The 461,373-nt window shown below is 58.8% G+C and carries 344 protein-coding genes, 4 tRNA genes, 2 other RNA genes, 5 pseudogenes, 1 CRISPR repeat array and 2 riboswitches (2 of these 358 running past the window's edge); of the genes and pseudogenes, 245 read left to right on the top strand and 110 right to left on the bottom strand.

The genetic code is table 11. From position 1 onward, the window contains the following. Both ileS and BBOU_RS03525 read left to right on the top strand, forming a co-directional pair. Positions 1-1,514: the end of a mupirocin-resistant isoleucine--tRNA ligase gene (ileS, locus tag BBOU_RS03530; protein WP_026502794.1), read on the top strand. It extends 1,819 nt beyond the left edge of the window; the window shows 1,514 of its 3,333 coding nt (coding positions 1,820-3,333); its start codon lies beyond the left edge, outside the window; its stop codon occupies positions 1,512-1,514. A 363-nt stretch (positions 1,515-1,877) separates the two neighbouring features. Beyond that, complete coding sequence (locus tag BBOU_RS03525) at positions 1,878-3,947, top strand: elongation factor G (RefSeq protein WP_026502793.1); 2,070 nt, start codon at positions 1,878-1,880, stop codon at positions 3,945-3,947. 57 nt (positions 3,948-4,004) lie between these two features. On the opposite strand, the gene BBOU_RS03520 is transcribed toward BBOU_RS03525, so the two are convergent. Continuing rightward, on the bottom strand, positions 4,005-4,364 hold the full coding sequence (locus BBOU_RS03520) for a YccF domain-containing protein (RefSeq protein ID WP_026502792.1): 360 nt from the start codon (positions 4,362-4,364) through the stop codon (positions 4,005-4,007). Between the two features lie 340 nt (positions 4,365-4,704). Then, on the bottom strand, positions 4,705-5,721 hold the full coding sequence (locus tag BBOU_RS03515; protein WP_026502791.1) for an aldo/keto reductase: 1,017 nt from the start codon (positions 5,719-5,721) through the stop codon (positions 4,705-4,707). 89 nt (positions 5,722-5,810) lie between these two features. On the opposite strand from BBOU_RS03515, the gene BBOU_RS03510 reads away from it, so the two are divergent. Continuing rightward, positions 5,811-7,196, top strand: a complete 1,386-nt coding sequence (locus tag BBOU_RS03510; RefSeq protein WP_026502790.1) for a glycerate kinase family protein — start codon at positions 5,811-5,813, stop codon at positions 7,194-7,196. A gap of 638 nt (positions 7,197-7,834) precedes the next feature. Further along, entirely contained in the window at positions 7,835-9,052 is a 1,218-nt protein-coding gene (locus tag BBOU_RS03505) for a trans-sulfuration enzyme family protein (RefSeq protein WP_026502789.1), read from the top strand. Positions 9,053-10,057: 1,005 nt separating this feature from the next. Here the strand turns inward: BBOU_RS03505 and metK are convergent. From metK to BBOU_RS03490, 3 genes are all read right to left on the bottom strand, one after another. Then, positions 10,058-11,245, bottom strand: a complete 1,188-nt coding sequence (gene metK, locus BBOU_RS03500; protein ID WP_026502788.1) for a methionine adenosyltransferase — start codon at positions 11,243-11,245, stop codon at positions 10,058-10,060. A 158-nt stretch (positions 11,246-11,403) separates the two neighbouring features. Continuing rightward, positions 11,404-12,156, bottom strand: a complete 753-nt coding sequence (locus BBOU_RS03495; RefSeq protein WP_026502787.1) for a class I SAM-dependent methyltransferase — start codon at positions 12,154-12,156, stop codon at positions 11,404-11,406. Positions 12,157-12,358: 202 nt separating this feature from the next. Continuing rightward, a complete protein-coding gene (locus BBOU_RS03490) occupies positions 12,359-13,777 on the bottom strand; it encodes an O-acetylhomoserine aminocarboxypropyltransferase/cysteine synthase family protein (protein WP_081815496.1) in 1,419 nt (472 codons plus the stop codon). Positions 13,778-14,114: 337 nt separating this feature from the next. On the opposite strand from BBOU_RS03490, the gene BBOU_RS03485 reads away from it, so the two are divergent. The 5 genes from BBOU_RS03485 to BBOU_RS03465 all read left to right on the top strand — a co-directional run bounded on the left by BBOU_RS03485 (position 14,115) and on the right by BBOU_RS03465 (position 19,292). Beyond that, the gene (locus tag BBOU_RS03485; RefSeq protein WP_026502785.1) at positions 14,115-15,164 is read left to right on the top strand and encodes an ABC transporter substrate-binding protein; all 1,050 of its coding nucleotides are present in this window, start codon (positions 14,115-14,117) and stop codon (positions 15,162-15,164) included. 108 nt (positions 15,165-15,272) lie between these two features. Continuing rightward, the gene (locus BBOU_RS03480; RefSeq protein WP_026502784.1) at positions 15,273-16,373 is read left to right on the top strand and encodes an ABC transporter permease; all 1,101 of its coding nucleotides are present in this window, start codon (positions 15,273-15,275) and stop codon (positions 16,371-16,373) included. Continuing rightward, positions 16,370-17,281 carry an ABC transporter ATP-binding protein gene (locus tag BBOU_RS03475; protein ID WP_238551999.1) on the top strand — a complete coding sequence of 304 codons (912 nt, stop codon included), beginning with the start codon at positions 16,370-16,372 and terminating at the stop codon, positions 17,279-17,281. Before BBOU_RS03480 ends, BBOU_RS03475 begins: the two co-directional genes overlap by 4 nt. A 1-nt stretch (position 17,282) precedes the next feature. After that, the gene (locus tag BBOU_RS03470; protein ID WP_033489877.1) at positions 17,283-18,632 is read left to right on the top strand and encodes a M20/M25/M40 family metallo-hydrolase; all 1,350 of its coding nucleotides are present in this window, start codon (positions 17,283-17,285) and stop codon (positions 18,630-18,632) included. 393 nt (positions 18,633-19,025) lie between these two features. Beyond that, positions 19,026-19,292: a hypothetical protein gene (locus BBOU_RS03465; protein WP_026502782.1), complete on the top strand. Its 267-nt coding sequence runs from the start codon at positions 19,026-19,028 to the stop codon at positions 19,290-19,292. A gap of 971 nt (positions 19,293-20,263) precedes the next feature. Here the strand turns inward: BBOU_RS03465 and BBOU_RS03460 are convergent. The 7 genes from BBOU_RS03460 to BBOU_RS03430 form a co-directional block, all read right to left on the bottom strand. After that, entirely contained in the window at positions 20,264-21,130 is an 867-nt protein-coding gene (locus BBOU_RS03460; protein WP_033489879.1) for a MetQ/NlpA family ABC transporter substrate-binding protein, read from the bottom strand. Further along, positions 21,120-21,797, bottom strand: coding sequence for a methionine ABC transporter permease (locus BBOU_RS03455; protein WP_026502780.1), 678 nt, complete (start codon positions 21,795-21,797; stop codon positions 21,120-21,122). The genes BBOU_RS03460 and BBOU_RS03455 overlap by 11 nt, the downstream gene beginning before the upstream one ends. Beyond that, on the bottom strand, positions 21,794-22,897 hold the full coding sequence (locus BBOU_RS03450) for a methionine ABC transporter ATP-binding protein (RefSeq protein WP_026502779.1): 1,104 nt from the start codon (positions 22,895-22,897) through the stop codon (positions 21,794-21,796). Before BBOU_RS03450 ends, BBOU_RS03455 begins: the two co-directional genes overlap by 4 nt. A 322-nt stretch (positions 22,898-23,219) precedes the next feature. Continuing rightward, entirely contained in the window at positions 23,220-23,681 is a 462-nt protein-coding gene (locus BBOU_RS03445) for a GNAT family N-acetyltransferase (protein ID WP_051616688.1), read from the bottom strand. A gap of 69 nt (positions 23,682-23,750) precedes the next feature. Continuing rightward, positions 23,751-24,758, bottom strand: coding sequence for a D-2-hydroxyacid dehydrogenase (locus tag BBOU_RS03440; RefSeq protein WP_026502777.1), 1,008 nt, complete (start codon positions 24,756-24,758; stop codon positions 23,751-23,753). Positions 24,759-24,872: 114 nt separating this feature from the next. After that, positions 24,873-26,129, bottom strand: coding sequence for a pyridoxal phosphate-dependent aminotransferase (locus BBOU_RS03435; RefSeq protein WP_051616687.1), 1,257 nt, complete (start codon positions 26,127-26,129; stop codon positions 24,873-24,875). Position 26,130: 1 nt separating this feature from the next. Beyond that, positions 26,131-27,339: an Ldh family oxidoreductase gene (locus tag BBOU_RS03430; RefSeq protein ID WP_051616686.1), complete on the bottom strand. Its 1,209-nt coding sequence runs from the start codon at positions 27,337-27,339 to the stop codon at positions 26,131-26,133. A gap of 316 nt (positions 27,340-27,655) precedes the next feature. Here BBOU_RS03430 and BBOU_RS03425 point away from each other — a divergent pair, with 316 nt between their 5' ends. Further along, a complete protein-coding gene (locus BBOU_RS03425) occupies positions 27,656-28,606 on the top strand; it encodes an SPFH domain-containing protein (protein ID WP_026502776.1) in 951 nt (316 codons plus the stop codon). A 307-nt stretch (positions 28,607-28,913) separates the two neighbouring features. Here the strand turns inward: BBOU_RS03425 and BBOU_RS09565 are convergent, their stop codons facing one another. The 3 genes from BBOU_RS09565 to murI all read right to left on the bottom strand — a co-directional run bounded on the left by BBOU_RS09565 (position 28,914) and on the right by murI (position 31,221). Next, a complete protein-coding gene (locus tag BBOU_RS09565; RefSeq protein WP_152595556.1) occupies positions 28,914-29,072 on the bottom strand; it encodes a FaeA/PapI family transcriptional regulator in 159 nt (52 codons plus the stop codon). A 208-nt stretch (positions 29,073-29,280) separates the two neighbouring features. Beyond that, positions 29,281-30,126 carry a patatin-like phospholipase family protein gene (locus BBOU_RS03420; protein ID WP_026502775.1) on the bottom strand — a complete coding sequence of 282 codons (846 nt, stop codon included), beginning with the start codon at positions 30,124-30,126 and terminating at the stop codon, positions 29,281-29,283. Positions 30,127-30,444: 318 nt separating this feature from the next. Then, positions 30,445-31,221, bottom strand: coding sequence for a glutamate racemase (murI, locus tag BBOU_RS03415; protein ID WP_026502774.1), 777 nt, complete (start codon positions 31,219-31,221; stop codon positions 30,445-30,447). Positions 31,222-31,557: 336 nt separating this feature from the next. Here murI and BBOU_RS03410 point away from each other — a divergent pair, with 336 nt between their 5' ends. Together BBOU_RS03410 and dapF are read left to right on the top strand one after the other, a co-directional pair. Continuing rightward, positions 31,558-32,673: a hypothetical protein gene (locus tag BBOU_RS03410; RefSeq protein ID WP_026502773.1), complete on the top strand. Its 1,116-nt coding sequence runs from the start codon at positions 31,558-31,560 to the stop codon at positions 32,671-32,673. 180 nt (positions 32,674-32,853) lie between these two features. Next, complete coding sequence (gene dapF / locus BBOU_RS03405; protein ID WP_026502772.1) at positions 32,854-33,753, top strand: diaminopimelate epimerase; 900 nt, start codon at positions 32,854-32,856, stop codon at positions 33,751-33,753. Between the two features lie 169 nt (positions 33,754-33,922). Here dapF and BBOU_RS03400 read toward each other — a convergent pair whose 3' ends face one another. Next, entirely contained in the window at positions 33,923-34,492 is a 570-nt protein-coding gene (locus BBOU_RS03400; protein WP_051616710.1) for a vitamin K epoxide reductase family protein, read from the bottom strand. Positions 34,493-34,731: 239 nt separating this feature from the next. Between BBOU_RS03400 and BBOU_RS03395 the strand changes: the two genes are divergently transcribed. Continuing rightward, positions 34,732-35,625, top strand: a complete 894-nt coding sequence (locus tag BBOU_RS03395; protein ID WP_026502770.1) for a PHP domain-containing protein — start codon at positions 34,732-34,734, stop codon at positions 35,623-35,625. 156 nt (positions 35,626-35,781) lie between these two features. Here BBOU_RS03395 and BBOU_RS03390 read toward each other — a convergent pair whose 3' ends face one another. Beyond that, positions 35,782-36,006 (bottom strand): DUF3107 domain-containing protein, encoded by a 225-nt coding sequence (locus BBOU_RS03390; protein WP_026502769.1) that lies wholly within the window; start codon positions 36,004-36,006, stop codon positions 35,782-35,784. Positions 36,007-36,903: 897 nt separating this feature from the next. Further along, positions 36,904-38,058, bottom strand: a pseudogene (locus BBOU_RS09660) (phosphotransferase); the annotation flags it as partial. 1,148 nt (positions 38,059-39,206) lie between these two features. Between BBOU_RS09660 and BBOU_RS03380 the strand changes: the two are divergent. Next, positions 39,207-40,727, top strand: a complete 1,521-nt coding sequence (locus BBOU_RS03380) for an ATP-dependent helicase (protein WP_026502768.1) — start codon at positions 39,207-39,209, stop codon at positions 40,725-40,727. Positions 40,728-40,824: 97 nt separating this feature from the next. Here BBOU_RS03380 and BBOU_RS03375 read toward each other — a convergent pair whose 3' ends face one another. Next, positions 40,825-42,489 (bottom strand): zinc-dependent metalloprotease, encoded by a 1,665-nt coding sequence (locus tag BBOU_RS03375; protein WP_081815490.1) that lies wholly within the window; start codon positions 42,487-42,489, stop codon positions 40,825-40,827. A gap of 167 nt (positions 42,490-42,656) precedes the next feature. Here BBOU_RS03375 and BBOU_RS03370 point away from each other — a divergent pair, with 167 nt between their 5' ends. After that, the gene (locus BBOU_RS03370; RefSeq protein WP_026502767.1) at positions 42,657-43,505 is read left to right on the top strand and encodes a YlbL family protein; all 849 of its coding nucleotides are present in this window, start codon (positions 42,657-42,659) and stop codon (positions 43,503-43,505) included. Positions 43,506-43,600: 95 nt separating this feature from the next. Beyond that, positions 43,601-44,032, top strand: a complete 432-nt coding sequence (locus tag BBOU_RS03365) for a DUF3052 domain-containing protein (RefSeq protein WP_205827821.1) — start codon at positions 43,601-43,603, stop codon at positions 44,030-44,032. 632 nt (positions 44,033-44,664) lie between these two features. Here BBOU_RS03365 and BBOU_RS03360 read toward each other — a convergent pair. Beyond that, positions 44,665-44,738, bottom strand: a tRNA-Val gene (locus BBOU_RS03360). A 180-nt stretch (positions 44,739-44,918) separates the two neighbouring features. Between BBOU_RS03360 and BBOU_RS03355 the strand changes: the two genes are divergently transcribed. The 6 genes from BBOU_RS03355 to BBOU_RS03330 all read left to right on the top strand — a co-directional run bounded on the left by BBOU_RS03355 (position 44,919) and on the right by BBOU_RS03330 (position 52,800). Further along, on the top strand, positions 44,919-46,667 hold the full coding sequence (locus BBOU_RS03355) for a DivIVA domain-containing protein (RefSeq protein ID WP_026502765.1): 1,749 nt from the start codon (positions 44,919-44,921) through the stop codon (positions 46,665-46,667). A 224-nt stretch (positions 46,668-46,891) separates the two neighbouring features. After that, the gene (gene dxr, locus BBOU_RS08835) at positions 46,892-48,076 is read left to right on the top strand and encodes a 1-deoxy-D-xylulose-5-phosphate reductoisomerase (protein WP_051616708.1); all 1,185 of its coding nucleotides are present in this window, start codon (positions 46,892-46,894) and stop codon (positions 48,074-48,076) included. Then, positions 48,073-49,326, top strand: a complete 1,254-nt coding sequence (gene ispG / locus BBOU_RS03345) for a flavodoxin-dependent (E)-4-hydroxy-3-methylbut-2-enyl-diphosphate synthase (RefSeq protein ID WP_238551993.1) — start codon at positions 48,073-48,075, stop codon at positions 49,324-49,326. The genes dxr and ispG overlap by 4 nt, the downstream gene beginning before the upstream one ends. A gap of 219 nt (positions 49,327-49,545) precedes the next feature. After that, a complete protein-coding gene (locus BBOU_RS03340; protein ID WP_026502763.1) occupies positions 49,546-51,282 on the top strand; it encodes an alpha/beta hydrolase family protein in 1,737 nt (578 codons plus the stop codon). Between the two features lies 1 nt (position 51,283). Continuing rightward, the gene (gene recO, locus BBOU_RS03335; RefSeq protein WP_026502762.1) at positions 51,284-52,006 is read left to right on the top strand and encodes a DNA repair protein RecO; all 723 of its coding nucleotides are present in this window, start codon (positions 51,284-51,286) and stop codon (positions 52,004-52,006) included. Positions 52,007-52,008: 2 nt separating this feature from the next. Beyond that, positions 52,009-52,800: an isoprenyl transferase gene (locus tag BBOU_RS03330; RefSeq protein ID WP_026502761.1), complete on the top strand. Its 792-nt coding sequence runs from the start codon at positions 52,009-52,011 to the stop codon at positions 52,798-52,800. 72 nt (positions 52,801-52,872) lie between these two features. Here BBOU_RS03330 and BBOU_RS03325 read toward each other — a convergent pair whose 3' ends face one another. The 5 genes from BBOU_RS03325 to thiM form a co-directional block, all read right to left on the bottom strand. Continuing rightward, a complete protein-coding gene (locus BBOU_RS03325) occupies positions 52,873-54,009 on the bottom strand; it encodes a LacI family DNA-binding transcriptional regulator (RefSeq protein ID WP_051616685.1) in 1,137 nt (378 codons plus the stop codon). 377 nt (positions 54,010-54,386) lie between these two features. After that, complete coding sequence (locus BBOU_RS03320; protein WP_026502760.1) at positions 54,387-54,770, bottom strand: thiamine-binding protein; 384 nt, start codon at positions 54,768-54,770, stop codon at positions 54,387-54,389. 115 nt (positions 54,771-54,885) lie between these two features. Continuing rightward, entirely contained in the window at positions 54,886-55,722 is an 837-nt protein-coding gene (gene thiD / locus BBOU_RS03315) for a bifunctional hydroxymethylpyrimidine kinase/phosphomethylpyrimidine kinase (protein ID WP_026502759.1), read from the bottom strand. Further along, a complete protein-coding gene (gene thiC, locus BBOU_RS03310) occupies positions 55,719-58,442 on the bottom strand; it encodes a phosphomethylpyrimidine synthase ThiC (protein WP_238551990.1) in 2,724 nt (907 codons plus the stop codon). Before thiC ends, thiD (BBOU_RS03315) begins: the two co-directional genes overlap by 4 nt. A 257-nt stretch (positions 58,443-58,699) precedes the next feature. Then, positions 58,700-59,668 carry a hydroxyethylthiazole kinase gene (gene thiM / locus BBOU_RS03305; protein WP_081815508.1) on the bottom strand — a complete coding sequence of 323 codons (969 nt, stop codon included), beginning with the start codon at positions 59,666-59,668 and terminating at the stop codon, positions 58,700-58,702. Positions 59,669-59,724: 56 nt separating this feature from the next. Continuing rightward, a riboswitch (TPP riboswitch) is annotated at positions 59,725-59,833 on the bottom strand. Positions 59,834-60,346: 513 nt separating this feature from the next. On the opposite strand from thiM, the gene BBOU_RS03295 reads away from it, so the two are divergent. Both BBOU_RS03295 and BBOU_RS03290 read left to right on the top strand, forming a co-directional pair. Beyond that, entirely contained in the window at positions 60,347-61,636 is a 1,290-nt protein-coding gene (locus BBOU_RS03295; RefSeq protein ID WP_081815489.1) for an acyltransferase family protein, read from the top strand. Positions 61,637-61,688: 52 nt separating this feature from the next. Then, positions 61,689-63,506: a hypothetical protein gene (locus tag BBOU_RS03290; RefSeq protein ID WP_051616684.1), complete on the top strand. Its 1,818-nt coding sequence runs from the start codon at positions 61,689-61,691 to the stop codon at positions 63,504-63,506. A 170-nt stretch (positions 63,507-63,676) separates the two neighbouring features. Here the strand turns inward: BBOU_RS03290 and BBOU_RS09510 are convergent, their stop codons facing one another. Both BBOU_RS09510 and BBOU_RS03280 read right to left on the bottom strand, forming a co-directional pair. Further along, complete coding sequence (locus BBOU_RS09510) at positions 63,677-66,031, bottom strand: type IV pilus twitching motility protein PilT (protein WP_274518412.1); 2,355 nt, start codon at positions 66,029-66,031, stop codon at positions 63,677-63,679. Positions 66,032-66,128: 97 nt separating this feature from the next. Then, positions 66,129-67,889 (bottom strand): GspE/PulE family protein, encoded by a 1,761-nt coding sequence (locus BBOU_RS03280; protein WP_238551985.1) that lies wholly within the window; start codon positions 67,887-67,889, stop codon positions 66,129-66,131. Positions 67,890-68,184: 295 nt separating this feature from the next. Between BBOU_RS03280 and BBOU_RS03275 the strand changes: the two genes are divergently transcribed. From BBOU_RS03275 to BBOU_RS03140, 28 genes are all read left to right on the top strand, one after another. Then, on the top strand, positions 68,185-68,649 hold the full coding sequence (locus tag BBOU_RS03275; protein WP_238551983.1) for a type IV pilin protein: 465 nt from the start codon (positions 68,185-68,187) through the stop codon (positions 68,647-68,649). 235 nt (positions 68,650-68,884) lie between these two features. Then, positions 68,885-69,643 carry a type IV pilus modification PilV family protein gene (locus BBOU_RS03270; RefSeq protein WP_026502753.1) on the top strand — a complete coding sequence of 253 codons (759 nt, stop codon included), beginning with the start codon at positions 68,885-68,887 and terminating at the stop codon, positions 69,641-69,643. A gap of 24 nt (positions 69,644-69,667) precedes the next feature. After that, entirely contained in the window at positions 69,668-70,354 is a 687-nt protein-coding gene (locus BBOU_RS03265) for a prepilin-type N-terminal cleavage/methylation domain-containing protein (protein ID WP_161788231.1), read from the top strand. Between the two features lie 302 nt (positions 70,355-70,656). Further along, positions 70,657-71,106 carry a type IV pilin protein gene (locus BBOU_RS09505; protein ID WP_026502751.1) on the top strand — a complete coding sequence of 150 codons (450 nt, stop codon included), beginning with the start codon at positions 70,657-70,659 and terminating at the stop codon, positions 71,104-71,106. Between the two features lie 202 nt (positions 71,107-71,308). Beyond that, positions 71,309-72,568, top strand: a complete 1,260-nt coding sequence (locus tag BBOU_RS03255; protein WP_026502750.1) for a type II secretion system F family protein — start codon at positions 71,309-71,311, stop codon at positions 72,566-72,568. A 98-nt stretch (positions 72,569-72,666) separates the two neighbouring features. Further along, a complete protein-coding gene (locus BBOU_RS03250) occupies positions 72,667-75,231 on the top strand; it encodes a hypothetical protein (protein WP_026502749.1) in 2,565 nt (854 codons plus the stop codon). Continuing rightward, on the top strand, positions 75,231-76,121 hold the full coding sequence (locus BBOU_RS03245; RefSeq protein WP_081815488.1) for a prepilin peptidase: 891 nt from the start codon (positions 75,231-75,233) through the stop codon (positions 76,119-76,121). The genes BBOU_RS03250 and BBOU_RS03245 overlap by 1 nt, the downstream gene beginning before the upstream one ends. Before the next feature lie 24 nt (positions 76,122-76,145). Further along, the gene (gene pilM / locus BBOU_RS03240; RefSeq protein WP_026502747.1) at positions 76,146-77,192 is read left to right on the top strand and encodes a type IV pilus assembly protein PilM; all 1,047 of its coding nucleotides are present in this window, start codon (positions 76,146-76,148) and stop codon (positions 77,190-77,192) included. After that, a complete protein-coding gene (locus BBOU_RS03235) occupies positions 77,189-78,178 on the top strand; it encodes a hypothetical protein (RefSeq protein ID WP_051616683.1) in 990 nt (329 codons plus the stop codon). Before pilM ends, BBOU_RS03235 begins: the two co-directional genes overlap by 4 nt. A gap of 15 nt (positions 78,179-78,193) precedes the next feature. Then, positions 78,194-78,844, top strand: coding sequence for a type 4a pilus biogenesis protein PilO (locus BBOU_RS03230; RefSeq protein ID WP_238551981.1), 651 nt, complete (start codon positions 78,194-78,196; stop codon positions 78,842-78,844). A 396-nt stretch (positions 78,845-79,240) separates the two neighbouring features. Continuing rightward, complete coding sequence (locus BBOU_RS03225) at positions 79,241-80,761, top strand: glycine--tRNA ligase (RefSeq protein WP_026502746.1); 1,521 nt, start codon at positions 79,241-79,243, stop codon at positions 80,759-80,761. Between the two features lie 157 nt (positions 80,762-80,918). After that, positions 80,919-82,154: a tRNA dihydrouridine synthase DusB gene (gene dusB / locus BBOU_RS03220; protein ID WP_081815487.1), complete on the top strand. Its 1,236-nt coding sequence runs from the start codon at positions 80,919-80,921 to the stop codon at positions 82,152-82,154. A gap of 118 nt (positions 82,155-82,272) precedes the next feature. Continuing rightward, positions 82,273-83,595: a cell division protein FtsZ gene (gene ftsZ, locus BBOU_RS03215; protein WP_033489888.1), complete on the top strand. Its 1,323-nt coding sequence runs from the start codon at positions 82,273-82,275 to the stop codon at positions 83,593-83,595. Between the two features lie 35 nt (positions 83,596-83,630). Beyond that, positions 83,631-84,113 carry a cell division protein SepF gene (locus tag BBOU_RS03210; protein ID WP_026502743.1) on the top strand — a complete coding sequence of 161 codons (483 nt, stop codon included), beginning with the start codon at positions 83,631-83,633 and terminating at the stop codon, positions 84,111-84,113. A gap of 123 nt (positions 84,114-84,236) precedes the next feature. Continuing rightward, entirely contained in the window at positions 84,237-84,527 is a 291-nt protein-coding gene (locus BBOU_RS03205) for a YggT family protein (protein ID WP_026502742.1), read from the top strand. Between the two features lie 559 nt (positions 84,528-85,086). Next, positions 85,087-86,487, top strand: coding sequence for a DivIVA domain-containing protein (locus BBOU_RS03200; protein ID WP_026502741.1), 1,401 nt, complete (start codon positions 85,087-85,089; stop codon positions 86,485-86,487). Between the two features lie 41 nt (positions 86,488-86,528). Further along, on the top strand, positions 86,529-87,107 hold the full coding sequence (locus tag BBOU_RS03195; protein WP_051616682.1) for a signal peptidase II: 579 nt from the start codon (positions 86,529-86,531) through the stop codon (positions 87,105-87,107). Then, positions 87,104-88,045 (top strand): RluA family pseudouridine synthase, encoded by a 942-nt coding sequence (locus BBOU_RS03190; protein WP_026502740.1) that lies wholly within the window; start codon positions 87,104-87,106, stop codon positions 88,043-88,045. Before BBOU_RS03195 ends, BBOU_RS03190 begins: the two co-directional genes overlap by 4 nt. A 10-nt stretch (positions 88,046-88,055) precedes the next feature. Continuing rightward, positions 88,056-91,628, top strand: a complete 3,573-nt coding sequence (dnaE, locus tag BBOU_RS03185; RefSeq protein WP_026502739.1) for a DNA polymerase III subunit alpha — start codon at positions 88,056-88,058, stop codon at positions 91,626-91,628. A gap of 391 nt (positions 91,629-92,019) precedes the next feature. Beyond that, entirely contained in the window at positions 92,020-93,417 is a 1,398-nt protein-coding gene (hisD, locus tag BBOU_RS03180; RefSeq protein ID WP_026502738.1) for a histidinol dehydrogenase, read from the top strand. Further along, on the top strand, positions 93,414-94,580 hold the full coding sequence (locus BBOU_RS03175) for a histidinol-phosphate transaminase (protein WP_026502737.1): 1,167 nt from the start codon (positions 93,414-93,416) through the stop codon (positions 94,578-94,580). The genes hisD and BBOU_RS03175 overlap by 4 nt, the downstream gene beginning before the upstream one ends. A 99-nt stretch (positions 94,581-94,679) precedes the next feature. Then, positions 94,680-95,279 (top strand): imidazoleglycerol-phosphate dehydratase HisB, encoded by a 600-nt coding sequence (hisB, locus tag BBOU_RS03170; RefSeq protein ID WP_026502736.1) that lies wholly within the window; start codon positions 94,680-94,682, stop codon positions 95,277-95,279. Further along, positions 95,279-96,133: a hypothetical protein gene (locus BBOU_RS03165; protein WP_238551979.1), complete on the top strand. Its 855-nt coding sequence runs from the start codon at positions 95,279-95,281 to the stop codon at positions 96,131-96,133. Before hisB ends, BBOU_RS03165 begins: the two co-directional genes overlap by 1 nt. A gap of 108 nt (positions 96,134-96,241) precedes the next feature. Beyond that, on the top strand, positions 96,242-96,889 hold the full coding sequence (gene hisH, locus BBOU_RS03160) for an imidazole glycerol phosphate synthase subunit HisH (RefSeq protein ID WP_026502734.1): 648 nt from the start codon (positions 96,242-96,244) through the stop codon (positions 96,887-96,889). Positions 96,890-97,032: 143 nt separating this feature from the next. Beyond that, positions 97,033-97,758 (top strand): bifunctional 1-(5-phosphoribosyl)-5-((5-phosphoribosylamino)methylideneamino)imidazole-4-carboxamide isomerase/phosphoribosylanthranilate isomerase PriA, encoded by a 726-nt coding sequence (priA, locus tag BBOU_RS03155; protein ID WP_026502733.1) that lies wholly within the window; start codon positions 97,033-97,035, stop codon positions 97,756-97,758. 203 nt (positions 97,759-97,961) lie between these two features. Further along, positions 97,962-99,299, top strand: a complete 1,338-nt coding sequence (glnA, locus tag BBOU_RS03150; protein WP_026502732.1) for a type I glutamate--ammonia ligase — start codon at positions 97,962-97,964, stop codon at positions 99,297-99,299. A 291-nt stretch (positions 99,300-99,590) separates the two neighbouring features. Next, entirely contained in the window at positions 99,591-100,826 is a 1,236-nt protein-coding gene (locus tag BBOU_RS03145) for an MFS transporter (protein ID WP_051616681.1), read from the top strand. Between the two features lie 582 nt (positions 100,827-101,408). Then, a complete protein-coding gene (locus tag BBOU_RS03140; protein ID WP_051616702.1) occupies positions 101,409-102,182 on the top strand; it encodes a LasA N-terminal domain-containing protein in 774 nt (257 codons plus the stop codon). Between the two features lie 258 nt (positions 102,183-102,440). Here BBOU_RS03140 and BBOU_RS03135 read toward each other — a convergent pair whose 3' ends face one another. After that, the gene (locus BBOU_RS03135; RefSeq protein ID WP_026502730.1) at positions 102,441-106,574 is read right to left on the bottom strand and encodes a DUF3418 domain-containing protein; all 4,134 of its coding nucleotides are present in this window, start codon (positions 106,572-106,574) and stop codon (positions 102,441-102,443) included. Beyond that, entirely contained in the window at positions 106,571-107,197 is a 627-nt protein-coding gene (locus BBOU_RS03130; RefSeq protein WP_026502729.1) for a class I SAM-dependent methyltransferase, read from the bottom strand. Before BBOU_RS03130 ends, BBOU_RS03135 begins: the two co-directional genes overlap by 4 nt. A 241-nt stretch (positions 107,198-107,438) precedes the next feature. Here BBOU_RS03130 and hflX point away from each other — a divergent pair, with 241 nt between their 5' ends. The 3 genes from hflX (at position 107,439) to BBOU_RS03115 (ending at position 111,471) form a co-directional block, all read left to right on the top strand. Then, positions 107,439-109,076, top strand: a complete 1,638-nt coding sequence (hflX, locus tag BBOU_RS03125) for a GTPase HflX (RefSeq protein WP_238551977.1) — start codon at positions 107,439-107,441, stop codon at positions 109,074-109,076. A 269-nt stretch (positions 109,077-109,345) separates the two neighbouring features. Next, the gene (locus BBOU_RS03120) at positions 109,346-110,308 is read left to right on the top strand and encodes an L-lactate dehydrogenase (RefSeq protein ID WP_015450125.1); all 963 of its coding nucleotides are present in this window, start codon (positions 109,346-109,348) and stop codon (positions 110,306-110,308) included. Positions 110,309-110,481: 173 nt separating this feature from the next. Beyond that, entirely contained in the window at positions 110,482-111,471 is a 990-nt protein-coding gene (locus BBOU_RS03115; RefSeq protein WP_051616680.1) for a cation diffusion facilitator family transporter, read from the top strand. Between the two features lie 25 nt (positions 111,472-111,496). Here BBOU_RS03115 and lexA read toward each other — a convergent pair whose 3' ends face one another. Continuing rightward, positions 111,497-112,240 carry a transcriptional repressor LexA gene (lexA, locus tag BBOU_RS03110; protein ID WP_026502727.1) on the bottom strand — a complete coding sequence of 248 codons (744 nt, stop codon included), beginning with the start codon at positions 112,238-112,240 and terminating at the stop codon, positions 111,497-111,499. Between the two features lie 202 nt (positions 112,241-112,442). Between lexA and BBOU_RS09400 the strand changes: the two genes are divergently transcribed. Continuing rightward, entirely contained in the window at positions 112,443-112,922 is a 480-nt protein-coding gene (locus BBOU_RS09400; protein WP_051616678.1) for a LysM peptidoglycan-binding domain-containing protein, read from the top strand. A 49-nt stretch (positions 112,923-112,971) separates the two neighbouring features. Beyond that, the gene (nrdR, locus tag BBOU_RS03100) at positions 112,972-113,442 is read left to right on the top strand and encodes a transcriptional regulator NrdR (RefSeq protein ID WP_026502726.1); all 471 of its coding nucleotides are present in this window, start codon (positions 112,972-112,974) and stop codon (positions 113,440-113,442) included. A gap of 117 nt (positions 113,443-113,559) precedes the next feature. On the opposite strand, the gene serA is transcribed toward nrdR, so the two are convergent. Both serA and BBOU_RS03090 read right to left on the bottom strand, forming a co-directional pair. Next, positions 113,560-114,765: a phosphoglycerate dehydrogenase gene (gene serA, locus BBOU_RS03095; RefSeq protein ID WP_026502725.1), complete on the bottom strand. Its 1,206-nt coding sequence runs from the start codon at positions 114,763-114,765 to the stop codon at positions 113,560-113,562. Positions 114,766-114,774: 9 nt separating this feature from the next. Next, a complete protein-coding gene (locus BBOU_RS03090) occupies positions 114,775-117,054 on the bottom strand; it encodes a HelD family protein (protein WP_026502724.1) in 2,280 nt (759 codons plus the stop codon). A 1,006-nt stretch (positions 117,055-118,060) separates the two neighbouring features. Between BBOU_RS03090 and mraZ the strand changes: the two genes are divergently transcribed. From mraZ to BBOU_RS03030, 12 genes are all read left to right on the top strand, one after another. Then, positions 118,061-118,567 (top strand): division/cell wall cluster transcriptional repressor MraZ, encoded by a 507-nt coding sequence (gene mraZ / locus BBOU_RS03085; RefSeq protein WP_033489968.1) that lies wholly within the window; start codon positions 118,061-118,063, stop codon positions 118,565-118,567. A 7-nt stretch (positions 118,568-118,574) separates the two neighbouring features. Continuing rightward, on the top strand, positions 118,575-119,657 hold the full coding sequence (gene rsmH, locus BBOU_RS03080; RefSeq protein WP_051616677.1) for a 16S rRNA (cytosine(1402)-N(4))-methyltransferase RsmH: 1,083 nt from the start codon (positions 118,575-118,577) through the stop codon (positions 119,655-119,657). Then, positions 119,657-120,118, top strand: coding sequence for a cell division protein FtsL (gene ftsL, locus BBOU_RS03075; protein WP_026502722.1), 462 nt, complete (start codon positions 119,657-119,659; stop codon positions 120,116-120,118). The genes rsmH and ftsL overlap by 1 nt, the downstream gene beginning before the upstream one ends. 1 nt (position 120,119) lies before the next feature. Beyond that, on the top strand, positions 120,120-121,916 hold the full coding sequence (locus BBOU_RS03070; protein WP_026502721.1) for a peptidoglycan D,D-transpeptidase FtsI family protein: 1,797 nt from the start codon (positions 120,120-120,122) through the stop codon (positions 121,914-121,916). A 70-nt stretch (positions 121,917-121,986) separates the two neighbouring features. Next, a complete protein-coding gene (locus BBOU_RS03065; protein WP_026502720.1) occupies positions 121,987-122,880 on the top strand; it encodes a hypothetical protein in 894 nt (297 codons plus the stop codon). A gap of 119 nt (positions 122,881-122,999) precedes the next feature. After that, positions 123,000-124,487: a UDP-N-acetylmuramoyl-tripeptide--D-alanyl-D-alanine ligase gene (locus BBOU_RS03060; RefSeq protein ID WP_026502719.1), complete on the top strand. Its 1,488-nt coding sequence runs from the start codon at positions 123,000-123,002 to the stop codon at positions 124,485-124,487. 37 nt (positions 124,488-124,524) lie between these two features. Then, positions 124,525-125,628, top strand: coding sequence for a phospho-N-acetylmuramoyl-pentapeptide-transferase (mraY, locus tag BBOU_RS03055; RefSeq protein ID WP_026502718.1), 1,104 nt, complete (start codon positions 124,525-124,527; stop codon positions 125,626-125,628). Between the two features lie 146 nt (positions 125,629-125,774). Then, the gene (gene murD / locus BBOU_RS03050) at positions 125,775-127,190 is read left to right on the top strand and encodes a UDP-N-acetylmuramoyl-L-alanine--D-glutamate ligase (protein WP_026502717.1); all 1,416 of its coding nucleotides are present in this window, start codon (positions 125,775-125,777) and stop codon (positions 127,188-127,190) included. Further along, on the top strand, positions 127,177-128,718 hold the full coding sequence (gene ftsW, locus BBOU_RS03045; protein ID WP_238551975.1) for a putative lipid II flippase FtsW: 1,542 nt from the start codon (positions 127,177-127,179) through the stop codon (positions 128,716-128,718). The genes murD and ftsW overlap by 14 nt, the downstream gene beginning before the upstream one ends. A gap of 96 nt (positions 128,719-128,814) precedes the next feature. Beyond that, complete coding sequence (locus tag BBOU_RS03040) at positions 128,815-129,984, top strand: UDP-N-acetylglucosamine--N-acetylmuramyl-(pentapeptide) pyrophosphoryl-undecaprenol N-acetylglucosamine transferase (protein WP_033489891.1); 1,170 nt, start codon at positions 128,815-128,817, stop codon at positions 129,982-129,984. A 105-nt stretch (positions 129,985-130,089) separates the two neighbouring features. Continuing rightward, on the top strand, positions 130,090-131,646 hold the full coding sequence (gene murC / locus BBOU_RS03035; RefSeq protein WP_033489973.1) for a UDP-N-acetylmuramate--L-alanine ligase: 1,557 nt from the start codon (positions 130,090-130,092) through the stop codon (positions 131,644-131,646). A gap of 532 nt (positions 131,647-132,178) precedes the next feature. Beyond that, positions 132,179-133,021, top strand: a complete 843-nt coding sequence (locus BBOU_RS03030; RefSeq protein WP_026502713.1) for a cell division protein FtsQ/DivIB — start codon at positions 132,179-132,181, stop codon at positions 133,019-133,021. 497 nt (positions 133,022-133,518) lie between these two features. Here the strand turns inward: BBOU_RS03030 and BBOU_RS08825 are convergent, their stop codons facing one another. Together BBOU_RS08825 and BBOU_RS03020 are read right to left on the bottom strand one after the other, a co-directional pair. Then, positions 133,519-134,610 carry a 3'-5' exonuclease gene (locus tag BBOU_RS08825; protein WP_051616676.1) on the bottom strand — a complete coding sequence of 364 codons (1,092 nt, stop codon included), beginning with the start codon at positions 134,608-134,610 and terminating at the stop codon, positions 133,519-133,521. Positions 134,611-135,380: 770 nt separating this feature from the next. After that, the gene (locus BBOU_RS03020; protein ID WP_081815486.1) at positions 135,381-137,039 is read right to left on the bottom strand and encodes an MATE family efflux transporter; all 1,659 of its coding nucleotides are present in this window, start codon (positions 137,037-137,039) and stop codon (positions 135,381-135,383) included. A 445-nt stretch (positions 137,040-137,484) separates the two neighbouring features. On the opposite strand from BBOU_RS03020, the gene BBOU_RS03015 reads away from it, so the two are divergent. The 4 genes from BBOU_RS03015 to BBOU_RS03000 all read left to right on the top strand — a co-directional run bounded on the left by BBOU_RS03015 (position 137,485) and on the right by BBOU_RS03000 (position 138,862). After that, positions 137,485-137,877 (top strand): polysaccharide deacetylase family protein, encoded by a 393-nt coding sequence (locus tag BBOU_RS03015; RefSeq protein WP_026502712.1) that lies wholly within the window; start codon positions 137,485-137,487, stop codon positions 137,875-137,877. A 228-nt stretch (positions 137,878-138,105) separates the two neighbouring features. Next, positions 138,106-138,297, top strand: coding sequence for a hypothetical protein (locus BBOU_RS03010; protein WP_026502711.1), 192 nt, complete (start codon positions 138,106-138,108; stop codon positions 138,295-138,297). Positions 138,298-138,323: 26 nt separating this feature from the next. Then, positions 138,324-138,632: an ADP-ribosyltransferase gene (locus tag BBOU_RS03005; RefSeq protein WP_026502710.1), complete on the top strand. Its 309-nt coding sequence runs from the start codon at positions 138,324-138,326 to the stop codon at positions 138,630-138,632. A 17-nt stretch (positions 138,633-138,649) separates the two neighbouring features. Next, positions 138,650-138,862 (top strand): hypothetical protein, encoded by a 213-nt coding sequence (locus BBOU_RS03000; RefSeq protein ID WP_026502709.1) that lies wholly within the window; start codon positions 138,650-138,652, stop codon positions 138,860-138,862. Positions 138,863-139,340: 478 nt separating this feature from the next. On the opposite strand, the gene BBOU_RS02995 is transcribed toward BBOU_RS03000, so the two are convergent. The 4 genes from BBOU_RS02995 to ssrA form a co-directional block, all read right to left on the bottom strand. Then, on the bottom strand, positions 139,341-140,672 hold the full coding sequence (locus tag BBOU_RS02995) for a 5-methylcytosine restriction system specificity protein McrC (protein ID WP_026502708.1): 1,332 nt from the start codon (positions 140,670-140,672) through the stop codon (positions 139,341-139,343). Beyond that, positions 140,653-142,374: an McrB family protein gene (locus BBOU_RS02990; RefSeq protein WP_026502707.1), complete on the bottom strand. Its 1,722-nt coding sequence runs from the start codon at positions 142,372-142,374 to the stop codon at positions 140,653-140,655. The genes BBOU_RS02995 and BBOU_RS02990 overlap by 20 nt, the downstream gene beginning before the upstream one ends. 107 nt (positions 142,375-142,481) lie before the next feature. Beyond that, positions 142,482-142,754, bottom strand: coding sequence for a M48 metallopeptidase family protein (locus BBOU_RS09560; protein WP_051616675.1), 273 nt, complete (start codon positions 142,752-142,754; stop codon positions 142,482-142,484). 126 nt (positions 142,755-142,880) lie between these two features. Continuing rightward, positions 142,881-143,276, bottom strand: a transfer-messenger RNA (tmRNA) gene (gene ssrA, locus BBOU_RS09040). A gap of 334 nt (positions 143,277-143,610) precedes the next feature. Here ssrA and dtd point away from each other — a divergent pair. The 9 genes from dtd (at position 143,611) to cas2e (ending at position 165,941) form a co-directional block, all read left to right on the top strand. Further along, positions 143,611-144,093: a D-aminoacyl-tRNA deacylase gene (dtd, locus tag BBOU_RS02980; protein WP_026502706.1), complete on the top strand. Its 483-nt coding sequence runs from the start codon at positions 143,611-143,613 to the stop codon at positions 144,091-144,093. Between the two features lie 937 nt (positions 144,094-145,030). Continuing rightward, a CRISPR array of direct repeats spans positions 145,031-154,519; the repeat unit is 29 nt; unit sequence GTGTTCCCCGCGCATGCGGGGATGATCCC. A 1,324-nt stretch (positions 154,520-155,843) separates the two neighbouring features. Further along, positions 155,844-158,969, top strand: a complete 3,126-nt coding sequence (locus BBOU_RS02975) for a CRISPR-associated helicase/endonuclease Cas3 (protein ID WP_081815477.1) — start codon at positions 155,844-155,846, stop codon at positions 158,967-158,969. Between the two features lie 72 nt (positions 158,970-159,041). Beyond that, the gene (gene casA, locus BBOU_RS02970; protein WP_026502704.1) at positions 159,042-160,766 is read left to right on the top strand and encodes a type I-E CRISPR-associated protein Cse1/CasA; all 1,725 of its coding nucleotides are present in this window, start codon (positions 159,042-159,044) and stop codon (positions 160,764-160,766) included. Position 160,767: 1 nt separating this feature from the next. Then, positions 160,768-161,484 (top strand): type I-E CRISPR-associated protein Cse2/CasB, encoded by a 717-nt coding sequence (gene casB, locus BBOU_RS02965; protein WP_033489894.1) that lies wholly within the window; start codon positions 160,768-160,770, stop codon positions 161,482-161,484. Between the two features lie 75 nt (positions 161,485-161,559). After that, on the top strand, positions 161,560-162,720 hold the full coding sequence (cas7e, locus tag BBOU_RS02960; protein ID WP_026502702.1) for a type I-E CRISPR-associated protein Cas7/Cse4/CasC: 1,161 nt from the start codon (positions 161,560-161,562) through the stop codon (positions 162,718-162,720). A gap of 3 nt (positions 162,721-162,723) precedes the next feature. Then, on the top strand, positions 162,724-163,506 hold the full coding sequence (gene cas5e / locus BBOU_RS02955) for a type I-E CRISPR-associated protein Cas5/CasD (RefSeq protein ID WP_026502701.1): 783 nt from the start codon (positions 162,724-162,726) through the stop codon (positions 163,504-163,506). Between the two features lie 10 nt (positions 163,507-163,516). Next, positions 163,517-164,227, top strand: a complete 711-nt coding sequence (gene cas6e, locus BBOU_RS02950; RefSeq protein ID WP_026502700.1) for a type I-E CRISPR-associated protein Cas6/Cse3/CasE — start codon at positions 163,517-163,519, stop codon at positions 164,225-164,227. 72 nt (positions 164,228-164,299) lie between these two features. Then, positions 164,300-165,454, top strand: a complete 1,155-nt coding sequence (gene cas1e / locus BBOU_RS09035; protein ID WP_238551973.1) for a type I-E CRISPR-associated endonuclease Cas1e — start codon at positions 164,300-164,302, stop codon at positions 165,452-165,454. Between the two features lie 43 nt (positions 165,455-165,497). Beyond that, positions 165,498-165,941: a type I-E CRISPR-associated endoribonuclease Cas2e gene (cas2e, locus tag BBOU_RS09030; RefSeq protein WP_081815476.1), complete on the top strand. Its 444-nt coding sequence runs from the start codon at positions 165,498-165,500 to the stop codon at positions 165,939-165,941. A gap of 758 nt (positions 165,942-166,699) precedes the next feature. Here cas2e and BBOU_RS02935 read toward each other — a convergent pair. The 3 genes from BBOU_RS02935 to BBOU_RS02925 all read right to left on the bottom strand — a co-directional run bounded on the left by BBOU_RS02935 (position 166,700) and on the right by BBOU_RS02925 (position 170,027). Beyond that, the gene (locus tag BBOU_RS02935; protein WP_026502697.1) at positions 166,700-167,062 is read right to left on the bottom strand and encodes a hypothetical protein; all 363 of its coding nucleotides are present in this window, start codon (positions 167,060-167,062) and stop codon (positions 166,700-166,702) included. A 47-nt stretch (positions 167,063-167,109) separates the two neighbouring features. Further along, complete coding sequence (locus BBOU_RS02930) at positions 167,110-168,639, bottom strand: hypothetical protein (protein WP_156098063.1); 1,530 nt, start codon at positions 168,637-168,639, stop codon at positions 167,110-167,112. A gap of 191 nt (positions 168,640-168,830) precedes the next feature. After that, positions 168,831-170,027 (bottom strand): hypothetical protein, encoded by a 1,197-nt coding sequence (locus BBOU_RS02925; protein WP_152595561.1) that lies wholly within the window; start codon positions 170,025-170,027, stop codon positions 168,831-168,833. 351 nt (positions 170,028-170,378) lie between these two features. Between BBOU_RS02925 and BBOU_RS02920 the strand changes: the two genes are divergently transcribed. Further along, positions 170,379-170,603, top strand: coding sequence for a hypothetical protein (locus tag BBOU_RS02920; RefSeq protein WP_152595562.1), 225 nt, complete (start codon positions 170,379-170,381; stop codon positions 170,601-170,603). Positions 170,604-171,794: 1,191 nt separating this feature from the next. On the opposite strand, the gene BBOU_RS02915 is transcribed toward BBOU_RS02920, so the two are convergent. The 3 genes from BBOU_RS02915 to BBOU_RS02905 all read right to left on the bottom strand — a co-directional run bounded on the left by BBOU_RS02915 (position 171,795) and on the right by BBOU_RS02905 (position 175,422). After that, complete coding sequence (locus tag BBOU_RS02915) at positions 171,795-173,015, bottom strand: MFS transporter (RefSeq protein WP_026502693.1); 1,221 nt, start codon at positions 173,013-173,015, stop codon at positions 171,795-171,797. Positions 173,016-173,218: 203 nt separating this feature from the next. After that, positions 173,219-174,115 carry a carbohydrate kinase family protein gene (locus tag BBOU_RS02910; RefSeq protein ID WP_026502692.1) on the bottom strand — a complete coding sequence of 299 codons (897 nt, stop codon included), beginning with the start codon at positions 174,113-174,115 and terminating at the stop codon, positions 173,219-173,221. Between the two features lie 95 nt (positions 174,116-174,210). After that, positions 174,211-175,422 (bottom strand): ROK family transcriptional regulator, encoded by a 1,212-nt coding sequence (locus BBOU_RS02905; RefSeq protein ID WP_026502691.1) that lies wholly within the window; start codon positions 175,420-175,422, stop codon positions 174,211-174,213. 489 nt (positions 175,423-175,911) lie between these two features. Here BBOU_RS02905 and BBOU_RS02900 point away from each other — a divergent pair, with 489 nt between their 5' ends. The 4 genes and pseudogenes from BBOU_RS02900 to BBOU_RS09025 form a co-directional block, all read left to right on the top strand. After that, positions 175,912-177,510: an aminopeptidase P family protein gene (locus BBOU_RS02900; RefSeq protein WP_026502690.1), complete on the top strand. Its 1,599-nt coding sequence runs from the start codon at positions 175,912-175,914 to the stop codon at positions 177,508-177,510. 129 nt (positions 177,511-177,639) lie between these two features. After that, on the top strand, positions 177,640-178,152 hold the full coding sequence (locus BBOU_RS02895) for an NUDIX hydrolase (RefSeq protein ID WP_026502689.1): 513 nt from the start codon (positions 177,640-177,642) through the stop codon (positions 178,150-178,152). A 135-nt stretch (positions 178,153-178,287) separates the two neighbouring features. Continuing rightward, on the top strand, positions 178,288-179,922 hold the full coding sequence (locus BBOU_RS02890) for a bifunctional folylpolyglutamate synthase/dihydrofolate synthase (protein WP_026502688.1): 1,635 nt from the start codon (positions 178,288-178,290) through the stop codon (positions 179,920-179,922). Between the two features lie 23 nt (positions 179,923-179,945). Further along, positions 179,946-181,712, top strand: a pseudogene (locus tag BBOU_RS09025) (chromosome segregation SMC family protein); the annotation flags it as partial. A gap of 288 nt (positions 181,713-182,000) precedes the next feature. Here the strand turns inward: BBOU_RS09025 and BBOU_RS02880 are convergent. After that, positions 182,001-183,251 (bottom strand): carboxylate--amine ligase, encoded by a 1,251-nt coding sequence (locus tag BBOU_RS02880; RefSeq protein ID WP_026502683.1) that lies wholly within the window; start codon positions 183,249-183,251, stop codon positions 182,001-182,003. A gap of 105 nt (positions 183,252-183,356) precedes the next feature. Here BBOU_RS02880 and BBOU_RS02875 point away from each other — a divergent pair, with 105 nt between their 5' ends. Further along, positions 183,357-184,640, top strand: a complete 1,284-nt coding sequence (locus BBOU_RS02875; RefSeq protein WP_238551972.1) for a DegT/DnrJ/EryC1/StrS family aminotransferase — start codon at positions 183,357-183,359, stop codon at positions 184,638-184,640. 83 nt (positions 184,641-184,723) lie between these two features. On the opposite strand, the gene BBOU_RS02870 is transcribed toward BBOU_RS02875, so the two are convergent. The 3 genes from BBOU_RS02870 to BBOU_RS02860 all read right to left on the bottom strand — a co-directional run bounded on the left by BBOU_RS02870 (position 184,724) and on the right by BBOU_RS02860 (position 188,218). After that, a complete protein-coding gene (locus BBOU_RS02870) occupies positions 184,724-185,710 on the bottom strand; it encodes a lipid II:glycine glycyltransferase FemX (protein ID WP_026502682.1) in 987 nt (328 codons plus the stop codon). 63 nt (positions 185,711-185,773) lie between these two features. Next, positions 185,774-187,321: a UDP-N-acetylmuramoyl-L-alanyl-D-glutamate--2,6-diaminopimelate ligase gene (locus BBOU_RS02865; protein WP_026502681.1), complete on the bottom strand. Its 1,548-nt coding sequence runs from the start codon at positions 187,319-187,321 to the stop codon at positions 185,774-185,776. Between the two features lie 129 nt (positions 187,322-187,450). After that, positions 187,451-188,218, bottom strand: coding sequence for an exonuclease domain-containing protein (locus tag BBOU_RS02860; RefSeq protein ID WP_026502680.1), 768 nt, complete (start codon positions 188,216-188,218; stop codon positions 187,451-187,453). Positions 188,219-188,386: 168 nt separating this feature from the next. Here BBOU_RS02860 and BBOU_RS02855 point away from each other — a divergent pair. Both BBOU_RS02855 and BBOU_RS02850 read left to right on the top strand, forming a co-directional pair. Further along, a pseudogene (locus BBOU_RS02855) lies at positions 188,387-188,915 on the top strand (sigma-70 family RNA polymerase sigma factor); the annotation flags it as partial. 234 nt (positions 188,916-189,149) lie between these two features. Continuing rightward, positions 189,150-189,347 (top strand): annotated as a pseudogene (locus BBOU_RS02850) (hypothetical protein); the annotation flags it as partial. Between the two features lie 446 nt (positions 189,348-189,793). Here the strand turns inward: BBOU_RS02850 and BBOU_RS09655 are convergent. Further along, on the bottom strand, positions 189,794-189,868 hold the full coding sequence (locus BBOU_RS09655; RefSeq protein WP_369803150.1) for a 50S ribosomal protein bL37: 75 nt from the start codon (positions 189,866-189,868) through the stop codon (positions 189,794-189,796). An 81-nt stretch (positions 189,869-189,949) separates the two neighbouring features. Beyond that, a complete protein-coding gene (locus BBOU_RS02845) occupies positions 189,950-190,891 on the bottom strand; it encodes an aldose 1-epimerase family protein (protein WP_026502679.1) in 942 nt (313 codons plus the stop codon). Positions 190,892-191,147: 256 nt separating this feature from the next. On the opposite strand from BBOU_RS02845, the gene BBOU_RS02840 reads away from it, so the two are divergent. Continuing rightward, positions 191,148-192,152, top strand: a complete 1,005-nt coding sequence (locus BBOU_RS02840; protein WP_033489898.1) for a 4-hydroxy-3-methylbut-2-enyl diphosphate reductase — start codon at positions 191,148-191,150, stop codon at positions 192,150-192,152. A gap of 49 nt (positions 192,153-192,201) precedes the next feature. On the opposite strand, the gene ybaK is transcribed toward BBOU_RS02840, so the two are convergent. The 3 genes from ybaK to BBOU_RS02825 all read right to left on the bottom strand — a co-directional run bounded on the left by ybaK (position 192,202) and on the right by BBOU_RS02825 (position 194,746). Beyond that, positions 192,202-192,711 (bottom strand): Cys-tRNA(Pro) deacylase, encoded by a 510-nt coding sequence (ybaK, locus tag BBOU_RS02835; protein WP_026502677.1) that lies wholly within the window; start codon positions 192,709-192,711, stop codon positions 192,202-192,204. A gap of 96 nt (positions 192,712-192,807) precedes the next feature. Then, positions 192,808-193,863 carry a type I glyceraldehyde-3-phosphate dehydrogenase gene (gene gap, locus BBOU_RS02830; RefSeq protein WP_015450196.1) on the bottom strand — a complete coding sequence of 352 codons (1,056 nt, stop codon included), beginning with the start codon at positions 193,861-193,863 and terminating at the stop codon, positions 192,808-192,810. Positions 193,864-193,972: 109 nt separating this feature from the next. Further along, entirely contained in the window at positions 193,973-194,746 is a 774-nt protein-coding gene (locus BBOU_RS02825; protein ID WP_051616657.1) for a thiamine diphosphokinase, read from the bottom strand. Between the two features lie 338 nt (positions 194,747-195,084). On the opposite strand from BBOU_RS02825, the gene infC reads away from it, so the two are divergent. The 9 genes from infC (at position 195,085) to BBOU_RS02780 (ending at position 203,760) form a co-directional block, all read left to right on the top strand. Continuing rightward, positions 195,085-195,795, top strand: coding sequence for a translation initiation factor IF-3 (gene infC / locus BBOU_RS02820; RefSeq protein WP_026502675.1), 711 nt, complete (start codon positions 195,085-195,087; stop codon positions 195,793-195,795). A 75-nt stretch (positions 195,796-195,870) separates the two neighbouring features. Beyond that, complete coding sequence (rpmI, locus tag BBOU_RS02815; protein WP_026502674.1) at positions 195,871-196,065, top strand: 50S ribosomal protein L35; 195 nt, start codon at positions 195,871-195,873, stop codon at positions 196,063-196,065. A 49-nt stretch (positions 196,066-196,114) separates the two neighbouring features. Next, the gene (rplT, locus tag BBOU_RS02810; protein ID WP_026502673.1) at positions 196,115-196,498 is read left to right on the top strand and encodes a 50S ribosomal protein L20; all 384 of its coding nucleotides are present in this window, start codon (positions 196,115-196,117) and stop codon (positions 196,496-196,498) included. A 183-nt stretch (positions 196,499-196,681) separates the two neighbouring features. Continuing rightward, on the top strand, positions 196,682-197,644 hold the full coding sequence (xerD, locus tag BBOU_RS02805; protein WP_081815484.1) for a site-specific tyrosine recombinase XerD: 963 nt from the start codon (positions 196,682-196,684) through the stop codon (positions 197,642-197,644). A gap of 82 nt (positions 197,645-197,726) precedes the next feature. After that, entirely contained in the window at positions 197,727-198,566 is an 840-nt protein-coding gene (locus BBOU_RS02800; protein WP_026502671.1) for a ParA family protein, read from the top strand. A 213-nt stretch (positions 198,567-198,779) separates the two neighbouring features. Further along, the gene (gene typA, locus BBOU_RS02795) at positions 198,780-200,708 is read left to right on the top strand and encodes a translational GTPase TypA (RefSeq protein ID WP_015450206.1); all 1,929 of its coding nucleotides are present in this window, start codon (positions 198,780-198,782) and stop codon (positions 200,706-200,708) included. A 360-nt stretch (positions 200,709-201,068) separates the two neighbouring features. Next, positions 201,069-201,599 (top strand): alcohol dehydrogenase, encoded by a 531-nt coding sequence (locus tag BBOU_RS02790; protein ID WP_238551971.1) that lies wholly within the window; start codon positions 201,069-201,071, stop codon positions 201,597-201,599. A 71-nt stretch (positions 201,600-201,670) separates the two neighbouring features. Further along, complete coding sequence (locus BBOU_RS02785) at positions 201,671-202,654, top strand: prephenate dehydratase (protein ID WP_026502670.1); 984 nt, start codon at positions 201,671-201,673, stop codon at positions 202,652-202,654. 98 nt (positions 202,655-202,752) lie between these two features. Continuing rightward, positions 202,753-203,760, top strand: coding sequence for a prephenate dehydrogenase (locus tag BBOU_RS02780; RefSeq protein ID WP_026502669.1), 1,008 nt, complete (start codon positions 202,753-202,755; stop codon positions 203,758-203,760). Here the strand turns inward: BBOU_RS02780 and BBOU_RS02775 are convergent. Continuing rightward, the gene (locus tag BBOU_RS02775; RefSeq protein ID WP_026502668.1) at positions 203,750-204,031 is read right to left on the bottom strand and encodes a DUF6725 family protein; all 282 of its coding nucleotides are present in this window, start codon (positions 204,029-204,031) and stop codon (positions 203,750-203,752) included. The genes BBOU_RS02780 and BBOU_RS02775 overlap by 11 nt on opposite strands. A 197-nt stretch (positions 204,032-204,228) precedes the next feature. Here BBOU_RS02775 and BBOU_RS02770 point away from each other — a divergent pair, with 197 nt between their 5' ends. The 15 genes from BBOU_RS02770 to BBOU_RS02710 all read left to right on the top strand — a co-directional run bounded on the left by BBOU_RS02770 (position 204,229) and on the right by BBOU_RS02710 (position 219,229). Further along, positions 204,229-205,287, top strand: coding sequence for a tyrosine recombinase XerC (locus tag BBOU_RS02770; protein ID WP_238551970.1), 1,059 nt, complete (start codon positions 204,229-204,231; stop codon positions 205,285-205,287). A 347-nt stretch (positions 205,288-205,634) separates the two neighbouring features. Continuing rightward, positions 205,635-207,269, top strand: coding sequence for a peptide ABC transporter substrate-binding protein (locus tag BBOU_RS02765; RefSeq protein WP_026502666.1), 1,635 nt, complete (start codon positions 205,635-205,637; stop codon positions 207,267-207,269). Positions 207,270-207,577: 308 nt separating this feature from the next. After that, positions 207,578-208,504: an ABC transporter permease gene (locus BBOU_RS02760; protein WP_026502665.1), complete on the top strand. Its 927-nt coding sequence runs from the start codon at positions 207,578-207,580 to the stop codon at positions 208,502-208,504. A 19-nt stretch (positions 208,505-208,523) separates the two neighbouring features. Further along, positions 208,524-209,492, top strand: coding sequence for an ABC transporter permease (locus BBOU_RS02755; protein WP_026502664.1), 969 nt, complete (start codon positions 208,524-208,526; stop codon positions 209,490-209,492). Between the two features lie 13 nt (positions 209,493-209,505). Then, entirely contained in the window at positions 209,506-211,539 is a 2,034-nt protein-coding gene (locus tag BBOU_RS02750; protein WP_026502663.1) for a dipeptide ABC transporter ATP-binding protein, read from the top strand. A gap of 255 nt (positions 211,540-211,794) precedes the next feature. Further along, entirely contained in the window at positions 211,795-212,655 is an 861-nt protein-coding gene (locus BBOU_RS02745; protein ID WP_026502662.1) for an exodeoxyribonuclease III, read from the top strand. A gap of 127 nt (positions 212,656-212,782) precedes the next feature. Continuing rightward, on the top strand, positions 212,783-213,724 hold the full coding sequence (locus BBOU_RS02740; protein ID WP_026502661.1) for a DUF3710 domain-containing protein: 942 nt from the start codon (positions 212,783-212,785) through the stop codon (positions 213,722-213,724). 8 nt (positions 213,725-213,732) lie between these two features. Next, the gene (locus tag BBOU_RS02735) at positions 213,733-214,482 is read left to right on the top strand and encodes a DUF3159 domain-containing protein (protein WP_026502660.1); all 750 of its coding nucleotides are present in this window, start codon (positions 213,733-213,735) and stop codon (positions 214,480-214,482) included. A 179-nt stretch (positions 214,483-214,661) separates the two neighbouring features. Continuing rightward, a complete protein-coding gene (locus BBOU_RS02730; protein ID WP_026502659.1) occupies positions 214,662-215,960 on the top strand; it encodes a class I SAM-dependent RNA methyltransferase in 1,299 nt (432 codons plus the stop codon). 238 nt (positions 215,961-216,198) lie between these two features. Continuing rightward, complete coding sequence (locus BBOU_RS09020) at positions 216,199-216,540, top strand: ACT domain-containing protein (RefSeq protein WP_081815475.1); 342 nt, start codon at positions 216,199-216,201, stop codon at positions 216,538-216,540. Positions 216,541-216,764: 224 nt separating this feature from the next. Beyond that, positions 216,765-216,908, top strand: a complete 144-nt coding sequence (locus BBOU_RS09185) for a hypothetical protein (RefSeq protein WP_155809238.1) — start codon at positions 216,765-216,767, stop codon at positions 216,906-216,908. Beyond that, positions 216,898-217,503: a YczE/YyaS/YitT family protein gene (locus BBOU_RS02725; protein ID WP_026502658.1), complete on the top strand. Its 606-nt coding sequence runs from the start codon at positions 216,898-216,900 to the stop codon at positions 217,501-217,503. The genes BBOU_RS09185 and BBOU_RS02725 overlap by 11 nt, the downstream gene beginning before the upstream one ends. A 590-nt stretch (positions 217,504-218,093) precedes the next feature. Then, entirely contained in the window at positions 218,094-218,561 is a 468-nt protein-coding gene (locus BBOU_RS02720; RefSeq protein WP_026502657.1) for a helix-turn-helix transcriptional regulator, read from the top strand. 50 nt (positions 218,562-218,611) lie between these two features. Continuing rightward, the gene (locus BBOU_RS02715) at positions 218,612-218,944 is read left to right on the top strand and encodes a hypothetical protein (protein WP_202961011.1); all 333 of its coding nucleotides are present in this window, start codon (positions 218,612-218,614) and stop codon (positions 218,942-218,944) included. An 18-nt stretch (positions 218,945-218,962) separates the two neighbouring features. Continuing rightward, on the top strand, positions 218,963-219,229 hold the full coding sequence (locus tag BBOU_RS02710; protein ID WP_026502655.1) for a hypothetical protein: 267 nt from the start codon (positions 218,963-218,965) through the stop codon (positions 219,227-219,229). A 24-nt stretch (positions 219,230-219,253) separates the two neighbouring features. Here BBOU_RS02710 and BBOU_RS09355 read toward each other — a convergent pair whose 3' ends face one another. Continuing rightward, positions 219,254-220,060 carry an RNA polymerase sigma factor gene (locus tag BBOU_RS09355; RefSeq protein ID WP_202961010.1) on the bottom strand — a complete coding sequence of 269 codons (807 nt, stop codon included), beginning with the start codon at positions 220,058-220,060 and terminating at the stop codon, positions 219,254-219,256. 414 nt (positions 220,061-220,474) lie between these two features. Continuing rightward, the gene (locus tag BBOU_RS09340) at positions 220,475-220,645 is read right to left on the bottom strand and encodes a hypothetical protein (protein WP_164468315.1); all 171 of its coding nucleotides are present in this window, start codon (positions 220,643-220,645) and stop codon (positions 220,475-220,477) included. Between the two features lie 271 nt (positions 220,646-220,916). Between BBOU_RS09340 and BBOU_RS02700 the strand changes: the two genes are divergently transcribed. Genes BBOU_RS02700 through BBOU_RS02665 form a run of 8 tightly spaced genes read left to right on the top strand, consistent with a single transcriptional unit; the run spans position 220,917 to position 233,899 of the window. Then, positions 220,917-221,774 carry an NBR1-Ig-like domain-containing protein gene (locus tag BBOU_RS02700; RefSeq protein ID WP_026502653.1) on the top strand — a complete coding sequence of 286 codons (858 nt, stop codon included), beginning with the start codon at positions 220,917-220,919 and terminating at the stop codon, positions 221,772-221,774. Continuing rightward, complete coding sequence (locus BBOU_RS02695; RefSeq protein WP_026502652.1) at positions 221,767-221,982, top strand: helix-turn-helix domain-containing protein; 216 nt, start codon at positions 221,767-221,769, stop codon at positions 221,980-221,982. The genes BBOU_RS02700 and BBOU_RS02695 overlap by 8 nt, the downstream gene beginning before the upstream one ends. 4 nt (positions 221,983-221,986) lie before the next feature. Further along, a complete protein-coding gene (locus BBOU_RS02690) occupies positions 221,987-223,624 on the top strand; it encodes an N-6 DNA methylase (RefSeq protein WP_026502651.1) in 1,638 nt (545 codons plus the stop codon). Continuing rightward, positions 223,611-224,726, top strand: coding sequence for a restriction endonuclease subunit S (locus BBOU_RS02685; RefSeq protein WP_026502650.1), 1,116 nt, complete (start codon positions 223,611-223,613; stop codon positions 224,724-224,726). Before BBOU_RS02690 ends, BBOU_RS02685 begins: the two co-directional genes overlap by 14 nt. 16 nt (positions 224,727-224,742) lie before the next feature. After that, a complete protein-coding gene (locus BBOU_RS02680) occupies positions 224,743-227,910 on the top strand; it encodes a type I restriction endonuclease subunit R (RefSeq protein WP_026502649.1) in 3,168 nt (1,055 codons plus the stop codon). A 26-nt stretch (positions 227,911-227,936) separates the two neighbouring features. After that, complete coding sequence (locus BBOU_RS02675; RefSeq protein WP_026502648.1) at positions 227,937-228,863, top strand: HamA C-terminal domain-containing protein; 927 nt, start codon at positions 227,937-227,939, stop codon at positions 228,861-228,863. Between the two features lie 17 nt (positions 228,864-228,880). Then, positions 228,881-231,544 (top strand): DEAD/DEAH box helicase, encoded by a 2,664-nt coding sequence (locus tag BBOU_RS02670; RefSeq protein WP_026502647.1) that lies wholly within the window; start codon positions 228,881-228,883, stop codon positions 231,542-231,544. After that, entirely contained in the window at positions 231,545-233,899 is a 2,355-nt protein-coding gene (locus BBOU_RS02665) for a DUF262 domain-containing protein (RefSeq protein ID WP_026502646.1), read from the top strand. Between the two features lie 718 nt (positions 233,900-234,617). Here the strand turns inward: BBOU_RS02665 and BBOU_RS02660 are convergent. Then, a complete protein-coding gene (locus BBOU_RS02660) occupies positions 234,618-235,499 on the bottom strand; it encodes a LysR family transcriptional regulator (protein ID WP_026502645.1) in 882 nt (293 codons plus the stop codon). Positions 235,500-235,656: 157 nt separating this feature from the next. On the opposite strand from BBOU_RS02660, the gene BBOU_RS02655 reads away from it, so the two are divergent. The 17 genes from BBOU_RS02655 to BBOU_RS09500 all read left to right on the top strand — a co-directional run bounded on the left by BBOU_RS02655 (position 235,657) and on the right by BBOU_RS09500 (position 259,969). After that, positions 235,657-236,664: an alpha/beta hydrolase gene (locus BBOU_RS02655; RefSeq protein WP_238551965.1), complete on the top strand. Its 1,008-nt coding sequence runs from the start codon at positions 235,657-235,659 to the stop codon at positions 236,662-236,664. A gap of 65 nt (positions 236,665-236,729) precedes the next feature. Next, on the top strand, positions 236,730-237,200 hold the full coding sequence (locus BBOU_RS02650; RefSeq protein WP_051616656.1) for a cyclophilin-like fold protein: 471 nt from the start codon (positions 236,730-236,732) through the stop codon (positions 237,198-237,200). Between the two features lie 771 nt (positions 237,201-237,971). Beyond that, complete coding sequence (locus tag BBOU_RS09180; protein ID WP_026502643.1) at positions 237,972-240,080, top strand: DUF262 domain-containing protein; 2,109 nt, start codon at positions 237,972-237,974, stop codon at positions 240,078-240,080. A gap of 209 nt (positions 240,081-240,289) precedes the next feature. Next, the gene (locus BBOU_RS02640) at positions 240,290-240,781 is read left to right on the top strand and encodes a GNAT family N-acetyltransferase (protein ID WP_202961009.1); all 492 of its coding nucleotides are present in this window, start codon (positions 240,290-240,292) and stop codon (positions 240,779-240,781) included. Between the two features lie 616 nt (positions 240,782-241,397). After that, entirely contained in the window at positions 241,398-242,201 is an 804-nt protein-coding gene (locus tag BBOU_RS02630) for a protein-ADP-ribose hydrolase (RefSeq protein ID WP_026502641.1), read from the top strand. Further along, the gene (locus tag BBOU_RS02625; protein WP_033490002.1) at positions 242,185-243,186 is read left to right on the top strand and encodes an SIR2 family NAD-dependent protein deacylase; all 1,002 of its coding nucleotides are present in this window, start codon (positions 242,185-242,187) and stop codon (positions 243,184-243,186) included. Before BBOU_RS02630 ends, BBOU_RS02625 begins: the two co-directional genes overlap by 17 nt. 530 nt (positions 243,187-243,716) lie before the next feature. Next, positions 243,717-244,244: a DUF4256 domain-containing protein gene (locus BBOU_RS02615; protein ID WP_026502639.1), complete on the top strand. Its 528-nt coding sequence runs from the start codon at positions 243,717-243,719 to the stop codon at positions 244,242-244,244. A gap of 669 nt (positions 244,245-244,913) precedes the next feature. Beyond that, positions 244,914-248,963, top strand: coding sequence for a SpaA isopeptide-forming pilin-related protein (locus BBOU_RS02610; protein WP_026502638.1), 4,050 nt, complete (start codon positions 244,914-244,916; stop codon positions 248,961-248,963). 115 nt (positions 248,964-249,078) lie between these two features. Further along, positions 249,079-250,674 (top strand): SpaH/EbpB family LPXTG-anchored major pilin, encoded by a 1,596-nt coding sequence (locus BBOU_RS02605; protein WP_026502637.1) that lies wholly within the window; start codon positions 249,079-249,081, stop codon positions 250,672-250,674. Positions 250,675-251,118: 444 nt separating this feature from the next. Continuing rightward, positions 251,119-252,123: a Cna B-type domain-containing protein gene (locus BBOU_RS02600; protein ID WP_026502636.1), complete on the top strand. Its 1,005-nt coding sequence runs from the start codon at positions 251,119-251,121 to the stop codon at positions 252,121-252,123. Continuing rightward, positions 252,123-253,214 carry a class C sortase gene (locus BBOU_RS02595; protein WP_026502635.1) on the top strand — a complete coding sequence of 364 codons (1,092 nt, stop codon included), beginning with the start codon at positions 252,123-252,125 and terminating at the stop codon, positions 253,212-253,214. Before BBOU_RS02600 ends, BBOU_RS02595 begins: the two co-directional genes overlap by 1 nt. Positions 253,215-254,089: 875 nt before the next feature. Then, on the top strand, positions 254,090-255,004 hold the full coding sequence (locus tag BBOU_RS02590; RefSeq protein WP_152595570.1) for a hypothetical protein: 915 nt from the start codon (positions 254,090-254,092) through the stop codon (positions 255,002-255,004). A 290-nt stretch (positions 255,005-255,294) separates the two neighbouring features. Then, positions 255,295-256,011, top strand: a complete 717-nt coding sequence (locus BBOU_RS02580) for an MmcQ/YjbR family DNA-binding protein (protein WP_202961008.1) — start codon at positions 255,295-255,297, stop codon at positions 256,009-256,011. A 66-nt stretch (positions 256,012-256,077) separates the two neighbouring features. Continuing rightward, positions 256,078-256,554 carry a GNAT family N-acetyltransferase gene (locus BBOU_RS02575; RefSeq protein WP_206538477.1) on the top strand — a complete coding sequence of 159 codons (477 nt, stop codon included), beginning with the start codon at positions 256,078-256,080 and terminating at the stop codon, positions 256,552-256,554. A gap of 667 nt (positions 256,555-257,221) precedes the next feature. Beyond that, a complete protein-coding gene (locus BBOU_RS02570) occupies positions 257,222-258,307 on the top strand; it encodes a LysR family transcriptional regulator (protein ID WP_202961006.1) in 1,086 nt (361 codons plus the stop codon). Positions 258,308-258,365: 58 nt separating this feature from the next. Then, positions 258,366-259,022, top strand: coding sequence for a LysE family transporter (locus BBOU_RS02565; RefSeq protein WP_202961005.1), 657 nt, complete (start codon positions 258,366-258,368; stop codon positions 259,020-259,022). Between the two features lie 338 nt (positions 259,023-259,360). Beyond that, positions 259,361-259,969, top strand: a complete 609-nt coding sequence (locus BBOU_RS09500; protein ID WP_081815472.1) for a prepilin-type N-terminal cleavage/methylation domain-containing protein — start codon at positions 259,361-259,363, stop codon at positions 259,967-259,969. 180 nt (positions 259,970-260,149) lie between these two features. Here BBOU_RS09500 and BBOU_RS02555 read toward each other — a convergent pair whose 3' ends face one another. After that, complete coding sequence (locus BBOU_RS02555; RefSeq protein WP_026502629.1) at positions 260,150-260,335, bottom strand: TetR-like C-terminal domain-containing protein; 186 nt, start codon at positions 260,333-260,335, stop codon at positions 260,150-260,152. Positions 260,336-260,857: 522 nt separating this feature from the next. On the opposite strand from BBOU_RS02555, the gene BBOU_RS02545 reads away from it, so the two are divergent. The 10 genes from BBOU_RS02545 (at position 260,858) to BBOU_RS02500 (ending at position 277,299) form a co-directional block, all read left to right on the top strand. After that, positions 260,858-261,352, top strand: a complete 495-nt coding sequence (locus tag BBOU_RS02545; RefSeq protein ID WP_051616655.1) for an Rrf2 family transcriptional regulator — start codon at positions 260,858-260,860, stop codon at positions 261,350-261,352. Positions 261,353-261,432: 80 nt separating this feature from the next. After that, a complete protein-coding gene (locus tag BBOU_RS02540) occupies positions 261,433-262,440 on the top strand; it encodes an NADP-dependent oxidoreductase (protein WP_026502627.1) in 1,008 nt (335 codons plus the stop codon). Positions 262,441-262,528: 88 nt separating this feature from the next. Beyond that, positions 262,529-263,152 carry a type 1 periplasmic-binding domain-containing protein gene (locus tag BBOU_RS02535; RefSeq protein WP_152595571.1) on the top strand — a complete coding sequence of 208 codons (624 nt, stop codon included), beginning with the start codon at positions 262,529-262,531 and terminating at the stop codon, positions 263,150-263,152. 336 nt (positions 263,153-263,488) lie between these two features. After that, positions 263,489-264,565 carry a YeiH family protein gene (locus tag BBOU_RS02530; RefSeq protein ID WP_238551962.1) on the top strand — a complete coding sequence of 359 codons (1,077 nt, stop codon included), beginning with the start codon at positions 263,489-263,491 and terminating at the stop codon, positions 264,563-264,565. Between the two features lie 224 nt (positions 264,566-264,789). Then, positions 264,790-266,568: an oleate hydratase gene (locus BBOU_RS02525; RefSeq protein ID WP_015450234.1), complete on the top strand. Its 1,779-nt coding sequence runs from the start codon at positions 264,790-264,792 to the stop codon at positions 266,566-266,568. Positions 266,569-266,715: 147 nt separating this feature from the next. Beyond that, positions 266,716-267,576 (top strand): LysR family transcriptional regulator, encoded by an 861-nt coding sequence (locus BBOU_RS02520; protein WP_026502625.1) that lies wholly within the window; start codon positions 266,716-266,718, stop codon positions 267,574-267,576. Positions 267,577-267,692: 116 nt separating this feature from the next. Then, positions 267,693-270,221 (top strand): HAD-IC family P-type ATPase, encoded by a 2,529-nt coding sequence (locus tag BBOU_RS02515; protein ID WP_026502624.1) that lies wholly within the window; start codon positions 267,693-267,695, stop codon positions 270,219-270,221. Between the two features lie 89 nt (positions 270,222-270,310). Then, positions 270,311-273,028: an aconitate hydratase AcnA gene (gene acnA / locus BBOU_RS02510; RefSeq protein WP_026502623.1), complete on the top strand. Its 2,718-nt coding sequence runs from the start codon at positions 270,311-270,313 to the stop codon at positions 273,026-273,028. A gap of 131 nt (positions 273,029-273,159) precedes the next feature. Continuing rightward, positions 273,160-275,271, top strand: coding sequence for a GmrSD restriction endonuclease domain-containing protein (locus tag BBOU_RS02505; RefSeq protein WP_026502622.1), 2,112 nt, complete (start codon positions 273,160-273,162; stop codon positions 275,269-275,271). Between the two features lie 159 nt (positions 275,272-275,430). Beyond that, positions 275,431-277,299 (top strand): hypothetical protein, encoded by a 1,869-nt coding sequence (locus BBOU_RS02500; RefSeq protein WP_026502621.1) that lies wholly within the window; start codon positions 275,431-275,433, stop codon positions 277,297-277,299. Between the two features lie 124 nt (positions 277,300-277,423). On the opposite strand, the gene BBOU_RS02495 is transcribed toward BBOU_RS02500, so the two are convergent. Both BBOU_RS02495 and BBOU_RS02490 read right to left on the bottom strand, forming a co-directional pair. After that, positions 277,424-278,305, bottom strand: a complete 882-nt coding sequence (locus BBOU_RS02495) for a Bax inhibitor-1/YccA family protein (RefSeq protein ID WP_026502620.1) — start codon at positions 278,303-278,305, stop codon at positions 277,424-277,426. A 20-nt stretch (positions 278,306-278,325) separates the two neighbouring features. Beyond that, positions 278,326-279,288, bottom strand: coding sequence for a DMT family transporter (locus BBOU_RS02490; protein WP_033490015.1), 963 nt, complete (start codon positions 279,286-279,288; stop codon positions 278,326-278,328). A gap of 88 nt (positions 279,289-279,376) precedes the next feature. Then, a riboswitch (TPP riboswitch) is annotated at positions 279,377-279,466 on the top strand. Between BBOU_RS02490 and thiD (BBOU_RS09175) the strand changes: the two genes are divergently transcribed. Next, positions 279,458-281,095: a bifunctional hydroxymethylpyrimidine kinase/phosphomethylpyrimidine kinase gene (gene thiD, locus BBOU_RS09175; RefSeq protein ID WP_052157523.1), complete on the top strand. Its 1,638-nt coding sequence runs from the start codon at positions 279,458-279,460 to the stop codon at positions 281,093-281,095. (Overlaps the previous riboswitch by 9 nt.) A 53-nt stretch (positions 281,096-281,148) precedes the next feature. On the opposite strand, the gene BBOU_RS02480 is transcribed toward thiD (BBOU_RS09175), so the two are convergent. Then, complete coding sequence (locus BBOU_RS02480; RefSeq protein ID WP_026502617.1) at positions 281,149-281,874, bottom strand: RelA/SpoT-related domain-containing protein; 726 nt, start codon at positions 281,872-281,874, stop codon at positions 281,149-281,151. 106 nt (positions 281,875-281,980) lie between these two features. On the opposite strand from BBOU_RS02480, the gene miaB reads away from it, so the two are divergent. The 9 genes from miaB (at position 281,981) to BBOU_RS02435 (ending at position 291,821) form a co-directional block, all read left to right on the top strand. Further along, the gene (miaB, locus tag BBOU_RS02475) at positions 281,981-283,444 is read left to right on the top strand and encodes a tRNA (N6-isopentenyl adenosine(37)-C2)-methylthiotransferase MiaB (RefSeq protein WP_026502616.1); all 1,464 of its coding nucleotides are present in this window, start codon (positions 281,981-281,983) and stop codon (positions 283,442-283,444) included. 114 nt (positions 283,445-283,558) lie between these two features. Then, positions 283,559-284,602 carry a tRNA (adenosine(37)-N6)-dimethylallyltransferase MiaA gene (gene miaA, locus BBOU_RS02470; protein WP_051616671.1) on the top strand — a complete coding sequence of 348 codons (1,044 nt, stop codon included), beginning with the start codon at positions 283,559-283,561 and terminating at the stop codon, positions 284,600-284,602. Positions 284,603-284,651: 49 nt separating this feature from the next. Beyond that, complete coding sequence (locus BBOU_RS02465; protein ID WP_026502614.1) at positions 284,652-287,480, top strand: DNA translocase FtsK; 2,829 nt, start codon at positions 284,652-284,654, stop codon at positions 287,478-287,480. A gap of 81 nt (positions 287,481-287,561) precedes the next feature. Next, positions 287,562-288,194, top strand: a complete 633-nt coding sequence (gene pgsA / locus BBOU_RS02460; protein ID WP_026502613.1) for a CDP-diacylglycerol--glycerol-3-phosphate 3-phosphatidyltransferase — start codon at positions 287,562-287,564, stop codon at positions 288,192-288,194. A 41-nt stretch (positions 288,195-288,235) separates the two neighbouring features. After that, positions 288,236-288,772: a CinA family protein gene (locus BBOU_RS02455; RefSeq protein WP_240931976.1), complete on the top strand. Its 537-nt coding sequence runs from the start codon at positions 288,236-288,238 to the stop codon at positions 288,770-288,772. A gap of 63 nt (positions 288,773-288,835) precedes the next feature. Beyond that, positions 288,836-289,354, top strand: a complete 519-nt coding sequence (locus BBOU_RS02450) for a helix-turn-helix domain-containing protein (RefSeq protein WP_026502611.1) — start codon at positions 288,836-288,838, stop codon at positions 289,352-289,354. A 120-nt stretch (positions 289,355-289,474) separates the two neighbouring features. Continuing rightward, positions 289,475-289,708: a DUF3046 domain-containing protein gene (locus tag BBOU_RS02445; protein WP_026502610.1), complete on the top strand. Its 234-nt coding sequence runs from the start codon at positions 289,475-289,477 to the stop codon at positions 289,706-289,708. 230 nt (positions 289,709-289,938) lie between these two features. Continuing rightward, entirely contained in the window at positions 289,939-291,114 is a 1,176-nt protein-coding gene (gene recA, locus BBOU_RS02440) for a recombinase RecA (RefSeq protein WP_026502609.1), read from the top strand. Between the two features lie 5 nt (positions 291,115-291,119). Further along, complete coding sequence (locus BBOU_RS02435; RefSeq protein ID WP_026502608.1) at positions 291,120-291,821, top strand: regulatory protein RecX; 702 nt, start codon at positions 291,120-291,122, stop codon at positions 291,819-291,821. Positions 291,822-292,952: 1,131 nt separating this feature from the next. On the opposite strand, the gene rnpB is transcribed toward BBOU_RS02435, so the two are convergent. Next, positions 292,953-293,302: RNase P RNA component class A (gene rnpB, locus BBOU_RS08840), an RNA gene on the bottom strand. 183 nt (positions 293,303-293,485) lie between these two features. Here rnpB and hpf point away from each other — a divergent pair. The 3 genes from hpf (at position 293,486) to trpD (ending at position 298,530) form a co-directional block, all read left to right on the top strand. Further along, a complete protein-coding gene (gene hpf, locus BBOU_RS02430; protein ID WP_026502607.1) occupies positions 293,486-294,160 on the top strand; it encodes a ribosome hibernation-promoting factor, HPF/YfiA family in 675 nt (224 codons plus the stop codon). A 214-nt stretch (positions 294,161-294,374) separates the two neighbouring features. Further along, entirely contained in the window at positions 294,375-297,251 is a 2,877-nt protein-coding gene (gene secA, locus BBOU_RS02425) for a preprotein translocase subunit SecA (protein ID WP_026502606.1), read from the top strand. 217 nt (positions 297,252-297,468) lie between these two features. After that, positions 297,469-298,530, top strand: a complete 1,062-nt coding sequence (gene trpD / locus BBOU_RS02420) for an anthranilate phosphoribosyltransferase (protein WP_026502605.1) — start codon at positions 297,469-297,471, stop codon at positions 298,528-298,530. Positions 298,531-298,666: 136 nt separating this feature from the next. Here trpD and BBOU_RS02415 read toward each other — a convergent pair whose 3' ends face one another. Then, complete coding sequence (locus BBOU_RS02415) at positions 298,667-299,221, bottom strand: hypothetical protein (protein WP_026502604.1); 555 nt, start codon at positions 299,219-299,221, stop codon at positions 298,667-298,669. Positions 299,222-299,275: 54 nt separating this feature from the next. On the opposite strand from BBOU_RS02415, the gene BBOU_RS02410 reads away from it, so the two are divergent. Further along, entirely contained in the window at positions 299,276-299,983 is a 708-nt protein-coding gene (locus BBOU_RS02410; protein ID WP_026502603.1) for a lysophospholipid acyltransferase family protein, read from the top strand. Between the two features lie 154 nt (positions 299,984-300,137). On the opposite strand, the gene BBOU_RS02405 is transcribed toward BBOU_RS02410, so the two are convergent. Continuing rightward, entirely contained in the window at positions 300,138-302,360 is a 2,223-nt protein-coding gene (locus tag BBOU_RS02405; RefSeq protein ID WP_026502602.1) for a protein kinase domain-containing protein, read from the bottom strand. Between the two features lie 102 nt (positions 302,361-302,462). Continuing rightward, positions 302,463-303,539 carry a polyprenyl synthetase family protein gene (locus BBOU_RS02400; RefSeq protein ID WP_026502601.1) on the bottom strand — a complete coding sequence of 359 codons (1,077 nt, stop codon included), beginning with the start codon at positions 303,537-303,539 and terminating at the stop codon, positions 302,463-302,465. Positions 303,540-303,767: 228 nt separating this feature from the next. On the opposite strand from BBOU_RS02400, the gene BBOU_RS08800 reads away from it, so the two are divergent. The 3 genes from BBOU_RS08800 (at position 303,768) to BBOU_RS02385 (ending at position 308,754) form a co-directional block, all read left to right on the top strand. Then, on the top strand, positions 303,768-304,595 hold the full coding sequence (locus BBOU_RS08800; RefSeq protein ID WP_051616650.1) for a DUF4192 family protein: 828 nt from the start codon (positions 303,768-303,770) through the stop codon (positions 304,593-304,595). Positions 304,596-304,720: 125 nt separating this feature from the next. Further along, positions 304,721-306,238, top strand: a complete 1,518-nt coding sequence (locus BBOU_RS02390; RefSeq protein ID WP_026502600.1) for an RNA polymerase sigma factor — start codon at positions 304,721-304,723, stop codon at positions 306,236-306,238. 95 nt (positions 306,239-306,333) lie between these two features. After that, positions 306,334-308,754, top strand: coding sequence for a DNA gyrase/topoisomerase IV subunit B (locus BBOU_RS02385; protein ID WP_026502599.1), 2,421 nt, complete (start codon positions 306,334-306,336; stop codon positions 308,752-308,754). Between the two features lie 137 nt (positions 308,755-308,891). Here the strand turns inward: BBOU_RS02385 and BBOU_RS02380 are convergent, their stop codons facing one another. Together BBOU_RS02380 and BBOU_RS02375 are read right to left on the bottom strand one after the other, a co-directional pair. Continuing rightward, positions 308,892-310,052 carry a glycosyltransferase family 4 protein gene (locus BBOU_RS02380; protein ID WP_026502598.1) on the bottom strand — a complete coding sequence of 387 codons (1,161 nt, stop codon included), beginning with the start codon at positions 310,050-310,052 and terminating at the stop codon, positions 308,892-308,894. 50 nt (positions 310,053-310,102) lie between these two features. Continuing rightward, the gene (locus BBOU_RS02375; protein ID WP_051616649.1) at positions 310,103-311,701 is read right to left on the bottom strand and encodes a DUF4153 domain-containing protein; all 1,599 of its coding nucleotides are present in this window, start codon (positions 311,699-311,701) and stop codon (positions 310,103-310,105) included. A 181-nt stretch (positions 311,702-311,882) separates the two neighbouring features. On the opposite strand from BBOU_RS02375, the gene BBOU_RS02370 reads away from it, so the two are divergent. The 3 genes from BBOU_RS02370 to BBOU_RS02360 all read left to right on the top strand — a co-directional run bounded on the left by BBOU_RS02370 (position 311,883) and on the right by BBOU_RS02360 (position 314,081). After that, positions 311,883-312,506 carry a DUF2975 domain-containing protein gene (locus BBOU_RS02370; RefSeq protein ID WP_026502597.1) on the top strand — a complete coding sequence of 208 codons (624 nt, stop codon included), beginning with the start codon at positions 311,883-311,885 and terminating at the stop codon, positions 312,504-312,506. Further along, positions 312,507-312,743 (top strand): helix-turn-helix domain-containing protein, encoded by a 237-nt coding sequence (locus BBOU_RS02365; RefSeq protein WP_026502596.1) that lies wholly within the window; start codon positions 312,507-312,509, stop codon positions 312,741-312,743. Between the two features lie 141 nt (positions 312,744-312,884). Continuing rightward, positions 312,885-314,081 carry an MFS transporter gene (locus BBOU_RS02360; RefSeq protein WP_026502595.1) on the top strand — a complete coding sequence of 399 codons (1,197 nt, stop codon included), beginning with the start codon at positions 312,885-312,887 and terminating at the stop codon, positions 314,079-314,081. 96 nt (positions 314,082-314,177) lie between these two features. Here the strand turns inward: BBOU_RS02360 and BBOU_RS02355 are convergent, their stop codons facing one another. Continuing rightward, entirely contained in the window at positions 314,178-316,850 is a 2,673-nt protein-coding gene (locus tag BBOU_RS02355; protein ID WP_026502594.1) for a DNA gyrase/topoisomerase IV subunit A, read from the bottom strand. A gap of 87 nt (positions 316,851-316,937) precedes the next feature. Between BBOU_RS02355 and BBOU_RS02350 the strand changes: the two genes are divergently transcribed. Next, positions 316,938-318,155: an alkaline phosphatase family protein gene (locus tag BBOU_RS02350; protein WP_026502593.1), complete on the top strand. Its 1,218-nt coding sequence runs from the start codon at positions 316,938-316,940 to the stop codon at positions 318,153-318,155. Between the two features lie 49 nt (positions 318,156-318,204). On the opposite strand, the gene sepH is transcribed toward BBOU_RS02350, so the two are convergent. Further along, positions 318,205-319,317: a septation protein SepH gene (gene sepH, locus BBOU_RS02345; protein WP_026502592.1), complete on the bottom strand. Its 1,113-nt coding sequence runs from the start codon at positions 319,315-319,317 to the stop codon at positions 318,205-318,207. A gap of 160 nt (positions 319,318-319,477) precedes the next feature. On the opposite strand from sepH, the gene BBOU_RS02340 reads away from it, so the two are divergent. From BBOU_RS02340 to BBOU_RS02330, 3 genes are all read left to right on the top strand, one after another. Beyond that, on the top strand, positions 319,478-319,768 hold the full coding sequence (locus tag BBOU_RS02340) for a DUF4193 domain-containing protein (RefSeq protein ID WP_026502591.1): 291 nt from the start codon (positions 319,478-319,480) through the stop codon (positions 319,766-319,768). Continuing rightward, positions 319,768-320,247: a dUTP diphosphatase gene (dut, locus tag BBOU_RS02335; protein WP_026502590.1), complete on the top strand. Its 480-nt coding sequence runs from the start codon at positions 319,768-319,770 to the stop codon at positions 320,245-320,247. The genes BBOU_RS02340 and dut overlap by 1 nt, the downstream gene beginning before the upstream one ends. A 224-nt stretch (positions 320,248-320,471) precedes the next feature. Next, positions 320,472-322,763, top strand: a complete 2,292-nt coding sequence (locus BBOU_RS02330) for a RelA/SpoT family protein (RefSeq protein WP_051616669.1) — start codon at positions 320,472-320,474, stop codon at positions 322,761-322,763. A 452-nt stretch (positions 322,764-323,215) separates the two neighbouring features. Here BBOU_RS02330 and BBOU_RS02325 read toward each other — a convergent pair whose 3' ends face one another. The 6 genes from BBOU_RS02325 to BBOU_RS02295 all read right to left on the bottom strand — a co-directional run bounded on the left by BBOU_RS02325 (position 323,216) and on the right by BBOU_RS02295 (position 329,589). Beyond that, a complete protein-coding gene (locus BBOU_RS02325; protein ID WP_015450278.1) occupies positions 323,216-323,755 on the bottom strand; it encodes a peptidylprolyl isomerase in 540 nt (179 codons plus the stop codon). A gap of 424 nt (positions 323,756-324,179) precedes the next feature. Next, positions 324,180-324,605: a hypothetical protein gene (locus tag BBOU_RS02320; RefSeq protein WP_026502588.1), complete on the bottom strand. Its 426-nt coding sequence runs from the start codon at positions 324,603-324,605 to the stop codon at positions 324,180-324,182. A 234-nt stretch (positions 324,606-324,839) separates the two neighbouring features. Further along, complete coding sequence (locus tag BBOU_RS02315) at positions 324,840-326,048, bottom strand: PDDEXK-like family protein (protein ID WP_026502587.1); 1,209 nt, start codon at positions 326,046-326,048, stop codon at positions 324,840-324,842. A 50-nt stretch (positions 326,049-326,098) separates the two neighbouring features. Beyond that, on the bottom strand, positions 326,099-326,647 hold the full coding sequence (locus BBOU_RS02310) for an FtsZ/tubulin family protein (protein ID WP_015450283.1): 549 nt from the start codon (positions 326,645-326,647) through the stop codon (positions 326,099-326,101). A gap of 47 nt (positions 326,648-326,694) precedes the next feature. Next, a complete protein-coding gene (locus tag BBOU_RS02305; protein ID WP_026502586.1) occupies positions 326,695-327,423 on the bottom strand; it encodes a hypothetical protein in 729 nt (242 codons plus the stop codon). A 1,341-nt stretch (positions 327,424-328,764) separates the two neighbouring features. Further along, positions 328,765-329,589, bottom strand: a complete 825-nt coding sequence (locus BBOU_RS02295; RefSeq protein WP_026502585.1) for a Cof-type HAD-IIB family hydrolase — start codon at positions 329,587-329,589, stop codon at positions 328,765-328,767. Between the two features lie 303 nt (positions 329,590-329,892). Here BBOU_RS02295 and BBOU_RS02290 point away from each other — a divergent pair, with 303 nt between their 5' ends. The 17 genes from BBOU_RS02290 (at position 329,893) to BBOU_RS02200 (ending at position 350,727) form a co-directional block, all read left to right on the top strand. Beyond that, positions 329,893-330,882 (top strand): MetQ/NlpA family ABC transporter substrate-binding protein, encoded by a 990-nt coding sequence (locus BBOU_RS02290; RefSeq protein WP_026502584.1) that lies wholly within the window; start codon positions 329,893-329,895, stop codon positions 330,880-330,882. Between the two features lie 120 nt (positions 330,883-331,002). Then, on the top strand, positions 331,003-332,139 hold the full coding sequence (locus BBOU_RS02285; RefSeq protein WP_026502583.1) for a methionine ABC transporter ATP-binding protein: 1,137 nt from the start codon (positions 331,003-331,005) through the stop codon (positions 332,137-332,139). Further along, the gene (locus tag BBOU_RS02280; RefSeq protein WP_026502582.1) at positions 332,136-332,843 is read left to right on the top strand and encodes a methionine ABC transporter permease; all 708 of its coding nucleotides are present in this window, start codon (positions 332,136-332,138) and stop codon (positions 332,841-332,843) included. The genes BBOU_RS02285 and BBOU_RS02280 overlap by 4 nt, the downstream gene beginning before the upstream one ends. Before the next feature lie 27 nt (positions 332,844-332,870). After that, positions 332,871-334,022: a M20 metallopeptidase family protein gene (locus tag BBOU_RS02275; RefSeq protein ID WP_026502581.1), complete on the top strand. Its 1,152-nt coding sequence runs from the start codon at positions 332,871-332,873 to the stop codon at positions 334,020-334,022. A gap of 45 nt (positions 334,023-334,067) precedes the next feature. Next, positions 334,068-335,765, top strand: coding sequence for an NAD+ synthase (locus BBOU_RS02270; RefSeq protein WP_026502580.1), 1,698 nt, complete (start codon positions 334,068-334,070; stop codon positions 335,763-335,765). Between the two features lie 26 nt (positions 335,766-335,791). Next, the gene (locus BBOU_RS02265) at positions 335,792-335,980 is read left to right on the top strand and encodes a hypothetical protein (protein ID WP_026502579.1); all 189 of its coding nucleotides are present in this window, start codon (positions 335,792-335,794) and stop codon (positions 335,978-335,980) included. 187 nt (positions 335,981-336,167) lie between these two features. Next, positions 336,168-338,543, top strand: coding sequence for a formate C-acetyltransferase (gene pflB, locus BBOU_RS02260; protein WP_026502578.1), 2,376 nt, complete (start codon positions 336,168-336,170; stop codon positions 338,541-338,543). A 134-nt stretch (positions 338,544-338,677) separates the two neighbouring features. Continuing rightward, positions 338,678-339,598, top strand: a complete 921-nt coding sequence (pflA, locus tag BBOU_RS02255) for a pyruvate formate-lyase-activating protein (protein ID WP_051616668.1) — start codon at positions 338,678-338,680, stop codon at positions 339,596-339,598. 109 nt (positions 339,599-339,707) lie between these two features. Continuing rightward, positions 339,708-340,415 (top strand): DUF3000 family protein, encoded by a 708-nt coding sequence (locus BBOU_RS02250; RefSeq protein WP_051616648.1) that lies wholly within the window; start codon positions 339,708-339,710, stop codon positions 340,413-340,415. A gap of 181 nt (positions 340,416-340,596) precedes the next feature. Then, entirely contained in the window at positions 340,597-341,859 is a 1,263-nt protein-coding gene (locus tag BBOU_RS02245; protein WP_033490061.1) for an HRDC domain-containing protein, read from the top strand. A gap of 51 nt (positions 341,860-341,910) precedes the next feature. Further along, a complete protein-coding gene (gene tig / locus BBOU_RS02240) occupies positions 341,911-343,281 on the top strand; it encodes a trigger factor (RefSeq protein WP_026502575.1) in 1,371 nt (456 codons plus the stop codon). Between the two features lie 199 nt (positions 343,282-343,480). Further along, a complete protein-coding gene (locus BBOU_RS02235; protein ID WP_026502574.1) occupies positions 343,481-344,107 on the top strand; it encodes an ATP-dependent Clp protease proteolytic subunit in 627 nt (208 codons plus the stop codon). Between the two features lie 3 nt (positions 344,108-344,110). Next, entirely contained in the window at positions 344,111-344,782 is a 672-nt protein-coding gene (locus BBOU_RS02230) for an ATP-dependent Clp protease proteolytic subunit (RefSeq protein ID WP_026502573.1), read from the top strand. Positions 344,783-344,898: 116 nt separating this feature from the next. Next, positions 344,899-346,341, top strand: coding sequence for an ATP-dependent Clp protease ATP-binding subunit ClpX (gene clpX / locus BBOU_RS02225; protein ID WP_026502572.1), 1,443 nt, complete (start codon positions 344,899-344,901; stop codon positions 346,339-346,341). A 128-nt stretch (positions 346,342-346,469) separates the two neighbouring features. Further along, positions 346,470-346,543 (top strand) — tRNA-Arg (locus tag BBOU_RS02220). Between the two features lie 1,976 nt (positions 346,544-348,519). Continuing rightward, positions 348,520-349,914 (top strand): Na+/H+ antiporter NhaA, encoded by a 1,395-nt coding sequence (locus tag BBOU_RS02205; RefSeq protein ID WP_051616647.1) that lies wholly within the window; start codon positions 348,520-348,522, stop codon positions 349,912-349,914. 42 nt (positions 349,915-349,956) lie between these two features. After that, positions 349,957-350,727, top strand: a complete 771-nt coding sequence (locus BBOU_RS02200; protein WP_051616667.1) for an LOG family protein — start codon at positions 349,957-349,959, stop codon at positions 350,725-350,727. Positions 350,728-350,812: 85 nt separating this feature from the next. Here the strand turns inward: BBOU_RS02200 and BBOU_RS02195 are convergent, their stop codons facing one another. The 3 genes from BBOU_RS02195 to BBOU_RS02185 all read right to left on the bottom strand — a co-directional run bounded on the left by BBOU_RS02195 (position 350,813) and on the right by BBOU_RS02185 (position 354,444). Next, entirely contained in the window at positions 350,813-351,481 is a 669-nt protein-coding gene (locus BBOU_RS02195) for an O-methyltransferase (protein ID WP_026502570.1), read from the bottom strand. Between the two features lie 69 nt (positions 351,482-351,550). Then, positions 351,551-352,471 carry a succinate dehydrogenase/fumarate reductase iron-sulfur subunit gene (locus BBOU_RS02190; RefSeq protein WP_026502569.1) on the bottom strand — a complete coding sequence of 307 codons (921 nt, stop codon included), beginning with the start codon at positions 352,469-352,471 and terminating at the stop codon, positions 351,551-351,553. A 53-nt stretch (positions 352,472-352,524) separates the two neighbouring features. Continuing rightward, positions 352,525-354,444, bottom strand: a complete 1,920-nt coding sequence (locus BBOU_RS02185; RefSeq protein WP_026502568.1) for an FAD-binding protein — start codon at positions 354,442-354,444, stop codon at positions 352,525-352,527. Between the two features lie 91 nt (positions 354,445-354,535). Between BBOU_RS02185 and BBOU_RS02180 the strand changes: the two genes are divergently transcribed. Beyond that, the gene (locus BBOU_RS02180; RefSeq protein WP_026502567.1) at positions 354,536-354,877 is read left to right on the top strand and encodes an MGMT family protein; all 342 of its coding nucleotides are present in this window, start codon (positions 354,536-354,538) and stop codon (positions 354,875-354,877) included. On the opposite strand, the gene BBOU_RS09495 is transcribed toward BBOU_RS02180, so the two are convergent. From BBOU_RS09495 to BBOU_RS02160, 5 genes and pseudogenes are all read right to left on the bottom strand, one after another. Next, positions 354,852-355,562, bottom strand: a complete 711-nt coding sequence (locus BBOU_RS09495; RefSeq protein WP_274518411.1) for a DNA-processing protein DprA — start codon at positions 355,560-355,562, stop codon at positions 354,852-354,854. The two genes, BBOU_RS02180 and BBOU_RS09495, sit on opposite strands and share 26 nt — an antisense overlap. A 55-nt stretch (positions 355,563-355,617) precedes the next feature. After that, positions 355,618-355,896 (bottom strand): annotated as a pseudogene (locus BBOU_RS09490) (DNA-processing protein DprA); the annotation flags it as partial. Positions 355,897-356,392: 496 nt separating this feature from the next. Next, a complete protein-coding gene (locus BBOU_RS02170; RefSeq protein WP_026502565.1) occupies positions 356,393-357,925 on the bottom strand; it encodes a YifB family Mg chelatase-like AAA ATPase in 1,533 nt (510 codons plus the stop codon). Beyond that, a complete protein-coding gene (locus BBOU_RS02165; RefSeq protein WP_026502564.1) occupies positions 357,925-358,392 on the bottom strand; it encodes a YraN family protein in 468 nt (155 codons plus the stop codon). Before BBOU_RS02165 ends, BBOU_RS02170 begins: the two co-directional genes overlap by 1 nt. Before the next feature lie 110 nt (positions 358,393-358,502). Continuing rightward, positions 358,503-359,411 (bottom strand): bifunctional hydroxymethylpyrimidine kinase/phosphomethylpyrimidine kinase, encoded by a 909-nt coding sequence (locus tag BBOU_RS02160; protein ID WP_051616645.1) that lies wholly within the window; start codon positions 359,409-359,411, stop codon positions 358,503-358,505. 351 nt (positions 359,412-359,762) lie between these two features. On the opposite strand from BBOU_RS02160, the gene BBOU_RS02155 reads away from it, so the two are divergent. From BBOU_RS02155 to BBOU_RS02125, 7 genes are all read left to right on the top strand, one after another. Continuing rightward, positions 359,763-361,079 carry an O-acetylhomoserine aminocarboxypropyltransferase/cysteine synthase family protein gene (locus tag BBOU_RS02155; protein WP_026502562.1) on the top strand — a complete coding sequence of 439 codons (1,317 nt, stop codon included), beginning with the start codon at positions 359,763-359,765 and terminating at the stop codon, positions 361,077-361,079. 231 nt (positions 361,080-361,310) lie between these two features. Continuing rightward, positions 361,311-362,960: a peptide ABC transporter substrate-binding protein gene (locus BBOU_RS02150; RefSeq protein ID WP_026502561.1), complete on the top strand. Its 1,650-nt coding sequence runs from the start codon at positions 361,311-361,313 to the stop codon at positions 362,958-362,960. Positions 362,961-363,087: 127 nt separating this feature from the next. Then, the gene (locus BBOU_RS02145) at positions 363,088-363,726 is read left to right on the top strand and encodes an ECF transporter S component (protein WP_235341045.1); all 639 of its coding nucleotides are present in this window, start codon (positions 363,088-363,090) and stop codon (positions 363,724-363,726) included. Between the two features lie 14 nt (positions 363,727-363,740). Then, on the top strand, positions 363,741-365,303 hold the full coding sequence (locus BBOU_RS02140; RefSeq protein ID WP_193352435.1) for an ABC transporter ATP-binding protein: 1,563 nt from the start codon (positions 363,741-363,743) through the stop codon (positions 365,301-365,303). Further along, the gene (locus BBOU_RS02135; protein ID WP_026502560.1) at positions 365,293-366,102 is read left to right on the top strand and encodes an energy-coupling factor transporter transmembrane component T family protein; all 810 of its coding nucleotides are present in this window, start codon (positions 365,293-365,295) and stop codon (positions 366,100-366,102) included. Before BBOU_RS02140 ends, BBOU_RS02135 begins: the two co-directional genes overlap by 11 nt. A gap of 211 nt (positions 366,103-366,313) precedes the next feature. Continuing rightward, positions 366,314-367,123: an ABC transporter ATP-binding protein gene (locus tag BBOU_RS02130; RefSeq protein ID WP_026502559.1), complete on the top strand. Its 810-nt coding sequence runs from the start codon at positions 366,314-366,316 to the stop codon at positions 367,121-367,123. A 32-nt stretch (positions 367,124-367,155) separates the two neighbouring features. Continuing rightward, positions 367,156-369,777 carry an ABC transporter permease gene (locus BBOU_RS02125; RefSeq protein ID WP_026502558.1) on the top strand — a complete coding sequence of 874 codons (2,622 nt, stop codon included), beginning with the start codon at positions 367,156-367,158 and terminating at the stop codon, positions 369,775-369,777. A gap of 143 nt (positions 369,778-369,920) precedes the next feature. Here the strand turns inward: BBOU_RS02125 and BBOU_RS02120 are convergent, their stop codons facing one another. Further along, a complete protein-coding gene (locus BBOU_RS02120) occupies positions 369,921-370,658 on the bottom strand; it encodes a response regulator (protein ID WP_026502557.1) in 738 nt (245 codons plus the stop codon). A gap of 275 nt (positions 370,659-370,933) precedes the next feature. Between BBOU_RS02120 and BBOU_RS02115 the strand changes: the two genes are divergently transcribed. Further along, positions 370,934-373,144: a DUF2207 domain-containing protein gene (locus tag BBOU_RS02115; RefSeq protein WP_051616643.1), complete on the top strand. Its 2,211-nt coding sequence runs from the start codon at positions 370,934-370,936 to the stop codon at positions 373,142-373,144. On the opposite strand, the gene BBOU_RS02110 is transcribed toward BBOU_RS02115, so the two are convergent. Continuing rightward, entirely contained in the window at positions 373,082-375,664 is a 2,583-nt protein-coding gene (locus tag BBOU_RS02110; RefSeq protein WP_081815469.1) for a sensor histidine kinase, read from the bottom strand. The genes BBOU_RS02115 and BBOU_RS02110 overlap by 63 nt on opposite strands. 118 nt (positions 375,665-375,782) lie before the next feature. Here BBOU_RS02110 and BBOU_RS02105 point away from each other — a divergent pair, with 118 nt between their 5' ends. The 3 genes from BBOU_RS02105 to ychF all read left to right on the top strand — a co-directional run bounded on the left by BBOU_RS02105 (position 375,783) and on the right by ychF (position 379,229). Continuing rightward, entirely contained in the window at positions 375,783-377,129 is a 1,347-nt protein-coding gene (locus BBOU_RS02105; protein WP_026502556.1) for an alpha/beta fold hydrolase, read from the top strand. A gap of 82 nt (positions 377,130-377,211) precedes the next feature. Further along, positions 377,212-378,009: a pyrroline-5-carboxylate reductase gene (proC, locus tag BBOU_RS02100; RefSeq protein ID WP_026502555.1), complete on the top strand. Its 798-nt coding sequence runs from the start codon at positions 377,212-377,214 to the stop codon at positions 378,007-378,009. Between the two features lie 125 nt (positions 378,010-378,134). Next, positions 378,135-379,229, top strand: a complete 1,095-nt coding sequence (ychF, locus tag BBOU_RS02095; RefSeq protein ID WP_026502554.1) for a redox-regulated ATPase YchF — start codon at positions 378,135-378,137, stop codon at positions 379,227-379,229. 506 nt (positions 379,230-379,735) lie between these two features. Here ychF and BBOU_RS02090 read toward each other — a convergent pair. Further along, positions 379,736-380,524, bottom strand: coding sequence for a rhomboid family intramembrane serine protease (locus BBOU_RS02090; protein WP_051616641.1), 789 nt, complete (start codon positions 380,522-380,524; stop codon positions 379,736-379,738). 535 nt (positions 380,525-381,059) lie between these two features. Here BBOU_RS02090 and BBOU_RS02085 point away from each other — a divergent pair. The 3 genes from BBOU_RS02085 (at position 381,060) to BBOU_RS02075 (ending at position 384,252) form a co-directional block, all read left to right on the top strand. Next, positions 381,060-381,773, top strand: a complete 714-nt coding sequence (locus BBOU_RS02085; protein WP_051616640.1) for a L,D-transpeptidase — start codon at positions 381,060-381,062, stop codon at positions 381,771-381,773. A 187-nt stretch (positions 381,774-381,960) separates the two neighbouring features. After that, positions 381,961-382,788: a histidine phosphatase family protein gene (locus BBOU_RS02080; protein WP_026502553.1), complete on the top strand. Its 828-nt coding sequence runs from the start codon at positions 381,961-381,963 to the stop codon at positions 382,786-382,788. Between the two features lie 171 nt (positions 382,789-382,959). Beyond that, on the top strand, positions 382,960-384,252 hold the full coding sequence (locus BBOU_RS02075) for a uracil-xanthine permease family protein (RefSeq protein WP_026502552.1): 1,293 nt from the start codon (positions 382,960-382,962) through the stop codon (positions 384,250-384,252). A gap of 128 nt (positions 384,253-384,380) precedes the next feature. Here BBOU_RS02075 and BBOU_RS02070 read toward each other — a convergent pair whose 3' ends face one another. Beyond that, positions 384,381-385,214: an ABC transporter permease gene (locus tag BBOU_RS02070; RefSeq protein ID WP_026502551.1), complete on the bottom strand. Its 834-nt coding sequence runs from the start codon at positions 385,212-385,214 to the stop codon at positions 384,381-384,383. A 26-nt stretch (positions 385,215-385,240) separates the two neighbouring features. After that, on the bottom strand, positions 385,241-385,993 hold the full coding sequence (locus BBOU_RS02065; protein WP_026502550.1) for an ABC transporter ATP-binding protein: 753 nt from the start codon (positions 385,991-385,993) through the stop codon (positions 385,241-385,243). 147 nt (positions 385,994-386,140) lie between these two features. Here BBOU_RS02065 and BBOU_RS02060 point away from each other — a divergent pair, with 147 nt between their 5' ends. After that, entirely contained in the window at positions 386,141-389,353 is a 3,213-nt protein-coding gene (locus BBOU_RS02060; RefSeq protein ID WP_026502549.1) for a UPF0182 family membrane protein, read from the top strand. Between the two features lie 258 nt (positions 389,354-389,611). Here BBOU_RS02060 and BBOU_RS02055 read toward each other — a convergent pair whose 3' ends face one another. Beyond that, on the bottom strand, positions 389,612-390,397 hold the full coding sequence (locus tag BBOU_RS02055; protein ID WP_026502548.1) for an ABC transporter permease: 786 nt from the start codon (positions 390,395-390,397) through the stop codon (positions 389,612-389,614). A 192-nt stretch (positions 390,398-390,589) separates the two neighbouring features. Here BBOU_RS02055 and BBOU_RS02050 point away from each other — a divergent pair, with 192 nt between their 5' ends. The 7 genes from BBOU_RS02050 (at position 390,590) to BBOU_RS02020 (ending at position 400,123) form a co-directional block, all read left to right on the top strand. Further along, positions 390,590-391,363: a DUF1287 domain-containing protein gene (locus BBOU_RS02050; RefSeq protein WP_238551957.1), complete on the top strand. Its 774-nt coding sequence runs from the start codon at positions 390,590-390,592 to the stop codon at positions 391,361-391,363. A gap of 335 nt (positions 391,364-391,698) precedes the next feature. Further along, positions 391,699-392,703: an ABC transporter substrate-binding protein gene (locus tag BBOU_RS02045; protein ID WP_152595583.1), complete on the top strand. Its 1,005-nt coding sequence runs from the start codon at positions 391,699-391,701 to the stop codon at positions 392,701-392,703. A gap of 110 nt (positions 392,704-392,813) precedes the next feature. Then, complete coding sequence (locus BBOU_RS02040) at positions 392,814-394,190, top strand: nucleoside hydrolase (RefSeq protein WP_051616639.1); 1,377 nt, start codon at positions 392,814-392,816, stop codon at positions 394,188-394,190. Positions 394,191-394,249: 59 nt separating this feature from the next. Continuing rightward, positions 394,250-394,786 carry a GNAT family N-acetyltransferase gene (locus BBOU_RS02035; RefSeq protein WP_051616638.1) on the top strand — a complete coding sequence of 179 codons (537 nt, stop codon included), beginning with the start codon at positions 394,250-394,252 and terminating at the stop codon, positions 394,784-394,786. A 174-nt stretch (positions 394,787-394,960) separates the two neighbouring features. Next, positions 394,961-395,560, top strand: a complete 600-nt coding sequence (gene pth / locus BBOU_RS02030; RefSeq protein WP_026502545.1) for an aminoacyl-tRNA hydrolase — start codon at positions 394,961-394,963, stop codon at positions 395,558-395,560. Continuing rightward, positions 395,550-399,122 carry a transcription-repair coupling factor gene (gene mfd / locus BBOU_RS02025; protein WP_026502544.1) on the top strand — a complete coding sequence of 1,191 codons (3,573 nt, stop codon included), beginning with the start codon at positions 395,550-395,552 and terminating at the stop codon, positions 399,120-399,122. Before pth ends, mfd begins: the two co-directional genes overlap by 11 nt. Positions 399,123-399,337: 215 nt before the next feature. Next, on the top strand, positions 399,338-400,123 hold the full coding sequence (locus BBOU_RS02020) for a hypothetical protein (protein WP_051616637.1): 786 nt from the start codon (positions 399,338-399,340) through the stop codon (positions 400,121-400,123). Positions 400,124-400,227: 104 nt separating this feature from the next. Here BBOU_RS02020 and BBOU_RS02015 read toward each other — a convergent pair whose 3' ends face one another. Further along, positions 400,228-401,649 (bottom strand): sensor histidine kinase, encoded by a 1,422-nt coding sequence (locus BBOU_RS02015; RefSeq protein WP_026502542.1) that lies wholly within the window; start codon positions 401,647-401,649, stop codon positions 400,228-400,230. Further along, positions 401,627-402,496, bottom strand: coding sequence for a response regulator transcription factor (locus tag BBOU_RS02010; RefSeq protein WP_081815466.1), 870 nt, complete (start codon positions 402,494-402,496; stop codon positions 401,627-401,629). Before BBOU_RS02010 ends, BBOU_RS02015 begins: the two co-directional genes overlap by 23 nt. Positions 402,497-402,691: 195 nt before the next feature. Here BBOU_RS02010 and BBOU_RS02005 point away from each other — a divergent pair, with 195 nt between their 5' ends. The 11 genes from BBOU_RS02005 to BBOU_RS01955 all read left to right on the top strand — a co-directional run bounded on the left by BBOU_RS02005 (position 402,692) and on the right by BBOU_RS01955 (position 413,080). Then, positions 402,692-403,450, top strand: coding sequence for a hypothetical protein (locus tag BBOU_RS02005; RefSeq protein ID WP_152595576.1), 759 nt, complete (start codon positions 402,692-402,694; stop codon positions 403,448-403,450). A gap of 48 nt (positions 403,451-403,498) precedes the next feature. After that, positions 403,499-404,650 carry an amidase domain-containing protein gene (locus BBOU_RS08780; RefSeq protein WP_081815465.1) on the top strand — a complete coding sequence of 384 codons (1,152 nt, stop codon included), beginning with the start codon at positions 403,499-403,501 and terminating at the stop codon, positions 404,648-404,650. Between the two features lie 672 nt (positions 404,651-405,322). Next, complete coding sequence (eno, locus tag BBOU_RS01995) at positions 405,323-406,624, top strand: phosphopyruvate hydratase (protein ID WP_026502538.1); 1,302 nt, start codon at positions 405,323-405,325, stop codon at positions 406,622-406,624. 106 nt (positions 406,625-406,730) lie between these two features. Continuing rightward, positions 406,731-407,303, top strand: a complete 573-nt coding sequence (locus tag BBOU_RS01990; RefSeq protein ID WP_026502537.1) for an FtsB family cell division protein — start codon at positions 406,731-406,733, stop codon at positions 407,301-407,303. A gap of 129 nt (positions 407,304-407,432) precedes the next feature. Continuing rightward, positions 407,433-407,999 (top strand): DUF501 domain-containing protein, encoded by a 567-nt coding sequence (locus BBOU_RS01985; protein WP_412677527.1) that lies wholly within the window; start codon positions 407,433-407,435, stop codon positions 407,997-407,999. A 79-nt stretch (positions 408,000-408,078) separates the two neighbouring features. Next, positions 408,079-409,110 (top strand): Ppx/GppA phosphatase family protein, encoded by a 1,032-nt coding sequence (locus BBOU_RS01980; protein WP_051616634.1) that lies wholly within the window; start codon positions 408,079-408,081, stop codon positions 409,108-409,110. A 126-nt stretch (positions 409,111-409,236) separates the two neighbouring features. Beyond that, positions 409,237-409,318: transfer RNA gene (locus BBOU_RS01975), tRNA-Leu, on the top strand. A 505-nt stretch (positions 409,319-409,823) separates the two neighbouring features. Next, positions 409,824-410,390: a hypothetical protein gene (locus BBOU_RS01970; protein WP_051616633.1), complete on the top strand. Its 567-nt coding sequence runs from the start codon at positions 409,824-409,826 to the stop codon at positions 410,388-410,390. Between the two features lie 100 nt (positions 410,391-410,490). Next, entirely contained in the window at positions 410,491-411,951 is a 1,461-nt protein-coding gene (locus BBOU_RS01965; protein ID WP_026502534.1) for an L-serine ammonia-lyase, read from the top strand. 136 nt (positions 411,952-412,087) lie between these two features. Then, on the top strand, positions 412,088-412,495 hold the full coding sequence (locus BBOU_RS01960; protein ID WP_026502533.1) for an FKBP-type peptidyl-prolyl cis-trans isomerase: 408 nt from the start codon (positions 412,088-412,090) through the stop codon (positions 412,493-412,495). Between the two features lie 99 nt (positions 412,496-412,594). Continuing rightward, complete coding sequence (locus BBOU_RS01955) at positions 412,595-413,080, top strand: GreA/GreB family elongation factor (protein WP_026502532.1); 486 nt, start codon at positions 412,595-412,597, stop codon at positions 413,078-413,080. A 113-nt stretch (positions 413,081-413,193) separates the two neighbouring features. Here the strand turns inward: BBOU_RS01955 and trhA are convergent, their stop codons facing one another. Beyond that, positions 413,194-414,090: a PAQR family membrane homeostasis protein TrhA gene (gene trhA / locus BBOU_RS01950; protein WP_026502531.1), complete on the bottom strand. Its 897-nt coding sequence runs from the start codon at positions 414,088-414,090 to the stop codon at positions 413,194-413,196. Between the two features lie 106 nt (positions 414,091-414,196). Between trhA and BBOU_RS01945 the strand changes: the two genes are divergently transcribed. Beyond that, entirely contained in the window at positions 414,197-415,684 is a 1,488-nt protein-coding gene (locus BBOU_RS01945) for a sensor histidine kinase (protein ID WP_026502530.1), read from the top strand. A 169-nt stretch (positions 415,685-415,853) separates the two neighbouring features. On the opposite strand, the gene BBOU_RS01940 is transcribed toward BBOU_RS01945, so the two are convergent. The 4 genes from BBOU_RS01940 to BBOU_RS01925 form a co-directional block, all read right to left on the bottom strand. Beyond that, on the bottom strand, positions 415,854-416,132 hold the full coding sequence (locus BBOU_RS01940) for a WhiB family transcriptional regulator (RefSeq protein ID WP_015450379.1): 279 nt from the start codon (positions 416,130-416,132) through the stop codon (positions 415,854-415,856). A 65-nt stretch (positions 416,133-416,197) separates the two neighbouring features. Next, the gene (locus BBOU_RS01935; protein WP_052157524.1) at positions 416,198-417,934 is read right to left on the bottom strand and encodes an FtsK/SpoIIIE domain-containing protein; all 1,737 of its coding nucleotides are present in this window, start codon (positions 417,932-417,934) and stop codon (positions 416,198-416,200) included. A 300-nt stretch (positions 417,935-418,234) separates the two neighbouring features. After that, positions 418,235-419,542, bottom strand: coding sequence for an LCP family protein (locus BBOU_RS01930; protein WP_026502529.1), 1,308 nt, complete (start codon positions 419,540-419,542; stop codon positions 418,235-418,237). Positions 419,543-419,604: 62 nt separating this feature from the next. Beyond that, positions 419,605-421,017: an LCP family protein gene (locus BBOU_RS01925; RefSeq protein ID WP_033490028.1), complete on the bottom strand. Its 1,413-nt coding sequence runs from the start codon at positions 421,015-421,017 to the stop codon at positions 419,605-419,607. Between the two features lie 314 nt (positions 421,018-421,331). Between BBOU_RS01925 and BBOU_RS01920 the strand changes: the two genes are divergently transcribed. The 3 genes from BBOU_RS01920 to BBOU_RS01910 are packed head-to-tail and all read left to right on the top strand — an operon-like array spanning position 421,332 to position 426,386. After that, positions 421,332-421,646 (top strand): WhiB family transcriptional regulator, encoded by a 315-nt coding sequence (locus BBOU_RS01920; RefSeq protein WP_026502528.1) that lies wholly within the window; start codon positions 421,332-421,334, stop codon positions 421,644-421,646. Positions 421,647-421,677: 31 nt separating this feature from the next. Continuing rightward, entirely contained in the window at positions 421,678-424,827 is a 3,150-nt protein-coding gene (locus BBOU_RS01915) for a glycosyltransferase family 2 protein (RefSeq protein ID WP_026502527.1), read from the top strand. Next, on the top strand, positions 424,824-426,386 hold the full coding sequence (locus BBOU_RS01910) for a DUF5719 family protein (RefSeq protein WP_051616631.1): 1,563 nt from the start codon (positions 424,824-424,826) through the stop codon (positions 426,384-426,386). The genes BBOU_RS01915 and BBOU_RS01910 overlap by 4 nt, the downstream gene beginning before the upstream one ends. On the opposite strand, the gene BBOU_RS01905 is transcribed toward BBOU_RS01910, so the two are convergent. Next, on the bottom strand, positions 426,387-426,818 hold the full coding sequence (locus BBOU_RS01905) for a metallopeptidase family protein (protein WP_026502525.1): 432 nt from the start codon (positions 426,816-426,818) through the stop codon (positions 426,387-426,389). Between the two features lie 68 nt (positions 426,819-426,886). On the opposite strand from BBOU_RS01905, the gene BBOU_RS01900 reads away from it, so the two are divergent. Then, a complete protein-coding gene (locus BBOU_RS01900) occupies positions 426,887-427,699 on the top strand; it encodes an HAD-IIB family hydrolase (RefSeq protein ID WP_026502524.1) in 813 nt (270 codons plus the stop codon). A 388-nt stretch (positions 427,700-428,087) separates the two neighbouring features. Beyond that, positions 428,088-428,510 carry a ComF family protein gene (locus tag BBOU_RS01895; RefSeq protein WP_155809235.1) on the top strand — a complete coding sequence of 141 codons (423 nt, stop codon included), beginning with the start codon at positions 428,088-428,090 and terminating at the stop codon, positions 428,508-428,510. A gap of 18 nt (positions 428,511-428,528) precedes the next feature. Here the strand turns inward: BBOU_RS01895 and BBOU_RS01890 are convergent, their stop codons facing one another. From BBOU_RS01890 to glgB, 5 genes are all read right to left on the bottom strand, one after another. Continuing rightward, positions 428,529-429,881, bottom strand: coding sequence for a Y-family DNA polymerase (locus tag BBOU_RS01890; RefSeq protein ID WP_238551953.1), 1,353 nt, complete (start codon positions 429,879-429,881; stop codon positions 428,529-428,531). Next, entirely contained in the window at positions 429,865-430,500 is a 636-nt protein-coding gene (locus BBOU_RS01885) for a LexA family protein (RefSeq protein ID WP_081815463.1), read from the bottom strand. The genes BBOU_RS01890 and BBOU_RS01885 overlap by 17 nt, the downstream gene beginning before the upstream one ends. 112 nt (positions 430,501-430,612) lie before the next feature. Then, positions 430,613-431,677: a sensor histidine kinase gene (locus BBOU_RS01880; RefSeq protein ID WP_161788234.1), complete on the bottom strand. Its 1,065-nt coding sequence runs from the start codon at positions 431,675-431,677 to the stop codon at positions 430,613-430,615. A 68-nt stretch (positions 431,678-431,745) separates the two neighbouring features. Beyond that, positions 431,746-432,498, bottom strand: coding sequence for a response regulator transcription factor (locus BBOU_RS01875; protein ID WP_026502520.1), 753 nt, complete (start codon positions 432,496-432,498; stop codon positions 431,746-431,748). 13 nt (positions 432,499-432,511) lie between these two features. Then, on the bottom strand, positions 432,512-434,743 hold the full coding sequence (gene glgB, locus BBOU_RS01870; protein WP_420885347.1) for a 1,4-alpha-glucan branching protein GlgB: 2,232 nt from the start codon (positions 434,741-434,743) through the stop codon (positions 432,512-432,514). A 196-nt stretch (positions 434,744-434,939) separates the two neighbouring features. Between glgB and BBOU_RS01865 the strand changes: the two genes are divergently transcribed. Beyond that, positions 434,940-435,542 (top strand): CarD family transcriptional regulator, encoded by a 603-nt coding sequence (locus BBOU_RS01865; protein ID WP_026502518.1) that lies wholly within the window; start codon positions 434,940-434,942, stop codon positions 435,540-435,542. A gap of 2 nt (positions 435,543-435,544) precedes the next feature. Next, complete coding sequence (gene ispF, locus BBOU_RS01860) at positions 435,545-436,048, top strand: 2-C-methyl-D-erythritol 2,4-cyclodiphosphate synthase (protein WP_026502517.1); 504 nt, start codon at positions 435,545-435,547, stop codon at positions 436,046-436,048. 15 nt (positions 436,049-436,063) lie between these two features. Here ispF and BBOU_RS01855 read toward each other — a convergent pair whose 3' ends face one another. The 3 genes from BBOU_RS01855 to BBOU_RS01845 all read right to left on the bottom strand — a co-directional run bounded on the left by BBOU_RS01855 (position 436,064) and on the right by BBOU_RS01845 (position 439,051). After that, positions 436,064-436,903, bottom strand: a complete 840-nt coding sequence (locus tag BBOU_RS01855) for a metal ABC transporter permease (protein WP_026502516.1) — start codon at positions 436,901-436,903, stop codon at positions 436,064-436,066. 15 nt (positions 436,904-436,918) lie between these two features. Continuing rightward, the gene (locus BBOU_RS01850) at positions 436,919-437,830 is read right to left on the bottom strand and encodes an ABC transporter ATP-binding protein (protein ID WP_081815462.1); all 912 of its coding nucleotides are present in this window, start codon (positions 437,828-437,830) and stop codon (positions 436,919-436,921) included. A 162-nt stretch (positions 437,831-437,992) separates the two neighbouring features. Next, on the bottom strand, positions 437,993-439,051 hold the full coding sequence (locus BBOU_RS01845; RefSeq protein ID WP_081815461.1) for a metal ABC transporter solute-binding protein, Zn/Mn family: 1,059 nt from the start codon (positions 439,049-439,051) through the stop codon (positions 437,993-437,995). 171 nt (positions 439,052-439,222) lie between these two features. Here BBOU_RS01845 and BBOU_RS01840 point away from each other — a divergent pair, with 171 nt between their 5' ends. From BBOU_RS01840 to pyk, 6 genes are all read left to right on the top strand, one after another. Then, complete coding sequence (locus BBOU_RS01840; RefSeq protein WP_026502514.1) at positions 439,223-440,104, top strand: bifunctional methylenetetrahydrofolate dehydrogenase/methenyltetrahydrofolate cyclohydrolase; 882 nt, start codon at positions 439,223-439,225, stop codon at positions 440,102-440,104. Positions 440,105-440,290: 186 nt separating this feature from the next. Then, positions 440,291-441,769, top strand: coding sequence for a 30S ribosomal protein S1 (gene rpsA, locus BBOU_RS01835; RefSeq protein WP_026502513.1), 1,479 nt, complete (start codon positions 440,291-440,293; stop codon positions 441,767-441,769). Between the two features lie 104 nt (positions 441,770-441,873). Then, positions 441,874-442,503 carry a dephospho-CoA kinase gene (gene coaE, locus BBOU_RS01830; protein ID WP_051616629.1) on the top strand — a complete coding sequence of 210 codons (630 nt, stop codon included), beginning with the start codon at positions 441,874-441,876 and terminating at the stop codon, positions 442,501-442,503. A 143-nt stretch (positions 442,504-442,646) separates the two neighbouring features. Beyond that, a complete protein-coding gene (gene uvrB, locus BBOU_RS01825; protein ID WP_026502511.1) occupies positions 442,647-444,758 on the top strand; it encodes an excinuclease ABC subunit UvrB in 2,112 nt (703 codons plus the stop codon). Positions 444,759-444,837: 79 nt separating this feature from the next. Further along, complete coding sequence (locus BBOU_RS01820; protein WP_026502510.1) at positions 444,838-445,848, top strand: TerC family protein; 1,011 nt, start codon at positions 444,838-444,840, stop codon at positions 445,846-445,848. 222 nt (positions 445,849-446,070) lie between these two features. Beyond that, on the top strand, positions 446,071-447,513 hold the full coding sequence (gene pyk / locus BBOU_RS01815; protein WP_026502509.1) for a pyruvate kinase: 1,443 nt from the start codon (positions 446,071-446,073) through the stop codon (positions 447,511-447,513). A gap of 138 nt (positions 447,514-447,651) precedes the next feature. Here the strand turns inward: pyk and BBOU_RS01810 are convergent, their stop codons facing one another. The 5 genes from BBOU_RS01810 to BBOU_RS01790 all read right to left on the bottom strand — a co-directional run bounded on the left by BBOU_RS01810 (position 447,652) and on the right by BBOU_RS01790 (position 452,816). Beyond that, positions 447,652-448,317: an NUDIX domain-containing protein gene (locus BBOU_RS01810; protein ID WP_033490037.1), complete on the bottom strand. Its 666-nt coding sequence runs from the start codon at positions 448,315-448,317 to the stop codon at positions 447,652-447,654. A gap of 218 nt (positions 448,318-448,535) precedes the next feature. After that, positions 448,536-449,666 (bottom strand): ABC transporter ATP-binding protein, encoded by a 1,131-nt coding sequence (locus tag BBOU_RS01805; protein ID WP_051616661.1) that lies wholly within the window; start codon positions 449,664-449,666, stop codon positions 448,536-448,538. Positions 449,667-449,698: 32 nt separating this feature from the next. Beyond that, positions 449,699-450,604, bottom strand: coding sequence for an ABC transporter permease subunit (locus BBOU_RS01800; RefSeq protein ID WP_026502507.1), 906 nt, complete (start codon positions 450,602-450,604; stop codon positions 449,699-449,701). Next, positions 450,595-451,545, bottom strand: a complete 951-nt coding sequence (locus tag BBOU_RS01795; protein WP_026502506.1) for an ABC transporter permease — start codon at positions 451,543-451,545, stop codon at positions 450,595-450,597. The genes BBOU_RS01800 and BBOU_RS01795 overlap by 10 nt, the downstream gene beginning before the upstream one ends. Positions 451,546-451,661: 116 nt before the next feature. Further along, on the bottom strand, positions 451,662-452,816 hold the full coding sequence (locus tag BBOU_RS01790; protein ID WP_026502505.1) for an ABC transporter substrate-binding protein: 1,155 nt from the start codon (positions 452,814-452,816) through the stop codon (positions 451,662-451,664). A 224-nt stretch (positions 452,817-453,040) separates the two neighbouring features. Between BBOU_RS01790 and BBOU_RS01785 the strand changes: the two genes are divergently transcribed. The 6 genes from BBOU_RS01785 to glgX form a co-directional block, all read left to right on the top strand. Continuing rightward, positions 453,041-453,114 (top strand) — tRNA-Leu (locus BBOU_RS01785). Between the two features lie 761 nt (positions 453,115-453,875). After that, complete coding sequence (locus BBOU_RS01780; protein ID WP_026502504.1) at positions 453,876-454,673, top strand: ANTAR domain-containing response regulator; 798 nt, start codon at positions 453,876-453,878, stop codon at positions 454,671-454,673. After that, the gene (polA, locus tag BBOU_RS01775; RefSeq protein WP_033490714.1) at positions 454,666-457,581 is read left to right on the top strand and encodes a DNA polymerase I; all 2,916 of its coding nucleotides are present in this window, start codon (positions 454,666-454,668) and stop codon (positions 457,579-457,581) included. The genes BBOU_RS01780 and polA overlap by 8 nt, the downstream gene beginning before the upstream one ends. A gap of 62 nt (positions 457,582-457,643) precedes the next feature. Continuing rightward, positions 457,644-458,531 carry a Nif3-like dinuclear metal center hexameric protein gene (locus BBOU_RS01770; RefSeq protein WP_026502503.1) on the top strand — a complete coding sequence of 296 codons (888 nt, stop codon included), beginning with the start codon at positions 457,644-457,646 and terminating at the stop codon, positions 458,529-458,531. A gap of 64 nt (positions 458,532-458,595) precedes the next feature. Continuing rightward, positions 458,596-459,231 carry an NUDIX hydrolase gene (locus BBOU_RS01765; RefSeq protein ID WP_026502502.1) on the top strand — a complete coding sequence of 212 codons (636 nt, stop codon included), beginning with the start codon at positions 458,596-458,598 and terminating at the stop codon, positions 459,229-459,231. A 101-nt stretch (positions 459,232-459,332) separates the two neighbouring features. Then, on the top strand, positions 459,333-461,373 hold the 5' portion of the coding sequence (glgX, locus tag BBOU_RS01760) for a glycogen debranching protein GlgX (protein WP_026502501.1). The gene runs 80 nt beyond the window's last position; only the first 2,041 of its 2,121 coding nucleotides appear in the window; it begins with the start codon at positions 459,333-459,335; the stop codon falls past the right edge of the window.

Genomic DNA, 461,373 nt, shown 5'->3' with positions numbered 1-461,373 from the left:
GCGATTATGTGGTCGAGTATATCGGTCAGACTCGCGGCTGGTTCTACACGCTGCACATCATGGCCACGGCCCTGTTCGACAAGCCGGCGTTCAAGAACGTCATCTGCCACGGCATCGTGCTCGGCTCCGACGGCCAGAAGATGAGCAAGCATTTGCGCAACTATCCGGATGTCAACGGTGTGTTCGACAAATTCGGTTCCGATGCGATGCGTTGGTTCCTCATGAGCTCGCCGATTTTGCGTGGCGGTAATCTCATCGTCACCTCCGACGGTATCCGCGACACTGTACGTCAGGTCATGCTGCCTGTGTGGAGTTCGTACTACTTCTTCACGCTGTATGCGAACGCGGCGAACGGCGGGAAGGGCTTCGACGCGCGTCGTCTGCGTGCCGACGAGGTCGAGGGCCTGCCGCGCATGGACCAGTATCTGCTGGCTCGCACCCGCCTGCTGGTTGAGCGTGTGGAGAAGTCGCTGGATGATTTCGCGATTTCCGACGCGTGCGAGGCGGTCACCGATTTCATCGATGTGCTCACCAACTGGTACATCCGCAACACGCGTGACCGCTTCTGGAACGAGGATGAGAACGCGTTCAACACGTTGTACACCGTGCTGGAAACCTTCATGCGGGTGCTTGCCCCGCTCGCTCCGATGGAAGCGGAAACCGTGTGGCGTGGACTGACCGGCGGCGAATCGGTGCATCTTGCGGATTGGCCGTTCCTCGCCGACGAGAAGACCAGCGAGCCTACGGAACTCGGGCTCGTGCTCAAAGCCAACGATGCGCTCGTCTCGGCGATGGACCAGGTGCGTGAAGTTGTTTCCGCAAGCCTGTCGCTGCGCAAGGCGGAGCAGATTCGCGTGCGCCAGCCGTTGAGCAAGCTCACCGTCGTGGTCGCCGACCCGAAGGCGGTCGAGGATTATGTCGAGATTTTGAAGACGGAACTCAACGTGAAGTCCGTGGACTTCTCGACCCTCGAGGATGCGCCTGAACACGGCTTGAAGATCATCCACCAGCTCAAGGTCAACGCGCGTGCCGCCGGCCCGCGTCTGGGCAAGCAGGTGCAGTTCGCCATCAAGGCGTCCAAGACCGGTGCATGGCATGTGGATGCCGCGACCGGCGCTCCCGTGGTTGAAACCCCGAACGGCGAAATCGCGCTGGAAGCCGGTGAGTTCGAGGTCATCAACCGCGTGGAGGAGCAGGATGCCGCCGAAGCCGCCAATTCGGTGTCCGCGGCCCTGCCGTCCGGCGGGTTCGTGATTCTCGACACCGCGCTTGATGACAATCTGCTGGCCGAAGGCTACGCGCGTGACGCGGTCCGTGCCGTGCAGGATGCCCGCAAGGAGGCTGATTTCAATATCGCCGACCGGATTGTGCTGACCCTGACCGCCCCCGCAGCGGACGCGCCGAAGCTCGAGCAGTTCCGTGACCTGATCGCCCACGAGACGCTCGCCACGACGCTTGACATCAAGCCGAGCGACGCCGCCAAGGAGCTCGAGGTCACCGTCGCCAAAGCGTGACACCCAAGGGCGTTGCGCCTGCAACGCGGTGTCTTAGGGGTTGAACCCCTGGGATCGCGCTTTGCCGCGTAGTGGCAATCTCGAATCGCACGGACTGGTCATGCTGAGCCCACTCAGTGTGACCAGTCCGTGCGATTCGCCCATTTGTATCCTTTTTCTGCCGACGCTGGGGCGTGCTCAGTGTCGGTAGTGGGTTGGTCTTCTGCTTCTGCCGACGTTGAGGGGTCGCTCAGCGTCGGCAGAAGGTTGGGGGAAGAGCGGGGATGGCGCTGCATCGGTCACGCCGGGCTGATGACGCCGTGCCGTCCTAGGATGGGGAAGTCGGGCACTGCCCGGCGCTTTCCACCGACCGACAGGAGCATGATGAAACAGATCGTCGCGGGCGTGCTGGCCCACGTGGATGCGGGCAAAACCACACTTTCCGAGGCGATGCTGTACGTGAGCGGTCAGGTGCGTCGGCTCGGCCGCGTTGACCACGGTGACGCGTTCCTCGACACCGACGCGTTGGAAAAACGACGCGGCATCACCATCTATTCAAAAGACGCGATCATCGACTATCCGGGAATGCGCTTGACCCTGCTCGACACGCCCGGGCACGTGGATTTCGCCGCTGATATGGAACGCACGCTGGGTGTACTCGATGTCGCGCTGCTGGTCATCTCGGCCGTCGACGGCGTGCAAGGCCATACCGAGACCCTGTGGCGCCTGCTGGAACGCTACCATGTGCCGACCATCATTGTCATCAATAAAATCGACGCGCTCGCGCCCGGCATATCGCGCGATGATGTGCTCGCCGGCATCCGCAGACGGTTCGGCGACCGGTGTGTGGACGCCGGTTGGCCCGGCGATACCGCCGATACGGCGGGTTCCGACGGTGCTGCCAGCGTTGCGGGAAGCCGCCCCGCGAATCCCGATAATCCCGATGACATCTCCGATGCCGACGCTCATGCCGGTTCCCGTATGGAGCGTGACGAGGATGTCGCCGCGTTGGACGAATCCGCACTTGACGAGTTTTGCGACACCGGCCGCATCAGCCCTGCGACCATCAGCCGGATGATCGCACAACGCAAGCTCGTCCCGTGCCTGTGGACGTCGGCGCTGCAACTGCACGGCATCCGCTACCTGCTGGACACGCTCGCGAATTATGCCCCGCAGCCGCATTACAACAAGCAGCATGACAAGGATTTCGGCGCCCGCGTCTTCCGCGTTTCGCATGACGCCCAGCACAATCGGCTTACCTGGCTGAAAGTGGCCGGCGGTGAACTGCCGGTGAAAAGCGATATCGAACCGTACGGGAAAATCGACCAGATCCGCCAGTATTCCGGAGCAAAATTCGACCTGCTCCAGTCTGCTCCCGCGGGAACGGTTTGCGCGGTGACCGGATTGCAGGGCACGATACCGGGGCAGGGGCTTGGTGCCCAAGCCGACGCTTCGCATCCGCTGCTGGAACCGGTGCTCACTTATACGGTCACCGCCAGTGATGGTACGGACGCGCACAAGCTGTTGGGCGCGTTGCGTGAGCTGGAAGACGAGGAGCCGCTGTTGCACGTGCGGTGGATTGAGCGGCTTGAGGAGATTCACATACAACTCATGGGTGCCGTCCAGTTGGAGATCGTGCAGGAACTGCTGCGCACGCGGTTCGGCATCGAAGTCACGTTCGACCGGGGCGGCATTGTGTATCACGAGACGATTGACGCTCCGGTGGAGGGTGTCGGGCATTTCGAACCCTTGCGCCATTACGCGGAAGTCCACCTGCTGCTGGAACCGCTCGAACGTGGCAGCGGCCTCCAATTCGCCAGCGATTGCAGTTTGGATGTGCTTGACCGCAACTGGCAGCGTCTGATTATGACGCATATGCGTGAGCGTGAACATTTGGGTGTGCTCATCGGCGCGCCGATTGCCGACATGCGGATTACGTTGCTCACCGGCAGGGCGCACGACAAGCATACGGAGGGCGGGGATTTCCGCCAGGCCACATACCGCGCGATCCGTGAGGGGCTTATGCAAGCCCGGCAGGGCGGGCACTGCCATGTACTTGAACCGTGGTACCGGTTCCGTTTGGAGCTGCCCGCCGACCAGGTGGGGCATGCGATGGCTGATATCCAGCGGATGAGCGGCACGTTCGATCCGCCCGACAATGACGGCATGGCGGCTGTGCTGGAGGGTGAGGCGCCTGTCGAGGGGATGCGTGATTACGCGATGGAGGTGAACGCGTACACGCATGGTCGCGGGTCGCTCACTTGCGTATCCGCGGGCTATCGGCCGTGCCACGACGAGGATGCGGTGATTGCCGCGGCGGACTACGATCCCGAATCCGATGTGGAGAATACACCCGATTCAGTGTTTTGCACGCATGGGGCCGGATACCCGGTCAAATGGTACAAGGTGCCGGAGTTCATGCATCTGCCGTTCGCGTGGCAGCAGCGTAGCTAGAACTGGTGGATTCGCGGGCAGCCGAATCGCGGGGTGGCTGCAGCATGTGTCTCGCAGTCATACGACTTGCGCGCCGAACGGCCACAACGCGAGTTTCGCCATTTTGAACGATTGGATGCCGAACGGCACGCCGATGACGGTGATGCAGTTGAGTACGCCGGCGATCAGATAGCCAATCGCCATCCAAATGCCGACCAGCACCACCCAGATGATGTTCGCAAGGAGCGATCCGACACCGCCGCCGTACACCACGGATTTACCGAATGGGGTGAGGGTCAGGCCCGCCATTTTGAACGCTTGAATGCCCAGAGGGATGCCGACGATGGTGATGCACAGCACGATGCCGACGATCGCCCACGCTACGGCGAGTGCGAGTCCGCCGAGAACCAGCCAGAGAATATTGCCCAACGTGTTCATGTCGCTTATTGTGCATGCGGTTGTTGACATGACGGTGATGGTGCGGTGGGCCGGTGTGGTGTGCAGCCGTGATGCGACGGCTGATGTGCATTTGCACAACATGCTGGGCGTTCCCTGAAAGTAATTCAGGATATTCTCAGGTAATCACATCCCTGTGCTCAAGATAGTATGCGTATACTGTCTCATGTCAGCGAAAGCCGACGAGATTCGTTCCGCGAATCCCACAACTTCAACCTTCTTTTCTCTTCTCTCCTTCTTCAGGGCCCGGTTCACGCCGGGCCCCTCTCTTTGTCCGAAACATACGCGTTCAGCGTCTACGTCCGCTCATGGACGCGTATTGTCACCGTCCGTCCCGCGCGATCTGGTCGATGGCGGAGAGCTCATCGTCCGTGAAGTCGGGCCCCTGCAACGCGCCGATACTGTCAAGCAGCTGCTCGGGCCGGGACGCGCCCACGAGCACGCTGGTCACTTCGCTCTTGCGCAACAGCCAGGCGAGCGCCATATCCGCCAGACTTTGCCCGCGCGCAGCGGCAATCGTGTTCAATGCGACAATCGCATCATGCGCACGTGCCACGTCGGCTTCGGTGAGGAAGCGCCCGTCCCTGGCCACGCGCGAATCCGCGGGAATCCTCTCCAGATAGCGGTCGGTGAGCAGCCCTTGGTCGAGCGGACTGTAGGTGATGAGCCCTTTGCCCAGCCGGCTGGCGGCTTCGAGCAGGCCGTTGTGCTCCACGGTCCGGTCAAGGATGTTGTAGCGGTTCTGCGCGATGATGAACGGCACATGCAGTTCGTCAAGAATCGCGGCGGCCGCTTCGAGCCGTTGCCCGTCATAGTTCGACAGGCCCACGTACAGCGCCTTGCCGCTGGTGACCGCCTGTGCGAGCGCGCCCATGGTCTCCTCGAGCGGCGTGTCCGGGTCGGGGCAGTGGTGGTAGAAGATATCGACGTAGTCAAGGCCGAGTCGCGTCAGGCTCTGGTCGAGGCTGGCGAGCAGGTATTTGCGGCTGCCGTGGTCGCCGTACGGGCCGGGCCACATGTCGAAGCCGGCTTTCGTACTGATGACCAGTTCGTCGCGATGCGCGCCGAAATAATCGTGGAGGATCTTGCCGGCGTTGCGTTCGGCGCTGCCGGGTTCCGGACCGTAGTTGTTGGCGAGGTCGAAATGCGTGATGCCGTGGTCGAATGCGGTGAAGCACAGTTGTTTCATCGTGTCGTATGACGAGAAATCGCCGAAATTATGCCAGAACCCGAGGCTGATGGTGGGCAGTTTCAAGCCGCTGCGGCCGCTTCGGCGATACGGCATGGTGCTGTAACGGTCGGGGGATGGAGTGTATGTGTCTGGAGTGATTGGTGACATCGTTGGCTCCTTTGCTCGCGTGTGTGGCCGCCGGCGGTCGCGTTTGGCGGGTGCGGCGGCTGGTTGCGTCCTCATCATAGGCTTGAGTCGTGAAGTTTCTCATTGCGATGGATTCGTTCAAAGGCTCACTTGATGCCGTGGCGGCGTGTCATGCGGTCGCACGCGGGGTGATGTCGGCTTGCCCGTCGGCGCGTTGCGATATCGCACCGATGGCGGATGGGGGAGAGGGAACGCTGGATGCGTTGCTGGCTTCGGTGGGCGGACGGCATCGCAGCGCGATGGTCCACGACCCGCTTATGAGGCCGGTCCGTGCGGAGTATGGGCTGTTGGATGCGCCTGCTGACGGGGATGCGCAGAATTTCGGGGATATCCAAGGCATTGAGGGCGGCCCGCATGACGGAGGCCTGCGTGCCGGCGGCGCGCACAGTGGCGATCATGCACCGCGCGCGATGGCCGCCGAATCCGGGCGTGTCGCCGTGGTGGAGATGGCGCGTGCCAGCGGCCTGCAATACGTGGACGAGCATACGCGCGACCCGTTGCGCGCCAGTACGTTCGGTACGGGTGAGCTGATCAGGCACGCGCTCGATGACGGGGCGCACACAATCATCGTTACGCTCGGCGGCAGTGCGACCAACGACGGTGGCGCCGGTATCGCCCAAGCGCTCGGTGCCCGATTGCTTGATGCGAACGGGCGGGACTTGGAACCGGGCGGCGCGGCGCTCGCTAGACTCGACCATATCGACATTGCCCGCATGGATCCGCGACTCGCGCATACGGTGTTTTGCATTGCCGCCGATGTCACCAACTCGCTGACCGGACCGACCGGGGCATCCGCGGTATTCGGCCCGCAAAAGGGCGCGACCCCGGTGATGGTACGGCAACTTGATGATGCTCTCGGCCGGTTCGCGCAGGTTATTGAGCGTGATTTGGGGCGTTCTGTCGCCGCGGTTGCCGGGGCGGGTGCCGGTGGCGGAACCGGGGCGGGACTGCTCGCTTTCACGAACGCGACCGTCGAGCCCGGCATTCAGCTTGTCGCAACAGCGTCGCGACTGGCGGACAGGGCACGGACGGCGGACGTGTGCATCACCGGGGAAGGACGTATCGACGGGCAGACCGCCTACGGCAAAACCCTGTCCGGTGTCGCCCAAATCGTCAAACAAGCCAATCCGCGCATCGTGGTCGTGGCGCTCGCAGGAGCAGTCGCCCGCGGTGTCGCCGCAGTGCCGCAGACGGCTGTGGGAAGTCCTGATACGGCTGGAGGCATTGATTCCTTGGTTACCGGGACTGGTGTTCCGGATGGTGCCGATCGATCGGTATCCGCGGATCTCTACGCGTGCGGCATCGACGCGGCGTTCCCGATCATCCGCGAACCGCAGTCCCTTGCGGATGCGTGCCGCGAAACCGCTGACAACCTCGCCGCCACCGCCGCAAACGTCGCGCGGCTGCTCGCCGCTGTTGCGGACGCAGACAGGTGAGAGCTCGATGTGGCTTCCTTCTCGCCGGGCGGTGCCGTTGTGCGAGGATTCGCTCACACAGTGACCGGTGCGGCGGTTGGAATCGTCCTGTAGGGCTAGCCAGGCCTCCGTTGTGTGAGGATTGGCTCACACGATGAACCGCATCAATATGTCCCTTCGCTGAATGCACTGGGGATGACGCCATCCAGTGAGCCGAAGCATGACGAATTGTGTATGTCGGGGCATGCACAGACAGTACGCAGCCAGTAGTTGGGTGCTGTGCCAAAACAGATCCGCCATCGCCGATGCCGATTGTCCACGATTGTCGCCGATTGTCCTTCGGCTGCAGCGCCGCCCCCTTGCTCCGCGCCGCCCACTGTCTGCGTGTCGCGCTCGCCGAATCCCGTCCGTCAAAGAGCAAAACCCCAATCGCCGCAACGGTTGTTAGCCGCATATAAGTATCCCGTATGTCTCGCAGCTTGTATCTGCCGCCGCCGCGGGATTAGGTTCGTAACCAACACGAGGCCGAAAGGTCGCGCGGCCGGTAACACGGCAAACAACATAACAACACAAGCAACACATCAACAACGCAACAACAACTTCACAACCATCCGCCCGGCCAGACCGCGGCGCTTGCGACACTACCTAGGGGGTGCACTATGACGAGGTTCAACACTCAGCTGGTCCACGGACTTCCGGTGAATGACAACACGACCGGAGCCGTGAACCCGCCAATCTACAACTCATCCACGTATGCTTTCGAATCGGTCGAGTCCATGCCCCGCTGGGATTACGCGCGCAGCGGCAACCCGACCCGCGATTTCCTCGAACGCCAGATCGCACAGCTTGAGCACGGCACCCGAGGTTTCGCGTTCGCGTCAGGACTTGCCGCGATCCACGCGGTCCTCTCGATTTTCAAGCCCGGCGATCGCATTGTCGTCGGCAGCAACGTGTATGGCGGCACCTACTCGCAGTTCAACGAGCATTTCACCCGCTGGGGATTGATTAGCGAGCCCGTGGACACCAATGATTACGAGGCGCTCGAAGCGGCGATCAGCGGTGTCGGCGTCGCCGGCGATGAGGATGGGGCCAGCGAGCCCGCCAAGGCCGTGTATTTCGAAACCTTGACGAACCCGCTGCTGCAAGTCAACGATGTTGCGGCGATCGCACAGATCGCCCACAAATACGGTGCGATTGTGATTGTGGACAACACGTTTGTCACCCCGTATCTTCAGCAGCCGCTCGATCTGGGCGCGGATATCGTCCTGCATTCGGCGACCAAGTATCTGGCCGGCCATTCGGATGTCATCGCTGGACTTGCCGTCGTGCGCGACGACAAGCTGGGCGAGCGCGTGTATTATGCGCAGAACCGTCTGGGAGGCATCCTTCCGCCGGCTGAATCCGATGCCGTCCGACGCGGTATCCAGACGCTTGGCCTGCGTATCGAACGTCAGCAAAGCAACGCCGTCGCCATTGCGAACTGGCTGCTTGACAACCCGCTCGTCGCGACCGTCCACTACCCGGGCGTCGAAGGCGGCCGCCAGCCCGGCGACACCGATAAAGGTTTGAAGGGCTTCGGCGGTGTGCTCAGCTTCGAAGTGGTCAAAGGCATTGATCCGGCGAACATTCTCGACAACCTGCATCTGTTCCGGCTTGCCGTCAGTCTTGGCGCGGTGGAGAGCCTGGCGGAGCTGCCGTGTCGTATGACGCATTTCGAACTGCCGCGCGAGGAACGTCTCAAAGTCGGTATCACCGACGAGCTGATTCGCCTGTCCATCGGCATCGAGGATGTGAACGACCTCATCGAAGATCTTGACCAGGCGTTCGCGATCGCGGCGAAAGCTGCCAAGCCGGAGCTTGCCGAGGTGGCTCGGTAAGCGGATGTGAGGGGTGTCTGTGAGATCAGATGGTTAAATCGGCCCGTTGTATATGGTGCAATACCATATGCGACGGGCCGATTGCCGTTCTGCCGGTTGCGTCGCATCTGTCGTATTGAATTTCGCGATTTCGAAAATCGAATCCAGCATGATTGTGCAACGATACTTAGTAGCTTCACCCGCGTTAGGGCTTCACATCATCAGACATGAAGACGACTGCATCGTATTGCACGTGAATCAAATCGGACTTCCGCACCTGATTCCTGATTCAGTCCGCGGTGGCAGCAATTACGGAAAACGATTACCGCACATAATCGATCGGAACGGTGGAATATCAAGGTTTTGGTGATTTCGTCAGTCGGGCTTGCCTTCGATTCCGCCGTCTTGCACGGACCAAATCTGATTTCCACGCCTGATTTCCGATTCAGTCCTCGGAACGGGTAACAGCAACATTCAGGCGCATACATGATATGCCGTAAATTGGCGGTATACCGGGAATTCCTGCCGGGCGGTACAGTTGTTACGTATTGCGTTGTGGACTGGATTGGATTTCGTCGCTCTATTCCCGATTCAAACCCGTCAATGGGACTGATCACAGCGTAGCGGCATCATCCATGCCGATGAAATGCCTCTCGCGCTGAGATTGGCAGACCCTACAACACATCTCCTCGATCTGAATCCGATATCGGCCTTCAATTCACGATGTAGTCCACCGCAATGACCTGTCAATGAGCACTCCAAGCCATGCTTAGGCCAATGAACAGACGATTGCTTCAGGATAAGCACACTGCAAGCGGAACAAATAATGCTCCCGGAATTGTCGGATCCCAAGTATCCAGACCTTCCGGGAGCGTCATGATGCAGTTGCAACAGCTGGTACCATGCCATGAGCACATACGCACAGCAGCTCTACCCTATGTGTACGCGCTGTCGGGATAAGCTGCGGCGGGTATGGTGGTTCGTGCTCATTGCTGTGAACATCCACGCCCACCGCCTCGCTGTAAGCTACTCCGCCTGCACGGCATCTCGCAGCGCATCCGCCTTATCGGTGCGTTCCCAGGTGAATTCCTCACCGGTCCGTCCGAAGTGCCCGTATGCCGTGGTTTTCCGGTAAATCGGGCGGCGGAGGTTCAATTCGTCGATAATGGCGAGCTGGCGCAGATCAAACACCTGCTCCACGGCTTTCTGGATTGCTTCGCGCGCAACCGTTTCGGTTCCGTAGGTTTCCACGTCGATATTGACCGGTGCTGCGACGTTACGGAAGTATCCGAGCGAGACCTGCACGCGTCGTGCAAGGCCCGCCGCGACGATGTTCTTTGCCACCCAGCGTGCCGCATATGCGGCGGAACGGTCTGGTTTGCGTGGATCTTTGCCGGAGAATGCGCCGCCGCCATGGGCGGCGAACCCGCCGTATGTGTCCACGATGATTTTGCGGCCTGTCAGTCCTGAATCAGCTTTGGGGCCACCGGTGTGGAAGGGCGACGCGTTGATGACAACGTCAATGTCATCCGCGGCGACGTTCGGGAAGGTCTTGAGCACCGGGTCGAGCACCTGTTCGCGCACTTGGCGGCGCACGTCCTCAACGGAGATTTCGGGCGAATGCTGGGTCGAGATGAGCACATGCCTGAAAGCGACCGGTCGCAGATCGTCGGTGTACTCCACGGTGACGAGCACCTTGCCATCTGGCCGCAACTGCGGGATGACCCCGTTCTTGCGCACCCACGCGAGTCGTTCAGCAATCCGGTTGGATGCGTACGCGGGCAGCGGCATCAGCGCATCCGTGTCATCGTTCGCATACCCGATCATGATGCCTTGGTCTCCGCCGAAGGTGTTGTAGGCGGTTTCCTTATCTGCAATCTTGTCGGTATCGCCGTAGTCGCCTTGGGGATTGTCGAAGACGCGGGGGCGAATATTGTTGATGATGCCGCAGCCGTCCGGGTCGATGCCGGATTCCGCTGTCGTATAGCCGATATCATGCAGCGCTTGACGTACGATGGCCACATGGTCGAGAACGCGTGGGACGCTCACTTCGCCTTCGACGACGACTAGTCCGTCTTTGGCGGTGGTTTCGACGGCGACGCGGGAATCCGGGTCAAGGGTGAGATATGCGTCGAGGATGGAGTCTGAGACGATGTCGCAGACTTTATCGGGGTGGCCTTCTGTTACCGCTTCTGAGGAGAAGTATCGTGCCATGGGTGTGTTCCTTTCGTTGTGGTGAATGGTTTGATGTGTGAACGTCGCAGTCCTGTTGTGTTAATGGGGGATAATCGGGGCGTTCGCGTGTAATGAAACTGACATAGCCATAGCCGTAGCCATAGCCATGCTGAATTGTTGAGATTGTCGCTTCCGGCTCACACTTGCGCGATGATGGCGACGTAGTTGCCGCTTTGGTAGCCGGTTACCGGATCATGTGGCTCATCGTTGTGATACGGGAGGTTTTCCAGCAACGTCTGCCAATGGGAGATGCTGGAGAATCCTGCTTGACGCAAGGCATCGTCATACCAAGGGATTTCATGCCAGTACGGCTTGTAAATGTGCGTGTCTACGTTGAAGAACGCCGTGCCTTCCAGCAACGGTTTGACCAGCTCGTCATCCAGATTTGCCGCTTGCCGCAGGCGTAGCACGATGCCGAGAGCTGATTCTGCAGGCACATCAGTGAGTACGATTCGTCCGTTTGGCGCGAGCGCCTCGCGGTTGCGCCTGAACGTGGGGATGATCTCTTCGTCGGGGATGAAACCGAACGATGAACCGTTGTACACGATGGTGTCGTAGGGCGCTTGGTCGTAGTCGAATTCCTGTGCGGTCGTGGCGACAATGTCCAGGCCTTTCGCGCGTGCCTGTGCTCCGAGCGCGGGTGACGGCTCGATCGCCTGACGCACGTGGATGTCGTATCGCTCGGCGAGCAGGGTTTCGAAAATGCCGCTGCCCACACCAATGGACAGAATTGAGCCGGGATCGGTGTCTTTTCCGCCCGTTGTGGTGGTCAGCGCCTTGTGCAGCAGACGCAGTCTGGACTCGTAGATGTTGGGGCGTAGCCGTTGCGTGTCATCGAGTACGGTGTCGTAGCCGGCGTACAGGTCTTGTTGTGACTCGGTTGCGCTCATGGTGTTCTCTCCTTGTTATTGTGGTTGGTTATTGGTTGGTTATTGGTCTGATTGTTCGTTGGTTGACATTGGCGTTGCCGGTTATGTAGACGGTCGTTGTATGGGCGGCGAGCTCATCGATGGCGCTGCTCTGTGACGGGGAATCCGGCATATGGATGCCGCCGTTGCCCCCAGAGCTCGCCACAACATCATCTGCTTGCCGTCATTCCTCGCCGTACACGGCGCGGAATCCGCGTTCCAGGTCGGCGATAAGATCCTGCGAATCTTCCAACCCGATGGACAGGCGGATAGTGGTCGGTTCCACGCCGATGGCACGCTGCTGATCCGCATTGAATTCGCGGTGGGTGGTTCGTGCGGGATCAACGATCAACGATTTGGAATCACCGATATTCGTCAGATAGGTGAACACTTGGGTCGCATCGATGAAGGCGTTCGCCTGCTTGACACCGCCTTCGAGCGTGAATGCGAGCACCGTACCGACGCCACGCGGATAATCACGCTCTGCGAGCGCATGGTCCGGCGAGTCCGGCAATCCCGCGTAGTCGACACGCGTGACATGGGGATGGGCCTCGAGGAACCGGGCGACGGTGAGTGTATTCGAAACAGCGCGGTCGAGCCTGACATCCAGCGTTTCCAAGCCTTGCAAGGTCAGGTAGCTTTCGAACGGTCCCGGCTCAGCGCCGAGCAGCCGCAGATACTTCAACCGCAGCCGTTGGATGAATGCCTTACGCCCGTATGCATCCACGAAACTGCGGCGTTGCCCGTGCGCTTCATCGCTGATGTTGTGCACGAAGGAGTTGAGCTGCGGGTAACGCGGTGTTGCAGCGTCTTGGGCGGACTGAGTCTCATCGCGTACGGTGTTGTCCGGACCGTAGTCGAGCCGTCCGGCGTCGACGACCGCACCGCCGACGGCGTTGCCGTGCCCGTTGATCGCTTTTGTGGTGGAGTAGACGACAATATCCGCGCCGTGCTCAATTGGACGGAACAGGTAAGGCGTAGGCAGCGTGTTGTCCACGACGACGGCGACGCCATGCCGATGGGCGATTTCTGCGACGCGATCGATATCGGTGATCCGTGTGGTCGGGTTTGACACGCTTTCCAAGAAGACAAGACGGGTATCCGGGCCGATTGCCGCTTCAAGCTGATCCTCGTCATCGACTTTGTCTACGTAATCTACGCCTACACCGAGTGCCGGCAGCAGATTGTTGATGAAATCAAACGTACCGCCGTACAGGTCACGGGTTGAGACGATTCGCCCGCCATGGTCGGCAAGCGTGAGAATGGTGGAGCTGATCGCTGCCATGCCGGAGGAGAATGCGACCGCGGCGACGCCGCCATCCAAGGACGCAAGCCGTGACTCAAGCACTTCCGGCGTGGGATTACCGACTCTGGAATACAAGTGGGTGCCCGGTTCCAAACCGTTGGCGGCGCGTGACCCGCGTGTCGCATTGCGCAGGTCGTATCCTGCAGTCGCATAAATAGGCACTGAACTCGAGTCCAGATGTGTTGGAGCGTCATAGCCAGCATGCAGTTGCCGCGTGGCGAACTCTTCGCCGTTCGTGATGTCGTTGCTGGTATCCGCCGTGACATGCCTGTCGGTGGTGCTGTCGATGCTTCCCATGTGATCTCCTTGCCGGCTGGACGTTCGGTTCAGCCTGTTGCGTTCGATGCTGCGAGTCGATACTGTGCTCCGATGCCTCGCAGGGGTGTCATCAACGCTATCTTCGGATCGGCGGACACGCATATCTCGGGTTCAACATGTTTATTGTGCGATTCCATAACCCGGTTCTATAGCGGGGTCCCTGTTCGCTGAGGGCAACGGCTTTTGAACTCCCTATAAGCATCTTGTATGCCGTTCGCCTTGCCTCTGGCGTACGGCGTGAATTAGGTTCGAGGCTAATGCGGATGGCCGGACCATCACGGTCATATCAACCGCAGCGGAGAATCAAGGAGTACACATGTTGAACATCCACGGACGCGTTGTCAAAGGCGCGGCGATCCTATGCACACTGATCGCCGTGTTCGCCTTTGACGCATGCAGCGTCAAGACATCTGGATCATCGTCGGCAAGCGGTAGCGCGAAAGCCACGAGCACTACATACAAATACGGGACCATCGAGTTCCCCAAGTCAAGTTCGTTGTGCAGTTCGCCAATCGCCATCGCTCTTGAACTGGGGTATTTCAAAGCTGAGGGTATCAACGCGAAGCTGGTGACGGCGGATGCGGAGACTCGCAAGGTCGGTCTTGATTCAGGCCGTTTCCCGGTGACGAATGGAGACTTCCAGTTCTTCCCTTCGATTGAGGAAGGCGTTTCGGCAAGTGTTGTCGGTGCGTTGCATAAGGGATGCATCAAGATCGCAGTGAAGAAGGGCTCCAGCATCAAAACCGCCAAGGATCTCAAGGGCAAGAAAATCGGCGTTGACGAAATCGGCGGCACCCCATACATGGCTGCGAACATGTGGCTTGGCCAGGCGGGTTTGAGCGTCGACCAGAACAACAGCGATGTGACCTACCTGCCGTATGACGATTCGAGCCTCGAGTTCCAGGCGTTGCAGAACGGCGATATCGATGCCGCTGCGTTGTGGGATCCGCTGCCGACGGTTGAGGAACAGAAGGGCACGGTCGATATCATCTTCGATTTGGGTTCTGACCCGACTTTCGCCAAGCATTTCTGCTGCTTCCTGTATGGCTCGAACAAGATCATCAAGGAGAAGCCTGAAGAGATGGCCGCTATTCTCCGTGCGTTGAACAAAGCCCGTAATTACATTGCGGCTCACCCACAGCAGGCGGCGAAGATCATCGCAGAGAAGAAGTATTCCTCGATCACCGATGTCACGCTGGCGACCAAGTTGTTCAAAGACTATGACTACAAGGTCGAGGACAACGAGGATGCGGCCATCAAGAGCGATGTGCAGTACTTCACCGAGCAGCTCAAGACGATTGGCTTCCTCAAGACCAATGACACGACCAAGCTGGCGAACACGATTTACCAGAAGATCGATTTGTAATCCACGGCGTACGCCGGTTTGACCGAATCCGGCGCTGCCATCAACCTGGCGTGCCGGCACCCATGAGGCGTCGGCGCGCATCAGGCCGTCAAAGGAAAGCGAATACACATGAGTAGTTTGATAACAGACCTGACCGTGCCACCTGCAGTGCGTGCGGATCGATTGGCACGCGCCAATGCTTCGGGCGCCAATACCCGGGGCGGGGAAGCTGGCAGCCGGCGCGTCTTTGTCCTGCCATATCCGTTGACTGTCGTGTTCACTATCGGCGGGTTTCTCATCGCGGAACTGGTGAGTGTGTTCTTCCCGCAGATTGCGCCGGTGACCTTTACGGAAGGCGAATTGTGGATATTCCTGCTCACTGGGCAGGAAGCTTACCGTGGACTGCTGGTTATTCTTGCCATTGCCTATGCGCTGGCAGGTATCGTTGATCTCAGAAGTGCGCAGAAGCGCGCATATTACCGCAGCCGGGCTCCGTTCAGATTCGCTATGGGTATTGCGCTCGCCTTGTGGGATATCGCCGGTACAAAACTCCAGACCTTGCCTCAGCCGTTCTTCCCGGGGCCGGCGAAAGTCCTTGAAGCTTTCGTTACCGATGGCGGGTATATCGTGCTGAACACCTTGTATTCGACGCGTCTGTTCATTGCCGGGTTCATAGTCGGAGTAGTGCTGGGCGTAGTCACCGGTGTGCTGATCGGCTGGTTCGACAAAGCGTATTACTGGGTGTTCCCGGTGTTGAAAATCACGGGTGTCATCCCGTCGGTCGCATGGATGCCGTTCGCTCTGACCTTGATGCCGACTCCCTTTGCCGCCGCCGTGTTCCTGCTGGTTATCGCTTCTTGGTTCCCGGTCGCTTTCCTGACCGCACAAGGTATTAAAAGTACGCCGAAAATGCTGGTCGAAGCGGCGCGAACCCTTGGTGCATCTACGCCGTACATTCTGTTCCACGTGGCCATTCCGAATGCGACCCCCAGCATTTTTACGGGCATCGGCATGGCGAACAGCCTGTCGTTCCTCACCTTGGTGATTTCCGAGATGATGGGACAGCCTGGCGGCTTGGGCTATTACATCGATCAGGCAAAGGCGTGGTCCTCCTACTACAAGATTCTCGCGGCGATTGTCGTGATGGCAATCCTGTTCTCCCTGATTATGAAGATTATCGAAGTGGTTCGCGGCCGTGTGCTGCGTTGGCAGAAGGGACTCGTACGATGAGCGCCATTGAACTTGAACATACCGCCGGCAACAGTGATCGGACGCCGGCGGACGCGCCTCATGGCGTGAATCCTGAGTTGTCCATCGAGCATGTTTCACGTGAATTCACAGCTCCGGACGGAAGCATCGTCCATGCGTTGTCGGATGTGAGTCTGTCGATATTTCCGGGTGAACTTGTGTCGATTATCGGTCCATCGGGATGTGGCAAGACCACGTTGTTGCGGCTGATCGCCGGACTTGACAAACCCCAAGACGGAACGCTGAGCCTTGCCGGAGAGCCGATTGAGGGGCCGAATCCCAAGCGCGGCTACGTGTTTCAGCAGGGCAGTCTGTTCCCGTGGCTGACCGTGGAGGAAAATATCGCGTTCGGATTGAAAGCGCAAGGCATTTACCGGGAGCGGAAGGCCGATGTCGCCAGATATATCGATATGGTCGGTCTGCGTGGATTCGAGCAGGCGTATCCGCATCAGATTTCCGGCGGCATGGCACAGCGAGTGGCGATTGCGCGTGCGCTGATCGACCATCCAGACGTGCTGCTGCTCGACGAGCCGATGGGTGCCTTGGATTCATTCACCCGTGCCGATTTGCAAGATCGTTTGCTCGACATCTGGGAGCAGTACCACATGACGATGATTCTGGTGACGCACGATGTGGATGAGGCGATTTATCTGGGAAGCCGCGTCGTAATCATGACGCCGCGTCCTGGACGAATCAAGGAAATCGTGCCGATCGCGCTTGATGCGCGTGACCGCGTGTCAGACGAATTCGCCGCTTACCGCAAGCAGCTCTTGAAGAAATTGCATTTCGACGCACACGAGGTACATGCCGGGAATAGCGCTGCCGTGGCCGCTTCAGTCCAAGAACCGGCGACGGTTTCAGGCTGGGACACCGCGAAAAAGGAGGATTGATATGGTGCAGCATGTGACAGACGCAGATAATCAGGCGCAGCAGGAAGCTGTGGCATTCACCTCACGTCTGATTCAATTTGACACGCAGAACGCGGGGGATGGCCGTGCGCGTGAAACCGAAGCCGCACAATGGGTGGCAGGCAAGCTCGCCGAAGTAGGCATCGACTCCACGCTTGTGGACAGCGCTCCGGGACGCACCAATCTGATCGCGGACATTCCGGGGGAGAATCCCGATTTGCCGGTGCTGCTCGTTCACGGGCATTTGGACACGGTGCCTGCGCGCGTTGAAGATTGGAGTGTTGACCCGCTCGGCGGCGACATTCACCCTGATGCCGATGGGGTGGAAAGTGTCTGGGGACGCGGTGCAATCGATATGAAGGACATGGTCGGCATGTCACTGGCGGCGTTGCGTGCGATTCTCCGTTCCGGGAGCAAACCGCGCAGGCCGGTGCGTTTCATTCTATTCGCCGATGAGGAAGCGGGGGGCTTCCAAGGATCAGAATGGATTGCACAACATCACCCTGAATGGTTTGACCGTGTTGGCGCCATCATCAGTGAGACCGGAGGATTCGGCGGATACGTGGACGGGCATCGCGTCTACTATGTGCAGGTCGGCGAAAAAGGCACACAATGGTTCCGGCTCAACGCTCAGGGCGTGCAATCGCACGGTTCGCAAATCAACGGTGATAACGCCGTCGTAAAAATCGCGAAAGCCGCGGCCAGAATCGCCGACTACTCGTGGCCAGCCGATGCCGGTCAAGTCGGACGACTGCTGGTGAATCGTCTGCAGGATATCGTCCAATCAGCGGAAGGCCGGCAGGAGGAATACGATACGGCTGCACTGATTGACCGCACCGGCCCGTCCAGGCCGTGGGTTGCGTCTTCGGTGCGCAACACGTTCAACGTCACGTCGATCGATGCCGGAAGCACGGTCAATATCGTGCCGGCGAAGGCGACCGCTCTGATTGACGGAAGAGCGCTGCCGGGGCAGGAGGACACGCTGCTGCAACGGTTGCGTGAGCTTGCCGGGCCTGACGTGAGCGTGGAGAAAATCCATCGCAGCCGCGGGTACGTGACCGATGTGCACGGCGAGTTGTTCACAGCGATTGAACACACGTTGCAGCAAGTTGATCCGGATGCTGTAGTCGTGCCGTTCCTGTCGTCGGGGGGCACGGATAGCAAGGCGGTATTGAAGATCAATCCGGATATCGAGGTGTGCGGGTTCATCCCATTGCGGGTGCCGGAGGGCTTCGACGTCATCGGGAACTTCCACGGTGTGGATGAGCATGTGCCGGTCGATGCTTTGAAATTCGGGCAAGGCGTATTGCAACAGTTCATCAGCACGTTCTAGGAATTCGGGCGAGCGTTTGCGGATTATATCTGCACGCTTGTGACGGGACTCAATGTGATTGGCGAGCAAGGAGAGAAATGATGACAACACCCTCGCAAACTCAAGTGCGGTTGATATCAAGGGATCGGCGTGGCCTGAAGGGCCGGTGGGCGGTTCGGATTACCGTATCGGCCCTGTGCAGCATATCGCTGGCAACGGTGGCAGGCTGCGGTTCCGCGGACAGCGCGGTTGTCCTGGATGGGAATGCGGGCGGTTCGACGAGCCAGTCCGCTACACAGAGCGGGCACGAAGCGAATGATGCCGCTGATTCTGCAAGCGAATCGTCACAACCAGAAGACGGCACTGACTCGGACACCGCCGCGAAGGCTCCGGACAGCTCCATGGACAATATGCATGGCGGAAGCGGGCAGCCTTCATCCAGTGCATCGCCAGATGCTTCGGCATCCCCGTCTGCGTCTTCATCATCAATGGATATGGACGGCGATTGCTGCCACCACTGAATGTGAACGCATCAGCGAGGCTCGGTTCGCGCTCCGCCAAGTCTCGAGCCGAGCCTCGCGCCCGACACGGCGGAGCAAGCGCCGGATATTCGGCATTCTCGGTATCAGCGCTGTCATCGATATGTTCATCTTCGACGCCGTCGGCGGAAATGAACGGTGACTGTAGCAGCCGTTGAATGTGAGAGATGCCGGCCGTCGGCCGTGTCCAGTGCCCCGTATCCCGAACAGCGGAATGATATCTCTGCCGGATGCGGGGTTTCGGTTATTGAATACTGTGTGTGCGGCGGTGCTGCGCGGGATTGAGCCGGCGTTTGGTGCCCTGTCTGTTCTGTATGCCGTGGCATACACAATCCTGCGGAATGCGCCGAACACTGGCATAACGCCATGGCATTCGGAGCGTTCCGTATGTCGTGGTCTGCGTAATCCGGGGGATGAAGCTGCATAACGAAGGCGCCGTCCAGCATCTGGCGACTTATGCATGTCCGGGCATACATCTGTGCAAAGGTCGGCGAATGCGCAAGGCAATATGTCTCCCATCCGGCATGTGGCGCATGTCTTGGCATACAGGATCCGGCACATTCGAATCGCGCCCATACCTTGGGATGCAGCGGGTCTGTGCGGTTCAGTGCAATAGATGATATCGAGAGTGCAGGCGTATGACTGGATCGGATGCAAGCGTGCCGATCGTGATCATCCGCGGTTCGTACCGGGGCTGATACCGGTATCTTGCCTGTCTGTGGCATCGGAGAGCGTGTATCTCGTTTGACTGTAGTATTTCCCGGACTGCATGTGCGTTGTCAGGGTGCGAATATACCCGAGACTGCGAGTACGCCCCGCGAAATTCCAACAACACTGCTCACGGTATCAGGCATCGAAGTACACACATATGCGAGATACCCTTGGGCGGGTACTACAGATACCGCAGAAAGACACTGCGCACAGGGTATTCCGGTGTACCGCGCCATGCCTGCACACGTCGGTACGCCACGCACCCTCATATCCCACGCCATCCCACACCTGCATACCGCATCAACCCCGACCAACACTGCGCAAACAAACATCATGGGGGTGCCGCTGAGTACATCTCAACGGCACCCCCATGATGTGCGGATTCCGAGCACTTACCGAAGCTCACCACACAGGGATCTCAGCGCCCTTGGAATCCTTCTTCATGTAGGATCGCACATTTGCCTGCTGATACGCCTTGAGAATCGCCTTGTAGTTCGCATTGTCCTTGTCCGCGGTCCTGGCGACGATCACGTTAATCCAAGGCTTGTTGATCGACTTCTTTGGATCAGGGTTCACGGCGAAAATCGCATCGCTGATACTCTTGCCGTAATCCACAACGGCGTTCGCATTCGCGATGCCAGCCGCCGCGTCATCCAGAGAGCTCATGATCAGATTACGGTCGGTGGGCACGATCTGGATGTTCTTCGGATTCGAGATGATGTCTTCTTGTGCCGGGTACACGCCGTTCGCCGGATCGTTCTTCTTGGGGGCGATTTTGATCACTCCGGCTTCCTGCAGTACGATGAGCGCCCTGCCGCCGTTGGTGACATCATTGGGGATGAGGACCTTGTCGTCTTTCTTCAGCTGCGAGATTTTCTTAATCGAATTCGAATAGATGTTCAGCGGGCTGATATATGATTCGCCGATTACCGTGAACTTGTATTTTTTGGATTTGATTTCGCCGTTGAGGAAGGCATAATGCTGTTGGGCGCTCAGATCGACATCGCCCGAGGCAAGAGCCTGATTGCCGAGTACCGCGCTTTTCATGGCCACGGTCTTCACACGGACCTTCGACCCGGATTTCTCAAGATTCTGGTTGACCAGCTTCCACAGCGGTTCATCGGTGGCGGTGGTCAACGCGACTTTGACGGTCGTGGTGCCCGCGGATGACGATCCGCAGGCACTTGTGGAAACGGCTAGGCCAGCAGCGGAGACTACAGCGAGAATCGCGGCGATCGCCTTGCGGCGGATGCGGTGTTCAGTGTTCATTCTTCCTCCCTATGATGGTGCCGATGGTCTGGATGATGGTGATGAAGACCAACAGCGTGATGACGGCGGCGACGGTGATGTCGAGCTGATTGCGTTCGAATCCATACCGGTTGGCATAGTCGCCGAGCCCTCCCGCTCCGATGGCGCCGATGACGGCAATTTCGGAGTTGAAGCTGATGCAGGTGATGGTGGTGACCCTGGCGAGCGCGGAAATGCTTTCACGCAGGTAGACGCTCCAGATGATCGACCATGGGCCGAGTCCCATCGCCTGCGCGGACTCGATGAGCATGGGGTTGAGCCCGTTGAACACGGATTCAACTTGTCTGGAGAAGAAGGGGGTGATGCCGACAATGAGCGGGAAGATTGCGCCTCTCACGCCGATTGCGGTGCCGCTGATCAGCCGGGTCAGCGGGAAGAGCAGTGCGATCATGATGACGAATGGAATGGATCGGCACAGGTTTGTCAGTTTGTCAAGGAATTGGAATACCGCACGGTTTTCCCACATGCCGCCGGGCTTGGTGATTGCAAGGGTCAGCCCGAAGATGATGCCGAGAATAAACCATTCCGGTGTCGCGATGAGGAACATCTGCAGGGTTTCGAGGATGGATTGAACGAAGACGTCCGGGTTTTCGACGACGTGCGGGAACAAATGCTCGAGAATGGTCATGCGATGTGCTCCTTGGTGATGGATGCGGCTGCGTTCGTGGAGGCGCTTGCTTTGCTTTCGGGATGGACGGTGGCGATGCGTATGCCTTTGCCTCGCAAGTAGTCCAGCGCCTGCTTGATATGCTCCGGATCGCCAGAATACTGGGCTACGATACTGCCGAGCGGGTAGCCGTCGACGATGTCAAGCGAGGCGAACAGGATATTGACGGTGACGTGGAATTGTTCGGTGACTGCGGAAACCAGACCTTCGGCGACGGTTTTATTCGCGTAGCTCATGTGGATGAGTTGTCCATCCGGGTCGAGTCCTGCCGCTGCACCGCCTGAGCGAAGAACGTCGATGACGTGGCTCAATCCCGTGTAGTCGCCGACGAATCGCCGGGTGAGTTCGGCTTGCGGGTTGGCGAAGACGTCGAACGCTTCGCCCTGTTCGACGATGGTCCCGTGGTCGATGACGGCGACATGCGTGCAAATGGATTTGACTACGTCCATCTGGTGTGTGACGACGATGATAGTCAGGTGCAACTCCCGATTGAGTCGTTTGACCAGTTCGAGAATTGTCTTGGTGGTGTCCGGGTCGAGCGCGCTGGTCGCTTCATCCAACAGCAGGATTCGCGGATTGTTGGCGAGTGCACGGGCGATGGCGACACGTTGCTGTTGCCCTCCGGACAATTGTGACGGATGGGATTGCGCGTGTTGTTCAAGACCGACCAGGCTGAGCAGCTTGCGTGTTTTGTCGCGCTTTTCGGCAGAACTAAGACCTGAATGGCGCAATGCAAGCGCTACATTGCCTTCGACGGTGCGTGAAGGCATGAGATTGTACTGTTGGAAGACCATGCTGATGGATTTGCGTAGTTGCCGTAGTTCCTTGGCTGACAGGTCCGGGATGGACTGGCCGAGGACGTTGATCGTTCCCCCGGAGATGGGCTCGAGCCCGTTGATGCATCTGACGAGCGTTGATTTTCCGGCTCCGCTTAACCCGATGATTCCGAATATCGAACCTTCTTCGATGTTCAGATTGACGTCATGCAATGCGGTGTATGCGCCTTCGGGGGTGTCGTAGCGTTTGCTCAGTTGGGTGATTTCGATGATTGCGTTGCCCACTGGTACCTCCTTTTCGGCTTGATGCAGGTGGTGTCGCAGTTGTGGCGAGCTGCGATGTCGTTGGATGCGGTATTGCTGTGAGTGTATTGGCTTATTGCACAGGGGTTTGCGGGTTTGCTATCGGTGTCGTTTATCGCCGGTTGCAATGTGACGTGGTTGTAGGTCGTCAGGGGGTATTGACCGTGGTTATCGCGAGTGTGTTGCGCGATGGGATGGCATGTCTACGCGACTATGCACATATGCGTGGCGGCGGCAACGCGAACGCGCGACACCGACAGATGCCGGTGTCGCGCGTGTTGATTCTGATTGCTGATGGAATCGCTTATAGATCGTGGTCGAAGTACACCACGTCGGGGCGTGTGTTCCATCCTTGGTGTTTCCAGAACCGCTTGCCATCCTCATTGTCAGCTACAACGAGAATACCGACTTTGACGATGCCGACCGCTTGAAAGGCGTCTTCGATGCGGTGGACGAGCGTGCTGCCGATGCTTCTGCCGCGCCAGTGCTCATCAACGGCGATATGGTACAGGTAACCTTTGCGCCCGTCGGTCGCACCGAGCGCTGTCGCGATGAGAGTGCCTTGTGCGTCGACAGCCACTAGACAGGTGTTGGGATTGGCATCAAGCAATCGCACGATTCCCCCGTACGTGTTGTTCAACGAATGCAAATGCATGCCGGGGGTGCGGCTCCATAATGCGTATGCGTCGTCGTAATCCTCCGGGGTCATGCGGCGGATTCGCCATGTTGTGTTGTCGGTTGTTGTGCTATCAGCGGTGTCGGTCATTGATATCTCTTTCTGATTGCTGAACTGGTGTGTTGCCGGCTGGGTGTGGTGCCTGCCGGTATGGAACGGTCAGTCGAGGCGTATTTCATGGTCGCTTGTGCCGCCTTGGATGATGGTGAGCGCGTCATCAAGGGACTGCTGGGCCATATTGCGTACGGCGATGTCGGTGAAGAACGCGACATGTGGAGTGATGACGACATTCGGCATCGCGACGAGCGTGTCGTATGCCGGGTTGCCGGTCGGTGCCCCCGGGGTGAACGTATGGCCGAACAATGTCGCTTCACCTTCGATCACATCGAGCCCGGCGGCTGCTATCTCATGGTGTTGCAGAGCCGTGATCAACGCCTGCGTGTCCACGATGGGACCGCGCGAAGCATTGATGAAGATGGCAGTCGGTTTCATCTGTGCGAATCTGTGGGCGTCCATGAGATGGTAGGTGGTCTCGTCCAGATATGTGTGCATGCTGACCACATCGGCGCGTGCCAGCAAATCGTCTTTGCTGGTGTAGGTGACGATGCCGTCAAGGTCGTCGCGTTCGCGGATATCGTTGCCTAGTACGGTCACGCCGAGCGCGTGCAACATACGTGCAAGCGTCGAGCCGATACGCCCCACGCCGATGATGCCGACCGTCAACTCGCCCAGTTCCCGGGACATCAGACCGGTGGCGGCGAAATCCTGATGCGCATTGCGTTCACGGTACTGGGGGACGTGCCTGAGCAATTGCAGGATGTGGGTGAGGGCGAGCTGGGCAACCGCACTGGGGGAATAGGAGGGGACGTTGGTGATGCGTATGCCGTGTTCATGCGCGGCTTTCACGTCGATGGAGTCGATGCCTGCGGAGCGCAGCGCGATTTGGCGTATGCCGTATTCATCGTGCAGTCGGCGGTAGAAGTCTGGGTCGTTGCTGGGACGGAAGCGCTGCTTGTAAGAGATTCCGTCGAAGCCTTTGACGGTGTGCAGCGTCTCGTCGGTCAGTTCGAAGGGGAAGCACGTGACGTCGACGTGGTGTTGCTCGGCCCACTGTTCGGCGAAGGGCTGCTCTTCGGGCAGGGTGTGGTAGAAGGCGATGGATGTCATGATGATCTTTCGGTTTAAGGTTGATATGTTGTGTGTTGCCGGTGGCCTTGCGGCCATTCGGCATGTTGAAGGGGCTGCAGGCAGATCATGGGGTGTGCCCGGTTCGCGCTTCGGCTACTGGCCGTTGTGATTGTTGCCCCTGCTGTCGGTGAACGTGCGGATTCGCTCTGCGGCTTGCCGCAGGGTGTCCAAAGCTGCCGCGTAGCTGAACCGCACATATGGCGAGGGACCGGAGGCGAAGGCGGTTCCGGGGATTGCTGCGACTTTGGCATGTTGGGCTAGGTCGCGGGCGAATGCCAAACCGTCCGCATATCGTTCAGGGGCTTTGACATACAGGTAGAACGCGCCTTGGGGGTTCGCCGTCTGGTACCCGGCGGCGTTGAGTGCCCCGGCCAGGAAATCGCGACGAGCCCGGTATTCATCGACCATGGTCTCGATTGCGGCATCCCCATGTTCGTACGCTTCCTGTGCGGCATCCATGCTGAACGTCGCGGCACAGGAGACTGCGAGCTGGTGGTACTTGAGAATGGCAGGTGCAAGCCATGCGGGAGCTGCAAGCCAGCCGAGACGCCACCCGGTCATCGCGTAGGTCTTCGAGGCGCTGTCGATGACGACGGTACGCTCCGGGATGAACTTGGCGATTGAGGGCGCTGGCCTGGGTTCGAAGCTGATTTCCGCATACACTTCGTCGCTGACTGCGATGGCATCATGCCGGTCGATGATGCGCGCCAAATCGCGCAGCTCATCTTCGCTCGCGACGGTGCCGGTCGGGTTGGACGGTGAATTCAGAATAACGACAGCCGGCCCATGAGCGTGGCCAAGCGCCCTGTCAAGGGCTGTCGGATCAGGATGGAACCCGTTGCCGGTGGTGTCGATGGCGGTGAGCTTCGCTCCATGGATGCGTGCCAGTGACGCGTACTGCCCGAATGCCGGCGTGAATTCGATGAGTTCCGCCCCCGGTACTGCCAGCAATGTGCCGAGCGTGCTGCTGAGCGCTTCGCTGGCACCTGTGGTCACGATGATACGATCCGAAGATATGGCCAATCCTCGCCGCCGTGCCAGATACGCGCTGATGGCTGTTCTCAAGCCTTCAGTTCCCGCATTGGGCGCGTAATGGGTGCGGTTGGCGTCCAATGCACGTGCCGCCGCCCGTTTGATGAATTCCGGGGTAGGGAAGTCCGGTTCGCCCAACGTCAGCTTGATAATGCCGGGGATTTGGGAGACTTCCGCGTCAAAGGCACGAATGGCGGATGGCGCCAGACGTGCGATTGCCTGCGGAATCACCCGGTCGGGGGATGGGCGGCTCGCCGGATCGTGAGTGTGGATTGCCGTTGATGGTGTGCGTGTTGTGGAATCGGTTGATGTAGTCATTTCACCTCGATGTCTGGGTGATGATGGGTGTATTGGCGTAGGCTGTCGTACTGGTTGTCTCGCCAATATTGGTGGTTTCGTGCGGTGTATCGTCAGTTTTTCCGTTGCCGGTCGCGATCGCGCTATCTCCATCGTCAATCCGCACAATCTGCGGCTCGTCGATATCAAGCCCCCAAGCGATGTCCCGCACTTGCTTGTAGGTCACTTCGTCAATCGGCACGGTGTCGTGATGCTGGGCCAGGGCAGCGCGCTCCTTGTCACCGGGAAACAGGACCGGATGCCCATCGCTTGACGGCAGGGAACGCAGACGTTTTGCGAGTTGGGAGACCCGCGCGGCGAGCGCGTCACTGCCGCCGTAGGCTTCGGGGGAGATCGCCAAGATGCTGTGGCTGATGCGCGTGCCGTTCAAATCGATGGATGCGGGGGCGTCGCCGAGGAGTCCGGTGAGTAGTTCCACAGCCAAGCCGAGCCCGTACCCTTTGTATCCGCCGCCGTTCTCGCCCGGCCCGCCAAGCGGAGTCAAGGCGGCGCGTCGCGGTTTGGAACGAATGGCATTCATGATGGCGACGGGGTCATGTTCGACATCACCATGCGCATCGACCGCCCAATCGGCGGCGATAAGCGACTGCGTCTTCTCATGGACTTCAACCTTGCCAAGGGACACGGTGCTGGTCGCCGCGTCGAAATCCAGCTGGTCATTCCCATAGCCTGCCGCCACGGCTATCGGATTGCTCCCCAGCGCGGGGACGGCGGTGTGCGTTGGTGCGACAATCGGGTTGGAATTCGTCGAGACGATGCCAACGAATCCGGAATCGGCGGCTTTGCGCGCGTATTGCCCGGCGGTGCCGAAATGGTTTGAATTGCGCACGGTCACCAGGCCTACACCGTGCGATTGCGCCAGTCCGATGGCCAGATTGGTTGCCTCACGCATGGCGAGCTGCCCCATGGCCGCGTGGGCGTCGATGAGCAGGCTAGCCCCTTTGCTGCGCACGATGCCGGGGCGTGCGTGCGGGTCAATGATCCGATGTCTGATTTTCGCGTCGTACATGGCCATGCGCTGCGTGCCGTGCGAGCTGATCCCCCTCTGGTCGGCGTCGATGAGCGTGCCGGCCAGATACAAGGCGTCAGTCGAATTGAAGCCTTGCTTGCGGAAAATGGAGGACAGCGTGACCCGCAGGGACGGAACGCTGACCTGGAAGATACGTGGCATGCGGAACCTCCTTGGATGGGACATGCGGCGTGCCGGTGTCGCGGCGCGGTTGTGCGCGCCGCATCCGGCAGTGCTGTAGGGCTGTGTGACCGCAGATGGCTGCAGTCAGTGTGAATGCGTTGATTGTCTTTGACCCTAACAACCTGCACGCTTTCGTGTGGTGGCGTTGCGTTCGCAAAAATCGATAGCCGGCTCTCAGCTTTTGGGAAGCGTGTCTTGAAAATGGCCGGATTCCGGCATTCTGTTCAGTTTCTGATACGATGGAGACGGCTGTTCGCGCAAAGATTGCGCGGAATCGGATGAAAGGAATCCCCCCATGCCGTTTGCTATCGCTTTGATTGTCATCGTGCTGCTTTTGCTGTGCTCGGCGCTGTACGTGGTCCCGCAGCAGCAGGCCTATATCATCGAACGATTCGGTAAGTTCCATAAGGTGCAGTATGCGGGCCTGCGTATGAAAATCCCGTTTGTCGACCGCATCGCCATGAAAACGAATATGCGGGTCAGCCAGCTGAATGTGAAGCTGGAAACCAAGACCCTTGACAACGTGTTCGTCACCGTGGTCGCCTCCACACAGTTCCGCGTGGCTCCGGCATCCGTCGCCACGGCATACTATGAGCTGCAAGATCCGGCCGGCCAGCTGCGCAGCTACATGGAGGACGCCCTGCGTTCCGCAATACCGGCGCTCACCCTTGATGACGCATTCGCCCGCAAGGACGATGTCGCCGCCGACGTGCAGAAGACCGTCGGCACGGAAATGAGCCGCTTCGGCTTCACCGTCGTCAAGACCCTCATCACCGCGATTGACCCGAGCCCGCAGGTCAAGAACGCGATGGACTCCATTAACGCCGCCCAGCGTGAGAAGGAAGCCACCCGCCAGCGCGCCGAAGCACAGCGCATCCAGATCGAAACCCAAGCCGCAGCAGAAGCTGAGAAGACCCGCCTGCAGGGCGAGGGCCAGGCGAACTACCGTCGTGAAATCGCCAACGGCATCGTCGACCAGATCAAGAGCCTGCAGGCCGTCGGCATGAATATCGCCGATGTCAACAATGTGGTCCTGTTCAACCAGTACCTCGACGTGATGCGCTCGCTGTCCGAGTCCCGCAACGCGAAGACCGTGGTGCTGCCAGCTTCCACGCCTGGCGGGTATCAGGATTTGTACGAGCAGGTTACCAAGGCCATGCTCACTGCCAGTGAGATCCCGTCCGACGCGGCTGCTTCCGCGGCGTTCGCATCTCCAGCGCCTGACCGCCCGTCCGGATTGCGCTGAGCGATTGGACGCTTGGTGGCGACTGACACTCGTCTCCGTGCAATGTCGGGGAAGGAGAAGGGAGGAAGACCCCGCTTTCCCGCCTGGACTCTGACGAACGCCTGGATTGCCGCATAGTGCTACGCAGTGGCGGGTTTTCAGACATACCAGATGTCTGAAAACCCGCCACTTGCTTTGGCTGCCGGTGTACCGGGCTGACACCGTACAGCGCTCAGACTCATACGGTGACCCGTACCGTGGCTGTTGATTCCGCGGGTTCGCCTTCCAGATTGCGTATGACGGTCTAGGACGCTTTGAACCGTAATGGTCAGCGATGCGTGAAATCAATCAATCCATACCGGGACAGCTCATCCGCATATTTGCGTGCACTGTGTTCGGACAGCCCAAGATGCTCGGCGGCTTTTCGAGTGACACCGCTGTTCGTGAGTCGAAAATCGCTCCTGCCATGGTGACGTTCCTCTTTCACATGCTGCCGTTAAGGTAGAGCAACGATAAGCTACATGCCGGCGCAGTGCTGTATTTCGTTCTATAACCTACGTGAACCTACGTGCCGCCAAGAATCAGCAAGCATCAAGATGACCAGCTGCCCATGCCATGCATCATCACGAGTTGGTAAGACTTGTCCCTCACCAACTCGTCGAATCAGCCAAGAGGCAGGAAGTCGGGAGTCGCGCTCAGCTTTCCAAGAACTCGGGAATCGCCTCGGCCGCAGCGTACCCCGCGCGGTACATGCGCTCCAGCCCCTCGAACTTCTTGGTCAACGTGGACAGCCCGTACAGGGATTCCGGCGCGATGATCAGCGCTTTGCCTTCCTGCTCGTACTGCTTGGCGAGCGCCACCTCATCGTTATAGGTCTGATACCGGTTGAGCAGACGGTCGGCCGCAGCCGGGTACGTGCGTTCGAGGATGCGCGCGGGCATGATGTCTTTCTTCTGTTCGCGCAGCACGTCCTTGAGCCTGGTCAGGATGAGCACAACCCTGTCATACCCGTCGTCAAGCGCTTTCTGCACGGGGACAGGATCGGCGATGCCGCCGTCGAAGTAAGGGATGCCGTCGATCACATACGGTTCGCAGGCGACCGGCACAGCGGATGATGCCTTCATAATGTCGAAATCATCGTAGTGGACGTCCGACTTGTCGAAGTATTTGGGTTGCCCGGTTTCGGCATTGCAAGCGACGACTGTGAATCCGGTCGGGTTCGCTTCGAACGCGTCGAAATCGACCGGGTATTCGCCGTCGTGGTTCGACAGTGTGCTGTAGACATAGTCGAGCCCGACGAAGTTATGGTGTTTTCTGAAGTTCTGGACGCTTGCGTATTCCTTGCGGTTGGCGTATTCGGTGTAGAACTTGTGGCTGCGGTAGGGTTGATGGGCGATATAGCCGACCATGTTGGCGCTTCCTGCGGAGACGCCGTAGCAGTGGTCGAAGTCGATGCGCATTTCCATGAGCCTGTCCATGACTCCGGCTCCGAAAATCGCCCGGTAGCCGCCGCCGACATCGATCAATGCTGTTCGTGCCATGTTGTCTCCCTCACGTGAGCGCATCCGTAGTGTGCCGATGCGCACTTACGGCGAGCTTACGGGCCACACGTGGACAACCGCGCAAAAATCAGACAGATGATATTCGGATGTCGAACAATGCTCGCCGCTATCCGTCTTCAGTGTACCCGAATCGTTACACAGTAGGCCGATACCAGGCCGGAACAGCTGATTCCTGGAGCTATCCGCCTGTGGTGCGACGGTCCGGTCACACGACAAGCCGATACCTCGCGTACTTGGCAGGCAGATCCCCGTCACATGCCGTCACCCGCTGGCCGTCACCCGCTGGCCGCCAGCCGCTCACCGTGTCAGCAACTGCTTCATCAGCGTGGCCATACGTTCGCTGGTGTCGGAATTGGACAGCGAAACACCGCCTGCCGCTCCTTCCGGTGCGAGTTTGCCCAGTGCTTCCAACACCACGCGTAAGTGACGTACGGTTCCTTCATTACCGTCGATGATGGCGGTGCTGCTGGGCATGAGACGGCGGAAATACTCGCGGAAGAACGGGAAATGCGTGCAACCGAGTACTACGGAATCAATGGTTTCAAGATCATACTGGTCGAAATACCCGTGCAGGGTGCGTTCAACCAGTTCGCGGTCGTCAAGCTGCCCGTGTTCCACGATTTCCACCAGCGCCGGGCAAGGCTGCTTGTAAATCACGTTATCCGCGTTGAATCTGGCCATGAGCTTAGCGAATTTCCGCTCACGTAACGTCAATGGGGTCGCGGCGACGATGACATGCTGGGGAACGCCATGCCCACGGTCGCACGCGACTTTCAACGCCGGTTCCATGCCGATAATCGGGATGCTGAACTGTTCACGCAGCGCGTCCACCGCCGCCGAAGTCGCCGTATTGCAGGCGATGACCACGGCTTTGACGCCTTCGCGCACGAAATCGTTGACAATCGCGAACGCGAGACGGCGCACCTCTTCCGGGGTTTTCGTACCGTAGGGCGCATTCGCGGAATCTCCGAAGTACAGGACCTGCTCGTCCGGCAGATCCTTCACCAGTTCGCGTACCACTGAGATGCCGCCCAAGCCGGAATCAAACACGCCGATTGGTGCAGTGGAAGTCATTGATCCTCCTTGTCAGGCTGTCGCGATTGCGGGCCTCATAGTACGAGCCTGTATTGATTGGCTACCGTGATAGTAACACCATCCGCGTCTTGCCGTCCGTCCATCAGCGTACCGGCGTGAAATGCCGCATACGCGCTCCGTGCATGGTGAAATCCCGTTGGCGTGTTGGGCGTGTCGTGAGCATGTGTCGAATAACCGGTAGTCGATGTCGTAAGTTGTGACCGATAATACAGATAGAACTGACCATCACCGTGGATGCGGTGGCGTGAGCGTGCCGCACCGCGGGTGGCGTACCGGACTGTCACGGACGATACGCTGTGGAGTTAAGGGGACGATATGAGCAATCCGAAGTATGTCGGTATCTTGATTGCCGCGGCGATGCTGCTTGCACCCGGCTCGGCAATCGTGGCGAACGCGGCGCAACCTGCCGCCAGCCCGTCCACTGTCGCCGCGTCTTCCAACAACACCGATTCCAGCAGCACCAAAACGTCGGCTGATGACATGTATCAGAGCGCGAAAGCTGATTACACGGCGGCGCAGAACGCGTACCGTCAAGCCGTTGCGAATCACAAGAACGCCCAGAACGCCAGCCGGTCGGCCACGCAACGGCTTGTCGCCGCCACGTCGGCGCTCAATACGGCCAGAGCAAGCAAACGGCAAGCGGTCGCTGCCGGAACTGAAGCCATCGCTGCCGCTAAAGCGCTCAAAAGCGCGGAGAACGTCGTTGCGGACGCGTATGCGAATGATGTATCCGCAAGACTGCACAATCCTGCTGATAGTGATGCCGTCAAACAGGCGGATGCCCGGCTCAATCAGGCCAAGCAGACGCGGGATGCCGCACGCCAAGCCAATGTCGCGGCGCTTGAAGCCAAACGTCACGCCGATGAGCAGGCTGACGCGGATGCCCCGGCGCGTGTGAAAGCGGGTGAGGAGTTCGCTGCCGCCACGCAGGCGAAAGTCCAAGCGGATGCAACGCTCGTCCAGTCCGCCGCGGACGTGGCCACCGCCAAAGCCGCGTTCACCAAAGCGAAGCTTGATTTGGCTGAAGCGGTCGGCAACAAGGTGGCTGACGACACAGTGAACAACGCAAGCAATACCGACGCTGACCATCAGTCGAACACGGCCGAACATTCCACCGGCAAGACTGCCGCCACTTCGACTGACGGCAAGCAGGCGTCGACCGCCACCGCAACCGCGAAGAACGCCGCAAGCCAGAAGAACAGCGCAGCCCCTGCATCCACAACGGCACAATCCGACACTTCCGCGTCCCACGCCACGCCCCGGCAGGGCGGTATCGCCGGGGCGCTCGCCAAAACCGGTATCAGCCCGACCGCGCTGATTGCCGCGGCATGTGCGCTGGTTGCGGCGGTTCCCGCTGTCCTGTATGTGCGTCGCATCTGGTCGATGTATTCCGCCAGTAAGGCTTCCGAGGCTGCAGCCGACGCCGAGTGACTTCACGCTTCGGCCAATCGCTATCCCCGCTTCGGTGACGCCTGACAGTTCGTCAGCGTCGTCGGTGCGGGGATAGTCGCATGTTTGGGGATTGCGCTGATTGTATCGGCGTCGTACCCGCTGTCCCGCTATCCGGTTCGCGCTCGGCGATTCCTCCCCGCGCATGGGTAGACTCGGGGCATGAGCATTCCACAGACGGTTGTCAAGGCGCACGCCACCGGCAACGATTTTGTTATCTACGCGGATCCGGACGACACGTTCGAACCGACGCCGGATGAGGTGCGGTTCCTGTGCGACCGGCATTTCGGTATTGGCGGCGATGGGCTGTTGCGTTTGACCCACCCGCGTTTCGTCAGCGATCTTGATGCCGATACGGTCGCACGGCTGGAGTCGGACGGTGCCGAATGGTTCATGGATTACCGTAATGCTGACGGTTCTTTGGCGGAAATGTGCGGCAATGGTACGCGTGCCACCGCATTGTTCGCCCAGCGGCTCGGATATGCCGACGGCGTTGGTGGCGAGCCATTGCGGCTAGGTACGCGTGCCGGCGTGAAAACGCTGGTATCGCTTGGTGATGTCACTCCTTGCGGCCATGACGTGTTCCGCGTTGATATGGGGGAGTGGAAGCGTGGCGAGACGGACGCGTTCACTGTGACGATTCCGGGTACTGACGGTTCGGCGCGCGGCACGTTCGTTGACATGGGAAACCCGCACGTGGTCAGTGTCATCGGCGACGGCGTCTCATCCTTGCCTGCGGTCGACGAGCTGAATCTTGTGGTCAAACCGGTGGTCAACCCGGTGTTGGAGTCCGACCAGAACGCCGAATTCGTCCGTATCGATGCGACCGATGAGGCGTCCGACCATGGCAGCGCCACCATGCGGGTCAATGAGCGTGGTGTCGGGGAAACCCTGTCATGCGGTACCGGCTTGTGCGCTACGGGCGTCACGCTGCTGGCCAAAACCGGTATCCATCATTGGACGATTACGGTGCGCGGCGGCACGCTGTTGGTGGATGTCAGCGACGACCGCGTGTTCCTCACCGGTTCGGCGACCCTTGTCGGCCGCGTCGAATTGCTCTGATTCGCCGCCACGCCGCCTGGTGGTTCCGTGATTCTCGCGGTTGTCTCTCGCACATCGCCTGTCTACGTTGACTGCCTGTCTATGTTGAGCATTTGCTGAGCATCTGCTGAGCGTGGACAGGCGGCGGGAAAACGGACGGCGTGTAGACACGGCGACGGGACTTGGACGATCACTGGAAGATCGCGCTGCCGTCCTTCACCAGGATCACGGCGATAATGGCGAGCAGCCACACAACATCGACCATCAGATCGTAATTCAACCGGTAATACGTGCGCAGGCCGCGGCGGTCATGCGCAATATCCTGCACGGTGACGGTCGCGTGGCTCAACGCCATGAACTGGATGGTGGTCGAGAACATCAGTCCCAAGCACCACGGGCACAACGCCCTGATAACGAACAGGGATTGCACGGTCAGCCAATAGGAGAACAGCAGCGCGGCAAACCCACCAAGCCACGTGCAGGTGGCGAACCACCGGGGTACGCGCACTCGTGCGAGCCCGATCACCGCGATGGTGACGAACACGCTTTCCGCCGCAATACCGAAGAACGCGTTCGGGAAACTCAAATCGCCGAGTTTCACGAGTTCCGCCTGCCAGGATTTGGCGACATCGGAGCAGGAGAGCACACTGTTGATATCGCAGGCGAGCAGCTGGTTCGGTTTGCGTGCCAGGCGAAGCGTTTCCGCAGACAGCATGAATGAGACAAACAGAGCCGCCGCAGAGGCGAGCAGCATAATCAGGTAGGTCCATGTGCTGCCGTGTCGCCAGCCGGGAAGCGCCGGGTCTGAGGCGTTTTGTCGCTGCTGGCTTGTCTGCGGTGGTGTGGTGTCTGCTGGTGTACGTTCGCTCACGATGCTGCCTTTCTAGCCAAATCATGCCGACGCCGGTGTCCGAGCCGGGCGGTGTATTTCCGCCGCCTCGTGCCACGCCTCTGCGCGTGTCGTTGACCGGTGTTCTTGAATCAGCTTACGATGGTCGTATGACTCTTGCGCGTATTCCCGATGCTCCGCCGTCCGCCGGATGGGATTTGCACTGCCACACGGTGTTCTCCGATGGCCGCCAGACGCCTGATGATATGGTTCGTGAAGCCTACGAGTGCGGCCTGCACGGAGTGGCCATCGCTGACCATGACACGACCGCAGGATGGGCCGATGCCGTGAAGGCGGCCGAACGATATCGGTTGCCGTTGATTCGCGGCACTGAAGTGACCGCGGACGCTTCCGGCATATCCGTGCACATGCTTGCCTACCAGTATGATCCGTGCGATGCGCGTATCGTCGACTTGTTCGCTTCGCTGCGTGCTGCCCGTCTCGCACGCACCAAACGCATGGTCGAACTGATTTCGAAGGATTATCCGATTACGTGGGATGATGTGCTCGCGCAGATTCGCGAAGGCGATGAGACGACGGTCGGTCGTCCGCATATCGCTGATGCGCTGGTCGCCGCCGGCGCCTACCCGGATCGTTCCGCCGCGTTTGCCGGGGCAGTCGGCTCTCGTAGCCCGTATTACATTCCGACCCCGTCGCCGGATGCCGCTGATGTGGTGCGTGCGTTTCGTCAGGCCGGGGGAGTGAGCGTTATCGCCCATGCCGGTGATCCGAGCCGCAATCGCAGGCTGCTGTCTGACGCGGACATCGAAACGTTGATTGATGCTGGGCTTGACGGTTTGGAAGTGTGGCATCGCGGCAATCCGCCGCAGCAGCGTGAACGTTTGCTCGCGCTCGCCCGCCGCCATAACCTGCTGGTCACCGGCGGGTCTGACTGGCATGGCAAGGGAGGCAAACCGAACAAGTTGGGTGAGAATCTGACTGATGATGACACCGTCGCATGCATTATCGAACGGGGCGCCATCCCGCCGATTCTGCCACGCTGACACCGCCATGCCGGCGATCGCGTCGCGTCGTGCGTCGGGACATACGATGCGACGCGTCCGGCGGCATGCTGGCGGATACGGCAACGCCCGGTCTGGTATCACCAGTAGCCGGGCGTTTTGTATGTATTACCGTCGCGGATTCACGCGGTTAGTGGCTCACAGCGCGCCGAATCCGACCGCATGCTTGGTTTCCGAACCGATCAGCGCGTAGCCGAGTGCTGCACCGGGGACGACGATATGCCGTCCCTTGGTATCCACCAAGTCGATGATTTTGCCATTCGCCACCGCGTCATCGATGATGGCGCTGACATGTTCGGCGGTGTCGTCGGAGGTGAAGCTCACCGGACGCGCCACGTTCTGGATTCCCAGCTCGATATCCATTGTTGCTCCTGTCGTTAGAGGCTGTGCCGTGCGGGCGATGCGTGTGCAATCGTATGCACGGCGTGTGTCTGCTGAATCGATGTTTCTATTGTGCCCACCGGATGCGTGTTACGCTTTCGGCGTGGTGTCATCGGGCTGCTCGCCGGGTTGCTCGGTGGCGTTCGTATCACCGTTCGCGTCGGTGTCAGTGTCGCTGGCGGAACCGGTCCCGCCAGCGTCCGCGTGAGCAGCATCAGTGGCTTGCGCATCGCGCGTATCATGCGTTTCGCTCTGATGCTTCGACGCTTCCAAGTTCTTGCGCGCATCCCGCATCGCCTGCTCCTCACGCTCAAGCAGTGGAATCAGAATGGTTTCCGGCGCATGCTCGGTGCCGGCTCCATCATCATGACCGTCGGTATGCTGCGTCGCCCGGAACGCGACGGTTTCCGCCTCACTATCCTGGAACGCTTCCGCCTCGTCACGACCTTCGGCTTTTACTCTGACTTGCGCTTCGATATACGCCTGCCCATGCGTGGCATCATTCTTCGTGGCGGTATCCGCGGTGGCGGCGCTATGCGTCTGAGATGATGCGGCATCGGTCTGACGCACCCCCTCACGTGCGGGAGAGGTGAGCTGTTGGACCGGGAATTGCGCCGATTGCGCGGTTCGTGGAATCGGATGCCCATCCTGCCTTTGTGGATGCCCGGAACGCTCCGAAGCCGCGGCAATCGTCGAACTCTTCGTATCGTCACGTCCATCCGCAGCATCCTGCGAGACGCGACCACGACCCAGATGGATACCGCGAATGCTGAAACTTGGCGGTTTGATCGCAATTGTCGGCTCATCATGATGGTCGCCGGCATGGGCTTGCACCGGGCGGCTTGCCGTTGAATCATCAGCCTCCACGCCCTCACGGTGACCAGCCTGCGCGATGTTGGCGGAACCGGTGCGATCGGTTTCATTGGTCTGATCGGACGCCCCGGCGTTGGTGTCATCACTGCCCTGACGTTCAGTCGCTTGGCGACGCTCCTCTTCACGGCGTTGCGCATTGCGCCGCTCACCGGCATCCAGCAGCGTGCCTACGGTGATGGTGCTTGGCGGCTTGGCTCCCGAGCGGTGCATGGACGCCGCGGTTGAACGGGAATCCGTGGCAAGGCTCAGCTGGTGGGCGAGACGCTCGACCTGGGCTTTGAACTGGATGATTTTCTGGCTGTCTGCGTCACTCAACGCTTGGATGAACTCACCGACCTGCTCCATTTGCAGCCACAGGTTGGCGCGCAGCATGATCAGGTCGTCAAGGCGTGAACCGAGCATGCGCCCGTACGCCGACAGTACCGCGTTGCGATGCGATTCGTCGAGTTTGCTGAAAATCCACGCGAGATCACGCGCAGGATCATTGATTTGCATGTCCTGCCAGTTGGTGACTGCGGTAATGGTTGAACCGGAGAACAGGACGTCACCGTCATGGAAACCACCGTGGACCAGACATGTGGAGAACGACCATAATCCGTCAGTATCCAACACTGCGGTCCAGCTGGATGTGATTTCCGGCGGGATATGCCCGGCTTGACGCAGCCGTTTGATCCAGGCGACCAGTTGGGCTCTGATCTGTCCGGTTGCATACACGGGGTAGTGTTCGCGCTGGATGAACGCCGGGTTGAGTCGGTGAATCGCCCCGATGGCCGTGCCGATGCTCGCGCAATCATCCAAAGTCAGCAAATCCAGTGGACGGGCGGTGCCTTCGCGGTGGGGCGCGATCATGACCGCGGTGGTTCCGGTCGGACCGTGCGGGTCGTCGCCGGCTGAACTGGCGAGAACCTGGTCGATGGCGAAGCCCAGGGCGGCAGGCTCCTTCGCCCGCTGCAACGCTTGCGCTGCTTTGATGCGTCCGCGTAGATGCTTGCGTCCGGCATCAGTGTCGCTGGCATGGACGTCGTACAAACGCCCGGAGGCGTCTTGAACAACGGCATGGTCGATACCTCTGGTTTCATCGGTGGCATTGCCCTGGTCGCTGGCTCGTACGCCCGCCACGGAAATGTCCGGCATGACGGCTGATGCCAAGGCCGCCAGCATAAGATCGCTTCGCTGATTCACAGTTCCACAGTAATACAGGGATTCGCCTGAATCGAGCCGTACACGGTATTTCGGGATGTCAGTGTCGCTTCTCGCGAGCGTATTCCGTGCAGAAAGAAATCCCGATGCATGGTTGCGCCACTGCCCGATGGGTCACCTGTGAGGTTTGGCTCACACGGTGGCGGTTGTGACGTTCCTGTGGCGGTGGTTCGGTCTGGCCGACCGTCACTTTGTGAGGTTTGGCCCACACGGTGGCGGGTTGGGTTGTGGTGCGTGCGCCGATTCGGTCGGTGTGGGTGTCGGTTTGTGAGGATTGGCTCACACGGTGGCGGGTGTGGTGGCCGGGATCGGTGTTTTTGGCGGGTCGAGGTATCGTTTTGTGAGGTTTGGCTCACACATCGGGCTGTTAGGTGTCGGGTGTGAACGGGAGCCCGAATGGAGCGGCTTGTATGGTGGCGTTTATGTGGGAGAATTTGGCGATTTCCTGATTCGGCGCTGTTCTTCCGCAATCTGCGCGGGAGGTTATCGAGATTCCGTGCCGTCGCGACAGTTCTCCCAACGGGAACGTTGAAATCGCGCGGTTCTTGGATTGCGCCTGTGAAGCCGTTTTCGGGAGGATGTCGCGCAATCCGCCAATCGGCGATAAACTCCCGTGAAACCACGGGACTTTATTCTCGATACAACCCGTTCGCAGTAATCTCCCGCGATCGGCACGGAAGCCCGCGCACGGCGACCCCGTGTTTAAGCGGCAATCCCGCATACGGAAGCCTCAAGCACAGAAATCCCACGCACAGCAGCTGTCATACGCGACACGCCGTCAAGTACGATTCGCGCATCCCAAGCATTCGTTCCCACTTGCCCCACACCACGCACATCCTCTCACTCTTCACACCCCGCATCCTCACCCCCCTCCTCCCACCCCTCACCCCCTCAACACTCCTCACACTCCGCATCCCACGCTCTGCACCCGCGCACTCTGCACACCTCTCACACCCCCTATTCCTCACCTCACCTCCCTCATCTCCCGCTTCTCTCATACCTCACGTGCTCCCGTCTACCCCGCACCCCCACTGCACCCCTCCCGCCCGCTTCCCACGGACCTTCAGCCGGTTTGCGTCAAGCCGTGCCGGCTGACACAATAGCGAAATATGGATGAGACGGTTGACGATGATGTGCTTGCCGGGTTGGATGACGCGCAGCGTCAAGCCGCGACGACACTTGAGGGGCCTGTACGGATTGTGGCATGCGCTGGCGCCGGTAAGACGCGCACCATCACCCGGCGTATCGCGTATGCGTGCACGTCGGGTGTGTGGGATGCCCGCGGCGTGCTCGCGGTCACCTTCTCGGTCAAGGCGGCGGCTGAAATGCGCGCCAGACTTGCTTCTCTCGGGGTGGGCGATCAGGTCACTGCCGCGACGTTTCATTCGGCGGCTCTCCACCAGCTTCGTCGGGTGTGGCCTGACGTGTGCGGTGAGGCTCCGTTCCCGCATGTCACCAATCGTCCCCACGAGCTGACGGCGAATGCGTTGCGCCGCACGATTAATCCTGAAGGGCTTGACCCGTCTCAGACGGGGTCCGCCGCAGTGCGTGATGTGCTTGCTGAAATCAACTGGTGTAAGGTTCAGCTTGTCGCTCCGGACGATTATGCACGAGTGTGCGCCGCGGTCGGCCGCCGCCCGCCTATCGGTTTGGAGGCCGGACAGTTTGCCGACGTGTATACCGCGTATGAGATTGAAAAATCTTCGAAAGGGGAGATTGATTTCAACGATATCCTGCTCATGGTGTGCCATGTCATTGATGATGATGCTGATGCTGCTCGCATCATCCGCTCGTCGATCCGCTGGCTGACGGTTGACGAATACCAGGATGTCTCACCGTTGCAGCATCGCCTGTTGACCCGCTGGCTGGGGGATAACCGCAATATTTGTGTGGTGGGCGATCCTGCGCAGACGATTTACTCGTTCGCCGGGGCAAGTAGCTATGATCTGCTGCATTTCACACGGGAGTTCGCTCCGGTCGCCGCTGATATCAGTTTGCGTACGGATTACCGTTCTACGCCGCAGATTGTCGGATATGCCAGCCGTGTGCTTGCCGCTTCGCCGGAGCGTGGGGATTATTTGCGCTTGGAATCCGGCCGTGGTGACGGTTCACGTGTGGCGAGCACGCGATATGCTGATGATGAGCAGGAGGCGCAGGGGGTTGCCACGCGTATCGCCCGGCTGATCGCCCAAGGCGTACCGGCGTCGGATATCGCGGTCCTGTCCAGGATCAACGCGCAGCAGCAGCCGGTGTGTGCGGCGTTGCGTGCGCAGGGTGTCCGTTTTCGTGTCCGTCGTGACGCGGGCTGGCAGGCTTCTTCGCTTGCCGATGACGCTCAGGAGAAGGCGGCGATGCTTGAAGCGCTGGGGATTGCGGGCACGAAGGGTGCGGTGACCGTGTCCACGATTCATGCGTCGAAGGGTTTGGAGTTCAAGCATGTGTTTCTTATCGGATGTTCCGAGGGACTGCTGCCGTATGGTTCGCCGGCGCCGGGGGAGGCGCTTGAGGAGGAGCGTCGATTGATGTATGTGGGGGTGACGCGTGCGGAGGATACGCTGCACTTGTCATTCGCGGACCGTCAGTCCAATGGCAGCGGGGTGAGGCGTCGCCCCAGCCGGTTCCTTGCGTGACATACTGAAGGCGCAGGGCATCATGGTGCCCTGCGCCTTGTGGGATGGTCGGCTGTACGGTACTGTCAACTGCCGTAATTACCGGGGATTGCCGGTACTACCGGCTTTCGCCTGGCTCGTCCGCGCCGGTTTCACCTTCCTGCCCGGGCTTGCCGTCGTCGCCGCCGTTCGTGTTGTCGGCATCGCCTGAGCTGCGCAAATTCCCGGCATCATGCGCCGGAGTATTGCCGCCGGCTTTGGCATCGCTGGCTTTGATATCACTGGCATCACTGCCGCCGGCATTGGCGCTGTCACCGGTTTCGGACTCTGCATGCTGCCGGGCATCCTCATCGAGCAGTTTGGACAATTCAGCATCCCAATCAATGCTGGACGCGGTCTGCGTGTCGTCGGTCGCCGTATCGGCGGGCGTATCGCTGTGTGACGATGCCGCGTGCGGGGCTGCTGTTTCGCTCGGCAGTTGCGGCAACAGATCAGGATGCGACCATCTTGCGTCGCGCTCCTCCATACCGGATTGCGCGTCGATACTTGCCCACAAGTCAGCCGCCTCACGCAGCCGCTTGGGGCGCAACTGCAAGCCGAGCAGCGATTCGAAACTGCGTTGCGCAACCCCGCCGACGGCACGTTCACGACGCATCATCTCACGCAACTGGTCAAGATGCGGCAGGTGCGCCATGCCGGCTTTCCACGTGACGCAATCCACCCAGCCTTCCACTGCGGCGAGCAGTCGTTCGAGGCTTGACAGCGCTTCACGCTGTTCCGGAGTGTCCGGAATGGCCACGTTGGTCAGGTTCACAGCCCCGGAGAAGGAGTCAGGATTCATGATTTGCGCGTCACGCAGCTGTTCTTCCATCGCATCCAAGTCGATGCGGGTGCCACGCGCATACTTGCCGATCAGTGCTTCAAAACGTGGCATGAGCCATGGGACGGCCGCGAACAGGCGTGCGTGTGCTTCCTCCTGCAAAGCGAGGAACGCGAGCACTTCACTTTGGTCGATGTCCAGTGAGCGCGCATATTCAATGGCGTTTTGCGCGATGATTCCGCCTGCCGGATTGCCGAGCAGCGGCACGCTTTGATCGAAACTGCCGCGTACTTCGTGAGACAGATCGCCAGCGGCGTGGCCGAGCTGCATGGCGAATGAGGTGTTGGCCAGCAGTTTGACGATTTGGCCTGGATCCTTGAGATTGTCAGGAATCGGTATCGGAATGGGGCCTGCGTACACGCCGGCGATTTCCCCGCCGAACGTGTCGCCCAATCGTTCGGAGACAACCGAGGCGAGTGCCTCATTCATCGCCGAGGCGACTGGTGCCGCGAATGTCGCCCATGAGTTGAGTGTCCCGTTGACCCAATCGGCTCGCGTCAGCACGTCGGGTTCGCCGGGAGCCGGGTCGAAAGCGCACGCGCTGTCAAGCCACAGGTTCGCTTCGCTTGCCGCACGGCGGACGCTTGCAGCATCCTGCGCGTTGACGGTATGCCAGGATTCCTCATCGTTGGCGCGCTCCAGCGCGATGGTGCTGGCGAGTTTCACGTTGATCGGCCCGCGGTCGACTGCCTGCTGCATATCCATCAGCGAGTTGAGACCGCCTTCGGTGAAGGCTTTCATCATCGCGCGTACTTCATCGGGTTTGGGCAGGTTGTCCGGATTCTGTTGCGCCAGCTGGTCGCGCACCTCCTGCGGAAGCTGGGAAAGCTGCTGCCAGGCCATTTCCCCTTGGATTTGGCCGAAACAATCGATGAGCCATTGGTGTATCGCGTTTTCGTCCATGACCTGTCATCCTTTGCATGCATGTGCCGCGGTTATTGCCTTAAGTATCCCCAATACTACAGTCCTTTGCGCCCGTGTTCGCTCAAGGTGAGGAAACCGGTGCCAAGCTCTTACAGCGGCGTATCGCCGGCGACGCTTCGACAGGTGTGCTGGCTAGTATGGCGGGTATGAGCTTGACACGTATCCGCCGCGCCACCGTGGCATCTTTGCGCCGCGCCCGTAGCGATTTCAACCGTCGTAGTCTCGGCTACTATGCCGGGGCGTTTTGTGTTCTGTTGTGTGTTCTGGTGCTGATCATGCCCAGCCCGTACGTTGTTGAAACCCCCGGCCCCACGCGCAACGTGCTCGGTACGTCGGACGGCAAGCAGATCATCGCGATTTCAGGGGTGGCGACGCATAAGCAGTCCGGGCAACTGCTCATGGTGACGGTCAACGCCGCAGGCGTCCCCGGGTATGCGATGCCCAATATTGAGACGCTTGCCATGTATATGCGTTCGGACACCACCGTACTGCCCAGCGAAGCGGTATTCCCGCCCGGTCAAAGTTCGGAGGACTACGACAAGGAGTCTCATCATGAGATGTCCGGATCGCAGAAATCCGCCACCAAGCAGGCGCTCGCGTATGCGAAACGGCTTGGTGTGGATACCAGTGGCGTGCGCGTGCGTATGCATATTGATGATATTGGCGGTCCGTCCGCGGGCATGATGTACACGCTTGGTACGATCAGTAAGCTCACGGCGCGTGATGAGACCGGCGGTAAGATCATCGCCGGTACGGGGACGATGGAAAACGGTGGCAAAGTCGGCGCGATTGGCGGTATTCGGCTGAAAATGCTTGGAGCGAAGCGTGATGGCGCCGCATGGTTCCTTGCTCCCGCGTCCAACTGTGATGAGGTTGTCGGCCACGTGCCATCCGGCTTGCGGGACGTGAAAGTGTCCACGCTTGATGAGGCGTATCAGGCGCTGGTGGCTATCGGGCAAGGCAAGGGGGAGAAGCTGCCGCACTGCACGGTGTGAATCGGGGCTTGCGTTTGGCGTGCGATGGGTGTGCGGCTGCACGCGATGTCCACGCATAGGGCTTGGTAACACATAAGTTCGCGTGTCTTGCTATATTGTGCAACGTGATTGAAACGGCATTTCAAAACGCTGAAGAGTTCGGTTTCCGCTCCGGGGACATCGTGCAGGAATGGCTGTGGGATGATGACGTCGATGATTCGATCCGCGAGAAGATCGAAACGTTGACGGGCGAGGAACTCGTTGACGAGGATTATGATTCCGCCGTCGATGGGGTCATCATTTGGTGGCGTGACGGCGATGACGAGGATGAGCTCGCCGACACTATCGTTGATGCGTATGCGGTGTTGGGCGATGACGGCCCGATGTGGGTGTTGTGCCCGAAGCCCGGTCGTGAGGGGGCTCCGAATGCGAGTACTGTGCAGTCCGCTGCGCAGACCGCCGGCATGAATGCCGCCACGCCGTTGACGGTGAGCAAGGATTGGAACGGTATCCAGCTGCGTGCCTTCGGCAAAGGTTCGGCGCACTGACCGGTTGACGGACTGAGTCGGCTGGCGGTGTCGTCCGGCTGGCATGTCGGGCGTACGGGTTTGCGTCAATACCGGCCGATGTCATTTTCATCTTCCTGCGATCGGTTACGCGGGGATTGATTCCGGCGTAACCGATTTGGCAAGGCAGTGCGTGGCGTATGGTGGATTCCCGCGCAAATGCGACGGGGAATTTGTACCGTATACGCCTGATGCCGAATAACTTCCCGCACTGATGCGGGAGATTACTGCGATTAGGCTGCATCGGGGATAAAGTCCCGTGGTTTCGTGGGAGTTTATCGCTGATTGGCGGATCGCGCGACATCCTCCCGAAAACGGCTTCACAGGCGCAATCCAAGAACCGCGCGATTTCAACGTTCCCGTTGGGAGAACTGTCGCGACGGCACGGAATCTCGATAACCTCCCACGCCGATCGCGGGAGAACAGCGCCGAATCAGGAAATCGCCAAATTCTCCCACACAAAGGCCGACGAATCAAGTGGGTGTGTGTTCAAACAATCGCCGCGAACATGGCGCCTGAGGCCAAAAGACCGCCTTGATTTTGATGCTGTGTCGGCGCCGCGCATCACACGCAAAACAATGTTTTGCGGCACCACGTATGCACCACGTATCAAGTGGGCGATGAGGGATTCGAACCCCCGACATCCACCGTGTAAAGGTGGCGCTCTAGCCAACTGAGCTAATCGCCCGCGACATTCCACTCTACCGCATGTCGCGTCGAACCCGTCGCATACCGGCGTGTTCACTCGTCAACGCACACCCGGACGGCGTGCCAATACCGTGCGGTTTATGTATTTTCCCAGCCGAAGAGTCTAAACAGTCACGTAGAGTTGAGCCATCAGAACATATGTCTAGGAGGTCGGTAGCCAATGGCTAAGAAACCTGAAACCGAGCAGGGTGCGTCAGGTATTGCGCTTGTCAGCAAGCGCAAATGGGGCTATGACGTGCCCCAGGTCGACAAGTTTCTTGAGCACGCGCACGAGCTGTACGACAGTGAAGGCATGCAGCTGACGCAAAAGGACATCCAAAACGTGTCCTTCGACATGCGCAAGGGCGGGTACGCCATCGCCCAGGTCGACGCCGCATTGACACGCTTGGAGCGTGCGGTGGTCGACAAGCAAACCACGTGGGAGATCACGCAGCATGGACGCGTGGCGTGGAAAGCCCAGACCGAGGAACTGTACCGTCAGATCGCCGAACACGCCAAGCGCCCGCAGCGCAAGCGGTTCGCCGCTGGAACCGGCAAGCAGCCGTCATACGACCGCAAGCAGGTCGATCGTCTGGTCGACCAGATCGTTGATAAAGCCGCCGCCGAACTTGGTATCGGGGGAGCAGATCAGGACCATGCGAAAAAGGACATCGATTTGAACGCCCAACGCGTGTCGAATGTGATTTTCACGCAGCGTCGCGGCCATCGCGGGTATGACGAACGTCAGGTCGACTACTACATCAACGCGTGCGTCCAACTGCTCAGCCGCATCGAATCATACGCCCGCGTGGCCGATTATGTCGGCACCCCTGATGAGCAAGCCGCCCAACAGCACGCCGATAACGGTGTCAAGCCGCTGTTCGCCCAGTCCGGCCAGCATTCCGGTCAAGATCAGGAACTCCCGCAATTCGCTCCCGGATCGGCAGCGGCGTCACTCGCAGCGGCATCCGCTGCCGCCTCAACGGTTCCTGCCGCCGAAGCCACACAATCCTTCGACGCGCTCCACGAAGCAGAACAAGCGATTTTCACCCAGACGCAGTCGCAAAACCCGTCGGTGTTCGGCCAGCCTGACCAGCCGGCATCCGAGACAACCAGCCTGTTCGACCAGTCCACGCCGGTCGCTCCGGTTCCGCCAACCGGCACCGCGTATTCACCGGTATCATCGGTTCCGTCCTTCGATGCGGCTGCCGTGAACCAGCAGACGATTCCCACCCAGCAGGCCACCGACCTGCCGTCATTCGCCCCATCCTCCGATTCGGCGATTCGCGCGGCACAGGAAAGCCTGCACGGCAGCCCTTCACTGGCGGCGCTCGCCGGCAGCCATGCGTCCACGCCGGCGTCTGCCGCCGCAACCCCGTCGGTCACCCCGTCGTTTGGAACCGGCGAGTCTGCCGCTGCGTCTTCGCCGTCCATCACCCCGTCATTCGGTTCAGGACTCGCTCAGGAATCCGGTAGCACACAGCCACGCCAGAAGTTGGGCGAAATCCCGGGCGTGTACGCTCCCGCACCGTCATCCGCATTCACTCCGGACACTCCGGCGGTTCCGGTCTCCCCGGTTTCCACCGAATCCAGTGTTCCCCCGGCTTCGTTCGATTCCGCGCCGACCGCCGCATTCGCATCCCCCTTCAGCGCTGATGCTTCAGCTCAAGCTGTCCAGGAGCCGGTAGCTCCAGTCGCTCCGCAATCGCAGCCGTCCGCGCCAGCCACTACGGATTCCTCGACGGCCGCTGCCGCTGCGGACACCACGTCCGCCGCACAGCAGCAGACGCCGGACCGCCAGAAGACCGCGAAACCCACGTCGGCCGGATTGTTCCCCGAAGCGAATCCTGCCGCTGGCTCCGGTTTCGGTTTCGATATCCCGGATTTGTCGTTCCCCACGTGGAATGACGACAATTCGTCCGGCAAGTGATGCCGCACGGTTCCGTCCGATACTGCGAGACGGGGAGTCGTACACGTGTCAAGCAGCCGACCGCCGTATCGTGTAGTCGTTTGGCACGTTGCTCGAATCCGCCGCGTGTATCATGTGAACCGGGCCAAGGGGAGTGCCCGCACTTCCTGATACGCGCATACGGTACCGGAAGGCTGCCGGGCGTTGCGCCGGACAACCGCAAGAAGTAGGAAGCATCCACTGTGATCAGACAATCCACTGTTATCGTGCTGGGATCGACCGGGTCGATCGGCACGCAAGGACTTGATGTCATCGCCCGTCATCCTGACCGGTTCACGGTAACCGGGCTCGCTGCTGGCGGCGGCCATGTTGATTTGCTCGCCCAACAGGCGGCATTGTTCCACGTACCGCAGGTTGCGATTGCCGATGAGTCCAAGGTCGGGGCGCTTCGTGAGGCTCTCAATCAGGCCGGAGCGTCGAACACCGCGATCCATGCAGGCCGCCAGGCGGTGGTCGCTTTGGCTGGTTGCGGTGCGGACATGGTACTGAACGGTATCACCGGCTCTATCGGTCTTGAACCGTCGATTGCCGCGCTTCAGGCGGGTTCCCAGCTGGCGTTGGCGAATAAGGAGTCGGTGGTCGCCGGCGGACACCTGCTGTTCAGTGCTCAGGTGCGTGACCAGCAGATCAACCCGGTGGATTCCGAGCATTCCGCGATTTGGCAGTCGCTGCGTTCCGGCCGCCACGGCGAGGTCGCGAAACTGATTGTCACGGCTTCAGGCGGCCCGTTCCGCGGGATGCGCCGCGACGAGATGACTGACATCACGCCCGCGCAAGCGTTGAACCATCCCACGTGGCATATGGGACCGGTGGTCACGATCAATTCGTCTACGCTGATGAACAAGGGGTTGGAGGTTATTGAGGCGAGCCGCCTGTTTGATATTCCTCCGGAGCGTATCGAGGTGACGGTCCACCCGCAGTCGATTGTGCATTCGATGGTGGAATTCCGCGATGGCGCGACTATCGGACAAATGTCACCGCCTGATATGCGTCTGCCGATCGCGCTCGGTTTGTCTGCGCCCGAGCGGCTTGGAAACGTGGCTGCTGCGTGCGATTGGACGCAAGCCGCGCAATGGACCTTCGAACCTCTTGACAACGAGGCGTTCCCTGCGGTTTCGCTCGCCCGGCAGTGCCTTGCCGCGTCCGAGAAGCATACGGCGGTATTGAACGCTGCGAACGAGCAGGCGGTTCACGCGTTCCTCGACGGCCGTCTGCCGTATCTGGGTATCGTGGACACGGTCAAAGCCGTCATCGACCACATGGATGCCGAGCTTCGCGGCAATCCGCTGTTCGCATCCGTGGAGGAAATGGGGCAAGTTGAGCGTGAAGCGCGCCAACGTGCTGATGTTTTGATAAACAAGCAAGTGTGAAGGAAAGCATCAGCATTCAAGACGATGAATTGACCGCGGGCGCCGAGGCGGGGTTCCGTAAGACAGGAACCCCTGATATCAGTGAAAGCCCGTTGCATCCGAGGCGCAAATCCCGCCGTATTATGGTCGGTCCGGTGCCGGTTGGCGGTGGTGCGCCGATTTCCGTGCAATCGATGACCAACACGCCGACAGTGGATGTGAACGCTACGCTCCGCCAGATTGGTGAGCTCGCACAGGCCGGTTGCGATATTGTCCGCGTCGCGGTGCCCAGTCAGGATGATGCGGACGCGTTGCCTGCGATTGTCGCGAAATCACCGCTTCCGGTGATTGCGGACATCCATTTCCAAAGCAAATACGTGTTTCAGGCGATTGATGCCGGGTGTGCCGCGGTGCGTGTCAACCCGGGCAATATCCGCAAGTTCGACGAGGTTGGCCCGTCGATTTGCAAGGCGGCCACGGATGCGGGCATTTCGTTGCGTATCGGCGTGAACGCCGGCTCGCTTGATAAGGAACTGTACGCGAAGTATGGTGGTCCGACCCCTGAGGCGCTGGTCGCTTCGGCGTTGAAGGAAGCCCGCATGTTCGAGGATGTCGGCTTCCATGATTTCAAGATTTCTGTCAAGCACCACGATCCGGTCACTATGGTGCAGACGTATCGTCTGCTTGCGAGCAAGGGGGATTGGCCGCTGCATTTGGGTGTGACCGAGGCCGGTCCGGCGTGGCAGGGGACGATCAAATCGTGTCTGGCGTTCGGTGCGCTGCTGGCTGAGGGTATTGGCGACACGATTCGCGTGTCCCTGTCTGCGCCTCCTGTTGAGGAGGTGAAGGTCGGCTGCAAGATTCTTGAATATTTGGGTCTTCGCCAGCGGCATTTCGATATTATTTCCTGCCCGAGCTGCGGTCGTGCGCAGGTTGATGTGATTGAGCTCGCCAAACAGGTGACCGACGGGTTGAAGGATATCAAAGCTCCGATCCGCGTGGCAGTTATGGGCTGCATCGTCAACGGCCCGGGCGAGGCGCGTGAAGCTGACTTGGGTGTGGCTTCAGGCAACGGTAAAGGGCAGATTTTCATCAAAGGCAAGGTTATCGAGACTGTCCCGGAGGATCGTATCGTCCCCACGCTGCTTGAGCATGCGCATGAGATCGCGGACCGTCTCGAACGTGAGAACGCCGCCAACGGCACAGTCACCCCACAAAGCGGCCCCGTCGTCGTCCCCATCACCGGTGACGGCACCCACCCCGCCCGCTAACCCCACTCCATCCCCAACCTTCTGCCGACGCTGACGGGTCGGTGAGTGTCGGTGGAAGCAGCAATCCGACCTTCTGCCGACGCTGCGGGTTCGGTGAGCGTCGGCAGAAGCAGGGGGAGCGGGTTGTTGACGGGGACGGTCGCGGTCAGGCGGGTCGGGATGTTGCGGCGTGCATACGGGATTCTTGCGGCGGGCTGAACGGTCGTGGTTGTCGTTAGAATGAACGATGTGTCGAATCAGGAAGAGCATACCGCCGCTCGTCCTGCGCAGCAGGAGCGGCAGATATCACAGCAGCAGACGCTGGGCGCATGGTCGCGTGGTCATCGGCTTGCGGTAAGTGTCCCCATTTTCATTATCCTGCTCGGCATGCTTGTTGGCGTTTCGCATATTACGGCCGTCAGCGCCGATATCCAGCCGACAGGCCAAACCATGGCGATGCTGACCGGCGACACCTCCGTCGCCTTCCGCACCCACGCCGGTAGCACGCTGCCGACGCTCAACACGTACAAAGTGACGCAACGGTATACCACCATCACCGCGAAACGCCCATCGACGGGTGAAATCCAGAAGATCCGCATGCTGATCCGCGAGCCCAAAGGCGCGGGGGCGAACCGTCCGGGTGTCGTGTTCATGCATGGCGCCGGATACGGCACGTGCGACAACTCCTTCGGCGATGTCGCGTACGCACTGTCGTCCGCCGGTTTCGTCACCGCGGTTATCGACAAACCGGTCTGGTCCACCAACGACATCACCCGTGATTATCCGGCTTCCGCGACCATCTACGATCAGGCCATCAACTATCTGCGCTCCCTCAACCAGGTCAACGCCAAGAATGTCGGGATTTACGCCACATCCGAAAGCACGTGGATCAGCTCATACCTGCTGCAGCAGGATCCGAAGGTCGCGTTCCAAGTGCTGCTCAGCCCGATGGTGTTCTCTCCGAGGCAATCCTTGGGTTTCCTCGCTTCCCAGGATTTCACGCTGGTCGGTGCGCACAGCGGCTACCAGTCGATTGTCCGCCGTGTTTTCGATATGGATGGGACGATGTTCGGCTTGAAGAACTTCGACCTCGATATCGAGCGGCCCGCGGCGTACCGTATCCCCACGTTTGTCGCCTACGGGTCGAAGGATGTGATGACCGCGCAGGTTGAAGGTACGCGCAAAATCCTTGATTTGGCTCATCAGGCCGGCAACTGGGATGTGACCATCCGCAGCTACCCGGTGGCGAACCACGTGTTGCGTTTGGGCAATGAGGCGGATGCCGGCACCGGTTTCGCCGACGACTATGTCAACGACATGGTCACGTGGATGGTCGGTACGGCGGCCGGACTCAACCAAACCAGCGAGCGTGCCGCCGGTTCGACGCTCTACCAGTCGATTGCCGTGCCGAAGGATTTGCATGCGGATCGAGCACTCACCGTGTATGGTGCGTGGGTTCATCTGGCCATGGTGGTCACCCTGCTGCTCACGCTGATTGTCGCAGCCGTCGCGCTGGTCAAGAAAATCGTGTTTCTTGTTCGCCGTAAAGGCCCGGCTCTCGGCTTCAAATACGGTTTCGGCGGCGCCTTGCTGAGTTTGACGATTACTACGCTGGCAACGCTGCTCCTGTTCGGCGGCGGGCTTGGCCAGGTGATTATGGGTATCGTCCAGCTTGCGTGGGGTGGTGCTCCCGCTGAGGATCCGGGCATGATGTATTGGAGCTGGCCGGTTATTCAAGTGGTGTGCACGCTGGTGGTGTGGGCGTGGTCACGCGTGTTCACGCGACTCATTGAGGTTGCACAAACCCGTGGTATCGCGCAGCTTCCGCCGCGGAAAGGCGCAATCAATGATGTGGTCAGTGGCCGGGAGCCTGTGCTCGCGTCCACGCGGCTGGCCCGCGTCCTGTTCTGGGTGACCGCGTTCGCCATGTTCCACGTGCTCCTGTTCTTCGCGTTCTGGGGCTTGTTCCTGTACTGACATGCCGCTGTATCGTGATGAAGGCGTGGTGTTGCGCACAATCAAACTTGGCGAAGCGGACCGCATCGTCACGATTCTCACGCGCGACCATGGCAAGATTCGCGCGGTCGCCAAGGGTGTGCGCCGCGTCAAATCACGCTTCGGAGGGCGTCTTGAACCGTTCATGCGTGACGACCTGCTGATCGCTGAAGGCCGCTCGCTTGATGTTGTTTCGCAAGCGGCTTCGATTTCCGCGTATGCTGCGGGTATTGTCGGCGATTTTGACGCGTACGCGGCGGCCTGTGAAATCGTGGAAACCGCCGACCGGCTGATTTCCACGGAAAACGAGCCTGCGCCCGCCCAATACTTGCTGCTTGCCGGCGCGTTGAACGCTCTGGCCCGGCACGCCCACCCGGCGCACACCATCGGCGACTCGTACGTGTTGCGCGCGTTGGCGCTCGCCGGTTGGACGCCGCGCCTGGACGCGTGTGTCGTGTGTGGCGGGCGCGACCGGCTGGAGTTTTTCTCCGTGCCGTCGGGTGGTGTGATGTGTGCGAAGGATCATGTGCCGGGCTCTCGGCGGATCACGCTGGATACGCGTGAACAGTTGCAGGCTTTGGTTGAGGGGGATTGGACGATTCTGGATGCCGCGCCGGAACGCCCCGACACGCGCAAACTTGTCGAGGAATGGGGCGAATACTACATGGAGCGGCCGATTCGTTCGCTGCGCTTGTTAGATTCGTAGCTATGGCTTTTGAACATGTGGATTACCAGTCGTTGGACGTGCCGGCGGCACCTTTTTCCGATCCTTCCATCATCCCGGATTTTCCGAAGGATAAAGTGCCGCGCCACGTGGGTGTCATTATGGATGGCAATGGCCGTTGGGCCAAACAGCGTGGCATGATCCGCACTGAAGGCCATCAGGCTGCTGAACCGGTGGTGTTTGACACGATTGCCGCTGCGATTGAGGCGGGGGTCCGGTATTTGAGCTTGTACACGTTTTCGACGGAGAATTGGAAGCGCTCGCCGCAGGAGGTGCGTTTCCTGATGGGCTTTTCGCGTGATATCATCCGGCGGCGTGTCGCGCAGATGGATGAGTGGGGTGTGCGCGTGCGTTGGGCTGGCCGTCGTCCCAAATTGTGGAAGTCGGTGATTGATGAGCTTGAATCCGCAATGGAACGTACGAAGAACAACAAGGTGATTGATGTGGTGTTTTGCATCAATTATGGTGGTCGTGCGGAGATTGCGGACGCGTGCGCGGATATTGCGCGTGAGGTGCGTGAGGGCAGGATCAAAGGCGATCGTGTCACGGAGAAGATGATTGCCGAGCACTTGTATAACCCGGATATTCCTGATTGCGATCTGGTGATCCGCACGTCGGGTGAGCAGCGCACGTCGAATTTCCTGGCATGGGAGGCCGCTTACGCGGAGTATGATTTCGTGCCTGAACTGTTCCCCGATTATGGGCGTGAGGTGTTCTGGCGTTCGATCGACCATTACATCCATCGCGACCGCAGGTTCGGCGGGGTGAAGAAGTAGGATTCGGCGTGTGCGGGACCGGTGAAGAGTATCGCCGGCCCCGCACACGCCTGGCTGTCGGTCGGATGTGGCCTATGCCGTGGCGACGGCAGCGGCAGTGGTCTGCTCCGAGGTTTCCTCGGCTTGCGCCGGCGTGGAATCCTTGTCTTTGAGCGGTCCGCCGACGATGGATTTTTTCTCGATGATCGCGCAGCGGATAAGTGTGGGGCCGTCATTGTCCAGCGGCGGCGTGGGGGCGGCATTGTATGCGGGGGTGACACGATTCTGCGCGATCGGGTCGGTGCCTTCGATCATGGAGATGATTTTGCACGCTCCCCAGAAGCCCATTTCGTAGTGGGGCAGTTCCACGCTGGTTAACGCCGGTACGGTAGTATCGCAGATGACTTCATGATTGTCCACGCCGATGACTGACAGGTCCTCGCCGATGGTCAGCCCATGCTGGAACGCGTAATCATACACGTAGACCGCACGCGCGTCGTTGAACGCGAACACGCCGTCCGGATGCGTGTCGTCCAGCAGTTTGCACACGGCTTCGAGGGCGGGGCGACCGTGGGAGACTCTGTTGGTCAGCCGCTTGTCGAATGGTATTCCCGCGTCTTTCAGCGCCTGACGATACCCTTTGAACCGTCCGACTTGGGCGATGGCGGGCTCATCGCAGCCGATGTATGCGATGCGGCGGCATCCGGCGTGGATCAGTCGTGCTGTGGCGTCGTATCCGATTGAGAATTCGTCCGGCTCGATTCGCGGGTGGATGACGGTGCGCTCCTCGGCGTTGACGACGACGACCTGCAGATCGTCGAGTGTCGGCGGCACGCTGATGTATCGGTTGGCGAATTTGGCGTAAATGTAGCCGTCTACGCCCCAGCTGAGCATGCGGTCGATGTCGCCGCTGATGTCGCGTTCGTCATCGGCATCGATGATGAACATCATATACCCGAGTTGGCGGGCTGCGTCTTCGGCACCGTGAATGATTTCGCCCGCGTACGGGGTGGTGGCGACTTGGTCACTGATAAAAGCGATGGTGTGTGTCCGGCCGCTGCGTAATGAGCGGGCCATGGCGTTCGGATGATATCCGAGTTCTTCGGCGACTTTCCAAATAGTCGCCGCAATGTCGGGTTTGACGCGACCTTTGTCGCGGTGGTTGATGACCAACGAGACTGTGGAGATTGATACGCACGCCTTTGCTGCAATATCCTTCATGGTGACCATACCCCCCATTGTACTAAAGATTCAGCTGTAGATGTGAACAAAAACAGCGAAACTTCAGTAATAACTGGGTAAATCATGGAAGGGGGGTGGGTGTAGCGGACACCCCCGTAATGGTATCGCCCCGCGGTGTGACTGCATCATCACACCACGGGGCGATACTGGCGGTTTTGCCTGTTGCCCTGCGGGTATCTGGTTGTGGTGTGACTGTTGCGTCGCACGGCTGGCAGATACCCCCGGTTGCGTCCCGGATTCGTTGCGGTATCTGGTTGCGGTGTGACTGTTGTGTCGCACGGCGGCCTGATATCTTGCGTCGGGCCTCTGTATCCGCTGCTATCTTGCCGCGGTGTGATCATACCGCGGCAAGATAGCAGCCGCCGTCACTCGCCTTGGTCGGCCTTCCCGTCGAGGATTTCGTCGACAAGCTCCTGCTTGGCGTGGATCTGCCCGCTGAATCCCGGCCTGATGTCCAGCCGGATGACCACATCAGTGCGGTAGCCTTGGCCGGCGAGCTTCATGGTCGCGTCGCGAATGGTGGCGAGCACTTGGTCGAGATCACCTTCGATATTGGTGAACATGGCGTTGGTTTCGTTCGGTAGTCCGGATTGACGGATCACGTCAACTGCCTGCGCCACGTATGTTGACTTTTCAGGGCTTGCCCCTGCCGGGCTGATAGCTACGGCGGCGAGCGTGTTGATGTATGGCTTGCCGGTTTCGGGGTCGACCGGCACTTCCTGCCGTTCCGCATTACGATCGAGGGTCATAGTTCATCCTTCCTCATAGAGTTTTCTTGAAACGATTGTTGCAAGGGCTTGCAGTATCACTTCCGATTATCATCATGCACGATGACGAGCATGCATGCCCGCCGTTGCACGGATGTCATCGTTCCCGCCACTGCCACGCGTGGTCCATCGGCCCTGAGCCGTGTCCCAGATTCAGCCCTGCGGCGATGGCTCCGGTCAGATACGCTTTGCCGTCACGAATCGCCGAACTGAGCGTTTCACCCTGCGCCAAGGCGCTCGCGATGGCGCTGGACAGTGTGCACCCGGTGCCGTGCGTGTTGGGATTGTCGATGTGTTCGCCTCGGAACCACACCAAATTCCCGTCCGGTTCGGCGAGCACGTCGTTTGCGCCCTGCACGCTGTGCCCGCCTTTGACAAGTACGGCGCATCCGTACTGCGAAACCAGACGTTGGGCGGCTTCCGCCATCGCATCCGCGGTGTTGATAGCGCCGGTGTCCAGACCGTTGAGCACTTCCGCTTCGGGGATGTTCGGCGTGATGAGCCGGCACAGTGCGAACAGTCCGGTCAACGCGTTTTCGGCATGCTTGTCGAGCAGTCGTGTGCCGCTGGAGGACACCATCACCGGGTCAAGTACGACATTCGGCGCTTGGTACTTGCGCAACGCGTCCCCGATCACCGCGATGAGCCGGGCGTTGGAAACCATGCCGATTTTGGTTGCCGCAGGCGGAATGTCAGTGTAGACGGCGTCCAACTGGGCTGTAAGGATGTCCGGGCTCACATCTTCGACTGCGTTCACGCCTTGCGTGTTTTGCGCGGTGATTGAGGTGATGGCGCTCATGCCGTACACGCCGCACGCGAGCATGGTTTTCAGGTCCGCTTGGATTCCCGCTCCGCCGGAGCAGTCGCTGCCGGCGATGGTGAGGACTGCCGGCAGCGTGGTGGTAACGGCATGCAGCGGTGTTTCGTCGCTCATGCTTGGAATCCTTCCTTGGCGTTCGTATCGTTCACGTCGGTACGGTCCACATTCGCGCCGACTTGCACACCCGCTGCTCCACCTCGCGAGTCAACGCCGGCGACGATCCGTTCCTGAGCCGCGGCGTTCCCGTACTTCTTGCGGATATTCTGCGAAATCGCCATCGAGCAGAACTTCGGTCCGCACATCGAGCAGAAGTGCGCCATTTTCGCGGGTTCCGCGGGCAGCGTGTCGTCATGGTAGGCGATGGCGGTGTCCGGGTCATACGACAGGTTGAACTGGTCAAGCCAGCGGAATTCGAATCGTGCCTTGGAAATCGCGAGGTCTCGGTCTTGCGCGTGCGGATGGTGTTTGGCGATATCCGCCGCATGGCATGCGATCTTGTATGTGATCACGCCCTGCTTGACATCATCCTTGTTCGGCAGGCCCAGATGCTCCTTCGGAGTCACGTAGCACAGCATCGCGGTGCCGTAGCGTGCGATTTCCACGCCGCCGATCGCTGAAGTGATGTGGTCGTAGCCGGGCGCGGTGTCGGTGGTCAGCGGGCCGAGTGTGTAGAAGGGCGCACCCTTGCAGATTGCCTGCTCCATTTCGATGTTCATACGCACCGTGTCGAAGGGGATATGCCCCGGTCCTTCGACCATGACCTGCACGTCATGATCCCACGCACGCTGGGTGAGTTCGCCCAATGTCATGAGTTCGGCGAGCTGAGCGGCATCATTCGCATCAGCCAGGCAGCCAGGACGCAGACCATCCCCCAGAGAGAAGGCGACGTCGTATTTGGCGAAAATCTCACATAATTCGTCGAAATGCGTGTACAGGAAGCTTTCCTGTTCATGCTGCATGCACCATTGCGCCATGATTGAGCCGCCACGCGAAACGATGCCGGTCACGCGGTTTGCGGTCAGCGGTACGTAGCGCAGCAGCACGCCCGCATGGATGGTCATGTAGTCCACGCCCTGCTCGCACTGTTCGATCACGGTGTCGCGGAACAGTTCCCAGCTGAGCTTGGTCGCATCATCCTCGACTTTTTCCAACGCCTGGTACATCGGCACGGTGCCGATCGGGACGGGGGAGTTGCGCAGGATCCACTCGCGCGTGGTGTGGATGTCGTTGCCGGTGGATAGGTCCATCACGGTGTCCGCGCCCCACTTGGTGGCCCACGTGAGCTTGTCGACCTCCTCGTCAATCGATGACGACACCGCGGAATTGCCCATATTTGCGTTGAGTTTGGTGAGGAATTTCGTGCCGATGATCATCGGCTCGGCTTCCGGGTGGTTGATATTGCACGGCATGACGGCACGCCCGGCGGCAAGCTCGGAACGGACCAGTTCGGTGTCGCAATGCTCACGGGCTGCAACGAACCGCATTTCCGGCGTGATGATATTATGCCGCGCATACCACATTTGCGTGACCGGATGCCCCGATGCTTTGAGCGGATGATGTTTGCGGCCACGCCACTCTTTGGTCGCCTTGCCACGCTGGACGGCCCGCTTGCCATCATCGGCCAGGTTGCGCTCGCGGCCCTCGTATTCGGTCACGTCCCCACGGTCGAGGATCCAGTCGAGACGCAGCGGTGCGAGCCCTTCTTTCGGGTCGCATGCCGGGCCTTCCGTGTTGTAATCGTGGAACGGCGGGTTCGGGCCGACGCCGGGCGTGTCAGAGAGTTTGATTTCGGTGTACGGCACGTCAAGATCGTAGCTGCCGGATTCGTTTTCGAAATGGATGCGTTCGGTTTTACGGATGTGTGCTTTGTCGCGTTGCGTGCAGCCACGTGCAGCGATGTCCACGCGCTGCTGTTTGGCGAGCCGTGCGGCTTCCTTGGCGGCTTTCGCGTTGGTGAATGTGCCGGGCTGAGGGTGTCCGGAAAGGTTGAGTGAGACGGCGGACGGGTTGTCGCCCGCCGTCTCGTTGGCGTCCCCCACAGATGATGTCCCTGCTGCCGGGGCACGCGAGACGGTACGTGCCGCATACCCGTGATGTCCCGTGCCACGAACACTGCGCCACGCATCGACCATGGCCTGTGTGGTGGCTTTCGGATCATCCGCCCCGGCAATCGCTGAAACCACGAACCAGCCGGCCGCTTTGGATGCCGCTAGATCATGCATGTCAGCAAGTGTCACACCGCCGCCGATGACCACCGGATAGTCGCTTGCCGTGCAGATGGTGTTGATCAGGTCGATGCTCAGGAAATGCTTGCTGCCGTCATCCTCGACGACGATGGCGTCCGGCTTGGTGGTGGAGGGATGCAGCGGTGCGGCCCCGATATAGTCGATGCATCCGCTGGGCAGTTCGTTGATGAGCTTGACGAGGCTTTCGGTTTCCGCGCTCAGGCCGATGATCGCGTCGTCGCCGAGCAGTTGCCGTGCTTCGCGTGGATCCATGTCATCCTGTCCGATATGCACGCCGTCGACTTTGATGCCGAGGTTGCGGCACTGCCAGACCACGTCCACACGGTCGTCGATCACGAAGGCGACCGTATCAGACTTGTCGTTGTCTTCGATGATTTGCGCGATGTCCCTTGCCGTCTCGGTCAGCTGCTTGGCATCCGCGGTTTTGTCACGCAACTGGATGAAGGTGGCGCCGCCTTGCAGCGCGTCGTCGACGATATCGCCGACCGGGCGGCCTTTGGTGTCTTGCGCCCCGAGGATGCAGTAGGCGGTCAGGTCGAAGGTGTCACGCATGGAGGCGTAGGGGTATGGGTTGGATGGGTTGGTCATGGTGTTCTTTCTGTTGATGGGAGCTGCTTTGGGTTCCCGACGTGTGGTTGATGCGTTCTTGGGACTGGGCGAGTATGTTAACGATTCATCCGCTTGATACCGGCGATGGTTTGGGGATATCAACCGGCATCATGATTACGTTTGCTTAGCAACGCCGCGATACGGCGGTTGTGTATCCGCTTATCACCGGAGCGCCACGTTGCTGGGTTGACAGGCCAAGTGAAACGGGTGAGCCGATGGATGTGCGGTACGTTATGTCAGGCTGCGCTCGCGGTGATTGTGGACTGGGCGACTGTTTGCGCGCTTGTGCTCCACAGGGCGTCAAGGAACGCGGTTTGGAAACTGCCCGGACCGTGGCTGACGCGTTCGGCCTGCTCGCTGGCACGGTTGTAAAGGGCGGATGCGCCGACTGCCGCGGTCAGCGGGTCGGTGACGGCAAGATACGTGGCGGTGACGCCGCCGAGGGAGCATCCTGCGCCGGTGATTTTGGTCATCATGGCGCTGCCGCCGGGCAGCCGGTAGACGGTGTCGCCGTCGGTGACCAGGTCGGTTGCGCCGGATACGGCCACTGCGGCATGGCCGAGCCCGTTATGGTCACGCAGGTATCGGGCGAGCTGGACCGCGGCATTCTGCGCCGAATCGACGTCGTCAACGGCTTCCACGCCTGCCGGTCGCGTGCTGGGTTCGGTGGTATTGGCACCGCCGATGACGGTGTTGGTATTGAGATTCCACATGTCGGCAAGCGCGATGATTTCAGATGCGTTACCGCGCACGATGGTTGGGGGAGCGGCTTTGAACCCGGTGAGAATGGCGGTTCGTGTGGCGCCGATGCCGGCGGCGACCGGGTCCAGCACCCACGGATGCTTCATCTCGTGGAATCGGTGGGCGATTTGCGTGAGGGCATCCTTGAAGAACGGAAGGAGCGTACCCACGTTGATATAAGTGGAGCCGGCGATGGCGGCCGTGTCGATCACGTCGTCAGGCAGGAAGCTCATGGCTGCGGTTCCGCCGGATGCCAGCTGCGCGTTGGCGACCAGGTTGATGGTCACGAAGTTCGTGAAGGATTGCGCGAGCGGAGTGGTGTCGCGTACTCGCGTGGTTGCTGTTTCGATCCGGTGGCGCAGGTCATCGATATGCGGTTGGGCTGCACCGGACTGTGATGCTGCGGTGTTTTGTGTTGGAACGACTGGCGCTGTCGCGGGTGGGGTCGGTGATGATCCGCCCATACCAATGGGTGCGGCGACACAATGGTATGGCTGATATGACTGGTCAGATGAGACGTTCACGCTCATGTGCTGCTCCCTACGATGGTTCTAACCAACAGGTTCTAAGGGTCAGGCGTCATGCCTTTCTCAGCCTAGCCTTCCGGTTCGGCTCCCCTGCACTGCATTACGGGTGCCATGCTAGGGTTCGCCGTGGACACGGCGCCTTGCTTCGGCTCCCGTTCCGTACAGCGCATTTCGGTATGCGATATTGCGGGTATGGAGGTCTTGGCGGTGGCATCGTGCGGCGCTCGCCATCCTCGCATATCACAGAACCGCGGAATATCAACGATGAGGCATTGCTGCCCAATCCGCCAGATCATCTTGTTCCATGGTTGCTTTTCCACACCACGCGAATCACCCGCGCAACTGCCCGCTGTGGAACCGAAGAGCCCGTCCAGCACTGAGAACCCGCTCCGGCCCACGCTTTGCTCCGTTCCACCGAATGATACATTCCGTCCACGGTTGGCAGCATGTTGTACAGTGTGAAACAATGACAGCGATTGCATCCTAATGTCGGGATTGCCGTCGTTGGACACAGCATGGCACGCGATTCCAACGTGGTAGAGCGTGCCGCCCTAGAGAGAGCTAGAGAATAAGAGATAAGGGATTGCGTTGAATCCAGCAGATAATGTGCAAACGATGGCATCCGCAGATTCTGAAAGCCGTGCTGGAATCCACGCTTCGGAGATCTGCGAGGGATTACGTTCATCATCGCGCGATACTTCTTCATCCTCACCGTTCAGCCCCGTAATACGACGGTGGAGGAGCCGCGAGTCAGGTGTTGAGGGCTTGCGCATCATAGCCATGGTGATGATTGTTGCGTATCACTCATGCTGGAATAGTACGGCAGTACATGACGTTGCTCTTGGATCGTCGGCGTTTGATCTCTGGGCGTTGTCCCTGAGTCCGTTGGGGAAAACCGGTGTTGCCATCTTCTTTCTTATCACTGCCTGGTATTTATGCGAACGTGAAGCGCCCACCTTCCGCTCGTCATTGAGAAAAGCTTGTTATCTTGCGCTTGAAGTGCTGATGTATAACATTATTCTGTTTTCAGAATATCATATTCTCGTGCCAAACGCCTTGCTATCGGTAGGCGATATCGTAAAAAATCTGTTCCCGATTTCTTCGAATGCTTTGTGGTATGTGACGGCGTACATTATGTTCCTGTTGCTATACCCGTTTGTCACGGCGGCGTTGCATGCTATCGGCCAGAGTATGCACGCTCGTTTGGCGTTGGTGTTGTTTGCGGTTTGGGGTATTGCATATGGTTTGACACGGTACGCGACGTGGGAGTTTCCGACATTAAGCTTCATTTATTTCATATATTTATATATCTTGTTGTCGTATTATCGCTGGTATTTGCGTGAGATAACACCTTCCACGGCTTGGCTGATGGTTGCAGCAGGGTGTGTAATCCTTGTTGTCCATATCACTTCTTGCGTTCTTGCATTCCGGTATACGGGAAACCACAGCTATACGAACATAGATCATCTGTTTTTGACCGGGGAAGGCAAGCTTCCTGTGCTGCTGGTGGCGTTTGGCCTTGTATCGTTGGCTGTTCGGTGTCATCGACGCATTATCGGAATCAACGCCGTGGCGTCGGCGATGTTTGGTGTCTATGTGTTGCATGAAAATGTTGTGTTGAACGACCTGTTGTGGTCGGAGATGTTCCCTTTGAAGCAGGTTAGAACTTGGCGTGCTCCTATCGCCATGCTCATCGTTGCCATTGTGTGTATTGTTGTGTTCGGCACCATTGTTGACATTCTTCGGCAGCTGTTGTTTGCAATGACTATTGATAAGCATTTCAATACTTGGTTTGATGCGGCGTATCGTTGGCTGTGCGGCTGCAGGCTTGCGCAGTGGTTGCGTGCGTCGCTTCAACCGGTGAAGGGTTCGTGGACGACACAGAAGGGTGAACATCATGAGTAACGCTGTTGGAATGAGCATCTCGACCTCGCGGCGGTCTGCTGATGAGCGTTGTATGTACCGTATTCGCAAGTGGCTGGCTGTCCCAAAGAATCTGCTTCATCTTGGGGTGTTGGTGGCGTATCTTGCCGTGGTGATCACGGTGATGTGCTTCCATGAGCCGTGGTTTGATGAAGCCCAATCATGGCTGATCGCCCGTGATTGCTCATGGCATGATTTGCTGTTCTCGCGTACCCATTACGAGGGGCATCCTCCGCTGTGGTGGACGCTGCTGGCGATTCCCGCGAAGACGGGTGTCCCATATGAGATCGGTTTGAAGGGTGTGCAGTTGTTGACTGCCACGCTGATGATTTGGCTGCTGGTGTTCCGTACGGCGTTGCCTGAAATACTGAAAGTCGTGCTGCCGTTCACGTATTTTCTGTGCTATCAGTACGGTGTAATTTCCCGCCCGTACGCGTTGATTATCGCTGCGATGCTATTGGTGGGCATGACTTGGGAGCAGCGGAATAAGCGTCCCTGGCCGGTTGTGCTGAGTATGATGTTGATGTGCTTGACTAGCTCGTATGGTTTGGCGATTTGTGCCGGTCTCGCCATGGTGTGGGTGTTTGACGCGCTGTTTTCCGCGAGAGGCGGCGGTATACATGCGATGATGCGGAATCTGGTATCATCTCCTGCAAGGTTCGCGGCATGGCTGACGCTGCTTGTGGTCGCGGTGGCCTTGCTGTTGGACGTGCTGCCGGCGAAGAACGTGTACCACGGTATTCTTGATGTGAATGCCCCGATAGTTCCATGGGTGCAACGTTGGGGATACGTATGGTTGTTCTTTCCTTCGGATACGCTGTTCACTTCATTTACTGACGATATCAATATCATGTTTATGCGCCCGGCGTGGACTGATTTAGTGTATGCCGCTGTGGTGTCTCTGCTCATGTGGGTGGTGATGGCTTGGATTGCACGCAAGCGTGGTTTGCTGGCTGAGTTGTTTATTCCGTATGCGGTGCTGAGTGTGGTGTTCTGCTCGCATGCGTATCCACATCATATTGGTGTAGTCCTTGGTTATTTGCTTATGGTGCTTACGATGTGTTGCGCCCGGCGGCCGTTGTCTCGTGACGATATCCCTCAGTGGCTGGGTTCTCGTTGGGATGCTGGAATGAAGGCTGTTGCGGAGCGGCGTGGGGAGCGTTATGCTCGTCGATGCGCTCGTGCGTGTTCGGTGCTGGTCGTGCTGCCGTTGTTGATTGGCGTGTATTGGACCGCATATTCAAGCATCTGCGATATTCGATATAACTATAGCAGTTCCCGCGCCATGGCTTCGTTCATCGAACGATACCATTTGGAGCATTACCGTTGGATGACCGGGTGGAGCCGAATATCCTCGAAGGTTCCGAATAGTTCCTTCAGTCAGTGGTACAAGGCACAGAACGGGAATGTGTACTGTGCGAGTAAGACGGAAAAGTGTGCGGATTTCACATCGTGGTCAGGCGGATCGTTGATGGTTGCAAACCCGTATTTTGATAGCAATCTGATAGGTAATCCCTATCGTGGACGTACGTATATGTCGTGGGAGTGGATGATTGACCAGAAGCAACGCGCAGCGCAGGATATTGCCGACTGGCGTTCCAAGCCTGAGCCGGAGTTTTATGACACGGTATATGAGCCGTTTTATTTCACGACACTCGGCTATGACCGCAATGATTATGTGAAGTATTACATTACCACTACAGTCTCTCCATGGAAGGATACCTGGCATCGCGGAGAAGTCGAGATTTACATCCGCAAGGACATCTACAAGAAAATTTTCCATAAGGATCCGCCGGCTTCCGGCATCGATGATTCCGTGTGGGCGAATCATCCGGGAGCTCCGAGGGGATAGCCGGCTGTGTGTGGGCGCGCCGTGGTGGTGTGCCCACACAACACGGTTTCTTATACGCAACACTGGTGACGTTGAACATGTGCTCAGCATCACCAGTGTTGCGTATTTTTTTGGAAGTTTCGCCGCTTGACGATTGGTGCAAACGGCGAAACCCCCAATTCGTAGGAAAATCAGTGCGTGGTCATCTTGTCGAAGTCTTCCTTGACCTGTACGCGGGTCAGGGCGTCCTCGTACTTGACTTTGCCTTCGTTGACCAGACGCGCAAGATCCTGATCAAGCGTGTGCATGCCCTTGTCGGCTCCGGACTGCAGCTGGCTGCGAATTTGGTAGGCTTTCTCGCCGCGAATCAGTGCCGCGATGGCGGGCGTGGCGTACATGACTTCGGTGGCGGGCACGCGGCCACGGCCTTCGGCGCGAGGCAGCAGGGTTTGCACGATGACGGCCTGCAGGGTGGATGCCACCTGTACGCGGATTTGTTGTTGCTGGTTTTCCGGGTACACGTCGATGAGACGGTCGACGGTGCTGGCCGCGTCCTGCGTGTGCAGGGTGGCGAACACCAAGTGGCCGGTTTCCACTGCGGTCAGTGCGGTGGAGATGGTTTCGAGGTCTCGAAGCTCGCCGACCATGATGATGTCAGGGTCTTCACGAAGCGCGTGTTTGAGCGCTTCGGCGAAGCTCAGCGTATCGGTGCCGACTTCACGCTGGCTGACGATGCAGTTCTTGTGGTGGTGTACGAATTCGATCGGGTCTTCGATGGTGATGATGTGGTCGTGCCGCTCACGGTTCGCCTTGTCCACGATTGCCGCAAGGGTGGTGGACTTACCGGAACCGGTAGGGCCGCACACCAGCACGAGGCCACGCGGCAGCAAGGCGAGGTTGGCGATGCGCGGGTCGAGGCCGAGCTGCTGCGCATCCTTAATTTCCAGCGGAATGGTTCGCAGGGCGATGCTTACGCCGGAACGGTCCTGATACACGTTGACACGGAATCGCACCAGCTCGCCGATGGAGAAGGACACGTCGAGTTCCAGGTCGCGTTCGAAGCGGGAGAGCTCCTCGTCGGTGGTGATGACGCGTGTGGCGGCGAGCGTATGCTCTTTGTCCCACACACTGGTGTGCTGTGCGGGCTGGAGTTTGCCGTCCACGCGGAGCATCGGATGGTCGCCGACCACTAGGTGCAAGTCGGATGCTTTCAGTTCGACCAGCTGTTCGACAGCGGCCACGAACTCTTCGTCAGCGTCCGGGTATTCTTCGCGCATGGTTTTCGCGACGAGTGCGGCCCGCTCCTTCTGCTCTTTGGTGGAGGTGGGTTTGCCGTCTTTGCCGTTGGTTTGCGGAACAATGAAGGTTGGCTGGTTCGGGTTGGCTGGCCGTGCGACTCGCATGGTTGCTTCCCCGATGGGGTTGGGGTCTGTCGGACGCCCGTACGCTCCTGGTGCGGCCGGTTGGCGCAGTCCGATGGATTCCGCTTGCCGCGGCATGCCGGACATCAGGTTGGGGGATGCTGCGGCGGCTGTCACACGCGGCATGGTTTGGGTTTGTGCAGTACGCGGGTCAGGTTCGGCGGGTGCGACTTTGCGCGCGTCACGCTGATGCCAGAAGGAGCGATTCATGGTGCTGTTCCTTGCTTGTTCGGCTTGTTGCGGTGTTGGGTTCGACGCGGGGGAGTGCCCGTTGTCAGCGTTCGCTTGTTCCTTCGCTGGATTGGCGAACAGCGGTTGGTGTCCCCCTTGGTTTGCGGCGTGGGTATGCTCTGCCGCAGCGGTGTCGTCACGGTGATTGGTCTGAGCGCTTTGGGTGTTGCCCTGTGCATTCTGGGCGCTGTGCACGTCCTGCGCGGTGGGCGCGGTTTGCGAGTAGCTTTGCCGCGCTTTCAAAGCGGTGTCATTGCCAAGGAACCCGGATTCCGCGGTTTTCTCAGGATACGGGGATTCGGCTTGCAGTTGCCGCTTGCGGCGTTCCTCCTCCTGTGCTGCGGCTCGAGCAGCTGCTTGTGCCGCAGCCTGCTCTTCGGCTTGACGCTGGCGTAATGCCGCTTCGCGTGCTTGTTCCTGCTGACGGGCTTGTCCGCGTGACGCAGCGAGTTCGGCTTCTTTCTGCCGTTGCAGTTCAGCTTCGCGCTGTGCAGCTCGGGCGGCTTCCGCTTCGCGGACTGCCTGCGCTCGTGCTTCCGCGGCTGCCGCCTCCTGCGCTTCCCGCTCGGCTTCCGCTTGGGCTTGGGCTTCGGCGCGTGCTTTCTCTTCCTCTTCTTTGCGTTTGCGTTCATCATCCCTGATGGATTGCGGCAAGTCGTTTTCTGTCACATGCATCACATGATCGGGCGTGTTCAATACGCTGAAAATGCTTTGCATCTGCGGGTCGGTGGCTTGTAAAGCGTCCTCGTCGGAAGAGTGGCGTCCCCGCTTGGGATCGTCGCTGAAATCGGGGGCGGTGCTGGGGAAGGTCACGCCTTTGAGATCGGCGAGATACCCGCTGTCTTCACCTGAATACTCATCCCACGTGGGGTTGGTGTTATTGTCATCGGTCATGTCCGGTCCTTTACGTCAGTGTAATTGAGAGGATGAAGTCTTCGGGCCGCCCGTCTGGCGCTCGTGGCAACAGGCGGGCGGCCATACAATCATACGGTCATACGGTAACGCGCAACACCTCTTCCACTGAGGTGATGCCCGCCAGGGCTTTCGCCCAACCGTCTTCACGCAAACTGGTCATGCCGTTCGCCTTGGCAGCCTCCTCGATTTCCAATGAGGTGGCGCCCTTGGCGATGAGCTCTTCCATGGTGGTGTCCACGCCCATCACCTGCTGGATGGCTACACGGCCCTTATACCCGGTGTTGGAACATTCACGGCATCCGACCGGCCGCCACACGGTCGGCAGTTCGTCACCCGGCTTGTACGGAATACCCATCATGGCAAGCTCAGCCGGGGTGGCTTTGTCTTCCTTGCGGCACCGCTTGCACAAGCGGCGTGCCAAACGCTGGGCCATCACCGCGGCCAGAGACGAGCTCACCAGGAACGGCTCCACACCCATTTCGCTGAGTCGTGTCACGGCACTCGGCGCATCATTGGTGTGCAGCGTGGACAACACCAAATGGCCAGTCAGCGACGCTTCAATAGCAATGGTTGCGGTCTCCTGGTCTCGAATCTCGCCGATAAGCACCACATCCGGGTCGGCACGCAGAATGGAACGCAATGCCGCGGCGAAGGTCAGTCCGGCCTTGTTGTTCACCTGCACCTGGTTGATGCCGCGCATACGGAATTCCACCGGGTCTTCAACGGTGATGATGTTGATTTCCGGCTTCGCCACATCACCCAACGTCGCATACAGGGTGGTGGACTTACCGGAACCGGTCGGACCGGTGACCAATACCATGCCGTACGGCCTGCTATACGCTTTCTGGAACACCTCGAAATTACGCTTCGAGAAGTTCAGATCCTCCACTTTGAGGTTTCCTGCAGGCGTGGAGAGAATACGCATGACCACTGTTTCGCCCCACACAGTCGGCAGCGTGGCCACACGCAAATCCACGCTCTTGCCCGCATGGCGCACGGTAATACGACCGTCCTGTGGTTTGCGGCGCTCGCCGATATCAAGGTCGGCCATGACTTTGATACGGCTGATGACGCCTTGGATCATGGCTTTCGGGGCTTTCTGGAACACGTGGAGCACGCCGTCGATACGGTAGCGTACTTCGAGGCCGTCTTCCTGCGGTTCGATATGGATATCGGAGCAGTTGTCGTCGATGGCCTGGTTGATGAGCAGGTTGACGAACCTGGCGACGGGGGAGACGTCTTCTTCCTCATCGTTTGAAGTGTCGACGATTTTCTTGGCGCTGGCCGCCACTTCGTGCGAGATTTCGTTGAGCTCGGCGTTGGCGCGCAGGAACCGGTTGATGGCTGCTTGGACTTGCGACGCGGTGGCGACCATGGGGATGACTTGCATGCCGGTGGACGCGGAAATGTCGTCGATGGCGGCGAAGTCGTTCGGCTTGGCCATGGCGAGGGCGAGCCGCCCATTGATGATGGAGATCGGCAGCAGCTTGCTGCGGCGGCATAAATCGTCGGGCACCATGTTGACAACGCTTGGATCGACCTGGTATTCGTCCAAGTCAACGAACGGCAGGCTCATATGCCGCGCAAGATCCATCGCCTTGTCACGCTCGGTCTGCTCGTCGACAACACCGGTTTCTTCGCTCTCGGTGTCGTCGGGGGAGTCCGGGCTGGTGGCGGCGTGCCGCGGCGTGCTCGGCGTGAATACCGTGTTGGTGCCCGGAGTGTTGGGGGCCGGGGTGTTGCCATAGGTTGCCCCGATGTTGGAGGTTGGTTCGGGGGTATGGTCGTCCTCGTTGTTCTTTCGTCCGAATGAGAAGAATCCACCTGAGGCGCTCATGACTTCTCTCCCTCTGCTGTGCCCCATACGCCACTGCATGGGGATGCGGAAATACCGTGCCGACTGATTCACTTTCACTATAGCTCATACGTGTTGTGTTGTTCGACTTTTCCGGCGATTTGGTGAACGTCAAAGGTTCTACTCTCGGTGAGAAGCTCATGCGTGGCTGCACGCGGTGTGTCGTGACCTATACTGAAAGAGTTCATACCCCCGTCCAACGGTAGCGGAGGGTGGTGTTGTTGCCCTGACTACATACACAGGGCGGTGAGTTTCGGAGGTGTTCACGGTGCGGTGCGTGAAACAGGCGTTGCGACGCAGAAGCCGCGGCGAGTTAGGTTTTTCCCTGGTTGAGCTGCTGGTTGTGGTTATTATTCTCGGTATTCTGGCTGCCATTGCGGTGCCGATCTACTTGAACCAGCGCAAGGCGGCTTGGCGGAGCTCGGTGGAGTCGGATGTGCGCAATATCTCGATGGTGATGGAAACGGCGCTCGCCGATGAGAAGGGCGACTATAGTAAAATCACCATGACAGGCGGAAAAACGGGTTGCAACAACACCGAATGCACGTTCACCGAAGGTAACACAGGGAAAATCGGTAAGAATACGGTTACGATTTCCAATGGTAATGAGATTACCGTGCAGGTGAATGCTACGTCAAAGCGCATGGAGGCGTGGGGAACGAATGTAGGATTCGATGGGAAATACAAGTATTATTATTACGATTCAACGGGAACCACGGAGTGGCGTCCGACCAGGCCGTGATATTTTCGGCGTGTCGTGTCAAGACCCGCGCGGGAATGCTGTCAGGCGTTGCTGCGCGGGCCTTGTGCGTTGTGGGGTCAAACGTTACACCATGTGGTGCGGGGAATGTCATGGTTTCGTTGCTTGGCGCTGGGGTGCGGAAAACCTGTCGATATAATGACGTTCAGGGCTATATTCTGTGGCACGCATAGGCGCCGGCCACGGAGTCCAGAGTCGGCGAAACAGAGGAGAACCTATGGTGATGAATCAGCAGTCGTCATCGATATCCAGAATCAGGACACTCGGCAGACGTGCCTGCAAACGGTGGCGGAATGAGCGGGGCTTCACTCTGATTGAGGTCATTGTATCGATCGCCTTGGTATTGGTAGCCGGTCTGGCTGCAGCGCAGTTCACCATCACTGCCATTCACACCTCTCACGCTCAGCAGCAACGCGCTGCCGCAGTGAATATCGCCAACGGCTCGCTGGAACAGGCTGAAGCGTTGTTGGGGTCGAATAAACCTCAGGATTATGCCCAGACCTTGGTCAAAGGTGTCAAGGAGAGCGAATCCAAAGCAGCGTGGAAGGCCGTCTCAGATTTGGGTGCGGTGTCCGCTGACGATATGGATCTGTTCTACCAGTCGGATTCCACGTCCGATACCGGTGGCGTAACAGTCAAACGCACGGCGCAACCTGAGGAATCCCGTAGCGGTACCTTCACCGTGTACACCGTGCTGGGCAAGTGCTATCGCAAGCAGGGCACGGCGGCGTGCAAGTCCGCCAGTGCGTTGGGATTGCCGACCGGTGGTCTGCGATCCGGCTCTGCCGATGTGTCGTCGCAAGTGTGGTCGAATACCGATATGCCGATCGCACCATTCAACAATGGCACAGTTAAGTATATTCCTATGCTGCGGGTGATGGTCGCGGTCACCTGGCCTGACGTCGGTGGTTCGACAAAAACCTGCGTCTACGCGACGTCCCGACTGATTGACCCGAATGAAGATAAGGCGATCTGAATGAATGCGAATGGAGGGAAAGCCATGGGTAAGCGAAGTCTGGCATCATTGCTGCGCATCCATGTGCGGAGGGTCAACCGGGGCGAGAGCGGTATGACTTTGGTTGAGATGATGGTGTCTTTGGGTATTTTCATGCTGTTCTCCTCGATGTTCGTCGCTTCGGTGGTTTCTTTTACGCGTGCGACAACCGCAAGCCGGCTGAGGTCGGTTTCGAGCAGCTCCATGACAACCGCTTCTCAACGTATAGAGCGCATGGTGCGGTACGCATCCGACGCTGCGGTCGACCCGTCTGGGGATATCTTGACACTCTATATTCCCGGTGAAGCGGCGACCAAAGCCAATGTGGGCACTACGGGGGTAGGTCAGTGTATCGCCTTGACTTACACACCTGCCACATGGTCCGGAGACACTGTGAACACTTACGGTACGTTGAAATGGCAGTCGCGTGACGAGACAGTCAGTGCGTTCACTGATCGTGGCGCGCTCCTGTCATCCTTGTTCAATAATGAGAGTGCGGCTCCGACATCTGCATCCGGCATTTACCGGCAGAAGATGTTCGCGTTGGACTCAGCAACCAATACCGTTACCTTTGCGCCTGTTGTCGGAGGCTATGCTGGCGGACAGGCGCTGACCAGCAATACTGTGAGCCGGTTCCCCGTAGGCAATGCCGGTGCTGATCCTGATTGGACGATTGCCAAGCATTGTCCGTGATCGTAAGTGACAACGCTTTCTCGCATAGCGCGTCCCCGTCTGCAAAATGCCGTAGACGGGGACGCGCTATGTCTGGGTGTTTGCGAAACTGGCCGGAAAGACACGCCGAAAGGTGGTTGAAAAGGAAAACGTCAAACGTTCGATGTGCGACACGCCGATGACATCGTTTGCAAAACTGCTATATTCATAACCATCAGCACTGACGAGCTGAACGGGCGAGAGCCCGGAGCGCATATCCAACGTTGGGTCTGCGCAGTCCAAAAGTGGCTGCCAGGTGGCAGCCGGAGTGGAAGGAACACACAATGAAGAGCGTACAGAAGGCTTTGAAGCGTCGCGCAGATGGTGAAAAGGGCTTCACCTTGGTCGAGCTTCTCGTCGTCGTCATCATCCTTGGCATCCTCGCCGCCATCGCTGTCCCGATTTACCTCAACCAGCGCAAGTCCGCTTGGAACGGCACCACCGAGTCCGACGTCAAGAACGCCAGCCTCGTGGTTGAATCGGCAGCTACAACAAACGGCGGAAAGTATACCGGGCTTGTAACAAGCAACGCGAAGACATGCACTTACGCGCTTACCGATACGGCGGCTCCGGCTTGCGACATCGCCGGCAACCAGGTTAATCTGTCGAAGGGGGTAACACTTGCTTTTACCTTCACTGATAACGGGTATGTCATCACGGGTACGAATGCAAATGATAGTTCTCTGAAGACCTACTTCTATGATTCTAACGTGGGCAACGTTTCTCACAACTGAGCATAGAACAGTTGGCGGTATAGCCGCTGACTAGTCTGAGGCTCACCATGTAGTAAGCGGTCTGTGCAGACCAAGCAGGTCCGCACAGACCGCTTACACGTTTCCATTCATCACTCATCACATAACACGTACGAATCTGGATGTGCCGGTACCGCGGGGCGGGCCGGACTGACGCGTATCGAAGCCGAACAAGGGAGTACCGATGCCAGCAGAAGTTGCAGCAAAACCGGTGCAGTGGAAGTATGAGGCCATCAGTGTTGATGGCACTACGAAAACCAAAGGCACTGTCGAGGCGATGACACTCGACCAGGCGATCGGGCGCATCCAGAAACTCGGGCTGGTCCCACTCAACGTGGTCGATCCCACCCAAGCGTCAGGTTTGAACAAGAACCTCGAAATTCCAGGCTTCAAACGTTACCCGTCGAAAAAAGACTTCGCCGTCATGGCGCGCCAGCTCGCCACCATGGTCGGCGCGGGCGTCTCTTTGATTCGCGCCCTTAATATCGTCACCGAGCAGACCCGCAACCAGCAGTTGCGCGACGCGCTCCGCTCCTGCGCGAGCCTCATCGAAAGCGGTAGCTCCTTCTCCGACGCCATGAGTCAGAGCGGCGACATTTTCCCGCCCATCATGATCCACATGGTCAGCGCCGGTGAAGCCGGCGGCTTCCTGGACGACTCGCTGAAAACCGTGGCCGACAACTTCGAATCCGACGTCCGGCTCCAAGGCCAGATCAAATCCGCTATGGCATACCCGGTCATCGTGCTCGTCATCGCGTTCATCCTGGTCGGCGTTATGCTGCTCACCATCGTGCCGAGCTTCGCTTCCATGTATGAGTCCATGGGTGCCCAACTGCCGGCCCTGACCCTGGTGTTGGTTGCGATGGGCAAGGCCGCGCCAATCGTCATTCCGCTGTTGCTTGTCGCAATCTTCGGATTTTCGATCTATTGGCGGCAGAACCGCAACAAGGATTACATCCGCAGCTGGTGGGAGCCGTTCAAACTGCGCGTTCCCGTGTTCGGCCAGTTGAACACGGCGGTCGCATTGAGCCGCTTCTGCCGCAACTTCTCCTCCATGCTGCGATCCGGCGTACCAATCCTCGAGGCGCTCAACATTGTCGGTAAGACGTCCGGCAACTACGCCATCGAAACCGCCTCCATCCGTATTTCCGCAGACGTGGAGAAAGGCTACCGTTTGGCAGACAGCATGGGTAGGGAACCGGTGTTCCCGCAGATGCTCGTGCAAATGGTTTCCATCGGCGAGGATTCCGGTGCCATCGACCAGATGGTGGAAAGCGCCGGCAAAGCCTACGAGGACGAAGTCCAGAGCATCGCCAAGCAGCTCACCTCGCTGCTCGAACCAATCATGATCTGCATTCTTGGTGTTGTTGTCGGCTTCATGGTCGTTGCCCTGTACCTGCCGATGTTCCACATGTTCGACGCCATGAACAGCATGGCATCCTGACCCTGCACGGCGGCGCACAGGCTAGCTGAACCACCCCACGATAAGCAAACGAACCACTACACGAGAAATACGAGGAACCCCAGGGAAGGACCGCGGCAATGAAGCAGTCATGGCTATGGAAGCACGTTGAATCACGGGTCGGCGACCGGGTGCGGCGCATGATGCGCGGCAATGAAACCGGTGTCGCCATGCTCATGGCGCTGATTTTCGTGGTGATCCTCATCGTGACCACCACGCTCGTGGCGAGCGTGCTCATCGCTCAATTCGCGCCGTACCGCAGGAACACGCAGAACGCTCAGGCGGCCGTAGTGGCCGAGAACGGTTTGCAAAGCGGCCTGAGCTACCTGCGTGAAGCTGAAACCGGGGCTTCCAGCCTGCTGCCGTCAACAACAACAGATCTGAGCAAAGCATCCCAGGACGATGAGTACACGGTTGACACCACATCATCGAGTGGTGTGAAAGTCGTGCTGAACAACGCGTCCGACACCACCTCAACCACATCCACCGCATCAACCGCCGACTACACCACCCGCAACTGGACCTACAGCGTCACCATCCAGTTCTACAAAGACAATCCCGCCACCACCACGTCTGCCGCCCCACTCACCGAAGGCCAAGTGAGAAGCGGCAGTGATATCAATTACGCTGCCGTGACCTCTCGTGCATATTTCGACCGCTACGGAAGCGGCCGCACTACAAGCGTCAAGCCGATTCGCGTGATGTGGGCCGTCTACCAGTTCGGTGTCAGTAGCACCACCACTACCACCACGCCGTCTATTAGCGGCGGTGGCGGCGGCCGCCTCGGCATGGGCTTCTACGCTGCAGCGCCGTTCAGCACATTCGGCAGGGAAACGCAGCCGATCTGGGGCAATGTTGCCATCAGCAGCGGCACTGCTGCCGATGCCGTACTGTCCGGGGAAGTGGCATTCTCCAATGCTGTGAATGAAAACACCTCGCACGAGCTGAATGGTTCCAGCGTCATGAATCCCGCCAACCAAACCTGCATGGTGGCTACGACGCGAGGAGACCTCAACTTGAATGACAATCTGTCGCTCAACGACATCGTGAACCTCTCCGACCCTGACCCGCTTCCCAAGGAAGGCTCAATCCTTCTCATTCTGCCACAGGCCTACGTGTCTGGGGCCAGAGACGGCAAAGACGTATACACCTATACCGAACAGTGCCAGTCGGGTGGCGCATATAAGAACCTCAACAATTGGGTGTATTGGAAAGACAACAGCATTCGCCCAACTTCGCGTCTGGATTTGTGTGTGACCGGTGTGGATATCGCCTCGTCCAAGATGCCTGCCCGTCTGGAAAAGTGCGGTAATTCGTACGGTCCGAATAACCAGTCCGATTATTACACTGATCCTGACCATAAGGCGCAGATTGCCGAGAAAGCCGATCCAAAGAGCCTGCTCAATAAGTATCAGAAGTGGGTGTTCTACAACGGATTCATCAATGCTGGATATCTCAACGACAATGTAAAGAAGAAGAGTGATTATATTTCGCAATTCAAGTCGAAACTTACTGCTGATCAACTAAGCTCTTTCGACAGCTTGCCTGAGGCATCCGGATATTCGCTTGGCGGAATCCAGGATTCACAATCCGGCGATGGCGATACGAAAGTGCAGTATCTGTATCTTTCGAATGCCAATAATAAGCTATATGCCGACGGTGGCTTCAGCGGTGGTAATATCAGTGGCTTCAACCCTAGCTTCGCCAGCGGTTCTTATCACTATCTCATGTCTAGTGGATGGGGACACAATGATCTGACCGGCACCGGCTGGTGGGATTACGGTGGTGCTACCGAAGACGCTACCGCATCCTTCGGTCAGGCAGGAGAGTCCGGACGGGCAACCAATCAGTTGGTCAGTGAAACATCAGGGTACTGCCTCATGGCCACGAACGACGGCAATGATGCGTACAGCGACACCTGCTACGTGGGAACCGGCGATTGGAACCCATATTGCTATGTCTCCGAATTCGTCAACAAGGTTGGTGATAAGGATACCAAGCAGGCAACGGGCTGCGCTACTGCAATCCAAGAAACCGATGCCAATGTCGGAACAGCCCGCAATAGGCATAACAACCATGGTCTGGATGCCTTCCCATGGAAGAACGATGCTGTGCAATACAACGAGGATCCTGACGGCAACGGTGTGCCGACAACCTTGTGGACCTGGGTCGGCAATGACGGTAATGCAGTGAAAAAGTACTACCAGTTCTCCGAATGGTCATCGTCCGGTCGTTTTACCGCTCCGAAGCTCGTCGATTCAGAGGCCGCTGCGACGCACTTCACACGATACAGCAGCAAGGCATCCGACCAGTACAAGAAAGGAACCCTGCAAACGGCCAGTGGTAAGTGCCTGACGGAAATTTACCCCGGCGACACCATCAACGGCACTGCAGCGTATCCAAGAAAAGACGGTCGTACCGCTGTCGCCCTTGTACAGTGCGCCACAGCTGGTACCGATTACATCGTCAAGGATTATCGCGGCCGTGCCATCAAGTCCCAGATTTGGAACGCGGATGTCGCATTCAGCTCGTCAGGCCCTAGCGGCGGCAGTGGTGGCACCACCACCGTCGTTCCCGGGCCGACCACCGCAGGCTCCAACGGTTTCATCTTTACCCGTGAGCTCACCAGGGACGGGAGCATCTGATGGCTCCGGTATTTGCAACATCATTCCGTGTGCTCGCGGTATCTGTGCAAAGCGTGGGGGAGAGTACCCTCGCCTACGGTGATACCGTGACCACGGTGGTGGCCGCCGTGGTCACGTTCGTGCTCGGCTGCGTGATCGGCTCGTTCCTCAACGTGGTCATCTGGCGGGTGCCGAACCATATCAGCCTGGTCAACCCCAAGCGCAGCTTCTGCCCGAACTGCAAAGCGCAGATTGTGTGGTATGACAACATTCCCATCATCTCGTGGCTCGTATTGCGCGCCAAATGCCGCCACTGCCACCAGCCGATCTCCGGGCGCTACCCGGCGGTCGAACTGCTCGGCGGGCTCGCCGCCCTCGCCGTCGTACTCGGCGGCGCATGGCACGCCTACCCGTTGTGGATGCTGCCGGACCTCCTGTTCTTCGCGTGGTTGTCCATCGTCGTCGCGTTCATCGACTTCGACTTCCACAAGATCCTCAACGTCATCATCTACCCGTCCATCATCGTCACACTCCTCCTGCTGGTCCTCGCCTCATGGGGGACCGGCTTATGGCCGGCCCTCGGACGGGCGGCCATCGCCGGAGTAGTGCTCGCACTGTTCTATCTGCTCCTCGGATTCCTCTGGCCAGGCGGCATGGGAATGGGAGACGTCAAACTTGCCGTGCTCATCGGACTCAACCTCGGATGGCTCGGCTGGCAACAACTCATCGTCGGCGGATTCGCCGCATTCATCATCGGAGGTGCAATCAGCGGCATACTACTCGCAACGAAGCGCGTAACCATCCATGGCGGCATACCATTCGGACCGTCCATGGTCATCGGAGCCTGGATCGGCATACTGTTCGGCATGCCGATAGCGCAAGCCTACCTGCAAACGGTCGGACTCGCGTAAAAGGAAGAGAACACAGGAGGGACTATGAAGTCCATAGGGGCACTGACCATATCGAATGACTCCATATGTGCGGCAACCATAGCGGAGCCATTCACCAGCAAACCGGTCATCAAAAAATACAAGATGCTACCGCTGCCGCACGGGGCAGTCGTCGACGGCGAGGCAACCAACCGCAACGCCGTCACCGGACTCATCAAAAACATGGTCAAATACGGCGACTTGCCCAAAGAAGACGTCTACATGGTGTATTCCAGCCGACGCATGATTTTCCGCGAAGCAAGCTTCCCGGAAATGCCGCTGCCGGAGCTGCGCGAAACCCTGCCGTTCCAGGCAAAAGACAAGATCGCGTTGCCCGTCAACGAATCCCTGCTCGACTTCGTACCCATCCGGCGTGAAGAAACCCAAGGCGGAGCGTTCCTCCACGGGCTCATCGTCGCCACCCTCAGCAACGGCGTCGAACACACCGCGCAAGCCGTCGAAGAAGCAGGCGTCACCATCGAATCCATCGACGCAAGCGCATTTTCACTCGCCCGCCTGTTCAGCGGGCAAGCCGTCGACCATGCGGTCGCAGTCGTCAACATCGGCGGCAACAGCACTGACGTCGTCATCATCGACCACACGCGACTCGCCTACATGCGCGTCGTACCGTCAGGCGGAGACGACGTCACCGACGCCATCTCCAACTCCATCGGCGTCACCTACGAGCAAGCGCTCGAAATCAAACGCCACATCGGCCTGCAGAACGTGGTCGGCGACGCTCGACTCGAAAAAGCCGAGGAAGCCATCCGCGAAACCATCGCCCAGCTCGTCGTCGGCATCAGGAACACCCTCAACTCCTACGACCAGCAGCACGCACAATCCCCAGTCACCGAAGTCCTCCTCACCGGCCCCGGCTCCGTACTCGTCGGCCTACCGCCGGTACTGGCCAGCTCGATCGGCAAAGTCGTCAAAATCGCCGACCCGTTCGCACCATTCGAACTGTCCCAAGAAGCCAAGGACCAGAACATGACCGTGCACGCGGCCGACTATGCCGTCGTGCTGGGACTCGCGCTCGGAAGGAGACCGCGATGAGCCTGCTGAACAATAAAAAAGGCAACCATCAGCCAGACAACACCACCCCGAAAGAAGCCGACACCGCGAAGCGCGCCTCACGCAAAGCCCAACGGGCAAGCGCACCCAAAGGCCGTAACAATCGCGGCGCAAGCAAAGAGCACGGCAAAAAGTCCGGGCTCAACATGGACCTTTCACAACTCGGCAAAACCCGCCGCGCCGGCAAGCCCACGCCGGAAGACCAGTGGACCTACCGTGCCGACCTCATGCCCAAATCGATCATCGCGCTCAACCGTGACCGCGACATCCAACGGATCATGAGCTTCGTACTCGCCGGCGTTGTTGTCGTCGCCATCATCGTCACCATCGGCATGCAAGTCGCCGTCGGACGTGCACGTAGCGCCACCGTCGACGCCCAGCAGGAACAAATGTCCCTGCAACGCAAAAAAGCCGAATACAAAGACGTGGAAGACGTCCTCAACTCGCTCGCCGGTACCCGCCAATCCGTGCTCGCCACCCTGTACGCGGAAGTCGACTGGGCAGACGTGGCCAACAACCTCAACAGCGCATTGCCGCCCAACTGCTCCTACCAGAGCGTTTCGCTGAGCGAATACAACGCCACTACGGGCGCAGGCGGATCCGGAAGCGAACAAAGCGTGTGGGGCAACAACGGTGCCATCCAAGTGCAGTTCACCGTCAAATCCGGCGACTTCATCTCCGCACAAACCTTCATCTCCAGCTTCATGCAGCTGCCCGGATACGTGACCGGCGACATCAGCTCTGTCTCCGGAGACGCCGACAGCGGGTACACGTACACCGGCACCCTGTCGTTCAAGCTTGAACCGTACACCACCGACCGTTCCGACGGCTCCGCAGGCGCAGACAAGGCCGACCGTGAGCTGCTCAAGCAGCTGCGTGAACAGCTTGAAGACCTCGCCGGTGGCAACCAGACCGAAAGCTCCAGCTCCAGCAGCTCGAGCAGTTCGAACTCCAGCTCCAGCGAGTGAGAAGGGACATGAACGATGAAGATCAACAAGCATAAGATCATCTGGATGGTACTCGCCGCGGCTATCGTCGTCGTGCTGCTGATTATGTGGCTCATCGGCGTTTCGCCGAGACGCCAACAGATCGCCGAAGCCAACGCGCAAACCGCGCAAATCGAACAGCAGAACAAGAAGCTCAGCGACGAAATCAGAGATCTCAGCGTCGCAAGCATCAACATTCAGCTGCAGAAAAGCCGACTCGCGCAAATCCAGCGGCAGATTCCGGCAACCTACAACCAGTCCGAGTTCATCGCCTCGCTCAACCAGGCGGCCGCCGACTCCGGCGTGACCATTTCCAGCGTGAGCTTCTCCTCGGCCGTTGACGCGCAGCTGCCCACCGAGGCATCCAACAACATCAGCACTGGTCGACTCGTGCAAGTGCCGGTCACCATTGCCGCTTCCGGCAACTACGATGCGCTGCGAAACTTCGTCAACGGTATCCAGCACATCGAACGCATCGACCTCGCCACCGACGTGAGCTACAGCATCGGTGACGACCCCAACCAGTCGACAGTCTCCATCAACAGCTACATCTGGGCGCTCCTGTCAAGCGAAGTCTCGCACTCTGCGAACGCTTCAGTCAGCTCAGACTCGTCGGCCTCCTCTTCGTCATCCTCCTCAGGTAACTGAGTTGCGTTGACGGCCATCCGGCCGGCCAGTCGCGGACCTCTTCGACAGGCCGGCCGCCACTCCACGCTTCCGGGCGCGTGCCACCTCCCTTCTTATCCCCCTATGGACAGGCGGCACGCGTCCGGATCTTTTATGCCCGGGGCATCTGAGGGTGGGCGGCCGTGTCGGGATGACTGTCCGCGCCACCAGCCGTCACCCTGTGAGGATTCGCTCACACGTTGGCGGTCGGTTGGTGTGGATTCGGCCTGGAGGCTGGTCTGGTGGTCATCGTGTGAGGATTGGCTCACAAATCGCCCCGCCCGATCACACAGCGCCCCCGTCGCAAGCTGTCATCGTATGCCGGTAAACTAAGCATGCCTAATACGTCAACAAAACCGTCAAACCAGAAGGTGCATTGTGGCTAGTTCTAAACTCGATGAAGTCGTCTCCCTCGCCAAGCGTCGCGGGTTCGTATTCCCCGCCGGCGAAATCTACGGTGGCACCCGTTCCGCGTGGGATTACGGCCCGCTTGGTGTCGCGCTGAAAGACAACATCAAGCGCGAGTGGTGGCGTTCCATGGTCGTCACGCGCGGCGATGTGGTCGGCGTCGACACCTCCATCATCCTGCCGCCGGAAGTGTGGGTCGCATCCGGTCACGTGTCCGTGTTCAACGATCCGCTCATCGAATGCCTCAACTGCCACAAGCGTCAGCGCGCCGACAAGCTTCAGGAATCCTACGCCGAAAAGCACGGCGACAAGATGCCGGAGAACGGTCTCGCCGACATCGTGTGCCCGGATTGCGGTGTGCGCGGTCAGTGGACCGAACCGCGTGACTTCAACATGATGCTGCGCACCCACCTCGGCCCGGTCGAGGACGAGAACTCCCTGCACTATCTGCGTCCGGAAACCGCGCAGGGTATTTTCGTGGACTTCAAGAACGTGATGATGGCGAGCCGTTCCAAGCCGCCGTTCGGTATTGCGAATATGGGCAAGTCCTTCCGTAATGAGATCACGCCCGGCAACTTCATCTTCCGTACGCGTGAGTTCGAGCAGATGGAAATGGAGTTCTTCGTCGAACCTGGCACTGACGAGGACTGGCATCAGTACTGGATCGACACTCGTACCCGCTGGTACCTTGACTTGGGTATCAAGCCGGAGAACCTGCGTCATTACGAGCATCCGAAGGAGAAGCTCGCACACTATTCGAAGCGCACGGTCGATATCGAATACAAGTTCGGCTTCCAAGGCTCCGATTGGGGTGAGCTGGAAGGCATCGCCAACCGCACCGACTTCGACCTGTCCGCGCATGCGAAGCATTCCGGCGAAGACTTGAGCTACTTCAACCAAGCTACCGGCGAAAAATACGTGCCGTACGTGATTGAACCGGCCGCCGGCCTGACCCGCTCCCTGATGGCTTTCCTCGTGGACGCCTACGACGTGGACGAGGCCCCGAACACCAAGGGTGGCGTGGACAAGCGCACGGTGCTGCGCCTCGACCCGCGTCTGGCCCCGGTCAAGGCCGCGGTCCTGCCGTTGAGCAAGAAGCCGCAGCTGCAAACCATCGCCCACAATCTTGCCGCCGATCTGCGTCAGCACGAGTGGATGATTGATTACGATGAGGCGGGCGCTATCGGCCGTCGCTACCGTCGTGAAGACGAAATCGGCACCCCGCTGTGCATCACCGTTGATTTCGACACCATCGACGATAACGCGGTCACCATCCGCGAGCGTGACACCATGGCACAGGAGCGTGTCAGCCTTGACAAGGTCGCCGATTATGTGGCGGACCGTGTCAGCGAGAAGCGCGTACGCTACCCTGAAGGCCCGGCCAGCGTGACTGGCGTGAAGGCGGCAGACGGTGGCGTGGACGTTTCGAAGGAAAGCGGGATTGACGAAACCCAGCCGGTGAAGATCGCCGAAGCCGGCGGCCTGTACTGACCGTCCCGATAGGCTACCGCGGTCTGGTTGCCCGGAAATCCAGCGCAACCAGACCGCGGGACGTTACACCGTGGGGTGTTACTGGGAAACGCGTATTCACGCCTCTGCCGCAGTAGCGGGCGAGGCATCGAACAAAACACACAAGGACAACGAGGGTATGAGCAAACACGACGAGGACATCATCGACGAGCGCGGCGATTCTCGACTCGGCGAGGACCCTCGTTCCACAGCCGTCGCCGGTCCGGTACGCATCAATCCGGTAAACCTGGGCCGCATCCACGTGCCAACCCCGGTCATGCTTTCCCCGATGGCGGGGGTCACCAACTGGCCGTTCCGCGTCATCTGTGAAAGCTACGGGCCGGACGGCTTGTACGTCGCTGAAATGATCACCGCCCGTGCACTGGTCGCCCGCAATCCCAAAGCGTTGCGACTGTGCCGTTTTGCTCCCAGCGAGAAGATTCGTTCCTTACAACTGTATGGGGTTGACCCGTCCATCGTGGAGCAGGCCGCCCGCATTGTCGTAGACAACCATATGGCCGACCATGTCGACCTCAACTTCGGGTGTCCGGTGCCGAAAGTCACGCGTCGCGGCGGCGGCTCGGCACTCCCATGGAAAACCGACCTGTTCACTGAAGTCATCCACCGTGTCGTATCCATGTGCGAGCCGGCAGGCATTCCGGTGACCGCGAAAATCCGTGTCGGCATCGACCATGAGCACGAGACGTTCCTCGATGCGGGGCATATCGCGCAGGAGGAGGGGTGCGCTGCCGTGACGCTACACGCGCGCACTACCGCCGAATATTATGGCGGCCACTCCGATTGGAGCCGTATCGGCGAACTTGTGGAACATCTGGATATCCCGGTATTCGGCAACGGTGATATTTGGGGTGCTGATGATGCTCTCGCCATGGTCCGGCAGACCGGTTGTGCGGGCGTGGCCATCGGTCGTGGATGCCAAGGCCGCCCGTGGCTGTTCGCTGACATCAAACACGCGTTCGAAGGAAGCGACGAGCGCACGAACCCGAACCTGGGCCAAGTATGCCAAGTGATTGTGCATCATGCTGACCTGCTTACCGAGTTCTATGACGGTGACGAGCGGATGGCCGTGCATGATTTGCGCAAACATATCGCGTGGTATCTCAAAGGCTTCCCGGTTGGCGGTTCGACGCGCAAAGCATTCATGGAATGTGAAAATATTGCGGATGTCAAGCGGGTTATGGACGGACTCGATCCGCAAGCCCCATACCCGTCGCGAGTCATCGACAAGCCTCGCGGACGGGTACGTTACGCGAAAAAAGTACATGTTCCGTATGGTTGGCTGGAATCGAGAACCACCACCCACGAGCAGCGTGAAACGCTTTTCGGTGATGACCCGATGGACGTAAGCTATTGACGGGATGATTGGCGGCGTGTTTGCGACACGTGAACAAATCGCGGTACATACCGAGAAATAACGTATGTTCTACTGGTTTTGCGCTACAGTTGAGCATAACCGTAAGTGACAGGAGACAATGGTGAGCGAGATTGCCCAAACAGACAATTTCAACGATAAGACCAACATCAAGGTTGTGGGGGTTGGCGGAGCCGGTGGCAATGCTGTCAACCGAATGATTGCTGAAGGTCTGCAAAACGTTGAATTCGTGGCCATCAACACTGATGCGAAAGATCTGATGCGTTCAGATGCCGACATCAAGATTGCACTCACCGATGCTACAAGCCGTGGGCTTGGCGCAGGCGCAGATCCGGAGAAGGGCGCCAAAGCCGCACAGGACCACCAGTCCGATATCGAGGAAGCCTTGAAGGGTTCGGACATGGTTTTCGTGACCTGCGGAGAGGGTGGCGGCACCGGTACGGGTGCCAGCCCGATTGTCGCGCGTGCCGCAAAGCAGCAGGGCGCGCTGACCATCGCCGTCGTCACCAAACCGTTCAGCTTTGAAGGCCCGCGGCGCGAAGCTTCCGCGGAACTTGGCATCGAGAACCTGCGCAAAGAAGTCGATGCGATCATCGTCATTCCGAACGACCGTCTGCTTGAGCTTTCAGATAAGTCCATCGGCATCGTTGATGCGTTCAGAACCGCAGATACCGCATTACTCGCCGGTGTGCAGGGCATCACCGACCTGATGACGAACAATCCTTACATCCATGTGGACTTCTCCGATGTCACCACCATTTTGCGTGGCGCAGGAACCGCGCTGTTCGGCATCGGTTCCGCACGTGGAGAGGATCGCGCCACCCAAGCGGCGGAAATCGCCATCAGCTCGCCGTTGCTCGAGGAAAGCATCGAAGGCGCGCAAGGCGCATTGGTCAATATCGCCGGTCCGACCGACTTCGGTCTGCTCGAAGCGAAGAACGCCGTCGCACTGGTCCAGAAGGCCATCCACCCGGAAGCCCAGATTATTTGGGGTCTTTCCCTTGACGACGCCTATGGCGACGAAGTGAAGGTCACCGTCATCGCCGCAGGCTTCGACAAGACCGTCAAGGAGGCTGAAGCCGCGGCCGCTTCCGCAGCAGCCGCTGACCTTTCCACCGCTTCCGCAGCAGACACCTCCAATGCCGCAGCGGTTTCCGCTCAACCGGTGTCAACCGCGTCTACGAACCCGACACCGAGCGGCAACCTGATCGACGCCGGTGCGCAGAATCCTGCCGCCGCCCAACCGCAGCGTCCGGCAGCGCCGTACATTCCCCAGCAGGCTCCACAGCAGACGCCGAATCCGCAAACCTATGGTTACGCCAACAGCGGCTACAATAACGATGGAGATGCGACCACCGAACACCAGGTCATTGCGCCGAACGATCCGGCAGGCGATCTTGACATCCCTGATTTCCTTCGGTGAGCAGCATACGGCACGAGTAAGCAAAAGGAGCTGAGATGGCTGGGTTCATGAAGAACGCGATGTCCTATCTGGGCATGTCCGACGTGGTCGACGACGATGATGATCTGCTTGAGCAGACGGATGACGACAAGGAATCCAAGTTCGACTCGGATCACACGGTCGCACCCATGTCGTCGTCGCAACCCACAAGCCAAGCGGCATCCGCCGCGAGCAGGGGAGCGAACCCGTTCCCGAACCGTGTCAATCGCATCACGACGATTCACCCGAAAACCTACGATGACGCGCAAATGGTGGGTCGCGCGATTCGCGACGGCGTTCCCGTGGTGCTGAACCTCACCGGTGTACCGGAAGCCATCGCGTATCGCATCGTCGATTTCTCCGCCGGTGTGGTGTTCGGCGTGCGCGGTTCCATCGAACGTGTGACGCCACGCGTATTCCTGCTCAGCCCAGCGCAAATCAACATCAAGGTTGAGGAACCGGAATCGAAGGCGGCGGGACGCGACCTGTTCAACGACTGACCGACTGATAGGCCTGTCCGCTGGCGCACCTGTCTCCTGATGCCGGCAGCGTACGGGATATCACGTTGCGGAGGGCTTCGGTGAGCGCGAAATCACCGAAGCCCTCCTGCTATGCTTACCCCTATGATTTCCTCTGCGGTTGCCATCGTTTTCCGAATTATCGATTGGGCTATTGGTGCGTATATCACTGTTCTGTTCATTCGCATGATTCTTGACTGGGCGTTCATGCTCGCCCCGCGCTGGCGGCCGAGCGGTGTAGTCGCCGACATCATCAACGTCATCTATGATCTGACCGAGCCGCCGCTCAGATGGCTGCGCCGGTATATCCCGCCGCTGCAAATGGGGCCGATCGCTTTCGACCTGAGTTTCATGGTGCTGTACTTCGTGCTGGTCATCCTCCAAGTGCTGATCTGACCCTACCGATTCCGTCTTGGTGTGTTCCGGTGCGTAACCTGCCCGCCCGAGCGTCACAGGCAGGGTGTCGGTGAGTCTCGGGGAGGGGGGACTATTCTATGGGCTCCGGATTCCCGCCGGATGCGGGAGAAAAACGCCGAATCCGCCGACACGATGGTGATCTCCCGGGACAACTGCACAATCCAACGGTGTTTCGCAAGAACTCCCAATCACATCGTTGAAATCATGCGGATCGCATAATCCTGCCGCTGGGAGTTTTCCCGCGGATCGGCATAATCGCGATAATCTCCCACGTAAACCGGGATGATATGCGTTGGCGTCCTGCCTGCACGTAACGTTCCGATCGCCTCGGGAAGCATACGCCGGCATCTGTGCAATCGGATATCATCCAGCCGCAAGCAGATGTCGCAAGCAGCTGCCGCAAGTCGCCTGTCGCCATAACATCAAACGTGACACGTAAAAAAGACTCCGAAAACGGTCAGAAATGCATGGAGGTCGTGCTAGCATCGGTATAGATACCGTCACAGCGAGGGCATTACTCAAAGCGAGGTGGAGATTTATGGCTCTTTTGACGCCTAAAGATATTAGGGAGCATACCTTCCAAACGGTACGCTTCAAGGAAGGCTATGACGTTGACGAGGTCGATGACTTCCTTGACCAGGTAACCGAGACCGTGGAGGCTCTCGGCAAGCAGGCGATGCAGAATGGCCCCGCCACGCAGCCGCTTGGGCAAGATGTGGCGAATCTCAACGCCAAGATTTCTGAGCTGAACAACCAGATTGAAGCGCTCAAGAAGGAAAACGCTGGACTCAAAGCTTCCGCTGCTGCGGCTCCCGCAACTCCTGCCGGCAATGCTGCCGATGCTGAGAAGGCCGCGAAGGCCACAGCCGATCTGAGCAAGGCCGAAGAGAACAATCGTGCGCTCGCATCGCAGAATGATCAGTTCAAGCGCCAGAACGAGCAGCTCATCGCTCAAAGCAACCAGCTGCGTTCGCAGAATGAGCAGGCGAAGGCCCAGACTGAGCAGCTTAAGGCTCAAAACACTCAGCTCAAGACCCAGCTTGAACGTCTCAGCGCTCAGGTTGACCAGCTGACCGCGCAGGCCGCTAAGGAATCCGGTAACAAGGATGTCGCCGCTCAGTTGGCCGCCGTCACGCGTGAACGCGACGAGTTCCGCGCAGACACCGAAAACCTCAGCCGTGAGCTGGCCACCGCCCGTCAGCAGCTGGCAGTCCAGCAGCAGGCCGGTAATCAGGTCAAGGACCTGCAGCGTCAGCTCGAAGAGTCCCGCGAACGCGAGAACAAGCTGCGCACGCAGATTGAGAAGGTCGAGCCGAGCACTGAAACCGGCAGCCTGCAGAAGATCGCCGGCGCTGCGCAGGGTGCGTCCAGCGAGCCTGAACGCGCCACCGCAATGCTCACCCTCGCCATGCAGCTGCATGACCAGTACGTTGACAAGGGCAAGGCGAAGGCCAAGGAAATCACCGAAGCCAGCCAAGCCAAGTATGAGGAGCTCGTCACTAAGGCGAACGACTACTCCAGCCGCACCCGCACCGAGGCTGACGATTACAGCAAGGGTGCCCGTGCTGACGCCGACGAGTACAACAAGCGTGTGCATGCCGAAGCTGACGGCTACTCCGTCAAGACCCGTCAGGATGCTGACCTGTACGCCAAGAACAAGCGTGAAGAGGCGGACAACTACGAGGCTGAAGTCCAGCGTCGTGCCGCCGATTACGACAACAAGACCCGTACTGGTGCCGACAATTACGCCAAGCAGGTTCGCGGCGAGCTCGAGAACCAGGTGAAGGTCATCGAAGGCAACATCCAAGGTCTCAAGCAGTTCGAAACTGAATACCGTACGCGGCTCACCGATTTCCTCGGCCAGCTGATGAACCAGGTGTCCGATTCGAACGCGTACAGCAAGGTGGACCAGTCCCAGTCCGGCCCGCGCAAGCACTGAGCGCAGCTGACACTGGTACAGGTTCGTCAGGTTTGGGTTCTATGAACAACCTAGCAACAAGACGGCCACGTCGTTTGTACGTGGCCGTCTTTGCCGTAGCGGCAATCATCGTGCTCATCCTTGATCAGGGGAGCAAGGCGTGGGCGAAACAGGCATTGGCAGACGGGCGCACCGTTGAGGTGATTCCGCGTTTGCTGAACTTTGTTCTCGTGCATAATCCGGGAGCGTCATTGGGCTTCGCATCGGGGCACACCTGGATTATCGCGCTGGCCGCGATTGTGGTGTGCATACTGCTGGCTGTCGCATCAGCTGTAACTGATTCGGTGGAATGGGCGGTGATGTTGGGCATCACATTCGGTGGTGCGGCAGGCAACGTGATTGACCGTATCGCTTACGCGGATGGTTTCCTGAACGGCAAGGTCGTGGATTTCATCGATTACGGCTGGTCGGTCGGTAATGTCGCGGATATTTTCTTGTGCGTCGCCGGCGTCTACGCGGTTGTGCTCGTGCTGCGGGGTGTTCCGTTCCGACACGCCTCGGATATCGCGGATGAGAACGCCGATCAGAACGCTCAGGACCATGATCGCGGGGTGAACAGCCGGGGGAGTGAGGACCGATGAGCCGCATCGCCCCCGCCCCAGACGCGCTGATCGGCAAACGATTCGATGTCGCCGTCTCCAAAATGCTCGGTATTTCCCGCGCGAAAGCCGCCGAACTGGTTGAAACCAACCAGGTGCGCGGCTTCAACCGTGACATGGCGAAATCAAGCATCCTGATGGACGGCGATATCGTCGAATTCGATATCGCCGAGGAGCGCGTGGAACCGGAACCGGTAGCCGAAGACATGGCCGTCGTCTATGAGGATGACGACGTCGTTGTCGTTGACAAGCCCGTCGGTGTCGCCGCCCACGCGTCCGCCGGGTGGACCGGCCCGACCGTGCTCGGCAGCCTCCTGCAACGCGGCGTACACATCACATCCATGGGTGCGGCCGGACGGCAGGGTATCGTCAGTCGGCTTGATGTCGGCACCAGCGGGCTTATGCTCGTATGCAAATCCGACCTCGCGTATAAGGAGATGCGCCGGCAATTCGCCGGACATGAGGTCGTGAAAACCTATCACGCGCTTGTCCAAGGCAATTTGAAAGAAGACAAAGCGACGATTGAAGCGCCGATTGGGCGGGCGAAAGTCTCCGACTTCCGGTTCACCGTGACCCCCACCGGCAAGGAAGCCATCACCCATTGGGATGTGCTCGAACGTTTCGGCGAAGCGACGTTGGTGAAGATCAATCTTGAAACCGGCCGTACTCATCAGATTCGCGTCCACTTCTCGTCCATCGGCCACCCCCTGGTGGGCGACCCGATGTACGGCGCCAATCCGGTGATGGCGAAAGAGCTGGGGCTTGAACGCCAGTGGCTGCACGCCATGCAGCTGGAATTCCGCCATCCGCGCACCCGCGTGTGGACAACCGTCAAGTCGCATTATCCCGCGGATCTGCAACACGCGTTGGATTCGCTGGAAGCCAAGCACGCCACGCCGCCGGTCAACTCGCTTGGTTAGCATGGACGGCATGACTGATTCCGGAAACTTCGTTCAACTGCACAACCACACGCATTATTCACTGCTTGATGGTGCTTCGAAAATCCCGGATCTGGTCAAGCGTGTCAAAGAGCTTGGCATGCCGGCTGTCGGCATCACCGACCACGGCAATATGCATGGCGCCTATGAGCTGTGGCGCAACGCGGTCGATCAGGGCATCAAGCCGATCATAGGCATCGAAGCGTATGTGACACCGGAAACCGCGCGTCAGGACAAAACCCGCGTCTCCTGGGACACCAGCTGGGTGCCGCAACCGCATCACGAACGCAATCCTGACGACGTTTCCGGCGGCGGTCTGATCACCCACTTGACCCTGTGGGCGGAGAACGACGAGGGGCTCGTCAACCTCATAAAAGCCTCGTCCGTCGCCAATCTTGAGGGTCGCGTCATGCGCTACCCGCGTATGGACAAGGAAGTGCTCCAGCGTTACCACAAGGGCGTCATCTGCTCGTCAGGCTGCCCTTCGGGCATCATCCAGACGCGTCTGCGGCTCGGGCAATTCGACGAAGCCCTGCGTGCCGCCGGTGAGATGCAGGATATTTTCGGCAAAGACAGCTTCTATATTGAGCTCATGGATCACGGCTTGGAAATCGAGAAGCGCGTCACCAAAGACCTGCTCACCATCGCCAAGAAGCTGAACGCCCCGCTGCTCGCCACCAACGACTCCCATTACGTGCATGAAGCGGACCGCGACGCACAGGACGCGATGCTGTGCATCAACTCCGGCTCCAGGCTCGACGACCCGGATCGGTTCAAATTCGACGGTTCCGGCTATTACATTAAATCCGCGCAGGAAATGCGCGACCTGTTCAAAGAACTGCCCGAAGCGTGCGACAATACGCTCGCCATCGCCGACCGGTGCAACGTGATCTTCGACGATCACGAAGACGGCGCGTTCATGCCGCGTTTCGACTGCCCCGAAGGCTGGGATGAGACCTCGCTGTTCCTCAAGCATGTGGATGAAGGCCTCAAACGCCGCTACGACGGCAATCCGCCGATCGAAGTGCTCAAACAGGCCGACTACGAGTGCGGCGTCATCTGCCAGATGCAGTTCTGCGGCTACTTCCTTGTCGTCGCTGACTACATCAACTGGGCGAAATCGCATGGCGTAATGGTCGGGCCCGGCCGCGGCTCGGCAGCAGGCTCCATGGTCGCCTACGCCATGGGCATCACCGAACTCGACCCGCTCAAACACGGTCTGATCTTCGAACGCTTCCTCAACCCAGAACGCGTCTCCCTGCCGGATATCGACGTCGACTTCGACCCCGACGGCCGTATGAAAGTCCTCGACTACGTGGCCAACAAGTACGGGCATGACAAAGTCGCCCAATGCGTGATCTACGGCACCATCAAAACCAAGCAGGCGTTGAAGGACTCCGCCCGTATCATGGGCTACGAGTTCTCCGTGGGTGAGCGCATCACCAAAGCCCTGCCGCCCAGCAAGAACGGCAAGGATGCGAGCCTGCATGATATTTTCGACCCCACGTCGAAGCGGTATGCAGAGGCCCGCGAGTTCCGCGAACTGTATGACGCCGACCCGGACGCCAAGCGCATCACCGAGGAAGCCAAAGGTATTGAAGGGCTGATCCGCCAGACCGGTGTGCACGCGTGCGCGACGATCATGGGTTCCGAACCGATCACTGACACGTCGCCGCTGCTGGAACGCACTGACGGCACCATCACCACCACGTTCGAATACCATACGTGCGAAACGCTCGGCTTGGTGAAAATGGATTTCCTTGGCTTGTCCAACTTGACAGTAATCCGGGACACGCTGACCAATATCCGCAATAACGGCAAGGCGCCAATCGACTATACGAAAATCCCGCTTGACGACAAGCCGACGTACGAGCTGCTCGCCCGTGGCGACACGCTGGGCGTGTTCCAGCTCGATTCCGACGGTATGCGCGCGCTGCTGAAAACCTTGAAGCCGGATAACTTCAACGATATTTCCGCACTGATTGCGTTGTACCGGCCTGGCCCGATGGATATGGATTCGCATAACAACTATGCGAAACGTAAGAACGGGTTGCAGAAGATCACGCCGATTCATCCGGAGGTGGCTGAACCACTGAAGGAGGTGCTGGACGAGACTTACGGTCTGATTGTCTACCAGGAGCAGGTGCAGTCGGCGGCACGAATCCTCGCCGGGTATTCGCTGGGCAAGGCGGACGTGCTGCGTCGAGCGATGGGTAAGAAGAAGCCCGAAGTGCTGGCCAAGGAGAAAGTCCCGTTCTTCCAAGGCATGAAGGAGCACGGCTATTCGATGGAGGCCGCGCAGGCGGTGTGGGATATCCTGGTCCCGTTCTCCGGGTATGCGTTCAACAAGGCGCATTCCGCCGCCTACGGGTTGATTTCGTACTGGACGGCGTATCTGAAGACGCATTACCCGGTCGAATTCATGGCCGCCCTGTTGCAAAACGAGCGCACGAACAAGGACAAGACCGCACTGTACTTGGGCGAGGCCCGACGCATGGGCATCAAGGTACTGCCGCCGGATGTCAACGAGTCGCGGCTCGAGTATTCGGCAGTCGGCGATGTCGTACGTTTCGGCTTGGGCGCTATCCGCAACGTGGGTGATAAGGCGGTTGCGGATATCATCGCGGAGCGTGAGACGGGGCGCGGCAAATTCGTGAATTTCATGGATTTCGTCCGTCGCGTGCCGGTGACCGCGTTGAACCGTCGTCTGGTGGAATCCTTGATTAAGGCGGGCGCGTTCGATTCAATCGACCCGAACCGTCGGGCGCTTTACGAGATTCATGAGACGGCGATCGAATCGGTAATCGGGCTTAAACGCAAGCAGGCGGAAGGCCAGTTTGATCTGTTTGCCGATGATGACGATGGGGGCGCCGACACGATGGGCGACGCTCTGGTCGTGGTGCCGGACATCGAGGAGTGGGATAAGAAAACCAAGCTGAATTTCGAACGTGAAATGCTCGGCTTGTACGTGTCCGACCACCCGTTGAGCGGGATGACCGCGATTTTGGCGAACCTGCGGGAAATGTCCATCGCCCATCTGATCGATCGGGCGAAAACCATGGGCGACGGCCAGCAGGTCACTATCGCCGGCTTGGTCACGAACGTGGATCGACGCGTGTCCAAGAAAGGCAATCCGTGGGCCATCGTGACGGTGGAGGATATGGAAAGCTCCATCCAGTGCATGTTCTTCGGCAAGGTGTATGAAGCCGCCGCCGCGCAACTGGCCATCGACGAGGTTGTGCAGGTGCGCGGCCAAGTGGAGGTTCGTGATGAGACGGTGAGTTTGCGCGCCACTGAAATGCAAGTGCCGTCGTTGGACGCCGAGGACGCTCGACCGGTGGTAATCACCCTGCCGCAGGTGGCGCTTGACCGTGAGCATGTGATGCAGCTCGGCCACGTGCTCATGAACCATCCGGGGTATTGCCCGGTGAAGCTGGCGATTATAGGGGAGAAGGGCGATGCGCAAGTACTGACCTTCGGTGACCGGTTCCGGGTCAAGCGTGACACGTCGCTGTTCGCGGAGATCAAGATTCTCTTCGGGCCAAGCTGCTTGCCCGCCGCCTGAGATGTGGGGTATCTGCCTGCCGTGTGACGCAACGGTTGCATGGCGGGCGGATGCCTCGGTTTGGGCGGGCTGCGGGGGGAGATATCGGCTTGCGGTGTGACACCATCGTCGCACGGCGGCCGGGTAGCGTCACCCTCCGCCGGAATCGTCGGGGTATCTGGCTGCGGTGTGACGGAATCGTCGCACGGCGGGACGATGGCACGGCAGTTGACAGAGACGTATCAGGTATCCGGCCGCGGTGTAACCGGCTGGTCGCACCACAGTCGGGTAGCATCCGGCCGGAACGGGCTGTGGCGACCACGCGTAAGCCCGGCCGGTTGCATCTCAGCATGTGACAGCGAATCGGCGTTTCCGCTGGTAAGGTTTTCGCCCGTTGCTACCATGTGGGATTATGAGTGACAATACGATGCGAATCATTGACCTGCGCGGAAAGCGCCTCACCCGTGCCGAGATGCTGGCAGCGATGCCACGTGCCGAGATGGGCACGAAGGAAGCCACCGATTTGGTGCGTCCGATCCTCGACGATGTCCGTGACCGCGGTGCTGCGGCCCTGCGTGACTTCGAGGAGAAATTCGACCACGTGCGTCCTGAACACCTGCGCGTACCCGCTGAAGCGATGAAGCAGGCACTTGACGAGCTTGATCCCGAAGTGCGCGCCGCCATCGAAGAGTCCGTCCACCGCAGCCGCGCCGTGTCCGCATCCCAAGTGCCGCAAGACTTCCACACTGATTTGGCGCCCGGCGCCCGTGTCGCGGAGCGTTGGATCCCCATCCAGCGTGTCGGCCTGTACGTGCCCGGTGGCAAGGCCGTGTACCCAAGCTCGGTCATCATGAACGTGGTGCCCGCCCAGACGGCCGGCGTCGAATCGCTCGCCATCGCCACCCCGCCGAGCAAGGCGACCGCCGACGGTCTGCCCGACAAGACAATCCTCGCCACCTGCGCCATCCTCGGCGTTGACGAGGTGTACGCGGTCGGTGGCGCCCAAGCCATCGCCATGTTCGCCTATGGCGCCAAAGGCTCCGAACCGCAGGACGGCGAGATCCTGTGCGAACCGGTCGACAAGATCACCGGCCCGGGTAACATCTTCGTCGCCACCGCCAAGAGCATGGTGTCCGGCATCGTCGGCATCGACGCGGTCGCCGGCCCCACGGAAATCGCCATCATCGCCGATAAGGACGCGAACCCCAGCTGGGTTGCCGCCGATCTGATCGGCCAGGCCGAGCACGACGAGCTCGCCGGCTCCGTCCTGATCACCGATTGCGAGGACCTCGCCCAGCAGGTGCAAGCCAGCCTCGACCAGCGCGTGCCCCGCACCGAGCACGCCGAGCGTGTCGCCACTTCGCTGACCGGCCGCCAGTCCGGCATCATCCTGACCGACAATCTCGACCAGTCCATCGACGTCGCCAACGCGTATGCGGCGGAACACTTGGAAATCCAGACCGCCGACCCGGACGCCGTGGTGCCGCGCATCAAGAACGCTGGCGCGATCTTCCGCGGCCCGTACTCGCCGGTCCCGCTGGGCGACTACATGTCCGGCTCGAACCACGTGCTGCCGACCTCCGGCACCGCGCGTTTCGCCTCCGGCCTTGGCGTACACACCTTCATGAAGCCGGTCGAAGTCATCGAATACGACGAGGAAGGCCTCAAAGCACTCGCCGCCCGCATCAACACCTTCGCCGTCTCCGAGGACCTGCCCGCCCACGGTGAGAGCGTGCTGAGCCGTTTCATCGCCGACCCGTACGACAAGGCGACCATCAAGCAGCAGGAAGAGCAGGCGGGCCTGCGATGAGCGAAAACACCATCCCCGCAAGCCTGCCGCTGCGTAACGACCTGATCGGCGAGGAACCGTATGGCGCCCCGCAGCTTGACGTGCCGGTATGCCTCAACGTCAACGAGAACCCGTACCCGCCGAACCCGGACGTCATCGACACCATCGTCGAGCGCGTCCGCGAAATCGCGCCCACGCTCAACCGCTACCCGGATCGCGAGCATATCAAACTGCGCCAGGCGTTCAGCGACTACCTCGCCAAGGAGTCCGGCGCCCGGCTTGACATCAGCCAGCTGTGGGGCGCGAACGGGTCGAACGAGATCATGCTCCAGCTGTTCCAAGCGTTCGGCGGACCGGGGCGTACCGCGTTGAGCTGCGACCCCACGTATTCGATGTACCCCGAGTACGCGCGCGACACGTTCACCGGATGGAAAGTCGTCCACCGCAACGCCGATTTCACGCTTGATGTGGATCGCACCATCGAAGCGATCAACGAGATCAAGCCGTCCATGGTGCTGCTGACCAGCCCGAACAACCCGACCGGCACGCCGCTGCCGCTCGAAGACACCGAACGCCTGCTCGCCGCCTGCGAACAGGCGGACGTCGCCGGCGCGGCGCCAGGAGTCCACCCGATTCTCGTCATCGACGAGGCTTACGTGGAGTTCCGCAACCCGGGCACGCCGAGTGCGGTCAGTCTCATCAACAAGCATGAGAACCTCGCGGTCAGCCGTACCATGAGTAAAGCGTTCGCCTATGCGGGCGCGCGCGTCGGCTACCTCGCCGCCTCGAAAGGCATCATCGACAGCGTGCGTATCGTGCGCATGCCGTACCACCTGTCCGCCGTGACCCAGGCCGTCGCCCTCGCCGCGTTCGAACACACCGACGAACAGCTCAGCCGCGTCGCCCACCTGCGTGAAGTACGCAACCAGACCGCGGCATGGTTGAAAAGCCAGACCTACAAGGGCATCCCGCTTGAAGTCGCGGATTCCGAATCGAACTTCCTGCTGTTCGGCGGGCATTTCGACAACCGTGAACGCATCTTCCAGGAGCTGCTTGACCGCGGCGTCCTCATCCGCGTGGTTGGCCCCGACGGCTGGTTGCGCGTATGCATGGGCACCGACGACGAGATGGCACGCTTCCGCGAAGCGCTCACACAAGTGCTACGCATCGTGGAAGCCGAATAACCCGCTCGACGCAACCCGTCCACGCGGATCACGACACGAGCATTGACCCGAACCGTACCGACCCGGCCTGCCAGTGCAGGCCGGAGCTGAGGAGGAAAGATGGCACGTACAGCCCACATCGTGCGCAAGACCAGCGAGTCGACCATCGACCTGTCACTGGACCTTGACGGCACGGGCAAAACCCAGATCGACACGTCAGTGCCCTTCTACAACCACATGATGACCGCACTCGGCAAGCATTCGCTCATCGACTTGAACATCAAGGCGAGCGGCGACACCGACATCGACGTGCATCACACCGTCGAAGACACCGCCATCGTATTCGGCGAAGCCCTGCGCCAAGCCCTCGGCGACAAACGCGGCATCCGTCGTTTCGCCGACGCGACCGTCCCGCTGGATGAGGCGCTCGCCAAAGCGGTTATCGACATTTCCGGACGCCCATACGTCGTATGCTCCGGCGAACCGGAAGGCTTCGAATATTGCATGATCGGCGGGCATTTCACCGGTTCGCTCGTCCGGCACGTCATGGAATCCATCGCCTTGCACGCCGGCATCTGCCTGCATCTGCAGTTACTTGCCGGCCGTGACCCGCATCATATCGCGGAAGCCGAATTCAAGGCAGTCGCCCGCGCACTGCGGTTCGCCATCGAGCCTGATCCGCGGGTTGACGGCATTCCCAGCACCAAGGGAGCCTTGTGATGGCTGACGACACCAACAAACCGGACGGTCCGGACGGTTCGCCGTCTTCCGATAACTCCGGTTTTGACGGTACTTCGGGCGCTTCCGACAACCTCAACGGTGACGACCTGCATTTCAACGATGCCGAACTTGAAGCGGCTATGGCTGATTTCGAGCGGGAATTCAATCAAGACACGGCCGGCGATAATGCCGGCAGCGGCAGTCCTGACAGCGGCAACAGCGATGACACCACGGATTCACCGATTGCGGACCATACATCCGAGTCCGACGTGCCCGACGCTTCCGATATCGAAGACCTCGACAGCATCGAAGACCTCGACAATGCCTCGAACGGTGCGCAAACACGAGAATCCGCCATCGAAACCAGCTTCGATGACGAACTGCAAGGCCTGCTCGGCAACAAAGCGAAAGCCGCGGTCATCATCACGCGACTGACCTCCGCCGAACTGCTCGCCGCCTTCTGCCAGCTCAGCGACATCAGCGCCATCTGCCTGGATGACCCGCAAGGCGCGGTCGCCGTGCTGCGCAACCTCAATGGTGACGGGCCGGAAGCCGCAGCCAAAGACCTGACCACCGTCGTATCCGGCATGCCTGCCGTCCTGGTCGTCAACCGTGCGGACAAGCTCGAAGCGACCATGTACCTGCTCGGCGAAACCAGAGACAACTTCGCTCCGCCGCTCCTGTTCTCCGCCGCAGCGCCATTCGTCGAGGACCTCATGCTGGGCATCACCCCGCTTGACGACATCCTCGCCGACAACACCAGTTACGATGCCGCGGCACTCACCCGCGAACAAGCACTGGCAATACTGGCACGGCACACCAAATTCGGACGCGGCAACTCGTCCATCGCCTGACCGCCACAGCACAACGAAACAATCGCAGAGTAGCGTGAAAACGCTGCACACGTCGGCACAACCGCACACGCACGCCGCACAACGCGCGCGACAGAAGAAAGGACAACGATGACATCGGTAGTGGTCTTCGACTACGGTTTCGGCAACGTACGCTCCATGGTGCGTGCGCTCGCCAATCTCGGTTTGGACGTGACACTCACGTCAGACCACCGTCAGGCCATCGAGGCTGACGGTCTGGTCGTCCCCGGCGTCGGCGCGTTCGGCGCATGCGTGACCAGCCTGCGTGAAGTCGGCGGCGACCGCGTAGTACTTGATCGCTTACGCGCGGGACGCCCCGTACTGGGCGTGTGCGTCGGCGAACAAATCATGTTCGACCACGGCAATGAGCACGGCGAACCCGCTGACGGTCTGGGACTGATCCGCGGCGACGTGAACCTGCTGGACGCGGACGTGGTCCCGCACATGGGTTGGGACACCGTCGAAGCCCCCGACGATTCCGTACTGCTGCACGGCCTGGGAGACGAGCGTTTCTACTTCGTACACTCCTACGCGGCCATGGACGCCCAACCGGCGGACCTGTCCGCGGAACAGATCGACTTCGGTGGAGCCGAACAGCGCGTGACATGGTGCACGTACGGCCGCAGCCGGTTCGTCGCCGCCTATGAGCGCGGCCCCCTGTTCGCCACCCAGTTCCATCCGGAGAAATCCGCGGAAGCGGGCGCCCAGCTGTTGCGCAACTGGGTCGCAACATTCTGAACGCCAGCACCCCTGCCATTGCCAGGGGCGACACCGCACCGGCAATGACAGGCACGCCAGTGAAGGCACAGCCTAACCAGTATCAAAACCATCGCCGGAAAACCGGCATTATCAGCGGGCTGACCCGCAGAAACGAGAACACCATGGCACTCACCCTGCTTCCGGCAGTAGATGTCCGAGACGGCAAAGCGGTCCGCCTGCGTCAAGGCGAATCCGGCTCCGAAACCGACTACGGCAGCCCGCTCGAAGCCGCCCGCACATGGGTGGAATCAGGCGCGCAATGGATCCACCTGGTCGACCTTGACGCCGCGTTCGGCACCGGCAACAACCGCGATCAGCTGGGTGCCATCGTCAAGGAGCTGGGCGACAAGGTCAACATCGAACTCAGCGGCGGCGTGCGTGACGACGACAGCCTCGACGCCGCCCTGCAAGCCGGCGCCGCACGCGTGAACATCGGTACCGCCGCACTCGAGAATCCCGAATGGACCGCCTCGGTCATCAAGAAGTACGGTGATCGTGTCGCCGTCGGCTTGGACGTGCGAGGACACACGCTCGCCGCCCGAGGCTGGGTCAAGGAAGGCGGCGACCTGTTCGAAACCATGACGTTCCTCGACTCCGTAGGCTGCTCACGATACGTGGTCACCGACGTCGCCCGCGACGGCATGATGAGCGGCCCGAATCTGACGCTCCTGCGCGAAGTCGCCGAACGTACCGACGCCCACGTCACCGCTTCCGGCGGTATCAGCAGCCTCGACGACCTGCGCGCCATCAAAGAACTCGCCCCGCTCGGCGTCGACGCGGCGATTCTCGGCAAATCCCTGTACGCACGCGCTTTCACCCTGGAAGAAGCGCTCAACGTCGCACAGTAACCCCGTGCCCTGCGGCCGCACCCGCAAGCCGGCGACAACCACGATACGTGTGATACCGGCAACGTATCACACAATCGCATCCCATCGCCGGCCTGCGAAATCCGCAGTATAATCAGCAATCGACAACGCAAACCGATGCTCGCGCACAGCAATGACGCAACCGCGTAGCATGTCCGTAATAATTCGATGGGACGATGAGACCTATGGATAAACAGCAAGAGTTCGCCCTGCGCACGGTGGAAGAACGAGACGTGCGCTTCATCCGACTATGGTTCACGGATGTGCTGGGAACACTGAAATCAGTGGCCATCGCCCCCGCCGAACTCGAAGCGGCGTTCGAGGAAGGGCTTGGCTTCGACGGATCGTCGATCGAAGGCATGACCCGCGTTTCCGAAGATGACATGATCGTCAAACCCGATCCGTCCACCTTCCAAATCCTGCCATGGCGTGGAGGCCCGCAAGGCACCGCGCGCATGTTCTGCGACATTCTCACCCCCGACGGGGAGCCGTCCCTCGGCGATCCACGCCACGTGCTCAAGCAGGCGCTCGCCAAGGCGAAAGAAAAAGGCTTCACCTTCTACGTCCACCCGGAAATCGAATTCTACCTGTTCGAAAACCAAGAGGACTGGTCCCAAGCCCCCAAGCCGATCGATGAGGGCGGCTACTTCGACCATGTGCCGCGCAGCCCTGGGATGGACTTCCGCCGTGCGACCGTCAACATGCTCGAACAGATGGGTATTTCCGTCGAATACTCGCATCATGAGGCCGGACCCGGCCAGAACGAGATCGACCTGCGGTACGCTGACGCGCTGACCACCGCGGATAACATCATGACCTTCCGCACCGTGGTCAAGGAGATTTCCCTCGAACGTGGTATTCATGCGACCTTCATGCCCAAGCCGCTCGCCGACCAGCCGGGCTCCGGTATGCACACGCATCTGAGCCTGTTCGAAGGTGATTCCAACGCCTTCTACGAGGCGGGCCAGGAGTTCAACATGTCGCTTATCGCCCGCCAGTTCGCCGCCGGCATCCTGTACCATGCGGCGGAGATCTGCGCGGTCACCGACCAGTACGTCAACTCGTACAAGCGTCTGTGGGGCGGCGCGGAAGCGCCGAGCTACATCTGCTGGGGCCACAACAACCGGTCCGCGCTGCTGCGCATCCCGCAATACAAGCCAGGCAAGGGCAATTCCGCTCGCATGGAGTTCCGTGCGCTCGACCCGGCCGTCAACCCGTACCTTGCGTTCTCCGTGCTGCTGGCCGCCGGCCTCGACGGTATCGAACAGCAGATGACCTTGGGTGAGCCGACCAGCGACGACGTGTGGGAGCTGACCGACGCCGAACGCAAGGCGATGGGCATCCAGCCGTTGCCGGAATCGCTTGACGAAGCACTCAAGATCATGGAGAAGTCCGATTTCGTGGCCGGTGTCTTGGGCGAGCACGCCTTCGAATACTTCCTGCGCAACAAGCACCAGGAGTGGGAGGAATACCGCCGTCAAGTGACGCCGTACGAACTCGGCAAGTACTTGCAGCGCCTGTAATCCTTCAGGTTGTTGGGTGTAACCGTGCCCCGTTGCGACTGGATCGCAGCGGGGCACGGTCGTTTCGTGCGCTTGGTGGTGTTGGAGCCGTTGGGGTGCTTCGTGCCGATGACGCTACGGGAGGTTCCGGTGGTTGTCGTCATCCGATGACATCGGCAGGATGGGGCACAACCGATACGGAGCGAAGCAGCTGGATTGTCAAACGATTGACACGCTGAACAAGGATTCAGGCACGCCCGGTGGTTCACTAGGGTGGGCGGCGAACAGCCGCACGGAAGGAGACCCGGGGACATGACCGGCAATATCGATACACGCGAACAGCATCCAAAGAACACGCCCGCCCGAACCAGGTTCTTCACCCCGGCGGTTATCACGCTGATCGCGACTAGTTTCATGCTGGGAATCAGCGAATTCATCATGGTCGGTATTCTCCCGCGAATCGCCCACGGTTTGCATGTCAGCGAAGTCACCGTCGGCAATCTCGTCTCACTGTTCGCTGTGGCATACGCTCCGGCCACCCCGATCGGCTCGGCTCTATCCGCACGGTTCCCGCGTTTCGCCACGCATATGATTCTGATCGCAGTGTTCCTTACCGGCAATATCCTGTGCCTGATCGCACCGAACTATCCGATTCTGCTGATCGCCCGCATCATGATCGCCTTGGTCTCGGGCACCACGGTCGCCGTGTCCATGACCTATGCGCCGGACGTCGCCAGCGCCTCCAACCGCACGCGGTTCATTGCGTGGGTATTCTCCGGATTCTCCATCGCCTCGGTCGTCGGCGTACCCATCGGCACGTGGATTGCGGAAACCTTCGGATGGCGTGCCGCATTCGCCCTGATCGTCGCCCTGACCATCATACTGATGCTCGCCATGCTTGCGGTACTGCCACGCAACAGCCACCCCATGGCCATCGGGTTCCTCCCGCAATTCCGCCTGTTCGCCGACCGTCGCATCCGGCTGGGTGTGTTCGCGGTGCTGTTCGGGGCGGCTGCAAGCTATGTGTTCTACACGTACCTTACGCCGATTCTACGCGATGAAATCGGTGTGCCGCAACGATTCGTCAGCATAGGGCTCATGATGTTCGGTGCAGCATGCCTGTGCAGCAACCTGTACAGTGGGCGGCTCGCCAACCGGGGAACAGGCGTGGCGCCGCTCGCACGAATCCGCCCAATCTACCTGATACACGCGCTGCTGCTGTGCCTGCTCGCGTTCGCCGGACTCCTGCCGTTCGCCGGAGCGCTGCTGCTGATTATGCTCGGACTGTTCATGTATCTGCAAAACTCCTCCTCCCAAGTGCTGTACATGGATGTCGCAGCCCAAGCGCACCCAGGGTCCATGAATCTCGCGGCATCACTCAACTCCATGTCCTTCAACATCGGCATCGCGCTCGGATCGGCGGTCGGCGGCATCGTCAACGATCATCTGGGACTGACCTGGCTGGGACCATTCGGCGCGGTGTTCGCGCTGCTCGCCGCGCTGACCGTCAGCGGCCTGCACCCAACCGAAGCGGAACTCGGCAAATGAGTTCCGGACGCCCGGTAACCCTACAATGGCAGTGGTATGGAACAACAGCATGATGATGAGCACGACACAACGGGTACCGGACACAACAACCAGCTGGGACAGCAGAATCAAGGCGCGAAAGAACCGACCATGAGCAAGAAGACAAGCACGGCAAACGGTGCGGACAAGCACAAACCATCATCCGCGTCTTCGTCATCGTCGCAACCGGCAGAAGCGGTGCCATCGCCATCGGCGAAAAACGCAGGCAACCCTGCCGGCCAAGCACGACATACTACAGGCAAATCAGGTGGTGCGGCCAAATCCGGTCATGCTAGTGCATCGGGCAGCGCCGCAAAACCGGGCAATACTGCGAAGAATAGTAATGCTGTGGGCCGGGGAGCATCACGCAAAGCCGCTGGCAGCTCATCAGCAACATCGGCAAGAACACGCACCCCGGCACGAAAACCAGTCGCCCGGCGCAACACGACATGGAAACAGTGGATCCGCAACCGGCAATCGCAATACCGCACAGCCTGGAAGCATGCGAGCCTCGGCAAACGTTGTCTTATCACGGCGGAAACCATCGTGGCGATAATTTGCGCCATGGCACTCATCATGGGACTCGTACGCGTCATCCAATGGCGGGCGGAAATCGCCGTCGCCGAATACCGGCAGAACCAAACCGCACAACGATACGGATTCAACCCAGGCAACATCATCTCCGACGGGCAATTCTTCAACGGCAACGCCATGAGCCAGGCGGAAATCCAAGCGTTCCTCGACAAGCAAGGAGCCTCCTGCACCGGGAGTCAATGCCTGCGCGTCATGACCTTCGACAGCGAAAACGAACCCGCCGGCAGCGAATGCGAAGCCTATCAAGGCACGAAAGGCGAAACCGCGGCAGCCATCATCAGCAAATCCGCCAAAGCCTGCGGCATCAGTCCCAAAGTGCTGCTCACCGTACTGCAAAAGGAACAGCATCTGGTCACCGCAACCAGCACCACCGCCTTCCAATTCAAAGCCGCCATGGGATTGAGCTGCCCCGACGACAACAGCTGCGACCCGCAGTACGCCGGATTCTTCCGGCAAGTGTACGGCGCCGCGAAACGGTACAAGTACTATCTGCAGCATGAGGACACCTACGGGTATCACGCCGGAAGGATGAACTACATCCAGTACAACCCGAATGCGAGCTGCGGCGGCAGCCGGGTGTACATCGAAAACAAGGCGACTGCGCTACTGTACATTTACACGCCCTACCAGCCGAACACGGCGGCGCTCGCCGCAGGGGCGGGGGAGGGCGACTCCTGCTCGGCGTACGGCAATCGCAACTTTTCCATCATTTACACCGGCTGGTTCGGCAATCCACGTTCGTAGCGCTGTATGCGGCGCTGCTGGGCGGCAGGCTGTTCTGGAGGCTCGTTGTGTGAGAATTGGTTCACACAACCACGGTCGCGGTGCTCCTGTGGCGCCGGTTCGGCCTGTCTGAGACCGTCACTTTGTGAGGATTGGCTCACACAGTGACGGTCGCGATTGCCGTGCACAGGTGGGTATCCGACTTGCCTGATGGCTGTTGCGGGAACCCGTCTGCTGCCGATTTCCGATGCAGACGAGTCAAGAACCCGCCGCACCCCGCTACGCGAGCGCTTTGCGGATGCGCTGGATACTCACCGTTTTCGCCGTGCCCAGCTCCTGCGCCCAGAGGGACACGTAGAACTCCTCAAGCATCCACCTGGCTTGTGTCGCTTTGCCGAGCAGCAGTTCATGCCGTGGTCCGGCGGGCTCCGCTTTGGCCTGTTCCATCGCCTTGTCCACGAGCCCACGCGCTTCATCGGCCTGCCACGCCCAGCGTACGTCCCGGTTCTTGTCGGTTTTCGCTTTGGCGAGTCGCATCAGATCGGCATGCAGGTATCGTTCGATATTTGGCAGCGCATCCGGGGGAGCAGCCCCGATGAACCCGGGGAACACGAGCGTCGCGATATGCTCCCGCACCGATTGCAGCACCGACAGCATCGGCAGATCGGCTTTGCCGGACACCGCCTTGTCGACTTCGGCGTACCGCTTGAGAATCGCAATCACATCATGCGCGACCGCGTACACGGTATCCTCGAACACTTCCGACACCCCGCTGACCGCTTGGGCGAGCGCCTCATCATCCGGCAGCTTGTCCACACGCGGCAGCAGGCGCTTGACGGCGGCGAGCTGCAGATCTTCGACCAGATCGGCGGTGGAACGGTATGGCGCGCTCGCCAGCATGAGCGCTTCAGCGCCGAGCCATCTTGAGGAAATACGTTCCGAAGGCAGACGCAGGGATTCCAGTGCGCCGGCCCACAGAATGTCGGCGCGCGGTTTGGTGGTTGCCCCCGCTTTGTGTAGCAGATTCGCCTGTTGGACGATTTTGCCTTGCGCCTCGGCGGCTTTCGCCTGTCGTTGCACGACTTTGCGTGCCGATGCGGCGGCGAGCTGTGCGAACTGTCGTTGCAACGCGACCAAGGATTTGCCGGTTCCGAGTACTTTGACATGCTGCCGGCTGCCGTGCCCGCGCCCGTTGCCGTGCCGATGCTGGGATTTGACCGGGGGCAGCGGCTCTTCGATGCTGAAGGTCATGCGCAGGTAGGGGGCGAGTTTGGCGATTTGCTCGTCCGTGTACACTTCCGGATGGATTTGCGCTCCCACGGTTGCAATCGCCGCCGCGGTGAACGCGTGGATGATGTCCGGCCAAGCGCCGGCCGCGGTTCCCGACCCGTTCGACGTCCCCTCTTGCTCTGGTGCTGGCAGGTTGGGATGCTTCATATCTCCGGATCCGGGCAGATCGGGGTAGCGTTCGTTGATGGCTTCGCGGATCGCCCGAGCCGTGTCGGGGGCGGGCACGAACTGGACGCGCAACGCTTTGGGCAAGGATTTGATCATGCCCAGGAGCAGTTCGTCAAGCAGTCCGGGCACGTTCCATGTGAACTGTTCGGGTGTCAACCGTGACAGTTCCTTGATGGGGATGTGCACGGTCACGCCGTCGTCCGGCGTACCCGGCTCGTACTTGTAGCTCAGCCGAAGGTCGATCGGCGTGCCGTCGGTGCCGAGCGTATGCCAGTATTCGGGGTAGTCGTCCATGCTGACGCTGTCGGAGTGTTGCAAACGCTCAACGTTGTCCGGATCGAAGTCCAGCAGGTGCGGCTGCTTGTCATGCTCGGTTTTCCACCATTTCGCCAAATCGGCGACACTGGTGATATCCGTCGGTATCACGGTGTTGTAGAAGTCGAAGAGGTCTTCTTCGCTGACCGTGTCGGCGACCTGCCGGGTACGGTCCGCATCATGTGCGGCTTCTTCGAGGATTTCCCGATTATGTTCGATGAACTCGTCGAACGGGAACCGCTGCTGGATATCGCCTTCGACGAGGCCTTGCCGCAGCAGGAAATCACGCGCTTCAAGCGGGTTGATGCGCCCCCACTGCACCGGACGGTCCTGCACGATCGGCAGCCCGTACAGCAGGACTTTCGATTGTGCAACAGCCGAGCCGCGCGAACCGGACCAGTGCGGCTCGGCGTACGTGACACGGGTGAGCGAGCCGGCCAGCGGTTCCGCCCATGCCGGGTCAATCGCGGCGGAATAGCGCGCCCACAGGCGTGAGGTTTCCACGAGTTCCGTGCTCATCACCCATGGCGGGGTGGTTTTGGCGACCGCCGACGCGGGGAACAGTGCGAAGCGTGTACCACGAGCGCCCCGATAGTCGTTTTTCGCGGTTTTCTGCGCACGTTTCATGGCGCGTGCTTTGGCCGCCCCCTTGAGTCCGGCGAAATCCGAGGCTTTCGGCTCGCGAACCACCTGCATGCCCAGCATGGACAGCAGTCCGGCGAGCATGGACTGGTGGATGCCTTGCGTATCCCACGTGCAGCACATGGCGTGTGCGGCCTGCTGGTTCATCGGCAGATTGCGGATGTCAAGCCCGGGCCGGGAGATCGGCTGCGGTTCGCCCACGCGGAATTTCAGTTCGCGGCACATCTGCGACAGCTGGGCGACGAGGTCTTTCCACTGCCGCATGCGCAGGAAGCTGAAATACTCGGCTTTGCAGATGCGGCGCAACGCGTTGTTGCCCGGCTCGCCGTCCACTTGGAACACGCGGTCCCAGATATTGAGCGCGGTGAGGAAATCACTAGTCGGGTCGGCATACCGGTTGTGGATCCGGTCAGCTTCCTCGCGTTTGTCTTCGGGGCGCTCCCGCGGGTCTTGCAAGCTGAGGAACGCGACGACGACCAGCACGGCGGCGAGCGTGTTCGGCGTGGTGTGGGTGGCCGCTTCGATGACCATGCGCCCGAGTCGGATATCAATCGGGATGCGGGAGAGTTGCCGGCCGATCCGGGTCAGTCTGACTTCGCCATGCTTGTGGATGAGCGCTTTGAGTTCGGTCAGCTCGTTGAAGCCGTCGGACACGGAACGCACGTCCGGCGGGTCGATGAACCCGAAATGCGTGATGTCGTCGACCGTGTGCGCCACGCCGACCGACAGCATGTGCAGAACCACCGCGCCCAGCGATGTGCGCAGGATTTCAGGTTCGGTGAAGCGTGGACGCGTCTGGTAATCTTCGTTCGAATACAGGCGGATCGCGATGCCGTCGGCCACGCGCCCGCATCGTCCGGAACGCTGGTCGGCGCTCGCCTGTGAGATCGGCTCGATCGGCAGGCGTTGCACTTTCGCGGTTTTTGAATACCGTGATATGCGTGCGGTGCCCGGGTCGACGACATAGCGAATTCCCGGCACGGTCAGTGACGTTTCGGCCACATTCGTCGCGATGACGATCCGCTGATGCGTGTGCGGTTCGAATACTTTGTGCTGTTCCTTGGCAGACAGCCTCGCGAACAGCGGCATGATTTCGATGGCGTCAGGTCGGCGCATATCCGCGGTGCGCGGTCCGAAATGATGGTGCAGCGCGTTTTCGAAATCGTGGATGTCGCGCTCACCGGACGCGAAAACCAAGATGTCCCGCGGCCCGTGCTCATGGCTTGAGCGGATGACCAGTTCGGCGCAGGCGCGGGCGACCGCGGTCGGCATGTCGGCCTGGTCGTCGTCACTGCCACCGCTGTTGCCGCCGCGTCCGCCGTCTTCGCCGCCGAGCGCCGGGTTGCGCGGGTTGGGGAAGCCGGGCACATGGTTCATGAGCGCGGGCAACGATCCCAAGGGTTCGTACACGATTTGGACCGGGTAGGTGCGTCCGGACACTTCGATGACCGGCACGGTGGTGCGCAGGGCGTGTTCGAAATGGTCGCGGAATTTCTCCGAATCGATGGTCGCCGAGGTGATGATGAGCTTCAGGTCACGGCGTTTGGGCAGCAGTGCGGTCAGGTAGCCGAGCAGGAAATCGATGTTGAGGCTGCGTTCGTGCGCCTCGTCGATCACGATGGTGTCGTAGCGGCTTAACTGGGGGTCGCGCTGAATCTGTGCGAGCAGGATACCGTCGGTGACGACGCGCAGCCTGGTATTGGGGGAGCTTTCGTCGGTGAACCGTACTTGGTAGCCGATTTCATCGCCGAGTTTGACGCCCATTTCCAAAGCGATGCGTTCGGCGACCGTTCGGGCGGCAAGCCGGCGCGGCTGCGTGTGTACGATCTGGTGGCCGTGCGTGCCGCGACCCATTTCCAGCAGCATTTTCGGTATCTGCGTGGTTTTGCCTGAACCGGTCTGTCCGGAAACGATAACAACCTGTGAGCGTTTCACCGCTTCGATGATCTGGTCGTGAGCGGCGGAAATCGGCAGTTCTTGGGGATACGTGAATCTCATGCCTGGCGCAGCACCTCGATGACACGATACCCTTTGGAACTCGCGTATTTGCTCACCGTATACCCGTCGCCGAGCGCTTGGGCAAGCCATGGGATCAGCGAGTCGGACCCGAGGTTCTTCTGCACCACTAGATACGCGGCGCCATCGTTGTCCAGCCGTGGAAGCCAAGCCATGAGCAGGTTGTGCAGCGCCTCCTTGCCGATGCGGATCGGGGGGTTGGACCAGATCACGTCAAAGGTGAGGTCGGCGGGTACGGCGTCCGGGCTGACGGCATGCACATGATTCAGCCCGTTGGCTTTTGCGTTCTCGCCGGTCAGTTCCGCCGCACGCTCGTTGATATCCACCGCCCACACGTCAAGTTCCGGTGATTCGAAGCCGAGCGCGAGCGCAATCGGCCCCCAGCCGCATCCCAGATCAAGCCCGGTGCCACGCTGCGGCGGCATGGGTGCGTGACGCAGCAGCACGGACGTGCCCAAATCGACCCGGTTGCCTGAAAACACGCCGTTCGAGGTCTGGACTGTCGCCTCATACCCGCGTAACGTCACCTTGCGTTCGCGCCGGATGTCCGCCGACTGCGGGGTCGAAGCGAAATACTGTTCACCGCCCGTGTTGCTCTTCCCCATGTCGCTCTTATCCGAACGGCTCGTGCTGTTCTCCTGCTTGTCGTCGTGCGCTTTGACGCCGTGATGTGCTTTCGATGCTGCCATATCCCTGTCGTTCTTTCCTGCAAACGTCTGTTGGTCGTGCCGTCCCGCCCGCCTGTCGCTGACGGCGGAACCGCTTGGTGTTGTCGTCCAACACGATGATAATAAAGACAATAGTTGATACTAGGAAGATACCGCCGATCGTGCCGCCGATTCGGCGATGCGAGAAGAAGGAACAGCCATCACCACGACAGCTTTCGCACGTACGGACGACGATGAAGACACCCCGGACAGCGGGAGCGTGACAAGCGCGACAACAGAGCAGACGTCGCACCGCGATGCCGCGCAATCCGCTCTACCGGCTGAGGGCGGCACGACAGACCCGTCCGCCAAACCCGCCGCAGCGCAACATGAAAGCGTTCTGGCTGAACATTCCGAAGTACTGCTCGACGACACCGCCGCCCACCCCTACGCCCATGAGGACGAAGCCTGGGCGGAACGTGAGGCGCGCAACCAGCTCAAACGTGTCGCCGGCCTCGGCGAACTCGAAGACGTCACCGAAGTCGAATACCGCAAGGTCCGCCTTGAACGCGTCGTGCTTGTCGGCGTGTGGTCAAGCGCGAAAACCACCCAAGCCCAAGCCGAGGAATCGTTGCGTGAGCTTGCCGCGCTCGCCGAAACCGCCGGCGCCCAGGTCTGCGACGGCTTGCTGCAGCACCGGTTGCGTCCTGATTCAGCCACCTACGTGGGTTCCGGCAAGGCCAAGGAAATCGCGGGCATCGTCGCGCGTGACGAAGCCGACACCATCATCGTCGACGACGACCTGCCACCCAGCCAGCGGCGAGCTTTGGAAGATGCGACAAAAGTCAAGGTCGTCGACCGCACCGCTGTGATTCTGGACATTTTCGCCCAACACGCCACCAGCCGCGAAGGCAAGGCGCAGGTCGAGCTCGCCCAATTACAGTACATGCTGCCGCGACTGCGCGGCTGGGGCGGCTCCCTGTCCCGTCAGGCGGGCGGCCGTGCAGCGGGCGCGGACGCGGGCATCGGCTCGCGAGGCCCGGGTGAGACGAAAATCGAAATGGATCGCCGCGTCATCCGCAACCGGATCGCCAAACTCCGCAAGCAGATTACCCACATGGCCCCGGCCCGCGATGTCAAACGCGGGTCGCGGCGTCGATTCGGCCTGCCCACGGTCGCCGTGGTCGGCTACACGAACGCCGGCAAATCGTCATTGACCAACCGGCTGACCGGATCCAAGGAACTCGTTGAAAACGCGTTGTTCGCCACACTCGACACCGCGGTACGACGGGCCAGTGCGAAAGACGGACGCCAATACGCCTACGTTGACACCGTCGGCTTCGTGCGCCGCCTGCCTACGCAGCTGGTCGAAGCGTTCAAATCCACGCTTGAAGAAGTCGCCGACGCCGATGTCATCGTCCACGTGGTCGACGCCTCCCACCCCGACCCGTTCGCCCAGATCGACGCGGTCAACGCGATCCTCGCCGACATCGACGGAACGGAAAGCATTCCGCGGCTTCTTGTGTTCAACAAAATCGACCGTGTCGACCAAACCACCCGCGACCGGCTCGCCGCGCTCGCTCCAGACGCCCATCTGGTGTCCGCGTACACCGGCGAAGGCATCGACGCGTTGCGTGAGCAGGTCGAGGGGCTCCTGCCCGTCCCCGGCGTACATGTCAGCGCGCTCCTGCCGTACACCGCGGGATCATTGGTGTCGAAAATCCGCGAATACGGGCAGATGGACTCGATTGACTACCGCGGTGACGGCATGATGGTCGAAGCTCAGGTGGACAGCCAGCTTGCCGCGCAAATCGTCGACGCCGCCATCGACGAGTGACCGCCCAGTAACCGGCGAATGACCGGCGAGCAGCCGGCGTCCGCCGGGACATCGGCCGCCGGCGGAATCTGCGCAATCAATGACACTCCGGCACTTGCCCGCGCGGCAAACGTTTGCCCCGCACACAGTGTGAACGCTCTCAAATTCATCTCGTACCGGTTCGCCCGCAAAGCGTTTTCCCCGGAGAAACGTCACGGAGAACCACTAGAGTAGAAGTGTTACTGAATGAAACCCGTCACAATCGGGTCATTGCCAAGGAGAAGTAGCAAATGGTGAATTCAGCTGTAAAGCCCACGAAGCTCGCTATCATCGGTGCCGGCGCTGTCGGCTCAACGCTTGCCTTCGCGGCCGCCCAGCGTGGCGTTGCACGCGAAATCGTTCTCGAAGACATTGCCAAGGAACGCGTCGAAGCCGAAGTGCTCGACATGCAGCACGGCTCCAGCTTCTACCCGACCGTCTCCATCGACGGTTCCGACGACGTGGAAATCTGCCGTGACGCCGACATGGTCGTCATCACCGCAGGCGCTCGCCAGAAGCCGGGCCAGTCCCGCCTCGACCTCGCCGGCGCGACCATCAACATCATGAAGTCCATCATCCCGAATGTGGTCAAGGTCGCCCCGAACGCCATCTACATGCTCATCACGAACCCGGTGGACGTCGTCACCCACGTGTCCATGAAGCTGTCCGGCCTGCCGGCCAACCAGATGTTCGGCTCCGGCACCAACCTCGATTCCGCGCGTCTGCGCTTCCTGATCGCCCAGCAGACCGGCGTGAACGTGAAGAACGTGCACGCGTACATCGCCGGCGAGCACGGTGATTCCGAAGTCCCGCTGTGGGCTTCCGCAACCATCGGTGGCGTTCCGATGTGCGATTGGCAGCCGCTGCCGGGCCATGAGCCGCTCGACGCCGCCAAGCGTGAGGAAATCCATCAGGAAGTCAAGAACGCCGCCTACAAGATCATCCAGGGCAAGGGCGCGACCAATTACGCGATCGCCATGTCCGGCGTGGATATCATCGAAGCTGTGCTGCGCGACACCAACCGCATCCTGCCGGTGTCCTCCATGCTCACCGACTTCCACGGCATCTCCGACGTGTGCATGTCCGTGCCGACCCTGCTGAACCGTCACGGCGTGAACTCCCGCATCAACACCCCGCTGTCCGACCATGAGCTCCAGGAGCTCAAGAAGTCCGCGGAGACGTTGCGCGAGACCGCAGCGAAGTTCGGCTTCTGATACGTTCACTCCACCGGTGTTGCCCGGTTGAGTATGGAACCCCGGTCCATGTGGCCGGGGTTCTCTCGTTTTCCGCACGTTGAGAATGGTAATGAGAAGCGGTTTCGGTACCGTGTCCAGCCGGCCTGGACCGGTGGAACGCCGACCGAGGTCTGTACAGACAAGGAGCAGCGATGGCGCACGAGCACGGAACAAACAGACAAACGGCTGATAGCAGGGAACACCAGAAGCGGCTGACGATGTCGCTGGCATTGACGTTGACCGTGTTCGTAGCTGAGGTTGTCAGCGCGGCGGTCACCGGATCGCTCGCGTTGCTCGTGGATGCCGGCCATATGCTCACCGACCTGTCAGTGCTTGTAGCGTCAACGGTGACCGCGATGCTGATGCGACGCAAACCAAGCAACGTGCGTACATGGGGATGGGCGCGACTCGAAGTGATTACCGCGGCTCTCGGTGCGCTGATGCTGCTGTTCGTTGGCATATACGCGCTCGCGGAGGCAGGCATGCGCCTGTTCGGCGCCGCGGACGACGGTGTGCGCAGCCCGGTTCTGCTGCTGTTCATGGGTGTGCTCGGTTTGACGGCGAATGTCGCTTCGATGCTGATCCTCCATGCCAACAGCGAGGACAATATGAATATGCGCGCGGCCTTCCTTGAAGTCGTCAATGACGCCTTGGGGTCGGTCGCAGTGATCGTTTCGGCGATTGTGCTCCAAGCGACCGGCTGGGGCGGTTTCGACGCCGTCGCCGGTGGGGTCATCGCGCTGATGATGATTCCGCGCGCGGCATTGTTGCTGCGCAACGCGGCGCGTGTCCTGTTGGAGGAGACGCCGGAAGGCTTGGATTTGGATGAGGTGCGTACCCATATGGAACATGTGCCCCATGTGGTAGCGGTGCATGATTTGCATGCGAGCACGGTGTCGACCGGTATGCCGGTGCTGATGGCGCATGTGGTGGTCGATCCGGGATTGTCCATGACGCAGGGCGCGGAGATTCTCGCGCAATTGCACAGCTGCCTGCAGGAGCATTTCCCGGTGTCCGTCGAGCATACGACGTTCCAACTGGAGCCGGACGGTTGTGAGGTCTCACGTACGGAGCATTTGCATGACGAAGCCTGCGAAACTCAGGAGACTGACGGGTCGCCGAGAAGCGCCGGGAAGCGGTGAAAGGCGAAAACGATGCTGCGGGCGTTCAGATTTTGCGAAGCACGGTGACGACTTTGCCCATGATTTGCGCGTGCGTGCCATCGATGGGCGAATAAGCGGGGTTGTGGGGGATGAGCCACACATGCCCTTGTTCTTTGCGGAATGTTTTCACGGTGGCTTCGTCGTCAAGCAGGGCTGCGACAATGTCCCCGTTTTCCGCGGTCTGCTGTTCACGCACGACGACGAAATCGCCGTCGCAGATGGCGGCGTCGACCATGGAATCCCCGTGGACTTCAAGCATGAACAGATTGCCGGTTCCGGTGAGCCGCTGCGGCAGGCGCATGACATCTTCGACATGCTGCTGTGCGGTGATCGGGGTGCCGGCGGCGATGCGCCCGACCAATGGCACGTCGCGTGATGCCGTGATCGAGGGGGCGTCTTCGCGGTCCTGGTCGGGGGCGGGGAAGGGGAAGATGTCGGCGGTGCGTGTCTGCGGGGCGGTATCGGGCTGATCGTTCGGTTGCGTGGTTTCCACGAGTTCGATGGCCCGGCCTTTTTTCGCGCCGATGCGGATATACCCGCGGTCTGCGAGCACTTGCAACTGATGTTTGACCGACGATGGGCTTTTGAGGCCGACAAGATCGCCGATTTCTCGGAACGAAGGGGCATAACCGTGGGCTGAGACATGTGAGCGGATGGCGTCAAGCACTTGGCGCTGGCGCGTGGAAAGCGCGGGGGATCGCCCCGCCGGTGCGTCGTCATGCCGTGATGGGAATGCGATTGTGCCCACAATGGTTCCTTTCGTTCTTCTGCAAGCATAACCATAGAACCGGAAAATATCAAACATCTGTTCGACACGCTCTTGCTGTTTTCGAACGGCTGTGCCATACTTAGAACATCTGTTCGATAGAACACATGTTCGAATAGGTGGGTGCGGGCATTTGCCTGCCGCTCGGCTCGTACGGCGTGGAAGACACGGAAAGGCACGGATCATGGTTGAGATTCAGCGTCATGGCGGGTATATCGCGGTCAGCCGCAACGTTGCGATGTCACGAATGCACCGCATGTCAAGGCCTGCCGGTGTGTGCGTCGCAGCGAGCCGTGGGTATCGTGGCGTCGCCAATCGTTTGCGTGGCGGTAGCATGCCGTGCAATGACGGTGCGCATCCCGTGGATGAACCGACGGGCGGTATGCCGGCGTATCTGCCCAAAGTGTTGGTCGGCGTGCTGCTCGCATGCGCTCTGGTATTCGGCTGGAGTGTATACTCGCCTGACACCGCGCAATCGGCGACGCCGCGGCATACGGTGACCTACAGTGTGCAGCAGGGGGATACCTTGTGGCAGTATGCGCAGCAGGTGACACCTCCCGGCGGCGATGTGAGAGGCACGGTGCGCGACATCGTCGAATTGAATCATCTGCAATCCACGGAACTTATGCCGGGACAGACCATCGTGGTTCCGGTTGACCGGTAGTCGGTCGGCATGCGGGCGGAGGTTGGCGGTGTCGGCTATTGTTGATGACATGCATTGCCCGTATTGTCAAAACCCCGAAACCAAAGTGGTTGACACCCGTATCAACGAGGATGGCCACTCCATCAAACGACGTCGTGAATGCCTCAAGTGCGGACGCCGTTTCACCACTGTGGAAACCACCATGCTACTCGTGCAGAAACGGTCCGGTAACGTCGAACCGTTCGACCGCAACAAAGTGGTCAATGGTGTACGCAAAGCGTGTCAGGGGCGGCCGATTGACGAAGACCAGCTGAAAACGCTGGGACAGCGGGTGGAAGAGGATCTGCGGTCACGGGGACTGGCGACTGTCAAATCAGAAGAAGTCGGCAAGGCGATTCTCAAGCCATTGCGCGATCTCGACGAAGTCGCCTACATGCGGTTCGCAAGCGTATACCAGAATTTCGAGAACCTTCAGGATTTCCAACACGCCATCGACGAGCTGAATGCGAGCAAAGCCAAGGAATTCAGCGGCGTCCGCTGACTGGGCCATACGGGAATGGTGTTCCGGCGCATACGCCGGAACAACAATATGCCAAACGGGCTGCCCCAACCATACGGCTGGGGCAGCCCGTTTAGTATATCCGTGACCGCTGGCGGATCAGTCGCCGGACAGCACCCGCATGCGGATGGTGCCTTCGATGTGGCTCAGCGCATCGATCGTCGCCTGATCGGGCTTGCCGGACACGTCGGTGACCACATAGCCCAACTCGCCTTCCGTGCCAAGCGACTGAGCGGAAATATTGATGTTTTCCTCGCCCAGAATGTGGTTCATCTTGCCCAGCACGCCCGGCAGGTTGGCATGCAGGTGGGCGATACGCACGTTGCCGCGGTTCGCGCCAAGCGTCAGCTGTGGGAAATTCACGGACAGCATCGTGGAACCCTTATACCAGTAGTCCTCCAAACGCTGCGAAACGAAGTGTCCGATCGATTCCTGCGCTTCAAGCGTCGAACCGCCGATGTGCGGCGTCAAAATCATATTGTCTTCGTCAGCCAGCGGCGTGCCGAACGGGTCACCGGTCTTCTTCGGCTCCGTGGGGAACACGTCCACAGCGGCTCCGGAAAGATGCCCGGAATCCAAGTGACGTTTCAGCGCGTCCAAGTCGGCGACGAATCCACGGGACAGGTTGATGAAAATAGCGCCCTGCTTCATGTGCGAGAACTGTTCCTCACCGAAGAACCCGGTATTGGACTTGCGACCGTCCACATGCAGCGTCACCGCATCGGACTGCTCAAGCAGGTCATTAAGGCTCGACATGCGCTTGGCATTGCCCATGGCGAGTTTTTCCTCGATGTCATAGAACAGCACGCGCATGCCCATCGCCTCGGCAAGCACTGACAGCTGAGAGCCGATATTGCCGTAGCCGATGATGCCGAGCGTCTTGCCGCGGACCTCATGCGAGCCGCTGGCAGACTTATCCCACACGCCATGCTTCATATGATGCGTATGCGCGGGGATACGACGCATCAGGCAAATGATGTCGCAGATGACCAGTTCAACCACCGAGCGGGTGTTCGAATACGGTGCGTTGAATACGGCGATACCGCGCTTGCCCGCGTAGTCGAGATCCACTTGGTTGGTGCCGATGCAGAAGCAGCCGATGGCGGTGAGATTCGGCCTCGCGTCGATTACTTTGCGCGTCACGTTGGTCTTGGATCGGATGCCAAGCACGTCGACGCCGTCGAGAGCGTCGATGAGCTCATCCTCGCTCAAGGCTCCCTTGAGCGTTTCCACCTCGAAACCGTGGTCTCGCAGCGATTGTGCCGCGAACGGATGAATATTCTCTAATAACAATGCTTTGGGCATACTACTACCTTAAATCGTAAGTTGACGTTCGTCATCTTCTGTCCGCACTATAAGCAGGCGTTGTGTCGGCCGGGTCATCGCGACATACAAGTCGGCGGCGGCGACCAGGCGCGCCGGTGAGCTCTGCTCGATCTCGCCGGGTTGGACGACGATTACGGCGTCGAACTCCAGCCCCTTGACCTCTTCGGTCGTGCACACCATGATCTGACGGTCCCAAGCGTTCTGCTCGCTGAGACGAGTGAAACGGTCCCGGGGCAGGCTTTCGCGCAGCCTGTCAGTCACGGTGTCGCGTAGTGCGGCGACATGCTGGGAGGCGGCGATGACGGCGATACGGCCGGTACCGTCATCACCGACGTATTCCTCGGCAAGCGCAAGGGTTTCCTCGGCGACGCGGGCGTTCAACGCGGTTTCGTCGGCGACGCGGATGCGCCGGACGGAATCGTCGACATGGCGGACCGCTTTGACTGTGGAAACGTACAGGCCTTCATGCTCGGCGAAGCGGGAGGCGAGGTCGGAAACCTCCTGCGGGTTGCGATAGTCGATGGTCAGCTCGTTGAGGTCCCAGTGTTCGGGGCCGAACAGCCGGTCCATGGTTTTCGCCCATGAACGTGTGCCGCCAAGCGCCGAGGTCTGTGCCACGTCGCCGACGATGGTGAACGAGCGTGACGGGCATCGCCTGATTAGCATCCGCCAGTCCATGGCGGTCAGTTCCTGCGCCTCGTCGACGACGATATGCCCGTACGTCCATTCACGGTCCGCCGCCGCATGCTGGGCGATGAGTTCGTCGCTGCCGCCGTTGATGTTGTCCAGCAGCATTTGGGAGGTTACGATACCCGAGCCGATGCCCGCTTGGGCGAGCGTGTCCTTGGCGAATTGTTCCTCTTCGGCACGTTTGGCGTCTTTGGCGGCCTGACGGGCAGCCTGCTTGGGGTCGGGGCCGAGCAGTTCCAAGGCTTCGTCAAGCAGTGGGATGTCGGACCGGGTCAGCGGCGATCCCTTGGGACGGGTCAGCGCGTTGACGTCATCGTCGGACAGCCATGGGGCGAAACGCTTGAGCTGCTGCGGTTTGGCGAACAACTGGTCGATCAGCCATGGTCCGGTCATCGGCAGCCACGCCTTGTTCAACGTGATACGCACCTGATCGTTCATCCGCAGCTGGGTGAGGATGTCGTACAGTTCCGCCTGGTTCGGCTGGTAATCCAACTGTTCGACGTAGCGGTCGCGCAATGTGGCAAGCATGTCACGCACGAAGGTTTCGCGTGCCTTGTTATGCGGTTGGCGGGTACGTTTGGCGTCGGCGATCGCCTGATTGAAATCGTCGCGCAGCATCGGCACTTTGAACCCGTTGAGCGAGATGACCGGCAGGTGCGAAGGAATGCGTTCCCTTGCGGCCACGGCGTTTTCGATGGTATGCCGCATCCGCCAGTCACCTTTGAGCATCGCGGTTCGTGGGCCATCCTCGTGCGAGGCGACGAAGCCGGGAATCAGATCGGCGATGGTCCGGCTGACTACGCCGGTCTCACCGAGCGAGGGGAGCACCTGGTCAATGTAGTGCAGGAAGCCGGTACTCGGGCCGATGACCAGCACGCCGGAATTCTGCAGCCTGCGGCGATGCGTGTACAGCAGGTATGCCGCACGGTGGAGTGCGACAGCGGTTTTGCCGGTTCCCGGGCCGCCTTGGACGATGACGACCCGGTCGAGTGGCGCGCGGATGATACGGTCCTGTTCGGCCTGGATGGTGGCGACGATGTCGGTCATTTTGCCGGTGCGCTTCGAATTGAGGGAGGCGAGCAATGCGCCTTCCCCGGTGAGTGTGCCGGCATCCTGTGCTTTGCCGACCTGATCGGAGTGGACGTCAAGCACTTCGTCTTCGATGCCGGTGACTTCCCGGAAATGCAAGGTGATATGGCGACGCATGACGATATCGCCATGATGCGACGGGGTCGCTTCGTAGAACGGCCGGGCGGCTTCGGCTCTCCAATCAGTCAGGATCGGCTCATGTTCGGCGCTGGACAAGCCGATGCGGCCGATGTATCGGCGTTTGCCGTGAACGTCATCGAGACGACCGAACACGAGCCGATCCTCAACGGCGCGCAATTGCATCAGACGGTCTTCGTACATGGTTGCGAAGGAATCGCGTTCAGTGCGTTGCGTCGGCGAGCCATGTGAGCCGGCCGCGCGTACGGCGGCGAGCCGTTCCTTGGCTTGGTCGCGTAGCGAGTCCAGACGGTCATAGGCGCGTGTCACTGCGCGTTGTTCCTCGTGAAGCTGGGAGGAGTAAGTCGTCATGCTGTTCCGTTTCCGATATCAGATGCTGCGATTCAGGCATTCCAGTGTACCGCGAGGCAACTACGTCTTTCGCGCAGGTGCGGGAGATGTCGGCGCTGATGCGTTTGGCAGCCGTCCGGGCGGTCGGTGTGTGAGCGAATCCTCACAACAGTGGGGGTCGGCATCGTTCGGAGGGCTGATTTCAGCCGTCCGGGCGGTCGTTGCGTGAGCGAATCCTCACACGGTGGGCATCGGCTGGTATTGCTGCATCGCCATTGAATAGGGATGATTCACCGTTCATTCACCACATTTGCAATGAAAACATCAATGAACGATACGATACAGGTTCGTTTCACCATTGATGCACCATTTCGTACGCTTTTTATCTGACTTGCGTGGTGTCATCATGGTTGGGGCGGTATGTTCCCGACGGGTGCTGTCGCCTGTCCAGGGGCGAAACGCCGGATATGAACCGCTTTTTGAGCGGTATCAACGGCACCGGACCGCTTGCGTGAGGTTTTTGTGTACTCATGGTGGAAAATGGGGATTCGTGGGGTAAAGTGGTGAACCAGCTGTGTGGAGTGTGTCCGATAACGATAAAGGAGGTGGAATTATGGCTACGCGCGATAGCGATATCAAGCCCGAAATCCCCTCCGATGCTCCACAGCCTGCGCCCGGGCAGCCCCAGCCACCGGTTTTCGCGGTTCCTCCCACCTCGTTCACACCACAGTTCACCGCGGATCCGACCGGCCAACAGTCTGCACAGGCCGCGCAATCTCCACAGGCCGCGCAGCCGTTTCCCCAGCCGGTAGCCCCGCAACAGCCGCAATCCGGCATGGCCGCTTACGTCTACGATCCTCGGCAGGGATGGGTTCTGGTCAACCAGCCTGTGCAGCCCATGCCATCGGCGTTCGCTCCACAGGGCTACCAGCAGTCAGGCCAGCCGCTCCAGTCCGTGCAGGCCGGCCAACCTGACCGGCAGATGCCTGCCGCCCAGCCGGTCGTCCAAACCATCATTGGCGGGCAGATGCCACAGCCGGCAAGCATCGGAGCATCACCGGCCGCCGCATCATCGAACTCGGCCACCGGCGACGAAATCATGCTGCTGGGCACGTATGCCCCGAAAATCGACGCGAAAGGCAGAATGGCGTTGCCTGCGAAATTCCGCTCCCAGCTCGGGCCAGGCGTGGTTATGGCACGCGGACAGGAACGTTGCGTCTACCTGTTCCCGCAGACGGAGTTTCGTCGCGTAGCCATGCAGATTCAACGCACGTCGCTGGGCAACAAAGCCGCCCGCGAGTATCTTCGCGTCTTCCTGTCCGGCGCAGTCGACCAGACCCCGGACAAGCAAGGTCGCGTCCTGGTGCCGCAAATGCTGCGCGACTACGCCAAACTCGGTGACGATATCGTGGTCATCGGCGTGGGGACCCGCGCTGAAATCTGGAATCGTCAGGCTTGGGAACAGTATTTGGCCGATAACGAGCAGGGCTATTCCGATATCGCCAATGATGTCCTGCCGACGATGGAATGGTGAGTGTGCTATGACGGATTTTTCAACCATCCACCAGCCGGTACTGCTTGACGAGTGCGTCGATCTCGTCGCCCCCGCCCTCCAACAGCCCGGAAGCATTGTCGTCGACTGCACGCTCGGTTTGGCCGGTCATGCGTGCGCGTTCCTCAAAGCCGCCCCACGAGCGCGGCTGATCGGTATCGACCGAGACCGTGAAGCGCTGGGCATGGCGACCCAGCGGATGCGCCAGGAAGGCCTCGGGGACCGCTTCACCCCGGTGCACGCCGCCTTTGACGAGTTCGATCGTGTACTCCATGACCTGGGTATCCATCGCGTCCACGCGGTGTTCATGGATCTGGGATTGTCCAGCCTGCAAATCGACGAAACCGACCGCGGCTTCTCCTACTCCCATGACTCGCCGCTCGACATGAGGATGGACGTCACACAGAATCTGACCGCGCAACAGGTGCTCGCCCAATACAGCGAACACGATCTTGCGTACATTTTCAAAACCTACGGCGAAGAGCGTTTCGCACGCCAAATCGCCCACGCCATCGTCGACGAACGGACCGCCACGCCGTTTGAGACGTCAGGACAATTGAACCGGCTCGTCGACCGTGTGGTTCCCAAAGCACACCGTCCTGCGGGCAACCCGGCGAAACGCGTATTCCAAGCCCTGCGCATCGAAGTCAACGGCGAACTGGACAAGCTCGCCCACACGCTGCCGCAAGCCGCGAACCATCTTGCCGTAGGCGGCAGGCTGGTCGTCGAGTCCTACCATTCGCTGGAAGACAAAACCGTGAAAAGCTTCATGCGCTACGGCCTGGAATCGGACGCGCCCGCAGGACTGCCGGTCATTCCCGACGACGCCAAACCGTTCTTCACCGCCCTCACCAGGGGTGCGGTGAAAGCCGACGAGCAGCAGATCGCCGACAATCCACGATCCGCATCCGTCCGGTTGCGTGCCGTGGAACTCACACGGCCGATCCCCGACCGGTGGGTGGAACGTTTCGACCGCATGAGATGCGAAGGCGTTGGCCGTAACCGCAGATCCGGCCACCAACAGCACGGGCAACATCACGACCATGGCACGCATGGAACGAGGAGAGGATAATGGCGGCTCCCGCACGCAGAATACATTCGAACGCGACTCCGGCCAAGCGCACGGAACGCGCCGAGGACACCCGTGAAGGCAGCACCCGTCCGGCATTGCATGTAGTCAAGAACGAGCGCGCTGAAGCAAGTGCCTCACGCGACCGGCTCCAACAGTTCCTCGAATGGACCAGGTCACGCACCGCACCATTCTTGCAAATCGTCGTCTCCTCGGTGTTTCTTGTGGCGACGCTGGTGATCGCCCTCGGGTTACGCACCCAAATGGCATCGAATTCGTTCGAATCGAACCAGACTGAGAACCATATCGAACAGTTGCAACAGGACATCCAGTCCGATCAGACCAAACTCGACTCCCTCCAAGCGTCACTGCCGCAGAAAGCGCAAGACATGGGGATGGTCGCCCAACAGGATTCCGTGACCATCGATCTCAACGGCTATCAGCCCAGCGACGGGGGCAAGTGACATGCGCCTGTGGAAACGGCTGGTCAACGCGATCGGAGAGTTCGGCGCTCGCAGTGTCTTGGTGATGCTTGTGTTCGCCATGGTCGCATCCACGTGCATCGTCCGACTCGTGGATGTGCAACTGGTCAACGCGAAAACCTATGCGCAGGCGGCGGCGGACACGCGCACGGCCAGCATGACCATCAAAGCGAATCGCGGCAAGATCGAAGACACGAACGGAACCGTTCTGGCACAAAGTGTGGAACGGTACAATATCATCGGTGACGCGATCCTTGCCCAACAGTTCAAGCCAGTGAACTGCACGGCGAAAAAAACCAAGAACTGCCACTCCATCAACGGCAAACCGGTCGGCACCACCGGGGCAGCCGCAGTGGCACGTCTGATATCCGGTCTTCTGGGCATTGACGCGAAAACCCTGGGCGCGCAGCTGAGCACAACCTCCCGGTATGTGGTCTTGAAAAAGAACGTGTCCCCGGAAGTCAAACGCAAGCTCGACAAGCTCAACCTCGGTTGGTGTGTCTACGCACGGTTGTCCAGCGTCCGTGAATATTCGAACGGCACGCTTATGGGATCGCTGCTCGGCGGCGTCAACGGGCAAAACACTGGTGTCGGTGGTATCGAGCAGATGGAAAACAAGGTCCTGACCGGCACCGACGGCAGCGTGACCTACCAGGTGGGCGGTGGCGGACAGATGATACCGGGCACGCAAATCGACAAGAAAGATGAAGTCGACGGTTCGGATGTCAAACTCACCATTGATGCGGACCTGGACTGGTACGTCAAGAAAGCGCTGACTGATGGCGTCAACCAATTCCATGCGGATTGGGGTATCGCCGTCGTCCAGGACGTGCAAACCGGGGCGATTCTCGCGCTCGAGGATTCCGACCAGATTGAAGCGGGCAGCACCGAAGCCATGCAACGCGCATCACGGGCTGTCGCCGAGACCTTCGAGCCCGGCTCGGTCGGCAAAGTGTTCTCCATGGCGGGCATGCTGCAACTCGGCTTGCATAAGATGACCGACCAGTTCAGCGTTCCGAGCACCATCACCGTGGACGGGCAGGATTACAAGGACTCGCATGAGCATGGTACCAGCAATTGGACGCTCGCAGGCATCCTGCAGCAGTCGTCGAACGTCGGCATGATCATGGCGGCGGACAAGTACACCAATGAGGAACGCTACGAGTTCATCAAAAAATTCGGCATCGGCCAGGCCAGCGGCATGAACCTGCCTGCGGAATCAAGCGGCTGGCTGACCCCTCCCAGCAGTTGGGACGGCCGTACCCGCAACACCGTGCTGTTCGGCCAAGGCTACTCGACCAACGCCTTGCAAATCACGAACGCCATCGCTGTGATCGCGAATAAAGGCGTGAAAAACCAGCAGTACATCATCAAATCCGTCACCGATGCCGAAGGACATACGACGACAGCCAAGCATGGGGAAGCAACCCGCGTCGTCGACGAATCAGTCGCCGCCCAAATGCTCAACGCGATGGAGTCCGTCGGCGAGTACTACAAGAACGAGACAGGCATCCCCGGGTACCGGATCGCCGCGAAAACCGGTACCGCGCAGGTGCCGGGCGCAAACGGCGCGTTGACATCGATCGTCGCCGACTGGGTGGGTGTGCTCCCCGCCGATAATCCACGATTCGTAGTCACCGTTATTCTCAAGGACCCTGAAGGAACGTTCGGTGGTATGACCGCCGGCCCGGTCTTCAAAACCATCGGTGAATTCCTTATGCAGAAGTATCAGGTGCCGGCTTCCGCGCCACGCACCGATGCTATCCCGGTGACGTGGTAATGCAGAACGCATGCGCCATGAACGGCAGTCAAGCCGGTACGCGACGAACGATGACAGAAAGGGGTACCCGATGAGTGTGGTGACTGAGGCTGTAGGCCTGCGGATGACGCTGGGCGACATCTGCACACGGTTCGGTTTCGAGCTTGTCCCGGCATTCGCAGACGGTGTGACCATCACGTCGCTCAGTGATGACATCGAGTCCATCAAACCCGGATCCCTGTTCACCCCGTTGCAGGATGTTGACGCTGAAACCCTGCATATCGCCCATGTGCACGGCGCATACGCCGCACTCATCCCGCATGCGTCTCGAGATCTTGCCGAACAAGCGGGATACCCCGTCATCGTGGCCGACCCCACCCCCCAGCAGATCGGGGAACTCGCCAGCACGCTTGCCGGCGACCCGTCAAAACCGCTCGCCGTGTTCGCCGTCGGCGGCCGCGACGATGACGAGGTGCGTGCCAGCACCATCCGTTTGGCGGCGTTCCTGCACATGCTCGGCAACCCGATCGGACAAATCAACGCCGCCGGATCGTCATCGCTGGAACGACAGTTGAACCTGTCCTATCCGCTGAACATCTACGACATCCAACACATCATGGCGGTCTGCGCCGAAGACGGCGCCGCAGCCATCATCATCGCACTCGAACCTGGTACGCTTGACGACCACGCGCTGGAAAGCACCAACGTGGATGTCGTCGGCTCCACCGGCGTGCTCACCGCCCAGACGCAAGCCGATACACTCCGCGACTGGATTGAACGCTACGGGTTCACTCTGAAAGACGGCGACCATATCATCCGCCAACGTGACGCGGAAACCGACAGCATCGCCGCCGAAGCGGTTGACAGGGGAGCCGGCACGGGGGAGGCGTCCAGGCTGAGCCTGGCCATCTCGATGGTCATGGCGGCAGGCGTGAGGAAATCCAATATCCGCAGCGCGTTGAGAGTATCCCACGAGATGCAGTAAACTCACGACACCGCAAGCCAGACACATCCGTATAATCGTCCCCACGACAACGGTAACCGCCGACGGGACACCACGGGGCAAACAATCAGGAGGAACAAGACATGACACCAGAAGCGGCCATGATGCCGGTGACACTCGACCAGGTCGCCGAGGCAGTGGGCGGTGAATTGCACATTCCGGCCCACGCCCGAAGCCCACACGAAACATTCGAACCGAGTGTGGTCAGCGATTCACGTCAAGCACATGACAATTCGATATTCGTCGCGATTCCCGGCGAACGCGTCGACGGCCATGATTTCGTCGCCCAAGTCGCCGGTCAGGGCGCCGCGGCGGCGATCGTGCAACACCCGGTCGAAGCGCCCATCGCCCAAATCATCGTCAAGGATTCAGTCGAAGCTTTGGGACGCCTCGCCCAATACAATCTCGCCGCTCGCAGGGCAGCAGCCGGGGATTTCACCATCATCGGCATCACCGGATCAGTCGGAAAAACCACAACCAAAGACCTGCTGCACGCCCTGCTGAGCGAACTCGGCCCCACCGTGGCCCCGGTCGGCTCATTCAACAATGAGATCGGCCTGCCGCTCACCGCACTGCAAGTCGGCAAGCGTACGCGCTTCCTCATCGCTGAAATGGGCGCGAATCACATCGGCGAAATCGCCCACCTGACCCACATCGCCCCGCCTGATATCGCCGTAGTGCTGAAAGTCGGCGTAGCACACTTGGGTGAGTTCGGTTCCCGTGAACGCATCGCCCAAGCGAAAAGCGAAATCATCCGCGGCCTGGTCCCGGGAGGAACCGCCGTACTCAACGCCGGCGACCCGTACGTGGCAGCCATGTCGGATATCGCCCCCGCACGCGTCCTATGGTTCGGTCTCGACGACACCCGGCCCGCCGGCGCGGAAGCGAAAACCACGGCTCAAGCCATCAGCCTTGACGACCTCGACCATCCGTCCTTCACCCTCGTGGACGCTGACGGTTCCGCCGCACGCGTCACCCTTGGCATCAGCGGACGACACAACGTGGTCAACGCGCTCGCCGCCGCTACAGTCGCCCGCGCATGCGGTATGACGCTTGACCAGACCGCCCGCGCGTTGAGCCGTGTGAACCGTATCAGCGCCCACCGCATGGCTGTTTCCCAAGTCGAACGAGACGGCGCACAGTTCACGCTGATCGATGACAGTTTCAACGCGAACCCTGATTCCATGAAAGCCGGTCTCGACGGTCTCGCCGCATGGCATGCGCAGGACAGCACGCAGCCGTACCGGGTCGCTGTGCTCGGCGCGATGCTTGAGCTCGGCGAAAGCGAACGCGAACAGCATCGTCAGATCGGAGCCTACACGGTTGACCGGGGCATCGACGAAATCATCGCGGTAGGCAACCCCACGGACACGCATTTCGACTCGCTTGCCGAAGCGGTGTATCACGGCGCACAGGAGCGTGCGACGACATCGGGACGTGACAGCGTCTCGATACACTGGGTGCATGATGCCGCGCAAGCCGACAAGCTGGTGGCGTCTGCGGCGGCCGACCATGCTGACACGGTGGTGCTGCTCAAAGGCTCGCACATGTCCGGGCTGAGCGCGCTTGCTGAACGTTGGTCCAAATAAGGTGCTGCACGCGCACAAGAATGAAGTGGAGTAGACAGTGATTTCGCTTATTATCGGCATTCTGGTTTCGCTGCTGGTCGTGTTCTTCGGCACGCCGGTGCTGATCGACGTGGTACACAAACTGCATTACGGCCAGTACATTCGTCAGGACGGCCCGAAATCCCATCAAATCAAACGTGGCACTCCGACCATGGGTGGCTTGATCATTGTGCTGGCCATCGTGCTTGGCTGGGGGGCTTCAGCGCTCTACCGGTTCTGCACGGGCGGCGCGACTCCCTCATGGTCGGCGGTACTGGTACTGTTCGCCATGGTGTCCATGGGGTTGCTCGGTTTCATTGACGATTTCGCGAAAGTCCGCAAGAAGCAGAATCTGGGGCTTTCGGTGCGAGCCAAGTTCATCGGCCAGTTCATTTTCGCGACTTGCTACGCGGTGCTCGCGCTGATCATCCCCACCAAATCCGGTTTCCCCAGCGCCCAAGCGGGCATGAGTTTCATCGAGAAACCGTTTTGGAACTTCGAATCCGCCGGCAAAGTCGGGGCGATGATCCTGTTCATCATCTGGGTGAACTTCCTGATGACCGCGTGGACGAACGCCGTGAACCTGACCGACGGCCTGGACGGTTTGGCGTCCGGCTCCTCAATGATCGCGTTCGCCGGGTATGCGATCATCGCCTACTGGGAGTGGTACCACCTCAAAGGCGCCGGGCATGAAGGGTACGCGTACGCGGTATCCGACCCGCTTGACTTGTCCATCATCGCCGTATGCGCTGCTGTCGCCTGCTTCGGTTTCCTGTGGTACAACTCCAATCCGGCGACCATCTTCATGGGTGATACCGGGTCCCTCGCTTTGGGCGGCCTGTTCTCAGCCTTGTCGATCGCCACGCACACCGAGTTCCTGGCGATCATCCTGGGCGGCCTGTTCGTCATCGAAGTCATGTCCGACATCATCCAGGTCAGCTGCTTCAAACTCACCCATAAGCGCGTGTTCAAGATGGCGCCGATCCACCATCATTTCGAACTGCTCGGATGGAGTGAAGGCAAAGTCGTCGTACGATTCTGGATGATTGAACTGCTGTTCACCATGACCGCGATCATGCTGTTCTACGGTGATTGGGTGACGCGTTCAGGATTGCTGCTCTAATACCGGCGGAACCGGCACACATGAAACCGGAACAACCAGGAGCGAATGCCGCGCAGGTGCGCGGAGAAAGAGATGACATGATGAACGACGAGAACAATGCGACCGAAAACGAGCGAGAACGCGATTTCAATGAGCGGCTCGGGGGCATGACCGTACTGGTCGCAGGGCTCGGTGTCTCCGGCCGCAGCATCGTCGAAGTACTGGACCACCGTGCCAAGCGTGTGATCAGCGTTGACGAGCACAAGCCGCAAGCCGATCTGCACTCCTTCGACGACGTGGATTGGAATCAGATCGACCTGGTGATGACCTCCCCGGTGTTCAACCCCCGCACCCCGTTCATCCTCGAAGCCCAACGCCGCAATATCCCCGTGTACAGCGAGGTCGAGCTCGCGTGGCGGCTGCGTGTCAACACTACGCGCACCGGCAAGCCCGCCCCATGGATCGGTATCACCGGCACGAATGGCAAAACCTCGACCACAGAAATGACCTCGGCGATGCTGAGCGCGTGCGGCCTGCAAGCGCCCGCCGTAGGCAACATTGGCAAAGCCGTGTCGCACGCCGCCGTCGATCCGGCAAATGACGTGCTGTGCGTCGAACTGAGCTCCTTCCAACTGCATTTCACCGATTCCCTTGCCTTGGAATGCGCCACCATCACGAATATCGCCGACGACCATCTTGACTGGCACGGCGGTATCGACAACTACGCCGCCGACAAAAGCAAAGTGTTCCACAGGGTACGCAAGGCGCTCGTCTACAATGCTGATGACCAGCGGGTCAGTGCGCTCGCTAAGAGCGCCAAACCCGCCGCAGGATGCCTCACCGTCGGATTCACGCTACACGAACCCCACAGCGGCCAGATCGGCGTGGCGGATGGCTGGATCGTGGACCGCAGCGGTGTCGCCGGCGCACCGGTCGGAACGGCACGCCGAGTGGTGAACATCAACGACTTGAAGCACCTGTGCGAGCCGGACGGCACCGTATATCCCCATCTGCTCGCCGACGCGATGACCGCGCTCGCCCTGGTGCTGGGCTTCGGCGTCGACCGTGAGCAGGCGGTCCGCGCGCTATGCGATTTCGCCCCTGGCGGCCACCGCATCCAGACCGTCGCTTCCGCCAGCGTGGATGGCGGTACCATCCGATTCGTAGATGATTCCAAAGCCACCAACGCGCACGCCGCCCATGCTTCACTGTCAAGTTTCGCGCCGAAATCCGTGGTGTGGATCGCCGGCGGCCTGGCCAAAGGCGCAACCTTCGAGCATCTGATCGCCGACCAGAAGAACACCATCAAAGCCGCAGTCATCATCGGCGTGGACCAGCAGCCCATGATCGACGCGTTCCACGCCAGTGCGCCCGACATTCCGGTGACACTCATCGATCCGGCAGACCGCGACCATGTGATGGACCATGCTGTCGAAGCCGCCGGAGCGTACGCCGAACCCGGCAACATCGTACTGATGGCGCCGGCATGCGCCTCCATGGACCAATTCCGCTCCTACGCTGACCGCGGCGACCAGTTCGCTGCGGCCGCGCAACGTTGGGTAGCCGCACATGGCAAGCACTGAACACCGGGCACGCTCCACAACCAAGGGACGTACAGCCCAATCAACCGTATTTCCCGCCCAACGCGCTGAGGGCGGCAATCGTCGCACCCGCGACGATTTCGACATCCTCGCCGACCGGAACACGGCTTCCACGCGCGACGGATCTGCATCGGCTCGAAGTTCGACGCCTTCACGCAACCGCGGCCAGCAGCCCCGACAATCCAAGCAATCCAATCGCAGACGTCCAACCTTGGAAAACCCCCAACAATCATGGTTCTCCAAACTGTGGGAGCAAACCAAAGAAAGCCTGTCAATCAAACAAATCGTCCAGCATGACGGCAGGTATCATGAGCGGACCAAACCCGTGTTGGACGTGGCTAAACGCGGCGGCTATCAGGGCGCCCGCATGCTGTTCAACCCGCTATGGTGCTACCACTGCTTCGTCGGCGTGGTCATGTTCCTGACCTTCGTCGGCGTCATCATGGTGTTCTCCAGCTCCTCGATCACCATGCTTTCCAGCGACAAGAGCCCATGGTCACAAGGCGCCAACCAAGCGATGTTCTGCGCGTTGGGACTGCTGCTGTGTGCCCTGGGCGCGCATATCCAGCCACGCGTATACCGCGGGTTATCCGGAATACTTCTCATCATCTCATGGTTCGTGCAGCTGCTCACCCTCACACCGATCGGCGTTGAAATCAACGGCAACCGCGGCTGGATCAACATCGGGTTCACCACCGTGCAGCCGGCGGAATTCATGAAACTCGCCGTCTGCATATGGATGCCGCTGGCAGTGATCATCGCCAAAAGCCGGGCAGCCGACACACGCAACAACAACTCCTACGCAGTACCCATCATCATGCTCGGCATCTGCTGCGCACTCGTGATGCTGGGTAAAGATATGGGCACAACCATGATTGTGCTCATCATCGGCGTGATCGCCCTGCTCCTTGGCGGCATGCCAGGCAAATGGTTCTGGAGTATGGTGATGCTCGCTGTTGTCGCGTCAACAGCTCTCATCATCCAAAGTCCGAACCGTCTGGCCCGAGTCACCGCCGCATACACCAAGTGCGGTACCGCCACAGGTTTCGCCGACACCTGCTATCAGAGCGTGCACGCGAAATATGCGCTCGCTTCCGGCGGATTCCTCGGCGTAGGTATTGGCAATTCACGCGAAAAATGGAACTACTTGCCTGAAGCGCATAATGATTTCATCTTCGCGATTATCGGCGAAGAACTCGGGTTTGTCGGCACCGTGATGATCGTACTGCTGTTCGTGATCCTCGGATGGTGCCTGCTGTGCGTCGCCTTACAAGCCACCGACAGGTACACTGCGATGGTGCTCATGTGCATCGCAGTATGGATCCTCGGCCAGGCGATGGTCAACATCATGGTGGTGATCGGCCTGCTGCCGGTGATGGGCGTGCCGCTGCCGTTCGTCTCCGCCGGCGGATCGTCACTGGTCATGTGCCTTGGAGCGGCAGGTGTGGCAATGAGTATGATGCGCCAGCAAGCGCAAATCGCCACGGCGACCGACAGACTGAGCTCATGACGCCGCCGCCAGCCAAGAGTAGCGGTAGAGTGGTAAGGCGACACTGATACCGGTTGTACGGTTAATCAGCCAAGCATACGCGAGGTGGACACAAGCATGACGAATATCGTATTAGCAGGCGGCGGCACCGCCGGACACGTGAACCCGCTCCTATCGGTCGCAGACGCGATCAAGAAGCTCGAACCCGACGCGAAACTGAGCGTCATCGGCACGGCGGTCGGTTTGGAGCATGATCTGGTCCCGCAAGCTGGTTACGAGCTGGACACCGTGGAGAAAGTCCCGTTCCCGCGGCGGCCAAACAAAGATGCGATCACGTTCCCATGGCGGTGGAGCCGTGAGAAACGCAAAGTGCGTGCGATTCTGGAACGTCGCGGAGCGCAAGTCGTCGTCGGTTTCGGCGGGTACGCGTCCGCCCCCGTATATTCGGTCGCCCGCGCGATGGGCATCCCCATAGTGATCCACGAGCAGAACGCTCGCGCGGGCATGGCCAACAAGCTCGGCGCGAAATGGGCGTCCTTCATCGGCACGGCATACGAACACACCGGTTTGAAACCCGGCAGCGCCACCACCATTGAGCGGGTTGGCCTGCCGTTGCGCCCGTCCATCGCACGCCTGGCGGCGAACATCAGAACCGATTACCCGACGGTTCGTGCGCAGGCCGCATCCCAGCTGGGCATCGATCCCGACCGCCCGGTGGTCGTCGTCACCGGTGGCTCGCTCGGCGCGTTGAGCTTGAACAAGGCGGTCGCCGGAGCCGCCGCCGACCTGCTCAAACGCTCGCAAGTAATCCACCTGACCGGCAAAGGCAAAATCGACCAAGTCACCACGGACGTGACAGCTACCGCCGGGGCGGACGCAATCAACGACCTCGACCCCACGCACGCAGGACAGGGCGACTATCACGTCGCGCAATACCTTGAACGCATCGACCTCGCCTTCGCCTGCGCCGACCTCGTGATTTGCAGGGCCGGCGCCGGCACCGTATGCGAACTGACCGCCCTCGGCTTGCCCGCCGTCTACGTGCCCCTGCCGATCGGCAACGGCGAACAACGGTTCAATGCGCAACCGGTGGTCGACGCGGACGGCGGAATCATCGTCAATGACAGCGATTTCACCCCCGAATGGGTACGTGGACACGTCGCCGAACTACTCGACAATCCGCAACGTTTGCACGAACTCGGCGACCATGCCTGGCAGTACGGCATCCGTGACGCCGCCGACATCATGGCCCGCCACATCCTCAACCTCGCCAAAACACGCGGATAACCACGCAACACCACCACGCCACAAGGCCGGACAGTGTACAAGCCGTCATGCCATAATGGCCATACAGACAGGGACAGCAACCAAGAGAAAGCAGTGCCTTCCATCATGAATACAGAGCCCATCGTGCTTGATCCGACCGTCGCAGCCTTCACCGAAGACCAGCACGTCAACGATCTGGGAACCACCCATTTCATCGGCATCGGGGGAGCAGGCATGAGCGTCCTCGCCGAAATGCTCCACGAGCAAGGCGTCCACGTCACCGGTTCAGACAGAGAACACAACGCCAAAACCGAACGGCTCGAAACGCTCGGCATTCCTGTCGCAATCGGTCAACGGGCAGACAATGTTCGAGACGCGTCAACAGTGGTATATTCCAGCGCCATCAAACCAGACAACCCGGAAATCATCGCCGCAGCGGAACATGGTGCACATATCGTCCACCGCAGCGACATCCTTGCCCTGCTCATGAACCATCATGATGCGGTCGCCGTCGCCGGAGCACACGGCAAAACCACCACCAGCTCACTGCTATCACACATCCTCGTCCACGCCGGCACCGACGATCTCGCCGACCCCAGTTACGCCATCGGCGGCACCATCCAAGGCCCCGACGGGCAAACCCTCGACGGCGGACACGCCGGAGCAGGCCGCGTCCTCGTCGCCGAAGCCGACGAATCCGACGGCAGCTTCGCCAAATACCGTCCCGCCATCGCCATCATCACCAACGCCGAAGCCGACCACCTCGACCACTACGGCACCCCCGACCACTACTGCGAAGCCTTTGTCGCCTACGCGTCACACGCTCGCGACTACATCGTCATGACCGCCGACGACCCCGGCGCTCTCGACGTCCTACGCGGCCTCGACGACGCCGTCATGCACCGCACCGTCATCTACACCACCCAAAGCCGCCAACTCATCACCGACGCCGTCGCTCAAGCCGCCGACGCCACCATCGTCACCATCACCTCAGAAAGCGAACACGCCGGCAACGGGGAAGAACAATTCACCATCGACATGCCTGCCACCCTGACCGGCGACGAACACGCCATCCCCGTCAGCCTCAAGATTCCCGGCATACACAACGCCCGCAACGCCACCGCCGCCATCATCACCGCCACCCTGCTCGGCATGGACCCTGACACCGCAGCCCAAGCAGCCGGCAGCTTCCTCGGCGCATCCCGTCGCTTCCAAGTACGCGGACAAGAAAAACAAGTCACCGTCGTCGACGACTACGCGCACCACCCCACCGAAATCACCGCGCTCCTCAACGCCGCACGCCGACGCTACCCAGACGCCACCATCCGCGTCCTGTTCCAACCGCACCTGTTCTCACGCACCAAATTCTTCGCACGCGAATTCGCCCAAGCGCTCGCGCTCGCGGACGATGTGATCGTCACTGGCATTTATCCGGCACGTGAAAAGCAGGAGGATTTCCCAGATATCACCGCGCAGACCATCGTGGACGCCGCGCAAGGTATCGAACACGAGCCGGCGGACTGGATTCGAGCGGTCGACGATATGCATACCGCCGCCCTCATGATGGCGATGCGCGCCCACCATGGTGACGTGGTCTTCACTGTAGGCGCCGGCGATATCACTGCCATGGGGCCAGTGCTGCTGCACGCGCTGGAAGCCCACCGCGAGAACTGCGAGGGCTGACATGCCAGGACGCGTGGCACGAAGCAGGCAAAACGGTGACGGGCCCCGTGATGACGGGCGACGCCGCGGGATCGGGCGGTCAGCGCGATCCGGGGCGGGGCATGCCGATAGCCTGTCAGCCCGGTCGAATGCGGTATCGGATACGCCGCTGGACAGCGCCCGTGACGCCTCATCGGCCCGTCCGGTGTCAAGGCGGCAAAGTTCCGGTCGCGCCGTATCCGGTCGTGTTGTCGGCTCGCGTGCCGACGCCGGTGCGTCCCGACAAACCGAACCGGGGCAAGCGTCCGAGACCATTCGCCGGAATATGGCGGGGAAACCCGCAAGGAAAACGCTGGGAAGACCATCTGCAACAGCTTCAGGAAAACAAGCGCGCCGGACGGGACGTAATACTCTTTCCTCTGTAAGAGGCCGGAAATCCGACACGTCGCCGCGAGTCGCCGGCAGTCGGTCGGCAAGCGGGGTTTCCGCTGCCGCCGCTTCGGAGCGCGGTGCCTCAACCTCCTCACGCTCAGTATCCAGAGCAACCGGATTTGTGGACGCACGAACCTTACGCAGCGAGGACTTCGTCACCAAAACACTCAAGGAAACCACCGGTCCGCTAGGTGTGGCGGCGCGTCCGAAAGTCGTGGATTTCAACGAGCGAGTCAAAGAGCGCAGACACGCGACCATCCTCATGGCCATCAAACGTGTGACGATTCTCGTCGTATCCATCGCCGCCGTCGTAGGTGTCGTGTGGGCGCTGTTCTTCTCGCCGATGCTCATGCTCAACGCCGACCAGATCACCGTCAGCGGTGCCAACGAGTGGGTCAGCTCGAGTAAAGTCGAATCCATCGCATCCGCACAAGCCGGCAAATCCCTGCTGCTCGTATCCACGCATGATGTCGAAACCCAGCTCGCCGGCATTCCGGGCGTCAGCAAAGCGACCGCAACCAAACAATACCCCAACGGGATGCAAGTCCAAATCAGTGCGCAAGAGCCGGCCGCCATGCTGAAAACACCGGACGGCTCACTCACCGCGGTCGACGGCAAAGGACGCATCCTCAACTCGGTGAAAAACGCGTCAACAGCGGGGATTCCCGTCATCGAAGTCGACGACGTGGCCAAAGGGCTGAAAAGCCGGTCCGTAGTGACAGCCATCAAAGTGCTGGACTCGCTGTCCACCGCCATGCGCGCGCGAGTGAACAAAGTCACCGCGCAAACGCAGGATTCCATCACCACCGAACTCGACAACGGCAACTTCTCCATTATCTGGGGAGACGCCTCGCAGATGAAGCTCAAAAAAGCCGTGGTCGATAAGATCATCAACGATCCGAACGTGATCGGCGACAAGCATTCCGTGGATGTTTCGGCGCCGTTGCGGCCGATCATCAAGTAGGCGTGGGCTTGGCGGTTGGTGGCGCGTGCGCGCTGGTTCGAGCGTTGATGTGGTTCATACCGGTTCCGTGGGAGTTGCTGGCTTGTGCGGGCTTGCGTATGTGGCGGCATACAGGATGTGCCGTAATCCTAGGAGACAGGCCGGTTTTGTGAGGATATGGCGGGTGTGTATGCGGCGGCATACGCAACGTACCGTTTGACGACATGTGCGGGCCGGTCTAACGAGCATGTCACGAGTCTCGTATGCGGGGACATACGCAACTTGCCATTACTCTTGCCGGAGATTCTGGTTTTGTGAGGATATGGCACGTTGTGTATGTGAAGCCATACGCGGCTTGCTCATCGGTACACCAGATTGATGCGGCATGTGTAATGGACAGACGGCTGCGCATGGATTGGCGTACGCAACCCACCGATTCGGTGGTAGGTGATTCGGCAAATACAGCAAGTTCAGCCAGCCAGGATGTTCAGACCAGCCAGACCGCCGGCCGGACCAGTTCAGTCCTCCCGGTCGTTTTCGGCGGGCATCTGGAGCCGCAGACGGTATATCCCGCTTTCCCGGTCGGCCTTTGTATTGGGGATGTGCGCCACCATCACCGCGCCTTGTGGCGGGACCTGACCGCGATGCCGTTCTTCCTGGAGCGCGGGAATCCGCCCGATTTCAACACCGTCAAGCGCAACGCACAGCGTCGGATGCCCGGCGTTCTTGCCGGATTCAATGATGCCATGGCTGGCTGTCACCCACAGCCACGCGTCATACCCGTATCGGCTGAGTACATCCTGATGCGCGGTGTCGCCGGAAATGGTGACGCCGCACACCATCTGGTCGATCACCATGCCGTCAGGTTTGGCGTTGACCGGAGTGGTGTCCCGGTTGCTTAAATACGAGCTGCGCATGTAGGCATTGGTGCGGCGTCGCTTCGTTGCGGCATGGCGACGTCGTGATTGCTCGGCCTCATCGCCGGACAGCACCACCGGATGATTCATGTGTTTGAGCTGTTGGAAACACTGCCATGTCTGCCGGGCATCCGAGATTGCGCGATGCTCTTCGATTTCATTGATGCCGAGCAGTCGCATTACTTCTTGCAACGAGCGGCTGGGGGCGTTGGGGAACATGCGGTGGGATATGGTCATCGTGTCGAGATAATCGTTGGAGACTTCACGGCAGCCCAGTAGGCCGCCCTCGATATTCAGCATCCTGATATCGAACGATACGTTATGTCCGATGAGCAATAGCGGTCGGATTGCGGTCAGGAACTGGGGGATGACGAATCCGGCGTCAGGTTGGTCGGCAAGGTCGGCATCAGTGATGCCCGTCAGTTCGGTGATGCCTGCCGACAGTTTGGCATGCGGCTGGATCAACTGGTCATACTCATAGATGGGCGTATTGCCATCGCCGATGAGCAGCGCACCGATTTCGATGATTCGGGCATTGTTGCCGATTCCTGTTGTTTCCGTGTCAAACACGATGGCGTCGGCATTGCCCGCAGCTGCGACGAATGACCATAATTGCTCGATCGGATCAGCTGTGGACAGGCCGTGTGCTGCTGCATGACGACCATGACGATGTGCTGCATGAATACCAGACACGTGTAACCACCCCTCCGGTTATGTTGTGCTGCCCGTCGCGACTGCCGCCGACCTTGTGGCAGAGACGCCAGGCACCCAATTGTGCCAAACGACTACACCGTAGCGTGCCAGTCAGACACCGCGCGTTGGCAGTCGTCGTGTGAGTCGTCGCATGCATGGCGCCGGTCCGCAGGTTTGTGCGGGTTGGTTGGGCTGGGTGTTGATGTGGCCCGTTGCGCATGTGGTGGCATGCGCGATGCTCACCCGCGCACAAGTCGTCGGGTGAGGATTGGCTTACGCACTGATTCGCGGGGCCCGGGATCCGCTGATTGATGTCCTTCTGTGCCCTTCTGTGTGAGGATTGGCTCACACAGTGGGTGGTTGAGGCGGTCGGACGCACGGATTTCTTATCCGGAACCCGTGTTGTGTGAGGATTCGCTCACAATGTGGGTGGTTGGAGCGGTCGAGGAGGTTGATTCTGGTTTTGGACCCCGTGTTATGTGAGGATTCGCTCGCACAATGGGGCGCGTCGGCGGACAGAACTGGCTGATGAGCGGGTTATATCCCTCACTGGGTGAACGACAACTCACAAAACGGAGGGGATACATTGGTCGCGCCTGTGTTGTCAACCTGTGCTCTTGGCCCGCCCGTCTCCGTCCCCTTCGATTCGTCACCATTCCTGTCACCATCGACCACCCCCATCCCCGTCCTCATCGGTGCGCTTCATCAACACGTGCAGTCAACGACAGCCAGCACATCGGCACGCCCGACAATCAACCATGATCGAACCGTCATGCCGCCAGCGCAGCCGGGTGCCGCTTGCTGAATCGCCAATAGTACAGTGCCGCGCAAATCAGGATCGACAGGAGCGAACCGAGCGGCGCCGCACACCCCATCGGGAACAGGTTGCCCGGCCACAAGAGGGACGCGACGTAAGCGCCTGGAATGCGCACTGCCAACACCGATATGATGTTGTGCGCGAACGTGTACATGGATTTGCCGTAAGCGCTGAAGAATCCGCTGAAGCAGAAGTGCACGCCCGCCAAGATGCAGTCGAAGGAGTAACTGCTCAAATATTGCGCCCCGTACCTGACCACCGTTTCGTCGTCGGGGGAGAAGATTCGCACGATATCGGCGCCCCAGATCTGGCTGGCGATGCACACGATTGCACCGTATGCCACACACATGGTGATGCCGTATCGCAGCGCTGTTTTACTGCGCGAATGTTGCCGCGCGCCCGCATTCTGCCCGGCGACCACTGACACGGTGGACAGCATTGCCGAGGGGACGAGGAAGAGGAAGGAGATGACTTTCTCAACGATGCCGACGGAAGCGGAGATTTCCAGCCCGCGGCCGTTAGCGATTGCGGTGATGACGATAAACGAGACTTGGATGCACAGTTCTTGAAGAGCGATTGGCGTGCCGATGGTCAGGATTTGCCGAGTGCCTGCCCAGTCGTAAGCGAGATCAGTCGTGCGCAACCGAATGCCGCTGTTCGCGATTTTCAGGTAGACGAGCGCGGCGGCGACCGAGAACGCTTGGGAGATGACTGTGGCGAGCGCGGCTCCGGCGGCTTGCATGTGCGCGCCACCGATGAACGCGAGGTCGAGCCCCACATTCAGCAGTCCGGAGAGGGCGACGAAGTACATCGGGTGCCGTGAGTCGCCGAATCCGCGGAATATCGCGCTGATCACGTTGTATGCGACGATGAAGGGAGTACCGAGGAAGCATATGGTCACGTAATCGTGTGCCTGGCTGAAGGCTTCCGGCGGTGTTGCCAGGAGTCGCAGCAGCGGGTCGGCGCATATGGCGAGGATGATGGTGGCGATGATGGCGACGAGGGCGAACAGTCGGATGGATTGCCCGATTTGGCGTTGCACCTTGTCCATGCGCTTGGCGCCGATCGCGTGGCTGATGGTCACGGTGACGCCTGTGGTCAGGCCGACGATGGTGACGGTCACCAGGTGGGTCATCTGGCTGCCGGTGGATACGGCGGATACGGAATCCGCGCCGTTGAATCTGCCGACGATGAGCAGGTCTACCAGCTCGTAGCAGCTTTGCAGGAAGCAGGTGATGAGGTAGGGGATGGAGAAGCGCAGCATGGCGGGGATCAGCGGTCCGTGGGTCAGGTTGCCGGTGTTGGAGTGTGCGCGGGATGGCGCGGGCTGCTCTGGATTCTGCGGATGTGCTTGGTCGGTCGTGTGCGTCGGTTCGGTATGGACGCCAGTGTTGGCGTCCGTGCCGGTTGGCTTCGTATTGGCTGGCTTCGTATTGGTTGGTTTCGTGTCGATGGGTTTCGTTGTGCGGGTCGTGCTGACTGGCTCGACTGGGTGGGTAGCGCTGACTTGCCCGACCGTGCTGGTCGTGCGGTCGGGGCTGACCGGGCTGGTCGTGTGGTCGGGGCCGATTGCTGCTGCGGTATGGTGCCGAGTATTGCTGGCGTGTGCCATGCTTCGTTCTCTCCTTGGGGGATAGCCGCAGCCGCGTGGCAGGGCGGTGAGCGGTCGGCCGGTGAGAAACCGGATAGTCCATACGTAACGCCGGCTGTAGACAGGGGAGGGTGGGGAATTGACTTTGTGACGATTGGCGTGCAGGTGAATATTCGACGAAGTAATGCAAGGAAGCCTCTCGCTGCGCGCCTGTCATCCATGCCATCCGACACTGCAATTGCCGCATCCGATATCATGAATGGCGCCACATTCGGCAGAGTACGAGACGGATGTGGGTACATGGTGCTAAAGGCTATTGGGTTTTGGCTGGGCAACATCTTGCTGACGAGGCTTTTGCCGATTTTTTTGCAGCCTGCATCTCAACGCATCAAGCATGGAGTACTGCACTTGAGTGGTTCCCCGACTCTTGTACAATATTCGAAACGATGTTGAAGGAGGCCCTGTGATGGTTGATAACAGTGTCGCTGCTAGATATCTTAGGCTGTGCCGAGAGTACGAGCAGAAGTTTGGCGAGCGTATATACAACTGCATCGGGATAGACAGTTACACCAAGGCCGCCTGTGACATGATTGAGCGTTGCATCCGGCGTGGCACTCCATGCAATTTCACGACCGATTTAGGATTGTCTGACGGCGATGGCGTCGCCGCAAGATACATCAGTCTGTGCCGCGAGTATGAGAAAAAGTTCGGTAAGAGGATTGATACGGCTATTGAAATACCCAGATATACGGAGGCCGCGTGCAATATCATTGAGCGTTGCATCCGGCGTGGCACTCCATGCAATTTCACAACTGATCTCGGATTGACTCCAGAACAAGCGAAAGAAGTGGTGTTCTAAGCATCAAAGCCGCCTTCGGGCGGTTTTTCTATTATCAACCCCGCAGATTCTGCGGGGGTTCGTGTTTTTGACCGGGGCTAGCGTCCTACACGCGGATTCCATAATTGATTGCTGCGATACTCCCTCTGCCGCGTGTCATGGTGCGATTCCATGGCCGGCCATGAAAACCGGTGCCGCACGACCGCCGGATGGGCGCCCGCATGGGCAGCAAGATAGGAAGAGGCACGGATGTCTGACAACACCGACACCACCAACACCGACACCACCGACACCGACACCATCAACACCGATACCACGCAGCAGGAGGTCACGCAGGCGCAGGGTGCGATGCAACGGCAAACGCAGTTGCCTGTTGATGTTGGGGGCCGCACGACGACCCGGCACCGGACACGACGACCGATTGGAAGGGCAGGCCCGTAAATGGGAGAAACTCGCCAAAGCCAACCATGAGAAGGCCGAGCAGGCAGACCATCTCCGTAGAGGGGAAAATCACTGACCCGAACGCCGGGTACTTGGCGACTAGCTTTGACGCTGGCGAGCATGGTGTCGGGGTGAGACCCGGTGAAGGCGTGCGCATCCGCATCTTGCTCCTGCATGGTACGCACCGCGCGTATCTCCAGAACGTGGCGCAAGTCAAGGAAGAGCACGGGATTCTGCTCCCCCGAGGAGTTAAACTCAGAATCATCGATCATGGGATCGATGAGGGGCATGGGCGGTGGGTACGTGCTGTCCTCGTGTCTGACGGGCAATCATGACAAGGAGTGGTGTGCGGATGACAGAGACTGATGGTCTGGAGAAGTACACGTGGCATGTCGGGGAGCTTACGTTCGACAGTGATGATCCTGATAATCCGCCGCATCTTTCGGAGGCTGAGTGCGAATGGATTTTCAATGAGATTCAGCGCCGAAACAAGATGCGAAAGCCGTGGAGCGAAAGCGAACTTGAAGCTGAATACAAACGTCTTCATGCTGAAGGCAAAGCATAAGCCTTGCCGTTTTATTCTATGCGCCGCCTTCGTACGGCTTTTCTATTACCGACCCCGGCAGATTCTGCGGGATTCGTGTTTTTGGCTGGGGCTAGTGCCCTCCACGCGGTTTTTCTTCTCACACCGCTATTCGCCTCCACCTCGTGTCATGATGCGATTCCATGGCCGGCCACGAAACCCAAGGAATGCGGATGATCGATTCCGTTAGAATCCGTGCCGTCTGGCCAATCCTGTTCTAGTGTGTCAGCATTGCGCAGGTCCATCCTCCTGTCAAGCCATCAGATGGGAATCGGGAGGATCTCATCTGATGGCTTGCTGTTGTTATGAATGTCGATGAACTCCTGCGGCTTCCTGTCATAGAGGAATTCGCAATAGACGTCCGAGTCGGGCGACGAAAACTCGCCGTCGTAGAAACCATCGTCCTACTCGATGCTCTTGAAATAGAAATTGATGGAAAAGCCTCCCCATCTTGTCTACCTCAACCTATGTCGAACGCCCGCAGAAACTCGTTTTCGTTTACTTTCATCTGCTGCACAAATGCATCGTAGTTTTGCGCATCCACCGGGATCTTCAATCCATGCTTCGTGACGCTGACATCATCTCGCTCCGTGACGTTTGCCTCATAAGTAGACCCCTTGTTCATCCACAGCAGCAAGTCATCGGTTCCATTCGCTTCCGGATACAGGTAGTAGCCAGCCTTGGCGTCGAACCGGAACATGTAAGCAAGCACCTGCAAGTAGTCGCGATTCCCGATGTTGCCGATTGGCTTGTATTTTGCATCGGCTATGATTCTCGATTCATTGTTGCGGCTGATGAAGTCCGGATAAATCTGCCCGATGTTCCCGCCGTTGTTCTTGGCAAAGAGCCATTGAGCACCCTTGCCGCGCTTATTCATCGGGTGGTAGAAGGCATCTCCAATCAGAGAATTGACGTATTCCTCCCACAACCATGCTCCGTCGAACAGGATGCCATATATCTGCCGCGATCCAGACCCTATCTGATGTTTCTGGTGCTGCAGGATCAAAAGACACAGCCTCTGGAGCGCAAGATACTCCCGGAAGTAGGCGTGCCTGATGGCGTTCTTCTTATTCGCCTCTATGACCCTTTGGCGGTCGTAGAGTTCGTAAGTTGGCGTCGCTTCGACGACTAGCTTCACCTCGTCCTTCGCCCTGACCAGCAGATGCCCGCCGTACGGCTTTCTCTTTATGAACTCGATCGTGTGGCGCACCAGCTCTGTCAAACTATTGTCGTAGGAGAATTCTCTCTGGCTGTAGGCCACGTTCCCAATAAAAGGAGTGTTCTGCTTGATATGCCTTGCGATGTCGATGCGGCCCTTCACGTTCCCGTCGTTATAGCGGTTACGGACATACCTCTTGAAGAGTCCTTTCCTCATGGCGGTCTTCAGGTAGTATGGGAACAGAAAGAGCAGGAAATTGAACAGGCGGTTGTTCTGGTCTGCGTCGGATTTCAAATCCACGATGTTGGGGAAATCCAGCACCTGATTGAGCAGGTACTCGGAGAAATAATCCTCCTCTTCGGAGCTGAACCGCGATTCGATAATCAGCCGCTCATCACTGCAGCCGAGAAAACCCATCACATTCCCCGAGCGGTACGTATCATCCACACTTTGCAGGATTATCTGATCCCTCGTCAGATCTTTCGAGTTACCAATGAATTCGGGAAACACAAAGACCCCCTCGCGCTCCAATTGCTCAAGTGTCTTGTCCGCAATCCGGTGCGTAAGGGCTTCGATGTCTGCAAAAGAATCCTTCTTTTCCTGCGCGTTATCCTTAATCTTGAACAGCTTCATCGGTATCTCCATCGGCTGGCTTCTTGTACCCGTAAGCCTTAGCAAACCGATTCATTTTGCCTTCCTCGTCGTACATTCCCCGAATGTATTCCTGAAGGAGCGGGCGCAGATAATCCGTCCAAAGCTGATCGAAGGTCAAAGTCTTCAGCTTCAGGAAATAAGAAGCACCGATTTGGTAGTTTTCGTTGAGATCCTCGGTGACGGCGATCTCGTTGTTCAACGCCTTAATACGCCTTTTAGCCTCGTTCTCAAGCTCCTCGTTTTCCAGCTTCGACAGCATCTCAAGACGCTCATCCGCCTTCAACTCGACGAAGCGGAAGCGGCGTCTCATGGCAAAGTCGAAACTATCGACAGAACGATCAATGTCGTTCATCGTGCCGATGATGTAGACGTTTTCGGGGATGTAGAACTTCTCGTCTGGGTCGGCGTGAAGGTTCGAATACTGCGTCGATATCTCCCCAGCACGTCCGCGATATTCCGGATCGATGGAGAAGAACAACTCGCCAAAGATCTTAGAGATTTCGCCACGATTGATCTCGTCGATGATGAAGACGTATTTTTTCAGTTCGGTCTCTTTTGATTTCTGGGAGTCCTCGTAGTTCTTCCGCGCCCGCGCTATGAACTTCTTGAAGATGCCGTCCTGAAGCTCGAAGCCCATCGTCCCGTCATCGTTCACCTTGGGGCGGATCCCCTCCACAAAGTCGGTGTAATCGTAGCTCGGGTGGAACTGGACGAACTCGACCTGCTTCCGCTGCTCTGGGGAGAGTTGGTCGAGTTTCTCGAATTGGCCGTTGCTGATGATGTCTGCGGCGATTTCCTTTGCAAGGTACGATTTGCCAGTGCCCGGAGCGCCTCGGAAAATCAGGTTCTTGGACTCTATCAGCATAGAAGAGAAGGGGTTCCGGTACTCCTTGAACTGCTGGGCGGGTTCCTCTTGCGCTGCGGCCTCCGTTGTGGCTTCTTGCTTCTCCTTCTCGTCTTTTTCGCAATAGATCAAAACCATCTTGTCGCCCGGCTCGCCGAACCGCTTCAGGCATTCCTGAACAAAGATGATGTTCGAGAAGAGGTTCCTTGAGTCGTAGAACAGCACGAAGAGCCTGCTGCCGCTATCGTTTTTGTAGTGAACACAGAAACGGGTGGGGTAATCCTCTCTGAATTCATCTTCATTCGTATAGATGCCCTGGTACATTTTTTTGGAAGGACCGCACTGGCTGATCGGGAAGTTCTCCCGGTCTGCCACGGACAAAGCGGCAATCTGCTTCTCGAAAACCTGACATGCGATAAGAGACATGGTCTGCTTATTAATTGGAGTGTGCTTGATTTTTTCGCCGTCGGCCTTCTCGAAATACGCTTCCTTCGGCTTGCAGTAATAGCCAAGCCCCAGATTATCCATCGTGAATCGCTTGTCATTAGATGTCACGCCATCGGCGGTAATCTTCAGCGTAAATTGCTTGATCTCGATATTGAAACCTTGTTCCTGAAGGTATGACTTTGCCTCGATAGCATCGAAGCCTTTCGTGCTGATTTCGGCTCCGTTTGCCATGTGCGCAGCAACGGCTATAACGTATTCCGGCGGGTATTTCTTTCCGTCCTTGGTAACAAGCTCATACTTCGTGCTCTGGTTGTGGGAGGGCACGCCCTTTTCATCGATAAACTTCAGCGCGTCGTCAATGTTTTGTTTGCTAATTTTTGGGATAGCCATGCTGCACCTCCATGTACATGCTGCACCTCTATGTGTATTTCATGCTACACTTTCATACAGACTTCTCTCCCGGGTTCAGATGTCTTCTCCATGCCGTAGTGCCTCCTTTACGGCAGCTTTCCAATAAGCGAGTTCCCATTCTCCTTAAGCCACCTGGTCACCTTTTGGTGTTCGGGAATTTCTCCAGCGACGACTTTCCAAAATCGTTCAGAGTGGTTCATTTCTTTCTTGTGAGCTAATTCGTGCACGATGACGTACTTCCTGACATGAGGAGGCACCTTCATCAGAAGGCAGTTCAGGTTGATGTTCCCTTTACTTGAGCAGGAACCCCACCGAGTCTTCTGCGTCTTTACGAAGACTTTCTCGTAGGGAAAGCCCATCTTCTTGGCCTATAACCCACATTTTGGCAACATTTTTCGCAAAACGACGTAATCCACGTAAGCGCGCAAGATGGGCCGGAACCGTTGAAAATACAAGAAGAGCCGCAATCTCTTGCGGCTCATGAAAAGTGGAGCTGCGGGGAATTGAACCCCGGTCCGGTGACCGTACCCTCAGTCTTCTACGTGCGTAGTCTGCTGGCCGTGCGGCAGTTTTTCTGCCCCCATCGATGTCGCAGACAACTGATGGCGAGCATATCCGCAGAAAAAGTCCCCCAGCCACCCTGCGGTGCAGTAGCCGGAGCAAGTCTCCTAAACGACGCTCAACATCTCCCCGAAGACGAGGGGGAGTGAACGGAGCGGCTGCTCACTGGTTAATCCTGGCGCGAAGCTCAGGCAGCGAGAGCAAACTCAGTGCGGTTAGATTTAGCACTTATTGTTTCGCGGAGGGCATCACGAGTGGACTCCGCATTCTCGGCACGCTTCCCTGCGACGAACAGGTCACCGTCGAAACCGATCAGCCCCTTTTTGAATTATCAAACCCCGGAATAGACCGGATTTTTTAGTATACGACATTTCGTCGTTCGGCTCAAATCGGCTGTGAGCCGAAGGCGTCGGTGATACACGAGGATGATGGCGGCTGATTGTGTGTGAACTCGGAATCGAAGACGGAACATCATATAGGACGGCACCCGTGCGATCTCCCGCCATGATTATGCAATTTGCAACCGTGTGGCAGCGCACGATGGAATCCGTGAAACCGAGCGGCGGATGCCAGGGAAGTGTCTGGAATCCTGCGACGGATGCCCGGGAAGTGCCTGTGCAATCTCCCGCCATAATCCTGCGATAGAGTGACGGTATGAGAATCGTGTTACAGCGTGTAAGCGAAGCCAGCGTTGACGTGATCGACCCTGCTACAAACAGCGTCGACCCAACGTTTGAGAAGCAAACCATCGGCACAGGCTATGTGCTGCTTGTCGGGGTCGCGGATACGGACGGGCAGAGGGAAATCGACTGGCTGGCAGGCAAAATCGCCAGACTGCGGGTGTTCGAGGATGCCGACGGGCGCATGAACGAGTCGATTACGCAGCATAACGGCGACATCCTCTCCATTTCGCAGTTCACGTTGTACGGCAACATCCGCAAAGGCAACAGGCCGAGCTTCATCGCAGCCGGCGAACCTGAACACGCCAAACGTGTGTGGCTCGCCTTCAATGATGCGTTGCGGGCGCAAGGACTCACCGTAAAAGAAGGCCGATTCGGCGCACACATGCGAGTGTCGTTGGTCAATGACGGGCCGGTAACGCTGGTGGTGGACACGGCGGAGGTGCTGGGGGAGTAGGGGTTGTTCGCCAATATCCGCGATGGTCAGTTATTTTCAAAACAGGCGGAATTAATATCGAGGGGATTATTTGGTGTCCCGCATTATAAAGAAAGCAGCTTTCGCTAGCACCAGCGTAAGGACATATTTTCAGTTTTCATGTGTGACATTGTAAAATCATATGTGAGCGTGTCCGTCGACTCGTCGGTCGGATATGTGCAGATTCATTGCCAATGTCCTATGCGCCGCTCATTCTTGCCGATGATGGTGGTGATTGTTTCCCTGGACCTGTCAATTAGTGGCTTAGTTTGTAGGTGTTGCACTTAAACTACGTGTCAGTACACTTGAATGTGACTAGCTGCTGATCGCAGCATCCTGTTCTAGGCGTTCGGGCTCGCGGCGCAATTTCACCTGCTGCGGGTAGCCTGTAAATTGTCATGCGCTTCGGAATGGGAATCTGCAGTTCATGTAATCTTTGCACGTATGTTGTTTGATTCCATCGCATGGCAGATGGATATAAAGGTTTATATTGCCGGAACTATGTCAGTGCTGCCAGTGCTTTATTGTTCGCGCGACACGTACCACTTGTACGTGAATGGCACGTGCTGCTTGGCAGCAGACGCGCGTGGTTAATAACAATCTTCTACGCCTGCCCGTTGCTGGCTTTCGCATCCGTCATACGGTACGGGTGTGTGATTTTGACTTGTTCTTGTTGAACTGCCCAGACAGCGTGTAAATATACGATTGGCAACGGACGGGATTGTAGTCGACTGCGACCACAATCTGGTGGATTCCCTGCGCTTGTAAAGGCTTGTTGTTTATATCCTATCTGTGCTTGCAATTCTTGTTCTGACCACAACCGTAATTGAGATGCCATGCTTGCCTCTAGAAAAAGGAAAGTAAATAAAAAAGATGAATGATGATATAATGATCGGCGGGAATCTGCACTTTTCATAGTGTGTTCCCCGCGCATGCGGGGATGATCCCGCAAGACAAGGCACCAAGCCAGCCACCCTAACGTGTTCCCCGCGCATGCGGGGATGATCCCGGCGCTTGCGGGCTGGAACCACCAAGAAATGTGTGTTCCCCGCGCATGCGGGGATGATCCCGGTCACGGTTCGCGTTGCTGACCAGCGTGTCCGTGTTCCCCGCGCATGCGGGGATGATCCCCGAATTGTCCGGCTCGCCTTCCGCATACGTGCGTGTTCCCCGCGCATGCGGGGATGATCCCCAAAGGACACGCCGCACATCAGGGGCGAGAGCGTGTTCCCCGCGCATGCGGGGATGATCCTATCTGACCCGCATCTCGATTGGGCGTCGCTGAGTGTTCCCCGCGCATGCGGGGATGATCCCGGACGAGCACCGCGGCCGTCTTGCGCTTGTCCGTGTTCCCCGCGCATGCGGGGATGATCCCATCCTGCGCCTTGTCCATCGTCTCGTCCACCAGTGTTCCCCGCGCATGCGGGGATGATCCCAACTCGACCAGGCCGCCAAACAGACAGCCGACGTGTTCCCCGCGCATGCGGGGATGATCCCCAATCCAAGTCACTCATGCCTGGGCAGGCGTCGTGTTCCCCGCGCATGCGGGGATGATCCCGTCGCGTCGGACGCTGACTTCTTGTCGCCTTCGTGTTCCCCGCGCATGCGGGGATGATCCCGGCGTCACCATCACCGGCGGCACCATCCAGACGTGTTCCCCGCGCATGCGGGGATGATCCCGTCACCTGCCGCATGTCATCGTGGCTCATTCGGTGTTCCCCGCGCATGCGGGGATGATCCCGCACGGTAGTCGGTGTGCATTTTCACGCCGCTGTGTTCCCCGCGCATGCGGGGATGATCCCGACGACATCATTGTACGTTAGATCGGGCAGGCGTGTTCCCCGCGCATGCGGGGATGATCCCAACAACAATAACAATGCAATGACTCTGACTGAGTGTTCCCCGCGCATGCGGGGATGATCCCGCGTTGGCGATGGGCGTGTCGTGCACGCCTGAGTGTTCCCCGCGCATGCGGGGATGATCCCTCGCCGCAGTATGCCGCAGATCGTGATACGTGGTGTTCCCCGCGCATGCGGGGATGATCCCTCAGTGCGACGAAAGCCACACCGTCATTATCGGTGTTCCCCGCGCATGCGGGGATGATCCCCGGGCAGCGTCACACTGCCCGCGCCAGACAAGGTGTTCCCCGCGCATGCGGGGATGATCCCCATGGATACCCGCCACCGTAGACCGGCCCGGCGTGTTCCCCGCGCATGCGGGGATGATCCCCAGGGCACTGAGGCGATTGCGTCCGCCGGTGAGTGTTCCCCGCGCATGCGGGGATGATCCCGCGCTCATATCAGGGTGGGCCGCAATGGACTCGTGTTCCCCGCGCATGCGGGGATGATCCCATCGCGCAGCCACGACGCCGGCCGCGCGTGTTGTGTTCCCCGCGCATGCGGGGATGATCCCGTCACAGCAGGATCAAGACCAATTGCCCCACAGTGTTCCCCGCGCATGCGGGGATGATCCCGTGCGGATCCACGCCCCGGCGTTCGCCGAGTAGTGTTCCCCGCGCATGCGGGGATGATCCCGGAGCGACCGGCTCAGCGTAATCGCTGATATTGTGTTCCCCGCGCATGCGGGGATGATCCCGCTCATGTGGCTGGTGATGTGACATGCCGCCAGTGTTCCCCGCGCATGCGGGGATGATCCCAGGTACGTGTTCCTGCCAGTGTCCGGGTCCGCGTGTTCCCCGCGCATGCGGGGATGATCCCGCCGGTAGCCGTAACCGTCCCAGCACACGGGAGTGTTCCCCGCGCATGCGGGGATGATCCCCCAAACGCCCGGTAAACGTGCAAGTATTGATAGTGTTCCCCGCGCATGCGGGGATGATCCCTCGCCGTCGAACGGCGGTTCACCCATCGCGATGTGTTCCCCGCGCATGCGGGGATGATCCCTGCCTGACCCTTCGCCCATTCCGATAACGGCCGTGTTCCCCGCGCATGCGGGGATGATCCTTGCGCCGTGCTTTCCGCGCTTTTCTCAGCGGCGTGTTCCCCGCGCATGCGGGGATGATCCCTTGTCGTTGACGGTCGCCAGTATGTCGCGCAAGTGTTCCCCGCGCATGCGGGGATGATCCCGGCATGTCGAACGGCATGTCGAGACTGTCCGAGTGTTCCCCGCGCATGCGGGGATGATCCCGAGTGTGCGGGACTCACATGGCCGGCGGTGACGTGTTCCCCGCGCATGCGGGGATGATCCCACGTGTACGTCAGCGAGGCGTTCGAGGATACGGTGTTCCCCGCGCATGCGGGGATGATCCCGTTTTTGTGGTGGAGTGTCTGGGGGTTCGAATGTGTTCCCCGCGCATGCGGGGATGATCCCGGTAGGCTGATCGAGAACAGCGGTGCCACGACGTGTTCCCCGCGCATGCGGGGATGATCCCCATGCGGGGCTGCCGGTCAGGCGACAGTCAAGGTGTTCCCCGCGCATGCGGGGATGATCCCTGCACACGACAAGTCAACCAATAACCCAGAAAGTGTTCCCCGCGCATGCGGGGATGATCCCGTGCCCCGCCGACTTTGGATGCGAGCCCGGACGTGTTCCCCGCGCATGCGGGGATGATCCCCGGCCGGTGGCCCTGCCGATGTCATTCGCGCAGTGTTCCCCGCGCATGCGGGGATGATCCCACGCCGAGGCTTGTTTCCGGCATTGACACTGGGTGTTCCCCGCGCATGCGGGGATGATCCCCATCTTATCGGGCTTGGCAAAGGCGAAGGCACGTGTTCCCCGCGCATGCGGGGATGATCCCCCTTCTCACGCGCACCGAACATGATGACAGAAGTGTTCCCCGCGCATGCGGGGATGATCCCGCCATCAGCACGGGAATCAACAACATCAAGGCGTGTTCCCCGCGCATGCGGGGATGATCCCAGGTTGAACGCGGGACGCCAGTTGTGGCCGGTGTGTTCCCCGCGCATGCGGGGATGATCCCGTCGGCACCGGTATGCCGCGCGCGGCCGCCGAGTGTTCCCCGCGCATGCGGGGATGATCCCCGGGTGATGGCAGCGGATACGCGCTCCACCACGTGTTCCCCGCGCATGCGGGGATGATCCCAGTCAGCTCGGCGACATGTTCAACGCGACAGGGTGTTCCCCGCGCATGCGGGGATGATCCCGACTCAGGACACGACTTCCCACACTCCGTAAGGTGTTCCCCGCGCATGCGGGGATGATCCCCATGCTCGAGCATTGCAAGGAGCATGACTGGAGTGTTCCCCGCGCATGCGGGGATGATCCCGTGACACGCCGATGCGATCGCAGTACAGGTCGGTGTTCCCCGCGCATGCGGGGATGATCCCTCACCTGCAAGTCTGATTGCCGCTGTATAATCGTGTTCCCCGCGCATGCGGGGATGATCCCCTCAGCAGCAACAACGAGCCAACATGCTACCGGTGTTCCCCGCGCATGCGGGGATGATCCCAGAATGGGCATCATGGTATCGGAGCATGACATGTGTTCCCCGCGCATGCGGGGATGATCCCATATCACTATCACGTCGGCTCTGTTGGACAAAGTGTTCCCCGCGCATGCGGGGATGATCCCTCTAAGTATAGGGCATTTCGCAAAACGACACAGTGTTCCCCGCGCATGCGGGGATGATCCCGGCAAGGACGTCCTCCATCTCACCTATTGGGAGTGTTCCCCGCGCATGCGGGGATGATCCCGGCTTCACGGGCTGGCAGCCGACGACAGAGATGTGTTCCCCGCGCATGCGGGGATGATCCCGTGTGGAATAGTGTCGTCGCGTCAGTCAAGAGGTGTTCCCCGCGCATGCGGGGATGATCCCCAAATCTGAAAGGACTCTGAAATGAGTGAAATGTGTTCCCCGCGCATGCGGGGATGATCCCTGCGTTGCAATAAAAGCACTAAATGACTCATAGTGTTCCCCGCGCATGCGGGGATGATCCTTGCCCGGCGGCGACCTTGTCCGTCGTGATGCTGTGTTCCCCGCGCATGCGGGGATGATCCCCATAAAATCCAGGTTGTGCGCTGCGACGAGGTGTGTTCCCCGCGCATGCGGGGATGATCCCTCGCGTCCACGTATGATGCGGCAGTGAGTGGGGTGTTCCCCGCGCATGCGGGGATGATCCCCGCGATGACATCCTCCGCGCAGTCCTCAAGGTGTGTTCCCCGCGCATGCGGGGATGATCCCTAACGTCTATTCGATATGAGATGCAGCGAGATGTGTTCCCCGCGCATGCGGGGATGATCCCAGACCACCAAGCGCGGTTTCCAGCGCAAGATGGTGTTCCCCGCGCATGCGGGGATGATCCCTTTTTGAGTCCAGTACGAGTATCTTTATGAGTGTGTTCCCCGCGCATGCGGGGATGATCCCATATGAAAGAGAGAAAAGAAAATGGTAAATCAGTGTTCCCCGCGCATGCGGGGATGATCCCACCGGCTTGAGGGTGACGGGGATGTCGCCGTAGTGTTCCCCGCGCATGCGGGGATGATCCCCGCCGTGCGCCGGTCGCGGTCTGGTCTTGTCGGTGTTCCCCGCGCATGCGGGGATGATCCCGTGCCAAGCTGCGAGTCGAGCGCCTTGTTCACGTGTTCCCCGCGCATGCGGGGATGATCCCATGACGCTCAACGCGCCGGCGGCAAGCATCAAGTGTTCCCCGCGCATGCGGGGATGATCCCGCCCTCGCCCTCGATTATGACAGCTTCGACGAGTGTTCCCCGCGCATGCGGGGATGATCCCGCCCGAACACCCAGGAGTGCAGCCGGTCATTAGTGTTCCCCGCGCATGCGGGGATGATCCCAGTTCTATTCCTTCCTTGGTTGGCAATTCTTTGTGTTCCCCGCGCATGCGGGGATGATCCCCTAACGCGGCAATCCCGCTACCTTCTGATTGGGTGTTCCCCGCGCATGCGGGGATGATCCCGGGCGGTCTCTCAGATGGAGACCGACATCATGGTGTTCCCCGCGCATGCGGGGATGATCCCTCTCGTAGGTAAGTTGGTTCAATTTCACCTGCGTGTTCCCCGCGCATGCGGGGATGATCCCACGCTTGCCGCCGACGATAGTCTGCAAGCGTGGTGTTCCCCGCGCATGCGGGGATGATCCCCGGCTGAATGATAATCTCACGTCTTTTTATCAGTGTTCCCCGCGCATGCGGGGATGATCCCGCTCACGCGGACTACATCCACATGATTTTCGGGTGTTCCCCGCGCATGCGGGGATGATCCCCGCCTTGCCGAAAGACTTCGCGCCACCATAGGGTGTTCCCCGCGCATGCGGGGATGATCCTGTCAGCATGACGTGCATCCAGTATTTGCGCCCGTGTTCCCCGCGCATGCGGGGATGATCCCAACGACAACGTTGCGCACGTGGTCGGCTCTTAGTGTTCCCCGCGCATGCGGGGATGATCCCCGCCACAAGTACTTGATGGCATTACCTGTGCAGTGTTCCCCGCGCATGCGGGGATGATCCCGCCGAAGAATAGTCTGAATGGTGGTGGCAAGAGTGTTCCCCGCGCATGCGGGGATGATCCCATGATCCGATGACGGGTTACACGGTGTCGTGGGTGTTCCCCGCGCATGCGGGGATGATCCCGGCTGATGGATGGCAATGTTGGTTTGCGTCGGGTGTTCCCCGCGCATGCGGGGATGATCCCGCGATGCGTCGTGTGTTGCGGGGCACGCGGGCGGGTGTTCCCCGCGCATGCGGGGATGATCCCCGGGAAGGATAGGAAGGACGCGATAGACCGATGTGTTCCCCGCGCATGCGGGGATGATCCCGAATACGCCACGGTCCAGCTCGAGAACGCTGAGTGTTCCCCGCGCATGCGGGGATGATCCCCGCATCAACATACTTCTTGAAGTCGAATTTTCGTGTTCCCCGCGCATGCGGGGATGATCCCAGTGGCACCGATGCTAAGCGCGGTTGGGTTTTGTGTTCCCCGCGCATGCGGGGATGATCCCGATTCGTAGAATCCTTCGACCGCCGTGTCATAGTGTTCCCCGCGCATGCGGGGATGATCCCAATTCGTTGAAATCTGACAACCTGCATACCGTGTGTTCCCCGCGCATGCGGGGATGATCCTTGTTCAGTTCGTCGGTGAGATAGCTCTCGAAAGTGTTCCCCGCGCATGCGGGGATGATCCCGGGTTGGTGTTCTCGTATCCGGCTTCATACCAGTGTTCCCCGCGCATGCGGGGATGATCCCGCTGTCGAACGCCTTAGCAAGCCATTGAATTCGTGTTCCCCGCGCATGCGGGGATGATCCCCGGCGGCTCCGCCCCAGTCACGTCCAATGGCTGTGTTCCCCGCGCATGCGGGGATGATCCCGGGTCGACGCCGTTGATGCTCTGCGGGGCGGCGTGTTCCCCGCGCATGCGGGGATGATCCCAACCATGTCGTGCAGGTCTTGCGGTTGACCTGGTGTTCCCCGCGCATGCGGGGATGATCCCGGATACGGAGCGTTGGGCGGTCGGCCGCCTGTGTGTTCCCCGCGCATGCGGGGATGATCCCGTCTTGCCGTCGGACGAATACCAGCGGCACTCGTGTTCCCCGCGCATGCGGGGATGATCCCCTGGACGGCCACACGTTCACCGCGTTGCGTCTGTGTTCCCCGCGCATGCGGGGATGATCCCGCCTTCTCACCCTTGTCGGTCAGCGCGTCGAAGTGTTCCCCGCGCATGCGGGGATGATCCCTCCAAGCCGGAACCCTTGCACACACTCATAGGGTGTTCCCCGCGCATGCGGGGATGATCCCACGGGGAGCGGGCGAAAGTGTGGAAGGAGAACGTGTTCCCCGCGCATGCGGGGATGATCCCTTCTGTGCACTTCATATTTAAAATTGTAAAAAGTGTTCCCCGCGCATGCGGGGATGATCCCATGCTCATGGTCGGTGTCGGATTGAGTTCCGAGTGTTCCCCGCGCATGCGGGGATGATCCCGAGATGCGCCAAGCGGAGAACATGAACACGATGTGTTCCCCGCGCATGCGGGGATGATCCCGCAACTTTAGTGTTGATTCCACCGTCAGAGGGGTGTTCCCCGCGCATGCGGGGATGATCCCGGTGCGGATAAATGCGACCGGCGCGGCGGCGGGTGTTCCCCGCGCATGCGGGGATGATCCCGAGAGTGAGTCGTGATACTATAAACTGCGTGGGTGTTCCCCGCGCATGCGGGGATGATCCCCATATTGCTATTGCAACAATGAATACCATCCAGTGTTCCCCGCGCATGCGGGGATGATCCCAATACAGTGCAGGGTACGCGAGACGTGGCCGGGTGTTCCCCGCGCATGCGGGGATGATCCCTCCACAGAGCGTCAAAAAAACCATACACATTAGTGTTCCCCGCGCATGCGGGGATGATCCCCCCTATTATCATCCATCACCCATTACCTCCAAGTGTTCCCCGCGCATGCGGGGATGATCCCGGCATGGACCCGCCCATCGCGGAACCGAACACGTGTTCCCCGCGCATGCGGGGATGATCCCCGGCAGATTACGCTGCACGCCCCAATAAATGCGTGTTCCCCGCGCATGCGGGGATGATCCCATCGACTTCCGGGATACTATCGTGGTTTCGGAGTGTTCCCCGCGCATGCGGGGATGATCCCTTTTCCGGTTCAATTACGTCGTTTGATTGCCAGTGTTCCCCGCGCATGCGGGGATGATCCCCTGCACATCGCGTCGCGCATAAAACAGTTCCTGTGTTCCCCGCGCATGCGGGGATGATCCCCAGTGCAGGACGTCGCACAGTATCGCCTTGCCGTGTTCCCCGCGCATGCGGGGATGATCCCGACTCTACAAGGAACAGCATGACGGTCACGTTGTGTTCCCCGCGCATGCGGGGATGATCCCGAGAGATTTAAAATCGTCGACGTTCGGTCACTGTGTTCCCCGCGCATGCGGGGATGATCCCTCCCCGCCCTTCAACACCTTGCCGTAGATCGCGTGTTCCCCGCGCATGCGGGGATGATCCCGCAAGGTATCCGACGCTGTGACAAAGCTAATTGTGTTCCCCGCGCATGCGGGGATGATCCCGACATGCACAGCAACATCCCACCGGCATTTGCGTGTTCCCCGCGCATGCGGGGATGATCCCACGACCGATGCGACCGGCATCCGCGCCGATTCGTGTTCCCCGCGCATGCGGGGATGATCCCACTCCACACGCTCGCCCGCATCCAACTGCCCGGTGTTCCCCGCGCATGCGGGGATGATCCCTTTTAGTATCGGATTGTGTATCAGTTTGTTGTGTGTTCCCCGCGCGTGCGGGGATGATCCCAGAAGGCCGCACGCTACCTCCTGCGCGCCACCGTGTTCCCCGCGCATGCGGGGATGATCCGCGCGACTCGACATCGACCACATCTACCGGACGGTGTTCCCCGCGCATGCGGGGATGATCCTGTGTGAGCGCATACTCGACCGCAGTCCAAAAAGTGTTCCCCGCGCATGCGGGGATGATCCCCCGCCTGGGTGGGGTCACGCCAGACCCGCACCGTGTTCCCCGCGCATGCGGGGATGATCCCCAAAAGAGTATCTATATGTACATTGAGTAACTGTGTTCCCCGCGCATGCGGGGATGATCCCATCTGAGAGGCTGTTGAACCATGACATCAATCGTGTTCCCCGCGCATGCGGGGATGATCCCAGGCGCAGGACTGCGGGAACGAGTCGGTGAAGGTGTTCCCCGCGCATGCGGGGATGATCCCGTCTCGTCCGACGTGCGCGTATGGTGTGCCGTGTGTTCCCCGCGCATGCGGGGATGATCCCTACGAATCGGCGGGGCGAATATGCTTCACGTCGTGTTCCCCGCGCATGCGGGGATGATCCTGATCAACGTGAGTGAGCTTCAGCGACTCAGGTGTGTTCCCCGCGCATGCGGGGATGATCCCATAGCCATTGTTACCCCTCTCACTGCCATTGAGTGTTCCCCGCGCATGCGGGGATGATCCCGGGTCATACTCCGAGGAAATCGACCGCGACCAAGTGTTCCCCGCGCATGCGGGGATGATCCCTCAATCACTGGTCATGGCCTAACGAGGAACGCGTGTTTCCCGCGCATGCGGGGATGATCCCCCAACGCAAGCACCGTCCGTCAGCACCAACCAGTGTTCCCCGCGCATGCGGGGATGATCCCTTTGGGGCGTGTACGGCAAGGTCTACGCGGACGTGTTCCCCGCGCATGCGGGGATGATCCCGGACGTGATATAGCGCGACGCGATTCCGTCCTGTGTTCCCCGCGCATGCGGGGATGATCCCTGGTTGCGGTCGGCGTTCCGGTCGAGCGTATGGTGTTCCCCGCGCATGCGGGGATGATCCCGTGTACACGGTCTTGGTCAGCCCGTCGGCGCTGGGTGTTCCCCGCGCATGCGGGGATGATCCCGGGTTGTCGATCGTGGGGTACTTCGTGGAGATGTGTTCCCCGCGCATGCGGGGATGATTTCAATAACAATGCGAGTGGGTGCCCGGAAACCGTATTCTCCATGTATACGGGAATGATTACGTGATGGGCGTCGGCGTCAGTCCGACGGGCATGCTGGTGCTGGCATCGGCGGACACGGTGTTCACGAGTTAAGATGCATGTTTTCATCTTGCTGATGATGTCCAAAATTGGTTAGGATTGAGGGAAGTTCCCGCCGGTAGGTGCGACGGGAACTTTTTGCTTCCGACGTTGCGTTTTCCGGATTGGTCATGTGGAAGAAAGGACGACAATGGTCTGACTGGTTGGCAAAGGCCTTAAGAATCTGGAGAATGATATCGAGCTGAAATCGCTTCAAGAGCGTTCAAGCAAGGACGCGGCGGACGGCTACATAAAGAACACGTTGAAGAAACGGGATGCGGTTCGCGTCGTATCCGATAATTCCTCCAACACTGGCATGCCGGATGATGAATTAATAGGGTATCTCCGCAGATTGTCGGCTTTCAAACGTGTAGTGGCGTACGTCATCGGCGGGCTACTGGTGACGGTATCGCCATTTCCAGCAAGTTGGCCGATTGGTCAGGCAATGGTCTGCAACGCGTGCAAGCGAGCCGACTCCCGTGCCCACTTCGATAAGTTTGTCTGAGTGGTTGAGGACGTTCGGTTTTAAGCCGGATACATGATGCCTTGCTTGCTGGTTCGAATCCATCAGCCACCACCGTCGCGCCGCATGGCGCTGAAGATTCCGGTAAGTTTCCTTTTCCTGTGGGAAGGGGCAGAACTTATGGAGAGGGCCTACCGCGGCAGATGCATCACGACAAGATCTTGGCTGGGAGACCGGTGAAATACGTGGAATGTCTGACGTTGTCGCGTGTTTTCATGTATGTCATAGTTTGCGAAGTTAAGACATCATGGGCATAGTGTGTTAGCCTTCGGTTAATGAATCGATGCGAGTGCCATCTTCGACGTTTGAAGAACGTCTTAGTGATATTCCGATTTGAATGCGTCCGAAATATTGGAGCTGTCTGTGGAAATCTTATTGTTGGCGAGGCAAAATACACCCCGCCAAGTGCGGGGAACATTGCTCATAGTAACTGATCATGGGATCATCCCGATGAATATCGGGAACAGTGACCCATCTATTATATGGCCTCATTCGTCATGGTCTTGTCGCCATACCTCGAAATGTGGTCGATGAAGGGTATGCCAGGAAATCAATTGGTGCCGAGAGTGTTGATGGTGTCGCGTGTCACTGGTCGTTTCCGACAGTCTATGCGCATGGCTATCATTCTTTGATGTAGCGCAGAAGCTTGAAAATTACCGATCACGGTTGATTGGGGGGCGTGAATATGCAAGGTGTGAGTGCTGTAGCCGCATCGTTGTGGGCAAAAAGCGATCGAGGACAATCCGACGGAATCGCCGGGCCTCTGTGGCTCCCGCTGTATGTGCATATGACAGATTCTCTGTATACCTGCGAACATCTTTGGGATGGGTGGATGCCCCAGGGAACGAAAGACATCATCATCGCGGACTGCAATGGCGATGCACGCCTTGCTCGAAGTCTGGTGACGTTCCTCGCAGGAATCCATGACCTCGGTAAAGCGTCACCGGAGTTCCAGTCCCAGACATGGGGAAGTGGCGAAGAGGAGAACCTGATGTGGAAGTTGCGGGATACGGGACTTCCCTTCATTGGTGATTCACGGGTTCAATCCAAGGGCGAGCAGTGGCTGGGGCATCCTGTCATCGGAGATAGATTGCTGGTCGATTACCTGTCGAAATACGGTTGGAAGCTAAAAAAGGCACGTTTCTTAGGAGGAATCCTTGCAGCCCATCATGGGAAGATCCCGATTCCCCATACGCCGAGGGCGCAGACTGATGGATCGCTCAAGCAAGTCAAGAGATGGGATATCCGTTGTGGCTTCTACAACAGTAATCCCGGTAAAGCCGGGAAGTTCAACAAAGACAACGCCAAGAATAAGGCGTGGCAGTCTGTCCAATTTGAGCTGATTGATTACGTGCGGACCCTAGCACATCTTGACGATGATGACCTGAATTACTTGCGTGACCTTCATATCCATGACGAGCCGACTACACTTCTCAGCACGGAGAGCCAGTCCCTGATTACCGGCATCGTGATCATGTCGGATTGGATTGCGAGCAACACATTGTATTTCCCGCTCATTCCCGCGCGGCCATATGACTGCGACGAAGATTCGGACAGAGGGGCCGCACTGTTGTACGAATGTTCGTTCATTGAAACTTCAGAAGGATTGCGGAAGCGTGCGGACAGGGCGTGGAGGAAACTCGACTTGCCGCCATCGTGGAAAGAGAACGCGATGCCACAGACCGACGAGGAACTGTTCGCGGAGCGTTTCAGTTTCCCGGCGCATGCCCAGCCGCGACCTGTCCAAAGAATTGCAACAGACATAGCGCGCAATGTGAAAGATCCTGGTATCATGATCATCGAGGCTCCCATGGGCGAAGGGAAAACGGAGGCGGCGCTCGCGGTTGCCGAGATTTTTGCTCATAAGGCGGAGCGCGGAGGCGTCTGCGTGGCACTGCCGACCATGGCGACCACTGACGCTATGTTCGAACGAGTCAATGCTTGGGTCAACAGACTCGGACAAGACACGGAATCGTCAGCGAACGAACGCACCATGTTCCTGGCCCACGGAAAGGCTTGGCTGAACAAAACCTACGCAGAAATGATGCGAGCCAATCGTTTCCAAGACATCGGTATGGACTTGGATAATAATGCAGTCGGTACAGGAGGCGCAGCGATAAATGCTACGCAGCAGGCGGTTGTCAACGATTGGTTTTCGGGGAGGAAGAGGGGCGTACTTGCGAACTTCCTCGTCTGTACTGTCGATCAGGTGCTCATGGCGGCTTTGCGCATGAAACATGTCATGTTGCGGCAATTGGGGCTGGCGAACAAGGTTGTGATTATTGACGAATGCCATGCCTATGATGCTTACATGCAGCAGTATCTCCAGCGTGCGTTGGAATGGCTGGGCGGTTGTCATGCGCCGGTCATTTTGTTGTCTGCTACGCTGTCCGACAAGTTGAGAAATACTTTAGCGTCGGCATATCTCCGGGGAGCAGCGTGTTCCGACAGCCAGATGGATAATCTGCCGGTATTGGACAAGAACGCATACCCCGTTATTACGTATACGGATGGGTTGACGGTGCAATCGTGTACAGCCGACCCATCGGGCAGGAAGACGGCGGTTGAATGCGCTGTCATCGATGATGATGTTTCCGCAACTGTTCGGACTTTGCGGGAACGTTTGGCGGATGGCGGCTGCGCCGGAGTCATCTGTGATACTGTCGGCAGGGCACAGAACATGTATGAAGCTCTAAAAGGGGTGTTTGGCAAGGAATGCGTGACGCTGTCGCACTCTCGCTTTGTCGATTGTGACAGGATGAATAATGAGGCCGGTTTAAGGCAGAAGCTTGGGCCGAAGGCAACGAGGGCAAACGGTGAGCGCCCGGGGAAGTATATCGTCGTCGGAACCCAGGTGCTTGAGCAATCGCTTGACATTGATTTCGACGTTCTTGTCACCGACATCGCTCCTATCGATTTGGTGATGCAGCGTCTGGGTAGGGTTCATCGCCATCATCGCGGGGATGGGGAATGTGACAGGCCGGAGCGATTGCGTATCGCCCGATGCTATATCCGTGGAATCGATCGATGGGGTGAGACGGGTCCCGTTTTTCCTAAGGTGCTCACGATGGTGTATGAACAGGCAAGTCTCAAGGAAGCGCTGGAAACATTGGGGTATTACGGGGTTTCAGCGCATTCGACGGTGCATCTGCCAGATGACATTGCTCCGTTGGTAAGGAGTGCCTACGAAGATGATGATACGACTCGCATCGAGGAATTACATGTTCCTCAATCATGGCGCGAGGAGTATCTGAAGGATTGTAACGAACGGCGTAGGACGATTGGGAGCAAAGAGGCTAAGGCGCAGGGGTATCTTCTGCACGACCCTGTGATACAGAATTCCAGCGGTGAGCCGTGGGAAGATGGGGACGCTGTCCAGAAAGGCGACGCTGCGAATAACGAGGAGGAGAAAGGGCAGATGACGGTGCGTGACACTCACGATACCGTGGAGGTCCTGCTTGTTCGCCGGTGTGGTGATCATCTTGCCTTGCTGCCGTGGGTTATGGAAGGACGGGAACTTCCGACAGGAGAGGTGCCTCCTGACGATGTGTCCGTCAAACTCATTCAATGTGCCGTTAGACTTCCGCTTTCCGTCTGTTCCGATGTGGATACGCTCATCGGCGAGCTTGAGAATCGCTGTGAGGAGTATGTAAGAAACTGGCAAGACTCTGCGTGGCTCGGAGGAAGATTGCTGTTGGTGATGGATCAAGAGGGCGATGATGCATTCGGCAGCACATTGACAGGTAAGCATGTGTGGTATTCCCGAGAAACGGGGCTTAGCGTTGAAAACGGTGAAACAAAGAGAACATGATAAGTTAATAAAATAAATATCTGTGTCGTATTGATAATGTGATATTGTTATTGCCATCGAAAGGAGGTACAGATGGTTCCTCAACCACAATTCAATCTCATCGACGAAGATTGGATCGACGTGGAATATTCCGACGGCACCAAGAGAAAGGTTTCCTTACAGAAGGCATTCGAGGATGCGTCGGATATCCGACGCATCGTCCCCGAGTTTTCGCAAGGTATTATCTTGATTCTAAGATTCATGCTTGCGGTGTTGTACCGTTGCTATCAGCGTGAAGGTATCAAGCATGGGGAAACGAAACATGTCTGGGGGAAGATTTGGAAGACGGGTCACTTCGATGTATCTGTCATTGGTTCATACCTGCAACGTGTTCATGACCGTTTCTACCTGATTGGCGGTGACAAACCATTCATGCAGGAGGCGGGTCTTTCTTATCAAGGCAAAAACAGTGATGATGTCGATGACATCGGGAGGATAGTTATTGATTTGCCTGATAATGACAACAAGTTTCTTTTCTCTCTCCGTTCCAAAGGCTCCGTGGAATCCCTCTCTTGCCCCGAGGCGGCGGTATGGCTGCTCGCTATTCAGGCATACGACTGTGCAGGTATCAAAACTCCGCTTGCTGGAAGCACGACAGCGAGGAGCGGCAGGGAATATGCTCCCAAGGGCCAGATTTCGACTGGGGCGCTGGGACTCTGCGGAGGCATATATCTGGAACGAGCCAATCTCTTCGAGACACTCATGATGAATTGGGTCATGTATGTTGAGAGTGGCGAGGTACCGTTCCTTGCTCTTGTCGGCGATGCGCCGGTTTGGGAGAGGGAAGCGATCTCTTCTATGGACAGAAGGCGACTGACTGGCCCTGCGGATCTGTTCACCTTCACATCGCGTCGAGTGCGCTTGATTCCTTCCGATGATGGGAATGCCGTGACCGGCGTCGTCATCGGATACGGGGCGCAGCCGGATCCCAATGACATGGCAAGGTTCGAGACCATGACCTTGTGGAGGCTCGCAAGCAAGAAACAAGGCGAGTCCTTGGGAATTCCCGAAGGAACGCGTGTTCCGAAGACGCATGATCCGAAGAAAGCGCTGTGGCGAGGCCTGGCATCCGTCCTTCCGTTTCCGAATTCCGAGGCCTCAGGCCAAGCCCGAGCAGGTGTTCTGACGTGGGTGAACGAACTCATGATGAATGATGACGATGAGGAGGACGATGACTTTTCGGATTCCTTCCTTCCGCAAATCGTCGCAATCCATGCCCAGGGCATGACCTACGGCACCCAGAACAGTGTGTATGAAGACAGCGTTGACGAACAGCTCGACCTTAACAAGGCGTTGGTACGCAGAGACGATGTGTCCGCACTATCCGTGGTGTTGGACGTTTTAAAACGCATCGAGAACTGCGTGAATGAATTGGCTAATAGCGTCACTCGGGTACATGGACTTGCTCGCAACAAGACTACGCTCAATCGTTACGAGGCTTTCTCTGCGAGCATTCGCGCGGAAGCCTACTACGCGCTCGATGCCCTGTGCCGGAACTATCTTCGCACCATCGCGGACGACAATGCCGAGGCATTGGAAACCCAATGGCGCGACGAGGCCCATCGGCTGCTTATCAGGCTGGCGGAGCACTACTTCCAGGGCACGGGAGGATCTTGGATTGCCAAGCGTAAGGTTGGAGGCTCCGAAATCGCTGTCGGCGACCTATACGTCAAGCTTCTCGGGTATTTCGCCAACGAGGAATTTGGTCTTGGCAAGCTGACGGATTTCCAATCAACAGACGCGACAAAGGAGGACTGATATGGTTCATACCACTGGAACCTATGGCTCCGATACTGTTGCCCGTGCCGTCGCCCGCTACACGGATGCGAAGGTCGGGGAATTGCAGAGCCTGTACCTGAGCCGAGCAGGAGCCGCATACCATGACGCTCTTGCAGCTCTATCAACACTACGGAAGGACGAGATACTATCCCCTTGGATGCAGGTGGGCAACATGTTCCTTGCCGCACTTTTCGATGGGTGGGACGAGACCCAGCTCGGTGAGTTGGGCAGAGGTCCGCAGCAGGCGGTCACCGCCTTCCAGACAGCGCTGCAGTTGTATGCCATCCATCAGCGTTCCAAAGGCGAGGGAGTCCACGCATCCTGGCGCGGAACCGATGATGCCGAGGGGAAAGGTAATCGTTTCGGCGCCGCCTGCTATGAGTTGGCGGAGTTCAACAAACGCGCTCGCAGGGTCGATACCGACAATGCCGTGACGCGTCGCATGGCTGTTGTGGATTCGGTCTCCGATTTTCCCGGAATGGTTCGCGGAATCAGATCGCTTATCACTATGATGCGCGGTGCGGATCGAACTATCGTGCTGGATTACGGTTCGCTGGCATCCGATCTCTATCTGATGCAGTTCCCGGAGTCCAAGCCTAGGGTGATGCAACGCTGGGCCGGAGATTACTACCACGCCAGACGCAGTGATGAAGTTGCCCGCAAGCAGGCCAAGACCAAGAAAAATCAACCGGCCTAGTCTGCTTAATCCAGTCGGTTGAACCGACAGAATGCCTTATCAATTTCATACATCTACCTCATAAAGGAGTACATCATGTCTGTTTATGTCGATTTCCACGCCCTCCAGCCCGTTCCGCCAAGCTGCATCAACCGTGACGATACCGGTAACCCGAAAACCGCCAATTTCGGCGGTGTGCAGCGTGCTAGGGTCTCGAGCCAGGCGTGGAAGCATGCCATTCGCGATGAGTTCACTCGTGAGCTTCCCGCGCTTGATTTAGGCGTGCGCACCATGCATGTTGTTCGGCTGATTTCCGAAGCAATTATCGAAAGAGCCCCGGAATATCGTGAGGAATCCTCCGAATATGCTCGGGAGATTCTTGAAACCATCAATGAAAATAAAAACAAGAAAACGCAACCTGTGACGAAACTGGATACAGATAGTGGTGAGTATCTCACGAAGTCACTATTTTTCATTAGCGGTACCACGATAAGTGATCTTGCTGATTTGGCTGTGGCCGCATTAAGGAATGGGCAAAGCATTGCAGACATGAAAAAGAGCGTCAAGAAGGATGTTCAAAAGGCCTTCCAAGGTAAACAAGCGGTTGATGTCGCATTGTTCGGGCGAATGCTCGCTGACGCACCTTCTCTCAACCAAGACGCATCATGCCAAGTAGCACATGCCATTTCGGTGGATGAATTGACGCCGGAATACGATTACTTCACCGCGATGGACGACAAGGCGGCAGAAGATAATGCAGGTGCTGCCATGATTGAAACGAATGCTTTCAACTCCAGCACCTTCTACCGCTTTGCAACGGTCAATGCGTCAGCACTCGAGCAGCAGCTGACTGCTGAGGGGACCGATGCGGCTGAGTCCACGGCGGTCGCCATTGCAGCTTTCGCCAAGGCTTTTCTCGAGTCGATGCCGACGGGAAAGATCAATTCCTACGCGAACCAGACATTGCCCAGCACTGTGCTCGTCACCGTCCGCAGCACCCGACCAGTCAACCTTGTCACCGCCTTCCAACTACCCGTGAGGAGTGATGGGACAGAATCCGTCGCTCACATCGCTGCACAGAAGCTCCTCGACGAGAACGGTAAGTTCAACAGCGTCTATGGTGACCAGCCGCTCCACATGTATCTCATGACCATCGAAGACGGCCTGAAAGACACCGACGATATGCAGACCGTGACTCTGCAGGGACTTCAGGACGCCCTCAAGACGGATGTTCCACAGGCACTAAGCCAGGAGTGAGCCATGAGCGTTCTGTTGTTGCAATTGGCTGGGCCGCTCCAGGCCTGGGGGGAATCGTCACGATTCAACTCCAGATACACGAGGCAGGAGCCTACGAAAAGCGGTGTCATCGGGATGCTTGCATGTGCTCAGGGAAGAAAGCGGGACGATGACATTACCGATCTGCTGAAGCTTGAATTCGGCGTGCGAGCTGATCAGCGCGGAAGCCTCGTTTGTGACTACCAGACAGAGCATGCAACTATGTACCAGCAGAATACGCGAAGCAAGGGTGAGTTGCCGGAGATGCCTGTCACCTACCGTTATTACATCTCTGATGCGTTGTTCGTCGTGGCTCTGTCGGCACAAGACCGGGGAGTGCTCGAGATCCTTGAGCATGCGCTCGACAATCCTGTATGGCCGTTGTTCCTCGGACGGCGTTCCTGTCCTCCGGCCGGGCGTGTTGTCATAGGCATTCGGAATGACTATGACAATGTGAAGGATGCCTTGACCCGTGAGCCTTGGCATGCTCAGCCTTGGTACAAGAGCCGCATGTGCCGGCGCAACCATCTCGAGAAGTCCAAAGGCATCCAACTTGAAATGGTCAGGGATGCCGAAGGCGAGGAAGCGCAGTACTTCCAACAGGATGTTCCGATCACTTTCAATCCCGTCCACCGCCGCTATTCGGTGCGAGGGGTCGTGCACAGCCTAGTCACCGTGCCATACGACGAGACAACGCCGATCTCGAATAATGAGGATTCGGTGCCATTGTTCTCCTCGCCGGATGGGTACGACCCTATGAGTTTCTAGGAGTATAGGTATGTATATTTCAAGGATTGCGCTCAATCCCGCGCGTTTGGAGGCCAAGAAGCTCCTTGCTTCCCCGGCTTGCATGCACTCGGCCGTTGAGCATGCGTTCCCTCCCAGCTCGCCGAGGAACGATTCTGAGGGAAGGATTCTGTGGCGTGTCGACATACTGAAGGAGTCCCATCAGATCTGGCTGTACGTGGTCAGCCCTGACAAACCCGATTTCTCTCATGTGGTCGAGCAGGCTGGCTGGCCGCTCCACCCAGAATGGGAGACGCGCGATTACCAGCCGTTGCTGGGGCGAATCGCCTTAGGCCAGCATTGGGCGTTTAGACTTCGTGCGAATCCCGTGCGCAAGGTGAAGAATGATTTGGGCAGGAGTGAAAATCCCGCTGTGATTGGGAAAATCATGGGGGAGGTGACTGCTGCCCAACAACTGAAATGGTTGTCGGACCGCGCGGAGCAGTACGGCTTCTCCATCGATGGGTCCGGGGATGATTTGCAATGCCAGGTCAAGAACCGCCGGAAGGAACGTTTCCGTCATGGCAATGGCACTGTGACGTTGAGCACGGCACAGTTCGACGGCAACTTGACCGTCACAAATGCGGATTTGTTCCGGAAAGCACTCACTCACGGAATTGGCAGAGCCAAGGGATTCGGGTGTGGTCTTTTAACGGTCGCTCCGATTCACGTCGGGTCAGCCGCGAAGGGCACATCGGAATGATGGCTGATTGCGTGTAATGATGCCGAGCTGCTTATCGTGTAGCTCGGCATCGTATCTCTCGAAGGAGTTGCAATGGTTGAGGAGAAGCCGACATCAGAGGAGCAGGAACATGTGGGAAAGCAATTATCGGGGAATATGGAGACTTCTCGGATGACATCCTTGAGCTCTTCCACGACAAGTTCCGCTGTTTCTCCTTCTGATGCTTCGTTGCCGAAACAACGAAAAGACAAGAAGAATGGTATTCCTGGTAGTCCGCCACCAGATGTCGATGAACTTGCGCGAGCTGAAGATCGTCTGTCATTCGCATATTTCGAGCATTGCACAGTAGGGCGCAAAGACAATGCTGTGACGATGACAGATGAGAACGGTGTCATCCATATTCCAGCTGCGACTCTCAGCGTCTTGATGCTCGGACCGGGTTCACGTGTCACTCACCAGGCAATGACGGTGCTGAGCTCCAACGGTGTGACTGTGCTCTGGGTCGGGGAACGTGGAATTCGCATGTATGCATGTGGACGTCCACTGACACATTCGTCTGCGCTACTGCAGAAACAAGCGGCGCTCGTCTCGAATACGAGGAGCAGACTCAGGGTCGCACGAATGATGTACCAGATGCGATTCCCAGGGGAAGATGTTTCTGCACTTACCATGCAACAACTGCGAGGCCGTGAGGGCGCCAGAATCAGAAAAGTCTATCGTACGTTGTCTCACGAGACAGGAGTCAAGTGGGATCAACGAACATACGACCATAACGATTTTGATGCAGGCAATGACATAAATAAAGCATTGTCGGCAGCCAATACTTGTCTGTACGGTGTCGCGCATGCGGTCATTGTTGCTTTGGGTTGTTCGCCTGGTCTTGGATTTGTCCATGTCGGTCATGAACGATCATTCGTTTACGATATTGCTGACTTGTATAAAGCTGAAATATCGATACCGGTCGCATTCCGCACTGTTGCAGAAGGTAGTGAGGATATCGGCGCGGATACTCGGCGGAATATGCGAGACGCATTATACGATGGTTCATTATTGCCACGAATTGTTCATGACATCAAATATCTACTGGGAGATAGGCTAACAGACTCCTCAGATGCTGATGCTGAAACGCAAGATCATGTCGGACTTTGGGATGACAAACTCGGTGAAGTGCGAGCTGGCTTTTCGTATGGTAAAGAAGTCGATGATGCAGATGAAATCGACGATGAGTTCGGTGCACCAAATATTTAAGTTTCTGCTAGTCGCACCGATATGAAGACAACGGGAGATCGTGATGATAGTGGTTGTGCTTACTGCCTGTCCGGTCGGACTGCGTGGTGATTTGACACGATGGCTGTTGGAAATCGCTCCTGACGTGTTTGTCGGGCATGTTTCGGCGAGGGTACGAGAAAAGCTTTGGGCGCGGATTGAAGGGCAGATGCGCACGGGAAAAGCAATCATGGTGTATTCGGCAAGAAACGAGCAGCATCTAGCGTTCCGAGTGCATAATGCAGAGTGGATTCCCAAAGACTGCGAGGGACTCGAACTGATGGTTAGGCCAGCTCGTAGCAATACGGAAACCGTAGATTCGACAGGCATGAGAGATGCATCTCAGAAAAACGAAGGTGATGGACATCAGACGAGTGAACATGCGAGTATGCCTCATGGCTGGAGCAATGCCAGTAAATATCGCAAAGCAAAAAGCATGATGAAAAGACGGCGGGCAGGTGGCCAATAGAATCGTGTTTCTTCTTATTTCCGGCTTGTTGCTTGTGCATGACACCGTTATTGTCTGGCTCCGATATCCTCGATAACTCAGCACACGGGCAGACTCACTTCCACCGCACCACACACCCCGCTTCAACCCTCCAACTGCAGTAGTCCAAGATTGCCCGCTCCTGCCGAGATAGCCCCGCAACCACATCATCCGGCACCAACATATGCTGTCCATCGCCGAGCGGCTGTGCATTCTCCCAAGGCGGTTCTATGCTGCTGTCAGCCCGATTAAGCCCATCAGCGGATTCAGTACCAGCAGAACCAGAGCCGGCGGCATGAGCCGGAAGAATCCCCATGCCGCTGACCACCATGCCGGCTGGCAGATCTGTGACGTCAACGAAACCCGTGACCGCACGCAGTCTCGGATTGAATACACGCCATCCGGCACGTGTGCAACGGTACAGTCCGTTCTCTTCCACAAGGTCTCCAGACCACAGCAATACGTTCATGGCATCCGTGACAGAGGTTCTATGCATGATTGTTGTCGTTCCATGCATATACCGCTCGACACCTGCCAGCCAATGTTCGGTGCGCTCTCGGGCATGGCTCGGTGTCACCCCATACGTTCCGCCGTATCCATCATCGATGCACGCCGCTTGGATTTGGAACCGAAGGCTGGATTGCAGCGTTCTCATCCAACGCGATTGCTCATCCTCATGGGGGAGCGGAACAATCCCCAGATCATCGGCGATAGCCCTCAATACATCAACGGACATGACATCAACGGACATGGTGATGACCATCCAGCGACACTAGCAAAGCTTGAACCGTATCGACAGATCCGAGCCTTCCGCAAAGCGCCTGTGCGTGCTGAGCATCCTGTGCCGCATTCGTCCGAACGGCCAATTGATACTGCAACCAATCGTGTGCGCCGCCAAGCCCTTTGGTCGTGGCACGCAATGAAGCGAGATGCGCGAGCGATTTCAAAGGAACGGCATCAGCAAGCATGTCGACAAGATTGTCCAGTTCACTGATGACTTGCGCGGAATTTGGCGGCTTGACAGGTGAGACTTCTGTACAATGTTGCAAGGGATGAGGCTCTGCAGGCAGCACAACCAGATGTTCTGAAGGAACAAGCAACATGCTCTCCCACACTTCCGGGGCGATTAACGAGAGATTTGCATATGCGCCTACGGGGAAGATAAGGGTCTTCTTGATATCTTGTCTTGCCAGCGAAAACAGTAGCGCCTCGCCCACGGTATCCAAGACCCCATCAAGCACAATAATCGAGGAAGGACACTGCTTGATCGCAGCACAAGTACTGAAGTCGAATCGACATGCTCCTGACTCGCATCGATCCGGTATGCAGGCATGCCGCTGATTGCGAACGACCAAGCATTTGCGACTTGCATGGCGATATTTGAATCCACGGCGAACAACGAGGTCACAGCGCGGCAGCGTGCGAGCAATGTTGCGAACGGTTGCAACGAGACCTCCTTCTGCATGGATCTCACGCCGAGCATCTCCAGATTGTAAGCGAGCGCATCGGGGAGAGGGCGCTGGATGTCAGTCGTTTCAATAACTTGCATCGCGGGGGTCGACTGAAGATTCGTTGGCTGCGACTGGGGTTGTGCGACGGCGCTGACCACCGTTTTCAATCCAAGTCGCAGCGCCGCATCCTGCGACAGACGTTCCAGTGTCTGCTCGGATTGTTCCTTCAGCTGCTGTGTTTCCTGTTGGATGGACTGGAGTTGTTCTCTCGCATGATTCACTTGCTGACGGTATTGTGCTTGCCGCTGTTCGAGGGATGCGAGCGCCGCTTCCTTGTTTGCGATTGCTGATTTCACATCATGCAGCCGCTGTTCTTGCTCTGCGAGCGTCAAAGCGATGTGGTCTTTCTTGCCTTGCTCGTATTTGGCGTACCTCTCGTCGAGCTCCGTGTAAATGTATTTCCGGCAAGCGCTTGCGAACGAGGGGTCGTTCTTAAGAATTTCCCCGATGAGGTGCTGTGGAACATCGTCAGCGTCGATGATCCGCGCGAGTTGTCGCTTGAACGTGTCAAGTTCTGCGGCATCCGGTTCGGTGCCGAGGAACTCTGCCAACGGCTCCGGCGCGTGGAAAGCTGCGGACACCAATGACTCCGCATCGTTGAGCAGCCCGGTTCCGCGCGATTGCTCACGTTCGAAATACCACGAGATATATCTCGACGCGTAATCCTCAAGCGTGCGGACCGCCACCTTGTCGTGTGATTTCGGCAGTGATGCCAGTCCGACCAGATAGCGCCTGCCTCGCAGTGAATACTCGTCATCGTTTGGTATCTGTTGGATATCGTGATAGTAGACGGTGTATATCGGTGCCGTGAGCGGAGTGTTGTCGCATATGCGAAGCGTCGAGCCGACCTGTTGTAGCTGCGATTTGAGGAACAACGCCGCGTCCACCGAATCGGCATCACGATGATGGAATGCGATGAGCGTTCTTGGAGCGAGATTTCCCACGTGTGGTATTCCTCGGTGCGACAAGTCGTTGCGGAGCTGTTCCGGACCATTGTCGTGAACATAGTCGATGATCTCGATGATCTGTGGGGCATCGCCACCTGGGGTGGAGAAGGTGTCGTCGATACGCGGTCGGTTGGGTTCGTCGAGATTCTCACGCCACGTCAGATATATGAAATCGATGTCATGATGTTCGGCCAGATATTTGAACAGTTTTGGACTGTACAACGTGTCAGGATCATCGGCTGCCCGGTGTGATGAGTGACGGTCGGAAGGGCGATATACCCATTGCAGAGAGCGGTTGCCGTGGTCATTGTGGTAGTCGAAAAGCCGTGTAACCTGCTCTGGAGCTTCAGCATGTTTCCGGGAAACCATACAGATGGAGCCATGAATATCTCCTCCGGTTTCATAGTGTCTGCTCATCGATGCTGTGCTCCTCTCAGGTATGCCGCGGCGCTTGTGTACTGTTGTGCTATCAGTTCGTGTCGATTGTTGGTGACTCGGCAGATGGCGATGATCTTGCCTCGGGAATTCTTCGGTACCGGCGGGATTTCGTCGTCTGTGCCTGTTGAAGGTTCCTGAGTCTGGTCATGCTCGATATCCTCTGACGTATAGGGGGATTGTGCGAGCCGGAGACCTAATGCGGGGGCGAAATCGTCAATGACGGAGCACCAGTGGTGCAAAGGGCCGGGACGGAAGAACACACAATGACCGACCGTCTCATGCTCGAACGATACGGTATTGTCAGCTTGGGAGTCGAATCCGATCAGCGTGATATCGCGGAAATCCTGACCGATACGTAACACGTTGGCATGGCTGGCATCAGGGGTTGCCGAGACTTGATAGGGAGACGAATACATGGGGATTGAATACCGGAAGAGCGGCTCATCCGCCCCGGACGATTGTAGAATCGGCGGCCAAAGGCATTGCGCTTTGCGTTCGTATGCTGCAAGCTCGTAGCCGAAGGAGTCCAGCCAATCCGAGACGGTCGCCCATTCGCGTCCGTGGGCGGTGAAAGCGATGCGGTACACGGTGAGTGCGCCATGTGATGAGGGAATGGTCCCGGCGTAACCGGTGTCCACTCCTGTCGGAGGATTCAGCGGGTAGGTCGTCGGTGTGACTACGAAATACGCGCGTTCGGGATGCAGACTGCTGCCTGGGGCGAGCCGATGGCCGCCGTCCGTTCCGAACGAATCGTCGAATATTAGGAGCTTCGCATCGTCGATATTGCCGACACTGGCAACATCATCGTTTGAGAGACTGACCAGTGTCGTGAATGAGAGCGAAGGATTCTCGAGACGGACCTTGAACGATCTGTGTCGGGAAAAATCACTGAGCGGGTAAGGCTTACCCTCGATTTCGATATGCTCGTTCGAGGTTCTCGCCAAACGGGACGGGTCATATCTGATACCGATCTCAATGACGAAACTGCTCGCGGATTTCCGTAGGAACAGCGGAAGCGGGGAAATCCGGTCGGCATGAAAGTCTGTAATTGCGTCAACGCCATCGTAGAACGGGCAGTGACGGGCGCGCTCGTCATTCTTATGATGACGGGAATGAGGCTTCATGTTGCGGATGTCACGTTGGTATGAACGGCGGGCGACGATGTTGCGCATGGCAAAAGCATCTACGGGCCTTGAGCAGTATGGGCAGACGAAATGGATGGTGTCCGGAACCGAGCCATGGAATTGATTCGCAATATCTTCCGCGGATACGAAGCAGGGTTCCGCTGATTGCAGAAGCCGTATTGCGCCATCCATGCCGCAGGCCCTTCTTTCTTCTTGCGGACTCTTAGCAGATAGTAACACGATGCCGGTCGTGCGTTCTTACAGCCGCACCACCGCATGCTGGTATGTCAGTCGGTGACATGAATATGACGGGAAGGGCAAGAATCCACAATGGCGTAAGACCCGGCAAAAACGTGCCAATCCCGCGAAACATCTCGAATTGTTACTAGCATCATGGATATGAATCCTTCAGATAAATTCTGTTTCATGCCTGGGGATTTGGTCCGGCTGTCACCCGAGAAGGAAGCGGAGGTGAATCGTCGTACCGGGTATGTCCCATGGAGTGACGCAAAGCAGAAATGGGTGAGTGACGAGAAAATTCGCCGGTATAAAGCCGGCGAGGATTTCAACGGAGCCGATATCGCAGCTGAATATGATCGGCTCCACAATGCCGGCAGCATCTGATCGGATGATGTTCCCCCATGCTGGTTGCGCCGGCGTAGAGGCCAAGGTCGTTGGCCGTCATTCTGGTCTGTCCGTGCCGGGTGATGACGGTATCTCGCCTATCTGTAGTACCTCGCGAAACGCATCTCCACTATCTGTGTTCATGTATGCCCTATCCCGTGAGTATGGCTCGCAGAATATCAACGGTCATACTCGCGGTATCGCCGGTCGGCGAACCCTGATAAAACGAGATAGGCTCCGGCAGGTACTACGGATATCGCCGATGCTCGCAAATCAGCGTGCAACATCCCAATATCGCAATGCGACGTTTCATTGCGTGCCGTGTCTGTCGCGTCTTGGCGTGGTTTCCATCATGCTGTGGTTTGGCGGTGTTCAGTTCGCTGGCGGTTTCCGCGCCTGATCCTTGGGGATTACCGGCGTGTACGCCGTGTGTCGGGGGTTGCGCTTGCAGTGTGTTCTGGTTTTTCATCGTGCATGGCATTGGTTGTGCACCGACACGCTACGCTATGGGAAACCACTTTGTTTCATCTTTCGACGTGCCGAGGATGCGCTTGAGTTTTCTCGCTTGCTCAGTGGCGTTGTCTGCCGTTCGGCAAGTGGTGGTTCAGGATGGACATGTTGACCGTTCTGGTGGCAGATCGATGGTCGCCCGGCTTGCCTGTATTGCTCATTGTTCCTGATACGTTATCGCGTCATGTCTCGTTACATATGCGGTGGCATGCCAGGGTGCGTATGTCGTCGCGTGCGCCGGTTTCATGCAAACCGCAGCGTCTCCCGGCGACAGGATTTGTGAGGATTGGCTCACAAACCGGCGGTCGTGACAGTCTGGAATCGGCGTGTCGTCCTGTCCGACGGTCATCGTGTGAGGATTGGCTCACACAACGGGGGTTGAGTCTGCTCGGGACGCTGGTTTCGGTGTGTCCGGGTGCCATTGTGTGAGGATTGGCTCACACAACGCCGTCGCACCGTCACGTCGTCATGCCGTCACGTTGCCACGCTCACGCTCGTCGTCCCAAGCTCCAAGCCTGACCACCCCGCTCTAATGCCGAGGGGCCTGTTGCATGAGTCAATCCTCACGCAACAGGCCTCTCGGATTGGACAACCGGGCGGGAGCTATCGGAACGAATCATCCCGCCTTGCCGTGCGGTCCGTCCGTTCACACGGCCGCTGCCACAGCAGTGACCGCAACCGCTACTTCGCCGGTTCCAGCGCCTTGTCATACGCCAGCGCAATCGCAAGCACATACACGGCGCCAACCGCCACGACGATAATCGAGCCGACCTGTCCGATTGCGTCAGCGGCGGCACCCATGATCGGCGGGAAGATCGCGCCGCCGATCAGGCCCATCATCATCAGGCCGGACACCTCGTTCTGGCGGGACGGCAGGGTGTTGAGCGCATGCGACAGGCACAGCGAGAACACGTTCGCGTTGCCGAAACCAATCAGCGCGACCGCCAGATAGAACAGCCACTGCGGCGGGTTCGATGAAATCGTGGTGAACACGGCGAAGCATACGACAGCCAGCACCATGATCGTACCGCAGATGCGCAACGCGGTCTTGTTGTCCATCTTCTGCAGCACGATGCCGCCCAATCCCGTGCCGATGGTACGGAACGCGAAGTATACGGAGGTCGCTCCCGCCGCGGTGGCGAGTGGTACGGCGGTGTGTTCCATCAGGATGCGCGGCGCCTGCGCGTTGATGCCGACATCGATACCCACGTGCGCGATGATTCCGAGGAAGCACAGCAACACAATCGGGTTGCCGAGCAGTTTGAAGCAGCTGGCGACACTGGTTTGCCCCGCGTCGGGTGCGGGTTCGTCGATCTTGTCCAGCGCCAGGGCGATGCCGACGATCACGCCGATGACCAGGTAGATGACGTACAGCGCCCACCATGCGCCGAGTTTGGATGCGCCCCAGCCGGCGATGAGCGGTGCGAAGAACGAGGCGAACGCTTTGACGAACTGCCCGGTGGTGAGGGTGGAGGCGAGTTTGTCGCCGTTGACGAACACGGTGAGCAGCGGGTTGAGCGACACCTGCATGAGTGTGTTGCCGATGCCCAGTAGTGAGAACGAGATGATCATGAGCACCAGTCGTGGCGTGCCGGCGGCGCCCGTGTAGGCGATAACCGGCAGCAGCATGGCCACGGCGGTGACGACCAGTGAAATGAGCACCGTCTTGCGGCGGCCGATTTTGTTCATCAGCACGCCGGTGGGGACGGAGAAGATCAGGAACCAGAAAAACACCATGGAGGTGAACAGGTTCGCTTGGGAGTCGGACAGGTTGAATTCCGGCTTGACATAATTCGTGGCGGTGCCGACAAGGTCGACGAAGCCCATGACGAAGAATGCGGCCATCACAGGGATAAGTGCCCTGACATTGGTGCTCTTCGCCGTTGCTGTTGTGTTGCTCATGATTTCCCCTTTTTGATGCAACGCGACCGGTAACGGTTATGTGGTTTGGAGTGATGGAAGATATGGAATGCATGCACCCCAGTCGATACCAGTGATGAACGGATATGGGCTGGGGTGCGGGGCCGCATGGTTGTCATGCATAGTTGCTACGCGTGGCTGTTATGCGGTCGTGAAGAGGAGCATGTCGTCAGAGGTCTGGCGGGTCACATGCCTGCTTCGGCGAGATAATCCGGAATCTGCGCCGGATACTCAGGCCAAGCGCCATCGTTGGTGCATACGAAGGCGGCGGTGTTCACGGCCGCACGATGGGCTTCCTCGAGGCTTGCGCCGGTGAGGATCTTCGCCGCGAACGTGCCGGAGAAGGAGTCGCCAGCGCCGACGGTGTCCGCGACCTCGACATGCGGGGTGGACAGCGTGGAGCTGTCGCCGGTCTTGGAAATGATCGTGCTGAAGGTCGATCCGCCGGTCAGGATGATGTAATCCAAACCGTACTGGGTAAGGAACCAACGGCAGGCCTCATCATCGGAAGTGCCGCGAATGCCAAACATGTCACGCAGCAGCAGGAGCTCCGCATCGTTGAGCTTGAACACGGTCGCATAGCCGAGCAGCTCCTCGATCAGTTCCTTGGAGTAGTGGTCGCCGCGGATGTTGATGTCGAAGAACTTCATGGCACCAGGCTTCGTGTGCTTGAGCAGTTCGACGATTGTGTCATGCGATTCGGGGGAGCGCAGGCCGAGCGTGCCGAAGCACACGCAGTCGGCCTTCTCCACCTGTTCGATCAGTTCACGGGTGTACAGGATATGGTCCCATGCCACGCCGCGGACGATCGTGTACTCAGGGATGCCGTTCTTCAGCGCGACATCAACGGTGCCGGTCGGCCAGGCGTTGCGCTGGATGATCGCGTTGATGCCGGCGTCCTTGGTGACCTTGGCCAGCTCATCGCCGAGCTCATCCTCGCCGACAGCGCTGATGGCGTAGCCGTCCGCGCCATTGTGCATGGCGTGGTAGATGAAGTTGACCGGGGCGCCGCCTGCGCGCTTGCCGCTGGGGAGCATATCCCACAGGAGTTCGCCGAGGGAGAGGACGATTGGCTTTGCCATGATGGTTCCTTTCAATAGATGGTTGGTGGGTTGTTGTTCTGTTTTCCGTTTGGGAAATCTGGACAGGTGATGGTTATGGTCGGACTGTGGTTGGGTCATGTGATGGCGAAGAATCTTGAGGGATGGTCAAGGAACTGCGTCACCGCGACCGCGGCTGCACCGGATACGGCGGCATCCGCGGAAAGTTTGGTCAGGCTGATGTCGGTCGCCTGGTTGAGTTCGGGGATAACCCGTTCGTCGACGACTTCGCGTGCGGCGTCCAACAGGGGCTGTCCGCCTTCGGCGACGATATCGCCGAGAACAATGCGTTCGGGGTTGAACGCATTGAAAATCGTGACGCAACCGTAGCCGACGTACCGTCCGATTTCGCGTACGAGTGTTTGGGCGGCCGTATCTCCTTGTGATGCCTGCTCGAAGAGCGCGTGACATGCCTGCTTGTGGGTCATCTGGTCAGCTCTGGCAATGATGCCGGTTTCGATGAGCTTGTCGTGGATGGCGACCGCCGAGCAGTAGCGTTCGAGGCATCCGCGGTTGCCGCAATCGCATGGCAGTCCGTTGACGTCGATGCTCACGTGGCCGATTTCGGTGGCGGCGCCTTGCGCTCCGTTGATGAGCCGACCGTCGTCGATGACGCCGAGACCGATGCCTTCGCCCAGCAGATAGTAGGCGAGGTTGCGGCAGCTGCTGCTTGCCGGGTCGAACAGGTGTTGGGCGAGCACGCCGGCGCGGGCATCCTGCTCGACGAACACCGGTACGCGGAACGCGTTGGAGAACTCGTCAAGGAAGTTGAAGGTACGCCACCCTTGCATGGAGGAGACGACGGCGGTTCTGCCTTCGTGGCGCAGGTATGGTCCGGGGACTGCCATGCCGATGGCGACGATTGAGGGGTCGTCGGCGAGCAGGGTGTTGATGGTTGCGTGGATGGTGCGGATGGTGTCGGGAATCGTGTCGTTTTTGACGGTCGGCAGGTCGGTGAGCGCGAGCATGGAGCCTTTGAGGTCGAACATGCCGATTTCGACGAGGCTGCGTGCGAACTTGACGCCGATGATGTGGAACTGCTGGGGATTGAGTTCCAAGCCGATGGACCGGCGGTTCTTGCGCCCCTCGATGCCGCCCACTTCGTGGATGATGCCGGCGTCGATCAGCCGGGCGGTGATTTTCGTAATCGCCGCTGCGGACAGGCCGAGTGTCTGGGCGATGCTGGCGCGTGAGCTGATGCCATGAGCGTACAGGTAATGCAACACGTGCGAGCGGTTGGCTTCCGATAGTGTGGACTGCAAGCTTTGGCTGGCGTTCTGGCTGTTCATGGCACCTCCTTGCGCTCCTTGACCTTGCCTTGCGGCGAGGTGTTCGTCATCGAATCTGAACTTGATTAAAAGTTTAACTCAGTTAACATAAATCGGCAAGCGGGTCTGTCGGCGTGTCGCACAGGATTCTGGACTCACGCAGGTTGGGGCGTGTGCGGGGCCGCCGGTGTGTGAGCCAATCCTCACACGGTGGCGGTCGGTCGGGCCCGACCGACATTCGTGCCGCCGCCTGACCCTCAGTGTGTGAGCGGATTCTCACACAGTGACGGCCAGGCCAGCTGAATCGCCACCACGGGACGGTCGCGACCGCCGGTGTGCGAGGATTGGCTCACACACTGAAGGTCAGGCGCCGTCGCGTCATCGCGTCATTACGCCACCACCCAGCCACAGTCCCACAACGCGGTGTTCACTGTTGGCGTTTGCGGCAATCGTGACTGGCGGGTATGACTAGAGTGGCAGCAACAACGATTCTTGTGTTGGAGGAGTGACATGAGTTCGGTAGTGACCGAAGCAGATAAGGCATACGAGGCAGAGGAAAGCAAGAACGCGCCCGGCCCGGACCAGCCGATGGCGGACCGGGTGAACAACCGTTCGCTGCGCCCGAACAGCGAGACGTTCCGCCAGTTCATGACCACCGGTTGGGATAACGCTGAACCGGTGGTCGAGCCGTTGGAATCCAGCAAGTACATCGGCAAGCGTCTCGAGGCGCTGGGCAAGCGGTTCCCGGGTGAACGTATTGTCATTCCCGCCGGCCAGCCGAAAGTGCGCAACAATGATTGCGATTACGCGTTCCGCCCGGATACCGCGTTCGCGTACTATACCGGTCTGGGCTGTGATTACGAGGCGGGCGCCGTGCTCGTGCTCAACCCGCTCGATCCGGACAGCGAGGAGGCGAAGGCCGGCAAGACGCATACGCCTGAGCTATTCGTGGCTCCGCGCGCCGATAACAGCACGGCTGATTACTACCGTGACACCCATTACGGCGAGTATTGGGTCGGCCCGCGCGCCGGTCTGCGCGAGCTCAAGGCGATGACGGGTATCGAGACCCATGACATCGCCACGCTCGAGGACGCGATCAGCAAGGATGTCGGTGCCGAGGCGGGCGCCGTGCAGCTGCGCGTGGTGCGCACCACCGACCCGTCGATCACGCAGATGGTCGAACGGGTTCGCGAAGCGAACGGTTTCGGCGACCCGGATGCCAACACGAAGGCAGATGAAGCGTTGGCGGAGTTCGGTTCCGAGCAGCGCATGGTCAAGGACCAGTATGAGATTGGCGAAATCCGCAAGGCGGTCGAGGCCACGAAGCACGGTTTTGACCGTATGCTCACCCATTTGCCGCGCGTGATCGGCTGCCCGCGTTCCGAACGTATGCTGGAGGGCGCGTTCAATTCTGTGGCCCGTGAGGAAGGCAATGCTGTCGGCTACGACACGATTATCGCCTCGGGCAAGCATGCGCCGATCTTGCACTGGATGCGCAACACCGGCGTGGTCGGCGACGGTGAGCTGCTGCTTGTGGATGCGGGCGTCGAGGTCGATAGCCTGTACACGGCCGACATCACCCGTACCTTCCCGGTCAACGGCAAGTTCACACCGTTGCAGCGCAAGCTGTACCAGGCGGTGTTGGACTCCCAGCAGGCCGGTTTCGAAGCCGCGCAGCCGGGCGCCACGTATTCGGATATTCATCATGCGTGCATGCGCGTGATCGCGGAGCGTCTGCACGAGTGGGGCATTCTGAAGGTCCCCGTCGAGGAGTCCCTGTCCCCGCAGGGTCAGCAGCATCGTCGTTGGCTTGCTTGCGGTGTCGCGCACCATCTGGGCCTTGACGTGCATGATTGCGCACAGGCCCGCTACGAGTCGTATCAGGGCGCGAAGATTACGCCGGGCATGATTTTCACGATTGAGCCCGGTCTGTATTTCGCTGCGAACGATTTGCTGCTGCCGCCTGAATTGCGTGGTATCGGCATCCGTATTGAGGATGATGTGCTCATGACCGAGCATGGTCCGGAATGGATTTCCGCCGGCATCCCCAAGCAGATTGACGAGGTCGAGGCGTGGCTTGCTGAGCGTGCGGCCGCACGTGAGGACTGAACTCTGCTGAATCACTAGGGTAAAGGTTCACCCCTGTCGTCAACCCGTTGCGCGGGCCATCACTCGATCGCACTGGTGGCCCGTGCAACGGATGTGTATCGTACGCCTGACAAGAAGTGTGGAGCATCAATGCCGACACCTGATTTCATTATCGAATTGCGCAAATCCATCGGGCACAGTCTTCTATGGCTGGCCGGCGTCACCGCGTATGTGCGCGACGCGTCGGGCCGCGTACTGCTTGGCAGACGTTCGGATACCGGGCAGTGGGCGCTGGTGTATGGGATTGTCGAGCCGGGGGAGGAGCCCGCGGATACCGCGGTGCGCGAAATCAAGGAGGAAACCGGCGTGGACGCGATGGTCACTGATCTGGTGTCGGTCACCAGCAGCGATCGCGTAATCACCTACGCCAATGGCGATCAGGCTCAGTATATGGATCACTCCTTCCTGTGTTCCTTGCGCCCGGGCGGCAACGCGCAACCGTTTGTGGGTGATGAGGAGAGTCTCCAGGTCGGCTGGTTCGATCCGGATGATCTGCCCAGCCCGCTTGCTGAAAGCACTGTTGAGCGTATGGCCGTCTTCCGTGACTATCTCAAGCGTCGCGAGCAGGGCGATCGGGCTGCGGTATTTCGCGGCGGGCGCTGAACACGGGTGTTGCCCGGTATTCGCATAGAATAAAAGCAGCACGTTTGCATCGGTGTGTTGCCGGTTCGAACGCATCCACGTTCCGTCAGCTGGCGGGCGTACGACCATCAAGGCATAGGAAAGAGACCAGCGGGTATGTCGTTTGAACATCCGAATCGCAATGGCGAGAACATCCGTGACGTTGAGCGTGAAATCATGAAGCGCCCACCGGAGCATAATAAAACGAACCTTGATCTTGACCGTATGAAGATGATGGTTGACCTGCTGGGTAATCCGCAGGACAGTTTCCGCGTCATTCATGTTACCGGTACGAACGGCAAGGGGTCCACTGCCCGCATGGCGGAGGCGATTTGCCGCGCCTATGGTATGCGCACCGGCTTGTACACGTCCCCGCATTTGGAAAAGATCAACGAGCGGATCGCCATTGACGGCCAGCAGCTGTCCGACGATGATTTCATTGACTCGTGGGATCAGATCAAGGATCTGGTCGCGCTGGTGGACCGTAAGATGGAGCAGGAGAACAAGCCGCCGATGAGCTTCTTCGAAGTGCTCACCTCGATGGCGATTTGGAAATTCGCGGATGCTCCGGTCGATGTCGCGATTTTCGAGGTCGGCATGGGTGGCGCCTGGGATGCGACGAACGTCATGGACGCGGACGCCGCGATCATCGGCCCGGTGGATATGGACCACATGCAGTGGCTGGGCGATACGGTCGAGCAGATCGCCACGGAGAAGGCGGGGATCATCAAGCCCGGTTGTGCGGCGATTATCGGGCGCCAGCCGCATGCCGAGCAAGTCATGCCGATTCTCGAGGCCGCGGCGAAGCGCAATAACGCCACGCTTATCCGTGACGGCGAGGAGATGGAAGTCGTTTCGCGTGTTCCCGCAGTCGGCGGGCAGATGGCGACACTGCGCACGCCGGAAGGCGAATACCGCGACGTGCCGATCGCGAAATTCGGCGAACATCAGGCGCATAACGCGCTGGCTGCACTGGCAGCCGCGGAAACCGTGATTCCGGTCAACGGCCAGCTTGACCAGGATTTGGTTGATGAAGCGCTCGGCGGCGTGAAGGTGCCGGGACGTATCGAACAGGTCCGCACGTCGCCGACAATCATCGTCGATGGCGGGCATAACGTGAACGCAGCACAATCGTTGCGTGCCGCGATTGAGGAGAATTACAGCTTCCAGCAACTGGTCGGCGTGGTCGCCATGATGGGTGACAAGCAGGTCGAGGAGTATCTTGGCGTGCTTGAGCCGATCCTGAGTGAGATTATCGTCACCGAGAATTCGTGGCGCGACCGTGTGATGCCCGCCGAAGACCTCGAGAAGATCGCGGTGCGCGTGTTCGGCCCGGACCGTGTGACCGTCATCAAGGATCTTCCGGACGCTATCCAAGCTGCCGTCGACAAGGTCGACGCCGAAGATGACCTGGGTGTCGGTTACGGGCACGGCGTGCTGATTTGCGGCAGTTTCGTCACCGCGGGCGACGCGAGAACGTTGCTGACCGAACATATGGCCGCCGATCTGGCCAAGCCGAAAGCCGAACGCGTCAACCCGCCTGTCGTCTCGCCTGATACCGCCGGCGACACTGCCGATACTACTGGCACTGCCGACGAGAGCGGCGACACCGACGGCAAACCGGAAACCGACGATGTGATCAACGAAATCCTCAACGCCGGTGAGGAAGGACTGAAGTTCACCATCGATGCACGCACGTCGGGCAATACGGACGAGTCCGCCGGCAACGCTTCCGGAACCAGTAACGCCTGACCGCGCAGAACCCCGCCACGCCCATGTATCTCAAGGAACTCACCCTTCGCGGATTCAGATCCTCCGCGAACCCGACGACGCTGCGCTTCGAGCCGGGCGTCACAGCCGTCGTCGGCCCGAATGGGTCAGGCAAATCCAACATAGTTGACGCCCTGACTTGGGTGATGGGCGAACAGAGCGCGAAAAACCTTCGCGGCACGTCGATGGAGGACGTGATTTTCGCAGCACCTTCACCAAGCATCCGGCAGGACGTGCGCAGGTCTCCTTGACCGTCGTCTCCCTTGATCCCGCGCTCGACATCGACTACACGGAAGTGACCATCAGCCGTACTCTGTACCGTAACGGCGGCTCGGAATACGCTATCAACGGGTCGGCGTGCCGGCTGCTGGACATCCAGGAACTCCTGTCGGATTCTGGCCTCGGCCAGCAGATGCATGTGATCGTCGGGCAGGGCAGGCTTGATGCCATTCTGCGTGCTGACCCGAGCGGACACCGCGCGTTCATCGAGGGGCCACCGGCACTCTCAAGCACCGCAAACGCAAGGAATGGGCGTTGCGCAAGCTGGCGAACACCGAGGACAATCTCGCGCGTCTCGACGATCTGTTGCGCGAAATCCACCGCCAACTGGGCCCTCTGGGACGTCAGGCGCGTGTTTCCCGGCGTGCCGATACCATCCAGATGACCATCAGGGACGCCCAAGCCCGGCTGTTCACCGATGACGCGTGCCAGTTGCAAGACAAGCGCGACAACCTGCGCAGCGATCCGGCCGATACCCGCCGCCGGCTCGCGGCACTGCAACAGGACCTGGCGAAAGCCAAAGTGCGCATCGAACAGGTGGAAGCCATCACCTCGGGATCCAACTCGCAACTTGCCTAGGCGAACCAGATTTGGCACGACCTGTCGCGTCTTGAGGAACGATTCGGCTCTCTTGCTTCCGTTGCCGCTGAACGCGCCGTCTCAATCCGCTCGCAGATCGTTACCGATACCGGCGAGAATCCTGGCATGCTCACCAAACGCGCCGACGAGCTTGAGCAGCAGGCCTCCAAGCAGCGGGGCATGGTCGATGACGCATGGCTCGCCTACGACCAAGCGACCGAGGCGCGTGCCGACCATGAACGGCGGTTCGCCTCAATCCGCCAGACACTGACCGAATTACGCAAGACCGCGCAGCAGCGTGACGCGCATATCGCCAACTTGAGAGAACTGGTCGTACGCGAGGAATCATCGGCCCATGCGACGGACACTGGAATCGCCGGCCTGTCCATGTAACTGTCCGATATGCGGACGCGGGCTGAATGGCGCGGACGCGCGTCGCTGAACTAGAACAGGAACGCCAAGACGCCGACGATGACGGGGGAGCGGCCCTCGATGCCGCCAGAGCGGCACTCCAGCACAGTCAGGAGTCCCTCGACGAGGCCCTCGACCGGCACGCGACATCAACGGCAGGAACATCTCACTGCAAGCCAAGACGGATGTGCTCGCCGACACGCTGGATAACTGCAACGCTTCCGGGGCGCTTGAAGCCGATGCGGACATCGTCGTCATAGGACGGCTCACGGACTTCATCCGCATCGAGGACGGGTGGGAAGAAGCCGTCGCACACGCCCTCGGCGGACTATGCGAGCGCCATCGTCGTTCCCGGCACACAGCAGATGCTCGCAGCACTCGAACGCGCGCAGGACCATGCGCTCGGCAAGGCGGTGCTTCTGCACCCGCTGGATCGGCGGAACGACGCCGGTGATGCCAGCGCGGACGCTGCTGATACCGCCGATACTGCCGCATGCACACAACCCTGCCGCCGCCCGGCGAGTCGTCGCCGCAGTACGCGCGCTGCTTGCCGACACCGTGGTGAAGGAGACCCGCAGCGAAGCACTCGACGCCGTCAATTGCGGTACATGGACGCGCTGGATGACTTGCGCGAGCACGCCCAGCTGATCATCATCACACACCAGCAGCGCACGATGGCGATCGCCGACGCACTGTACGGCATCACTATGCGCGCCGACGGTGTGAGCGCCGCCATCAGCCAGCGGCTGGAACGTCGCGGCTGACGGCTGATGACGGCGTCATCACGACGCTCAGAATCCGGTTGACGTGGGCTTGGGATAATACCGGTTGAATTTACGATACTCGTTAAGTTCGGATTCCAGTACATACAACCGACGTTTAAGGCTGGCGTCCTTGGGATTGCGTTGCGGATTGACCCTGCCGGCGCGTTGCAGGCGACGCACCTGCACCATGAGCTGCGGATTGACGATATATCGGCGCAACAGACGGTCAGGGATAATGGAGTACAGGACTTCCTTATCGGCTGTCTGCTCAGGAAGATTCTCGCCACCGATGATGTCGCGAATCATGATTTCCATCGGGTTGATCCCCGCAGCTTTCACATAGAAATTGTTCCGACCGATACGTGGATTGATTTCCAAGAAGTAGAATTTACCGCTGACTGAATCACGTTTCACATCGAAATTAGCGAATCCGTGATAAGGCATGGATTCGAGGAAACGCTGGGCATGATCGAGAATCTGAGGTATCGGTTCGGTGATCATTGCGCACGGATTGCCGAGTGTCGCGGGGTGATGCTCCTCAAGCAGCACATGTGCAGAGCAACGCATGGTCACCTTCCCATGGGAATCCACATATGCGGTCACCGAATACATGCCGGTGTCGTCGCCGCGGACAAGCTCCTGCGCGACGAACGTACCGCGGAAACCAGCGTCGGCAAGCGTATGCCACAAAACGTCAAGCTCTTCACGGCTGTCGATGCGGTATACCTTCTTACGGCCTTCAAACAGCAGGTTCTCATACTGTGAGCTGTCTGCCGGCTTGGCCACGACCGGGAACGGCAAATCATCTGGCACGGGTTGAGGTGTCCAATTCGAATCGTCTGCCTGAGAAAAATCCTCGTAAAACGAACGGGGAACTGGCATGCCTTGAGCGGTGGCGAGTCGTTCGAAACCCTGCTTGTCCATCACTTGCTCAATGACCTCGAGCGGCGGAATCGGCAGCTGGTAATACGCTTCGAGCTGTTCACGATGCTTGGCCATCACGCGGATACGCCAATCGGTGTTCGCCATGAGCACCACTGGCATATGCGGATTCTGCCTGCGCAACTGTGCACCCAAATCAAGCAGATCGTCAACAAGGGCTTGTTCATCCGAAGCGTTCGCACAATATCGGCGGGTCAAAATCGCCGAATCGCGAATGGCGTTCGGATTGTACGCCGTGACCATGATGGGCTTGACCCCGTACGCGTCATTGAATTCACGGGCGATGGCGTAAGCACCCAAATCCCCGCCGATAATGACAGGCTGGAAAGACAGCATGGTTGTCCTCTCTGTTGACGTACGTGACACGCATATTATACGCGTCACATGATATCCGCCGAGTGCGGGGCAGTTTCTCATACGGCTATCCCACGCGATACTGTGATGATATTGTTTCCGGCTCGCAAACGAATCGAGGATGAGATGGGCATTGGCAACGATCACGACCAGACGAATGTGCGTGCACTTCGCGAAGCACTTGCACGGCGTTCGCACACTGATGCCGCTGACTGGTTCCCGGTGTTCAAGGCCCGCTACGGGTTGAGCGAAGTGATGCGTCTGCTCGCCGACAGGGCAACCACCACCGGTGACGATACAGTGATCACCCAGCTGTTCACATGCTGTACGGCGGTGGTGCCGATCGTCGATGCCGGCATGCATGTCAGATATGCTGATATCAACGCCGATACCCTATCCATAGACGTACATGCTTTGCATGATCGTTTGAAGGACGGTCATGTTGCAGCCGTCATGTTGCAGCATACGTTCGGCATGATTTCACCGGACGCCGATCTTCAGATTGCCAACCATACCAAGCAAGCCGGCGCACTGCTCATTGAAGACAGCGCCCACTGCGTCACGCGCATGGCACGCAGTGACAACGGTCTTCCGCTCGCTGACATCTCCCTCCACTCCTTCGGCGTGGAGAAGATGCTTCCCACACGCTTTGGCGGGGCAGTCTGGATCAATCCGAAGCTCGCCGAACACGACGATGAATTCAATCGCACTCTGCGGAGCGCATTGTCGGCATTGCCGGCCCTGCCGAGCGCGCTCGACCGGGTGACCCGCATGTACATCAATCAGAATCGCGTCTTTTCACGATTAGGATCATTGGGGAACGCGCTACGCTCCTCATGCACCCGGCACGGATGGTATGAGCCGCCGATCGCAGACAGCGAACGAGCCGGATCGCTTGACTATCCGTCGTATGCACCTGCCGCATGGATGAATGAACGTGCCACACGCGCCATTGAACGACTCGATGCCAACGAATCAGGGCGTCAGAACATCATTGACCTATACAAGGAGCAGCTGTCGAATCTCGATGGCATTGATATCCCGCACGCAGCGCTTGCTGGAGCGACGCAACCATTGCTGCGTTTCCCGCTGCTCGCCCGTGACACTGCACAATCGGAGCGTCTCATCGCCGTTGTCCGTTCTGCCGGCGGATACGCGGAACGTTGGTATCGTCCGGAACTGTTCCCCGGTGTAACTGATGAGAAAGCCTATGGCTTGTCTGATTTAGACCGATCCCAAGTTCCCATCCACGAAGATGTCGTTCGCCGCTGCCTATGTCTGCCCACTGAGCTTGGTATCGAAACGGCACAGCATGTATGTAACGCAATTATTCAAACCGTGTCGCATACGGCAGGCGCTGTCAACGCATAACCTGTGATTCATCGGGTGAGAGCCTATTCCATACTTTCAGACTCTCACCCTCGCATTTCGTAAGGCTCTCACTCGAAAAGGCACTAGCCTCGAATCCGCTTGACCATGCGCAATGCGCCGTAGAACGCCTTGCGCACAGGCACATCCCGTCCGGGCGCTACGGGCGTGACCTCTTCAGTGAACTTGGTCTTGAATTCGTTCAGTCCCTTCAACGTGGGGGAGAAGTCGCTGCCGATACCCATCAAGTCATAAGCGGCAATGCCTTGCGAACCCAAGATGCAGCATTCGCTGTACAGCAGCTTATCGGTGACATGCAACCGCATGACATCTGAACGCATCGCCGCATAATACCGTACGGCACGATCACCATTGACGGTGACGATGGACCATGCCACGACTCGACCATCGATACGGGCGGCGAACACGCGGCAATGATCTGCACCGAGGGCGGCAAGCATATCTGAATAGTCGGTAATTGGGGCGGGATTGAACCCATCGCGCTTGCCGGTTTCGACCATGATGTCGTAATATTCCTCGAACGATTCGAGCGCCTGACTGGTTTCATCCTCACATTCAGCCGGGCATTCACGCAGTGCCTTGCGGACATCCCTACGTCCGCGGCGCTTCATCCGCTTAAGGATTTCTTCATCCCCACCGGCAAGATCGATGACGACGGTCTGGTCATACGGTACGGTGGACAGCACAGGACGTGTACCTGCGGTATACCACAAATCCATGCGCAGGAACACGACCTTGCGATCATGCGCATGCACGTAGTCGGCAATCGCCTTGACGGCGGCGCGCTCGTCGTCCTCGGACGGTTTGGCCGCCCAGACCGGGCCGTGCATGGAGCGCAGGTAGTGGTATCCGTGAGTGAGATAGTCGATGAAACTCAGTACGGCGACGACCGTGTCATCCTTGCGGATAGCCAAGCAGCCCCATGGGGTGCGTCCATCAATATCTTTCTGGTAGTCCGCCCAGACCTTGGTCTGTTCGATTGGCAAGGTCACGCCGAGCTTCTGCGCAGCGTGCTCCATGGCAGTGTGATCCATAGCTTCAATGGTGAACATATTCTCCTCAGTTCGTATCAGCGCCGCAGCATACGGCATCCACTCATTCCAGTTGAGACGTAATCATCCCAGCATGCGGGCGAGTATCGCGTTATCGCCCTCATACGGGGTATGCCGGTTCAGTCGCTTGATCCAGCGTTCATTGCCCTTGCCGATGGCGAGGATGACGTCGAGACGCTCCGGATGGCTTTTCGCGGCTGTCGCAGCATCTTCGATGGCCTGCGCGCGGTCAAGGATGATGTCGGACTCGACCTGCGGATTGGTAACGTAGCCCGCCATCTGCTTGCAGATATCCTCCGTGGGTTCCGTATTGGTGTCATCCTCGGTGAAGATGAACCTGCTGATGCGGTGCTGGGCGGCTTCGACGATTTCCTTACGTCGATCGTATGCCTTGTTGCCCGCGGAACCGGTGATCAGGGTGATATTCGGGTGGCGCTCGCCGAAACGCTCATTGACGTAATCAAGCAACGCCGTCACGGAAATCCCGTTATGCGCGTAGTCGACGATGGCGATGGTATTCGTTGACGGGTTTTCGAAACGTTCCATGCGCCCGGCGATTGTCACGCGCTCCATCGCGTGCAGTGCTTGCGGTGATGCGTTAAGCCCCAAAGCGTGGATGATTGCGACAGCCGCGGCGGCGTTCGCATAGTTGAAATCACCGTCGAGCGCCAGTGAGAACGTACCCAAGTCGGCACCATCCGTCTCAATCCGGTAGCGCGTATGTCCGGCATCGACGGGACTTGCCGTCACATCCGCCGGTGTGGCGTGTGCAGCCGTGTCATGCAGCGCGAAGGTGATCACCTTCCGGTTATCGCGTTCTGCCTGCTGTCTGATCAGGTCGGCGTGGTCCGCGTCCACGCCGAGCACGAGGGTTCGGCAGTTGTCGACGATCTGCCGCTTGCACCACAGGTAATCTTCGAATGTCGGGTGCTCGATGGGGCTGATATGGTCGGGGGAGATGTTCAGGAACGCTCCCACATCGAAGGTCAGGCCGTATACGCGATTCACTTTATAAGCCTGCGAAGAAACCTCCATGACCAGGTAGCGCATGCCATGTTCCACGGCTTCGCTCATCATGCGGAACGCATCGAGCGATTCCGGCGTAGTCAAATCGGATTCGACATACGTGTGACCGTCCACGCAGTTGTCGACGGATGAGAACAGCGCTGCCTTGCCACCGCTGATGGCGTTGAGCACGGCGTGAGTGAAGTACGCGGTCGTGGTTTTTCCTTTGGTGCCGGTGATGCCGATGACGGTCAGCTGCTCCTGCGGACGGCCGTAGAATGCCGCGGACAGCAGGCTCATGGCCTTGCGTACATCGGAAACGATGAGTCCGGGGGCGGCGGTGCGGTCGTGGAATTCGGTTTCGGACACGTAAGCCGCCAGTCCGCGCGCATCAATCCCGTCAAGGAATTCCGGGCGGAATGCGCCTTTGCAGAACAGCAGCGTGCCCTGGTCGACCTTGCGCGTGTCATAGGTGACCGCAGAGAATGCAGTGTTCGCCCCCTTGAATTCGCCGGCGTTCAACGTCCAGCGGTCACCGCGGATGATCTCGTGCAGCAGATGATGCTCCTGCAGCAGGTGTGCGGCCGAAGCCAGAGTCAAAGCCATGAGCGAACCTTTCTTGTCGTTCCCCGTCTGCCCGCCCTCATTGTAGACGCTGGGCTGTGTCGGTTCCGTGCAGGCGTGTGCCGGATGTTCTGCCATGCCGCCGGCACACGCCTGCATACGGGCGTGGATTTACAGCCATCGGTCGTGCAACGGCGCGCGGCCGCGGCTTTCCAGCCACTGGTTGAACGATGTCTGCCACGTGTCATGCGCCTGACGCTGCCACTCCATGAGCTCGCCCATGGTCAGATGCCCCACTTGAGGGTACAGGGTGCTCATCGGCTTGATCAGATCTACCGCCGCGACGGTATCGGCTGTAGCGTTGTGGAAATCGCCGGTGGGAACAACGCCGTAATATTCTGTGGTCAAGGTCAGTGTGCGCTTGCCATGACGTTTGGATACCGCGCGATCGATGACGAGCGGGTCGACGACTAGCAAACCGGATGATGATGCCGCCTCCATCCGTTCACTGACTTGGGGAAGCTGCCAACGCTCCAAATCGCCGGCGAGCATATGAACATCGAAGGGAGCGTTATACGCCAGCAGCGGGATATGCTTGTCCTGGGCCGCGGCAATTGCCCGTGCAATCTGGTCGATGGCGTCCGTCGGCTCCATACCGTGTTCGGCAAGGTACTCATCAGTGAAGCCGTTGACCGCGCTCGCCCTCGGATTCATCCGCCTGTGCGGGTTGATTACCCACTCGGCTTCCGCATCGCCGTCATGGCCGCGTTGCGGGTCGCGCAACACCAGCGTTGCGGACACGATGGCGTCCCGCCCAGCCGCAACCCCAGTGGTTTCGGTGTCGAAACCGAGCAGCCACGATGAACCGAGCTGCGTGTCCTCGGATTGATGCGGCGCTTGTTCCAATGCCGCGATCAGTGCGTCAAAAGTCATGGTCATAAGGAGTATTGTGCGCTGTGAAACCGACAATGCCTCCCGCCGGACGTCGCGGCTCGCCGTCATCGCCGGATACGAAACGCCGTGTATGACACGTCATAGAATAGTGGGGTGAGCAACGAGCTGAACGAAACAACGGAAGAGAAGCGCAAGCGCTTCGAAAAGCTCGCCATGCCCGCGGTGAACGTGCTCTACCGTCAGGCAATGAAACTGACCAATAATCCCGATGACGCGCAGGATCTGGTCCAAGACACCTTTGAACGGGGGTTCAAAGCGTTTGACAGTTTCAAACCCGGCAGCAATTTCGAAGCGTGGATGACCACCATCGAACGTAACTCGTATTTCAACCAGTATGCGAAAGCGAAACGTCGTCCACAGCGTGCGAACGACGCCACCGGGGAATATGACGACTGGGATATTTACTCCGCCTCCGAACATGCTTCGCAAGGGTTGGAGTCAGCCGAACAGCAGTATCTTGACGCGTACGCTCCCGAAGAAATCATGGCGGCGCTGGACAAGCTCAGTCCTGAACGTCGGCAAGTGTTCATTGACGCTGCGATTGACGGCAAATCCTACCAGCAGGTGGCTGACGAGCAGGGTGTGAAAATCGGTACGGTGATGAGCCGGCTCAACCGTGCGCGCACCCAACTCAAACAGGAATTGGCCTCGTATGCGAAAGAGCGTGGGTATGTCAGCGGGGATAAACGGGCCGACACGCGAGGCGCCTCGTCTTCGCCGGTTGCGAATTCTTCTCATTGAGGGCATCGCAATCCGTGAGAACGGGTCATAATGAGAAACGTCATCTGTGAGAAGAAGCGGCCGTCGGTGTTGCGCGGAAGGAGTCGGCATGGACACGTACGAGCATCATAGCCATATCTCCATCACCCGGCATACGCGTGAAGGCGTAACCCGCACCGACGTGCATATCACGAGTATGGAGGCGCCTGACGGGCAGCATCACCATTCCATGCCGCATGATGACCATGAATGTTTTAACCCGGATTCCTGCTGCGACGCCCAGGAGCGTGCACTGATCGCCATGATGCGTGCATACCTGCGTCCACAGACGGCCCCCGAATGCCTGTTTGAGCGGTTGCATCGCACGCTCGACGCTTGCTGCCGTGAAGAGGAATGCGAGCACGGGGAGACGCATACTGATATTCCGGCTGGTGACAGTGCTCAGCGTCCGGATGCCGCGCACCAGACGGGCGGCGCCGTAGTGGTGCGTCGTGTCCGCGTGCCAGGTACGGAAGTCGTGACGGTTGCGGACCTGTCATTTCCCAGCGGTTGGACGTTCCCCGCATATCCTGACGTGCGCTGACCGGCGTACCGGAAAACAGCCGGTCAGGCAGCCGGCATCGATGTACCGGTGTCCGCCGGTACGTGTTCCCGAGCGGATACCCGCCGGCGGTGAGAGGGCTGGCGGTGTTGTTGTTCCTGTATCGGTTTGAAGGTAAAGAAAACCCCGCGTGCGATGATTGTCATCGTCCGCGGGGTTTCGTACAGCTGTCGCTGCAACGCGATGTTGCGAATGCCGTCACCGTGAAACCGGCGTGTCGCGACATTCGTCAGCGCAACTCAGGCATTTGGCCTTTTGCCGTGATTAGCGGCTTTTTTGCGACGTGCCTTGCGCTTGCGTCCACGCATACCCATAATGGACTCCTTTGCTAAAGATTGGTAAGCCTACGGGATTATCGCACATCGGCGAGACGTTTACAAATCGATAGTCCCCGGTCAGCGTTGCTCCGCCGAGATACGGATGCTCGTCACGCTCGTCTCACCCGGCTTGATGACGATGAGATCCTTCCCGCTGCGGAACGCATTCGCGTACGCGGTCTGCGGTTCCACGGCGACGCCTTGCGGGCGGATCGCTTCGGGGAAACCGGTTCCCGTGCACACCTGGAACGAGGTGATGGTCGGTCCGCCGGTGACGGTGATCACCATGCCATCCGGACGAGTGAAGACCGCGGATGCGTTGCCGTCGGCATCATGTCGCAGTCCCGTCCACGCGTCGTCGAAGGGCCGTTCCTCCAGCGTCGGATTGTCGCGCAAATCGTAGATGGTGCCGTCCACAGGTTCCGTTCCGCGCGGCAGCAGCCTATCGTCGGCGATGACGTGGGTGTCCGCCGGCACGCGCAAACGGCATGCGGCATTGTCGTGCTCAATCGCGTCGCCGGTGCTGTGCTGCCCGTTGGCGAGCCACGGATGCATGGCTGCCGCCCAGGGAGCGTCGGTTGAACCATTGTTCAGCGCGCTGAGCGTCAAAGCCATGCCATGCTCGTCCAGCCGGTAATCCGCTGTGACGATCACGTCGAACGGATACCCCTCCAATGCGGGGGCGCGCCATTGCAAACTGACGCTGTTGTCCGTGCACGCGAGCCGCGTCCAATACGCGCGGTAGCCGTATCCGTGAATCGCGTTATGCCGCTCATGCTCATCGATCGGCAGCACATACTTGGCGCCTTCGAATTCGTATTCGCCGTCTTCGATGCGGTTGGGGAAGGGGATGAGCAGCTGTCCGCGGCAACAATTGGGAATATCGTCTTCCTCGAACGGCACGATGATGTTCTTGCCGTCGAGGGTGAGGTTGCGCAACGCTGCGCCTTGCTCGGTTACGGTGGCGGCGTACCTGCCGAATACGAGATGATATTGCTGTCCTGTCCTTGGTGGGAACATGCCCTGACTCCTGTCCGCTGAAAGTGGGCGCTGATGCGGCTTCGCGCCCGCACCAGCGCGGTTTGTTGATTCCATGCTATCGCGATGGGCGCATAGTGCTGTATGCCACACGTCGCACGGCACGCAATATGGTCACGGGCGGCGTGTTGTGCACGAACTGCGTGGGGCTCGCCGAAACCGCTTGCGGCATGGCAGCCGGCATTACGATGAATGGTGCCCGGAGAAGGCGTACAACACATTGACAGACAGGAGCGGTATGGACGGCGACGGCAAGCACATTATTCTGGCTGATCCGAGGGGATTCTGCGCTGGGGTCGACCGTGCGATCGCCACCGTGCAGACCATCCTGAAATCCGCAAGACCTCAGAACGGCTTGCCGCCGGTGTATGTGCGCCGTCAGATTGTGCACAACCGGCATGTGGTCGATGATCTTGCCGCCCAGGGCGCGGTGTTCGTCGAGGAGCTTTCCGAAATTCCGGACGATGCGGTCGCTGCCGGCGTCCCGGTGGTGTTTTCAGCGCATGGCGTATCGCCGCAGGTGCAGGCGGAAGCCAAACGGCGCGGCATGTTCATCGTCGATGCGACCTGCCCGCTGGTGAGCAAAGTCCATCGTGAAGTGTCGCGTTTTGTCCGCGAGGGGTACGAAATCATCTATATCGGTCATCGTGGGCATGATGAGGCGGTCGGCGTGGTGGGGGAGTCGCCGGAGCATGTTCATCTGATTGAACATGAACGTGATGTCGCGGATCTTGATTTCCAGCCTGGGCAGAAGTTGGTGCTGCTCACACAGACCACGTTGAGTGTCGATGAGACCGCGGGCGTGGTGGCGGCGCTCAAGCAGCGGTTCGACTGGATTGAGGAGCCGCCGAGCTCCGATATCTGCTATGCGACGCAGAACCGGCAGACCGCAGTCAAGACGGTTGCACAGCGGGCGCAATGTGTGGTGATTGTCGGATCGGCGAATTCATCGAATTCGGTGCGGCTTATGGAAGTTGCCCAGGAAGCGTTGGGGGAGTGCGGCCGCGCCCACCGGGTGGATGATGCTGCGGAGTTGGATCCGGCATGGTTCGATGGCGTGCAGACCGTCGGCATTTCCTCCGGCGCTTCAGTGCCAGACACGCTGGTCGATGGTGTTGTGGAAGCATTGCGTCCGCTCGGGTTCACCGATGTCTCGTACGTCGAAACCATCAAGGAAAACATGCATTTCGTGCTTCCCGCGACGCTACGCAAACGTGGAGAAGCGGGAAAAGCCGCTGACTGAGACGCGTGGACGCCTATGCGGTTTGAAACGGCTCGCGGTTTGAAACCGCTCACCATGTGCCGATTGGTGCGGTCGTCGCATCCAATACGGCGACCAGATCGCGTGGATTGACACCGACGCTCAGGCCGCGTTTGCCGCCGGAGACGAGGATTTCGTCGAACTGGAGAGCACTGTCATCCAGAACGGTTTTGTGTCGCGTACGTTGGCCGAGCGGGGAGATGCCGCCGACCACATACCCGCTTTCACGCATCGCGACTTTCGGGTCAGCCATCGTCGCTTTCTTCGCGCCGACCGCTGCCGCCAGGGCTTTCAAATCCATATGGCCGCTGACCGGGACGACGCCGATCACACGCTCCTTGCCGGTGTCGGCCATGAGCGTTTTGAACACCTGCTTGGGGTTGAGCCCGAGTTTTTCGGCTGCTTCTACGCCGTAGCCCTCGTCCATGTGGTCGTTGGAATGATCGTATTCGTACAGTTTGAACTCCACGCCGGCGCGTTCGAGCTGCAGGGTCGCCGGGGTCGAGCCCATACCCTTGTCGTTGTGTTTCTTCTTGCCCATGCCCCACATGCTTGCACCACCGGTTGACGGGCGGCATAAGAAAACCCCTCGGAATCGCTTCCGAGGGGTTTTCAGCGCTGGAACGCTAGGCTAGGCTCACTTGTTGAGCTCAGCGAAGTACAGCAGGGTACGGATCATGTTGGAGGTGAAGCCGTACTCGTTGTCGTACCAAGAGACGGTACGAGCCAGCGTCAGACCGTCAACGGTGTTGACGTCGGTCTGCGTCGGGTCGAACACGCCACCGTGGGTGTCGCCGATGATATCGGAGGACACGATGCCGTCAGCGTTGTAGCCGTAGTAATCGGTGTTGGAGAAGGCTTCCTTGAAGGCTTCGTTGATCTCGTCAACGGTGGCGGCCTTCTCGAGGACGGTGGTCAGCTCGGTGACGGAGCCGTCCGGGACTTGGATGCGCTGGGCGTGGCCCTGGAGCTTGCCGTTGACCTCCGGGACGACCTTGCCGATGGCCTTCGCGGCACCGGTGGAATGCGGAATCGTGTTGATCGCAGCGGCGCGGTTGTTGCGGGCCTTCGGGAAGCGCGGGCCGTCGAGCAGCATCTGGGTGCCGGTGTAGGCATGGATGGTGGTCATGAAGCCGGCCTTGATGCCGAACTTGTCGTTCAGCAGCTTGACCATGGCGGCCATGGAGTTGGTGGTGCAGGAACCGGCGGACACGATGGTGTCGGTCGGCTTCAGGATCTCATGGTTCACGCCGAACACGACGGTCGGGGTGGTCTCGTCCTTGGCCGGAGCGGAGATCAGGACCTTCTTGGCGCCAGCGTTGATGTGTGCCTGGGACTTCTCAGCGGAAGTGTAGAAGCCGGTGCACTCGAGCACGTACTCAACACCGTCGTTCTTGACCCACGGGATGTTGTTGGCGTCCTTCTCGGCGTACACGGTGTATTCCTTGCCGTCCACGATGATGGAGTGATCGGTGGAGGTGACCTCGACCGGGGTGCCATCGTCATGACGGAAGGTGCCGTGGGTGCTGTCGTACTTCAGCAGGTAAGCCAGCATGGACGGGGTCGTCAGATCGTTGATGGCTGCGACCTCGATGTCACCGGCCTGACCACCACGAGCCTGCAGCTCGAAGATGCGGCGGAACGCAAGACGACCGATACGGCCGAAGCCGTTGATACCAATCTTAACTGTCATGTATATCTCCCTTAGGGATCAGGCTTTGGCGCGCGCGGGCATAAGCGGGCGTACGCCTCGGCCATTGTTTACCAACGATATCCACTGTAATGCTCGCGGTGTACGAACGCTAGTGTTGCCGCGGTGTCGCAAGCGCGGCGGATACGGCGGTGCTTAAGGTGCCCAAGTCTCCGGTGAACGCGTGGTGACGTTCGACACGCGGCAATCCGGCTTCAATCGGGAACGTGACGACGAGTGTGCCGGAGCCGACGCTGATGAACGCCGGCGTGGCGGTGAGGAATTCGTTGCTCACGCCCTGAATCGTGGTGTTGAGCATGGTCGCATGGTCGAGCTGGTATTTGAGTCCCTGCTCGGTGACATTCGTGGAGCGGTCGCTGTGTGAGAACACCGACACCATGCGGCCCGCCCCGCGTGTGGCGGCGTCCGCGGGGAAGCTGAGCGACCCGTCGGCTATCGCAGTGACGACCGTGCCGTCGCCGAACAGGTAGCCGATGCCGCCGTGCGCCGCGAGCCGGGCGAGAATCTGGATATTGGCGATGGAATGGTCGACCCGACCGCCGAGTGCACCATAGATGTAGAACGTCCTCGCACCTTGTGACCATCCGACTTTGAGTGCGGAGAGCAGGTCGGGGTCGTCTTTTTCTTCCGGCAGACGGATGGTCCCGGATTGTTCGGGGATGGGGCCGGCGATTGAGTCGAAGTCGCCGATGACCGCGTCGGCATGGATGCCGAGTTCGCGCGCATGGTCGAGCCCGCCGTCCGCGGCGACGACGAAAGCGTCTCCGGGAATCGAAAGAGGCGTGTCGAAGTAGGTTCCCGCCGCGAATACGACGCATGTCGTACCCACACGCCTCGCAGTATCCGGTTGCTGCTTGGATTCCATGTCCGGCTCCCTTCCGCATGTTTGGCCACCAGTATAGTGAGGTATCCGTTGCGCGTGATGGCTCGCCATGCGGTGACGGCACTCGCCAGCCGGCGCTGAATACGACACGCTGCGCGATTTGGTCCGGCCGTGTGCTAAACTTTTGCACCGGCTTGAGAAATCAAGAAAGCGGGTAACAACCCCACCTGGAGACCTGTCGTGGTTTCGGGTTCAAGGCAAGACCTGAGCGTGCTTGAGACACGCTGATTGATGGACTGGCGGCCGCGCGCCGTGTTATGTCCTTGAAGTCTTCCATGAACTCACTGCGAACGGTTTCGGGGCGATCCGCTGAAGGAAATATGAGGATTGGAGTCATCATTAGCGACGAACCACGCATTAACGACGAGATTCGCGTCTCCCAAGTGCGTCTGATCGGCCCGAACGGCGAGCAGGTCGGCGTTATCGCGACGACGGTCGCGTTGAACTTGGCGAAGGAAGCGAACCTCGATCTCGTCGAGGTGGCACCGAACGCGAAGCCTCCGGTAGCCAAGCTCATCGATTACGGCAAGTACAAGTACAACGAGAAGATCAAGGCTCGTGAAGCGCGCCGCAATCAGAGCACTGCCGAAATCAAGGAGATCCGTTTCCGTCTCAAGATTGACGCCCACGACTTCGAGGTGAAGAAAGGCCATGTCATCCGCTTCCTTGAGGGCGGCGACAAGGTCAAGGTCACCATCATGCTGCGTGGCCGCGAACAGTCCCGTCCGATCGGCGGTGTCGAGCTTCTTGAAAAGCTTGCCGATGAAGTGCAGGACTACGGTACGGTGGAATCCGCGCCGAAGCAGGAGGGCCGCAACATCATCATGACGATTGCGCCCAAGGGCAAGAAGGTGCACACGCAGTCCGAGCAGCGCCGTCGCGGTGCCGAATCGCGTGCGGAGCGTCAGGCGCGTCAGGCGGCGCGTCTCGCGGCCAAGCAGGAGTCGAAGGCCAAGGCGGCGCAAGCTGCCAAAGAGGCTGTCGCCTCCGTCGAACAGAAGGAAGACAAGCCGTCCAAGTCGGCCAAATGAATGTGTCGGATGGGCCGAGCCCATTCGCCCACGCTATCCAACACGATGTGATAGATAATCACAAGGAGGGCAGCAATGCCGAAGATGAAAACCAATTCCGCCGCTTCCAAGCGCGTCCGTGTCACTGGCTCGGGCAAGCTCATGCACGCCGGCACCGGTATGCGCCACAACCTCGAGCACAAGTCGGCCAAGACGCGCCGTCACCTGTCCGCTGACGAGGTGCTGGCCACGTCGCAGGCAAAGAAGATGCGCGGTCTGCTCGGTCGCTGAACCGTAGCCCGTTGAGTTATTAGACGAATAGAAAGCTGAGGAAATAACTATGGCACGTGTCAAGCGCGCAGTCAACGCCCACAAGAAGCGTCGCGTCGTTCTCGAGAGGGCTTCCGGCTATCGCGGCCAGCGCTCCCGTCTGTACCGTAAGGCCAAGGAGCAGCTGCTTCACTCCTTTACCTACAACTACCGTGACCGCAAGGCACGCAAGGGTGACTTCCGCAAGCTGTGGATCCAGCGCATCAACGCTGCTGTCCGTGCTGAGGGCATCACCTACAATCGCTTCATCCAGGGCCTGAAGCTCGCCGGCATCGAACTTGACCGTCGTGCTCTCGCCGAGCTCGCTGTCTCCGATCCGGAGACCTTCAAGACCATCGTTGACGCCGCCAAGGCTGCACTGCCGGCTGACGTGAACGCTCCGGTCGCCGCCTGAGCCAATCAGCATTTCGGTTCTATGGCGTACACGTCATGAACCATGTTGCAATGCCCCGACTTCCGTTTGAAGCCGGGGCATTACTGTACCCGAACGTATGGGGATTCCATGACGGCACGATGGCGAGTACTGCAGAACGCGGGACCTGTCGCATATGACACAGGCAAAGGTGATGATGGGAGCATGAACGAACAATTGCACACGCGAACAGCGCCAGGAACACCGGCAGAGTCATCGACACGCGAACAGCTGTCGGCGTTCATGGGGCACATCGCCGTGGAACGTGGCCTTGCCGACGCTACCGTCGAAGCGTACCGTTCTGATTTGGAACGCTACCTCACGTGGCTGGAACAGCATGGCATCCGCTCACTGAACCAAGTCCGTCCGCAGGATGTCCAAGCGTACGCCGAATCGCTTGCCGAACAAGGCCAGAGCGTCGCCAGCCGCAGAAGGCATCTCGCCAGCATCCACGAATTCCATCGGTTCGCGCTTTCCCGTGGAGCGGTCAGTGACGACGTTTCCGCCAATATCCGCGCGCCAAAAAACGCGTCGCATCTGCCAGACGTGTTGACCATCGACGAAGTCGCCACCCTGCTGGATGTCGCGGCGATGGGTGGCAGCGACGATCCGGTCGTCCTGCGTGACAAAGCGCTGCTCGAATTCCTGTACGCCACCGGAGCCCGCATTTCGGAGGCGGTGGGGGTGGATTTCGCCGATATTGACGTCAACGACCACTTGGTCAAGCTTACCGGCAAAGGTTCGAAACAGCGTCTCGTCCCGATTGGCAGTTATGCGTGCGAAGCGCTGGAACGCTATCAGACAGTCGGTCGTCCGGTGTTGGCGAGCAAAGCCAAACAGCCTGAACTGCGTGCGGTGTTCCTCAACCGTCGCGGCAAGCGTCTGTCGCGGCAAAGCGCTTGGGAAGCGGTGCGTATCGCGGGGGAGCGGGCGCATCTGGCTACACCGTTGCACCCGCATACGTTGAGACACTCCTTCGCGACCCACCTGATTCAAGGCGGCGCCGACGTGCGAACCGTGCAGGAGCTGCTTGGACACGCTTCGGTCACGACCACGCAGATTTACACGCATATCGCGCCGGAAACACTGATCGAAACCTATCTGACCGCGCATCCACGAGCACGCTGACAGGGCGAATGCAGCCGCTTCGCCACAACGATTTTGGCCGTCCCCCGACAGGGTGGATACGCCGCTTGGTACAGTGAACGGTATGCCTACGGATTTACTGGGACGAGAGTATGAGACGTTCCCTGCGCCACAACCGCGCCAAGAGCACGGACCGGCGAGGGTCATCGCGATGTGCAACCAAAAGGGTGGCGTCGGCAAAACCACCAGCTCCATCAATATCGCCGGAGCGCTCAGCCAGTATGGTCGGCGTGTACTGATCGTCGATTTCGACCCGCAAGGTGCGGCAACGGTCGGACTTGGCATCAACGCCAACGCGGTGGAGAATACGATTTATACGGCGTTGTTCGATCCTTCCATCGACCCGCACGACATCATCCAGCATACGGATTTCGACAATCTTGACGTGATGCCCGCGAATATCGACTTGTCCGCGGCAGAAGTCCAGCTGGTCACCGAAGTCGGTCGCGAGCAGATTCTCGCCAGCGTGCTGCGCAAAGTCCGCAACGAGTATGACCTGATCATTATCGACTGCCAGCCATCCCTCGGCTTGCTGACCGTCAACGCGCTGACCGCGGCTGACGGCGTGATGATCCCGGTCGCCGCCGAATTCTTCGCCTTACGCGGTGTGGCTTTGCTTATGCAGTCCATTGAGAAAGTCCAGTCACGTATCAACCCGAATCTGGAAGTCGATGGCGTGCTGGTCACCATGTACACGCGCACCCTGCATTCCGAAGAAGTGTTGCAACGCATCTACGAGGCGTTCGGGGACAAGGTGTTCCACACGGTGATTTCCCGGTCCATCAAACTGCCTGATGCGACGGTCGCAGCTGCTCCGATCACCATATACGCGCCGAACCATAAAACCGCACAAGAGTATCGTGAGGTTGCGCGTGAGATGGTTGTCCGGGGAGTGGTCGCCTGAGCGTCGAACGCGACGATGCGGCAAGTGCCGCATACCGGGGGAAGATGACGCGACTGATGGTGCCGGCGTCCCCGTCATGGGCGGCATGCCACGGCTATTGACCTGTCGTGGCACGCCGGTAATCTTGTGACGGTTTATGTGTAAGCGGTAGGTGGGTGAGTCCCGCATCCGAGAATGTACGTAGACAAATCATGCAATTAAGAGAGGTAATTGATGGCAGTTCGCGGTGATATCCGTAATGTGGCAATCGTAGCGCACGTCGATCACGGCAAGACCACCCTGGTTAACGCCATGCTCCAACAGTCCCACGTGTTCAACGAACGTGAGGAAGTTCCTGATCGTGTCATGGATTCCAACGATCTGGAACGTGAGAAGGGCATCACCATTCTCGCCAAGAACACGGCGGTCAAGTACACCGGCCCGCTCGCGGCGAAGTACGGTGAACCGGACGGCATCACCATCAACGTGATCGATACCCCTGGCCACGCCGATTTCGGCGGCGAAGTCGAGCGCGGCATCTCGATGGTTGACGGCGTGGTGCTGCTCGTCGACGCATCCGAAGGCCCGCTGCCGCAAACTCGTTTCGTGCTGCGCAAGGCTCTTGAGGCGAAGCTGCCGGTCATCCTGTGCATCAACAAGACCGACCGTCCCGACGCCCGTATCTCCGAAGTCGTCAGCGAATCCACCGATCTGTTGCTCGGCTTGGCACAGGATGTCATGGAAGAAGGCGTTGACCTTGACCTTGACTCGCTGCTTGACCTGCCGGTGATTTACTGTGCTGCGAAGGTCGGCTACGCCTCCGCCGACCAGCCGGCCGACGGCGCCCTGCCGGACAACGACAATCTCGAACCGCTGTTCGAATCGATCATCGCCAACATTCCCGCCCCGCAGTACGAGGAGGGTGCTCCGCTGCAGGCGCATGTCGCCAATATCGATTCTTCCGACTTCCTCGGCCGTCTCGGCCTCGTGCGTGTCTACAACGGCCTGCTTGAAAAGGGCAAGACCTACGGCCTGTCCCGTGTGGACGGCTCGATTGAGAACTTCCGCGTCTCCGAACTCCTGCGCACGCAGGGCCTGGACCGCATCCCGGTGGAATCCGCAGGCCCCGGCGACATCGTCGCCGTCGCAGGCGTGAGCGACATCATGATCGGCGAAACCATCGTCGACCCGAACGACCCGCGTCCGCTGCCGCTCATCCATGTCGACGACCCAGCGATCTCCATGACCTTCGGCGTCAACGATTCCCCGCTGGCCGGCCGCGAAGGCAAAGACCACAAGCTGACCGCCCGCATGATCAAGGATCGTCTCGACCGTGAGCTCATCGGCAACGTGTCCATCAAGGTGCTGCCGACCGACCGCCCGGACGCTTGGGAGGTCCAGGGCCGTGGCGAGCTCGCGCTCGCCGTCCTCGCCGAGGAGATGCGTCGTGAAGGCTATGAGCTGACCGTCGGCCGCCCGCAGGTGGTCACCAAGATGATCGACGGCAAGATCAACGAGCCGATGGAAAACACCACGATTGACGTGCCGGAAGAGTATATGGGCACGGTCACGCAGCTGCTGGCCGACCGCAAGGGCCGTATGGATTCGATGACCAACCATGGTTCCGGCTGGGTGCGTCTGGAGTTCACCGTGCCGTCCCGTGGTCTGATCGGCTTCCGCACGGCGCTGCTGTCCGCCACGCGCGGTACGGGCATCGCCAGCTCCATCTCCGCGGGCTATGCTCCGTGGGCCGGTGAGATCGTGACCCGTCAGAACGGTTCCATGGTCTCCGATCGTGCCGGTGTCGCCACCCCGTACGCCATGCAGCGTCTGCAGGCCCGCGGCCAGTTCTTCGTCGAGCCGCAGTCCCCGGTCTATGAGGGCCAGGTCGTCGGTATCAACAACAAGCCGGATGAGCTTGATGTGAACATCACGCTGGCCAAGCATATGACCAATATGCGTTCATCCACCGCCGATGTGCTCGAAACGCTCACCCCGCCGATCAAGATGAGCCTCGAGGAATCGCTGGACTTCGCGAACGAGGACGAATGCGTCGAAGTGACGCCGGAAGCCATCCGCGTGCGCAAGATCATCCTCAGCCGCGACGAATGGTACAAGTGGCGCGCCAAGCAGCGTCGCCAGAACAACGCGGCAGCCAAGTAAGGCATGGCATCGTCGTCGCACACGTGGTGTGCGACGACGATGTAACAATGCGACGCCGTCTGCACACAGTCTGGTCTGGTGCAGACGGCGTCGTCGTTTTGTGGAGTAGTTACGCGGTTTGGCAGCGTGCTGACTTTGCACGGTTGACTGACTGCGCAATCCGTCACGCGCAATCCGCCGTCCGCTGCCGTAAGAGTCCGTTCTCAACCTTTTACCGACGCTGAGCGAGCTGTAAGCGTCGGTAAAAGCAGTGGTTCTGTTTCTGTCGACACTGAGGGGCCGGTAAGCGTCGGTAGAAGTGGCGGTGGTGCGGTATGGAATGTGCGGGATTTTTTCGCGGCGGGGGAGCATACTGGATATATGACCTCTTCACCAGCTTCCGGGCGTGACCTGCCATGGTCGCACCGCCAGTCGTATCCGATACGGATGACGCTTTCCCTGCTCGCAGGGGCGGCGGTCGGTGTCATCGGCACGCTCGCGCATCGGTTGGGCGCATCCCACAACATGCCGTATGGGTTGGTTGTCGCATTGCTGATAATCGTGCTGTCCGCCTGGTGTGCGCGATCGCGGGCAGGGGCGCTTGGCTTGGGTGTGCATGTCGCGGCGTCTTCCATGGTCGCATGGGGGCTTGCGGTTGCGCCTCGCGGTTCCGGTGCGTTGACGCCGGTCGGCTTTGGCGACCCGTCGACGATCCCGTTCTGGAGCGAACACGTGGGTTTGGTTTGGTTGTATGGCATGATTGTGGTGCAGGTCGTCATGCTGTTCTTGCCGCGTCGCATGTTCCTGATTACTGTGGACGACGATGCCGAGCCGGCGGCAACGCATCGGGATCGGCAATCCGCTGACATTCCGGCTGCCGGCAAACACAGGAAAGGCGGCGCTGACGCATGATGGACGATACCACGCAACGCGAGCCATCCTTGCTGCCACACGATGATACGAGAGGATCTTCGATGTCGCAGGTGAGCAAGCGCAACCTGTATTATCTCGGTCCGCAAGGCTCTTTCACCCATCAGGCGGCGGTGGCGGCCAGTCGCGCGTTGGCCGGTCTGTCGAATGAGATTATTCCGGTGACGCAAACCACGATTCCCCAGATCATGGCGCATGTTCGCGACGGTGATGGCTGGGGTGTTATCGCTTGGGAAAACAACGTGGAAGGCTATGTTGTTCCCAACCTGGACATGATGATTGACGCTGATGATGTTGTCGGGTTCGCGCATGTCGGTGTTGATGTCGCATTCGATGCGTTTGTGCCCAACGGGAGCCTCGAACGCGGTGTCGTCCCACATGAGGCGACCGCCCATCCGCATGGTTTGGCGCAATGTCAGCGGTTCATCGCGCAGCGTCACCTCTCGCTTATGCCTGCCACGTCGAACGCCGCCGCATGCCGGGACGTCCGCGACGGTCAGGTGGCGCTCGGCCCTTCGATTTGCGGGGAACTCTACCATTTGGACACGCTGGGACATGACGTGCAGGATTATCATGGCGCACGAACCGAGTTCCTCGTCCTCGCCCGCCGTGATGACGCGCCGGATCTTATCGCCAAAGCCAAAGCGGACGGTCGCACTGAATTCGAGACCATTATTTCGTTCATCCCGTTGAGCACCGGCCCAGGCGTGCTCGCCAACCTGTTGGATGTTCTGCGGGATGCGGGAATCAACATGACCAGTTTCATTTCCCGCCCGATCAAAGGGCATGCGGGAACATACAGTTTTGTCGCCGCCGTGGATGCCGCGCCATGGCAACCGCATTTCCGCCACGTGCTCACCGAAGTGGTTGAACATGGTGATTGGGTGAAAACCTTGGCGGTGTACCCGCGCCGGGAACGGCCGAATCCGCCGGTCAACGAATGGATGCTGCCGCAGGGCGGCGTGTGTTTCACCGCGGAAACCATACCCCCGGCGTGGGATGGCACACCCGAAGCCGCGAGGGAGCTGCTGTGGTGAGCGGCGGCAAGACGGCACATCCCGGGGAACGGCGAACAGCACAATCCATCAACTATGACGGTATTACGAACCAGACACGAGAAGAAGGAACACACACCATGACAGGCGTGACGGTCGGTATTGTCGGATTGGGGCTTATCGGCGGTTCGCTCGCCCGGCATTTGGCAGCGAACGGCTCCCATGTCATCGCGTGGAATCATCGTTCCCACCCGTATGAGCAGGCGAGACGCGACGGTATCACATGCGTGGACACGCTTGACGAGCTTGCCTCCGCCCGCCCCCAACTCATCGTGCTGTGCAATCCGCTGAAAGCCATGCCGGACATGCTGTCCCGGCTCGCCCCGCTGATTGACCGCGGGACGACTACGCTCACTGATGTCGGCAGTGTGAAAGGATTGGTTCGCCAGCAAGTGGTGTCCGCGGGCTTGGGCGACTGCTATGTGGGCGCTCACCCGATGACCGGAACCGAGCATTCCGGCTTCGAAGCGTCCGACCCTGGTCTGTTCGACCACGCGCTGTGGGCGATCACCGTTGACGAGTCCACGGACTACCAGCGATTTCTCACCGTAGCCCGGATGATCACCGAAGGATGCGCCAACCGGTGCATCGTCATCGACGACACTACCCATGACCGCGCCGCAGCACTGATCTCCCATATGCCGCACGTTGTGGCGACCGCGCTGATCAACGAGCTGACCGATAATCCTGACCGCAATATCGCCGCCGCACTCGCCGCCGGATCGTGGCGGGACATGACGCGCGTGGCGTTGACCGACCCGCAACGTACGCGGGCGATGGTTGATGAGGACGCCGAGAACGTGCAAACGCTGCTGCGGCATATGGCCGACCGGCTCACCCGGGTCGCTGACGCGTTGCAACACGGAGATACGCAAGCCATCGGTACGTTCTTCTCCCACGGCCAGCCGTTCCGCGATTACAAAGCCGCGTGTGTGCACGATACCGCCGCCACGCGCATCACCATGCCATTGGAGCCGGCATCATGGCGCAGCCAGTTGCTTCAATCCGCCCGACAAGGTGAACAACTGGTCGCGTTGCGTGGGGATATGCGTGCCGTGATTGAACGGCACCCCGCAGTCAGCGTGTGATGCCACGCGTACCATTGTTCGGGCGTTCGGGAACCGGTTTCAGCCGTACGATGCTGTCTGCGGCAATGCTGACCCGTTGCGCCGGTCGTGACCCGTTGGCCGCCGCGTCACGCGTCATCTCCAATGTTTTTCCGTCCCAGTGCCGGACGTGGCCGACGACATCACGGTAGGTCATCCGACCGGTGTCCGGGTCGATGCCGGCGGTTCTTCGCACCACGATGCGTGCGCCTTGCGGGATGACTCGGGGAAGAACCGGTGACTTATCCGACATGCCGGTCTGCTCACGGCGTGACGTTTGCCGCGGTGTATCGTTGCGCTGCTCGTGGTGTCGTGGTGTCGGTTGAGGAACGATGAACATGAAGCCTCGTTTGTTGAACGAATCCGTTGTGTTTATCTTAGGGCCAAGTGCGCTGGGTCGGTCTGGTCCGACGATCACTGCGGATACGATAGTCCTTATGGAGGTACGATATGGGATCACGCCGGTGCGCTGACCGCCCCGATCGAATGAGGCAAAACGGCAAACGTGAATCATCTCAGGAGCTGGAACGCGTGGTAGGCGCTCCCATCGTCGCGGTTATCGATCAATTCCTCCATGCGCTGCGTACGAATCGCGCCGCCAGCGAAAATACGCTGAAAGCATATCGTATCGATGTGCTCGACTGTTTGGCCACTATGGGTGTTGATGGTCGCACGGCACTTGATGATGTCAGTGTCGACGATTTGCGGGCATGGTTGGCGAGTGACGGCGAACGGCATTACGCCCGGTCCAGTATGGCCAGAAGAACCGTCGCCGTCCGTGGATTTTTCCACTGGGCGCATGACCAAGCGCTTATTGACAGTGATCCGGCGGCGATGCTTATGGCACCCAAAATCCCATCTGCCCTGCCCGCGGTGCTCACCCAAACGCAAGCGACCACGCTGATGGACGACACTGACGCACAAGCGAGGCGGCAGGATCATCAGCAACCGCAGCATGATGCCGACACTCAACGGGACGACCATACCGGACGCCCGGCCGATTTGGCGGTCGCCCTCCGTGACGCGGCGATACTGGAACTGTTGTACGCGACCGGCATGCGCGTGGGGGAGCTGGTGGGGATCGATACCCCCGACATCGATTTCGCCCAGCGTACCGTCCGCGTCACCGGCAAAGGCGACAAGCAGCGGGTGATTCCTTTCGGCGCTCCCGCCAGCCGTGCCGTACAAGCCTGGTTGCGTGACGGGCGTCCGCTGCTGGCGACCGCGGCATCCGGGGACGCGACCTTCCTCGGCCGCAGGGGAGGCAGGATTGATCAGCGGATTGTGCGACAAGTGGTGCATGCAAAAGCACGTGCCGCCGGAGTGCCGGATATCAGCCCGCATGCCCTGCGGCACAGCGCCGCCACCCATATGCTTGATGGGGGAGCGGATTTGCGTGAGGTCCAGGAAATGCTGGGGCACGCGTCACTGCGCACGACCCAACGGTATACTCACGTTTCCATGGAGCAACTCAAGGAACGCTACCGGCAGGCGTTCCCGCGCGCGTGACATCCCGGACCCATGCGTGACAGGTGATACTGATGCGCAGACTTGCGGGTGGGGAACAGTTAGGCAATCGTAATGATGGTAACGAAAACATCGGCGTGTGAATACCTGTCGTCAAGACGAACACGATGCAGGTATCGTGGATTTCCTTGCAATATCAAGCCTCCCGCTCGACCGGCATGCGGAACGCCGAACCGCAGATATCACGGTGGCGGCGAACAGTTATTGCATCTTGTCCGTTCAAGGGGTAAGAATGAATGCGTTCAGCAACGAGGTTGGGGCGAAAGCCCGGCCTCGTTGTTTGTTGGGGTTGTTCCCCGGACCGACAACACACACAGGAGAAAAACACAATGAAGAAGAAAGCTATTGCGCTGGTCGCGGCGGCCTGCTCGCTCGCGATGGCGCTCGGCGGCTGCGGCTCGTCGTCCTCGACATCCGGCTCTTCCAATGGCGGCAAGGTCATCGTCACCGCCTTCGGTTCCGAACCGCAGAACCCGCTCGTCCCGGGCAACACCAACGAAACCGGCGGCGGCCGTCCGGTCGAACTGCTGTTCGCCCGCCTGGTGAGCTTCGACAACAAGGGCAACGCGAAGAACGAAGTCGCCCAGTCCATCAAGCCGAACTCCGACTCCAGCGAATACACCATCACCCTTAAGAAGGGCTGGAAGTTCACGGACGGCACCCCGGTGACCGCTGAATCCTTCACCAAGGCCTGGAGCTACACCGCGAACGCGAAGAACGCCCAGAAGTGCGCGTCCTTCTTCTCGACCATCAAGGGCTATGACGACCTGCAGAAGGACGGCCTGAAGGGCGATGAGCAGCTTTCCGGTTTGAAGGTCGTCGACGACAACACCTTCACCGTCACCATGAACCAGCCTGACGCCACCTTCCCGGTCAAGGTCGGCTATGAGGGCTTCTCCCCGCTGCCTGAATCCTTCTACAAGGATCCGAAGGCCTTCGGCGAAAAGCCGGTCGGCAACGGTCCGTACAAGTTCTCCAGCTGGGATCACAACAAGCAGATCGTGCTGGTCAAGAACCCTGATTACAAGGGTAACGTCAAGGTCAACAATGACGGCGTGACCTTCAAGATCTACACCTCCACCGACTCCGCCTACGCCGACGTGCAGTCCGGCAACCTCGACGTCATGGATTCCGTCCCGGCGACCGCGACCAAGACCTTCCAGTCCGACCCCAACGTCGAAGCCTATAACAAGGCCGGTTCCGTGAGCCAGACCTTCACCATCCCGTCCGACCTCGAACACTTCCAGACCAACACCGAAGAAGGCGTGCTGCGTCGTCAGGCCATCTCCATGGCCATCAACCGCAAGACCATCGTCGACAAGGTGCTCGGCGGCGTCGGCACCCCGGCCAAGGAATTCACCTCCCCGATGACCCCGGGCTATTCTGACTCCCTCAAGGGCGAAAGCAACCTGGAGTACAACCCGAAGAAGGCCAAGGAACTGTGGGCCAAGGCCGATGCCATCTCCAAGTATGACGGCACCTTCACCTTCTCCTACAACGCCGATGGCGGCGCCAAGCCGATCTACGACGCTATAGTCAACCAGGTGAAGAACAACCTGGGCATCAAGGCCGCCACCAACCCGGTTCCGACCTTCCAGGAGTTCCGCACCGACGTGTCCAACCGTTCCATCAAGGGTGCGTTCCGTACCGGCTGGCAGCCTGACTATCCGTCCCCGGAAAACTACCTGTACCAGCTGTACGATTCCGCTGCGGCCGACAATCAGGGCTCCAACGACGGCGACTACAAGAACGCCGCCTTCGACAAGCTCATGGATCAGGCGTACGCTGCGACCAGCACCGAAGCGGCGAACAAGATCTACCAGCAGGCCCAGGAAATCCTGCTCAACGATCTGCCCGCCATCCCGCTGTACTACGGCAATGCGTACGGTGTGGCCGCCAAGGGCATGAAGAACTTCACGATGAACTGGCAGAACCAGCCGGTGTACTCCGAGCTGTCCAAGTGATGACTCGCCGGTAGACACCGGAACATGCTGAGGGCGTCCGACACGCATTCGTGCCGGACGCCCTCAGTGTATAAACTTCTTATTTTGCTGGAAAACCGTGTTTCCGTGCGGTTAACGTCCACCATGCGGCTGCACGCCATGCACGTCAAACGATGCAACCAAACACAAGGGCAACGGTGCCTTCGCTCGCACACAGATGACGGTGGGGCAGACGTGGGGTAAACTATCGTAAGTATTTTACGGCCGAAACGCCGGGACGCGACTGCAGCCGCGGCGAACACGGTCGAAGAGCAATAAGGAGCAACCCAATGGGCAAATATCTTCTGCGACGCATTCTGCAGATGATTCCCGTGGTCCTTGGCACGACCCTCCTGGTTTATGCTCTTGTCTTCGCGCTGCCGGGCGACCCGGTCAAAGCCATGTTCGGGGACAAGCCGGTCAACCAGGCGGTCGCGGCCCAGATCCGCGCCGAATACAACCTCGACAAGCCGTTCATCATCCAATACCTGCTGTTCCTCAAGAACGCACTGACCCTTGACTTCGGCAACACCTTCGCCGGACAGCCGGTCATCGATGAAATCGGTCGCGCATTCCCCGTGACCATTCGCCTGGCGCTTATGGCATTCGTGTTCGAAGCCGTGTTCGGCGTCCTTTTCGGTATCATCTCGGGAATCAACAAGGGACGTTGGGGTGACACCGTCATCCTGATCATCTCCCTGCTGCTGATCTCCGTACCGACCTTCGTCACCGGTTTCATCATGCAGTATCTCATCGGCGTCAAATGGAGACTGCTACCCGTTACCGCCGGCAACGATCCCGGCTTCCTTGATTTGCTCATGCCGGCCATCGTGCTCGGCTCAGTATCCATGGCCTACATCATCAGACTCACCCGCGGTGAAATCTCCTCGAATATGAACGAGGACTACGTGCGTACCGCCCGCGCCAAGGGCATGGGCCGCCGTCAGGTCTTCGTCCGCCACGTCCTGCGCAACTCACTAATCCCCGTGGTCACCTACCTCGGCCAGGATCTCGGCGCGCTCATGGGCGGCGCCATGATCTCCGAAACCATCTTCAACGTGCACGGCATCGGATATCTCACCTATCAGAGCATCCTCAAGGGCGAAAGCAATATGGTGGTTTCCATCGTGACCCTGCTGACCCTGATCTTCGTCGTGACCAACCTGATCGTCGACCTGCTGTATGCGGCGCTCGACCCGCGCATCCGGTACGCGTGAGAGGAAGGAAGGGATAATCATGGCAGAACCAACACGAAAAGAATCCACCGCCACCTTGCCCGGCCAGGAGCGCTATGTGGCGCCGATCGACGAAACACCGCTGCAAGCTGTCGATTCAATTGACGAATCCGCTCCTGCCACCAGCATGTGGGCAGACGCGTGGCGCACGTTGCGGCGCAACCCGATGTTCATCATCTCCGCGATCCTCATCATTTTCGTCGTATTCGTCGCCCTCTTCCCGGGCGTACTGACCAAGCAGAACCCGAACTACTGCAACCTCGACAATTCGCTGGAGCCGGCGAAGGCCGGACACCCCTTCGGCTTCGATCTGCAAGGCTGCGACGTGTACACCCGCACCATCTACGGAACCCGCACTTCGCTGAGCGTCGGCCTGCTGTCCACGATCCTCGTCGTGGTCCTCGGCGCGTTCATCGGAGCGCTCGCCGGCTTCTTCGGAGGCTGGGTTGATGCGGTACTCAGCCGTCTGACCGATATCTTCCTCGCACTGCCGATTCTGCTCGGCGCCATCGTCGTGCTGCAGATGTTCAAGACCAGCACCTCCATTTGGAAGCTGGTGCTCGTCATCACGCTCTTCGGCTGGGTGTCGACCGCGCGAATCGCCCGCGGCGCGGTCATGGAAGCGAAAAACCTGGAGTTCAACACCGCATCCACGGCTTTGGGCTCAACGCCGTGGCGCAATCTCATCAGGCATATCATCCCCAACTCGTTGGCCCCGATCATCGTTATCGGCACCACGTCCCTCGGCTCGTACATCGTGCTTGAAGCCACACTGAGCTTCCTTGGCGTCGGCCTGCCGACCACCACGGTCAGCTGGGGCGGGGACATTTCGAGTGCGCAATCCGTGCTGCGCACCAACCCCTCCGTCCTGTTCTACCCGTCGGCCGCGCTGGCGATCACCGTGCTGGCCTTCATCATGATGGGCGACGCCGTCAAGGACGCGCTCGACCCGAAGAGCCGTACGGCCTGACAAGGAGCATGTGATGACTGAGAACACCAATACCAATGCAAAAGCCGAGGCCGCACAGCGTCTCGAGGCGATGCAACGCAAACAAGGCCCGCTGCTGGAAGTCCAGCATCTGAAGGTTGATTTCACTGACGACAACGGGCATGATGTCCACGCGGTGCGTGACGCATCCTTCAACGTTTATCCCGGCCAGTGGGTGGCGATTGTTGGCGAGTCCGGCTCCGGCAAGTCCACCTCCGCCATGGCTGTACTGGGATTGCTGCCCGGCACCGGCCATGTGGTCGGCGGGTCCATCAAGCTTGAAGGCCAGGAGATTTCCAGGCTCAAAGGCAAGGACTATGACCAGCTGCGCGGCAGCAAAATGGGCTTGGTCCCGCAAGATCCGATGAGCAACCTCAACCCGGTGTGGCGTATCGGCACGCAGGTCAAGGAAGCACTTGTCGCCAACCATATGGACATCTCGCATGAGAAGCGATCCAAGCTGGCGAAAGCGCTTGCCGGCGACGAAGTCAACGTGAAAAGCGAAGACGATGAGACTTTCATCGGATCCGAGGAACGGCCTGCCCTGCTCGCCGCTGCGAAGGAGGCGCTGACCGGCATCGGCATGAGCGGCAAGAAGCTGGACAACGCGATGGAGTTCTTCTCTCAGGAGTGGACCCCGGGCTCCGAGACCAGGTGGCGTGTCGCCGATGACCTCATCAAGGCGGGCGTGAACGATGACAAAGCTTGGCAGATCGCCAAGGAGCATGTCACCGGCTCGAATATGAACGACCGTATCGCCGGCTTGCTTGATGAGGCAGGCCTGCCGGACGCCGCCACGCGTGCGCGTCAGTATCCGCACGAGTTCTCTGGTGGTATGCGTCAGCGTGCGCTGATCGCCATCGGCTTGGCTTGCCGTCCTGATCTGTTGATCGCCGACGAGCCGACGTCTGCACTTGATGTGACCGTCCAGAAGCGTATTCTTGACCATCTGCAGACGCTCACCGATTCACTGGGCACTGCAGTGCTGTTCATCACGCATGATTTGGGCTTGGCGGCGGAACGCGCGCAACATATCGTCGTGATGTACAAGGGACAGGTCGTTGAATCCGGTCCATCGCTCGAAGTGCTGCAACATCCGATGCACCCGTACACCAAGCGTCTGGTCGCGGCGGCCCCGTCACTCGCCTCCCAGCGCATCATCTCCGCCAAGGAACACGGCGAGAACGCGGACGCCCTGCTCGAACACAAGGTCAAGGGTGAGCAGACGCTGGAGAAGAGTGAACATATCATCACGGTCGAACATCTGACGAAGGAGTTCAAGCTCCCGCGTAAGAAGGAGATGTTCAAAGCTGTCGATGACGTGTCCTTCTCCGTCAAGCGCGGCACCACGCTGGCGATTGTGGGCGAATCCGGCTCCGGCAAGTCCACTGTGGCGAATATGGTGCTGCGTCTGCTTGAGCCGACTTCGGGCAAGGTGTTCTATGAGGGCAAGAATATCGCCGATTTCGGTAAAGCCGAGCTGCTCGACTTCCGTCGGCATGTCCAACCGGTCTTCCAGAACCCTTATGGTTCGCTCGATCCGATGTATTCCATCTTCCGTTCTATCGAGGAGCCGCTGCGCATCCACCATATCGGCGACAAGAAGAGCCGTGCGAAGCGTGTGCGCGAGCTGCTTGACATGGTTGAACTGCCTGAATCCGTTATGACCCGGTATCCGAACGAACTGTCAGGCGGTCAGCGGCAGCGTATCGCGATCGCGCGTGCCATGGCGCTCGACCCGGATGTCATCATCTGTGACGAGGCGGTGTCCGCGCTTGACGTGCTGGTTCAGGATCAGGTGCTTCATCTGCTCAATGATCTTCAGGCGGAACGCGGGCTGAGCTATCTGTTCATCACGCATGATCTGGCGGTTGTCCGCCAGATTGCCGATGAGGTGGTCGTGATGCAGCATGGCAGGCTGGTCGAGCACGCCACCACCGATGAGGTGTTTGACCATCCGAAGCAGCAGTACACGCGTGACCTGCTTGACGCGATTCCTGGAGGCAAGCTCAAGCTCGGTCTCGACTGATTCTCAGCTGCCCACGAGACGCCATCACCACCGTCTGCCGACGCAAGGCCCTGCCCAGCGTCGGCAGACGGTTTTGTTATTCCTGTTTCTGCCGACGTTGAAGGGCGTCTCAGTGTCGGTAGTGGGTTGTGGTCGTGTTTTCTGCCGACGTTAAGTACCTCCTCAGTGCCGGTAGAAGCAGCTGGGGGGGGGGGATCTGTTTCGCGGTTGAAGAATGGCGTCCGCTCGTAGGGGAGCGCTGCTAGGCTCGAAACCATGAGCATTGTGATCACGACATCGAATGTCAACGGCTTGCGCGCGGCGAACCGCAAGGGCATTATGCATTGGGCGGGCGAGCATACGCCGGACGTGTGGTGTATGCAGGAGGTTCGCGCCCCGCAGTCGGAAATCGACCCGATTTTCAACAAGATCGCCGATACCTATGTGGATTCCGGCAAAGTCGCCGATCCAACCGGGCTGCACACCATGAATGAAATCTGCCGCATCAAAGGCCGTGCCGGTGTCGGCCTGCTGTCCACGCTGCCGGTGATCGCCGAGCGGTACGGCTTGCCGGGGCTTGAAGAAGATGTGGATTCGGGTCGCTGGATCGAGGCCGATGTGCGCACCCCGGAAGGGTACGAGATCACGGTTGTATGCGTGTACGTGCATTCCGGCGATGTGGATGACCCGAACAAGATGCACCAGAAGTTCCGTTTCCTCGATACCATGCTCACCCGCATGGGCCAGCTGCGCGATGAGGCTGCGCATGGTGGGCGGCAAGCGGTGCTGTGCGGCGATTTCAATATCGCGCACACCCCGCTCGACATCAAGAACGCGAAGTCGAATGTGACGCATTCCGGCTTCCTGCCTGAGGAGCGTGCGTATATTGACAAGTGGCTTGACGAGTATGAGTTCGTCGATGTGATGCGTGAGCTCGCCGGCGACATTCAGGGGCCGTACACCTGGTGGAGCCAGCGAGGACGGGCGTTTGACAACAACACCGGCTGGCGTCTGGACTATCAGTTCGCAACTCCGGAGCTCGCGCAGACGGCTCGCGGGTTCACGATTGACAAGGCGCCCACCTATGACGCCCGGTGGTCTGATCATGCGCCGTTGAGCATCACGTACGACGTGTGATGCGATGAAATCTGCGGTCCTGAATGCCGCCGATGCCGGCAGCGCTGATGTGCGACATCACGCTTTCAGCTGGCTCTCATCTGCGGTGTTATTCTTGGGACTGTCATATCCGTGGAAATGAGGAGCTATGGGATTGTTCGGATTCGGCAAGAAGAAGCATCATGATGATGACGCCGCGCGCGAAAAGGACGCGAAGAAGGCACGCCAGAATGTGGTGGATGCCGACGACGTGAACGATGCAGCTGCGGACGGCCAGGAAACGCAGCAGCCGGAACCCGCCGCACAGGCCAAAGAACAGGACGTATCCCAGGACGCTGAGGTTGCTGCGCAATCACAGCAGTCACAGGATGACGAGCAGCCGGATTATCCTACCGAGCCGAGCGAAGAGTATGGGGGACGCGGCGAGGATTGGGGCCCGTGGGATGTGAACGACGAGTACGTTCCGGACTATGACGATTATCTCGATCTTGGCGCCTACTATATCCCGTTCATGAAGGGCATTGAGCTGCGCATCAAAGCCGCTCGGGCGAACAAGGCGGTGCTGGGCGCCACCATCACATACGGTACCTCAAGCTTGGAGGTCGAAGCGTTCGCCGCCCCCAAGACGCTGGGATTGTGGGACGACGTTCGTGCCGACCTGCTGGATTCCAAGAGCGATGTCGCCAAGGAGGTGCCGGGCGTGTTCGGCACGGAGCTTATTTTGCCGGTCCCGATCAGGGAAGGCAAGATGGTGACCACTCGCATCGTGGGTGTGGACGGTCCGCGGTGGATGCTGCGTGGCATTTTCTCAGGCAAAGCCGCCACAGATCCGGATGATGAGGAAACCCGTGCACTGAATCGGTTCTTCTCGCAAATCGTCGTGGAACGCGGTGCGGAACCGCTTGCACCGCGCGACCTTATTCCGATGCACGCGCCGGTCACTCCGGGCGAACGCAGGGCGGCCCAGGAACAGGCACAGCAAGATGCAGCGCAGATTCCGGATCGTCCGAAGGGGCCGTTCGATTCCGACCAGCAGGTAGAGCAGAAGACGACGCTGGCGCGTGGCCCGATGTTCTCTGAAGTGCGTTGAGCGGCACCATGCCGGATTCGGCCTCGAACCGCAAACCGCGTACCGGCGTCGCCGCGCTCACCCAAGCCGGGGATGGTGATTTTTCCGTCATTGATGCCATCGGCGGTCCGCGTGGCGTCGTGGAATCGATGCTGCCGGGCTTCGTATTCGTCGTGATGTTCGTGATTACGTCCGATCTTCGCTCGACGGTGATGGTGTCCGCGGTGTTGGCTGCGGTGCAAGTGATGGCTCGGCTTGTCCAGCGACAGTCTGTGATGGGCGCGTTGAGCGGTTTGGTGTCGGTCGCCATCTGCCTGGTGTGGGCGTGGCATAGCCATGAGGCGCGCAACTACTACATGTTCGGTTTCATTACGAATGCCGTGTATATCGTGCTGTTGGGCATCTCGCTGATCGCACGGGTGCCGGGGCTTGGGCTGGTGGTCGAGTTCATCCGGTCGTTGCCGACCGAGCATTTCCGCGATTGGTTCCATGGCTGGATGAGTGACAAGCCGCTCAAGCGGGCGTATATGGCGATTACCGCGCTGTGGGTTGGCGTGTTCGCGCTCCGGTTGCTCGTCCAAGTCCCGTTGTACCTGTCTGACCGGGTGGCGTGGCTGGGTACGGCTCGTCTGCTGATGGGCATTCCGTTCTGGGCTTTGGCGATTTGGGTATCGTATTTGATTGTCGCCACGCCGATGCATCGACATCGTGAGCTCGAGCGTGCGGTACAACAGCAATCGGAGGAAGAGGAAAACAAGACAGCGGAACGCGGCTGGTGATGTCATATGGCGGATGGTGTGCAGGGTGTGCGCATCATCCGCCATTGTCGTTTCTCGGCAGCGGGTTGTGCTAGGTTGTTGCACCAGTAAGTTGCGGTCGGCATGCCGATGCCCGGGCCGTTTGATTGGCCGGCGCGTGCACCGCCCCGCTGTTGGCAGGCAGGAAAGTGATAGGAAATATGCAGGTAGAAGTGCGTATCGAACGGTATGCCGATCAGGGTCGCTGTGTCGGCCATATCGATGGCCGCGTGGTGTTCGTTAGGTTTGCGCTTCCGGGGGAGTTGGTGCGCGTCGAACTTGATGAGCCGCATGACCGTGATGACCGGTTCTGGACCGGCGAAGTGGTGGAGGTGCTTGAAGCCAGCCCGGATCGTGTCGAACCTGTCTGGCAGTTGGCGGGACCATTGGCGCAGGGCGGCGGCGTCGGGGGAGCAGACTTGGTGCATGTGAGTCTGCCGGGGCAGCTCGCGTGGAAGTCCGCGGTGATCACCGATCAGATGCATCGCATGGGGCATGTCGAGTGTGATCCTGTACCGGTCGAACGTGCCGATCACGATGTTGAACTCGGCGGGCTGAATTGGCGTACACGTATTGAGATGATCGCCGATGAGCATGGTATGCCGTCCATGCGCCGGCGAGGCTCGCATGTGCGGGTCCCGATTGACACCATGCCGCTTGCATCCCGTGCGCTGCTTGCGGTGGCGGACGAGGAGCACATCTGGGATGGCGGTTTTGAGCCTGGTTCTCAAATCAGATTATCCGTGCCGGAACCACGTGGCATCGATACCACTCATGCTGATTCGCAGGCGTTGCTGAAAGCGGTCGGCAACAATTACGCCGTACTGGTTGATGGCGAGTTGCGGTCGGGGTCGAAGCATGTGCGTGAATCTGTGACTGTTGCCGGTGAAACGTTTGATTATCGTGTGGATGCGAATGGTTTCTGGCAGGTGCATCGCATGGCCCCGGTGATGCTGGCCAATCATGTGATGGACTTGGTTCGTCGGATGCTTGATGGGCGTAAGCAGGCCGTGTTGTGGGACTTGTATTCCGGCTCCGGGTTGTTCACGTTGCCGCTGAGTATGCTTGCCGCGGAGCGTACGCGCATGCTCAGTATCGAAGGTGGACGCACCGCGGTGCGCAATGCCCAATATAATCTGCGACATTGCCAGATTAGTTCCGCGGACGCCCGTGTTGGTGATGTTCGCCGCACGTTGCAGCATGTCCCCAGCGATTTGGCTCATCCTGATGTTGTTGTGCTTGACCCGCCGCGTGCCGGTGCGAAGGCGGCGGTGTGCCGTCAGATCGCCGAAAGCGGTGCGAAAGCGGTCATCTACATCGCCTGCGATCCGACGAGTCTCGCCCGCGATACCGCCACGCTTGTCGGCGAGCTTGGTTATCGTCTCGCAGATATCCGCGCTTACGACATTTACCCGATGACCCACCATGTTGAGACGGTGGCGTTGATGTCAAGGGAATAAAATCAAGTGCCTGAAAGCGGCATATTTCCGGGCTTTTTCGAGGCTTGGATTTGAAGCCAGACTTCTGGAAAAGCTCGGTTTTCTTTATATGAAACATATCCACTGCAAAATGTGTGTCAGGTTGTAACCTTGGATTGGATGTCACGATTTGAGGCAGTGGATTAGACGTTAAGATAGGTTATACAAATTGGAATTTGTGGAGGAGGGTAATTTGCTGGTATTAAATAAATGAGAGCGGTTGCTAACGGTATGTAAAGTCAAAAATATTGATGATATAGATTTCAGCAAGGAATTCTACTTCATTGGTAAAACAGATGAAGAAATTTCTCTTGTGTGTGAAACAGATGACGTTCCTGAAAACACAATAGAACGTGAAGATGGGTGGCGTGGTTTCCGTATTCAAGGAATTTTGGATTTTTCACTCATTGGCATTCTTTCAAAATTGTCTGGAATACTAGCAGATAATAAAATTGGAATATTTGCAGTATCTACATTCAACACAGATTATATTTTAGTGAAAGATAAAGATTTTGAAAAATCATTAGCTGTATTATTAAAAGCCGGATATACAGTGATATAGATTTCAGATGCTTCAAACTCAAAGAAAATTATATGAGTAGTGAATTATTGGCATGAAAGTACAGTATATTGTAATCGAAGCAAAATGTTTCTTTATCAACGCTGATATGATTATCAGACGCAGTTCATACCCATCTGATCTGCAGGGGGATAATATCGTATCTGAACTTTCAGGACTTGTGTACAGAGGAGGAAGTCGCATTATATGATCCATATGGGCATTATTTGACAAAACCTGTCTGGGATGAAGAAACTATCATTTACGCAGAACTTGATATGAATTTGCCTGCCGCCCGCAAAATGGAGCATGATGCAATCGGACATTATGCCCGCCCGGAAGTACTTGAATTAAAAGTAAATGAAAAATAACAATAAAACAACATTAAAGAAATTGGTAATCCTTGTAATAGGTTCTATGATTGCGGCTTATGGAATTACACTTGCGCTGTATGCTGGATTTGGCGGAGCTACGCTTGCGGTGCTGTGGCAGGGGTTTGCAAGAACATTTCACATAAGCATTGGGGCAGCATCTTTTGTTGTAGCAGTTGGAATGATTTTGTTTGCGCTCATTTACGATAAAAGTCAGATTCAGATAGGAACTGTGTTGTACCAGATTGTATACAGTACCTGCGTAGATTTGTTTGCTAACTGCCATATTTACAGTACCTATCAGTGGATCAATTTTATAATTATGTTGTTAGGGGTGGTTTTGTTTGCTGTCGGAACAGGGCTATATGCGTCGGCATCCCTTGGTAGAGGCTCCTATGAGGCAGTCACTTTTGCTTTAGCAGAAAAGAATCACTGGCAGATTAAATTTGTCCGAATGACATTGGATATTTTGGTTGTTGTTACAGGTGTTTTGCTTGGCGGAAAGTTTGGTGTATGCACACTTATTACAGTTATCATTTCAGGTCCAATTATCCAATTTGTTAATGCCAAAGCAAAACAAGTTTTAAAGATATGATAGTAGACTTCAGCGGTCAAGACCGTGATATGGATGTCAATTTTGCCACAGATTGCATCTGTTTGCATCTGCGAATGCGCAATGTCAGAGGTGTGGACCTGTTTCCGTTTTGATAGGATATGTTTCCGCGAACGGGCACAAAATCTGACATCAATCAGAAGGTATCGTGCCATGTGGAGACGGTAGCATTGATGTCAAGGGTTAAGGACTGACCGACGAAAAAGTGTCGTATTTCCGGCCTTTTCGGGCATCTGACAGTCTGTGGCAGTGGGCGGATTTGATCGTAAAAAATCGCTCTGTCAGAACATATCAATCGCTCCGGTCGGAGGGTTGAGTAGGCCATTTAGATGTCACCGGGTTGAGTTAGTGATTTAGATGTTTTTGCGGCAGGGTTGAGTTAGTGATTTGGATAACAGCGGGTTGAGGCTGTGGTTTAGATGTAGTATAGGAAAAGGCGCTCTTTATCTATAGCTTTTTGCTAAGGTAGAGAGCGTTTTTTTGGAGTTCTACGGGGTAAAATTAAAGAACAGTGTCAAAATATTCGACAAAGTAAAAATTATGTGATACCTTATATACAAGGAGGTGCCGAGATGAAGAACTATACCGAAGGCGAGATTGCTAAACTCCAAGATAATTTATTGCTGATAAGGAAAGCGGGTGGCTGGTCGGCAGAGGAATTTGGAGACATGATCGGAGTCACTAAGCAGACCATTAGCAATCTTGAGAATAAAAAGACCGTAATGAGCAAGACTCAGTACATAGCAATCCGCGCTGTTCTGGACTATGAGATGGCTGAACGACCGGATGATAAAGTCTTGATATCGACAGTGAACCTTTGCCTCAATTCAAGTAAGCTGTCTGAATCAGATATAAAAAAGGCTCAGGCATTTGTTGAGGGGGCGACTAAAACCGGATTAGATAATGCAGCAATGATCGGTGGCCTCGCTGCACTAATTGGAATGGCTGCCGCAGAAGCGATTATCATGCCACTTGCAACACCGGCTTTTGTTGGCGCTGCTGGGGCTTGGCTTGCGAAAATCATAAAGAGTAAAAAGTGACGGAGGGAAAAACTATGAGCAATTTGGGATGGTATCAGATCATGACTACAATGGCTAAGAAGGTCGGCGGGCCTCTTAAACTGGCTGGGCTGCTTGTTGGCGGAGGGGCTGTAGCATGCGGAGGAGCTGTGGCAGGCGGTGTTGCAATCAAGAACAAGGTAGCCAAAAAACTTGATGAAAAGAAGCACGAAGCTGCAGCTGCTGTTGTTCATACAGTGACTACCGAAGGGCAAAGTAATGAAGGTCTTGTTTTTACGGTCGGCGATCAGTTCAAAGTTTTAGAAGTAGACGGTGATGCGGCATTGATAGAAAAGCTGGGAGACGACAATAATCCATATTTTGTTTCCGCAGAATTTCTTAAATCCATTTCCGATTATGAATAAAGCAAGGAGGGGTTATCTATGAGGCATGTTTTTCGGGCGACTAAAATTGGCTGGGATAAGGAGCAGGAAGGAATCTGGTTTGATTCAGATCAGTACACTGAAGAGGAAGCCAGAGCAGAATTTAAGCCCTATGAGGGAACTACGCAAAGAGGATATCCGTACACAGGGTATGAATATGATGGCCAGAAATACCATGATGTGACTTATCTTGGGGAATACGAAGATGATGATATGCCTAAGAGTAATGAAGATTACATAGATCGGCTTCTGAATAAAAGAAAATAGGTTTAGGCAGACCAAGGCTCCTCACTACTGATTAAGTTCAGTGGCGAGGAGTCTTTTTATGCCTCGATATCGATTGTGATCCCGGACTTGAATTCCATGGTGAACTGGTCGGCGAAGACGGTAATCTGCTGGATCAGCTTTCGGACGAGACTGTTCGTTGAATTCGGTGATGTCGGATCGCTGACTTCCGATGAAGTCCTGCAGCTCGTCGATGCGCTTCCGGGTCTCCTCGCGGCTGTGGGTGTCTGCCTCGGCCTGTGATTTCTGCTCGCGCAGCGTAAAGATTTCATCGGCGATGGCATCATAGTCCTGCTTGCTGTTGGCCTTTTGGATGAGCTCCTTCTGCAGCTCGTTGAGCCATGCCTGGATACCGTCCGGGCTCATCGTGTCGGCGGTTGTAAGAATTTCATAAAAAGCTCCGGCCACTACGATGGGCAGCCGGAGCAGATGATTAGAACCAGTCGGGGAACTCCTGAGACAGCTTCCCCTTGGCTTTCTCAGGCGGGACAGGAACGTCGTGCGCTTGATGCCAATGATGTCGGCGATGGCCTCGTCGGAGAGGCCTTCCTCGCGGAGCTCTCCGATCCGCTTGGCCTCCGGCATGAGCTCCTGCAGACGCTCGAACAGCTGATCCAGCTCCGACTTCTCGGAAAGCACCTCTTCAATAAGAGGAGCGTCGTCCGGAGCGTAATCGGCGAGCGTTCCTTTGCCGTCAGGTAGCGGATCGTCAAGAGAGACAGTCATATTGTTGTGGAATTCGCAGTCGAGGCAGTTGCCGTCGCACAGCCACCATTGGCTGCGCGGGCAGAAGCACTCGTCGCGATACTGCATGCGTTTCCTCAGCGCCGTGCGCTAGCAGTTGTACTCGCGATACCGGTCCTCCGGGATCTCGTACCACTGCCTGGTGGTCTTGTCGTAGATGCGTTTACTCTGATTGTCATTGGTTTTTCATGTGCGATACCTCCGTTCGCTTCTCCCGAACCGGAGGCCGCACAAAAAGAAGAAGCGTGACAGGCCAGACGGAACGGGAATCAACTCGTTTCGTTCGGCCGGCCACGCTCGTAGACTGGTTTCTTATTCATTTGTGACCGCTACAGACGCTCGAGCCATCTCTGTGCACCGGGGTGAACGGCTATGGCGGTGAACCTTTTTAACGCCTTGCTCAGGGCAAATCCGAACCTCTTAACATTTGGAGCTTTGCGGGCTGTTTCGTAGCCCTTTTCCGATATGTTTCATAGGAGATTCTCAGTTGTCGTTGATCATCAGCTCCAGATCGCCGAACACTTCCTCGTAATGGGAAGGGCAGAGATCGTCGAAGCAGGTCGCGTCGTAGCGCTGAAACACGCCATCGACAGCTGCCGTTCCGTAGATGGAGCAGACCTGGTCAGCGTCGTTCTCGATATTGATGCGCCACATTTCTCTATCGTCGTGAGTCACTGTCTCACCTCCATTTGTTTGCTTGTTTTTGTCGATTTATGTATGTTTAGCGCTTCTGAAATCTGATACTGTTGATTTGTTTATAAAGAACTCGTATCATTAATTCCAGAGGTCTGTCTTTTGTTGTCTTCAGGGCCCTTCCGATCAACTGACCTTATTGTCGGGGATGCGTTAGGTACCCGGGAACAGAAAAACGGCACGAATCAGGTACCGCAGGTACCGAATCAGGTACCGGACGGGTACCAGGGAGGTGAGCACCATCAGGAGCAACGAGTTTCTCAAGAATCTGTATAGGCATCTGGATAACCAGAGGAATCAAGGAACCTACGTCATACAGTTCTTCAATGCAGCGGGAAGCCGCTACTTCGAGATGCCTACCTCATACGCAAATCGGACGAATGGCGCGCTTGAAGCTGAGAGGCGGTATGTGAAGGACCGATCGTTGACAGCCGAAATAAAGAACAGCTTTCCGAATCCGATTAACCTAGATGGGCTTGCTGCATTCATTGACAGGAACCTGTCCATCAACAAGCTCGCAGCCTGCATGGCGGAGTTCGGAATTCCTTCTGGAGCGGAACAGGACAAGGCCAACTTCGCTCACGCTCTCGCAGTACAGTTCAGTCTGTTCGTGACAACTCCCGCTGACGACGTTGACAACGCGGTCTGGGAGATGTATCAGACGCTTCTGGCAGGGCAGCAGATATCTGCAGATGACATAAGCGGCCCTCGGTACGCTGGCGATGATGTTCTGGTTGAATTGGGTGGAAGGCGTCATGAAGCGGACTGCTATGAGATCATTCGCCACGAATGGAAATTACAGAACCGTGGAACATGTGAATGGCGTGACCGGAAGCTGGTTCTGGTGAATCAGACAGAAATACATCCTCGGCCGGCTCAGACCGTTATTCCGGTACCGGATACAAGTCCGGGCGAATCTACAAAAATAGCCACAGACATAGATGCCCGTGGCTTCGAGGGAAACTTCGAATGCAAGTGGGAAATGCAGAATGCTGATGGAGAGAACTGCTTTCCGAATAAGCGGTGGGATTTCAATATAAGGATTCAGGTGACGTTCCATACGTCGGACGAAGGAGACACGCGTGGATAAGAATATAGAAAAATGGTCAACGATGAAGGACGTGCAAGAATATCTCGGGGTAGGCCGCGAAAGCATCATGCAATGGATCAACAAGCGCAACATGCCTGCATACAAAGTCGGGCGACTTTGGAAATTCAAACTGAGCGAAGTCGATGACTGGATTCGCTCCGGCGGTGCTGCCGAAGAAAGCGGCGAAAAGGAAAACAAGGAGAATTAAAGGTATGGCAAGAGCAGCAAAAAAAGATAAAGAAGTGTCACTGGAAACAGTTTTATGGAACTGCCGCGTTGCACTTCGTGGAATAGGAAGTACAGAAAAAAACAGGGACGCGGTGATATCGCTCGTTTTCCTGAAATTTGCGGGAGACAAATTCGAGAAGCGGTATCAGGAACTCAAAGAACAGTACGGAGCAGATGAAGGCCTGTTTAACATTATGAAGGACAAGGTCTCGTCCTATAACTCTGTGAACGTGTTCTACCTGAATGAAACTTCCCGCTGGTCCTACATCGTTGCCCATGCGGGAGATAACGATATCGCAGTTATTCTTGACACAGCAATGGCGGATATTGAGAGGACGAATCCTTCTCTGAAGGGTGCGTTATTGTCCAGAGATAAAGACGGGAATCCTGTCTACACTTTCTTTGCCACGCTCGGTGCAGCGACTGCAAAGCTGAAGGATCTGATTGACAATGTCAACAAAATTGACGAGAAGCGTTTTCAGGAAGAAGACCTGATCGGACGCGTTTACGAATATTTCCTGCAGGTCTATGCGGCCTCCGGCTCAAAGGAGGACGGTGAATTCTACACGCCTGCATGCGTCGTAAAACTTATCGCAGAGATGATTGAGCCGTATTCCGGGACAGTTTACGATCCCTGCTGTGGAAGTGGTGGAATGTTTGTACAGTCCATGAAATTTGTCGACCGCCACAAAGGGAACAGACAGAAGATCTCCATTATCGGGCAGGAAAGCAATCCGGATACCTGGCGGCTGTGCAAGATGAATCTCGCCATTCGCGGCATTGCACATAACCTCGGAGAGAAGAACGCCTCCACATTTACGGATGACCTTCATAAAGATAAGAAGGTCGACTACGTTATGGCCAATCCGCCGTTCAACCTTAAAGGCTGGCGCACGGAGGATCAGCTGACAGACGATCCGCGATTCAAGGGCTATGGCGGAGTTATGCCGCCGGTAGCAAACGCCAACTATGCATGGGTGGAGCACATCATTTCAAAGCTCGATGTCACTCACGGCATCGCTGGATTCCTTCTTGCTAATGGTGCGCTGAATGCAGATGGCGATGAGAAAACCATCCGCAGCCAGATTCTTGAGAAGGACCGCGTGGAGGCAATCATTGTGCTGCCTCGAGATATGTTCTACACGACGGACATTTCTGTGACGCTCTGGATCATCAACATGAATAAGCATGCCGGAACCGTGAACGGTAGACAACTGCGCGATCGTACCAATCAGGTGCTCTTCATGGATTTGCGCACATGGAATCAGAACATCGAAGAGATCGTCATCGACAAAGGCAAGAGGAAAAAGAAAACCGTGCTCACCGACGAGCAAATTGCAAAGGTGAAGCAGGTCTACAACAACTGGCAGTCGATCGATACTTCTCTGTATAAAGACGTGCCGGAATTCTGCCAATCAGCGACGCTGGATGAGATCCGAGCGAAGGACTATTCACTCGCGCCCAGTAAATACATCGAGTTCATCGACCATGATCTGGATATTGATTACGAAAAAGAAATGTCCCGCATTCAGAGTGAAATGAAGGACGTTTTGAAGACCGAGAAGAAGTCGCGGGCCATGCTCGAAGAAGCATTCAGGGGGATTGGCTATGGCATTGACTAAAAAGCATATCGGCGACCTCATCGAAATCGTCGATGAGAGAAATAACCTGGGGATTCGAGATTTCTATGGTATCAATATCAATAAGGAATTCATGCCCACAGTAACAAGAACAGATAGCCTTGATGAGTCAAAATATAAACTGGTTACTAATGGACGATTTGTCTTCAGTGGAATGCAGACTGGTAGAGATGAATGCATCAGAATAAGTATGTATACCGGAGAAAAGCCAATAATTGTGTCTCCTGCATACACCACTTTTGAAGTGGAAGCAACGGATGCGATTCTCCCTATGTACTTTTTTATGATATTCCTGTCTAAAGAAAAAGACAGACTTGGATGGTTTTACAGCGACAGTAGTATTCGTTCAAATCTCGATTGGGATAGATTTTGCGAAATAGAGCTCAACCTCCCTCCCATTTCCATCCAGCAGAAGTACGTGGATGTCTACAATGCCATGCTCGCCAATCAGCAAAGCTATGAACGCGGGTTGGAAGATTTGAAGAGTGCATTTGATTCTATTTTGGACCAGGAGAAACACAAAGCCCAGAGAATTGCTGTAGGTGAATTTCTTACAGAAATAGACAATAGAAATGATGATGGAGCTGTTAAAGATGTTGAAGGCATAAACATTACAAAACAGTTTATGCCGACTGTGGCAAACACTACGAACATAAACCTCAATCGTTATAAGGTTGTTCAAAAGAGCCAGATTGCATATAGTGGCATGCAGACGGGTAGGGATAAATGTATCCGCATCGCTCTTCAAACTTCTGATAAACCTATAATTGTCTCGCCTGCTTATACGGTTTTTGAAGTAAAGAAGGATTCGGTCTTGCCGGAATTTATAATGATGTGGTTTTCACGTGAAGAGAGCGATCGTCAAGGCTGGTTTATGAGTGATTCAAGTGTGCGCTCCAATCTTGACTTAGACCGTTTCTATGAAACAGAGATACCGATTCCATCTATAGATGAACAGAAGGCAATTGTCGATATTTATCGAGCTTATATAGACAGAAGATCAATTAGTAATCGTCTCAAGGAACGCATCAAGAGCATGTGCCCGATATTAATAAAAGGCTCCCTCGAAGAAGCGGAAGCCTGAGAAGGGAGGTGCCGACGTGGACTATATCTTCGAAAAAGGCAAATTTACAGAAGACGAACTGGAACATGCCATAATAGAGCTTTTCCAGATGCAGGGATATGAATATACATACGGCGAAGATATTCACCGCCGTTTTGAAGACATCCTTCTTGAAGACGATCTGCGCACATTCCTGAACCGGAAGTATTCTGACAAGAACCTCAGCAATGTGGAGATGAAGAAGATCATCACCATGCTGACGCTGATTCCCTCTACGCCGCTTTACTATTCGAACCGTCAGGCCTTTTGGCTTGTTGTGGAGGGGTTCGATCTTGTCAGGGATAATATCAATGATGTCGCGCTGCACATCGATTATATCGATTTCGACCACCCGGAGAATAATGTTTTCCGCGTCGTGAACCAGTACTCTGTTCAGGGCGATCGGCTGCGCCGACCGGATCTGCTAATCTTCATCAATGGCATTCCGATAGGCATATGCGAGTTCAAGACTGCAATCGAGGAAGACAAGACGATTCATGACGCGTGGGAGCAGATCACAATCCGCTATAAGCGCGATATTCCGAATCTCCTGAAATATTGCTTTATGTCCGTCATCAGTGACGGAGTGAATACCAAACTCGGTAGTGTCTTCACGCCTTATCGGTTCTACTACTCGTGGAACAAGGCAAATGACAAAGACAAGGTCTCGAATGGTATCAGCTCCTTGCTTACTATGATAGAGGGCGCATTCGCAAAAGAACGGGTCCTGAAGATCCTTCGCGACTTTATTTTCTACCCAGATGACAGCTCAAAGGATGAAGTCATTGTCTGCCGGTATCCGCAGTTATTTGCCGCGGAAAAGATGCTTGCCAACATTAAGCTGCATATGCGCCCCGCCGGAAATGGTAAAGGCGGCACCTATTTCGGAGCAACCGGCTGTGGCAAGACCTATACGATGCTGTTCCTGTCCCGTCTCATAATGTTGCGCGACAGTGACACTTTCCAGAATCCCACGATTATTCTCTTGGAAGATCGTGAGGATCTGGACACCCAGACTTCCGAGCTGTTTGTGACAGCAAAACATTATCTGCATCAGGAGGATGTCCGGAGCATAGAGAGCCGTGACGATCTTGAGAAAACTCTCAAGGACAAACCAAGCGGCGGTGTGTATATCACAACTATACAGAAGTTCTGTGAAAAGATTGGTTTGCTTTCAGACAGAAGCAACATCATCTGTATTTCGGATGAGGCACACCGGACACAGACGAATATCGGCTCGAAGCTGAAGAAAACAGAAACCGGTGTTTACACGACTTTCGGATTTGCCAAGTATCTGCGCGACAGCTTTCCGAATGCCACCTATTGCGGATTCACCGGAACGCCGATTGATGAGACAGTTGCAGTATTCGGAGATGTCGTTGACAGCTATACGATGAAGGAATCCAGCGATGACGGTATCACCGTGCGCATTGCTTATGAGCCTCGTCTCGCCCGTGTCATCCTGTCTGATGAGCAGGCGAAAGAAATCCAGAAGTATTACGAGCAGTGCGTTGAGGAAGGTTCAAATCCGGAGCAGGTAGAGGAAAGCAAGCGGGCTATGAGCAAGATGTCCGCTATCCTTGGACACCCGGAACGAATTAAAAAGCTCGCCGCGGATATCGTCTCGCACTATGAATCACTGTGCGCTGAAAAGCCTGACGTCGTGCAAAAAGCTATGATCGTTTGCTCTGACAGGCAGAATGCTTTCAAGGTGCTGAAAGCTATACAGGCAATCAGACCGGATTGGAAGGTTCCTAGGAAAGCCGAGGATGAATCCAAGCTGACACGCGATCAGCTTGATAAGCTCGTGGCGCTTCCGAAAATTAACCTTGTGGCTACGCAGGGCCAAAACGATGAGAAGGAACTGTTTGATCTTTGCAGCACAAAAGATTACCGGAAGATGCTCGATAAGCAGTTCAAAAATAACGACTCGAATTTCAAAATCGCAATCGTTGTTGACATGTGGATTACCGGCTTCGATGTTCCGTCTCTTGCTGTCATGTATATCGACAAGCCATTGCAGAAGCACACTTTGATCCAGACGATTTCCAGAGTCAACCGCGTTTTCGATGGCAAGGATAAAGGACTGGTCGTCGATTATATCGGTATCAAGAATGACATGATGGCAGCGGTCAAGAAGTATGGCGGGCCGCAGGAAAGCCCGATTGATGAGCTGAATATTTCTCTGTCGATTTTCCGCAATCACTTGTCGATGATCAACGATTTGCTTTCCGGGTTTGATGCCACGAAGTTTCATACCGGGACGCCGCTGGAGCGACTGAACTGCCTGAATGCCGCTGCGGAATACGTACAGACCAGCAAAGATATGCAGACGCGCTTCATGGGACTTTCCCGCAGGCTCAAGAGCGCATACCAGATATGTTTCCCATCCGGCGAACTGACTGACGAGGAAACGGCCACGGCTCAGTTCTACCTTGCGATCCGGTCCATCATCTACAAGCAGACAAAAGGAGATGCGCCGGATGCAGAAGTCATGAACAGCGTCGTTGAAGGTATGGTACGTGACGCCATCACCTGTACCGGTATCGAAAATATCGTTGACGAGCATAAATCAGTCGATCTGTTTAGCGAGGAGTTCGTAGATGAACTGAAGAAGGTCAAGCTGCCTATTACCAAGTTCAATGCGCTTCTGAAGCTTCTGAAGAAAGCAATCACAGCTTATGGCCGGACGAACAAGGTAAAGGCAATCGAATTTGACGAGCGCTTGAGACAGGTGGTCGATGCTTATAACAGTCGTGACAAACTCGTATTCACGAGCGAGGTGGTCGCTGATTTCGTCAATGATCTTTCTGATAAGCTCATCAACATAATGAAGGATTTGAAAGAGGATCAGGACTCTTTCTCTAAGATGGGTATTACATTTGAGGAGAAGGCGTTCTATGACATCCTTGTAAAAGTTCGCGATGACCACGGTTTTCCGTACGCGGACGATAAATGCATCGTGCTGGCTAAAAAGATCAAGGAGCTTGTTGACGATAAAGCACAGTTTGCCGACTGGTCGACACGAGATGACATCAAGAACCAGCTCAACATGGACTTGACTGTTCTTCTTTATAAGAATGGCTATCCGCCTGAATGGGACGAGGAAGTCTTCGAGAAGGTCATGGAGCAGGCTGAGAACTTCAAGAAATACGAAGACGAGTGAATAGGTGGAAAGGAGGCACAGACCATATGGGAAACCCTATAAGCAGATCATTACCCGATGTGAGCATGGATTCCGTCTTCACGGAAGTAATGCACAATGAAAAGCTTGGATTGCGGAACCCGGAACAACTGCGCCTTTTTCGACTGCAGGTCAGCAATAATGCCTTTGTGTACACGAGCCTTGAAGATTATTTGACGGACATTATCAGTGAGTATGTTTTCTCTCGTGCTCAGATAGAGAAGCTGTCACAACCAGGTGTCGGCAATCCTCGCAGCATAGGGAACAAGGCACTCCGGGTCATGAAGCGCAACGGAGCAGCAAACCAGAAAGGGACAGGAAACGAACTCGGAGAGATTCTCCTGTATGCTTTTCTAGAGGAAAAGCTCAATGCTCCGAAGATATTCAGCAAAGTTGAGCTTAATGCTGGAACAACTCCATTCGGCACGGCCTGTGATAGTGTCCATCTTCTTGATCTTGGCGATGATACCGGCATGTCCTACTACCAGACAGTGTTTGGAACCTCAGACATCGAGGGCGATATTGCGGATGCAATAGACAGTGCCTTTGACGCCATAGTGCGTATTGAAAATGAAAATGGGAATGGAATCCAGTTTGTCGACAATCGCTCTCTGAACGATTCTTTTGATGAGAATGTCGTGGATAAACTGAAAAGCATCATTATTCCTAAACCAGGGGCTCCTGTTGCGAACGACCGGGCTTACGGTGTCTTCCTTGGATATTCTCTTGGCCTTGATCCGCATACAAGGTCTACGCCGGAATTCCTCAAGGACCTAGGAACCAAGATGGATACTGACATTAAGAACCATGCCGCGTATATTGCGGACAAAATAAAGACGCTTGGTCTTGATACACATTCTTTTTACTTTTACATCGTGCCTTTCAACGATGCAAAGCTGGATAAAAAGCAGGTTATGGAAAACCTGCTGATGTGAAGCGGAGGTGCGGTTGTATGAGTAGAAAAAGAATCAGACTCGGAGATGCAATCTTCACAGACATAGAAGAAAACGAATACCTCAACTGCCTTTATGAAGGCATTCTGTTTAACTATGCCAATAAAACGCTTCACACGCAGCTAGAATATCGGAACGTAAATATCCATGATGCGCTGCGTTTCGCGGACCTGCTTTCTAAATCAAACAGCGCAGATAAAGCTGAACAGCATAAGATGTGGGCTCAGGAAATTGTCGTTCTCTTAAATGCATTATATCCAGAGAACGATGAAATCCGAGTTGTGGCTGGATCGGTTTTTGCGAATACAGATAATGCAAGAGGGACTTCGCTTCTTGATGCCAACTTCGAGGACCCATTTGTCTTGAATCGAATTTTCTCGGATTACAAGAAGGACTATCTTAGAATTCCGGCAGCACCGAATCTGCGGTTTTTTGGCGCACAGAAACAGGCTTATGATCACCTGCAGGATTCCTATTTCAGTTACTCGGCACCAACGTCAATGGGAAAGTCCTTCCTGATGAGGATGTTCATCAAGGAGCAAGTGGCAAATGGCGCTAAGTTGAACTTTGCGATTATTGTTCCGACCAAGGCGCTGATCAACGAAACTTCTCAGAAGATCATCAAGGAGGATCTAAAGGATCTTCTGGAGGAGAAAAACTACAAGGTCGTCAATGCTGCAAGCGACATTGCTCTCGATGGAAACCACAACTTCATTCTTGTTTTGACGCCGGAACGACTTTTGTATCTGCTCATTGGAAAACCTGATATTCAGATTGACTATCTTTTCGTGGATGAGGCGCATAAGATGTCCGGCAAGAACAGTCGTGGCCCGTTCTATTACAAGACCGTCGACATGCTTAAGAACCGAGACAATCCGCCGCACTTCATTTTTGCTTCTCCGAATGTCCCGAATCCAGAAGTCTATTTGAGACTTCTGACGGATATCGGTGAGCATGGAGACAAAAGGTTTAGAACAGAATTTTCACCCGTAACGCAGGTAAAGTTCCTTCTGGATCTACAGAATCGTGAGATTTCTGTTTATAACGAACATACCGAGAAGGAAATGCACATAACAAGCATTCCACAGAACAAGGCGACGCTGACACATTTCCTTCTCAAGATTGAACGCCGGAATGATGATCTGCCGGAAGATGCTATGCGACAGACGATCGTCTATTTTAACGGGAAGACGCGAGCAGTAGAAGCCGCTCTCGATTTGTCTCAGTATCTCGATGAATTGGATGACGAAGACTTGGCAGCCCTTTCAAGAGACATCGCAAACGAAGTGCATGGAGACTACTATCTTGCCAAGATTATCAAAAAAGGCATCGCCTATCATATTGGCTACTTGCCCGCGGCAATACGGATGAGGATCGAGGACTTGTTCCGTAAGGGCAAGATCACGACTATGTTCTGTACCAGTACGCTGCTTGAGGGTGTTAATCTGCCAGCGGATAATCTGTTCATAACAGATAACAAGATATTCCGGTCTCGTATGACTCCTGTTGACTTCAGGAATCTCATCGGTCGTGTCGGGCGAATTGAATATAACCTTTATGGGAATGTGATATTTGTGTCATCTCAGGATGAAAAGCTCCCTGAGACCGAATATGTAAAGATGCTAAAAGAACCGGTGCCGGAACAGACGCTTTCTATCGATGCCGGGCCTAAGACACTTACTAACCCGGAAAGAAAATATATTGTAGAAGCCCTCAAAGAGGGAAATATTGAGCTTGTAAAGAGGAACAAGGCTCAGTCTGAAGAATCTTATATCATGATGAGAAAGTTCGGCCTGATTCTTCTTCGCGATATCATGACGGATAATAACAGTCTTGTTCGTCAGTCTTTCTCTGATTTGATCAGCAAAGATGATGCTGCTCTTATTAAGCAGAAATTCGAAGACCCGATCGCTCTTCCAGACGATGATATCAACGTGTCAGCGGACCAGACACGGAATCTTATCATTGCGATACGAAATGGCCTCGAATACCCGAAAGCAGTAAATGGAGAATTTGATTATGATGAAGTAGTCGGGTTCCTCGAGAAGCTATGCACGATATTCAAATGGGAGAAATACGAGTATTCCACGCTCGGCAAAGTCACGGATGGCGTGCATAAGAAGCTGCGCTGGTATGCAGTCGTACTAATCCAGTGGATGTCCGGATTAGGCCTGAGCAACATTATGAGACAAGGCATTCGTCACCATGTGCAGCATCCAGATAATTTCTGGATTAGCAAAACGCAGACAACGGTTTACAAAGACAACGTGGAATTTCGAAATATTCTCTTTGCAGATACGCTGGAAGTTATTGACAACATAATCCTCTTCAGCTTGTCGAACTATTTTCTGCGCTTCTCCAATGAATATAAGAAGATTTATGGCATCACGGAATTTGACAACAACTGGTATGAATATGTGGAATACGGAACTACAAAGCCTGTGACCATTCTCCTGCAGCGCATTGGTTTCACCCGTGAAAACGCAACTTATATACGAGAACACAGAGATAAGTACATACTGCAGGAAAGCGAATCAAAACTACTTCTTAGTCGAGATCTTTTGGAATGCAATAATCAGAATGTTCGAGAACAGGCAAATATGATTTTATTGAATATGCCAGAAATGTTTGAGCCAAAAGGAGAATCAGGAAGGCAGGCATAAATGCAGAAAATTGACAAGACAGACACGCTCAAAACAATCCTGAGCGGTCGCAAGTACACCGTCGATTATTTCCAGCGGGAATACCGGTGGGGGCAGAAGCAGATCGAGCAGATGCTCGCTGATTTCCAGAGCACATTTGAGGAATTCTATGATCCAGATGATCATGATACGCCGGAAGAAGTCATGAACTATGGCTTTTACTATATGGGATGCATTATCTGTACTGGCGGTTCCGTAAAGAAAATCATCGATGGCCAGCAGCGTCTGACCTCGCTAACACTTCTCATCATCTATCTGAACAACCTGCAGAAAGAAACTGTCAAGGATGAGGATCTCCTTGTCCCGCTGGATGACATGATCTACTCAAAGGCTTTCAGTAAGAAGAGCTTCAATATCGATGTGGCCGACCGCGGGACTTGCATGCAGGCTCTATTGCAAAAAGATGAAACCTATGTGCCAGTGAATGAGAGCTCACAGAATATGCTTGACCGGTATCAGGACATAGAGGACATCTTCCCTGACGAGCTGAAGGGAGAAGCACTTCCTTACTTTATTAACTGGCTGATAGAGAAGGTCCTCCTTCTGGAGATCGACACACCATCCGACGACGAAGCACACACGATTTTCCTAACAATGAATGACCGAGGCCTGAGTCTGAACAGCGCCGAGATGATGAAGGCTTACATCATCCAGCAGGTTGCAGAAGCTGACCGCATTGAGGTAAATCGGAAGTGGCAGGACAACATCAACCGTATCAAGAACGCCTCTTCTTACGATACGAGCGGCATGGTGAATACGCAGGACGTTGAATTCATCTCTATCTGGCTTCGCGCAAAATATGCCAATTCCATGCGAGATACCAAGCGCGGCGCTAAAGATGAGGATTACGAACTTCTCGGCGACAAGTTCCATACCTGGGTACGCAACAACGCCCGGACGGCGATGGGCCTTGTAAAGCCGAAGGACTACAAGGAATTTGTTCTCACTGAAATGACACGTGTCACTGATATCTATCTTCGGATGAAAGACTATGGCAGCGAGCTGACGCCCGGATATGAAGAGGTCTTCTACAATGCAAACCGCGATCTGAGCTACCAGACCATGCTTGCCATCGCTGCCATCAAAAATGACGACACGGACGACATCAAACAGAAAAAAATACAGATGACCGCAAAGTTCGTGGACGACTTTGCCACAATCCGAATCCTGAATTTCAAGAAGGTTAACTGGAACACGAATAAGTATTTGCTGTTTCATGTGATGCGTGATATCCGCAATGAGGACTGTAAGACGATCGGCATGGTCTATGTCCGTACACTCCGCCGTATGGACGTGACCGTCGAGGGAATCACCAGGTTCAGTCTGAACCGGTTCTCCGGACGTTACATGCTTCACATCCTCGCGCGCTTCACTTCCTATGTGAATGTGCTGATGGGCAATCCATCGCATTTCGAGGAGTACGTTGACCGCAAGCGTCAGGGAAACACTTACGATATTGAGCATATCCTTCCGGACAAGTATGAGGACTACGAGGACAGCTTCACCGACTACGAGGATTTCGAATCCACCCGGAATCAGATCGGAAACCTGATCCTGCTCACCCGGGACAAGAACAGAAGCTATCAGGCAATGAAATACTCCGAGAAGGTTCAGAAGTACGCGGGAGACAACATCCTTGCTCAGGCGCTGAACGACACAGCTTACACGAACAATCCGAAATTCCTCACGGTCGCTAACGAGTACGGCTTTCATGCGATTCCTGACTTCAGTAAGCAAAGCATCGCGGACCGGGCTGAGACCTATCTGAGAATGGCAAGTGACATCTGGAATCCGGACGCCATTAAGGAAATCGCTGGTGGATGGGCCGATGACGATGAGAAGGACTTCTTCAAGAACGAGAAGGGCCGTGAATTTACAGTCGGCTATGCAGAAAGAAGCTGGCCAGACGCGCTGAAATACGGATTCCTGTCCGCGAACCTTGGCGGCAGCGGGAAATCTATTTATAACGTTCAAGTCGGAGATACGGTATATTGCCATATCGCTGGACATGGCTTTGTGGGTATTGGCGAATGCACATCAGCCGCTATGCCGATGAAGAGCTTCAAAGTGATGGTCGACGGCACTTCGACTCCTGTAGCAGACGCGCCGTGGCAATCCGAGGAATCCAAGGAGAAGCTTGATCCCAACAAGGAAGTATTTATCGGAGTTGCATGGAAGAAATATGTGACGGATATTAATGACGGCTACTGGGAGAAGGGGATGACAACAGTCCCGCTTGTAGCCTACATGCTTAATGATAAGACGACGCATCAGAAGGTCAGAGACCATTTCGGATACACCGACAGCACCGATTAAACCCTTCAGCGATGGCCATACTTTTTAACGATTGCAGATTGAGGGGTCGCTTTTGGCTGCAGAAGCCACAGCAACATATCAGTACAGTGCCGCAGATGCGCTCCCGCTCAACGCCCCTGAAACGCAGAAAAGCCCGGAAACAGCATGGTTTCCGGGCAAGTTAACGGCATACTGGGTTGAGACCTTGATCATAAACCGATTGGGCGGAGAGACAGGTCGAGACGATGGCCTCCCTCCAGCCCGCCGTATTATAGGTAGAAAAAGCACGCGGACCAGTTCCCGCAAACAAAGAGCACCTGTAATGGCGCCGATTTTCGGCTTAGAGCAGTTCCCGCAAACGCAGGTGCGAAACTCTAAAAAATTTTCAATTTCGGAAGTGGCATTATGAAATATATTGAAAGACCAGAATATATGTAGCGGCTTCTTGATCTTATGGGGACCCCGGATATCAAGATCATTACCGGAGTGCGCCGGCGCGGCAAGTCGCGGATGCGTGGCCTGTGGTTATGAAGGGCCTCGTGTACAAAAAGATGATGTGGGGATGATTCGTTAAAAACTCCTCGCATCGGATATGGTTGTCTTTTGCCACGCCGCTTTATTACCATGGCATGAGTGCACAGCTAAAATTGGTTGTAGACCGCTTTTGCATCTATAACAGCAGCTTAAACAGCAGACATCTCAAGTCAGCTTTACTTACAGTCGCCGGAAGTCATTGTAATCATATGGCGGTAAATGTAGATTGTATTTGTTTTAGAAATCTTTCCGCGATTGGAGAAAACGTCTGATATCTTTTCCACACAAGGTACAGCCTTGTTTCAAGGCAAGGCATAAGCGGCCGGAACACAAGTCCGCTTTCGGGAGAGGTGTCGATCAGCTTGTCGAAGGTGAGCAGATATCCGAGATGCTCTTTTGTAAAAATAGAAGCGTTGTATGCTAGCCGGAAGGATCCCTCAAGATGCAGATCGCTCATCTTATCCCCGGCCCATTTTGGAATATCATTTTCCCAGCTCTGCTCAGAACAGAATAATGGCAGTCCGATCAGGTCATCCACATGGATGGCCTTTTTCTTTGCCAACGGGTCATCTTCCGGTATGACAAGACCCCAGAGATCGGCTTCAGGGAAGACGACGGATTCATACGTTCCTGCATCCGCAGATTCCGCCAACACCACAAAGTCCAGCAGCCCCTTGTCCAGCTTTTCCATGACCTGTTCCGTGTCACCGCTGGTGATGTGGTACCGAAGATCGGGATAGGTCTGTTTAAAGGAATGGATTGACTGGGCAAGATAGCGGATCTGGAATGACTCCGCCAGTCCAAAGTACAGATCCCCGCCGGTGATGTCGTCCAGGGAAATGAACTCCTGCTCGATCCTGTCTACCATACTGACCAGATCTTCGGCACGATTGCGCAAGAGGATTCCCTCATCCGTCAGCTTGATACTGAAGCTGTGCCGGGTAAACAGTTTCTTCCCGAGTTCATCCTCTAAACTTTTCAGCGATTTTGACAGCGTGGGTTGTGTTACATGCAGTGTTTCTGCCGCCCGTGTCATATTCTCTTCCTGTGCGACCGCAAGAAAGTATCTGAGCGTCCGTATTTCCATCCTGAAAGTTCCTCTTTTATATGATATGATATTCCAAAAACGAATAACACGACATTCAATATAACCATTTGTAAAGGACCCGTCAAGCACCAATAAAGGATTGATTGCCTCGATTACCTCATTCAGAAAAAGAGCCATACAAAATAGAAAGGCGGCAATGACCATGATGAAGACAGAAGACCTGAAACTCACTCGGGAATGGGACAAGACCTTCCCGAAAAGCGACAGGGTGAATCACAGCAAGGTGACCTTTGTGAACCGCTATGGAATCACGCTGGCGGCGGACATGTATGTGCCGAAGAATGCAGACGGTAAGCTTCCTGCGCTTGCAGTCAGTGGGCCTTTTGGCGCGGTCAAGGAGCAGAGCTCCGGACTGTATGCACAGACCATGGCGGAGCGTGGATTCCTGACGATTGCATTTGACCCGTCCTTTACCGGCGAGAGCGGCGGACAGCCCCGCTACATGGCTTCTCCCGATATCAATACCGAGGATTTCATGGCGGCAGTGGATTTCCTGTCTCTTTGTGATCTGGTCGATCCCAACCGCATCGGCATCATCGGTATCTGCGGCTGGGGCGGTATGGCCCTGAATACAGCAGCACTGGATACCCGCATCAAGGCTACGGCAGTCATGACGATGTACGACATGACTCGGGTCAATGCCAACGGTTATTTTGACGCCGAGGACAGCGAGGAAGCCCGCTATGCCAAGAAGGCTGCCCTATGCGCGCAACGCATTGTGGATTATAAGGCCGGTGAATATGCGCTGGGCGGTGGCGTAGTCGATCCGCTTCCTGAAGATGCACCTTTCTTTGTGAAGGATTATTACGACTACTATAAGACCAGCCGCGGCTATCATGCCCGTTCCTTGAACTCCAATGGAGGGTGGAATGTCATTGGCTGTGAGTCTTTCCTAAATCAGCCAATCCTTCAGTACAGCAATGAAATTCGCTCCGCTGTCCTGATCGTTCATGGAGAGAAGGCACACTCCTGTTATTTCAGCCGGGATGCCTACGCCAACATGGTAAAGGACAGTAAATACACGGACAACAAGGAACTGATGATCATTCCGGATGCGGTTCATACGGACCTCTATGATGGCGGCGGTAAGGATGCGATCCCCTTTGAGAAGCTGCAGAGTTTCTTTGAGGAATATCTGAAATGAAAATCATTTTGTCTCTGGAAGAACTCTACAGAAGGTAAGCTGCATTGAGAAAACCGGCTATTCTGATGGCTTCTATATTGTTCGTTCTTTCGGGATGTACGGCGCAAAAGAGCGTCTCTACGGAGCCTCAAACGACATCTTCCCAAACAGAGAGTGTGATACCGGTAGAACCGTCCGATGAAGAAACACAGAAAGTGGAGGATGCCATGCGATTATTGATCGGTGAAACAGAGGTTCCCGTAACCTGGGAAAACAATGCGTCTGTAGAGGCGCTGAAGGAATTAAGCCCTGTTACAATTCAGATGTCGATGTACGGCGGCTTTGAGCAGGTCGGTCCGATCGGGCAGAGCATCGTGCGGAATGATGTACAGTCCGAAACAAGCTATGGAGATATCGTTCTTTACTCCGGAAACCAGATCGTGATCTTCTACGGCTCCAATTCCTGGGCCTATACCAGGCTGGGACATGTTGATCTGTCGCAGCAGGAAATGAGAGAGATGCTTGGCAGCGGAGATGTTGCGATTACATTAGAGTAATCTACGAATAATGGCAGGAACAAGGCTGCGTTGTTGAAAAGACATCAATAACGCAGCCTTATTTTTCATGACAATGGCCTTTCCTTGATTGATTTTGCCGAAATGGGACATTTCACGTCATATGCTCTCAAATTCCAGACGCCCCCTCTCAACGGGTTCACCCAAGTGCTTTGATGACATGCTTTGCCCTGATTTGAACCGGACGGCAAGGTGGTCATCGTGAACGGTGATCCGCCGGATCCCAAGTTAACGGCATACTGGGCCTAGACCTTGATCATAAACCGATTGGGCGGGGAGAGCATGGGGCAGGGGAGGGCATGTTGAAACGATGGCCTTCCTTCTGCCCGCCGTGTTATAGGTAGAAAAAACACGTGGACAAGTTCCCGCAAACGGAGAGCACCTGTAAAAGCGCCGTTTTTGGCTTTGAGGAGTTCCCGCGAACGGGCGGAAATGTGTACGGAATCCAGACATTCAGGTGCTTGTCTCGTGCCGCGTTGAGACGGTGGCATTGATGTCACGGGTCGAAGGAAAATAACCGCGAAAGCCCAGTAATACTGCGGTTTTCGGACAATCGGAGGAATTTAACATCGAGCAGTTCCTGTTGACTATCTCTCTACCAGCTTTGCTGAACAGTTTTGGATTCAAGCCGATTAAGGTGTACTGTCTTAAACAACAAAAAGGGAATAGTGGCCAACAGATGAAGAGATACGGCAGAGTAACTCTTCGTAAAAGTGTAACTATCTGGGAAAAAGATAAAGGAGGGGCTACATTATGGAAAATGAGCCGCAGCCGTTGTCTCGGATTTTTCAAAATAGATTATTCCGGATACCGGATTATCAGCGTGGCTATGCATGGTTGCAGCAACAGTTGGTGGATTTTTGGGATGACCTTGTAAATCTTCAGTCTGATCGCGATCACTATACAGGTACCCTGTCCCTTAAGCCACTAGAAAGCAAGGAGACCGTCAGTTGGGGCGAGGATTTGTGGCTGGTCGAGAACGGATACAAGCCTTGTCATATCGTTGACGGCCAGCAGCGCATCACCACGTTTGTCATTCTCTTGAATGAGGTCGTGGGATTTGTGCGTGGCTTGGATGAGAACAAGGGCAAGTCAGATAGAGAAATCACACTGGGGGATGAGACGGTCGAAGAAATCGTTTCAAAATACATCTGCCGAAAAAGACCGCCAAACGGAGTAGTAACAACATACCTTTTCGGCTATGAGGTCGACAACCCCAGCGCGGAATACATGAAATATAAGGTGTTCGATGAGCCGTATTCCGGCACGGTGAATGAAACCTACTATACGAAGAATTTAAAGGTTGCAAAGGACTTTTTTGCAAAAAACATCAGCAAGCTATATGAAGAGTCCGGAGAAGGCGGCCTTGAGGCAGTAAATGCGCTGTATAAGAAGCTCACACAGCACCTGATGTTTAATCTCCATGAAATCGGCGACGATTATGATGTATTTGTAGCTTTTGAGACTATGAACAATCGTGGTAAGAAGCTGACGAATCTTGAGCTGTTGAAAAACAGACTGATTTATTTGACCACGCTTTATGATGATGAGGTATTCGATGAGAAGGACAAGTCTGCACTTCGAAAAAAGATAAATGATGCTTGGAAGGAAGTATACTATCAGCTTGGTAGAAACAAGAGTGAATCTCTTTCCGATGATGACTTCCTGCATGACCATTGGATTATCTATTTCGGAGACTCCCATAAACGTGGGGATGATTACATCAAATTCCTTTTGAACAAGTTCTCATCAAAGGGCATATTTGAAAAAGTCGCCCGTTTTGTTGATCCGGAGACTGAGTCGGTTATCAGCGATGATGTCACGGATGCAGACGACACGGAAGTTACCGAAACAGAAGAACAGGAAAACATAGAGGTATCCAAACTTCAGCCAAAAGAAATCGAGGACTATGTCAACAGCCTCAAAGATATGGCGAAGTACTGGTATGACACCCATTTTCCGTTTGAAAGTGTTAATCTTACTCCTGAAGAGCAAAAACGAGTTGATAGACTTAGCCGTATCGGCATCGGATATTTCAGACCTCTGGTCACTGCGGTCATCAGTAGGCGGGATATTTCTGCGAACAGCAGAGTTAAAATTTTTGAAGCTATCGAACGCTTTATCTTTGTTACATTTCGCTTGGGTCATTTTTATGCATCCCAGGGCCGCAGTCGTTATAATCGAGCTGCGCATCAGGTGTATGTGAAAGAAACAGATGTTGATGACCTCTGCAAAGAAATCTATGACACGACTACGAACAACATCCCTTATGCCACGCAGAACTTTGTTACCAGAATTGAGAAATATTTTTCTACAGGAAATGGCTACTACGACTGGAACGGTCTGCGCTACTTCTTTTATGAATATGAGGCTAAGCTGATAGAGAAAAATAATATAAATCATTTCGACACAGATCATCCGTGGTCAATGTTTACAAAGTCCGAGAAGGATAAAGTGTCCATCGAACATATCCTCCCTCAGACGCCGACGAAGTATTACTGGCGTAATATGTACCGGCAGTTTAATGATTCCGAAATCAAGATACTTTCCGGAGCCCTTGGGAACCTTCTGCTGTTGTCTCGGAGTATAAACTCAGCTTTGCAGAATGATAGTTTTGAGGATAAGAAGCATTCCAAAACCACGGGACGTCGCGGGTACGAGAATGGATCTCACTCAGAGATAGAGGTATCCAAACTGCAGGATTGGACTGCATTTGAGATATACAGCAGAACAGAAAAACTCCTCGCATTTATGCAGGAACGCTGGAACCTGCAATTTGACGAGGAACAGTTGGAAAAACTGATCGGTATTTCATTCGTCAAAGATGGACGAGAAATCCCGGAGGAGTTGAGGGAAGTATAGGTGAACGTACTGGAATCCGAAAAAAGTGCAGAAGGCTCCGGAGAAGATCAATAACTGCAATTCTGGACAGCATTCGTAAACTATGCAAATGAGCACGGCAGATCAAACGATATAGCAAAACAGAAAGCTGCTGGTCGAACATATTACGATGTGCACATAGGCGCGAGAACGGTTATTATTGCAGTCAACGATTTTCAGGAAGAAAAACAATGAATGCAGATGACTACATCATTCGTTTAGAAAGAACTGAAGACCATAGAGAAGTTGAGAATCTCGTCAGGGAATCGTTCTGGAACGTGTACCGTCTGGGATGCAGTGAGCATTATGTGCTCCATGTGCTGCGTGATGATCCGGCTTTCATCAAGGAACTTGATTTCGTCATGGAGCAGGATGGCAGACTGATCGGGCAGAATATGCTCATGAAGACGGTTATCGAAGCGGATGATGGCAAGGTGATTCCTGTCCTGACAATGGGGCCGATTAGCATCACTCCAGAACTCAAACGCAAGGGTTATGGAAAGGCGCTGCTTGCTTACTCTCTGGAGAAGGCGACCGGACTCGGCTATGGCGCTGTTCTGCTTGAAGGCAATATCGGATTCTACGGCAAGTGCGGCTTTACTTATGCCCGTGAGTTTGGCATCCCCGCTACCATGACCTGCCGGAAGGCGTGGATGACTCCTTTTTCCTCTGCAAGGAACTGATTCCGGGATACTTCGATGGCATTACTGGTGTATACCTGACACCGCAGGGATATTATGTGGATGATTCCGATGTGGAGAAATTCGACAAGGGATTCCCGCAAAGAAGAAGTTGAAACTTCCGGGACAGATAATCTAAACAAGACCAAGGCTCCTCACTGCCGGCAAATGCGTCGGCGGCGAGGAGCCTTTTTATGCTTCGATGTCAATTGTGATGCCGGGCTTGAATTCCACGGTGAAGCGGCCGGCAAAGACGGTATCTGATTGATGGCATTGATCGCGACATCCTGCAGCGGGAGCTTGTTGATGGTGGAGTCCGGATGCGCAATAAGCATCCGGAATTTTTATACGCAAATTTCGAAAACCCATTGACGTTTCAACATTGCCGCACTAGGTTACGCAGAGCAGGAGAAACCGCCATGGCTGCAACTGGCTACAACTGATAATCGTTAGCGAGAATGTGAGAAGACGGTCCGTTCGCACAATTGTATTGTTCAGCGCACAATGCCATTCGTGATTGAGCGAGATCGTTGCCTGCTTAGGAGGTATTTGCACCACGATTCATCCGGTCGGTGCGATGGGAAGAAAGTGCGATGGGAAGAAAGAAGAAGGAAACGGCATGACAGAGAAAATGACGCAGGATCAGCGGCTGGATTATCTCGTGGAGGAATTCAAGAAAGACTCCGTCCAATACAAGGATTTGGAAACGCCGAAAGACACAGAGGGGAAGCGGTATGTCCTTCGGTCGCTGATGAACATCCGCATGCCGAAGCCGTTCCCCGAAGAGGCGCTCGCCGTGCAGGATGACTATCTGGCAGGCAGGGCTGAAGAAAAAGGCATCGTGCGTCTTTCCGACATCCCGGTGACCCGAGGCGCAGTGTCCATCTGGCAGGGTGACATTACACGGCTTGCCGTGGATGCCATCGTCAATGCCGCCAATTCTCAGATGCTGGGCTGTTTTGTGCCCATGCATATCTGCATTGACAACTCCATCCATACTTTTGCCGGCATTCAGCTTCGGGCGGAGTGCAACCGGCAGATGGACCAGCTGCGCAGCAGATACGGCCAGGATTACGAGCAGCCGACGGCTGTGCCCATGCTGACGGATGCTTACAATCTTCCCGCGAAAAAGGTCATCCATGTCGTCGGTCCGATTGTGCAATACGGTTTGACGCCGGAACTCGAGAAAGACCTGGCGAACTGCTACCTGCGCACCTTGGACATGTGCGTGGAAAACAATCTGAAAAGCGTGGCGTTCTGCTGCATCTCCACTGGCGTATTCCGTTTTCCCAACAAGCGGGCGGCTCACATCGCCGTCAGCGCCGTGAACAGCTGGCTGTCGCAGCATCCGGGCGCCATGGACAGGGTGATCTTCGACGTATTCAAGGATGAGGACAGAAAATACTATGAAGAACTTGTATGACGCAATGCCGAACGGCTATCAGGAGAGCATTCAGAAGGGACTTGCCGCGGTGCAGTATTTCAGTGGAAGTACGTCATTCGGAACAGGCTCAAAAGAGGAGCGAATCTCCCGGCTAAAGAAAGAGATCGAAACGGCGGATGCCATCGTGATCGGAGCTGGCGCCGGACTTTCCACCTCCGCCGGGATGACCTACAGCGGGGGGCGATTCGACAGATATTTCTTTGACTTCGCACGCAAGTACGGCATTCAGGATATGTATTCCGGCGGTTTTTATCCCTTCCCCGATGCGGAGACCAGCTGGGCGTGGTGGGCGCGGAACATCTATTTCAACCGATACATGGATCCGCCGAGGCCCGTCTATCAGCAGCTGCTCTCGCTTGTGCAAGACAAGGATTACTTTGTCATCACCACGAACGTGGATCACCAGTTCCAAAGGGCGGGCTTTGATAAAGATCGCCTGTTCTACACTCAGGGGGACTACGGGCTTTTCCAGAGCGTCAATCCATCCACACAGAAGACCTACGATAACGAAGAATGGGTGATGAAGGCGATGGAGGCGCAGGGGTTCGTGCGGGATGGGAATGGAGCGTTTGTGGTTCCCGAGAGCGGCGAACTGAAAATGAGGATTCCTGCGGCGCTCATTCCAAAATGCCCCGATGATGGATCCGATGTGACCATGAATCTTCGTGTGGATGGTTCCTTTGTCGAGGATGTGGGATGGCACAGGGCGTCGGCGGCATATGCAGACTTTCTGCACCACTGCGAGGGCCGCCATGTGCTTTATCTGGAGCTGGGCGTGGGGGCGAACACTCCGGTCATCGTGAAGTATCCGTTTTGGCAGATGACCCTGGCGAATGAAAAAGCGGTGTACGCCTGCATCAATTACGGCGAGGCGTTTTGCCCAGGCGAGATTGCAGGCAGGAGCATCTGCGTTAACGGGGACATTGGCGATGTGTTTACGTCTCTGTCCGTGCCATTACTGTGAGTCATCCGTGCCGGAGCCGGAGTGCTACGCAGAATTCGGGGTCCGTATCCTCCTTTTTCGGCGATTCCTGTATCGGTCGCCGATGGCGGAGGTTAGAGGTGCCGTTTGTGGGGTTGTAACTTCCGTCTTCGGCGACCCATGGATTTGTCGCCGATGACGGAGGATAGATGGTTTTTTTTTGGGGGGGGGGGACCGTGTAACTGCCGTCATCGGCGGTTCTTTGGTTGGTTCGCCGATGACGGAGGTTTGGTGGGGTTTGATCGGTCTGCTAACCTCCGTCTTCGGCGAGTGAGTTGGTGGTTCGTCGAAGGTGGAGGTTTGGTGCCTGTTTTCGGGCGGTGTATCCTCCGTTTTCGGCGACTCGCGGATTTGTCGCCGAAGACGGAGGCTGGGGTGTTCGGGAACCGCCTGATGATTCACTTGTTGAGCGTGGAATAATCCCCGATGCGATTTATCCTGATGACAATTCAGTGAAGCGAACTATTGACAAGAGTATTGACAGCGGACAAGCCAATGAAGGAGACGACCTGATGATTGAGGTGCTGAAAAACAGGTTTCTTGACAATCCCATGCGTCACCAGGGCATAGCATGGGAGGATGTTGAGATGCGCCTGAACGGGAATACCGATGCGCTTGCCGTCCTCAAGCGCATGGAGGAAAGCGGTGGAGAGCCGGACACGATCGGTTTTGATGAGGAAACCGGAGGTCTTATCTTCTGCGACTGTTCGAAAGAATCTCCTGCCGGTCGCCGGAGCCTGTGCTATGACGATTCGGCGCTTCTGAAGAGAAAGAAGAATCCTCCAACTGGAAGCGCCATTGGCCAAGCGCACAAGATGGGAGTCGAGTTGATGACGGAGGCGCTCTACCGCAGACTCCAGGAGCTTGGGGAGTTCGACCTGAAAACCTCTTCCTGGATTGCCACTCCAGAGGCGATTAGGCAGAAGGGTGGAGCCATCTTCTGCGAAAAACGATACGGAGTTGTGTTCACTTTTCATAATGGGGCTGATTCTTATTATGCTGCCCGCGGATGGAGAGGTTATTTCCAGATCCCTGCATAGCTGATTCCAACGCGGACATCCTCATCGGTGTCGCATGACCGAGAAAAGAGAGGTGCGATTCGCCGATGGTGGAGGTTTGGGATCCTGTTTTGGTGTGTGTATCTTCCGTCTTCGGCGATCCACGGGTTTGTCGCCGATGGTGGAGGTCTGGGATCCTGTTTTGGTGTGTGTAACTTCCGTCTTCGGCGAATGGGTTGATGATGTGCCGAAGAGGGAGGTTTGGGATCATGTTTCATGGTCTGTAACCTCCGTTTTCGGCGACCTATGAATGGTTCGCCGATGGCGGCGTTTGTGTTCACTTGGATGTGGACGGTTTCGTCACTATTTCTGAACAGCGTGGCGTTCATTTTGGATGGTGTGTTCGGTTGCGGGATATAGGGCATCGATGCCTGCGCGACAGCTTTATCGGGCAGTAAAAACCGCGAATTTCCAACGAAAACACATTGTTGTGCCGTTGTGGGGCGGGGTGGGTGCAATAAACCACGATGCAGGGTAAACCTGCTAAACTTGCCGGTTAGTCGATTTGCGCAATGCAAACGAATGCTATACTCTCGTATCTATATTTGGGAATATCAGCGCTCCCCGATGACGTGAAAGGTTCACCGATGAAAGGGTAAGAACGGGGACGATGACATTCAGTACATAGAGATATTTGAGGAGCATGAAACGATGAGGCATCAGGTGGAACGGCTGAAGCACGTAGCGCCGAAGCACGGGGTAAAACCGGTCTGTGCGCTCACCGCAGCCCTCGCCGCCGTCGCCATGATGGCCACCATGGCGGTTACCTCCTTCATTCCTGCCTACAATGCCAAGGCAGGGGAGCCCACTGACGGAAAAACCTGCACTCCGGCTTCTGTTGGCCTGGGTGATGACATGAGTGTCACAGGCACTGATACCGGCGTCGCTACATATGTTGGCGGAGATATGTATGTGGGAGGGAAGCCGTCTGATGCTAGTGCGCTGAACAGTGCTGCTGGCCCGACCGGCACCTATGCCGTTGAAGCCGAAGGTTTGACGGTTGTGAACGGCAGCTTGGCCATGAATCCACAGAAGGAAGCTTGGAAACTGTGGAATACGGGCAGTGCTGGTGGCAAGTCATATGTCTCCCGTGGTTTCCGATGGGGTGTTGTCGGTTTTGGTTCTCAGTTCCGTCCTGCTGACGGTAAGACCGTGTTGGCGGTTGGCGGCAACACCGACACATCTGTGATGAACAGCAAGGTCGGCGCTTGGACTGCTCCGGGATGGCTTGGCAAGACGAGTTCTACTGATACTACGGCTCATGGCTATACGGCATCCTTGGCTGGTGAGAAAACACAAGTGTGGGGCAAGACGGGCGTTGACTCTGTTCGCGGTTTGAGTGGCAGCGATACCACAACTAGCCAGCCGCCGGTTCTTGGCATCGATCCCAGCTTGGTGACTTGGAACCAAGGCGGTTTGTCCAATGTGAACGGAACGGACTACTCCGCGTACAAGAGCAAAATCTCGAAGCTTTCTGCGGATTTGAACACCGGAACAGAGTTGCCGGCAACCGGTACCGTCACTGAGGAAACTGCCCCCTCAGCTGGTGACTCCTACACGATTTACAAATACGACTACAAGAAGAACGGGAACAAAGGCAATTCCTTCACGTTCTACGACAAGCTGGAGAAGGAAAAGCTGATCACCTTCACCAGCACCGACACCAGCAAGAGCATGCAGGTGTTCAACTTGCCCGCCTCTTACTTAGATTTAAACGGAACCAATTACACGGGCATCGATTTCAAGTTCGTCAACGTGCCGGATAACGCTTCCGTTGTGGTTAACGTGACTGGCGCGAACGGGCAGACCATCAAATTCCACAATGGTTGGCGATTCTGGTGGAATGACGATAATATTGCCAACGATTTCGTCACGGCTGCATCTGGGGATGCTACGCAAGAGGCGAAGAACAAAAATTACGCGAAGCGCGCGCAGCAAATCATGTGGAATTTCGCCGATGCGTCGAATGTGGTGATTCTCGGTGGTCAGGCTACGGGCCAGATTCAGGTCACTAACCACGACTCGAACACCAGCACCAATCACGGCGCATGGGGCAGTGCGCATGATATGCGGGCCACGGATGACCCTTCTGCCGCGTGGATGGGCAGCATTCTTGTTCCTAACGGTAACCTCCAGAGCCATGTCTCTACTAATGGTCGTGTGTGGGTCGGCGGCGATTTCGAAATGCTGAACAACGAGACTGTGAAGAGGGTCGAAGGCCTAAGCTCGGATGGGCATAACGTCGGAGACGAGTTCGTCAACGAGTCCGGCGAGAAGACCACATCCATTCTTGATATGGACCAGGAACGCCATAACCTGCCATGGAACGGCTCGTACTCCACCACCTGCGCCGCGATCGCATGGAACAAGGTGGATGACACCGCTGAACACAAGGATCTCGGCGGAACCAGCTGGACCGTGTACGGCAAGAAGGAAGATGCGGTACACGGCACGAACGCTCTCGCCACCATCGCCGATGGCGGTTGGAACGATGATGCCGATGCGGAAGGTTCGCTCCAGCTGGGCAACCTCGCCAAGAACGGCACCTATTTCCTGAAGGAATCGGGTACGGCTGAAGGTTATGCGCAGAACACCAACATTTACCAGATCAATACTGGTGGCAGCACTACCGAGGCTGCGACAAACATCTCCAACGTTTTCGACAGTGCCGGTAATGCAATCAGCACGGATGCAGACAAACTGTTGACCGACGGCAAGATCATCAATAAGAAGACCGGTTCGGCAATCGAATGGCAGAAGGTCGATGGCACCGACAACAGCACGTTGCTGGCCGGTTCAACGTGGACGCTCTCCAAGATGAGCGGCGAGACTGCTGAGCAGTCTTGGAACATTACTGATGACCAGTCCGGCACAGAGGTCAAACGCATTACGATTACGGATGCAAACAATAAAGCTGTCACATCTGATACGCCTATTACGTTTGAGGGCAACAATTCGCAGACGTTTACCGCGACTGCGTACGACCAGCAAAACAAGGTGATCACTGGTGCCAAGCTGACTTGGTCTTCCGACAACGCCACTGTCGCGTCGGTTGACCAGAACGGTACCGTCACTCCAACCGGCAACGGCAGTACCACTATTACCGTGAAGTCGGCTGATGGTAAGGTCACTGCATCGTTCACTGTCGAAGTTTCCGGCGTAGAGACTTCCGTGTCGATTAACGGCTATACCAATGGTCAGAAAATCAGTCTTGAGAAGGGCAAGACCCTTAATCTGATTGCTTCTGTGGCTCCTGCAGGCAACACTGTTACATGGTCCTCCAGTGCGGCTAACGTCTCGCTGAGCGCCACCACCGGCACAAGCGTGACGTTGACCGCGAACAGCGTTACCTCAAGCCCCGTCATCATCACGGCCAAGGAAACTCGTACGGGCAAGATTGTTACCCTGAAGGTGAATGTGACCAAGCCGCCGGCAACCACCACCACGGTGTTCTTCAAGATGCAAGATAACTTCAACCAGAATAATGGTCAGAAGCTGTTTCTTGAATGGAAGACCTCGAACGGAAACTGGCCTGCAGACAACGGCGATCAGCCGAACAGAAAAGAGATGACGGTTGCCAGTGGCTGCAATGGTTACGTGTCGTACACCATTAACGAGGTCATGCCTACCAGCGCCAGTTTCCGAATCCGCAGAGATAAGGCAGGCTGGACTACGCCGGGATCCTTCTATCGTCCCGGTGAAAACAGTGGCTTTGCGTTCAACGGAGGCGACATTGTGACGTTGAACACTGCAACTGAGATACTTGACACTGCCCCTTCCGGCTGCGCCGTCACCTCCACCGTCGCATACAGCAGCCGTCGCGCTGCCGCCAGCAGTGGCGAGTATCGCGCGGTCGCCTCCGTGTTGCGGACCCAAAGCAACGTGGTGAACGTGGAGGAAAACAACACTGTTCCCACCAAGAAGGATGAGGATACCGCCGCTGGCAAGTTCAAGGTGTCCGATCTGTCGGATGGCACGTACCATCTGCAGGAAACCGCGGCTCCGAACGGCTATGAGGTCAGTGGCACGGTGTACACCATCACCATCACGAATGGTGTTGCAACATGGGATCCGGAGAAGCTTGATCACAAGCTGACGAACACCCGCAAGACCGGTACGGTCAAGTGGAACAAGGTGAGCTCCGAGTCCAGCGCCGAATTCCTGGGCGGTTCCGAATGGAAGCTGACCCGTATCAAGAAGTTCTCTTGGAATAATGGCGTTGCTACATACACGGATGCGTTTGACGATCTTGGAACCGTCAAGGATTGCGTGGATGGCAAAGGTGGTGTCGATAAATGTGCTACGCAGACCACCCAGTCTGGCCAATACGCTGACTGGAATGGGGAAAAGGGCAAGTTCGAACTTCGAGACTTGGAATGGGGCGAGTACCAGCTCGTCGAAACCAAGGCTCCTGACGGATTCAATCTCGACAGCACGCCGCACACGTTCCGCTTCGGCCCCGTTGAAGGTTCCGATGTGAACGGCAAGTGGTACACGAATTCCCAATTCAACGAGACCACTGCCACTTACAAAGAGAACGCGGCATTCACCGTTGACGGTGGATCCATTACCAACACCCCCGGTGTCGTCCTGCCTGACACGGGCGGCGAAGGGGTGAACAAGATGTACACTGCGGGATTCCTCGCAGTGGCGATTGCCGTGGCCGGTCTGGCCTTGAGCCTCAGGAGGCGGCAATCATGATTATCGACTCTGCGAGAGGGGAGGGCGGCCCGTAGCTGTTCTATGAACACCCTCTCCTAAAAGGCTGAAAACTTAACATCAGAGAAGATATAACCAATAAAGAAAAGGAAAAAGAATGAATAAGGTACTAAAAGGCCTTGTTGCCGTGGTCTCCACCGCAGCAATGGCCATCGCCGGTTTCGCCGGCGTCTCCACCGCAATGGCGGCAGAGACTACACATACTGTTACTATCACCCCAGCCAAGTCTGGACACACGTACGAGGCATACCAGATTTTCACTGGCAACCTTGGCACAGACGGTTCCTTGGGCAATGTCGTATGGGGCTCTGGTGTTGACTCTGCCAAGCTCGCAGCGTCAACTGATACCCTGCTTAAGGACAAGTCTGCTGCCGATGTTTCTACTGCCTTGGCTACTCACGCGGACAATTCTACGCAGGCTAAGGCTTATGCCACGGCGTTCAGTGGCGTGCTCTCTACCACTCATACTGATTCCGGTGCTTTTAGCTCGGCTGGTAATGGTTCCTACACCATCTCTGGTTTGGAAGACGGTTACTACCTTATTCAGGATAAGGCCGGAACTCTGAGCGGGCAGAACGATGCCTATACTTCCTTCATTCTGAAGATCATCGGCGATGATGTGACGGTTGCACCGAAGAGCACCCAGCCGACCGTCGACAAGAAGGTTCAGGATGAGACTGCTGACGCTGAACAAGGAGCCACTGACGGTTGGGGCGATACCGCCGATCACGACATCAACGAGTCCTTCAAGTTCAAGCTCGACGCCTCCATTCCGGCAGAAGCCAATCTCGCTGATTACAAGACCTACAAGGTCAAGTTCAACGATACGATGAGCAAGGGCGTCACCTTCGAATCCATCGAGTCCGTCACAGTGAACGGCAATGATGGCACTGCTGCTAAGTCTTGGCCTCTCACTCGTACTGATTACGATGCAACTACTCCCACACCTGCGGGAGATGGCACGCAGTCCTGGTCCCTGACCATCGACGATGTCATTGCCAAGTGCGCAGGCATCAAGATTGCCCAAGGCTTCACCGTCGAGGTGATCTACAACGCTCACCTCAATGAGAACGCCACGGTCAACGATGCCAGCGGCTCAACCGATAACAAGAACTCCGTCAACCTCGAGTATTCCAATAACCCGAACGCTGAAGGTCTCGGCAAGACCGAAGACAAGACCGTTTACGTCTTTACCTTTGCCATCACCAACAAGAAGGTTATTGACAACGAGGACGGTGAACCTCTTGCAGGCGCAGGCTTCAAGCTCTATAAGGATGAGGGCTGCACTCAGGAGTATCAGCTTGTGAAGGATGCCACTCTGAATGCTTACCGTCCGGTAAAGGGTGGAGAGACCGCAGAGGAGATGAAGTCCTCTACAAACGGTACTTTCCCGATCAAGGGCCTTGATGCAGGTACCTATTACCTGAAGGAAACCACCACCCCGAAGGGTTACACCACTGCTGCGGTCAAGACCATCACGATTAAGGCCACGCACACCATCAGTGGTGGCCTGCCAAATGTGGTTCTGTCTTCGGATTCCACCTTGGATAACAAGATCGTGGATAAGAAGGGCAACACCCTCCCGTCCACCGGTGGCATGGGCACCACGATCCTGTATGCTGCTGGCGCTGCCATCGTCCTGGTGGCTGCCTTCGGCATCGTCTTCGCTGTCCGTCGTCGCAACGCTCGTTGAGCGTAGCCACGGCAAGCCAAGAAAATAAATGTGGGTCAAGCGCGATGCTTCAATAGTGGTCGTCCAATGGGTGAAGATTTGGGCCTGCTGTTGCGGCATCCGCTTGATTCCACCCCACGGCAAAAGCCAAAATAACTTAATACGCACATGACCCGGATCCGGCTACGCACCGGATCCGGCCGTCAGTGCCCAACCGCACCCAACTTCGCACAACACACGTCGTACCCGCCTATCAAGGCATCACAGCGCACGTTGTGCCCAACCACGTCGCCCAACACAACATATGTTGAGCCGTGTGTCCTGAACTTGTCCTTATGTTACGAATGGCCAGCAAACGCGCCGAACACGGTTGCCAGCTGTCCGCATCCTAAGGACCCTGACCAGGAAAACTAGGGAACTTCCGACGAGGGGAAAGAAATGACAAGCCACAACGAGAGGGCAGAGATGAACAACAGAACGGCAAAGCACCGCATTATCATGGCGTTGTGCTGCATGTTCGCACTCATGCTCGCAACCATCGGCTTGAGCGCGCCCGCCGCCACCGCCGCCACCACCAACACGGCATCCGGCACTACTGCATCCGGTACCACTGCGGAAGGCAGCCTCACCGTCACCTACCAATACCAGGAAGCCGCGCTCAAGAACGCCGACATCAACCTGTACCGCCTGGCCGACTGGTCCGCCAAAGGCGGCTACACGCCCACCGGCGACTTCGCCAACCACACCGCATACCCGGTGGATTGGGATATTCTCAACGCTGACCAGCAAACTCTGCGCGACTTCACCAATACCATGGCCGGGTACATCGCCGTAAACAAGCCCGCCGCGGAAAACACGCTCAGAACCGATAGCGCCGGTGTTGCCACCTTCAACCAAATGAAGGACGGCCTCTACCTCGCGGTCGTCGCCCCCTACCAGGGCAACGCGCTCACCTGCCAGACCGCTGCCATGCTCGTCGCCCTGCCGAACGTGCACAAGGATGCCGACGACCAGCGCACCCTCAGCATCGAACCGAAAGCGGACTGCGCGGTCCCGCCCACCACCACCATCAGCGTGAACAAGGTGTGGAAAGACAAGGATCAGTCCAAGCGCCCCGAAAGCGTGACGATGAACCTGCTGCAAGACGGCAAGATCTACGATTCCATCATGCTCAGCAACGCCAACGACTGGAAATACACGTGGAAGGGCTTGCAAGCCAAGCACGAGTACACCGTGGTCGAAGCGAACGTGCCGGGCAACTACACCGCGCTCGTCGACCGTGAAAACAACGATTACACGGTAACCAACACCGCCAAGCCCGGATTGGCGAAAACCGGTGCGAGCGTTGCCATCATCGCCGTGATCGTAGTCGTACTGGCCGCTGCGGGCATTGCAATCACCGTCGTGGTACGCAAGAAGAACACCACGGAAAACGCCGCGACACAAACCTCCCCGGACGATAGCGAGTGATGTTCGACTCGAATGAGAAACATACCGGCAAACGGCGTAAAGAACGCCAGATAACGGATAGCGACGCCGAAAGCGTTGCATCCGAAGATGCTGCGACCCCCGAAACCGACGCAACAGCCCCGGAAACCGACGCGCGGCAATCGGAAACGATGACTCGCGTCGACCGTCGCAAAAAACGCAACAAAGACAACCTCGGCCTGAACATTCTTATTGGCTTCCTTGTCATCGTGCTTATCGGCGGACTTGGCCTCATCGCCTACCCATCCGTGGCCGACTGGTGGAATCGTATGCACCAGTCCTACGCGGTGGCCGGTTATGTGGCCAAAACCAACGACATGAGTAAAGCGGAGAAGAAAAAACTCCTCGACGCCGCCCACGCCTACAACATCAGACTCGCCGCCACCAGCGACCGCTGGCACATGACCGACGAACAGAAGCATGAATACAACGAGACGCTCAACGTGACCGGCACCGGCATCATGGGCTACGTGACCATACCGCGCATCAAAGTGAAACTGCCGATCTACCACGGCACCGATGAAGGCGTGCTGCAGGTTGCCACCGGGCATTTGGCGGGCACCTCACTGCCGGTCGGCGGGCCGACCACGCACGCGGTGATCTCCGGCCATACCGGCCTGCCGTCCGCGCGACTATTCACTGGCTTGGATGAGCTGGCAAAAGGCGACACCTTCGCATTCCATGTGCTCGACGACACCTACACGTACCAGGTCGATCAGATCAAAGTGGTCCTGCCGGACGACCTGAGCGCATTGGACATCCGCACTTCGGCGGATTTCGCCACGCTTATAACCTGCACGCCATACGGCGTGAACTCGCATCGACTGCTGGTGCGCGGGCATCGTATTCCGAACCCGACCACGCCGGACAACACGCAATACGATGATCCGACCACCATGGTGTTCATCACGATCATCGTGGTATTGCTGGTGCTCGCGGCCCTGATCGCGCTCGGCACCTGGTTCGTGCGCAGCCGCAGCTCCCGCGAATCCTCCGGGTCGCACAACTCCGGGCGCGCCTACCGCAAGTCACCCCCCAAGCATCGTAGTCCCACGTATCGCAGCAAACGCTAGGTGAGTGGAGCGTCCAAGGGGTCGAGGTGGCCTGTCTGGATTATTTGGATTGTTTGGACTGGGCGGCTTAGGCGGTTTCGATGGCTTAAGCGGCCTGGAACCGGTTGATCCTGCCTGATCATCGGATTATTAAGTCTCGCTTTGGTCTCGTTTTGGCCCCTTGATTCGTTTTCTGCGGGGGTAGCGACAATTACTGCGGGGTTGATGACAACTTCCGTGACGAATGTGACAGAAATTGTCATTTTTATCACGGAAGTTGTCACTAACCCTGCAGTAATTCAATCCGTCTGCCGCTAACCACCCCAATCGGCTGTGAAAGTCCCCATTTGGAGTTGGCAGCTTCCGTAGGTGGTTTGGCTGTGAGAGCCCCCATTCGGAGGTGTCGGGAATGGCGGTTTTCCGGGGTTTGCCGTGACGGTTGTGCCGTGGTGCGCGGCTGGGCAGCACTATGACTGGTGTTACAACAACGCGAGGTGATCGTGACAGCAACTGTGACCGAGGCGACAGATTCCGTCACCCCAGTCACAGTCATTGTCATCTAGTCACAGTTTCCATAATCCTGTCACAGTTCGCCGCTTGGCCGCAGCCATTGTCATTCCAGTTACAGTTGCTGTCACTTGGTCACAGTTATCGCCCGCAGCTCCAAGCATCACAGCCGTTCGTTTCCGCTTATTCCATTTATTCCGCCCCTTATTCCATACCCTCACCGCGTGTCGACCACAACCCCCGATTCGAGTGGATAATCGCAACCCAATCCCTCTACGGTAAAATCCATGACCATGCGCCTGCACATCAAGCAACAAGTACGCCAAGCCCACCAAGCGCGCCAATGCTACACACCTCGCTCAAATACCGAACGCGTCACCGTACGCCGAATGGCAGAGAGCTGCGAACTTGTTACCCCTCACCGCGGCATGTATGCGGAACCCGAATATTGGAGCATGCTCAACCACATCAGCAAAGTGCAACACATCGGTAGCACGTTATGCCGCGAAAAGCCTGAAACTATCATCGCCGGCAGATCGGCAGCCGCGGTTTGGGGGCTCGACCATTCCGCGTATCTTCATAAGAGCGGCGTCATCACCATCGCAAAGCCATACGGCAATCCCAATCGAGCCACGCATTCGCAGCTGCGCCGTATCTACCTTCCGGCACGGCACATGAACCACGTCACCATGCACGACAACACGCAGGTCGCCGATCCCACGCGCACGCTTTTCGACTGCGGGCGAACGGAAACGTTCCATGACGCATTCCCCGTATTCGAATCGGCGATTCGGCAAAATTCTGTTGACAATACTGCGTTTCTGGATTATTGCAGTCAAGCCTACGTTGGGCGCAACCGGTATTTGCCGGCATTCGTCATGAGCAAGGCGCGAGGATTGAGCGAAAACGGTGGCGAGTCTTTTGCTCTGGCCGTCATCTTTGAGCTTGGTTTTCCTTGGCCGGAGCAGCAAGTGGAATTCACGTGCATAGGGCCGGATGGCGCACGGAAGGTGAGACGCGTGGATTTTTCGTGGTACTTGCCGGACGGGCGGATTGTGGTCGGTGAACTGGACGGTCAGCAAAAGTACGTGGATCCCAGCATGACGGGCGGGCGTTCGATTGCCGCGATTGTTGAGGACGAACGTGAGCGATCGCAGATGTTGTATCGATGCGGTGTCAGCGCCGTTGTTCGTTTTACTTTCGATGACGTGGTACGGCGCGCGCCGTTGGAACGGAAGCTACGCGAGGCCGGGGTTCCCTGCGGTGCGCCGTCTGTATTGCCGCAGCCGCATGGACGCCGATGACAACAAGGTGGTAGGTGGTATGTGGGGCAGGCGGGGCAAGTGAACAGATGATGTGTGTGGGGGGGGGCAACACGCCGGTCATTGTAAAGTATCCGTTTTGGCAAAATGACCCTGGCGATGAAAAGGCTGTGTATGCCTGCGTCAATTATGATGATGAGGCGTTTTGCCCGAGCGAGATTGCAGACAGGAGCATCTGCATTGACGAGGACATCGGCGATGTGTTTGCGAAGCTGAAATAGCGACGGGTTTCAAAAGGAGGATGGACCATGCGTGAAGAAATCTTCGAATACGTGAAGAAGAAATACGGCGTTGTCCCGGATTATCCGCTGCCGACCGCACCGGATTTCCCGGTTCTTCGCCATAGGGACAACCATAAGTGGTTCGCCATCATCATGGATGTCCCGAAAGACAGGTTGGGGTTGAATGGGACGGATCGAGTCGACATCATCAACGTGAAGATGGGCGATCCGATGCTTGTCGATATGCTGTCGCAGCAGACGGGGTATTGTCGCGGCTATCACCTTAACCGGGGCAACTGGATATCCATCCTCCTGGACGGCACGGTCCCGTTGGAGGACATATGCATGTGGATCGACGAAAGCTATTTCGTGACGGCGTCAAAGCAAGAACAGCAACGGTTGCGGCCGCCCAAGGAATGGATCGTCCCGGCAAACCCTCGGTATTACGACATTGAGCACGCCTTTGACCATGCAAAGGAGATCGATTGGAAGCAGGGCAAAGGCATCAAGGCGGGCGACACCGTATACATGTATGTGGCGTTGCCCATCTGTGCCATTCTCTACAAATGCAAGGTTGTGAAAACGAATATTCCCTATGACTATCGCGACGGCAACCTGACCATAACGTCTGTGATGAGGATACGGCTGCGGAAACGGTATAAGCCGGGCGCATTCACATTCGATAGGCTCAAGGGCGAGTATGGCATCTCTGCGGTTCGGGGGCCGCGGAGCGTTCCGGGTTCCCTGAGCGAGGCGTTGAGAAAATAGCGGGGAAAGCAGTGGGACTCGGCTGTATTCAGCACTGGGCGAATAGCGATGGCAAGTGGTAAGAATATGGCTATGAAGAAGAGTGTGACTATCAAAGATGGCAAGGATTATATTTCCCAGGTCAGGGAATTGATCATAGAGTATACGAAGCGGTTGAATCGGGATCTGGCCTTTCAGAACATCGAAGAAGAGTTGAAGAATCCTGCCGAAAAATATACTGCTCCGCAGGGGGAACTGCTTGTTGCAGTGGATGAGACGGATCGTGTTATTGGCATGGTTGCATACCACAGGCATAATGCTGAGCGCTGTGAAATGAAGAGGCTGTACGTTAAGCCTGAGGCGCGCGGGATGCATTTGGGGGAGTCGCTTGTTGCGGAAATCATAGATCATGCAAAGCAGGCTGGCTATAAGGAAATGGTTCTGGACACGATTGTCCCTTTGAAAGCGGCGATAGGGTTGTATAAAAAGAATGGATTTGAGGAATGCGAGCCGTATTATCACAATCCGATGGCTGACGTAATTTACATGAAAAAAGAGCTATAGGGCTGCGCGGACTGCGTAAGCCAATTCCGGTTTGCTGAGGTTGAAGTGTGCGACGGCGGATTTCGTTGAAAAGTCTAGGCGCTGAATCCATTGGGGTCATGGGAATCGGCATGCTGAAGGCATGCGTGGGGACGCTTCGACAGATTGCCAACCGCTGATCGGGGCGGAAGCGGACGGCTGAACGGCAATATCACGATTTCGGCTCGGATGTCTCTTCGCCGCAGTAATGCTGTCCTTTTCAGAGGTCTGCAACCTCCAGTATCGGCGAGTAGTTGATGGGTCGCCGATGGTGGAGGATACGTAGGGAGGATAGGTAGGTTTGGGGCCATCTGACCTCCGTCTTCGGCGAGTTGTGAGGGTGTCGCCGAAGAGGGAGACTAGGAATCCTTTTCCGGGGTCTTTAACTTCCGTCATCGGCGAGTGGTTGGTTGGGTCGCCGATGACGGAGGTTCGGGATCTGTTTTGGGGGTCTGTATCCTCCATCTTCGGCGACAGTTTCGGGGTTCGCCGATAGTGGAGGTTCAGCGGGGTCAAATCGGCCTGCTGATTTCCGTTCTCGGCAATCCCATGATTTTGTCGCCGATGGTGGAGGTTTGGGATCCTGTTTCGGGGTCTGTAACTTCCGTCTTCGGCGACCTGTGGATTTGTCGCCGATGACGGAGGTTGTGTGGGGTGGGGGTTGCGTCTTCTGTCTCCGAGAACTGGGTGTCGGTGGGTTGGGTTAGTGATTGAGCCAACAGCGGGTTGCGATTGCGGTTGCCGCGGGCTGCGGCTTGCTGTTTTCGATTGCGGCTGCGTCTGCCGGTGCAGCACGTCAGGATTTGTGGATTTGCGAGGGCGGGATGATGACCATTCGGTTTTGAAATACATCGTCGCTGTGGCTGAGATCGGTTCGATCACCGAGGCGGCGAAACAGCTTCATGTTTCCCAGCCGAGTCTGTCGGCGGCGTTGAAGGCGGCGGAGAAGGAAGTCGGGTTCGAGATATTCACCCGAAGCCGCAGCGGCGTCGCCTTGACGAAAGAAGGCGTGGAGTTCCTCGGATACGCCCGGCAGGTGATACAGGAGATGGACCTTCTGGAAGACCGCTTCATGTTGAGCAAACCGGCGAAGCAGCGTTTTTGCGTCTCGACCCAGCATTACACGTTCACGGCGAATGCATTCGTCGAGATGGTCCAGACTTTTGGCCAGGAGCGGTTCGAGTTCATCCTCAATGAAACCCAGACCCACCGCATATTGGAGGATGTGAAGAATCGCTTCTGCGACGTGGGCATCATCTATCTGTGTGACAGGAACAGGACGTTTCTGCACAAGACGATGGATGAGATGGGGCTCGTCTTCCATGAACTGTTTTCCGCCGACCCGCACGTGTTCCTTCGGGCAAAGCATCCATTGGCGGGCAAAGCATCCGTCACGTTGAAAGACCTGCAGCCGTATCCGAGATTGAATTTCCTCCAAGGCAGCTATGAGTCGGCGGATTTTTCCGAGGAGCCGTTCAGCACAGAGCTCTCCGAGAAGGAAATCCGCGTCAGCGACCGTGCAGCCATCGTGAACCTGATGATCGGGCTTGACGGATACACCATTTCGAGCGGAATCTTTCCGAAATACCTCCAGGGGCGTCAGATTGTCTCGGTGCCGTTGGCTCAGAAAGAGAAGATGCACATCGGGTATGTGCTGTGCAAAGGGCAGAGCCTCTCGGAGCTTGGGGCGATCTACGTGGATGTGTTGGGCAAGTATGCGCCGAAACATTCATAGGAAGCGGCTATGTAAAAGCATGTAAAATAAGTCTTACCTATTAATCTCCATTTGCGGTATGAATGATTTCAGCGACGTTTCAATGCCGGGACAACGCTTTGGCAACACCGCGAAGGGAGATTTCATGATACCGGGGTACGTGCTGACCAATTTTTTCGTCTATGCGCTGGTGAATGCATTCACGCCGGGGCCGGGAAACATCCTGGCGCTGAATACGGTGACCAATTATGGGTGGAAGAAAGGCAGACCGCTCTTTTGGGGAATTTTCGCAGGATACTATGCGGTTCAGATCATCTGCGCCGTTTTCGTGTACGGAGTCGGCGCGTTTCTTCCGCATGCGCTGCAGGCCATGAAGTATATCGGGGCTGCGTATATTCTTTGGCTTGCGATACATATTGCCATCAGCAAGCCTGAAGTGAGCGAAGAACAGGGGTCGGCCTCGTTCGCGAAAGGATTCCTGCTGCAGTTCGTCAATGTCAAGATCTATATGTTCGGCATCACGGCTTTGACAGGGTTCATCACTGCGTACAGTCGGGCATTGTGGACTCTGGTTGGAGTTGAATTCCTGATTGCAACCATGGGGACGATCGCGACACTGACATGGATCGGTGCCGGACTTCTGATACAGAAGTTCTATGTCAGGCATTACCGAATGATCAATATCGTTCTGGCGTTGACTTTGCTGGAATGCGTTTGGAGTATGTTGCAGGCGTAGGGCTTTCGGTATCAATGTCCAAAGTTTCTTTCTCCCTTGAAGTCAGCCGTCGGCGGGGTGGTTTCCGGTGCTTTCTGGCAGTTGGGCAAATTCAGGCGGCGATGTCATCGCATGGTGGGCGCCGATCGCGTTCGCTGGCACTCCGACTGGACGGGCGGAATCCCGTTGTTTGTGAAGGCGGCTGCAGGATTCTGAGAACCGTTATATAATGAACACATAGTCATCAGAAATGATGCTGAGGAAGAACACGCATCGGAGCGTGCAAGCGGATGCTTGGCTCCGATGGCTTATTCCACAGACCCAATGGCGGGTTTGCAGGAAGAAAGAGAGGTGAAGCCATGCGTGGTGTGTATCGGTCCCTTAGGCGGCGTGCCTCGGGGCAATCGGGTTTTACTCTCATTGAGTTGCTCATTGTCGTGATCATCATTGGCATCCTTGCATCGATCAGCGTGCCGATTTATCGGCAAGTGCGCGCAGCGGCATGGAACAGCGCAGCCGAATCCGATTTGAGGCACGCAACAGACTCCATTGAGAATGCACGCATTGAACTCGACGGTAAGCTGCCTCCGAATTTCATGATTGGAGCAAGCTCCAAGGGCAGTGTTTACCCGATAGCGAGCAACGTCAAACGTACCTACAGTAGCAAAACACCCCCTAAGCTTCAAACGCAGGTTACGCTTTCCCCAGGCGTGTCGCTGTGCTACACAACAACTGGCGACACCTACCGGATATATACGACCAATGGCAACAATCTGAGTGTCTACTACGTGTATGATTCGGCGACTGGTCAAATACAACAGAAGGACAACCCCTACAAGATTGCCGCTGCCACGTCTACCCAAGAGCAGATCCAGTGGAATCCTGCTGATCGCAGTCACAGGAGACCGTGGAAAAAAACACTTAGTAAATGTGCGATCGAACAGCGATACGGCGCGCCCAGCGCATGATTCTGGATGTCGAGCAGGTATCGGCGGCTCGCGCCGGGTGCGGCGGGAGTGTATCAGTGGACGATCCGCGACGCATATCCCGGTTGACGAGAGTGTCCACGCACTCAGGTGTGGATGCCGGTAGTGCGCTGTGTGGAGGCCATTTTGCCGTTGGCCGAATGGCCTCCACGCCAGGCAAGGTCATGGTCGGGCGAATAGCTGGTTGAGGTTGGAGGGCACGTCGTCAACATAGCGTCTCAGTGATTCGTTCAGCTCGCCGGGTGTTTCTGGCATGCCGCGTTCGATCCATTCCTCGATCCATCCGCTGATTCCGTCGGCGAAAAACGCTTTCCGGTGGGCTTCCTCGTTCGCGAGTTCTTGCGTCAACCCGTTTTTTCTCGCGCAACGATGTTCGCAGGACGTTGTCCCGCCCTGTCGCGTGGAGGACTTCGTAAAACGCTTGGTGCTTCTTCATGTGGCAAAACAGGCTTTCGAACACGGTCCACGGTTGCGAATCGGGGTCGGATTCGAATTCATGCGTCCACGTCTTGATCAGAAACAGGGCGTGCCGTGCGCTGGACCAAGCCGGAGCGGTGAATGAACTCGTCGATCCTCTGAAGGAGGAGGGGCGCAAGATGCCGCATTGCTTCGTCGTGGAAGAAAGGAACGACCCCACCGCGCGTAAGGCGTTCGACAGGCTGACTGACTTCTTGGACAGCCATAGCGTCTGAACCGTTGACGCTTGTCTTGCCGTCTGTTAAAGTATCAGTATCAGATACAATTACAGATGGTTGCCGGCGGTGATGATTGCGGACGTTTTACATATCCGGCGAATGAAGCGAACCGCGACATCTGAACCGCGTAATACTGAACTCCGCACAACGGGATGATGCAAAGGAAGGGGTTGTGATGGATACCAGATTCTCGTCCGCGATCCATGCGCTGATCCTGATCTCGCAATCCGCAACGCCGGTCAATTCCGAGCAGATCGCCGTGAGCGTAGGCACCAACCCCAGCTACATCCGCAAACTGACCGCACGCCTGAACAAGGCGGGCATCATCGAAGGCAGGCGCGGCATCAGCGGATTCCGGCTGCTCAGGCAGCCAGGCGACATCACGCTGCTCGACATCTACCGGGCGGTGATGGACACGGATTCCGTGCATCTGTTCGACCTGCACCACAATCCCAATGACACGTGCATCGTCGGGCACAACATCCGCCCGGTGCTGGGAGGCATGTTCCAGCAGATGGACGATGACGTGAATCGCCGGCTCCAAGAGATGACCCTCGCCGACTGCATCAGCGGCATGCGCGCCTACATGACGCGCACCAGCCAAGCCGACCCCGGCCAGAGCGCGGCAAACAATCCAAGCCGAACTGGCGCCGCCGACGCGCGAGAATAACCATCAACCGTCTGCACGCCCCATCCAACCCATGACAACCACAGAGAACGACGACGGCCGACAAGCGAACGGAGAGCATCATGAAAGCAGCCATCCTCACGCATTACGCCAAACACGGCACCGACCTCGAAATCCGCGACATCCCCGTCCCGCAGCCCGGCGACACGGAAGTGCTGGTCAAGATCATGGCCGCGGCGGTCAACCCGCTCGACAACATGATCATCCGCGGTGAAGTCAAACTCATCACACCCTACAAGACGCCGCTGGTCATGGGCAATGAATTCGCCGGAATCGTCGAGAAAACCGGCAACAACGTCACCCGGTTCACAGCAGGCGACCGGGTCTACGGCAGAATGCCCCTCAAGAAAATCGGCGCCTTCGCACAATACGCGGCAGTGGAGGAATCCGCACTCGCGACGATCCCCGAATACCTCTCATACGAGCAGGCCGCCACGGTCCCGCTCACAGCGCTCACCGCCATGCAGGCCTTCGACGTCATGCACGTTGCGGCAGGGGAAACCGTGTTCATCTCCGGCGGCACCGGCAGCCTCGGCGCCATGGCGATCCCCGTGGCCAAAAGCCTCGGCCTGCACGTTGTCACCAACGGCAGCGGCAGCAACGAAGAGCGGGTGCGCCAGCTCGGCGCCGAACGGTTCATCGACTACAAGAAAGAGAACTACGTCGACGTGCTCTCCAACGTCGACCATGTGCTCGACACCTTGGGCGACCGCGAGTTGCCGAACGAATTCAACGTGCTCAAAGAAGGCGGCAGCCTGGTCTCCCTGCGCGGCATGCCCAACGGCCGGTTCGCCAAGCGCAGCGGCATGTCCGCATGGAAACGCCTGCTGTTCTCCATCGCCGGCCGCAAATACGACCGCATGGCAGCGGCGAAAGGCCAGACCTACGACTTCCTGTTCGTGCATGAGGACGGGCGCCAACTCGAAGCAATCGGCAGGCTGTTCGACAAAGACCATCCGCTGGAAACCTCCATCGACACGGTCTACACCCTCGAACAGGTCAACGAGGCGTTCGCCAAAGTGAAACAAGGCAAATCCAAAGGCAAAACCATCATCGCCATCGGACAGTAGACGCCGCCCACCCTTGTTGCCGCCGACCAACGCCCACAGTCGGCGGCGGGGCGACCCCTCGTGACCACCGTTGATTAGGATGAGATGCATGACTCACCTTCTGCGACACCAGCGATCTGTGCGACGGAACACGGCTGCATGCATCCTGGCGGTTGTCCTGTGCATGGTCGGGGCGCTCGCAGGTTGCACTCCGCGCGGCGTGGCTGTAGGCAATTCGCACGATTCGTCGAGCAACGTCGCCCATGACAGTGTGGACCGGCAGGATATCGTCATCGGTGTGGTCGGAGCATTGGGCAATCCGCCGGTCGCCGATACCACGGTGCTCAATGATCTTGCCAAGGCAAAGCTCGACGCCCGGTTCGCTTCCACAACCGGCAACGCCGATGCGACGCAAGCCGCCCAGCAGGCTGTACGCGACTGGGCGTCCCAACGCGTGTCGGTGATCCTCATCAATGCGCTCGATGTCACGGATGCGACAGCGTCATCGTGGCATGATGCGTTAAGCGAAGCGCGCAACGCGGGCATTCCGGTCGCTCTGCTCGACCCCTCCAATCCGCCGCAGGACACCACGTTGTATGCGGCGGTGCTACGCATGGGAACGAAGCCCGCAGACAGTGATGCGGATGTCAGCTCGTCCACGCTTGGCTTGGATGCGGCGCTATCCGCCATCATCAATGACAACCCGCACCCTGCAACCATGCGGATTGGCTGAAGTGACGCTGGCGGTCTCCTGCAACCGCTGAAATCGCGAGTGTGAGGGAATGGGGGAGCCCTAGGCGTCTCGCGCCCGCGAGAGCAGACGGGACAATGGCGGAATCCGACGATTGGTCGCCGCGCCTTGGTTGCCTGGACACCTGTCCGTCACAGTGGCCTTGCCATACACGCGTTTCACCCATCGATACGTGATGTATGGAATCCAAGCATCGTCCACAGCCCCTCGCCCTTGTCCGTATCCTCGCCGCTTCCTGCCGATAGTATCGGGAAAGCCGATACCAGTCATTGAAGACACGCATTTGATTGATACTTTGGCATCGGCGAAGATGACAACATGACTAGAATCACGACCACACTCACATCATTACGCTCTCGCATATGCACCCGAGAGATGCTGCTTGTCGCGCTCGTAACCTGCGCTGCGTCCATCATCGGGTCCCTGATGGCCGGCCTGCCGGTGTTCAGCCTGTTCGGCGCGCTCATCATCGCACTGATCATCGGCATGCTTGTGCAGATCCCGATGCACGCATGGCTCGCCCACGCCGCCGCCAAGCGTGCGGAAGGCATCGGCAACGCCGCGGCACTGATTTCCAACAAACTGCTGCGGCTGGGCATCATCCTGCTCGGTTTCAAACTCAACCTCGACGTGCTGTTCGCCACCGGGGTCAAAACCATCGCCGTGGCGGCGGTCATCGTCACACTCACCATCACCGTCACCTATCTCATCGCCAGAAAACTCGGCGTCGACGAGCATCTCGCCATCCTCACCGCGGGCGGCACAGGTATTTGCGGTGCCGCGGCCGTCATGGGGCTGTCTGGTTCCATCACCATGCCGAAAGCCGAAGAGAAACGCGGACGCGATGACGAAGTCATGGCAGTGGCGACCGTAGCTGTCATGGGTACGGTATTCGCGCTCGCGGAAATCGCGTTGCGCCCGTTCCTGGGGTTGTCTGATGCGCAATTCGGCACGATGGGCGGCGCCTCGCTCCACGAAATCGCCCATGCGGTCGCGGTCGGAGGTTCCGCGGGGGATGCGGGCATGGATGCGGCGATCATCATGAAACTCTCCCGGGTGCTGATGCTTGCCCCGACAGCCATGATTATCGGCGCATGGTGGGCCCGCAGACACACCCAGCCCGGTGACGGCCCGCGCAAGGTGCCGATCCCGTGGTTCATGCTTGGCTTCCTCGTTGCGTCGATCGCCGGTACGTACCTGCCCTTCGTCGCGCAGTTCACGGACATCTTGGTCAAGGCGGCCTATCTGGTGCTGGGCATGGCGATGGCGGCCCTGGGCATGAACGTCGATTTCAAGGCGATTGCAAGCCGCGGCCGCATGGCGGTGCTCGCCAGCTTCCTTGCCTCGATCCTGCTGGCGGGCGGCGCGTTCCTCGCGGCGAAGTTGCTGTTTTGATTGAGAAGCGCGGGATGTGCGGTACACGCATTCCCGCGCGATTCCCAGCGACGCGATGTCGCGAAACGGCTTTCACACAATTGGACATGTTCCCGCCGATTGTCGATGGTTTTTCCCTCGAACCGATCCTAGAATGGTGCTCGCCTCGACGTTGAGGCTCGGTTTCGCAAAGGCTCCAAGCCTGCTGTGAGACCGGTGGACGAAATGACGGCAAAGGAGTCATCATGTACTACTCGGCTGGAAACTATGAAGCCTTCGCGACCCCGGAGAAACCTGAGGGCATCGACGACAAGTACGCGTATATCGTCGGGTCCGGTCTTGCCGGCCTGTCGGCGGCATGCTACCTGATCCGCGACGCCCAGATGCCCGGCGACCATATCACGGTTTTCGAATCCCTGCCGGTGGCCGGCGGCTCCTGCGACGGCATCTACGATGCGACACGCGGCTACATCATGCGCGGCGGCCGTGAGATGGACAACCATTTCGAGGTCATGTGGGACCTGTTCCGTTCCATCCCGTCCATCCAGAACCCCGGAGAGACGATTTTCTCCGAATACTACAAGCTCAACAAGCATGACCCGAACTTCTCCCTGTGTCGCGTCACCGAGAAGCAAGGTCAGGACGCGCACACCGACAAGAAGTACGGGATGAACCCGAAGGCGACGCAGGAGCTGCTGCACCTGTTCATGGCCACGGACGAAGAGCTCGCCGACAAGACCATCGATGACGTGTTCGACGACGATTTCTACAAGACAAACTTCTGGGTGTACTGGCAGACGATGTTCGCGTTCGAGAAATGGCACAGCGCCATCGAGATGAAGCGCTATATGCAGCGTTACATCCATCACATCGACGGATTGCCCGATTTGTCCGCACTGCGTTTCACCCGCTACAACCAGTATGATTCCATGATCCGCCCGATGGTCAAGTACATCACGGACGCCGGGGCGAAGGTGCTGTATGACACGAATGTGACCAACGTGGTGTGCGAGGTGACGCGCAGCCGCAAAGCGGCCCGCCGCATCGAATACACGCAGGGCGGCGAGGCCAAGAGCATCGACCTGACCGACAACGACCTCGTGTTCGTCACCAACGGCTCGCAGGGCGATTGCACCGCGTACGGCGACCAGACACATGCGCCGGTCGTGTCCATCAAGAACGGCGAAGGGCCGTCGGTCGAACTATGGAGGAGGATCGCCGCCCAATCCCCGGATTTCGGACATCCTGAGAAGTTCTTCAAGGACATCGAGGAAACCAGCTGGGAATCGTGGACGGTCGACACGTCCAACAAGGAGGTGCTCGACGCAATCGAAGCGATCTGCCACCGCGACCCGCTGTCCGGCAAGATCGTGACCGGCGGTATCGTGACCGCCAGGGATTCGAGCTGGTTGCTGTCGTGGACCATCAACCGGCAAGGCCAGTTCCCCGACCAGCCGTCCGACCACTGCCTGATCTGGGTGTACGGCCTCAACTGCTGGCATGACAACGGCGATTTCGTCAAGAAGCCGATGGCGCAATGCACCGGCGAAGAACTGTGCGAGGAATGGCTGTACCACATCGGCATCCCGCAGGACAGAATCAAGCAGTTGGCGAGCGAGGCATGCAACACGACCGCCGCGATGATGCCGTATGTGACGAGCTTCTTCGAACCGCGTCGCGACGGGGACCGGCCGAAGGTCGTGCCCGACGGCTCCGTGAATCTCGCCTTCGTCGGCCAGTACGCCGAAACGCCGCGCGACACCGTGTTCACCACGGAGTATTCGATCCGCACCGGCATGGAAGCGGTGTACACGCTGTGCAATGTCGACCGTGGCGTGCCGGAAGTATGGGGCAGCGTCTTCGACGTGCGTGACCTGCTGACCGCGACGGTCAAACTCGCCGACGGCAAGAAACTCACCGAAATGGACCTGCCGCTCAAAGATCGTCTCGCCCTGCGTGAACTGCTCAAGAAGGTGCAGGGCACCGAGGTCGAGAAGCTGCTCAAGGCGTGCGGGGCGTTGTGATCCATCGGCAGGATGTGCTTGCCCGCCATGGTGTGAATTAGACGTCATTGATTGATACGGAGCCGTGTTCCGGATTTTCCGGGATGCGGCTCCTTTATCCAACGGGATAGTATTCAATGGGGTAGCGCTCAGTGGGATAATACCTGTGTGTTCCCTTTGCTTGAAACGTTTGTGGCGGTGTATGAGACCGGGCAGTTCTCGATTGCGGCCGACGAGTTGCGCGTCTCGCAGTCGACGGTTTCGGCTCGGATCGCGCAGCTGGAGCAACGGTTGGGAACACCATTGTTTGAACGTCATGCGCGTGCCGATGTGACTGCGACGCGCGCGGGGGAGACACTCTACCGTTCCGCTGTGAAGCTTCTTGCGCAATGGCGGCAGACGCAGGAGGATGTCAATCGGGCGGGGCAGGCGCACGACCCGTTCCTGCTCATGATGTCCAACACCGCCGCGGTGGCGCTGCTGCCGCGTATTCTCGAGGGCTTGCAGGTACAGGGCGTGCTGGAGCGTGTGAATCTGCGTGTGATGACCGCGAATTCTGATGAGATTGTCGAAGCGGTGGAATTGCATCGGGCGCAGATGGGTATCGTGGAGAAGCCGGTGTCAGCGGAGGGTGTTGTCCGTGCCGCGTTGTGTGATGACCGTCTGGTGTTGGCGGGGGAGCATGCGCATGACCCGGAGAACCCGGCGACGGTGTGGCTGTTGCGTGAGCATGGGTCGGGTGTGCGCTACTACACGGATCTGTTCTTTTCCCAGCGTTCGATTCAGCCGGCGCATCGTGTCGAGGTCGCCGGTAACGCGTCGATTTGCGCGTGTCTTGCCGCGGGTGTCGGTACGTCTCTGGTTTCGCAAGGCGTGGTGCCGGCTGGCGTGCCGACCGCGGATCTCGGCATGGATTTCTCCAGACGGTTTTCGAGTGTGACTCCGCGTTCCGGTCTGACCGGTATGCAACGCGGAATCTGCGGGCAGATCGCTTCACTGTTTGCTATGCGGCTCCATTCCGGCAGCTGAACTTGCGGCATGTGGCGTCTTGCGCTGCTATCGTGGGATGAATGCGGTGATGCCCGGCGCTGGGAGCGGGGTCGGCGGATAACAAGGAGGCCGGTATGACGGTGACTCAGGGGACGATGGCCGGCACGACCATGCCGCAGGTGGGCGAGCGCGGCCTTGACCGTGACGCGGTGCGGATCCGCGTGGAACAAGGCCAGACGAATCATACGGACGATAGTACGTCACGGTCGGTGGCTTCGATCATTCGTGCAAACGTATTCACCTTGTTCAATGGCATCATTCTTACCGCGATGATTGTCGTGTTGCTGACCGGGTCATGGAAAGACGCGGTGTTCGGGCTGGTCATCATCATCAACACCGCCATCGGCATCGTCACTGAATTGCGGGCGAAGGTCACGCTCGACCGTCTGTCGATTCTGGTTGCTTCTCCGGTGCTGGTGCGCCGCAACGGCGACGATGTCGAGATTGCGCCTTCTGAGATTGTGCTCGGAGATCTGGTGTGGATCCGGGCGGGGGAGCAGGTGCCGGCTGATGCGACAATCCTGCATACCTGGGGGTTGGAACTTGACGAGTCCATGCTTACCGGTGAATCCCGGACCGTGCGCAAACAGGAAGGCGAATCCGTCTACTCGGGGTCGACGGCGGTTTCCGGCATGGCGCTGGTACACGTGGATGCGGTCGGTGAGCACAGCTATGCGGCGGGGCTGACCGCACAAGCGAAAGTCTACAAACGCAACCTGTCCGACCTGAGCCGTGGCATCAACACGATTCTTCGCGTCATGTCCTTCGTCGTGGTGCCGCTGTGCCTGCTGCTGATCTGGTCGCAGCTGCACACGGTCGGCGGACTGGGCAACGCCATCGCGACCGGAGCATGGCGGCAAGCGGTCGTCTCCGCCGTCGCCGGCGTCGTCGGCATGATCCCCGAAGGCTTGGTGCTGCTCACGTCGCTCAATTTCGCCATCGCCGCCATGCGGCTGGCACGGCATCATACGCTCGTGCAGGATTTGGAATCGGTGGAAACGCTCGCCCGCGTGGATTGCTTGAATCTGGATAAAACCGGCACCATCACCGACGGGGGCATCGTCGCCGACGCGCTGGTTCCCGCGACGGCAGACGATTGGCGGGCCGCCGAGACCAACCGTGACGAAGCCGTGCAAGCCACCTACGACCTGTGCAATGAGGAGAATCCGAACGCCACAGGACGGGCCGCCATGGAACTGTTCGCCGCCGAACATGTGCGTCCGGGCGAGCTTGCGGCGCGCATCCCCTTCTCATCGTCTCGCAAGTGGAGCGCCATCGTGCGCGCGGATGGCACCATATGGATCATGGGCGCCCCCGAAGTCCTGGCGCGGGGATTCGTCGACGCGGCCCGGAATGCCGGCTCAGAAACGTCGGTTGTGGACACGGTGTTCGCTCCGGTGCTCGAGCGTGTCCAGACCAAGGCGGCTGAAGGCCATCGCGTGCTGCTGATCGCCCGAGCGCATTTGGCGCAAGGGCAGGCGGCTGCAACGTTCGCAGACAGCCCCGCCCTGCCCGCTTATGCTCAGCCGGAAGCCTTGCTGCTGTGCAGTGAACGGATCCGATCGGACGCCGAGGCCACGCTGCGCTGGTTCCGCGACCAAGGAGTACGGTGCCGCGTCATTTCCGGCGATAACCCGGCCACGGTGCGTGCGATCGCCGCGAACGTCAAACTGACCGGTGACCGTGAGCCGGTCGCCGTCGACGCCCATGATCTTCCCCAAGATATCGACGAACTCGCCCGTGCCTTGGAACGCATCGACGTGGTCGGCCGCGTGCTGCCCGAGCAGAAGCAAGCCATCGTCAAGGCGTTGCACGCCTCGCATCATGTGGTGGCGATGACCGGCGATGGCGTCAACGACACGTTGGCGCTCAAAGAGGCGGATTTGGGGGTTGCGATGGGCAACGCGGCACCGGCTACGAAGGCGGTCGCCGAACTCGTGCTCGTCGATTCGAAATTCTCCCACCTGCCTGATGTCGTCGCACGAGGCCGCCAAGTCATGGCCAATATGGAGCGGGTCGCAAGCCTGTTCCTGACCAAAACCGTCTATTCCGCGCTGATATCCCTCGGCGTGGTGCTGCTGGCGATGCCGTTCCCATACCTGCCCCGGCATATTTCCTATATCGGCGCGCTGACGATAGGCATGCCCGCGTTCATTCTCGCGTTGGCGCCCAATACCAGGCGTTATATCCCCGGTTTTCTTGGGCGTGTCGTGCGATTCGCGTTGCCGGGCGGCATTGCGGTGGGATTGTCGGTGCTCATCGCCGAGGCGACCATGCCGGGTATCCTCGGGTGGAATCTGTCTCATGCGGCGGATCTCGCATGGCAGCGGTCGTGCTGCGCGATGATTGTGTTTGTGCTCGGCGTGTTGGTGCTTGCCTTGGTGGCCCGGCCCTTGGCATCTTGGCGTGGCGTACTCGTGGCGGTATTCGCGGCGGCCGGCGTCATCGGCCTGTTCATTCCGCCGGTGGCAGACTTCTTCGCGCTGCACATCCCGCAAGGCGGTGCGCTCGTCGCCCTGATGGTCGCGCTGCTCGCATCCGTTGCGATATTCGTGCTCTGCCAATTGGCGAGCCGCGTGTTCGCGCGCATTTTCTCACATAACAGGCAGACACGCCAGAGTTGAAACCGTATCACGATACAATACAGGGGCAAGCACTAATCGGCATCCATACCGGAACTTAACCATCCGGCGTTCGCCGGCTCGGAGGTAGCATGTCATTCAAAGACAGTCAACTGTCCACACTGACCGTGGGCGACACCACATTCGACTACGTCAATATCGCAAATCTGCCCGGCATCGAGCATTTGCCGTACTCGCTCAAGGTGCTCGTCGAGAACCTTGTGCGCAACATCGACGGCAAGAACATCACCGACGAGCATGTCAAGGCGCTGCTCGACTGGGATCCGCAGGCCGAGCCGAGCCATGAGATCCAGTTCACGCCGTCGCGCGTGGTCATGCAGGATTTCACCGGTGTGCCCTGCATCGTCGACCTGGCGACTATGCGTGACGCAGTCAAGCAGCTTGGCGGCGATCCGGAGGTCATCAACCCGCAGGTGCCGGCGGACATGATCATCGACCATTCCGTGCAGATCGATAAGTACGGTGTCGCCGACGCGCTGCAGCAGAACATGGACATCGAATACCAGCGCAACGGGGAACGCTACCAGTTCCTGCGCTGGGGCCAGCAGGCGTTCAAGAACTTCCGCGTGGTGCCGCCGGGAACCGGCATCATCCATCAGGTGAACATCGAATATCTTGCCAAAGTCGTGATGAGCAAAGACTCCGGCCTGGGTGACGGCCGCAAGCTTGCCTATCTCGACTCCTGCGTTGGTACGGATTCGCACACCACCACCGTCAACGGTCTCGGCGTGCTCGGCTGGGGTGTCGGCGGCATCGAAGCCGAAGCCGCGATGCTCGGCCAGCCGATTTCCATGCTCGTGCCACGCGTCGTCGGGTTCAAGCTCACCGGCTCCATCCCCGAGGGCGTCACCGCAACCGACGTGGTGCTCACCATCACCGACATGCTCCGCCAGCACGGCGTGGTCGGCAAGTTCGTCGAATTCTACGGTGAGGGCGTCGCGTCCGTCCCGCTCGCCAACCGTGCGACCATCGGCAATATGAGCCCTGAATTCGGCTCCACCTGTGGCATCTTCCCGATCGATGATGTGACGCTCGACTACCTGCGCCTGACCGGCCGCAGCGAAGAACAGGTCGAACTCGTCAAGGCCTACGCCAAGGCGAACCGTCTGTGGGGCGACACTACAGACCCGCAGTACGTCGAGCCGCAGTATTCGGAGTACATGGAGCTCGATCTCGGTACTGTCGTACCGAGCATCGCAGGCCCGAAGCGTCCTCAGGACCGCATCACCCTCGCCACCGCGAAGCAGGCCTTCGAAAACACGCTGCCCGCGTATGAAACCGAGAAGACCGCACAGCAGCCGATCCCGGTGAGCACTGATTTCCGTGGTGATTTCGACGTGAAGAACGGTGATGTCGCCATCGCATCGATCACCAGCTGCACCAACACCTCGAACCCGTCGGTTATGATTGCCGCCGGTCTGATCGCACGCAACGCCCATGCCAAGGGGCTCAAGCCCAAGCCGTGGGTCAAAACCTCCCTCGCCCCAGGCTCCCAAGTCGTGGCCGACTACCTCAAGAAAGCCGGCCTCCAAGATGACCTCGACGCCTTGGGCTACCAGCTGGTCGGCTTCGGCTGCGCCACCTGCATCGGCAACTCCGGCCCGCTGCTGCCCGAAATCTCCCAAGCCATCAACGACAACGACCTGACCGTCACCGCCGTGCTGTCCGGCAACCGCAACTTCGAAGGCCGCATCAGCCCGGATGTCAAGATGAACTACCTCGCATCCCCGCCGTTGGTAATCGCCTACGCGCTCGCCGGCACGATGGACTTCGACTTCGCCACCCAGCCGTTGGGCAAGGACACGGACGGCAATGACGTGTTCCTGCGTGACATCTGGCCGAGCAACGAAGACGTGCAACGCGTGGTCGATGAGACGGTTTCGCGCGAGATGTTCGTCAAGGACTACGCGAGCGTCTTCGATGGTGATTCCCGTTGGCAGGGGCTCGACGTGCCCAAGGGCGAACTGTTCTCCTGGAACCCGGATTCCACGTATGTGCGTCGGCAGACCTTCTTCGACGGTATGGGCGCCACGCCCGCCCCGGTGGAGGATATTCACGGCGCCCGTGTGCTCGCGCTGCTTGGCGATTCGGTGACCACCGACCACATTTCCCCGGCAGGCGCGTTCAAGGCCTCCAGCCCGGCGGGCAAGTATCTCGTCGAGCATGGCGTCGAACCGAAGAATTTCAATTCGTATGGTTCCCGTCGCGGCAATCATGAGGTCATGGTGCGCGGCACCTTCGGCAACATCCGTCTGCGCAACCAGTTGCTCGCCTCGGTCGGTGAAGAGGTGACCCCGGGCGGGTATACCTACGATTTCCTGACAGGCAAGCCGTCCACGATCTTCGAGGCTTCGCTGGACTACCGCAAGGCGGGCGTGCCTCTGGTCGTGCTCGCGGGTAAGGAATACGGCACCGGTTCGTCCCGCGATTGGGCGGCCAAGGGTACGGTCATGCTCGGCGTGCGCGCGGTCATCACCCGCAGCTTCGAACGCATCCACCGTTCCAACTTGATCGGCATGGGCGTGCTCCCGCTGCAGTTCCCGGACGGCGAATCCGCGGAATCGTTGGGATTGAACGGCACCGAAACCTTCGACATCGAAGGCATCGACCAACTCAACAACGGTGAAATCCCGCAAACCGTCCATGTAACCGCCACCAAGAGCGACGGCACCCGGATCGAATTCGACGCGACCGTACGCATCGACACCCCCGGTGAAGCGGATTACTACCGCAACGGCGGCATCCTGCAGTACGTGCTGCGTAACCTCATGGCAGGCCAGCAGGCCTGAGCCGTGCGCTCAACGACGGGCCGCGTCCGATACTGATTCGGATGCGGCCCGTCGCGTTTCTGCTTCAGCTTCCACTGGCGTACAATCACTGGGAGAGACGGACGCCGGAATACATCATATAGGGAGGGCATATGGCTATCAGCGCGTTCGAATTGCCGCTGGGCAAAGTGTTCACGTCGGATTATCAGCTGTCGATACCATCATTCCAGCGTGCGTACTCGTGGCGTCCCGGAAACGTGCTGCAACTGCTCGACGACGTGCGTTTCGCATCCCAAACCCAAGAAACACCGTATTTCCTTGGGTCTCTGATTCTCGTCCATGATGATGACCGTGCATATGAGGTGATTGACGGGCAGCAGCGTCTGGTATCCCTGACCATCATCATCGCGGCGTTACGCGAGCTGGAAGACGATCCGGCGCTCGCCCATGACCTGACCAACCTCATCCTCGAACCTGGCGACCGGCTGCGTCATATCGAAGCGGCGCCCAGACTGACATTGCGCGAGCGGGACGCCGACTTCTTCGCCTCCTACGTACAGGAAGGCAATCTCGAGTCCCTATTCGACCTGCGTGACATGGATATGGCAACGAATGCGCAACGCAACATCCACGACAACGCGCAAGCCGCCTACGACAATCTCGCCGGAATGGAAGCACAGGAGCGCCGTCGGCTCGCCTCCTACCTGGTCAACAAGGTGACGCTCGTCATGGTGACCACCGACGACCTGCAAGGCGCCCACCGGGTATTCGACGTGATGAACATGCGCGGCATGCCGCTGACTGTTTCCGACGTGTTCAAATCCAAAGCGGTCAGCGCAATCGACGGCACGGCGCAAGACCAGTATGCCGCCCGATGGGACGATATCATGGATCCGCTGGGCGACGATCCGGCGGCCTGTGAAGCGTTCTTCCGCGATCTGCATCTGGTGGTTTCGCATAAAGTGGACTGTTCGCGGCTGATCGACCAGTTCGTCGGCGATGTTCTCAATCCTCGCATCACAGCCGGCGACATCAAGACGTTCATCGACGATGTCCTGGCATCCTACGCGTGCGCATGGCGGATTGTGGAGCAACCCACCAGCACAAATCTGCCGCCGCAGGTTGTGTCCGCGCTCGTCGCGCTGCGTGATTATCCCAATGATGATTGGAAACCCATCGCCATGTGGGCGCTGGTCCATTCCATCCGCAATCTCAATAACCGGGATACCGCAGTGTTCCGCTCATCGGCAGGGCACGCGCGGTTTTCCAAAGACACGCGCGAGAGTGCGGGCCTTGACATACACGACCTGGACAGGCTGATGCAGATACTGCACGCCACCGACCGGGCTTGGGGCGTGGATTGTCTCAACCGCGTCGCCTCCGCGCAACGCCGTACCCGTGCGGCGACCACCGTGCGTGACTTGGAGAAAGGCGTCACGCCCAATGCCATCGCCGGGCTGCGTGTAGACCAGGCTGCGGCACGTCTCGCGCTTATCCGTATGCGTGGGGAAATGCCGAACGACCCTGCAGTGCCCAGACTGCTGCTGATCCGGGCGAACGAACAGAAAAACGGGTACGCCATTTCGCGGCCGCGCAGCCTGAGCGCCGTGCATATCATGCCGGAACCAACCGGCAAAGATGATCTTGAGGCATCATGGACGCAAAGCGATCTTGAATATTGGGCTGAACGCCTCGGCAATATGGCATTGAGCCAGTCCAGTGACGAACGGATGTCCAAATTCACCACATTCGAGCAGCGTCGTGCATGCATGCTTGCACTCGCTATCTCCCAACAGTTCCCGCTCACCCGGGAACTTGAGGATATCGGCACATGCACGCCGCAAACCCTGGCGGCCCGCCAGCGTGACATCATCGCACTGATCGCGCAATACTGGCAGTTGCCGTTCGACGAGCATGCCGATCAGGGCATGTCGACAGCCGACAACCATGGCATGACAGCGGATCAGATCGAACCTGAGACACATACGAGGTCTTCACGCCGTGTGACCATCGCCGCGGTCCTGCGCGCCGGACTGCTAACCCCGGGCGAGCGGCTGACGTGGCAGCGCCCCCGTAAGGGTGAACTGTGGGTGGCTGAGGTCACGCCGCTTGGGCGATTACGCATGGAGGACGGCACGGAGTACGCCACGCCGACCGCGGCCGCCCGTGCCGTCGGCGGCGCCAGTGCCGGACTGAATGTGTGGAAACGCAGTGACGGCACAAGCCTCGCGGATATTTGGAAGCAATACCGGTCCCGTCAATGACTCCGAGGACGGGAACCAGCTTCGCATTGCGCCCCGGCCGCGGCAGGTTCAAGGTGCGGTGAATCTGTGCCGACTTGCAGGCGTACCCTCATGCCGGTTGCCCTGTAGGCTAGGCTGACACGTGAGTGTCTTCGCGGCATGTGAAGGGATAGGAAGCATATGAGCACGGTACGATATTGCCCGCATTGCGGTTCGGAAGTTTTCTACGACGGGGATTTCTGCGTCAACTGCGGTGGCACGCTCGAAGGGCCGGATCCGCGCGCTTCAGACACGCCGACCCAAGCGATTCCGCAGCGTTCCGCGCCGATTCCATCGGCGTTCGCGCCCGGGCAGCCGACCCGTCAGATGTCCCGCCGTGAATTCATCCAGAACGCGCAGATGGAATCTGTCAACGGTTCCGCCGATCTGGCGGCATTGGCCGCGTCGACCAGTTCGCTGCTCGCCCACGGTGATGCCCGCCGTAAGCCGGCATCCACGGACGATGCTTTGCAGCCGCCAACCGTGCAACAGGACGCGCAGGCGGCAGGCGATACCGCCCGTAACGATGATGACGCCGCTGATTCAGCTTCCTCGGATATTCGCGCGACCGACCCCGTTCCCGCGCACGACGGCGCGGAACGGCATGATGGCACGGCGGGAGAACACCCCGATGTCAATTTCGCGCTGGACTGGGCGTCGGACACGTGGGGGATTGCGGCACTTCCTAAAGATATCTGGTCGCTGGACTCCTCGTCGCAACCTGCTTCCGACCAGCCGGTAGCAGCCGACGACAAGCCTTGGCCCGGAGAGACAGCCAATCAGACGACTGAGACCGGACAGGCCGGACATCAGCTGGAACCTGCCGAGCCTGCCAGCGTCGACGAGCCTGTCGAAGCGGCGCCTGATCGGCAGTCCGCTCCTGCGCATACCACGGCGACGGGCCAACTGCCGGCACTTGAACCGGAAGAACACCCCCAATCCGCCGTCGAAAACACTGATATCGACGACCATCCTGACGCCGCCGAAAACACTGGCGAGACTCCCGGCATTGCTGATACCGGGCGCATGTCGGTGACCCAGCCGGCAGCCGAGCCGTCACAAGCCGGCACTGACGCGTCCATCCGGCAAACCGAGCCGGACAATGACACCGACGTTCCCACGCAAGTCATCGAACGCGCCGATACCCCGGCAGACACCGGTCCGCTGCCGTACAACATCCCGTCCGCGGATATGACCGGGCATACGGCGGCGGTTTACACTCCCGCCACCACGGCATCCGGTATGCCTGCAATCGGCACGCCGGATGATACGGATATGGCCACTGCCGCCATGCCACAGGCCGTCACCCCGGATGAGACCGGCACCCAAGTCATGCCGCAGGCGCACGCCGGACGTCCTATCACAGATACGGCGCACGCTCCGGCATCATCCACAATCCCGGTCCCAGCGGCATCGCCGAACCGGTGGAGGCCCATCGTCATCGTGTGCGTCGCGGCGGTATTATGCGTGTGCGTCGGTCTGGGCATCACCGCCGCCCGCCGCCACGCTTCGCCCGCTGCCTCCACGCAGACCGCCACATCCGCGCCATCAGGGGCGACAACGTCAGCAAGCCCATCAGCCTCCGCTCCGTCCGCCGCCTCGGCATCACCGTCACCCGCCGGCGTGTACACCAACAGCACCATGGGCTATCAGGTGTCCATCCCCGACGGTTATGTGTGGCATGACGAAACCGACAATGGGTTGTCCCGCAGTTTCACCAATGATGCCATCGGCATGACCATCGCCGTATCCGGCAAAGCGAACACGACAGGCGCCACCGTATCCAGCGAATACGTGGCATGCGCCTCCAGACACGCCGTGTCCTACCATCTACTGTCCGGAGACATCATGGTGTGCAGCTATTCGGACAACAACACCATCACGTACATCAAGGAAATCGTGACACGCAGAACAATCCTCACCCTGCGTTTCGATTACCCCCAGTCCGCGAAAACCGACGGCTCCGCAGTAATCGACCAAGTGTTCCCAAGCTTCGTGTCAACCCAGTGACCCGTGCGCGGTTATGCGACACGCGACGGCGCGGAAAACCGATGGGCCCGGCTTCCTCACAGGAAACCGGGCCCATCGACTGGTGTCAGGCGAGCCGGCGGCACGCGCCAGCCCCCGCCTTCGATCAGTCACGGCTGCCGAACAGGCGCAGCAAATACAAGAACATGTTCACAAAGTCGAGATACAAGTCAAGCGCGCACACAATCGACAGGCTTTTGATGACCTCAGGCTGGCCGGCATACTGGGCGAACAACGCGCGCGTCTTCTGCGCGTCATACATCGTCAGCCCTGCGAACAGCACCACACCGATAGCGGAAATCGCCATCAGCCCGGTCGACCCCGGTGCGACCAGCATGATGATGACCTCACCGACAATCAAAGCGATCAGCGCCGCCAACAGAATCGGACCGGCTTTGAGCATATTGCCGCGCATGGTCAGCGACAGCATGGTCAGCACAAAGAAGAAGCCTGTGCACAATGCGAGAACCGTACCGATCGAACCGAGATCGTACACCATGAAAATCGAGCTCAGCGTGAAGCCCATGAGTGCGGCATACAGATAAAACAGGATGCGAGCCGCTCCCGCTTTGAGATTCATCGCACGGTTGCCGATGGCAATCGCCATGACGATCTGCACAAGCATCAGACCGATCCATCCCAACCCGCCTGTTGCGACCAGGAACGTGTTGAGCAAGCCGAAAGTCTGCGTCAGCGCCGCCACAACGGCTGTCAGCGCGAGCCCCGCAGTCATCTCGGCGTACGCGCGGGTGATGGACGTGCGTTCGGCGCGTTCCGTGGCTGAAGCAAGCTGGGCGGGAATCGCCGAAGCTTGGCTGGCGTACCCTGCACCCGCGCCGGAGGGCTGGAAGTACGAGACTTGCGGCTGTGCGGTCGGCTGACCATATTGCGGTACGCCATACGGCGACTGACTATAGGAAGATTGCGTTTGTCCACGGTACTGAGGGGGTTGCGGGGAAGCACTCTGAGGCTGGTGATCGTAAGTCATGATTGCTCCTTTCTTTCATACTACTGTATGGCCTGTTGCTGGGAATCATCTTGGAATATACGGTTCAATAGCCGTTCGGGGTCAATCTGCGCGAGAATCGTGCCAAGGAATATCAGCGCACACCCCGCATACGCCCGGCCGGTCATCGTCTCGTGCAAGATCAGCGCCCCACCCACAGCCGAGAACAACGATTCAAGCGACATGATCATCGACGCCTGCGACGGGGGAACATACCGCTGCCCGACTACCTGCAACGTGTATGCGACACCGACCGACATGATACCGGCATACGCCACCGCTCCGGCGCACGCCAGCGCGCCCCGCCAATCCACCTGATGCAACGAGAGCGTCATCACCCAGCTCAACAATGAAACCACCAGATACTGGCCGAGCGACAACTCAAGCGGATCAAGCCGGTCACCCACGCGGTCAATGACCAGAATATGCGTGGCATACAGCACCGCACTCGCCAACAACACCAGGTCGCCTGTGCCGACATTCCGGATACCATCGGTGACACACAGCAGATAAAACCCGATCACTGACACGATGATCGCCGACACGGTCAGCACGTGGATACGCCGGTGCAAAAACAGGAACCCGAGCACCGGCACGAGCACAATATACAAGGCAGTCACAAACCCGGAATGTCCCGCGGACATGCTCATCTGCACACCGATCTGCTGTGAGGTGGCGCCAGCCCACAACACCAGTCCGCACACGCACGACCACAACACCAGCCTCCCGCGTCGCCCTGCAGGCTGCCGCTCGTCGTCGGCACGCCGCGCCCGCGTCCGTGAAGACAGCAACAGCACCGGAAACAATGAGGCCGCGCCCAACGTGAAACGTATCGCATTGAAAAACGCCGGGGACATCGATTGCATCCCCTGCACCTGACTGACAAAAGCGAACCCCCAAATCAGGGCGGTTACCAACAGCAGGACGCTGCCCACCACACGACGTTGCTTCTCACTCTCTGGCATGAACCCAGCATATCCCACACCTATCAACCGAACGCCCCACGCGTCCCGACGATCGCGGTATTGACCGTGGGGGCGGCTAAGGTGGAAGGCCGGTGACACGGGGTGCCGGCAGGCTGAGAACACACCCGTTGAACCTGATCTAGTCAGCACTAGCGAAGGGATGTCCGGTATGGCCGAGCAGCAATATCAGCAACCATCACAATCCTCCCGCACCACCCGTGCCATGGAAGCGCTCGCACGTTTGGAAGCCGCGGGGGAACAAGCGGCAAACAAACCCTCACGCCTGCGGGTCCTGTCCATCGAAGGCTCCGACCCGATCGGCGGCGCCGGCACCATGGCCGACATGAAAGCCTTCAGCGCGCAAGGCGTATTCGGATACGCCGCCATGACCAGCGTCCTCGCCCAAAACACGCAAGGCGTGACCAGCATCGTGAACATGGACCCCGATTTCCTGGTCGCCCAACTTAACGCGGTCAGCGACGACGCGGTCATCGACGCCATGAAAATCGGCATGCTGGGCACCCCCGAACTCGTCGACGCGGTCAAAGGATGGCTCACCGCTCTGGAAACCCAGTACCAACATGACGCCATCGCCAAGCCGGTCGTCGTGCTCGACCCGGTGATGTACGCGAAATCCGGGGACGCGTTACTCACCCCACAAGCCGAACAAGCCTTGCGCACCATCGTGCCCATGGCCGACATCATCACACCGAACGTACTGGAACTCGCCGCGCTCGCCGACGCCGGCCAACCCGCAACCAACATCGACGAACTTGAAACCATGGCACGCCTCGTATGCGAACGCTACGGGGTCGCCGTCTACGCCAAAGGCGGCGCGCTCGCACTCGCCGGCAGCGAATCAAGCACCGATATTCTCGCCGAGCCCTCGCCACAAGACGGCGATGTACGCACGACACGCATCGAAGGCAAAACAGTACATACCCAAAACGTCCACGGGACAGGAGACACCCTCTCCAGCACACTCGCCGCGCTGCGCCCCCAATGCGACACTTGGGAGGAGACGACCAGACGAGCCAAAACATGGATGAACGGAGCTATCGGCGCCGCCGACCGCTTGCACGTGGGCAAAGGCCATGGTCCGGTCGATTTCACTTGGCAGCACGCGCCCACCGGCTTGCGTTTCAGCGCCGACTACTGGAACCGGGTGCGTCCCATCCGCGAGCGCATCCACGGCATGCGATTCATCACCAGCATGGTGGATGCCACGTTGTCGCTTGACGATTTCGCGTTTTACCTGCATCAGGATGATATTTATCTGACCGATTACACGTCGTTGCTTGCGCTCGCGTCCTCACGCGCCGACCGGCTTGATGAGCGCGTGTTTTTCGCACAAGCGGCATCCGGTGGTGTGGATTCCGAAGTGTTGTTCCACCGCAACTGGTTCATCAAACACGGGTTTGACCCGGCTCCTGTTTCCCGTTCCGAAGTGACGGCCGCTTATATCGGTCATGAGCATCGCGTCGCGGACTCCGGTTCGTACGCGCGTCTGGTGGCCGTGGTCATGCCGTGCTTCTGGCTGTATGCGGCGATGGGCAAAGAAATGCGTGACCAAGTGCGAGACAAGCATATTGATGTTGATACGCATCCGTTCGGCGAGTGGATCCGCATGTACTCCGATCCGGAATTCACTGAGAGCACGTTGCGTGAGGTGCAGATTTGCGATCGGCTTGCCGCAGAGGCGTCCATCGACGAATACGAGCATATGATGCATGCCGCACTGGTGTCTTCGGAACATGAATTCCGGTTCTTTGAACAGGGGCTTACCCGTCCGGCACTCGGATTCTAATGTCACGCGGCGGTGTGAGCGGCTTGTGCTGCCGCACCGCCGCGTGACAGGGGTTACGCCTGCGGGGCTTCCTCCACGCGGGGAGCGCCGGTGATATCGCGGTGAATGCTTTGCATTTGCGCTTCGACATTCTGCAGACTGCGCGCGCAATCCAACAAGGTTTGCGAATGTTCGGCGAGTTTCGCATCAGGCAGGTTCGACTTGTACCGCAACTGGTGTTCGAGACTCGCCCAATAATCCATGGCGATGGTGCGGAACTGCACTTCCACCGGCGTGTAATGCGCTCCGGAGGACAGGAACACCGGTACGGCGTAAATCACGTGGAGGCTGCGATACCCGTTCTGCTTGGGGTGTTTGATGTAATCTTTGACGCGCAACACCTGGATATCCGACTGTGCGGACAGGTAGTTCGACACGGAGTACACGTCGTCACGGTAATTGCAGATGACGCGGATACCGGCGACATCGAACAGATTGTCTTTGATCGACCTCGTGTTGATCGGCAGGGATTTGCGTTCCAGCTTGCCGAGAATGGAATCCACGGACTTCAGCCGACGCTCCATATGATGAATCGGATTATGGGAGAATCGCACTTGGAATTCGCTGTCGAGAATCTCCAGTTTCGTGCTGATTTCGTACATCGCCCCCTCATAGACCTGCATGAGATCGATGAATTCGGTGACTTCATCGGCGGGGAAGCGCTCGCCGATGGTGTTCATGTCGCCGAGTCGGGCTTTCATCTCTCCGGTGTTGATGTGGGTATGTCGGTCAAGTATCACGATTGCCCATGATAGCGTGGCGGCTCCAGATTTGCGCAATATTACGTGACATATTCCTTGGTGTCCGGAGCCCCGCTGTGCCGGCCGGACGTTACAATCGGCGGTTATGGATGAAGCGATGATGACCGAGGCGGAGCGCGCCTCGATGCCGGCTGCCCGACACGCGGAAAACGGACGGATGCAAGGCCGCGGTAAAGGCGTTTTTTATATTCACACGCTCGGCTGTCAGATGAATGTGCACGATTCCGAGCGTATCGCCGGCGTGCTTGAGCAGGACGGGTATGTGCCGGCGAACGAACAGCAGATCGCCCGGCATGATTTCGATCTTGTGGTCATGAACACGTGCGCGGTGCGGGAGAATGCCGCTGAACGCATGTACGGCACGATTGGCCGCTGGGCGCGGTACAAGCATGCGAATCCGCGTGTGCAAATCGCAATCGGCGGGTGTATGGCCCAGCTTGACCGTGAGCGGATCGCTAAACGGACCCCGTGGGTTGATGCGGTATTCGGCACGAAAAGCATCGCCTCGTTGCCTCGTCTGCTTGACCAGGCTCGCGCGACCGGTGAACCGCAGATCGATGTCGCCGATGATTTGAAGTATTTCCCCAGTCAACTGCCTGCCGCCCGGTCGTCGCGCATCTCTTCGTGGGTGTCGATTTCCGTGGGCTGCAACAATACGTGCACCTTCTGCATTGTGCCGACCACGCGTGGCCGTGAGCACGACCGGCGTCCGGGCGACGTGCTTGCCGAAGTGCGCGAGTGCGTGGCGAACGGGGCCAAAGAGGTGACGTTGTTGGGGCAGAACGTCAACTCCTACGGCTATGGGATGGGCGACCGTTACGCGTTTTCCAAACTGTTGCGCGCCTGCGGCACGATTGAGGGGTTGGAGCGTGTGCGATTCACCTCCCCGCATCCTGCGGCGTTCACTGATGATGTCATCGCCGCGATGGCTGAAACGCCGAATGTCATGCATCAACTGCATATGCCGTTGCAGTCGGGGTCAGACCGTGTGTTGCGCGCCATGCGCCGCTCGTATCGCACCGAACGGTTCCTGACGATTCTGTCCAAGGTCCGTGAAGCGATGCCGGACGCCCGGATTTCCACCGATATCATCGTCGGGTTCCCCGGAGAGACCGAAGAGGATTTCCAGCGTACGCTTGACGTGGTTGAACAAGCGCGTTTTTCCACCGCGTTCACGTTCGAGTATTCGCCGCGTCCGGGCACGCCGGCCGCCGCGATGGAGCAGATCCCCAAGCAGGTGGTCCAGGAGCGTTTCGACCGGCTGCTCGCCCTCCAGCAGCGGATCAGCCAAGAGGAGCTTGACAAGTTCGAAGGACATGACGTCGAAGTGATGGTCACTGGCACGCACGGTAAGAAAGACGATGAGACGCATCGTGTCACCGGCCGTGAACGGACCGGCGCACTGGTGCATATCGGTGTGCCTCAAGGCTGCCCGCAACCGCAGATCGGTGATTTCGTAACGGCGACCGTCACCCATGCCGGTGAGCATAACCTCATTGCCGACCCCGATCCGGCCGCCGGACAGACGTATCGGGTTCGCCGCGGTTGAGAGCGGACACGCGGGTCGCGTACTCGACGGGCGGGTACAGTGAGGAACGGAAAGGCAGGTATGGAGACGCAGATGCGACAGACAATGCAAGATGACAGTGCCAAACAAGCGGGGATGCCGGCGGTACCCGGTGAAAGCATCAGCCATGGGCAGGAGGGTGCCACGCCATCGAACACTCCGCGTGTCGTGTCGATTGTCGGCCCTACGGCTTCCGGCAAGACCGGGCTGGGCATCGCCATCGCAAAAACGTTGGCCGAACGTGGCGAACGGGCCGAGATCGTCAACGCGGACGCCTACCAGATGTATCGAGGCATGGATATCGGCACGGCGAAGCCGACCGCCGAGGAGCAGGCGGAAGTTCCTCATCATCTCATCGATATCATCGACCCGGATGACACGATGAGTGTCGCCCGCTTCCAAACGCTCGCCCGTGATTGCATCAGCGACTTGCAATCGCAAGGCATCAGACCGATTCTGGTAGGTGGATCCGGGCTGTACGCGAGAGCGGCGATTGATGACATCTCCTTCCCCGGCACCGACCCTGAAGTACGTAAGCGTTTGGAGGAACGTGAGCGGCATGAGGGGGCGGCAGCCCTATTCGAAGAGCTGAAAGCCAAGGATCCCGAGGCGGCTGCCCGCATGGACCCGCATAATCCGCGGCGCACCATCCGCGCCCTCGAAGTCATCGAAGTGACCGGCCGCCCGTATTCCGCGAGTCTGCCACGCTACCGGTATGTCATCCCCAGCGTGCAGATCGGGCTCGACCTGCCTCGTCGCGAGCTTGACGACCGCATCATGCGGCGCACCCAAGCCATGCGCGAGCACGGTTTCGTCGATGAAGTGCGCCGGTTGCGGCCGCATCTGGGGTTCACTGCTGGTCGGGCGCTCGGCTACCAGCAGATCATCGATTATCTCGACGGCATCTGGGACGAGGATGACGCGTTCTTCGACATCGCGCAGAAAACCTGCCGTCTGGCCCGCAAACAGATGGGGTGGTTCGGCCGCGATCCGAGGATTCACTGGCTTGAAGCGCTCAACCCGGCGCTGTTGGACAACGCGATGGCGATCATCGACCATGCCGATGCCGGAGACTATGACGCCATTGACGCCCACGCCGACGAATACGTTCAGCATCATCTCGGCGATATCCAAGGTTGACGCCTTGTCGGCCGGTGATGTGACCGCCGCTCGTTAGAATCGAATCGTTATGGCACGAACCTCATCCTCATCCCAAGAGCGCAACACCCAGACCCGTCGTAGGTCGAGCGGGTCCTCGAAACGTACCACCAGCGGAGGCTCCGACCGCACCCGCGTGCTGTCCGATGACGAGCGGCTTGTCGGCGAGGAACCGCTATGGCAGAAGCTCCTGCTCGCCATTCCGCGAGGGTTCGGGGCTGCGGTCAGAGCGTTGACCGGTGTCGGAGAGTATGACCCCACGTACCGGCGTGACGGCTTGTGCTTCGTCATGGTGATACTCTCAGTGCTGTTCTGTGCATCGGAATGGTTCCGCGTCAACGGGGCGTTGGGGCGTTTCCTGCATACGATTGCGGCCGGCGCGTTCGGTGTGATGAGCGTCGTGCTTCCCGTGTTCTTGGCGATTGTGGCATTCCGTCTGATGCGCAACGCCGGCAAAGGCTCCGACAATCCGCGGGTTGTGACCGGCTGGGCGTTACTGCTGTGGTCGATCTGTTCCATCATCGATGCCGCCGCGGCATCCGATACGCACGGGTTCGATTTGAAGGTGTTGGAGAATGCCGGCGGTATTTTCGGCTTCCTGCTGGGCTCTCCGTTGGCGTGGGGACTGTCGAAGGCTTTCGCCATCGTCGTGTTCGTCATCGTCGCGTTGTTCTCACTGCTGATGATCACGCGCACGCATGTCGAGGAGCTTCCTGAACGGTTCCAAGCTTTGGCTGAACGGCTGCGCAGCGATGACGGCCAACGAGAGCCGGATGAGGACGACCAGTTCCCCAACGAGATTCGTATCGGCGACGATCTTATGCAGGTTGCTGAAGGGGTTCCCGCCCACGACGGGTCCGACGAGGAGGATCAGCATGACCACGAGCGCCGCCCAAGCCTGTTCGCTTGGCTGTTCCGCCGCAAATCCAGGCAGGATACTGATGAGCGGCTCGACGAATACGCCGGTGATGAGGCATTCACCCATGCAGCCAAACAGCATGGTGAAGCCGCGGAAACCATGATCGCCACGCCGCGGAGCGTGTCGTCGTCCAACGCCGGTATCGATCCGGCGCTGCTGCAACCGTCCTCGCATGCGCCGATGCTTGACGTGCCATCGGCCCCGGCCATTGTTCCGGCCCCACAGGCGGGTTCCGATCCGTGGGCGACGGTTGCCGCCCGCGAATCCGCGGCCGGCCCGTCCGTGCCCGACGCCACTTCAGACGCGCAATCCGAGGGGGCATATGGCGCTGAGAGCCCCGAGTCGCGCAGCGGCGGGAATGCGCCTGTACCGGATGCGTCCGCAATACCGGCCGTCGTGGATGACAACGCCCCGTACCAGCTGCCGGATCTTGACATGCTGGTCAAAGGTAAGCCGCATGCGGCGCGCACACCCGCCAATGACAATGTCATTCGCGCGCTGACCAACACGTTCGAACAGTTCAAGGTCGATGCGAAAGTCGTCGGCTTCCTGCGCGGCCCTTCCGTCACCCAATATGAGGTCGAGCTTGGCCCCGGCGTGAAAGTCGAGAAAGTCACCAATCTGCAACGCAATATCGCGTATGCGGTGGCGAGTTCCGATGTGCGTATCCTTTCGCCGATCCCCGGCAAATCCGCCATCGGCATCGAGATTCCGAACGTCGATCGTGAAATCGTCCATTTGGGGGATGTTCTGCGCTCCGACAAGGCGCGCAATGATCCCAATCCGATGCTCGCCGGCGTCGGCAAGGATGTCGAAGGGCATTTCGTCACCGCTGATTTGACGAAAATGCCGCATCTGCTGGTCGCGGGCGCGACCGGTTCAGGTAAGTCCAGTTTCATCAATTCAATGCTCATGTCGATTATCATGCGGTCCACTCCCGAACAGGTGCGGCTGATTCTCGTCGACCCCAAACGTGTCGAATTGTCCGCGTACGCCGGCATCCCACACCTGCTCACCCCGATCATCACCGATCCCAAGCACGCCGCCCAGGCGCTGGAATGGGTGGTCAAGGAGATGGACGCCCGCTACGATGACTTGCAGTTCTTCGGTTTCCGCAATATGAAAGACTTCAACAAGGCGGTGCGGGAAGGCAAAGTCCATGCGCCTGCGGGTTCGAAACGCAAGGTGGCCCCGTATCCGTATCTGTTGGTTGTCGTCGATGAGATGGCCGACCTGATGATGGTCGCCAAAAACGATGTCGAAAGTTCGATCCAGCGCATCACCCAGCTGGCGCGTGCGGCCGGCGTGCATCTCGTACTCGCCACCCAGCGCCCATCCGTGGATGTGGTGACCGGCCTGATCAAGGCGAATATCCCGTCACGGTTGGCGTTCGCGACCTCCTCGGCAACGGATTCGCGCGTCATTCTCGACACCACCGGTGCTGAAACCCTGATCGGTCAGGGTGACGCGCTGTTCCTGCCGATGGGGCAGGCGCGACCCATCCGCGTGCAAGGATCGTGGGTCGGGGAGTCTGAGATCCGCAAGGCTGTCGAATTCGTACGCACCCAGCGTAAGCCGCACTACCGTGAGGATATCGAGCAGATGGCCAAGGAAGCGGACCAGCATAAGGTCGATCCGACTGAGGATATCGGCGACGATATGGATGTCCTGCTTCAAGCCGCGGAACTGGTGGTGACCACGCAATTCGGCTCCACTTCGATGCTGCAACGCAAACTGCGTGTCGGTTTCGCCAAGGCGGGACGCTTGATGGATTTGCTGGAATCGCGCGGCGTCGTCGGACCGTCCGAAGGGTCCAAGGCCAGGGAAGTGCTCGTCCAGCCTCAAGATCTGCCGCAAGTGCTCGCTTTCATCAAAGGTGAGAGTTCCACGTTGGACTCATCCGGCGACCAGCCTGAGCCGGAGCCGTCCGACGTGGCATGAGCGGCGTGTACGGCTACGTTGGCGGCGAATCCCCGGCCGTCATACATGAGTCGGTAGCCTAGGCGAGGTAAGGTGAACGGTATGCAGACTGAACATGAACATAAGCCATCGCTGTTGGACGGATGGAACAGCCCGCCGAATATCGTCACGTACACGCGTATCGTGCTGGTGTTGGTCTTTCTGGGCCTTGATATCGCCGCCGGACCGCAAGGCTCGCATAGCGTGGGTATGCGGTGGGCTGCCGCAATCCTGTTCATCATCGCGGCCTCGACTGACAAACTTGATGGCTGGATGGCCCGCAAGTACAATCAGGTCACCGAGCTGGGCAAGCTTATGGACCCGATCGCCGACAAGCTCCTGACCTGTTCCACGCTGATTGTCGCTTCCGCATTCGGCGAAGTGTTCTGGTGGGTGACCATCCTGTTCCTCATCCGTGAAATCGGTATCACCGTCATGCGGTTCTTCGTCATCGACACCGGCGGCAAGGTCATCGCCGCAGACAAGGCCGGCAAGTACAAGACCCTGTGCCAGTGCATCGGCTTGGGTATGCTGCTGGTGCCGGCGCGCACCTTCATCGCCAACACCACGGCGTTGAACGTCTACACGTTCATCACGAACTTCCTGATTTACGTGGCGCTGTTCCTATGCCTGTATTCCGGGGCGATGTACGTCTACCGTGTCGTCAAGGCGCGTCGCGGATCGCTGACGGTATGAATGCTGATATGATTCCTGCCGGCGACAATATGGTTGACGGTATGGCGGATCCAGCCCGGCGGGACGCGTTGGCGGGTGAGATTCTCGCGTATTGTGAACGCAGGCAGGTGAAAATCGCCGCGGCGGAATCCCTGACCGGCGGCCTGCTCGCCGATGCGTTTGTCCGTGTCCCGGGGGCGTCCAAAGTGTTCCTCGGTTCGGCGGTCACCTACGACATCCACGCGAAAGCGAAGATTCTCGGAGTCGACCCCCGGCTGCTGGACACGCAAGGAGCGGTGCATCCTGAAGTCGCCCGCCAAATGGCGTGGGGGACAGCACGGCTGTATGACCAGCCCGCTTACTGCGGACGGGTGATCGGACTGTCCACGACAGGTGTTGCAGGCCCCGGCCCTGATGGTGACAAGCCGGCCGGCTTGGTGTACATCGGTTGCTCTCTGCCGGGCGCAGTCACCGGCGGAGAGCGGGTGACCCGAGCGCGTGAGTTGCGGTTGCATGGTACGCGTGAGCAGGTTCGCGAACAAACGGTGTGGTGCGTCCTCGAGAATGTGAGGCAGCTCACAGTGAGCTTTGAGGAATAATTTCGCTGACGGCCGGTTGTCTATGGTGTACAGAACGACACGAAGCCGAAAGGGGTTACGCAGATGGAAACGATGACCCGGACCAACGAGATGATGGAAACCAAGACCGAGGGGGATACCCGTTCCCCGCGAGCGGCGCAGTCTGCACGTATGCGTGATCTGACTCCGGCGCAACGCCGTGCGGTGATGTTCGCGCAGCAGCAGGTGTTACGCGCCCGTGCCGCCAGGAAAGCCAAGGATGAACGCCAATCCGCGTTGAACCGCATGTGGCAGGAAGAGGATGCCGAGCATGCCCGTGCACGCGTCACGGTTCGCAAGCATGAGGAATCCGGCCAGTTCAAGGATGTTTCGTTGCGTGAGGCGATCGGCCATGTCCTGCGCGATTTGAGGACGCGTGATCATAAGACGTTGCGTGAAGTCAGCGAGAAAGCCGGCGTGTCACTCGGCTACCTGTCCGAGGTTGAGCGCGGGCAGAAAGAGGCGAGCTCCGAGCTGCTCAGTTCAATCGCCGCCTCGCTGGGGTTGAGCACCGCGCAGATGTTGCGCATGGTCGCCGACTATCTTGATTCCGTTCACGCCTGATCCGGCTTGAATGCGACGCCTCCCCGTTGCTCGGGGAGGCGTCGCGTCGTTGTAGGGCCAGTGACGCAGCGACGCCCATGCCGAACGGCGGATGTAGCGTGGATGTGCGAGACTTGCTGCGTGCGTGAACGTGAATTCTGGCAATTGCTTGAAGAGGTGTTCGGCCGGGTCTATGGTCGAAGCCTGTCCCGTGACCAGCGTCTGACCAAGCTTCATGACATGACGGTGGTTGAAGCGCTCGCCGCAGGGTGTGAGCCACGTGTCGTATGGAACGTACTGTGTGATCAGATGGATATCCCTGACACCAGGCGATGGGGCAAGGACCATAACGCGCCGCCTCTGCCGGCGGCCTGATACGCGATTCGCCTCGATGGCACCCCGCGGCACGATATTCGAACAGATGTTCGTATCATGGGGTAGGATGTTGTCGTGACGGCACGATTCGCAGCGGCAGGTGACGGACGGTGTTGCGTGTATTCGGCGGCAAGCGTCTTCTGACCACATTGCTTGAGGCGGATAGACCCGCTGAGCGCAATCCCGTAGGGTGAAATCCGTCGCTGGAATCGTGAAGATAAGGAGAACACATGGCACAGCAGACAAAATCGACGAAGGCCGCGGGCGCCAAGGCTTCCGAGGATGGACGCGCATCCGGCGCACATGACATCGACCCCCGTCGTAAAGCCGCGCTGGATACGGCGCTTGCGCAGGTCGAGAAAAGTTTCGGCAAAGGCTCCGCCATGCGGTTGGGCGACCGGCCGGTGCAGGATGTCGAAGTGATCCCTACGGGTTCTCTTGCGCTTGATATGGCTTTGGGCATCGGCGGTCTGCCGCGCGGCAGAATCGTCGAGATTTACGGGCCGGAATCCTCCGGCAAAACCACGCTGGCATTGCATGTCGTCGCCAACGCGCAGAAAGCGGGTGGGGTCGCAGCATTCATTGATGCTGAACACGCGCTTGATCCCGTGTATGCCCGTCATCTGGGTGTCGACACGGATTCCTTGATTGTCTCCCAGCCTGACAACGGCGAGCAAGCATTGGAAATCGCCGATATGCTCATCAGGTCGGGGGCGTTGGATGTCATCGTCATCGATTCAGTGGCGGCGTTGGTGCCCAAGGCTGAAATCGAAGGCGAGATGGGAGACAGCCATGTCGGTCTGCAAGCGCGTCTGATGAGCCAGGCGTTGCGTAAAATGACCGGTGCGCTGGCCCAGGCGAACACCACGGCGATTTTCATCAACCAATTGCGCGAGAAGATCGGCGTGTTCTTCGGCAATCCTGAGACCACGACCGGCGGCAAGGCATTGAAGTTCTACTCTTCGGTACGTCTTGATATCAGACGTATCCAGACTTTGAAGAACGGCGATGAAGCCGTCGGCAGCCGCACCAAGGTCAAGGTGGTGAAGAACAAGATGGCCCCGCCGTTCAAGTCCGCCGAATTCGATGTTCTGTACGGCGAAGGCATTTCCAAAGAGGGCTCGATTATCGACATGGCGTTGCAAAGCAATGTGGTCAAGAAATCAGGGTCTTGGTTCACCTATAACGGCGACCAGCTCGGTCAGGGCCGTGAGAACGTCCGCAAATACCTCAAGGATAACCCTGAATTGGCCGCGGAAATCGAGACCAAAGTCAAAGAGGCGTTCGGTCTGATCAAACCGGCCGATCAATTCGCCGAAGAGGATACTACGCCGGCGGGTGCTTCAGCCGACGCGTCTGCACCGAAAACGGAGCAGGCCGGCACGCCTGCAGCCGCTCAGGCCTGAGCGCGATGATTGACGCTGAAGCGTTCATCGCCCAGCATGGGCTTGCTGTCGGGCAGGATGCTGGAGGGGATGTGTCTGAAACCGGCTTATCCGTTGATGCCGATCGGTCACATCCCGCCATCCCGGCGCAAGACGATGATGCGGTGCCACAACATCATGACCGGCACAGTGGCCGGCGAACCCGTCGGTCCTCCTGGGGTGCGCATGGTGCGTCTCGTCAGAAAACACTCGACGATCCGTGTGACATCGACGCCTGCCGAGAAGCGGCGTTGCGTCTCCTGGACTGTTCGGACCGGTCCAGTCATGCGCTGCGAGAACGCCTGATCGGCAAAGGGTATGACGAGACAGTCGCCGACAGTGTCGTGGTCCGGTTGGCCGAAGTGGGCCTGATCAACGATGAAGCCTATGCGCAATCCGTAGTCAGGTATTGTGCCGGAAGAATGCTGGGGGAGCGTGGCACCCTGCTCGAGCTGTCACGCAAGGGCGTCGACCGTGCGTTGGCGCAGCAGGCGGTAAACCAGGCGCGTGACGCGGGCGTATTCATTGACTCGGCATGGGAATTGGGGCGGCGTGTCGCCATGCGGACGGCGGGTCTTGACCCTCAGGTCAGGCGACGCAGGTTCTGGAGCGCGGGCGGGCGGAAAGGGCATAGTCCCGACGTTTTGCGCGACGTGTCAGAAAGCCTGTTCGGCGACCGCCCGCAGTGATGTCAACCGTGCACCCACCCTGATCCGCCGGCTGCGAAGGCGTTCTGCGTGTTACCGGGTTGTGCAGGCAATGCCGTCCGGTCCATGCTGGGGTTGTGGGCTGTTGCAGTGCGGCCGTAAGCGTGTCGTGGTATCGGGCTTGTGCTCCGGTCTTCGTCGGTGCTTGCCGCGTAGATACGGGATGGTCTTGTGCGGATGCCGGTATGTCGGGGCATACACGCATCGACGGACGGCAAGAGGCCCATCGCACTCCTGTGCGTTCCACCGTGGTGCGTATACCCGCGCGGACGCAGCCGGATGGAACATCTACGGTAGTAGCATTGGCGAACGGTGGACGATCGCCCGGTATACAATGAGCCGGTCGATGTGCCGCCGCTGCGATCGGCTGTCATATCCGCTGAGCGGAACCGGGGTTGGCGCCGCGGCCTCTCGATTCGGGGAACTTCCACGGCGGACATGGGAGATTGTCGTGGAAGCGACTGTCGGGCGGCGACGTCCCAAGGACAGCGCCCCAGACTTGCGCGGGAGATTGTCGAGGATCTGCGGTTTCGGCGGTTTTCTCCCGCGAGCGGTTTCAGGGGCGTTTTTCGCAACCGCGGATTTCCAACGTTCCCGTCGATAGATTCATCCTCACGGCGTGAAACTCCCGTAAACTCCCACGACGGATAGGGGAGTACAGATGCGAATCAGAGAATCCCGCCGGTTCTCCCGGGAGAACATCGCCGAACGGGTCAATCTGTCGCAAACTCCCCGTACATCACCCATCAACACCCCGGCAGCAGCGCAGAAGTGGCAGATCGGAGCCGAAGACATCGCTTACCGCCCTTGCGGGCGATGCGGCCGTAAACGTGTCAGGGTTTTAGGCTTGTGCCGTTTGTTTTCATCGGATGTCGAAACATTGCAGAGCCTGCCGTGTGGGCGCGGGGACGACAATCGCGGGCATACGCCAATCGGCGGACGGCATGAGGCCTCGCCGGTGCTTCTGCGTGTTCCAGCCAGCTACGCATGCGAACGTGCACAAGGCCGGATAGGTGAATCATGCAACAACGCCCGTTCCTCTATGGCCAATACCCCGTCAACACCTTGATCGTCAGATATGAAAAGGCCCGCCATATTTGGCGGGCCAACACGTGGATGAGACCCCACATACCCCGGGTTCTGTCGTGTGTTTCCACACGGATGGCCATCCATCTCGACCTGACGTTGCCGCCAGGCTCTAGCAGCCTACCCGAAGACTGGGCGAGCAACCCTTGACGTCTTCTGCTTGGCCTTGCTCCCGATGAGGCTTGCCATGCGACCACTGTCACCAGCGGTCCGGTGGTCTCTTGCACCGCCGTTTCACCCTTACCCGCATGAGGCGGGCGGTCTGTTCTCTGTTGCGCTATCTCTCAGGTCACCCTGGGCGGATGTTATCCGCCATCGTGCTCTGTGGAGCCCGGAAGTTCCTCAGCCGAATCGGCCGCGGCCACCGTGGGGTCTCAACCACAATAGTATACGCACGCATCGGATACAGCACAATGTCACAAAGATTTCCGACACCCGTAAGCGAATTGGCTTCACATTGCTCAGTATTCGGCTACAATGAAACATACCCGGACGGCGAAGACGCGGTTCGGGACAACCCACACACAGCGGGTAACACCGCTTGAGGCTAGGAGGTCCACATGGAAATCGTCATCACCGGACGTCACACGCAGGTCAGTCAAAAATTCCGTGACGTCGTTGAAAGCAAGATGAATCGTGTGACCGCAATCGCTCCGGACGCTCAGCGCGCTCAGATTGTCGTGACCCACGAAGGCAACCCCCGTCAGGCGGACACGGCGAAACGCGTGGAAATCACCGTGGTGGCCGGACGTACCGTCGTACGCGCTGAAGCATCGAGCTCCGACGAGTACAGCGCTCTCGACATGGCGCTTGACAAGCTGACGCTCCGTCTGCGTCGCACTCGCGACCGTCGCAAGGATCACCGCCGTGGTTATGTCAATCCGGTTCCGGTCGATCTTGGTCCAATCGAGGCGGCACCGGCAGAGGAGCCGAAGGATGAGGAGCCCAACAACAGCCCGCAGGCCGCGGTCGCATCCGATCTGGGTCCGGGCGAATCCGTTGAGGTTCAGGTTGGTGACACGCCTATCGTCATCCGTCGTAAGCTGCATATCGCCGAGCCGATGAGCATTGACGAGGCCCTGTATGAAATGGAGCTGATCGGCCACGACTTCTTCCTGTTCGTGAACAAGGACACCGGTCGCCCGTCGGTGGTGTACCACCGTCACGGCTGGAGCTACGGCGTCTTCGAGATCGACACCGCTGAGAACGTGGCGAAAGCCAAGAAGGAAGCCTGATCGTCAGGAACCGTCATGTGAACGGTATCCTTAACACGGCGACGGGAGCCCGCGTTGCATCGCACGCGGGCTCCCGTCATGTCCGACCCGCCATGTCGGATGAAAATGACGGAATGCGTGTAAAATCCTCTCCGTCGCGTACTATGAAATGAGTCCGTGAGCGGGCTGTGCAGCCCCGCACGACCGTTGTGCTGAATGAACTAGGGAGCGAAACGTGGTAAACATCGTCGACAAGGCCCTACGCATGGGTGAAGGCCACCAGCTGAAGAAGCTGGAGAACGTCGCAAAAGCGGTAAACGCGCTTGAGGACGAGATATCGGCCCTCTCCGACGAGGAACTTAAAGGACAAACCGCGAAGTTCAAGCAGGAACTTGAGAACGGCAAGAGCCTCGACGATATTATGCCGGAAGCTTTCGCCACCGTGCGTGAAGCATCGAAACGTACGCTCGGCTTACGTCACTTCGATGTCCAGCTGATGGGCGGCGCGGCGTTGCATTGGGGCAATATCGCGGAAATGAAAACCGGTGAAGGCAAGACTCTGGTCGCCACTCTGCCGAGCTACCTCAACGCCCTCGAAGGCAAAGGCGTTCACGTGGTCACCGTCAACGACTACCTTGCCAGCTACCAGAGTGAGCTGATGGGCCGCATCTTCCGTTTCCTCGGCATGAGCGTGGGTTGCATCATCACCAATCAGAAGCCTGCCGAACGTCGTAAACAGTACAACGCGGATATCACGTACGGCACGAACAACGAGTTCGGTTTCGATTACCTGCGTGACAACATGGCGTGGGATAAGAGCGAGCTGGTCCAGCGAGGCCACCACTACGCTATCGTCGACGAGGTGGATTCCATTCTCATTGATGAGGCGCGTACCCCGCTGATCATCTCCGGACCGGCGGAAGGCGATGTCACGCGCTGGTACCGCCAGTTCGCCCGACTGGTGCCCAAACTGACCCGTGACGAGGATTACGAGGTCGACGAGAAGAAGAAGACCGTCGGCATCCTTGACCCCGGCATCAGCAAGGTTGAAGATTATCTGGGCATCGACAACCTGTACGAGCCGAGCAACACCGCCCTGATCGGCTATCTGAACAACGCCATCAAGGCGAAGGAACTGTTCCTGCGCGACCGTGACTACGTGGTCACCAACGGTGAAGTGCTCATCGTTGACGAACATACCGGCCGCATCCTGCCCGGCCGCCGCTACAATGAGGGTCTGCATCAGGCCATCGAAGCGAAGGAAGGCGTCGAAGTCAAGGCGGAGAATCAAACGTTCGCAACCATTACCTTGCAGAACTACTTCCGCATGTACGACAAGCTCGCTGGCATGACCGGCACCGCTGAAACCGAGGCGGCGGAATTCATGGGCACGTACAAGCTGGGTGTGATTCCGATCCCCACCAACAAGCCGATGATCCGTAAGGATCAGGATGATCTGATTTTCCGTACCAAGCGGGAAAAGCTCCAGGCGATTGTCAAGGATGTCGCCAAGCGTCATGCCAAAGGCCAGCCGGTGCTGTTGGGCACCGCTTCCGTGGAATCCTCGGAAGTCGTGTCCTCCCTGCTTGATGTCGCGAAGATCCCCCACCAGGTGCTCAACGCCAAGCAGCATGCGAAGGAGGCCGCGGTGGTCGCGGTCGCAGGCCGTAAGGGTGCGGTGACAGTCGCCACCAACATGGCCGGCCGTGGTACCGATATCATGCTCGGTGGCAACGTCGAGTTCCTGGCGGACGCCAAGCTTAAGAAGGAAGGCTATTCGCCGGACGATACTCCTGAAGAGTATGAGAAGCGTTGGCCGGGCACCCTTGCCGAAGTCAAGGCGCAGGTCAAGGACGAGCATGATGAAGTCGCCAAGCTGGGCGGTCTGTATGTGCTTGGCACGGAACGTCACGAGTCCCGTCGTATCGACAACCAGCTGCGAGGCCGTTCCGGCCGTCAGGGCGATCCTGGTGAATCCCGCTTCTATCTGAGCCTTGAGGACGACCTCATGCGTCTGTTCAACACGCAGCTCGTCGCGCGCGTGATGTCCCGCGGTCTGCCCGAAGGCCTGCCGATCGAGTCGAAGAGCGTGTCCAAGGGCGTGCGCAACGCGCAGAAGGCCGTGGAATCGCGCAACTTTGAAATCCGTAAGAACGTCCTCAAGTATGACGACGTGATGAACAAGCAGCGCAAGGTGATTTACGCTGAGCGTCAGGCCGTGCTCAAGGGCGAAGACATCCACGAGGATATCCTGCGCTTCATTGATGAGACCGTGGCCAGCTATATCCGCGGCGCGAACCGCGGCTCTGCCAAGCCTGAGGAATGGGATTGGGACGGTCTGTTCAAGGCGCTGTCCGAAATCATCACCGTCAACATCGACGAGGACGAAGCGAAGAAGGCTGTGGAAGGCCTCAAGGGTGAGAAGGCGGCCGATACGCTGCGTGAACTCATCGTCAAGCAAGCCAAGGAGGAGTATGCCCAACTTGGTGAGAAGCTCAACGATGAGGCGTTGCATCAGCTTGAACGCCGCGTTGTGCTTGCAGTGCTCGACCGCAAGTGGCGCGAACACCTCTACGAGATGGATTATCTCAAGGACGGTATCGGTCTGCGCGGTATGGGTCAGCGCGATCCGCTGGTCGAATACCAGCGTGAAGGCTACCAGATGTACAACCAGATGATCGAAGCGATCAAGGAAGAGACGATTCAGCTGCTCTTCCATATCGATATCCAGCAGGTTGCACAGAACGAGGATCTTGACAGCGAGCGTGATGAGGATGCCGCCGTCGACAAGGCTGAGGCGACTGTGGGTATCACGTCAACGGATGTCGAGGACGAGCCAACCACTGTCAGCTCCGCACCGGTCGATCCGGAAGATGCCGATGAAACGGCTGACGAGGCGGATGCTGCAGCCCACACCGAGCCGGGCATCGTCGGCCCCGAACCGATCAGCCATGAGGATGTCAAGCTTCCGGCGAATAAGCGTCCGAAGAGCGAAGAGCTCAAGACGCCGTGGGCTGATGGCCGCACCTTCCCCGGAACCGCGAAGAACGCGCCATGCCCCTGCGGCTCGGGCCGTAAATACAAGATGTGCCACGGCCACAATGAGCAGTGAGCCATCGCATCAGCTTGCGCCTGCACCGCGAGCGTAGATGATGTCGGCTGAAGGTGGGCCGGTACGGAATCCGTACCGGCCCACCTCGCGTGTTGTACCGCGAAACAGGCAGCAAACACCGTATTCTTCACAATATGGACGTTTATTCGAACGATAACACTGAACCATTAGAATGAACCTCACATATCAACCAATGTCAGATGCACAGGAGGGCATGATGACTGAGATCACATGGAAGTCGATTCTCGCAGAACTCGTCAACGGCAATCATCTGGATGCGGACGAGTCCTGGTGGTTCGTCAATGATCTCATGAACGGCAATGCCAATCCTGCGTGCGTCGGCGCTGTGCTCGCCACCCAGCAGCAGCTTGGCTTGACCGCTCCCGAAATCGAAGGCGCTGCCAAGGCGATGGTGTCGCACGCCATACCGCTCAACGTGTCCGGAGAAACCACTGATATCGTCGGCACGGGCGGTGACAAGGCCTCAACCGTGAACCTGTCCTCGATGGGTGCGGTGGTCGCTGCGGCCGCCGGCGTGAAAATCGTCAAGCATGGCAACCGTGCCGCATCCTCGAAATGCGGGTCCGGTGATGTCATTGAAACACTGGGCGTTCCGCTCGACCTCGAGCCGCAAGCCGTCGCCAAAATCGGTGATGAAGTCGGTATCACGTTCGCATTCGCGAAAACCTTCCATCCTGCGATGCGGTTCGTCGGGCCGGTGCGTTCCGCTCTCGGCATTCCCTGCGTGTTCAACGTGCTGGGACCATTGACCAACCCCGCCAACCCGAAGCATGTGGCCATCGGGTGCGCCGATCGCACGCTGAGCCCGCTGATGGCCCAAGTGTACGCGAATCGTGGACAGAGCGGCATGGTCTACACGTCAAGCGAGGGGCTGGACGAGATGGCTCCGACCGGACCCGTGTCCGTATGGCTGATCGCCGATGGGAAAGTCACGGCGACTGAATTCAATCCGATTACCGAATTGGGAATCGATCCGGTCACTGTGGAACAGTTGCGTGGCGGCGAACCAGAGCTGAACGCGCAGATTTTCCGCGATTTCCTCGATGGCAAGCCGGTCGCTTCACGTTCGACCGCCTTGCTGAACGCGGCTTCCGCGATTGTCGCGGACGGCCATCTGCTTGAGGACGGTTCGCTCGCCGACCGCTTCAAGCAAGCGTATACGCTTGCCGAGCAGGCTGTGGATTGCGGCAAAGCCAAGGATCTGCTCGACCGCTGGGTGAGTGTGGCACAAGCCAAGCGTGCCGCACAAGAGCAGTGACACGCGTCCGATAACGCGATAGCGTGTTTCGCGCACAATACGATGAGGGGCTGCCCGGGGGAAATACCGCGGGCAACCCCTCATCCCGTATACGATATGATGCACGCCGTGGGCGTGTCGGCGCATGCCGGCAAGGTCAGACGCGCGCCCCATCATCGAACGGGTCGTTATGGCGCTTGCCGCGACGGCTTGCCACCAGACCGGCAACGCCGATCAGCAGAAGCGTTCCGAAAACAGTGCCGAGCATACCTGTCCACCGTGGCACCAGCACCGAGACGATAACGCCGAGCACGCCGATCACGGTCAACGCAGCGAACAGCACGATACGGCGTGGCGTGGGGGCGAACGATGTCGGTGGTGTGAATCCTTCACCATACCGGTCCATCACCGCATCGGTTTCCAGCCAGCTTGACGCTGTGGCATCTCGCGGACCGCGTCCCGGGCCGATGGCGTCATCGGTGAACGTGCCTTGATCGAGATCGTTGACAGACAACAGCGCCTGCTTTTCTGCACGTTTCGCGTGTTTTTCGAAACGTTTCGCATTACGGGAACGCGCGACGTCGTCGAGATCATCGGCGTGCTCCTGAGCGAACGCCTCCCATGCGGCATCGAGCGGCTCGCCGGATGAAGTGCCGTCAGAACCGTCCGTTGGACGCTCTCCCGATGCATTGGTATTGTTGTGCTCAGTCATAGATACCACTGTAAACGAGCGTCATGTCAAGTCGCTGGGAAGGGAGAGCCTCTCGTGCTCTACTGGTTTTTCGTCCGCACCCTTGGTCCGATTGCTAGACGACGGTTCAACCCTACCGTTGAGGGGCTCGAGAACATTCCGCGTCACGGCGGGGCGATTATCGCAGCAAACCATCTGGCGGTCATCGACGATGCCCTGCTGCCGATGACCTGTCCGCGCATGATCCATTTCATGGGCAAGGCCGAGTATTTTGAGGGCAAAGGCGTGAAAGGCAAGTTCAAGAAATGGTGGTTCACATCCGTCGGCGTGTTCCCCGTGGATCGTTCAGGCGGATCGAAATCGTTGGGCGCACTCAACCATGCGCGTGAAATCCTCGAGGACGGCCATCTGTTCGGCATCCATGTCGAAGGCACGAGAAGCCCTGACGGGCGCCTGTACCGGGGGCATACCGGGGCGGCACGCTTGGCGTTCGAAACCGGATGCCCGATCGTACCGACCGCGATCATCGGCTCACGCGATTTGCAGAAACCCGGGCAGGTGATACCCAGCAAAGGCAAATCCACGATCATTTACGGCAAACCGATCGCGGTGGAACGCAAAAATCCTGAAGACGTGACCCATGAGGAGCTTCGTGAACTCACCGATCGTGTGGTGAAAGCCATTGGAGCGATGAGCGGGCAGGAGTACGTCGACGAGTACGCGCAAACCGTCAAAGCTCGGTTGAAAGCCGAGCAGGAAGCTCAGATGCGGCAGAACGTCTGAACGGCTTCGATGCACCCGCCGTGCATCATCCGCCGCCGATATTGTCCAGGCCGGCCGTCATCCACGGGGTGTGAGTGAATCCTCACACAACGGGCATCACAACGGCGTAACAGCCGATATTGACTGTCAAACCGGTCGCAGTGTGAGCGAATCCTCACACCACAGTCAGGGTGATGACGGTCTTGTTGCCTTGCTCGTCACGGACCCGCACTTGCTGGCCCGCCGAAGGCGATTGCAAGCGCACCGTATGTGTCAGATCGCCCAGCGGCGCGCTGACTTTCACCTCCAGACCCAGTGCTTTGAGCATGGCGGTCGCCTCACTGGTGCTTTTACCGGTCACATCAGGCAACGTCACAGTTTGTGGACCCTTGGACACCACCACGCTGACGGAGTCCCCCCAATGCAGCTGCGTGCCGACACTTTGGGAAGCGGAAATGATGCTGCCACGGGCGACCGTATCACTGTATTCCTCGGTATAGGTGGCTTGGAGTTTGAGACTGTCGAACAACGCCTGCGCCTCGTCCTTGGTTTTGCCGACAATATCCGGCATATTCACCGGCATCGGCCCCAAGGACAGCGTGACGCTGACCTCGTCGTTATGGTTCATGGTCGTTCCCGGATCGGGGGAGATGCTCAGCAATGCGTCCTTGGGGACGGTCAGTGAATAATCATCGTTGTTGCTGTTGTGCGAGACGTTCGTGAATCCGGCCTTGTCCAACGCGGTGAGCGGATCTTTGCCGTTTTCGGTGGACGCGTCCATAATGTCCGCGGGTATGGTCGACTGTTGTACGCCTTTGGATACGGTGACGGTGACATTGCCCGCATTCCGTTTGCTGATGCGGGATCCGACCAGAGCGGGTGTCGTGGAGATGATATTGCCTTCGGCAACGGTGTCACTGTACTCTTGGGCGACTGAGAAGGGGATTCCCGCTACGTTCAGCGTGCTGCGGAACGAGTTCCAGGAGACATCTTTGATGGTGCATGCCTTGCCGTTGTCACAGGACAAATCCGTCGGCTTGGGCATGGTCCAGTAGCTGCCCGGCCCCAAGTAGTACCACCATGCGGAGCCTCCACCGCTTGCCGCCAGCACCAATGTCAGCACGACGGCGATGATGATCGGCGTTTTGCTGCGGGGACGTTTGCCGTCCCGTGCGTGCCCGGCCGCGGGCGATGCCGTTGCGGCGGTATCGGCGGCGGTGCTGATCGCTTGGGTGAACGCGTCCTGGCTGCTGACACTACGCGGTTGAGTCTGCTGTCCCGTTTGCGGTTTGAGGACGCTTGTAGCGTTCACGCCGGGTTGTGTCGGTGCGGTGGATGACGACGGGCGATCCGCTGTTGTTGGAGCAGGTGCCGGTGAAAGCTCTGCATGATTGTTGTCGGAGTCGTCATGCCGCTGGCCGCCATTGGGGTCGGCCATCGTTGCAGACCGGGATGATGCGGCAGGCTGGGCGACCAGTCCGGACGTGGACATGGCACCGGAGTCCGTCGCATCATGCTCATTGGGGTCGAGCCGGTACTGCCATGCGCTCATCGGCAGGTTGGCGACGATACCGCGAAGCACCTGTTGTGCTTCCATGGCGTTTTGCGGTCGCGCCTCAACCGACCGCATGGTCAACAACGAGATGAACCGTGACACTTCAGGGTCGATTCCCGGGCAACGTGACGCGATGGGCGGAACATCCTCATGCACATGCTTGAACACCATGGTCACGGGATTGTCCGATTGGAACGGCGGTTCTCCGGCGAGCATCTCCCACGCCATGATGCCCACGGAATACAAGTCACCTTGTGGGGTGGCGAGATTGTGTTCAATCATCTCCGGCGCCAAATACGCCGCGGTGCCCAACAGCATGCCTGTTGTTGACAGCGTCGCCTGGGATGCGGCTTTGGCCAAACCGAAATCGGTGATCTGCACATGGCCGCGATCGTTGAGCAGGATATTTTCGGGTTTGATATCACGATGCACGACGCCGGCGCGATGTGCCGCAGCAAGCCCGTCAAGCGTTTCGGCGACGACACGCAAGGTTTCGCGTACCGTGAACGTGCCTTGCTGGTTCATTTCGTAGCGCAGGTTGATGCCGTGCACGTATTCCATGACCAGATAGTTGCGCCCGTCGACTTCGCCGGTGTCGTACACTTGCACGATATGCGGATTGGCGATTGCCGCAGCCGATCTGGCTTCACGATGGAAGCGTTCGATGAATTGCTCTCGATGAGGGCCCTGCGCCAGCTGGGTGTGCATCACTTTGACGGCGACGTTGCGGTCCAGTCGTATGTCAACCGCCTCGTATACCGTCGCCATGCCGCCATCCGCGATTTTGCGTACGATACGGTACCGGTCATCGATGATCCGCCCAAGGTTCGCGGTTTCAGTCATGTTTCGCAGGCCCTCTACTCGTGTTGATGGCACCAGTTTACATGCCGGGCGCTACCGTATCGCGATGCTGGCATCCGGTTTCCGACACCGTGTCAGCCGCGATTACAGGCAGGAATCCGGGATAAACATGCGGCAAGCCCTGATCAGGGTCTGCTGGGCGTCGTGGTCAAGTCCCGATGATGCAATCGCTGTCCGGGCTTCATTCCATAGGGCGCTGATGCGTTCGCGTGAACGGTCCACAGCGCCGCATCCGGTGAAGATTTCGATGCCGCGACGTACATCCTGCGCATCGCGTTGCGGAGCCTCATACATGGCGATGAGCTCGTCGCGTGCGGGGGCGTCGGATAGGGTGAGCGCGTCGGCGAGCAGCACGGAACGCTTGCCTTCCTTGATATCACCGCCGACCGGTTTGCCGGTCGCCTTGGTGTATCCGATCACGTCCAGCAGATCGTCGGCAAGCTGGAATGCCACGCCTACGGGACGCCCGATGCGTTCCGCAAGCTCGGCCGCGCGATCCGGGGCGATGCCCGCGGCTGTCAAACCGAGTTGCAAAGGAGCCATTGTCGTATAACTCGCGGTTTTCCAACGGAACACGTTCAAGGATGCGTCGGCGAGCTGCGTGGGGTTGTCCAACGGGTTGAGCTCGACAGCCAGATCGAGAACCTGACCGACGCTGACGTCGCGTTGCATGTGCAGGAACGCCGAATCGAGCGCATGGGGATGATGCAGGCATGATGCGGCATGTTCGGCGATGGCGATGCTCATGGTCGCCAGAATGTCGCCGAGCATCAGTCCCAGACCCCGGCCGATGGCTGTACTGTGGGTCGCTTCAGCCAGTGCGCGGTGAGCGCTCGGCTTGCCGCGGCGCAAATCGGATTCGTCGATGATGTCATCGTGTACGAGAGCGGCGGTCTGGAACACTTCAATCGCACACGCCAAATCAACCATGGCGTCGCGTGTTTCGGGTCCGGCATGCGGGCGGATGGCGTCGAACGCGGCGATGGCCAGTCGAGCACGCAGCCGTTTGCCGCCTTCGCTGGACGTGACCGCCTGTTCAACCACCTCATGCAAGACCGGTCGGCATGACTCGGCGATGTCCGTGGCCGGCACACTGAGGTGGTTGCGGACCAACTCGATGATTCGTGATTCGACACGTTCCAAATCTGACGGCGTACTCATGCCTATGAGGGTATCCATAGTACTGAGACATTCCAGTCCACATCGTTGCGAACCACCACCGGCGGGCAAAGAGCAAGCCCACAGTTGCGCAGACAGTCCTGGCATCTTCTGACCACATTCATCCGAACGCATGGACGGCGAATGGCGTGCGACGGCATGCTAGGGGCAGGACGGACACACCGGGTGTCTGTACGCAATGCCCGGCCGATGCCGGGGAACGGGGGAATAATGAGCGATACCACTCAAGCAGACCAGAAGAAACAAGCCGCTGAAATACTCACCGCCGCGATGCTGCGCGATTGGGACTGGGAATGGTGCGAGGAGCGTGAACCGTTGCCGGGTATGGATTCCACGCGATGGTATGCCCGCTACCGCTACTCGAACCTCCAACCGCTGCCGCTGCGTTCATGGCAGGATCTGCCTGAACCCGAGGGCGATTGGCGGGCATGGAAGTCGCCGGGAATCATGCCGGTGGCGTGGGTGGAGTTCCAAAATGAGCGATACCGCAGGCTGCGTCACGATGAGGGTGTCGTTATGGGCACGTGGCTGTGGGTGAGGGAGGCGATGGAGATGTGGCATCGCAACCAATGCGCAGGCGGGTCGCATCAGCCCGCCGACGATCAGCTGCTGCTCAGACTCGCCGTGGGGATGCGGCAGAATGTCGCCATCCGCGATGCGTTGATTGTCTCTACGGTCGGCATCGAACCCCTGGATTATGCCACGCTGATACGGTTCGCAGCCGAACCATCCCTTCCCGCCCATGCATCGACGATGGCGGAGCTGCTCAGCGAGGCCTTCGACTCGCCACGCGCGGTGCCTCACATCGGCAGGTTCCGCGCATCCGCCGCGATGCTCAACCGGATGGTCGACCTGGTGCCGTCGTCGTATCGTGTCCAGATTGTGGCGATACTCGCGTACATACTGTGGTGGGCGGATGATCCCCGAACGGATATCATCGCGCAAATCGCGTTGCGTCTCGACCCTGACTGCACGCTTGCCAGCATTGTCATCGACGCGTTACGCAGCGGCGCAAAACCCGAATGGTGTTCACTGTAAGGACCACGGCAGGTGACGATGTGGTCTTGGCGGGTTCGGCGGGAATAATCGTCCACGCGGAATGGTTAACTCCTATAGTTGACGATTTGCCCTTGCCATAACTGCGCCCTTGTGATAGGCGTGGCATGGCGGGATCACGCAGGAGGATAAGTTTGGCCAAGGAAACGACGGCAAGCAAGAAGGACGCTGATCAGACCGAGAAGACCACATCCACCCGCAGTACGGCGGCGAAAACAACCAGTAGGCGATCGAAGACGGCAGGCAAAGCTGCCGCCCCCAAGAAGACCACTCGGACCAAGTCTGCGGCCGGCGAGTCGACAGCCACCGGCGCGACAACCACCAAAAGCCGTAAAACCAGCGCTTCGCGCAGCGCGACAGCGACGAAGACTCCACGCAAGCATACGGCGAAACAAGCTGAACCGGATACGACGCTCGAGCATGATGATGATCAGCTCGACGACGAGGACATCAATGACGAAGACATCGAGAATTTCGATGACCTCGATGAGGGGGACGAACCAGACGACCTTGATGATGACCTCGACGGCGACGAGTCGGATGATGACGAAGACGTCGACGAGGGGGACGAAGACGAGGACGATAAGCGTCAACGCCATGAGCCTGAAGTCCCGCCCAAAGCCAAGGGTGCATTCGTCATGCGCGACGATGACGACGACGACAACCTCACCCCTTCAGGCAACCCCAAGCGCCGTGTCATCGCCGCAGGCGCGACCGCGGACCCGGTCAAGGATTATCTCAAGCAGATCGGTCGCGTCAGTCTGCTGAACGCCGAGCAGGAAGTCGACTTGTCCGAGCGCATCGAAGCCGGCCTGTACGCCCAGCACCTGCTGGACACCGAGGGCGACACCATGAGCTTCAAGCGCAAGCGTGAGCTCAAGTGGGCGGCGGCTGACGGCAAGAAGGCCAAGGACCACCTGCTCGAGGCAAACCTCCGTCTGGTCGTGTCGCTGGCCAAGCGTTACACCGGCCGCGGCATGCTGTTCCTCGATCTTATCCAGGAAGGCAACCTCGGCCTGATTCGCGCGGTCGAAAAGTTCGACTGGAAGAAAGGCTTCAAGTTCTCCACCTACGCCACGTGGTGGATCCGTCAGGCGATTACGCGCGCCATGGCCGATCAGGCCCGCACGATCCGCGTGCCCGTCCATATGGTCGAAGTGATCAACAAGCTCGCCCGTGTCCAGCGGCAGATGCTGCAGGATCTGGGCCGCGAACCCACGCCCGACGAGCTGGCGCGTGAACTTGACATGCCGGTCGAGAAAGTGCAGGAAGTGCAGAAGTACGGCCGCGAGCCGATTTCCCTGCACACCCCGCTCGGTGAGGACGGCGATTCCGAATTCGGCGATCTTATCGAGGACACCGACGCCATCGCACCGTCCGACGCCGTTGCGTTCTCGCTGCTGCAGGAGCAGTTCAAGCAGGTGCTGGAAACGCTGTCTCCGCGTGAGGCAGGCGTCATCAAGATGCGGTACGGCCTTGAGGACGGCCAGCCCAAGACGCTGGATGATATCGGCCGCGTATACGGTGTGACCCGCGAACGGATCCGCCAGATCGAATCCAAGACCATGTCGAAGCTGCGTCACCCCTCGCGTTCACAGACTCTGCGTGACTTCCTCGACGAGTGACGCAACCCTGTGCGCGGACTGCGCCTCATCGCAGGCGGGTCCGCGTACAGGCGGGCGACGGCGGGAAACGAAACGCAAGACAACGAATGGGGATTATGGCAAAGGAAAACTACAGCGCCGACAGCCTGACCGTACTCGAAGGACTTGATGCGGTACGCAAGCGGCCTGGCATGTACATCGGGACGACCGACAGCCAGGGCTTGATGCACTGTCTGTGGGAGATCATCGACAATTCCGTCGATGAGGCGCTCGCCGGGGCATGCGATGACATCAAGGTGATTTTGCATACCGATGGTTCAATCGAGGTCGACGACAATGGTCGAGGCATCCCGGTTGACGTCGAGCCGAAAACCGGTTTGACCGGTGTCGAAGTCGTCCTCACCAAGCTTCATGCCGGCGCAAAATTCGGCAATGCTTCCTACAATGCGGCTGGCGGTTTGCATGGCGTGGGATCGTCCGTTGTCAACGCGTTAAGCTCTCGACTCGATGTCGAGGTCGATCGCAACGGCAAAACCTACCACATGGCGTTCCACCAAGGACATCCCGGTGTCTACCAGGACGCTGATCCGTCGAACCCGTCGCCTGACTCCCCGTTCAAACGTACGCGCAAGAACCGTGCGACTGAGCTTGAAGTCATCGGCAAAGTCTCGCCGAAGACCACGGGCACGCGGATTCGCTACTGGGCAGACCCGGAGATTTTCAACGACACCGCGCGCTTCAGCTACGAACAGCTCATTGATCGGGTCCGTCAGACCACCTTCCTTGTCCCCGGACTGAAAATCACCGTCATCGACGAGAACATCCCCGAAACCGGCGATGCCTCCGTCGATGCGATGCTGGAAGTCGATACGCCGGCGGGCGCCGCCGCTTCAGATGCCAGCGATGCTCCGGACGTTGAGGCCGCAGGCGGACAGTTGCCGACCGGGCAGAATGTCATGTCTGATGACGTTGCCGACGACGCTGCTGGCACTTCCGCTGCCGCTGAGACGACGGAAGCCAACCCCACAGACGCGGACGCAGGTGCGGATACCGACGCCGACATGGACGCCGAAGCAACCGACCATGATACCAACGATCCACAGGCGCAGGCGACAGCCCAATCCGCCATCGCATCAGCCGCACGACCCCACCGCAGGGTCGAGGAATTCCTCCACACCGGCGGCGTCAAGGATTTCGTCGACTTCCTGTCCCAAGGCGAACCGGTCTGCGATATCTGGCGCATCACCGGCGAAGACACGTACACCGAGGAAACCCAGGCGGTTGACAGCAAAGGCGAATTGCACGCGCAGAACATCGAACGCACCTGCAAAGTCGATATCGCCCTGCGCTGGGTCAACGGGTATGACACCACCTTACGCAGCTTCGTCAACGTCGTCGAGACACCCGGCGGCGGCATGCATGTCGACGGCTTCCTCCAAGGCATCACCAAGCAGATCCGCAAGAGCGTCGAAGACAATGCGCGCAAGCTGAAAGTCAACCTCAAGGATGCAAAAACCCGCGTCGAACGCGATGACATCCTCGCCGGACTGGTCGCGGTCGTCACCGTGCGCATCGCCGAACCCCAGTTCCAAGGGCAGACCAAGGACGTGCTCGGCACGGCCCCGGTGCGCCCGATCGTCTCGAAGATGACCGAGCAGCAGTTCGGCGAGATGATCACCGGTTCCAAACGCGGATATAAGGAACAATCCGGTCGTGTGCTTGAGAAAATCGTCGGTGAGATGCACGCGCGCATCCAGGCGCGCAAGACCAAAGAGGTCACCCGGCGCAAGAACGCGCTCGAAGCCGCTTCCATGCCGGCGAAACTCTCCGACTGTCAGCCCGGCAATGATGATATCGCCGAACTGTTCATCGTCGAGGGTGATTCCGCACTCGGCACCGCGAAAGCCGCCAGAAACTCCAGCTTCCAGGCCCTGCTGCCGATCCGAGGCAAGATCCTCAACGTTCAGAAGGCCAGCCTGTCACAAATGCTGTCCAACAAGGAATGCGCTTCGATTATCCAAGTGGTTGGTGCCGGCTCCGGCGCGAGCTTCGACCTGAGCCAAGCCAGATACAACAAAATCATCATGATGACCGATGCTGATGTTGATGGCGCACACATCCGTATCCTGCTGCTTACCCTGTTTTACCGGTATATGCGGCCACTGGTCGAAGCCGGACACGTGTATGCGGCCGTTCCGCCGTTGCATCGTATCGCGCTTGCTGGCAAACATAAAGGCGAATACATCTACACGTATTCGGATGATGAGCTCTCCGGCAAGCTTGCCGATCTTGAGCGCCGTCATATCGACTACAATCCCGATATCCAGCGGTACAAGGGCTTGGGTGAGATGGACGCCGACCAGCTGGCGGACACGACTATGGATCCGCGCTCGCGCATGCTTCGCCGTATCCGCATGGAGGATGCGGCGAACGCCGCCGGGATTTTCGATTTGCTCATGGGCGGGGAGGTGCCGCCGCGGCGCCGGTTCATCGTTGAGAATGCGGACGATTTTGACCGCAGCAAGATCGACACCTGATTCGATGCCCCGGTGCACACCGGCTTGTGAAGGCGGCCGGTATCACACAGGTATCAGGGTTGAGGCCGCATCGGGCTGGGATTGCGGGCATCCCGCTATCCTGCTGCAGTGCGGCTTCGAATCCTTGGGGGAGTGCGCTATGCTTTCCGACGCTTGGCGATCGCCTGCATATACACCTGCTCGACCTGATCGGCGATGGTTCGTACATCGTACCGGTCGAGGAGCAGTGCTTCACGCGCATGGACCTGTTTGGCCCATGCCGTGTCGTTGATGGCGCGGGCGATGCGTTCTGCCAGTATCCGCGCGGCATCGCGTCCGTGCACGGGGAACAGCGCGTCGGTATCGCCCAGCAGGGTGGAATGGTATCCGGGATTGTCCCCGGCGAGGGTCACTGTCGCTCCGGAGGCGATCGCCTCAAGCAGGACAATGCCGAAGGATTCGCCTCCGGTCGCGGGGAAGACGGCGACGTCGGCGCTACGCAGCAGCGCGGGTTTCGCGGATTCCTCAATGAACCCGGTGAACGTGATCGGAGTGTCGAATCCGGCTGCACGATGTCGGCATGCGTCAAGCAGTGGGCCTTTGCCGGCCATCGTGACATGGGTGCCGGAGGGGAAGAGCCGGTGCTGCTCGCCGTATTCGATTGCGTCGAGCAGGATATCCGCGCCCTTGCGTTTGACGAAGCGGCCGAGGAACACGATATGCGGCGCCATGGTGTCGCTGTCCAAGGTGCCGTTGTCGGCGGCGGCCGCCCGATCGCGCATCATGCGCACATCCACCGGATTGGCGATGACGCGTGCACGCGTATGCGCAGTGATGGCAGCGTAGCGTGCCGCGACATCGGAGACGGCGATGACCTCGTCGATACGTCGGTGGGTGTGCGCGTTGATCGCGCCCAGGGCCATGCCGCCGACCGCCGACAACGGGTCGCTGACCGCGATATGGTAGGTCGCCACGACACCGGTATCCGGTGACGCCGCCTCGAGGACACGCCCTGCCATGAACGGGCTGTAGGGGGCTTGGACGTGCAAGATGTCGAAATCGCCTTCCGCAAGCGTGCGTGCGATGAGCCGGCGGCTTGCCGGCAGGGGGATGCGCATGCGGTTCCCGTTCGCGCTCACCATCACGTTCCGTGACATGACGCGCGTATTGGGCACGGGGGAGTGTTCGGTCTGCCCGACCAGGTAATGCACGTCATGGCCGCGGCGGGCGAGTTCCTTGCCCAGGGTCACGATATGCTGCTGCACGCCGTCGAGCACGTCGAGCGTGTCATCGAATACGAATGCGATGCGGTAAGACATGGTCTCCAGTCTAGTGCCGTTCCGGCTGGACCGCGCTCAGCGGCTGGCACTCATATCGCGTCGGTGATCTGACGCGCCTGATTGTAGGCGTCGATGATGTTGTTCGGATTCGACAGCACCAGTGCCACATACCATACGACCACGAGAATGAAACCGATGGTCGCCAGTGGCAGACGAGGCACGAACAGGCGTACGAGGCACAGGATGAGCACGGCGATGAGCATCCACATGAAGGTCATGGATTCCAAACGCAGCCAGGTGAGCCCATACGCGCCAATGTACAAGTGCAGACGCCACAGAGCCGAGGCGAGCATGACCCCGGTTTCGCCGATCAGCACGATGAGCATACCGGTCAGGGGAGCGGTGTGGCGTACCCGGCACAGGATCAGCGCGTAGCCGGCGAGGTTCACGCATACGACGGCGAGCAGCTGGAAGAATCCTTCCCGGGCGTACTGGGAGTAGGTGTAGCCGTCGGGCAGTTGCCGGCCGCTGAATAGGAAAGCGAACTGGATAGCGCAGAACATTGCGTACAGGACGAGTACCAGTGCGAGGACAACGGCGGCCACTGTCGTGTCGAAGGCGTGTTTGTCTTGGCTGGGCTGGGCGGCGGATGCGGTCGTCGGCGTGCACGCGTGCATGCGCAGCCGGTTGGTGACTTCGGTCTGCGCGAGGATGGACAGGCAGAAGGGGAACAGGAACACGATGATGAGCACGTGGCGCACGAATTCAGAAATGTCAATCGATCCGATCATGCGGCGCAGCGCGTAATTGAACACCAGATCGCTGGAAGCCAGAAGCGCTGTGAGCGCAACGAGCAGGGGGACGGCGACCACGATGATAAGCAGGATGCGGCGGGCTGTGGTCATTTGTCCAGCATGCGACTCGCTGCGTGTACTGTCGCTATCCGATGGGGTTGTATTGTCGTCATTCTTCGATGAGAATGCGTGTATAGCGTGTCGGGCGTGACTGAGCGTCGAGCCGACCGCATTGAGTTTGGTGAAGGGAGAAATCCATCCGAGCAGCCAGCGTTTGACGGTCAGCCATGGGTGGTGGGAGTCGAACCTGCCATCCGACAATTGCAGGGACATCATCGTCAGGCAGGGAACGGCGAGGAAGGTGGTGGTCACCCAGCTGTCGTCGATTTTGCCGGCCGCATGCATTGCAATCGCATAGGCGCACAGCATCGTCGTGGCGATGGTGGTGAAACACCACATGAGGCTGCGATGCGCGGTGCGGAAGAACAGGACGGTGACGGTGGCAATGACAGCGAGCCAGAATCCGTCGAACCATGGCGTATACGTGTTGGCGTCCGACCATGCGAACACGAGACGGTCGCACAGAATCGGCAGAATAATCGCAGCGCTGGTGATGGCGAGGAGCCTGTGGTCGGCCGGTGTCGAGCCGTCGGGGGCGGCGAGAGGGTCGCGTCTGGGCGCGAAGGGTGCTGTGGGTGGGGTGGTGTACGGTGTGCCGGCAGCCCCGTGCGGATAGGGGTGTGTCAGTGGCATGGGATGCTGCTGTTGCACGGGTCGAGGCATTTGTTGCGCCTGTGTCTGCTTTGCCTGCTGCGCCCGTGTTTGTTGGGTCTGTGTTTGTTGGGTCTGATGTACTGGTTCGCCCTGATGCTGCGATGGTGTCGGCGATGTCATGGTTGCTCCTTCTCGACCTTGGATGTCCCCATCGTAAGTATCGAATGTCGATACATGTCTATCGATAATCGATTTATCACAGATATTACACATCGAGAAACGATATGTTTCTCTCGTTTATCGATACTGCTATGCTGGACATGCCGACGCGGCAACCGCCGTGTGAGGAAGGAAGGCATCCATGGCAATCGAACAGCCGCAGCATCCGCGGCAGCACAATGGGAAGAAGCCGTCTGTGCGCAGCAGACACAACGAACCGGCTGCGTTGGGCGATCTGGGCGACAATCCATCCGCAGTGCAACAAGCCGCGGATTCAGACAGCGGCATCAGCCCGGTCGTGATTGTGGTACTCAAAGTCGCGCTGGTCGTATTCATCGCCATGTCCGTTGCCGCGCAGGTATGGGCCCTGCCGCTTGTCGCACGGCGCAGCGCCCGGGACGCCCCGCAATACGCGCCATATGCGACCGGCTACCTGCTGGCGGTGATCGCAGCGCTCGCATGTTTCGAAATCGGTCTGGTCGCCGTATGGAAACTGGCGTCGCTGTCGGGCCGCGGCATCGTATTCACACATGATTCTTTGATCTGGGTTGATATCATCATCGCCTGCGTCAGCATCGCCGCAATCATCGCGCTCGCCTTGTTTGTGCATACCGCGTTCATCGCGCATCTCAAACCGCTTGCCGTGCCGTTGGGTGCGCTGCTCGTTGCCTTGGGACTGTTCGCAATGCTGCTGCTCATCATCGTCCTGCGCGCCCTGCTGGTCTCGGCCACGGCGCAGCGTGACGAACTTCAGGCGGTGATTTGAATGGCGATCCAGGTCAATCTCGATGTCCTGCTCGCCCAGCGGGGTATGTCGGTAGGGGAATTCGCCAAAGAGGTGGGCATCACGCCGGCGAATGTCTCTGTGCTCAAGAACGGCCGGGCCAAGGCAATCCGTTTCTCCACGCTCGAAGGCATCTGCCGCACGCTCGACTGCCAGCCGGGCGATGTGCTGCAATGGGTCCGCGATGATGACGGGGATAATGTCGCGGCCGAAGCCTGACTCCCTCTGCTTCTGCCGACACTGAGCAGGGTGTGGGCGTCGGTGGAGACAGGGTGGTAACGTTCTGCCGACGCCGAGGGAGCCTCCCGGCGCAGGCAAACATCAACCGGCACGGACCGACCATGAGAGGAGAAGACCGGCGTGTTCAATCTGTTGCTTCCTGTAATCTACCTCGCTTTCATCAGCCTCGGCCTGCCTGATTCTCTGCTTGGAGCTGCGTGGCCGTCCATGAACCAACAGTTCGGGGTACCGATGTCATGGGCGGGCGGCATATCGATGGTGATTTCCGCAGGCACCATCGTCTCCGCGCTCCTGTCGGATCGCTTGACGCTTCGATTCGGCCCGGGCGTGGTGACGGCGACCAGTGTCGGACTGACCGCCGCGGCGCTGCTCGGATTCTCATTCGCGCCGAACTACTGGATCCTGCTCGCAATCGGCATACCGTATGGTCTCGGGGCTGGGGGAGTGGACGCCGCCTTGAACAACTATGTCGCCCTGCACTACGCGAGTCGGCATATGAGCTGGCTGCACTGCATGTGGGGGCTCGGCGCTACCGCCGGCCCGTATATCATGGGCTTCGCGCTATCCCGCGGTCAAGGCTGGCATTGGGGGTACCGGTATATCGCCATTGTCCAGATTGTGCTGACCGCAATTATCGTGCTCAGCCTGCCGTTGTGGAAGAACAGGCAGAACAACATGAGGGACAACACGTCTTCCGCTATGGATGATGCCGGCGCCGTCGCAGCGCGAAAGCCGCTTGGCGTCCGCGGGGTCCTGCGAATCCGTGGCGCGAAGGCGATTCTTCTCATGTTCTTCTGCTATTGCGCCATCGAGCAGACCGCCGGGTTGTGGGCGAGCAGCTATCTGGTGATGTATCACGGGGTCGACAAGGTCCTCGCCGCGAGCTGGGCGAGTCTGTTCTACCTCGGGATTACTGCCGGCCGTGGCATCAGTGGATTCCTGACCATGCGGTTCGACGACCCTACGATGATTCGCATGGGACAGGCGATCCTGTTGATTGGGCTGGTGCTGATGGTACTTCCGTTGCCCGGAACGGTCCCGGCATGCTGTGGCTTGGTGCTCGCCGGCGTCGGCTGCGCGCCGATCTATCCGTGTGTTATCCATTCGACGCCGGCGTATTTTGGAGCTGATCTGTCACAGGCCATTGTCGGCGTGCAGATGGCCTGCGCATACATGGGTTCCATGGTTATGCCGCCGTTGTTCGGCTTGATTGCGCAACACACATCCATTGCCATCTACCCGTGGTATCTGCTGGTCCTGCTCGCTGTGATGACCGCTATGCATGAGGTGCTTCGGCATCAGCGTGCAGATGCCTGAACCGCGTGGGTATGAACGGCGAAGCTTGACTCCCTCTGCTTCTGCCGACGCTGAGTGGGGTGTGAGCGTCGGCGGAAGCAGAAAATAGGGTTCAGCTCAGCCGGCGAAGGCAATCGGTGCGGCGAGTTCGACGCCCGAACCGTCGCGACGCATATCCGGCTTCGGCAACTCCACCGGGGTGCCGTGCTCTGTGCTTGCATGCAGTGGGTACATGCCCACCCAGGCGAACAGCAGCGCGTTCTGTCCCTTGAGGAAGCGTTGCGATCTCACGCCGCCTGTGCCGCGGCCCTTGGTCGGGTACATTTCCAGCGGTGTGACCTTCGCCGCCCCGTTATCGGTTCCGGGCAGCGCTTCGGCATCGCCGGCAACCGTCAGCACCACTGCTCCGGACGCGGAGAACAGGCCATTGTCGCCTTCCTCATAGGTCCAGGCGATCTTGCCGGCCTCAATCGCGTTGAACGCGACCACATGGCAGCCTTCGGCCAGCCTGATGCCCGCCATACCGCCCGCGGTACGCCCTTGCGGCCTGACATTGCCCGCTTCGTACGTGAGTAACGAGGCGTCGGATGATATGAACACCAGACGATCCTCATCAGCCGCCGGCGCGGCGAACACCACGCTGTCACCATCCTTGAGATCAATGACCTGCCACGAGTCCATCGTGGTGGGGGATTCACGATTCCACCGTTTGACCACACCATGAAGCGTGCCAATGGCCAGCGGAGGCTGATCGTCACTCATCGCCACGGCAGTCACCACGCGCTCGCCGATGACCGGATCCGTGCTTTCGGTCATATGCAACAGTTCCTCAGCACGCACGCCACCGGCAACCGACAGCGTATCCTGCGCCGACAATGCAGGCAGTTCCGCCACGTCGGCCAAGACCAGACGGCCGGCTGACGTAATCAGCCCGTAGCGTGCCCGAGTCGTGGTGGGGAACACCGTGACAATCTGGTCATCGGTGGCGCGTTCTGCACTGTTCTTCGTGCCATTGGAAGCATGGGATTTCCACACGTCCACCGCATCCGCCGTGGTTCTGGCGACCAGACCGGACGCGCTCATCATCACAGCGCACGGCGTGTCCTCCAACTGCAATGCGGCGGCGGCATCCTCCTCATTGCCTGCCTTTCGGGCGGCCGCAGCAGCGGCAACATCCTCAGCCGCTGCAGATACGCGTGAAGCTGCATGCATGGCTTCCACCGCAGTGTCCGGCACCGCTTCCTGTCCTTGCGCCGTCACCGGCGCCAGCGACCCATCCGGATTGAGATCAAGCAGCACCGTACGCCTCGGCGTTCCCCATTTCGTCACCGCCTGATCCATCTCGCTGACAACCACACGGTCAAGCTCATCATCAGAGCCGAGAATGCGCTCCAATCCCTCAATGGTGCGTTTAAGCTCATCGCGTTCAGCCTCAAGCTCAATGCGACTCATTTTCGTCAGGCGGCGCAACCGCAGGTCAAGAATGTACTGGGCCTGAATCTCATCAAGATCAAACACCGTCATCAACCGGTTTTTCGCCTTGTCCGCGTCATCGGACGTGCGGATGACCTGGATGACCTCATCGATATCCACCAGCGCGAGTAACAGACCATCAACCAAGTGAAGACGCTCCAACGCTTTCTTGCGACGGAATTCGCTACGCCTGCGGATCACAGTACGCCGGTGCGCGATCCACACCTCAAGCATCTCTTTGAGCCCCATGGTGTGCGGGCGACCGTCAACCAGCGCGACGTTATTCATGGTGAAACTGTCTTCAAGCGGCGTGTGCTTGAACAGTTGGGCGAGTACGGCATTGGGGTCGAAACCTGTTTTGATTTCAATAACCAGCCGTGTGCCGTTATGCCGATCCGTCAAATCAATCGCACTGGAAATGCCTTCAAGCCGGCGATTTTTCACACCGTCACTGATCCGTTCTAACACGCGTTCCGGGCCGACCATGAACGGAAGCTCGGTCACGACAATCGCTTTCTTGCGTGCCGTGACGTTTTCGATATGCGTGGCCGCACGGGTGATAAACGCGCCACGTCCGGTCTCATACGCCTGCCGGATACCATCACGACCGATGATGATACCCCCGCCAGGCCAGTCAGGGCCGGGCACATAGCGCATCAGTTCTTCAAGCGTGGCGTCAGGATGCCGCATGAGATACTTCGCCGCCTGCACAACCTCACCCAGATTATGGGTCGCCATATTCGTCGCCATACCCACGGCGATACCCGAAGCACCGTTGACCAGCAGATTCGGAATGGCGGACGGCAACACGGACGGCTCTTTGAGCTTATTGTCATAGTTCGGCGTGAAATCAACCGTGTCCTCGTTGATATCCGCATTCATGCCAAGCGCGGCCGGCGCCAGCCTCGCCTCGGTGTAACGCGAGGCGGCAGGGCCATCATCAAGCGAACCGAAATTACCGTGACCGTCAACCAACGGCAACCGCATGGCGAACGGCTGAGCCAAACGCACCATCGCCTCATAGATCGCCGAATCACCGTGCGGGTGAAGCTTACCCATCACCTCACCGACCACGCGGGCGGATTTCATATACGGCCGATCCGGCGTAAGATTCATCTGCCCCATTTGGTAGATGATGCGCCGCTGCACGGGCTTCAACCCGTCACGGGCATCAGGCAGCGCACGCGCGTAAATCACCGAATAGGCGTATTCAAGGAAGGACTTGCTCATCTCGTCCTTCAACGGCGTTTCGACGATGTTCTCCTTGACCGACCGCGGATCATACGATGGGCGTGCCGGCTTGCGGTGTGATGCCATGTGCTCTCCTTCACAGATAACCGGTCTATTCTACCGTCAAGCCCACCCAGCGTGCCGTTTTCGCGCAGCGGTGCTTCAATGGGGCGTATGAGTATCGACGTTCCAGACCATGAAGCATTGTTACGACTCACCACCCCTGCAACCTACGGTGACGGGATGGCCAGCCGGGGCGGGGCGCTTCACCTGTCTTCGGTGCTCCCTGCAATATCCGACGCCATCGGCAGCCCCGTCAGCACCCGCATCCATGCCAATCCTGCCGCAGTACGCGAAGCGTTGGGCATGCCCACAGCCTCAAGCGTCATCGTCGTCCTCGTAGACGGCTTGGGCTACTGGAATATCGTTTCGCGTATCGGACACGCACCATACTTGCGTTCGCTGCTTTCCGACAGCGTGAACCAGCGTCCGATCAGTACGTGCACACCTTCGACCACGGTCGCCGCCATGGCGACGTTCGGCACCGGCACATGCCCGGGATTGACCGGCATGACCGGGTACACGCAACGCAATCCACATACCGGGCAGCTCTGCCAGCTCATCCAGTTCCGCGACGCACCCGAACCCGAGGATGTGCAACGCATGCCTACCGTGTTCGATACTCTGACCGGACGCGGCGTGCGCGTCACAAGCGTGGGCCTGCCGAAATTCGCGAATTCACCGTTGACTCGTGCAGCATTGCGCGGCAGCGATTATCACGGCAATCTCAGCCCGACCGGCCGCATACGGCTGGCTTGTGAAGCGGCGCGAGAGCCGGGATTGACCTATCTGTATATCCGGGATACCGATAAAGTCGGCCACGCCTACGGTTGGGATTCCGACCGTTGGGTCGGCGCGTTCGAAGGCGTTGACGCCCAACTGCATATGATTCGCCGGCGTGCGCCGCGTGGCACGCTGATTGTGATCACGGCGGACCATGGCATGATTCAAACGGATCCGGACCAGCGAATCGATGTCGCCGGACATCCCGAGCTTGCCCAAGGCGTGCACATGGTCGGGGGAGAGCCTCGGGCGCCGATGCTGTACACCGATGACGACACCGATCCCGAACAAGTCGCCCAACGCTGGCAGGAAGCGCTCGGCGACCTCGCCCAAGTGCGTACCCGTGCGCAAGCCGCCAACGCCGGAATGTTCGGCCAGATCGACGACCGCGTCATTCCGATGTTGGGGGATGTCATCGTTCATGCCGCGCAGCGCGTGACCATCGTGGATTCGCGGACGCAAAACGACAAGGCGACACGCCTGCCAAGCGTGCACGGGTCATTGAGCATGGCGGAGATGGATATCCCGCTCATCATGGATATGGCCTGAATCCGCTTACGACGCCTGATACGGAGCTATGCGCCGTTGGCATCCGCGATCAGTCACCGAACAGGATCTCATCCCAGCTCGGCATTTTGCGTCCGCGCCCGTGGGCACGCTTGGACGCGTGCTGGGAATGATCGTCCGATGAGGAGTCCTGAGGATGTTCGGTATCGGCGGACAGGTCCGCATGCGATGCTGTCGGCGTGTCGGCGGGAGCGACGGTGTGTTCCGGCTTGGTGGGCAGAGGAGGAGTCTGCTGGCGTGTCGCATTCTTTCCGGCTGTGGGCTGTTCTTCGGCCTGCTTGCCGCTCGCCGCTGCCGCGGGACGGGCTGAAGGCGAAACCGGTATCGCCGGGCTGGTGTCGCCGGACATGTGCCGCGGCTGTCCGGCAGTCGCCGGCTGGATGGGTGTGGAAGGTGCGGACCCGCGGTCGCCCCGCTGCGGCGCATCCGAAGCCGTATCGGTCTCCTGTGGCTCACGCCATGCGGAAACCGCGCGTTCAATCCGCGCCGACCTGACGGAATCGCCTGGAATATTCAAGGAAATCGGGAAGTTCGGGCCGTCTTCTTTCGTGTCATCCGCGCGATTCTCACCGATAAGCTTCTTCGCCGTGGCGTCCAGGCATGCGACCGCGTTATCGCGCATATTCCATGACCACGACGCGGTGACGTGGCGGCCTGCTGATTCAAAACGCGCCGTGATCTTCCAAGGTTCAAGCCCCCGGCGTGTCGCCTTCCATGATACGGATTCCATACCGATTCCGGCGGCGGCGAGCGTGCGTTCGATGAGCTCTGACATGGTGTGTACGCGCGAATCCTTGGGTGCGGGCAGCATGAAGAACTGTTCGATCGCGTATTGTTTCTCGGTTTCAACCCCACTGGAGAACCGTCGCACCAAGGTTTCGCTCAGCCCATACCGTTGCGCTACCTGTTCGGGTTCTGCGCCGGCGCGGATGAGCGCCTGAATCTGCGAGATTGGCAATCCCGGCGTCGGGACGGGCTGGACCTGCCGCACCTGCTCGCTTTTGACCTGTTTCGCTTCAAGGATGGCGTGTTCCAGCGTGTCGTCCACGGCTACGCTGAACAGCATGCCCCGTACGGCGAATACCAGTTCGCCATCGTGTCCGACATGGTCGAACTTGGCTTCCTGTATAGGATTCTCAGGCATGTATGCACCACTTTCCTCGTCGTTGGGAACATCTTCTACAGTACCCCGACGTCCGCATTCACTGTGTCGTATTTTACGATGTTTGAGAAACGTGTATCCTATGCGGGGTACAGGTCATGTATTCTATGGCGCGTAACACACTACTCATGAGGAGGATGCGATGGCCCAGGACTATGATTCCCCACGCAGCAAAGACGAGGATGAGGAGTCGCTCCAGGAGCTCGGCAAGAGCACCCAGAACACCACGAACGAAGACGATGACGAGAACGCCATCGCCGAAGATTACGAGCTTCCCGGTGCCGATCTGAGCAATGAGGATGCTTCGGTGACCGTTATCCCGATGCAGGGTGACGAGTTCATCTGCTCCGAATGCTTCTTGGTCAAGCACCGTAGCCAGTTGGCGTACACGACGGCAGACGGCGAGCCGGTGTGCAAGGAGTGCGCGGCCTGATGGCGGTCGACGAAGGATACGTCGAGCCGGAAAGCACTGAGGTACTGGTCAAGTACCTGCGTGAACCGTACCAGCAGACCTTGCGATACGCCCATGCCGGTGACGCTGGTGCCGATTTGACTGCCGCTGAGGATGTCACGCTTCGTCCGTTCGAACGGGTGTTGGTGCCCACCGGCATCGCCATCGCCCTGCCGGCAGGGTATGTCGGTTTGGTGCATCCACGTTCCGGTCTCGCGGTCAAGCAAGGTGTCACCGTGCTCAACGCCCCGGGGACAATCGACGCCGGGTATCGCGGCGAAATCAAAGTGCCGCTGATCAACCTCGACCCGGAGCATACCGTGGTATTCCATGCGGGAGACCGCATCGCGCAACTGGTTATCCAACGGTATGTCGAAGCGACATTCGTGCCGGCTGAAGTGTTGCCGGGATCGGATCGCGCGGAACGTGGATTCGGCTCGACAGGGGTGTCTCGCGTCTGAATGCGAGCGATGGTGGTACTATCCGTGATACAACGGGCATAAGGCGTCGGACACGGCCTACGCGCGTCAAGGGAGGTGGAGTGATGGATATCCAGGCATCGCATGAGGGCAAGGCTGCCAAGTCGCAGGAAACGTCCCCAGTGCACAGTGGTATCGATCGGACGCAGGTCGCATCACAGCAGGACGGCCACTGCGAGCAGGACGAGGAGTTCCAGTCCGCGCATATGCTCGGCTGTGAGATCAGCGAAGATCCGCTTGACCCGCTTCAGCCTATTCTGCGCATGTGCCAGTCCCACCATCCGGACGAGGACATGAGCATCCTCGAGCGTGCGTATCGTCGTGCGGTCGTCCAGCATTGCACGCAGCGGCGCAAATCCGGCGAACCGTACATCATCCACCCGCTGTCCGTCGCGCAGATTCTCGCGGACTTGGGCATGGGGCCGGTCGTGGTGGCCGCCGGGCTGCTCCACGACACGGTCGAGGACACCGATTACACGCTCGCCCAATGTCGAGCCGAATTCGGAGATACCGTCACCGGGCTCGTGGACGGTGTCACCAAACTTTCGAAGATGGAGTACGGCGATTCCGCCCAGGCGGAGACCATCCGCAAGATGGTGGTCGCCATGAGCCGTGACGTGCGTGTACTCGTCGTCAAGCTCGCCGACCGCGTGCATAACGCCCGGACGTGGCGCTACGTCAAGCCGGCGAACGCGCAACGCAAGGCGCGTGAAACGCTGGACGTCTACGCGCCACTCGCCAATAGGCTGGGCATGAACGCCATCAAAACCGAGCTTGAAGAGCTGAGCTTCAAGGTGCTCTACCCGAAGATCTACAACGAGATCGTCGTGCTTGTGGCCAGACGCGCCGGCCAGCGTGATGTCTACCTCAAGCAGATCATCGCCGAAATCAATGAGGATCTCGATGACTTGAACATCAAGGCGACCGTCACAGGACGCCCGAAGGATTATTTCTCCATCTACCAGAAGATGATCGTGCGCGGGCACGATTTCTCGAATATCTACGATTTGGTCGGCGTGCGCATCATCGTCGACACCATCCAGGACTGCTATGCGGCGCTCGGTGCCGTGCATGCGCGGTGGAATCCGGTTCCCGGTCGGTTCAAGGACTACATCGCCATGCCGAAACTCAACATGTACCAGAGCCTGCACACCACGGTGGTCGGCCCCGGCGGCAAGCCGGTCGAAATTCAGATCCGCACGTGGGACATGCACCGGCGGGCGGAATTCGGCATCGCCGCGCACTGGAAGTACAAGGCGAACGGCCAGGCGGGCCGCGCGCTGAGCGATCCGGACAAGGACGACCGCAAACGCGAGGGGGGCAAGGAGCTTGACGAGGCGGACAACCTCAAATGGATCCAGCAGCTGGCCGACTGGACCAGCGAGACGCCGGATTCCGATGAGTTCCTCGGCTCGCTCAAGGAAGATCTGGGTGCTGCCGAAGTCTACGTGTTCACTCCGAAAGGCAAGATCGTCTCCCTGCCGGCGGATGCCACGCCGGTTGATTTCGCGTATGCCGTGCACACCGAGGTTGGCCACCGCACCATGGGTGCCCGCGTCAACGGCAGGCTTGTTCCGCTTGACACGAAACTTGAAAGCGGCGACACGGTCGAAGTGCTCACCTCGAAGTCTGATACCGCCGGCCCGTCACGCGACTGGCTGAGCTTCGTGAAAAGCCCAAAGGCACGCAACAAGATCCGCCAATGGTTCAGCAAGGAACGCCGCACCGAGGCGATTGAGGAAGGCAAGGACGAGCTGACGCGCGCGATGCGCAAGCGCAACCTGCCGATTGCCACGTTGCTGACTCCGGAGGCGCTGATCGGTGTGGCCGAAGAGCTCAACTTCCCGAACCCCGACGCCGTGTATGCGGCGATCGGCAACGGCCAGGTCTCCACGCAGAACGTGATCGCCCGTCTCGTCAAGGACGCCGGCCCCGCCGAAGTCAACGAGGAGGTCGAGCAGGAGGTGCTGCCGCTGCGTCAGGTGGAACGTAGCAAGAAGCATTCGAATTCGATCGGCGTCTCCGTCAAGGGCGTGGACGACGTGTGGGTGAAGCTCGCACGCTGCTGCACGCCGGTGCCCGGCGACGACATCATCGGCTTCATCACACGCAATCAGGGCGTCTCCGTGCACCGCACCGACTGCCAGAACATGCTTGACTTGGAGAAGCACCAGCCCGAGCGTGTGATTCCGGTGGAATGGACCAGCACCAAGGGCCTGTTCATGGTCAAGATTCAGGTCGAGGCGCTGGACCGCCCGCACCTGCTGTCCGACGTGACACGTGTGCTGTCTGACCATGGGGTCAACATCATCTCCGGGTCGATCTCTACGGGGTCCGACCGCGTGGCAACCAGCCAGTTCTCCTTCGAGATGGCTGAGCCACAGCACCTCAACACGCTGCTGGCAGCCGTGCGCAAGATTGACGGCGTCTTCGACGTCTACCGCATCACCGGCGCGAAGGATTCCGCCGAACCGCGTCTGCGCCGCATGCAGGAGTGATTCGGCGGCGGCACGGCATATGCGGCCGCTTACAGCGTTTCTGGCGTGTAGACACGCCATACTGGAACGACGCGCCGAAACGACGCGCCCTATGATTTTCCTCACATTCCATCGCTGATGATGTACTGTGAGCCTCATCAGGGATGCATGGGTGCTCTCCGCACGATTGCGGTGCAGAGGTGCCGGTGCAATGCATATGAGGGGAGGGAGAACCTTCATGACAACGATGCCCCGTGTCAGGCGCAGCGCAGCCCGAAGAACACTCAAGCCTGCATGCATCCGATGACGTCACCGCGCATGACACGAAGATGCTGTGTGAACGGCATGCCCGTGCAGAATGACACCATGGCAAGACATGAAGACAGTGAAGCCCCCGCCGATTGTGGCGGGGGCTTCACTGGTTGCACGTCACACGCGTTGGTGTGCGTTGATACGCGAGCGAACGATTAGGTTTACTTCACGACTTCCACCGACGTGATGCCGACCGGCTCCAGCGGGGCGTCCGAACGGTCCGTTGCCACGGCGTCGAGCTTGTCGACGACCGCCTTGGACGCGTCATCGGCGACCTCGCCGAAAATGGTGTGATGCCCGTTGAGCCACGGCGTCGGGACCGTGGTGATGAAGAACTGCGAACCGTTGGTGCCGTGCGGCTGGCCGTCGCGGCCGCGACGCAGACCGGCGTTCGCCATGGCCAGCAGATACGGGCGGTCGAAGACCAGATTGGGAACGATCTCATCATCGAACTCGTAGCCCGGGCCGCCGGTGCCGTTGCCGATCGGGCAGCCGCCCTGGATCATGAAATCCTTGATGATGCGGTGGAAGGTCAGCCCGTCGTAGAACGGGTCATGCTTCTCCTCGCCGGTGAAGGGGTCGCGCCACGCCTGCTCGCCGGTGGCGAGACCGAGGAAGTTCGCCACGGTGTTCGGAGTCTGGTCGTCGAAAAGATTGAGGGTGATATCGCCCTCGGTGGTATGCATGATAACTGTGGTCATACCTCCATCGTCTCATAGCGAGGGGACGGGTGTTGCTGTTTGATTGCGGGGAATGACACAGAGGGCCCGTGGACTGGCTGCGGTCGATAGCCGGGGCCCGAGCTACAACGTGGAACGTCATACGAATTGGCTCACTATGATCAGCGCACCGGCAGCGACAACCATGAGTGGCTCCTGCTCTGTATGCTGATGCCCCTATACATTGTCAAGCGTTTGGGCCCGTTGTTTGAGTTCGGGCAGGTTTCGTGCTCCGCGTTCGATTTCGCTGATGCGGTTCGACGGCACGGTCGGCGACTCGTACGACAACGCCATGGTCGAATCCGTCGACGGCGCATATAAGACCGAGCTGGTGCGACGTAAGACAGTCTTACTATATGGGTGAGCATCAGCCCGTTTTACATGTCGCTGAGGTAAAATACGGAAATTAGCGATTAAGCTTTTCAGTGTCTTTAGTGACTTTGCTGGGGGGAAGGATGGCACGCTCGTCAAAGTAGGCGATGGGGTTCTTGGAGTCGTTGCGTTCGAGGATTTTGCCGATCCAATTGTCGTACTCGCCGTGAATCGGCTTGCCGATAAAGCCCATGCGCATATCATCGCGCTTGATGATGCCGTTGATCTTGGCGACGCACGCCACCACGTTATCGGGGGTCAGGATGATGCCTAGATCACAGCGGACCGCACGGCCGGGTTCGAGCCGCCACCAGCTGTTGCCGGAGCGCCAGATTTCCTCGAAGTCGCCTTCCATCTTGGGATCCCATCCCACCAGATGCCGAGTGCCACCCTCTGGCAGGTCCTCGGCCCAGCCAAGTTTCCTGCGGGGGCCAAGTTTCATCGTCACAATTTCAGTCATGCCTTATATCTTACAACCTTGTGATTCTGCCATCTTGGAAAGAAGATGGCAGAATCACAGAGCAACAATTCTCTGATGCCGTCATGCTCGTCGTGTGGAAATCCGAGCCGGACCGGGATATGTCAAATCGCTTACCTCGCGTATCCAATGTATCTGTGCAATCAACGTGAGGCGCGGCATCCTCAAGCGCAAGGATGCCGCGCCTCCCGTGCCTTAATGAGCTGGATTCTGATGCTAGATATTCCAACAGGTTTTTAGAGTTCTCTCAACTGCCGCCTCCACGGCGTTCTTGATGTCCTCATTGGAATCCTCTAGTTTTGCATCGAGTATTTGATTATATGGCTTGGTGATTCGAACTTTGGGCTTTTGCTTCGTGCCGTGTCCGCCCCAATACGCTTTATACCAAATTGTATTGAAAGACCCATATTCTGGATCGGAAGATACATATCCGTCATTAAATTCAATGTTGAAGAAGAACTCGCAAGTGATGACGCGGCCCATATCACCGCTTCCCGGATTTTCCAGCTTAAACGATTGGGCATAATACAGGTTGTCGAACGGCTTGTGTCGTTTTGGCGTTGGCCATTCCCAGTTGTCCGCAAGTGTTACGCTCTTTCCATTTACAGGACTTTCCTCTGTCCACTGTGAAATAAGGTCCTCATGAACTGTATGCAGCTTGCTGTGGACTGCTTCCGTGTACTTTTCGAATGATTTGCGAACGTTGACAAGTTGCTGCTCAATGCCATTGGCTTGAGAGACGAATTGTGTGATATCGGTGGACGTGTTATCCATTTTCTTCTGCTTTCGTTCCGGGGAATAATTATCAATAAATTGTTGAAGAAGATCGACGGCGCGAGGATTCGCGTCAAGTGAATACTCTCCCAACATTCCGAGCGCATTTCGGAAAAGATCATCGTAAAGGACGTCGAAAAGATCATGTTCAACTACAAGACCTTGCGCGGACGGATGATCTGCAAGAGCAAAGTTGTCGAATGGGAATGGGTGAAGGACCACGACAATAGCCTCATTACCGGAATGTTCCTTCGCCCAACAATGATAGTCAGCCAAATCGTTATAGAGACCGGAGTCCACTTTATTTTCGATGACGATGCTGAGCTCCGGCAAGTCCAAGAGAATGTCTATGCGATTATTCTTGTCTGTAGACACTTCTGTGGACACACTGACATCGCTGACATCCATGTCTTCCTTGTGAATTGTACGCAGCAAAGCCTTGATCATCATATCCTTAAGGCCATGGTTTTCAGCAGGGTCGAAAAAATAGGCAAGGACATTGCTGCTGACCGTCTCACGTCGGGGGAAACCAGCTATACGAAAGATGTTCGGATGCGTTGCCTCTGCGGAAGAAGCGGGCACTTCCGTGAATCCTGCTATGGCATCATGCCATGTACCCGACTCGTCTATTCCATTCATCTCATTGATCATTGATATAGCCCCTTTTCTAATAGACAATAATGGACAATTCATCTGACGGTTCAGTTTTCGTGCGCCGCCGTCTCTCCTTCGGGCTTTGCGAGGATGACGGTGATTTCTGTGTCTTTTTGTTGCGAGTCCAGTGACAGACCCCAGATGATAGAGGCATCGTCTTGGATCGCTTCCCGCACGATTGTGACCAATGAGGTGACTTCAGCCAGACCAATATTGGCGGGAGCCTCAATGCTGATCAGCGCTCCGTCGCAGCATGATGGCTCGATGCCTTGCGCTGCGAGCTGGTCTGAAAACGCCTTGCCCGGATCATCTCCGGCATTGAACCGTATGATGCGTATGGCCGCGGACGCGCAGATGGAAATGACGTCCGGGAAATCAATGTGAATGTAGCTGTTTGTGTTGGTAAGCGATGTGATGATCTCCGCGGTCTGTTTCAGCGCGGTTTCGGCCTTGGTGCCGGGAGGCGGGATGAGATGGGCGGCCGGAGTTGCCTCGACGGTAGAAAGAGGAGTCGTGAAAATGGTCAGCTCCGTCTTGCCATCCTCATTGCGAAACGCGACGATTGAGCGGTCGACATCGATGTCAGAGGTAAGCATTGCTGGTCCTTTCTGTTTTGTCTATTTTCAGTATGTAGAGGGTGAAGTTATTCTCGATCGAAGCCGTCGTCCTGGGGATTCGCGCATGGCGGCTGCGTCGCATAGGAGTGCACGCGTTCATTGAGTCGCTCACATCCTAATTCCATGGTCTTGAACCATGTGTCGTCTATGGTGAAGCCGTCATCTCCGAACAGCGTCAACCGGTATCCGGGGAAGGCTCCCAGTGATTCCCTCAGCCATAGCAAGGATCGTTTGGCGGTTAGGAGACGAATCGCCAAGTCAGGAGGTAATGGATTTTCATGGGAGGATTCCGACCGGTGGCAAAGAGAGTCGCAACGATTGTTGGAATCGTCATTTTTCTCTCCGTTATCGAAAATCAGCCATAATAGATCGACGGCATCCCAAATCCTCTGATACGCCTCGCATTCGAAGAAGTCGGCATCGACCTCGTCATCTTCGTCAAACACTCGCGTTTTTCCGGAATCGGTGCGCTCAACGGAAAACCATGAGACCCGAAACCCCCGGCCGTCACGTTTCTCACGCTCCGGACGTAGTTCCAGCAGGTCCCGTACGTCAAATGCGGTGGAGTCGAACGGGCTGGCACCGGCATCCACGCGCCATCCGTCCCAAGCCAGATCAGACAGCCAGTCACATACAATTTGAGTCAACTTATCGTTCTGGCTATCCAGCCACCTGTCGGGCTGCGGAAGATGACTGGGTGTGCGATTGCATGGGTCAATTACCAGATGCCTGCAACAGAGAAATAACGTCACCATCGCCAGTCCTCCTTCTTTGTATCAAAGCATCTTGCATATAAGATACCACAAAAGCATGTATGCTTGTAACATCGTATCATAGAAAGAAATCGAAATGAACCACACTGTCACTCGGCACAGGGGCGGCAATGCATCGGCTGACGTACATGGTGGGGAAGGCCAATGGGGCCCTGAACCGATATATCCAGCGATGCTGCGGGTCATGGGGCTGGCGAGCCAAGCTGCACATCGATCCAGCAGACGGAAACTGCACGCCCAGCGGATTCAAGGAATACGATAAACGCACCAATGGTTTCGCCCGAAAATCTTCGCGGTCATCTCTGGTTGGGCATTGGCTGATTCGAGAGCCTGCAACAGGACATCGTGCACTACGCAGGCGTGAGTGGTTTGCCATCCGCCAACTTCTGTCCTCGATTATTCCGGCTACGAAATCGAAGTGTGCCTCATGTCGGCGGAGGCCAACGTGCCGATGAAACCCTGTCTCTGACAGTCTCGATAAGGGTGAAAGGGGATCATTCTGCCTGCTTTTGCGGTCATATGCCGTTGTATGTCAATTCAGAACGATTACTCTGGTATCCGTTATGGATGACTGCCGCAGGCTGAAAAGAACCGTCGGCCTGGAACTCATAGCTCTGCATTGCATCGACGCCATCGTCGACAATTCAGGCTGCGAATGAGGCATGGCGCTGGGAAAACTAGCATCATTCGCTAACGAGATCGACGCCGTCGTTATTGTGACATCCGCAATGAACAGGGGCGGGTACGCATAGACGGCAGAAGACCTCTGGTTCCTCCTTCCCAAGAATTCGGACACTGTATGATGCCAGCATGCGGACACCGTTCTCATGGCGTACGGCCTCGGATTGTGCAACGAAAGACAGATCCGGACGGAATCGAACTTATCCTCGTCCAACACCCAAGGTTTTCGCTGTGCGCATTCAATCTCAAACTCAAGCCGGAATGCTCAAAATTCACAGATCAATGGCAGAGCTACAAAGACATGGATTGCCGGAAGAACCGAAAAATCAAGTTTTGCAACCAGCGGTGAAAATGCATGACGTGCACCATATCCGCCATCGCTCCGGGAGTCGACAAACGTCTGGAGTCGCAGTTGACGGTGTTCCCGGATTATTTTCGGGTGCCTGTAGATGCCTCGTGGAAAACGAGGCTGATCAGCAGGTTTCCCTAAAATTGAAAACCTTGAATAACGCCGAAAACGACCACATGCGATTATCGTCAGAGGTGCGCATGATAACTGTGGCCATGTCTCCATCGTCTCATAGCGAGGGAACGGGGGAGACCCGTGATGTTCCTCACGCTATGGGAGGTCGGCGCTTGCCGTCACAGGATGCCGAAATGCTGCAAGGCGTGCAGAATGCCGTCATGATCCACGTCGTCGGTCACATAATCCGCCGCCTGCTTGGCATCATCGGTCGCATTGCCCATCGCCACGCCGAGTCCCGCATAGGCGAGCATCGTCGCATCGTTGCCGCCGTCGCCGAACGCGATCGTCTGCTCACGGGTGAAGCCGTAATGGTCGCAGAAGCGTTGGATGCCGCGTGGTTTGCCGCCGTCCGCGGGAATCAGATCCGTGAACGAGGGGTGCCAGCGGACCCCCGTGGTGTGCCGGCATAACGCCGTCAGTTCGCGCTCGGCCTCAGGAGTGATATACGGGCTGATCTGGTAGGTCACATGTTGCGGGATGCGCACATGCGGGTCGTCGACGAACACCTTGGGCGCGGTTTTTCCCAGCTGCCGCCACGTGTCGCGCATCGTGTCGGTGATCTGGTTGAAATACACGTAGTCACGCTCGCAGAAATTCGCCACGACGTCCGGATGGGCGTCCAGCCAGGACACGATGGTGCGGATATCGTCCGGGTCGAGCGACTCGCTCTCGTGATATCCTGAGTCATCGAAGCAATACTGGCCGTTGAGCGCGACGATGCCGTCGAAATGCACCGGGATCGTATCCAGCACGACCTGCATATGCGAAGGGGCACGCCCAGAGCAGATGAACACGCGGATGCCGCGATGCTGAAGCGCATGCAACGCGTCGATGGTCGACTGTGGCACGATATGCGTGACGAAACTGGTCAGCGTGCCGTCGATGTCGAAGAATGCGGCTTTCATACGCGCCGCCGCCTCGGAGGATAGTTGGAAAGTCATGTCGGTGTCGCTCCTTGTCACTGTACGCCACCAGTGTACGCGTGCCACCCGCCCGCGCATGGGACACCCGAAACGGGGGAGAGCGCTGCTTCGCTGTTCAGGAAGCGTCTGGTCGCACACCAAGAAAAACCTTGAATCCTTGCGGTTTCGTCGCACGCTATAACGAACATGAATAAGGCAATTCGCATAAAACCGGCTGAACAGCGCCAAACGGCGGCTATGGTGTTGGATACAGCAAGCCGAAAGAATCCGGCGGCGCATGAATCGCGGTGCACCGCATCGCACAAGAGAGAGGAAACAACCATGGCACAAGCGTCTTCCGAGCACAACCAGCCGACAGCGCCGCTGTCCGATCCGCAGGAGCCGGTCCGCGTCAACCACACCGGCCGCAATATCGTCATCGCCGTCATCGTCATCGCGCTTATCGCGGTCGCGGTGTTCTTCGGCGTCCGTGCGGCCAAGGGCGGCAGTGATTCCGCAGCCAAGGGCTCCAAGTCCAACCCGGTGAAGATCGGCGTGGTCGGCGCGACCGACCCGCAGTGGGTGGAATTCCAGAAGGAAGCCGAAGCCGCCGGCATCTACGTGAAAATCATTGATTTCCAAGACTACACGTCAGAGAACCCGGCGCTTGACTCCGGCGATCTTGACCTCAACGAGTTCCAGCACCTGCTGTACCTGGCGAACTACAACGTGAAGAACAACAAGGACCTGCAGCCGATCGGCGGCACCGCGATCTTCCCGCTGGGCGTCTACTCCACCAAAGTCAAGAGCATCGACGACATCCAGGCCGGGCAGACGGTCGCCATCCCGAACGACGAAACCAACCAGGCGCGCGCCATCGGCGTACTCAAGTCCGCAGGGCTGGTGACGCTCAAGGGCAAGTGGACCGCATTCGCCACCCCGAACGACATCGACACCGCCAAATCCAAGGTGAAGGTCACCCCGCTGAAGGCCGAGCAGGTCGCCAACTCGCTCAAGGACCCGCAGGTCGTCGCCGGTGTGATCAACAACGACTACGTCGCGGACGCAGGGCTCAAAGCCAAGGACGCCATCTACCAGGATGACGCCGAGAGCGAGGAGGCCCGCCCGTACATCAACGCTTTCGTCGCCCGCAAGGCGGATGTGAACAACGAGACCTACCTCAAGCTCGTCAAGATCGCCCAGTCCAAGAAGGTGTTCGACAAACTCAACGCCCAGTCCGACGGCACCGCCGTCTCGGCGAGCAAGTTCACCGCCAAGCAGCTGCAAAGCTACCTGGCGACCATCGAGAAGGAAGCCAAGGCGCAGCAGTGACTTCGCCGATGGCATAATCGCGGCTATCCTGATGTCGTAGGCCCGGTTCCAGGCGAGAGTCTGGGCCGGGCCTTCGACGGTGGAAGGCGCAAACATGGAAGGCAGATCAGGGAGGTAACGATGGCAGAAGCGGTCATCACCTTCGACCACGTGGTCAAGGAGTACCGTCGTCGCGGGGGTGGCGGACAAGAGCATGGGACGACCCGTGCGGTGGACGATGTCAGTCTTGACATCAACGCCGGGGATATCTACGGCATCATCGGATATTCGGGGGCCGGCAAATCGACGCTCGTGCGCATGATCAACGCGCTGGAACGCCCCACATCAGGGTCGGTCACCGTGCTCGGCACGCGTGTGGACCAGTTGAGTGAATCGAAACTGCGGCCGATCAGGCAGAAAATCGGCATGATTTTCCAACAATTCAACCTGTTTTCCACCAAGACGGTCGCACAGAACATCGCCTACCCGCTGCAACTGGACCATTGGCGCAAGGATTACCAGGACAAGCGCGTGGATGAGCTGCTCGATTTCGTCGGGCTGCGTGCGCATAAGGACAAATACCCCTCACAGCTGTCCGGCGGGCAGAAACAGCGGGTCGGTATCGCACGGGCGCTCGCCACGAACCCGAAGATCCTGCTGGCCGATGAGGCGACAAGTGCGCTCGACCCCGAAACCACGGCGGAAGTGCTCGCCTTGCTCAAACGCGTCAACGAGCAGCTTGGTGTCACCATTGTGCTGATCACCCACCAGATGAACGTCGTCCAGCAGATTGCCAACAAGGTGGCGGTTATGAGTGCAGGCAAAATCGTGGAGCGCGGTGACGTGTACGACGTGTTCGCCGCCCCGCAGCGCAGTGTGACCCGCCGGTTCATCGCCACCGCATTGTCCGGGCTGCCGGACGCCCCGCGTGTCGCGAAACTGCATGAGGAATGGGACGGAAGGCTCGTCAGCGTGCTGGTGCGGCAGAAGGATATCCCAGCCGCCGACGGACGCCCCGCGGTCAAGGCATCGGGGCAGAACATTTCCGACCTCATCGCTCAATACGGCATCCACAGCGGGCTGGTCTACGGCGGCATGGACACGGTGGGCGGTTCGGCGGTCGGTGCGATCACCTACGTGTTCGACGACTCGAACCCGCGGTTCGGCGAGTTCCTTGAAGCGCTGCGTCGGGACAGTGATGTCATTGATTTCGGTACCGCAAGCCACCCCGTCGAATACGATGTGGCGGTCGCTGCGAATGAAGGAGAGACACGATGAACGCATGGACGATTGACGCGGCAACGAGTCTTGCCGGCAAATCCGACTGGACCGTGTTGAAGCCGCTCTTGTTGCAATCGGTGGCACAAACACTGGAGATGGTGCTGGTCACTCTGCTGATCGGCGGGTTCCTGGGGCTTGTACTTGGGGTGATTCTCTATGGCACGCGTCCGGGCAACCTGTTCGAGAATACCGTGGTGTATCACATCCTGGACGTGATTGTGAACATCATCCGGCCGATCCCGTTCATCATCTTCCTCGCCGCGATGCAGCCGCTGACCATCAAGGTGGTCGGCACGTCCATCGGCACGGCCGCCGCCATCTTCCCGATGGTGGTCATGTGTACCTTCGCCACGTCACGGCTGGTCGAACAGAACCTTGTGCCCGTAGATCCCGGCGTCATCGAAGCGGCGCGGGCCATGGGCGCCTCGAAATTCACCATCATCCGCACGGTGCTCATTCCCGAGGCGCTGGGGCCCCTGATCCTCGCGTACGCCTTCCTGTTCATCGGCGTGCTCGACATGTCCGCGATGGCCGGGTATATCGGCGGCGGCGGTCTGGGCAATTTCGCCATCGCCTACGGTTACCAGAAGTTCGACCAGACGGTCACCTGGTCTGCGGTGGTCATCATGATTGTCTTGGTACAGGTCGTGCAGGCGATCGCCAACGCGCTCGCCAAGCACGTGCTCAAACGGCAGCGGTGAGTAATACCGACACAGGGGAGGAACAACATGGCAGAACACATCGAACTCACTGACGATCTGATTGCGACCAGACGCCATCTGCATGAGACACCGGAACTGAGCTTCAAGGAAGTGAACACCACCGCATTCCTGGCGGACAAACTGCGCTCGCTCGGCGTGGAAGTGCTTGACACCCCGTTGAAGACGGGTGTCATCGGCCTGATTCAAGGGGACCATGATGGTCCTCGTGTAGGCTTGCGTGCCGACATCGACGGCCTGCCGGTCACCGAGGAAAGCGGTTTGGATTTCGCTTCGCACAACCCGGGCGTCATGCACGCCTGCGGGCACGACATCCATATGACCAGCCTGCTCGGAGCGGTCGAATGGTTCGCCTCCCACCGCGACCGGATCAACGGCAGCCTGAAAATCGTGTTCCAACCCGCTGAGGAGACCGGACGCGGCGCCAAATCCGTCGTCGATTCCGGCGCGGTGGACGATCTCGACGCGATGATCGGCACGCACAACAACCCGGACTATACGCCGGGACAGCTGGCGGTCGGTGTCGAGCCGATGATGGCCGGATGCGTGAAATTCTATGTCGACCTGCACGCCGAAGGCACGCACGCCGGATACCCGCATCTGGGCACCGGTCCGCTGGAGGCGATGGCGTCGATGATCCTGTCCATACAGACTATCGTCAGCCGCAATGCGACGCCGTTCCACCCGCTGGTCGTCTCCGTGACGGAAGTCCACGGCGGTGACGTGTGGAATGTCGTGCCCGCAGAAGCCGGATTCCTCGGCACCGTACGCTACTTCTACAAGGAAGACTCCCAGCTCGCCGAACGCCGCATGCGCGCGATCGTGGAACACACCGCCGCCGCGTACGGCATCAGCGCCGATTTCCGCTGGGATGACTTCCAGGACCCGCTGGTCTCCGACCCGTATCTGGCAAAAGCCGTCGCCAAGGACGTGCCGAACTATGCGGATTTGCAGCCGATTCACCCATCCATGGCAGGGGAGGATTTCGTCGAGTTCAGCAAGGTCTGCCCGGTAGTCTTCGCCTTCGTCGGCTCGAACGGCGGTCCGGATCATCACGGCCTGCATAGCCCGAAGTTCATCGCCAAGGACGCCGCCGTCAAGACGGGCGCCGAGTTCTATATCAACGCCGCGTTGCGCGTGCTCGACGAAGTCAGGTCGTGACAAGCAGGACATCGTATTGTGCCATGCCCTCATTATGCTGGGGGTATGGCACAGATTCGCATAGCACTCGCACAGATCGACACCTGCGTTGGCGACCTTGAAGGCAACGCCGAGAAGACACTGGAGTACGCGCACCGCGCGGCAAAGCAGCATGCGCAGGTGGTCGTATTCCCGGAAATGACCTTGACCGGGTACCCGATCGAGGATCTCGCACTCAGACGCACCTTCCGCAAAGCCGCGTGGGACAAGGCGAACTGGCTGGCCACCGAGCTTGAGGCCGACGGGTTGGGGGATCTGTATGTCGTCGTCGGCACGGTCGGTACTGACCACGCTTCCGACAAGCCACGCAACCGTCTGGTCGTGCTGCATGACGGGGTCGTCTGGGCGGGCTACGACAAGCATTTCCTGCCCAATTACGGGGTGTTCGACGAATTCCGTATTTTCTCGGCGGGTGACCACTCTACCATCGTTGAAGTTGACGGTGTCCGGCTCGGATTCGCCATTTGCGAAGACATCTGGCAGGACGGCGGCCCGGTCGCCGAGCTTGCCGGCCGCGGCATCGACGTGCTGGTCACCATGAACGGTTCGCCTTACGAGGAGGGCAAAACACACACACGTTTCGACTTGGCCGTCAAACGTGCGCAGGAAGTCGCCGCTCCCGTAGTCTATGTCAATCAGGTCGGAGGGCAGGATGATCTCGTCTTCGACGGTGGCAGTTTCACGGTTGATGCCGACGGTACGCTCCTGCAACGCTCGCCCATGTTCATTGAGCACTTGGGATTGTTCGATTTCGATACCGAAACCGCACGTCAGCTCGTCACGGATATCGCCCCGGCCCCTGATCCGGATGAGGAAGTCTACACGGCGTGTGTGCTCGGCCTGAAAGACTACATGCGTAAGAACCACTTCCACGGCGTATGCCTTGGCCTGTCCGGCGGCATTGATTCCGCACTGGTGGCCGCCATGGCTGCGGACGCCTGCGGCGGGTCGAATGTCTGGGGCATCTCCATGCCCAGCATGTACTCCTCTGACGGTTCGAAGGACGACGCTGCCGATCTCGCCGCCAATATCGGCGCCCACTATGACATCCAGCCCATCGAGCCGCTGTTCGTCGCCTATCAGAACCAGTTGAAACTGGACGGCGTCGCCGCTGAAAACCTTCAGGCGCGTATCCGCGGCGTCATCGTCATGGCGTACTCCAATTCGAAGGGCGTACTCGCGCTCGCCACGGGCAACAAGTCCGAGCTCGCCTGCGGGTATTCAACCATCTACGGCGACGCCGTCGGCGGGTACGCACCAATCAAAGACCTGCTCAAGACCCGCGTATGGGAACTTGCCCGTTGGCGCAACAAGGCCGCCGAACAAGGCATGGGTGTCGGCGGCTTGCATATCGTCGGCAACGAATCAGGGGAGCACGGCAAGCCCGTCCCGAACGGCGTCATCATCCCGGTCAATTCCATCACCAAGGCTCCGAGTGCGGAGCTGCGGCCGGGGCAGAAGGACTCTGATTCGCTGCCTGAATACGCGCTGCTCGACCAAGTGCTTGCCGCATACATCGAGCATGCGCATGGCCGTGCCGATTTGCTGGCCGACGGATTCGACGAGAACACTGTTGACACGGTGATGCGTTTGGTTGACCGCGCCGAGTGGAAGCGTCGCCAGTACCCGCTCGGACCGAAAGTCACGGCGCTCGCCTTCGGACGCGATCGTCGACTGCCGGTCACGAACGCGTTCCGCGAGTAGGATTACTGTGGACTGGAGGATGCCATATGACTGATAAACAGTGGTACTTCAACAGGGTGACCGGACAACCCGAATACGGCATGATTTCACCGGATTCGCAACGTATGGGGCCGTACAAGACCCGACAGGACGCGCTTGACGCGTGGAAGATCGTCAAGGAACGCAACGCCACGTGGAACGAGCAGGACCGTCAATGGAATCGATGGGGTAAATAGCGCTGGTCCCTGCTTCTGCCGACGTTGAGTGCCGCTCGGCGTCGGCAGAAGCAGGGGCGGCGCACCGATGCTACCGATTGTGATATAAGTCACGTCTGATACCGACTTGCCGCCGGTCCGGTGGCACTACAATAATGGGTAAACGCAACGTAACGGTGCGTTGCGCAACTGACACCAAGGAGTGGATATGACAGCAGTTGACCAGACCGCGCTCTCCCAGGAGGAACTTGAAGCCAAGGCATGGGACGGCTTCAACGGCGGGCATTGGCAGCAGGATATCGATGTTCGCGACTTCATTCAGAAGAACTACACGCCGTACGAAGGCGATGAGTCCTTCTTGGCCGATGCTACTGACAAGACCAAGCACATGTGGAAGTATCTCGACGACAACTATCTCGCCGTCGAGCGCCGCCAGCGTGTGTATGACGTGGATACCCACACCCCGGCCGATATCGACGCATTCCCGGCCGGCTACATCGAGAGCCCGGAAGTCGACAATGTCGTGGTCGGTCTGCAGACCGATGAACCCTGCAAGCGCGCGATGATGCCGAACGGTGGCTGGCGCATGGTCGAGCAAGCCATTCTGGAAGCCGGCAAGGATCCCGATCCGGAAGTCAAGAAGATTTTCACCAAGTACCGCAAGACCCACAATGACGGCGTGTTCGGCGTGTACACCAAGAACATCAAGATCGCCCGCCATAACAAGATCCTCACCGGTCTGCCGGATGCCTACGGCCGTGGCCGCATCATCGGCGACTACCGCCGTGTCGCCCTCTACGGCGTCAACACGCTGATCAAGCTCAAGCAGCGCGACAAGGATTCCGTGCCGTACCGCAACGATTTCACCGAGCCGGAGATCGAGCACTGGATTCGCTTCCGCGAAGAGCATGACGACCAGATCAAGGCACTGAAGAAACTCATCAACCTCGGCAACGAGTACGGTCTCGACCTGTCCCGCCCGGCGCAGACCGCGCAGGAAGCCGTCCAGTGGACGTACATGGGTTATCTTGCCGCAGTCAAGAGCCAGGACGGCGCCGCCATGAGCTTCGGCCGCAACTCCGCGTTCTTTGACATCTATATTGAGCGTGACTTGAAGTCCGGCAAGCTTGACGAGCAGGGCGCCCAGGAGCTGATTGACCAGATCGTCATGAAGCTGCGCATCGTGCGCTTCCTGCGCACCAAGGCCTACGACCAGATCTTCTCCGGCGACCCGTACTGGGCGACTTGGTCGGATGCCGGCTTCGGCGATGACGGCCGTTGCATGGTCACCAAGACCTCCTTCCGCCTGCTCAACACGCTGACGCTCGAGCATTTGGGACCGGGTCCTGAGCCGAACATCACGATTTTCTGGGATCCGAAGCTTCCTGAAGCCTACAAGCGTTTCTGCGCCCGCATCTCCATCGACACTTCGGCCATCCAGTATGAGTCCGACAAGGAGATTCGCTCCCATTGGGGCGATGACGCGGCCATCGCATGCTGCGTGTCCCCGATGCGTGTGGGCAAGCAGATGCAGTTCTTCGCGGCCCGCGTCAACTCCGCGAAGGCCCTGCTGTACGCCATCAACGGCGGCCGCGATGAGATGACCGGCATGCAGGTCATCGAGAAGGGCGTCATCGACCCGATCGCCCCCGAAGCCGACGGCACGCTTGACTTCGAGAAGGTCAAGGCCAACTATGAGAAGGCTCTTGAATGGCTGTCCGAGACTTATGTCGAAGCGCTGAACATCATCCATTACATGCATGACAAGTACGCGTATGAGGCCATCGAGATGGCGTTGCATGACAAGGAGGTGTACCGCACCTTGGGTTGCGGCATGTCCGGTCTGTCGATTGCCGCTGACTCGCTGTCCGCCCTCAAGTACGCCAAGGTGTACCCGGTCTACAACAAGGACGCGAAGGACACTCCGGGCCATGAGCAGGAGTACGTCGAAGGCGCCGACGACGATCTGGTGGTCGGCTACCGCACCGAAGGCGAGTTCCCGATTTACGGCAACGACGATGATCGCGCCGATGACCTTGCCAAGTGGGTGGTTTCTACGGTCATGGGTCAGGTCAAGCGTCTGCCGGTCTACCGCGGTGCCGTTCCGACCCAGTCGATTCTGACCATCACCTCCAATGTGGAGTACGGCAAGAACACCGGTTCCTTCCCGTCCGGTCACAAGAAGGGCACCCCGTACGCCCCGGGCGCCAACCCGGAGAACGGCATGGACTCCCACGGCATGCTTCCGTCGATGTTCTCGGTCGGCAAGATCGATTACAACGATGCGCTTGACGGTATTTCGCTGACCAACACCATCACGCCGGAAGGCCTCGGCCGCGATGAAGACGAGCGTATCAACAATCTCGTCGGCATCCTCGACGCCGGTAACGGGCATGGCCTGTATCACGCGAATATCAACGTGCTGCGCAAGGAGCAGCTTGAAGACGCGGTCGAACATCCTGAAAAGTACCCGCATCTGACGGTTCGTGTTTCCGGCTACGCGGTGAACTTCGTCAAACTCACCCGTGAACAGCAGCTTGACGTCATCTCCCGCACCTTCCACCAGGGGGCTGTCGTCGACTGACCGACCCGCCGTCATCCACGGCGGCGTTGACGGACGTATGGCATGACCATGCACGGATACCGGGGCGGGGCCGAAAGGTTCCGCCCCGGCTGTTTCCGCAATCGGCAACAGGCCGTATGAGAAGGAGGACAATGATGTCATCGACAGGCACAGATTCGCACGAGCGGACAGCAACTGTGGAAACCGCGGGCTTCCACACCACCACCCCGCATATGTTGAAAACGTCCAAACAGTATGCCAGCCAGACGCTCATGGGTGGACTGTCGGGATTCGAGTCACCGATTGGCATGGATCGACGCGACCGCATCGAAGCGTTGCGCACCGGCGATATCGGGTTCGTGCACTCGTGGGATATCAATACTTCGGTTGACGGGCCGGGCACGCGCATGACCGTGTTCATGAGTGGATGCCCCTTGCGCTGCCAGTACTGCCAGAATCCCGACACGTGGAAAATGCGCGACGGCCAGCCGGTGTATCTGGAAGCCATGATCAAGAAAATCGACCGTTACCAGGATTTGTTCAAAGCCACCGGCGGCGGTATCACGTTCTCAGGCGGCGAATCCATGATGCAGCCGGCGTTCGTCTCCCGCGTGTTTCGCGCCGCCAAGGAGATGGGCGTGCACACTTGCCTCGACACCTCCGGATTCCTCAACCGTAACTACACTGACGCCATGATCGAGGATATCGACCTGTGTCTGTTGGATGTCAAATCAGGCGATGAGGAAACCTATCATCGGGTCACCGGCGGTGTTCTCGCCCCGACCATTGAATTCGGGCAGCGTTTGGCTGCGGCCGGCAAGAAAATCTGGGTGCGTTTCGTTCTTGTGCCGGGATTGACTGATGCTGAGGAGAACGTGGAGAACGTGGCGCGCATCTGCGAAACTTTCGGTGATGCGGTCGAGCATATTGACGTACTGCCATTCCATCAGCTTGGACGGCCCAAATGGCATGAGCTGCGGATCCCGTACCCGCTTGAGGACGCCAAAGGGCCGGACGCGAAGTTGCGCGCCCGGGTTGCCCGCCAGTTCGAGGCTCACGGGTTCAAGGTGTACTGATATGCGTATGCCGTGTGCCGCCGGTCTGATTCATGCGGATATGGTGATGGGAGAATAAAGCGAGTGTCATCGTAACCATTTGGCATCTGCGAGTCTTACGCTTGGAAGTATGGCACAGATATTCTCATTCCCCGGCAGGGCTTCCGCACGTCGTGAGCATCCGCCGGTACGCCCCGACGGTGTCCCCGATACCGTGTGGCATGCCGTGCAGTCCGTGTTTGCCATGCCGACGGTGCCGGGAGTGCAATTCCACGAAGTTCCAGTGCCCAAGTCCATTGCCGATTATGGTATCGGCGTAGGTATGGTCCGAGCCGACGACGCCACGCAATCGGATGATTGGTCGGCGCTGTGGTATGTCTACTCCTGTGCCCATCCCGGTGGCATCCAAGGCGGTAACGCCATCGGAAGCGGAGATATGCACAAGATTGTTGGTGAAGCCGCGTGGGGCTGGATCATGCTGCTGTATTACGCCGACCCGCCGCAAGAATGGGAATCACGATGGCGGTGCGTGGCGTTCTGCCGTATCCCCGGGCAGCCGGACACGCATGATGATGACGGGCACTACACTGCCGCCTGCTGGCATGCCGTCAACAGCGGACTGCACAAGACCGGAGTCGACACCGATACGATTTCCGGCACGATTACCGTCAGTCATGACACGTTTTTCGGGAGGCAAGCGAACGATAATATGCCGGCACGATGCGAATTACGCGTGTCATGGACGCCTCCAGCCCGGGACTTGGACACCCCTGACTCCATCGATGCGGGAATGCAGGTGGCGCAATGGGCTGAACTGGTCGCTCACGGTATCGGCTGATTCACCGTGCGCCGGCTCAGTCAGCGGTGCCGGTACTATGTCATACGGTCGGACGGTATCGGATTGGGATATCGCGAACAATGCGGCGAGTAAGGAGAGCTGGCGCGTGACGGGTACGGTGAGTACGGAAAGGTCGGTGCCTTCGGATAACGATCCGAGGTTCCACGGCGAGCCGAAACTGATGACCGAGCCTCGTGACGGTGTACCGGATGTCATCGACACGCTCGATGGATTCCACCGGTATTGTGATGCGCTTGCACAAGGCTGCGGTCCGCTTGCGGCGGATGCGGAACGAGCCAGCGGATACCGATACGGTCATGAAGATTGGCTGGTCCAGTTCAAACGCCAAGGTGCAGGTATCGGTCTGCTCGACCCGATCGCGTTGGGGCAGCAAGGGGCGAACTGGGACGAGTTCAACCAGGCGGTAGGCGATGCGGTGTGGATTATCCACGATTCCTTGCAGGATCTGCCCGGTTTTTTTGACATCGGCATGCGCCCGCTGAATCTGTTCGACACGGAAATCGCGGCGAGACTGTTGGGATTGCACCGGTTCGGCTTGAGCGCGGCCACCGAATACTATCTCGGCATCACGCTAGCCAAGGAGCATTCCGCAGCCGACTGGTCCTACCGCCCGTTGCCACGGGATTGGCGGGATTACGCGGCGTTGGATGTCGAGCTGCTCATCGAACTTGAAGAACATATGACCCGTGACCTGAAGCGTCAAGGCAAAATGCAATGGGCGCAGGAGGAATTCGACTACGCTTTGCGTGAAGGAGCGCAGCCGCGCAAGCCGCATCCGGTGCCGTGGATGCGTATCTCGCATATCACCGCGTTGAGTCATGACCGTCAAGGGCAGGCTGTCGCCAAAGCATTGTGGGAGCAGCGTGACCGGTTGGCCCGGCAGTATGACATCGAGCCGAGCCTGCTGTTATCTGATGCCGCGATCATCGAAGCCGCCCGTAAAAAACCGCATAACAACCGTGAATTCCGTGCGATTCGTTCGTTGAACGAGCGGGTGCGGATCCACACCGGTAGTGAACAGGACAAAATGTTCGAACGGTATGCGCCGATTCAGCGTGCAATCAAACCTTCGCTGTGGAAGACGACAATCCAGCAGGCGCTGACGCTTCCTCCAAGCCGATGGCCCACGATGCCCGCCCAACACCATGACGCGCAAACCAATGCCCCCAAGTCGATGAAATACTGGCAAACGCACCATCCGAACCGGTTCGAAACCTTGCAGCGGGTACGTGCCACAGTTGCGCAAATCGCACAGGATACGCGTACTCCGGCGGAAATCATCATCAAGCCTCAAATCCTGCGCAACTTATGTTGGACTGATCGTCCGAACGACAGGAACGTCGCGGAGTTTCTCACAGAACAAGGGGCGCGCGAATGGCAAGTGCATCTGGTCGCCGCGTCCGTAAGTCGCGCTATCATATAACGGTTGCCTTATACGGCAGAAGAATGCATACTCGTCAACAGGAGTGCAAGCGTGAAAATCAGCGTTAGGAACCTCGAACCCACCAAGGTGAAGCTCACCATCACCGTCGATCCCGAGGAGTTCGACCCGTATCTCGATCAGGCTCGCAAGGAAATCGGCAAGCAGATCACCGTCCCCGGCTTCCGTAAGGGTCACGTGCCCGCCAAGGTCATCGACACCCGCGTCGGTTTCGGTGCTGTGGCCGGCGAAGCAGTGAATGACGGCGTGCCGGAGCTGTACTCCAAGGCGCTCGAAGAGAAGAAGATCCGCCCGATGGCTCAGCCTGAGTTCGACGTGCAGGAAGTGCCGGCGTCCGCCAAGGATGAGACCAAGCTCAAGTTCACCGCGACCGTGGAGCGTCGCCCGGAAATCGAACTTCCGGAACTCGACGGCATGACCATCGACGTGCCGGCCGCCGCTGTCACCGATGAGGATATCACCAAGCGTCTTGATTCCCTGCGTCAGCGCTTCGCCACGCTGGTCGGCGTGGATCGCCCGGCCGCCAAGGGTGATTACGCCAACATCGATCTCGACGCCCAGATTGACGGCGAGTCCGTTGATTCCCAGGAAGGCGTGAGCTACGAGCTCGGCTCAGGCACCATGCTCGACGGTCTGGATGAGGCGCTTGAAGGCCTGTCCGCAGGCGAGGAAACCACCTTCGAAGGCACGCTGGAAGCCGGCGAGCATGAGGGCGAGAAAGCTCAGATCAAGGTCAAGGTCAACTCCGTTAAGGCGGAAGAGCTCCCGGAGCTTGACGACGACTTCGCTCAGGAAGCTTCCGAATATGACACGCTCGACGAGCTCAAGGCTGATGTGCGCAAGGCCGCTGAGCAGGATGCCAAGGGCCGTCAGGCGACTGAAGCTCGCGACGCGTTCCTCGCCAAGCTGCAGGATGGCCTCGACATCCCGGTGCCGAAGGGCGTGAAAGCCGAACTGCTTGAGCAGCAGCTCAAGAACAACGGTGTCGATCCCGACAAGGCCACCAAGGAGCAGAAGGCTGACGCCGAGCAGGAAGTCGAGAAGGAACTGCGCGATCAAATCGTGCTCGACACCCTCGCAGAGAAGCTTGACGTGAAGGTCTCCCAGATGGACGTCACCAACTTCCTCGCTTCCATCGCCCAGCAGTACGGCATGGATCCGACCGCCTTCATCAACGCCATCGTGCGCAACGGCCAGCTTGGCTCCGCCGTTCAGGAAGTCGGCCGTTCCAAGGGCATGCTCGCCGGCATGCGCGCCGTGTCCTTCACCTCCGAAGGCGAGCCGCTCGACTTGAGCGAGTTCCTCGGCGACACCCCGGAGAATGAGGAAGAAGAGAGCGTCGAAGCCGCTTCCGCTGCCGCAGCTGTGGCTGACGAGCTTGCTAACGACAAGGACGCTGAGTGACATGCATGTCATGCCGTCAGCTTGACACGCGGATGATACCCGCGGCGTGAGCTGTACGTGAGCGTATGCGGCGGTCTGGATTCTTCCAGGCCGCCGCATTGTCGTATCCGCGTATCCGTGCGCTGACCGCGCAATCATGAGTCTGCGTCGATTCAAAGCGGTAGGCTAAAGGACATACGATTTACCGAAGGAGACAAGGTTGAGCAATTCCAGTGCAATCCTGCCCGTCATGGCCGGCGAGGACATGCCGGCGGGGCCAACCGACCCGATTTTCAACCGGCTGCTCAAGGACCGCATCATCTGGTTGGGCTCTGAAGTCAAGGATGACAACGCGAACGTCATCTGCGCCCAGATGCTCATGCTCGCGGCAGAGGACCCGAAGAAAGACATTTGGCTGTACATCAATTCGCCTGGCGGTTCCATCACCGCCGGTATGGCGATCTACGATACCATGCAGCTTATCGAGCCTGATGTCGCCACGGTGGCGGTCGGCATGGCCGCTTCCATGGGGCAGTTCCTGCTGAGCTCGGGCACGCCGGGCAAGCGGTTCATCACGTCGCATGCGCGTGTGCTCATGCACCAGCCGTCCGGCGGAATCGGCGGCACCACCACCGATGTGCGCATCAACGCGGAACTCATCATGGACATGAAGAAGACCCTGTCCGAGCTCACCGCCAAGCAGACCGGCCACACGGTTGAGGAAATCTACCGAGACAACGAGTATGACCACTGGTTCACCGCCCAGGAGGCGTTGGATTATGGTTTCGTCGACAAGATCGTGACCACGCCGGGCACGATGAACTCCGACACGGCGAAGGGGGAGTGACCTATGGCAAGTGAAGAGGCACGATTCGTCCAGCGCGCCCAGCGTCTGGCCGGCCCTCAGGGCATCGGAGGCTACCAGCCGCAGGACCGGTATGTGCTGCCGCAATTCAGCGAGCGGACGCCATACGGCATGAAGACGCAGGATCCGTATACCAAGCTGTTTGAAGATCGCATCATCTTCATGGGCGTGCAGGTTGACGACACGTCGGCTGATGACATCATGGCCCAGCTGCTGGTGTTGGAAAGCCAAGACCCGAATCGCGATGTGATGATGTACATCAATTCACCCGGCGGTTCGATGACAGCCATGACCGCGATTTACGACACCATGCAGTACATCAAGCCGGATGTACAGACCGTGTGTCTGGGGCAGGCGGCTTCCGCGGCGGCGATTCTGCTTGCCGCCGGCACCAAGGGCAAGCGCATGATTCTGCCGAACGCGCGTGTGCTTATCCACCAGCCCTCCATTGACCAAGGCTTCGGCAAGGCTACGGAAATCGAAATCCAAGCCAAGGAAATGCTGCGTATGCGCGAATGGTTGGAGACAACCCTGGCCAAGCACACCGGGCAGGACGTTGAGAAGATCCGCAAGGACATCGAAGTCGATACGTTCCTGACGGCTGAGGAAGCCAAAGAGTACGGCATGGTCGACGCTGTGCTTTCCCCGCGCAAGTAAGCCGCAGGAAACTGTAATTACGCGAGACATACCCCCGACGGCAACGTTGGGGGTATGCTCGTTATGAGGTGTTCCAAGCCGTGAATCACAGTCGTTGACCGCACGAAGGAGCTGTTATGAGCCGAGTGATCAGCTATCAGGATGATATCCAGCAATGCTCGTTCTGCGGGAAAACCGAACGACAGGTACGCAAACTCGTCGCCGGTCCTGGTGTAGCTATTTGCGATGAATGCATCGCCCTATGCGTTGATATGATCGGGGAGGAGCAGCGCCGCGAAGCCGCCGATCATGCACTCGAAGTGCCGACGCCGGCACAGATCGCACAATACCTTGATACGTATGTCATCGGGCAGCCCGAGGCGAAGCGGACACTGTCGGTTGCCGTGTACAACCATTACAAGCGCGTGAACATGGAGCTTCAGGAGTCCGCTGCAAGCTCGGCCAAGGAGCAGTTGGAACGCCTGCAAGGCTCCGGCAAGGTCAGCCGGCTGCCTGACCCGCTTGCCGATGTGCGTGTGGCGAAATCGAATATTCTCATGCTCGGACCGACGGGCGTCGGGAAAACATATTTGGCGCAGACGCTCGCCCATGTCATGCACGTGCCATTCGTCATCGCTGACGCGACCACGTTAACGGAAGCCGGGTATGTCGGCGACGACGTGGAAACTGTGCTGCAACGGCTGATTCAAGCGGCGGACGGTGATATCGAACGGGCTCGCCACGGCATCATCTACATCGATGAGATCGATAAGATCGCCCGCAAGAGCGGGGAGAACACGTCAATCACACGGGATGTCAGCGGCGAGGGCGTTCAACAGGCGCTGCTGAAAATCCTTGAGGGCACGGTCGCAACCGTACCCATGGAAGGCACGCGCAAACATCGTGAGCAGGAGAGCGTGCACATCGACACGCGTGACATTCTGTTCATCTGCGGCGGCGCGTTCGTGGGACTGGCGGATATTGTCGCGTCAAGAATCGGCGCCCACGAGAGCGGGTTCAGCGCATCCTGGCATGATGTTGAGCTGACAGGCGATGAGTTGCTTGCCCAAGTCAACGCCGACGATTTGGAAGCATTCGGTTTGCTGCCCGAGTTCATCGGCAGACTGCCGGTGATCACCACCTTGCACGCGTTGGGACAGGAAGACCTTGAGCGTATTCTCACCGATCCGTCGAACGCGCTGATCAAGCAGTATCAGAAACTGTTCATGGTTGATGGGGTTCGTCTTGATTTCACGCAGGCGGCGATCGAAGCCATTGCGGCGACGGCGATTCGTCAGGGAACTGGTGCCAGGGGATTGCGGTCGATTATCGAACGCGCGCTCGAGGATACGATGTATGACCTGCCGCAATGGCGGGATGTCGCGCGCGTGGTTGTCGACGCCGACGCCATTGACGGGACCGGCAGGCCTATCCCATTGGCGCCCGGTCAGCGTTTTTCGGATGTGCGTGAACGGATGCGCTTGAGCGTCGTCGGCGGGGATGATGGCGCGCCGACTGCCGATATCGCCATTGTTCGCTCTGATGATGATGCGCACCGTGATGGTCCGCGCCGGGCATAAGACACGATGACAAGGCCCAACCCTTGTCCCGTAAGGCGACACGCCGTAAGTTGGCGTTCCGGGAGGCGTGCTGTATAGTAATGGAGTTGCCGGAAACGAGCTGAGCAATCAGCGCGAAGAAAGCACATGCGCCAGTAGCCCAATGGATTAGAGCAGCTGACTACGGATCAGCAGGTTGCAGGTTCGAATCCTGTCTGGCGCACAGATAAGCCCTCGGAATCCCGAGGGCTTTTGTGTTTCGTCGCCCACCACCGTGGAATCGGGTTATGGGGGTTATAGGCCAACACGTGTGTCCGGTGGTGGGGCCGGGCGTATAGGGAAACGTGGTGCTGTGGACTTCGTTGTCGACTATCCGACGTGCCTGTTGCGGATACGGAATCCTGGCTCGACAGCGGAGCCGCCCCGGTAGCATTCCTGTAATCCTGTATCACGATTGCGATGCGGCCGTTTCCCCTTTTCCCTTATACGCCCGCCAGAACCGTCTGCCGACGCTGAGCCGGCTGTCAGTGTCGGCAGAGGCGTCTGCTCTGATGCTGGGGTAACCGTCAGCGTCGTCAGAAGCGTTTGCTGACGCTGGGATTACCGTCGGTGTCGGTGGAGGTGTCTGCTGATGCTGGTGTGGTTGTCGGTGTCGGTGGAGGCAGGGGAGGCTGGGATTGGGGCGGTGGCGTGTGGATGATGCGGGAGAACTGTCGGGATTTCCCGGTTCGTGCCTGTTCTCCCGTATCCGGCGTGGGAGTTTGCGGGAATCCGGCGTCCTTGCGGATATTGTCCCAACGGGAACGTTGGAAATCCGCGGTTCCTGAAAATCGCCCTTGAAACCGCCGACGGGAGAACACCCTAGAAACCGTAAATCCTCGATGAACTCCCACGAAACCACGGGACTTTACAACTAAGCTGCCGATTCGCGGAGAATCTCCCACAACGGGAGATATAGACACACATGTGTGTCCGGCGGTGGAGCGATCGAGAATGCTCGGAAAATTGACTGCAAGCATGCGCCACATGCATTGCGGGTTCGGTTCCAATAATCAAGGAATCATCGAAGATAATCGACGCAAGAAGAGAACGACATCCCGGGATACTGCTCGGGGCGCGGCGAAAGCATCGACCAGCAGCGAAGCGACGGAGCCCATCTGTCTGAGGAAGGATACGAGGATCGTCTATGAGTCCGACACCAGAACCATCACACGCCCCTTATCCCGACCAGCCCCATTCTGGAACTTCCGGGATTCCTGCAATGCCGCAAGGCCAAGCAGCAAAACCAGTGCCGTCGCAACGTCCGGCAATGCCACCGCTGCCAATGCGACCACAAGATTCCGCAATGCCGCAACGTCCCGCACCAAGGCCGACGGGTTCCTACAGCGCTTCCACCGTCAACCACATCACGCCGCGTTCCTCCACATCCTATACTCCAGAATCACGCGATACCGTCCACAGGCCCCTATTCGATTCCGGGTTTTCGGCCGGCTCCCGTTTACCGCATGCCTGCTCAACGCGTCACATCCCCGGAAATCACACGCCAATGCCATTATCGCCATCGTGCTTGTTGCCGCATTTGTGGTACTTGCGGTGGGTACCGTTGCCGCGAAAAACCGGCAGATCAAGGAGCATGAAGCCGTAACGAAGCAATCGAAAATCGTCTATGACAATGCGATACAAGTGACAGAACGAACCGTGATAAGTTCTATGTCAATACTGCGATTACAAGTTATCCCGATGTGTTGTCCCACTTGTATTTTCTCGCTACCGTCAAGCATGAGCTATCGCATCGTTCGATGCTCATCACATGCGGAACCACGGAACCCATCATCGCAGGTGACCGCTATGAGGGTGTGACGAGCGCTTACGCGGTTCTCTTCTTCGGTGCGAATGAGCAGGTCTTGAATTCCGCAGTGATACCAGTCATCAACGATCCGAATGAGTCACAGGAAACACGCGATGCCGCGGCAAAAATATCTCGTCGACGATCAGGGTAAAGCGATTGCGCGTCAGATTCATGATGAACGCAAGTGCAGATGACCGAATCCCGTTTCCGAGCCATTCGCCGCGACGGGCATTCACATCGCGCCAAACACACCGGTGTCAGCTCCGGGCGGAACAAGCAGCGCACGATTTTTTACAATGGTGCTGTATGGTTTTGCCGAATGCCCAAGCATGGACTGACGAAGGAGCGATATGACACAACGACGCGGGGTTTGGACAACTATCAGGCGCATTGCCGCCTCCGATCGCATATCCGGTCTGATTATGCTCGGCTTCGCGCTGCTTGGCTTGTTGCTCGCGAACCTGCCTTGGACCTTCCACGGGTTTGAAGCTGTAGCCGAATACACCATCGGCATCCCCGGCACCAATCTGGTTCTGCCGATCAGCCACTGGGCACAGGATGGCCTGCTCACGGTGTTCTTCCTCATGGTCGGTTTGGATCTCAAACAGGAGCTGACCACCGGTTCGCTGGCCAATCCCAAAGCGGCGGCCGTACCGATGTTGTGCGCTGTGGGAGGCATGCTGGTTCCGCCGATCCTGTTCATCGCGGTGATCAGCCTGTACTCGCAGTTTGCGCCGCCGGCTGCCGGCAGTATGACCATCGCGACTGGTGCTGTCGTACCGTTTGGCACGGCATCGCACGGATGGGCGATCCCGACGGCTACGGATATCGCGTTCTCGCTGACCGTGCTCGCCTTGTTCGCCAAAGCGTTGCCAGGGTCGATCAGGGCGTTCCTGATGACGCTCGCCACGGTCGATGATTTGCTGGCCATTATTCTGATCGCCGTGTTCTTCTCCTCACTCAACGGCTGGTATTGGTTCCTTGGCATCGCGGCTTGCGCTGTCGCTTGGTATCTGCTGGTTCGCCGCAAGCGCGTGCCATGGCTGGCGGTGGGGGCCGTCGGCATTCTCGCATGGGTCATGATGTTCGAAGCGGGTATCCATCCTACGCTCGCCGGTGTGCTGGTGGGGTTGCTCACTCCGGCGAGGGAAATGTACGGCGAGGCGTCTCCTCGGGCGGAACGCTACCATGACAAGTTGCAGCCGTTCTCGGCGCTGCTGGCGTTGCCGATCTTCGCGCTGTTCGCCACGGGCGTGCATCTCGGCTCACTGTCCGCGCTGCTGTTCGTGTCGCCGATTGTCATCGGCATTGTGGTGGCTTTGGTCGTCGGCAAACCGTTAGGCATCATGCTTACCGCATGGTTGTCGACGCGTTTCACAGGGTTGAGTATGCCGAAAGGGCTCCACGTTCGGGATTTATTCCCGGCGGCCTGCGCATGCGGCATTGGTTTCACCGTGTCGTTCCTGATCGCGACACTCGCCTACAAGGATGCCGAATTGTCTGCTGAAGCGCGATTCGGTGTGCTGATGGCATCCTTGCTGGCTGCGGTGATATCCGGCATATTGCTCAGCCGACAATCCAAGAAGTATGAGCAACTCGCCAAGTCCGCTCCGCAAACGTCAACCCTTCCGGTGCGTGATCAGGATGCAACCGCGGAAGCTGTCAGTGTGCTGTCTGATGGTACGGAAGTCGTCAGCAGCACGCTGTTCCCGGACAAGCATGATCATGCCACCCATCAGCAATAATCCACCTACCACGTACGTAAGGAGCGTACCCCGATGACAGATATGACGGAACCTTCGACACCGGCATCGCAAACCAGCCAAGACGAGACGGACGATCAAATGACCTATATGTCCGGCCCGGTCATGCTGCGCGGCCGGATGATCCCCGAAGAGAGCGCCACTGCGAATCTGCTGCGCGAAAACCAGCCTACCGACTGGCTGCATATGGATCCGTGGAGAGTGCTGCGCATCCAAGCGGAATTCGTCGACGGGTTCGGCGCGCTCGCGGAACTCGGCCCGGCGATCAGCGTGTTCGGATCCGCTCGCACATCCCGTGATGATCCTGCCTACCATGCTGCGCGGATTATGGGCGGGAGAATCGCCAAAGCCGGGTATGCGGTCATCACCGGGGGAGGGCCGGGCATTATGGAGGCCGCGAACCGTGGCGCTTGCGAGATGAACGGCAAGTCGGTCGGCTTGGGTATAGAACTGCCGCATGAGCAGGGGCTCAACGAGTGGGTGAATCTCGGGATGAGTTTCCGGTACTTCTTTGTACGCAAAACCATGTTCATGAAATACTCGTCGGGTGTTATCGTCTGCCCCGGCGGCTTCGGCACGCTGGACGAAATGTTCGAACTGCTCACGCTCGTCCAAACGCACAAGGTCAAATCCATGCCAATCGTCTTGTTCGATACGGCTTACTGGCGTGGGCTGTTTGACTGGGTGACGACAACGGTTGAGGAGCGGCATATGATTTCGCCGCTTGACCCGCATTTGGTACGGTTCACTGATGATGCGAATGAGGCGGTGGATATGGCGCTCGGCGGGCGCTGACAGTGTGAACGACTTGCACGTGATGCGTCTAAGGCAGGCTCCGGCCGGCTTGTATATCATGTGCAAGCCGGCCGGAGCTGGAGTGTCAGCGTTTTCGTGCCAGCAGCAGACCGGTCCCGCTGAAGGTGAGCGTACTGTCGAAACGGTCATCCGCTTCGACATCGTCAAGCAATTGCCGCACAATATCGGCTTTCTTGCTGTGGTTATCCGGGTCAAGCACCCCGTCGTCCTCCTGCCGGGCGAGCGCGAGCATGTCGGTGAATACGACCATGCCGCTGTGCTTCAACAGCCGCGGTGCTTGAAGATACGCCGCAGGATAGTTGTCCGCATCGCCGGAAACGACGATAAGATCGTAATCTTCTGCGTTCAATCGAGGGAGGAACACGTGGGCTGGCGCGTTCACCGCCCGCAAAGTCGCTTGGGTGCCGTCCGGGACGCCACGCAGCAGGGTGCGGATCAGGGCGATGCCTTGCACGGATGAATCAACGGTGGTTACTTGTCCACGCTCGCCAAGGGCGTCAAGAAGCTGTATGGTTTCGACAATGGTTCCGGTGCCGATGACAATCACCGATGTCGCGTCTATCCAACGGGCGAGAGCCCCCAGCAGTGCTGTCTGTGCGGCTGAGCTTTGTGGCAATCCCGCTTCGGCGGCACGAAGGCGCGCCTCCTGAAGAGCGGGGGATTGCCGTTCCAATGCATGGTTTTCAATGTAAGACCATGCTGCGGTGAACGATGACGGTGAGGTGTATTCCATGACGTGTGTCCCCATTACATAACAGTGCCCCGGCATGCGGGGCAAGTCCAGTGTACCGCATGCGAGCGGTCACTGGCGTTCTTTGACCTTGGCGATGAGCTGCCAAATCTCCTCACCCACGTCGATGCCGCGCGGGCATTGACGCGAGCAGGCGCGCACCGACTGGCATGCCGCAATACCGTCGGCGGTGTCGATTGCGTCCATTCTGGCATCGGCAGCGGTGTCGCGTGAATCATTGATGAAGCGTGAAGCGGTGATAAGGGCGGCCGGACCGATGAACGCTTCGCCGCCAGCGAACACGGGGCAGCTGCCTTCGCATACGCCGCATGCGATGCAATTGCTGAGTGTCTCGTACGCGGCAAGCTGTTCGGGCTGTTGCAAATATTCGAAGACATCGACATTGCCGTCCTTCGTGGTAGCGAGCTTACCGCTTGCTTGAAGGTAGGGTTTGAGCCGTTTGATCTGTTCGAGCATCGGATCGATATCGGCGATCAGGTCACGCTGGACGGGGAATCCCGGCAACGCAGCCAATTCGATGACACCGAGGGAGTTGCCGCCCTGCACTGGTGCGGGCGACGCATCGTCAGCGCTTGCGGTCTTACGGAACCCGTCATCATCGATTGCCGCTTGACGGTCTGGAGTCGCCCAGTCTTTGACTTTCGCCGTGCACAGCAGCGTGGGAGTGCCGTTGACTGCTACGGCGTCCGAGCCGCACATGCCGTGGCCGCACGAGTAACGGAATGCGAGACTGGGGTCTTGCGTGCGTTTGATGGTGAGCAGACAGTCGAGAATCGTCGTGTCCGGAAGCACGGACAGCTCATAATCCTGAACCCATTGCTTGCCTCGAGGCCGACGGGCACTCGAAGAGCCGAAGGGCGAGCTCTGCTTGGCGAACGGGCTGCCGGAACGAGAACGGTTGCGTTCAGCGCGCGGGGTGAACCGATGCACGCGAAGTGTCACCAAGGCACGAGTCTCGTCATTGCCATTCATTGCCAGCCTCCTGTTGTCCGAACCGAATATAGTGTGCCACAACCAGTGCCCGATTAATAGTCACGCCGCTGCGGGGGCATATCCACAATATGCACAGGCTGCCATTGCACTGCACCGTCGCGCGATGTCATCGAATGAGCGAGATAATGCTCATCGTCGCGTTCCGGATAATCAGTGCGCTTGAGCGAACCGCGTGACTCGTGACGTGCGTCGGATGCGCATAACACCGTGCGGGCAAGCTCCAGCATATGCCGGACCTCCCAAATCGCGGTGATTTCCTGATTGAACGCCGGCGCGTCACTGTGCGTATGCAATGCGCGTGCGCGTGTGGCGAACTCGCCGTCAACCAGTTGGAGTGCGGCATCGATACTTGCACTGTCGCAGCGTACTGCGAGCGCGCGTTCCATCGCGGCCCCAAGATCGGCGAGCAGCTGATACGCGTTGTCGTCTTTCGTCGCTGGCTGCTGGGGCGTGGATTCGGCGTCAGCGCGGTCATCGGCTTCGCCGCCAGCCGTCAACAGGGTTTGCAGTTCGTTGCGACGTGCCTTGGCTGCTGCTGCAACAGCATCATCGGACGGGCTTGCGCCAGTCGTTTCGTCGTCCGTCGTGCTGTGGACGGTCACGGTGTCGTCCGTTCCCATCGTGTCGGCGATGCGCGACGCCAATGCGGCTCCCGCCCGATTGCCGAACAGGCACGCATCCAACAGGGAATTGCCTCCAAGCCGGTTCGCACCATGCACGCTGACGCACGAGCATTCGCCGGCAGCGTACAGTCCGGCAACCGGACGGCGTTCACCGTCAACCCACGTGTACACTTCACCGTCGGTGGTGATGGGAATACCGCCCATCGTATAGTGGGCGGTCGGCTTGACCGGCACAGCCTGTTTGGTCGGGTCGATGCCGGCATACTCTTTGATGGTTTCCACAACCTGCGGGAGAACGGCATGCATGTGATCAGGGTCAATACCGGTCATATCCAGCCACACACAATCGTGCGGACCTTGCGGATCCTTCGGATCGGGAACACCACGGCCGGCATCGATCTCAGCCATAATCGAGCGGCTGACCACATCGCGGGCGGCAAGATCGGCATGCTCCGGCGCGTAGCGTTGCATGAACGCTTCGCCATCACTGTTGCGCAGGACACCGCCTTCAGCGCGGGCCGCCTCCGAAATCAGGATGCCGGTATGGGCGAGCCCGGTGGGGTGGAACTGGACGAATTCGCTGTCCTCAAGCTGCAAACCCGCTTCAAGAGCAAGCGCCATGCCGTCACCGGTCAGATCCCACGAATTCGACGTGGTGTGGAACAGTCGGCCGGCACCCCCTGTGGCGAGTAGCACGTTGTGCGCGTGCAACGCATGCACGGTGCCGGTGTGCGTGTCATAGGCGACCACGCCTTGCACCTGCGTGCGGTGTTCGTTAAGAACAAGATCGGTGACATACCATTCTTCGGCGAATTCCACGCCTTGCGCCACACACTGCTGCCAGAGCGTGTGAAGGATCTGATGGCCGATCCGGTCCGCTGCATAGGCGGCGCGGGGCACCGGCTGCTGGCCGAACTGTGCGGTATGGCCGCCGAATTTGCGTTGCGCGATATGCCCGTCCGCGGTGCGTGAGAATGCGACGCCGGAACGTTCCAGGTTGATGACGGTGGCTGGGGCTTCCTGGGCGAGCAGCTGGGCTGCATCCTGGTCGACCAGCCAGTCGCCGCCTTTGACGGTGTCGTAATAATGCCAATGCCAGTCGTCCTTGGCGACGTTGCCAAGGCTTGCGGCGATACCGCCTTCTGCGGAACCGGTATGCGAGCGCAGCGGTTGCAGTTTGGAGATCACCAGAATCTTCGGTGTTGTTCCCGATTGGATCATCGCGGTGATGCGTTCGGAACGCAACAGGCCGAGTGCGGCGGATAATCCGGCGGCGCCGGCTCCCACAATCAGGGCATCGTACATCTGTTCCACATGTTTCGGACTCATACTCTTGATTCTCGCACAAGGCAGGACGAAGCATGGCATTTGCGGGGCATCGCGAGGTGAACCGTACGGGATGCGGGTGGATAATAGCGGTATGTGTGCATCGTTCAACGACCATGTGTATGACATCGTCAAACAGATTCCGGCGGGATGCGTTGCCACGTACGGGCAGGTGGCGGCGCTCGCCGGTAAGCCGCGTAACGCACGGGCTGTCGGGTACGCGTTGCATGCCAATCCTGAACCTGGGGTGATACCGTGCCATCGGGTGGTGTTCCGCGATGGTTCGCTCGCCCCAGGGTTCGCGTTTGGCGGTCCCGACCGGCAGCGTGCCCTGCTGCGAAGCGAAGGCGTGACGTTCGTGGAGCCTTGCGAGCGTGGCAATGCCGGGGCGCCGGGGTTGCGGGTTGATCTCAGCCGCTGCCAGTGGCACGCTTGACCCCGCCGGCGGTGTGTTCGACCATGCCGTCGAGTTCCAGCAGCCCCAATGCGGTGAGTATATCCTGGACGGCTGGTGTCGTTGCATCATCGTGCATCAGCGTTTGATGGAGGTCTTCGAGTCGCATGGGTTGGTTGCCGAGTGCGTTCAGGATGCGCTCCTGTAATCCATCCGATGGGGAGCGCTCCTGCGTGTCGCTCGATTGCGTACGTGCTTGCTGCCCGACTGTTCCGGCGGTGTCGCTGCGGGCGGTGTCTGGATAGGCGGGGGCGTGCTGGCTGTGGCAGATGTCTTCCACGGATTCGTAGCTGGCCAGCAGTTGCGCTTTGCCGTCGGCGATGAGACGGTTGCATCCGCTATTGCCCGGCGTGGTGATGTCGCCGGGGATTGCGTAGATTTCCCGGTTGAGCTCGCTCGCCCATGTCGCCGTGTTCAATGCTCCTGACCGTTGGCGTGCTTGGGCGATGACCACGGTGGACGCGAGGGCGGCGATGATGCGATTGCGCAGCAGGAACCGGTGGGCTTGCGGAATCGTGCCGGGGAAGAGCTCGCTGAGCAGGATACCCCCGGTATCGACGATCGCGTCGAAGAGCAGCTGGTTGCTTCGCGGTCCGATATGGGTCAGCCCGCCGGCGAACACGGCTACGGTCGCTCCGGCTGCGCCCCCCATCTGTTCGCGGGGCACGGATGGCGCCCCAATGCGCGGCGGCATCCGTACCCATCGCGCCTCCGGACACCACCGTGTGACCGTCGGCTGCCGCATGGCGGGCGAGATGATGGGCGACTGTACGGCCATAGTCGTTGACGCCACGCGACCCGACAATCGCCAACGGCCTGTCACAAGCCTGCAATGCGGGAGCGTACCCCATGCCCCACAAGCACAAGGGGGCCGCCCAATTCTTCCGGATCGGCAAATCATCAATCTGGCGGGGCCACCATGGGCTGTCCGGGCCGATAATCCAAAACCTGCCGTGTCCGGTAGCGGCCTCAAGGAGCGGCTGCGCGAACACCGGCGGCATCGGGACGCCGCCAGTATGGTCATCCAACCGCCACGGCATGTGGCCAACACCCATGGTTGTGGCTCCAAGCTGCTCGAACAGCCGGTACAGCCGGCCATGCCATCCGCTCAACGATTTGCGGAACGCCCCCATCGCCCGCCCATCCACGCGGCAGCCCCACCGTGCGGTGCCTGCCGCAAACCAGGATTCCAATTGTCTGACAGCCAAGCTGTGCAGCCCATCATGGGCGTGCGGCGACCATGGGGCGCTGCAATACAATGCGGACAGCACGCTCCACGCGTCCGGCGCACCTTTCAGCGTCGCGAACATCAACGCGTCGGCACTGTCCACGGTGAAGGTCAACGCCGCACGGGCGAGCGTGTCATCACTTGGCGGCAGGGTGCCGTCAATCCGGCTGGAAGCTTGCCACGGGCAATCCGATACCCCCATACTGGTCCTTTCCTGTCGATAACGATGCTATGGAATACAGCCTGAAACAGTTAGACCTGCCAGGCAATTAGGCCATACGCGTCCGTAACGCGATACCCTGGGCCATGTCCTGCCGGTCCGGGGACATTTTGCCCTGCATGTCGGCAAGCGTCCACGCCAACCGCATCGCACGGTCGGCGCCCCGCAGACTCAACCGTCTCGAATCCAAAGCCCGGTTGACCAGTTCAATGGCCTGACGCGACGTGTTGGCGCGCAGCCACACGCCATCAGCTTGCGCGTTGCATGACCAGCCTTGTGCTCGGAAACGTTCCGTCGCACAATCCCGGGCCTGAATGACTTCCTGCCGCATCGACGCGCTGTCCTTGCCGTCCTTGGGCAAGACGCCGGCGACAATCTCATTGATCGGGGGCACCTCCACCTGAATGTCGATCCGATCGAGAATCGGACCGGATAACCGGGAGAAATACCGGACCCGGTCGCGTTCGCGACACGTGCAGCGCTCGCCGGTACCGTACGCGAAGCCGCATGGGCAGGGGTTCGCCGCCATAACCAGTTGGAATCGTGCCGGATACCAGGCGGTGCCTTTCGCTCGGGATAAGGCGATGCACCCGGATTCCAACGGTTCACGAAGGGTTTGCAGGGCGCGGGCGGCGAATTCGGGCGCCTCATCCATGAACAGGATGCCACGGTGGGCTCTGGTGATCGCGCCCGGTGTAGCGATACCGCTGCCGCCTCCTACGAGCGCGGCGGCGGAAGCACTATGATGTGGTGCCTCATACGGTGGAATATCACTGATTCCGAATCGCGGCAGCGTGCCGCACAATGAGCGTACCGATGCGACTTCCAACTGTTCGTTCTCATCCAACGGGCGCATGATGCCGGGAAGACGGGAAGCGAGCATTGTTTTGCCGGCGCCGGGAGGACCGACCAGCAGCGCGTGGTGTCCGCCGGCGGCCGCGATTTGCAACGCCCATTTCGTGTGATCCTGACCGATCACTTCCGCCATGTCACCCACCGGGGGCATGGCCATGGCGTGCCCATCGTCCGCGGTGTGTTCCGGCAGATCGGAAAGCGTGTACCGTGCTTCACCGCCCAGCAGTTCAATCAGCTCGCCGACGTGCCGCACGCCGGTCACCGCGATATCCGTCACCAGTCGGGCTTCATCAGCGTTTGCTTCCGGGACGATGATCCGGTTCATGCCGCATGCTTTGGCGTGCAGTGCAGCGGGAAGCACGCCGGGTACCGGCAGTACGCTGCCGTCAAGGTTGACTTCGCCAAGCATGACGGTCCGTGCCAGGGCGTCACCGGTGATTTTCCCCGCCGCGCCCAATACGCTCGCCGCGATTGCCAGATCATGCGCTGAACCGCGTTTGGGCATGGATGCGGGGGAGAGGTTCACCGTCACCCTGGTTTGCGGCCATTCAAAACCGGCGGCTTGACACGCGGACTTGACCCGTTCGCGGGCTTCGCTCAGTGACGCGTCAGGAAGCCCGATGATGGAAAAGTAGGGCAATCCTTGGGATACGAACGCCTGCATGTGTATGGTGAAGGCGCGCAATCCGAGGAAGCCGACAGATGAGGCGCTGCCGATCCGTACCATCAGAACGCCCCGCGGATATGCTGCACATGGATATCGCCGTCGCGGATTTCAATGCTGACGACATCGAAACGGATTGCGCGATAATACGGGCGATCATCATGATGCTCACTGAGCCATAGGCGGCCGGTTTTCCGCAACGCCGCCTGTTTGCCGGCATGCACCGCTTCTTGTGGAGTGCCGAACCGGGATGACCGTCTCGTCTTGACCTCCACGAAGACGAGCGTCAAATCGTCGGCAAGCATGATCAAGTCGATTTCGCCGTACCGTGTACGCCAATTACAGGCGAGAAGATGCCAGTTGTCGGCGATCAACGTGTACGCGGCGTACTGTTCGCCGGCCGTCCCCAGTGTTTTCGCCGACGTGGACGGCTCAAGCAGGGTCGCGCGGGCACGTTCGATGGAGTCGGTGACTTGCGTGTGCGCGTGTGGATAGCTGCAGGATGATGATAGTGGGTTGGTGTAGTCCATGCCGCTATTGCATCATGCATCGAAGCTGTGCCGCCAGCCCGCCGGGGCAATGTGGTCAGAAGATGATGAACCTTGATATTACACTGTTTTCACCTTGTTGTACCGCTGGTTCAGCTGTTGACCAGGCCGGTGAGATCGCCAAGATCGAGTTCGAAATTCACACCACGCTCCTCATGATGCGGCTGGTCGATGGTATGCAGCATCGCATGGCGGACGAATTCGCCGGCGATCCTCGCGGATTGGGCCAAGCCCCGTCCCGCCATGATTGCCCCGCACATGGCGGAAGCATAGGCGTCACCGGTGCCATGGGTCATATAAGGAAGCTTGTCGTGTACGAGCTCGCGCTTGCCCGCGATACCTGTGGAAGCGCTCACCACGTAGTTGCGCAGCGTGCCATCCCCGCGATCGATGCCTTTGAGCACGATGTTCTTGGCGCCCAAAGCGAGCAGGGCCTCGAGCATGTCGTCAACCTGCCCGTCGTCGAGATTCTGCCCCGGATAGTCCTGACCGGTCAGGATGCTCGCCTCGGTCAGATTCGGCATGAGCACGTCGGCGCCATCAACCAGTTCGCCCATGGCTTGGCATAGTTGCGCCGTGTATGTCGGATACATCTCGCCGCCATCGCCCATCACCGGATCGACCAAGCGCAACGCATGCGGGTATTCCCGGTACAGCCGCTTGATGATGGCGACCTGATCGGCCGATCCCAGAAAACCGCTGTACACGCCGTCAAGATCGACGTTCTCCTGCCGCCACGCGTCAAGGTAACCCTCCAGAATATCGGTCGTGTCATGCATGGTGAAGACCCGGTACCTGGTATGTGCGGAGAACAAGGCGGTCGGCACGGGGCACACGTCGCATCCCGCCGCCGACAGGATCGGAATCGCGGCGGTCAGCGAGCATTTGCCGTAGCCGCACATATCGTGCACCGCGGCCACGCGGGGAATGTACTTCGGATCGCGCTGGTAGAGCGTCACGTCTGGGGTGATTGCATCATTGGTGGTCGTGTTTTGAGTCATGGGAAGCCTTTCTGCGCGCCGGCTTGCGGCCGCGTCGTCAACGACTGTAGTCTGCGGCCTTGTCCTGCCGGCTTTCGTCCCGGTTCTGTGCCGTCCATCGGTGTCGCGTTCCCGTCGCACGCCCGGCGTGTCGCGTACGTTCAGGCAAGTTTTTCGCTTCGTTCGATGTTGCTGATTCCCTTGATTTCAAGCTTGATGAAGTGGTTATAGCTAAGCGCGATAACAACGCCCTTGCAGGGCTTGTCCGGGTGTCCTAATCTCTCAATCAACACCTCAACGAGCCGGTTGCACAACAGGAACGTGAGGGCAAGACGGATAGGCCATCACACCATCAATCCAAGGAGCACCATTATGGCTGAAAAGAACAACCACTACCGTTTCGAAACCCTGCAGCTGCACGTTGGCCAGGAACAGGCGGATCCCGCGACCGATTCCCGTGCGGTCCCGATTTACGCGACCACCAGCTACGTTTTCCATGACTTCGATCATGCCGAGGCCCGTTTCGGCCTTCAGGATCCGGGCAACATCTACGGCCGCTTGACCAACACCACCGAGGGCGTGTTCGAGGATCGTATCGCCGCGCTCGAAGGCGGCACCGCCGGCCTCGCCGTCGCCTCGGGCGCCGCCGCCGTGGAATACGCGGTGCGCAACATCACGCAGACCGGCGACCATATCGTGGCCTCCAAGCACATTTACGGCGGCACCTTCAATCTGCTGCGCCACACGCTGCCGCGTGACGGCGTGAACACCACCTTCGTCGAGCCGAGCGATCCGAAGAACTTCGAGGACGCCATCCAGAACAACACGAAGCTCGTCTACATCGAGACCTTCGGCAACCCGAACGCCGACCTGGCTGACATCGAAGCCATCGCCGACATCGCCCACAAGCACAACCTGCCGCTCGTCGTCGACAACACCTTCGCAACCCCGTACCTGTTCCGCCCGCTCGAGCATGGCGCCGACATCGTGGTGGAGTCCGCCACCAAGTTCATCGGCGGCCACGGCACCACGCTCGGCGGTGTGATCGTCGAGGGCGGCAAGTTCAACTGGGCTGCGGTGCCTGGCAAGTTCCCGACCTTGACGGAGCCGGATCCTTCCTACCACAACCTCAACTTCTATGAGGCCCTCGGCCCCGTGGCCTTCGTGACCCGCGCCCGCGCCATCCTGCTGCGCGATACCGGCGCCACGCTCTCCCCGTTCGCGGCATTCCTGCTGCTGCAGGGCACCGAGACGCTTTCCCTGCGTGTCGAACGCCACGTGCAGAACGCCTTGAAGGTCGTCGAGTACCTGCAGACCGTGCCGGAAGTCGAGTCCGTAAGCCACCCGGCCGTGCCGGGACGCGCCGACCACGACCTGTACGCCAAGTACTTCCCGAACGGCGGCGGCTCCATCTTCACCTTCGACATCAAGGGTGGTAAGGACGCGGCACGCGTGTTCATCAACAACCTGCACCTGTTCTCGCTGCTGGCGAACGTCGGCGACGCCAAGTCCCTCGTCGTGCACCCGGCATCCACCACGCACTCCCAGGAGTCCCCGGAGGAGCTTGAGGATCAGGGCATCCATCAGGGCACGATTCGTCTGTCCATCGGCTTGGAGAACATCGATGACATCATCGAGGATCTCGAAGGCGGCTTCAAAGCGCTGCGCGAATCCGGCCTCGCCAAGTAGTACATGACCGGTAGGGCATAATCAGCATGCGATTGGTTGCGCGGGTGCGGTGATACGACGTCACCGCACCCGCGCTGTCTTGTCTGGAGCGGCGCTTGGAAGCGGCTACAGGCATGCCATCGCAATTGCGTTCTCGGCGCAATGTCCTCGATACCTTGGAGTGTAGTCTGATAGAACGCTATGGTCGCGGCACCTATGGTGCGGGCATTTCCCCAGAGAAGGAACCGACACATGAAGAAGACTATGCATCGTTTGATTACAAGGGCCGCCGTAGCGGTGCTTGCCGCATCCTCAATGCTCGTATCAGGCTGCTCCGGCGGCACATCCTCCGACGCATCCGCTTCCGCGCCGGCGAAAAGCATCGTCACCGTCAACAATGTCGAGCCCGCTGCAGGGCTGATCCCCAGCAATACCGACGACCTTGCCGGCTGGAAGGTCGTCACGCAACTGTATGAAGGCCTGGTCACCTTCGATGCCGCGGGGAAACTCATCTATGCGGACGCCACATCCATCACGCCGAACGCCGATGCTTCCCGATACACCATCACATTACGATCCGGCTTGCATTTTTCAGACGGAGAGAAGATCACCGCCTCCACGTACGCGAAATCATGGTCGTTTGCGGCGAACGCAGCCAACGGACAGCTCGGTGCCGCCATCTTCTCCACCATCAAGGGCTATGATGCGCTGCAAGACGAAAGCGGCGACAAGAACGCCCAATTATCGGGGCTCAAGGCCGTCAACGACACCACGCTTGAAGTGACACTCGCCGCCCCGGACTCCTCGTTCCCGTATAAGGTCGGCGACGTCGCGTTCCTGCCGCTGCCGCAAAGCGCGTACAGGAACATCGACGCGTTCGGCGAGCACCCGGTCGGCAACGGGCCGTACAAGCTCGCCTCCTGGTCGCACGACAAGGAAATCAAACTCGTACCCAACCCCAAGTACACCGGGCCGCGCAAAGCGAAGAACGGGGGTGTGACCTACGAGTTATACACCAGTCTCGATGCCGCATACTCCGACCTGCTGGCCGGCAATCTCGACGTGTTGGATTCGATTCCGTCAAGCGCGCTGAAAACCTACAGCCAAGAACAGTTGCAAACCGTAAGCAAGCCCGGACCCGGCTTCAAATCCTTCACGATACCCCAGAGCATGGCGCATTTCTCCGGCAAGGAGGGCGCGTTGCGGCGGGCGGCCATCGCCCACGCCGTCGACCGCGAATCCATTATCAAGAAGGTCCTGTACGGTACCGCCACCAAGGCGACCGACTTCACCGCTCCGACCATCGCCGGATACAGTCAAATCCTCTCCGGGGCCTCAGTGCTCGACTATGATGCGCAGCAAGCCAAGAAACTGTGGAAACAGGCCGACGCCATCAGCCCGTGGGAAGGGACCTTCCGACTCGCCTACAGCACCGACAGCGGCAACAAGCCGTGGATCGATGCGATCTGCAACTCCATCAGGAACGCGCTCGGCATCGACGCGCAACCGCTGATCTTCTCAACCTCCAAGGAACTGAGCACGGCCATCCACAACAGGACCGTCGGCGCCGCATTCATCCAAGGCTTGCAATCGGACTACCCGCATCCGGAAGGCTACCTGGTACAAGCCTACGATTCCGCGTCCGCGGACGGCAAGGGCCTGAACAACGGCGACTACAAGAGCGCCGCATTCGACGCGCTCATCGACCAGGCGGCACGCCAAACCACCCTTGACGGGGCGATCAGCTACTACCACAAGGCCGAAGAACAGCTGTTCCAAGACCTTCCCGTGATCCCGCTGTGGTACACGAATGTCACGGCGGCAGCCGGCAAGCAGGTCGGGTCACTGTCCTTCAACTACATGGGGCTGCCCGATTACTACAAGCTGACAGTCAACAGCTGAGCCACGCGCACGTCCACACGATATGGACGCGAACAGACGTACCAGCGGTCAGCTTACGTAAGATATGCGTGTGATGCGCCGGCATAGTGGCGTATCACACGCCTATGGTATTGAAGAGAGGGAACACATGGCTGCACAATCCAAAACCACATTCAAAGCAAGCATGATTCCGCTGATCGCCATCATGACCGCCCTGACCACGGTGATGACCATGCTGGTGAAACTACCGACACCGACACGTGGGTATCTCAACCTGTCCGACGCGATGATCTTCTTTTCCGCCTACGCGTTCGGCCCGTGGGTCGGCGGTGTGATTGGCGGGCTCGGACCGGCATTGTCCGACCTGCTGTCCGGCTACCCGCAGTGGGCGGTATTCACGTTCATCATTGACGGTCTGCAAGCGGTGCTCGTCGGGCTGATTGTGCGCAAGTTCCGCCCGGCCAATATGATTGCCGGCTCCGTTATCGCCGGCGTGTGGAAAGTATTCGGCTATTTCATTGCCGGCGGCATCCTCTCCGGCTGGGGGCCAGCCTTGGGCGAGGTGGCCGGCAACGCCGGACAGATGGCAGTCGGCCTGGTCATCGCATACGCACTGTTCGCCGCCGTCCGCAAAGCCTATCCGCCGCTCGTACGCATGGGCAATCTGGGCGTGCAGCCTACGGTCACGATTCCTGAGGATGATGCCGCCGCTTCCAACCAGCAGACCGGCGTTTCCGATGAAACCGCAACAGCCAAACCGGACACCCCTGCAGGCGCCGGCCACTGAATAACGGTACCCATATGAGCGACGCCCCCATCATCACGGCGCACCATCTCAGCTGGTGGTACACGCCGCAAACCGATACCGGTGAACCGATCCAAGCGCTGAACGGCTTGGATTTCGCCATCCAATCCGGATCCTTCACTGGCATCATCGGCCCTACGGGGGCAGGCAAATCCACGCTGTGCATGGCGTTCGCCGGCATCATCCCCAACCCTGAAGACGGGGTGATGCGCGGCGGCATGACCGTCGCCGGATACGACACCGCCGAATGCACTGTCGCACAACTCTCCAGCGCGGTCGGATACGTCCAACAGGATCCGGAATCCCAATTGTTCTGCGCCAGCGTGGAGGATGAACTCGCGTTTCCGATGGAAAGCCGCGGTGTCGATCCCGACCTCATAGACCAACGGATTGATACCCTGCTGCATCTGGTCGGCATGGACGGGTACCGTCATCGCGTGCCGACCAGCTTGTCCGGCGGACAAATGCAGCGAGTAGCCATTGCGGCCGCGCTCGCCGCCCGCCCGCAGGTACTTGTGCTTGACGAACCGACCGCGGCGCTCGACCCTGAAGGCAAGCAGGACGTGTGCGCCGTCGTGGAGAAACTGCGGGCACAGCGCAAGATGACCATCATCATGGCCGAACAGGATACTGACGATCTGGCACGATACGCCGACCACATCATGGTGCTTGACCATGGCAGCATCATCATGCAAAGTGACGCATCATTGTTTACCGTCCATCGTGACCGGTTGATCGAACTCGGTGTCGCACTGCCGGGAGCCGAACCTCCGACGCCGGGAACCTCCCCGATGCCGGTGCATCAAGACGACGATGGGAGCGCGCCGGCCATACGCTTCCAATCGGTCACCTACCGGTATGCTCAAGGCGGTAATGATTCCGCGGCGCTCGATGATGTCAGCTTCACTATTCCACGTGGCGAATTCGTCGGTCTTATCGGGCGCAACGGTTCGGGCAAAACCACGCTCGCCCGTCATCTCAACGGGATGTTGCACCCCACTTCGGGAACGGTCACGGTTGACGGTCTTGACGTGTCCCGTCATCGTGTCGGCGAAATGGCCGCCCATGTCGGGGTTGCGTTCCAGAATCCCGACCATCAGATTTTCTGTTCCACCACACGCGATGAAATCGCATTCGGTCCTGCGTGCCTGGGAGTGCCGCGCGACGAGATCGACCGGCGTGTAGACCGGATACTGACCCGGTTCGGCCTTGAGGATGTCGCCGACCAGTCGCCGGCCACCTTAGGGTATGGGCAGCGTCGACTGGTCGCGTTCGCATCCGTGCTGGTCATGGACACGCCGATTGTGGTGCTTGACGAGCCGACCGCCGGGCTTGACCGTCGCCTGTCCGGCATGATGTTGGATGCCGTGTCGGAACGCAACCGGCAAGGCGCCACCATGGTGATGATCAGCCATGATATGCGTGTGGTCCGTGAACGGTGCACCATGCTCATCACCTTGGATGATGGCCGGTTGCGTGCTTGCGGACGTTTGGCGCTTGCCGCAGATGATCCGTGGCATCCGGCAGGACTGACGGGGAGGCGGATTGATGGACGCTGACCTGTATGTACCCGGCGACGGCTGGCTGCACCGCACCGATCCACGCGTCAAATTCCTGATGTCGCTCGCCTTGCTGGTCCTGTGCCTGGTGTGGCGAAGCTGGCCGTTCATCCTTGGCGTGCTGGCGCTTGAACATATCATGCTGCTTACCGACCATATTCCCTGGAAGAACATCGTGTGGGTGTGGCGCATTCTCGCCGTCATCATCGCGCTCATCGTGGTGTTGTGGCCGATATTCGACCGGTCCGGCACCCATGTCATCGCCGATTGGGGTTGGTTGCGGTTGACCCGGGAGAACCTGGTGATGGCAGCGGTGATGGGCTTGCGTATTCCCGCGCTCGGTTTCGCATGCTTCCTCACCCTGTTCACCACAAGCCAAGCGAAACTCATCCGTGGGGCGGTCGCCGTAGGCATGCCGTACAGTGCCGGTTTGACGTTGGCGACTGCATTACGTTACATTCCGGTATTCGCGCGGATCGTCACCCAAGTGCGTGACGCACAACGCGCCCGCGGTTTGGACTTGTCCGGTGAAGGCGCGCGGATGCGGGGCATCCGCAACCCGTTCACGCTGATGCTGGCGCGGGCGCGCGCGTGGGTTCCGGTGATTGTCGCCGTGCTGATCCGCGCGTTCCGGATGAGCCGCAGCGTCGGCTGGGCGATGGAATCGCGTGGCCTGGGACTGCCGGGTGTCAAACGCTCCTACCGGGTGCGGCTGGCAATGCGGCCCGCCGACTGGGGGATACTGGCGGTCACGGTTGCGCTCACCGCGATCGCGGTGGTCATCATGATGCTGTCCTGAGTGCTGAACAGGCGCTACGCCTGCCGGTCGGGGGGCACCCTCGTCGCTCAGGGATTCCACCCATACACCCGTTTCCGCCTCATCCTTGGGGATGATGCCGTATGATGCGCGTTTTCCATCCCGCGCATGATGGGCGTTCCCGCCTCGTTTCGGTACATTGGAACCATACCGTCCAGGAAAGGTTCCGGACGAATGAATGGAGGGAAGAGCCATGGCAACCCCGAATCCTATTGCTGTCGAAGCGGTCGACCTGGTCAAGGTGTATGGTGCCGGCGAGAACGCGGTCCACGCGTTGCGCAACGTGAATGTCACGTTCGAACGAGGCAAGTTCACCGCGATCATGGGACCGTCCGGATCCGGCAAATCCACGCTCATGCACACCCTGGCAGGCCTTGATTCGGCGACCAGCGGCCATATCCTGCTCGACGGCGCCGATATCACTACGATGAATGACAAGCAGCTGACCCTGTTGCGCCGTCACAAGATCGGCTTCATCTTCCAAAGTTTCAACCTGCTGCCGATGTTCACCGCCGAGCAGAACATCCTGATGCCGTTGACCCTTGCCGGACAGAAGCCTGACCGCAAGTGGTTCGACATGCTGGTGGACACCCTGGGATTGCGTGAACGTCTCGGCCACCGTCCGAACGAACTGTCCGGCGGCCAGCAGCAGCGAGTCGCCATCGCACGAGCTCTCATCAGCAAGCCGTCGGTCGTGTTCGCGGATGAACCGACCGGTAATCTCGACTCGGTTTCCAGCGCGGAAGTGCTGAGCTTCCTCAAACGTTCGGTCAAGGAGCTGGGACAGACCATCATCATGGTCACGCATGATGCGGTCGCTGCTTCCTACGCGGACCGTGCCATCGTGTTCGCCGACGGTCAGATCGTCGCCGATGTCGATCATCCGAGCGCCGACCAGATGAGCGAGCTGCTCATGCAGGAGCGCCGACGCGCCACGCTCAACCTGGCTGAAGGCGTGTCCCAGCCGCCTGCCGCCGTCATGGATGACGGTCTCAACCGCTGAACGAGTATTACGAGACAAGCAAGGACACTCCCATGTGGTCGATTACGATCAAAATGATGAAAAAGAACATGAAGATGCTGATTCCTGCGGGAATCGCCATCCTGATCGGTACGGCGTTCATCGCCTGCACCTTCCTGTTCGGCAACACGCTCAACGATTCGCTGCGCACCCAGCTGACCGCCCAGTATGCGCAAGCGAATTACATCATCCAAAGCACGTCCAAGATGAGTGGATCAGGCTCGATACCGCCCACCATCGGTGAGGTGAACACCAAACAGATCACTTCCACCGACGGTGTGAAATCCACGTACATCCAGCAGAGCATTCCGGTCAACGCATCAACGGGAGACAACAGCGCCACGCTGCTCGCCATCAACGCGTCGAGCGATGACCGCCTATTGCCGGTCACCATGGTCAAAGGCCATCAGCCGACGGGGGATAAGCAAATCGCACTGCCGGCCAAGCTCGCCGACCAGCTGTCGGTGAACATCGGCGACAAGGTGACCCTCGCCGCGAACTACGGTTCCGGCATGAGAGGCAGCGATTCCGTCGAGTTGACGGTCAGCGGCTTCACCGAAGACGCCAATGGCGCATTCGGCGCCTATGGCGGTGCCGCTGTCATCAGCATGCAAACCTTGGCGAACCTTGAGGGGGCGGACAGCGAATCCGACCTCATGTTCACCGGCATGACCCTGGACATCGACGAAACCAAAGCCGATACCGCCGTCGCATCGATCAAGAAGGAACTGCCGAACGGCTACAGCATCGAAACCCGGCAGAAAGCGGGGGATGAGGCGCTCAAGGCGCTCAGCCAATCCGGTACCAACGCCGTCACGGTGTTCCTCATGTGCTTCGGCATCCTCGCGATGCTCGTGGCGGCGCTCGTCATCGCCAACACCTTCCAAGTGCTGGTCGCCCAACGCCGCCGCACCTTGGCGTTGCTGCGCACGATCGGCGCGCAAAAAGGTCAGTTGTACCGTTCCGTCATCGGCGAGGCGGGCATCCTCGGCGTGATTGCTTCGGTACTGGGCATCGCGTTCGGCTCCGCGATCATGGCGATCGTCGTCCACAGCCACGCGCTCAAGAGCCTGGGCATGACCGGCGGACTGGTATTCACATGGCAGGTCTTCGTGATTCCGCTCGCGTTCGGTGTCATCATGACCGTGCTCGCCTCGATCGGGTCCGCGCGTTCCGCCACGCGAGTCACCCCATTGGAGGCGTTGCGCCCCATCGATATCAGCGACAACAAGCGTGCCGGCATCGTCCGGGGCGTCATCGGCTTCCTGCTGATCATCCTCGGTGCGGTGTTGACCGTCGGCGCGGTGATGACGCTCCGCTCGTCCATGTCCTCCTCGAATCTGAGCGACGATTATCCGACGATGCTGCTGTCCGCCATCGCAGGCTGCGCCCTGATCTTTATCGGTCTGGTGGTCACCGCGGCCTTCTGGATGCCGCTGCTTATGCGTCTCGGCGGCGCGTTCGCCGCACTGTTCGGTCCTGCCGCGAAAATCGCGCATGCCAATATCCAAAAGAACCCGAGGCGTGTCGCATCCACCGGTGTCGCCCTGCTGATCGGCGTGACACTCGTCTCATGCATCGGGACCGGTGCCGCCTGCGCCAAACAGACGATGAACAACACGCTCGACACGCACTACAGCGTCGATATGATCGCCAAGGGCAGCACACTGAGCCAGTCCGTCGCCGACAAGATCGGCAAGATCGACGGCGTGACAACGACACTGTACGCGCCCATCGCCCGCGGCAGCGTCATCATCGACGGCGAAGAGCGCAGCGCCACCCTGATCGGCGTGCCCGACACCGCCACGCTGTCCAAGGTGCTGCACGCGAATCTCAGCGGGGTCAGTCTTGACGAAGGCAAGGCCTTGGCTCCCACATACTCGTCGTTCACCGGCAAGGTCTTCTCGTTCAAGAACGACGAAGTGAGCTTCAGCGCTTCACACGATGACGGCAGCGATGGCGCATCCGATGCCAACACGCTGACCTACATCGTCACCCAGAGGGATTACCGCAATGTCGATCCGAATGTCATCGTCACCTTGTTCGTCAACGAATCCTATTTCCAGACCAAGCAAGTGCAGGCGGACGGGCATATCATCCTCGCCGCGGTCGACACGTCGAAGGCTTCCGCCGTGGACATCCTCACCAACGCGCAGACCATCATCGGCACAAGCGCTGGCGCCTCATTGTCCGGTCCTATCGCCGAACGCGTCCGGTGGAACCAGATCGTCGACACAATGCTCACGCTTCTGGTCGCGCTGCTTGCGGTCGCCGTGCTGATCGCGCTGATCGGCGTGGCCAACACGTTGAGCCTGTCGGTTATCGAACGCACCCGCGAATCCGCGACCTTGCGAGCCATCGGTATGACCCGTGGCCAGCTGCGATGGTCGCTGGCCGTCGAATCGCTGGTCATCTCACTGGTCGCCGGCATCGTAGGCGAGATTCTGGGCATCGCCTTCGGCTGGGTCGGCTCCTACATGGTGTTCAGCACGTTTGGCAAAGTCGCGCTGGTCGCCAACTGGCAGCTGAACATCGGTGTGCTGGTCGTCGCCGCACTGGCAGCCCTGCTCGCCAGCGTCTTCCCGGCACGACGCGCGGTCAAGACCCCGCCGGTTGAAGCGCTCGCCGAAGCGTGATCCAGACGTCCCGCCGGCCGGTGATGACCGGTGGGACGCGGATTGCAGATACCGCCGATAGATGCGCTGTGGCCCGCCATTACTTTGAGCAGTGGCGGGCCACAGCGCATCTGCATACTGGCGTACGGTTCGGCGTGTCGAGTCTACGGGCGGACCAGTCCGTTCTCGTAAGCGAACACGACGGCCTGCACCCGGTCGCGCGCATTGATTTTCGCGAGGATATGCGCCACATGTGTTTTCACGGTCGGCAGGCTGATGAACAGTTTGTCGGCGATTTCCTGATTGCTCAGCCCGTGCGCGATTTCAATGAGCACCTCACGCTCGCGTTCGGTCAATTCGGCGAGTTCCGGATCGGTGTACTGCGTTCCGGTGCCGTCGGAAACCTCGGGTTGCTCGGTGGGGGCGAGCTTGCCTTCGACCATATTCTCGATAAGCCGCTTGGTTGCGGACGGGGCGATGATCGCGTTGCCCTGATACACGGTACGGATGGAGGCCAGCAGCGTTTCCGGCTCAGTGTCCTTGAGCAGGAAGCCCGATGCGCCCGCATTGATGGCGGACATCACATATTCGTCCAGATCGAAAGTGGTGAGGATGATGACACGGGTGACATGCCCGGTACCGTCGTCATCAGTTCGGGGTGAACTGGATTCCATACCGGTGATGAGCCGGGTCGCCTCAATCCCGTCCATGCTGGGCATGCGTACGTCCATGAGCACGACATCAGGATGCAGCTCTTGCACGAGCTCGACAGCCTGGTCGCCGTCGCCGGCCTGTCCGACCACCTCCATGTCCGCTTGGGAGCCGATAACCATGGCGAACCCGACGCGCACGAGCTCCTGATCGTCCGCGATGATTACACGGATATGCTGCTGTTGATTCATGATCTCCACTGTATCCGGTGACGGGGTCGCTCGCCAGATGTAGTCCCATATCGTGCGTATATGCGTTCGCGGGACGGACATCGACGGCAGTGGCGACCCCCGATGTACTCGACTGTTGGAATACTGGTACTCATGAGAGGCCTGCCATGGCGGCTGTGTGCAGCGTCTTGATGACGGACTGCGTGCCCGGGCATAAGCCCCGACGGCGTTGCCCGACGCGGCGGGAGAGGTCGCTTGGAGAAAGCGCGAGGAGAGGCCACAAGGAGTGGTGAGCGGTGAAGTATACAGCCGGGGCATGGAAAAGGGCGGTCGGTATTGCGATCGCTGTGGTGCTCGCCTGCACCTTCGTTATCGTCAGGACCTACGCCGAAATGCACCCTTCCGCGGACATGGCGTATCGGAGCGTCGACTATCAGGTGGAAGTCCAGCGCAACGGCGATCTGACAATCCGCGAGCATATCGATGTGACGCTGAAGAAACGAAACAAGCCTTGGCGGCAACTGTACCAGCAGTATCGTCTTGATCCTGACCAGCTCACCGCCATCACCGGGGTGAGCGTCAAGGACACCACGACCGGCAGGACCTACACCCAAGCCGACCCGATCGTGCCCAGCGGCCAGTCCACGCCACTGTGGGACTCCACGTATGCGGGACACTGGTACATCAAACGGGCCGGAATCGGTACGCAGACGTATGACCCGGAGCGTGACAAGCCGGACGCCTCGGGCGGCTATTCGGACCGATATCCCACCATCGAGATCGGATGGAATATCCCCGTGACCGAGAACGCAGACAGCATGGGTTTCGACATCACCATGACCTTCGAAGGGGTCTGCACCGCCTATGACGATGTCGCCGCATTCCAGTGGGAGCCGATTGGTACCAGAAACACCGTCCCGATCGGTGAAGTCACGGGGACGGTGACTTTCCCCGATGGCGTCACGACGAAGAATTCAGCGACTTGGCTGCACTTCGAGGGTGCGGACTCGCAGATCACGCGTGACAAGGACGGCACGGTGCATTTCAGTGCGAAAAACGTGAAGTCCGGCATGTATCTCGACGTGGTCGCCATGGTCGATGCCGCCCAGATGAACGATGTCTCCCGCCATGAGCCAGGTGGTGAACACCGGGAGGGCCTGATTGTCTCGGAACAGGCCAAGGCAGACAGCTGGGCGCGACACCGTGACGCCCAACGCCGGGAACTCGTCATGCGTGCCTGCATTATCGCAACTATCGGCATCATCCTGTGCGTGGCCATGCTTGCCTGTCTGCGCGGCAACATGTGCAAGACGTCGTTCCCCAAGGACACCGCATACCGCCGCGAACCGCCCGACCTGACGCCGAACAATGCCGCACGGCTCAACGCGCTGATCGAGCATTGCACCTCTTCGCAAACGAATGCGCGTGCGCTGAGCGCCACCATGCTGTCGCTCGCCTCCAAGCATGCCATCAGAATCCTCCCGGGAGCCGCCGAATCGTATGATGGCATCGATGTGTCCGGAGCGGATCGCGCCGCCGTACTGTCGGGCGTCGGGCAGTCTCCGGCTGTCGAATACAGCGTGGACCGGTCCGGCGGACGTACGACCGTCGCCGTCAAACCCGATGACGTGACCATCGTCATCGAACCTGGCTGCGATGAACCCGGCGGCCGCGCGGCGCTACGCCTGTGCGACAGCGAGGACGACCTGCTGGATTTCCTTGAAACAGTAGGGGAGCGCGGCAAGACCCGGGTATTCGACATGCGGCAGATGCGTTCCTTGATGAAGGATTGGGAACACGGCGCGAAAGAACAGCGGACCATGGTGGCGTTGCTTGAGGAGGAATTCTCGAAGCTGAACCTCACCGTGCCCGCAGGCCGGGGGAGCATCATCGTCAGTATCGCCGCGTTCATCTACTTGGTGGCCGGTTGCGCGTTGCTTGCGGACAACCTGTTCTTGCAGGCGGTGACGATTCTTCCGGTCGCGTTGTGCGTGGGTCTATGCATGGGCCTGATGCGGTTCTCCGGTTTGAATGAGCGTGGCAGCAAGCTGGCTTCACAGTTGGACGCTTTCAAGCGCTATCTCAATGATTTCAGCGATTTTACTGATCGTGGGACGCCCGATCTCGCATTGTGGGACAGCTACCTGGTGTATGCCGCGGCGCTCGGCCTGTCCGAACGGGTGATGGACCAACTTGCCCATGCGGTTCCCGAACTGTCCGACCCGCAATGGCTTGACGACCACGCGGACGGCACCTTGCTGTACTGGATGTACCGTCCGACGATGCTGCCCAACACCGTCATCGCCGGCATTGCAGCAGGCGGCGGGTCCGGTGTCGCGGCATTCGAGCCGTCGTCTTTCGCGGATCTGGGTGCGCAGCTCAATGACGGGTTCGTTGAGGTCCAGAGTGCGGTTGAGACCACGCTCAGCTCCTCAGGCTCTGGATCATCCGGCGGATTCGGCGGTGGCGGCGGTGGTGCCGGTGGCGGCAGTTTCGGCGGCAGATAGCGCATCGGATACGGCCCCCGGGGTAACCGGGGCGAGCGGGGCGATATCCTCCGAACGATCGTGATCTTCATCGCTGAACCCGGTTTTGCGCAGCACGCCGAGTAGCTCACGCATCCGAGCCAACGCCTCACGACCCTGTTCGCCGATCTGTTTGAACGCGTTGCGTACCGCATCAGCGTCAGGTTCGCTGCCTTCCCGCTCCGCCTGCTCGAACATAGCCAGACCGGCATCGGTGCGGGCGATGACGGATTGCAGTGTCTGCGTGACTTCGCTTTGGATATTCGCGCTGATCCGGTCGCGTTCCACGTTCGCGGCGAGAGTCTGCTGGCGATGCGCTTCTTCGCGTAACGCTTGTTCCCGGGCCTGCTGGACGAGCGCATCATTGCCGCTGGAACGTTTCCACAATGCTGACACGATGGTGATCAGGCAGAGGGCGGCAATGACCACGAATGCCAAAGCGGTTTCGACCAGCATGGTGCCGTTCGTTCTTGCCAGTCGGGGAATGTCGGCGAGCATCGCCAGCAGGCAGCGGTACCCCATGGTCCCAGCCAGAACCGATGCTGCACAAGCGCAGGTGGTGAGACCGGCGGCGGCGATCGCGCCTCTGACGGTGCGTTCGTTTCCGTAGAGTATGACGGCGGAGAGCACGCCCAGCGTCATGATATTGACGAACAGAATGCATGGCATGACCATGATTTGGATCAGGGCGAAGATGACCGCGACGGCGGCGCTGGCACGGGGGAACCGGCGTCTGAACATCCATGGCAGCATGACCATGATGGTCACTATCCATATGACGGTTTGGTCGATCGCATCCGTTTGGCGCCCGGCAAGCACGAATTGCAGGTTGTTGCCCACGTTCACCCCCGAGTAGCTGAACATGATGGCGATCAGTATGCCGGACAGGATGTCGGAGAACAGGTAATGATGCTCCCACCATCCGGACATGCGTTCAACGGTGTTCGCCCCGTGTCGCGTGCCGTCGGACATGACGGGCGTCGCCTGCCGGTTGCTTACATAGTGTCGCCACGCCCGGGATATCCAGGATGCGGCTGCCGGTCGGGCGGCTTTGCGATCCCGTGTCGGGGCGGCCGACGGCGGTCGGGTGACCTGATGGCGTTCGTGGTGCGATCCACCATCAACCGTATCACTGTCATGTATGACAGCAGCGCGGTTGGCGGGGCGTGCCGTCGGTGTCGCTACGGCGGCAGCGCGTGCGGCGAGCGCCCCGGGGCCGCCGTATCCCGGTACATCACGGTATGGTACGCTCGCTGTGACTTCGAACCCGCCACTGAGTCGCGGGCCTGCCTGCACACTCCCGGACGCCATCGCGATGCGTTCACGCATGCCTTGCAAACCGTATCCCGGCTTGTGCCCGTCAATGGCGGCGCTCGCGCCACGGCCGTCATCGGTGACACTGACGGTCAGCTTCTGCATGTCCCATATCTCATCGATATTCACGTGGACATCCGGGCCAGCGTATTTGCGAATATTGCTCAGCGCCTCCTGCACCATCCGGTACATCGCCGTACTGGCGGTTTCACTCAACCATGCCGGATGTGGCTGTCCATGAACCCGGTACGCAAGCCGGATATCACCGCCTGTATGGCGCGCCTCGTCAATCAGCGTGGAAACCTGCCGGTAATCCGCATGGTCAGGTTCGCCGAACACGCCCAGCAGATGCCGCATATCTTGCATCGCCCGCTCGGATTCCTGCTTGATGGTATGCATGGTGTGTTTGGCGATATCCGGATTCGAAGCCCCGGCATACCTGCCGCCGTCGGATTGCACGATGATGATGGACAGCGTATGCGCGACGATATCATGCATATCGCGGGCGATTCGTGCGCGCTCCGCAAGGGCAGCGATACGGCGGCGTTCCTCCTCCCCGGCCTGCAACGCCGTATTGCGTTCCCTGAGCGCCGTGATGGTCGTGTTGCGGGCACGCTGCCAGTAGGCGAAGAATATCACGGTGATGATGCACAGGATGGTGATGATAAGACTGCCCGCGAATGATGCCAGGAAATTCTGCGAACACGTGTGAGGGTCGTTGCCCTGACACAGTGAGACCCGGTATGGTGACAACGCGAAACCGAACACCGGGCCGAGGCTGCTGGACGCGGCGAGCGCGAGCGAAGCCATGATGCCGAGGGCGAGTGCGAGGCATGCGAACAGGCGGCTGCGTTTCGGGTTGCCGTACACAATGACGGCGTACAGGACCGTCAACGCGAACAGGTCGGCGGGAACGAGGGCGGGGCCGAGGATGAGCTGTCCGGTGGTGATCGCCGTGATCGCCCATGCGCTTGGTTCCGGTTTCCACCGGCGTAAGGCCATGGGGATCAGCATGGCGATCTGCCAGAACACGCGGACTGCGGGCGGGCATGAGAAGAACACGCCGGGGATGGACCCGGTGTTTGTCGTGATGAGGAGGAGGATCACGCCGATCAGTAGGGTGCACGCCGTGTCTACTGCCAAGACGTGGCTTTTCGCCCATGCGGTCATCCGTGTCATCCAATTCATGCTGTTTACCCTAGCGTTTGGCGGGCATGATTGCCATCATGCGTAAGGATGAAAGGCCGGGGTGGGGCTATGGTGGGCGTAGCGATTCGTGTTCGGGTTCACTTTCGGGAGGCACATGGTGACGGCGTTGGCGCAGTATTACGTTCCGGGGCGGTATGTTGAGGATCATGCGATCGATGTCCCGTTGGATTGGCGGGGGAACACACCTGGCGCATCAGTGTCGGGGGAGACGATCCGGCTGTTCTATCGGGTGGTGTGCGAGGCGGGACGCGAGCATGAGGACCTGCCGCTGCTGCTGTTCCTGCAAGGCGGGCCGGGCGGTGCCGGGCCGCGCCCGATGGCCGATGGCGGCGGGGACGCGTGGCTTGCCGAAGCGTTGAGGCATTTCCGGGTCGTACTGCCCGACCAGCGCGGTACTGGGCGTTCCTCGCGTGTCGATTCGCACGTCATGTCCCGCATCGGGGACGCGCAGGCGCAGGCGGCGTATCTCAAGCGTTTCCTCGCCGATTCGATCATCCGGGACTTCGAGCATCTGCGGCTGACCGTGTTCGGCGGCCGCACGTGGGTGACGCTCGGGCAAAGCTACGGCGGGTTCCTGACCTTGAGCTACCTGTCCCTGTTCCCACAGGGTCTGGCCGCATGCTTCACCAATGGAGGTATCCCGCACGTGCCCGCCGATGCGGATGACGTGTACGCGCACACCTTCCCGCGCATGGAATCCAAAACCATGCAGTATTACGCGTGTTACCCGCAGGACCGTGAGCGTGTCGCCGCCGTGGCCGATCGGGTTGCACAAGGGGGAGTAGCGCTGCCCAACGGCGACCCGCTCACCGTCGAACGGTTGCAGACGCTGGGCGGCGGCTTCGGCATGAAGCCGAGTTTCGAACAGATTCACTGGCTGTTCGACGAGGCCTTTGTCGACGGCGATGGTTCCGCGGATACCGCGTCCCCGCTGTCCGACGAATTCCTCACCCACGTGATGGATACGACCGCGTCCCGCCCCCTGTACTGGCCGCTCCAGGAGTTCATCTATGCGGACGGCGAGCTTGATCATCCCATCAACTGGGCCGCCCAACGCGCCTGCGACGCCCGACCACAATTCTCCATGTCCGCACGGCCGTTGCTGTTCACCGGGGAGGCGATCTTCCCGTGGATGTTCCAGCAGGAGCAAGCGTTGCGCCCCTTCGCCGCCGCCATGGACATCCTCATGCAGGACACCCATTTCGGCAAGATCTACGACGCCGACCAGCTCGCACGCAACGAGGTGCCGCTGCAGGCGACCGTCTATGTGGACGACATGTACGTCGATTCGACACTCCAGCTTGATACCCTGTCCCGCGTAGGCAACAGCCACTACTGGGCGACCAACGAATACGAGCATGACGGATTGCGCACCGACCCCAGCGTCTTCGCCCGCGAATACCAAGAGGCCTTGGGGCGAGGAGACCTCGCCGACGTGCGGTAAGCCGTCCGCTGCCGTCGCAGCTGAAACCTGAACGCATATCGTGGCCGGTACAGCGCCGGCGACAACCCAGGAAAGGAACACCATGACCCAACAATTGAGCGACATCACCGTAGGATTCATCGGCTACGGTGCGATGGCACAAGCGATGGCACAAGGCTTCGTGGACGCCGGCGTTCTCGAAGGCTCGCAGATGCTCGCCTGCGCAGGACACTACGACAAGCTCGTAGACACCGCCGCACCACTCGGCGTACGCCCCATGCGCAGCGCCACCGAAGTCGCCGCAGCAAGCGATATCGTCATCCTCGCCGTCAAACCGAACCTGATCGAACAGGTCGTCACGCCGATCCTGCATGAGCTCGCCAACAGCATTGTCGTATGCGTCGCCTGGGGGTGGACCTTCGACCGGCTTGAAAGCGTGCTCGAAAATCACACCCCGCACATCTCCATCATCCCCAACACGCCAATCGCCGTAGGCCAAGGCGTCAGCGTCATCGAAGACAAACATAATCTCACCGATTATCAGGCGGGACTGGTCCGTGCGCTCCTTGAACCGGTCAGCATGCTCGAAACCGTCGACACCGCGCACATGTCCCAAGCCGGCACCATCTCCAGTTGCGCCCCCGCATTCACCGCCATGTACATCGAGGCACTCGCCGACGCCGGCGTGCAATACGGGCTCAAGCGGGCCAGCGCATACCGGCTCGCCGCGAAAATGGTCGAAGGCACGGGCGCCCTGCAAGTCAGCGACGGCCGCCTGCCTGCGGCCATGAAGGATGCGGTCTGCTCTCCGGGCGGCGCGACAATCCGTGGTGTGGTCGCGTTGGAGCAGCACGGGTTCCGCGGTGACGTGATTTCCGCCGTACAAGCCGTCGAAGGCTGATACCGGCTGTCGTGCAATACTGCAGGGTCAATCACGCCGGCCGGCTGACAGCGTAGTGCGAACCGGCCGGCGTGGTGACGTGCCGGCACGTGCGCTACGTCCATCATGCCTCTACACTGGAAAGCATGTCTTTAACTATCGGAATCGTCGGCCTGCCGAATGTCGGCAAGTCCACCATGTTCAACGCGCTCACCCGCAACAATGTGCTGGCGGAAAACTACCCGTTCGCCACCATCGAGCCGAACACCGGCATCGTGCCCCTGCCGGATGACCGACTGCCGGTGCTCGCCAAGCTCGTGCACACCGAGAAAATCGTGCCCGCAACCGTCACCTTCGTCGATATCGCCGGTATCGTCAAGGGCGCTTCGGAAGGTGAAGGCCTGGGCAACAAGTTCCTCGCCAACATCCGTGAAGCCGACGCGATCTGCGAGGTCGTCCGCGCGTTCGAAGACGATGACATCGTGCACGTCAACGGCAAAGTCGATCCCGCCGACGATATCGACACCATCAACACCGAACTGATCCTCGCCGACCTGCAAACCATCGAAAACGCGCTGCCCAAACTGGAGAAGGAGCTGCGCGGCAAGAAGGTCACGCCGGAATACGTCAACGCCGTGAACGCCGCAAAGAAGATCCTCGAAGCCGGTGAAACCATCGACCATGCGGCGCAGGCCGGCAAAATCAACAAGGACGACATTTACGACCTGCACTTGTTGACCGCCAAGCCGTTCATCTACGTGTTCAACGTGGACGACGCCGAACTGGGCAACGAGCAGCTGCGCAAGAAGCTCACTGACCTGGTGGCCCCTGCGAAAGCGATTTTCCTCAACGCCCAGTTCGAAGCCGACCTGACCGAACTTGACGAGGCAGACGCGCGTGAAATGCTCGAGGACGCCGGACTCAAGGAATCCGGGCTCGACCAGCTTGCCCGCGTCGGATTCGACATCCTCGGTTTGCAGACCTTCCTCACCGCAGGCGAGAAGGAGGTGCACGCCTGGCAGATCCACAAGGGCTGGACCGCCCCGCAGGCCGCCGGCGTAATCCACACCGATTTCGAGCGTGGCTTCATTAAAGCCGAAATCGTCTCCTACGATGACTTCGTCGCCGCCAACGGCTCGATGAACACCATCAAGGAGGAAGGCAAGCTTCGCCTCGAAGGCCGCGACTACGTGATGCAGGACGGCGACATCGTCGAATTCAAGTTCAACGTATCCAAGTAACCGCCCACACCCCGCCAAAACGGCGCGATTCCAACGATTCCACACTGCGAAACGTTGCAATCGCGCCGTTTTTGAATGCACGGAAACAGGCCGTTCCAGCCACGCTCCGGGCGGTTGTCGCCATCGAATGAGTGCGTTTAGAGTGCCCTTTCGAGGGCGCTCGCCGGCAGTATTCGACCCGGGACTTCGCAGGATGCGGGACTTTTAGCGGGGACGACACAAACAGTGGCAAACTCCCGGGAGTTTATGCATGCACACGGGATGCGGCGGTAATGTGACAACGAAAACGTTGAAATACCAACATGCCCGAAATCAAGCCCTTGGGAGTTTACACGCAATATCACCAATACTGCGAAAAGTCCCACGCCGAATGACGCAATTCGCCGACACCTTCCGGATTCGCAATGGAACCGCATTCTTCCGAGCCGTGTGAAAGCGTGACAGTATCGAGCCGAACCTGCCGGTTGCCGCCGTGCGAGAATCAGCCCACGCGGCGGCAACCGCACTCAGCTGTCCAACACGATCGGCGAGCCTGAAAGCCGCGTGACCAGCGTACTGGTGTTCTGTGATAGCAGTACGACGCCTGCAATAACCACGAAGATGATTATCATGGTGATGATGGTGCGCTTGCGATAATTCAGAACGCGGCGGATTGCTGTCGTTCCGACCAGCATACTGGACGTGCCGGCGCCGGTGAGCAGGCCGCCGATATGCGCCTGCCAAGCGATATCCGGAACAAAGAGCGGCATAACCAGATTGATGGCCGTAAGCACAATCAGTTGCCGCAAGTCAAGATGCGTGCGCGAAGATGTGACCATCAGTGCGCCAAGCACACCGAAAATCGCACCGGAAGCACCAAATGAGGATTGCAGCCATGACTGCGGATCGTCAAGTATACGGGCGGCGACCATGGTACCTGCGTCACCTCCCAGTCCGCTGAGCAGATACAGCATCAGGAACTGCCAGTGTCCCAGAAGCTTTTCCAATGAGGGTGCGACAAGCCATAGCGTGATCATATTGCACAGGATGTGCCAAACGTCGATACCGGGAGCGTGCATGAACAGGGAGGTGAGGAAGGTCCACGGTTGTGATGCTGTCAGTGCCGGGATGAACGCCATGCGGTACACCATGCCGGTGAACGCGTTCTTGTCAGCGTAATAGGCGATTTGTTCCACCAGCCACATCAGCACGCATACTGTGATGATAATGCTGGTGATGACCGGTCCGCGATGCTTCCATTCGTATCGCAGGTGGCGGATCCAACGGGTTGGGGACAATCTGATAGACGAAGTCATATCTCAACTTTACGGCACGCACTGGCACGGGTCGTATGTGCGGCTTGCATGGCGCCAAGCATGGTTGTGGTGTTCATGGGAATCGGGTCATCGGTGCGGGAATGGGGTCCGCTTCACCAGTGTTGCGAAGCTCACTGGAATCCGCTGTTTGGTGGGTGGAGGAGGACGGGCGTCGCTCTATCTCGCTGTTGTGTGACCGTATCGTCGCATCGCAGGCCGGTATCCTGCTGCTGTGCCGTCCGTGTGTCCGCTATCCGTCCGTTGTGTGACGGTGCCGTCGCACAACGAGCTGATACGGAACCGTCATTCGGCCGGGCGCGATGCCATTGCCGTCCCCTGATGTCGCCGGCATGGCCGGCGGCGTCCGCCACAGTGATGTCGCCTATGGCACGTAGTACCATAATATGGCTCCAGTCCGCGCGGTATTGACGTGCGTACCGTTATAACGGGTATGTGAGCGGATTCACCCGGAGACACTGGGCGCCGCGGGCGGTTTCAAGCCCGCGTTCGGTATGACAGATGAACGGAGACAAGTATGGCGGCTGTTACCGGCGGGCAATCTCCCGATCGCAATCCGTTGCGCAACAATGCCGAGATTCTGCTTGCAGCGATTATCTGTATCATCCTGATTTTCGGATTCTTCGCCACCCAGCAGAACCATGCCGACCGTCAAGCTGCCGTCACATCCCAAACGGCACGTGAGCCTGTTGTCCGTCACGCGGCCGCCGGGGTCGAGGACCGTACGGCATTGCGGCGTTCCATGGTTCCGGCAATCAATCCCGAGCCGGGGACGCATACGAACGCCCAGAACAACGGCACCACTATTGACTGGCGTGCCCCATCCGGAGGTGTCCAGCCGAAGCTTGCGAACTACCGCAACTTGAATATCACAGTTGACTTGTCCGCCCAACGGGTGTACGTACGGTCCAATGACAAGACGATTTACACGATGATCGCCAGTACGGGGCTGCATGACAGCACTCCGCACGGCGATTTCACCATCAACGGCCGAGGTGACCATTTCTACAATCCCTCTGACGGATGGGGCGCGGACTACTGGGTGTCATTCCGCAACAACGTGTACCTGTTCCACACGGTACCCACCAAGCAGGATGCGGGCTCATACGTGGTCAGTGAGGCGGTGAAGCTCGGACATCCGGCGTCGCATGGTTGTGTGCGGCTGACGCTTGCCGACGCGAAATGGTTGTACGATCAGGTCCCTGACGGCACACCCGTACACATCGGCTGACCTTGTCTGACCGTTTGCCGGTCGTTTCACTCGTCCGCCTGTATGGACGAGCGGTGAATTGTCGGTGTCGTTTGCGCTTTGCGCGCGAAGTCGGCTGACGCGGCCGCCCGTCTTGCGGTAGCGTGGTAGTCAGTATCGTCCCGCGTCGGAGCAGGACACGGCTGACAGCTCACAGAAAGGAGCGCTTATGGGGATGCCGCTTGATTTGTACGTGATTCGGCACGGCGAATCCGAAGCGAATGTGATTATCGAGGCGGGGGAGCAGGGAGACACCTCCTTGTACACGCAGGATAACGTGACGGTGCCGGATCGTTCATGGCGCCTGACGGCGACCGGCCGTCGTCAGGCGGATTGTATCGGACGCTGGTTGGTCTCCCAGCAGCAACTGTTCGACCGCTATCTGGTTTCGCCGTATGTGCGTGCCCGCGAAACCGCCGCGACGATGGCCTTGCCGAAAGCGAAGTGGGAGGAAACCCGTGTGCTTCGTGAACGTTCGTGGGGCGAGATCAACACCATCACGCAGGACGAGTTCAAAACGAATTATGAGCGCAACTGGATGTTCAAACGTACCGATCCGCTCTATTGGCGTCCGCCGGCAGGTGAGTCGATCGCCGATGTCGCCGAGGATCGTGTGCATAACCTGCTTACCTCACTGAACCGCCGCGCCGAGTCGGAGTCGGTGGTCGCGGTTACGCATGGGGATTTCATGATGGCGATGATGCTCACGCTTGAAGACCTGTCGGATGAGGAGTTCCTGCGTCGTGCGGATAGCGATGATTGGAAGATCACGAATTGCACGTGCCTGCATTACTCCCGTCGTGACCCCCATACCGGCCGTACGACGGAACGGCTGCGCTGGGAGCAGACCGCCCGCCCGGTGCTCGACCATGAGACCGGCCGTTGGGAGGTCCAAGTGGAACCGTGGCGTGAGTTTCAGCGTCCGCTGCTGTCGAATGGCGATCTGGTTGATGTCGTGCATTCGGTCGACCCCCACCTCACCCAGTTCGCCAAGTAGCGTACGATCGTTACACATTGTGACGACTTGGCGTCACATGATGCGACACGCCTGAATATCCGCGGGTTTACACAGGTTGCCGAAGATTGTGACATTGACACCGCTACCATGTTGCAAGGCGCCGGCGCGTATCGTGCACTCCGGCGAAATCAGAAGAAAAAGGAGCGGTAGATGAGTAGCGGCTTGTTCACGTGGAAACTGCATGGTGACGGCAAGACCTTGAAGCCGGGGGAGGTGGTCGAACCTGACGAGCGTCTGTCCTGGCCGCGCACGGCGGGCATCGGTGCACAGCATGTCATCGCGATGTTCGGGGCGACTTTCCTGGTTCCGATCCTCACTCATTTTGACCCGTCGACGACCTTGTTCTTCACCGCCATGTCGACGGCGCTGTTCCTGTTGATCAACAAGAACAAGCTTCCGAGCTACCTTGGCAGCTCCTTCGGTTTCATCGCCCCGATCGCGGCGGTCGCATCCGCCCACAAGGGCATTGCGGTCGCAAGCTTCGGCATCATGGTCACCGGTCTGCTGCTCGCCTTGGTGGGCGTGCTCGTCCATTTCGCGGGCGCCAAGTGGATCGACAAGATCATGCCCCCGGTGGTCAACGGCGCGATCGTGGCCATCATCGGCTTCAACCTCGCCCCGTCCGTGTGGACGAACTTCCAGAAGGCTCCGGATACGGCAGTGGTGACACTGGTCGCCGTCCTGCTGATCGGCGTGCTGTTCCGCGGCCTGATCGGCCGTCTGAACATCCTGCTGGGCGTGCTGGTCGGTTACGCGTACGCGTGCGCTCGCGGTCAGGTCGATTTCAAGGCGGTGGAAAGCGCCGCTTGGGTCGGTTTGCCGCAGTTCCATCTGCCACAGGCTGATTTCTCGATTCTTGCGATGTTCATTCCGGTCGTCCTCGTGCTGGTCGCCGAGAACGTGGGCCACGTCAAGTCGGTCGCCCAGATGACTGGTCGAGACTATGACAACCAGATCGGCACCGCGCTCATGGCCGACGGTATCGGCACCGCAATCGCCGGTTTCGGCGGCGGCTCCGGTACGACCACATACGGTGAGAACATCGGCGTCATGGCCTCCACGAAGGTGTATTCGACCGCCGCCTACTGGTGTGCCGCGGCGTTCGCCTTGATTTTGAGCTTGTGCCCGAAGTTCGGTGCCGTGATCAACACCATTCCCGCCGGCGTGCTCGGCGGTGTGACCACTTTGCTGTACGGCATGATCGGCATGATCGGCGTGCGCATCTGGGTGGACAACCATGTCAACTTCGACAAGCCGGTCAACGTGATGACCGCGGCCGTCACGATGATCATCGGCATCGCCGACTTCACCTTCGCGGTCAGCGGCGTGCAGTTCAACGGCATCGCCATCGGCACGATTGTGGTGCTCGTCATGTACCACGGACTCAAGGCCATCGGCAAGGCGACCGGCACAATCGCCAAGGACGATCCGGACGTACTATGATCGCCTGATTCGGCGTGAGATGCATTCGCATATGATATGGGCCGCATCCTGTTTCCAGGGTGCGGCCCACGTTGTTGTCATGCTGTCAAACCGTGGTGCAAACGGTCTGCCGGTCTGCGCGTGTTGTGTCAGCGGTTGCGCTTGCGGTGTTCGACAACCGGCTTGTCTCGATACTGGTCATCCGCGGTGAAGCACGTGCGATACACCATCACCATGATCAGAGTGTCTGCCAGCAGGGTGAGCGCGGCGATGGAGGCGAGGATCACGAACTGGTATTTCGCCGCGTTGAACGGGTCGCCGCCGGCGATGACCTGACCGGCCATCATGCCTGGGATGGTGACGATACCGCTGGAGGCGAGTGATGCCGTGGTCGGCAGCAAGCCGAGACGGATCGAGGAGATGATTGATGGCCGTGCGGCCTCCCAACGGGTGGCGCCCAGTGCGAGCAACGTGTCCACTTCGTTGCGGCGTTCTTTCATGCTTTCGTAGAAGCGGCTCAACCCTACCGCCAGTGCGGAGACCGTGTTGCCCAGCAGCATGCCGGTCAGCGGCACCACGAGTTGCGGCGCGTACCACGGGTGGGGGCGGATGACCAGTTCGGTGACCATGGAGATCATGAGCAGCATGGTGATGACCAAGGACAGTAGTACCGGGCCTGCGAGGCCTTTCGGTACGCCTTTGGCGCGTGACAGGGTGATTTGCACGGCCGCCACCAGCATGCCGGTGATGAGGATGAGCACGAGCCACGGGTTGCCGGACTTGATGACATAGCCCATGATGAATCCCATGGCGCACAATTGGACGAGCGCACGGCAGGCCGACCACAGGAGTGTTTTGCCGATGCCCAGGTGCATGAGCCATGACAGGCCTGAAGCCACGATGACCATCGTGAGCGCGATGAGCAGACCCCAGATGTCAATGGGGTAGGAGGTGCCGGAAGCTTGGACGGCGACGGGATACATGCCCGTGGTTGTCAAGATGGTGCTAGTCATCGTAATACCCCCTTGTCGAGTGTGACGGTACGGGTGGCGACCCCGTCTGGCGGCCGGTGGCGGATACGGATGACCGCCATGCCGCGTTGCGCCGCGTGACTGAGAATCGTGGCGACTTTTGCCGCGTTGTCGTCGTCGAGCCCGGCATCGACCTCGTCGGCGAGCAGGAGTTTGGGGTCGGTCAGTAAGGTGCGTGCCAAGCTGACGCGTGCCGCTTGGCCTCCGGATAAGTCATGCGGCGCCCTGGCAAGGTCGATGTCCTCGCAGCCCATGGCGTCGAGCGTGGAGCGGATGGTGCTGTCCGGCAGTGCGTCGGTTCCGCTGTGCGTAGATCCCCAGATGCTGCGATGATGCCTTCTACCGTACGACTTGGACTGGCTTGCGGCGTCCGTATTATCGGCATGGCGCTCATTGCGGATGGCGAGCGTCCATGGCAGGCGGATCACATCGGCGACATTCTCGCCGATCAGCACCGGTTGTTGCGGCAGATAGGCGACCATGCGGCGCCATTGTTGGGGGCTGAACTCCGCCGACGCCCGTCCTTCGAGGCTCATGGTGCCGTGGGCGTGCGGGTTGAGTCGTGCGAACGCGGTCAGCAGGCTGCTTTTGCCGGAGCCTGACGGGCCGACAAGGTCGACGATTTCGCCGGCGTCGATGTCGAAGGACAAGCCGCGGAAAATGGTTTTTTCCCCTTCCGGCGCGGGGAGGGCGCACGTCATGTCGCGTGCGCTGAACAGATGCGTACTCATGGATACAGGCTATCGCGTTCTGGGCGAACCGGACGGTTGTTTGTTGTATGGCGTTTCGCGGATTGTCCCCAACCTGCCTCATACCAGACCAGTCTGTGATTATGCTGGGCGTATTGCTCTTCCTTGCCGCCCGGTACGCTGGAAACCATGTCAATGTTTGATGATTTCGGCAACATGTTCGGCTTTCCCGGCGGCAAAGGGCGACGAGACGACGATCCCGAGGTCGTTGACGTGCAAGTCGACGGCGACGCCGCAGGCTCCGGCAACCAACCGCCGCGCGGCACCACGTCCGGACCGCGCCTGACCCGGCGTCCTTCCGGTGCTGCGAAGAAGCATCATGCCGGCAGCGCGGTCGGATTGACCATTGTCGCCGTGCTGGTCGTGATCATCGGCCTGTTCTTCGGGCTGTCGCGGTTCATCACCGACGTCATGTGGTTCGACCAACTTGGTTTCCAGCGTGTCATCTGGACCCAGTTGGGCGTGAAAATCGGCTTATGGGTGGCATACGCGGTGCTCATGGCATTGGTGAGTTTCATCGCTGCGGTGTTGGCGATCCGTACACGGCCGAGCGGGGCGGACGGCTCCAAGGTGCGTGTGCACGGTGATGTCATCGAAATCGGCAAAGGGGTCAGCACCCGTACCGCCACGCGTGTGGCTGTGGTCGTCTCCTTGATTGTCGGCATCATCTTCGGATCGCAATTCAACTCGAACTGGTCGCAGATCCTGCTCATGTTCAACGCGCAACGGTTCGGCACCACCGATCCGCAGTTCGGCTTGGACACTGGGTTCTACGTCTTCGTGCTGCCGGGATTGCGTCTCGTGATGTCCGCGGTGTCCATGCTGCTTGTCATGGGGATCATCTTCTCCATCGTCACACATGTGCTGGTCGGCGGTATTCGCCTGACCATGCCGGTGCAAGGGCGCGGCCTGTTCGCCATCACCAAGCATGCGCGCCGTCAGATCGGCATCTGGCTGATCCTCAACATGCTCGTCTGGTCGGCCAACCAAGTGCTCGGCGTGTTCTCCAGTCTCACCGCACAAGGCGACCGGATCACCGGCGCCACCTACACCACGGTCCACGCCACGATTCCGGTCACGTTCATCATGGCCGCACTGACGGCGATTCTCGGCGTGGTGCTCGGCGTGTGGCTCATGCGCTCCCACCAGCTTGAAGGTCCGGCTCCTGTCGGTGTGCGCGCCCGAGCGGCCCTCAAAGCGTGGCGTACTCCGACCATCGCCATCGCGGCAACACTCGTCATCGCGCTCGTACTCACCGGAGTCTGGCCGGCGCTCATGCAACGCTTCCGCGTCAACCCGAACGCGCAGGAAGCGGAATCCTCGTACATCCAGCGCAATATCGACGCCACCAAGCAGGCGTACGGGTTGGACAATATCAAGGTCGAACAGTATGCGGCGACCACGGAAGGCAAGTCCGGCGCGTTGAGCTCCGACGCGGAAAGCACCGCGCAGATCCGCCTGCTGGACCCGCAGATCGTCTCGCCGACCTTCAAACAACTCCAGCAGTCCAAACAGTATTACACCTTCGCAGACACGCTCGCGGTAGACAAATACACCATCGACGGCACCAGCCAGGACACGGTGATCGCCGCCCGCGAGCTCAACCTTGACGGTAACGACAACCGCAACTGGGTCAACGATCATACGGTGTACACGCACGGTTACGGCGTGGTCGCAGCCTACGGCAACAAGGTCACGGCGGACGGCCAACCGAAATTCTTCGAATCCGGTATTCCCACCCAAGGCGAGCTCACCCAATCCGAACATTACGAGCCGCGCATCTACTTCTCGCCGAACGCCCCCGAATACTCGATCGTCGGCGCCCCCGAAGGCACACAATCGTGGGAATTCGACTATCCGACCGGTTCGAAGGGCGCGACCACCACGTTCAACGGCAACGGCGGCCCGCGTATCGGCAACATTTTCACCCGACTGCTGTACGCGATCCGGTTCGGTTCCGACCAAATCCTGTTCTCCGACCGTGTCAACTTCCAGTCGCAGATCCTGTACACGCGCAGCCCCAAGGAACGCGTGGCAGCGGTGGCTCCGTACCTGACGCTTGACGGCCGCGTCTACCCGGCAGTCGTCGACGGGCGTGTCAAATGGATCGTGGACGGGTACACCACCTCCGACGCCTACCCGTATTCGCAGATGACCGACCTGGGAGCCGCAACCCAAGACTCGACTACGCTCACTTCGCAAACCGTACAAGGATTGGGCTCGCAGAACGCCAACTACATCAGGAACTCCGTCAAAGCGACCGTCGACGCCTACGACGGTTCAGTCACCTTGTACGCGTGGGACCCCAATGATCCGGTGCTCAAGGCATGGCAGCGGATCTTCCCGGGCAACTACCACCAGATCTCCGAGATCTCCGGCGATTTGATGAGTCATCTGCGCTACCCGGAAAGCCTGTTCAAAGTCCAACGCCAGCTGCTGACCAAATACCATGTGGACAGCGCCAGCCAGTTCTTCTCCGGCGAGGATTTCTGGCAGTCACCGGTCGACCCGACCGAATCTAGGCAAGCCCAGAAAGAGGATGTACTCCAGCCACCCTACTACCTGACCTTGCAGACCGGCGGATCCAAAGAACCCGTGTTCTCCCTGACCTCCTCGTTCATTCCGGCAGGATCGTCAACATCCACACGTGAAATCCTCACCGGCTTCCTATCCGTGGACTCCGATGCGGGCAACACCGCCGGCACCATCGGGGCCAACTACGGCACCATCCGATTGCAGGAACTGCCCAAGGATTCGAACGTCCCCGGTCCAGGCCAAGCACAGAACAACTTCAACGCGGACGCCGACGTGTCCAAGGAACTCAACCTGCTTGAATCCGGCTCAACCACCGTCAAACGAGGCAACCTGCTCACCCTGCCGCTCGGAGGTGGCCTCGTATACGTCGAACCCGTATACGTGCAATCCAGCGGCACAACCCAATTCCCGCTCCTGAAGAAAGTCCTCGTCGCCTTCGGCGACCAAGTCGGATTCGCCGACACGCTCGACCAGGCGCTCGACCAGGTCTTCGGCGGCAACTCCGGTGCGAGCGCCGGCGACGTCGACAACCGGTCAGCGGCCGACGGCGGATCCTCCGACTCGTCACAAGCCAAAGACAACCAACAGGGCGGCGGATCGTCAGGCTCTTCAAGCCAACCCTCATCCGGCGCCACCCAAAGCGAAGCGTTGAAGTCAGCGCTCGCCGATGCCGCACAAGCGATGAAGGATTCCGACGCCGCAATGAAGTCCGGTGACTGGACCGCCTACGGCCAAGCCCAGAAGAAGCTCGAAGACGCCATCAACAAGGCGCTCGCGGAGGAGAACAAGGCTTCGGCCACCAAGTAATCGCCGCGAACCATGATGACGCTCCGGCCCTGTCCGCAACACGTACCAGCGTTGCGGACAGGGCCGGAACGTATCCGCCGCACACGTCCAGCTCATCGAATGCAATCCCTGACCGTTTACCGACGCTGACGGGGCCTCAGGTGTCAGTTGAAGCGTTTGCCGACACTGAGGGCAGGCTCAGCGTCGGCAAACGCATATCTGAGGCGGGCGTGCGGTACTGCCGCCGCGCCCGCCGTGCTTGATGACCCGACCGGATGGTCACAACTGGTCGGCGTCCGGATCTTCGTCCTCGCCAGCCGGGCCGAGCAGTACACGTTCCGTCAATGACACCGCCGCCAACAGCACGCACGTCAGCGCGATGATCATGAAGGTCGCCGAGAAGATCAGCGGCATGCGGAACGAGTTGTACGCCGCCTGCAGCCAGATGCCGAGCCCTCGACGTGCCCCTAGGTATTCCGCCGTGGCGGCGGTCGCGAACGTGTATGCGGCGCTGATGCGGATACCGCCGAAAATCTGCCGAGCTGCGACCCGCAGCTTCACATGCCACAGCGTCCATACCGGGCTCGCCCCGCAGGTGAGCGCGACATCAACATAGTAGCGGGGGACATCCTTAAGACCGCGGATGGTTTGCACGGCGATGGGGAACAAGCCGAAAATCGCGACAATGACGATTTTCCCGCTTGTCTCGAAACCGAACCAGATAAGGAACAGCGGGGCGATGGAAATCAGCGGCAAGGTCTGTGCCGCGTACAACAGCGGGAACAACGCCGCATCCAAGATTGTTGAAGCGTAACAGCCGACACCCACCAGGATGCCCGCCGCGACGGCGAACAGGAATCCGACGGCGCCTTCTTCCAATGTCGTCACCGTCGCCGGCCACAAGGTGGGCCACGCTTCAACGCTCGCCTGCGCGATCTCAATGGGGGAGGGCATCATGGTTTGCGGCACATGCGCGGCATCGACCCAAATCTGCCAGACGAGCACAATAAGCAGCACCGCTACAAGCGTGGGAAGCCATCGCATGTATTGACGAACCATATTCACCTTGCTTTCCGCGCCACTGGCGCACACGCCGCCGGGGAACGCAGTAAGGTGAGGAGCCCGCGTGCCGGTCGGCCGGAACATTCGTTGCCGATTCCATTATCACGGACCCGCCGACCGCTCCTCGACCCGTCGTTGCCCCGAACCAGGTTGGATGGCACAATGGAACCGTAGTGTGGTCGGACGGGGGCGAACATGATGCAGCACAGCACACGCGTTACGACAACCAGTCGTCCAAAACGAGGAAAGCCGATCCTGGTATCCGTTCTTGCGATTCTCGGCGTCACGATGCTCGTTGCAGGCGTATTCCTGTGGGTTTTCCACGGCTCTGGGTCGCCTGCTGGTACTGGCGGCTCCATCGCTTCGCCGGCGCCGTCACCGACATTCACCAGCAAGGTCGACGCGAACGGTAACGGCGTAGACGATTACACGGATATCATGCGTGGGGCGCGCAAGGACGCCGAAGCGATGCCTGCGTACGATACCGGCTATTACCAAGGCGGGTATCCGCCGTCCGACCGTGGCGCCTGCACTGATGTCGTCTGGCGTGCCTTCGCCAACGCCGGGTACGATCTCAAAGCCATGGTCGACGCCGACATTGCCGCCCGTCCGCAGGCTTACTCGCGTGTGATTTCCAAGCCTGACCCGAATATCGATTTCCGTCGTACCGGCGTGCTTGACGTCTTTTTCGCCACCTACGGTGTGAACCTGGGCACGGACATCCACGGCGATGACTGGGAGCAAGGCGATATCGTCGTCTTCGAACACAACCGGCATATCGGCGTCGTCTCCGACCGGCGCGATAGGCAAGGCATGCCGCTGATCATCCACAACATGGGACAGAAGCAGCGGGAGAACGATTATTTCGCGTTCCGCAAGCATATGGCGGTTACCGGGCATTATCGGTTCGACGTTTCACACATCCCGCCGTCAGTGGTGAAACCATGGTCCGGCCCTTTGCCACGTTGAGTGTGCGGTGCGCGGGTTCCGACATCGATGACGACGCCTGACGTTATGCTGAACTCGCTTGCGTGCCCATGTGTGGCAAACCGTTCGGCTGTGGTCAACGCGCATGACATCATGACGGTCGGACGGGGACATGGGGCAGGCGGGGCCGGCCCTCACGTTCGTTCTCTGCCGAATCCGCCCGAATCCAGAGAACGGAACACACCATGATTTAGGACATCAATCATATGAGGCTTCTGCCACAGGCTGCCGGATTGCGGCAGCATTTCACATCATCATCCGCACCATTGCGCGCCGGACGTGCGCGTCGCATCATCGCCGCAACGGCGGCTATCGTCATGATGACGTCGGTCGGCGCGTGCGGTGCGGCAGCACGGTCGTCGTCGAGCAGGCTGATGAAAACCACCTTCATGCTCTCCTGGGCGCCGGACACCAACCATATCGGCGTGTATGTGGCCAAACACAACGGCTACTTCAAACGAGCCGGACTTGACGTCGATATCGTCGCCGTCGCGCAGGCGGGCGCCGAACAGTCAGTCAATAACGGGGTGGCGGATTTCGCGCTGTCCAATCTCACCAACGTCTCCAACTACAGTCTCAAAGGCGCCACACTCAAGCAGGTGCTCCAAGTGCAGCGCAAGCCGAGCGCCATCTGGTGCGCGTTGGCTTCGAACACGTCGATCACCCGTCCGAAGGATTTCGACGGGAAAACTTTCGCCACATTCGGGTCGAACGAGTCCGACGCGGTCATCAAACAGATGATCAAAACCGATGGCGGTAAAGGACAATTCGACAAGGTGACCGTCGGCACATCCACCTTCCAGACCCTGTCCAGCGGCAAAGCGGATTTCGGCGGCTTCTACGCGACATGGGAAGGCGTGCAGGCGGACATGTACGGTCCCAAGCTCAACTGTTTCACCGAGCCTGATTATGGGGTGCCCGGCAATGCGGACTCCATCGGCATCATCACCAACGACAAGACCATAAAGAACAATCCGAAACTGGTCAAAGCTTTCACCCAAGCCACGCAGAAAGGCTACGAGTACGCGTACGCGCATCCCGACCAAGCCGCGCAGATTCTCGTGGATGAGGCTCCTGAAGCCAATCTCAAGCCCGCGTTCGTCAAGCGCAGCATGCACACCATTGTGGACGGCAAGTATTGGGGCGATCCGAAAGCAATCGCGTCCGGCGATGTCACGTTCGGAACCAACGATACGGTGGCCACGCAACAGTATTTTGATTTCCTTGCCCGCGCCGGCGCTTACACGGACGCTTCCGGCAAGGTGGTGCGCACCGCTCCGAAAGCCAAGGATCTGTCTACCGATCGCTTCCTGAGCAAATAGTCCCGTATTCGGAACATCCCGCTGCGCGCGCGTGCCGGACACGATATCATGGGGGCAGCATCAAACTCGGGTCCGTAGCCCGGCACAGCGCGCAATCAGGGAGGGAGCGTATGGATTCGACCACCGTCCGCGAGGATTCCTCCCAAGGCATGCCCGCACCGGGGGAAGACCAGTTGGCTCCTATATTGCTGGATATGGACACCGGTGCCGATGACGCGTTGGCCATAGGATTGCTGATGGCGTACGCGCCTGAGCGTCTGGTCGCAGTCATCGCGACGTACGGCAATGTCATCCAATCAGTGGCGCAGCGCAATACGCGTGATGTCCTCGATCTACTGGGCGCCGGGTCGATTCCTGTGTTCGACGGCTGCCGTTGCCCATCATGGGCTGACGGTTTTGTCGCCGACCGGGCGTGCGCACACTTCCACGGGGACAACGGGCTGGCGGACTTGCATGTTTCCGATTACATGCCGGCTCCCACACGGCAGACGAATGTACCTGGCGTACACAGTGGTGGTGCGGTCTATGATTTTTCCGCCAATGACATCGATTTCACGGTCGCCGGTACGGTGAGCGCCGGTGCATTGGGCGCGGACACGCAGCACAACACTGCCAAACCCCACGCCGCAGCGTGGACGGATGAGCCAGCAGCAACGCAATCGGCTGAACCTGAGTTACTGAAAACCATGACCCCGCCGATCATTTCCGTAGGCGGGTATCTGCCCAAGCTGCCGAATCTGTCATCGGCACCATTGCGCGGACGTAACCTTCTGGCCACCCTGACCGACGAGTACGGGCCGGTGGAAATGGCGGTCCGTCCCGCTGATACCAGTGGCGTCAAGGCGATCATCGAAGCGGCCCGCCGGTGGGGCAAGAATCTGACCGTCGTATGCACCGGCCCGTTGACCGACGTGGCGGCGGCCATGATTGAAGCCCCTGACATCATTCCCCATTTGCGTCTGGTCATCATGGGCGGAGCCCTCACCCAACAGGGCAACTGCTTCGATATGGTCAGTGAGACGAATATCCTGCAAGATCCAGAAGCCGCGGATCTGGTCTTCCGCTCGCTCGCCGACATCACTATGGTCGGTCTTGATGTCACGCACCGTTGCCTGCTGGACAGGCAGACGGCGGAAGGCTGGGCGAACAGCGGCAAAGTCGGACGGTTCTTCGCCGACCTGGCCTCTTTCATGATCACCGCCAACGCGGATGCCGACCCCATGTTCGCCGCAGGTGCACCGATGCATGATCCGCTCGCCGTGGCAGCGGCGATCGACCCGTCACTCATCCGCGTCTTCGATATCGCGATGTGTGTCGACACCGCAACCGGCAACCGTGAAGGGGTTCGCGGACGGACCATCGGCGACGGGTCGAGGCTGAACGACCCGTCCGCCCCATGCTGCCATGTCGCGCTTGATGTGGATGCGCCACGCTTCCTTGACATGCTCGACCGCGGTATCCCGGCGTTGTCGCAGCGGTTGGCGTGAGCGGCGAGCGGATGCACCCCGGCCGCTATGATCGGCTGGATCGGCAAGAAAGGCGGCACATGCAAACACGACAGGCACATGATCATGCGGATGTTCGTATCCGCGCTGCTCATGACGATGATCTTCAGGCGATCACTGACATCTACAACCAGGCGGTGATCGCCGGCGGCTCGACCGCCGACCTTGTGCCACGCACCCTCGAGCAACGCCGACAGTGGGTTGACTCGCACCATCCTCGCGACCGGTATCCGGTCGTGGTGCTTGAAGACGCCGCCGGCCGTGTCGTTGCGTTCGGTTCACTCTCGAAATTCCATCCCCGCGAAGCCTATGACGGTGTCGTGGAACTGAGCTATTACGTGGACGAACATGCCCGACATCGCGGATACGGTACCGCAATGGTCGCCTGGCTGCTTGACGCCGCCCGCTCGCGTGGCTACCGTATCGCAACAGCCCTGATTTTCGCGTCGAACACCGGATCGATCGCGCTGATGAACCATTTTGGGTTCGAACGCTACGGTTTCCTGCCCCAAGCGTGTTTCGACGGTACACGGTATCTTGACATGTCCTACTGGCGGCTGCCATTACAGGATGACTGACGCATCAATACCGCATGCGCCGCACACGTATGCGGGTTCGGACGCGTGGATGGCGGATTGGCGCCGGGTCAGGCGTGGAGCGTAGAATAGACGATTCTGGTAGCGAATGATGGTATGAGCCGAGCCCATGAATGAGGCAGGGCTGCGGCGAAGAACATGAGGGAGAACAACGGCATGGCATCGGATTTCTGGTTGGTTGCAGGATTGGGCAACCCCGGCAAGCAGTATGAAGGTACCCGGCATAATATGGGCTTCATGGCGGCTGACGTGCTCGCCGAACGCTGGTCGGTGAATTTCAGCGACCACAAAGGCATCGCGATGCTCGGCAAAGGTGTGATGAACCTGCAAGGCAAGTCGGTCAAGTTCTTCCTTGCCAAACCCCTGACTTACATGAACGAGTCAGGCACCGCAGTGGCATCCATCAGCTCCTACTATCAGATTCCGCCCGACCATATCGTGGTCATCCACGATGACATGGACCTTGAATTCGGCCGCATCAAAGTCAAGGCAGGCGGTTCCGCCGGCGGACATAACGGCATCAAATCCATCGACCGGTCTTTGGGGACCAACGCGTACGCACGCGTGCGTCTCGGTGTCGGACACGCCCGACGAGGCCCGAACGCCCACAACAACACCGTCAACTGGGTGCTCGGCGGATTCGGGCCAGACCAGCGCAAACAGCTACCCGACTTCCTCGCCGATGGCGCGGACGCCGCGGAAACCATCATCTTCTCCGGTTTGAACCGCGCACAGGAGCAGTTCAATGGCCGATAAGCAGCAGTCGCAGGCCGCCGCAACCCCGGCTCCTACGGCGGGATCGCTCGCCGGACTGCTGGAGCAACTCAACCATGACCGGGCTTTCCATGATCTGGCACACGGATTGGTTGACATTCCTGTACACGAGACAGCGGACCCGGCGCTGAAGGTGGCGGCGGTATCAGGTATCCGTCCCGCGCTCGCGGTAGCCACCGCCCATCATGCCCCCGTCGTCGTGATCGTGCCCTCAGGGCGTGAATCGCAGGAAGCCGTTGACGCGATCCGCAGCTGGTATGACGGCGATCCGCAGGATATCGCGGAACTTGAAGCATGGGAGACCCTGCCACATGAACGGCTTTCACCACGAGCCGACACGGTCGCCTCCCGCATGGCGGTATTCCGCCGCCTGACCCACCCGAAGCCCGACGATCCCATGTTCGGGCCGATCAGGGTGCTGGTGATGCCCGTGCGCTCGCTCATCCAACCGGTTGTCGCCGGCCTTGGCGATGTTGAGCCGCTCGTGTTCACCACAGGAGAGGAGCTGCCGCTCGACGAGGCTGCAGCCCGACTGGTGGAGAACGCGTACACGCGCGTCGACCTGGTCATGGATCGAGGCCAGTTTGCGGTGCGTGGTGGCATCCTCGACGTGTTCCCGCCGACCATCCCGCATCCGGTCCGTATCGAATTCTTCGGCGACGAAATCGACACCATCAAAGAATTCCACGCGTCCGACCAGCGTACGTACGGTGACGGCCTGCACACCGTGTGGGCGACACCATGCCGCGAATTGCAACTGACGCAAGCGGTGCGTGACCGCGCGAAATCCCTGATCGGACAGATTCCCAACGCCGAAGACATGCTCGCCTCCATCGCCGACGGCATCCCGGTCGAAGGCATGGAATCGCTGATGCCCGCGCTGATCGACGACATGGAACCGGTGCAGCGCATGCTGCCCCAAGGCGCGGTCATCATGCTCTGTGACCCGGAACGCTTGCGCCGGGCGGCAGACGACCTGACGAAAACAGCGAACGAATTCCTCGCTGCCAGCTGGCATGTCGCAGCCAGCGGCCATGGGGCAGGAGCGCCGATCAGTTTCGACCAAGCCAGTTTCCTTGATTACGAGGAGACGATCAGTGCGCTCGCCTATTCGCGTGATGACGTGTGGAAGCTCGCCGATTTCGGCGTGGATCCAAGTCTGCCAGGCAATGTACGCATCAACGCGAGTTCGCCTGAGGAATACCGTGGCGACGAGTCGAAAGCGGCGACCGGCATCGAAGGGCTGATCGACGCGGGATTTGACGTGACCATCACCGCCGGAGCCCAAGGCACGCTCGCCCGACTCAAACGCGCCGTCAATGAAACCGGGGTGACACGGTTCACCGTGTTGCGTTCACGCGCCATAGACGGGTTCGTTGACCAGGACGCTCGGATCGCGTTACTGACCGAACGTGACCTGACTGGCCGTTCCAGTGCGGTCGGACAAGCCAAAACCCCGAAACGCCGCCGCAAAGCCATCGATTTGATGGAGCTTAAACCCGGCGATTACGTGGTCCATGAGCAGCATGGCATCGGCCGGTTCACTGGCATGCAACAGCGCCAAATCGGCCCTGCCGGTGCGAAAACAACGCGTGAATACCTGGTCGTCGAATACGCGCCCAGCAAACGCAACGCGCCCGCCGACAAACTGTACATCCCCACCGACCAGCTCGACCAGGTCAGCAAATACATCGGTTCGGACGCCCCCAAGCTCAATAAGCTCGGCGGCTCCGACTGGGCGCAGACCAAGGCGAAGGCCCGCAAACATGTCCACGAGATCGCCCAGGATCTGGTACGCCTGTACTCGGCCCGCCAACGCACCAAAGGTTTCGCGTTCAGCCCGGACACCCCGTGGCAGAAGGAACTCGAGGACGCCTTCCCGTATCAGGAGACCCCCGACCAGTTGACCACCATCGACGAAGTCAAGGCCGATATGGAAAAGCCGGTGCCGATGGACCGCCTGATTTGCGGCGATGTCGGCTTCGGCAAAACCGAGATCGCGGTACGCGCCGCCTTCAAAGCCATCCAGGACGGCAAACAGGTGGCGGTCCTCGTGCCGACCACGCTGCTCGTGCAACAGCATTATGAGACCTTCACGGAACGCTATTCAGGCTTCCCTGTGGATGTCGCCGCGATGAGCCGCTTCCAAACCCCTAAGGAAATCAAGCAAACCATCAAAGGCCTGGAAGACGGATCGGTCGATGTCGTCATCGGCACGCACAAGCTGCTCAACCCGAAGATCAAGTTCAAGGATCTCGGGCTGCTGATCATCGACGAGGAGCAGCGGTTCGGCGTCGAGCATAAGGAAACGCTCAAAGCGCTGCGCACGAACGTCGACGTCCTGTCCCTGTCGGCGACGCCGATCCCGCGCACCTTGGAAATGGCGGTGACCGGCATCCGTGAGATGTCCACGCTCGCCACGCCGCCCGAGGACCGTCTGCCCGTGCTCACGTACGTGGGCCCGTACGAGGATGCGCAGGTCACGGCGGCCATCAGGCGTGAGCTGTTGCGCGGCGGCCAAGTGTTCTACGTGCACAACCGTGTCGACTCGATCAGCGCCACAGCAGATAAAATCCACCAGCTGGTACCGGAAGCGAAAATCGGCGTCGCGCACGGCAAGATGGGGGAGAAGCAGCTCGACACCATCATCCGCGATTTCTGGCATCGCGATATCGATGTGCTCGTGTGCACGACGATCATCGAAACCGGACTGGATATCTCAAACGCGAACACGCTGATCGTCGACCATGCCGACCGTTTCGGCTTAAGCCAGCTGCACCAGTTGCGCGGTCGTGTCGGCCGCGGTCGGGAACGCGCCTACGCGTACTTCCTGTACGATCCGTCCAAGCCGATGACCCAGCAGTCGCACGACCGGCTCGCGACCATCGCCCAGAACACATCACTGGGGTCGGGCTTCGACGTAGCGATGAAGGATCTCGAATTGCGCGGCACCGGCAATCTGCTGGGCGACGAGCAGAGCGGGCATATCGAGGGCGTCGGCTTCGACCTGTATGTGCGCATGGTTTCGCAGGCAGTCGAGGAGTACAAGGAGCCTGAGCGCAAGGAATCGGTAGCCGTCAGCATCGATTTGCCGATCGAGGCGTCGATTCCGGTGGATTACATCGATTCCGACAAGCTCCGGCTCGAGGCGTATCGCAAACTCGCCTCTGCGAGGAGCGAACAGGATCTCGACGATGTACGCGACGAGCTGACCGACCGGTATGGCGAGCCCCCGGCAGAACTGGATTCACTCTTCGCCATCGCGCGACTGCGCAACAAGGCGCGCGATCTCGGCATCACCGAAATCATCGCCCAAGGGCGTAACGTGCGTATTCGCGGGATTGAACCGTCGGAATCCCTGATGATGCGATTGCAGCGCATCTACCCGGGAGCCCAGTACCGGCCGCTCACCCGCACGTTGACGATTCCCGCGCCGTTCGCCGGATCGCTTGGCTCGGGCCCCATGCCCGGCGACCAAGTGATTGCCTGGACCAACCAGCTGCTCGACGACCTGCAATGGAAGCCCCGGACGGCCGGCAAGTGATTGATCGGGCGAGCCCGGTGCGATTGGTTGAGCCTGTGGTGTGACTGGGCGGTTGCGTACTGACGTGATAGCAGGGGAAGATGCCCCTGAGCGTGTGGTACCGGCCTGTTGTGTGATTGGCCGGTCGCATCACGCCGCGGATAGCGGATGTTCATAGGAGCCGGCCGTCGCAGAACACCGCCGCTGTCGAAGCGTCGCGCGAAGCTGGAAGCGCCATGAAACACAACACGAAGAGCACCACGCCATCCATGAACGAATGGCGCAACGTCATCCCCGCGCTCACTCCGTGGGGCAAGAACCGCGTCAAACCAGAGGAAACCGTCAAGCATGTGCTGATCATGCCGGGCATCGGTTATACCGTCGATCGCCCGCTGCTGTACTGGGCGTCGCAGGCGCTCGCCGCCGAGGGCTGGTACGTTGACCGGCTCGCGCTCACTCTGACCGAAGACGTCGAATTCCCCGAAATGATTTCCTGCATGGAACGCGTCATCGACGTGTGGAAGGCGAAATCCGTCGCCCGCGCGACCATCGCCGCGCAACATGCGTCAGACAATCGCGATACAGACGATGCACAGGATTCCGCTGCTGACGCCGGTTCCAACGCTTCCGTCGATTCCGGTGTTTCCTCCCTCACCCCGGACTCCGCTCCGAAGCTGCTGGTAGTCACGAAATCCTTGTCCACGTTGTCCTTCCCGCATGCGGCAAGGGAAGGCCTGCATGTCGCGCTGCTGACCCCGGTACTCAACCCGCCGCCCTTCGACGTGCACAAGTCGGTGATCCCAGCTCCGCTGCCGGGTGCGGAGCGCGCGCCGAAACCGCTGATTTGCGCGGGAACCGCGGACCCGTATTTCGATGATGCCAAGGCGCATCTGCTCACCGAACGGGTGTGCACGTACCCGGACGCCAACCACTCCATCGAGGTTCCCGGCGATTGGTCGCGTTCGATCGACTATCTCAAAGACGTTACCGGGCGTATCGTCGAGTATTCGCGCACGATCTGATGATGGCAGCTATGCCTGTGCCGGCGGCCGAACCCACTGCCGCCGGCACACGCCCGAGTGCAACCGGTTGTCGGTGATGGTCGCTGCGAACGGCTTCACTGGCATCACCGGGCATCATCGTGCAACGGAATCACCGCTTCAAGGCTGAAGCTTCCGTCGGCCTGATCCCACGTCATCGACCCGCCATGATGCTCGATCAGCCGGGCGTGTCCGCGCAATCCCAGCCGTGTTCCCGATTCGGCCGTGCCATCCGCGGAACCATTCGTTGAACCATTTACTGAACCGTCCGCAGCAGCCCGCGAAGAGCCGTCCGAAGAGCGGCCCGTAGTCACGCCCGGTACCGTCCGAACCTTGTCCACCCCTGATCTCCGGTCTTCTGATTCCTTCGAAACACCGGCCCCGGATGCTACCGTATCGCACAAAGCAATGGTCATATCGTCGCCTCGGCATCCGACACTGAGCACGTACCCGCCATCACGGTCGCCGTACCGCAGGATGTTGACGACGAGTTCGTCGAGCAGGTCGCCGATGAGCTCGGCTTGTGCCTTGTCAACCGTTGTCCCGGCAGTAATCGAGTTGGTCATGACTCCTTCCACCCCATGCTCGGCGAGCAGCGTACGTCCAGCATGCAGATGCTTGTCCACGAGCTGGAATGCGTCCATCGGCGCTGTCTTGCCACAGGCTTCGAATCCCTCGTCATCCGCGCTGCCGACATCGCCCTGCGTGTCGAGCATGCGCACAATATCGCGCGTTCCGGCGAGCGCATCGTCGATGTCCCTGGCGAGCGCGCGGGATTGAGGGTACGACGAGCTTCCCGCGAGGTCATGCGCCCGTATTGAGGCGAGACTGAGCCGATTGGCGACATCGTCGTGCAGACGCAGCATGACTTGTTCCTGGCTGCGCGCCCGATCGTCCTGTTCCCGCCGTCCACGCTGCCTGTCGAGATATTGTGCGAGGCCGATGCCCGCGAGCGCCAATGTCGCCACGCCGAGTATGAGTATGGCGACGCCCCATGTCATCGAATCGATGCGGATTTGCCAGATTAGCGCCGCCGCGGACAATGAAATCAGCACGGTGCAGTCGAGCATGCCCAAGGCGAGGAATGCGTTGACGCGTGCCAGCACGATGACGGCGAGCAGCACACCGAGCCAGAGCGACTGGGGGAGGAGCTGCGTGCTCGGTGGCACCAGTGAGCAGACGATCCATACGACCATGGTGAGGAACGCGCCTTGGACTGGCCGCCATGCGATGGACAGCAGCGCGGCACTGATGATGGCGGTTGCGGCGATGACCATGATGGCTGACATCAGGTCGCATTTTCCGCACAATATCGCGGTTTCAATGCCCGTTATCGCGATGATGGCGATGGTCGCGATGAGCAGTGGCATGTTCGGCCGCCCGATGGCGAGGTGAATGCCGTTGTCCCGCCGAATGCTGCCTGGCGTGTCGTGGGGGCTTGCTTCGGGTTTGGCATCTCGGGCGTTGTCGTCCGTGTTATTGCCGTTATTGCTGGTATTGCTCAACATGGATCCACCCGTTCTTTCTGGCGATGTCAATGGCTTCGATTTTGCTGGTGGCGCCCAGCCGCGCGAGTGCGTCGTGGAGGTGCACGTACACGGTGGCGTTGCTGGTGTGCAGGGTTTTGGCGATTTGCCCGGTCGTCTCTCCGGCGGCGTAGGCGGTGAGTACCTGCTGTTGCCGGGGACTCAATGGGTTGGCCGGCGGCCGTGCTGACGCCGTAGCTGTAGCTGTCGCCGCCGATCTGACCTCGCCCTGCCCGGTGTCGGCGAGACGGTTGATGGCCTCTTGCACGCTGGGATAGATTGCAGTGGTTCCTGTGACAGGCCGGTCGGAGGCATGTTCCTCCGCGTTGCCGGCATGTTCCGGGCCGCTTGTGCCGTTGTCCTCACTTTGGTATGCCTGTCCTGCCGCGGCGGCGATGATTGCGGGTCTCAGATTGTCGGAGATCCGGTCTTTCGCGATGAGCGCCTGCCCTCCGCATGCTGCGAGCCGTGTCGCCCAATCCGCGGTCGGTAGCGCGGTGATGCCGACCATGCCAGCCGTGCATCCGTGTTGTCGCAATATCTCACATACTCGGGTGCCGGGCATATCGGATAATCCCATATCGATGACGAGCACTTGGGGGCGTGGGGAGGTGAACAGGCAATGGTGGATTGCCTTCGCGCCGGTCGAAACCGCCCACAGGATGCTGAATTGTGGGTCCAGTCGTTCGATCTGCGGCCGGAGCAGCGCAAGCGCATACGGGTCGTTTTCGACCAGTCCAATGGTGATATGTCCTTGAGGCATGGCTCGGCGGGCCGAAGCCTCGCTATGGCGCCGGGACAGCGTGGGGGCATTATCTGTGTTCGTCATGGTTTCAGTGTATGGCGATACCGACAGTTTCAAACCGAATCTAAAGAAATCTTCAGCGTCGTTGCACTGTTGGCGGGCTTCTGCGACGATAACACTATCCGAACATGATCCGGCAGCCGGGAAGCTGATACGCCCCTCCTGCCGTGTGGTCCTGAGGTTCTACGTGATCTCGTTGGAAAGGCGGGGAGACAAGACATGAACCATTCCACAGTCTCGACACCATCGATGCGGCTGACACGACACACGCGTTCCCCACAGCGGACAGCAATACCGGAACATTCCGGGTTGCCGATGCGGATTCTTCGCTTCGCCGCGTGCCTGATTACGGCCCTCGCCTTGGTACTCGCCGTGGTCGCTGTCGACGTCAGCCAATACCTCAACTGGAAGCAACCGCGTTTCGCGCGTCCTGTCCAGACAGCCCAGGCGGCCCATGCTAGCGGTGCGGATACGGGCGTCGCCGCCCACGTGCAACGCTGGCAGGGGCTGGGATATCTCATGACCTCATACACCAATGGTGTGGACGCCTATCGAGCGATGACCCCGTTGACCCGGCGCAACAGCATGTGCGTGACCGATCCGGGGAAGGTCACATCCGCGGTGCACCGTTCGCTGGCCGGCTACCATACGGCCGCGTCAATCGGTTTGGATGACGGGTTCGTCGGTGTGCGTGTCATGGGCTGTGAAGGTGATGACCGCCGCGCGGTCGCCTATGTGGTCGCGGTGGAGCAGGACGCCGATGATGCGAAAACGCTGCATCTGGACAGTTGTGCCGCCGAGCGCGTCACACTGGTCCGGCAGGATGATGGGTCGATCCGCCCGCTGCGCCACGATGACGCTGCCTCGGATCGTTCGCTCGGACGCTGCGAACCTGATGCGCAGTCGAGCGGCCTCATCCCGCAATGGGTCACAACCATGTGGATCGCCGCAGATCGGGATGTGAGCGGTGGTGCGTAGGCATCAGCGCTTCGATATCAAGAAGAAATAACCAATAAAGGAGAAACAATGAAACAGGATAATCACGCACCAAGCGCACGAAATCGCATCAAGCGTACGTTTGGAATGCTCGCCGCACTATGTGCCGCTGCTATGGTGGCGGCGCCAGCCACTGCACAAGAAGTTACTGCGCCTCAAGAACGTGCAAAAGCGCAAAGTTGGATTCAGGCGTTATCGCCTGTTGAATACCGAGGGGTGCAATTATGCCGCACACCCATCATCGCTGAGCTGGGTAGCATTGACTACCCTCAAGCAGAATCGGTGGGATCTGCGACTTATCCGAAACTTTGCGTATTCCACGATCCCCAGCAGGCGATTGATGCTCTTCGCGAGAAAATACCGGAGGCGATGAAACGCATTGAGTCGCAAGAGCGTGTGGAACCGCTAAGTACGGCGAACTGGGTTGAATATCGCGAGGCGTTCAACGCGTATGATAATACGCATGATGCTGGTTCTGCAGGAGCGTTGGATCCGCATACTGAAGCATTGTTCCTGACGTTTTTCGATATTTTCGAGAACTCCAGCGAGAATACGGTGATCACCCAGGCTGCGCAAGTCCTTGACGGAAAGCGAGCGAAGTTGCAACTGGACACAATCAGTGAAGTTGAAACAGAACTTAGCCCTTCTCAAGGCGATGCCGTGTCTGATTCCGTCCAAGGTGACTACTTGCAACAACAGGCATCACCCCTTCGTCAGCTGAATCGACAGAACGAATATCAGTATGCATTTCGTTATGCCGTGCAACCGAATTCGAGCTACCGATACTATAAGGATAACGATTGCACGAATTTCGCGTCACAGATCCGACGTGCCGGCGGAGAGCCGTTCCATCTTCCGACATGGGGATATGCGTCAGGGGGAGGAACAACCGCATGGGTCAATGCCAATGCGTTTTCCAAGTTTTTCGGTTGGAAATCTTGGACCTCTGACCACCGGAAATTCAGCACGTGGTTGGCTCCAGGCGATTTCATAGGTCTTGACCACGGCATCGACGGGAGTTGTGACCATATCGGATTTGTGGTTGCGACGGGAAGCGACCGTGGAAATTACAGAGACTATCAGGTTGCGCAACATTCCAAGAACTATGTTGATTGGGTAAGTTCCAATCAGAATACCTGGGAATGGCAACCTGGCTCGCTCTATATCAGAATCAATTCATGACCGCTCGTACGCAAGGATGTCGTCATTCCTGTGTCGTTATCTAGATTGAAGCGTCATCTCCGTGAAGTGGTATTCACGGAGATGACGCTTGTTGTTGGTGCCATGGGTGATGTGACTCATGGTAAAACGTACATCTCTTACTTGTATACCCCCGTAACTGTAGGGGCATGAAGATTTGAATCGTGCATGCTGTGGCATACGCCGCTTACCAGATATGCGATATTTCGTGTTTCTGCGTGGCGATGCATGTCGTCTCGTATGTCAGGACGTGCAGAATTCGCTGAACGGCATGTGATGTCTCTGTTCCACGCGTCGATGTGTCTGGTTGCGTATGTCATCCCATATACAGCTTGTCTGTTTCCCTGACATATTTGCTGCTGATGATGTTCTGTCATGAGGTGCTTGTCGTGTCATACGAAACTAGACAGGATGTGTGAACGATACATCGGTCCGCAACGCATCACGGACGCATACTGGCGTAATGAAGTTCGCGCAGTGCCTATGGTTTCGTTTCACATATCAGCGCCACGGGATGACACTTCGGTATACTTGCTGGCTATCTCGCACGCGGCTGTGAACGCTCACAGGGAACAGTGAGTGAAATCGACGATATCGTCCAACAATTCCACTATCCTTGACATTGTCATCACAACCTGAGCAAAAGGAGTAGTTGTGGCAGCAATTGAAAGCGTATACGCGCGCGAAATCCTTGATTCCCGTGGCAACCCGACCGTCGAGGTCTATCTTGAGACCGAAGACGGCGCACAGGGCCGCGGCCTGGTTCCGTCCGGCGCCTCCACCGGTGCCGCAGAGGCTTGGGAGCGTCGCGATGGCGACAAGTCCCGCTATCAGGGCAAGGGCGTGCTCAACGCCGTCAAGGCCGTGAACGAAGTCATCGCTCCGAAGGTCATCGGCATGGATGCCGCCGATCAGCGTGCTCTCGACGACACGATGATCGAGCTCGACGGCACCCCGAACAAGGGCAAGCTCGGCGCCAACGCCATCCTCGGCGTGTCCCTGGCCGCGCTGTATGCCTCCGCTGAGTCCGCCGACCTGCCGCTGTACCGCTACATCGGCGGCACCAACGGCCACATCCTGCCGGTTCCGAACATGAACATCATGAACGGCGGCGCTCACGCCGACTTCGCCACCGACATTCAGGAGTACATGATCTCCCCGTACGGCTTCGACACCTATCATGAGGCGCTGCGTGCCGGCGTCGAGGTGTACCACACCCTGAAGAACGAGCTGAAGAAGGACGGCCTGGCCACCGGTCTCGGCGACGAGGGCGGCTTCGCTCCGAAGATGAAGTCGAACCGCGATTCGCTCGACTACATCATGAAGGCCATTCAGGATGCCGGCTATGAGCCTGGCAAGCAGATCGGCATCTGCCTTGATGTCGCGTCCTCTGAGTTCTACGGCAAGGGCGAGGCCGGCAAGTACCACTTCGAGGGTGGTGAGCGTGACGCCGAGTACATGCTCGACTTCTACGAGAAGCTCATCAACGATTACCCGATCGTCTCCATCGAAGATCCGTTCGAGGAAGAGGGCTGGGAAGACTGGGCCGCGATCACCAAGAAGCTCGGCGATCGTCTCCAGTTCGTCGGCGACGACCTGCTCGTGACCAACCCGAAGCGTCTGCAGAAGGCCATCGACATGGGCGCGGCGAACTCCCTGCTCGTCAAGCTCAACCAGATCGGTTCCGTCACCGAGACGCTCGACGCCATCGAGCTGGCGACCGCCAACGGCTACACCTCCATGGTGTCCCACCGTTCCGGCGAGACCTCCGACACCACCATCGCTGATCTTGCGGTTGCCAAGAACACCCGCCAGATCAAGACCGGTGCCCCGGCTCGTGGCGAGCGTATCGCCAAGTACAACCGCCTGCTGGAGATTGAGGACGAGCTCGGTTCCGAAGCCCAGTATGCCGGCTACAGCGCCTTCAAGGCCTGCAAGAAGTACATCGCCAAGTGAGTCTAATCTCACGAGCAATGTGCTGACGGCATGTCTCTAGATGTGCCGCGCATCGCGCAATACCCGTCGTGTTCGCAAGTCGAATGCGGCGGGTATTTTCATCCTTATGGCAACCAGTTCGCGAAAACCGGCGCGTCAGCGCGCACAACAGCAAAGCAAGAATCGCACCAACCGCGGGCCGGTTTCATTCTTCTTCGCGGTCATCATTGTGGTCATTGGGCTGATGCAACTGGTATCCACCTTCCATGATTACGCGATGAACCTATCCGAACTCAACGCGCTCAAGAAGCAGGAAGCGGCCCTTGAAGCGCAAAAACGCGATCTTGAAAACGATATCGCCCGCTGGGACGACAAAGCGTACGTCACCGCACAAGCGAGGGAACGGCTGGGATTCGTGTTCCCCGGGGAAGTATCCGTCCATGTCGAACACCCCGAGGCGGTGACCGGTTCAACCACAGCCAACAGCAAGAACGGCACAACCACGTCAAACGAACAGTCAAGTCTGCCTTGGTATAAGGAGCTCGCATACGCGTTCGAACAAGCTGACGCACCGAAGAAATCCGCTGCCGGATCGACACCAATGGGTGAATCGTCAGGCACAGGCTCCGAGTCCGGCTCGTCGCCATCCGCCGGCGTAACCGCTTCGCCGTCCGCATCATCCTCATCCAAGGCGCAATAATACGGCGATAGAACAATCAGACATCACACAAACGAATTCGACGTTATCATCAGGAGGAATATCATGCCGACACCACCGGCAACAGCATCCGAAGCCTATCAGCAGCTCGAGCATGAGGCTCACCTGCTGATGGACCGACTGATGGCGCAACCGCCAACCGCCAAGGATATCGCGACCGTTCACGCGCAACTCGGCCGTTTCCCCCGCGGTATGGTCGCCGTCGGCGCCCGATGCGTGTGCGGGCGGCCATTGGCGGTGCTGACCCGACCGCTCCTGCCTGGCGGGATCCCATTCCCCACAACCTGCTACCTGACCAGCCCCGAAGCGGTCAAAGCAGTATCCCACGTTGAAGCCGCAGGCGTGATGAAACAGCTCAACGAACGTTTGGCCGAAGACGCTGAACTATCCCAAGCCTACAGTCTCGCGCACCAGAGGTATCTCGCCTTCCGCCATGAGCTCGCCGTACGACTCGGCGACAGTGAAGAACATATCAAAGGAATCAGCGCCGGCGGCATGCCCACCCGCGTGAAATGCCTGCACGCGCTGCTCGCACAGACACTCGTCATGGGCCAAGGCGCCAACCCGATCGGCGATATGACCCTCGAACAGATCCACGACGAATTCAGCCCAGACACCTGCCGTTGCACCACAGTCGTGGACGACGACCAAATCGCACAACTGGCACAGGAACAATAACCGGACACCATACGAGAGCGGCAACCATCGATGCTATTACACGTCTCGATCACCCGCGCACAGGAAAGGAAACGACAGCATGACACAACTCGCATCGCAACAGCAGGGGAGCGCCCAACAATCGGTGACGGTCGCCGGCATTGATTGCGGAACCAATTCCATCCGCCTGAAGATTTCACGCGTCGACGCCAACGGGTACGAGGACATCGTCCCACGCGTACTCAAAGTCGTCCGGCTCGGCCAAGACGTAGACAAAACCCACCGTTTCGCCGATGAAGCACTCGACCGCGTATACACCGCGGCACGGGAATTCGCCCAGATCCTAGCGGAACACCCGGTTGACGGTATCCGCTTCGTCGCCACGTCAGCGACACGCGACGCTGAAAACCGCGCGGAATTCGAAGACGAAATCCAGCGTATTCTCGGCGTGCGCCCCGAAGTCATCCCCGGCACGGAAGAAGCGGCGTTGAGCTTCCTGGGCGCGACCAGCGTCGTCCCACAAGGCGAGCTCGAACCCCCGTACCTGGTGGTTGATTTGGGCGGCGGATCCACCGAACTCGTGCTCGGCGGAGGAGACGAACAGACGGAAACCGATGTCCAGGCAGCATACTCAATGAACATCGGCTCCGTTCGCATGACCGAACGGCATCTGCACACCGATCCGCCGACCCAGCAGGAAATCGATGAGGCGATCGCCGACATCGACGAACATATCGACGAAGCCTTCCGCACAGTCCCTGCCGGCAAGACACGCACCATTATCGGCGTGTCAGGCACAGTGACCACAATGACCGCGCTCGCCATCGGATTGAAGGAATACGACCACTCCGCTGTTGACGGCAAGCGGCTGTCAATCGAAGATGCGGTTGCGGTCGATGACCGATTCCTGCGGATGACACGCGAGGAGCGTCGCACGTACAAGACCATTCACCCGGGCAGGATTGACGTGGTCGGCGGCGGTGCGCTCGTATGGAGCCGCGTCCTCGCCCGCGTTTCACAGGCCGCGTTGGAAGACCATGGTACGGCAATCGATTCGTTCGTCGCCAGCGAACACGGTCTGCTTGACGGCATTGTGTTGGATTACGGCCGTAGGCTGCTTGCTGCACGCTGAGCGGCGTTGCCGCCATCGGTTATGCTCTTGCCGCCATGCCATCGACGGTGTACCGTGCCGCGGCAGGCTGATTTCGTGTATGCCGCGGTGACATCTGGCCGGCGAGCATGCTAGCATAGAACAGTTGCCCCCTTGGCGGAATTGGTAGACGCAGTGGACTTAAAATCCATCGCCTTCGGGCTTGCGGGTTCGAGTCCCGCAGGGGGCACGGTCGTGATGAACCCGTCGGCAACGGCGGGTTTTGTTGTTGATGATGGTTGTCGTACCGTGTCCATCTTATGCCGTTGGCGTGTGGATAATCTCGGCGCTGTGTGATCACCCGGTCGCACGACGGACGGATACCCGCCATACGGCTGCGCAATTGCCGGGTATCTGTCAGCTGTGCGACCGAATCGTCACACCGGAGGACGAAAAGGTCTGCCCATGCCGGCAGCGGCAGCCAACACAGCGTCACCGCTTGATGCCAGCCCGCTCCGTACACGCCGGCCCATGCCGGAGGTCCGCTACCATGATCAGCAAGACCGCCCACCTGCGTCCCCTCCGGCGACCGGCAATGTTTGCCCGCCGCGCCGCCTATAGTGGCAGATAGATATCCCGAGACAAGGCAAGGCATCGGCGAGCTCGCCCGCGGTGCGCCCGCGACCATTCCGCAGGCCCATCGGCGGCAGTCGGCGGCCGTCCACCCAGCCTGGTCGAGAATGAAAAGGAACGTCATGGTCTCGCAAAACAACACTCCTATCCGCAAAGGGAGCCGTCGCGCACCTCTCATCTTCACACAAGCGGTAGTGGTCGCAGTGGTATCCTGCCTCGCCCAATTGTTGTGCGCGCCGGTGTATGTCGGATTGTCATACGATTCTCTCGCCCTGGTACCGTGGTCCGCCATCGCCTGCCTGCTTGCAGTCATGTTCTCGTACACTGTCGGATTCGCCGCCTTGTGGGCGGCGGGCAGAATAGCGCGCAAAGCTCCTGCACCCTGGCGTCCGGTGATCGTCGCGCTGTTCGGGCTGATACTGTTCGGCATCTGGGGGTATCTCGTATTCGCAGCGGCGTTGAACTCAGTGATTGTCCCATTGGGACATGCCGCACTGAGCGGAACCCGGCTGGGAACGATTGGATTCAATTGCGCGGCTGTCGGTCTGGCGTCATTCTTCTGCGCCGCGGTGTTCGGCGAACGATGCGCCGCATACCGGACTTGGGTGTGGGGCGCATTCGCGTGCACTCTGGCGTGCGCCGGTGCCGGCGTGTTTTATGCCGTGCATATTGCCGCGGTACTGTACTGAATGATCGTGCATTGCATGATTGTGTACCGCATAACCGTGAACACTACGCCGACGCGTGCAGCAATATCCGCTGCCGCGATATTGCAGGAGGTGACGCCGCGTGTTCAGCGTGCTTGACTTATTCACCATCGGCGTGGGCCCCAGCTCATCCCATACGGTCGGCCCGATGAAAGCCGCATGCCGCTTCGCCGGCTCTTTGCGCACCTCGGGTATCGTCCACCAAGTCGCCCGCGTACGCACCATTTTGTACGGTTCGCTTTCACTGACCGGCCTCGGCCATGGCACCGACCGTGCGATCATCGCCGGCTTGGAAGGCAATATGCCGGATGATGTCGATACAACATTGTTGCGGCACAATCGCGAGGCATGCGCCCGGACACGACAATTGACACTGCCCGGCGGCAGACGCATCACCTTCGACCCTGACACTGACGTGGTATTTGAAAAGTGGCAGCGCCTCGCCGCACACCCTAACGGCATGCGCTTCCAAGCATTCGACGCTGAAGGCAATCTCCTTGACGAACAGGTGTGGTACTCGATCGGCGGAGGATTCATCGTCCAAGGCAACCCGGAGGATGCGCTGATCGGCATCCATCAGCGCCCGCCCGCAGGAACCGTGTTCGCTGATGCCAAAGAAGAACGCTCGACCAGATTCCCTGACAACGCCCCCTACCATTTCGACACCTGCGACGAGCTGGTGACCTTATGCCAGCGTGAGCATAAGCGCATTTCCGACATTATCTGGGCGAACGAAACCGCCATGCGTCCCGCAGGCGATGTGCGAGACAGATTGCTCGCCGTATGGGAGGCGATGAACCAGTGTGTCCAAGCAGGCTGTTGCAGCGACGAACCCGTACTGCCTGGAGGCCTCGACGTACCCCGCCGCGCGGCAAACATGTACCGTCTGCTCATGTCCACAGGTGACGTGCTGCGACGCAGCCGCCATCGCATCGACGTCATCCTGGAATCTTCGGATGCCGCATGGGTGAACCTGTTCGCGCTCGCGGTCAGTGAAGAGAATGCGGGCGGCGGCAGGGTCGTGACTGCCCCGACCAACGGGTCTGCCGGCATCATTCCCGCGGTGTTGGAGTATTACTGGCATTTCGTTGATGGTGCTGACGAAGATGGTGTGATTCGGTTTCTGCTGACGGCGGGCGCTATCGGCTATCTGTTCAAGCGCAATGCGTCGATTTCCGGTGCTGAGGTTGGCTGCCAGGGCGAGGTTGGTTCAGCGTGTTCGATGGCTGCCGCGGGATTATGCGAAGTGATTGGCGGGACGGTCCAGCAGGTTGAGAATGCCGCTGAAATCGGGATTGAGCATCATCTTGGTCTGACATGTGACCCGGTTGCCGGTTTGGTGCAGATTCCTTGTATCGAGCGTAACGCGGTGGCCGCGAATACGGCGATCAATGCTGTTCGTCTTGCCATGCTCGGTAACGGTTCGCATATCGTTACGCTTGACCAGGCGATTCGCACGATGAAACAAACCGGCGAGGATATGCTGTCCAAATACAAGGAAACCGCGCAAGGTGGTTTGGCGGTCAATGTGGTCGAATGCTGACGGCATGTCAACCACGGTGAGGTGCTGTGCCCTGCGAAGCGTTGCAAAGCGTGCTAATCTAAGTGACATTGTGCTGATGATCCGGCGGACTGCCGGGTGGGAAGCAACGGCACAGTGAGACATCAAGGAGGCAAGCATGGTCAGCAACATGCCCGAGGTCAATGCTGAGTTTGGCGTCACGCCGACGATCGCTTTCCCGACGGATAAGCCGCCGGTGGGATTGAAGTCAATCGAAATCGTGGAGGGTGACGGCCCGATGGTTCGCCGCGGCGATACGGTGACGGTCAACTATCACGGTGTGGTCTGGGGCAAGGATGCTCCCTTCGACTCCAGTTTCGCACGTCATCAGCCGGCGAGTTTCGGTATCGGCGTGGGGCAGGTGATTCGTGGATGGGATATGACGGTTCCCGGCCATAATGTCGGTTCTCGTCTTGTCGTGTCGATTCCGCCGTCGTATGGTTATGGATCCCAAGGTGTTCCGCAGGCGGGCATCGGGGGAGACGACACGCTCGTGTTCGTCATCGATATCATTTCGACGCGCTGATACGCATCGGTTGAGGCGCCGGTGACCGCCGGCGCTTTTTCATGACATGGCTGCCCGGACAATGTGTTGGGCGGCCGAGCATCAAGGTCAGGAGGAACAATGGCCGAGGAAGAAAAGACGATTCTGCTCACGCAGGAAGCTTATGACAAGATGAAGCAGGAGCTCGAGTATCGCGAGGGGCAGTATCGTGACGAGATCACCGAGCGTATCGCTGCGGCGCGCGCCGAGGGCGACCTGTCGGAGAACGGCGGCTATCAGGCTGCCCGCGAGGAGCAGGGCAAGAATGAGGGGCGCATCAACGAGTTGACCGTCAAGCTGCGTAACGCGAAGATTCTTCAGGCGCCGAAGGCCGGTACTGTCGGTAACGGCTCGGTGGTGACGCTTGAGCTCGCTGGCAAGGAGATGACGTATGTACTCGGTTCTCGTGATATCGCTGTCGCGACCGATTACGATGTGATCAGCCCGGAATCGCCGATTGGCGCAGCTATTATGGGTTCTAAGGCCGGGGATACTGTCTCGTATGCGACGCCGACCGGTCGCGAGATTTCGGTGACGATCAAGGATGCGAAACCGTTGCAGTCCTGACATTGTCGCATGGTAATACCGCAAGTGGCCCGGCGCACGCTGAGAAGCGCGCCGGGCCACTGGTATGCCGGCATCCGGGTGTCATCGGATGAGCGTGAAGCCGCAGCCGCCGGTTACCGCAGGTTGCAGATCACCATGTAGATGGCAACCATATGGCACGCGTATCCGGCGATGGTGCCTAAGTGGAAGATTTCATGGAAGCCGAAGACTTTGGGCCACGGATCGGGTTTGCGTAGAGCGTAGACGATGGCTCCGAGGATGTAGCACAGGCCGCCGGAGGCGATGAGGATGACGACTGCTGGGCCGGCTGCTGGGGACACCCAGAACAGGCCCATATAGGTGACGCCTGACACCCCGAAAATGATGTACACGAGCACGTACAGCCAGCGGGGTGCGTTGATCCAGATGACGTGGATGATCATGACGATGGCGGTGCACACCCACATGCTGATGATGATGAGGTCACGCATGCGTGGCTCGAGGGCGAAGGAGACTGGCGTGTATGTGCCGGCGATGAGCAGGAAGATGTTGACGTGGTCGATGCGCCGCAGAATATTGGTGACTGTTGGCGACCAGTCACCCAGATGGTAGACGGCGGAGTTGGTGAACAGCACGAGCGAGCAGGTCATGAATACGGCGCATGCCCATTTCAGGCCGGTGCCGTGCGCCAGACAGATGAGGACGATGCCTGCGGCGAGCGATAGGGGGGATGCGATGGCGTGCAGCCAGCCGCGCATGAGCGGTTTGGGGCGCCCGTGGACGTCAAGCCGTACACGTTTGGCGATTTGGGGGACGGTGATGCCTTCGATTTTCGCCGCTTTGGCTTCGGCTTTGGCGATGACCCGTTCCGCTTTGGCGTCGGCTTTGCTGCGTATGCTGTCTGCTTTTGCCTGGGCTTGTTTTCTGATGGCTTTGGCTTGGGCTTTTTTGGCTCGGTAGTCGGCTTCGGCGACGGTGTCGCGCTGGTGCTGCTGTTGGATTTCGATGGCGGCTTCCTCTTGTTTGCTCATCTTTCACATCCTTAAGGTTACGCTGTCGTAACCTACGTTATCGTAAGTACTGGATTTGTCAACTTGCCGTGCGACGGATTCACGGATGCTGCGTATCATGGAAGATATGGCAGATTTCACGAAGATCCTCGCTCAGCGGACGGACTTTGACGATACCGACCGCGAATGGCTTCATCAGCTCGTCACCGATTGGCAGGTCATTGCGGACTTGAGTTTCGCCGACCTCCTGCTGATCTTGCAAATGCCGGATGGCAAATTCATTGTCGCCGACCAGTGCCGGCCGTCGACGGTGACCACACTGCGCAGTGAGGATGTTGTAGGCAAGGAAGTCGACGAGGAGCTGTCAGGCGAACTCGAGGCAGCTATGCACTCGACCTCGATCTTCCGCTCGACCGTCATGCGCAGCATCGGCCGTTCGACGGTATGCAACGTGTACGCGCCGGTCCGGCATAACGGCAAAACCTTGGGTCTTGTGGTGCGTGAAACCAACATGGCCACTCGTGAATCCAACGGCCGGTATGAATCGGAAAGCATCAACGCCGGCAAGCAGCTGTACGAGATGATTCCCCGCGGCCAGTTCCCATATCATGATCCGGTGATGAACCAGCGGCACAACGCCCGCGTCGCCGACGGGTTCATCATCCTCACGGTCGACGGCATCGTGAGGTACGCCGCGCCGAACGCGGTGAGCTGCTTCCGCAGACTGGGGTCGCTGTCCACCATGCAAGGCCAGTATCTCAGCGAGGTCGGCACACAGCTGTTGCACACCAACGACACGTTCCCTGAAAGCCTGCCGCTCGTGCTCAGCGGCAAGGCGGCAGCGGATTCGGAGCTCGAAGCGAACCGTTCCGCCGTGTCTATGCGATCGCTGCCGCTGTATGACGCCAATGGGCGTGTCGGTGCCATCGTCCTGTGCCGGGATGTGACTGAATTGCGTCGCCGGGATGTTGAGCTGCAAACCAAGGACGCCACGATTTCGGAAATCCACCACAGGGTCAAGAACAACCTTCAGGCGATTTCCGCGTTGCTCAGGTTGCAAGCCCGCAAAACGAAATCGGAGGAGGTCAAGAAGGAGCTTGCCGAGGCACAACGCCGTGTCCAGACCATCGCCATGGTGCATGAGGGGCTCAGCCAGACCGCGGACGAGGTCGTTGATTTCGACAAAGTCATTCCGAAACTGCTGCGGATGAGCGTGAACCTGGCCACCATGAGCGACCAGCATATCGACATCGCGTTCGACGGGTCGTTCGGATTGATGCCGGCGCAGGATGCCACGCCGTTGTCCTTGGTCCTGACCGAACTGGTAACCAACGCCATCGAGCATGGGTTCGAGCATAAGGATTCCGGCCATATTCTCATTCGGGTTCACCGCGATGGCACGCATCTTGATGTCGCCGTCGAAGATGACGGCTCGGGTCTCGACGCCGAAGAAGAGCATGGAATGGCGAAATCCTCCGGTTCCGGATTGGGCACGCAAATCATCAATACCTTCGTGACGAATGATTTCGCCGGCAGTGTCCACTGGGAGCCTCGTGATGGTGGCGGCACCAAGGTCGAAGTGAGTATCAATTTGCGTGCCGCCCAAGCACAATAACCAAGGCCCCAAGACGGTTACGCCGGGTGGCCGTCACAGCGTCCGTCATCAGTCGCGTAACCGGTTTGGAGGCTCGAGTGGCGGATTTGCGCCGCACACTGTATACAAAAACCGGGGTCGGCCGCACACATCAGTGCGGCCGACCCCGGAAACAGCGTATAAGCGGAGTTCAGATTTGCATCTGCATGTTCTGTGAGCGACGTGCGCGCATCGCGCGACGTTTCAGCGCGCGACGTTCGTCTTCGCTCAAACCGCCCCAGACACCGTAATCCTGGTTGGTGTCGAGCGCGCATTTCAGGCATGCGTCGATAACCTTGCAGGTACGGCAGACGGCTTTCGCTTCTTCGATCTGCTGGTAGGCTGCACCCGTGTTGCCAACGGGGAAGAACAGCTCCGGGTCCTTGTCGCGGCATGCGGCTTTTGCCCGCCAGTCATAAGCACTGCTCATTGCTTGTTGCCTTCCTTCGTGCCAAATGAAAACCACTACTAGATAATCACGAAATCGAGGACTTTTCAAGAGGTTGCGCCAACAGAAATGTCATCATTCTGTGGATGTTGATAACGTAAACATTGCGTGATGCTCGCACGGGCGCCGTCAAGCAGCACACATCGCCCGTCTACGGCATAATCGTCGTGACTGAGTTTGGACAGCATCGCCGGCGGTATGCCAAGCATCACATCATGCGCCCGATCCCCAGTCGGGAAGACGATCCTGATCGGGGCATCCTGCACACTGATATGACGCGCCGTCCCCGCCACCAGCGCAACAGTGACATTCCCGTCGCGCAGTCCGGCACGAAGACGGACTGCAGCCGGATCATCATTCAACGGATCGAGCAGTTCGTCAGCATCGTCCGCCACCCACAATTCCCTGATTCCGTGGCGGTGACGTCCCGGAGACATGTGGGGCACACGGGGTAGCGGCGGCATATCACGCCATGCGGTGTCACAGACATCCATGACCCGCAGTCCCACGCGCCGCGCCTCGTCCGCCACAAGGCCCAACACGGAACTTCTGCCTCCTCCAGACCGTCCGATGATGGCGATATTGCCGCGATCCAACCTCAGTCGTGCAACGTGCCACACCGTATCATCATCTTCAATACCAATGGATACCGCCATCGCGGCATCATCGACAACGCTGCGAGGATCGGGCGTTATCGGAAGGACATCCACTACATCGGGCAGGGGAGAGGAGAACAGCGGGGCGGGCTGATGCTCGCCGACAAAACGGCAAGCCAGCATGATCTGGCGGGTCAGCCGCCGGATATCCCCGATAGCGCAGCAGCGGAACGGTTGCAAGCAATCCCCGTCATACCCGTACGCCGCTCCCGGGCAGCGTGGGCTGATTGCCTGTCCTACTCCCGAACCGAGCATCGCGCTGGATTGAACGGCATCATTGACCCTCAAACACACGTGCAAACTGATATTCGCTTTCATGTCGGCACTGACCTGTCCGAGCGGATTTTGCGTGCAAGCGATCAGATGCATACCCAGCGACCTGCCAAGCGACGTGATACGCGTGACCCGGTCAAGATAATCAGGCAGCATGGCACGAACGGCATGGAATTCGTCGGCGACGATGACCAGTCGCGGGGGAGGATTATCCAGCTCATCGAGTGCGGTACAACCGGCTTGTGCGACAAGCTGTTCACGACGACGCAGTTCTCGCTCCAACGCAATCAGTGCACGCGTGGCATGCGCCAGATCCAAGTCGCTGACATTGCCCACGCAATGCGGCAGGGTGGCAAGATGGTGGAAGGTCGCGCCGCCTTTGAAATCCAGAAACACGAAGTTCAGACGTGATGGCGGATTGGCTGATGCCAGCGCCAGACACCATGCTTGCAATAGCACCGATTTACCTGATCCCGTGGTTCCGGCAACAAGGGCGTGTGGCCCTTGCTTGCCGATATCAAGTCGCATCGTATGGCCGTCATGCGCGCATCCGACCGGTACGCGCAACGTAGGGCCGTCCATCCAGCGTCGCACGAATACGCGCCACGCCAGCGGGTCGTCGCCACCGGTCAGCATGTCTTCCAGTACAGGCGGTTGAGGGAGGTCATCGGGGCGGACCGGCGGCGTATGTTCGAGCGACGGAACCTGTGCCGCCTCGTCGACGTCCCCGCTGCGGTGTGTTTCATCGCGCATATTGTCGAACATCAACGCCGCGGAAGCCAGACAGCCGAGCAAACCGGGAATGACCATGATCATCCAAGGCCAGCGACCTTCGAGGCCCATCATGACAGCCATCGCACATTGTGCTGCAGCTGGGGCGAGTGCGCTGGAAACGAGCAGGATGCGTCGCCGCCTGCCCCTGTTCGCCTCCCTGCGTTGCCGGCGATCCGCCGCCGCGTGTGTGCGTGTGCGTGGCCGCAAGTGTGGAGCGGGGTGAGCTGTTCGGTTGTTGGAAGCGTTCATTCCCTCAGCATGACGGGAAATCCTTCTGTCATGCAACCGGTCCGGCAAATGTGGACAGAGGATGAGGCAGACACCGGCACTTGCCTTGCGCGTTGGCCGTTTCCGATTGCTCCTGAGTGTTTCGCCGAAACGTCAGTTGGATGATGATTCCACCAAGGTGCCGACATTGCCTGGTGCATGTGTGCCCGCCGCCAGCTCACTGAACAGCGTGAGATTCTTGTCATCGTCCAGCAGCACACAAGAGCCGACGCCGGAAACATAATATCCCGGGTCGGTCCAGTACACGCTTCCGGTCACGCCTTTGGAGCTTGACGCGTTGCGGAATGCCGTAACCATGGACAACAACGTGGTGGGCGTGGTGTCATCATCGACGCTGACCGATTGCAGTGCCGCTTTCGCGACCTTGGACGTGGTGCTGAATTTTGTGAGTGTCGAGGACGACGTCGCCTTGTTCATAATGGCGCCGATGACCTGCCGCTGCCGGGCGGCTCGACCAAAATCACCGTTCGGATCGGAATAACGCATGCGCGAGAATGCGAGTGCGGTGCCACCGTCGGCGACATGGCATCCGGACTGCCACACCATGCCGGAATTCGGGTCGTTCACCGTATGGTCGTAGCACAGTTCGACACCGCCGAGCGCATCCACTACATGCATGACACCACCGAACTTCACCATGGCGACATGGTCGATTTTCTGTCCGGTGATGGTTTCGACCGTACTGACCAACCGCTTCTTGCCATAGAACTGGTAGACGGCGTTGATTTTCATTGATTTGCCGTTGATTTTCACCAGGGAGTCTCGTGGAATGGAAATCAGCGAACTGGCACCGTTTTTCGGTTTGGTCAGTACAAGAATCGTATCGGTACGGGTTCCGGTGACATCAGTGTAGGATTCCTGGACCGATCCGTCGCGCTCGTCAGAACCTAAAATCAGCCACGATGTTGCCTGTCCACGCTCCGTGTCACTGAGCCACGCTGATTTGTCGAGGTTGCTGTTCACCCAGTTGTACGTGAAAGCGGCTGCGGCGATGAGCACCACCAGCAACGCTACAAGTAGTCTTCTGAACACTGTACCGGCGCTCGCATGGCTTCGAGATCTGCGGGAACGTCGAACACCGTTCGTCGGACCCGGTTGCGGCGATACGGAATACACGTGCTCGTTGTTGGTTGCATTGCGTGACGAACCGCCGGAAGCGCGCGCGGATTTCCGTTGCTGATACTCGTAGTCGTCGGCATCGGCGGCGCTGTGGGGCACAGATGAGGATGACCGAGAACCGGATGATCTGGCGGAAGTGGGGGAGAAGCTGGGTGGCACGACTTGACCGGTCGCCGGCTGGGCTGTCGTATCCGGGCGGACACGATGCTTCGGGGTTCCCGCGGGCAAGAAGCTGGGCGGTTGGCTGTTGCCTGCTTCCCACTGCGATGATCCCTGCGCCATACGACCTCCTGTCAATACGTGCTAACTGTTACTCAGCGCGGGCGTTCCGCGAGGGATTTGGGTCATTCCTCCGCATTAACCGCACATACGGTGGCGTTGAGGTACCGGTCGGCGATACCAAGATACTGGCCGGTAACCGGGTCGGTGATTGTGCCGTTCTTCTTGTTGACGATGCCCCCGGTGTTCGGGTCGATCAGAGTGCCGTCAGCCTTGGTGATCAATCCGGTGGTCGGGTTGACGGTTTCAGTCGGTGACGCCGAAGCGGACGCGGAGGCTGAATCAGAAGCGGTGTCATCCGATGCGGACGGACTGCTGCTCGAGTCCGACGCGGACGAATCATTCGAAGTGGCTGAGGAGTCATCTTGGGTCAAGGGCTTCTCCTTGCGCAGTTTTTCCCACACGTCATCGGCGTTCGACGCCCATACGACGCGGTTGATATCCTGCGACCACGGAGTCACCGGGATGGTCTGCATGTACAAGTGGGTCGGATCAAGGTCTTTCATGCTCATCGCCAGCCCGACCAAGGTGGAGGCGTTGGCCAGTCCCGAGCTGATACTCAGCGCACTCAACGCGGTTTTTGCCAGCTGGTAGAGCTGGGAGCTTTGCGTGAACAGGTTCTTTGACAACGCTTCTTTGATGATTTCCTTGACCAGATACTGTTGGCGCGTGGTACGCATGATATCCGATCCGTCGGTGCCGGTGCCATGGCGCATACGCGCATACTCGGTGGCGGTGGTCCCGTCAAGATGCTGCAAGCCCGGCTGCAAATCAATGCCGGTGGTCGCGTCCTTCGTTGCGACAGGGATGCACACGTTCACCCCGCCAAGCGCGTCGACCATATCGCGCATGCCCGCGAAATCAGCGATGATAACGTTCTGGATATCCAGTCCGGTCAACGAATTGACCGCCGCCATCGTGCAGCTGCCAGCTGAGGCGAGATCACCGCCCTTGGCGTACGCCGAGGCGAAAATCGAATTGAACATCACGTTGTAGCGTGCAGGCACGGTGCCTTTGGTGGTTTGGCAGCTTGGCGCGTTCACAATCGAATCGCGCGGGATGGAGACAAGATTGATATAGGAGCGGTCCGCGCTGATTTGGACGACCATGGCGGTATCGGACTGATGATTTTCCGAATCGCCCGGCCCGCCAAGTGCTTTATTCGCTTCGCCTGAACGGGTATCCTGCCCCAAGACCAGAATGTTGATGACTTGCCCCGCGTTGGGGTCGACAACGGTGTCTTCTGTACTTCCCGACTTCTGCGGGATGATGGTGAGTTTGTTCACGTCAATGGCATGGTCGAAGTCGTACCAGGTCGCTGCTGCGGCACTGCCGGCGAACACCAGAACGGCCGCGACTACGCTGACCACCACGGACCGCGTCTGGTGGCGTACCCGATATCCGAGGCTGTGGCGCGGCTTGGGCTGATTCCAACCGTTGAGGTTCGGGAGCTTCTGGTTGCTGCGATGAGATGTCACGCGTGAGACCTTCCTGTGTGCGAGTCAGCCTTGGCCGATCAGTGGACTGTCTTGTTCTTCTAACCCAAGAGATTGTAGACCATTGTCATGATGAATCCCCTCGATTCTCGAGCATTGACTGACCATACCGGCAGATTCTCAACGGTATTATCACAACTGTGCGCGGGGCATCACACCACCCGGATACGCCCGCTCGTACGCGCCCGTATACCCGATAACGGGGGGAGAAAGGGGCGGAAGGCTTGAAAAATCAGGCAAATGGCGTGTAGTGTGGGAACGTGCTGAATGCTCGACGATGATCAAGGAGGAAAACAATGTGGGATGCATCTCGTGATTCCGCCGGCAAAGGGGCTGGGGATGCGCATGTCCAGTATGATGCTTGGGGACTATTCGGCGGCACCGATACGTTGTCTTGGCGGCAGCGGGCGCTATGCTCCCAAACTGATCCGGAAGTGTTTTTCCCGGAAAAAGGCGGGTCTACACGTGACGCCAAGCAGGTGTGTGAATTATGCGAGGTGCGCGAACAGTGCCTGGAATGGGCGATCGACCATGACGAGCGCTTCGGTATTTGGGGTGGAATGAGTGAACGGGAGCGTCGGCAGGTCAAGAAGGAGCGTCGCTGCGCCTGAGCTTACGCCCCTTTGCGTACACTATAGAATTATGGATTTCACAGGCAGCAACGACATCGAACAGTTGGTCGCCGGTGTTCTGGCTTCTCGCGCGTATACGCACCGTCAGGATGTCGACAACTCGGTGGCGGCGGTCATCACCGTCGAGGACGACAAGCGATTCCTTCCGCAGACCTTATCGGCGGTGTTCGCGCAAAGCATGCTGCCTTCGGTTATTGTCATCGCCGATTGCACGGGTCGCCTTGAGCGACCGGTGCAAACATCATTCGATGTGATTCCCATGCCGTCAGGTCCGGCGACACACCTGCCGGACACGAAACGGGTGTACGTGCGTATCGTGCCGGTTTCGGGGGCCAAATCATTCTCGCAAGCGGTATCATTCGCGGCGGCGGCGGCAGGGCTTGACCCGTCGGTCCGTTGTCTGTGGATGCTTCACGACGATTCCCGCCCCGCGAACAACCAATGCTTGGAATCCATGCTTGAAACATGGCGCAATGCGCCCACGGCATCGATTCTGGGCGCCAAACAGCTTGATTGGCAAGGAGACAATCTGCATGATGTCGGCCGATACGCCGGTCATCATCGCCTGTACTCGCTTGTCGTGGACGGCGAGCCTGATCAGGAACAGTATGACGGCAGGCAAGATGTCTTCGCCGTCTCGCTCGCCGGCGCTCTCGTTCCTGTGGATACGTTGCGAACGCTCAACGGCATCTCCCCGTGGTTTGGCACCTTCGGCGAATCCGCTGATTTCTGCCGGCGCGTATGCCTCAGTGGAGGCCGTGTCGTCGTCGTGCCTGGCGCGAAAATCGCACATCGCAGGGCGCGGTTCGAAGGAATCCGCACCAGAGGCGGCCAGGCGCTCGATGAGGAGGACCGACAGAATACTTCACTGCCACGCATGCGGGCGGAACAACGGTACGCGTACACCGATATCCGGATGGTGTGGTGGCTGCTGTGGTGGCTGTGCAGTATTCCTATGGCCGTCGGCAAAGCGGTGATGAAGCTGTTCGCCAAACAGCCGCGCGACGCTGTCAGCGAGCTGGCTATGCCTTGGTCGGCGATTCTGTCGTTCCCCCGCGCCATCAACGCGCGGCGGCAAGTAGTCGGCCAAACCAAAGTCACCCCGTCCAGACTCGGTGTTCTTATCGCCGACAGGCAGCAGATCGCGCGTTGGCATGACCGGCGCAACGCCATGGACAGCCAACGCCACATGGTGCTGCTCAGTCCTTTGGCCAAAGCGCATTTGCGTCAGCGGCTAATCAGACGGTGGGTCGGCGCTGTCCTCATGATGATTGCGGTCACCGCAGTGGTGGTCGCTACACAATGGCAGCTCATCCGCTCGTTCGCCATGGGCGGGACCTTGTATTCCGACCAATGGCTGGCGACGGGCGCATCATGGCGCCAACTTGTCGAATCTGCCACGACACAATGGGTGTACGGCGATGGTGTCGGACGTTCGGCGCCTCCTACGCCATGGCTTCTGGTGCTTATGGCGGCTTCAGCGTTGACGTTCGGCCACGTGGCGACGGCGCTGAGCCTGATTTACTGTCTTTGCGCGCCTTTGGCGGCGTTGTCGTTTTGGGCGCTGGCAGGTATTTTCACGCGTTCTGATGCAGTGCGTATCGCGGGCGGATTCCTGTGGGTCGCGTTCGCCGGCGCATTGGGGCTGTTCCAATCGGCGAATCTTGCCATGCTCACCATGATGGTGTTCCTGCCTGCCGCGTTCGCCTTCGTATTCCGTGCGGTCGGCATGTATCATACGGAAGATCCGATGCGGCCGAAAGCCTCGATCCAGGCTGCGTCGTGCGCTGCGCTCTGCTTTGTCGTCGTGGTGTTGTCTGAGCCTCAGACTTTGCTCGCGTTGACGCTCGCTTTCCTGATATTCCTGATTGTGGTGCCGAGCCATCGCACGATGCTGCTGCTGATTCCCGTTCCTGCGGCATTCGCGGTGGCTCCGACCCTGTTGAACGCCATCCATTACGGTCAGCAAGGTGCGTGGCGGCAGCTGTTCGGCGATATCGCGGTCCCGGTTCGACAGGTCAATGGTGCGCCGGCTGCGTTGAGCCTCACGCAGATTGTGTACCGCGCATTCGGCGTGGATACGGATGTCGTGTGGCGTGGTGGTGACCCGCAATCCATGCTGCGTGCCGGCATGCTGTTCGCGATGCTCGTCATTGTCGTATTCGCTGTGATTTCACTGTTGCTTCCGTTCGCGTTGCGCTCTTCAAGGATGATGTGGATTGTCGCAGTGTGCGGCACAGCGTTGGCGATGGTATCCTCCCGCGTTACGGTGGCTGTTGATGCCGACGGCCAAGTGGCTGGATCCGTGCTGCCGGGTGTCGCATTGGCCATGGTCGCTTTGCTGTCATGTGTCTGTCTGGTCGCGGGTGGGGCCGTGCAACGATTCCGCTTGTTGCGCTCATCCTTGGGATCGGAGGAGACTGCGGCGCATGCGCAACCGGGACAGTCGCGGCATACGACATCCTTGGTGCGCGGAGCGCGTGGCATGCTCGTCATTGTCATGGTGATGATCGCTGCGGCGTGGGGCAGCTTCGCCGCACTGGCCATTCCCTCGCAGCATGCCGGGGCGAGTACGGGGGGCTTGCCGGCGGTCGCCGTGGATTATCTCAGGAACAACAGCGATAACCGCATTCTCGCTTTACGCGCACGTACTGATAGCGCTATCGAGTATGCGGTGATGCGCACCGGCAAGGGCGATCTGCTTGACGCTTCGCCCGCTACAAGAGCGCAAATCGTTTCCGGGGAAACGGATGCGACCGCCGATACGCTGGCCAAGGCCAGCGCCGCCTTGCTGTCTGGGTCGAATGATGATGCGATCACCACGATCGGAAAACTCGGATTCGGTGGTATCTTTGTTGTTCCCGACACCAGTGATGCTGCGGCGAAGAACGCCACATCCGGCTTGATTGCCAATATCACGGCGTGCGATGGTGTCCAAACCGTGGTCAGCGCCGACAGCGGCACATACTACCGGGTTTCGATGAACACTGACAGCGGGACGACGCAACGTATCACCACGACGCGGCAGCGCCGGGCGCAAGCCAGCGTCTGGCGTCGGCTCTGGCTGTGGTGTCTTGCGATCATCATGGTGGGGTACTGCTTGGTTGCGTTGCCCCGGCCGGGCTCCGGACTGATGCGTGACGATGAGGAGGAAGCATGAGTGACAGACGCGCCGATCGACGCCGCTTGGAATCCGGCCACCGGCGGGCCGCAAACGTGCGCAGGACCGTTGTGATTGTGCTGACCACGCTGCTGATTGCGGCATTGGTCGCGGCATTGGCATTGTTGAAGCCGGCTGACGGACTGGTAGACAAGCCTGCGGTGTCTGGCGCCTCCATGGTGCAACATGTCAGCCAGACCGAATACGGCCTGTATTGTCCGCGGCAAATGGCATTGGCTGATGACACGAATTTCGGTGACAGCGAATATCAGGCGACTGCCGGCGATATCGCATCATCCGCCTTGGCCGCCGCTTTCGGGTCAGTATATTCCGCCACCGCATATGATTATCCGATCGCTGACGCACAGGATGATCAGGCGCGGCAGTTTTCCAACAGTGACATGTTGGATTCGGCGAATGTGAAAACACTTGCCGGCGATGTCGCGAACAATGCCCAATATATCGATGCCAAACTCTTGGAAGCGAAATCCGGTACGGGTGTCGCCGGTGCGGTGGCGACATGGGCGACAACAGGTGATCTTCGTGGCGCGTCCGCGGCTTCCTGCGTCACCACCGCGTTGTCGAACTCTTTCCTGCTGCCTGCGACCGATACCGGAGTGACCGAACAGCTCGTTGTGGCCAATCCGTCGCAGAAGGCGACTTCCTTGGATATCGCCGTGTATGGGACCAAACATTCCGGCAAGTTGTCCCTGTCTACGCGAAGCACGCTGACCGTCCCCGCAGGTGGACAAGCGACGTGGGATGTCGCTGCTGCCGCCCCCGGACAGGATGGCGTCTATGTCACGGTGTCAAGCAAGGAAACCCCGGTCGCTGCGACCGTCAACGTGGTGCGTGCCGACGGTTTGAAGCCCCAAGGGTCGGATATTGTCACGCCGCTGGGTGACTTCTCGGATAATCTGGCGATGCCAGGTATTCATGCAAATGACAAGGTAACCGCTTTGGTGTATGCGCAACGTACGGCGACGGTGACTGTGTCGTGGATCACCACGGACGGGAAAATCGAAGCGAAAACCGTGTCCGTTCCCGCCAAACGGGTGTCAGCCATCGATTTGGGACAAGCCCCGGCCGGTACGGTAGCATTGATTGCGAACGCTTCCGCGCCGATTTCGGTACAGTCGACGATTACGTTGGGCTCTTCCAGACAGGCGGATGTCGCGTTCATTCCCGGACGGGTACGTCAACGGCATACCGCGGTGGCCATCCCAGCGTCGATGACGGCGCAGCTTGATATTGTCAACACGTCCGACACACCGGTCACGGTGACGATGCGCGGTTATGATGCGAGCGGCAAACCTACTGGCGTCAAGCGTGCGGATATTGCGCCGACCGCGGCGGCAAGCGTACGCCCCAAGGATATCGGCGATAATACCCAGCTGGTGACGATGAGCTCAAAAGCGGCGGTGACATGGGGAGCACGGTTGACCAATGATGCGCTGGCAAAGGCGAATATCGCGCAAGTGGCATATGTGTCCGCCTCATCATTGGAACCGCAAAGCCGTGAAGTGGTGACGATCAACGATCAGCGAATCGTCCACTGATCATCCCAAACCCCATTCCGGGTCGATTTCCTCCGGCCTGCGACCGTATAATTCCGCCAGACGGCTGACCAGTTCGTCACGGATGGCGGCCTGCAGATCCATGCGGGTGCGTGCATGCATCTGCATGGGCATGCGGTACAGCACGATACGGGCGGGCGTGCCGCGTCCAGCGGTGAAGCATTGTGACGACAGGTCGGGATCGGTCTGCCAAGGAGCGGGGTCGGACGGTGGAACATCTTCGACCGCGAACTGGACCGGACGCATCAGATCCGGCCATGCGCCACTTAATCGACGTAACTGGGCAGCGACCATATCGTCAAACATGCCGCTTTTCGTCCTGTACCGGGGGATTCGTACGCCGAACATCGGGGTACGCATCCCGCGACCGTGCCTGTTGCGGTATACGTGTGATTGCCATGGAGCTCGAAGCATGTCGTCAACTGTATGCCGAGGTGAGGATTGCGATAGGATTACTCAATGCGTATGTACAAGGAGGAATCATGACTGCGAGTGCTATCCGCCCTTGGGCTGAACTCGATTTGGATGCCATAGCGTCCCACGCGAAGGCGATTGCTTTTGATCTCGACGGCACGCTCGCCCGGTCGAAAAAACCGATTTCGCAGGATATAGCGGATTGCCTGACCGCTTTGACCCACCGTCTGCCGCTCGCCGTGATTACGGGAGGCCAGTTTTCTTTGGTCCGCAGCCAGATTCTGGACATGCTCGATGACCGGGCATATAAAGCGAATATGCATTTGATGCCTACCAGCGGAACCCGCTATTACCATTGGGATGGTGAGCAGTGGGCTTGCGTGTATGAGCATAACCTCAGCGTCGCCGAACGGGAGGCGGCCATCAGCTCACTGAAACGCCACGCGCAGGAGCAGGGGATTTGGGAGTCGCGTGTATGGGGCGAACGCATCGAGGATCGCGGCAGTCAAATCACGTTCTCCGCTCTCGGCCAGCTTGCTCCGCTTGACGCCAAGGAATCGTGGGATCCTACGAATGAGAAAAAGAACCGGCTCGCCCAAGCGGTCAGCGCTGATGTCCCCGATTTGGCGGTGCGTTCCGGCGGGTCGACCAGCGTTGACATCTCGTTGCGCGGTGTGGATAAGGCGTACGCCGTCCGACAGTTCGCCAAGGCTCTCGGTATTGATGTGGGACAGATCATTTACGTCGGCGACCGTATGGATCCGGATGGCAACGATTATCCTGCGGTCAAAGCAGGCACCATGGCGATTCGTGTCGCTGGCCCGGAAGATACGCTCTTGGTGTGCAATGCGTTGATACGCCATCTGCCGGTCATCGCATAGCGCGACATCTTCTGACCACATGACCGGCAATGGTTCGCTTGACCCGTGCTGTGTCCGGTAGATTCAGGGTATGAGCATACGTGCACGGGTTGAGTCATTGTTCCTTTCGCGTCTCGGTTTGCTCCTGCTGCCGCGTGGGTGCGCTGGATGCGGGTCACCTGACACTGTGCTGTGCGCTGACTGCCGGAGCTTGTTCGACAAGCGGCTGGCCCGCTCCGTCTACGGTGTCACGGCAGGGGCTGTCGCATGCGCACAATATACCGGTGCGGCCCGGTTAGCGGTGTTGGCATGGAAGGACCATGACGACCGTGAATGTGATATCCCATTCGCCGCGTGCCTTGCCCGTGCGGCGCTTGATCTGCCTGAAGTGCGGTCCGCACCCTCAATCGTGCTGATCCCGGTGCCGTCCTCGGAGGCCTCCGCCAGAGCACGTGGCCGGCAGCATATGGCGGTGTTAGTGAAGCGGGTATGCCGGATACTTCGTGAACAGCATGGGAAGGATGCGACGGTTGTCGGCATGCTCGCGGCTGTTGGCCATAAACGGTCGGTGCAGTTATCGAATGCCCGGCAACGTGTTGATCGCGCCGATGCGCGATTCCGGATGCGTGGCTCGTATCGGGTGCATCCGGAAAGCATGGTGTTGCTGTTCGATGACATCATCACCACAGGTTCGACGATGCGGGCATGCGTCGGGACACTCACATCTGCCGGCGTCGTGGTCCATGCGGTGCTCGCTCTGGCGGATACTCCGGCGCGTGGAACCCGCCCGGTTGCCCATCAGGCGGAGTCGCCCGCATCAATGGCGGGATAAGCGGCCCGGATTCGCCGTCTAGTTCGCGTGGACGACCGGCATTTCCTCCCATCGTGTGGTACATCGTTGCGAGAGCATATTGCGCTTCATCGCCCAGCGGGCACCGACTTCTTCACTTGCCCGGCCTTCGCCTCTGATGCCTGCGGCGCATCCGATACCGACACGCATAGGGCCGAATCGTCGGTTGACTTGTTCTAGTACGGAACTTAAGCCGGGGTCGCTGTTTGCTCCCAACGTGGGCAGGGTATGAAAAGCATCGGCGTCGATCAAACCGGTCAGGAGGACTCCGGCCCGAGCGTAGCGTACGGATGGGATGATGCTTCCATGCAATGCCGTTCTGGCCGCGGCGGCGATGATAACCGGATCGTCGCTGGGGTCGGGAAGGGTCATACTGCCATGGGCTGCCGAGGGGATGCCGGTGTGGACATTGCCGCTGGAACAGAACGCCGAAACTGTTGTACACAGGCTGTGCTGGCGTTGGAGTCGCCTGCACGCATATTGGGCGTAGACGGATACGGCTTGAACGATATGATCCTCACCTTGCACCGGTTCGCCGAACATGCGGGAACATAACAGTTCCGTATTGCGTGTGTTCCCGCCGGCGTGATCGTCATCGTAGATGCAGGGGAAGCCGTTCAATTCCAGGATGGTGCGCTCCAATTGGACGGAGAATCTGCGTCTCATGGCGACGGGGTCGCTGTCCCGTAATTGGGCGGCCTGGCGGATGCCGATACCGCGGAGACGTTTGGCCAAGCGGCGTCCAACACCCCAAATGTCTTCAATCGGGATGGAAGCCAAGATGCCTGCTCCGCCATCCGACTGTGCAAGGTCATGCCAGAGGGTCACTCCGTGGGACCTTTCGTGCCGTTTGGCCCAGTGGTTGGTGATTTTCGCCAAGGTTTTAGTCGGGGCGACACCGACACTGACGGGTATGCCGATGCCTTGCAGGACGGTGCGGCGCATGGCAAGGCAGATTTGACGGGTGCGTTCGCCGTCCCAAGGGGACCGCATGAAGCATTCGTCGATGGAATAGACTTCCTGCCCCGGCAGGAATGTCGAAAGCACGGACATCATCCGGCGCGACAGGCTCCCGTACAGTTCATAATTGGAGCTGCGTGCGATGACATGGTCACGTTCAGCCGCTTCGCGGATCATGAACCAAGGAGTGCCGTTGATGATGCCGAGTTGTTTCGCCTCGTTGGATCTGGCCACCACGCACCCGTCATTATTGGACAGCACTACCACAGGCTTGCCGGCAAGCTCAGGGTGGAATACCGTTTCGCATGAGGCGAAGAAATTGTTGGCGTCAGCGAGCACCACCATGCTCGCCGGCGCGTGCTCGCCCGGCATGATGTCACACTCCCCAACCATGATGACGGTAGATTTTAGGATGTGTCGGGGAAGATTGGGTGGTCTGGGAGGCGTGTATGCGCCCGTCTGCCGGATATGTGACCGAGGGGAGTCGCTTATGCGGTTGGCGGTGCGGTTGGCGCTGCCAATGATAGTTACCGACCACCACGCCCCAGATCAGGAGCTCCTGGTCGGCTGCCGGGATGAAATCCGGGTATGCGGTGTTCTCCGGATGCAATATCGGTGTTCGGCCGCGTAAGACGAGTCTTTTGACGGTCAGCTCGTCATCAAGGACTGCGATGACGACGTCGCCGTCTTGCGGGTCGAGTGCACGGTCGACGACAAGCAGGTCACCATCCCAAATGCCGGCGTTCACCATCGAGTCCCCGGCGACTGTCACGACGAATGTGGTGTCCGGATGATTGATGATATGTTCGTCGAGGCTGAAATCGCCGTTGAAGTAATCCTGTGCGACAGAAGGGAATCCGGCGTGTACGGCTTCGAGCGCTTGGGGCACAGGGGAGGGGTGGATATCAGCGCGACGGACTGCGCTGACAGCGCCGGCATGCTCGATGGCACCGTGATGGCGCGGTATGGCGTCGGCATCGGGGAATGATCCTTGATACGCGCTGACAACCATGGCACACCTCCATTCGAACATATGTTCGACTCCAGTATGTGTGATGGTGCAGACAATGAATGGGGCACCACATTGCGTGTGGTGCCCCATTCATGGCGTATGGATGAATCGCTCAGTCCGCGTCCGCAGCTGATTGCGGGGGGTTGTCATCCGATGGGATATGGTGTTTGGGCAGGGTGATTTCAAAATCCGCCCCACGAGGGTCATCCACGACACGCACGGTGCCGCCGTGCAGTTGCGCCGCCCAACGGGCGATGGACAATCCCAGTCCCGTACCTCCAGATTCGGTTCCCGGGCCTGTTTTGCCTTTGACAAAACGCCGGAAGATATCGCTGCGTACCTCCGGTGGAATCTGTGAACCGAAATTGACGACATTGGTTACAACGGTGTCGCTGGCCGTGTCTTCGCGGGTTTCGATCAGTACGGCGGTGTCATCGGGGGAATGTTTCAGCGCGTTGCCGATGACATTGGTGAACAGTTGGCGGAGCCTGTCCTGATCGCCTTCCATGTCCAAATCGTCAGGCACGTGCACCTCAATGGTGTGTGCGTGGCCGGAATCCGCGATTTCCAGCGGTTCGATGGTTTCGTCAATGAAATCGGCGAAATTGAAACGTTCGACTTGCAGGCTCGCCGCCCCCGCTTCCATGCGGGACAGGTCCAGCAGGAAGGCGATGAGATCACTCAGCCGGCGGGTCTGGTTGAGGATGCTTTCCATATTGGCGGGCGTAGGTTCTACGACGCCATCCGCAAGATTTTCCAGCATCGCCTGCAATGCTGATACCGGGGTGCGCAGCTCATGGCTCACATTGGCGATGAGGTCGTTGCGCATTTGGTCGGCGTGCTGGAGTTCTTCGGCCATTTCATTGAAGGAGCGTGCCAGCATGCCGATTTCGTCATTGCTGTCCGTGCCGGTTTTCACTCGGACGCTGTAATCCCCTTCGGCCATGGCTTCGGCGGCGTCGCGCATCTGCCGCAAGGGCGTGGTCAAGCCGCGGGAGAAGAAATAGGTGATGCCGAGGGCCACGGCAAGCGTGATGGGCATGGCAACCCAACCGGTAAGCCCGACTTTGAGCAGTACCCAAGCCAAAGCGAATGCGATGGCTGTGGAAATGACTATCAGGACACTGAGCTCGAATTTCAGTGAGGAAAAGAATCCAATCGGCCGGTCGCTGTCCAGCAGCCGGGTTGTTTTCGTTTGTTTTCCGGCCGGCTGTCTGGACGGCGACGAGCCTGGTTGTTGCGCCATCAGCGCGTCTCGCTTTCCGTAGCGGTGTCATCATCGGATTCCGGCGGCTCGAAAGCGTATCCGACGCCGTGGGCGGTGCGGATCATTTGGGAACCCAGCTTGTGACGCAGCGCTTTGACATGGGAATCCACGGTACGGGTGCCGGAAGCATCCGGCCAGTCCCACACTTCTTCAAGCAGTTTTTCACGCTTGAATACGGTTTTCGGTTTGCGCGCCAGTGTGGCAAGCAAATCGAATTCGGTGGGGGTCAGATGCACCTGTTCCCCGTTGAGGGTCACGATGCGTTGACGCGGGTCGATGACCAACGACCCGAAGTCGAGCACCTTCTCGTTTTCCATGTTCTTGGCGATGATGGTGGCACGTTCGACACGGCGCAACAATGCTTCGCAACGGGCGATGAGCTCTCGCGGCGAGAACGGTTTGGTCATGTAATCGTCGGCACCAGCGCCAAGGCCCATCACCTTGTCGGATTCCGCGTCGCGCGCCGTGAGCATCAACACGGGAACGGGACGTTCGGCGATGATGCGTTTGGTCGCTTCAATGCCGTCCATCACTGGAAGCATGACATCCATGATGACCAGATCGGGCTTGAGCTGCTTGGCCGCGCGGACGGCAGAGGCGCCGTCCGAGGCGACGCGTGCCGTCCAACCGTTTGCAGTGATGCGCTGCGCTATGGCAGTGGCAAGATCGGGTTCATCTTCGACCACCAGAATCGTGCGAGCGGTGCTCTGGTGCGAGGAAGTGTTGAGCATATGGGACCACCTTTCAGTTTTCTGGTTCCAAGAATACCGCTCCCAATGCCGGAATAGTGAGTTTCGCTGACCAATCACGAGAATGATAGGCACCGGCGTCGGCTTCGAACTCGCCGTTATGGATGCCCGAGCCGCCATACTGCTCATCGTCGGTGGTCAGGATTTCGCGCCAGCGTCCTCCGCGGGTCAGTGGAACCTGGTAATCCTCCCATGCTTCGCCGGAGAAGTTGACCACGACGACCAACTGCTCGTCCTTCGCGCCGATGCGCACGAAGCTCAGCGTATTGTGATCCGCGTCATCACTGGTCAGCCATTGGAAGCCGGCCGGGTCGAAGTCCTGGCTCCACAACGCCGGATGCGCCTTGTACATGGCGTTCAGGTCAGCGACCAGCTTCTGGATCTGGCGGTGCTCCTTCCAATTGAGGGCATCCCAATCGACTGACCCGTTGTGATCCCACTCGCCGTATTGGGCGATTTCATTGCCCATGAACGACAGTTTCTTACCCGGATGCGCCCACTGGTAGGCGAACAGGGCGCGCACGCCGGCGTACCGCTGCCAATCGTTGCCGGGCATCTTGCCGAACAGTGATCCCTTGCCGTAGACAACCTCATCGTGGCTGATCGGCAGAACATAATGTTCGGAATACGCGTAGACCATCGAGAAGGTGATTTCGTTGTGGTGCCACTTGCGGTTGATGGGCTCCTCGTGCAGGTATTGCAAGGTGTCGTGCATCCAACCCATATTCCACTTGAGGCCGAATCCGATGCCGCCTTGATCGGTCGGTGCGGTGATGCCCGGATACGCGGTGGATTCTTCGGCGATCATCATGATGCCTGGGTTGTTCTTATACGCGGTGGCGTTGGCTTCCTTGAGGAAATCGATGGCCTCGAGGTTTTCTCGGCCGCCGTAGATATTCGGATGCCACTGGCCGGGTTTGCGGCTGTAGTCGAGATACAGCATTGAGGAGACCGCGTCCACGCGCAGTGCATCGATATGGTATTCGTCCAGCCAGAAGCACGCGTTGGCGACAAGGAAGTTGCGCACTTCGTGCCGACCGAAGTTGAAAATGTACGTGCCCCAGTCGGGATGCTCGCCGCGCGTGGGGTCGGGATCCTCGTACAGCGGGGTGCCGTCGAAGCGTCCCAGTGCGAACGCGTCCTTGGGGAAGTGGGCGGGAACCCAGTCCATGATGACGCCGATGCCGGCCTCATGGAATTTCTCGACCAGATACTTGAAATCGTCCGGTCCGCCGAGACGGGAATCGATGGCGTAATACCCGGTCACCTGATAGCCCCAAGAGCCGGCGAAGGGGTGTTCGGCCAACGGCATGAACTCGACGTGGGTGAAGCCTTCCTTGGCGACGTAGTCGACGAGTTGGTCGGCGAGGTCGCGATAATTCTTGATCCCCTGCTTCCAGCTGCCGGCGTGGACTTCGTAGATGCTGACCGGGCCGTCATGCGGATTGGTGCGCTTGCGGCGGTCCATCCATGCGGCGTCGTCCCATGTGAAGGTCGAATCGACTACAACGGAACCGGTTGCCGGCGGAATTTCGTGCGAACGTTCCATCGGATCGGCTTTCATGACCCACTCATTGTTCGCATTCAGGATTTGGTACTTGTAGACTTCGCCGTCTTGCACACCGGGGATGAACAGCTCCCAGATGCCGGAAGATCCCAGCTCGCGCATGGCGTGCTTGCGGCCGTCCCAGCCGTTGAAATTGCCGACGACGCGTACCGCGTGCGCATTGGGCGCCCATACGCTGAATGCCGTGCCGACCAAGGGTTTGCCGCTCACGCCGTCGCTGGAACCCATCGGGTCCTGGTAATGCATGACACGTGCGCCGAGTGCCTCCCACAGCCGCTCGTGGCGCCCCTCGCCGAACAGGTACATATCGAGATCGCCGACCGTCGGCAGGTAGCGATATGGATCATCCTCAATCGTGGTCTCACCGTTCTCGTACGTCGTGGCGACACGGTAATCCGGGACACCCCAGCCGTCATCGGTGGCGATCGCGGGGATGTTCGCGTAGAAAATCCCGTTGTGCTCGTGGGCCGCCGCGTACTGTTCGCGTTTGCCGTCCCGCTCGGTGACGATGTCGACCTTCTTGGCGAGAGGGCGCAGCACGCGTACGGTGACGGTGCCGTTGGGGTCGTCCTCTACGATATGCCCGCCGAGTACCTCATGCGGGTTGAAGTAGGTCGCGTTGCTGACAGCATCCAGCTTTCCTTGGTCTACAGTGAACATGGTGATATCTCCATTGATCCTCGTGTCGTTCATAGCCATATATGAAGCATAGGCATACTTTTGCCGAATGTCGCGCCGTGTCGGCGTGTTTTTATGGAAATTCGTCGTCGTCGGGGGGAAAATCGCCCAAGTCCCGGCCTGAGGGCATACTACGTAAGGTTATATAGTCTTTGGCTGCTTGCTTCACGGAGGGTTCATGGGTTACAAAGTCGGTGATATGGTCGTGTATCCGCGTCATGGTGCGGCACGGGTCGATGCGATTACCGAACGCACGGTGAAGGGTGTGACCCGGGAGTACCTCCAACTGTCAGTCCTGTCCTCTGACGGCCTGGTCATCAATGTTCCTGTGGAGAACGCGCAGAAGGTGGGTGTCCGCGATATCGTGGACGCGGCAGCGGTGTCGAAGGTGTTCGAGATTTTGCGCACCCCCATCGTGGAGAAGGAAATGAACTGGTCCCGGCGCTATAAGCTCAACGTCGAGAAGATCTCCACCGGTGACGTCAATCAGATCGCCGAGGTTGTGCGCGACTTGTCTCAGCGCAATGTCGACGAACATGGCCTGTCTGCGGGGGAGAAGCGCATGCTTACCCGCGCGCGCAGCATTCTCACCTCTGAGATTGCGTTGTCTGAAGACATTTCCGAAGATGAGGCGCAGCGTCTTCTGGATGTGAATCTCGGCTATGCCGATCCGCTTCCCGGTGACGCCCAACATCATACCGAGGCGCCGCAGGAGCCGGCCTCGCAGACTCTTGCCCGTCTTGAAGCGGAAAAGAAGAAGTCCAAGTCCAAGAAGAAGTAAGCATGGCTGTGGAATCGTGCTTGACGGGCGTTCCGCGCGTGGGGATGGGTTTTGACGCCCATCGGTTCGCGCGGGACGCCCGTCCGTTATGGTTGGCGTGCTTGCAATGGGAAGGCACCGGCATTGAAGGGGATTCCGATGGCGATGTTGCCGCGCACGCGCTGATTGACGCATTGTTGTCCGCTGCGGGGCTGGGGGATATCGGCACGTTGTTCGGCGTCGGCGGCGATTCCGCTGGGGCAGGTCAGCATGGCGGTCCGATGCTTGAACGGACGGTTGCGGTCTTGCATCAGCATCATGTGATGCCGGTGAATGCCAGTGTCGTGCTTATCGGCAACCGTCCGCGTATCGGTTCGAGGCGCATGGAAGCGGAACGGATGATGTCGCAGGCGGTTGGCTGTCCGGTCGCTTTGAGTGCAACGACAACGGACGGTATGGGTTTCACCGGAACAGGTGAAGGCATTGCCGCGATGGCGACGGTCATGGTCACCATCGCGGAGCAGTGAGGTGTTGTTGTCTCGCTAACGCTGATGGTGGATGGAGGATGCGCCCCGGGCGATCGCCCACATCAGGGTGGATAGCGTGACGATGATGAAACTCGGCGGTGCGGGGAACATGGCGGACAAGACCAATCCTCCCCAAATGGATACGAGGCACAGCACGCTTGCCGTCACCATGGCTTTGAGCGGGGAAGCGGCGATGATGTTCGCCGTGGCCGCAGGGGTGACCACAAGAGCGAAAATCAGCAGTGTGCCGACCGCCGGCACGGCGATGGTGATGACTCCGGCCATGATCGCCATGAACAGCACGTTCATCAGGGCGATGGGCACGCCTTTGGCTTGGGCGACCTGTTCATCAAGCGAGCTGAACAGCAGGGGGCGGTAAATCACCGCCAGAATGATGACCAGCAGGATGTCGAAGATGGCGAATCCGATGACCTGATCGTTGGTGATGGTCAGGATCGAACCGAACAGAATGGATTGCATCTGCTGGGATGCCGAACTTGACAGGCGGGCGAAGAACAAGCCGAGACCGGTGGCGAAGGCGAGCACTGTGCCGGTCGCGATTTCCCGTTGTGAAGCACGCTTGCCGAGCGCGCCGATAATAAGCGCACCCATCAACGCGAATGCGCCCAGTCCCAGCGATACCGGCAGGCCGAGCAGTACGGCCCCGGTCGCTCCCGGAAGCCCGATGTGGGCCAACGCATGCGCCGCGAAGGTGGAGTGCCGGGCGATGGTGAAGTATCCCATGGCGCCTGCGGCGATGGCGATGCATAGTCCGGCGAGGAACGCGTTGTGCATGAAGGGCATGCTCAGCGTCTGTGTCCATTGTGGGTCGAATGAGAATGCGATGTGGTTCATGTCGTTGTCCTTGGATCACTGCCTGTGCTGTTCGCCCGCATGATGGTGGAATCTTGCCACCTCGTCCGGGGCGTGGGTGTCTTGGTTCATTCCCGCGGGTTCGTCTGGGGTCGGTGTGACGAACATGTCGCCCTGCGGTGTGGTCACCACTTGCACGGTGGTGCCGTACAGGTGTGTCAGGAGTTCGGCGTCCAATACTTTGTTCATCGCGGCGTAATGGGGGTGGCCGTCCAACAGGTATACGGCGCCGGTGAGGATCGGCAGCAGCATATTCAGGTCATGGGCGACGATCTGGATGGTCATACCGAGCTCGTGATTGAGCCGGGCGAGCACGTGGACTGTCGCCCGCTGACTGGCGAGGTCGAGATTGGCCAGCGGCTCGTCGAGCATCAGCAGTTGTGGGTTGCTGACTAGAGCTTGTGCGATGGCGACGCGTTGTCGCAGTCCGCCGGACAATTGTGACAACCGGTAGTTGGCTTTGTCCGCCACGCCGACGAAGTCCATGGCCTCACGGGCTTGCTGGCGTTGCGCCCTACTGGTGATATGGAAACCGAACTTGGTGCCCGTCAACCCCAGCAGTACTGACTGTTCCGCCGTGAGGTTGGAATCGATGTCGGACGTGTAGCTTTGGGGCACGTATCCGATGCGCTGGTTGGCTTTGCCGGCCGGTTCGCCCAGTACGGTCACGCTGCCGTGGGCGATGGCCAGTAGGCCGAGTTCGGCTTTCAGCATCGTGGTTTTTCCCGCTCCGTTGGTTCCTACGATTGCGGTGACTGAGCCTTGGGGAATGGTGAAATCGCCGTGGCTCCAGATGAGATGGTCGCCGCGCCGGATGGCGGCGTCCTTGAAAACGATTGCGGGCTGCGCCGTGTCGTCGGCCTGTCGCGGTGGGGCCGAATGGTGGCGTGCTGGTATGGAGGTGCCCATTGCATTCCTTCCGAGTGTCTGTGCTTGGATTCGGTGTAGATGACTGTGGGCCGGATCCATTGGTATTGCTCTGCACGCCAGTATCGTCAATGGTGTTGACAATCATTATCATTTAGACGATTCGACGGATATGCTTGGCGCTGAACCGATTCCTGCCGAGATTCAGTCGGATGAAGCGGAGGGGGAAGCCGTTGCGGCGTCCGTGGCTGATGCCGAGGCGTCATCGGACGGGCTCGCCGACGACGATGAGGAGGGTGAGGGCGATGCGGCAGCGGAATCAGTGTCGGTGTCCACCGCTTCGGCGATGTCGCTGACCAGTGAGCTGATCCACCCGGTCAGTGAACGTTGGTCGGAAGGCATCTGCTCGGTGATGTTGATGACCGCGATCTTGTTCTTGGCTGCCATCTTAGTCAATGCGGCTGCGGAATCACTATGTTCCTGTGGGTTGTTCACCAGCAGGGGCACGTTGCCGGAGTCCAGCAACCGCTGGAACGCCTGTAAATCCGCGGGGGCGGCTTCCCCTCCCGATGCCACCGCCTGTGCATACCCGTCCGGCGTGACATCTTTGAACTGCATGTCGGACATGAGATAGTAGGCGACCGCTTCAGTCGCGGCGTACGGGGTGTTCTTGTGCCGCTTGGCGAATGCGGCCATGTCGTCTTCGAGTGCATCCTCCTGCTGGCGCCATGCCTTGAGATGCTTGTCGAAGCTTTTCTTCTTCGCGGGAAGCGCCTTGGAGAACACGTCGGCAAGCTCGGTCGCCATCGCATTGCGGGCGTCCTTGGAGAACCACAGATGGGGATTGTCCCCGTTGATGGCGCCCACGGTCGCTGCGGCCGAGACGTTGATGGTGCCTTTGGCCAGGCTCTTGGTGGCCCACGTGTCATATCCGGCACCGTTGGTCACGACGACTTGCGCCTTTTGGATGGCGGCGATATCCGAGGTCTTGGGTTCGAAATCGTGGGCGTCGACGGCGGTGGAGCTGAGGATCGTGGTGACGTTGACATCGGTTCCGCCGATTTGTTCAGCCAAAACACCCCACTGGTTGACGGAGGCGACCACGTTGATCGGCCCCTTGGCGGGTGCGGCCGCAGAAGTGGAGGCGGAAGGGGTGGGAGTGCGGTGGGGGAATCCGCATGCGGACAACGGTATAACCAGCGCAATCGCAGCGCATGCCGCGATGCCTGCGATGACTCGTCCGACGAGCTTGCCTGCCTTCATACTGTCACCTTCGTCTGATTCTCAATCAATGGACTCCGCATGCCGGAACGCATGCCACGTCTGGCTCCACGATAGCCTACGATACAGAAAACGAAGTGAGCCGTCTTCTGGTGCTCAGGGGGAGACGGGCGCGAATGTACAAACTGGAACCCCTATGGTCAGGAGGCGGACATGCCCATCATATTGGATGGCAAAAGCGTGGCGGCGCAAGTCAAGGAAGATCTTGCACGACGTGTGGGCGCACTGCGGCAGCAAGGTATCCAGCCTGGCTTAGGCACCCTGCTGGTCGGCAACGATCCGGGGTCCATGAAATATGTCGCCGGCAAGCATGCCGATTGTGCGCAAGTGGGCATTACGTCAATCCGCAAGGATTTGCCGGCGGACGCGACCGAAAAGCAGATCGGGCAGGCCATCGACGAATTGAACGCCGACCCCTCATGCACGGGATTCATCGTCCAGCTGCCACTGCCCGCCGGCGTCGACGAGATGTCCGCGATCGCGAGAATCGACCCGGGCAAGGATGTCGATGGGATGCACCCGTATAATCTCGGGGAGCTGGTGCTGCATACCTCCGGCACGATCGGCACGCCGCTGCCGTGCACTCCTCGCGGTGTTCTGGCGCTGCTGGACCATTACGGCATCGATTTGAACGGGAAAGAGGTTTGTGTGCTGGGCCGGGGCATCACCATCGGACGCACCATCGGACTGTTGCTGACCCGTCGTGAGGTCAACGCCACAGTCACGTTGTGCCATACCGGTACGCGTAACGTGCGTGAGCATATGCGTCGCGCCGATGTGATTGTCGCGGCGATGGGTTCGGCCGGATTCGTCAAGCCCGAGGATATCAAGGATGGGGCTGTCCTCGTCGATGTCGGAGTATCGCGCGTGTGGGACGAACAGGCAGGCAGATATCGCATCAAGGGGGATATCGACAAGGCCTGCTATGAGAAGGCGGGCGCCTATACGCCGAATCCCGGCGGGGTCGGTCCGATGACACGCGCCATGCTGCTGTCCAATGTCGTCGAAATCGCCGAGCGTTCGGCACGCGGGTGAACGCGAATATAGACGCCTATCGTGCGGCGGATGCGCCACTCGACCCACATGCGACACGCTGAGTGTTCGCGGATGGCTTTTGTGCATGGCGCACGGTACGCTGGGGACAGGTGTGTCCGCAAGGGCACGCCTGATAACTGAAGAACGATTTTATCCATCTACTAGTTAACAGAAACCACTATTTTAATGGCAGATAACAATACGGAAGTCACCAAGGTCGCGATCAACGACATCGGCACCGAAGAGGACTTCATCAAGGCAGTCGATTCCACCATCAAGAACTTCGATGATGGTGATCTGGTCGAGGGTACGGTCGTCAAGGTCGACCGTGACGAGGTTCTCCTCGACATCGGCTACAAGACCGAGGGTGTCATCCCCTCCCGCGAACTTTCCATCAAGAAGGACGTCGATCCCGACGATGTCGTCGAAGTCGGCGACACCATCGAGGCCCTTGTCGTAACCAAGGAAGACAAGGAAGGCCGTCTTATCCTGTCCAAGAAGCGTGCCCAGTATGAGCGCGCTTGGGGCGATATCGAGAAGATCAAGGAAGCCGATGGCGTTGTCGAAGGCACCGTCATCGAAGCCGTCAAGGGCGGCCTCATCGTCGACATCGGCCTGCGTGGCTTCCTGCCGGCTTCGCTCGTCGAGATGCGCCGCGTCCGCGACCTGTCCCCGTACATCGGTCAGAAGATCAAGGCCAAGATCCTGGAGCTCGACAAGAACCGCAACAACGTGGTGCTGTCCCGCCGCCAGTACCTCGAGGAGACCCAGTCCGAGGTCCGTGAGACCTTCCTGTCCCAGCTCAAGAAGGGCCAGATCCGTGAAGGCGTGGTGTCCTCCATCGTCAACTTCGGCGCGTTCGTCGATCTGGGCGGTGTTGACGGCCTGATCCACGTGTCCGAGCTGTCTTGGAAGCACATCGACCACCCGTCCGAGGTCGTCAAGGTCGGCCAGAAGGTCACCGTCGAGGTGCTGGATGTCGATATGGACCGTGAGCGCATCTCGCTGTCCCTCAAGGCTACTCAGGAAGATCCGTGGCAGCGCTTCGCTCGCACCCACGTTCCCGGCCAGATCGTCAAGGGCAAGGTCACCAAGATCGTGCAGTTCGGCGTGTTCGTGTCCGTCGAGGACGGCATCGAAGGCCTCGTGCACATCTCCGAGCTGGCCAACCGCCATGTCGAGAACCCGGAGACCGTGGTCAAGCAGGGCGAGACCGTGTTCGTCAAGGTCATCGACGTCGATCTCGATCGTCGCCGTATCTCCCTGTCCCTCAAGCAGGCCAACGATTCCGTCGACCCGAACTCCGAAGATTTCGATCCGGCGCTGTACGGCATGCCGGCCGAGTACGACGAGGACGGCAACTACAAGTATCCGGAAGGCTTCGACCCGAATACCAACGAGTGGATCGCCGGTTACGAGAAGCAGCGCGAGGAATGGGAAGCCCAGTACGCCGCCGCCCACGACCTGTGGGAAGAGCACAAGGCTTTCGCAGCCAAGGAACTGGAGAACGCCGCGGCTTCCGCAGCCGAGGATGGCCAGGCCCCTCGCGAGGAAAAGGTCCAGGAGACCTCCAACTACTCCTCGAACAATGCCTCTGAAGGCACGCTTGCCGACTCCGATCAGCTTGCCGCCCTGCGTGAGCAGCTGCTCAAGGAAAAGAAGTGAGCAATTCGGTCATAACTGACTGAATCCTCGATGGCCCCCGACACGTACAGTGCCGGGGGCCATTCATATGTCCGCAGTGTGCCGATTCGACTACGATAAGCGGTATGGTGATACGAATCGGACTGACCGGCGGCATTGCTGCCGGTAAAAGCACGGTCGCAAGCCGATTGCGAGAACTCGGCGCCACAATCATCGACTATGATGTTCTCGCCCGGCAGATTGTCGAACCCGGGGGAGAAGCGCTCCCTCGCATCGTGGAAGCATTCGGCCCAAGCGCGGTGGACGCCGCTGGTCGGCTCAACCGAGCTTGGCTCGCGCAGCGCGTGTTCAGTGGCCCTGACCGGCAGGCGTTGGAGCGGCTCGATGCCATCGAGCACCCGCTGATTTACGCGAAAGCCCAGCAAGCTGATGCCGAAGCCGCATCCCAAGACGACACTGCGGTGATTGTTCACGACATCCCGCTGCTGGCGGACGTCATCGACGATGTTCCGTTCACGTTCGACCATGTCGTGACCGTGGAAGCGCCTCAGCAGGTACGTATCGAACGGATGATACGTACGCGGGGAATGAGCGGTACGCAAGCGAAAGCGCGGATTGACAGCCAAAGCCCCCAGGCGGCGCGCCTAGCCATCGCCGACATTGTTGTGGATTCCGATACGGATCGCGCATCGATGCTCGCCCGCGTCGACCGACTGTACGCGCAGTGGTCGGCGCAGGCACGCCATGATGCCTGACATGCGCTGTGGGACGAGCATCGAACATAAGTACGAAAGCATTGATACGCTGGTGATGACAAAAGCCGCCGCATCCCGCGTTGCGTGTGAGGTTGCAGAGGCACCCTGTACGCGTCCATGTTGAGGCTGTGAAAGGAATGGCTGTGAGCATTTCCATCGAACGAACAGATAAGCCGTTTGTCGTCAAAGCGCCATACCAGCCGTCCGGCGACCAACCGCAGGCCATAGAGGAGCTCGCGGAACGCATCAACGATGGCGAGAATGATGTCGTGCTTATGGGCGCGACCGGTACCGGTAAAACCGCGACGGTCGCATGGCTGATCGAGAAGCTTCAGCGGCCGACCCTGATCCTTGAACCCAATAAAACATTGGCCGCCCAGCTGTGTGCGGAATTCCGCGAGCTCATGCCCGACAACGCGGTGAGCTATTTCGTGTCGTACTACGACTATTACCAGCCTGAAGCGTATATCCCCCAAACGGACACCTATATCGAAAAAGACTCGAATATCAATGATGATGTCGAGCGTCTGCGTCACGCCGCAACCGCGAATCTGCTGACACGGCGCGATTGTGTGGTTGTTGCCACGGTCTCGTGCATCTACGGCTTGGGTACGCCTGAAGAATACGCCGGCCGTATGCTGTTCCTCAAGGAAGGCCAGCAGATCGACCGGGATTCACTGTTGCGTAAGTTCGTTGACATGCAGTACAAGCGCAACGATATCGCGTTCACGCGCGGTACGTTCCGTGTGCGCGGCGATACCGTGGAAATCATCCCCGTCTATGAGGAGCTTGCCATCCGCATTGAATTCTTCGGTGATGAAATCGACCGCATCTCGACCTTGCATCCCATCACCGGCGATGTCATCGACCATGTCAGCCAAGTGCATATCTTCCCGGCTTCCCACTATGTCGCAGGTCCGGAACGTATGGAACGTGCGCTCGGCACCATCAAAGAAGAGCTCGACCACCGTGTCGCCGAACTACGCAAACAAGGCAAAGAGCTGGAAGCGCAGCGTCTGACTATGCGTACCACGTATGATCTGGAAATGCTCACCCAGGTGGGGACATGTGCGGGCGTGGAGAATTATTCGCGACATTTTGACGGCCGAGAGCCGGGCACGCCACCGCATACACTGCTGGATTTCTTCCCTGACGACTTCCTGCTGGTCATCGATGAGTCCCATGTCACCGTCCCGCAAATCGGTGCCATGTATGAAGGCGATGCCAGCCGCAAGCGCACGCTGGTCGAGCATGGTTTCCGCCTGCCGTCGGCGATGGATAATCGTCCGCTCAAATGGGACGAGTTCCTTCAGCGTGTCGGACAAACCGTCTACCTGTCGGCGACGCCAGGCGATTACGAGCTTGGCTTGTCTGACGGTGTTGTGGAGCAGATCATCCGGCCGACTGGCCTGTTGGATCCGAAGATTGAGGTCAGGCCGGTCGAAGGGCAAATCGACGACCTGTTCGCGGAAATCAAGGATCGCGTCGCGAAGAACGAGCGTGCGCTCGTGACCACCCTCACCAAAAAGATGGCGGAGGATCTGACCGACTACCTGCTTGACAAGGGCATCAAGGTTGAATACCTGCATTCCGATGTTGACACGTTAAGGCGTGTCGAACTGCTCCGTGAGCTGCGTGAAGGCAAAATCGACGTGATTGTCGGCATCAATCTGCTCAGGGAAGGCCTTGATCTGCCTGAGGTTTCGCTTGTGGCGATTTTGGATGCCGACAAGGAAGGATTCCTGCGCTCCTACCGTTCACTGATCCAGACCATCGGTCGAGCGGCACGTAACGTGTCCGGAACCGTCATCATGTATGCCGATGAGGTCACCGATGCCATGAACAAAGCGATCACCGAGACTGAACGGCGGCGGGCCAAGCAGATCGCCTACAACAAGGAGCACCATATCGACCCCAAGCCGTTGATCAAGAAAATCAGTGATGTCAATGACATGATCGCCAAGGAGGATGTCGACACGCAGACCTTGCTTGCGGGAGGCTACCGGAATGCGGGGAAGGCCGGCAATGCTCATCTGGGAGTGCCCAGTGTCGGCGAGGAGGAAATCGAGAAGCGCCATGAGGAGATTCTCAAAGCGGGACTCCCGGCGCAGGATTTGGCCGACCTCATCCGTCAGATGAGCGAGCAGATGCACACCGCCGCCGAACAGCTCCAGTTCGAGCTGGCGGCGCGTCTGCGCGATGAAATCCGGGATTTGAAGAAAGAGCTGCGACAGATGACCGAGGCGCAACGATGATATCGGATGCGGCGGTGTAGTAGGCCTGTCGTTATGTTGCCGTTGCCGTGAGTCACACGCTCTTTCTATGCTGGGGAACATGGCAGAAACACCGGTAGCATTCATGATCGCGACCTTCGCGGTTCTCGCTGTATTCGTCGTCGTTGACCTTTTCATCATCGGGCGCAAGCCACATGTGCCATCGACCAAGGAATGCGTGCAGCATATCGCGTTCTTTGTAGTTGCGGCGCTGATTTTCGGCGGTATCATCTGGGCGGTAGCCGGGTCGAAACCGGCCGTCGAATTTTATTCGGGCTGGATGACTGAATATTCGCTGAGCATTGACAATCTCTTCGTATTCGTCATCATCATGTCGAATTTCGCCGTACCGAAAGAGCTGCAAAAATACGTGCTCAGCGTGGGTATCACGGTCGCGCTGGTGTTGCGTGGCATCTTCATCCTGGTTGGCGCGGCAATCATCCAGCGGTTCACTTGGGTGTTCTTCCTGTTCGGCGCGTTCCTGATTGTCACCGCGCTCAAATTGGTCACCGGCCATGACGACGATGAAGAATATCACGAAAACGGTCTTATCCGTGCGCTGCGCAAAGTGATGAACATCACTGACGAATACGATGGAGAGAAGCTGCGGACGGTCAAGAACGGGCAACGGTTCTGGACGCCGATGCTCATCGTGTTCCTGACCATCGGCACCACCGATGTCATGTTCGCGTTCGATTCGATTCCTGCGATTTTCGGCTTGACCAAGGATCCGTTCATCGTGTTCACCTCGAATGTGTTCGCCTTGCTGGGCCTGCAGCAGTTGTACTTCCTGCTGGGCAAACTGCTTGACCAGCTGGTGTATCTTCCTGTGGGCCTGTCCATCGTGCTCGGGTTCATCGGCGTCAAACTGGTGATGGAAGCCCTGTCCGGCAATTCGTTGCCGTTCATCAACGGTGGCCAACCGGTGGCATGGGTGCCTGAAGTGCCGACATGGCTGTCTCTTGTGGTCATTGTCTGCGCTCTGGGTGGTTCGGCGCTTGCCAGCGTACTCAAAATGAAGCAGGAGGAGCGGCGGGAACAGCTCCAGTCTGCCGGCGGTGACGAAGCATGATCGTGCCGCGACACTCGCGAATAGGTGCCGGCGGGTAGACGGGTTGCCCTGCGGTAGCGTGCCGGTGGATGGCTGGTGAATATGGAATGAAGCCAGTGTGAGCGCTCACAACACAATGGTCGAAATCGTTGGCGCACGCCAGTCGAAACGAGTAGACTATCCCATGGAAACAGGATTTTCACCTGTTCGATAGAAAACAAGTTGAAATAGAGGCAGGTATTCATGCGTAAAGCAAAGATCGTCGACACGATCGGTCCAGCCACCGAGTCCCTCGAAGGCATCACCAAGCTCGTCGAAGCCGGTATGGACGTCGCGCGTCTCAACCGCTCCCACGGCACTCCTGAGGATCACCTCAAGGTCTACAACAACGTGCGTGCGGCCTCCAAGGCGACTGGTCGCAACGTCGCGGCGCTGGTCGACCTGCAGGGCCCGAAGATTCGTTGCGGTTGGTTCAAGAAGAACGCCGAAGGCGAAGACAAGGTCCAGCTGACCGAAGGCCAGGAGTTCATCATCACCACTGATGACATCGAAGGCGACGAGCACATCACCTCCACCACCTTCAAGGGTCTGCCCGGCGATTGCCATCCTGGCGATCCGATTCTCATCGATGACGGCAAGGTCCGCCTCGAGGTCACCAAGGTCGAAGGCAACAACGTGCACACCAAGGTTGTCGTGGCGGGGCCGGTGTCCAGCCACAAGGGCATCAACCTTCCGGGCGTCGCCGTGTCGCTGCCGGCACTGACCGAGAAGGATGAGGCTGATCTGCGCTGGGCCATCCGCACCGGCGCTGACATCATCGCCATGTCCTTCGTGCGTTTCGCGACCGATATCGATCGCGCCCACGAGATTATGGACGAGGAAGGCCGTCGCATCCCGATCGTCGCGAAGATCGAGAAGCCGCAGGCTGTGGAGAACCTCGAAGAGATCGTCAAGACCTTCGACGGCATCATGGTCGCCCGTGGCGATATGGCTGTCGAAATGCCGTTCGAAGAGGTCCCGCTGGTCACCAAGCGCTGCATCGAGCTGGCTCGCCAGTATGCGAAGCCGGTCATCGTGGCCACTGAGGTGCTCGGCTCCATGGTCCATTCCCCGGTTCCGTCCCGCGCTGAGGCTTCCGACTGCGCGAACGCGGTGCTTGACGGCGCCGACGCGACCATGACCTCCAACGAGACCGCTGTCGGCGAATACCCGACCGAGACCGTCAAGACCATGTCCCGCATCTCCGGCTATGCCACCGAACACGGTTTCGACCGCATCCCGGCGCTGAAGAACCTGGATATGTCCAATAGCGGCGCCGTCTCTTCCGCCGCAGTTGATTTGGCGGAGAAGGTCAACGCGAAGGCCATCGTCGCTTACACGCAGACCGGCAACACCGTGCACCGCGTGTCCCGCGAGCGTCCGGCCGCCCCGATTTACGGCCTGACCACCAACGAGCACACCTACCATTGGCTGGCTCTGAGCTGGGGCACCGAAGCGTTCCTGCTTGATGAGGACTACCACGACAAGAACCGTAGCGATCTCATGGTGTTCACCGACAAGGTGCTGCGCGACGCGGGCAAGGTTGCCGATGGCGACCGCATCGTCGTGCTCAGCTCCGCGCAGGGCGAGCATCGTCCGGGCAGCACGGATTCCATCTACGTGCACACGGTTGGCGCTTGCGACTGACGTTGGGTTGAGATAGCGCTTTCAGCGTGAATCTCATACAACAAGGAGGGGCTTGCAACTTGATGGTTGCAAGCCCCTCCTTGTTGTTGCCGGCCCGGGTGGCGTGTACGCGGTGAGGCGGGCCGTGTCAGGGGAACGTTACTTGGTCCGGCGGTCGGAACGTGCTTTGGCGATACGCTGGATGAGCCGTGGATGCGCGCCTGACTGCTCAGCCTGCTCGGCTTCCAAGTGTTCGCGCAGACGCATGATGGCGATGATGGTTTTGGCGTCCACGATGGTGGCGTTGGTGATCATGTCGGAGGCTTCTTCCGGCGTCACCAGCCGCACGTCAGGGCGAGGGGTCTCCGGACCGAGCTCACCGCGTTCGACCGGGGTCAGGCCGCTTGCGAAGAAAATCGCGGTATGCTGCGTCGAGAAGCTCGGGGTGTTGATGAAGCGGGCGACTTGGACCAGCTCTTTGGCCTCGTAGCCAGCCTCCTCCTTCAGCTTGCGGACGGCAACCTCATGGGGGCGTTCGTTGGAATCGAGCGCATGCCCGGCGGGGATTTCCAGTGTCCAGCGGTGAGTAGGCAGGCGGTACTGTTCAACCAAGGGGATACGCCCGTCGTCGGTCAAACCGATGATGCCGACCGTATCCCCGTTGTTCTCTTCGACGATGAAGCGCTCGAAGTGGCCGACCTGCGAAGAGTCGAACGATACCTGATCCACGTTGAAATAGTGGCTGTGCATGACCTGGTGTCGTGCTTCTTCCTTCACCGGCGCAGGACGCCATGGATCGAACCTGCGAAAGGTTGTCTCGCTCATACTTCCTCCTTGATTACCCTTGAGTACGTAGGCATTTCGCGTCATTCCCATTCTACGCCGCGATAGTGCGACTGTTTTGGTCGTGTTTGCGTGATGTGTCGGGATTTGCGTTTGTGAGCCGGTTGCGTGCGGGGATGCGATGTGGGTTTCCGTCCAGCGAAAACAATAATGCCGTGCCAGTCGGGCGCATCAAGCGCCACGTCGGGCACGGCACGCGTCTAGGCGGCGAGAGCGGGAATGGGAAGAGGTTCCAGTGTCACGACAGAGCCGTTGCGCAGACCTGTGGGCAGTTCGCTCGCCGGCATCTGGACGGTGACAGGAATGCCGCTGTGGTCCACTATGGTGTCCACGCGAACCAAAGAACCCAGGAAATGAATCATCATGACGTGCGCCCTGGCGCCTGGCGTATCGCTCGCTTGTGCTCGCAGGATGATGTTCTCCGGTCTGACGAGCACGTTCACCGCCGCACCGCTGGCCGAACCATCAAGCAACGGGACACGATGGCCGAATACCTCGGCCTCGGTGCCGTTCGACGACCCGGGGATTTTGTTGCTCAAACCGATGAACGTCGCCACATATTCAGTCGTGGGACGACGATACAGGGTGGTCGGGTCGGCGATTTGCTCGATACGACCATGGTGCATCACTCCAATGCGATCGGCGACGGCAAGTGCCTCCTCTTGGTCGTGGGTGACGAATACGGTCGTTGTGCCGGCCTCGAGCTGGATACGTCGTATTTCATCGCGTAACTGCACACGTACTTTCGCGTCAAGTGCCGACAGCGGTTCATCGAGCAGGAGTACGCGTGGATTGATGGCCAGTGCTCGGGCGAGTGCTACGCGCTGTTGCTGCCCGCCGGACATCTGCTGGGTGTACTTGCCAGCCTGATCGGACAGGCCGACGAGTTCGAGTTTTTCCATGGCTACGCGTTTACGTTCCGCTCTGCCGATGCCGCGGATTTCCAAACCGAATTCGACATTCTCAAGCGCGCTCATATGCGGGAACAATGAATAGGCTTGGAACACCATGGCCATGCCGCGTTTGTTCGCCGGGACTGATGTCATATCCTGTCCACCGACAAGAATGCGGCCGTGCTGGATGTCTTCGAGCCCTGCGAGCGAGCGTAATGCGGTTGATTTTCCGCATCCTGATCCGCCGAGCAGTACGACCATCTCACCCGGCTTGATTTCAAGGTTGAAGTTATCCAAGGCTTTGGTGGTGGATCCTGCGTAGATTTTATCGATGCCAAACATCTGGACACCGCCGCCGCGTTCAGCGGATTCGGCGAGTACCGCTTGGGCGGCTTGAGTGACGCTCTGTTTGCTGACGGATGCGGTGTTGTTCTGCATGGGGGTCTCGGATGGTACGACGTGATGTTGTGTCAGAGGCATGGTTGGTTATTCTCCTTGGAGCGGCGCATTGCGCCGGAGATGAGATCGATGGACACGAGGAGCAGGACGCCGAAGAGCAGGGCGAGCAGGGACATGGCGGTGGAGATCTGCGAATTCGATTGTCCTAGCTGGTAGAGGGCGACCTGCAGGTTCATGCGTCCCAGAAGGGATGCGACTGTGTATTCGCCAAGTACGACGGAAATGGATATGAATGATGCCGAGAGCATGGATTGCCACAGGTTGGGCAGAAGCACGCGGAAGAATACGCGTGCCCATGAGGCGCCCAGCGATCGTGCCGTTTCGCATAGTGTCAGTACGTCAATGGAGTTGAGTCCGACTGTCAAAGCCCGGAATGCGTAAGGCATCACGAGTATTGCGTAGGCGAAGCACAGCCATATCGGGTTGCTGCTCAGCACGTCTGTAGACAGCCAACGGTAGATTGGTCCAAGTCCTACGACGAGCACGATGGCGGGGATGGTCAGGGGGAGTGTGGCCACCCATTCGATGATGCGTTCCAAACGCTTCGAACGGATATGGGCGATCACCATGACCGGTACGAGGAGCAGCAGCATGATGACGACTGTCGCCATGCATAAGCCGAGTGATATCCCCAGTCCGGACCATAGGGTCGAAAGGTCGGCGCCCAGTGCGCTGCCGTCTGCGGTGAAGATCGCTTTCCACGGGTCAAGGCTCCATCGGCCGGATAAGGGATGCCGCAGGGTGAAGATCAGCATGGATAGCGGCGGGATGCCGAGGAACAGCGACGTGACGGTGAGGATGACCGTTTTGATGATGCGCTGTTGATGCACTCGGATGGCTCGCAGCTGCGGCGGAGCGCCTGCCTGTCTGGTGGCCGCTCGTGGAGTGTGCGATGCGGATGTTGTGTTTACTGCCATCGTCCGGCCCTCTTTTCCAAGGCATGGCTCAGCAGCATGACGATGGCGACGATGACGATCATCGCGAACGCAAGCACTTGGGCGAATCCCTGCTGGTTCGGGTCCATTTCGTTGCGCATGGCTCCTTGGATCATCAATGGAACGAGGATTGATCGCTGGGAGAACAGTGCGGCCGCGGTCGCGTATGCGGAGAATGCGTTGGCGAACAGCAACAGCAGCGCCGAAATGAATCGGGGCAGGAGCATCGGGCCGGCGATTTTCGTCCAGTATTGCCACGTGGTGCCGCCAAGATTTTCTGTGGCTTCCCGCCATTGTGGGCGGATCGAGTCGACTGCGGGCAGGAAGATAATGATCATCAACGGGATTTGGAAATAGCTGTACACGGTGACCAGGCCGGGTAAAGAGCTCAGCCAATTTGGGTTGACGGTTTGGCCGGTCAGTTGGCGGATCAGCATGGTGCCTACGCCGTTGATGCCTATGGTGGCGATGAAGGCGAAGGCGAGCATGACACCGCCGAATTGGGCGAGCACCGAGGACATGGCTGAGATCACCCGTCTGAGCATGCCGTTCGGTTGCGTGCCGATAGTCAGCGCATATGCGGCCGCCGCCCCCACGATGGCTCCAATCAGTGCGGATGTGAATGATACGAGCAGTGAGGTTGCGAATGCGGAAATGGTGTTTGGCTCGACGAGTTTACGGAAGTTCGTGATGGTGAATCCGCCTTGAGATGATTGAAACGCACCGAAGATTACGATTAGTGTCGGCGCGAGGAGAAAGCACGCGGTATATGCGAAGAAGGGCATCGACACCGCGAACGTGCCTAGCTGTTTGCGATGCCGGGCGGTAATGGACGGTTGTGAAGACGCGGAAGGCCCCGCTGCCGCTGGCACGTGTGACATGCCGGCGACGGCGGGGGATTCCTGATACATTGTTGCAGTCATAGAAGGACATGCGCTTTCGTGAATAATCGGTGTCGCTTCACCGTTGCGGTGTACGCCGTCGGGGGAATGCTCCAGCCTGTCGGGTCCGCCGGTCAGTGTCGCGACACTGCAGTGTTTCAGTTGCCGATCGCCGAATCCCAGTTGTTCTGCAACCAGGTGGTGATGCGGGTGGAATCGGTGTTGGTATAAGTGACAGGGTCGCCCTCGATGGTGGTGGCGGATTTCAGCGCGGTCTTATCTACCGTTCCGTTCTTCTCCATCGCGTCGAGCAGTACCGGATTGGCGCCGCCTTTGAGCCACAGGTTCTGCGCCTCGGCGGTGTAGAGGAACTCTTCCCACAGGCGGGCTGCGGCGGGATGCGGGGCATCCACGTTGATGGCTTGGTTGTAGTAACTGACCACTTGGGCGTCCTTGAAAGTCTTGTACTTCCATGTGACCCCCTTCTTCTTCAGACTGCTCTGGTAGGAGGCTTGGTTGTAGGTCCAGTCGAAGACGACGCCGGTCTGGCCGGAATCGATGGTGCCGTCGGTGACATCCACGGTGGTGAGGTTGCCGGCCTGCTTGAGTTTCTTGAAGAAATCAAGGCCGGGTTGCAGGTTCTTGATGGTGCCGCCAGCCAGTTGGTTGGCCATGAGATAGCCGTTGAATGCGGCACCGGCTTCGGCTGGCTTACCGTTGAGGGCGACGGTTCCGGCGAACTTGGAGTCAAGCAGATCATTGAGCGAGCTGATATTACCGTATTTGTCGGCGTTCCAGCCGATGGACATGATGCCGGTGTAATCGGCGACATACTTGCCGTCGGCGTCTTTGACGGAATCGGGGATGTCATCCCACGCCTGCACTTTGTAAGGGGCGAACCGGTCGGTGTTGGTGGAGGCGACGGCAAGGCCTAAATCATAGACGTCGGGGGCTGCGTCGGTGCCCTTGTTGGTTTTACCGGCGTCGATTTCCTCCTTGGATGATGCGTTTGGGTTGAGCTCGGTGACTTTGATTTTCGGATACTTCTTCTTGAATGTCGCGATGACCTCACCGTAATCGGACCAGTCGTGCGGCAGGGCGATGACGTTGAGCGCGCCTTCCTTTTCAGCGGCTTTGACTAGATCGTCCAGCGTCCCGAAATCCTTGAGAGAAGTCGCCTTGGCAGACTGCTGATTGATTGGTGCAGATTTGCCGGACGATGCCGTGGACGATGAGGATGTGCCGCACGCCGTCATGGACAACGTGAGTATTGCGGCTATGGGGAGGGTCAGCGCCTTACGCAGTGAAAACATACCTATCAGTCTTTCTGAATTCTTTGCTGTCTGTTTTGGACATGAGGCACTATATGCGCCCGGATTGAAGCGGTGCTGACGATGACATGAATCCTTGGGGCATGTCGGTGTCGTGTCGTTGAACACGCGGTGAAGTATTGGAATTGCGGGAAGAACGATAGTCGTATGGACAAGTCTGCATTGTGTGGTAGTATATTTTCTCGTGCGCTGAACAGTGCACGGGAGCCCCTGTATCCCAATTGGTAGAGGAAGCAGCCTCAAAATCTGCGCAGTGTGGGTTCGAGTCCCACCGGGGGCACCGGTACAACCCGTCGGAAACGACGGGTTTTCTTGTTCCCGCAGGATGTGTCTCGTGGATTACAGGGTTATCGGGTTATAGGCCAACACGTGTGTCCGGTGGTGGGGCCGGGCGTAGAGGGACAATCGTGGTGCGGCAAGCTTCGTTCCCCTTATACGCCCGTCTGCCGACGCTGAGTCAACCGCCAGAGTCGTTGGAAACGTCTACCGACGTTGGAGGAGTTGTCAGTGTCGGCAGGGGCGTTTGTTGATGCTGGGGTAACCGTCAGCGTCGTTAAAAGCGTTTGCCGACGCTGAGGTGACCGCCAGTGTCGGTGGAGGCAGGGGAGGCCGGGATTCGGGCGGTGGCGTGTGGGTGATGTGGGAGAACTGTCGGGGTTTCCCGGTTTGCGCCTGTTCTCCTGTATCCGGCGTGGGAGTTTACGGGAATCCGGCGTCCTCGCGGATATTGTCCCCACGGGAACGTTGGAAATCCGCGGTTCGTGAAAATCGCCCTTGAAACCGCCGACGGGAGAACACCCTAGAAACCGTAAATCCCCGATAAACTCCCACACGCAACACGGCATTGCGCCGACACTCGTACCGCAGTGAACCTGTTTGCGCCGACACCCCTTGCCTTGACATGGACTGCTGGTATTATCGCTAACAGAATGACGGCAGATCGTGCCTGCGGTGTGGGCCGCGGAGAAGGGCATGGATCGGTCTCGGCTTCGGTGCGGCGCGTGTCAGCGTGTCTGCCGGATAGTTAGGAAAGAGGCAGAGATGACTGCGAAGAATGAGACGGAACAGGCACAGCCGGCGACGCCGGTGCTCACTGATGACGAGCTGAAAGCCGTCGCAGCCGGAGAATCGGTGACATCTGTCGATGAACAGACGGCAGTTTCCGAGCCTGATGAGCATCGCAAGCGCACGGTTGTCGTCGCCGAAGACGAATCCGTCAACCGCATGGATCTGGTAGCCATGCTGGAAGACAACGGGTACGAGGTTGTCGGCGAGGCCGCCAACGGTGAGGAAGCGGTTGAACTCACCCGCAAGTATCGTCCCGATGTGGTGTGCATGGACGTCAAGATGCCGCGCATGGATGGCATCACCGCTGCCGGCGTGATTTGCGACGAGAACATCGCCCCTGTGGTCATGCTCACCGCATTCTCGCAGCCCGATTTGGTCAAGCAGGCCACCGGTGCCGGCGCCATGGCGTATGTGACCAAGCCGTATGAGGAGTCCAAGCTTCTGCCCGCTCTCGAAGTGGCGATGGGCCGATTCCAGGAAATCAACGATTTGCTCGACAATGTTGAGCGCAGCGAAAACGAGCTGAATGAGACTCGCGACCAGCTGCGTGAAGCTGAAGAGAAACTCAAGAAGGCGCAGGAATCACTTGAGGAGCGCAAGCTCGTCGATCGCGCCAAGGGACTGCTCATGGACAAGGCCGACTTCTCCGAGCAGGGTGCATTCCGCTGGATTCAGAAGACCTCGATGGATCAGCGTATTCCGAAGAAGCGTCTGGCCATGGCGATTATCGCCAAGTATGGTGACCAGAAGCCGGAAGCCACCGATGAGTGATATCGAACAGCAGAGCAATCGTGAAGGTGCCGCGGACAAGGATTTCCACGGCACCTTGCTTGTCGTTGACGGGCATTCCTTGGCATTCCGCGCGTATTTCGCCCTGCCGGTCGAGAATTTCTCGACAACATCGGGACAGGCGACGAATGCGGTGTGGGGGTTTGCCACCATGCTCGCCCAAGTCATTGAAGCGGAGCATCCTGACCGTCTTGCGGTCGCATTCGACGTCAAAGGCGGCACGTTCCGTAACGACCTGCTTCCCCAGTACAAAGGCACGCGTGAGGCAGCGCCCGAGGATTTGCTCACCCAGCTGCCGTTGATCCAAGAACTGCTTGACGCGTTAGGTGTCGCGCATATTGAGAAGCAAGGCTATGAAGGTGACGATATCATCGGCACGCTGGCGACGATGGGGGAGCGTGAAGGATACCGTACGCTCGTCCTGTCAGGTGACCGAGACGCGTTCCAGCTGGTGGATGACGCCATCACCGTGCTGTATCCGGGGCACCATTTCAAAGACCTCAAGCACATGACCCCGCAGGCGATTGAAGACAAGTACCATGTGACCCCGCAGCAGTATCCTGATCTCGCTGCGCTGCGTGGCGAAACCGCCGATAACATTCCTGGCGTCCCGGGTGTCGGCGACGGGTATGCGGCCAAATGGATCAACCAGTACGGTTCATTGGACGGCATTATCGAACATGCGGACGAAATCGGTGGGAAAAAGGGCGAGGCGCTGCGCGAGCATATCGACCAGGTCAAGCTCAACCGTAAGGTCAACGCGCTGGTACGAGACGTGGACCTTGGCGTCGGCATGAATGATTTCGAGTTCGGCCCCATGGACCCCACGAGCGTGGCGTCGCTGTTCTCCAAGCTTGAGTTCGGGGTGCGTACCCGCAGCAAGGTCATCAAGGCGTTCAGCGGTGGCAAGTCGGTTCCCGGATCGGTTACGCCCGTAACCCAAGCCAACGCTGACGAAGCGAACCCGAGTCCGCAGCCCGGCGAATCCGTCACGCTCACCCACGCGCAGAATGTCACGCAGGTCAGGTCTTGGCTGCAACGTCATGCCGCATCCGTCACCGCGCCCGAGCCGGATTCCGATGCCGTGATGCACGGTGCCGATACCGCATCCGAACCCGTTCCCGCCATCGATCCGCATGCGACGAGTGCGGCGACCCTCAAGCATGGCTGGGTGCTGTATGCGGAAGGAAGCGGCAAGCCGGGAAACGCGAATTGCGTGACTATTGCGCTTCTTGTCGACGATGACGCACTGGCATTCGCGTGCCCGCTTGACGACGACGTGTTGCAGGTGGTGCAACAGTTCATCGATAAGCATCATGACACGATGATTGTCCACGGCTACAAGGAGCACATGCACCTGTTGCAGGCCGCAGGCCTGATCGCGCGTCGACCCGCGTTTGACACGAAGCTTGCCGGATACTTGGTGCTTCCCGATTTCCATCCCGAATCCTTGGACCAGGCCGCCGAGCGTTTCATCGACGTGCATATCGACGCGCCGGAACGTCCTGCGCAAGGCCAATTGGACCTCGGTGACGAGGATGATGACGAGACGGCGCATGATGACGCGATTATCGCGACACGTCTGGCGACCATCCGGGAATTGGCGGTGAGACTGTCCTCAACGTTGGATGAGCGCCAGCAGTACGGTTTGCTCAAATCCTTGGAACTTCCCGTCTCTGAAGTGCTGTTCCGTATGGAGGATACCGGGGCTTGCGTCGACCAGTCACGACTGGCTGCCTTGCATGACCAGTTTGCCGCTGACGCCCGTCAAGCCCAGGAAATCGCGTGGAACGCGGCAGGCCGTCAAGTCAATCTGCAAAGCCCGAAACAATTGCGTTCGATTCTGTTTGAAGATCTCGGTCTCAAACCGTTGCGCAAAACAAAATCCGGGCAATACACCACTGACGCGTCGACGCTGACCGCCTTGTACGCGCGTTCAGCGAACGGCAATGAGCGGGCGAATGATTTCCTTGGGGCGTTGCTGCGCCATCGTGAGACCAATAAGCTCAAGCAGATCGTCCAGACACTGATCGATGCGACCAATCCGCATGACAGTCGTATCCACACGACGTTCGAACAGACGGTCGCCGCAACCGGACGGTTGAGTTCCGTCGACCCGAACCTGCAGAACATTCCCAACCGGAATGCCGCCGGACGTGAAATACGTTCCGCCTTCGTTCCCGGCCCCGGGTATGCGTCGCTGCTCAGCTGCGATTATTCCCAGGTCGAGCTGCGCATCATGGCTGACCTGTCAGGCGATGAGGCGCTGATTGAAGCGTTCCGCTCGGGCGCGGACTTCCATAAGTATGTGGCGAGTCTGGTGTATCAGGTTCCGGTCAGTGCAATCACCCCGGATCAGCGCAGCCACGTCAAGGCGATGAGTTACGGCCTGGCATACGGGTTGAGCACGTACGGGCTCGCCCAACAGCTGCATATCAGCCCGGCGGAAGCCGACGTGCTTAAGGAAAAGTATTTCGCGACATTCGGTAAAGTCCATGATTATCTCGAATCCTTGGTCGCCAACGCCAAGCGCGACGGGTACACCGAAACGGTGTTCGGTCGGCGACGCTACTTCCCGGCCTTGCATTCCGCCAAACGGCAGGCGCGTGAGGCTGCGGAGCGTGCGGCGCTGAACGCGCCGATCCAAGGTTCCGCCGCCGATATCATGAAAATCGCCATGGTTCGGGCCGATCAGGCGTTGCGTGACGCCGGGGTGGCGAGCCGGATCATCCTGCAAATCCACGATGAATTGGTTGTGGAAATCGCGCCCGGCGAGGAGGAGCAGGTTTCCGCTCTCGTCCGCGATGCGATGGAGCATGCCGTGAATCTGGCGGTTCCACTTGACGTATCAGTCGGCATCGGTTCCGACTGGCAGCTGGCCGCCCACTGAAGCCGAGTCGGACGCCGGATCGCGCCACGTGAATGACCATACCGGCAAGAAAGCGAGGGAATATGCCGAACCTGCAGCAGGTCACCGATGTGCTGGAAACGCTCTACCCGTTGCGGTACGCGGAATCATGGGATGCGCCCGGGCTGATTGTCGGCGATCTTGACGCTCCGGTCACGCGTATCGCGTTCGCCGCCGACCCCACGCGTGCGGTGGTTGAGCAGGCGGTCAGCGGGCATGCCGACCTGCTGGTCTGCCACCATCCGCTGCTGTTCCGTGCGGTCCACGAAGTGTCGGGAGCCGGCGTACACGGTGCGATTGTCAGCGAACTGTACCGCAACGGTTGCGCGCTGTGGGTGGGGCACACGAACGCGGACGCCGCATACCGTGGTGTAGGGCAGGCAGCCGCCGACGCGTTCGGACTACTCGATCAGCGGCCGTTGACGCCGATCGACGACCCCGAGTCCGCTCATCCGGTTGGCACCGGACGGGTGGGGCGTCTCGCCGAACCGATTCCGTTGCGTGATTTCGCCAAACGTGTCGCGCATGAACTACCTCACACGGAGTATGGCATTCAGGTTGCGGGAGATCTTGACGCTCCCGTCCGTACGGTCGCCGTGCTCCCGGGATCGGGCGACTCCATGTTCGACGAGGTGCGTGCCAGCGGCGTCGACGTGTATGTCACATCCGATTTGCGGCATCATCCCGCAACCGATGCGCTCGAACAGGCGCGTTGGGAAGCCGAACTCAGACGTCGCGGATTGCATGCGGGCAGCGGCGACAAGCATATGCGCCCCGCGCTGATCAACACCCCGCATTCGGCCATCGAATCCCTATGGTTCCGTTACGCGCTTGAAGACGTGCCTGCCGCAGTGCAAGCACGGACCGGGCAAAGCCTGACGGCATGGTGGATTACCATGAGAACCGACCCGTGGGACATGGTGGTGCGCTGACGGATGCGTGTACGCCACCGTTCAAGATCACGCATGCAGGGCGAACCGAAACAAGGAGAGCACGATGGAAGACCAGCATACTGACAGTGCGGCGGAACACAGTATGGAGCGTTTGCTTGACGCATCATCCGATGGCGTTGATATGAACGGTGCCGTCACCATCGCATCAACAACCACGGTGTTCCGTGGACCGATTTTCACCGTGGATGATGTCGAACTCGATCTGCCGCTCGTTAGCGGCGGGACCACGCGGATCAGGCGGCAAATCATTCGGCACGCCCCATGCGTGGTCATGCTGGTCCATGACGTGCCCGGTGACCGGTATCTGATCGAACGTGAATACCGCATCGGTTCCGACCGGTTCGCCTACGGTCTGCCCGCCGGACTGATGGACAAGGGCGAGAACCCTGAGCAGGCGGCCTTGAGGGAGCTTGCGGAGGAAACCGGAACCGTCCCCGACGATGCCGCCGTCCGGTTCGATCATGCGGGCGCCTACTATTCGTCCGAAGGCATGACCGACGAGCTCGCACACATCATGGTGATTCATCTTGACCGTTGGCATACTGAAGACCGCCGCTTCGACGCCGACGAACACGTCGAATCCGCGTGGGTCACCTGGCGGCAACTGCTCGACACCCCGGTGACGGAATCGAACGCGATCATCGCCATCCAGCATGAAATGTTGCGCCGGACACGCTGAACGGCATACGGACCCCGTGCGGCAGAACACGCGTCTGCAATTGCGCAACGCGGAAGCCTAAAACGTGAGATACTGGAATCATGCAAATCAGACCTGGTTCCATGTTTCCGCTCGGAGCAAGCTATGATGGCGCGGGCGTGAATTTCGCATTGTTCTCACAGGTGGCAGACAAAGTTGAACTGTGCCTGTTCGATGAGCATGATCATGAGACGCGCGTGGAAATGACCGAACAGAACTCGTATGTGTGGCACAATTACCTGCCAGGCATCCAGCCTGGTCAACGCTACGGGTATCGCGTCTACGGTCCGTACGACCCCGACCACGGGTTGCGTTGCAACCCGCACAAGCTGCTATTGGATCCGTACGCCAAAGCGATCGAAGGCAACATCGACGGTGATGAAAGCCTGTACTCGTACTGGTTCCGCAGCCCGGACGACACGCACGACATGAACACGCTCGATTCCGCAGCCCACACGATGAAGGCCGCGGTCATCAACCCGTACTTCGACTGGGGCAACGATCAGCATCCGTTCATTCCGTACCATGATTCGGTGATTTATGAAGCGCATGTGCGCGGCATGACCAACCTCAACAAGCAGGTGCCCCCGGATATTCGCGGCACTTACGCGGGACTGGCCTACCCGGGTGTCATCGAATACTTGAAAAAGCTCGGCGTCACCGCCATCGAACTCATGCCGATCCACCAGTTCGTCAACGATTCCTTCCTCCAGGAGAAAGGTTTGAGTAACTACTGGGGGTACAACACCATCGGTTTCTTCGCCCCGCAAAACTCGTACTCCAGTTCGGGGGAGCGCGGCGAACAAGTCAACGAATTCAAGTCGATGGTCAAGGCCTACCATCATGCCGGTATGGAAGTCATCCTCGACGTCGTCTACAACCATACCGCCGAAGGCAGCAACTACGGGCCGACGTTAAGCTTCCGCGGCATCGACAACATGGCCTACTACCGGCTTGTGGACAACGACCAGCGCCATTACTTCGACACCACCGGCACCGGCAATTCGCTGCTCATGCGCTCGCCGTACGCGTTGCGTCTGATCACCGACAGCCTGCGGTACTGGGTGACGGAAATGCATGTTGACGGGTTCCGTTTCGACCTTGCGGCGACATTGGCGCGCCAGTTCCAAGAGGTTGATAAGCTTTCCGCGTTCTTCGACATCGTTGAGCAGGATCCGGTGATTTCCCGGGTCAAGCTCATCGCAGAACCGTGGGATTTGGGTTCCGGCGGCTATCAGGTCGGCGGATTCCCGTCCAGCTGGTCCGAATGGAATGGCAGATACCGTGATTGTGTCCGTGATTTCTGGCGTTCGCAACCGTCCACATTGCCTGAGTTCGCGAGCCGACTGATGGGCAGCTCGGACTTGTACGAGCAAAATGGCCGTAGGCCTGTCGCGTCAGTGAACTTCATCACCGCGCATGACGGATTCACCATGAACGATCTGGTCAGCTACAACAGCAAGCATAATGAAGCCAATGGTGAAGGCAATCGCGATGGCGAAAACAACAACCGTTCGTGGAACTGCGGTGTTGAAGGCCCGACCAGCATTCGTGACGTCAATGAGCTGCGCCAGCGGCAGATGCGCAACATGTTCGCCACCCTGCTGGTGAGCCAAGGCATCCCGATGATTTGCGGCGGTGATGAGGTTGCGCGCACCCAGCAGGGCAACAACAACGCGTACTGTCAGGATAACGAGATTTCCTGGACCAACTGGAATCTGACGGATGATCAGAAGAATCTGCTCAAGTTCGTCAGCAAGATGGTCCACTTGCGGCTTGACCATCCGGTGCTGCATCGGCGGCGGTTCTTCACCGGTCGCACGCAGGGTGATAACGAGACCACCATCCCGCAAGTCGAATGGTTCGACCATCTCGGCCGGATCATGGATATGGACGACTGGCAGAACACGCATGCCTCATCCATGATGGTGTACTTGAACGGCAAAGACATTCCCGAGAGCGACTGGTATGGCAATCAGATGATCGACAACGATTTCATCCTGATTTTCAACGCGCATTACGAGCCGATCATGTTCACCCTGCCGGATGAGAAATACGGTTCCAAATGGCAGTTGATGGTTGACACGTACAATCCTGATGGGCCGGAATTGAGTTACGAAGCAG

Source organism: Bifidobacterium boum (assembly GCF_000741535.1).
Classification (GTDB): Bacteria; Actinomycetota; Actinomycetes; order Actinomycetales; family Bifidobacteriaceae; genus Bifidobacterium; species Bifidobacterium boum.
The sequence above is the reverse complement of the archived record's forward strand: the minus strand, read 5'-3'. Positions and strand labels throughout refer to the sequence as shown.

Bases quoted from the DNA above. Each gene is read 5' to 3' on its own strand.
- BBOU_RS03525 (WP_026502793.1), top strand. From the start codon at position 1,878: ATGAAACAGATCGTCGCGGGCGTGCTGGCCCACGTGGATGCGGGCAAA.
- BBOU_RS03520 (WP_026502792.1), bottom strand. From the start codon at position 4,364: ATGAACACGTTGGGCAATATTCTCTGGCTGGTTCTCGGCGGACTCGCA.
- BBOU_RS03515 (WP_026502791.1), bottom strand. From the start codon at position 5,721: ATGTCACCAATCACTCCAGACACATACACTCCATCCCCCGACCGTTAC.
- BBOU_RS03505 (WP_026502789.1), top strand. From the start codon at position 7,835: ATGACGAGGTTCAACACTCAGCTGGTCCACGGACTTCCGGTGAATGAC.
- metK (WP_026502788.1), bottom strand. From the start codon at position 11,245: ATGGCACGATACTTCTCCTCAGAAGCGGTAACAGAAGGCCACCCCGAT.
- BBOU_RS03495 (WP_026502787.1), bottom strand. From the start codon at position 12,156: ATGAGCGCAACCGAGTCACAACAAGACCTGTACGCCGGCTACGACACC.
- BBOU_RS03490 (WP_081815496.1), bottom strand. From the start codon at position 13,777: ATGGGAAGCATCGACAGCACCACCGACAGGCATGTCACGGCGGATACC.
- BBOU_RS03485 (WP_026502785.1), top strand. From the start codon at position 14,115: ATGTTGAACATCCACGGACGCGTTGTCAAAGGCGCGGCGATCCTATGC.
- BBOU_RS03480 (WP_026502784.1), top strand. From the start codon at position 15,273: ATGAGTAGTTTGATAACAGACCTGACCGTGCCACCTGCAGTGCGTGCG.
- BBOU_RS03475 (WP_238551999.1), top strand. From the start codon at position 16,370: ATGAGCGCCATTGAACTTGAACATACCGCCGGCAACAGTGATCGGACG.
- BBOU_RS03470 (WP_033489877.1), top strand. From the start codon at position 17,283: ATGGTGCAGCATGTGACAGACGCAGATAATCAGGCGCAGCAGGAAGCT.
- BBOU_RS03465 (WP_026502782.1), top strand. From the start codon at position 19,026: ATGGCGGAAGCGGGCAGCCTTCATCCAGTGCATCGCCAGATGCTTCGG.
- BBOU_RS03460 (WP_033489879.1), bottom strand. From the start codon at position 21,130: ATGAACACTGAACACCGCATCCGCCGCAAGGCGATCGCCGCGATTCTC.
- BBOU_RS03455 (WP_026502780.1), bottom strand. From the start codon at position 21,797: ATGACCATTCTCGAGCATTTGTTCCCGCACGTCGTCGAAAACCCGGAC.
- BBOU_RS03445 (WP_051616688.1), bottom strand. From the start codon at position 23,681: ATGACCGACACCGCTGATAGCACAACAACCGACAACACAACATGGCGA.
- BBOU_RS03440 (WP_026502777.1), bottom strand. From the start codon at position 24,758: ATGACATCCATCGCCTTCTACCACACCCTGCCCGAAGAGCAGCCCTTC.
- BBOU_RS03435 (WP_051616687.1), bottom strand. From the start codon at position 26,129: ATGACTACATCAACCGATTCCACAACACGCACACCATCAACGGCAATC.
- BBOU_RS03430 (WP_051616686.1), bottom strand. From the start codon at position 27,339: ATGCCACGTATCTTCCAGGTCAGCGTTCCGTCCCTGCGGGTCACGCTG.
- BBOU_RS03425 (WP_026502776.1), top strand. From the start codon at position 27,656: ATGCCGTTTGCTATCGCTTTGATTGTCATCGTGCTGCTTTTGCTGTGC.
- BBOU_RS03420 (WP_026502775.1), bottom strand. From the start codon at position 30,126: ATGGCACGAACAGCATTGATCGATGTCGGCGGCGGCTACCGGGCGATT.
- murI (WP_026502774.1), bottom strand. From the start codon at position 31,221: ATGACTTCCACTGCACCAATCGGCGTGTTTGATTCCGGCTTGGGCGGC.
- BBOU_RS03410 (WP_026502773.1), top strand. From the start codon at position 31,558: ATGAGCAATCCGAAGTATGTCGGTATCTTGATTGCCGCGGCGATGCTG.
- dapF (WP_026502772.1), top strand. From the start codon at position 32,854: ATGAGCATTCCACAGACGGTTGTCAAGGCGCACGCCACCGGCAACGAT.
- BBOU_RS03395 (WP_026502770.1), top strand. From the start codon at position 34,732: ATGACTCTTGCGCGTATTCCCGATGCTCCGCCGTCCGCCGGATGGGAT.
- BBOU_RS03390 (WP_026502769.1), bottom strand. From the start codon at position 36,006: ATGGATATCGAGCTGGGAATCCAGAACGTGGCGCGTCCGGTGAGCTTC.
- BBOU_RS03380 (WP_026502768.1), top strand. From the start codon at position 39,207: ATGGATGAGACGGTTGACGATGATGTGCTTGCCGGGTTGGATGACGCG.
- BBOU_RS03375 (WP_081815490.1), bottom strand. From the start codon at position 42,489: ATGGACGAAAACGCGATACACCAATGGCTCATCGATTGTTTCGGCCAA.
- BBOU_RS03370 (WP_026502767.1), top strand. From the start codon at position 42,657: ATGAGCTTGACACGTATCCGCCGCGCCACCGTGGCATCTTTGCGCCGC.
- BBOU_RS03355 (WP_026502765.1), top strand. From the start codon at position 44,919: ATGGCTAAGAAACCTGAAACCGAGCAGGGTGCGTCAGGTATTGCGCTT.
- BBOU_RS03340 (WP_026502763.1), top strand. From the start codon at position 49,546: ATGAACGATGTGTCGAATCAGGAAGAGCATACCGCCGCTCGTCCTGCG.
- recO (WP_026502762.1), top strand. From the start codon at position 51,284: ATGCCGCTGTATCGTGATGAAGGCGTGGTGTTGCGCACAATCAAACTT.
- BBOU_RS03330 (WP_026502761.1), top strand. From the start codon at position 52,009: ATGGCTTTTGAACATGTGGATTACCAGTCGTTGGACGTGCCGGCGGCA.
- BBOU_RS03325 (WP_051616685.1), bottom strand. From the start codon at position 54,009: ATGGTCACCATGAAGGATATTGCAGCAAAGGCGTGCGTATCAATCTCC.
- BBOU_RS03320 (WP_026502760.1), bottom strand. From the start codon at position 54,770: ATGACCCTCGATCGTAATGCGGAACGGCAGGAAGTGCCGGTCGACCCC.
- thiD (WP_026502759.1), bottom strand. From the start codon at position 55,722: ATGAGCGACGAAACACCGCTGCATGCCGTTACCACCACGCTGCCGGCA.
- thiC (WP_238551990.1), bottom strand. From the start codon at position 58,442: ATGACCAACCCATCCAACCCATACCCCTACGCCTCCATGCGTGACACC.
- thiM (WP_081815508.1), bottom strand. From the start codon at position 59,668: ATGGGCGGATCATCACCGACCCCACCCGCGACAGCGCCAGTCGTTCCA.
- BBOU_RS03295 (WP_081815489.1), top strand. From the start codon at position 60,347: ATGGCATCCGCAGATTCTGAAAGCCGTGCTGGAATCCACGCTTCGGAG.
- BBOU_RS03290 (WP_051616684.1), top strand. From the start codon at position 61,689: ATGTACCGTATTCGCAAGTGGCTGGCTGTCCCAAAGAATCTGCTTCAT.
- BBOU_RS09510 (WP_274518412.1), bottom strand. From the start codon at position 66,031: ATGACCGATGACAATAACACCAACCCCACGTGGGATGAGTATTCAGGT.
- BBOU_RS03280 (WP_238551985.1), bottom strand. From the start codon at position 67,889: ATGAGCGCCTCAGGTGGATTCTTCTCATTCGGACGAAAGAACAACGAG.
- BBOU_RS03270 (WP_026502753.1), top strand. From the start codon at position 68,885: ATGGTGATGAATCAGCAGTCGTCATCGATATCCAGAATCAGGACACTC.
- BBOU_RS03265 (WP_161788231.1), top strand. From the start codon at position 69,668: ATGGGTAAGCGAAGTCTGGCATCATTGCTGCGCATCCATGTGCGGAGG.
- BBOU_RS09505 (WP_026502751.1), top strand. From the start codon at position 70,657: ATGAAGAGCGTACAGAAGGCTTTGAAGCGTCGCGCAGATGGTGAAAAG.
- BBOU_RS03255 (WP_026502750.1), top strand. From the start codon at position 71,309: ATGCCAGCAGAAGTTGCAGCAAAACCGGTGCAGTGGAAGTATGAGGCC.
- BBOU_RS03250 (WP_026502749.1), top strand. From the start codon at position 72,667: ATGAAGCAGTCATGGCTATGGAAGCACGTTGAATCACGGGTCGGCGAC.
- BBOU_RS03245 (WP_081815488.1), top strand. From the start codon at position 75,231: ATGGCTCCGGTATTTGCAACATCATTCCGTGTGCTCGCGGTATCTGTG.
- pilM (WP_026502747.1), top strand. From the start codon at position 76,146: ATGAAGTCCATAGGGGCACTGACCATATCGAATGACTCCATATGTGCG.
- BBOU_RS03235 (WP_051616683.1), top strand. From the start codon at position 77,189: ATGAGCCTGCTGAACAATAAAAAAGGCAACCATCAGCCAGACAACACC.
- BBOU_RS03230 (WP_238551981.1), top strand. From the start codon at position 78,194: ATGAAGATCAACAAGCATAAGATCATCTGGATGGTACTCGCCGCGGCT.
- dusB (WP_081815487.1), top strand. From the start codon at position 80,919: ATGAGCAAACACGACGAGGACATCATCGACGAGCGCGGCGATTCTCGA.
- ftsZ (WP_033489888.1), top strand. From the start codon at position 82,273: ATGGTGAGCGAGATTGCCCAAACAGACAATTTCAACGATAAGACCAAC.
- BBOU_RS03210 (WP_026502743.1), top strand. From the start codon at position 83,631: ATGGCTGGGTTCATGAAGAACGCGATGTCCTATCTGGGCATGTCCGAC.
- BBOU_RS03205 (WP_026502742.1), top strand. From the start codon at position 84,237: ATGATTTCCTCTGCGGTTGCCATCGTTTTCCGAATTATCGATTGGGCT.
- BBOU_RS03200 (WP_026502741.1), top strand. From the start codon at position 85,087: ATGGCTCTTTTGACGCCTAAAGATATTAGGGAGCATACCTTCCAAACG.
- BBOU_RS03195 (WP_051616682.1), top strand. From the start codon at position 86,529: ATGAACAACCTAGCAACAAGACGGCCACGTCGTTTGTACGTGGCCGTC.
- BBOU_RS03190 (WP_026502740.1), top strand. From the start codon at position 87,104: ATGAGCCGCATCGCCCCCGCCCCAGACGCGCTGATCGGCAAACGATTC.
- dnaE (WP_026502739.1), top strand. From the start codon at position 88,056: ATGACTGATTCCGGAAACTTCGTTCAACTGCACAACCACACGCATTAT.
- hisD (WP_026502738.1), top strand. From the start codon at position 92,020: ATGAGTGACAATACGATGCGAATCATTGACCTGCGCGGAAAGCGCCTC.
- BBOU_RS03175 (WP_026502737.1), top strand. From the start codon at position 93,414: ATGAGCGAAAACACCATCCCCGCAAGCCTGCCGCTGCGTAACGACCTG.
- hisB (WP_026502736.1), top strand. From the start codon at position 94,680: ATGGCACGTACAGCCCACATCGTGCGCAAGACCAGCGAGTCGACCATC.
- BBOU_RS03165 (WP_238551979.1), top strand. From the start codon at position 95,279: ATGGCTGACGACACCAACAAACCGGACGGTCCGGACGGTTCGCCGTCT.
- hisH (WP_026502734.1), top strand. From the start codon at position 96,242: ATGACATCGGTAGTGGTCTTCGACTACGGTTTCGGCAACGTACGCTCC.
- priA (WP_026502733.1), top strand. From the start codon at position 97,033: ATGGCACTCACCCTGCTTCCGGCAGTAGATGTCCGAGACGGCAAAGCG.
- glnA (WP_026502732.1), top strand. From the start codon at position 97,962: ATGGATAAACAGCAAGAGTTCGCCCTGCGCACGGTGGAAGAACGAGAC.
- BBOU_RS03145 (WP_051616681.1), top strand. From the start codon at position 99,591: ATGACCGGCAATATCGATACACGCGAACAGCATCCAAAGAACACGCCC.
- BBOU_RS03140 (WP_051616702.1), top strand. From the start codon at position 101,409: ATGGCACTCATCATGGGACTCGTACGCGTCATCCAATGGCGGGCGGAA.
- BBOU_RS03135 (WP_026502730.1), bottom strand. From the start codon at position 106,574: ATGAGATTCACGTATCCCCAAGAACTGCCGATTTCCGCCGCTCACGAC.
- BBOU_RS03130 (WP_026502729.1), bottom strand. From the start codon at position 107,197: ATGGGGAAGAGCAACACGGGCGGTGAACAGTATTTCGCTTCGACCCCG.
- hflX (WP_238551977.1), top strand. From the start codon at position 107,439: ATGCGAGAAGAAGGAACAGCCATCACCACGACAGCTTTCGCACGTACG.
- BBOU_RS03120 (WP_015450125.1), top strand. From the start codon at position 109,346: ATGGTGAATTCAGCTGTAAAGCCCACGAAGCTCGCTATCATCGGTGCC.
- BBOU_RS03115 (WP_051616680.1), top strand. From the start codon at position 110,482: ATGGCGCACGAGCACGGAACAAACAGACAAACGGCTGATAGCAGGGAA.
- BBOU_RS09400 (WP_051616678.1), top strand. From the start codon at position 112,443: ATGGTTGAGATTCAGCGTCATGGCGGGTATATCGCGGTCAGCCGCAAC.
- nrdR (WP_026502726.1), top strand. From the start codon at position 112,972: ATGCATTGCCCGTATTGTCAAAACCCCGAAACCAAAGTGGTTGACACC.
- serA (WP_026502725.1), bottom strand. From the start codon at position 114,765: ATGCCCAAAGCATTGTTATTAGAGAATATTCATCCGTTCGCGGCACAA.
- BBOU_RS03090 (WP_026502724.1), bottom strand. From the start codon at position 117,054: ATGACGACTTACTCCTCCCAGCTTCACGAGGAACAACGCGCAGTGACA.
- mraZ (WP_033489968.1), top strand. From the start codon at position 118,061: ATGCCACAGCCGGCAAGCATCGGAGCATCACCGGCCGCCGCATCATCG.
- rsmH (WP_051616677.1), top strand. From the start codon at position 118,575: ATGACGGATTTTTCAACCATCCACCAGCCGGTACTGCTTGACGAGTGC.
- ftsL (WP_026502722.1), top strand. From the start codon at position 119,657: ATGGCGGCTCCCGCACGCAGAATACATTCGAACGCGACTCCGGCCAAG.
- BBOU_RS03070 (WP_026502721.1), top strand. From the start codon at position 120,120: ATGCGCCTGTGGAAACGGCTGGTCAACGCGATCGGAGAGTTCGGCGCT.
- BBOU_RS03065 (WP_026502720.1), top strand. From the start codon at position 121,987: ATGAGTGTGGTGACTGAGGCTGTAGGCCTGCGGATGACGCTGGGCGAC.
- BBOU_RS03060 (WP_026502719.1), top strand. From the start codon at position 123,000: ATGATGCCGGTGACACTCGACCAGGTCGCCGAGGCAGTGGGCGGTGAA.
- murD (WP_026502717.1), top strand. From the start codon at position 125,775: ATGACCGTACTGGTCGCAGGGCTCGGTGTCTCCGGCCGCAGCATCGTC.
- ftsW (WP_238551975.1), top strand. From the start codon at position 127,177: ATGGCAAGCACTGAACACCGGGCACGCTCCACAACCAAGGGACGTACA.
- BBOU_RS03040 (WP_033489891.1), top strand. From the start codon at position 128,815: ATGACGAATATCGTATTAGCAGGCGGCGGCACCGCCGGACACGTGAAC.
- murC (WP_033489973.1), top strand. From the start codon at position 130,090: ATGAATACAGAGCCCATCGTGCTTGATCCGACCGTCGCAGCCTTCACC.
- BBOU_RS03020 (WP_081815486.1), bottom strand. From the start codon at position 137,039: ATGGCACACGCCAGCAATACTCGGCACCATACCGCAGCAGCAATCGGC.
- BBOU_RS03015 (WP_026502712.1), top strand. From the start codon at position 137,485: ATGGTTGATAACAGTGTCGCTGCTAGATATCTTAGGCTGTGCCGAGAG.
- BBOU_RS03010 (WP_026502711.1), top strand. From the start codon at position 138,106: ATGTCTGACAACACCGACACCACCAACACCGACACCACCGACACCGAC.
- BBOU_RS03005 (WP_026502710.1), top strand. From the start codon at position 138,324: ATGAGAAGGCCGAGCAGGCAGACCATCTCCGTAGAGGGGAAAATCACT.
- BBOU_RS03000 (WP_026502709.1), top strand. From the start codon at position 138,650: ATGACAGAGACTGATGGTCTGGAGAAGTACACGTGGCATGTCGGGGAG.
- BBOU_RS02995 (WP_026502708.1), bottom strand. From the start codon at position 140,672: ATGAAGCTGTTCAAGATTAAGGATAACGCGCAGGAAAAGAAGGATTCT.
- BBOU_RS02990 (WP_026502707.1), bottom strand. From the start codon at position 142,374: ATGGCTATCCCAAAAATTAGCAAACAAAACATTGACGACGCGCTGAAG.
- BBOU_RS09560 (WP_051616675.1), bottom strand. From the start codon at position 142,754: ATGGGCTTTCCCTACGAGAAAGTCTTCGTAAAGACGCAGAAGACTCGG.
- dtd (WP_026502706.1), top strand. From the start codon at position 143,611: ATGAGAATCGTGTTACAGCGTGTAAGCGAAGCCAGCGTTGACGTGATC.
- BBOU_RS02975 (WP_081815477.1), top strand. From the start codon at position 155,844: ATGCAAGGTGTGAGTGCTGTAGCCGCATCGTTGTGGGCAAAAAGCGAT.
- casA (WP_026502704.1), top strand. From the start codon at position 159,042: ATGGTTCCTCAACCACAATTCAATCTCATCGACGAAGATTGGATCGAC.
- casB (WP_033489894.1), top strand. From the start codon at position 160,768: ATGGTTCATACCACTGGAACCTATGGCTCCGATACTGTTGCCCGTGCC.
- cas7e (WP_026502702.1), top strand. From the start codon at position 161,560: ATGTCTGTTTATGTCGATTTCCACGCCCTCCAGCCCGTTCCGCCAAGC.
- cas5e (WP_026502701.1), top strand. From the start codon at position 162,724: ATGAGCGTTCTGTTGTTGCAATTGGCTGGGCCGCTCCAGGCCTGGGGG.
- cas6e (WP_026502700.1), top strand. From the start codon at position 163,517: ATGTATATTTCAAGGATTGCGCTCAATCCCGCGCGTTTGGAGGCCAAG.
- cas1e (WP_238551973.1), top strand. From the start codon at position 164,300: ATGGTTGAGGAGAAGCCGACATCAGAGGAGCAGGAACATGTGGGAAAG.
- cas2e (WP_081815476.1), top strand. From the start codon at position 165,498: ATGATAGTGGTTGTGCTTACTGCCTGTCCGGTCGGACTGCGTGGTGAT.
- BBOU_RS02935 (WP_026502697.1), bottom strand. From the start codon at position 167,062: ATGTTGCTTGTTCCTTCAGAACATCTGGTTGTGCTGCCTGCAGAGCCT.
- BBOU_RS02925 (WP_152595561.1), bottom strand. From the start codon at position 170,027: ATGCGCAACATCGTCGCCCGCCGTTCATACCAACGTGACATCCGCAAC.
- BBOU_RS02920 (WP_152595562.1), top strand. From the start codon at position 170,379: ATGAATCCTTCAGATAAATTCTGTTTCATGCCTGGGGATTTGGTCCGG.
- BBOU_RS02915 (WP_026502693.1), bottom strand. From the start codon at position 173,015: ATGAGCAACACAACAGCAACGGCGAAGAGCACCAATGTCAGGGCACTT.
- BBOU_RS02910 (WP_026502692.1), bottom strand. From the start codon at position 174,115: ATGGCAAAGCCAATCGTCCTCTCCCTCGGCGAACTCCTGTGGGATATG.
- BBOU_RS02905 (WP_026502691.1), bottom strand. From the start codon at position 175,422: ATGAACAGCCAGAACGCCAGCCAAAGCTTGCAGTCCACACTATCGGAA.
- BBOU_RS02900 (WP_026502690.1), top strand. From the start codon at position 175,912: ATGAGTTCGGTAGTGACCGAAGCAGATAAGGCATACGAGGCAGAGGAA.
- BBOU_RS02895 (WP_026502689.1), top strand. From the start codon at position 177,640: ATGCCGACACCTGATTTCATTATCGAATTGCGCAAATCCATCGGGCAC.
- BBOU_RS02890 (WP_026502688.1), top strand. From the start codon at position 178,288: ATGTCGTTTGAACATCCGAATCGCAATGGCGAGAACATCCGTGACGTT.
- BBOU_RS02880 (WP_026502683.1), bottom strand. From the start codon at position 183,251: ATGCTGTCTTTCCAGCCTGTCATTATCGGCGGGGATTTGGGTGCTTAC.
- BBOU_RS02875 (WP_238551972.1), top strand. From the start codon at position 183,357: ATGATATTGTTTCCGGCTCGCAAACGAATCGAGGATGAGATGGGCATT.
- BBOU_RS02870 (WP_026502682.1), bottom strand. From the start codon at position 185,710: ATGTTCACCATTGAAGCTATGGATCACACTGCCATGGAGCACGCTGCG.
- BBOU_RS02865 (WP_026502681.1), bottom strand. From the start codon at position 187,321: ATGGCTTTGACTCTGGCTTCGGCCGCACACCTGCTGCAGGAGCATCAT.
- BBOU_RS02860 (WP_026502680.1), bottom strand. From the start codon at position 188,218: ATGACCATGACTTTTGACGCACTGATCGCGGCATTGGAACAAGCGCCG.
- BBOU_RS02845 (WP_026502679.1), bottom strand. From the start codon at position 190,891: ATGTTCCCACCAAGGACAGGACAGCAATATCATCTCGTATTCGGCAGG.
- BBOU_RS02840 (WP_033489898.1), top strand. From the start codon at position 191,148: ATGGACGGCGACGGCAAGCACATTATTCTGGCTGATCCGAGGGGATTC.
- ybaK (WP_026502677.1), bottom strand. From the start codon at position 192,711: ATGGGCAAGAAGAAACACAACGACAAGGGTATGGGCTCGACCCCGGCG.
- gap (WP_015450196.1), bottom strand. From the start codon at position 193,863: ATGACAGTTAAGATTGGTATCAACGGCTTCGGCCGTATCGGTCGTCTT.
- BBOU_RS02825 (WP_051616657.1), bottom strand. From the start codon at position 194,746: ATGGAATCCAAGCAGCAACCGGATACTGCGAGGCGTGTGGGTACGACA.
- infC (WP_026502675.1), top strand. From the start codon at position 195,085: ATGAGGATTGGAGTCATCATTAGCGACGAACCACGCATTAACGACGAG.
- rpmI (WP_026502674.1), top strand. From the start codon at position 195,871: ATGCCGAAGATGAAAACCAATTCCGCCGCTTCCAAGCGCGTCCGTGTC.
- rplT (WP_026502673.1), top strand. From the start codon at position 196,115: ATGGCACGTGTCAAGCGCGCAGTCAACGCCCACAAGAAGCGTCGCGTC.
- xerD (WP_081815484.1), top strand. From the start codon at position 196,682: ATGAACGAACAATTGCACACGCGAACAGCGCCAGGAACACCGGCAGAG.
- BBOU_RS02800 (WP_026502671.1), top strand. From the start codon at position 197,727: ATGCCTACGGATTTACTGGGACGAGAGTATGAGACGTTCCCTGCGCCA.
- typA (WP_015450206.1), top strand. From the start codon at position 198,780: ATGGCAGTTCGCGGTGATATCCGTAATGTGGCAATCGTAGCGCACGTC.
- BBOU_RS02790 (WP_238551971.1), top strand. From the start codon at position 201,069: ATGACCTCTTCACCAGCTTCCGGGCGTGACCTGCCATGGTCGCACCGC.
- BBOU_RS02780 (WP_026502669.1), top strand. From the start codon at position 202,753: ATGACAGGCGTGACGGTCGGTATTGTCGGATTGGGGCTTATCGGCGGT.
- BBOU_RS02775 (WP_026502668.1), bottom strand. From the start codon at position 204,031: ATGTCGGATAAGTCACCGGTTCTTCCCCGAGTCATCCCGCAAGGCGCA.
- BBOU_RS02770 (WP_238551970.1), top strand. From the start codon at position 204,229: ATGGGATCACGCCGGTGCGCTGACCGCCCCGATCGAATGAGGCAAAAC.
- BBOU_RS02765 (WP_026502666.1), top strand. From the start codon at position 205,635: ATGAAGAAGAAAGCTATTGCGCTGGTCGCGGCGGCCTGCTCGCTCGCG.
- BBOU_RS02760 (WP_026502665.1), top strand. From the start codon at position 207,578: ATGGGCAAATATCTTCTGCGACGCATTCTGCAGATGATTCCCGTGGTC.
- BBOU_RS02755 (WP_026502664.1), top strand. From the start codon at position 208,524: ATGGCAGAACCAACACGAAAAGAATCCACCGCCACCTTGCCCGGCCAG.
- BBOU_RS02750 (WP_026502663.1), top strand. From the start codon at position 209,506: ATGACTGAGAACACCAATACCAATGCAAAAGCCGAGGCCGCACAGCGT.
- BBOU_RS02745 (WP_026502662.1), top strand. From the start codon at position 211,795: ATGAGCATTGTGATCACGACATCGAATGTCAACGGCTTGCGCGCGGCG.
- BBOU_RS02740 (WP_026502661.1), top strand. From the start codon at position 212,783: ATGGGATTGTTCGGATTCGGCAAGAAGAAGCATCATGATGATGACGCC.
- BBOU_RS02735 (WP_026502660.1), top strand. From the start codon at position 213,733: ATGCCGGATTCGGCCTCGAACCGCAAACCGCGTACCGGCGTCGCCGCG.
- BBOU_RS02730 (WP_026502659.1), top strand. From the start codon at position 214,662: ATGCAGGTAGAAGTGCGTATCGAACGGTATGCCGATCAGGGTCGCTGT.
- BBOU_RS02725 (WP_026502658.1), top strand. From the start codon at position 216,898: ATGAAAAATAACAATAAAACAACATTAAAGAAATTGGTAATCCTTGTA.
- BBOU_RS02720 (WP_026502657.1), top strand. From the start codon at position 218,094: ATGAAGAACTATACCGAAGGCGAGATTGCTAAACTCCAAGATAATTTA.
- BBOU_RS02715 (WP_202961011.1), top strand. From the start codon at position 218,612: ATGGCTAAGAAGGTCGGCGGGCCTCTTAAACTGGCTGGGCTGCTTGTT.
- BBOU_RS02710 (WP_026502655.1), top strand. From the start codon at position 218,963: ATGAGGCATGTTTTTCGGGCGACTAAAATTGGCTGGGATAAGGAGCAG.
- BBOU_RS09355 (WP_202961010.1), bottom strand. From the start codon at position 220,060: ATGCAGTATCGCGACGAGTGCTTCTGCCCGCGCAGCCAATGGTGGCTG.
- BBOU_RS09340 (WP_164468315.1), bottom strand. From the start codon at position 220,645: ATGTGGCGCATCAATATCGAGAACGACGCTGACCAGGTCTGCTCCATC.
- BBOU_RS02690 (WP_026502651.1), top strand. From the start codon at position 221,987: ATGGCAAGAGCAGCAAAAAAAGATAAAGAAGTGTCACTGGAAACAGTT.
- BBOU_RS02685 (WP_026502650.1), top strand. From the start codon at position 223,611: ATGGCATTGACTAAAAAGCATATCGGCGACCTCATCGAAATCGTCGAT.
- BBOU_RS02675 (WP_026502648.1), top strand. From the start codon at position 227,937: ATGGGAAACCCTATAAGCAGATCATTACCCGATGTGAGCATGGATTCC.
- BBOU_RS02670 (WP_026502647.1), top strand. From the start codon at position 228,881: ATGAGTAGAAAAAGAATCAGACTCGGAGATGCAATCTTCACAGACATA.
- BBOU_RS02665 (WP_026502646.1), top strand. From the start codon at position 231,545: ATGCAGAAAATTGACAAGACAGACACGCTCAAAACAATCCTGAGCGGT.
- BBOU_RS02660 (WP_026502645.1), bottom strand. From the start codon at position 235,499: ATGGAAATACGGACGCTCAGATACTTTCTTGCGGTCGCACAGGAAGAG.
- BBOU_RS02655 (WP_238551965.1), top strand. From the start codon at position 235,657: ATGACCATGATGAAGACAGAAGACCTGAAACTCACTCGGGAATGGGAC.
- BBOU_RS02650 (WP_051616656.1), top strand. From the start codon at position 236,730: ATGGCTTCTATATTGTTCGTTCTTTCGGGATGTACGGCGCAAAAGAGC.
- BBOU_RS09180 (WP_026502643.1), top strand. From the start codon at position 237,972: ATGGAAAATGAGCCGCAGCCGTTGTCTCGGATTTTTCAAAATAGATTA.
- BBOU_RS02640 (WP_202961009.1), top strand. From the start codon at position 240,290: ATGAATGCAGATGACTACATCATTCGTTTAGAAAGAACTGAAGACCAT.
- BBOU_RS02630 (WP_026502641.1), top strand. From the start codon at position 241,398: ATGACAGAGAAAATGACGCAGGATCAGCGGCTGGATTATCTCGTGGAG.
- BBOU_RS02625 (WP_033490002.1), top strand. From the start codon at position 242,185: ATGAAGAACTTGTATGACGCAATGCCGAACGGCTATCAGGAGAGCATT.
- BBOU_RS02615 (WP_026502639.1), top strand. From the start codon at position 243,717: ATGATTGAGGTGCTGAAAAACAGGTTTCTTGACAATCCCATGCGTCAC.
- BBOU_RS02610 (WP_026502638.1), top strand. From the start codon at position 244,914: ATGAGGCATCAGGTGGAACGGCTGAAGCACGTAGCGCCGAAGCACGGG.
- BBOU_RS02605 (WP_026502637.1), top strand. From the start codon at position 249,079: ATGAATAAGGTACTAAAAGGCCTTGTTGCCGTGGTCTCCACCGCAGCA.
- BBOU_RS02600 (WP_026502636.1), top strand. From the start codon at position 251,119: ATGAACAACAGAACGGCAAAGCACCGCATTATCATGGCGTTGTGCTGC.
- BBOU_RS02595 (WP_026502635.1), top strand. From the start codon at position 252,123: ATGTTCGACTCGAATGAGAAACATACCGGCAAACGGCGTAAAGAACGC.
- BBOU_RS02590 (WP_152595570.1), top strand. From the start codon at position 254,090: ATGGCAGAGAGCTGCGAACTTGTTACCCCTCACCGCGGCATGTATGCG.
- BBOU_RS02575 (WP_206538477.1), top strand. From the start codon at position 256,078: ATGGCTATGAAGAAGAGTGTGACTATCAAAGATGGCAAGGATTATATT.
- BBOU_RS02565 (WP_202961005.1), top strand. From the start codon at position 258,366: ATGAATGATTTCAGCGACGTTTCAATGCCGGGACAACGCTTTGGCAAC.
- BBOU_RS09500 (WP_081815472.1), top strand. From the start codon at position 259,361: ATGCGTGGTGTGTATCGGTCCCTTAGGCGGCGTGCCTCGGGGCAATCG.
- BBOU_RS02545 (WP_051616655.1), top strand. From the start codon at position 260,858: ATGGATACCAGATTCTCGTCCGCGATCCATGCGCTGATCCTGATCTCG.
- BBOU_RS02540 (WP_026502627.1), top strand. From the start codon at position 261,433: ATGAAAGCAGCCATCCTCACGCATTACGCCAAACACGGCACCGACCTC.
- BBOU_RS02535 (WP_152595571.1), top strand. From the start codon at position 262,529: ATGACTCACCTTCTGCGACACCAGCGATCTGTGCGACGGAACACGGCT.
- BBOU_RS02530 (WP_238551962.1), top strand. From the start codon at position 263,489: ATGACTAGAATCACGACCACACTCACATCATTACGCTCTCGCATATGC.
- BBOU_RS02525 (WP_015450234.1), top strand. From the start codon at position 264,790: ATGTACTACTCGGCTGGAAACTATGAAGCCTTCGCGACCCCGGAGAAA.
- BBOU_RS02515 (WP_026502624.1), top strand. From the start codon at position 267,693: ATGGCCGGCACGACCATGCCGCAGGTGGGCGAGCGCGGCCTTGACCGT.
- acnA (WP_026502623.1), top strand. From the start codon at position 270,311: ATGTCATTCAAAGACAGTCAACTGTCCACACTGACCGTGGGCGACACC.
- BBOU_RS02505 (WP_026502622.1), top strand. From the start codon at position 273,160: ATGGCTATCAGCGCGTTCGAATTGCCGCTGGGCAAAGTGTTCACGTCG.
- BBOU_RS02500 (WP_026502621.1), top strand. From the start codon at position 275,431: ATGAGCACGGTACGATATTGCCCGCATTGCGGTTCGGAAGTTTTCTAC.
- BBOU_RS02495 (WP_026502620.1), bottom strand. From the start codon at position 278,305: ATGACTTACGATCACCAGCCTCAGAGTGCTTCCCCGCAACCCCCTCAG.
- BBOU_RS02490 (WP_033490015.1), bottom strand. From the start codon at position 279,288: ATGCCAGAGAGTGAGAAGCAACGTCGTGTGGTGGGCAGCGTCCTGCTG.
- thiD (WP_052157523.1), top strand. From the start codon at position 279,458: ATGGCCGAGCAGCAATATCAGCAACCATCACAATCCTCCCGCACCACC.
- miaB (WP_026502616.1), top strand. From the start codon at position 281,981: ATGGATGAAGCGATGATGACCGAGGCGGAGCGCGCCTCGATGCCGGCT.
- miaA (WP_051616671.1), top strand. From the start codon at position 283,559: ATGCCGGCGGTACCCGGTGAAAGCATCAGCCATGGGCAGGAGGGTGCC.
- BBOU_RS02465 (WP_026502614.1), top strand. From the start codon at position 284,652: ATGGCACGAACCTCATCCTCATCCCAAGAGCGCAACACCCAGACCCGT.
- pgsA (WP_026502613.1), top strand. From the start codon at position 287,562: ATGCAGACTGAACATGAACATAAGCCATCGCTGTTGGACGGATGGAAC.
- BBOU_RS02455 (WP_240931976.1), top strand. From the start codon at position 288,236: ATGGCGGATCCAGCCCGGCGGGACGCGTTGGCGGGTGAGATTCTCGCG.
- BBOU_RS02450 (WP_026502611.1), top strand. From the start codon at position 288,836: ATGGAAACGATGACCCGGACCAACGAGATGATGGAAACCAAGACCGAG.
- recA (WP_026502609.1), top strand. From the start codon at position 289,939: ATGGCACAGCAGACAAAATCGACGAAGGCCGCGGGCGCCAAGGCTTCC.
- BBOU_RS02435 (WP_026502608.1), top strand. From the start codon at position 291,120: ATGATTGACGCTGAAGCGTTCATCGCCCAGCATGGGCTTGCTGTCGGG.
- hpf (WP_026502607.1), top strand. From the start codon at position 293,486: ATGGAAATCGTCATCACCGGACGTCACACGCAGGTCAGTCAAAAATTC.
- trpD (WP_026502605.1), top strand. From the start codon at position 297,469: ATGACTGAGATCACATGGAAGTCGATTCTCGCAGAACTCGTCAACGGC.
- BBOU_RS02415 (WP_026502604.1), bottom strand. From the start codon at position 299,221: ATGACTGAGCACAACAATACCAATGCATCGGGAGAGCGTCCAACGGAC.
- BBOU_RS02405 (WP_026502602.1), bottom strand. From the start codon at position 302,360: ATGACTGAAACCGCGAACCTTGGGCGGATCATCGATGACCGGTACCGT.
- BBOU_RS02400 (WP_026502601.1), bottom strand. From the start codon at position 303,539: ATGAGTACGCCGTCAGATTTGGAACGTGTCGAATCACGAATCATCGAG.
- BBOU_RS08800 (WP_051616650.1), top strand. From the start codon at position 303,768: ATGAGCGATACCACTCAAGCAGACCAGAAGAAACAAGCCGCTGAAATA.
- BBOU_RS02390 (WP_026502600.1), top strand. From the start codon at position 304,721: ATGGCGGGATCACGCAGGAGGATAAGTTTGGCCAAGGAAACGACGGCA.
- BBOU_RS02385 (WP_026502599.1), top strand. From the start codon at position 306,334: ATGGCAAAGGAAAACTACAGCGCCGACAGCCTGACCGTACTCGAAGGA.
- BBOU_RS02380 (WP_026502598.1), bottom strand. From the start codon at position 310,052: ATGTCTTACCGCATCGCATTCGTATTCGATGACACGCTCGACGTGCTC.
- BBOU_RS02375 (WP_051616649.1), bottom strand. From the start codon at position 311,701: ATGACATCGCCGACACCATCGCAGCATCAGGGCGAACCAGTACATCAG.
- BBOU_RS02370 (WP_026502597.1), top strand. From the start codon at position 311,883: ATGGCAATCGAACAGCCGCAGCATCCGCGGCAGCACAATGGGAAGAAG.
- BBOU_RS02365 (WP_026502596.1), top strand. From the start codon at position 312,507: ATGGCGATCCAGGTCAATCTCGATGTCCTGCTCGCCCAGCGGGGTATG.
- BBOU_RS02355 (WP_026502594.1), bottom strand. From the start codon at position 316,850: ATGGCATCACACCGCAAGCCGGCACGCCCATCGTATGATCCGCGGTCG.
- BBOU_RS02350 (WP_026502593.1), top strand. From the start codon at position 316,938: ATGAGTATCGACGTTCCAGACCATGAAGCATTGTTACGACTCACCACC.
- sepH (WP_026502592.1), bottom strand. From the start codon at position 319,317: ATGCCTGAGAATCCTATACAGGAAGCCAAGTTCGACCATGTCGGACAC.
- BBOU_RS02340 (WP_026502591.1), top strand. From the start codon at position 319,478: ATGGCCCAGGACTATGATTCCCCACGCAGCAAAGACGAGGATGAGGAG.
- dut (WP_026502590.1), top strand. From the start codon at position 319,768: ATGGCGGTCGACGAAGGATACGTCGAGCCGGAAAGCACTGAGGTACTG.
- BBOU_RS02330 (WP_051616669.1), top strand. From the start codon at position 320,472: ATGCTCGGCTGTGAGATCAGCGAAGATCCGCTTGACCCGCTTCAGCCT.
- BBOU_RS02325 (WP_015450278.1), bottom strand. From the start codon at position 323,755: ATGACCACAGTTATCATGCATACCACCGAGGGCGATATCACCCTCAAT.
- BBOU_RS02320 (WP_026502588.1), bottom strand. From the start codon at position 324,605: ATGACTGAAATTGTGACGATGAAACTTGGCCCCCGCAGGAAACTTGGC.
- BBOU_RS02315 (WP_026502587.1), bottom strand. From the start codon at position 326,048: ATGATCAATGAGATGAATGGAATAGACGAGTCGGGTACATGGCATGAT.
- BBOU_RS02310 (WP_015450283.1), bottom strand. From the start codon at position 326,647: ATGCTTACCTCTGACATCGATGTCGACCGCTCAATCGTCGCGTTTCGC.
- BBOU_RS02305 (WP_026502586.1), bottom strand. From the start codon at position 327,423: ATGGTGACGTTATTTCTCTGTTGCAGGCATCTGGTAATTGACCCATGC.
- BBOU_RS02295 (WP_026502585.1), bottom strand. From the start codon at position 329,589: ATGACTTTCCAACTATCCTCCGAGGCGGCGGCGCGTATGAAAGCCGCA.
- BBOU_RS02290 (WP_026502584.1), top strand. From the start codon at position 329,893: ATGGCACAAGCGTCTTCCGAGCACAACCAGCCGACAGCGCCGCTGTCC.
- BBOU_RS02285 (WP_026502583.1), top strand. From the start codon at position 331,003: ATGGCAGAAGCGGTCATCACCTTCGACCACGTGGTCAAGGAGTACCGT.
- BBOU_RS02280 (WP_026502582.1), top strand. From the start codon at position 332,136: ATGAACGCATGGACGATTGACGCGGCAACGAGTCTTGCCGGCAAATCC.
- BBOU_RS02275 (WP_026502581.1), top strand. From the start codon at position 332,871: ATGGCAGAACACATCGAACTCACTGACGATCTGATTGCGACCAGACGC.
- BBOU_RS02270 (WP_026502580.1), top strand. From the start codon at position 334,068: ATGGCACAGATTCGCATAGCACTCGCACAGATCGACACCTGCGTTGGC.
- BBOU_RS02265 (WP_026502579.1), top strand. From the start codon at position 335,792: ATGACTGATAAACAGTGGTACTTCAACAGGGTGACCGGACAACCCGAA.
- pflB (WP_026502578.1), top strand. From the start codon at position 336,168: ATGACAGCAGTTGACCAGACCGCGCTCTCCCAGGAGGAACTTGAAGCC.
- pflA (WP_051616668.1), top strand. From the start codon at position 338,678: ATGTCATCGACAGGCACAGATTCGCACGAGCGGACAGCAACTGTGGAA.
- BBOU_RS02250 (WP_051616648.1), top strand. From the start codon at position 339,708: ATGGCACAGATATTCTCATTCCCCGGCAGGGCTTCCGCACGTCGTGAG.
- BBOU_RS02245 (WP_033490061.1), top strand. From the start codon at position 340,597: ATGACCGAGCCTCGTGACGGTGTACCGGATGTCATCGACACGCTCGAT.
- BBOU_RS02230 (WP_026502573.1), top strand. From the start codon at position 344,111: ATGGCAAGTGAAGAGGCACGATTCGTCCAGCGCGCCCAGCGTCTGGCC.
- clpX (WP_026502572.1), top strand. From the start codon at position 344,899: ATGAGCCGAGTGATCAGCTATCAGGATGATATCCAGCAATGCTCGTTC.
- BBOU_RS02205 (WP_051616647.1), top strand. From the start codon at position 348,520: ATGACACAACGACGCGGGGTTTGGACAACTATCAGGCGCATTGCCGCC.
- BBOU_RS02200 (WP_051616667.1), top strand. From the start codon at position 349,957: ATGACGGAACCTTCGACACCGGCATCGCAAACCAGCCAAGACGAGACG.
- BBOU_RS02195 (WP_026502570.1), bottom strand. From the start codon at position 351,481: ATGGAATACACCTCACCGTCATCGTTCACCGCAGCATGGTCTTACATT.
- BBOU_RS02190 (WP_026502569.1), bottom strand. From the start codon at position 352,471: ATGAATGGCAATGACGAGACTCGTGCCTTGGTGACACTTCGCGTGCAT.
- BBOU_RS02185 (WP_026502568.1), bottom strand. From the start codon at position 354,444: ATGAGTCCGAAACATGTGGAACAGATGTACGATGCCCTGATTGTGGGA.
- BBOU_RS02180 (WP_026502567.1), top strand. From the start codon at position 354,536: ATGTGTGCATCGTTCAACGACCATGTGTATGACATCGTCAAACAGATT.
- BBOU_RS02170 (WP_026502565.1), bottom strand. From the start codon at position 357,925: ATGGTACGGATCGGCAGCGCCTCATCTGTCGGCTTCCTCGGATTGCGC.
- BBOU_RS02165 (WP_026502564.1), bottom strand. From the start codon at position 358,392: ATGGACTACACCAACCCACTATCATCATCCTGCAGCTATCCACACGCG.
- BBOU_RS02160 (WP_051616645.1), bottom strand. From the start codon at position 359,411: ATGACTCAAAACACGACCACCAATGATGCAATCACCCCAGACGTGACG.
- BBOU_RS02155 (WP_026502562.1), top strand. From the start codon at position 359,763: ATGGCTGAAAAGAACAACCACTACCGTTTCGAAACCCTGCAGCTGCAC.
- BBOU_RS02150 (WP_026502561.1), top strand. From the start codon at position 361,311: ATGAAGAAGACTATGCATCGTTTGATTACAAGGGCCGCCGTAGCGGTG.
- BBOU_RS02145 (WP_235341045.1), top strand. From the start codon at position 363,088: ATGGCTGCACAATCCAAAACCACATTCAAAGCAAGCATGATTCCGCTG.
- BBOU_RS02140 (WP_193352435.1), top strand. From the start codon at position 363,741: ATGAGCGACGCCCCCATCATCACGGCGCACCATCTCAGCTGGTGGTAC.
- BBOU_RS02135 (WP_026502560.1), top strand. From the start codon at position 365,293: ATGGACGCTGACCTGTATGTACCCGGCGACGGCTGGCTGCACCGCACC.
- BBOU_RS02130 (WP_026502559.1), top strand. From the start codon at position 366,314: ATGGCAACCCCGAATCCTATTGCTGTCGAAGCGGTCGACCTGGTCAAG.
- BBOU_RS02125 (WP_026502558.1), top strand. From the start codon at position 367,156: ATGTGGTCGATTACGATCAAAATGATGAAAAAGAACATGAAGATGCTG.
- BBOU_RS02120 (WP_026502557.1), bottom strand. From the start codon at position 370,658: ATGAATCAACAGCAGCATATCCGTGTAATCATCGCGGACGATCAGGAG.
- BBOU_RS02110 (WP_081815469.1), bottom strand. From the start codon at position 375,664: ATGAATTGGATGACACGGATGACCGCATGGGCGAAAAGCCACGTCTTG.
- proC (WP_026502555.1), top strand. From the start codon at position 377,212: ATGACCCAACAATTGAGCGACATCACCGTAGGATTCATCGGCTACGGT.
- ychF (WP_026502554.1), top strand. From the start codon at position 378,135: ATGTCTTTAACTATCGGAATCGTCGGCCTGCCGAATGTCGGCAAGTCC.
- BBOU_RS02090 (WP_051616641.1), bottom strand. From the start codon at position 380,524: ATGACTTCGTCTATCAGATTGTCCCCAACCCGTTGGATCCGCCACCTG.
- BBOU_RS02085 (WP_051616640.1), top strand. From the start codon at position 381,060: ATGGCGGCTGTTACCGGCGGGCAATCTCCCGATCGCAATCCGTTGCGC.
- BBOU_RS02080 (WP_026502553.1), top strand. From the start codon at position 381,961: ATGGGGATGCCGCTTGATTTGTACGTGATTCGGCACGGCGAATCCGAA.
- BBOU_RS02075 (WP_026502552.1), top strand. From the start codon at position 382,960: ATGAGTAGCGGCTTGTTCACGTGGAAACTGCATGGTGACGGCAAGACC.
- BBOU_RS02070 (WP_026502551.1), bottom strand. From the start codon at position 385,214: ATGTATCCCGTCGCCGTCCAAGCTTCCGGCACCTCCTACCCCATTGAC.
- BBOU_RS02065 (WP_026502550.1), bottom strand. From the start codon at position 385,993: ATGAGTACGCATCTGTTCAGCGCACGCGACATGACGTGCGCCCTCCCC.
- BBOU_RS02060 (WP_026502549.1), top strand. From the start codon at position 386,141: ATGTCAATGTTTGATGATTTCGGCAACATGTTCGGCTTTCCCGGCGGC.
- BBOU_RS02050 (WP_238551957.1), top strand. From the start codon at position 390,590: ATGATGCAGCACAGCACACGCGTTACGACAACCAGTCGTCCAAAACGA.
- BBOU_RS02045 (WP_152595583.1), top strand. From the start codon at position 391,699: ATGATGACGTCGGTCGGCGCGTGCGGTGCGGCAGCACGGTCGTCGTCG.
- BBOU_RS02040 (WP_051616639.1), top strand. From the start codon at position 392,814: ATGGATTCGACCACCGTCCGCGAGGATTCCTCCCAAGGCATGCCCGCA.
- BBOU_RS02035 (WP_051616638.1), top strand. From the start codon at position 394,250: ATGCAAACACGACAGGCACATGATCATGCGGATGTTCGTATCCGCGCT.
- pth (WP_026502545.1), top strand. From the start codon at position 394,961: ATGGCATCGGATTTCTGGTTGGTTGCAGGATTGGGCAACCCCGGCAAG.
- mfd (WP_026502544.1), top strand. From the start codon at position 395,550: ATGGCCGATAAGCAGCAGTCGCAGGCCGCCGCAACCCCGGCTCCTACG.
- BBOU_RS02020 (WP_051616637.1), top strand. From the start codon at position 399,338: ATGAAACACAACACGAAGAGCACCACGCCATCCATGAACGAATGGCGC.
- BBOU_RS02015 (WP_026502542.1), bottom strand. From the start codon at position 401,649: ATGTTGAGCAATACCAGCAATAACGGCAATAACACGGACGACAACGCC.
- BBOU_RS02010 (WP_081815466.1), bottom strand. From the start codon at position 402,496: ATGACGAACACAGATAATGCCCCCACGCTGTCCCGGCGCCATAGCGAG.
- BBOU_RS02005 (WP_152595576.1), top strand. From the start codon at position 402,692: ATGAACCATTCCACAGTCTCGACACCATCGATGCGGCTGACACGACAC.
- BBOU_RS08780 (WP_081815465.1), top strand. From the start codon at position 403,499: ATGAAACAGGATAATCACGCACCAAGCGCACGAAATCGCATCAAGCGT.
- BBOU_RS01990 (WP_026502537.1), top strand. From the start codon at position 406,731: ATGGCAACCAGTTCGCGAAAACCGGCGCGTCAGCGCGCACAACAGCAA.
- BBOU_RS01985 (WP_412677527.1), top strand. From the start codon at position 407,433: ATGGACCGACTGATGGCGCAACCGCCAACCGCCAAGGATATCGCGACC.
- BBOU_RS01980 (WP_051616634.1), top strand. From the start codon at position 408,079: ATGACACAACTCGCATCGCAACAGCAGGGGAGCGCCCAACAATCGGTG.
- BBOU_RS01970 (WP_051616633.1), top strand. From the start codon at position 409,824: ATGGTCTCGCAAAACAACACTCCTATCCGCAAAGGGAGCCGTCGCGCA.
- BBOU_RS01960 (WP_026502533.1), top strand. From the start codon at position 412,088: ATGGTCAGCAACATGCCCGAGGTCAATGCTGAGTTTGGCGTCACGCCG.
- BBOU_RS01955 (WP_026502532.1), top strand. From the start codon at position 412,595: ATGGCCGAGGAAGAAAAGACGATTCTGCTCACGCAGGAAGCTTATGAC.
- trhA (WP_026502531.1), bottom strand. From the start codon at position 414,090: ATGAGCAAACAAGAGGAAGCCGCCATCGAAATCCAACAGCAGCACCAG.
- BBOU_RS01945 (WP_026502530.1), top strand. From the start codon at position 414,197: ATGGCAGATTTCACGAAGATCCTCGCTCAGCGGACGGACTTTGACGAT.
- BBOU_RS01940 (WP_015450379.1), bottom strand. From the start codon at position 416,132: ATGAGCAGTGCTTATGACTGGCGGGCAAAAGCCGCATGCCGCGACAAG.
- BBOU_RS01935 (WP_052157524.1), bottom strand. From the start codon at position 417,934: ATGGCTGTCATGATGGGCCTCGAAGGTCGCTGGCCTTGGATGATCATG.
- BBOU_RS01930 (WP_026502529.1), bottom strand. From the start codon at position 419,542: ATGGCGCAGGGATCATCGCAGTGGGAAGCAGGCAACAGCCAACCGCCC.
- BBOU_RS01920 (WP_026502528.1), top strand. From the start codon at position 421,332: ATGTGGGATGCATCTCGTGATTCCGCCGGCAAAGGGGCTGGGGATGCG.
- BBOU_RS01915 (WP_026502527.1), top strand. From the start codon at position 421,678: ATGGATTTCACAGGCAGCAACGACATCGAACAGTTGGTCGCCGGTGTT.
- BBOU_RS01910 (WP_051616631.1), top strand. From the start codon at position 424,824: ATGAGTGACAGACGCGCCGATCGACGCCGCTTGGAATCCGGCCACCGG.
- BBOU_RS01905 (WP_026502525.1), bottom strand. From the start codon at position 426,818: ATGCTTCGAGCTCCATGGCAATCACACGTATACCGCAACAGGCACGGT.
- BBOU_RS01900 (WP_026502524.1), top strand. From the start codon at position 426,887: ATGACTGCGAGTGCTATCCGCCCTTGGGCTGAACTCGATTTGGATGCC.
- BBOU_RS01890 (WP_238551953.1), bottom strand. From the start codon at position 429,881: ATGGTTGGGGAGTGTGACATCATGCCGGGCGAGCACGCGCCGGCGAGC.
- BBOU_RS01885 (WP_081815463.1), bottom strand. From the start codon at position 430,500: ATGGTTGTCAGCGCGTATCAAGGATCATTCCCCGATGCCGACGCCATA.
- BBOU_RS01875 (WP_026502520.1), bottom strand. From the start codon at position 432,498: ATGCTCAACACTTCCTCGCACCAGAGCACCGCTCGCACGATTCTGGTG.
- glgB (WP_420885347.1), bottom strand. From the start codon at position 434,743: ATGTTCACTGTAGACCAAGGAAAGCTGGATGCTGTCAGCAACGCGACC.
- BBOU_RS01865 (WP_026502518.1), top strand. From the start codon at position 434,940: ATGGGTTACAAAGTCGGTGATATGGTCGTGTATCCGCGTCATGGTGCG.
- ispF (WP_026502517.1), top strand. From the start codon at position 435,545: ATGGCTGTGGAATCGTGCTTGACGGGCGTTCCGCGCGTGGGGATGGGT.
- BBOU_RS01855 (WP_026502516.1), bottom strand. From the start codon at position 436,903: ATGAACCACATCGCATTCTCATTCGACCCACAATGGACACAGACGCTG.
- BBOU_RS01850 (WP_081815462.1), bottom strand. From the start codon at position 437,830: ATGGGCACCTCCATACCAGCACGCCACCATTCGGCCCCACCGCGACAG.
- BBOU_RS01845 (WP_081815461.1), bottom strand. From the start codon at position 439,051: ATGAAGGCAGGCAAGCTCGTCGGACGAGTCATCGCAGGCATCGCGGCA.
- BBOU_RS01840 (WP_026502514.1), top strand. From the start codon at position 439,223: ATGCCCATCATATTGGATGGCAAAAGCGTGGCGGCGCAAGTCAAGGAA.
- rpsA (WP_026502513.1), top strand. From the start codon at position 440,291: ATGGCAGATAACAATACGGAAGTCACCAAGGTCGCGATCAACGACATC.
- coaE (WP_051616629.1), top strand. From the start codon at position 441,874: ATGGTGATACGAATCGGACTGACCGGCGGCATTGCTGCCGGTAAAAGC.
- BBOU_RS01820 (WP_026502510.1), top strand. From the start codon at position 444,838: ATGGCAGAAACACCGGTAGCATTCATGATCGCGACCTTCGCGGTTCTC.
- pyk (WP_026502509.1), top strand. From the start codon at position 446,071: ATGCGTAAAGCAAAGATCGTCGACACGATCGGTCCAGCCACCGAGTCC.
- BBOU_RS01810 (WP_033490037.1), bottom strand. From the start codon at position 448,317: ATGAGCGAGACAACCTTTCGCAGGTTCGATCCATGGCGTCCTGCGCCG.
- BBOU_RS01805 (WP_051616661.1), bottom strand. From the start codon at position 449,666: ATGCAGAACAACACCGCATCCGTCAGCAAACAGAGCGTCACTCAAGCC.
- BBOU_RS01800 (WP_026502507.1), bottom strand. From the start codon at position 450,604: ATGGCAGTAAACACAACATCCGCATCGCACACTCCACGAGCGGCCACC.
- BBOU_RS01795 (WP_026502506.1), bottom strand. From the start codon at position 451,545: ATGACTGCAACAATGTATCAGGAATCCCCCGCCGTCGCCGGCATGTCA.
- BBOU_RS01790 (WP_026502505.1), bottom strand. From the start codon at position 452,816: ATGTTTTCACTGCGTAAGGCGCTGACCCTCCCCATAGCCGCAATACTC.
- BBOU_RS01780 (WP_026502504.1), top strand. From the start codon at position 453,876: ATGACTGCGAAGAATGAGACGGAACAGGCACAGCCGGCGACGCCGGTG.
- polA (WP_033490714.1), top strand. From the start codon at position 454,666: ATGAGTGATATCGAACAGCAGAGCAATCGTGAAGGTGCCGCGGACAAG.
- BBOU_RS01770 (WP_026502503.1), top strand. From the start codon at position 457,644: ATGCCGAACCTGCAGCAGGTCACCGATGTGCTGGAAACGCTCTACCCG.
- BBOU_RS01765 (WP_026502502.1), top strand. From the start codon at position 458,596: ATGGAAGACCAGCATACTGACAGTGCGGCGGAACACAGTATGGAGCGT.